The organism is Leuconostoc rapi, assembly GCF_016908715.1.
GTDB classification, from domain to species: domain Bacteria; phylum Bacillota; class Bacilli; order Lactobacillales; family Lactobacillaceae; genus Leuconostoc; species Leuconostoc rapi.
Window position 1 is genome coordinate 1 of the sequence record NZ_JAFBEK010000001.1, and the last position, 460,873, is coordinate 460,873.

Below are 460,873 nucleotides of genomic sequence, written 5' to 3' on the forward strand. Positions count from 1 at the left end.
GCTCTATCACGCCGAAAGTAGTTGCCGGATCGCTGGCTGCGAGGATAGGAAGATGCGGTGCCATACATAGGGAGTACTCTGAGAGGGGTACTTTTTTTGCTGTAACGGCGTACATATACTTTATTAAGCAAATTTGTTATAATATAACTATTAGCTTTTAAAGGAGGTCAACATTTTATGGTTACAGTATTTTCTTCACCAAGTTGCACCTCATGCCGAAAAGCAAAGCAGTGGCTTGAATCCCATAATATTGACTATATTGAACGTGATGTAAATAAGTTACCATTGCGTGCTGATGAAGTTAAAGTACTATTACGATTAACTGAAGATGGTACAGAAGAGTTAATTTCTAAGCGTTCAAAAGTATACGCAGAATTAGATTTTGATCTTGATAGTATTTCAATTAATGAGTTTATAGACTTAATTGTGGCTAATCCTTCATTATTGAAACGACCAATTATCATGGATGAGCGTCGTATGCAAGTTGGGTATAATGATGATGAAATTCGTCGCTTTTTGCCAAAAGATGTGCGTCAACGTGAACTTATTCGTGCAACGTTTAAAGCTGATTTTGCAGATGTTGCTGAAGATTTAGTCGTTGAAAAAGATTAGTAATGATTAATTTTATAAGATATGAATGGTATATTTTCATGAAAGGGGAACACTAAATTATGGAAATGGAACGAATCAACGAAAATACAATTCGTGTTATGATTGAGAATAATGATTTAAAAGAACGCGGTATTTCGGTTATGGATTTACTTGGTAACCACGATAAAATTGAATCTTTCTTCTACAATATTTTATCTGAAGTTGATGTCGAACATGATTTTGGAGATGATGATCAAGTTAGCTTTCAAATTTTACCAAATCGGAATGGTCTAGAACTTTTTATTTCTAGAATTGATGATGAAAATCAAGTTGGAGATGCTATTAATAATTTAATGGCTTATGCTAAACATAAAGATGATGAAACTGATGAAGTTTCTGATGAACGTAAAACGGAGCTAAGGGAATCAGATGATGGCAGTGTGACATTGAACGAGGCTAATGAAGCAGCAACAGTAAAATCACCTGTCAATCGTATTGAAAGTAAATTTACATTGAAGTTGTCTGACTTCGAGTCAGTGATTTCAATTTCTCAATTTATTAAAGGCCCTGGAATCATTTCTAATTTGTATCGATATGCTTCTACGTTTTATTTAACAGTACAGTTTCCGTTAGATAATATCACTGATAAAATATTGAAAGATCAAAAATCGTTAGCTTTAGAGTTCGCGACTGAAAGTGACATTAAAGATGATGTTTTACGTGAGCATGGTGAAACTGTTATTAATAAAAATGCACTAGAGAAAATTAAGGATATTTTTTAAAAGACGCTCAAGGGTGTTTTTTTTTGTTATAATATAAGAATTGACGTTATTAGAAGAGGTAAGCAATGAATTTAATATTAACTGTTGTTATAGTAATCGCTGCGTGGGGTTTAGTAGCTCTTGGTAGTTGGTTATTTATCTTTTTATCGGTAAAGCAAGGTGGTCAATTGCTTAAACCTAAAGAGTTTGATGAAAAACTGAAGTCTGAAAGCGGACAGATTATTGATGTTCGTGAATCAGCAACATATAAACGTTCGCATATTATGGGCGCTCGAAACATACCATCTGTGAACTTTACACAAGGTAAGTCAGGTCTACGTAAAGATCGAGATATTTTTTTGTATGATAAGCGTTTGCGTGATGTTGCTCGAGTCAGTAAGGCATTACATAAACAAGGTTATGATAAAAATAAAGTCTTTATTTTGCGCGGTGGTTTTAGTCGATACGACGGTCAAAAAACCAGAGCATAGTTTTAAGTCTTAAAAGTTGTAGTTGAATTTATTCAACTACAACTTTTTTTATGTTTTAAAAAATAAAATAAAATAAAATAAAATAAAATAAAATAAAATAAAATCTAATTTAAAAATGTTAAGAAGTGCTTTAATTTTCATAAAACGAGCGTATAATAAAAGGTGTAATATGTAAGCGGTTACAAATAAAGGAGCCTGAATCATGCAATTTATTAATTATTTTAATCAAGATGCCTACACAAATATTGCTATGGATGCGTGGTTGTTAAAAAACTTACATCCTGATAAACCAATATTTTCTCTATGGCAAAATAAACGAGCAGTAATTGTTGGGGAAAATCAAAATACGTTTTCGGAAGTGAACGCGGATTATATTGACGCGCATGATATTCAAGTTGTTAGGCGGGTGTCAGGTGGTGGTGCAGTTTATCATGACCTTGGTAACATATGCTTTACGTTTTTTGTGCCGGTCGCAAGTAGTGCGCGTGTGGATTTTCGTCAATTTGTCAAACCAATGGCGGATGCTTTGGAGTCAGTTGGTATTCATGTTGATATATCAGGCAGAAATGATTTGGAAATTGATGGTAAAAAAATTTCAGGGAATGCACAACGATATGCTGGCGGCTATTTAATGCATCATGGTACATTACTTTGGAACACTAACGTTGATGCGATGGTTCGATCGTTGAACGTCGCTGATGAAAAATTCATATCGAAAGCAGCTAAATCTGTACGTTCACGTGTTGGAAATATTAAAGACTACGCACCAAAAGAGTTGACAATCGAAAAGTTTATCGCGCAGTTACAATATTATTTAACAAATGAAGGGGAAGATGAGGAATATAAATTATCTGAAACACAAAAAAATGATATTTTGAAATTACGTGATGAACAGTTCTCGCAGTGGTCTTGGAACTATGGTAAAAGTCCAAAATTCATGTACAATAATCATGCGAAATTTGATGGTGGTAGCATTGATACACAAATTGATGTTGAAGATGGTAAAATAACAGACATTAATTTCACCGGAGATTTTTTGGGTGTACGTGATTGGCGTGAAATGAAGGCACAATTTATTGGGTTGCCATTTACACGTCAAGCAGTTTCTCAAGTCTTAGAAAAAAATAAAGATGGGCAATATTTTGGCAGCATTACAATTGACGAGTTACTAGGAACTTTCTTTCAGAAAGATGAGGTAAGTAATAATGACTGATATAACAACGACAAATAAAGCAGTTCTTGATTTTGATCATCAAATTAAAGAACAAGCAGATGCTTTTCCAACATTAAGTGTTCTAAACAACAAGGGAGAAATTGTGGACAACGATGCCTTGGAAAGAGCAGCGTTGTCCGATGATGATTTCAAAAACATCATGAAGCGTATGTTATTAAGTCGTCAACTTGACATTCGATCCACAAAATTAGCAAAACAGGGGCGGTTTGGATTCTTTGCGCCAACGGCAGGACAAGAAGCTTCTCAAATGGCATCGTCTTATGCCTTTAATGATGATGATTGGCTAATGCCTGGTTATCGTGATATTCCTGAAATTATTGTTAAAGGATGGCCGATTTGGAAAGCTATTCTGTGGTCTAGAGGACATGTTTTAGGGAACGTTTTCACCACTGAGGATGGAAAACCTGTTAATTCCTGGATGCCACAAATTATTATTGGTGCGCAATATGTTGAAGCAGCCGGGATTGCTTTGGGATTGAAAAAACGTCAGAAAAATGCCGTGGCATATTCTTATACTGGCGATGGTGGTTCATCGCAAGGTGACTTTTATGAAGGTGTGAATTTTGCAGGTGCTTATAAGGCTAACGCTGTATTCTTTATACAAAACAACGGATTTGCAATTTCAACACCGCGTGAACTGCAAACAGCAGCAACGCACCTAGCCGCAAAAGGTTGGTCAGCGGGTGTGCCTAGTATAGTTGTTGATGGAAATGATCCAATTGCTGTATATTTGGCTTCAAAAGAGGCACGTGCTTGGGCCGTTAGTGGCAAGGGCCCAGTATTGATTGAAACACTGACGAATCGTTTAGAAGCTCATTCAACAGCGGGCGATGACCCATTGCGCTACCGTGAGCAAGATGATATTGATACTTGGTGGCAAAAAGAACCGTTACTTCGCATGCGTAAGTATATGACAGATAGGGGGATTTGGGATAGTAAGCAAGAAGAGGACTATGTTTCTGAGGTTAACGAACATATTGATAGTCAAATTAAAATTGCTGATGCTGTGTCTAAACAAAAAATATCTGACTTCGTGAAAAATACACTTGAAGTCCCTAGCTATGCGATGTCTGAACAAATTACCAAGTTGGAAAGTGAGGGGAAGTAACATGGCTGTTAAGAGTTATATTGACGCTACCCGAGAGGCAATGGATTTAGCGTTAGAAAAAGATAATAATGTCATTATTTTTGGTGAAGATGTTGGTAAAAACGGTGGTGTGTTTCGCGCAACAGATGGCCTGCAAGCTAAGTATGGCGATGAGCGCGTATTTAATACGCCTTTAGCAGAATCGGCAATTGGTGGATTGGCTATTGGTCTTACGACACAAGATTATCGACCAATTATGGAAATACAGTTCTTTGGTTTCGTTTTTGAAGTCATGGATTCTATCGCTGGACAAATGTCACGTAACCGTTTTCGTTTTAATGGCACACGACATATGCCAATTGTGGTTCGTGCGCCATATGGTGGTGGTACAAAAACGCCTGAAATGCATGCGGATAATTTAGAAGGAATGATGGCACAAATTCCAGGAATCCGTGTTGTGATGCCGGCTAATCCAGCCGATGCAAAGGGACTTCTCTTGAGTGCAGTTGCGTCTGACGATCCAGTTGTATTCTTAGAAAATTTACATCTTTATCGCTCATTAAAAGGAGAGGTGCCCGACGGATATTACACAACACCGTTGGATAAAGCAGCGGTCGCTCGTCCAGGCGAGGATGTATCTATTATTTCTTATGGTGGTGGTGTGCCAGTTGCTTTAAAGGCGGCAGATACGTTAGAAAAAAATGGTATTTCTGCTGAGGTATTGGATCTACGTACTGTTTCGCCACTTGATATTGAAAGTATAGGAGAAACAATTAGTAAAACCGGTCGCGTTGTGGTTGTTCAAGAAGCACAGCGAATGGCTGGTATTGGTGCAAATGTAATGAGTGAAATTTCTGAACGTTTTATATTACATTTAAAGGCACCAATTGGTCGTGTTGCTGCACCAGATTCGATTTATCCCTTTGGACAAGCAGAAAATGACTGGATGATTAAACCAGATGATGTTGTGGCTAAAGTAATGGAGGTTGTTAATTATGACTGAGATTTTTACAATGCCAGATATTGGTGAAGGTATGGCTGAAGGTGATATTACGTCGTGGCTTGTGAAAGTTGGTGATGTCGTCGCAATGGATGATCCCGTAGCCGAAGTACAAAACGATAAGTTACTGCAAGAAATTTTGTCGCCTTATGCTGGAAAAATCACGCATTTATATGTTGATGCAGGGACAACCGTCGAGGTTGGTGATCCATTAATTGAGTTTGATGGTGGTGGGACACCGAAACCTGATAGCAGTGCAAAAGTTGAGAACGAAACAACAGCCACGCCTTCTGAAAATGAGCTGCCTTTGGCAACATCAGACGATACGACTCAAACGGTTAAGGTGGCTAATGGTCATGTATTGGCTATGCCTTCTGTCCGTCACTTAGCATTTGAAAAGGGGATTGACCTAACTACCGTAACACCAACAGGGCGTCATGGCCATGTAACACTGTCTGATGTTGAGTCGTTTAATAAAGAAAACGTCAATGAAACAATTAAAAAGCAGTCAGTAGCGCCAATAGAAGTACCAATTCAGCAAGATCAGACTACGCAATCAAATGATACTGCTTCAAAAATACCTGAAGCCGTGGTTCATGAGGGTCGCCAACCAATGTCGCCAACTCGTCGTGCAATTGCTAAAGCAATGGGTGCTCAAAACGCGACGATTCCTTCAGTGACTAATTTTGATACTGTTGAAGTTAGTCAATTGGTTGCACATCGCAGCAGTTTCAAGGCGCAAGCACAAGCAGATGGTATTCGCCTAACTTATCTGGCATATGCTGTGAAAGCATTGGCAGCAACTGCCAAGAAATTCCCTGAGATCAATGCGAGTGTTGATATGGATACAAGCGAAATCATTTATCATGAAGATGTTAATATGGGTATTGCTGTCAATGCACCTTCGGGTCTATATGTACCAGTTATTATGCATGCGGATCAGAAATCTATTTTGACAATTGCTAAAGAAATTGTGTCATTGTCTGAGGCTGTACGTGACGGTTCGATAACGTCTAAACAAATGAGAGGTAGCACAATTACGATTTCTAACCTTGGTTCAGCTCGTGGCACATGGTTTACACCGATTATTAATGGCAAAGAAGTAGCTATTTTAGGATTGGGAACGATTGTAAAAGAACCAATCATTGATGAAAATGGTGATATTGTCATAGGACAAAACATGAAGTTATCGTTGAGTTATGATCATCGTTTGATTGATGGTATGTTAGGACAAACAGCTCTCAACTATTTAAAGCAGCTGTTGGCTGATCCAGCGTATATGCTGATGGAGGTTTAATTATGGTTGTTGGTGCACAAGCACGAGATGTTGATACGATTATTATCGGTTCTGGACCTGGTGGTTATGTTGCAGCTATTCGTGCAGCTGAATTGGGTCAAAAAGTGACTATTGTGGAACGTGATGAGATTGGTGGTGTTTGCTTAAATATTGGATGTATCCCTTCAAAAGCATTAATTAATGTTGGGCATCATTATCGTGAAGCAACTTCCGAAACACCTTTTGGATTGGTGACAGAAGACGTCACACTTGATTGGTCTAAAGCACAGAGTTGGAAACAAAATACAGTGGTGAACACACTAACTTCTGGTGTGAAAATGTTACTTAAGAAACATCATGTAGAAATAATTAAAGGTGAAGCAACATTTAATGATAATGAGACCGTTAATATTGTACAAGACGATGGACATGAATTATTACAGTTTAACAATGCGATTATTGCAACAGGGTCTCGACCAATAGAGATTCCAAGTATGCCATTTGGTGATCGTATTATTGATTCCACTGGTGCTTTATCACTTGAAAAAATTCCTGAAAAACTGATTATTGTTGGTGGCGGTGTTATTGGATCTGAACTAGGTGGGGTTTATGCTAATTTGGGCACCAAAGTGACAATCATAGAGGGGTTAGATCATACGTTAAATGGCTTTGATCATGAAATGATAAAACCGGTATTGGATGACTTTAAAAAACACGGTGGTGAAGTAGTGACCTCAGCAACGGCCAAATCTGCCGTACAAACGGCAGATAATGTCACGTTAAGCTATGAAGTTGATGGTGAAGAGCAGCGTGTTACTGGCGATTATCTTTTGGTAGCGGTTGGTCGGTGCATGAATACTGATGCGATCGGTTTAAACAATACTGATGTGAAACTAACTGAACGCGGTGTCATTGAAGTGGCGGAAAATATGCAAACGCATGTACCACATATCTTTGCAATTGGTGATATTACGGCGGGGCCACAATTAGCTCACAAGGCTAGTTTTCAAGGAAAGATCGCTGCTGCGGCAATTTCTGGTGACAAACAGGCACGCGATTTACACTATTCATTACCCGCTGTCGCTTATACGCAATTTGAATTAGCTACAACAGGTGAAAATTTAGAGACGGTTAAATCTGACAACTTAGATGTAAAAATATCAAAGTTTCCTTTTGCTGGTAATGGTCGTGCCATTTCAATGAATGATACCACGGGGTTCATCCGTCTGATTAGTGATAAAGCTACAAATGCGCTATTGGGTGCGCAAATCGTTGGTCCAAGTGCCTCTGATTTAATTTCAGAATTGTCCTTGGCTATTGAAAATGGTTTAACGACAAATGATATTTCGTTAACCATTCATCCACACCCAACGCTGGGTGAAGCAATCATGGACACAGCAGAGCTAGCTGATGGGTTACCTATTCATATTTAATCAAATAATAATAAAAATAAACACGCCGTCACAACTGTGATGGCGTGTTTGGGATCGTAATAGGTTGGTGATTTATGTCAAAATTCAAAACAAACGATGATGTTAAGTTAGATTACAATGTGTATGGTGAAGGGCAACCTGTTATAATGGTTGCTGGATATTCTGGCAATCAAGCAACATGGGCGCCTGAAATTGACCCTTTTGTAGCATCAGGATTACAGGTCATTACGTATGACCGACGAAACCATGGAGAAAGTGATATTGTTGATTATGGCATGCGTATATCACGTCATGGACAGGATTTAGCGGAATTAATAACGTTTCTAGGTATCGAAAAACCTATATTAGTTGGTCACTCCATGGGAGCTAGTACAATTTGGGCTTACGAATCGCTATATGGGGATGACAACTTGCGTGCTGTTGTTACAGAGGATCAGATACCCAAGATGTTACGTGATGATAGTTGGCCTTTTGGTCTTTTTAACGCCGATCAGCATCATTTCTTTGAGGCGATAGAGGCGCTACCGCGCACTAAGCTAACACGTGCCAAAATATCTACTGATATTAAACGTGAGATTGGCAAAGCATATCATCCTTTTGATTTTAGTTATAATGAGCCATTGTTGATAGACAGTTTGATGCAGGACTGGCGTGATGTTGTTAGACGTGAACATATACCACATTTGTTTATTGCTGGCAGTCAATCTTCGTTATGGTCATCTGACCATGCACAGGCGGTGGCCGAAATGAGTTCTCTTGGTTATAGCCATATTGTGTCTGGCGCAGGGCATATACCACATATTGAGATGCCAGATGAATTTAATCAGGTTGTCCTAGAGTTTATTTCCGAATTAATCAGATAACACAGGTCGATTTTTTTATATGAAGGATTGATTCAAGCAAATTATAATTCGTTTTTTATAAAAGCAATACAAAAAATCCTGGTAAAATCTCAATTTGAGATTTTACTAGGATTTTAATTTTTTTAAATAACGACCCATTTTTTAAAAACGTGATTGGTGAGCAGCCACACTACGACGGATAGCTTGTTTTGATACTTCTTCATGATGTGCTTCGCTTTTTTGTGCTGGCTTGACAACAGTGTGGCGGTAGCTGAGTGCAGTAGTTGCAGCCACTGCGGCTGAACTCAAAATTCCAACGATGACACCTGATTTGAATGATTTCATAATATTAACCACTTCTTTCTTAAGTTTTCTTAAACTCTATTATCAACTATTTTGACGCATTTGTAAATGAATTTAGTATAATAAACTTATGACAAGTAAAACACAAATTATTGCACATCGAGGATACCGTGTCGTAGCCCCAGAAAATACATTACCAGCATTTGAAGCAGCCTTGGCCTATCAACCAGATATGCTTGAGATGGATGTCCATCGCACTAAAGATGGACACCTTGTGGTGATTCATGATGAAAAAGTTGATCGAACGACAAATGGTATAGGGTATGTTAAAGATTTAACATTAGCTGAACTTAAAATGCTTGACGCGGGCAGCTACAAAGAGCCGAAAATGCCAGGTGTACGGATACCAACTTTTGATGAGTTTTTATCATTTTTACAGCGTGTGGATTTTTCCAAAACACTTATTTTAGAAATTAAGACGGATCATGTTGATTATCCAGGCATTGAGCAAGATATTCTTGACAGTGTTGCCCATTATCAGCCCAAATATCACATTTTGTATCAGAGTTTTAATTTAGATACTTTAAAAAAAATCCGTCGGTTACAAACAGATGCAGATATTGCTGCTTTGGTTTTTTGGCCTACACCCAAAGTTTATTGGTTAAAATGGCGTGGTATTTTTGATTATATACACCTCGATATTCGTTTATTGAAAAAAAGAGGCCATTTTTTTTGGCGTCCAAAACAACACATGAGGACTTGGACAGTTGATAATGAAGCTGATATGCGGCGTGTATTCAAAGCTGGTTTAAGGGGGATTATCACAAATCAAGTGGCATTGGCAACAAGAATACGATCGGAAATACAAGGTGAGAATCATGACTAAAATTGTTGTTATTGCAGGACCGACAGCATCTGGTAAAAGTAGTTTAGCTATTGATATGGCTCAGAGGTTCGATGGTGAAATCATTTCAGCAGACGCCATGCAAATTTATCGTGAGTTAGATATTGGTACAGCCAAAGTTACAGATGAAGAACGCGAGTTAGTGCCACATCATCTAATTGACATTGTAAATATGACAGATCAATTTTCTGTCGCTGAGTTTGTTAAACAAGCAGATAACGTGATTGCAGATATTATTTCTCGTGATAAGTTACCAATTGTTGCAGGCGGTACTGGATTTTATATAAAAGCATTGCTTGGCCAACAGCCACTCGATTTTGTTGCAAGTGATGAGCAAGAAGTTGCTGTATTAAAGCAACGTGAGTTAGATGATTTAATAGTTGAGTTACGAACACGCGACGAGAGATTAGCAAATAAAGTGGATCAACATAATAAGCAGCGAGTCATTCGCGCAATTCAAATTGCGCGTCATGGGGCACATGACGTAGACCAGACGCGTCCTAAATACGATCCGTTAGTTGTTGGTATTGATTGGCCACGTGACATTTTATATGCGCGGATTAATTCACGCGCGCAAATCATGATTGAGAATGGCTTGTTAACTGAAGCGCAATCGATTTTAGATGCTGGTGGTGAGAACATTCAAGCGGGTAAGGCGATTGGTTATAAAGAATTTTTTCCATACCTACAAGGCGAATTGCCATTAAAAGATGCCATATCTCAAATGCAACAAGATTCAAGACGCTATGCTAAACGGCAACTTACCTATCTTAGGCATCAAATACCGGGATTAATTTGGATTGATGGTGCGCAAGCAGGGACAGAATTAGCAGCGCGTATTAAATATTGGGTATCAAAAAATTAATATGAAAAAAATATTTTTCAGAGAAACCATAGGCAGTATGGTTATGGCAATTGTATATTTTATAGGTATTTTTGTGTTTTCTTTGCTGTTTAAACAAAAGTTTAACTTTTATGACACGATAATTGATAGTTTGATTTTTACAATTATTATGACCGTGTTGTCAATTGTAATCAATAGATATTTTTATTCTGATAGAAAATAATGGTTGAGTATAAAGAGTTATGCGATCTTAACAAAAATAAGGACATTCATGTTTGATTATCACGGATGTCCTTATTTTTTATTGACGCAGCATTATATCTCCAATGCGGTATATTCGTCTGTAGCTAATTGTTCAGTTTGGTCTAATTGTAACATTTGCGCTTGATTAATTTCTTTGTAAAGTGCACTCGCCATCGGTTGGACAATCGTACCTTCAGAAACACCTTGTTGCACAAAGTCATACTCATATTGGAATGCTTTAATGTAAAGTGCACTGCTAACGGGTACAGATTCGTGCTTGTAATCACGTTTTACGCGATTAAAGAAGTGATTCATTGTTTCGCGAACGAAATAAATGTGGTTATTATCACTTTGCTGGTCAGCAAGACGTTGACGTAATGTATCATCTAAATAGGTGTCTGTGGCATGAGTCAGGTCGCTGTTGAGCGCTATGAGTTCATCACGTGTGTCAGTCCATTTTTTGATGTTGGCAGCAAATGTGGGATCAGTTTTTAATTTATTTTTTCGGAAACGATCGCGTTGCGCACGTGTAATAACGCCATTGGCAAGGTGCCAAGTTGATTCACGAGCATATCGACGTAATGTACGTTTAAGTTGATGTTTGAACGATTTCGTTTGCTTAGGACCATTGTTACGTGTGTGCTGTAAAATTTTAGCATATATATTAATGACGTTTGTGCTGTATCTTTTAGTGGTAGAGTCACTACGAATATACATTAGAGCAAAATCTTGTGTGTCCGCTAATAATTCAAGAAATTGCGGTGAAGCGTTTTTTCTATCATCCAGCATGAATAATTTATTTTTTTGTGACTGAAGTTGTGTTGATAGTGTTTCACGCACATTATGATCTGATACATGGTCAAGAATTTTAAGTGAAGCGAAGTCTATCATTTTATCACGTGTTTTGTTGATATCAATTGCTGTGTATGATTCGATTTTTGTAGGTAACTGTAATGGCAAGACAATGGCACTAACAAGCATACTAATTAAAATGACTAAGGTTGCTACAATAATGAGTGTTTCTCGGTAAGGAAATGCATGACCTGCAATTTTGTAAGGTAAGGAAAAGGCCATAGCTAATGTGACAGTGCCATGAACACCACTAATAGCGAAAATACGAGCATAAAACTTATGTTGACTATTATTACGATCGCCAAAAAACAGTGCGAAGCTGCTTGGTTTATGATGATTTTGTTTATCATTACTGTCGCGCAGAGCCCAAATGTATCGCAAGATCAGCATGATGACATAAATCAGAACACTCAATGCTGTGAGTTGTAATGTACCAAACATACCAATTTTTGTGATTGATAGCCACACGCCAGGTAAAGAAACACCTAAAATCAGGAAAACAACAGCATTCAAAACATCTGCAATGGTCTGCCAAATCGTACGCGAGGTTAATTGCACAGTTGTCGAAGTCAAACGCAAGCGACTCGACTCCCAATTGTGCACCATGCCAGTGGCAATAACCGCCAAGATACCAGAAGTTCCTAAGTGTTCAGCTAGTAAGTAGACGGCGAATGGCGTTAGTAAACTAATGGGGATGATCGTTGTTTCCGGGTTTGATGCGCGCTGTTGTAAATTAACGCGTAATGCCACAATAAGTAAACCTAAAATGGTCCCAACAAGAACACCACCGATTGCTACAAATAAAAAATGTTCTAGCCCATGAACAACTGAAAATGTGCCTTGTGATAAAACTGATAGTGCTAAATCTAACATTACTAAACCAGTAGCATCATTAAAAAGTGATTCGAGCTCCAATGCTTCGCCAACACCCGCGGGCATATCAGTACCTGCTGTTAATGATTTGACGGCTACGGCATCAGTAGGTGTGACGATAGCAGCTAGTGTAATAGCTAGAGGTAGTGTCCAAGTGACTTCGATGTGGTTGGTAATAACACCCACAACAAGTGTTGTGACGACAGCTAAAACAACAGATAATAGCCAAATACCTTCGAACCGTTGTCTTATTTTGGCAAATGATTGTTTTTGACCGTCAATAAACATGATAGGAGCAATAATCATCAACATAAAAAACTCAGGTTCTAGTTCAAAATTTTTGAAAATGGGTGTAAAAGACATACCAATACCAACAGTAATTAAAATAAATGCCTCAGGTATTTTTGGAACAAACTCTTTAATGATATTGGTCGCAATGACACCAATCAAAAGTAAAGCTAGGGTGTATAAAGTACTCATGTTACTCCTTGTCAATTATTATATGGTTTACTGGGTCAAAGTAATTAGCCGTGAGAAAATGTCTTTCAACCCATCATAGGGAATCGCGTAATTGAAGTGTAGACGAGATTCGAATATTTTTTGGCAAAAGCGCATGTTCTGTCATAATCATATTTAATTTTTCGGCAGCAGTACGTCCAATTTCTTGAGGATTTTGTGAAATAGAGGTAATCTCTGGTGAGATCATATCTGCAAATTGGTCATCATCGTAGCCAATTAGTCCGATGTCCTCAGGTACACGTAACTGATTTGTTTTTAAAAAGCGGACAGCAGACCATAGTACTTGACCATTAAGCGCAAAAATGGCTGTGCGATGATGATTAACTATGGTCGTTTTTAATTGGGATTGCCAATTAAAATCATCAATTTCAATCAAGTGAACTGTTATTTGACTACCGGTTAAACCTGCTTTTAAGCCGTTATAGCGATTCATACGACTTGATACACCAGTAATACGATTTGCTAAGACGATGACTGTATCATACTGTTTTGTCTTAAGTATTTTAGCGAGGTCAACTGATTTTTGAAAATTATCAGAGACAACGGCTGGCCAAGTAAAAGGTTCTGTGTAACGATCGACCTGTACTACTGGTGTTTTTTGATCGATTAAAAATTGATAATGATCGGGTTGATGAACTAAGGGTTGTAAAATAATGCCGTCTACTTGTTCTGTCATCATTTTCTCTAAATTACTTAATTCGCGATCAACGTTGTCATCAGCATCCATAATTAAAACTTGATAATGCGTGTTTTGAAAATAATCACCGATACCTTTTAGCAAACGAGAGGTGTACATATTAGAAATATCAGCAACAGAGACGCCAATTAAAAAAGAATTACGTGCTTTCAGGGCTTGTGCTTGCCTATTCGGACGATAATCGAGCTCGGCAATTGTTTGTTCAATACGAACCTTTGTCGTTTTTGACATATTGTCGAATTTATCATTTAAATAACGAGAAATTGTTGTTTTTGAAACGCCAGCTTTTGCAGCAATATCGTTAATTGTGATTTTTTTATCCATGAAGATATTATACGCCAAATTAAAAATAAGGGCTTGACAAAAATCTGGAAGCGTTTACAATAGGTTTTGTAAACCGGTTTCCGAAAACGTTAAACCAAAAGAGGATAAATGATGACAAAAGAAAAAATGAGTATTAATCCTGAGAAGTTTGCCTTACAGTTTATTGCGTCTGTCAATTTTGACTTTGATGAAACAGAACTTGAGAACATGGCGAAAAAAGAGTTAGCAGCTTATCTGTCTGCTTATTTTCTTGCTGAAAAATTTAATAAAATTGAAAGCAAAAATTTTGATAAATCACAATCACCTGATTTATCAGACTTAGGTTTTGATGCGTTATTGAAACATGTTGCAGATTTAAATCAATATTAAGGAGTGTATCATGAAAAAATCACAAATCGTTTTGAACCATTTAGTATTCGCATCCGACCGTGAAAATGGTGAACAACAATTAGATATGTTAAAAAAAGTCGTTGGTTTTGGTATTGAATCTGCTGAATTACGGCGTGAATACTTTGACAACATCATTGCAGAAGCACCGGCAATATCAGCATATGCTAAAATGAAAAATCTACGTCTTTTTTACTCGGTACCTGATGACTTGTTTGTTAATCATCGCGTTAATCCAAAGTTGAGTCAATATTATGATGAGGCCATTCAGCTAGGTGTGACTGTCATCAAGTTCAATACGGGAGACTTTGATATTTTATTGCCAGAAGATATTGCGACATTAGAAAAATTATTGCAAATGGGGATTCAAACAAATATTGAAAACGACCAGACGCAGACATCTGGTAAAATGCGCGCCATTGAAAAATTTATGGTCGCAGCTCATGCCGCAAATCTTGCTATTGGTTATGTTTATGATATGGGGAATTGGCGATATGTAGGGGAAGACGAGATGACAGCAGCAAAACAATTATCATCATACGTTAAATATATTCATGTGAAAGATGATAGAGGTGCTGGGGATCAGTTAGTTACTGTGCCATTAAACGATGGGGATATTGCATGGCAAGAGATTCTGCATATATTACCACAAAATGTTCCAGTGGCTATCGAGTATACCACTGAAAATGACCAGACGATTGTTGATGCGATTCAAGCACTTAAAGTGTTTAATTGAGGTATATGATGACCAATATTATTATTAGTATTTTACTGTTACTGACGTTTGTCGGATTTATCTATTATATTGTTAGAGGTGGCAATTTAGTAATCGGGTTCTTCATTATGGCACTACTATGGTCAGTCATTGGTTTGATTCCCTTTAATATCGTAATCCAAGATGTTATCGCGAAACCAGCACTCAATTATGGGCCAACAATTATATATATTGTGTTTGGCTCATGGTTTGGTCGCGTATTAGTGGATTCTGGTATTGCTGGGTCTATATCTGCTCAAACCGAAAGAGTTGGTCGCAAGGCGCCAATTCTTGCCGCCATATTGGTTGTACTAGTTACCGCATTGATTTTTTCATCCGCTTATGGCGTGGGGTCAGTTATTGCGATTGGTGTTATTTTAATTCCGATTCTGTTATCAATTGGCGTGCCTAAAAAAGTAGCGATTCCAGCATTTACAATGGCTATTGGTGCACCAATGTATATTAACGTGGTACTATTTAATCAAATTAAAGCTTTTTTTCCTTCAGTTAGCTTTTCTGGTAACTATTTGGTTTTTGGTTTAACAGCCATGAGCATTCAATTGCTTGGTGTAATCATTTTTATTCTCTTGAATAGCAAAAGTATTAAAAACGGTAAAATTGAAACAATTGCGACTAATGACCAAGTTACGTTCAAGCGAACACATCCAGTGACATTCATTGTACCAATCATACCAGTTGCCCTAAATATGTTTTTTCACTGGGATGCGATTCCGGCGTTATTATTAGCAACAATTATTGCTTTACTGTTAACTGGTCAAATGAAGTCTTATACGGGATTGGTTGCATTCATTAATAAAACAGTGTCACAGGCAATAAATGATATTTCTGGCTTAATCATCTTTTTGATGGCATTGGTTATGTTTGCCGGTGCTGCGACAGTTAATGTTCCTCATTTTAAGGGCATTATTGAAGTGATTTTGCCACATAGTCCGTTAGTTTTGGCTATTGCAGTGGGTATTTTAGCACCATTAGCTTTGTTCCGCGGACCATTGCACGTTTGGGGAGCTGGCGCAGCAACGGCAGCGGTGTTGGCAGCAACTGGCACATTTTCGCCAATCTTTCTGTTGCCACTCTTATATACGGCCAGTATTATGGCAGTTTCTATTGATTTGACCCAGTCATGGAACACATGGGCATTGACATATTCTAAACTTGAAACCAAAGAGTATTTAAAAATGGGTATTCCAGTGATGTGGGCGGTCTCGATTGTGAATGAGTTATTAGTATTTGCTTTCTTTGGTCATTAAGACGATTAATTTAAGGAGAATAACATGAGTGAAATTTTGACATTGGGTGAACCAGTTGTTACCTTTACATCAACTGATTTGAATGCAGGATTAGTTGATAGCATTAATTACTATAAATTTTTGGGTGGTGCAGAACTTAACGTTATGATTGGTGCCACGCGTTTAGGACATAGCACTGAATATATTTCGCAGGTGGGTGCTGATCCCTTAGGGCAGTTTGCAATTAAAGAAATATCGAAATATCATGTTGGCAATCAATATATTTCAACGGATGATAATAACTGGACCGCTTTCCAGTTAAAAGAGTTAGTTGACCAAGGTGATCCAACCACTTTTAATTTTCGACGTCGGTCGGCAGCGGCACATTTTGATAAATCAAATATTGATCATATTGACTTTACAGATGTTAAAATGGCGCACTTATCAGGTATTTTTCCAGCTATTTCAATACAGGCACGAGAAGCATTTCGTTACTTTGCTGAGCAACTCATTAAACGTGGCATTAAGACGACATTTGATCCCAATTTACGACCAGCGCTATGGGAATCACAAGCGGTGATGATTGAAACGATTAATGACCTAGCTAAATATGGGGAAATTGTGTTGCCTGGCATTAACGAAGGTGAAATATTGATGGGGTCACGTGATCCTGAAAAAATTGCTGACTTTTACTTGGAAAATAGTGAGAGAACGCAGACTGTCGTGGTAAAACTTGGTCCAGAGGGTGCATATGTCAAAAATAAATCTGGTGATAGCTACACAGTTAAAGGATTTCCTGTTAAAAAGGTGATTGATACGGTTGGTGCAGGGGATGGCTTTGCACTAGGATTGATTACTGCACTCATTGAAGGACTACCAATGACTAAAGCAGTTGCGCGTGGTAATGCGGTTGGTGCATTACAGGTACAAACAACTGGTGACAATGATGGCTATCCAACACCAGATGAATTGACACAATATTTAATATCAGAACAGAAAGAGGATTAAACATGACAAAGCAAGTATATTTACCAGATGATATTCCGGCAGTTGGCAAGAACATTTTAACTGATGCCGGCCTTGAGGTGATTGTTGGTTCTGGCCGTGAACGTCAAACAATGAAAAATGAAGGCGCTCAAGCGTCTGCAGTTTTGATTGGTACGCAGCCTTTTGATGGTGATATGATGGACAGCATGCCTAATTTAAAAGTAATTGCCCGTAATGGTGTTGGTTATGATGCGGTTGATGTGGATGCAGCAACAAAGCGTGGTATTTACGTGGTAAATACACCTAAAGCCTTGTCTGGCTCAGTTGCTGAGACAGCGGTCTCTGAACTATTAGCGATTAGCAAAAATTTGTATCAAAATGCAACAGCAATTCATGAAGATAACTGGCATTATCGTAAGGCACATCCAGGTCGTGATATTGCAGGCAAAACAGTGGGTATTCTTGGATTTGGTCGTATAGGACAACAAGTAGCTAAAAAGTTAAGTGGGTTTGATGTTAAAATAATCGCCTATGATCCATTTGCAAAATCGACAGATAACGTTGACATAGTTGGTCGTGAGACAATTTTTAAAACAGCTGATTATGTTATGGTTCATTTACCAGCAATACCTGAAACGATACACTCTATTGGTGCAAAGGAATTTAAAATGATGAAGCATGATGCCTATTTAATTAATATGGCTCGTGGTGCAATTATTGTTGAGTCAGAATTAGTGAGTGCTTTAAAGAATGAGGACATTGGTGGCGCTGCTCTGGATGTTTTCGAAGAAGAGCCATTGCCAGTGACTAATCCGTTGGTTGGATTAGATAATGTTTTGCTAACACCACATATTGCGTCCAACACGGTTGAAACAAAGGCACGGATGGCAATTGACGCAACACGCGATATTGTGCGCGTATTGCAGGGAGAAAAACCAGAAGCTGCTGTGAATCAGTTGAACTAATGTTTATTTTTAAAACGTTCCTGATGGGGACGTTTTTATTTTAAACGTGTATAATGAAGATATTCTAACAATTTGAAGGAGAAATTATGGCGGAATTAACACGATTTTATAATATGTTTCAACCGAGCCATTATGATATTTATTTGAATATTGATCGCTCATCAAAAACAATTAGTGGGAAAACAACGATTTCAGGCGTTGCACAGACCTCAAAAATTGCGTTGCACCAAAAAGATTTGTCTGTTAATGGCGTACAAGTTGATGGACAGTCAGTGCCATTTGTAATTAATCGCGAACTGGATGCCCTCAATATATCCTTACCAAAATCAGGATCAACAAAGGTAACTGTTGACTATACAGCACCTTTAACGGATACAATGATGGGTATTTATCCGTCTTACTATGAAATTGATGGCGAAAAGAAGCAAATTATTGGCACACAGTTTGAAACAAACTTTGCACGCCAAGCATTTCCTTGTATTGATGAACCAGAGGCAAAGGCAACATTTGATTTAGCCATTAAGTTTGATGAACAGCCAGACGAAACAGTATTGGCTAACACACCGGAATTACGTGTTGAAAATAGTATTCACTATTTTGATACCACAGTAAAAATGTCAACTTATTTAGTTGCTTTTGCGTTTGGTGAGTTACAAAATAAACAAACAGAAACGAGCAGCGGCGTTAAAGTTGGTGTTTATGCGACAAAGGCACATGATCCTAAAACACTTGATTTTGCATTAGATATTGCCAAGCGTTCGATTGAATTTTTCGAAGATTTTTATCAAACACCTTATCCATTAGCACAGTCAAATCAACTGGCATTACCTGACTTTTCAGCTGGTGCTATGGAAAACTGGGGATTGGTCACTTATCGTGAAGCGTATTTGGTGCTTGATCCAGACAATACGGCCTTAGAAGCCAAACAGGTTGTTGCCACAGTGATTGCACACGAGCTCGCTCATCAATGGTTTGGTGATTTGGTGACGATGAAATGGTGGGACGATTTGTGGTTAAATGAGAGTTTTGCCAACATGATGGAATATGTTGCTATTGATGCGCTTGAACCAGATTGGCACATTTGGGAATTGTTCCAAACATCTGACGTACCAGCAGCCTTACACCGCGATGCAACCGATGGTGTGCAAGCTGTGCATGTTCAAGTTAACCATCCAGCTGAGATTGACTCGCTGTTTGATGCCGCAATTGTTTATGCAAAGGGTGCACGCATGCTGGTCATGGTACGTGCGTTAATTGGTGATAATGCTTTGCGTCAAGGTTTAAAAACATATTTTGCTGCGCACAAATATGGTAACGCCACAGGGGCTGATTTATGGCAAGCGTTGGGTGACGCTTCTGGTCAAGACGTTTCAGCTGTTATGAATTCATGGCTAGAACAACCGGGCTATCCAGTTGTTTCTGCTGAGGTACTCGATGGCCAGTTAACTTTAACACAGAAACAATTCTTCATTGGCGAAGGACAGGATGATAACCGTTTGTGGCAAATACCGGTTAACAGTAATTATGAGGCAGTGCCTAAAATAATGACTGAACAAACGGTTGTTCTAGGTGATTACGTGACGCTACGTCGAGAGGCAGGTGAAGCGTTTTATCTCAATATGAGCAATGATTCGCATTTTATCGTCAAATATGACGCGACACTCTTACAAGATATTTTAGTTAATGTTGATCAACTAGACGCGATTACGCAACGTCAAATGATTCAAGATTTGCATATACTTGCTCAAGGACGACAAATCGCATTTGCAGAAATTGTACCTTTACTTGTACGTTTTTCTAATAGTGACTCTAAGATTGTCAATGATGCCTTATATACTGTTGCACAAGACCTACGTCAATTTGTAACGCCCGATTCTGATGAAGAAAAGTACTTGAAGCAATTTTATGATAAGTTGAGTCGTCAGCAGTTTGAACGGCTAGGTTGGCATGCAAAAAATGACGAATCATTAGATGATGAATTAACGCGTCGTTACATTGTTTCAGCTGCATTGTACGCAGAGAATAGTGTCGCAACAACACAGGCGCATGACCTATTCAAAACGCATGAGGGTGATTTGCAGCAGTTACCAGCAGAAATACGAGTGTTCATTATTCGTAATGAGGTTCAAAATTATGGGGATCAAACGTTATTTGATGACTTGCTGTTAAATTATCGCCAAACATCTGACGCGGGTTATAAACAAGATTTGCGTGCGGCGATTACGAGTGTGACGCATCCAACACTTGTCAGTCAGTTGGTGGCAACATTTAAAAACGCAGATGTGATTAAACCACAAGACTTACGGGGATGGTTTGGTAGTACTTTGCGCAATACACATGGCGAACAAGCTGCTTGGGATTGGTTACGAAAAGAGTGGGATTGGTTAGAAGCAACAGTTGGTGGTGATATGGAGTTTACAACTTATATCACTGTGGCTGCCAGTGTTTTGAAAACTAGCCAGCGCTTAGAAGAATTTAAAAACTTCTTTAATCCAAAAAGTGATCAGCCTGGCTTAACTCGTGAAATTAAAATGGACACACGCGTGATTAGCAGTCGCGTGGCATTAATTGCATCAGAAAAAGACGCGGTGAATCAAGTGATCGCTGATAATATTTAAGTACTCAGGAGGAACCATAATTTTGGTTTCTTTTTTGTTGTAGTGGTAGTTAGGGTCATCATCATTTAAAAACAAACAATCAAGATAATGATAAAGTGATGAAGCATTTAGCTGCTTTAGTTTGATAAAAAAGAGTTGTATCACTTTTCTTTAATAAAATGTTAAACGTTTAATTGCGTTTTGTTCATATCTATGGTTTAATGTTTATTGGACAAAATAAAGATTGCCAGTGAGCAATCATTTTGGAGGAAAATAATATGACGATGAGTCCGTTAGATAATGCAGCAGGGAAAGCAGTGTCCAGTAACTTTACTAAAGAACAAAAGGTGGTACTTGGGTCTACAACCCTTGGCTTCACTTTGGATCACATGGATGCGACATTTTTGTCCTTTGCGCTAGCACCAATGATTGCAGAATTACACATTACTGGGGCGCAGGGTGGTGTGATTGCAGCGATGTCTAACTGGGGGGCGTTACTTGGTAGTGTCTTGTTTGGCATATTAGCTGATCGCATTGGTCGTGTACGCGTTTTATCATATACGGTGATGTTGGTAACGTTTGCGACTGTTATTTTAGCCTTCTTAGATAATGCACATACGATCTATGCCTCACGATTTTTGCTTGGTATGGGTACTGGCGGCGAATACGGCGTCAGTATGGCGCTGATTGCTGAAAGTTTTAAAGCCAATCGTATTGGAAGAATCAGTTCAATTACAGCAATTGGCGGTCAAGTTGGTGCTATTCTAGCAGCAATTTTGGCAACGCTCATTATGCCAACCTTTGGTTGGCGTGGGTTGTTCATGATTGGCTTCCTACCATTAATCGTTGTATATATTGTTCGTCGACATCTAAAAGAAACACCAGCATTTGAACAACTACAGGCAGATTATAAATCAGGTCGCAAGAAGTTCAGCTTTAAATTTATAGCCAATACACCAAAACGTGCGTATACATCACTTGTCTTAATCATTATGTTAACCATTCAAACAGCAGGTTATTACGGCTTGATGAACTGGTTACCAACCATTATGCGAAAGCAGTTGGGTATCACGGCAACTGTAACAGCGGGCTACGTCAACCTAGGTATGATTCCAATTATTATCGGTATGGCTGTGGGTATGATGACGTTTGGCACGATTTTAGACAGAATCGGTCCTAAACAAGCGTTTACAATCTTTTTAATCGCTTCTGCTATCATGATTTATGCCTTTACATTTGCTTATAATATGTGGACACTAACCATATTAGGTGCAATTGTTGGTTTCTTTTCTAACGGTATGTATGGTGGTTTTGGTGCCATTATTAGCCGTTTGTATCCGGCTGAAATCAGAGCAACAGCTGCCAACACGCTCATGGGCTCTGGACGAGCTCTAGGTGCCTTTTCGTCTGTTGTTATTGGTTGGATTATGGATAACTATAGTGTTGGTGCAGTGATGATGAGTTTAGCAGCAATGTATGTGATTAGCTTAGTATTCATGCTAACAATTCCAGATTTTAAAAAGCTGGGTGCTAACCAATATTATCAAGAACAAAATTAAATTTAACGACGTGTCATAATCGGTTGCAAAATCGTTATTATGGCACTTTTTTGTTGCATTAAAATAGTTTAGGATAGGATAATTAAAGGGTGTATAATGAGCGTAAATTCCAAAGGGTACATAATATGACGAAAATACATCAATTTGCTAAACAATCAGTGGATAAGTCAACAGAAATAGCCGAGTTATCTGCTGTTGGATTTTATGATGATGGCTGTCGAAAAGCGACGCTATTGCGTCATTTACTCTACCATGCTTTGCCAGAATATCATAGTTTATCTTCTAAGAATATGTGGCTTGACGAACATCTTGCCACACCTAGCACGTCGATTTTAACATTCATAACAGATAAACAAGCACTGACTAAGACCATCTTTTATACGATAGCGTCACAATTGTTGGGTTATGATACAGAATTGACAGACAACGCCTACGATGGACAGCAAGTCTTTAAATCGGTTGGCTTGGAAACAACAGATGTTTCTGATGTTTATCATGCGTGGTATTTATTACTTAATACGCACACTAAAAATGGGCTGCTTTTCATTGACGAACTAGCGAGCCATGGCTATTTCAAAACAACAAATCAACGAATTTATTTTAATGGCAAATCCATGGCGACATATGATACAACCAACCTGGTTCAGGAAACGGTTTGGGTTGAAACGTCTGTGGATTCAGATTTAGATGGTCAACTTGATTTAGTTCAAGTTGATATTCAGCGACCTGACACAACTGAAAAATTACCTGTATTATTTACAGCGTCACCCTATTATCAAGGGATGATGTTAAAAGAAAATGATGCTAAGATTCATCATGTGAATGTGCCTTTAGTACATAAAGTGTCAAAACAGGTGGCACGTGATGTTGTGACTTACCAAGAGGATAAAGCGGTTAATCATCCCTTTGCTAGGGAAATAAAAGGCTGGGCATCAGCTGCCACCAAAACGTTTACCACCTTATCAGGGCATGCATGGGATTTGAACAATTATTTTCTCTCGCGTGGCTTTGCCGTTGCCTATGCTTCAGGTATAGGCACTAGGCATTCAGATGGTATGCAAGACACAGGATCACCTGACCAAGTTGAATCAATGAAAAATGTCGTCGAATGGTTAGCTGGGAATCGTGTAGCCTTTACTGATAAAACAAGTCAGATCGCAATTAAAGCGAATTGGTCTAATCACAAAATTGCGATGACTGGCCGTTCATATTTAGGAACGTTAGCAACAGCAGTCGCAGCGACAGGCGTATCAGGTCTGGAAACAATCATTGCGGAAGCCGCTATCTCTGATTGGTATCAATATTATCGCGATAACGGGTTGGTGATTGCCCCAGGTGGTTTTCCCGGTGAAGATATGGACGTTTTAGCTGAATTAGTTTACAGCCGAATGAAAGATCCTGCTGACTGGGCACGTACGCAAAAACAATGGCAGCAGTTTCAAACAAAAACTAAAAACCTGCAAGATCGTTCAAATGGCAATTATAATAATTTTTGGGATGCACGTAATTATCTGAATCGTAGTCATCATATCAAAGCAGACCTTGTATTGGTCCACGGATTAAATGATTGGAATGTTAAACCGCGTCAAGTTTATCGTCTCTGGCAGGCGTTAAGAGGTAATGGGTACAACAATAAATTAATTTTACACCAGGGACAACACATTAACATTAACAATAACCGATCATTAGATTTTGCTGATCAGATGAACTTGTGGTTGGTTACCAAATTATTAGGGCAGCCTTCTCAAGTATCAACACAATTACCCAATGTTATTTGGCAGGACAATACCCAAAGTCAATCATGGCACGGTCTCAACGAGTGGGGGACGACTTCACAAACAGTAGCTTATCATTTGTCAACTGGCCAGCTCGTTAAAAACGTCACCAAGGGTGAGGTATCATTTACAGATAAATTAAATCCTGATTTGTTTGAACAATCTGCAACTAATTTTAGTCAGTGGCGTGAAAAAACATTACGCCAGTCACCTGATTTATCAAAAACGCAACAACATTTCAAAACGCCTACACTAATTGATGATCATATCATTGATGGTGAAGTAGTTTTGAAGTTACATGTTAAATCGTCACAGAATATTGGGCTCATTAGTGCCATGTTGGTTGATTACGGTGAGGATAATTATCTGAAATCACAACCAACTAATCAAGGCGTTAAAATTGATCGGGGTGTTAATTTTGCTCAGGTGGATTTGCAAGAATTTGAAGTAGAACACGCCAATCACAAAATGATTACTTTGGGCCATATTAATTTACAAAATCGAACAAGTGCTTGGCAAGCGGACGATTTGCAGGCCGAACAATACGTCACCGTCACGTTAACGTTGCAGCCAACATTATATCATCTACGTGCAGGTCACCAATTAGGTTTAATTATTTATGCAACTGATTTTGAAATGACTATCCGTGGTAACCAAGGTATTGTTTATACCATTGATTTGGCGCACAGTCTGTTAACTTTACCTGAATAAAAAAACACGCAGTCAATAAGACAATGTTTGTCTTATTGACTGCGTGTTTATCGTTATTTTGAAGTAAAAGTTAACTTTCAGGATTTGGTGTGGTTAATGCATTGTTATGAATATAACTACGGAAAGTCTTGAAAGTATCAGAAAATAATTCATCTGGTTCAATATTAAGCATTTCTCTTGGAAAATAGAACCGTTTGTCAAAAGATACTTGGCCCTTAATAGCTGATACCAAGGGTGAAAGTTCAGATAGTTCACGATGTGAACCATCATCTAAAACAAAGTCAATTTGTGTCCGAGGTTTGGCAACATTTGGTTTATAATCATCATATGGTAAATCAAACGCGTCATTGCGGGCAGTATAATAATCCGCATTATACCCGGCAATATTGACAAGTTTTTCAAGATCCTCTAGTAACGGCGCAGTTTTGTCATCAATAATAATGGATTTGAGCGGATGGCGATCTAAGAAACGGGTGGATAGGTCTGATAATATAGGATCTGGATGATGACGCCACATGGAAATGTAAGTCATGAAAACATGATCGTCAATCTGTAAATAATCGTGAATAGTTAAGTGCTCATTGTTGAAGAGTGGTGTTAGGATTGGGCCGACAAAATCTTTTTCATGAGTCCCACTTGCTTGATACAACTCGTGTGCGCGTTGCAATAAATGCTCTAATAGCACTTCCATACCACGGGATACGGGGTGGAAATAGACTTGTAAATACATTTGATAGCGACTTACAACATAGTCCTCGACGGCATGCATGCCCGCAATATCAAAAGCGATACCATTTGAAGTGGGTTTCATTGTTCTTAATATGCGATCAATATCAAATTCACCATATTTAGTACCCGTAAAATAAGCGTCACGTAAGAGGTAATCCATACGATCAACATCTAGCTGGCTGGAAATGAGTTGCACCACTTGTGGATTGTCATAGGTCTTAGCGATGACGCTAGCCACTTTATTTGGAAAATCTGGCGAGACGCGTGACAAAACCGTATTGATTTCTGTGTCTCCAGTAATGATTTCACGTGTAATTGCTTCATGATCTGTGTGGAATAGATGCTCAAAAGTATGTGAGAATGCCCCGTGTCCAATGTCATGTAAAAGAGCGGCAACTAATGTCACTTGGCGCTCTCGTGGATCCCATAGACCATCATTTTCGTTTTCTGAGCGGTAGTACTGTTCGAAATGTTCCGTAATACGTCTGGCAATTTCATAAGCGCCAACCGAGTGTCCGAACCGAGAGTGTTCAGCACCATGAAAAACAGCACTTGTAATACCGAGTTGTTGGACGCGTCGTAATCGCTGAAATTCTGTCGTGTTAATTAAATCTAAAATGACACGATCTTGTATATGAATAAAATTGTGGATTGGATCACGTAATACTTTTTCGTTTGATAATTTTTCCGTTAACATAGTTTGCCCTTTTTGTCTTTATTATATTATAATGGATTTTTAACGAAAATAATAATGAAAGTTGTTTTTTGCGCATTTTTAATTAAGATGGCAATGAGATTTTTGGTTTTATTGTTAACTAATGTGCAATCATTTGAGATGAGCGGATAATGGATACGAATAATAAACATGACGTCAACATCTATCTTAAAACTAGTATTAATCAAGCAGGGGATACAGAAGTTTTTGAATTTCAAACTGTTGGCGAACTTTTAGTTAAAAATGATGTCGCTTTTTTAAGATATACCGAAGTTATTGCTGATCAAACACCAACAAATGTGTTATTTAAATTAGAGTCTGATAAGGTTCGTTTAAACCGTAGTGGGGATAGTTTGACTAAATTAGCGTTTAGAAAGGGACAACGTTTACAAGCGTATTATCAGACCCCAGCAGGGCAAATGCAATTAGAAACAGATACGACAGCTTTAGCCGCCGACATCGACTCAAAACAAAACATAGGCATACTCACAATGAGTTACGACCTTTATGCAAACGATGCTTTAGTTGGACAATATGATATCAGGTTGCAATTTAATGGAAAATCTAGTAAACTTAGTTAGTTAGAAACTCGAAAGGACGTGCACTATGGCACTCAAACAATTAGGCAATCATCCAAAAGAAGAATTAGCATTGGTTGAAATTGCATCTGAAATTTTGGCAGAACATAAGAATGTTATGCCATTTAGTTCATTGGTTCAAGAAATTCAGGCGTTTTTAGAAGTCGATGCAGAAACGTTCAAGTCACGTCTCTCACAGTTTTATACTGATTTAAATACTGATGGGTCATTTATTTCACTTGGAAACAATGAGTGGGGATTGCGTGCATGGTATCCTGTGGATGCCATTGATGAGTCGATTCATGAAATCGACGATGACGATGATACACCAAAGCGTAAAAAAGTGGCAAAAAAGGTCAATGTCTTTGCTGACGCTTCAACTGATGATGATGTCATTGACTATAATGATGATGATCCAGAAGATGAAGACTTCGGTGATGTTAGTAATACTGATGACGATGTTGAGGATTCAGAAGTCGAAGTTGAAGATGACGACGATGATGAAGATGAGATTGCCGTTGGAGATGACGAATCAATTGATGAAAACTTAACGGAGTTAACTGGTACAAACGATCTTGATGATTTAAGTGATGGAGACATCGAAAAGTAAGTTCAAAAAAGCGACAGAATTTAATATTAGTTTTTATGAAAGCCACGAAAAGTGGCTTTTTTATTTGTTTTAAAACCCAGTCATATCAACACTTTTAACGATTATTATAAACGCAATAGATAAAAAAACGAAAAAGGGTTGCTTTTTTGAACAAATGTCTGTAATATATATAAATGTGCTACGGCATGTTTGCTCCTTTAACTCAGTTGGTTAGAGTAGGGGATTTTTAATCCCAAGGTCCTCGGTTCGAGTCCGAGAGGGAGCACTGATATAACTATCAGGAGACCTTTGGGATATTCCATTAAAAGCAAGTAACTTCGGTTACTTGCTTTTATTTTGTTTTCAAAATTTGCAAAACCGCCCAAACCATAGTATGATTGATATCAAGCGTTGAGACGGAAAATTAGTAAAGAAACCTTTTTGAAGAGACATCATGGTGGTGAGAATGATGAGGGCCTTTAACGAAAGACTACCGTTGATGCATGATATTAGTAGGTGTAGAACTGAAATTATCGTCGGTGTAATTGGTCGTTAATCCAATTATTTTAAGAAAGACGTCTATCATGACGTCTGAAATTGGGTTGGTACCGCGCAAAAGCGCCCCTAGATTGAGTTCTAGGGGCGCTTTTTGGCGCTATGACCTTTAAAACGTGGAGGCGTATAATGGCAAAAGAACATAATAGAGAATTGAATAGAGACTTATCATCTCATCAAATGCAAATGATTGCCCTTGGCGGCACGATTGGCGTTGGTTTGTTTATGGGATCGGCATCGACTATCAAATGGACGGGTGTCTCTGTTATTCTAGCTTACGCGTTGGCGGGACTGGTCCTTTATCTTGTGATGCGCGCGTTAGGGGAGATGTTATATGTTGATCCTGCAGTTGGCTCTTTTGCTAACTACGCAACAAAATATATCCACCCCTTGGCGGGCTATTTGACTGTTTGGGCAAATGTATTTCAGTGGATTACTGTCGGTATTTCAGAAACAATTGCAGTCGGCCTTTATATGAATTATTGGTTCCCTGAATTGCCTAATTGGATAACAGGTATTGTTGTTTTAGTGACATTGACATTGGCAAATATGACGACTGTAAAAGCTTACGGTAATATGGAATCATGGTTTTCAATGATTAAAGTCATTACGATTGTCTTAATGATTATTTTAGGCATGATGGTTATTGTTTTTGGATTTGGGAATGGTTGGCAACCACTTGGCTTTTCTAATCTATGGACACATGGTCCTTTCTTTGCTGGAGGCTTTAAAGGCTTCATGTTTGCTTTAGCCATTGTTATGACGTCATATCAAGGTATTGAAATTATTGGTATTACAGCAGGTGAGACACAAAATCCCAAGCACGCTATCGTAGCTGCCATACGGTCAATTGTTGCTCGTATTTTAATTTTCTACATTGGTGCCATATTTGTGATTATCACAATATATCCTTGGAATCAGTTGGATCAAGTTGGGTCACCCTTTGTGGAAACCTTTTCGCGTGTTGGCATTACGGCAGCGGCAGGCATTATTAATTTCGTAATGCTTACAGCTGCAATGTCTGCCTTGAACTCTGGCATATTTAGTTCAAGTCGTATGATATATACGTTAGCATTGAATAAAGAACTGTCACCTAAATTTTTAAAACTATCAAAACATCGTGTACCAACATTGCCAGTATTAGCAATGTCTACGGGAATTTTGTTGGGCATCATTTTAAATGCGTTATTGCCGTTATTCTGGCGTGGTAGTTCAAGCATTTTTGTGTTAGTATATTCGGCTAGTACCTTGCCGGGTATGGTGCCATGGTTTGTTATCTTATGGAGTCAGATTAAATTCCGCCAAGAGAATAAACAGCATATGTCAGAACACCCATTTAAAATGCCATTGGCGCCCTATACAAATTACTTTGCAATATTAATGTTGCTCGTTACCTTGGTATACATGGTCATCAATCCAGATACCAGAATACCGTTACTAATCGGATTGGGATTTCTAGTTGTGATGTCAGTTATCTTTTTTCTAACACGCAAGCAACATGACCAAAAATAATGTTAAAATCTCGACGTTAACTTGGGATAAATGATAGAATAGATGAAGATAAAAAATGGAGGAAACGTGTGTTGAGTTGCTAATAGTTCAAAAAACCTGTCGAACTTATTACAGGGTGACTATTATGGCCAGATTTAATGGTAATGACGTTGTCGCGTTAAGCATGCTACACACCTTTACAATCATGAAAATAGCAATAGATGCAATGGGTGGCGATTATGCGCCATTGGAAATTGTGAAGGGAATTGAAATCGCCCGAGATCGTTACCAAAATATTGAATTCCAACTTTATGGTACAGAAGATGAGGTTAAACCCTTAGTAAAGAATTGGGAGCGGATTGAATTAATTGCAACAACAGAAGTAATCGCAATGGGTGATGAACCAGTTAAAGCAATGCGCCGTAAGAAAGACTCTTCAATGGTTCGAGCTGCTATGGCTGTGAAAGAAGGTCGAGCAGATGCTTTGTTTAGCGCTGGTAATACTGGGGCGTTATTGTCAAGTGCTATCTTCTTGATTGGTCGGATCAAAGGGGTAGACCGACCAGCCTTGGCATCTGCTTTGCCAAGCTTTGATGGTCAACATGACCAGTTTGTATTTATGGATCTAGGAGCCAATGCTGAAAATAAGCCATCACACTTGTATCAATATGGCATTTTAGGTAGTTTCTATGCGACGCATGTCCTAGGTATTACTGCACCTCGTGTTCGCTTACTAAACAATGGTGCTGAGGAAGATAAGGGCGATGAAGTACACAAAGCAGCCCATCAACTGATGAAAAATTCACCTTCATTTAATTTTTTGGGTAATATTGAAGCCCGTGAATTACTCGATGGTACGGCAGATGTTGTCGTTGCCGATGGCTTTTCTGGCAATGCTGCATTGAAAGCCACTGAGGGAACAGCTTTAATGATGCTAAAACAGATTAAACAAGCGATCATGTCATCAGGTATTGGTGGTAAACTTGGAGGCGCGTTACTTAAACCGGCATTTAAACAAGTTCAAAAGAAATTAGATTATAATGAAGCAGGTGGGGCTGTTATTTTAGGAGTCAAAGCACCTGTTGTTAAAACGCATGGTTCAGCTAAAGCTGCGGCAGTGGCGAACACCATGGGACAAATTAAGACAATGCTTGATAACCAACTAGTGCCTGATATTCAAGATTATATTTCAGCACATACGGCAGAATTACAGTCCGGTAAGCAAGTATTAAATGCGCAACTTAATGATTAAGATACGGGAGATATAACATGGCTATGGAAAAAGAAGCAATTTATAATATGATGGCTGACGAAGTAGCAGAGCGGTTTAACGTAAAACGTTCTGCAATTACCCCTAATTTAAATTTTTTAACTGATATTGATGCAGATTCAATTGATTTTGTTGAATTGGTATTAGAAGTTGAAGATATGTTTAATGTTAGCATCTCAGATGATGATGCTGAAAGTTTAATCACACTGCAAGACACGGTTGATTATATTGTTGCACATCAAAGCTAAACACGTTTTTTTTGACAGTTGACACTTACTAAAAATAAGATTATACTAATTTTCAAGTTGAACATTTAATATTAAGGTTCGTCGCGTATGTTGTATAAAAAATGTTATCATATGTGTTTACCATTTATAAACACGGAAAAATGATGACGGACAGTTAATTGTGCGGAGATCATAGGCTTGTGACATAGATATGTTACATCTTGCTAAGCGTCCTGATACAAATCTGTTGTTTTGTATCAGGACGCTTTTTGATATTAATGGCTTAAAATTATAATGATAGAATTTTTTGGAGGACATAAAAATGTCAGAAAAGCAGGCAACACCTTTAATTTCACAATTATTAGCAACTTGGATTGAGGGCGAAGCTAGCCAGGCCTATACAATCACCAATTATGCTAATGCAGCGGCCATATTATTTCAAAATATGCGTGCACTTAATTGGGTCGGCTTTTATTTGTTCGATGAGGTGAATAATGTCATGTCATTAGGCCCCTTTTTAGGTAAGCCTGCTGTTGCCTTAATAGCACCTAATGCTGGGGTGGTTGGTTCAGCATTCTCTTCACAACAAACGATCGTAGTAGATGATGTCAATCAGTTTTCTGGTCATATTGTTTGTGATGCTGATTCAAATTCAGAAATTGTGGTGCCGATTACAACTGCAGATGGTCGTCAAATTGGGGTATTAGATATTGACTCACCAGAGTTAAATCGTTTTTCCCGTCAAGATCAGGCTGATTTGGAAGATTTTGTAGCAACATTGTTGCCTTATATCAGTGCATAGAAAAATGATGATGAATCGTTAACCTAGGTTGTGTTTTGAATTTTATGATAAACACCGCTTAATTTCAGAAAAAGAGGCAGGTCTATGTTTGAAACGCTTACTGCCAGACACGCACAATTTCTGGCAGCATTATGGCAGCATGTACAGTTAACAGTCATTGCTGTTGTTATTGCTGCTTTAATTGCGATACCATTAGCAATTTGGGCTGAACGTCATAAGCGCTATGCAGAATGGTTTTTACAAATTACTGGTATTTTTCAGACCTTGCCTTCTTTGGCAGTGCTTGGCTTGTTAATTCCTATTGTTGGTATTGGTACACCAGCGGCGCTGATTGCACTTATTATTTATGCGTTGTTGCCAATTTTCCAAAACACTTACCTTGGTTTATCTGGGGTTGATCAGGATATTTTGGATGGCGGTCGCGCGCTTGGTTTGACACGTCGTATTTTATTACGAAAGATACAAATTCCTCTAGCTATGCCGAGTATTATTGCCGGTATCCGTACCGCAACTGTGCTAATCATTGGCACAGCTACCTTGGCATCTTTAATTGGTGCAGGTGGCCTAGGTGATTTTATTCTTCTGGGAATTGATCGTAATAATACCAACTTAATTTTAATTGGCGCAATTGCATCAGCATCCTTAGCCATTATTGGCGGATTTACGATTAATTTAGTGACACGTTTACGTGGTTTGTTGCAAAAAATTGTGTTGAGTACATTGGCTCTCTTATTTATTGGGGGGAGTCTGTTGCCTTTGATGCCACAAACGCGGGCAACGCAAACCATCACAATTGCGGGAAAACTCGGATCAGAACCAGAAATACTGATCAATATGTATGCTGCATTGATAAAACAGGCGCAACCGAATACAAAGATAGTGTTAAAACCAAGTTTTGGCGTGACGACCTTTTTGTATTCAGCATTAGAAAGTAATAAAATTGATATTTATCCAGAATTTACCGGCACAATAACATCTTCATTAGCGAAACCACCTGTTAAATTACCTATTGGTGCTAATGCTCAGGTCACTTATGCAGCGGCAAAAAAAGTTGCGACAAAGGAAAATCTGTTTTTGACGAGACCGTTAAGGTTCAATGATACGTACGCTATTGCTGTGTCTCAAAAAGATGCGAAAAAATATCAATTAAATACAGTTGGTGACTTAAAGCGCTTACCGAATGCAAAAGCGGGAATGACTGCTGAATTTTTAGATCGCTCTGATGGTATGCCAGGTGTTGAAAAAGCTTATAATCTCGATATACCTAAAGTTAGTTTAGATCCAGCATTACGTTATCGTGCAGTTGCGCAAAACCAAGTCAATGTGGTTGATGCTTATGCAACTGATTCACAGCTTGCTCAGTATCATCTCAAAGTGTTGACAGATGATCAAAATTTTTTCCCGATATACCAAGGTGTTGCATTAATGAAATCTGATTTTGCTAAAAATAATCCAACTATTGTCACAGCACTAGATCAGCTTGCAGGGCATATTACCAACACAGAGATGCAAAATATGAACTATGCGGTTAATGTGAAACATGAGCCGGCTGAAAAGGTTGCTCAAAGTTACCTTAGGACCCACCATTTATTAAAATGATAACGCAACAGCAATTACAACTTTACGTCACACAAGTGTCAAATCAATATTTTAATCGACCATTTCACCATGTTGCTCGGTTTAACAAACGCCTTAAAACCACTGGTGGTCGCTATTTATTGCGAACACATGATCTAGAATTTAATCCTAAGATGATTGACCTGCCCGAATTTGAAGGTATTGTTAAACACGAATTAGTGCACTATCATTTACATTTGCAACACAAAGGATTTCAGCACAAAGATGCAACATTTAAACAGCTACTAATCGAAGTTGGTGGCTCGCGATATGCACCGAGGTTGGCGCAAGCGCAACGACATTTATGGCACTATCAATGTGAGAATAAGCATCAGATTATGCGACAACGGCGTTTTTTGGAAAATAATTATCGCTGTGGGCAATGTGGTGCAAAAATCTTTTTTGTGGGTGAAGTTGACAATAGGTAATTATCTTCAGGTATAATGGGTGTAAACCCGATTTGAAAGTGAGAGAATATGATACAGTTGATTTTGTCTGACCTTGATGAAACACTACTTAATGATGATGGTTCAATTAATCCTAAAAATATTGATGCTATTGCACGTTTTACAGAAAACGGTGGTTACTTTGTACCAAACACGGGGCGCTCGTACAAATCAGTTTTTGGTACCTTAGCGACACTTGGCCTAAACAAGAAAACACAGTATGTTGTGTCATATAATGGCGGGGCAATTGTTTCGCTAGAACCAGATGGCAGTGAAAAAATAATCGCACAACATGATATGTCAATTGCGCTTGCTCGTAAAATTTTTCAATTAGGACAGATTCAAGGGGATATTGATACACATATTTACACCCTAGATAAACTTTTTATTTACAATATTTCACAATCAGATAAACAATACATGGCTGAGCGTCAAGTGCCTTACACCGCCGTAGATAGTGATGATTTATCCTTTTTAGCCAACGAATCACCAATCATGAAAGTGATTTTTGAACATCCTGATCATGCTGTGCAAGAAAAAATTGCGGCATCTGTGACAGATGAAGTTGGTGATGAAGTCCTGCTGACGTTTAGCTCAAATCGTTATGTGGAATTCAATCCAAAGGGTGTTGACAAAGGGGTTACCGGTTTAGAGTTGGCGAAAATATTAAACATTAAACGTGAAAATACTGCAGCATTGGGTGATAATTTAAATGATGCAGCACAGATTAAGGCCGCTGGTGTTGGTGTCGCTGTTGCGAATGCAAAACCAGAAATTAAAGCAATGGCAGATATTGTACTGACAACAACAAATAATGAAGCAGCAGTAGCTGATTTTATTGATCATTTTTCAGGTACAATTTATGATTAAAAATTTAACGGCACGTATTTTGCTTGGGATTTTAACATTTATTTTGTTTATAATTATTTTCTGGTTAAGTTCTAGTCGACATTGGTCGTTAGGCTTGACGATTAGTTTAGTCGTGGTGTTAATGATTATTGTTAATATGGCTTTTACATGGCTTTTCTGGCAGTCGAAAAAGCAGCGTTTAAATGAAGAAAAGGATGACTAAATTTGCTTAAATTAACACAAGTACCTACGCCTAAACAAATGTGGCGGCGTATTTTTAATTTTATTATTATTGTACTATTAGTTATTGTTGCGCCTGGATTTTTGGGTATTGCATCAGTACAACAAAATGCTTGGTTGCAATTATTTTGGGCTCTGATGATGTTTTTAGCTTATGCAGCTATTGGTTATTATGCTTTTCGATTATTAAAAGCAACGACACATGGGAAAGTCTTTCATAGGCCAAACATACGTAACTGGCAACATATGTGGTACATTATTGGTATTTTTGTTTTTATGATTGTCATAGAAATAATAATTAGTGCTTTACGTATAAAATTTACGGGCGTTACAACGACTGAAAATCAAACAGCTATTCAAAATCTAACAGAGCACTTAAATGTCACCATGGTCGCTATGGTTATTTATGGCGTTGTGCTAGCGCCTGTTGTCGAAGAAATTATTTTTCGTGGATTAGTGATTAACTATTTTTTCCGCCATTCTTGGTGGTGGGCAAGTATTATTTTGTCAGGGGTGTTATTTGCTTTTCCGCATATGGGAGCCGTACCAACCAACTTAGCTGATGTTTTAAGTTATTTAATTTATATGGTTATGGGAATGGTCATGGCGTATGTTTATAAAAAGACCGGCAATTTACAGGATAGTATTGCGATTCACTTTATTAATAATGCGGTAACAATGTTACCTGTGTTGGTTATCGTTATTTTTAAAGCTTTGAGTTAATTGTGACAGGCAGGTACTGATCAGTTAAAAAACGTCAAGAAGATACGACATCTTCTTGACGTTTTTTATGTCTTGCGATTTTAGAATTGCAACAAGTCTTTTGGTGTGTGCGTGAAAGGCACAAAACCAGATTGACTCATATAACCAGAATCTTCTATGCGAACGCCCGCAATGCCTGGTATGTATATCCCAGGTTCAATTGAAAATGCCATACCTTCTTGCAGCGTTAAGTCATTTCCTGCCATGATTGATGGAAACTCATGGACAGAAGACCCTAAACCATGACCAAGACGGTGGACAAAATACTGCCCATAACCAGATTTTGAAATGACATGACGAGCAATTGCATCTAATTCACTTGCGGTCATGCCAATCTTTGCCTGTGATTGGGCAGTCAATTGTGCTTCCAAGGTGATCGCATGAATTTCTCTTGCTTTGGCATCTACATTTCCAAACGCAACTGTTCGTGTGGCATCTGAAGCATATCCTTCAGACATGGTTCCAAGATCAAACAAAGCCATTTCGCCTGACTTCAAAGTACGCGTTGATGTCGCGCCGTGTGGATCTGCCGCATGTTTGCCAAACTGAAGCAGCGTTTCAAAACTCATTGCGGGGACACCTGTTTTTTTGAGTTTGTATTCAATTGTTGCCACAACGTCTAGTTCTGAGACACCATTCTTTAATGCGTTAAATCCGATATTAAATGCACGATCGGCATCACGACCGGCCGCTGCCATGTGTTGGATTTCAGCGGGTGTCTTGATTAGGCGCAACTGATTAACTTGGTTGGTCACGTCTACCTTGAAAGTTGCAGTTGAAAATGCATCTTGTAGTAGTTGGAAACGTGCAAGCGTTAAATTGTCAGCTTCGATAGCAAAGGATTGGCCACGAGTTGCATTTTTAATATGGTGTACTAATTGTTGCCAAGGGTTTTCTTGATCCTCGTAACCAAATGCAGGAAAGGGCCAGCCGCTAGCTGTCATGCTGTGTACTTCGAGTGCTGGACCAAACAAAAAAGGTTCGTGGTCAGATAAGATTACCAAAGCCAAGACCCGTTCAATGGGATCTGATTCGAACCCCGTTAGATAAGCGATACTGTGGAAATCGGTCAAAATAGCACCTGAAAGTTTTTGCGCTTCTATCCAAGCTGTTAAGGTAGTGATTTTTTCTGTATTCATTAAAAGCTCCTATTATTTATATTAATTACATTTTAACACTGTTACAAGAAAAACGCTTTTCTTGTAACAAACAGTAAGAACAATGAAAACTTATAAAATGGGTATTGTAAGCGTTTGCAAATTGTTTTTTTTTTGATATAATAGATAAAGGTATATTGATGAATTAACATGACAATAATTACAAAGTAGACAAAACTAAAATCAAAAGAAGGTTCTCTCATGCAAAAAAAAAGCTCAGCAACAATATATGACGTCGCTCACCGTGTAGGTGTGTCATTGGCAACGGTATCACGTGTGGTAAATGGTAATAATAATGTTCGTGAGTCAACAAAACGTAAAGTATTAGATGCAATTGAAGAACTAGGCTACCACCCTAATGCAGTAGCACGTGGACTAGCGTCAAAAAAGACAACAACCATCGGTGTTGTTATGCCGGATGTCACAGATATGTATTATTCGGAACTTGCACGTGGGATTGATGATGTTGCTAATATGTATCATTATGATGTCTTGCTAACCAATACAGACGAAGATCCTGTCCGAGAGACGATGGCGGTTAACAATTTAGCTAGCAAACAAGTTGATGGTATTATTTTCATGGGCAATGAGTTAGAGCGCGAGGTGTTAAATACGATTGCAGGTGTTGATGCGCCCGTTGTGTTAGCTGGCTCTGTTGATGGTGAAGGTAAGTTACCAAGTGTTAACATTGACTATGTTGAGGCAATTAAAGAAGCAACAACAGCAGTGATTAAAAATGGGCACGATCGTGTTGCGATTGTCACTGGTCCGATAACACATGCAATTAATAGTCTGCACCGTATTGTTGGGTATAAGGCGGCGTTAGAAGACATGCAAATAGCATTTGATGAGACTTTGTTGTTTGCGACCCATCAAGATTATGCTGCGGGATTGCAAGTTGCTGAGAAAATTGTGTCTGCTGGTGCGACTGCTGTCATTGCCTATGACGATGAAGTTGCAGTGGGTATTATGAATTATTTACGTGATAATGGTAAAAGAATACCTGAAGACTTTGAAATCATTACTTCCAATGATACTAAATTCACACTTGTAACACGACCTGAGGTCACGTCCATTGGTCAACCAAAATATGATATTGGCGCTGTTGCTATGAGAATGCTGACGAAGTTAATGAATAATGAAATTATCGATGATACACAAATTAAATTACCACATACGCTAGAACGTCGTGGGACGACACGTAATTAATATTTTCATCTTAAAGAAATATAACAGTAACAATTGACATTCATTTGTAAAGAAAGTAAACTGATAAAAGTGGTTTACTTTTTATTTTGAACAAATTACTAGGGAAGGTTTCTGTCTCAAATGATTAAAAGACGTTACATTACTGGATTTGATGGACTGCGCGCAATTGCCGTAATTGGCGTGATTACATTTCATTTGATGCCAGCTAAAATGGTTGGGGGATGGCTTGGTGTCCCGTTGTTTTTTGTTCTATCTGGTTATCTTATTACGGATATACTTATTCAAGAATATGATCAAAATCATTTTATTGCACCACTGAAATTTTATATGCGCCGTTTAAAGCGACTATATCCGGCTTTAGTTGGTATGTTATTGATCACAACCACGGTTATTTTGTTATGTGATCAACAATTAATTTATAATTTGCGCCGTATTTTATTAGCAAATTTATTCTATATATATAATTTTTGGGCTATCAGTAACGGTGAATCTTATTTTCAGCAGTTTGGTGGTGCTTCGCCATTCACACATCTGTGGTCTCTATCAATTGAAGGACAATATTATTTTATTTGGCCATTCGTTGTTTGGGGCGTGTTGAAATGTCGTTTCAAGCGAGAATATGTTTCAATAGCTTTGTTTTTATTGTCGATTGTGAGCGCGGCTTTGATGGCAATATACTATCAACCAGATAATATTAATCGCGCCTACTATGGTACTGACACGCGATTATTTGCCATTTTGTTAGGATCGAGCTTAGCATTTATCTGGCCATCTAACAAACTTCAGAAAAACATCGCTGAGAAAGCTAAAAGAATATTAAATGGTACTGGCTTAATGACATTTTTCATCATGATTGGTGGATTTTTGTGGTTAAACGGGCAAAGTAATGTCACGTATTATGGCTTGATGTATCTTTTTACTGTGTCTATTGCCGTGCTCATCGCAGTAATTGTTCACCCGGCTTCGTGGTTTTCAAGGGCATTTGACAATAAATATTTGAATTATCTTGGAACACGTAGCTACAGTATCTATCTGTATCAACTGCCTGTATTTGTTTTTTATGAAAAACTTGTGCCAAATTACAAACCGACAGGTTTGAACTTGTTCATTGAAGTCATTCTAGTACTTATTTTCAGTGAATTAAGTTATCGTTACGTTGAAAATAGTTTTCGTTATACTGTTAAAATAAAACAAGCATTGCGATGGCTCATGGCATCTAGAAATCGCTTTTTTGGTAGTGTGACACTCGTGCTTGTCTTTATTTTATTTATCGGTCAGGGACTATTGGATCCAAGGGCTGGTCAAGCTCATCCAGAAACAAAACTACAGATAAAGCTTAAAAACAATCAATCTGCAGTAGCAAAACAAAACGCTGCTGCAGAAAAAAAATCACATACGGTAAATGACAAGGCAACAGACTTAACAGCAGACGAGAAATCGCTGATTACTACGTACGGCTTGAACAAAAAGCAATATCTTGTTTTCAAAGATATGCGCTTCAAAGCTATTGGAGATTCTGTCATGCTCGACGCAGCACCATTTCTACAAGAAATTAATAAAAATATGGTAGTCGATGCTGAAGTTGGGCGTCAATCTTATGAAACACCAAAAATTGTTGATCAGATGGCAAAGCAAGGCAAGCTAGCACCTAATATGTTAATCGGCCTGGGAACTAACGGTGAGATTAAGCGTCAAGATTTGGATCATATGATGAAGTCATTTGGTTCAAAACGTCAAATTTATTGGATGAATAACTTTGTTCAAAGCCGGCCATGGCAAAATGATAACAATAGTATGTTGGCTGATGCGGCAAAAGATTATAAAAATTTGCACGTGATTAATTGGTTTGGACTTGCAGAGCAACATTTAGATTGGTTCGCTGATGACGGGGTTCACCCGGGTGCAACTGGAGATAGACAATATGTCCGCTTATTAGTCGAAGAGGTTGGCCGCGTTAAGCATATTGATTAAACAGTCAATTAGTATTTTTACACTAAGTTGACGATAGATAATCAAAAAATGATGTCCCCAAAGATATGCTTAACACGTAAATAATATCTTTGGGGCTTTACATCTATTTTTATTAGCTTAAAATAAGAAGTAATAAAGAACGGAGGAAACGTGTGCATGCAACACGTAAATATAAAACGATGAGTAGTTTATATCAACACGGTACGTTAGCAATGTTAATGGGAAAACAGATGCAAGGAACAGCTTCAGTTGCTGAACTGCTGCAACATGGTGATACTGGTATTGGTACTTTTGAAGGCTTGAATGGGGAAGGTATTATTTTGGACGGTAAAGTTTACCAAGCCTTAAGTAACGGTCAAGTCGTTCAAGTTACGGATCAAAATGTATTATTGCCATTTGTTTCTGTACATTTTGATGAACCAACACAAACTTTACCTTTTTCAGAGGTGGATTTTGGCACGTTAAGTGAAAAATTAGAACAATCGCAATTACGTAATATTTTTGCAGCAATTAAGTTTCATGGTACTTTTTCGCATGTTCACACGCGTGTAGTGGCTAAACAAACAGTACCATTTCCGAGTTTATTAGACGTATCAAAGAACCAACCTGAATTTCATAGAGATGATGTAGCTGGTACCTTGGTTGGATATTTTGCACCGGAAATCTTCAATGGACCAACTGCTGCTGGCTGGCATGTACATTTTTTGTCAGATGACAAAAAATTTGCTGGACATGTTTTAGATTTTTCTGCAACAGAAGTAGCTGGCACCTTGCAATTATTTGATGATTTTATTCAACACTTACCAATTGAGAATGCGGACTTCCGTGATATGTTACTTGATTTGGATGGGTTGTCGTCGGGCATTAAAGCCAGCGAAGGAAGGAAAGAGTAGAATGGTGCAAAAACCATTAGTTATCGGTATTACCGGTGGATCAGGTTCAGGGAAAACAACCGTTAGTCGTGAACTTGTACGTCGCTTAACAGAAGATGGCTCGTCTGCCATCCTGTTACAGCAAGATTCGTATTACAAAGAACAATCTGACAAGCCAATGTCTGAGCGTGTCTTGACGAATTATGATCATCCTGATTCATTTGAGACTGATTTATTTGTTTCAGATTTGCGCCGCCTGTTACGCTATGAGACGATTAATAAACCAATATATGATTATGAGAACCATACTCGTTCTAAAGAGGTTGAGCATGTTGATCCAGCCGATGTTTTAATCGTTGATGGTGTTTTGTTATTTAATGACGAACGAGTACGTGATATGCTTGATATGAAAATATTTGTTGATACTGATGATGACATTCGTTTTTTACGACGTTTGGAACGTGATATTGATGAGCGTGGCCGAACTGTACGTGGTGTTATTGAACAGTATTTAGCAACTGTGAAACCGATGTATCATCAGTTTGTGGAACCAACTAAGCGTTATGCTAACATTATTGTGCCAGAAGGTGGTGAAAACCTTGTAGCAATTGATATGCTCACCAATCAAGCCAAAGCAATGCTTAAAAAAAATAAAACACTTTGAAATCAGATGTTATGAATCAAAGATAAAACGCCTTGCTAATCTTTAGCAAGGCGTTTTAATGTGAACGGGTTTCTTCAATGACATTACGCATAGTATCAACAACATGCTGCGTTTTTTGTGACAACTGTGAACCAACTATAGTAAATAGTGTATCAATTATTGTGATTTGTGCAATTAAAGAACTCATAGATTCACTACGAAAATTAATTTCTTCAGCAAGGGATAATAAAACAAGATCAGCAATTTTTGCCAACGGTGCGTCAGCAAAAGAGGTGATTGCAATAATTTTAACACCGTTTTCTCTGAGTTTTTTAGCAATTAGCAAAGTATCTTTGTTACGGCCAGAATGTGAAATGACAACAGCAGTATCATTATGGTTAAGTTTAACTGCCTGCATTAGCTGAATATCATAATCTGGATGAGCAATGACATCTAATGGTGTACGTAAAAATTTGTGGTAAGCATTAAAAGCCACTAGAGAAGAGCCGCCTATACCAAAAAAACCAACCCGGTTAGCAGCAATCAAATAATGACTTGCTTTGTCAAGTGAGTCAGCAGTCAAGTTATTAACCGTAGCGTTTAAGGCATTAGTTGCCCCCGCAAACACTTTCTGACCAATTGCTTTGACATCATCATCATCAGTAATTTCGCCAAAAAAGCCAACGGTATTAGTTGTTGACGATGCACTTGCTAAAGCGACTGAAAAATCGCGAAAAGAATCAAAGCCAATTTTTTTAGCAAAACGAGAAATGGTAGCTGTAGAAACGCCGGAACCAATAGACAGCTCTTGAATGGTTGATTCTCGTGCGCGTTTTGTGTCATTGATTACATAATCAATTAGTTTGTTTTCGGTACGATTAAATTGTTTTTTTTGGGCGCGCAGTTGCGCAATAATGTCACGAGCCATAAGATGCACTTTCTATATTATATTGATAATGTTACGAGATCAGAACACGACAAAATAATGATATTATAAGATATAGATATTAAATGTTGTCATATTAATATACTAACTATACAAGATTAGAAAACTTTTTACAATAACGGGGTTGCAATATGTAAAAAATTTTCATATAATTAAAGAGTAATACAAATACAAAAAACATAAGAGGTAAGTAAACCATGAAGTTTGCGATGATCGGCCTTGGTAAGATGGGCTTGAACTTGGTAAAAAACGCTGTTGATAACGGTCACGAAGTTGTTGCATTTGATTTGAATGCTGATTTCGTTAAGGCAGCAACTGATTATTCATCATCAATCGAGAGCGCATCAGACATCGATGATATGTTAGCAAAGTTGCCTTCACCAAAAGCTGTTTGGGTAATGGTACCAGCTGGTGTACCAACCAACTCAACAATTGACACGTTGATTGAAAAGATGGACAAGGGCGACATCATTATTGATGGTGGTAACTCTAACTATAAAGACAACTTGGAGCAAAACAAGCGTACAACTGCTGCAGGTATCAAGTTCTTTGATGCCGGTACATCTGGTGGTATGAATGGTGCCCGCAATGGCGGTAACTTCATGATTGGTGGCGATGATGCTGAATCTTGGAAGATTATCGAACCATTGTTTGAATCAATTGCTGAACAAGATGGTTACTTGTACACAGGTCGTTTGGGATCAGGTCATTATTTGAAGATGGTTCACAACGGTATCGAATATGGTATGATGCAAGCAATTGCTGAAGGTTTCGAAGTATTAGAAGCTTCTCAATTCGACTACGACTATGAAGCTGTTTCAAAGTTGTGGAACCACGGATCAGTTATCCGTTCATGGTTGATGGAATTGGCTGAAGAACAGTTTGCTAAGGATCCACATTTGGATGCTATCGCTGGTCGTATGCATTCATCTGGTGAAGGTAAGTGGACAGTTCAAGAATCATTGGACTTAGAAGTGCCAGCACCAGTGATTTACTTGTCATTAGCAATGCGTTATCGTTCATTGCAAGATGATACATTTACAGGTAAAGTTGTTTCAGCATTGCGTAATGGCTTTGGTGGACATGCAATGGATTCTGCTAAATAATAATATTAAAAAACTGTTCAATGTTTGAACAGAAGCTCCCGTAAGGGAGCTTTTTCTGTATTGAGTGAATATTGTCCAACGGTTAGCAAGGAGTTGAGGTAAAAATATGGAATACATGATTGGTGTAGATTTAGGAACGACATCAACAAAAGCAGTTTTATTTAACGACCAAAATCAGGTTGTCACAACTGCTAACAAGGCTTACCCGTTATATCGTGATTTACCAGATATGGCTGAAGAAGATTTAACAGAAATTTTTGACGCCCTAATAGATGCCTTACATGAAGTTGTCGGTCAAATTAATTTTAAGTCAGGAGATACACTGGCTGCCGTGTCGTTCTCATCAGCAATGCACTCACTTATTGCTTTTGATGCCAACTGGCAGCCATTAACGCGTGTCATTACTTGGGCTGACACACGTGCCGTAAAGTATACGGAAGCGTTAAAGGCATCAGGTCTCGGACATGAGATTTATAAAAAAACAGGGACACCAATTCATCCGATGGCACCATTGTCAAAATTATTGTGGCTTAAGGCCGAACATGCTGATATTTATAACAAAGCGGCACATTACCTAGGCATTAAAGAATATTTGTTCCATCGTTTGTTTAATGCCAATAAAATGGATATTTCATTAGCCTCTGGCACTGGTTTATTTAATATCTTTAATCTTGATTGGGATGATCAAGCGCTAGAGGTAACTGGTATTAGTCGCGAACAGTTACCAAAACCAGTTGAGCCATATGAGTATGAAACCCAAATGGTTGCTGAATATGCCACAGCAATTGGTTTACCTAGTGATACACCGTTTGTTTACGGTGCTGGTGACGGTCCATTATCTAATTTGGGCGTTAATGCTGTAAAACCAGGCGTTGCAGCAATTACAATTGGTACGTCAGGTGCTATTCGTGTTGTTTCTGATAAACCAGTAATTGACCCAAAGGGACGTACGTTCACCTACGCTTTAGACAAGACACACTGGGTTGTTGGTGGACCAGTTAACAATGGTGGGGATGTCTTCCGTTGGGCGCGTGATAATATGTTTGATGCTGAAAAATCAACAGCCGCATTACTGGGAACAGATGCTTATGATTTGATGACACAAATTGCTTCACGTGTTCCTGCAGGGTCTGCAGGTCTCATTTTTCATCCCTACTTAGGCGGCGAGCGTGCACCAATTTGGGATGCTAATGCGCGCGGTTCGTTTTTCGGGTTAAATCATGGTCACACAAGGGCTCATATGTTGCGTTCAGTGCTTGAAGGCATTACCTTTAATGTTTATATGGTTAGCCTAGCTTTGGAAGAAGTGGTTGGAGAGCTACATTCTATTCAAGCAACGGGCGGATTTGCCCGTTCGCCACTATGGCGCCAAATGTTTGCTGATATTTTTGAACAACCAGTTACTGTACCAGAAGCGTTTGAATCTGGCTCGTTGGCGGCTGTTATTGTTGCTCAAAAGGCCTTAGGTAAAATTGATAATTTATATGATATTTCAAAATATATCGGTTCTTCGAATACTTATCAACCTTTACCTGAAAATTTTGAAGCTTATCGAGAATTAGCACCGATATTTATTCGGTTGTCTCGTCAATTACAAACAGAATATGAAAATATTGCCAATTATCAACGGAAACATACAAAGTAATTCGTTTAAAAAATTAATTTAGGAGAAAACGCGTAGTAAAGAGACGCGTTACATAAATCACATGGAATTCGTCATGTTGATCGTATCAATTTTGATTTTATTGCTTCTCATAGCAAAGTTTAAATTAAATACGTTCGTTTCGTTAATTATTACTGCTTTCATCTTGGCATTATTGCTGGGTATGAAGCCAATGTCAATTCCTGATGCCGTTCTTGGTTCTCAAGGAGTTGGAAATATATTAGGACCAAATTCAGTTATCTTTATTTTTGGCGGTATGATCGGCCGCTTGGTTGCTGATGCGGGTGGTTCATATCGTATAGCCAAGACGCTGATTGATTGGTTTGGTGTTAAACGGCTACAATGGGCCGTGTTGATTGCATCATTTATTATTGGTATTTCGATGATTTTTGGTGTTGGCATGGTCTTGTTGATACCAATCGTATTTGCCGTCGCTATTGAATCTGGCGTACCATTGTTGTACTTAGGTGTTTCAATGACGGCAGCACTCTCGTCAGCTCAGGGATTTTTGCCCCCACAGCCAGCACCAACAGCAGTGGCTTCTGCTTTAGGTGCAAATATTGGTATGATGCTAATATTTGGCTTGATTGTATCAATTATCACAGCAGTTGTTGCAGGACCATTGTTTACGAAGCTTGCACAAAAATATGCACCAGATGCATTTCAGTTTAAAACTGAAATTGCTGCTGTTGGACCAGTTAAGGAATATGATTTAAAGACAACACCTAACTTTGGGTTATCTGTACTGACTTCAGTATTTCCATTGATATTTATGATTATTGCTACTATTTATAAATTGATTTATACAGGGGGTGTTACGCCTAAAAATCCAACATTATTGGATCAAATTATTGAATTTGCTGCTAATCCCGCAGTTGCTATGACAATTGCGCTAATATTTGCCATATTTACAATGGGTATTTGGCAACACAAGTCTATGACTGAAGTCAGCAAATCGTTGAATGCAGGCATGACATCAGTCGCCGGTATTTTATTGATTGTCGGTGGTGGTGGCGCTTTGCGTGGTGTGCTGGTAACCTCTGGTTTGTCTGATAAGATTGCATCGACTTTCCAGTCTGGTGGTGCAATGAGTCCGATTGCCATTGTTTTGTTTGCCTGGGCCGTTGCTGCGATCCTGAGAATTTCAGTTGGATCAGCCACTGTAGCAGGTATGACTGCAGCTGGTATTGTGACAGGAATTTTAGCTGCTAACCCGGGGAATACCTTATTACCAGTGTTTGTTGCCTTAGCAATTGGGGCTGGTTCGTTAATAGCATCTCATGTCAATGATGCAGGATTTTGGATTTTTAAAGAATTCTTTGATTTAACTGTAAAACAAACATTTCAAATTTGGACCGTTTTGGAAACAATTATTTCTGTCACTGGCTTAATTATTATTTTGATATTAACAGCTGTATTTGCTTGACATAAACAACTAGTGTTTTACCTTGAAAGTTAAAGGACTTTTGGGATATTTTCACATTGTTAAAAAAATCATGTTGCTTGTAAATAGTTAATAGTTAGGGACATAAAACAGAAAAAAACCAGTGATTATTTGAAGAAAATAATCACTGGTTTTTTAATTATAAAGTTACTATGCAAAACATGACGATGTTTAAAGCTTAATATCATTTTGCAAAAAAGGTATCTTAGAACGTAGGAATGGTGTCACCCAATGATCTAAACCAATTTTACCTGAGTTGTAGCCACCAATCAGCAACAACGCACCGATAAAAATAAAAGTGGGGTTCACGGATACGACACCAGCGCCAAGGTATGAAAAGTTCATCACGAGACCAAAGAAAGCCGCTGCCAAAGTTAATGTCCCAAATAACAGGCCTAACCCAACTAATAATTCACCCCAAGATACCAAGAATGAAAATGCTGCTGTTGATTGACCATGGTTGGTTGCGACATTTAAGAACCAATCATACCAAGGAAAAGCGGGTGTTTTTTCCGGTGTCAACACGGGGTTTTTAATAGCACCTATAATCAAGTCAGATGCATCAAATCCGCCTTTGGCTGTAATTTTATTCCAGCCATCAATTGTCCACTGATAACCTAGATAGACACGTAGGATTGTCAAAATCCACATTGCAATTTTTGAATTGCGTAACCATTGAATCATAATATTTTCTCCTAATATTTACAATTTCTGTACGTAATATCTATTACAATTAGTAAGTATACAGGGCAATTTGTGAATTGTCAAACAATTTGTTTTTTAGCGATTTAACAGTCATAAAAAGGCATTTCTAATTGATAAATATGGTGTGAAATATCAGGAAAGTTGGCCTCAATCAATCCTAATACTAAGATTCCCAGTTACTTGGTATTATGATTAGAAAAACTCAGTATGGTAGTTGTTGAATATCGCATGATCTAGGCATGTTAGGTTTATATAGTGATAGGGGTCAGAATAATTTTACGAATTTAATGTGCTATTGTAGATGAAATAGTACAAGCAAGACATATTTTTGACGTCGTTGGGTCGACTACTTTTATTACTAAAACTTAACAAAAATAAAAATTTGATGGGCATATCTTCTTAATTTATGGGAAACATTGACAATAAAATTAGAAAATGTTAATATATTAAAGTAAGTTTTATAGAGTCGAAGGGATAAGCATATGTCAGAATCAAAAACAAAAACTGGGTGGTTACATAAGGCAACACCTGCTAGTTTTATATCGAGTGATCGACATCTACGTAAAACGTTAGGTGTTAAAGAAATGTTAGCCTTGGGTATTGGGACAATCGTGTCAACCGCCATTTTCACGTTACCAGGTATCGTGGCGGCAAACCATGCTGGACCCGCAGTGGCAATTTCGTTTGTTATTGCTGCTGTTGTTTCAGGGCTAGCTGCTTTTGCCTACGCTGAATTTGCTTCAGCGTTGCCATTTGCAGGTTCTGCCTATTCTTGGGCCAATGTCGTTTTTGGAGAGGTCTTTGGTTGGATTGCTGGATGGGCACTTTTAGCTGAATATTTTATCGCCGTTGCCTTTGTCGCGTCCGGCTGGTCAGCAAACTTTAAATTATTTCTGGGCTCACATAATTTAGTCCTTCCGCCAGCATTGGCAGGTTCATTTGCTGCAGGACACGGTGGTGTCATTGATATCGCTTCGTTGTTTGCTGTTTTAATTGTGGCTGTATTATTATGGCGTGGCACAAATACAACAGCGCGCGTTGAAAATGTGTTGGTTGTTGGTAAAGTATTGGTTATTTTGATTTTCATTGGTGTTGGCTTAACCGCTATCCACCCAGGTAACTACGTGCCATTCATTCCCGCACACAAACCAGGGACGGAGTTTGGTGGATGGTCTGGTATATTTACCGGAGCTTCACAAATATTCTTAGCTTATATTGGCTTTGATTCAATTGCTGCTAGCTCAGCTGAAGCGAAAGATCCAAAAAAGACGATGCCGCGTGGTATCATTGGGTCTTTGATTGTTGCAACGATCCTTTTCGTGACAGTTTCGCTTGTTTTGGTTGGTATGTTCCATTATTCAAAATATGCAGGTAATGCTGCGCCGGCCGCATGGGCATTATTGCATTCGGGCCATGAATTTACTTCTAACCTATTGTCAGTCGTTGCCTTAATTGGTATGTTTACAGCCATTATTGGTATGATGCTTGCAGGTTCAAGGTTGTTGTATGCGTTTGGACGAGACGGTTTGCTTCCAAGTTTCTTAGGAAAAGTGAATGATAAAGGGTTGCCTAACAATGCCTTGTTAGTATTGTCCGTCATTGCTATTCTAATTGGCTCAGTCTTTAGCTTTACTGAATTAGCCGGTTTAATTTCTGCTGGTACATTGATTGCCTTTATCATTGTGTCACTTGGAATTTATGCATTACGTCCCCGTGAAGGGAAGGATATTCAGGAACCAGGATTTAAAATGCCATTTTACCCAGTGATGCCAGCATTGGCAGCTTTGGGTTCTGGATTTATTTTCTATGAATTAGATAACCAAGCAAAAATGTATGCTTTTGGTTGGTTCGTACTTGGCCTTATTATCTATGCCATTTATGGATCTAAACACAGTAAATTATCTCAAAAAGAATGAAACAAAAAGTCCTGATTCAACAGGGCTTTTATTGTACATAAATTTAAATGCGAGGACGTTATACATGTCAGAAAATAAAAAAATTTTAGACGAAGAGAAAATCAACTTAGCAGATGCAACACGCGTTAAATATTTTGATATTGTGATTGATCATGGACAAGGCGCTATTATTACTGATGCTGACGGAACTGATTATATTGATTTATTAGCAAGTGCTAGTGCAACTAATATTGGGCATTCACACCCGAAAGTTGTTGCGGCCATTTCAAATCAAGCTAAAAAATTAATTCAGTATACGCCGGCCTATTTTGCTAATCCAGTGACTGCATCATTAGCAAAACGTTTGGTGGATATCACACCGGGTAATTTTAAAAAGCAAGTTGTTTTTGGTAATTCAGGGTCAGACGCTAATGATGCGATTATTAAATTCGCACGTGGTTATACTGGTCGATCATATGTTGTGAGTTTTACAGGTGCTTATCATGGCTCAACCTATGGTGCAATTTCTATCTCTGGTGTCAGTTTAAATATGACTCGGAAAATTGGCCCGTTATTGCCAAATACGATAAAAGTACCATTTCCAGACCAAACCCAGCGAGAAGCTGGCGAGAGTGATGACGCTTTTTCAGAGCGCTTGTTTAAGCAATTCAAATTGCCGTTTGAGACCTATTTACCAGCAGATGAAGTGGCATTAGTGATTATCGAACCCATTCAAGGGGACGGTGGTATCATCAAAGCACCACAAAAATATATGTCACTGATTTATGAATTTACAAGAAAACATGGTATTGTGTTCGCAGTCGATGAAGTTAATCAAGGATTGGGACGGACTGGAAAATTGTGGTCAATTGATCATTTTGGTATTGCACCTGACATGATGAGCATCGGTAAATCACTTGCAAGTGGGTTACCACTGAGTGCAGTTGTTGGTCGCACCGAGATAATGTCGAGCTTGTCTGCACCGGCTAATGTTTATACAACTGCTGGAAATCCAGTAACAGCAGCTGCAGCGATGGCCACACTGGACGTTATAGCAGAAGAAAATTTGGTTGCACGTTCCAAAAAACTAGGTGAATTAGCGCGAGACTTTTTTGAACAGGCAGCGCGCAGTTATTGGTTTATTGGGGATGTTCGTATCTATGGTTTAAATGGCGGCATTGATATTATTGATGAACATGGCAAGCCGGATAATCAAGCAACGACAAAATTAATTTATCGTATTTTTGAACTTGGCGCAATAATGATTAGTTTACGTGGGAATACATTACGTTTTCAGCCACCATTGGTTATCACAGAAGAACAATTAACCCAATCCTTCAAAATATTGACTCAAGCATTTACTGAATTGGCTGCAGGAAATCTGTCATTACCAGAAACTGATAATCATATTGGTTGGTAATGTGCTATAATAATTTAAGAAATCTGGATATACAAAGTTTTGAGCCTGATCATCAGAAATGTGTTGGTTAATGTAAAACACACGGTATTAATTTTGCGCTCCCAGATCATATTGTGACTAAAAAGTTGCCGCGACTCAGCGTTATGAGCTATGAAGGTAAAGATGACAGATCATTACAAATTGCGGTGGCACCACGGTAACACGTCCGCATTTTGTTTTGGTCTTTTTATAATTAAATCAGGGAGAATAAATCAATGAAAGAATTTAGTTCTGCAGAAGTACGTCAAATGTTTTTAGATTTTTTTGCTTCAAAGGGTCATGAAATTGTCCCTTCTAAAAATCTTATTCCACAAGACGATCCAACGTTATTGTGGATTAATTCTGGTGTAGCAACCTTGAAAAAGTATTTCGATGGTTCAGTTATACCAAATAATCCAAGAATTACCAATGCACAGAAGGCCATACGAACTAATGATATCGAAAATGTTGGAAAGACGGCTCGTCATCATACGTTGTTTGAAATGATGGGTAATTTTTCTATTGGAGATTACTTTAAAGAGGACGTTATTCCTTGGGCATGGGAACTACTAACTAGCCCAGAATGGTACGGCTTGGATAAGGAACTATTGTACGTAACGGTTTACCCAAAGGATCAAGAAGCCAAAAAAATTTGGCAAGAAAAAACTGATATTTCAAATGATCATATTTATGAAGTAGAAGACAATTTTTGGGATATTGGCGAGGGACCTTCAGGACCGGATTCAGAAATTTTCTTTGATCGTGGACGATCGTTTCAAGATTTACCTGATAACGATCCGGAAATGTATCCTGGTGGTGAAAATGAACGTTATTTAGAAATTTGGAATATTGTTTTTTCTCAATTTAACCATTTGCCTGGTTTAACTGATAATTCACAATACCCAGAATTACCACACAAAAATATTGATACTGGTATGGGGCTGGAACGGCTGGTTTCTGTTTTTCAAAATGGTCGGACAAACTTTGATACAGATTTATTCTTGCCGATTATTCAGGCAACGGCTGAATTATCTAATGATTTTGAATACGATAGCAGTAAGGACTCAGAGACCAATACAAGCTTCAAGGTGATTGCTGACCATATTCGGGCAATTACATTTGCTATTGGTGACGGCGCTTTACCTTCAAATGAAGGACGTGGCTATGTGATCAGAAGATTATTACGTCGAGCGGTGTTGCATGGTCAAAAGTTAGGTATTCAGGGGGAATTTTTGACGACGTTGGTGCCTATTGTGGGCGAAATTATGAAAAGCTATTATCCAGAAATTTCGGAAAATACGGCTAAAATTCAAAAAACGGTCGCCACTGAGGAAAAACGTTTTAATGCGACATTAACAGGTGGCCTTGCACTGCTAAATACGGTTATTGCTGATGTTAAAAAAGCTGGTAAAACACAACTTTCTGGTGCTGTTGCTTTCAAATTATCTGATACGTATGGTTTCCCACTAGAATTAACACAAGAACAAGCTTCTGATGCCGGTTTGACTGTCGACGTTGACGGCTTTAATGAGGCATTACAAGCGCAACGTACACGTGCACGTGCAGCGCGCTCAACTGATAAGTCAATGGGTGTGCAAAACGCGGTATTGACAGATCTCAAAGTCTCTTCAAAATATGTTGGTTGGTCAGAGACTGCTGTTGATGGTGCAGAAGTTGTTGCTATTATTGGTCAGGATCAGACAGGAATTGACGCCCTACTTCATACAGCAGTTGCAAATAGTCAACTACAGATAGTATTTGATCTTACACCATTTTATGCTGAAATGGGTGGACAAGTCGCCGATTTTGGTGATATTGTAGATGAAGCACACACGTTAATTGGAAAAGTTATTGATGTCCAGAACGCACCAAATGGTCAACATATTCATACAGTAGAGGTTTTGTCTGATTTCAAATTAGGAGATAAAGTTAATCTTCATGTTGATATGGCACGCCATACCGCTGTATCTAAAAATCATACGGCCACACATATGTTGGATCAATCGCTGCGCAATGTTATTGGTGGTGATATTCATCAGGCAGGTTCGTTAGTTGAGCCGAACTATTTGCGTTTTGATTTTACACATGAAGGTCCAGTTTCTGATGCTGATTTAGATAAAATTGAGTCTTTAATCAATGCAGAAATAGCCAAAAACTTGCCAGTTTCATGGCTAGAAACTGATATTGAGACTGCTAAAAAAATGGGTGCGGTCGCTGTTTTCGGGGAGAAGTATGGTGAATTAGTGCGTGTTGTTTCAATCGGTAATTTCAATAAGGAATTTGATGGTGGGACACATGTTAATGCTACCGCAGAGCTCGGTTTGTTTAAAATAGTTTCTGAATCTGGTATTGGGGCTGGTATTCGCCGTATTGAAGCCGTGACCGGGCTACAAGCTTTGGCGTTATACAAATCAGAAGAAAAAGCATTAAAAGAAATTGCCAACACAGTAAAGGCGCAGAAGCTAACTGACGTACCAACAAAGGTGACTGATTTACAGGCAGAACTCAAAGTAGCACAACATATGATTGAGTCACTAGAAAAGCAGCTAGCGAACGCGGCAGCTGATGATGTATTTAATCATGTTGAGACGCGTAATGGACATTCATATATTACAGCTAAATTACAAGTTTCTGGTATGGATGGCTTAAGACAAGTGGCTGATAATTGGAAAGAAACTAAGCCATCTGAGGTCTTAGTTTTGGCGGCTGTTGTTGATGGCAAAGTTAACCTCATTGTGGCCGCATCACCTGAAGCTAATGCTAATGGTATCAAGGCTGGCGACCTCATTAAAGTGATTGCACCAAAAGTTGGTGGTGGCGGCGGCGGCCGGCCCGATATGGCACAAGCTGGTGGTAAAAATCCAGCTGGTATTGATGCTGCATTTGCGAGTGTGGCTGATTTCTTAGCAGAAATTTAAGGTAAAATGTCATTTTCTTTACTTAATTGTGATGTTATGGTTATAATAATTAGGTAAAATAAACTTAGTGATGGTTTTTAACAACTTGTACTTAATTTGAATTTGAAATTTCTAGAGAAAGGAGCGTGTGCGATGACAGTAGGAGATGAAACAGCGATATTTGATTTTGGCAATCAAATGCCAAAAGATATTCATGATACATTAGAAATTGTTTATAAAGCCTTAGAAGAAAAAGGTTATAATCCGATTAATCAAATTGTTGGATATTTAATGTCTGGAGATCCTGCCTATATACCACGTCTTAACGATGCCAGAAATTTGATTAAACGTCATGAACGAGACGAGATTATTGAAGAACTTGTGCGCGCTTATTTAAAAAAATAATGCGAATATTAGGATTAGATGTTGGTAGTCGGACAGTTGGTGTTGCAGTCAGTGACCCGATGGGATGGACAGCACAAGGTGTTGAAATAATCCGAATCAACGAAGATGAAAAAGAATTTGGTTTGGAACGTCTTGGTGAAATCATTAAAGACAAGCAAGCTAAAGGTATTGTTCTTGGGTTACCCAAAAACATGAATAATTCCGAAGGACCGCGTGCGGAGGCTTCACGTCTTTACGCTAAAATGGTTCAGGACAAATTTAATTTACCTACTGATTTTCAGGATGAACGGTTAACGACTGTGCAAGCTGAACGGATGTTAATTGAAGAAGCCAATGTATCACGCAAAAAGCGCAAGTTGGTGATTGACAAAATTGCGGCTGAATTTATTTTGCAAAATTATTTAGACGCCAATGGTAAATTAGCAAAGTAGTTAAAAATAACGTTTCAATGACGAAACGTTATTTTTACGTTATAATAGAATTATTAACTTTGAAGGGAATACGAGTGGCAGTTATTTGGCTAGAACATTGTTAAAACTAACAATTATACTGTGCACACGTTTTATTAAATATGGCAAATCAAGAAGAAATACAAAACATTACGCTAGTTGACGAAAATGGTGATGAAACTTTATATGAAATATTGTTTACATTCCATTCTGAAGAATATAGCAAGGATTACATTTTGCTCATACCAGAAGGTGTTGAGGACGATGAAGAAGTTGATATTCAAGCTTATATCTTTAATCCTGATGAAAACGGCGACGCAACTGAAGAAGACCTGATCCAAATCGAAGACGAAAAAGAATGGGATATGGTTGAGGAAGTACTTAATACGTTTTTAGAAGATGATGCTAACTTTGAATAATCATTAAAAACGCGCGATGCGTTTTTTTTGTTACAAAAATTTAACAACTTAATAGTTTATCAAGTGATAAACTAGATAATGGAGATGATACAGGTGTTTACCTCACTGTCTTTAATAGTTAAAACTTTTGATCAGCTGTAAACGACCACCTCATGGTGATAATAAGGCTGCTGATAAAAGTTTGGAGGAGTATATGGTATGGTTACATTAGTAGGTATCCTAGATTTAGCACGTTTTCAGTTTGCTATGACGACGATTTTTCACTTCTTCTTTGTTCCGATGTCAATCGGATTAGGTGTTGTGGTTTCAGTCATGGAAACAATGTATGTCATTAAAAAAGATGATGTCTATAAGAAAATGGCGCAATTTTGGGGTAAAATATTCTTGTTAAGTTTCGCTGTTGGTGTCGTAACGGGACTTATTCAAGAATTTCAATTTGGGATGAACTGGTCTGAATATTCACGCTATGTTGGTGATATATTCGGTTCGTTATTGGCGATTGAAGCTTTGGTTGCTTTTTTTGCGGAGTCAACGTTCATTGGGTTATGGTCATTTACATGGGATCGCTTTAAACCGGGCATTCATGTATTGTTTATTTGGATAACCACAATTGGTTCAGGCATTTCGGCATTATGGATTTTAGCGGCTAACGCTTTTATGCAAAATCCGGTTGGTTATGCAATAGATAACCATTTGGGACGCGCCCAATTAGTCAGCTTTGGTGCGTTAATTAAGAACCAACAATTATGGGTTCAATTTCCTCACGTTGTGACAGGTACGCTTGTTACAGCTGGATTCTTAGTAGCTGGTATGTCTGCCTTTAAATTATTAAAGTTAAAAAAAGGTGATTCTCAAATTATTTTTTTCCGAAAATCAATTAATATTGCATTAGTAATTGGTATTATCGGTGTTGCGGGTGCATTAGCTAGTGGCGATAGACATGCATTTGAATTGCAGTCAATGCAGCCAATGAAATATGCTGCGATGGAGGGGGTTGACAAAACAATCGATTCATCTAAGCGAAAAGATAAAGCACAACCATGGTCACTTATTTCTGTCACAAACCCTAAGACACATAAAGTGATTGCAAAAGTTGAAATTCCATATGTTCTTTCAATATTGGGTAATCATTCATTAACAGGTGGTAACACCGTTGGTACATCAGAACTTGAAAAAGAATTTCAAAAAAAATACGGTAAAACACATAGTGACATAAAAGATTACTATGTACCAGAAAATACACTGTTTTATGCCTTTCGTGTTATGGCTGTGGGAGCAGGTGGGTTACTGATGCTTGCCCTTGTTGCCCTATGGATGAATCGTAAAAAAACGACGCTTATTTTAACGCAACGCTGGTTTTTATGGATAATGGGTATTGCCATTTATGTACCATTTGTCATCAATACTGCTGGTTGGTTAGTTACCGAACTTGGTCGTTACCCATGGGTCGTTTATGGCTTAATGCCAATTAGCGATGCGGTATCGCCAAATGTTTCAGTCGCGTCACTCTTGATTTCTAATATTGTGTATTTTTTGACGTTTGCAACGATTGGCGGTATTATGGTTTGGTTAGCGCGTCGTGTGCTACAGGCTGGACCATACGCTGAAGAAGAAGAACAGTCATCACCGAGTGATCCTTATAGCCAATTAGCAAAGGGAGGTGAGGCATAATGTCTACATTAGAAGTTGTATGGTTTGTCATTGTTGGTACGTTGTGGGCTGGATTTTTCTTTTTAGAAGGATTTGATTTTGGTATTGGTATGCAGTTTGTTTTTAATGCACGTGATCAAAAAGATCGTGAGGCCTTGTATCAAGCTATTGGTCCTAACTGGGATGCAAATGAGGTGTGGTTAGTTTCCGCTGGTGGAACAATGTTTGCGGCATTTCCATTTTGGTATGCCTCACTTTTCTCAGGCTTTTACTTAATGCTATTTATTGTGTTATTGTCGTTAATTTATCGTGGTGTTGCATTTGAATTTCGTGAGCATATGCCGACCATTCAAGGAACACACGTTTGGGAAAATCTCATTGCGCTAACATCGTTTTTAGTACCATTTTTCTTAGGTATGATTTTTACAGCCATGGTATCAGGCACACCAATTGATGCGCGTGGTAATTTATCAGCTGGCTTCTTTGATTACGTTACACCATTCACATTGGTTGGTGGTGTTGCTGTGTCGTTGATGAGTTATGTCCACGGTTTGAATTATACGCGTTTGCGCATTGATGGTCAGTTGCGAGAACGTGCTTTGGTGCAATTGAAGTATCTTTATCCAGTATTGTTGGCTGGTGAAGCGCTGTTTGCTGTATTATTGTACTTTTATACTGATTTTATACAAACAAAAGCAATACAGATACTCGCGTTGTTAGTCATTTTGGTTGTAACAACATTAATTGGTTGGTTTTTGGCTATTAAAAAACAACAAGAGACGGTACCATTTATTTTATCTGGTTTTGCTTTGATGGCAGTTGTTGTGCTCTTATTTGTTGGCCTATTTCCACGTGTGATGGTTGCCAATAATCCGCTACACAGTTTGACAGTGATAACGGCATCATCTTCGGCTTACACGTTGAAAGTGATGACCATCGTTGTACTTCTCGCCTTGCCTGTTACTTTGGTTTATCAAATTTGGAGTTTCTGGGTATTCCGTAAACGAATTGTGTCGCATAAAGTCATAGAGTAATTTTTTAGAAAAACGTTTACAATTGTATGTAGGCGTTTTTTATTTTAAACGTGAGTGACATCAGTAATTGTTCGTGTACTATGTGGAGATAATTGACATGATAGATAAAAGACTTTTTAAACTTAAAGGTATTATTGGCACGCTAATGGTCTTAGTGTTTATGACTGGCATTCAAGGACTCACCATAATCGCACAAAGTGTATTTATGTCGCGTGCAATCGTTGATTTATGGCGAGGTCAGTCAATCGAAATAACGCTGAGCAACATCGTTTGGTTTGGGTTAGCTTTTATTGTGCGGCAATTATTGGTTGTGTTTAAAAACCAATATATGGCTGGTTATGCAGATAAAGCGGTTGAAAATTATCGTGTCCAACTATTAGAAAAGTATACGGCGTTAGGATCAACAGTCGTTGCTAAGCAAGGGACTGGAAATGCTGTCACGACGCTTGGCGCTGGGTTGGATAATGTTAAAAATTATTTTCAACTGTTACTGATTAAAGTATTTGATTTAAGTATTATCCCATGGTTGGTGTTAGCCTACATTTTTTATATTAAATGGGAACAAGGTTTATTTTTGTTATTAATTTTTCCAGTTGTTATTATATTTTTTATTATTTTAGGGTTAGCTGCACAAAGCAAAGCCGATGCAGAATTTGCGAATTTTAAAAATTTGAATAATCGTTTTGTTGATGCTTTGCGTGGGTTACCAACTTTGAAGCAACTTGGATTAGCAGAAACCTATAGTGATGAAATCTATCAAATCTCTGAAGATTACCGCAAAACGACCATGCGAACACTGAAAATTGCCATGACATCAACGTTTGCATTAGACTTTTTTACGACATTGTCAATTGCCGTTGTCGCTGTTTTTCTAGGATTTGATTTACTTAACGGTCATATGATGTTATTACCAGCGCTAACAATATTGATTTTAGCACCCGAGTATTTTTTACCGTTGCGTAATTTTTCTGATGATTATCATGCGACTTTGAACGGAAAGAATGCTTTAACGGATGTTTTAGCTATGATTGAGGAACCAAATGTTTCAAATCAAGCGGTATTACAATTAACAACATGGCAATCTGATAGCCAACTGATTTTAAATAATATTAATTTTTCTTATGATCAGCAGCCAGTGTTAAAAAATATAACAGTACAAGCAAAAGGGTATCAAAAAATTGCTTTGGTTGGTGAAAGTGGTTCAGGTAAATCTACTTTACTGAATATTATCGGTGGTTTTTTAACAGCAGATGATGGGCAAATTATGATTAATCACCAGAAATTACCACATTTAGCACAGGCGGATTGGCAAAAGCAATTTTTTTATATGCCACAGCAACCCTATATTTTTCATAATACCTTGCGTGAAAACATTAAATTTTATGCACAAAATGCGAGCGAAAATGAGGTGATGGATGCTATTAAGAACGCGGGATTATCGGCGCTCGTTGATGAATTACCTGATGGTTTAGATAGTATGATTGGCGAAAGTGGTCGGCAGGTTTCTGGTGGACAGGCACAACGGATTACCTTAGCCAGAATGTTATTAGATAATCAACGAAAAATTTTATTGTTTGACGAACCAACGGCCCACTTAGACATTGAAACAGAATATGATTTGAAGCAGGCAATGGCCCCTATTTTGGCCTCACATTTAGTATTCTTTGCCACGCATCGTTTGCACTGGCTAGACCAAATGGATTATGTCCTTGTGCTACGTCAAGGTGAAGTTGTTGAACAAGGGGAGCCACGTTTATTATTAGCAGATGTCAATAGCCAATTAAACCGGTTGCGTTATGAACTAGGAGGCAAATGATGAATAAAGTTAGACAATTATTAAGACGGGATAGCTGGGTCGTCCCTTTTTTAAAATCGCAAAAATCAGGTCTTTTTTGGTCAATTGTATTAAGTTTTTTGACAATTTTAGCTGCTGGATCATTAATGTTTGTTTCAGGATATTTAATATCTCGCGCAGCACAGCGACCAGAAAATGTTTTAATGATTTATGTACCAATTGTGTTAACAAGAGGTTTTGGTATTGCTCGCCCTGTTTTTCGATATGCCCAGCGATTAGTTTCGCATAATTGGGTGTTACGATTTGTCTCAAAATCACGTCGACGCTTGTATGAAAGCGTCGCAAGTACGGCGAGTAATATTCGCAGTCGCTTGCAAACAGGTGAGGTGCTTAGTTTACTAGCAGACGATCTTGACCGCCTTCAAAATCTATACTTGCGAACGTTATTTCCACTTGGCGCGGGGATGATTTTATATTTGTTTGTTAGTGTTGGTATTGGTGTGGTGAACTGGTTATTTATGTTATGGTGGATGATGATGTTATCAGTTATTATGATTGTCGTACCAATTGTGAGCTTTTTTGCAAATCGGACGCGTGTTAAAAAGCAGAAACAACTACAATCTCAGTTATACACTGAAGCAACAGATGCTGTGCTTGGTTTACAAGATTGGGTGTTATCTGGTCGTCAACAAGATCTCATAGCTTATCAGGGACAGGTAATGGCAGATTTAGCTAATACCAAAAGAACAAGTATGAAGTTTGGTTGGTGGCGTGATTTTTGGATACAAATACTTGTATTAATTTTGGTAGTGAGTACAACGATTTGGGCGGGTACTCAATTTGCTGAGAGTCGCATGGCGGTTAATTTTATTGCAGCATTTGTTCTGGCTATTTTTCCTTTAGTTGATAGTTTTTTGGGTGTGAATCAAGGCGTTAGTGAGGCATCATTCTATGAAGACAGCATGACGCGTTTAAATGAATTGCCAGTCCCTGAAGCAGAAGTGACTACGCCAAAGACCATTAAAACACCAACAATAGTATTAAATAATGTGACATTTAAATATGGTGATAAGGTTATTATTAGTCAACTAGATTTAGTTGTCAAAGCAGGTGAAAAGGTTGCCATATTAGGACGTTCTGGTTCGGGTAAAACCACATTGTTAAAATTGATAGCAGGTGATATCGTACCAGAGTCTGGACATGTTACAATTGGTAATGAATCCGTACAATCTTTAAAACAAAATTTATCAAAATTCATAGCAGTATTAGATCAGCAATCGTATTTATTTGATACAACGATTTTAAATAATGTGCGAATGGGTAATATTGGTGCGACTGACGATCAGGTAAAGGCAGCAATAACACAAGCTGGATTACAACCACTAATTGATAGTTTGCCAGAAAAGTATCATACTAAGATGCAGGAAGCTGGCGCGCGTTTTTCAGGCGGAGAACAACAACGTTTCGCACTAGCACGTATTCTGTTACAAAATGCGCCGATTGTTATTCTAGATGAACCAACGGTAGGTTTAGATCCTAAAACCGAACATCAAGTGCTACGACAAATCTTTAAAGTGTTACAAAATCGTACAATTATATGGGTGACCCATCACCTAACAGGTATTGATGAGGTGAATCACGCTTATTTTTTGTCAGAAGGGCACTTTATTTTAAGTGATACACCAGAAAAATTACGAACAACGTCAACGCATTTCCAGAAATTATTAGCAATGGATGATTTTCACTAAATGGCAAAAAGAAAAAAAAGACGAACTAAAAAAAAGTTAATTAAATTAAATTTGTGGCTATGGGTCAGTAGTATTGTCGTTATAGCAATTGTCGCTACTTTTTGGTCGCATACTTTAATCTTTGATCGACAACAATCACCAGCAAGCGGTCAGGTAGATCAACAAAAGGTGGCTTGGATTAATCAGTTAGCACCATATGCAAGAGAAATGCAAGAGAAGTATGGTGTCATTGCGTCGATTAGTATTTCACAAGCTATTTTGGAATCTGATTGGCACACGTCAACTTTGTCGACACAATACAATAATTTATATGGTATTAAAGCAGATAAGAATCAAAAAAGTGTTGTGTTGCCAACTCAAGAATTTGAAAATGGCCAGTGGGTAACTATCCAAGGACGTTTTGCTGCTTATAATTCTTGGCAAGAAAGTATGAAGGCACATGCGGAATTGTTGTATCATGGGACAAGCTGGAATTCTGCGCAGTATCAACATGTTTTAAAAGCTAAGGATTATCAAACCGCAGCAGTAGCTTTGACAAAAGATGGGTATGCAACAGACCCAACATATGCTAAGAAGTTGATTGCAATTATTGAAGAGTGGCACTTGTCTCGATTTGATATACCACAAAAATGAGCGAGTTGATTTTCGCTCTTTTTTTGTGTCTTACGAACTGATGTTCGTGATGAAATCTGTTATAATAATAAGAGCGTAATTTACACTTTAGGAGTACACATGTCAGTAGAAGAACTCATCAATGGAATGAACTATAAACAGGCTGAGGCCGTACAAACAACACAAGGACCACTTTTAATTATGGCCGGTGCTGGATCAGGAAAAACGCGTGTATTAACACATCGTATTGCACATTTAGTACAAGATCTAAATGTGTTTCCGTGGCGAATATTGGCGATTACGTTTACGAATAAGGCAGCAAAAGAAATGCGTGAACGAATTAGTGCGTTGTTATCAGAAGATGTTGCGCGTGATATTTGGGTATCAACTTTTCATGCATTGGCCGTGCGTATTTTGAGACGTGATGGTGAAAACATTGGTTTATCACGCAACTTTACAATTATTGATACGAGTGCCCAAAGGACATTGATGAAGCGTGTGATTTCAGATTTGAATTTAGATACAAATCAATATGATCCGCGTACCATTTTGGGAATGATTTCAAATGCTAAAAATGATATGCTACGGCCACGTGATTATGCAAAGCAAGCAGATAATGCCTTTCAGGAAACAGTCGCTGAAGTCTATACAGCTTACCAACAAGAGCTGAAACGCGCGCAAAGTGTTGATTTTGATGATCTGATTATGTTGACGATTGATTTATTTCAGTCTACGCCTGATGTATTGGCACGTTATCAAAATCAGTTTGAATATCTGCATGTCGATGAGTATCAAGATACAAATGATGCACAGTATACCATTGTTAATTTACTAGCCAAACGATCACAAAACTTGGCAGTTGTTGGTGATGCCGATCAGTCTATTTATGGTTGGCGTGGTGCTAACATGAACAATATTTTGAATTTCGAAAAAGATTATCCAACAGCGCATACTGTGATGTTGGAACAAAATTATCGATCGACGCAAAACATATTAGATGCTGCAAATGCGGTGATTAATCATAATAATGAACGTGTACCCAAAAAATTATGGACTCAAAATGGTAAGGGCGATAAAATAATCTATTATCGTGCACAGACAGAACATGATGAAGCTAACTTCATTTTGGCAAATGTTCAAAAAATGCGAGAAGAGAATAACATGGCATACAGTGATTTTGCCGTGTTATACCGTACTAACGCACAGTCACGTAACGTGGAAGAATCATTAGTTAAGGCGAACATGCCTTATACAATGGTTGGTGGTCATAAGTTTTATGAACGTAAAGAAATTCTGGATATTATGTCTTATATGAATCTCATTACAAACCCAGATAATAATGCTGCCTTTGAACGCGTTGTTAATGAGCCAAAACGTGGCTTAGGTGCAACATCGCTAACGCGGTTACGCGAGTTGGCTAATCGACTCAATGTGTCTTACATGAGTGCAATTGACAGTATCGAATTGGCACCAGAAATTTCAACTAAAGCGACTTCTAAATTCTTAGTATTTGCTGAAATGATGCATGATTTACGCCAACAATCAGAATTTTTAAATGTTACTGAACTTGCTGAATTAGCAATGACGCGTTCTGGATATCGTCAAATGTTGGCTGAAAAAAATGATCCAGATAGCCAAGCACGTTTGGAAAACTTAGAAGAATTCTTGTCTGTTACCAAGGAATTTGACGAAAAATATCATGCAGAAGATCCAGAAGCGGTTGATCCTATGACAGATTTTTTGGGCTCTACAGCACTAATGACAGATCTAGATGATTTTGAAGAGGGTGATGGCGCAGTTACGTTGATGACTTTACATGCAGCTAAAGGTCTAGAATTTCCAGTTGTCTTTTTAATAGGGATGGAAGAAGGTATTTTTCCATTATCACGTTCACTGATGGATGAAGATCTTCTTGAAGAAGAACGCCGCTTGGCGTATGTTGGTATTACACGTGCTAAGGAAAAGTTGTTTTTAACCAACGCATTTTCTAGGTTGTTATACGGTCGTACACAAGTTAATGAGCCATCTCGTTTTATTTCAGAAATTCCACCAGAATTACTTGATTTACAATCTACCGGCACTGTTCGATCAAGTAGCTATCAACGTGTTATGCCGTTTGATCGTAAGACGCAAATGGCAAAGGCCACGACTTATCGATCAACACCAGTAACTAAAACAGTGAGTGGTACAACAGGTGGAGATAACACGAGTTGGGCGCCAGGCGATAAAGTCACCCATAAAAAATGGGGTACTGGTACAGTGGTTGCCGTTACTGGGAGCACAAATGATCAGGAACTAAAAGTTGCCTTCCCATCGGAGGGTGTCAAACAATTATTAGCGGCATTTGCGCCTATTACGAAAATTGACTGAATAACTTAGATGATTGCTTCAGCATATAAACACATCGAATATTTATTAACGACGATCCATGTATTCGGTTAGATTAGGAAAAGATATGTTACCAGAATTTACACCAATTGAACAATTAACGACACCGATGGCACAACAAGAAATTGCGAATCATCAAGAAACCTTGTTGCAATATGGTGTAGCGTATTATGAACAAGATGCACCACTTGTTGAGGACTATGTATATGATGCCTTGTATGCGCGGTTAGTTGAACTAGAGGCTGCATTTCCACAGTTTATTAGTCCAGATTCTCCCACGCAAAATGTTGGTGGGGCAATAACAAAATCCGGATTAGAAAAAGTTGTACATCCAGCACCAATGCTGTCTTTGGGTGATGTCTTTAGTTTAGAAGAATTAGAGGAGTGGGACGCCCGTACGACCAAAGCATTGGGGTTTCAATCAGCTTATAATTTGGAATTAAAAATTGATGGGTTAGCCGTTGCGTTAACGTACGTTGATGGTAAACTGATTCAAGCATCAACGCGTGGAAATGGTATGATTGGTGAAGATGTTACAGCTAATGTGAAAATGATCAAAGCCATCCCACAAACCTTAAATGAGCCATTGACAATTGAAGTTCGCGGTGAAATATATATGCCAAAATCGAGTTTCGCTACATTAAATAATCAACGTGAAACAGAAGGGTTAGCGCCTTTTGCGAATCCGCGTAATGCTGCAGCAGGCTCATTGAGACAATTAAATACAGAAATTATGAAGCAACGCCAATTATCTGCTTTTGTTTATTATACGGCTGAACCTGATACGCTAGGCGCGACAACACAAAGCCAGGCGTTAGAAAGATTTAGTGAGCTGGGATTACCGACTGATCAGCATAATCAGGTTATTTTGAAAATGGCCGATATTGCGGATTATATTTCAAAATATAGTGCGGATCGTGATAATTTATCTTATGGTATTGATGGAGTTGTTGTTAAGGTTAACCAGCTAGATGACCAGACTGATTTAGGCAATACGGTTAAAATTCCACGTTGGGCGATTGCCTATAAATTCCCGCCAGAGGAAGCGTTAACGATTCTTCGTGATATTGAATGGACTGTTGGGCGAACTGGGGCTGTAACGCCTACGGCAGTGATGGATCCTGTACAATTGGCTGGAACGACAGTTCAGCGCGCAAGCTTGCATAATCCAGACTACCTCAATGATAAGGGCGTACGTTTGGGAGATACTGTTACTTTGCATAAAGCAGGTGATATCATACCTGAAATTGGGCAAGTCATTTTATCCAAAAGGCCAGCAAACAGCCAATTTTATGACATTCCAGTATTATGCCCAGCATGTGATTCAGTGCTGGTACACCTTGAAGGTGAAGTGGCATTGCGTTGTATTAATCCTGCTTGTTCTGCACAAATTCAGGAAGGATTAGCACACTTTGCCTCACGTAACGCTATGAATATTGAAGGTATGGGACCACGTGTCATTGCACAATTGTTACAAGCTGGTTTTATTAAAGATGTGGCTTCAATTTATCGTTTGAATGCAACGCAATTACACACATTGGATAAGTTTAAAGAAAAGTCTGTTACCAATTTATTAAATGCCATTGAACGATCAAAGGATAATTCGCTTGAAAGATTATTATTTGGTTTGGGTATTAGAATGGTTGGCGCTAAAGCGGCACGCCTAATTGCAGAAAAATTTAAAACATTATCAGTTATTGCTACGGCTACAGTTTCGGAAATTGCGAATATTGATGGTATAGGTGAAACAATTGCACGATCGCTTGTACAGTATTTTAATATGCCAGAGTCACAACAACTTGTAAAAGAGTTAACAGATGCTGGTGTTAACCAGTCATATTTATCTGATGTGGTAATTGATGAAAGTTCTTTCTTTTATGGTAAAAAAATTGTTTTAACTGGAAAGTTATCCGAAAGTAATCGTTCGGCTGTTTCGAAATGGTTGCAAAATCATGGTGCAAGCGTATCGTCAGCTGTTTCTTCAAAGACAGATCTTTTGATTGCTGGTACAGATGCCGGAAGCAAGTTGACCAAGGCAAATGAATTAGGAATTACAGTTTGGACAGAAACACAATTGATCGCTGCGCAAAAAGAAGAGGATATCAAAAAATGAGACGTATAAGTTTCCGTGGGTATATGGTAATTGTCATAGCCATACTAATTCTAGCTATTGGTGGACTATATTTTTTTAATGCAAACCGTATCGCACCAACAACTAAAAAAACAAGTAGTGGTGTACAAATCACACAAAGAGCGCCAGGGCAGTATCAGACTGTAATTAAAGATGGCCGTTATTTAGTGAGTGCGGCTAGAGGCATTACGGCGACATCTGAACCTAACAGCCTTGATGTTAAAAATTTTGAATCTAGTTTATTAGATTTGGCAAAAACGCAGTTTAAAACAAATCAATATATTTTTCAAGAGGGGCAATACTTATCAGCAGATACTGTCAATAATCTCTTAGCGCGTAAAAGTAATAGTAATGCAGATGGTATTAATCCTGAAGACAACGGTAAGACTGATGGTTCACGTAATCCAATTTATGTGCAAACGCTTACTGAACAAGATTTTATGTCAAAAGATGGCAAAAATTTAAAGTTAGCAGGTATGGTTATTGGTGTTGCGATGAATACGCAGGATGAATATCAAAAAGAGGACTTCGGGCCAACCTATAAACAAAATATTTCAGACAGTGATCGCATAGCTTATGGGCGAAAAATTGCACCTCAAATCATTCAAAAAGTCCGTCAACAAACCGGTGTATCACAAGATGTACCAATCGTGATTGCGATGTATGCTAATTCGCCTTCTGATTCATTAGCACCAGGTGGTTTTTATTCTGAATCAACAAGTGACAAGGGGACAGATTTAAAGGCGTGGACAGACATTAATGATAAATCCATTGTCCTCCCAAAAGAAGCAACTGACACATCTAAACTAGGTAACGACGAAAATAACGGTTTTGCCAATTTTAAAAATGATGTTGCTAATTTCTTTCCAAACATTGCAGGCGCAACTGCTGTGGCCAACTTTAAATCGGGTGCATTGACTGGTATGAATGTGACTGTGACGACACAATTCTATAGCCAAACAGAAATTGATAGCTTCACAACTTACGTTTCCCAATCTGCTTTAAAGTTTTTACCAAGTAATGTACCGGTCCGTATTATAGTCAAAACAGCTAATGAATTACAAGCCATATTAACGCGTAATACGAATGACAAAACTTTTACAATTACACTTCTCGATTAAGCATAGTTAGCTATGCTTTTTGTATGTCTGCATAATAATGGTATAATTTAGCTATGTCTGAAGCAAAAAAATATTTAACAATTAGTGCACTTACCGCTTATTTGAAGCGCAAATTTGATGCCGATCCTTATCTAGAGAAAGTTTATGTTACGGGTGAAATTTCTAATATTGGGCGACGACGTGGGCGCCATTTATATTTTTCGATTAAGGATCCGAATGGGCATGCTGTGATTTCAGCAGCCATGTTTTCGTACGCAAGTCGATTGAAATTTGACCCAGAAGAGGGCATGAAAATTAATGCCATTGGACGTATACAAATATATGAACCTAGTGGCACCTATGCTATTATTTTGGAGCAGATGGCACCTGATGGTATTGGCGAACTGTTTTTGGCTTATGAGCAGCTTAAGCGCAAATTATCGGCTGAAGGCTTGTTCAATTTGCCTAAAAAGCATATACCATTGTTTCCAAAAAGGATCGCTGTCGTCACTTCACCAACTGGAGCAGTTATTGAAGATATTGCACGTACTGTACAACGTCGCTTTCCAAGCGCGCAGGTCGTCTTATTCCCTGCAGTTGTACAAGGTGATAAAGCTAGTACGACAATAATTAAACAAATATTGCGAATTGATGGGTCTGGTCAATACGACACGCTTATTGTTGGTCGTGGTGGTGGTTCAATTGAAGATTTATGGGCATTTAATGATGAAAAATTAGCACGCGTTATTGCTGCAACCAAGTTACCAGTCATTAGTTCTGTGGGTCATGAAACTGACAACACCTTGGCAGATTTTGTGGCTGATCAACGTGCAGCAACACCGACAGCTGCTGCAGAATTAGCGACACCAGTTACGTTAGCGCAATTGATGTCGCGTTTGAATGAGTTGCAAGTCCGATTAAATCTACGAATGAAGCAGTTGATTGACAACAGGCGACAACGTGTTGAACGTGTATCTCAACACGTCATTTTTCAGCAACCAGACAGATTGTATTCTGGATATAACCAGCGGGTAGATCAATTGTCACATGCATTGAATCAACTACTACAGCAACGGTTTATCTCAGCGCAACATCAAGTAACAATTTTGGCGCAAAGACAGTTGCAAATTCGAAAAAATATTTTGCAACAACCACGTGAAAAAATTCAATTGTTAGCCGCTAAATTAGATTTAATGAGTCCGCTAAAAATTTTGACACGTGGCTATGTATTGATTGAAAAAGACGGTCAAGTTATTCAAACTATTAAAGATATTCAGCCAGAAGATGAGGTTGAATTACGTTTGGCAAATGGCACTGCAGCAGCAAAAATTATAGAAACGAGGGCCTTGAAAAGTGAGTGAGTCAAAATCTTTTGAAGAAAAATTACAACAATTAGAAGCTATTGTGAGCCAATTAGAAAAAGGCGACCGGCCTTTAGAAGGTGCGTTAACAGATTTTCAAAATGGGGTTGAATTAGTGAAAGAACTACAAACTACCTTGAAAAACGCCGAGAATACTTTAGCCAAAGTAATGGATGACAACGATAATTTAACAGATTTGGAATTAACGAATGACTAAATTAGCAGACTTTCAATTAGAATGGACACCAAAGCTTAATCACCAGTTAGAAGATGATCTAACGCGTGCATCAAATGATAGTGACTTTTCCGATATGATGAAGTACGCAGTGCTTAATGGTGGCAAGCGACTCAGACCAATGCTGAGTTTAGCTGTAATCACTTGTTTTGGTCAAAAAATCACACCGAGCCTTCTAAAGGCAGCAACAGCGGTGGAGTGGGTGCATTCTTATTCACTTGTGCATGATGATTTGCCAGCAATGGACAATGATTTATTGAGGCGTGGTAAACCCAGTGTACATGCCCAATTTGGTGAAGCAGAGGCTATATTAGTTGGTGATGCGTTGTTAACAGGTGCATTTCATGTGCTGGCAACTGCCAATGATTCTGCTGTTGCTGATGAGGCAATAAGTGCATCAGAATTATTGACATTATCACAAATATTGTCCGTTCAATCGGGTGGTTTAGGCATGGTCATTGGACAAGTTCATGATATGTATAACCATGGGCAACAATCAAGAGTAGATGAAAGATGGTTAATAGATGAAGTGTATACGCCGAAAACAGGTGCGTTATTGGCATTTTCGGCGCTGTCAGGCACGAGACTCGCTAAATCGCAAGATATTGGTCAAACTGTACAAGACCGCTTTGATATAAATTCCGCCATGTTAACCTTTGGTCACGATTTTGGTGTTGCTTTTCAAATTCAAGATGATTTGGATGATTTTGACCAAGATGATACGGAAAATATTATGTCCTTACCACATTTAATCGGTATACCAGCAGCAATCCAGAAACGTGATTCATATTTGAGCAATGCACGGCAAATGTTAGCTGATGTTTCAAGGCATAATCCAAAATTTGATCGCACTTTGTTAGATGATTTTTTAAACTTAATTGGAGATAAGGTATGAGTGCTGTAGAAAAAGAACGTGTTGACATTTTACTTGTTCAGCAAGGCTTATTTGATTCAAGGGAGCAAGCTAAGCGTGCAGTTATGGCAGGTGAAATTCTTGGTGAGAATGAGGAAAGATTAGATAAAGCTGGTCAAAAAATTCCTGTTACCACCGAGCTGCATTTTAAAGGTGAAAGATTAAAGTATGTATCGCGTGGCGGCTTGAAATTAGAAAAAGCATTGAATGATTACGATATTGATGTGCAAGATAAAGTTGTATTAGATATCGGTTCTTCTACTGGTGGGTTCACAGATGTAGCATTACAAAATGGGGCCAAGTTGGTGTATGCTTTGGATGTGGGGACAAACCAGTTAGCTTGGAAATTGCGTACTGATGAACGTGTAAAAGTCATGGAAAATACAAATTTTAGGTATGCTAAATTATCTGATTTTGAATTTGGACAGCCTGAATTTGCAACAATAGATGTTTCATTCATTTCACTTGGTTTGATATTGCCACCTTTGTCTGAGATTATTAGCATGGGCGGTCATGTTGTTGCGCTCATTAAACCACAGTTCGAAGCAGGACGGGCAAGTGTGGGAAAAAATGGCATCATTAAAGATGCGCTTGTACACAAAAAAGTGTTAGAGACAGTTACTCAAATGATGATTAACAGTGGTTTTTCGATTGAAGCATTAACCTATTCGCCAATTAAGGGTGGACAAGGTAATATTGAATTCTTGGGTGTACTAGTGCGTGAAAATTCAGGAAAAATGAATGATACAATAAATATAGATACACTATTATCACAAACTTATGCACAGCTGAATCATACAGAAGGTAAAGCTGATGAATAAAAAAATGCGCCAAAAAACATTATTGACACAAATTCAAAATAATCCGGTAGGTCGTCAAGAAGATATTGTGGCTTATTTTGAAACATTGGGTGAAACAGTGACTCAAGCCACTATTTCACGCGATATTAATGAACTAGGGCTCATAAAAGTACCTAATGTACATGGTGGATTCCATTATCATTTACCAAAGCAAGATGATAGACCGCACCTGCAGCGGTTGCGTCGTGCATTACAACAATCATTTTTAAGCCAACGTGCACAACGTGGCCAAATTATTCTAAAAGTGCAACCTGGGAACGGGCAATTAATTGCAAATTTATTTGAACAAGTTAAATTTCCAGAAGTTTTCGGTACATTAAGTGATGATGGCTCAGTTCTCGTACTATTAAAAGATGGTATTGTGACCTCTCAAATGACTAATATTATTCAGAAGTTGCTTGAAAAATAATGACTAGAAAGAAGGCGCGTGTTTTGCCGCGACAATTGATATGTTAGAAAATCTCATCATTGAAAATTTTGCTATTATAGAAAAAGTTGATTTGCAATTTGAAGGTGGCATGAGTGTCTTGACTGGTGAAACCGGGGCTGGGAAATCAATTATCATTGATGCACTTTTAATGCTCACAGGTGGTCGCGCCAGTTCTGACATGATTCGTCACGGCAGCAAAAAGGCTGTTTTGCAAGCCGTTTTTAGTGTACCCAATAATCAGAGCCTGATTGATCAATTGTTGGCGAGGGGTATTGCTATTGATGATGGTGAATTGATTATTTATCGCGAGTTAAATCATAATGGTCGAAGTATGATTCGGATTAATGGTGTACTTGTTAATTTAAAAACATTAGCAGCCATTGGTCGTTATTTAGTCGATATTCAAGGCCAAAATGATACGCAACAACTGTTAAATCCTGATGAACATTTACCTTTACTGGATGCGTTTGGTGGTCATACGTTAAGTGTGGTTAAGGATGAATATCAAAAACTCTTTCATGATTTTCGTGCGATTTCCCAAAAGATTCGAAAAATTCAGACGTCGCAACAAGAAATTACACAACGTTTAGATTTATTACAATTTCAACAACAAGAATTGGAAGAAGCCGGTCTTCAACCTAATGAAGAAGGGGATTTGCTGGATGCCCGTGGTAAATTATTGAATTATAAGAAAATTGCTGATCATTTGCAAAATGCCCAGATCGCATTAAACGGTGATCAAGGCGGTGCAGTAGATCTTTTAGCCACTGCAATGCAAGATTTACAAGAAATTGCCGAATACGACGATAATTATGCGGAATTATCAAAGGCTATTTCTGATAGTTATTACACAGCGCAAGAGGTCGGACGCGATGTTGACGAGCAAATTAGTGAATTAACTTACGATGAGACAGAGCTTGTACGTATCGATGAACGTTTGCAACTCATACACTCACTGGAGCGCAAATATGGTACAACAGTCGCTGATGTTTTATTATTCAAATCAAAAGTTGATCATGAATTATCGACCATGACGACAGATGAATTAAATGTTGAACAACTACAAGTTACTCAAAATAACTTGCGGCAGGTTTTACGTAAATATGCTATTAAACTACGTGAGGTTAGGCAACAGGTAGCTCGTAAATTGGAACAGGCAGTCAACCAACAGTTGAGCGAGCTTTTGATGAGTGGCGCTGAATTTGCTGTACATTTTGATCAAATTGAGGGTTTTGTATCCTCAGGTACAGATAAGATTGAATTTTATGTCCAAACTAATGTTGGGGAGGGGATGGCCCCACTTGCTAAGATAGCTTCTGGTGGCGAAACGGCACGCTTGATGTTAGCTCTTAAAACAGCTTTTACCAACCAACAGCATATTATTTCAATTGTATTTGATGAGGCTGACACAGGTGTTTCAGGTCGTGTTGCGCAAGCCATTGCTAAAAAAATGATGACAATTGCTGCCAACTCACAAGTATTTGCAATCACGCATTTGCCACAAGTAGCCGCAGCTTCGACGCATCATTTTTTAATTGCTAAAACAACAGTTAACGATCGTACAATAACTAGAGTAACTGCATTAGATGAATCCGGACGCGAACGTGCGATTGCGATGATGTTATCTGGTGATAACATCACTCAAACAGCATTAGCTAACGCGAAAGATTTACGCCAACAAGCACAAAAGGGTTAAAAACCAACATAACGATACAAAAGGCGAGTCAGTTCATTATTAGAACTGACTCGCCTTTTGTTTACTTTTTAATGAGCAACAATAACCAAAAATAGTGTGAATAGTATGGCTAATGCGTACATCAATGGGTGGACTTTTTTGCCACGACCTGTTGCAATCATTGTAATTGGATATAAAATAAATCCTAAAGCAATACCATCTGAAATTGAATAAGTTAAAGGCATCCCAATAACAATTAAGAATGCAGGCGCAGCGATGGCAAAATCATCCCACGCAATTTTACGTAGACTCTCGGCCATTAAGACACCAACAACAACTAATGCAGGCGCAGTAACTTGTGATGTAACAACTGATAGTAAGGGTGAGAAGAAAAGCGCAAGTAAGAAGAACAAACCAGTGAATACACTAGTTAACCCAGAGCGACCACCAACTGCAATACCCGAAGATGATTCAACATATGCAGAAGTTGGTGATGTGCCAATCACTGAGCCAACTGTCATACCAACGGCATCAGCCATCAAAGCACGTCCGGCACGTGGCATTTCATTATTTTTCATAAAGCCGGCTTGTGTTGCTAAACCAATCATGGTGCCAGCAGTGTCAAAAAATGTTACGAGTAGGAAAGTAATAACAACGGTAACCATTTGTAAGGAATTAATATCACCAATGTGCATAATGCCCTTGCCAAAGGTTGGTGCTAGAGAAGGAACAGATGAAATAATCGAGGTTGGTAGCTTAATTAAGCCAAAAATGATACCGACGATAGAAGTTGCTACCATACCAATGAATATTGCAGCTGGCGTTTTACGTGTTAACAAAATAAAAGTCAAAATGATACCAAAAATAGATAAAAGGGATGTGGGCGTTGTTAAGTTACCCAAAGATACCATTGTATCTTTGTTTGCTACAATTAAGCCGGCATCATGTAAACCAATAAATGCAATGAATAATCCAATGCCTGCTGCAATTGCTAATTTTAAGTTTTGTGGAATGATATTAATAATCTTTTCACGAATTTTGAAAAATGTTAGTAATAGGAATATGATTGCGGCTACGAACACACCGGCCATTGCAGTTTCCCACTTGACACCCATACCAATCACGACAGAATAAGCAAAGAATGCATTGACACCAAGGCCCGGTGCAATAGCAATTGGATACAAGGCAACGATACCCATAAATAGTGTTGCCACAGCTGAAGCTATTGCTGTGGCTGTGAATACAGCGCCTTTATCCATGCCTGCAGCGCCTAAAACAGATGGATTGACGAATAGAATATACGCCATTGAAGTAAATGTCGTGAGGCCGGCAATGAATTCAGTACGAATTGATGTATTCAATTCGTCAAGTTTAAAATAATTTGCAATCGCGGACATGATTGTCTCCCAAAAAAATATAGTAACGTTAAAACGTTCTATTTAATTTTAGCAGTATAAATTAATAAATAAAATGGTAAACCCGTTTTATTTTGATTAAAAGAAGGTTATTTGTCGATAAAAAGGTTATGTAAACGCTTAATAAACGAACGTTATGATGATATTGTTCGTTTATTGTATTCGTCAAAAGATTATTTAATCGATATGATGAGTATCGGTGTGCTAAACCTTTTTTTGAGTAAGTTGACTAACATTTTGTTTAATTTTTAATGCTATAATAGAAACAACATTGTTTAAAGGAAGTTAACTTATGGTAGCACAACTTGTGTTGGTTCGTCATGGTGAATCAACGGCTAATCGGGATAATGAATTTACAGGTTGGACAGATGTTCCCTTAACACTAAGAGGCAGGCAACAGGCCAAAAAGGTGGGTGATATTTTGGCAAATCATCAGTTATTGTTTGATGACGTACATACTTCATACTTGCAACGCGCGATTACGACGGCTAACATTATTTTATTAGAAATGAATCAATCTTGGGTACCGGTGCATAAAACGTGGCGACTTAATGAGCGCCACTATGGTGCTTTACGGGGATTAAATAAAGACGCCGCACGCTTAAAATATGGCGTTGATGCTGTTGCATTGTGGCGTCGAAGCTATACGGCTGTGCCACCATTATTGGGAGAAACACGATCAGACAGACGTTACCCCAATGGTATAGAACCACAAGGTGAGAGTTTGAAGATGGCGAGTGAGCGGTTACTGCCTTATTGGTTAACTGTGATTTTACCTGGCTTGAGGGCGGGACGTAATCAGTTAGTTGTTGCTCATGGTAGTACATTGCGTGCATTGATCAAATATCTAGAAGAAATCGCCGATGCTGATATTGATGGTCTCGAGATTGGTAATGGTGAGCCAATTTGCTACACGTTTAATGATCAATTGCAACTTAGTGATCGTCAGTATTTAAGATAATAACATATAAAGGAGTACATTTTGAACGATCAGACCTGGTCACGCATAAAAAAGTATACAGAATTGCAAGGCACATCAGGGCAAGAACAGTTGCTGCGCAAATCTTTCCGCGCTGAATTACAACCATTAGTCCAAGATATTCAACAAGACGGCCTCGGTGGTGTTTTTGGTGTTAAACCTCATAAGAATCCACAGGCACCTCGTGTGATGTTTGCTGCTCATATGGATGAAGTGGGATTTATTGTGACACAAATTTTACCTAGTGGTGCAATTAGAGTTGCAGCCGTTGGTGGTTGGAATGTTACCGTTATTTCGTCACAACGTTTCACATTGTTTACGTCGAAAGGGAATTATCCAGTGGTGTCAAGTTCTGTATCGCCACATTTGTTGCGAGGGGCTGGTAGTTCACCACAACTACCTACAGTAGATGCTATTTTATTTGACGCTGGTTTTGTTGATGAACAAGAGGCATTAGCGTTCGGTGTACGGCCAGGTGATTTTATCGTTCCTGACGTCAAGACGGTAATAACTGCTAATCAGAAAAGAGTCATATCAAAGTCATGGGATAATCGCTTTGGTATGGTGACAATTTTAGAAGCATTAGAAGCCCTGAAAGATGTCCAAACACCAAATACGTTAATTATGGGGGCCGACGTTCAGGAAGAAGTTGGTTTGCGTGGCGCACATGGAGCTGTTAACCTCATGAAGCCTGATATTTTTTTTGCTATTGATTCTAGCGCCGCCGATGATATTGCTGGTGCAGCCGGGCATCAAGGCGTATTGGACCAGGGGACGCTATTACGTGTTTTTGATCCAACGGTCATTTTACCCTTACGGCTTAAAGAATTTTTATTGTCAACGGCAGAAGATAATCATATTCCATACCAGTATTTTGTCTCTAAAGGGGGCACTGATGCGGCTGCTGCTCAGAGTGAATTAACAGGTGTACCTTCAGTCGCACTTGGAGTTGCTTCGCGTTATATTCATACACATCAAACAGTTTGGTCAATTGCTGATTTTGAAGCAGCAAAAGCATTTGTTATTGCGATCGCTAAAAATCTTGATGCGTCAAATTTAAAAACAATTTTAGGTGATTAAGTCTTTTATGTTTAAAAAGTTACGGAAATTAGATTATTGGATAGCAGTGCCATTTGCAGTTCTGAGTATGCTTGGGATTGTAATGGTTTTTTCGGCTACGCAAGGAACGACTGCGGCTTTTAGTAATTTTATTAAACAAGGTATTTTTGTTATTATTGGTTTATTTGGCGCATTGCTGCTCTATCATTTCAATCTCAAAAATTTACAAAAAGATAGTTGGATGCGTAATATTCAATTTGGTGTGCTTGGCGCACTAATTGTTGCAAAATTTGTGATGCCACCCGTTAATGGCGCCCATGGTTGGATTAATTTAGGCCTAATCACGTTGCAGCCTGCTGAGTTTTTGAAACTTGCAATGATTTTATATTTTGCCAATATGTTTACAAGATATCCGTGGCAAAGCCATGTGCGTCTGGCATTGCAACCAATTAGCCGTATGAAGGTTTGGGGATTGCCTGCTGTATCATTATTGATGGTTTTTTTAATGCCAGATAATGGTAATGGCTTGATTACGTTATTGATTTTACTAGCTATATTTTTGGCATCTGGTGTTTCACGCCGTGTGATTGCCCTGATGTCAGCAATTATGGGTTTGGGCTTTGGATTTTTACAAACAGTTATTGGTTTTGTTAATCATTTTTTCAATTTGACTAGCAGTAATCACTATGCTATTGCGCGTTTAACGAGTTTTGTTAATCCTTGGGATCCTAATGCTGTTGACACGAGTCGTCAGTTATTATATGGGTATTATGCTATTGCTCATGGCGGTTTGTTTGGTGTTGGCCTAGGAAATTCGCTCATTAAACCTTATCTACCTGAGTCAAATACCGACTTTATTATGGCGGTTATGACGGAAGAACTTGGTGCAGTAACAACGGTTACTGTGTTAATATTAATTATGATATTAGTGTCTAGAATGGTTATTTTAGGAATCCGACAAAAACATCAATATTTAAGACTGTTATTGTTTGGCATTGCTACACTACTCTTTATTCAAGCACTCGTTAATTTAGGGGGTGTCATAGGCGTGTTACCGATTACTGGTGTTGTCTTCCCTTTTATTTCCGGTGGTGGTTCCTCATATATTGTATTTAGTGCCGCTGTTGGATTGGCGCTAAATATTGCTGCAACACAAAAAAAGACGGTCGCGATTCATCCTGCTGATATAATTGCTAGAAAGGATTTTAAATGACATTAGAAGTACAGCCCCGGCGCGCGTTATACGTTTATTTAAAAAATAATCGTCATGCGCCACAACTAAAAAAATTTGGGCAACTAAATTATGTGTCTCGAAAAATGGGATTTGCTATGATTTACGTTGATGATGAAAATATTGATCAAAAAATCAATAAAATTAAACAATATAAATTTGTAAAAGATGTGATTGCTTCACCACGTCCAGATATTGATCCAGATCTGGGTGATGTGCATGATGATATTTTCTTTGAAAATTACGATGAGGAGAGTGTAGATTGACGCTATAGCAAGATTAATCTAAAATAGTGACAATACGCCATGTATTAAAATGCGAGTAGTTTCAGGTCGTTTTCGCGGCACAAGATTAGAGGCCGTTGCGGGTGATAAAACACGGCCAACAACGGATAAAGTGAAAGAAGCCATGTTCAGTATGCTCATGCCTTATTTGGATGATGGGGATGTGCTAGATTTGTATGCAGGAACAGGTGGTTTAGGAATTGAAGCTGTGTCACGTGGGATGAATCACGCGACATTAGTCGATCGGCAATTTCAGGCAATCAAAATTATCCAAAATAACGTTGAAAAAACGCATGCTAAAGAGGCATTTACGGTGTTAAAATCACCGGCTCAGGATGCGCTACAAAAATTAGCTGTGGAGAATAAAAAGTTTGAACTTGTTTTTCTTGATCCACCATACGCTAAAGAAACCATTGCCACTGATATGCATGATTTAGTCAATCATCACTTATTGGCTGATGGGGCTATAATTCTGGCAGAAAGTAATGATGTGGCTAATTTACCACTTGAAGATCAGTCATTTAAAATGATTCGACAAAAACAGTATGGTATTACGGTTGTGACTATTTATCAATATAGTAGTTTCTAATATAAGTAATAAGGGGAAAGACAATGAGTATTGCACTATTTCCGGGCAGTTTTGATCCGCTGACTAATGGACATTTAGACATTATTCGACGCGCAAGCAAGATGTTTGATAAAGTTGTTGTTGGCGTGGGCAGTAACACAAGTAAAACGGCATTATTCACGCCTGAAGAAAAAATTGGATTAATTTCGGTTACCGTAGCTGATTTACCTAATGTTGAGGTAGCCATTATGCATGGTTTAACGGTGCAATTTATGGCAGAGATAGGCGCTAAATTTATTGTACGTGGTTTACGTAACAGTAAGGATTTTGAATATGAACGTGATATTGCTGGCGTTAATAGTGCGTTGGCAGATGTTGAAACAATTTTATTGTTGGCAAAACCTGAAAATCAAAATATTTCGAGTTCAATGGTGAAAGAAATTGGCAGTATGGGGGCTGACAATATGGTTAAATTCGTTCCTAGAGTTGTTGTAGATGCTTTAAAAGAAAGGTTGAATTGATGCGCATAAAAAGTAAAATTATTGCTATAATTGCAGCCTTTGTCGTTATTATTGGTTTGGCGTGGCTTGTCTGGCCACTTGATGGTTATATTGAAAGTCCTGGCGAAGCTGATGATTTAGCGCAATTTGTCAAAATAGATGGTAAACAAGATCATTCGAAGGGACGTTATAATATTACGTCGGTTTATCTATCCAAGGCACACGGTTTTAGTTACTTACAGACAAAGTTAAATCCACATTTGTCCTATGCTAAAGCCGATGATGTGACTGGTGGTGAAACGTCAGAAGTTTTTAATGAAGTACAAAATTTTTATATGCAAAGCGCGATTGCAAACGCAGAACAAGTTGCCTTTAAAAAAGCTAACAAGCCAATTACAGCGACTTATCGCGGCATTTATGTGTTAAGCGTCAGTGATACGTCTCATTTTAAAAAGACAATTAAAGTTGGTGATACCATTACTGCTGTTGATGGTCATCATTATGAAAATTCAGATGGTTTTATTAAATATTTAGCGAATAAGCCAAAGGGTGTTAAAGTCACGGTAGATTACTTGCGTCATGGCAAAAGTGGACATACATCAGGAACGACCATAAAATTACCTAGCAGTAAGTCAGCAGAGTACCCTAAAGGCCGCTCGGGCATTGGTATTGTTTTAACTGATAATGTTGCCGTGTCAACGCCACAAAAAGTAACAGTTGATCCTGGAAAAATTGGTGGCCCTTCTGGCGGACTGATGTTTACCTTACAAATTTATGATCAGTTAACGGGTAATAAATTGTCGAAAGATCGCAATATTTCCGGTACTGGAACAATGAATGTTAATGGTTATGTAGGCGAAATTGGTGGTATTGATAAAAAAATCATTGCTGCAAAAAATGCCGGCTCACGTGTTTTCTTTGCGCCCTACATTGCACCAACTAAAGAAATTTTGAAATATGAAGAACAGCACAAAACAAATTATCAATTAGCACGTGATACAGCCAAAAAATATGCACCTAACATGAAAGTCATTCCTGTTAGAACATTCCAAGATGCAGTTGATTATCTTGAAACAGGAAAAATAATTAAAACGACTGACAACCCATCATGAGTCATTTAATTATAAAAGCAAGCGACTCTGATAAGTCGCTTGCTTTTTATAATTTCTTAATATACATACTATTGATCCAACCACTATTAGCGATTTTGTACCAAATTAGGCCGTTGTCGTGATGTTGTTCTTTTGCAATTGCAACAAAGTCACCATCTGCAACGCTACCTATTGGTAAGCCATAAGGTGCTTCAAAGATTTCTGTAGATTGACCAGGTAAAAAATCAATTACTGCGTTAGGTTGATCATTTTCAATATCCAAATCTTGAATATAATTAATGTTTTCAACATTTGGTGCAGTGTCAGAAAGTGTCATCAGTGAGGCATCGTAACGTACCCACGCATGCGTTCCCACTTGATACCAAAATTGACCATTCCCTGAAATAACGCGCAAAGGTGTTGCCCAGTAACTTTCCGATAAGAGTGTGGTTGTGATATTGGCATAATCATCTGGCATTGATTGGGCAAGTACTTCAGATTTTAGGGCAATATACATATTGACACGATGGACAGCGCGCCAACTTGTAGGTCGATAATAGAGATGAAGAGACTGCGGCGCATTACCAAAGACACCTGTTAATTCACCAGAGTTATCCACATATGTAAAGTCGGAAATAGCAGGGGTATCAATCGTATATTTCGTATTAAAATTGCCATCTATGCGATTTGGGGATTTGAGTGTTTCTTGTGTTGCAATATTTTCATAATATACCCAAATGGGTGCTTCGTTTGTCATGGGTTAACCTCTCACGTTATTATATCAAACTCATGTACATTAACGTATAAACATTTAAGGTGCGTTATAGGCACCATGTTTAACAATATGATTCTAAATTAGTTATGATAGAACCATGTATCATACAAAGTTACTGGGGCATGTCGCTTATGAGCACTCGCCAAGTACAATGCTTCAATTTTATCAGCCGCTGCTATTGGCACTGACTTACCTTCTAAGTAATCGTCAATATGATCATAAGTCACACCTAAGGCTAGTTCATCTGGCAATTGTGGTCTATCATCTTCTAAATCAGCTGTTGGTATTTTTTCATATAATGCAGCTGGTGCGCCAAGCACCTGAAGCATTTGACGACCTTGACGTTTATTCAGTCGCCATAAAGGATTGATGTCTGTGCCACCATCACCATATTTTGTAAAAAAACCAGCAAATGCTTCAGCAGCGTGATCTGTGCCAACAACAACACCTTGGTGTTCTCGTGCAACGGCATATTGCGCAATCATGCGCATTTTTGGTTTAATTGAACCACGGCTCATATCATCGACAATGAGACCACTGATGCGTAATGCGTTGGTCATGGCATCGGTTGCTGTTTTAATGTTGGTTGTGACAGTCTGATTAGGTTGGATAAAATTTATTGCTTCAACAGCATCAGGCGCGTCCAATTGATTGCCATAAGGTTGTCTCACAGCGATTAATTGATAGTTTTTTGTTGATGAATTGGTGCGTAGTTCGTCAATTGCAAGTTTAGCAATTTTACCAGCCAATGTGGAGTCTTGACCACCGGACACTGCGATGACATAGCTGTCATATTGACGGTTGTGTTGTAAATATTGTTTTAAAAAATCCACAGATCGCCGTACTTCCAACATTGGATCAATCAGAGGCTGTACATGGAGATCGGCAATAATTTGAGCTTGTAGTGAACGCATATTAATTCTCCTTAATTGATTGCCTGATGCTATTAATAGCTGCCGACTTAGCATCGAGGAGTTGTTGTGATAATACGACAGGATACGGTTTCGGTTGATCAAGTATTTTATAATTATCAGCTAACTGAGATAACGCTTGTTTGGCGTAAGCTTGAATGTCATTGATTGTTGGACTTGTATATACTTGGTGTCCTGAACGGAAGATATCATGAAGAATGGGGTCACCTGGCATGATTTCAGTTGAAAATGATAACGTATCACCTAAAACGGTTCGCCAAATTTGTTTTTTGCCAGGTGTTGAAATTTTGTCTGTGTCGTTTGACAGCTTAATTGTGTTTTTGTCAGCTAAGCGTACCATTTTGTAAACAGCACCTAAAGCGGGTTGGTCAAAGGCGGTAATCAACTTTGTGCCGACACCCCAGACGTCTATTTTTGCACCACGTACTTTTAAATCGGTAATAACATACTCATCTAAATCATTTGAAGCGTATATTTTTGCTTTAGAAAAGCCGGCATTGTCTAGTAATTGACGAATCGCTTTTGATAGAGAGACCATGTCACCCGAATCGATTCGAATGCCTTGAAAGTTAATTTGTTCACCGAACTCTTGAGCTACTTTAATCGCTGCAGGTATACCAGATTTTAGGGTATCAAACGTATCAACTAAAAAGACAACATCGTGATGTGTTTGAGCGTAGGCTTTAAAAGCAGCATAGTCATTTTGATAGGCCTGTACTAGCGAATGTGCATGTGTGCCAGATACTGGTAAATTAAATAGCTTACCAGCGCGTACATTGGATGTCGCGTTAAAGCCACCAATATAAGCGGCTCGCGTTCCCCACAGTGCCGCATCAAATTCTTGTGCGCGGCGCGTGCCAAATTCCAGAAGTGGGTCACCTTTTGCTGCTGTCGCAATGCGTGATGCTTTAGTAGCAATTAAAGTTTGAAAATTGATGATATTGAGTAAGGCTGTTTCAAGTAACTGTGCATCGATTAATGGGCCTTCAATTTGAAGGAGGGGTTCATGGTCAAACATCACTTCACCTTCATGAGGTGCACGTAATGTCGCAGTCAAACGCCAGTTTTGTAGATAGGTTAAAAAAGCATCGTCATATAAATTAAGTGAACGTAAATACGCGATATCGCTTTGGCTAAATTTCAAATCATCAAGATAGTCGATGATATGCGCCAATCCAGCAAAAATCACATAACCATTGCCAAAGGGCATGTGACGGAAGTAAGCTTCAAAAACGACCTGCTCGCTGTCAATACCTGTTTGCCAGTATGTATAAATCATATTTATTTGATATAAATCGGTGTGCAATGTGAATGAATCATCTGGATACAGCATAGTGGGTTCCTTTGAAATTATTAAACTCATTATAGCAAAAATATTGTCTAAAAGCCGTGATATAATTAAAACATGAAAGAAATTTTGACAAACAATCGAGAAGAAACACAGCAGTTTGCTGTAAAAGTTGCCAATTTATCTAGACCAGGGTTAGTCATTGCATTGCATGGCGATCTTGGTGCAGGGAAAACAACTTTTACACAAGGATACGCAAGGGCGCTAGGTGTCACTGCGAGGGTTAAGAGTCCGACTTTTAATATCATGAATACTTACAATGGACTTGATTTTCCAATTTATCATTTTGATGCCTATCGGTTAGAAGAAACAGGTGCACAAGATCAGGGTTTCGAAGATTATGTTGGCACCGATGGTGTCACTTTGATTGAATGGCCAGAGTACATGGCGGATTTACTACCTAATGATCGGTTAACATTGCACTTTTTTCGTGGTGACGGCGATGATGATCGCATCATTCGCATTGAAGGGGTAGGGCAATGCTCAGAATTAGAGGTGCAATTATGAGCTTTGATATGACAAATCCGATTACTTTTGGATTGACAGAAGCAACATTAGCTCAAGCAGCATCTTGGCAGAAATTAATTCAAGTCCTGATGACGGAGACTGATACTTTTTTGGTAGCGAGTGTCCGCGATGGTGACGTTGTACCTGAAACGAGTGCTTTACCAGCAATCACTTTGTTATTAGTTGCTGAGCAAGGTACATTAGAACAGCCAGTCGGCATCGCTTCTATTGAAGATGGTGAAATTGGTATGGCAATTTTGAAACAATTTCAAGGTGCAGGACTGGGACATAGCTTGATGTCGGCGCTGCTGGATTGGGCGAATGAGACAGGTTTAGAAAAAGTCTGGCTCGATGTGCAAATTGATAATGAGCCTGCGATTCATATTTATAAAAAATTTGAATTTGAGAACAGCGGTGCCCCGGTGAAGTTGGCTTTGCCAACCGGTCGTGTAACGACTTTGCAGCGTATGGAAAAAATTTTAAACCGTCAGGAGGGTGAGTTGTGAATTTTATTGCAATGGATTTTGAAACAGCTAATCATGAAAAATATTCAGCAGTATCAATTGCAATTGCCGTTGTGCGTGATAACGAAGTCGTCGATAAGTTTTATAGTTTGATTAAACCAGAAACTTATTTTAGTTCACGCAATACGGCTGTGCATGGTTTAACAGAAAGTGATGTTGTGCAGGCACCTAAATTTCCAGAAGTATGGGCGGTTATCGCACCTTTTTTTAAAGAAGATAAATTAGTCGTAGCACATAATGCCTCATTTGATAATAGCAGTTTAAAGGGCACGTTAGCCTACTATGGTATTGAAGAACCACATTACATGTTATTAGATACAGTGCGAAGTAGCCGTAAATTATTACCTGATTTTAAAAATCATAAATTAAACACTGTTGCGACGAATCTTGGGATTACACTTGATCACCATCATAATGCGCTTGATGATGCAGTGGCAGCAGCCAATATTTTAATTTACGAAGCAGAACATTTTGGTGTCGACAACCTTAAATACTTTGTGCAAAATAAATGACCTCTTAGTTATTAAGAGGTCATTTATTGGTTAAATATTAATTTCTAATGCAATTGGGGCATGATCTTGTCGGAGACCAGTATCCAACACGTGACTATCGGATACTTGCGCTGCAATACGGTCGCTTACTAAGTAATAATCTATTCGCCAACCAGCGTTATTAATTTTACTTGTTTTACTAATTTGCGCCCACCAAGTGTAGATACCTGGTGTATCAGGGTTTTTCATACGTAAAGTGTCAGTAAAACCAGCATCAAGTAAAGCAGAAAATTTTTCACGTTCTTGATTTGTAAAACCAGCAGATTTACGATTGGTTTTGAAATTTTTAAGGTCAATTTCTTCATGAGCAACATTCATATCTCCGCTAAATATGACTGGCTTTTTAGCATCGAGCGACTGCAAATATTCACGATAGGCGTCATCCCATGCACCACGTGCTTCCAAGCGTGCCAGGGCAGAACCGGAGTTTGGTGTGTAAACGGTTGAAACGTAAAAATTATCAAACTCGAGTGTAATGATACGGCCTTCAATGTCCATTGTGTCAGGGGCAGAAATTTTAGGAAAGGTGACTTCAAGTGGTTCCTCACGAGACAGTACCATTGTGCCAGAATAACCAGGACGTGCTGTGCTGGAATTGATGTAGATATGATAATCAGGGAACAGTTCAGATAGGATAGTTGTTTGTTTTTTGGTCATACCAGTTGGCTTTAATTTTGTTTCCTGAATAGCGAAAACATCAGGTTGACGTGCGGCAATTTTATTTAGCACGTCCCATGTCATTTCACCACGTACTGATTGATGTTGGACAGCGGCGTTGATTGAATCAATGTTCCAAGATATAAGTTGCATAAATAAGGTCCTTTTTAAAAATAAAATTTTAACGTGTTGTCAATGAAAACAGCTAGGAAGCGTGTGTGAGTTCTGTACGAGAAGTTAATCAATTCGCATACCTTTTCATAAAACAAGGTAGCGCTGCGCTAATTTGGGTAGGTAATGTGACATATTGTTTTTGTGCCAGTTCATCAGCTATGGCTGAATGACTATAGACAGCTGCTAATGTTGTATCGATCAAGGGTGTTAATAAAAATTGGGCGGCAAAACCTGCAATAATACCAGCCAAAGTATCGCCCATACCACCAGTGGCTTGATGAGGACCGCCAATTGGTAGTTCATAAATCCCTTTATTCGTGTAAATTTGTGTATGAAATTGTTTTAATACAATAATCGGTTTCTGAATTATTTTTTCACGAGCAAGTATATTAAAAGCTTCAAAAGATTGTTGGTCAATAGAAACACCACTCAGACGTTGCCATTCCATCTGATGTGGCGTCAAAATCAATCGCGATTTGGGCCAAGATAGGTGGTGTTTGGCTACCATTGTGAGTGCCGAACCATCGACAATTAAAACTTGTTTTGCAAAAACCGCTGAAAAAGTAGCTTCAACAATATCTAATCGATCGCCAAGGCCAGAACCAATTAGGATGATATCACTTGCCTGAATTGCATGAGTCAAATCATCGTTAAAATCCATAACCATTGTTTCAGGTATACGGCTGTGTATCGCAGTGAAATTTGACGGATCTGTGGCGACGGTGACTAGACCAGCACCAGAATTAACAGCAGCCATGGCATTCATAATGACTGCGCCACCAAATTGCTGAGTGCCACCGATGATTAACACACGACCATATGTACCCTTGTGGGATTCGTTGGTCCTTTTTTTGATAACTTGATAGAGAATTTTTTCTGATAATTTTTCCATAATCTGACACCTCTTTGGTTTGCTACAGAACTATGGTAATGTTTAGTGTGTCAGATGATTACGGTTGACCCAAAGTGTAGTCACCGCTAGAATAAGTAGCCCTAAATTGGCTGAAAGTATCGCAAAAGTCAATTGTTCAACAATCCAACTGACTAGAGACACAAACATTAATATAATTGCAATGAGTGTGGCGTAGAGTGTTATTTTATTCATAGTGGCTTCCTAACGATACGTGATTTATATTTTCAAAGCCTGCATTGTCACCGGTAAACTAAGTGAAACAGTGGCATGCCGCTTTGAATGTCGACGTATTTTATATATGATTCATCAATGATTGGCTGTCATCTCCGAGACATCTGTATACAGTTCATTTTATCTGATTAGGCCTGTATTTACAATCATTGTCATCATTTTTAATCGCTAACTGCTCGGCTTTTATGATGACATAATCAAAAATTTAAGACAATTGGTTTTACTTGCTATAATGAAAACAAACAGTATAATGAAGAGTATATCAATAACGAAAGGGTTTCTAAAAATATGACAATTGATTGGAAAAAAGAGACAGCTTTACGTCAAGTGGCTTATGTCGAAGATTTGAAATCGTTATTAGCTATTGAATCAGTTCGCGATGACTCAAAAGCAACGACGGATGCACCATTAGGGCCTGGTCCTAAGGCGGCATTACTTAAGGTATTATCAATTGCTGAACGTGATGGCTTTACAACAAAAAACATTGATAATGTTGTCGGGTATATTGAGATTGGTCCAAAAGATGCCGACGAATATGTTGCAATCTTGTCTCACGTCGATGTGATGCCAGCTGGTGAAGATTGGGAAACGGAACCCTTTGTACCAGTAGTCACTGAAGATAAAATTATCGCACGTGGGGCATCTGATGATAAGGGACCAGGAATGGCTGCTTATTATGCTTTTAAAATTTTATCAGATTTAAAAGTGCCACTCAAACGTCGTGTTCGCTTGATTTTTGGTACTGATGAAGAAAATGATTGGCTGGGCATGACCCGCTATTTTGAAGTTGAACCGGAGCCCGTTTTTGGTTTCTCACCAGATGCAGAATATCCAATCATTAATGGCGAAAAGGGTAATGTTCAGGTGATCATTGATGGGGATGCCACAAATGGTGACGCTGATCAATTGCTTGCTTTTGAAGCTGGCCTTAGAACAAATATGGTTCCCGGTGTCGCTAGAGCAACCGTACAAACCGATCACACCAGTCAAATTGTTGCAGCATTCCAAACATTCTTGACTGCTAATCCTAAAATCTCAGGGACAACCGATACGGCTGGTCGTGAAATTAAGTTCGTTTTGAATGGTAAGCAGGTCCATGGTGCAATGCCTGAAACTGGCGAAAATGCTGGTACTTACCTAGCTAATTTTTTGCAAAACCTTGATTTTGGTGGTACAGCGCAGTCATTTTTGACTTATTTGGGTACACCTGCACATCAAGATACAATTGGTGAAAAATTTGGCGTGAATTACATTGACGATGTGATGGGCGCTTTGTCAATGAATGTGGGTATTCAAAAGTTTGTTGCTGACCAGAAGGCTTTTATTAATTTCAATTTCCGCTACCCAAAGGGTTTGACACCTGATGACATTGTAGCTGGACTGACATCACAGCTGAATGGGTGGGCTGTTACGCCAACTATTGGTGGTCATTCACAAGTACCCCATTATGTTGCACCTAGTGATCCCATTGTCAAAACATTGTTGCGCGTATACCATGAACAAACTGGGCTACCTGCGCATGATCAAGTCATTGGCGGTGGCACATATGGTCGCTTAATGGCACGTGGTGTCGCTTTTGGCGCACTTTTCCCAGACTCACCTGATACGATGCACCAAGTGAATGAATTTGCCTTATTGGATGATTTATATCGTTCAATTGCCATTTATGCGCAAGCAATTGCTGAAATTACTAACTTAGATTAGTATTTTTAATGGTAACCAGAACGCTAGTTCTGGTTTTTTTAGTCACATAGAAAGGAATAAAACACATGACAAAATACACGGATAAAGAGTTAAAGCAGCGCTTAACTCCTGAAGCCTATGAAGTGACCCAGCACGCAGCCACCGAACGACCATTTACGGGTAAATATGACCAATGGTGGGATGAGGGTATTTTTGTAGATGTTGTTAGCGGTGAGCCGTTATTTAGCTCAACAGATAAATATGATGCTGGGTGCGGTTGGCCATCTTTTACACAAAGTATTGACGATCAGCATATAAAACGTCATGTTGATCAGTCTTTTGGTATGACGCGAACGGAAGTGACTTCAAGTGAAGCAAAATCTCATCTAGGACATCTATTTACAGATGGACCGGCTGATAAAGGTGGTTTAAGATATTGCATTAACTCCGCTAGTCTACGTTTTGTGCCAAAAAATGAACTAGCTCAGGCAGGGTATGAGCAATACTTGCCGTTATTTGAATCGTAACAAAATTTTTATCGTTTTTTCTGGTTCTTTGTTATAATGTAAGAAATACTTTCTGGAGAAGTGATGAACATGACGGAGAATTCGCGTACAAATAAATTTTGGCAATATTTTAATCCAGTAAATATCGCCAAGGAATTGTTATTTGGTTGGACACCAGCAGAAGGCACCTTATTCATTGTGTTAGTGTTGTTACAAGGTACAGTTTGGGGCTTGGGTGTTGGTCACAGCCATAGCTATGATTGGTTTGGTCTTGCGACAGGATTGATGAATATTATCACGGTTGTGTTGGTCGCAAAAGGCCGAATTACAAATTATTTTTGGGGCTTGGTTTATTCGGCAATGTATATGCCGTTGGCCTTTCAATCACAGCTGTTCGGTGAAGTAGCATTAAGTGCATTTTGGGTTGTCATGCAATTTGTTGGTGTGATAGCTTGGCTTGGCTTTATGCGTCGTGATCAAAATGTTGAAAAAGATAATCAAGATGTTGTCAAAACAAAATTTATGACAACCAGGCAATGGTTATTTGTTGTCCCTGTGTTTATTGTTATTTTAGCTATTGTTGGCTTAATACTCGAGCAGGCTGGTTCACGTCAGCCATATATGGATGGCTTGACAACAACAATTTCAATGGGCGCACAAATACTTCAGACGGCAAAATTAGCAGAGTCTTGGTATGCATGGTTATTGTTTGATCTTGTTGAAATTGTCCTGTGGGCGCGTGCTTGGACTGGTCATGCGGACCCCAGTGCGTTTGCCATGCTAGGGATGAACCTAGCGCTGACTGTTAATGCAATTTATGGGATTATACAGTGGCGTAAGTTAACAAAGAAAGAGTGAGAGGACGAGCTACTCATTAAGGGTAGTGGCGTACGTTGATAAAATGAGAACCTTTGCAGGAAATTTATATAAAGATGATTTAGTAGGCGAAAAAATTGGGGTGTTTTTTGGCACATTAGCACCAATGCACGTTGGACACCAAGCAGAAATCTATAAGGCAGCTGCATTAAATGATGGTGTTGTTGTTATCGCTTCTGGTTATACAGGTGATCGTGGTGATCAGATGGGACTTTCTGTCGAAAAACGTTTTCGCTATTTACGTGAGGCGTTTAGTGATGAAACAGACATTAAAGTCGATTATATTAATGAAGATAACATTCCCCAAATGCCCACTGGCTGGGACGAATGGACCCGTATTTTAGTACAAACTGTCAAGCGTAACGTTGTTAATGAAGCAGCTAAAATCACATTTTATACTGGCGAAGCTGAATATAAATCAGAATTGGAAAAGCGGTTACCACACACTGGTCAATTTAAAGTAAGTTTAATGGATCGTACGGTGTTAAAAATATCGGCCACTGATATTCGTGAAAATCCAATTGGTAATTGGGATTATATTAATCGTGTTTTTCGACGCCACTTTGCTAAAAAAGTGACTGTGATGGGCTCGGCGTCCACTGGAAAGTCAACTTTAGTTAGGCGTTTAGCGCGAACAAGCAACTCACCATTTTCAGAAGAATACGCACGTGAATATCAAGAGCGTTCAAACGTTAGCGATGATGAATTGGTTGTTAAGGACTATATTCGTTTGATCCAGGGGCAATATGATGCGAATTCTAAAGAAATTAACTCACCAGCTAATAACGGATTAACCATTTTCGATACAGATGCGATGGTAACTAAAGTTTACGCAAATCTTTGGTTGAGTGAGGAAGATAATCGTCAATTACAGCCGCTATTTGACAACACAATTAGTGAAGAATTGATTGATCTGATTCTTATTATTCCCCCAGTGACACCCTATGTGAATGATGGATTCCGTAGTATGACTAGTGCTGATGATGAATCACGATGGGAATTTCACAATGAATTGTTGCGTGTCATTAAAGCGTATGGCTTCATGGATAAGGTCGTATTACTTGATGCGCAGGGTGACAATGAAGATCCTTATGGCTATTACGCACGTTACTTGCAGGCCTTAGAAGCTATTCAAGAAAAGACAGGTTTTAATATCAAACATTTATAATTGTGACGTAGGCTCTCCTGGAGGAGGCCTTTTTATTAGCGCTAAATCATCAATTATAAATGATTGACTTATATTAAAAAAGCGCTTACAATTAAATTGTTAAAAGAATCACAAAATAAATGTTAGGAGTATGACATGTCGAAAAAAGTAGCAATTGTAACAGGTGGCGGGCAAGGCATTGGTGAGGGTATTGCCTTACGATTAGCGCAAGACGGTTATGCCGTTGTTGTTAATGGTCGAACAGAAAGCAAGTTGACAGCTGTCGTTAACAAAATAAAGGCAACTGGTGGTGAGGCAGCTATCTTTGTTGGGGATGTTCAATCACGACAGACTAATTTTGATTTAGTGACGTTTGCCTTGGAAAACTACGGTCGCCTGGATACGTTTGTTGCCAACGCAGGTGTTGACTGGGTGGATACAATTGAAGAGACACCCGAATCAGAAGTTGATAATATTTTAAATATCAATTTAAAATCACAAATCTGGGCTTTACAAGCAGCGCCAGCAGCCATACGTAAAAACGGCAAGCAAGGTGGGACCATTATTTTAGCTTCGTCTATTGCTGGTATGGAAGGCTTCGAAATGTTAGGCATTTATTCCGCCACAAAGTTTGCCGCACGTGGATTAATGCAGGCGGCAGCTAAAGAATTAGCTGCTGATAATATCCGTGTTAATGCTTATAATCCAGGGATCGTTTTGACCCCAATGTGGGATGAAATTGATGCGCGCTTTGCTGAACGTAAAAATGTCCCACTCGGTTCAACACGCCAAGCGTTCATTGACGGAATTTTACTTGGCCGCGGCGAAGAACCTGAAGATATTGCCAAATATGTGTCTTTCTTAGTTTCAGATCAAGCTGATTATATTACAGGACAATCGTTAGCAGTTGATGGGGGCATTAAGTTTCAATAGTTAAATGACGATCAAAAACAGTAAAAAAATACTGTTTTTTTCTTTACCTCTTGATCTCAATCACATTTTGATCCACAATTAAGATCAAAAAACTTGACGTGATAAAGGATCAGGGCCATGATTAGCAACAAGCAACAAGCAACAAGCAACAAGCAACAAGCAACAAGCAACAAGCAACAAGCAACAAGCAACAAGCAACAAGCAACAAGCAACAAGCAACAACTAGCTGAGTTACGACCCTTTATAAAATGGGTTGGTGGAAAAAGGCAACTACTACCAGAATTGGCGAAGTATGTTCCAGAGCACTTTGGGACATATTTTGAGCCATTTTTAGGTGGCGGTGCCTTTTTGCTTGCCTTATCACCTGAAAATGCGGTAATCAACGACTTTAATTCAGAATTAGTTATTTCGTGGATGATTGTAAGAGATAAACCAGAAGAATTATTGAAGCAACTTAAGCAACATCAATTAAATCACAGTAAAGCATACTATCTTCATTTGCGTGAGGCAGATCGTGATGGTAGGTTAGAAAACATGACTTTAGTGCAACGTGCGGCTAGATTTATTTATATGAACAAGACAGGTTTTAATGGGTTGTGGCGAGTTAACAAAAAGGGACAAAATAACGTCCCATTTGGTAGTTATAAAAATCCAAATATCGCAGATAACGATACGATTAAAACAGTTTCTAGATACTTGAACGATGTCAATATAATCATTACAAATGGTGATTTTGAAAAGATGATCGAAACTGCGCAAACAGGTGACTTTGTTTATTTTGATCCGCCATATATTCCAATGTCTGCAACGAGTAGTTTTACGGCTTATAGTTCAGATTTTGGTTATGATCAACAAGTCAGGTTAAGAGATGTATTTGTAAAGCTTCATCAAAAGGGCGTACATGTGATGTTGTCAAATTCGGATGTACCCTTAATTGAAGAATTATATGGCCGTATTGAGGGCATTGTCATTGAACATGTGAGTGTTTCGCGAACGGTTGGTGCTATGGCTTCCTCGCGTAAAAAAGTTGGTGAGGTAATTGTGCATGGAAAATAAATTGAATGTATTTGAATATCGTAATTTAGCGATTAATCAGCGTGTAGATTACTTTGTTTCAACCTTGTCAAATATAGAGAAATTTGCTGATTATTGGGTCAACTTTGAAAATGTTTATAAAAATATACCGCAAAAAATCATACCTGATTTATTTACGTTAGATTATTTAATAGGAAAAAATCAGATGGAAATTGAATTTTTTTTTCGAGAGAGACCTGATTTATTAACGTTGGTACCATTTTTGTTAGGAATTCGAAAAGATAAGTTAGATCAGTATGGGAATCTGTCAGTTCAAGATATCCAAGAGAAATATCGACTTAATTTTAAGTGTATTAATACCAAAAACATGAGAGCTTATTTTGATTTTATGACTAGTTCGGGACTGATGCAGCTACTGTCCCATGGCTTGAAAAAAAGTGTCTTTGACTATTCAATTGGTGTACAGGCAGGCATGGATTCAAATGGTCGTAAAAATCGTTCTGGTAAGATTGGCGAAAAATTTTTAGAAGAAAAGTTGTCAGCAATTGCATCTAGAAATAATTTAAAATGGATGGGACAATCAACATCCAGTAAAATAAAGACAGAGTTTGGTATTGATATTGAACATATATTTAAAAATCGTCGCTTTGACGGGGCACTGTATAATCCTAAAAAGTTAAAACTGACTTTATTTGAAATAAATCTTTTCAATGCTAGTGGTAGTAAGTCAAAATCTGCTTCCACAGAATTTCAAACGTTACGTGATAGATTAGCTAAAACTAATCATGAATTTATTTGTATTACAGATGGTGAAGGGTGGATAAGTGATAAGTCACATTTACAAGAAGCATTAGAATACATTGGTAATGTTTTTAATGTCAGTATGGTTGAATCAGGATATATTGAATCAATTTTAGATTTACAATAATAATAGATTTTATTTTTGAATAAATACAATATGTACTACTGATTGTGTTATTATATTAATAATTAAATGAGGAGTAATTTATGACATATTCAATTGGATTAGATATAGGAACAGGCTCAGTCGGTTGGGCTGTGATTGGGGATGATTATCGTTTAAAGCGTGCTAAAGGTAAAAATTTAATCGGTGTACGGTTATTTGATTCAGCAACGACAGCAGCTGAACGACGTGGTTATCGTACCACGCGTCGCCGTTTGGCACGCCGCCGGTGGCGATTACGTTTGTTAAATGACATATTCGCCCCAAATTTAGTTCAATTAGATGAAAATTTTTTGCCACGTCTCAAATATTCCTGGGTTCATCCAGCTGACGAGCAAAATCCGCAGTTGAACGATAACGGTGCGAACGGTGCGTTATTTGGATCAAGTGAGGCGGATAAAATATTTTATGAAAATTATCCCACAATTTATCATTTGCGATACAAACTGATGACAGATACGGCCAAGCATGATTTACGTGAAGTTTATTTGGCGATTCATCATATTGTAAAATATCGTGGTAACTTTTTAAATTCAGCAGATAAGATTAATGCAGATAATTCTTTCAATGTTGATTTATTTGTAGAGGCTTTAAATGAGTATAATGATTTTATTGAAACGCCACTACCAACAATTACAGATGTGCAATTGTTTTCGGATATGCTAACTGATAAAAACGCCCGCAACAAATCTATTCGTGTCGAAAATGCCATGTCAGCGACTTCAGATAGTAAGTCAAAAATCTTGAAAGCCGTATTGACAGCATTAGTGGGTAATACAGCTAATTTTCAAACTATTTTTGAATTATCTGATCTGGAAAAAGATGAAGCAAAAAACTTTAAATTTAAACTAGATTTAGAAGATGTCGAAACAAAACTAGATGTTGTGCGAGCAAAACTTTCAGATGAACAAAATGCTTTTTTAGAGGCTATTTTAATAGCATATGATGGTATTACGCTAAAAATGATTTTGGGTGATTACAAAAGTATTAGTCAATCGATGATTGAAAGTTATCAATCACATCAACGTGATTGGACGTATATTAAACAAAATTTGCGAATAAATGAACAAAAAATTGAACCTGATAAAAATAGTGTCAAAGTTTTCCACTTAATCCCTACAAAACTTATATATCCATCTAATTTGGCTTATTTACAAGTCATCTCATCAAATGAAGACGAACATAAAAAGGGTTTGGCATATTTTAAAGCCAACATTCAAGATGCTGATATTTTACAGCGCATTGAAAATGATACGTTTTTACTAAAGCAACGGACCAAACGAAATGGTGTTTTACCATATCAATTACATTTAGCAGAATTAGAACAAATAATTGAAAAACAAAGTAAATACTATCCATTTTTGGCTGACACATTTACACAAGATAATAAGACGGAAAATAAATTAGCAGGTTTATTAAAATTCAGAGTGCCTTATTATGTTGGACCGCTGGTAGAACCTCAAAAAGTCAAAGGGGATGGCAGCAATCATTGGTTAATTAAAAAGGAAACGCAAGAGAATACGCCAATTACGCCATTTAATTTTGATGATATTGTTGATAAGGATAAAAGTGGCGAACAGTTTATCAAACGTATCACGGGCACTGATAGTTATTTAATTGGTGAACCAACATTACCCCAAAACTCACTTTTGTATCAAAAATATAATGTGTTGCAAGAATTGAACAACGTCCGCAATGAACGGCACCAACGGCTACCAATTAGTGTGAAACAAGATATATATGAGCATGTTTTTAAGGTAGATAAAAACGTCACGGCTAAAAAAATTATGACGTATCTTAAATTGTCTGGTTATGGTGACTTTGAAGTGGCTGGCTTATCAGACACACGTTCAGGAAAGTTTAACAGTAACTTAGTGAGTTATCATTATTTTGTTGACATACTTGGCCGTGAAAAAACCGAAGCAATTGGGGAAGATAAGTTAGAAGAAATTATTGAAATTCAAACGGTGTTTGAAGATAAAAGCATCATTGCAAGGCGATTATCAAAATTAGATTATTTAACGCAACAAGAGAAAGATAAACTATCGACTAAGCATTATACTGGTTGGGGAAGATTGTCAAAGAAATTATTGACCACTCAATTCATAGAAACGACATTACCAGAAGCTGGGGACATCACACCACAATCACACAGTATCGTGGAGCTGCTCTATCACTCCGATAAAAACTTAATGGAAATTTTGACTGATAAAAAATTTAATGTACAAGATTGGTTAGCAACACAAAATAAAGGGACGGAGTCGGGAAACAGTCTCTATGATCAGATTGATGCTTTGGCAGGTCCCAAAGATATTAAACGTGGCATTACACAAGTTTTTGGCATTATTGATGATATCAAAAAAGCTATGGGTAGCAATCCAGAAAAAGTTTATTTAGAATTTGCTCGTGAAACGCAAGCCTCACGCCTAACAAATTCTAGGTTAAATCATGTCCAGGAATTATATAAAAGCTCAGAGTTGAAAGCTGAGTTTGCTCAAATATCTAAGCGCTTAGCAGCTGAAACGAAAGAGACTATTCGTGATGATAGGCTGTATCTTTACTATCTACAAGAAGGAAAAGATATGTATACTGGAAAAACCATTCCAGTAGAACAGTTAAGCAGTAATTATGATATTGATCATATTATTCCGCAAGCCTTTACAAAAGATGATTCGATTACTAATCGTGTCTTAGTTAACCGTGCTACCAACGCGCGTAAATCTGATTCACCAACCTTTACGAATGAAATTATTGATGCCCGTAAATCTTGGTGGCAATCATTAGTTAATCGTGGATTATTATCCAAAGAAAAATTTGAACGATTAACAAATAGACGTAAAACGTTTAGTGATAATCAGACAAGTCATTTTATTGCGCGTCAATTGGTTGAAACGCGTCAAATTATCAAAAATGTTGCTGAATTAATTAAAAATAATTACGAAGGAACACAAGCAGTTGCCATTCGCGCATCATTAACTGGTGAAATGCGTCGCTACATGGATTGGCCAAAAAATCGTGATATAAATGATTACCATCATGCACACGATGCGTTAATGATGGCAACAGTTGGTAAATACATTGATAAACGCGGATTTTTTGACAAAGGCAATGTTAGTGATGATGCTGGGAATGCCTATAATTTATATACTAAAAACTGGCTAACAGCCGCACGTGCAGGCGTTAAAGATGACAGCCAGCGTGTTAATCCGTTTGGCTTCATTGTCGGATCAATGCAATCAAAATCAGTACGCCAGCAGGTTAATCACGAGACTGGTGAAATTGTTTGGCAAGATGAGAATGTAGCGTATTTACGTCAAGTTTTGGGATATAAGAAGATACTAGTGATACGACGTCTGAATGGCTCATACGGAAAACTATATAAAGAGACATTGTTTGGACCAAATCCCAAAGCAAAATTAATTGCACAAAAGGCAAATCGTTCAGTTGAATTATATGGTGGCTTTACACAAATTGAATCAGCTTATATGAGCTTAGTTGAGTTGAATAAAAAGGGGCAGAAATCGAATAAATTGATAAAAGTGCCGATTACGATTGCTAATCGTGTTAATGATAGGCAATTAACAGTATCAAATTATATTGAATCGTTAAACTTGCGTGACTTTAGTCGTGTTGTTGTCGACAAGATTCCTTTGGGAACATTAATTCGAGAAACTGATGGCAGTGAATTTTATGCAGCAACATCAGAAATGAAACACAATGCTAAGCAACTGTGGGCGCCAAAAGAAATTTTGAAAAGCGCTAAAAAATTAGATAAGGCAACTACTGAAGAATTAATTGCTATATTTGATTTCTTGGTTAGTGACAAGACAATCAAGCATTTTAAGTTTTATGAAAAAGATTTACGGCACTTAGTCAACGTGCGTGACAAATTTATTGAAGCAGATGATGAGATAAAAGTAAAAGTTTTATCGGATGTTATCTATGAATTGCATAATGATGCGGGATGGCGTGATCCGTTTAAGCATATTAAAGTGAAGCCGGCATGGACCTCTTTGCAGACTCAAGATCAGGGTAACGGTGGCATTAAACTCTCCTCAGGAGCTAACATCGTATATCAATCACCAACAGGGTTATTTGAAACAATCAAAATTGTCGGTGAATAAAAAGAAATCCCGTGCTGTTTAGTAACAACACGGGATTTTATGTACGGTCATAAGACCACTCTGATGAGTAATTAAGCTTGGCTTAACGCCTTGCGTTACTTTAATACTGTGTATCAGATCAATGAGGTCCAACCTCTAAGGAATGACTAATTCCTTAATACTAGTTTATCATAAATAATTGGAGGATACAACATGGCATGGCGCACGGTTGTGATAACAAAACATAGTAAACTTAATTATAAAATGAATCATTTAGTGGTACAAACATCTGAAAAAACCTATCAGATACCTATGGAGGACATTCAGATCATTCTGATTACGACAACACAAGCAGTGGTCACAGCGTATGTGATTGCTGAAACAATTAAACGAAATATTAAAATCATTTTTTCAGACATTAATGGACAACCCATTGGTGAAATTAATCAGTATCATACAAATGGTAAACATAATCGTAATATTGGTGAACAAATGATTTGGCAGTCAGAACGGAAAAATTTGCTATGGCGCGAAATTGTCAGATTAAAGATTAATAATCAAATGCAAATATTAGTTACCCAGCAAACGACAGATAGAGGAAAATTTCAGGACCTAGTTGATAGTATTGAAATTGGCGATGAAACGAATCGTGAAGCTGTGGCCGCTAGAATGTATTTTAATCGGCTGTTTGGTAATGAATTTGTACGACATGAGTCAGGTATTGTGAATGCGATGTTAGACTATGGTTATCAAATTTTGATGGCCGCAGTTGCTAGAGAAGTTGTATTACAAGGTTATTTATCAGAATTGGGAATTCATCATAATGGTGCACAAAACGATTATAACCTTGCTTCTGATTTGATGGAGCCGTTTAGACCCTTAATTGATGCAGTAGCAAAAAAATATGAACATGAAACAGCACTTAACTTAGACATCAAATTGGCTTTAGTAGAAGTGATTAACCAAGTTGTTGAACTCAATGGGCAACAAATATTAGTTACTAATGCGATTAGTGTTTTGGTGCGTGATGCAATAAGTTATTTAAATAACGGCTTAAAATTACCAGAATGGCGGTTTGAAATTTGAGGTATCGTATAATGAGAGTTATGATTTTCTTTGATTTACCAACTTTAACTGACGTTGATCGGCGTAATTATCGGCATTTTAGAAAAGGTTTGATTAACGAAGGGTTTTTGATGATTCAGGAGTCCGTTTATGTACGTGTGACCACTAATCGTCAAGCGGCAACATTACTAGAAAAACGTGTTCAGGCGATTACGCCAACCGATGGCTTAGTACAATCTTTAATTGTGACAGAAAAGCAATATACAATGATGAAATTTTTATCCGGTAAGCCGAGCGATGATGTTCGAAATTCAGATGAAAAGTTGGTGGTCATATGACTTATTCGATTGTTTGTTTTCCAAATAACCCCATGCAAATCAATCCAGGATTAACCATGATTTCAATTGCTAATCATGAATTATATTGGCAATTAAGTAGGGGATTAAAAGAGACCAATGAAGATGTCACATTAGGTTTGGATGGTCATATTGTTGATGTGAATAAGGCTGTCATGTTTATTGGCGACATCACCACGCAACTTGATGTGAATAAATTGTATCAAAAAAGTATTGTCACTACGGTGAAAAAATATGCAGATGATCAGGCATTGGCGCAATTTTATAGGATCAATTCCGAGCTCAACCAACTACTAGAAAATATGATATTAGAAAATAATTTACCTTTTTATTTTCAAACAGAATTTAATATTGTTGATCTGATAAATGAGAAGAAAATTAAGATAGAAACGCTGACAAATAGCTCTGGATTTGGTAAAATAGAGGATGTAGTTAACGTTGCTGGTGAGTTTTCAGAGCAACGTTTAATCGTTTTTACTAACATCTATTTATTGTTATCGGTTGATCAGATTGACTATCTGAATGATCTAGCAAAAGCAATGGATTTATGTTTGATTTCTCTTAATTTGACACAAAGCCCTGTTATGACTAATCAGGGTTCGTCTTCAGAAATTTTCATTGATGAAGATTTCGTTCAATTTGGCACTGACTAGCCAATGCGAACAGGCGGTCTGCTTTAGATGTGTGTCAGATCAATGAGGTTCAAACCAAACTCTGAACATCTCCATGACGAACTCAAGCTTTAGATGTGTGTCAGATCAATGAGGTTCAAACCTAGGTCGTCTGTATCATCAACAATGTTTTGGCTTTAGATGTGTGTCAGATCAATGAGGTTCAAACCATCTACACGCACACTGATAAGGCTCATCTCGCTTTAGATGTGTGTCAGATCAATGAGGTTCAAACCTATCAACTTTTGAAATCTGCCACCAGAAACGCTTTAGATGTGTGTCAGATCAATGAGGTTCAAACCCACAACAATGACTTTGCCCGCATTAAAGCAGCTTTAGATGTGTGTCAGATCAATGAGGTTCAAACCATAGACTAGCGGATAAAACACTTTTGCGCAGCTTTAGATGTGTGTCAGATCAATGAGGTTCAAACCTTTTAAAACGGATATTGAAGCCTATATCAAGCTTTAGATGTGTGTCAGATCAATGAGGTTCAAACCTATTTTTTGTAATAACTTTAATATAGTTGGGCTTTAGATGTGTGTCAGATCAATGAGGTTCAAACCGATTCGGTTTGTTAAGGAATTGGACAAGTTGCTTTAGATGTGTGTCAGATCAATGAGGTTCAAACCGCTTGCATTATTCGGAGATGGTACAGTTGGGCTTTAGATGTGTGTCAGATCAATGAGGTTCAAACCGGATTAACTAAATTAAGCACGTTGGATCCAGCTTTAGATGTGTGTCAGATCAATGAGGTTCAAACCACTGGTGTTCAGATTGGTATTACTAATGGTGCTTTAGATGTGTGTCAGATCAATGAGGTTCAAACCAACATATCGAGCGTTGACACCTTTGTTAAAGCTTTAGATGTGTGTCAGATCAATGAGGTTCAAACCTAAGTCGTTGGCTAGTTACAAAAAAGATGAGCTTTAGATGTGTGTCAGATCAATGAGGTTCAAACCCACATCACTGTGAGCAGACCCCGTCTCATTGCTTTAGATGTGTGTCAGATCAATGAGGTTCAAACCGGAATTGAGTACCTACTATTGTTGAACTCTGCTTTAGATGTGTGTCAGATCAATGAGGTTCAAACCAACACCGCTACGATTGTAGGCATAGACGATGCTTTAGATGTGTGTCAGATCAATGAGGTTCAAACCTGCTTCAGGCACGAAATTGACGACATAAGCGCTTTAGATGTGTGTCAGATCAATGAGGTTCAAACCATAGCAAAAAATTTGTCAATGTGTATACGAGCTTTAGATGTGTGTCAGATCAATGAGGTTCAAACCCGATCAGCGTTCTGTCCTGGAGCAAACTAAGCTTTAGATGTGTGTCAGATCAATGAGGTTCAAACCAATCCACTTATTGTAAGCATATCCAAACATGCTTTAGATGTGTGTCAGATCAATGAGGTTCAAACCACTAATGATTTTGAAGCGTCATGAACCAATGCTTTAGATGTGTGTCAGATCAATGAGGTTCAAACCAGTTTTGATGGTGCAATAGTAACTGCAAAGGCTTTAGATGTGTGTCAGATCAATGAGGTTCAAACCAAATATTTCTCCGTCTGTTGCTTGGTATGAGCTTTAGATGTGTGTCAGATCAATGAGGTTCAAACCTTTCGTATCACATATGATAAGCCTGCTCTTGCTTTAGATGTGTGTCAGATCAATGAGGTTCAAACCCCAATCAATAAACCAGTAAGCCGCCGTTATGCTTTAGATGTGTGTCAGATCAATGAGGTTCAAACCCATACATATCCATCATTGGGCCATCAATCAGCTTTAGATGTGTGTCAGATCAATGAGGTTCAAACCGGTCTAATGCTTTGAGAGGTGGTAAGTGATGCTTTAGATGTGTGTCAGATCAATGAGGTTCAAACCTTAGGCCCTGAACGAGCCGTTGAGCGTAATGCTTTAGATGTGTGTCAGATCAATGAGGTTCAAACCTGAGTGATTTAAATATTGCAACAACTAACGGCTTTAGATGTGTGTCAGATCAATGAGGTTCAAACCCTAGCAGCAGGCAGTGATGATTGATCATATGCTTTAGATGTGTGTCAGATCAATGAGGTTCAAACCCCTCAAATCAATAACGTTGTTGCCATATTGGCTTTAGATGTGTGTCAGATCAATGAGGTTCAAACCTTATGAACAAGAAGGGTTTAATACAGCTATGCTTTAGATGTGTGTCAGATCAATGAGGTTCAAACCCCTGTAGCCTTTTGGAGCTTAATAAATGAGGCTTTAGATGTGTGTCAGATCAATGAGGTTCAAACCAAAATTAACTATCACGCCTACAACATCTCTGCTTTAGATGTGTGTCAGATCAATGAGGTTCAAACCGAAAACGTATACAATTTGATTAATGGTGCAGCTTTAGATGTGTGTCAGATCAATGAGGTTCAAACCCTGTGCTTTTTTGCTTTCGTGAAAATCTTGGCTTTAGATGTGTGTCAGATCAATGAGGTTCAAACCGGCTTCACGCCTGATATTCTCGCGTTCTACGCTTTAGATGTGTGTCAGATCAATGAGGTTCAAACCAGTATTTATACGTTTTAGTATTTAAAATGGGCTTTAGATGTGTGTCAGATCAATGAGGTTCAAACCCAGTCATTGGATATTTAAGGAGAATAACATGCTTTAGATGTGTGTCAGATCAATGAGGTTCAAACCTGCTTTAATTTATCAAGAGTGGCTATCCAGGCTTTAGATGTGTGTCAGATCAATGAGGTTCAAACTCCAGATTTTAATTAGTCTGGTTTTTTTGTGGTTTCATTAGCATTTTTAATGTATATCATTAATTACTATATTAATGTGTATCATGTGATTGCTAATATGGCAATATTTAAAAATTAGGAATATGATATTCTTATAGAGAATAGAAGGATGAAATGTTTTATGGAAAAAATCAATAGTAGAATGGTCTTTGAAATTATAACGATTATCGGTATTCTAATTTTTGCCGTCATCAGTTTAATACCATCAGTGGTGAAACATAAGAGTGTGCAATTAGATCACGGACGCATGACTTATAGTGGGGCGATGGTGAACCATAAATTTAATGGTCACGGGACGTTGCAAGTTCAAAAAAAAGGGACCTATATCGGTAATTTTGCGAACGGCCGTTTTGCTGGTTCCGGTGAATTTATTGCACTGAATGGTTGGCGCTTGCAAGGTGATTTCAGTCAGAGCAAACTGAATGGCGTGGTCAAGTTGCATGTTGGCAATAAGACTTACGCGAAAAAAATGACGGAAGATGGTAAGTTGGAAAATGCGAATTAAATGGTTTAGTTTAGTACGAATAACGGGGCTTGTGTTGGTATTAACATATCATTTTTTTCAGACTCAATTTACTGGTGGCTTTATTGGCGTGGACGTTTTCTTTACCTTCTCTGGGTTCTTGATTACGGCATTGATGGTTGATGAATTTGCGCGTTCGAATAATTTTAAATTAATGGCTTTTTACGGTCGCCGGTTTTACCGAATCGTGCCACCGTTATTTATTATGGTACTAGTTGTTTTACCACTAACTTATCTGATTAACCACGATTTCGTGACCAACATCGGTAAGCAGGTCGCAGCGGCCCTTGGCTTTACCACCAATTATTTTGAAATTGCAACGGGTGGCAGTTATGAAAATAAATTCATTCCGCATTTATTCGTTCATACTTGGTCATTGGCGATTGAAATGCACTTTTATATTTTATGGGGCTTGATTGCGTGGTTAGTGGCTAAAATAAGTCAATGGTTGGCGAGTGGCCCTCGCGCCTTAACGCATTTTCGTTGGGGATTGGGTATTTTAACGACCGTCTACGCAGTCGAGAGCTTTGGGATGATGTTCTTGGGAGCAGGCGGTCTGAAGGATTTTTCGCCGGTTTACTTTTCGAGTTTGACTCACTGTTTTCCATTCTTCGTCGGTGGTCTTATCGGTGTTTTGAGTGGCATTAAGGTGCAAGGGCCAATGTATCGATGGACCACGGCGCACAGTAATCCGATTATTGTGGGCCTAGGAATGATGATTAGCTTCATACTACTCGTTACTATGGGCTATCGCATGAAGTTCGATGCGCTGCAAACGTATCAAGGCGGCCTACTATTCGCAACCGTGCTGGCAGGAGTCATGATTTACTGTGCTCGGTTGTTGCATGACCAGACGCCTAATATAAATGAGCCGCGGTGGATTACTTTTTTGGCGGATGTGAGTTATAGCGTGTACCTTTATCATTGGCCGCTATACGTCATTTTTTCACACATAATGGTCAACTGGTTAGCAGTGCTAGTCACGACAGTACTATCAATTGTATTGTCCGCTTTATCGTATTATGTATTGGAACCAATTATTGCTGGCAAGCAGGCCAATGTTTTTGGGCACACATTGACGTGGCGACAATTACAGTTACCGGTTGTTGGTGTAGGGCTATTGCTAGCTGTCAATACAGTGATTGTGGTCAAGAACGCGCCACAACTCTCAACGCTTGAACAAAAATTATGGGTGAGTGGCATTTATCAAGATATTGATAAGATTAAAACAACTCATGATGCTGTATTAGCGAGCGTAGCACCAAATAAAAAACAAGGGGCTGGTAAGGTGAACCAAACAAAAACACCGGGCGTATCAATTATTGGAGATAGTGTGACCTTGGGAACGCGTAGTTACTTGGGGGATCATGTGCCTAATAGTAACATTGACGCCGAAGGAGATCGAACTATGGACCTTGCCTACAAGGTCATGATGAGTCAGCAACGGAGTCACACGTTACGACAGTACGTTGTGATTTGTATCGGAACAAATGCGTTGGATGATTATGAAAAACAAACGATGAAGCTCATTCACGATTTGGCGCCTGGTCATAAATTAATTTTGATGACACCGTATAATGCTCAAGCTGATGCGGATTGGAATTCATCTAAATTGGCTGTTTTGGAACGAGGCCTGCCGGCCAAGTATAAGTTCATTACGGTCGCTGATTGGGGAAAGATTGCCGCCCAACATCCTGAAATATTTAATGGCACTGATGGGGTGCACTTTGGTGGGATCCCAGCCGGTGATGTTTTATATGCTAAGGTGATCAATCAGGCACTGCAAGCGGCTAAGAAGACGCCTGTTAAGTAAGCATAGTTGGCATATTGGTATCATTGGTATTGTCGTGTGCATCCATGCCAATATTTAATGATTAGCACAGGGCGTAAGATAAGTGTTTTTAACCTAACCTTATTATCGTTTCAAAAAGTTTAGTTAGCTGAGTCAACAAGTTTCAGTGATTAATAATGTATTTATGAATATCAATCATATTAAAACGCTTAGGCGTTTTTTTGTATCATATTTGTCATAAAAATTAAGTTTAAGCGAATAACAATTATGGTATGATATATATTGTTGTAAAAAATCACGTTAAATGTGAAATGGAGAAAGGGAGATTTTCCTGTTGTGGTAAATAAGAAATTGCATGTTAAAGAATTACTCGTTTCAACAATAATCATTGGAGGTGTTTTAGGCACGCTATCTACGGCTAGCGCTGATGAAAGTACAGCGCATGTTGCGACACAGACGTCAAGCAAAGTGGCCTCGGTTCCTAGCTCGAATGCGGTATCACAGGCACCAAGTACTAAGGACTCAAGCTCATCATCAGTGACATCGCAGTCTTCTGTTCCCGCTGCTACTTCGTCTCAGAGCACTAGTACTAACGTAACGCCGTCAACACGCGCCGTTCAAATACCTCAGGCTAAATTTGAAAACGGTTCTGTGGTTGCCTTGACGGTTGTGGCTAAAACATCAAACGGTACACAATTAAATGGTTATGACAACCAATCGGGTGTTGTGACGAAGGTTATTGCACCAAAAAATGCTAATGAAAAGTACGCCTATGACATTAAGTTGGACAACGGCGTTGTTGTGACTAATGTCTTAGAAGCAGGTGTTGTTTCGTTTGTTAAAACAAGCGCGTTTGCAATTAATAATCGCGTTGAGATTAAAAAAGATGCCACGCATGATGGTGATGCTAAAAATATTAGCGCGTATCGTGGTGTTGGTGGCACGATTACTAAAGTTACACGGTTTCACAAGTTATCATCAAATTTTTATTATCAGGTCACTTTAGATAATGGCGTTGTGATAGCTAAAGTCTTAGAGCAAGACTTACAACGGTATACAAACAAACCAGTCCATAAAGATGGTTGGTCGAATGAGAATGGTATTACTAAGTACTATATTAACGGCGCGGCTGTTGTTGGTGAAAAGCAAATTAATGGTCATTGGTATCATTTTGATAGAAATGGTGCACAATCAAAAGGCCTGACGAAACTGACACATAAAACAGTATTTTATGATGTTAAGTCTGGTCAAATGAAGTATGGCTATGTTTGGTCAAATGGATCAGTGATGTTTTTTGATACATCTGACGGCCACGCGTTAACTGGTGTGAGACACTATAGCGGTGGTGTGGAAGTTTATGGTTCTGATTTCAAGCAAATCCGTAATAATTATGCGACAGTAGGTAGCTCAAGATATTATTTGACTGGTAATGGTGACGCTTTTAAGGGCTCACGAAAAGTCAGTGGTCAGTTAGAATTTTTCGGTGTTAACTATGTACAAGTGCGTAATAATTATTCGTGGGTCAATGGTGCATTAATGTTCTTTGATGCGAACGGACATGCGATGACTGGCGTCCGGCATTATGGCACAAATATGGAATATTATGACGCTAATCATAAACAAATTCGTAATAAGTATATCCGTACAGGGAACACGTACTATTACATGAAAGCTAACGGTGATGCATTCAAAGGGTTACGTCAATATAGTAAGACAGGCTTTGAGTATTACGGTGCTGATTTTAAACAAGTACGGCATAACTATGCTACGACCAATGGTACAACCTATTATTTCAATGATGAAGGCGATGCCATTAAGGGCATACGAAAAGTCAATGGCAAGATCGAATATTATGATAACAATTACAAACAAGTGCGCAATAATTATGCATGGCTAAATGGGTCACTCATGTTCTTTGACGCGAATGGTCATGCGATGGCTGGGGTACGTTATTATGGTTCAAACATGGAGTACTATGACGCTAATTATAAGCAAATTAGAAGTCGCTACGTTCGTACGGGTAATACGTATTATTATCTGAAAGCTAACGGGGATGCCTATAAAGGATTACGTCAATACAGTTCGACAGGTTTTGAGTATTATGGCGCTGATTTCAAGCAAGTACGTAATCAGTCGGTAACACTTGGTGATAGCATTTATCATTTCAACAAGGATGGCGATGCCGATTCAATCAAGCCCAAAAATCCTGCAGCTGCTAAATATGCCAAGAATGCGAGTGTCTATCTGACCAACAATGCAGATCAATCAGTGAATGGCAACCATAATTTGAAAAAATACGCTGGGCAAAATGTTAAAATCATTGATGAAACTGCTGTTCAAAAAGGACAGTCAAATTGGAAATATACGATCAAACTCAGTAACGGTACAGTAATCAAAGATGTACTAGAACAAGACTTACAAGTAAACAAAGTTAACTTTAAGGTGGATACCAATAAATTAATTGATTGGTTTGAAAGCCGTAAGGGAAAAATAACATACTCGATGTATGGCTCTCGTAATGGTACAGATGGTACAGCTGACTGCTCTGGTTCTGTTGTACAAGCGATTCGTGATGCTGGTGGAACACCTTACACATGGCTTTACAATACTGAGGCCATTCATGACTATTTGAAAGACAATGTTTATAAACTAATTGCCAACAATGATCGCAATGGCTGGATGTCAAAGCGTGGTGATATTGTTGTCTGGGGTCAACAAGGACATAGTGACGGTGCTGCTGGTCATATTGGTATCATCACGAATAATGCAGATAATCCACTATTTATTTCAACATGCTATATTACACAAGGACAAAAGGGTACTGCTGTGCAAGAAGTACAATACAATCAGTATGCTGCTAAAAACGGATATCCTTATTACTACGTTTACCGTTTAGCACAATAATAAAATAGCGTCAATTTTAAAAGCGTCCTAAGTTGAGAAAGCTAACTTATGGCGCTTTTCTACCTAGAAATTTGAAATCCTGATACAAATAGATGAATTACTTTTAACAAATAAGATAAAATTGTTGTGATTTACCGGTATTTAAGATAAAATTAAAAGGTATTTAAAACATTTGGAGGACTTACAATGTCTAACTGGACAGTAGCTGCGGATCAAAAGAACCAAGGCACATTAGAATTTGAAATTTCACGCGCACAAGTTGAAGAAGGTTTGGAAAAAGCTTTTCAACGTAATAAGAACGAAGTTTCTATCCCTGGTTTCCGTAAGGGTAAAGTAACTAAGGCACTTTTCTTTTCAAAGTTTGGCGAAGAAGCTTTGTATCAAGAAACAATGGATATTGTTTTGCCAGCAGCTTATGAAGCAGCCGTTGAAGAATCTGGTATCACACCAGTTGGACGTCCTAATATTGAACCCGTTTCAATGAACAAGGGCGAAGCATGGACAATGAAGGCTGAAATTGCTACTGCACCTGAAGTCAAACTAGGTGAATATTTGAACCTTGAAGTTGAAGCTGCAGACACTGAAGTAACAGATGCTGATGTTGATGCTGAAATCAAGCGTTTACAAGATGGTCAAGCAGAATTAGTTTTGCAAGAAGCAGCTGTTAAGGCTGAAAATGGCGATACAGTTGTGATTGACTTTGATGGCTCAGTTGATGGTGATCATTTTGATGGTGGCCAGTCTAACGACTTTTCATTAGAACTTGGTTCTGGTCAATTTATTCCAGGATTTGAGGAACAATTGGTTGGACATACATCAGGTGAAGATGTTAATGTGACTGTGACATTCCCTGAAGATTACCAAGCTGCAGATCTTGCTGGCAAGGAAGCTTTGTTTGAAGTTAAAATTCATGAATTGAAGCGTAAGGAATTGCCTGAGTTAGATGATGAATTTGCTAAGGACGTTGACGAAGAAGTTGAAACTTTAGCTGAATTGAAGGAAAAGACAACAAAGAAGTTGTCTGAAGATAAGGCTGAGTCAGCACAAGCAGCATTTGAAGATGCAGTGATTACAAAAGCAGTTGACAACGCATCAATTGATGGCGATAAGATTCCTGACGCTATGATTGATGAAGATGTTCATCGTCAAATTGACCAATATTTGGCACAATTGCAACAACAAGGTATTTCACGTGAAATGTTCTTCCAAATTTCAGGTCAAACTGAAGATGATTTGCATAAGCAATTTGAAGAAGGTGCAGCAACACGTGTTAAGACAAACCTAGTTCTTGAAGCGATTGTTAAAGCAGAAGCTATCGAACCTACTGAAGATCAAATTAATGCAGAAGTTGAAAGCTTAGCAACACAATACAAGATGGAAGCTGCACAAGTGCGCGCTAACTTGTCAAATTCATTGTTGAAGCATGATATTTCTATGCGTGAAGTCATTAAAAAGATTACTGACTCTGCAAAGACAAAGTAAATCGTAACGCATCTCAATAATGATCTGTATACAAAAGTCATCCCAAAATTTATTGGTGATGACTTTTTATATAGCACAAGTCATTAGGTAAAGTTCAAAAACGCAATCAGGTTGTGAAGTAATTTGTCGTTAAAATCACAGTGTAATCTGTTAGAATGGAATAGTATTTAAAATTTTAAAAGAAACATTTAGTAAATCAATTCAAAGGATAAAAATATGGCAAAAACACCAGATTTTGAAGAAGAAATTTATTGTAGTTTTTGTGGAAAATCTGCAAGTGAAGTAGATAAAATTGTTGCCGGACCCAGTGGCATTTATATTTGTAATGAGTGTGTCGACCTGGCTAAGAATATTATTGACGAGGAATTACCAGTGGATCAAGGATCAAAAACATTAGCTTTGCCAACACCACATGAAATTGTTACGGAATTAAATGATTATGTGATTGGGCAAGAAGATGCTAAAAAAACGCTTGCTGTGGCAGTCTATAACCATTACAAGCGCATCAACGAAAATTATACCCCAACAACAGATGTTGAACTCCAAAAGTCAAATATTGCCCTAATCGGACCAACTGGTTCTGGAAAAACCTATTTAGCACAAAGTTTGGCACGTATTCTTGATGTGCCGTTTGCTATCGCTGATGCGACAACGTTAACAGAAGCGGGCTATGTTGGTGAAGATGTCGAAAATATCGTATTGAAATTGCTCCAATCAGCTAATTTTGATGTTGAGGCAGCTTCACACGGTATTATTTATGTTGATGAAATAGATAAAATCGCTAAAAAATCAGAAAATGTGTCAATTACCCGTGATGTTTCAGGCGAAGGTGTGCAGCAAGCGCTTTTGAAAATGCTTGAGGGTACCATTGCTAGTGTGCCACCACAAGGTGGTCGAAAGCACCCACAGCAAGAGCTGATTCAAGTAGATACCACCAATATTTTGTTCATCGTGGGTGGTGCCTTTGCTGGCATTGATACGATTATTAAAGAGCGTTTAGGTGAACGAGTCATCGGGTTTGGATCAGATGCTCATGATAATGCGGTTGCTCTAAATTCCGAAAATATTTTGGCACATGTGCAACCTGAAGACATGACGAAATTTGGTCTTATTCCAGAATTTATTGGTCGATTACCTATTGTCACAGTGTTAGATGAATTAAAAATTGATGATCTAACCCGTATTTTGACTGAACCTAAAAACGCCTTGATTAAGCAATATACAACACTACTTGGTTTAGATGATGTTGTGCTGGAATTCCAACCTGATGCACTAGAAGCGATGGCGGAATTAGCCATTAAGCGTCATACTGGCGCACGTGGTTTGCGATCAATTATTGAATTAGCCATGAAGGATGTCATGTTTGATATTCCCAGCCGTGATGATGTTGCAAAAGTCATCATCACAAGAGCTAGTGTTGTGTCTGGTGAACAACCTGAATTACAATTAAAAAAGGTGATAAAATAATGGATGTACACAATGTTGATATGGTGATGAGTGCAGTTTCTGCTTCTCAGTATCCAACTGATGGTAAGCCAGAAATAGCTTTAGTGGGGCGTTCAAATGTTGGTAAGTCGTCTTTAACCAATACCTTAATTCAACGCAAAAATTTTGCACGAACGTCATCGCAACCTGGTAAAACTCAGACATTGAATTTTTATAATGTTGAAGATAAGCTATACTTTGTGGATGTACCAGGCTATGGTTATGCCAAAGTTTCTAAAAAGCAACGTGAAGAATTTGGTCGGATGATAGAGGAATATATCACCTCTCGTAAGCAATTACGTGGTGTTGTTAGCTTAGTTGATGCCCGACACGAGCCCAGTGATGATGATGTTTCGATGTATGAATGGTTACATTTTTATAATATCCCAATATTAGTTGTCGCTACAAAATCGGATAAAATTTCTAAAAGTAAGTTTAATAAATATGAATCTAATATCAAACGAATTCTAGGGTTTGATAGCGATGATAGTGATTTCCAGTTCTTTTCTTCTGAAACAAAATATGGAAAAGACCAAGTTTGGCAATGGATTGAAGCACATATGTAGGACGTAAGGACTGTTTAGGCAGTCCTTTTTGCTTGCTTGAGAAGTCCATAAATGACGCATATTTGATACAATAAAGGTATGACTAAAATGCAATATGCACAAATCATTGTTGATGTGCCAACGATGCAAACAAATCAACCTTACACCTATATTGTGCCAGATGTAATTCGTGAGACGTTAAGACTAGGTATGCGTGTTGATGTCCCTTTTGGTCATCGACATGTCATGGGGTTTGTTGTTGGGTTACGTGCTACGACGGACTTAGACGATGGACAACTGCGTTCAATAACTCGTGTGTTAGATTTAACACCTGTTTTGAACACAGAATTATTGAATTTATCAAATTATTTAGCGCAAGAAACATTTGCGTTTCGTATTTCAATATTACAAATGATGTTACCTAATGCGTTAAAAGCGAACTATGAACGTATTCTGAAAATCGTTGACGAAGTCAATGATGACATACGTGATCGTTTATTTAAAGGGTTAGATGAAATGATTTATCGTGCACGTGAATTAAGTGATGCGGATATTGCTAGATTAGCACAATTGCAACGTGAGCAACGTATTACGGCTTCGGTGAACGTGACTAATCGTGCAAAAATCAAAACGCAGATAGCCTATCGTTTTACTGATGAGATTGATTTATTAGAAAATGAATCTCAATCGCTTAGGACTTCAGCAAAGAAGCAGAAAATTTTATTATCATTTATTATGGGACACTTAGGAGAAACGTGGGTCAAAAAAGAATTACAGGAAGTCATTGCGGTAAGCGACGCCACCCTGAATCAGGCTGCGGCTAAAAATTGGTTGGAAAAAGTACGTGTAGAACAGCTGCGCGATCCATTCTCAGCAACGCGCATTGCACCAACGCAACCGTTGGCATTGAACGAAGAACAACAAACGGCTTTTGAACGTATTGTATCAAGCGCAGATGACATGCGTTATCAACCTTTTTTACTGGAGGGTATCACCGGCTCTGGCAAAACAGAAGTTTATTTACAGGCGGCCCAACATGTTTTTAATAAAGGGAAGACGGTGCTTTTTTTAGTCCCAGAAATTGCGTTAACACCGCAAATGGTTCGCCGAGTTAAATCGCGATTCGGCACGCAAACGGCTGTATTGCATTCGGGATTATCTGATGGTGAACGATATGATGAATGGCGTCGTATTGAACGTGGTGACGTTAAGATTGTTGTAGGTGCACGTTCAGCTGTCTTTGCGCCATTAGATAATATTGGTCTGATTATTGTGGATGAGGAACATGAAACCTCTTATAAGCAAAGTGATAATCCAAGGTATAATGCACGTGATGTGGCGCTATGGCGCGGCGCGTATTATCAAATTCCGGTCATCCTTGGTTCGGCTACACCATCACTAGAAAGTCGTGCTCGTGCGCAGCGCGGCGTGTATGAACTGCTGCGTCTAACGCATAGAGCAGGCGGAGCCAAATTACCAGCTGTTAAAATTGTTGATATGACAACGATGATAGCAGATGGCCCAGAGACTAATTTTTCAAAACAACTTAAAGATAAATTAACTGATCGATTAAATCGTCATGAGCAATCTGTATTGATGTTAAATCGGCGTGGCTTTTCAAGTTTTGTGATGTGTCGAGACTGCGGTTATGTACCACGTGATCCAAACTGTAACTTAGCCATGACTTTGCATATGGATTCACACACCTTAAAATGTCATTATTGTGGCCACGAAGAGCCAATCCCGACAAAATGTGTCCAATGTGGTTCAAGTCGTATTCGTTATTATGGTACGGGAACCGAGAAGGTTGAAACTGAGCTGCATCACTTGTTTCCAGATGCTCGTGTCATACGTATGGATCAAGATACGACACGAAAAAAAGGCCAAATGGATCGCATGCTTCAAAAATTTGGCAACCATGAAGCCGATATTTTACTTGGTACGCAGATGATTGCCAAAGGTCTTGATTTTCCCGACGTCACATTAGTGGGTGTATTAAATGCTGATACTGCCTTGGGACTACCTGATTTTCACGCAAGTGAAAGAACGTTTCAATTGTTGACACAAGTCAGTGGACGAGCTGGTCGATCAAAGAAATTGGGGGAAGTGTTAGTACAAACTTTTAATCCGCAACATTATGCTATTACATATGCAAAACAACATGATTACGAAGGCTTTTATAAGCAGGAAATGGCTGTACGTCATGCCGGTAATTATGCGCCATACTATTACACTGTTCAAATTCAAGCCAGCCATAGTGAAGAAAACGAAACAGCAAAGCAAATGATTCAAGTTGCGCGTTGGCTTAGATTACATGCCAATGAGCGCGTAATCATTCTTGGACCGTCACCTAAACCAATTGCAAAATTGCGTAATCGTTATTATTTCCAAATCATTTTAAAATTCAAGCAACGCAATGAAATGGATGATTTATTAACGGAACTACAAAACAGGGCTCAAAAATCTAAAAATGGGTTGCAATTAACGATTGATCGCGAACCTATTTCTTTTATGTGACAAATGCATGACATTATTCTATGGTATAATATATAAGAAATAAAATACTCGTCAGTACGGGTATTTTTTAGTGAGTAAAGGCAGCACTGCTTTTGACGTGATTTACCAATTACAAATGATATAAAAGGCGTTAATAGCTAATATTAGGAAAGAGGCACAACCATGACTTATTCGGTGGTATTAATGGGAACACCCAAATTTGCAGTACCGATTTTGGAAGCATTAATTGATGATGAACGATATGATGTGAAGGCTGTTGTAACACAGCCAGATAGACCTCAAGGTCGCAAACATACGTTGACACCTAGCCCCGTTAAAGTTGCAGCATTGGCACATAATCTGCTCGTTTTACAGCCTGAAAAAATTAGTGGCTCTGATGAAATGCAACAAGTGATTACAATTAATCCCGACTTTATTGTGACAGCAGCATTTGGACAATTTTTGCCAACAAAATTATTAGAGGCGGCTAAAATTGCTGCTGTCAATACGCATGCATCATTGTTACCCAAGTATCGTGGTGGTGCACCAGTTCACTATGCCATCATGAATGGTGATACTGAAACAGGTGTTTCAATTATGTATATGGTTAAAAAAATGGATGCCGGTGACATTATTGATGTTGTTAAAGTCCCAATTACTAATCAAGACAATGTTGGCACAATGTTTGATAAATTGAGTCTTGCTGGACGTGATTTATTACTGGCGACCCTACCTAAAATTGCATTAGGAGAGCGTCACGCAGTTGCCCAAAATGAAGATCAGGTATCATTTTCGCCTAATATACCGCATGAACTACAAAATCTAGACTTTGCGCATGAGACAGCACAACAAGTTGATTGGCATGTTCGGGGGCTTTATCCAACGCATCCTGCTTATGTTCAGGTCTTAGGTCAGCGAATTAAACTCACAAAAGTGACGCCATTAGACGAAAAAACCGAGTTCTCCGCAGGACAAATTGTTGAAAAAAGTAAAAAAGTATTAAAAGTTGCAACAGCTGACCAGACAGTGATTAGTATTGATAAATTACAACCGGCAGGTAAATCAGAAATGGCTGTTAATGACTATTTGAACGGTGCTGGGAGTCAGTTACACACAGGAGATTTATGGGCAGAGGAGCCAATTAATGAGCGATAAACGTGTTTATAGTGATAATCCAAGAGTTTTAGCAGTACAAACCTTAGCAAAAATTAAAAATGGGGCTTACTCTAATTTACAATTGAACCAAGTGATTAAGCAACATCAATTAGGCGAAGCTGATAAAAGATTGTTAACAACCCTTGTGTATGGCGTAATCCAACATCGGCTCACATTTGAATATTGGTTGGCACCTTTCGTTGGTAACAAAAAAATTGATGCTTGGGTTCGTGAATTGCTTTATACTGCAATGTTTCAAATGCAATTTTTAGATAAGATTCCAGAACACGCTATCTTTAATGAATCCATTGAAGTTGCTAAAATATTAGGGCATGTCGGCACTGGAAAATTTGTGACTGCCATACTGCACAATATTGCACGACAAGGGTTACGAGACATTGCTGCAATCAAAGATCCAATTCAGCAACTGTCAATCGAAAAAAGTTTACCTATTTGGTTAATTAATGAACTTGTTAAGCAACATGGTGAAACAAAAACACGTGCACTGGTCGAAACAATCAATGATGCGCCGAACCAATCTATTCGTGTTAATACAGTGGTAACGACAGATGAAGACGTGATTAAGTCACTCGAAGCTGAAAACTATACGGCAGTTAAATCGCTTGTAGCTGATCATGCTTATATTGTTTCTGGTGGGCATGTCGCAAGTTCTAAAGCCTACCATGACGGTTTGCTCACTATTCAAGATGAAAGCGCCATGCTACCTGTGGAAAGTATGCATTTAACAGCAGATGTTAAAACGATTTTAGATGCGGCGGCTGCACCAGGTGGAAAGACAACACAGATTGCACAATATATTGGTGCAGATGCTACAATTACGGCTCTTGATATACATGAACATAAAATAAAATTAATTAATAATAACGCGCAAAGACTACATGTTGCCGATAAAATTCAAACACGTGTATTAGATGCGCGTAAAGTACCACATGAAATTGATACTAAATTCGATCGTATTCTTGTTGATGCGCCATGCTCAGGCTTTGGATTATTACGACGGAAACCTGAAATTCGCTACGATAAGACATTAGAAGATGTTCAAAACTTAGCACAGCTACAATTTGATATTCTAGATTCTGTTAGTCAAAATGTCGCTGATAATGGTATGATGGTTTACAGTACTTGTACAATTCTGAGTCAAGAAAATGATGATGTTGTCACAAAGTTTTTATTAGCACATACAGAGTTTGAACTTGTACCCACGCAAACCGTTAAAAATTTAAAGCCGGATCGTGGTGAGGAAGTACTTCATGTGTATCCAAACGACTATCAAACTGATGGCTTCTTCGTGGCAACATTTAAGAAAAAGCGGTAATTGGCACAGCAATTATAAAAAGTAAAGAAATATAGAACGCACAGTTAAAGTAACTTAACATTTAAAAATAATGTTTGGCAAATTTGACGATACTATTTTGAGAAGATAAAATATTCCTATGCAAATAGCATTTCACACTGACCCAGGTATAAAACGAGATGAGAATCAAGATTATGTTGGTGCGTTTACCAATCAAAAAGGGACCATTATGGTGATTGTAGCTGATGGGGTAACCTCCACTGAGGGTGGTGAGGTCGCCAGTGCCATGGCTGTAGAACATTTTGGGCATGCTTGGGAAAACACAACGATTGAAACCATCAAATTAGCAACCAATTGGATAGCAGAAACAACAACTCATGAAAATAACGTCATCCTGGAAGTCGGGAAGCGTTTTGATGATTTGAAAACAATGGCAACAACGCTTGTTTTAGCTATCTTATTTGATGAACAAGTCCTTATTGGTAATTTAGGTGACTCAAAAGCATTTTTATTACATCAAGATAGTTTAAGACAGTTGTCATTTGATCATAATCTTAAAAATGAATTGGTACGCGCTGGAACAGTTAGTCAGGCTGATGCCGAAAATGTGCCCAATGCGAATAGTGTGACACGATTTTTAGGCGTTGATGAACATGCGAAGGTAGAAATTAAACAGCACCCATTTTTGGGAGATGACATGTTATTTCTGACATCAGATGGTATTACTAAAGTTTTAGACGGTCTTACTATTAAACGTATCATGAGAGCAGAAACAACGCTAAATTCACGCGCTTGTGAATTAATCCGATCAGCTAATAGTCATGGCGCACCAGATAATGTCACGGCACTTTTGGTCAGTCGTAACAATAAAAAGGATACAAAATAACTATGTTACCAGATACAGTGATAGACAATCGTTATAAAATTATCAAATCGCTTGGTGGCGGAGGCATGGCCAATGTTTATTTAGCGCATGATGAATTTTTAGATCGAGATGTCACCTTTAAAATGATGCGACTGGATATGAAAAATGATGCTGATCTAGCGAAGCGCTTTAAACGAGAAGCAGTTTCTGCGACAGAATTAGTTCATGATAATATTGTCCAAGTATACGATACAGGTGAATATGAAGGCTCCCAATATTTGGTAATGGAGTATGTAGCGGGGGATGATTTAAAGTCCTATATTGCGCAACATTTCCCCATCCCTTATCAACAAGTTGTTGATATTATGATACAAATCTTAAGCGCAGTTCAAGCGGCGCATGATGCGGGCATTATTCACCGAGATTTAAAGCCACAAAATATTTTAATTAATGAGCAAGCACAGGTTAAAATTACTGATTTTGGTATTGCTATTGCTAAATCAGTACAAGATATGACACAAACAAATACAGTGATTGGGTCAGTTCATTATTTATCTCCTGAGCAAACTCGCGGTGGGATGGCTTCAGCAAAATCAGATATCTATGCACTTGGTGTGATGTTGTATGAAATGCTCACTAAACAGGTACCTTACGAAGGAGACACACCGGTTGCAGTGGCGATGAAGCATGCCACGGTTGATATGCCATCAGTTCGTGACTTTGATCCACGAATACCTCAGGCTTTAGAAAATGTGATTTTAAAATCAACGGCTAAGCGACCACAAGACCGTTATGTTAGTGCTGCTGCGATGTCTGAAGATATACAAACTGCCTTATCGCCCAGACGTTCTGACGAGGCACGTTTTGCACCTATGTCTGAAACCATAGACGAAACACGTATTATTCCTATGGCACAGATTCAAGATCAGCTCAAAACGGGTGTTTCTTCAGATAAAATTTTCCCAGACGAGGTACCTGAAGAGCCTTCAGTAAAAGAAACAATCATTGCCTATGGTAAAAAAGGTTATGCGATTAAAGACATAGCACGCAAAGTTGATCGCACACCGAACTTTGTTCGTAATGTACTGCAGGGAAACGGCATTAAGTTCCGCAAATTGCCAAAATGGCCTTGGGCCATTTTGGGTATGCTAATTTTAGTCGTGGCAACGTTCATTTTTATTAATTACCAGTCAAATAAAGTAACCGTACCAGATGTCACTAATTTGACACAAGATCAAGCAACGACAAAGATTAAAAAATCAGGATTGACGGTAGGCACAATTAGTTCGACAACATCTAAAAGTATTGCAAAGGGTAAAGTTGTTCGTTCGACACAAAGTAGCGGGTCGGAGGCAAAAAAAGGGGATGCGATTAACCTTATTATTTCTTCTGGACGTGCAAAAGTACGTTTTGGTGATTATGTTGGCTCGGATTATACGATGGCTGCAGCACAACTAAGAGCACAAGGTTACTCTGTCAACAGAAAAGATAGTGCTTCTGATAATGTTGCTGAAGGCAAAATCATGTTACAGTCAATTGATGCAAATGATAAAGTAGATCCAACGTCAACTACGGTTGATTTTACAGTCTCTACCGGTGCAGTCAAAATTACCGTCCCAGATTTTACGAGTAAAGGAACCCAAGAACAAGTACAAAGTTGGGCTAGCCAAAATGATATTGTCGTCAATTTTAATACACAATATGACGGTAATACTAAAAAAGATCACGTTATCAGTCAGTCAATTCGTGGTGGCTCAAGTATCACTAAAGATATGGTTTTGCTAGTCACTATTTCTCAGGGCCCACAGGCATCTTCAAGTGATAGTTCTGATGATTCAGATTCGTCGAGTGACAATGATAGTGATTCATCTTCATCGAATAATAATTCAAGCTCGAATTCATCCGCATCAAAAAATAGTTCGAGTACGAGTTCATCATCAAGCAATAGTGATAAAGAATAATTTAAACTAAGTCGCTTAAAAGCGGCTTTTTTGTTACAATTAAATTATGAAAACAGGACGCATTATCCGCTCGTTGAGTGGCTATTATGATATACAAATTGAAGATGGTCGCATCGAGCGCACGCGCGCACGAGGTGAATTCAGAAAATCAGGACAAAAGCCATTAGTGGGTGATTTTGTTGACTTTGAAAGTGAAAATGATGAAGGCTTGATTTGGAAAATTTATCCAAGAGAAAATGTGTTAGTCAGACCACCGGTTGCTAACATTGACGTTGCAGTGATTGTGACCGCACTAAAAGAACCCAACTTTACGCCTAACTTACTTGATAGACAACTCGTTGCCTTAGAGGCTGCTAATGTTCGACCGTTAATTTATTTTACTAAATCTGATCTATTAACCTCAGCGGAATTAATTGCTGCGCAAGCAGTATTGGACATCTATCAACAAATTGGTTATACTGCGATATTACCAACATCTATTCAAGATACTGTGGCATTTAAGACACTACAAGATGATCTCAAGGATAAGGTATCTGTATTTATGGGTCAGACTGGTGCGGGTAAGTCGACATTGTTAAATCATCTCTCACCACAACTGGGCCTTGAAACGGGCATTGTTTCAAAGGCATTAAGTCGCGGAAAACACACAACAAGGCAGGTCACACTGATTCAGGTGGATGATGCGCTGATTGCAGATACACCTGGGTTTTCATCATACGAAGTTTTTGATTTTCCGCTTGAAGATCTCGATAGTTATTTCCCTGAATTTGTAAAAGCATGTCAGTCTTGTCGCTTTCGTGGTTGTTTCCATCTCAATGAACCAGGTTGTGCTGTGAAAGAAGCGGTAACTGTTGGCGACATAGCACAATCACGGTATAATAGTTACAAGGCCTTCTACGAATTAATTAAATCGCAAAAGCCAAAATATAGCACAGATAATCGAAATTACTAGGAAGAAGGATTTTAGCATGTCAGGAATTATTGCACCATCTATTTTGAGTGCGGATTATACAAATTTAGAGCGTGATGTTAAGCTTGTTGAATCAGCTGGTGCGGAGTATCTACACATTGATGTGATGGATGGTAGTTTTGTACCGTCAATCTCTTATGGCCCTAATTGGGTTAAACAATTACGTCCGGAGACTGATATGGTTTTGGATGTGCATTTGATGGTCGTTAATCCTGAAAAGATTGTTGATGAATTTTCTGATGCAGGTGCTGATATTATTGGGGTGCATGTTGAAGCAACGGCCCATATTCATCGTGTGTTACAGATGATTAAGAATAAGGGGGTAAAAGCAGAAGTCGTTATCAATCCAGGCACACCTGTATTAGCGATTGAATCCGTGTTGGATATGGTTGACCAAGTGTTGGTTATGACTGTTAACCCTGGTTTTGGCGGTCAGAAGTTCTTACCATCAACAATTGAAAAGGTTGCGCAATTGAAAGCCATTCGAGATGAATTAGGCTATACTTTTGACATTGAAATTGATGGTGGTGTGAATAATGAAACCATTGGTGCTGCATATGAAGCGGGTGCAAATGTGTTCGTGGCAGGTTCATATGTATATGATAAAGTAGACCCGGCAGCTAAAATTAATTTATTGAAAGAACTAACGAAATAATGCAAATAAATATATTGGCTGGCGGCGATCCATCGTTATGGCCAGAAAAATTATTTGATCAGCCAGGATTTTGGATCGGCGCTGATCGAGGTGCTTGGCGATTATATCAACGTGGCATACCTATGTTACTGGCAGTTGGTGACTTTGATTCACTTAATCAAGATGAATTACACGTGCTTGAGTCGCATCTTCAAAAAAATGAAATCATCCATGTCAAGGCTGAGAAAGATGAAACAGACACAGAATTGGCCTTATTGTATGCGCAGACCAAAAAGCCGGATAACATTAACATATTTGGTGCAACGGGTGGTCGTCTGGACCATTTGCTAAGTAACTTATGGTTACTGGCAGATCCTAAATTTGAATCCATTGTAGAAAAAACGCATATTATTGATAATGTCAACGACGTGAGTTATTTGGCTTCAGGTTCAAAAACGATTCACAAAATTTCGAGAACAAAATACCTTGGCTTTATGCCATTAACTGAAGTCACGCATTTTAAAATCATTGATGCCAAATATACCCTTACTCTAAAACAAAACGTTTATAAAATGTGGTCATCTAATGAGTTTGTCAGTGATACTGTACATGTTAGCTTCGATACAGGCATTCTTATGGTGACTCAAACAAGGGATCGTACGTAATATTCTTACTTGCTCAGGAAAACAAATACGGAGGAAAAATAATGACAGTAAAAGTAATAGAAGACGCAACATTTGAAAAAGAAACAGCTAATGGCGTTAGCATCACTGACTTTTGGGCAACTTGGTGTGGTCCTTGTCGTATGCAATCACCTGTTTTGGAAGCATTATCTGAGGAAGTTGATAATGTGGATTTCGTCAAGATGGATGTTGACGCTAACCCGGATACACCTGCAAAGTTCAGCATTCGCGCAATCCCAACATTGCTTGTTCAAAAGGACGGCGAAGTGGTAGAACGCCTTACTGGATTTCATACTAAGGAACAACTCGCAAACATTTTATCGAAATATACAAAATAACTTGCCAAAGTGTTTATAATCTGGTAAAATTTATTAATGTTGTAGAAAGAGCTTTTTAAAAATATTAGCTCGAAAAGGAGGGTCGAACATGGCAAAAGATGCTATTACAGGCGCACATACACGCTTTGGTAACCAACGTTCACACGCGTTGAATTCAAGTCGTCGTAGCTGGAAGCCGAACTTGCAAAAAGTGACTGTTAAGATTAATGGTGCTCCCGCAAAGAAAGTTTATTTATCAGCACGTACGTTAAAGGCTGGATTGAAGACTGGTACTATAGAACGCGTATAATGCGATTTAAGTGATGTGCAAAATATTGTTTATACATCACTATCATAAATTGACCACCTTCGCGGTGGCTTTTTTTATGTCAAATAATGAACTGCCAGAATACGTTTAATGTTGTGATATGTTAAAATGATTACAGTAAACCTTTTTAAGGAGGAAATGCATAAGTGTGTCAACCAAAGATTCATTATTAGTTGTAAGTCTTGCTAATTGAATGTTTAAATGTGGGTGACATTGAAATGCTTTGAATTATTATGGCAATTAAAATTAAAGCTAAAATAGGTGATATCACTATTGAAAATGATGTTATTGCAACGATTGTAGGCGGTTCAGCTATTGAAAATCCTGGTGTTGTCGGGATGGCTTCTAAAGCAGCGTTTCGTGATGGCATGAATCAAATTTTAAATCGTGAAAATTATGGTAAAGGTGTTGTTGTTTACCAAGAAGATAATGGCGTGAGCGTAGATGTTTATCTTGTCGCACAGTATGGCACAAAATTGTCAGAAATTTCGAAATCAGTTCAAGGTAAAGTAAGATATAATCTTGATGCGTTGCTCGGCATTCATGTAACAGAAGTTAATGTGATTGTTCAAGGCATTCGCGTCACGGACTAGGAGCGTCATGACTAAAATTACAAAGATTACCAATGTAGAATTCGGTAAGATGATTAATGCAGCAGCAGCAGCGCTTGCCGCAAATGCAGATAAGATCAATAAATTAAATGTTTTCCCTGTCCCCGATGGTGATACAGGTACAAATATGAGTTTGTCAATGGCCAGTGGCGCGCAGTATGAACGTGATGCGTTGGATACAAATATTGGTGCCTTGGCAAAAGCAACCTCTAAGGGCTTATTAATGGGTGCGCGTGGTAATTCTGGTGTTATTTTATCACAAATTTTTCGAGGATTCGCTAACTCAGTTGATGGAAAAGAGACATTATCAGCACGTGATTTAGCAGACGCCTTAATGACTGGTGCTCAAGTTGCCTATAAGTCAGTTATGAAACCAACAGAAGGTACTATTCTCACTGTTATTCGTGAGGCTGCGTCAAAGGCTAATAAGATAGTTGACGAGACAGATGATGTTGTTGAATTGATGTCCGCTGTTAACGAGGCAGCACAGAGTGCCTTGGCCTCAACCCCTGATTTATTACCTGTTTTAAAACAAGTAGGCGTTGTTGATTCTGGTGGGCAAGGGCTTGTTTTTGTCTTGAAGGCTTTTTATCAAGCGCTTAGTGGCGATATTAGTGAAGAAGATCTGAAAACACCGGACAATGCTGAATTAGAACAAATGGTTAAAGAACTACATGCCGGCGCGCAGGCTAACAGCAGCCTAGATCCAAATAGTATCGTGTTTGGCTATTGTACAGAAGTTATGATCCAAATTGGTAAAGGGACGACCTACGATCACGAATTTGATTATGACACATTTTACAACCATTTGGCAAAGTTAGGTGATTCATTACTTGTTATTAATGATGATGAGATTGTTAAGGTCCATGTTCATACTGAAGATCCTGGTGAAGTGATCCATTGGGGAACACACTTTGGTTCATTAGTTAAGGTTAAAGTCGATAATATGCGTGACCAACAACAAGCAGTTATTGACGAACAACGCGCTGAAGAAGCTCACGTGTCCAAGATAGCCACAACGGTTTCAGACACGGCTGTGATTGCTATTGCTGCAGGTGATGGTGTGGCAGAGTTGTTTAAGAGTTTAGGTGTAAACGCGATTATTTCTGGTGGACAAACGATGAACCCATCAACATCAGACATTGTTGATGCCATTAATGTTATTGGTGCCAAACAGGTTTTGATTTTACCAAACAATTCCAATATTTTCATGGCCGCAGATCAAGCTGTTGATCTTGTTGATATACCAGTTCGCGTTGTGAAAACACGCACGATTCAACAAGGACTCACGGCAATGATGGGATATAATCCAGAGGCAGATTTGTCAAGCAACGCTGAAGAGATGGCATCAATGATGCTTGAAGTGACATCTGCTCAAGTCACACAAGCTGTTCGTGATACGTCACTGGATGGTGTTGATATTCGACATGGTGACTGGTTGGGTATTATTGATGGCAAAATTGAAGTCGTCACAAAAAAGATGCAAAGTACAGCGATTGAAGCTGTTTCACAAATGATAGATAGTGATTCTGAAATTGTAACAGTCATTTTTGGAGAAGATGTGAAAGAAAAAGACGCTAAAAAACTCCAAGAGTCAATATTAGCAATTGATGATGCACTTGAAGTTGAAATTCATGATGGTAAGCAACCGCTGTATCCGTTCTTAATTTCAGTTGAATAGGTCAAACAAAAAGTCCTGAGAAATCACATTTCTCAGGACTTTTTGTACAAGTAATCTTAAAACCATCCTAGGGAACTGATAGCGGCATAGAAGACACCGCCAACGAGTAAAATAATCATGACCCAAGACATAGTGAGTATCATCTTTTCAATGCGAGTACGTGATTTCTGCTTACTTTTTGGTACACGATGTTGATTTAATTTTGCGTCAATTTCTGCTTGTAATTTAGCATTAACAGGTCGCGAATGTTGTTCGTCTGTCATGTTTCACCTCGTTATAATTCAAATTTAGTTTACCATATTAAGGGTTTGGTATGCAATTGTAATGTTATAATATATATTTGCCATTTTTAAAATTATCATATGAACAGAGAGGTTATTTGCCTTTTTGTCTGTATTTCGATATTGTTAGTAAAGTATAGTGAGGTAAAAGTATGCAATGGTGGTTTGGCTCAATAGGAGCAATTGTTATTATTTTAATCATTTTTTTATTAAAAAAGTGGACACGACTACGTGAATTTAAAATTAAAACGCTAGATATAAGTGTGATTCCCTTGTGGATCATATTACATTACACAATGGGGTATCGTTTTGGTGTGAGTTGGGTTTTATGGTTCATCATTGTGTGGTGTCTTGTTGGGGCTACTTTGTCACTGTTTCTATTACAAAAAAAGTGGCATTGGCGTTCATTTTGGTATAAGTTTTGGGAATGGAGTGGGTTGTTAGGTGGCCTTTTGCTATTTATTGTTACAATTGTTGGTTTCACTACCCACTAATCCCCACTTGAATAAAAAGCTGTTATCTCTAAGATAGCAGCTTTTTATGTGTACTAAAATTTACTAAATGATGACAAAATAATAATTAGGTGGAGGGAAGTGGTGAAATGTGGTAAATTAGTAGTATAGAATTTTTAATGGAGGTGGTCCTGATGTTTATGGGCGAATATTCACATACGCTCGATACAAAAGGGCGACTTATTATTCCAGCAAAATTTCGTAACCAGTTAGGCGATAAATTTATTGTGACGCGTTGGATGGAACATGCCTTGCGCGCTATGCCAATGCCAGTCTGGGAAAAATTAGAAGAACAACTGAACCAGTTACCATTAGGTAAAAAAGAAGCACGCCAATTTAAACGCTTTGTTTTGGCAGGCGCCATGGAAGCAGAAATTGATAAACAAGGGCGAATTATAATTCCGTCTAACTTGAAAGCATATGCTTCACTTGAAAAAAGTGTGACAGTTACAGGATCTGGCGACTCCTTTGAAATTTGGAGTTCCGAAAACTGGCATGATTACACACTTGCAACGGCTGAAGATTTTGACGAAATTGCAGAGGGACTAGTTGACTTCGACTTCTAGTTAAAGGAAATAATTTTAATGACTGAATTTGAACATGTCACAGTACTCTTACACGAAGCAGTTGCTTTGCTTGATATTAAACCCGATGGTCTCTACGTTGATGCTACATTGGGTGGCGGTGGGCATACTGGAGAAATTTTAAAACAATTAACATCTGGCACGTTATATAGTTTTGATCAGGATGATTTAGCTATTCGCTATAATCGCGAGCAGTTTGCTAATGAAATTCAAGCAGGCAAACTGGTACTCATTCATCAAAATTTTCGCACACTGACATCAGCTCTTGCTGAACATGGTGTCACGCAAGTTGATGGCATTATTTATGACTTAGGTGTTAGTTCGGTACAATTTGATGATGGGCAACGTGGCTTTAGCTATAATTACGATGCTGATCTGGACATGCGCATGGATCAACGTCAGAGTTTAACGGCTAAAATAATTGTGAATGATTGGTCGTTTCATGAACTATTACGTATTCTTAGTCGCTATGGTGAAGATAGATTTCCTAAGCAAATTGCACGTAAGATTGAGCGCCATCGGGAAGAACAACCAATTAATACAACGTTTGAATTAGTTGACATTATCAAGGAAGCCATTCCGGCGCCTGCCAGGCGTAAAGGCGGGCATCCGGCTAAGCGTACCTTCCAAGCTTTACGAATTGCTGTTAACGATGAGTTAGGGGCATTGGAAGATTCATTAACACAAGCAATTGCTTTGCTTGCGCCCGGCGGTCGAATTAGTGCAATTACATTTCAATCCCTAGAGGACCGTTTAGTTAAACAAATGTTCCGTGAAAAAACATCGACACCAGAATTGCCAGCGGGATTACCTGTTCTTCCAGGACAGTTTGAAGCAGATTATACCTTGTTAACGCGTAAGCCTATTTTGCCAAGTGATGACGAGATGACAATAAATCATAGATCTGAATCCGCTAAATTACGCGGCATAGAACGCAAATAAAATTTAGGAGCACTTAAGTTATGGCACAAAACGCATATCAATATTCAACAATTGCTGAATCAATACCCTTGGCACAACCTAAAACACGTATTAGATATAAAACAGCGCGCTGGACACGAAAAGAGCGTATGATGGTTGCTTTTGTGTCAGCTGTTGTGATGGTATTGATGGTCGGCGTTGTTTTTTCAAGTATGCAAACAAGTGCTGCCCGAGCAAATACGGCAAACATGCAATCAAAAACTGACGATACGAAGGAAGCAAACAATGTTTTGCGTAGTGACATACAGCGCAAAACAAGCAAAAAAAACTTGGATGAGGTTGCTAAAAAATATCATATGACGCTGTCAGACAGCAGTGTCCGAAATGTTAACCAATAATTATGAAAAATAAAGTGAGACGAATGCCAAATAAAAAAGTCACGAAAAACGCCAAAATTTTTGGTGGCGTATTGTTGGGTGCAATTGTGCTTGTGACTTTAGGACTTGGTGTGCGTCTTTTTGTTATTGCCAGTGGCTCAATTGATGGTCACAATTTAAATGCTGCAACACGCCAAGCATTTATGGCAAATCAAATAGTGCCAGCTAATCGTGGCAAAATATATGATATGAATGGGCAAGTTCTAGCAGAAAACACAACAGTTTACGATATGTATGCTGTATTAGATAAGAAGGTGGTTCGTTCCAAAGATTCAAAAACAGGTAAATATGTCAACGGATCTGGGCATGTAGTTGATAAAGAATTAACGGCTGAGAAGCTGAGTAAAATTATCAATATGGACAAAAAAGAAATATTAGAGCGATTAGAAAAAAAAGCTTATCAAGTTGAATTTATTTCTAAAAAAGTACAGGCAAGTAAAAATTTGAGCATTGATCAGTATAAAAAAATTCAGGCTCTGAATTTGCCTGGTATCAATTTCACCTCGCGTCCAGCACGTATATATCCTGATGGTAACACAGCTTCGCATCTGGTTGGTGCTATGAAAACGCACGAAGATAAACAGACGGGTCAATCGGTACAAAATGGCTTGATGGGTATCGAAAAATCTGAAAATAATGTTTTGGCTGGTAAAAATGGCGTCAAAAAGTATGATGGTCAAGTAGAAAATGTACAGGGCAGTAAAACGGTAGAAAATGGTAACGATGTTTACCTAACGTTAGATACTTCACTTCAAAACACATTAGAAACTCGGATGGATGATTTATTCAAAACAACTAAAGCCAAGTCTGCAGTAGGTGTTTTGATGGAGGCTAAAACAGGGCGTGTTGTAGCAGCAACACAGCGGCCCAACTATGATCCAAATGATAAGCCTGTTAATCCAGAATTGTGGACTAACCTATTAGATCAAGGGGCGTTTGAACCTGGGTCAACCATGAAAGCAATTACATTGTCAGCAGCCATTGATACTGGCGAGTGGCGACCAAATGACACATATCAATCAGGAACACTATTGATTGATGGTAAGAAGGTCGTTGATGCTTTTGGGCAAGATCAGGGTATGTTAAGTTATCGTGAAGGCTTTTGGCGTTCTTCAAACGTTGCCTTTGCGCGGACGCAACAAAAGCTTGGCGCGGCAGTTTGGCGTAAATATCTAGAAAAATTTCATTTTTTACAGTCTACGAACGCAGGTCTGGCTGATGAAGAACGGGGTGATCTATCTTACGACTATCCTATTGATCAAGCAAACACGGCCTATGGTCAAGGTATTAGCGTGACACCTTTACAGATGATACAAGCTTTCTCGGCAATTGCAAATAATGGTCAAGAGATTAAACCATACTTCATTGATAAGGTCGTTAATCCAGCCACCGGGGCAATTGTCAAGCAAGGAAAAACAGAAAATGTTGCTCGTCCTATTAAAGCAAGTACAGCAAAACAGGTTCGCAAATATATGATTGATGTGGTTAACCAGGAGACCGGGACGGCAAGAGAATTTGATTTAAGGAAGTTTGGCTACCAGATTGCAGCCAAAACAGGGACAGCGCAAGTGTCTGAAAAGGGGCAATATCTTCAAGGATTAAATAATGCCATTCATTCTGTTATGGTCTTGGCACCAGAAAAAAATCCAAAATATATTTTTTACATGGCGCTTAAGCAACCGCAAGTATTTCCAGATGCTAGCATACAAGAAACAATGAATAAAGTATTTCAGCCTTTAATGCTTCAGGCTTTGAATAATAGTGATAGTGCGGTAAAATCAAAAACAACAAAACAAACTGTTCCCAATGTTGTCGGTCAATCGGTTCAGGAGGCCACTCAAACATTAAATAAAGCTGGTTTTAGATCAGCATTAGTGGGATCAACTGGTAAAGTCACAGCACAGTCTTTATTACCTGAACAGAAATCACTCACAAACCAATTAGTTATTATAAAAACCAAGGGAAATACGCATTTACCTGATATGACAGGGTGGAGTTTGACGGATGCACAAGCTTACGCACATGAGGCTGGTTTTAAGCTTGTTTGGTCAGGTTCTGGTTTTGTTGCGGGGCAAGATGTTGGCAAAAATCAACTTGTCGTTAAAACAAGTCAGGTTGGTGTTAGGTTGAAAGAGAAGAAGTAGGAAAAATTATGTCAGAAAATTTATGGGCGTTAGCCCGAGCGTTTGTGGTCACTGTGTTGTTCATGCCAATACTCATTAAATTTCTAAAGCAATCCAAAGAACAAGCAGTCATTCGTAAACTTGGACCTGATCATCAAGCAAAATCTGGCACGCCAAGCATGGGTGGCGCACTTTTTGTTGTTGCAGCATCTCTTAGTGCTTTAATTGGTGGTGGGATAACTGATGGTTGGACCGGGCTTACGGCAATGATTTTACCGATAGTCGCCTTTTTAGCCTACGCTTTGATTGGGGGCATTGATGACGCGCTTAAGTTAATTAATCACGCTGATGATGGTTTTGCGTTCAAACCAAAGATTTTAGCACAAACAGCTAGCGCGATCGTTATTATGGTTTTGATGTGGTTTATGCATATACCATTTACACTCTATATACCACTTTTTGGTACTTTCTATCTTGGCATATTTTACTTTATTTTTCTCTGGTTTTGGTTAGTTGGTTGGTCCAATGCTACGAACCTCACAGATGGATTAGACGGATTATTGACAGGCATTAGTATAATAGTTTATGGCGCTTACACGGTAATTGCCATGAATAATCATAACCAGACGATTGTTATTTTTAACTTTGCCATCTTGGGTGCTTTAATTGGTTTTTTGGTTTTCAACAAACCAAAGGCTAAAATCTTTATGGGTGACACGGGGTCACTGGCCCTAGGAGCGGGATTGGCTATCGAATCTATTTTACTTGGTATACCATTTTCACTCATATGGTTTGGATTCGTTTTTGTCATTGAAACAGTGTCAGTTATCATACAAACAATCGGATTTCATTTTTGGCACAAGCGTATTTTCCCCATGGCACCAATCCATCATTCCTTTGAAAAATTTGGGTGGAGTGAATGGCAAATAGACACGTTATTCTGGATTGTATCAGCTATTCTAGCTGTTGCTGGTATATTCTATATGAATTAGTCATTAGGCGAGTTTACTCGCGTACATAAAATTTCAGAAATCAGGTTATGGATCATGGTAATACAAAATTTTAACAATAAAAAAGTCATGGTATTTGGTTGGGCACGCTCAGGTAAGGCAGCGGCTAAATATTTAACTACAATTGGCGCACAAGTGACAGTTGTTAATGGGGGTGATTTTGATAATGATGATGTTTATCAAACATTACTGTCGGCCGGCGTTAAATTTATTAACCATGATGATGATCAATCACTAGACCAGTCGTTTGATTTTTTGGTCAAAAACCCGGGAATTAATTATCAAACAGACATCGTACAAAAAGCCCAAAAACTACGTATTCCTATTTTAACCGAAGTGGCGGTTGCGTTGAGTGTATTCAATGGGCGGTTGATAGCTGTAACAGGCTCAAATGGTAAAACAACGACAACATCGTTAATTCGAGATATGCTTCAGGCAGATGGGCAACAAGTGACGACTGCTGGGAATATTGGGACACCAGTTAGTGAAGTTGTTGAAAACCTAACTGAAAAAGATACACTATTGCTTGAATTATCTAGTTTTCAATTACTAGGGGCTCCTGATATTCGTCCAGATATTGCCCTGATTACCAATATTTTCGCTAACCACCTTGATTACCATGGCACACGCGATCACTATGTTGAAGCTAAATTTCAGATCACTAAAAATCAAACGGCTGATCAAATATTGGTGCTCAATGCGGAAGGTAAAGACACGCATAATTTGATTACAAGAACAAATGCAAAGGTAGTCGAGTTTTCGCGTAAGGACTCAGAATTCATGGTGACCGTAAATACAGATCATTTAATGATTTCCAATCGCCCTGTGATGCCATTAACAGCCATTAAACTTGTAGGACCGCATAATTTGGAAAATATATTAGCAGCGACAACTGTTGCTAAATTGGCTGGTGTTCATGATTCTGCTATTCGTCAAGTGCTCGAAACATTCGGTGGGGTAGCGCATCGATTACAATTTGTTTTGTCGGCTAATCAGATTAAATTTTACAATGATTCAAAAGCAACTGATATTGAGGCCACACAAACAGCCTTAAATAGCTTTGATCAACCGACAATTTGGCTGGCCGGTGGTCTTGATCGTGGCGATGATTTAATGCGACTAGTACCTAATTTAACGCATGTCAAGGTAGTCATTGCGTTTGGTGAAACACAACAAAAAATAGTCGCGGTCGCACGTGCTGCTAATAAACCGGTTATTACTGTCACAGACGTGACGCAAGCTGTACCTGTTGCAGTGAAATTAGCTGAAGCTGGCGATATTGTGCTACTCTCACCCGCTGCAGCTAGTTGGGATCAATACGATAATTTTGAAGAACGTGGCGAAGCATATGTTACTGAAGTAAAGAAAATAATGGGGGTATAGTTATGCGTGTGATTTTATCAGGTGGTGGTACTGGTGGCCATATTTATCCAGCGCTCGCACTCGCAGAAGTCATTAAACAACATGAACCAGAAGCAGAATTTTTATACGTTGGTTCAGAACGTGGTGTCGAGTCACATATCGTGCCAGCCACAGGTATGGCTTTTGAACAATTAACCGTACAAGGTTTTAAACGATCATTGTCATTGGACAATATTAAAACGGTCAACTTATTTTTAAAAGCAGTTAGGCAATCTAAGAAAATTATCAAAGACTTTAAACCAGATGTTGTGGTGGGTACAGGTGGTTATGTTGCAGGGGCTGTTGTGTATGCTGCACAACGTATGCATATGCCAACAGTTATCCACGAGCAAAATTCTGTCGCTGGTGTGACTAATAAATTTTTAGCACGTGGTGCAACGAAGATTGGTGTGGCTTTTGATGTTGCTAAACAGCAATTTCCAGCGGGAAAAGCGACATTGGTAGGCAATCCACGTGCACAACAGGTTGCACACATTAAGTCAACTTTTTCTTGGCAAAGTTTAGGCTTACGAGATGATAAAGCAACTTTACTCATTTTTGGTGGTTCACAAGGTGCACCTGCTATTAACTTGGCAGTAATTGATGCCATAAATGAATTTAATTTGCGTCAATATCAAGTTGTGGTTGTTACTGGACCTAAGCGCTATGATAACGTATTAAACAAACTGAGTGAACAAAAAATTTCTGCGGCTGATAATGTTAGGATTGTACCTTATATTGACAACATGCCAGAAGTTTTGGCAAAAACTGATGCGATTGTGTCACGGGCAGGAGCAACATCAATTGCAGAAATTACTGCTTTAGGGATTCCATCCATCTTAGTGCCTAGCCTTCATGTAACGGGTAATCACCAAACAAAAAATGCACAAAGCTTGGTGGATGATGGTGCGGCGCTTCTAGTGACAGAAACAGAGCTGACTGGTCAGTCACTCGTTGATGCTGCAGATAAATTATTGCTTAATGAAATTATAAGTGATAATATGGCTGCACAGGTTGTAAAAGTCGGTATGCCAGACGCAGGTGATCGGTTGTACCGCCTAATCCAAGATGCTATTTTAGAGAAGAAAGATTAATTTATTGACTGTTGTAAGACACAATCAAATATTAAAAATTAAATGGCCGCTACAACTTTGGATAAGTTTAGCAGTTTTTGTTGTGATTGCTTTAGGTACTTTATTGCTACTACAACCTTGGCAAACGATTAAAACAGTTGATGTCCAGTCAACTTTAATACCATCTGAAAAAATTGAGCAGTATGCTGGTATTTATCCCAACACGCCATCATGGAAAGTGACGGGACAAACACAATTTATTGCGCAAAAGATTATTAAACATGATGATAAAATAGACACAGCCAAAGTCACACAAGAAGGTCGTCAAGTGACAATTGACATTGTCGAAAAAGTGACAGCAGGCTATATTCAAAAAAATAAACAATGGTATGTTATTAACCGAAATGGTGTACAGAATAAAGTTCAGAGCCCTGAGGGAAATGCACCTATATATGCGGGATTCAGCAATCAAGCAGATGTTAAAATGGTGGTAGCAGAATTTGTAAAGTTAGAACTAACGTTGCGACAAAATATTAGTCAAATTAATTTTTCACCTAACAAGGATAATGCGAATCGCTTATTAATTATTATGAATGATGGCAATACAGTTTATGCAACGTTAGGTACATTTGGAAAGAAAATTAGCTACTATCCTGGAATTGCTGCTCAAATGCCCAGTAAGGGTGTTGTTGATTTACAGTTTGGTGCTTATTCATATGCTTATGGCACATCACATGCAAATGTAACCAAAAAGAAAGCTGATAATAAAGCACATCAGAAGTAATAATTGGTAGCGTAATACACCTAATTTATGATATTATTATTGTTAGGTATATTTTATTAAAAAATAATTTTGTAAAGGGGCACGACGCATGAATAATTCAGGCGTGACGGTCGGTTTAGATATTGGCACGACGTCCATCAAGGTGGTCATTGCGCAAACAACGGGTAATGAATTTAACGTGATTGGTGCAGGTAATGCACCGTCACATGGTTTGCGCAAGGGTGTCATTATAGACATTGATGCGACTGCTAACGCGATTCGCGAAGCGATTGCGCAAGCACAAGAAAAAGCAAATTTTCAAATTAATGAAGTTGTTGCAGGTATCTCTGCAAATCAAATTGAAATGATTCATGTTGAAGGCCTCGTTTCTATTGCTAATCAAAATAAACGAATTACTTATGCGGATGTGCAAAATGTTGCCCACCAAGCATTGTCTCATAGCGTATCAGCTGATCATGATGTGATTGAATTAATTGCTGATGAGTTTAGTGTTGATGGTTTTGATGGTATTCAAGATCCACACGAAATGATTGGTGTGCGCCTTGAAATGCGCGGTACGGCATATGTGGGTCCAACTAAAATTTTGGACAACACTCGAATGGCTATTCAAAAAGCTGGGTTGTCCTTAAGAGAATTTGTACTTGCACCACTGGCTGTCGGTAAAAGTATTTTGAACGATGGGGAACAAGATTTTGGTACAGTATTGATTGATCTTGGTGGCGGACAAACGACAACTTCCATTGTTCATGATCGGCAATTAAAATTTAATCATGTTGATTTAGAAGGTGGCGATAATGTCACCAAAGACATTTCGACAGTACTTGAAACATCTTATATACATGCAGAAAAGATTAAGCGTAGTTTTGGTTATGCTGATCCTAATCAAGCGAGTGCTGATAAAGAATTTCCGATCGCAGTTGTTGGGGATAATCAACCACATGTTAGCAATGAACGTTATTTATCCGAAATTATTGCAGCACGATTGGAACAAATATATAGGCGTGCCTTTGATCCGTTAAATACTGTTAATGGCTTAAACATGCCCGGTGGTTTTGTGTTAACGGGTGGTAATGCCGCATTACCAGGGACTGTAGATTTTGCTAAACAAATTCTAGGCGAAAATGTACGACTGTTTGTGCCAGATCAAATTGGTCTGAGACATCCATCTTACACAAGAGCGATGTCTTATGCTATGTTTGCTTCACGTGAAAATATGACGCAACAAGTTATCAAACAAGTGATCATGTCACGACGTGAAGATCATACTAATCCGGAAAATGTATCACAAACAACAATTCAGGCAAAAGAGTATTCTGAACTGCCTGAATCAAATGCTCAAGCCATTCATTATAATGGCACGTCAGATGACCAACCTCAAAAAAGTTTATTTGGGCGATTGATTCAAATGATTAAGAACTTATTTAGCGAAGATTAATATAATTTAAGGAGATAACTCATGGATTTTTCAATTGATGACGCCCAAGAGACTGGCGCAATCATTAAAGTTATTGGTGTTGGTGGCGGTGGTTCAAACGCTGTTAATCATATGATAGAAGAAGGTGTTAGTGGCGTTGAATTTATTGTTGCCAATACCGATGTTCAAGCATTGGATAAGTCAAATGCTGACATTAAAATTCAAATTGGACCAAAACTCACAGGTGGATTAGGCGCAGGGTCTAATCCAGAACGTGGTACAAAAGCTGCTGAAGAATCATCTGAAGCTATTGCAACAGCAATTTCAGGTGCTGATATGGTTGTTATTACTGCCGGAATGGGTGGTGGTACAGGAAATGGTGCAGCACCCGTTGTGGCACGTATTGCCAAAGAGCAAGGGGCATTGACTGTAGCTGTTGTAACACGACCATTTAAATGGGAAGGCCCAAAGCGTGGTCGATTTGCTGCTGAAGGCTTGCAAGCTTTGTCAGAATCTGTTGATTCTCTCATCGTGATTACCAACGAACGTTTAAAGGATCGTATTGATCTACGAACACCTTTGTCAGAAGCATTCAAAGTTGTGGACGAAGTTGTGGCACAGGGTGTTCGTGGTATTTCAGAATTGATTACCAACCCAGGCTTTATTAACCTTGATTTTGCTGATGTCAAGACAGTGATGCAAGATGCTGGCCCTGCATTAATGGGTGTTGGCCAAGCAAATGGCGAAACACGTGCTGCTGATGCAACGAAACAAGCAATTTCATCACCATTACTTGAAGTAGATATGTCTGGTGCTGAGGATGTTTTGTTAAATATTACAGGTGGACTAGATATGTCTTTGTTCGAAGCGCAAACTGCATCAGAAGTGATTGCACAAGAAGCTGGACGAGAAGTTAACGTTATTTTTGGTACATCCATTGATGAAAACTTAGGTGATTCGATTCGTGTCACAGTGATTGCAACGGGTTTGCAAAATGCGACAGTTGATCCAGCATCAACGAAGAGCGCAGCACCTAAAGCCAATGCAGCTAAAGTTTTTGGCACATCAAGCAGAGATGCAACACAGCCTGCACAGAATACATCAATTTTTGAAAAGCCAGACTCAGAACCTGTTAAATCAACAGTTAACCCAACACAGAATGACCCATTTGCTGATTGGAATATTAGTGGTGAATCGAAAGATGCATTTGCTGAAGATGGCCGCTTTGAAGGTGTCAAAAAACAATCTTTTGATGTATTTAATACACCAACATCAAACACGACATCTGTTGATTTCTCAAACACTGACGATGATAACGAGCAACCACCATTTTTTAAGAAACGTTAAAATACCGGTATAGGTTGAGGGCACCTTGATTGTGTGATAAATCGATGAATTATGGTTAATTCATTGTTTGTACATAGCAATCACCAACCTGCGTGTTAAGGAGAAACTATGGCATTAGGTGATACAATTAAACGCCTTTTCAGTAATGATGAAGACGATCTATATGAAGATGACTATGACAATAATAGTTATCAAGAACAACAACAATTTCAACAACCAATTCAACAAAATTCACAACAAGCAACTTACTTTGGCCGTCAAGCATCTCAATCAACAATGACTGATCCAAGTAATGCGAATAGTAAAATTGCTTTATTTGAGCCTAAAGTTTATTCTGATTCCCGAGCGATTGCTTCTCAAATTTTAGGTGGTGAGGCTGTTATTGTTAACTTTACACAAATCGATGAAGCACAAGCTAAGCGCATTCTAGACTTCTTAGGTGGTGCAATTTACGCTGTAAATGGCGAAATCGAACGTATTGGTCAATCAATATTTTTGGTCACACCAGCAACATTTGAAATTTCTGGGACGCTAACTGATAATTTAGAACCCAATACACGGTATTAATATATGATTGAAATTTTAAATTGGATTATCCGTATCGCACACTATTATGAATACGCTATTGTTATTTATGTTTTGATGTCTTGGTTGCCTGGTGCACAGCAATCAACATTAGGACGTTGGCTTCAGCGTATTGTTTCACCTTATTTGAATCTATTTAGAATCATACCACCTATTGGGGGTATGATTGATATTTCTCCGATTGTGGCAATATTAGCATTGAATTTTGCAATTAGTGGTCTGACACATTTAGTGTTACTATTTGTGTAGTATGGCAGAAAATAAAATTGCAGTAGTGCAACATTTTCGACCAGAAGAAGAAAAGTTTATACAACAAGTAAGCGATTGGATTCGTCAGAGTGAGGATGAGTATCGTGGCATATTGACACGATTTTTAAACCCACGTGAGCAATACATTTTGCAAACATGCGTTAATCGGGCAAAAGATTTAGTTGTTCAATTTAATGGTGTCGTGCCTAATGCTGAAAGCCAACGTGCTTTTATCGCACCTCGTTTTTACGAGATTAACTTATCAGATTTTGAGTTAGCGGTATTAGAAATTAAGTATCCAGTCAAATTTACCGAGTTACATCACGCAACAATACTCGGTTCATTTATGAGCGCGGGTATAGAACGTGCTGTTATTGGTGATATTTTATCTCATCAAGAGCAATGGCAAATTGTTGTTGATGCTAAAATGGTGGCGTATATCCAGCAAACGGTTGAAAAAATTGGCCGCGTAAAAGTCATGTTACTGGAACAAAACTTAGATCATGCCTTTGTGACAGCACGTGATGATTGGGACGAAGTATTTTTACTACTTTCATCGTTACGCATTGATACTACTATTTCAGCTGCTTTTGATATACCACGACGTGTGGCAAAGTCATTAGTTGAACAAGAGCAAGTTCGTATTAATTGGACAACGATGCTTAAGCCAGATCATGTCATTGCTGTCGGTGATATGGTGTCTGTGCGTCACTATGGTCGTTTACAACTGGCGATGATTGATGGCTTGAGTAAAAAAGATAAGATTAAAACAGTTGTAAATATTATTCGTCGTTAGCTTAACACGAAATATTTCAAAATTAAAAGGAGATATGATGTTATTAACACCTGATGAAATTTTGAACCACGAATTTACTAAAAAAGGTTCGCGTGCCTATATTGCGTCGGAAGTCGATGCATTTCTCGATACTGTCAATAGTGATTATGAGACATTGATTGCTGAACGCGATAAATTACACAATGACAATAGTAGTTTACAAGCTAGGGTAGACGAACTAGAGGCTAAGCGTGAACAAGTTAATCAATCTATCTTTGTTGCTCAAGAAGCGGCTGATCGTTTAAAACAAGAGGCTGATGTTGAAGTGAAAAAACAGCTGACGCACGCTCAAGAATCTGCCACTAAAATCATTAGTGACGCACGTACCAAGGCTGAGTCTGAGGCATCGAATTTAGCACAAGAAAATGCTGATTTGATTGATGAGCAGAATCAGCTACGAACAGAAGTTGAAAATTTCAAAAATTCTTTCTTGAAATTATTAACACTTCAGCGTAAACTAATAGAAAATGATGAATTAGCTGAAGCGGTTCATCATTTACCGCTTGGCGAAGCTACTGCCAAACGTGTTGATCATGTCGCAACAAATGATGACGTGTTGCCTGATGTTGAAGACCAACAGCAGGTAGTTTCAGAAACGACAGATGATACGACAACTGAAGCAAAGCCGGCCTCAGGTCCAGTTGTGGTGTTTCCAGAATCAGAAGAAAATAGCAACGATAATAATAAATAGTAAAAAGCGTAACACAAAAAGATTGGCATACATACGCGCAGCGAGTCATGGTGGTTTGAGATGATCGTCACTGTAGCCATTCAAATCAGTTACAAGTTTTGTTGAACTGAATTTTTTAGTAAGTTCAAACGGTGCAGTCCGTTAACACTGGTTTGAGGGTTATTTAATATAACTAAACTTGGGTGGTACCACGCGAAAGTGTCCCTATGTCATTTTGACATAGGGACACTTTTTTATTTTAACACGACACAGTTTACTACTGAGAATAAAGATAAACGACGGGAGAAATTAAATGAAGTATAAAGACACACTTAATCTAGGAAAAACTGATTTTCCAATGCGCGGTTCGTTACCAAAAACAGAGCCTGTTCGTCAACAAAAATGGTATGATACTAATTTGTATCAGCAAAGATTGACACAAAATGAAAATAAACCTCATTTCAATTTGCATGATGGACCACCATACGCCAATGGTAACATTCATTTAGGTCATGCTTTAAATAAAATTTCAAAAGATATTATTGTTCGTTATAAGAATATGGCTGGATTTTACGCACCCTATGTTCCGGGGTGGGATACACATGGTTTGCCAATTGAACAACAGTTGACAAAAGCTGGTTATGATCGTAAATCGATGAGAAAGGCAGATTGGCGTAATTTAGCAAAAGATTTTGCTTTGGAACAGGTTGATAAGCAAAGAAATGATTTCAAGCGCTTGGGCATCATGGCTGATTGGCAAAATCCATATATTACCTTGCTACCTGAATTTGAAGCTGCACAAGTGCGTGTCTTTGGTGAGATGGCTGGTAAAGGCTATATATTCAAAGGATCAAAACCTGTTTACTGGTCATGGTCATCAGAGTCTGCGCTTGCAGAAGCGGAAATAGAATATCATGACATTGATTCTGTTTCATTGTACTATGCCAATCAGGTCAAGGATGGCAAAGGTGTTCTCGATAACGATACGTATTTTGTTGTTTGGACAACAACGCCATTCACAGTAACAGCATCACGTGGTATTACGCTTGGTCCGGATATGACATATGCCGTTATTCAACCTGAGGGTGAAACACGAAATTTTGTGATTGCAACTGGTCGTTTGGAAGCAATTGCCCCGCTATTTGGTTGGGAAAATTATAAAATTCTTGCAACTTATCAAGGACAAGAACTAGATCGCATAACAGCGTACCATCCTTGGGATTCTGAAACTGAAGAATTAGTCATGAATGCGGATCATGTGACATTAGATTCCGGTACGGGGTTAGTGCATACAGCCCCAGGTTTTGGTGAAGATGATTTTAATGTTGGTATGAAGTATGGTCTTGAGGCGTTTGTGACAGTGGACGAAAAGGGTTACATGACAAAAAACGCCGGCCCTGATTTTGAAGGCAAGTTTTATGATGATGTTGTTGGTGTTGTCATTAATAAGTTAAAAGATGCACAGCTGTTTTTAGCAAAAGAAAAAATTACACATTCTTATCCTTTTGATTGGCGTACAAAGAAACCAATTATCTGGCGTGCAGTGCCACAGTGGTTTGCATCTGTAGAAAAGTTCCGTCAAAATATATTAAACGAACTTGATCATGTGACTTTTTATCCTGAATGGGGCAAGAAGCGACTTTACAATATGATACGTGACCGTGGTGATTGGGTTATCTCACGTCAACGTGTGTGGGGTGTGCCGCTACCAATATTCTATGCGGAAGATCAAACACCGATTGTGGATCAAGAAATTATTAATCATGTGGCTGATTTATTTGAAGCGCATGGCTCAAATTACTGGTTTGAGCATGAGGCTAAAGACTTACTGCCTGATGGTTACACAAATGAGCATTCACCAAATGGTCAATTTACCAAAGAAGAAGACATCATGGATGTTTGGTTCGACTCAGGGTCGTCTTGGGCCGGTGTTATGAATACACGTGACCATTTAGATTATCCTGCCGACCTGTATTTGGAAGGCTCGGATCAGTATCGTGGGTGGTTTAACTCGTCCCTAATCACATCAGTCGCTGCTACTGGGCATGCACCTTACAAGAATGTATTATCACAAGGATTTACGTTAGATGGTAAAGGCAATAAGATGTCCAAATCACTTGGTAATACGATTTCACCACTTGATGTGGCTGATAAAATGGGTATTGAAATTTTGCGTTTGTGGACAATTTCTGTTGACACATCACAAGATATGCCAGTCTCAAATGAAATACTAAAACAAGTATCTGAAAGTTATCGTAAATTAAGAAACACATTACGTTTCCTAATGGCCAATACAACAGATTATAATGTCATAACTGATGCTGTGCCATTTGCTGATCGTGCTGGACATGATCAATATTTTTCTGTGTTACTAAATAACTTTATTAAAGATATTCGTCAGTCTTATGACAACTATCAATTTAACGATATTTTCAAACGTGTGATTAATTTCGTTAACGTTGATTTATCAGCCTTTTATTTGGATATTGCCAAAGACGTGGTATATGTTGAAGCACCGACTGGACATGCACGACGTTCTATGCAAACAGTATTTTATGAAACACTGTTAGCATTAACAAAGCTCTTGTTGCCAATTTTGCCACATACAGCTGAAGAAGTTTGGGAATACTTGCCAAATGAAACGTTAGACTTTGCTTACTTATCAGAAATGCCAGAAGTACAAGATCTTGGAAACGTAACGCATTTGTTAGAGAATTGGTCAACATTCATGTCTCTACGTGATGCTGTGAATAAGGCGCTTGAAGAGGCACGTGGCGTTGAATTAATCGGTAAAAATGCCGAAGCAGCTTTGACGCTCTATGTTACTTCTGAACAAAAAGCATTATTACAGAATTTAAATGCAGATGTCAGGTTATTGCTTATGGTTTCTCAACTTTACATTGTTGATGCGAACACAGCCACAGCCGACGTTAAGTCATATGACGGTGTATTGATTGATGTTAAACATGCTGTTGGTGGAGTCTCACCACGTGATCGCATGTTCCACGAGGATTTGGGTGCTGATGAAGCATTCCCAGAACTATCGCAACATGAAGCCGACATTGTACGCGAGTTTTATCCTGAAGCCCTAACAGAAGGGTTCGAATAAAAGTACGACGTGTTTGTTAAATAAAAAATGTTATTGCACAGTTACCATGCAATAACATTTTTTATTTTGCGTTTGTTTATTTAGAAAGAAAACGGTTACATGGCCAAAGAGAATTAGCGGTATAATAGAGGTAGGTAAGTATGCAAGACATTATAAGGAGAAAACATTATGGCAACAAAACGCATTATGTTAGTGTGTGCTGCTGGTATGTCAACATCACTTTTAGTGGCTAGTATGAAAAAATCAGCAGTTAATCAAGGAAAAGACTATGATATTTTTGCGATAGCTATTTCTGATCTCGCGGTAAAATTAAAGGATATGCAACCCGATATTGTGTTGTTAGGACCACAAGTTTCATATTTAAAAGATGAAATCAAGAATCAAACTGATATTTACGGTATACCTATGGCTGTGATGGATATGATGGACTATGGTACGATGAAAGGCGCAAATATATTGAAAACGGCGGAAGCATTACTAAAACACAGCTGACCGTTGTTATCCATAAAATGACGCATCGAAGCTAGTAATCGCAATTGCCGTTTTTTGATTGTGTTTAACCTGCTTATTAAGATACAATATAATTATCCCATAAGAGAGTCGGTTCTCATTATTGCGAGTGACCGGTATAAAGGCTATGACAAATCGAAAAACAAAGTATTATATGATTACCACTTTATTTGTTGCCATTGTGTTAATACAAATGATTATACCGTGGCTTGGCGTTATGCCCCTTGGTGCGTTTGTTATTGGTGCTAGTGCAACGATTATCCAATTTACAGTGGCATTATCTGGCATTTTGCTTGGTCCAAAGTATGGCGCCATTGTTGGTTTCTTTTGGGGAACCATGTCATTCATTAATGCGCTGACACATCCGGGGACTATTGGCTCGTTAATGTTTCAAAATCCAGTTACTGCCTTGTTGCCACGTATTTTAGTTGGTTTATTAATCGGTATCCTATTTAACATGTTTTTGCGTAATCGATCAGCGACAGTTCAGACAGTGGGGTTGGGTATTTTGGGTGTGTTAGCTGCCTTAATTAATACGGTTGGTGTGGTTATCCTAACAGTTATTGGATTTACGGTAATGCATACCAATTTTACAGGAATTCCTGATCACCATCTTTTGAATTGGTTAGTCGGTATTGTCTCGTTCAATGCCATTTTTGAAATGATTGTTGGATTTATATTGGTTACCGTTATAGGCAATATTTTACTGCCAGTTGCACAACGCTCAGGTATTAATGGTTGATAAGAAAAAAAGTCATATGATGCACTAACCCAGACTCGAACTGGGAGCAAAGACTTAGGAGGTCCCCGTTTTATCCTGTTAAACTATTAGTGCGAACTATTTTATTATACCGTAAATTAAATTAAAAACAAACTATAACGCGACTGGTTAATGTAGTCGCTATTCTGGATAAGGAAATCTACGATGACAAATAATCGAACAAAATATTTAGTACTGACAATTTTTTTCATGGCTATTGTGATAATACAAGTTGTTATCCCATGGTTAGGTTATATTCCACTAGGTGCCTTTGTTGTCGGTGCAGCACCAACAATTATTCAATTTACAGTGGCTATTGCAGCAATTATTTTAGGCGCGCGCTGGGGCGCTTTTATTGGCGCATTTTGGGGAATAATAACATTGTGGCAAGCATGGTCAACACCAGGAACTATTGGTTCTCTCATATTTCAAAATCCAATTACAGCAATCGTACCACGTCTTTTAATGGGATTTTTAATTGGTTGGTTATTTAATCAATTATTGCGCGAGAAAAGTGCGAGAATACAAGTTGTTGGATTAGCTTTCTTGGGTGCATTAGCTGCTTTGATTAATACTGTTGGTGTTGTCTTGTCAACGGCGGTTGGTTTTAAGGTTATGCACACCAATTTTACAGGTGTACCAACAGATAATATTTTAGGCTGGCTAGTTAGTATTGTTGCTTTTAACGGTATATTTGAAGTGATTACAGGGGCCATTTTAGTCACGATTATTGGTAAAATATTAGTTCCTTTAGCCGAGAAGTCAGGAATTAAGGGATGATTAATTCTGTGATTTAAATTAAATATTGACAACTATTAATTAGTATGTTTTAATAAATGTATTAAATAAAAAAGAGATAAACAAATGACAACATCAGTTAACACAACAACACAAATTATTATCAGCATTATCATTATTTCGTGATAGGTGCTGATAATTTTTGGTGCCTATCAATCAATTGATAGGCAGCTGATAAATGTCAAAGAGACAAGCTGCTTTTTACAAGCAACTTGTCTCTTTTTTGTTTCATTTCGTAGGAGAGTATTATGACATTAACATTAGAACAGCAAAAACTTGCAAAACATTTGTTTGAGGCATTTAAAGATAATGTCCCATTAGATCAGAACGATTACGTTAATGTCGTACATGATTTTGACACGGCATATGAGGTACAAGACGCAGTTATGGCATTGAAAAATGAACCAACAGCAGGCTATAAAGTATCGCTGACTTCTCCTGAAACGCAGCATATGTTTGCATCAGATTCACCATTATATGGCGCACAAGTGGCTAATCGTTTCGTGAAATCACCGTATGTGTTAGACTTAGCGTCATATAATGAACCACTAGTTGAAGTGGAGTTGCTATTTACCGCTAAAGTAGATTTGACACCTGATATGTCAAAAGAAACGTTACTAAAAAATACGACAGTGGCACCAGCTTTAGAAGTCCCTGATGCACGTTTCAAGTCGTGGTTTCCAAAATTAGACAAGTACTTAGTGTTAAGTGATACAGCTGTCGGTGGGGCAGTCGTTTCAGGTAAGTCTCTAGATGGGAGCACGCTGACTGTTGGCGAATTAGCAGACGTCAGTGCCACGTTAACACACAATGGCAAGCAAGTTGGGCAGGGGAAAGGCAGTGAAGTGTTGGGAAACCCCGTAGCATCATTAGAGTGGTTGGTAACGAAATTAGCAGACCAAGGCAAGACGTTTGTGGCAGGGACGCAAGCGTCTACAGGGACGTTCTTATTGCCACCGCGTTTAAGTTCAGGAGAGTGGCGTGTGGATTTCACAGGAGAATTTGGTACAGTCGTTCTCCAAGTTAAGGAGAATAACTAATGGTCGATAAAAAACTGACATGGCGTCAATTACTTCTGATAGCATCGTTAATTTTTGGTATGTTTTTCGGTGCTGGAAATTTGATTTTTCCAGTGCAGTTAGGTCAAATGTCCGGTGGAAACTGGCTTCCTGCAACTTTAGGATTCTTAGTCACGGGTACTATTGTACCGTTTCTAGCTATGTTAGCTGTTAGCCTCACTCATAGTCGAAGTGTATACGATGTGGCAAAACCCGTTGGACATTGGTTTGGTTTATTATTCTTAGTCGCGATTCATCTCACGATTGGACCATTTTTTGGTACACCTCGTACAGCAGCAACAGCATTTTCAATGGGTGTGGCACCATTTTTATCTGCAGATCATCAACAGGTAGGTATGCTAATATTTTCTGCTTTATTCTTTGGATTGGCTTACTTTTTAACAGTCAAACAAGCAGAACTGACTAAACGTATTGGTAAATATTTAAATCCTTTGTTTATTGGTTTATTGGTTGTTGTATTACTTGTAGCACTCTTTATACCAATGGGCGGCACACATCAAGTGGTCAATACAGCATACCAAAGTAATTCTGGTTTACAAGGTGTTTTAGATGGTTATAATACGATGGATGGCTTAGCTTTGCTTGCACTGGCTGTATCTGTTGTATACGCTGTAAGAGGGCTTGGTTTTGGAGAGCATCAAGTATCAAAAGTATTGGCTAAAGCCGGCTTATTGAGTATCGTTATAGAAGGTTTTTTTTATACGAGTCTAGTTTTATTGGGTGTTTCAAGTTTAGGGAAATTCAAACCTGCAGCGAATGGTGGTGACGCGTTTGCACAAATCATCGCTCACTATGCAGGTAATTTTGGCACTGCTTTAACGGGTGTATTGGTGACGCTGGCTGTATTTACGACAGCAATGGGGTTGTTCGTTTCTTTCGCACAGGACCTGCATTTAGCTTTTCCTAAAGTGAGTTATCTTTGGTTTTTGCGTTTGATTGCTTTTGGCTCTTTTGTCACTGCAAATGCGGGTTTGACTAACATTGTAGCTTGGTCGGTCCCTGTGTTAATGTTATTATATCCGTTTGCTTTGGTGCTCATTTTGTTGTCGCTTTTTTCTAACTATTTTAATCGTTCAAGCACGATATACCGTAGTGCTGTGGCAGGTGTTGTGTTACCCGCAATATTGGATGCTTTTGCCAATTCACCATTCATGGGTAATCAGACTGTTCAGGGAATCGTAACAATGTATCATCAATATATACCATTTTCAGCGTTGGGATTTGGTTGGTTAGTACCGGCTTTAGTGGGTACGTTAATTGGTTGTGGCCTTTACGTTTTTTCAAATGCAACTCAAAACCAACATAATCGTGTTAAATCTGAAATATCTGTTAATACATCACGCGATTGATTGTCAGATGCGCCCCTTGCAGGGCGCATTTTTGATATAATGATGTTAGTAAAATTGAAAGGAAATATACTTGATAACCTGCTGATGAACTTAAGATAGTCGCCTCTTGTCAAATATAATCTATAATATCATGGGAAAATTTGTTGAAATGGATCATCCATTGATTCAGCATAAGCTGACAATGATTCGCAATAAAAAAGTAGGTACCAAAGATTTTCGTGCTTTGGTAGATGAAATCGCTATGTTAATGACTTATGAAGCCAGTCGCGATTTGCAGTTAGAAGATGTTGTTGTAGAAACGCCTGTTGCGACAACAACTAAAAAACAGTTGGCTGGTAAAAAATTAGCTGTTGTGCCAATCTTACGTGCAGGGTTGGGCATGGTAGACGGCATTGTGCAATTGATTCCAGCTGCTAAAATTGGTCACATTGGGATGTACCGTGATGAAGAAACGCTTGAACCCGTAGAGTATTTTATTAAATTACCAGAAGATATCGATCAGCGTGATGTTTTATTAGTAGACCCAATGTTAGCAACTGGTGGATCAGCAAAAGATGCGATTTCTGCACTTAAAAAACGTGGTGCCAAACATATCAAGTTGATTACACTTGTTTCGGCTCCTGAGGGTGTGAAAGCTGTTCAAGAGGCACATCCGGATGTTGATATTTATACTGGTTCATTAGATGAAAAGTTAAATGAGCATGGTTATATTGTGCCTGGTTTGGGGGACGCCGGCGATCGCTTATTTGGTACCATGTAAATAATTAGAAAAAAATCATTAAAATTAGTTTTATAAAAGTATTGACATTTTTTGTTAACCTGTGTATAGTTTTAATCATTAAGAAACAAGCAAGTAATTGCTCAAACAAGGAGAGTCATCATGACTAAAATGTATTTTAAACAAGTTAATAACACACGTCTCCTCCTCAACCTTCTTCTCATCTGAGTCTAGTTGGTTGTTATTTGAGCAGGATCAGCTACTAGACTTTTAAAGGGATAGTGGCTGGTTAGGAAAAATGCGTATAAAGCGCCCTAACGAGCAATCGTTAGGGCGCTTTATTGTACTCTAATGATTGCACTGCTTAATTTGGAGATGTAATCAAAAGGAGATTAGGATTATGGCACAGAATGCAATTAATAAGGAAGCGCAAATCAATAAAGAAGTCATCCAAGAAAAAGTTGGTGAGGCTGAGGAATCTATCCGTGATATTGTTTATAAAACATCGGCAGCAGTTTCAAATGCCATCTTAGTTACATTAGGAATGGGATTGTTATTGCAAACCATTGCCGGATTTATTAATTGGGCACCAATGGTACAGATGGGGGCTATCACAAAAATTATGTTGCCTGCTGCCTTTGGTGCAGCAGTCGCCTCGCAAATGAAGACGAATACGATGGTCATGTTTAGCGCGATGGCTGCTTCTACAGTTGGTGCTAATGCTGTATTCTTTAGTAATAATGCTGTCCAAGGTGTGACTGCGACTGGTTATGCTGGCACACAAGCTGCTGGTTCAGCAATTATCACAACAGGACAGCCAATATCAGCTGTTATGGCAGCCATTATTGCAGTATTGTTTGGTAAATGGTTGAGTGGTAAAACGCCATTAGATATGGTTATTGTACCAGCTGCAACAACAATTGTTGGTACGGTGAGTGGTTATTACTTGGCGATGATTACGACACCTGCCTTAGTAGCGGTTGGCCAATTTATTGCTTCAAGTGTTTCAGTTAACCCGATTATTGGGACAGCAATTGTTGCCATGGTATTTGGTGCATTAACAATGACACCTGCATCTGCGGCAGCATTAGCTGTTGCTATTGGTGCAACAGGTGTGACGTCACCGCAAGCTGCTGGTGCGATATTAATTGGTACAACGGCTGTGTTTGTTGGCTTTCCAGCTATGTCGTTTCAAGAAAATAAAATTGGTGCAACGATTGCACAAGGTATTGTGACGCCAAAAATTCAATTTCCAAATTTGACTAAAAATCCAGCATTGATTATCCCACCAATGATTGGTGCAGCCATTGCAGCACCAATTGCCACAATAGCATTTCATGTGACAGCACCATTTGCTATGGCGGGTATTGGATTTAATTCGTTTATCGTACCTTTGGCTTTGGCGGGATCAAATCCAGTTGCTTTTGCCGCTTATATGGGCATTGGTGTTGTCGTGCCAATTATTGTGTCATTTGTGGGTTACCGTGTGATGCGCAAAATGGGTTGGGCAAAACCAGAACAGTTGCATTTGGAAATGATTTAATGTGTTTGCTTAATTAAAATTTGGAGAGAAATTATGAAAAAAATTATTGCTATAGTTGTTGCCTTCGTTGTTGTCATTGGGGGAGTTATTGGTTTTGGTATGATGAAGAAAACAGGCAATAAAACAGCTAATATTGTCAAAATTGGTGGTGTGTTTGACACTTCTGGTAATGTTTCGGCTTATGGTCAAGCTGAACAAAAGGGTGCTAATTTTGCAGTTAAGCATATTAATGCTGCTGGTGGCGTTAAAGTCGATGGTAAAACTTACAAATTCAAGATGGTTAATAAGGATAGTAAATCAGATAATACGGAGGCGGCATCTGTTACCACAAATTTGATTAATAATAATCAAGTCAATGCTATTGTAGGGCCAGTGGTGACTTCTGCTGTTCAAGCTGCTATTCCATCAGCAACAAAAGGGAAAACACCAGTGATATCACCTACAGCTGGTGCTGATAGTATTACAGTACAAAAAAATGGGACGGTTCAACCTTATATTTTCCGTGCACAATTTAAAAATTCATATTTAGGTACAAAGATGGCAAAATTTGCTACAGATACGATTAAAGCTAGAAATGTTATTGTTTTTCAAGATAATTCCTCAGATTATGGGACAGGTATCACTGCAGCGTTTAAAAAAGCATATACAGGTAATATCGTTGAAACTGATTCATATCAAGCTGGGGATACAGATTTTCAGGCAATGTTAACAAAGATTAAGAATAAAAAGTTTGATGCCATTGTCATTAATGGTTACTATACTGAAGCTGGAGCTATTTTAAAGCAGGCGCGTGATATGGGAATTGCAGTTCCTGTTATTGGACCAGATGGGTTAGGTGATCCAAAATTGGCTGAAATTGCTGGTAATAAAAATACAAGTAATGTTTATTACGCAGCGCATTTCTCAACAAAAGCGTTATCTACTGATGCAGCCAAGACCTTTGTTAAGTCTTATCGTAAAGACTATCAACAGGAGCCATCACAATTTACAGCATTGTCATACGATGCTGTTTACATGATTAAGCAAGCGATTGAAGATGAAAAATCAATTGATAAAGCTAAAATTACAGCAGGTTTAGCTAAAATTAAGAATTTTGAAGGCACAACAGGTAAAATGACAATGGACAAATTCCATAATCCGAAAAAATCAATTGTTATGGTTGGCGTTCAAAATGGAAAAGACACAACTGCTACAGTTGTGAAATAACAGGTGACTATCTTGTCAATGATAATTCAACAATTAATCAATGGTATGATCCTGGGAAGCGTTTATGCACTATTGGCACTGGGATATACGATGGTGTATGGCATCATTAAATTAATTAATTTCGCGCATGGTGATATTTATATGCTGGGAGCTTATTTTGGCTATTTTTTCCTTCGTGTGCTTCATCTAAATTTCTTTATTGCCTTAATTTTTTCTATGGCAATTTGTGCAGTATTAGGTATGTTAATTGAGTTTATTGCTTATCGTCCTTTGCGCCATTCACCAAGAATTGCTGTCCTGATTTCGGCATTGGGTGTATCATTTTTGCTTGAAAATGGTATGAGTTATCTTTTTGGATCTGATAAAAGATCGTTTCCACAAGCAATTAAAACAATACAATATCATTTTGGTAGTTTACAAATTTCTAACATTCAAATCATTATTATAACAACTGCGATTATTTTGATGATTTTATTAAATATAATCGTTAAGAAAACAAAAATGGGGCGTGCCATGCGCGCCGTCTCTGCTGATGAAGAAGCAGCTATATTAATGGGTATTAATGTTAATCGTACAATTTCATTTACTTTTGCAATTGGCTCAGCGTTAGCTGCTGCCGGCGGGATGCTCATTGGCTTGTACTACAATAATATTGATCCATTGATGGGGATGACACCTGGGATTAAAGCTTTTGTAGCTGCAGTTTTGGGTGGTATTGGTATTATTCCTGGGGCAGCATTAGGCGGTTGGTTAATTGGTATTTTAGAAACTATGACACAAGCAGTTGGTTTGTCAAATTATAAAGATGCCGTTGTTTATGCGATTTTGATTATTATTTTGTTATTAAAACCTACTGGTATTTTAGGTAAAAACAAACGGGAAAAGGTGTAAGTTCATGGATAAAGCGCATATAAAATATACGTTGAGCTGGGCCACATTAACGTTAATGATTATCATCCTAATCTTTGTAATGACTATGTTTGGTATTATCGGACCCTATGGTATGACAACTATTGTATTAATTGGCATTAATCTTATTGCAGCGGTTGGCTTGAATTTAGTTATCGGTATGTCAGGGCAATTCTCATTAGGCCACGCAGGATTTATGGCTATTGGCGCTTATGCCACAGCTTTAATTGTAACTTCAGTACCCACCATTTTTGGTTTTATTATTAGTCTTTTTGTGGGCGCTATATTGAGTGGTATTGTGGCGTTAATTGTCGGTATTCCGACGTTGCGCTTGCGTGGTGATTATTTAGCAATTGCCACGTTAGGTGTATCAGAAATTATTAGAATTTTAATTATGAACTTTAAAATCACACGTGGACCCGCAGGTATTTTTGCAATTCCCGCCTTTGTTAATTGGCAAGTTGTTTTTGGGCTTGGTGTGCTATCGATTATTATTGTGGTGAATTTAGTTAGAAGTCCTACAGGTCGAGCCATTATTGCTGTTCGTGATAATGAGATTGCCGCAGAATCATTAGGAATTAATACAACCAAGTATAAAGTTATTGCCTTTGTTCTTGGTGCGATATTAGCGGCAATTGCGGGTGGACTACGTGCCAGTTTCATTCAATCTGTGTCACCACAAGACTTTACTTTTATGCAAAGCATTACTATTCTAATCATCGTTGTACTAGGTGGCATTGGTTCAATAAGTGGCACAGTACTGACCGCTGTTGCATTAGGTATTTTAGATGTTGTCTTACAAAATTTTGGTTCATTGCGGATGGTTGTTTATGCTGTGGTATTAATTATCGTAATGTTATTTAGACCGCAAGGTTTGTTGGGTAGATCAGAATTTTCATTGAAAAAAATGTTGTTCGATTCAGGAGGAGACCATGACAAAGGCCGTTCTAAAGACGCGTGAACTAAGTGTTAAATTTGGTGGGGTCACGGCAGTAAATAAAGTAACCATAGAAGCACACGAAAATGAACTCGTGGGTCTAATTGGACCCAATGGTGCGGGCAAAACAACGCTATTTAATTTATTAACTGGCGTTTATAAACCTACGTCAGGCGAGGTAGTTATTGACGATGGTGACCAATTAGTTAATATTAATCAATTACCACCCTATAAGCGTGCGCAATTAGGTATTGCACGCACTTTTCAAAATATTAGGTTATTCAAGAGTAGGACTGTAGTAGAAAATGTGTTGATTGCCATGACAGCTAAAAATAGACCATATGTTGTTCAAGCCATGTTACGTACACCAAGTTTTTACAAAAAAGAAGCACAAAACCGAGAAAAAGCACTGTCGTTATTAGAAATTTTTGGTATGACAAATGTTGCTGATGAGCTAGCTAATAATCTACCCTATGGTCAACAGCGTCGATTAGAGATTGTTCGTGCCTTGGCGACGACACCTAAAATTTTATTTTTAGATGAGCCTGCTGCCGGTATGAATCCACAAGAAACACAAGCATTGACTGAACTGATTAAACAAATTCAAGTACAATTTAAAATAACAATTGTATTGATTGAACATGATATGAATTTGGTTATGGCAGTTAGTGAACGTTTGTATGTTTTAGAGTATGGGAAAGTCTTGGCAACTGGTACACCAAAAGAAATTCAAAATAATCCAGCAGTCATTAAAGCGTATTTAGGGGAAGAGGGTTGATTAATGGCTGAAACGTTATTAAAAGTAGAAAGGCTAAGCGTTAACTATGGCGCAATCAAAGCAGTCCGTAGTGTTGATTTCCACGTCAATCGTGGAGAAATTGTCACGTTAATCGGTGCAAATGGTGCCGGGAAAAGTACGATTTTGCGGACAATATCTGGATTAGAAAAAGTCGTAGCAGGTAATATTTCTCTAAATAATCTGGTTTTAAATCATATGTCCTCTGAAAGGCGAGTGCGCAGTGGTATCGTACAAGTACCTGAAGGCCGACGTGTATTTCCTGGCATGACGGTGCAAGAAAATTTACAACTCGGCGCTTATACAATTTCAAGAAAATCACAAAATAAAACGGCCTATGAAAGTGTTTATGAGCAATTTCCAATCTTGAAGGATCGCCGTAATCAAGACGCGGCTACGCTATCGGGTGGCGAACAACAAATGTTAGCCATAGGTCGAGCCTTAATGGCACAGCCAAAAATGATATTGTTGGACGAACCATCAATGGGTCTGGCACCACTGTATATTCAAAAGATATTTGATATTATTCAAAAAATTAGAGATACTGGCGTGACAGTACTTGTAATCGAACAGAATGCCAATCAAGCTTTAAAGATAGCCGATCGAGGGTATGTCCTAGAAGGTGGGCGAATTATTGCCACTGGCACAGGCGATGCATTATTAGCATCCAATGATGTTCGAGAAGCCTATTTAGGTGGATAAATGCTTGAAAATAAAAAATAATTTGACATATTTTGATAAAGTTGTTATTATATTCTCAACAGTGAAGAGATAAGTAATATGTTGAGCGCACTTAGAGAGTCTATGTTTGGTGAAAGTAGATTGCGTGATGATATGAAAATGGTCTTGGAGAGACACGTCATGGTGAGCATACGCTTATGCGTTGTGAGCAATGACCGGGTGAGCCCGTTATAGCAACAACAATTCCCGTTTTTAAAGTACGGCGATTGAATAAGGTATGTTTTTTAACATACAAATACCGGGTGGTAACACGATAATTCGTCCCGCAGTTTGATTAGGTTCAAACTGCGGGATTTTTTTGGCTTTATTAGCCTAGCGTCGTTGCGGATGATTAAATAAATGTAATCGAGGAAATATAATGGCAGGAAAATTAAAACGTGCGATGACGGCACGACAAATACAAATGATTGGCTTAGCTAGCGGAATTGGCACAGGCCTTTTTCTATCATCAGCCTACACCATTCATACTGCAGGGGCTTTTGGCACTATATTAGCTTATAGCATCGGTGCAATTTTAGTTTATCTCGTCATGTTGAGCGTGGCTGAATTATCGATTGCAATGCCGCAAACAGGTGCATTTCATTACCATGCACAAAAATTGATTGGTCCAGCTACTGGCTTTTTTGTTGCCATTTCTTATTGGCTAACATGGACAGTGGCATTGGGGTCTGAATTTACAGCATCAGGAATCATCATGCAAAGATGGTTTCCAAATGTACCGGTTTGGGCATTTTCTGGTTTATTTATTGTTATTATTTTATTAAGTAATATATTCTCAGTTAAAATATTTGGTGAAAGTGAGTATTGGTTAGCTGCAATTAAGGTTGTTGCTATTATTGCCTTTTTGGTTATTGGTGTTTTGATTTTGACAGGTGTTTTGCATTCTAGTCAAACACAAAACGTTGGATTTCAAAATGTTTTTAGCCATGGCCTTTTTCCAAATGGTATAGGTGCCGTATTTACAACGATGTTAGCGGTAAATTTTGCGTTCAGTGGAACTGAATTAATGGCTATTACTGCTGGTGAGGCCGCGGATCCAACTCATGCAATAGCTAAAGCAGTTAAGGCTGTTTGGTGGCGCCAAGTGATATTTTTTATTGGCAGCATTACCATATTAGCTGCAATTATTCCTTACGAGAAAGCTGGTGTCACACAGAGTCCATTTGTAACGGTATTTAGCATGATAGGGATTCCATATGCAGCAGACATCATGAATTTTGTTATTTTAACTGGCATTATTTCGATGGCTAATTCAGGTTTATATGCATCAACACGTATGTTGTGGTCCTTAAGTCACGAGGGCTTGATTTCTGCCAAATTCGAAAAAGTTAACCAAAATGGCATTCCAATTCGAGCGCTTTTGGCAAGTTTAGTAGGTGCTTTATTAGCTTTGGGTTCGAGCTTTATGGCTGCGGGGTCGCTATACTTGATATTAGTCGAGGTTTCTGGTTTAGCAGTTGTATTTGTATGGGTAGCAATCAGTTGGTCACATTATAAGTATTATCAACTGTTGACACGAGAAAAGCGGACACAAGATTTGCGATATCCAAAATGGGCATACCCACTGTTACCGTTAGCTGGATTTATTGGATCATCATTGTCAATTATTTTAGTTGTTTTTGATCCCGAACAACTTGGTGCACTGCTCTGGTCAATACCTTTTATAATCATTGTCTATGGGTATTATTATTTGCGATTTAAGTGGTGGCCAAAACATCATTTAACAGCAGTTAAGGCATCCAAACAAACTGTAGGAGAGTAATCATGACAAAATTTGAAACATATATCGCGTCAGGAACAGTCATATTAGATGGTGGTATGGGCAGTGAACTTGAAAAACGGCATATTGATGTGAATAATATTTGGTGGTCAGCATCAGCGTTGATCCAGTCACCAGATGATATTCGAGATATTCACAAAAATTATTTTAATTCAGGGGCTGCCTTGGCCATTACTGATACCTACCAAGCACACGTAAAATCTTTTACCGACCAAGGTTTAAGTGAGACAAAGGCTTATGAATTGATCGATTCTGCTGTCGCATTAGCTAAAAGTGGTCTCGAGAAATCTCATCGAAACAATGGGCTAATTGCTGGTTCTGTAGGACCTTATGGGGCTTATCTTGCAAATGGCGCAGAATATACAGGTCGTTATCATCTGACAGAACAGGCGTATCAGAATTTTCACCGGCCGCGTATAGCACGGTTGATCGCGGATGGCGTAGATATACTGGCCTTGGAAACAATGCCAAATTTTGAGGAAACCAAAGCGATAGGACATTTATTACAACAAGAGTTCCCAACAGTTGAAGCCTATTTATCTTTTGCTACGGAAGATGGCGATCATTTGTGGGATGGCACGCCATTGGCAGGCGCTGTTGCTTACTTTGAAACGGTTGTTCAAATTAAAGCGATTGGTGTGAATTGCACATCACCTCAAAATATTTTACCGGCTTTAGAAAAGATTGCCCCAAATACAAGCAAAAAAATTGTTGTCTATCCCAATGCAGGGGACGAGTACGACCCGAAAACTAAACGTTGGGTTAGTCAGCATGGCCCCATTAATTGGGCTGAATTAGTGCCATTGTGGCAAGCTGCTGGTGCTAGTTTAATTGGTGGTTGCTGTCGAACAAGTCCTGATGACATTCAGGAAATTGCTCAGGCCGTTATAGCTACTGAAAAATAAGTTTTACTTAGGGTGCCAAAACCAAATCACCGTAAGATTAAATAATTAAGAAGGCCAGCGATGATCACCAATCTAAAAATATACTATTTGCATAGTGACAAAATTACAACAAGTGTCTTTTTAAAAGGTTGCGGCGCAGTGGATGATATTATGTTCTATTTGGCGATTTGAAAATAACAACAATAAGGACGAGAAGATGACTAAAATATCTGAAATATATCATACCAAACCAACACCAGTACTATCATTTGAAATTTTTCCACCAAAAAAAGAAGGTGGCATCGAATCACTTTATCGAACATTAGATGAAGTCAATCCACAAAAATTAGGGGTTGATTTTATCAGTGTGACATATGGTGCTGGTGGTTCAGGTGATAATACCATGACACGAGATTTAGCACAATATATACAAACGCATTTCGGTGTTACGGCGCTTCACCACTTAACAGGGGTAAATCAAACACCAGAAAGCTTACGAGATAATTTGGAAAAAATTAAGCAAGTAGGGATCGAAAATATTCTTGCGTTGCGCGGTGATTTACCAGATAAAGACTATGTCAATGCTAACTATCCATATGCTAAAGACTTAATTTGTGATATTAAAGCGTTTAGTGGCTTTAACGTAGGAGCAGCAATTTATCCAGAAGGACATGTGGACAATCCTATTACTGGCATTAGCGTCGCTGGAGTTAAAGAAAAAATTACGAGTGGCACTGATTTTTTAATTTCTCAATTTTTCTTTGAAAATGATGTTTATTATCATATGCAAGAAGTTTTGAAAAATAATTATATTAAAGTGCCGGTATCTGCTGGTGTCATGCCGATAATTAGTAAGGCCCAGGTGGAACGTATGACCTATATGATCGGATCATCCTTACCGGCACGATTAGTTAAACTGATCCATAAATATGAAAATAATCCGGAAGATTTAAAAAAAGCTGGTATAGACTATGCACTCGAACAAATTCAAGATTTGTTAGATCATGGTGTTGATGGGATTCATTTATATGCTATGAATCGGCCAAGCGTACTGAAAAGTATGTTACCTATCATTAATCAAGAAATTGCAGCCAAACATTTTTAAAATTTGTGAGATTTGGTTGACAAAATAATGAATGTTTGATAACATAATTATAACGTTGAAGAGATAAGTATTAATTTAACACGCGAAGAGAGTTTACGGTTGGTGAGAGTAAATGGTGGGCAGATTAAGAAAATGGTCTTGGAGTTATCGTATGGCGAGTGTGAATCGACCTCAGTCGGTAGACACATAAACCATACTCGGGAGAGCCCGTTACAGCGACATCGGTTCCTTGAAAGTGTGTGGCATGGAGATGCCAACATACTGATAGCGACTGATAAGAGGTGTGCTTTTGTAATGATTTAGGCACATAAATACCGGGTGGTAACACGAGATTTCGTCCCGCAGATTAATTTTTTTAGTCTGCGGGATTTTTTATTTGCCATACTTTTAGAAAGAAGGGGAGCAAGTTGAGTAATAATAGTCTGCTACGCAATTGGAGTAGTGTGATATTGATTGGTGTTGTACTGTTGGTGCATAACTTAGTACCAAACAGCGTGACAAATTTTGAGAAACCACAACCTTATTTTAATATTTTACTGATTATCGTTTTTATTTTGAGTTTATTACTGGCGATTGCTAACACAATAACTAAAAAAATAAAGGTATTTCAGTACAATTCGCCCAGAATCGGGGTTGCCTTTGCTTTAATTGGTATCTACGATTTAGCAACAGCAAAGTTTGGTTGGATAAATACGTTATTCTTTCCGAATCCTGATAAAATTTTTGGCGCTTTGGTTAATAATTCAGCGTTATTAGTTAAATGTTTAGGTTATTCCGTCTGGTTGCTTATTATTGGCTGGGTTATTGGTGGTATTTTGGGCGTTATAACTGGGGTATTGATTGGTTGGAGTACAAATTGGCATTACTGGTTAGACCCTTTTGTTAAATTTCTAGGGCCAATTCCACCAACTGTTTTGATTCCGATTGCTTTGTCTGCTTTTCCAACAAGTTTTGCAGCGAGTGCATTTTTATTAGCTTTGTCAATGTGGTTTCCGGTCACAATACTGACGAATTCAGGCGTTGCTAGTGTTCGAATTGATTATCTAGAAGTTGCTGATACGATGGGTGCTAGTACAATTCAAAAAATATTTAAAGTTGCTTTGCCTGCATCATTGCCAAGTATTTTTGTCGGATTATTTAACGGCATATGCGCATCCTTTATTACGTTAATGGTGGCAGAAATGTTAGGTGTGAAGTATGGCCTTGGTTGGTATATCAACTGGCAACGAGAAATTATGGGATATGCTAACGTTTACGCGGGGCTGATTGTGTTGGCAATTGCATTTTCATTAATCATTACAATTTTATTTAGAATACGTGATCACTTCTTAAAGTGGCAAGAGGGCTTGATTAAATGGTAGCGAGAACAGAAGAAATTAGGGTAGAAAATTTAAGAAAAGTATTTCCGAGTCGTGATCTGAATAAACCTGATGTGGTGGCATTGGATCACGTTGATGCTAAAATCATGCCGGGAGAATTTGTCAGTCTAATTGGTCCATCTGGTTGTGGTAAAACCACGTGGTTACGATTAATATCAGGACTTGAAGTACCAACAGATGGCGCGATTTACGTCGGTGATAAGAAAATAACGGCACCTGGTCGAGAGCGCGGACTAGTTTTTCAGGATCCAAATTTGTTTCCATGGTTGACAGTACAAGAAAATATAGCTTTTGGTCTAAAAATCAAAGGCAAACTAACGCAAGAAGATCATGAAAATATTGCTGAATTAATTACTTTAGTGGGTTTAACTGGGTTTGAAAAGTCTTATCCTTATCAACTTTCTGGAGGTATGGCACATCGTGCAGCAATTGCGCGTGCCTTGGTAAATAATCCCGAAGTGTTATTGTTTGATGAACCTTTCGGGGCGCTCGATGCTTTTACACGTATGAAATTGCAAAATGATGTGCTAAGAATATGGCACGAAAGAAAGACAACAATGATTTTGGTGACACATGATGTGGAGGAAGCTATATTTTTAGGACAACGTGTGTTTGCAATGACACCACGGCCGGCACGTGTCAAAAAAATCATCAATATTAAGTTAGATTACCCAAGAAAAAGAGACGATCAGACATTTATCGCGCTCAAAGAAGAAGTTTTGAGTGTGCTAGATTTTCATAATATTTGAGGAATGAAAAATGAAGAGAAAATATATTTATTCTGGAATTGTCGCATTGGTTCTAGTATTTGTAACTGTTGTGTTGTTTCTGACAACAGGTCAACACAAAACGGTTGCCAATGATAGTTCAGACAAAAACTTTGTTTTAAAAATAGCGGAAAATAACGATTTATGTGGCGCGCCACAGCAGTTGGCCATAGCTAAGGGCTACTTTAAAGAGGAAGGATTAAAAATTAAAGTAGTTAAGCTTGGATCAGATACAACCAATTTTGAAGGTGTCAATTCAGGTAAAATAGATGCGTCTAACTCCATGATGGGGAGTTTAGTTCAACCATTAGCAAACGGAGCAAAAATTAAAATTACTACCGGTTTGCATACTGGGTGTTTACAAATTTTAGTTAAAAAAGGGAGCACAATTAAATCTGCTAAAGATCTTATCGGCAAAAAGGTGGGCGTAGGTGATATTGCGGGTTCGGCTGCTACTTATGTCAGACGTTACTTAGGACATTATGGTGTAGACGTGTCAGCCCAACATTCACAAGTACAGTTAGCTGCTTACTCAGCATCAGAATTGCCTATTGTGTTACAAAAAGGACAAGTTGATGCTATTGCACTAGGTGATCCAGATACTGAAATTGATAAAGCAAAGTATAATTTGATAACATTAAGTGCCTCAGCAACTGATCCAGCATTTAAAGATGAGTACTGCTGTGTGGCATATGTTTCAGACGATATTGCAAAAAACCATCCGGCAGTTGCAGCCAAATATACACTAGCCTTACAAAAGGGTGCTAAATGGGCAGAAGAACATCCAGAAGAAACAGTAGCGATTCAAACAAGTCAGCATTATATAGATGGGGATAAAAAGTTGAATACTAAAATGTTGAAATCTTATCAGTTTAAGCCTTCTTATTCCGGTGCAAAGAAAGCCTTTACTAAAGTTGGTGGAGATTTGCAAAAGTTAAATGTGGTCGATAAAAATGTTGATTTAAAAGCACTCAGACAAGCATCATTCTTTAAAACAACAGCTTCAAATTAATACATTTAGGCGATTATGTCGCCGTACATAAGAAAATTGAAAGGAGTTCGTCATGCAAGTCAATAATGCGACAGTTTATTATCTTCACAGTAACAAAATCCTAACAGTCGTATTTTTAAATGGCAGCGGGGCTATGAATACTGTGTAATTGATAAGCTGCCAGGTTAATTGTTTCAGAACAGGTTGATTATATAGGAGAAAAATATGACTACAGTAAAATCATCAAATCTTGGTTACCCACGATTGGGCGAACAACGTGAATGGAAAAAGCTTTTAGAATCATTTTGGAAAGAAGATATTGATGTCTTGACATTTGAAAAAACGGCAAAAGCATTACGCTTAACTAATTTGAAAAAACAAATTGATGCAGGTATTGACATCGTTCCTGTTGCTGATAACTCAAACTATGATCATGTTTTAGACACAGCTACAGCATTTAATCTAATTCCGACTCGCTTTGGAAGTTATGACAGACCACTGACTTTGAATGAATATTACGATATAGCACGAGGGAACAAAGAAAATGTCGCCGCTGACATGACCAAATGGTTTAATATTAATTATCATTACACGGTGACGGAATTTGATAATACAACGCCCAGACTGTTAGAAAATCGTTGGTTAAAGTATTGGCAAGAAGCTAATGATGAATTAGGTATTAACGGTAAGCCAGTTATTGTTGGACCAGTGACACTCATAAAATTAGGTAAATTAAATGGTGATTATGTTTCAAGCGAAAGTGACATCAATAAATTGCTTGATGTGATTTTGCCACTGTACCAACAAGTATTTACAGAATTACAACAAGCAGGTGTGAATTGGGTACAACTTGATGAGCCTACTTTGGTGAAACTTGAAGATGAAGCAGGTGTGGCGCCATATCGCCGTGTAGTTGAAGCATTAAGAGAAGCTGCGCCATCATTGAATATCGAATTACAGACATACTTTGATTCAATTGATCCTTACCAAGCAGTGACGCAATTACCTGTTCAAGCTATTGGCCTTGATTTCGTTCATGGACATGGCGAAAATCTAGCACATGTTCGTGAGTTTGGCTTTCCAAAAGATAAAGTTTTGGCTGCTGGTGTCATTGATGGTCATAATGTTTGGACAGCTGATTTGTCAAAGAAGCTACAATTGGTTCGTGAGTTACAAGATGCAGCTTCTGAGTTATGGATCCAGCCCTCAAATACCTTACTTCACGTACCAATTACAACTAAGTACGAAACAGCGGCTGGTCCAGAACTACTGGGTGGCTTGGCGTTTGCTGATGAAAAGTTACAAGAAATTGTCACATTGACACAAACGTTAAATGGCCAAGATACCCGTGCGGCTTTGGCTAAAAACACTGCAGCATTAAAAGCATTGAATGAATCAAAAGCACGTAATAATGCATCAGTGCAAACTGCAATCAAGCATTTGGGTGATACAGTATTTGAACGTCAAGGCAAGTATGTTGATCGTGCTATTGCACAACAAGATCGATTACAATTACCTAAATTACCTACGACAACAATTGGGTCGTTCCCACAATCTTCTGAAGTGCGTGCAAAGCGTGCCGCATGGCGTAAAGGACGTTTGTCAGATGAAGCATATCAGGCATTTATCGAATCAGAAACTAAGCGCTGGTTGAAAATACAAGAAGATATTGGTTTAGATGTACTTGTTCACGGCGAATTTGAACGAACAGACATGGTTGAATACTTTGGACAAAAGTTAGACGGCTTTTATGCAACACAAAATGGTTGGGTTCAATCATATGGTTCACGAGGGGTTCGACCACCAGTTATTTTCGGGGATGTTGATTACACCGAACCAATTACTGTTGCAGCTTCACAATTTGCACAATCACAAACTAAAAAAATCGTTAAGGGTATGTTGACGGCACCATTAACAATTATTAATTGGTCATTTGTACGTGACGATATTGATCGTGCGGATGTTCAAAATCAAATTGCTTTGGCATTACGTCAAGAAGTGTTGAATTTAGAGAAGGCAGGCATTAAAATTATACAGGTTGATGAGCCTGCTTTACGAGAAGGTTTGCCACTTAAACAACGTTCTTGGCAAGATTATTTAGATGAAGCAGTTTATTCATTTAAAATAACAACGTCTGGTGTTGGTAATGAGACGCAAATTCATACGCATATGTGTTATTCTGATTTTGAAGATATCATTGATACGATTTCAGCGTTAGACGCGGATGTTATTTCAATTGAAACATCACGTTCTCATGGCGAAATTATCTCTGCATTTGAAGATGCCGACTATGACAAACAAATTGGTTTGGGTGTCTACGATATTCACTCACCACGTATACCAACTGTTGATGAAATTGCTGATAATATTCGACGTGGCTTGAAAGTTATTGATGAAAAACAGTTTTGGGTTAACCCTGATTGCGGTTTGAAAACACGTACCGAAGATCAAACTAAGACGGCTTTGACGAATCTGGAAAAAGCACGTAATATTGTACTCAAGGAGTTAGTAGCAGAAGCTTAAAAAGTAACTAATGGGACAATGATTTAAATTATTATTAGTAATACAATTTCGTTCTTAAAATAAGTTTTTTATTTTAAGAACAGTACATAAATTTTAAAACGAGGTAAATTATGGCGACATTAAATAACGGCTCACATCCTATTGATTATGCGGTTACAGGAGGTAATTTTGGAACAGCGGATATGCGTGATATTTGGTCAGAAAAAAACCGTCTAAAGCAACAATTTGTCATTGAACAGGCTTTAGCAAAAGTTGAGGGTGAGGAGAAAGTCATTCCGCAGCTTGCTGCTGAAGCAATTGATAAAATCAAATTTGAAGATATTAATTTTGACAATGTGATTACTGTGAGTCATGCAAAGCAGCATTCATTGTTAGGCTTAATACAAGAACTGCAACGGTTGGCTGGTCACAATGGGGAATTCATTCATTATGGCGCAACGACGCAGGATATTGTAGATACTGGTTTGGTTTTACAAATTCGTTCTTCTATTGAACTGATTGAATTAAGGTTAGAAAAGATTATCGCAACCTTAACGCAATTGACCAAAAAGTATGCTCAAACGCCTTACATGGCGCATACACATGGTGTGCAGGCAGTTCCTATTACGCTAGGTTTTAAATTTGCCCGATATGTTGACGAATTTAAACGTCATTTACAAAGGCTAGAGCAGACTAAAAGTGATGTTTTGACTGGTAATTTTGCAGGGGCAGTAGGATCACATTCGGCTTTAGGTGAGCAAGGACTTGTGATAGAGCATCGGCTATTGGATGAATTACAACTTAATACACCTAAAGTAGCCTGGCACACGGCACCAGATAGAATTGTAAATTATACAAGCATTTTGACATTGATTGGTGCTACGGCTGGTAAATTAGGCAAAGAATTATTTCATGCAGCAGGGAACGAAATTAATGAAATAACTGAACCTTTTCTGGGACAAGTTGGTTCGTCAACTATGCCTCATAAACGTAATCCGGAAAATTTTGAGGGGATTTGGGCGCTTGTTGAACCAATATTTCAATCGCAAAATTTATTACAACACAGTTTGTTAAGTTTAGGTGAACGGGATGCTAGTAGCTGGAAAATATTATGGTTGGCATTACCAGAAATTCATAATTATTTAGATGTACAGTTAAACACGTTAGTTAATATTTTACCAAATATTGAAATTCACACAAAAAAAATCGCTGAGAATGCAGCAATATTAGGACCATTAGTCTATGCTGAAAAATTAATGATTGATTTAGGGAAAACAATCGGTAAACAAACAGCGCATGAAGTAATTTACGAAGCAGCTATGGCAACATTGTCCCAGCCAGAAAAATTTTTACAACGCATTGCCGATAATTCATTGGTTAATTTATCTGAAACAGAACTAGAAACAATTGTGGCGCAACAAGATGTCACGATTGCGATTCCAACAATTATTCAAAACATTTTAGGAGAAAAAATATGAGTACAAAAAGTCAGTTTATTATTGGTGGCATTATAGCAGTTGTTGTCGTAGGTGGGGGATTTTTGATTGTTAAAAATAACGCATCACATGAAAAGAAAACGACGGCCACTAATAAAGTAACTAAGACTATCACATTGGGATCAACAGGCGCATCGTTTCCATCATCATATAAATCAGGGGATAAATTAGTTGGTTTTGATGTTGAAGTTGCTCAAAAAGCTGCTAAATTAGCAGGTTACCGTGTCAAATGGGTGAATGCTGATTTTGATGGTTTATGGGGACAGTTAGATACTGATCGCATCCAAGGAATTGCCAATGCTGTCTCGTTTACACCGGAACGTCAAGCCAAGTATCAATTTACTGATGCTTATTACAATGATGAAGCTAAGGTTGCTGTTCCAACAGACAGTAAGGCTAAAAAACTTTCTGATTTAGATGATCAAAAAGTAGCCGGCGTCGCTGGTTCCAACAACATTACAGCATTGCAATCAGCCAATAAATCAATCATCGTGTCGCCGTTTGAAAATCGTGACAGCGCCACACAGGCTGTGCTGTCTGACAAAGTTGCAGGCGTTGTTAATTCTGGACCAATTTTATCGGCGACAATCAAAAAGAATCATTTGAAGTTACGATTATTGCCTGATACAATTCAGAAGACAAAGGTGGGGATTGCTTTTAAAAAGAATGATGCGGGTAAAAAGTACGCCAAGTCATTTAATAAGGCGTTTGTAGAATTAGCTAAGCAAGGTGAGATTGAAAAGCTATCAAAGCAATATTTTGGCTATGACGTTTCTAACCAGGACTTAGCAAAGTAAGGTGAATTATGACATTTGATTGGCACTATTTTTTTCATGTCTTTCCATTATTAATTAAGGCATTACCATTAACTTTGTATTTAGCAGTCGGTATTGTGATTGTATCACTCATTGTTGGCGGCGTTATAAGCTACTTAGGGTTACAATCTTTTAGACCGTTGCGTTGGTTTGCTAGCATATATGTGTCCGGGTTTCGTGCTGTACCGGCTGTTGTTCAAATATTTTTGGCGTATTATGGGTTACCAGAATTAATCCCTGCATTGAAAACAGTGTCACCACAGACAATTATTATTTTTGCTTTGGGATTTAAATATGCTGCTTATATGGCAGAGACTTTTCGTTCGGCCATTCATTCAGTTGATTATGGACAACAAGAAGCAGCTAAAGCACTACATATTAAGCAGTCGCAATATGTACTACGTGTGTTGTGGCCACAGGCTGCAGTGAATGCGTTACCAACGGTAGGAAACTATATTATTGGTATTTTAAAAGAGACTTCTCTAGTTTTTGTCATAGGTGTTTCTGAAATGTTTGGTGAAGGAAAACTTTTGGCTGGTGCCAGTTTTAAATATTTAGAAGTTTACGTTGCAGTTGGATTGATCTATTGGGCATTGGTTGTTGCCTATAGTAGTTTGCAGCGTGCTGTTGAATGGCGTTTTAAGAGATTTGAGGTGTAATATGACAAAAACAATAATTGAAGTGAATGACTTAAGTGTCAGTATTAACGGGAAAAGCATTTTAAAAGACATTCAATTTAAAGCAGAAAAAGGCCAAGTGCTCACACTTCTTGGACCATCAGGGGCGGGTAAATCAACTCTTATTCGGACGTTAAATGGATTACAAGATTTATCTTCTGGAGAAATATTGTTTTATGATGATATTAGTAAAGGTCATTTGGCTCAGCACAGTGGCATGGTTTTTCAACATTTTAACCTGTTCAAGAATTTGACGGCTATTGAAAATGTGGCTAGTCCTGCATGGCTATCTGGTGAATTAACTAAAAAAGAGGCGTTAACTAAGGCACATGTGTTGTTGAAACAATTAAATGTTGATCAACAAGCGCAACAATATCCAGCGTCCCTCTCTGGCGGACAAAAGCAACGCGTTGGGATTGCGCGCGCCCTAATGACAAATGCGCCCATCTTATTATTAGATGAACCGACATCAGCGTTAGATCCAGAAAGTATTCAAGAAGTCTTATTAGCGATTGCTGATATTATTAAGGCAACTGATAAAACTGTTATTTTAGTTACGCATGAGTTGCGTTTTGCAAAACAAATTTCAGACAAAATTATTTTTATGTATGATGGCCAAATTATTGCAAATGAAACCACGAATGCGTTTTTTGGTGCACAAACAAATCAACATATACAAAACTTTTTGCAATCGGAAAACGCAGAAAATATACGTTATGCTTAAAACAACCGACATTGCTTCATGGGCGCTATCTCAGAGGCCAACAGGCAATAAAAAAATTTATAACTTAGCAAAAATGGCCTTGTTAGATTATATTGCAGTTGTCTCTCTTGGTCAAAAAGAGCCTGCGTATCACTCACTCAAACAAGCTTTTACATCGACTGATTCAGGAACAAAGGCATTAAAATTAGGTTTTGCGGCGCATTTGTTAGATTTGGATGATATGCAAGATGACTTAAGAGGGCATCCAGGTGCTGTTATTTTTTCGAGTATTTTTGCTTTAAACGACTCAGTGACGATTGATGAAGTTCTCGATGCCTATGTCATTGGTTTGGAAATTGCAGCGCGTATTGGTGATCTCGTTAATCCGAATTTGTACGAAACGGGACATCATGCCAGTTCACATTTAGGACAAATTGGAGCGGCTGTTGCGTTAAGCTATCTTCGACATGATAATGAAGTTATGATGGCAAAAGTCATTGGTTTAGCTATTACAGCGGCACAAGGCGCATTATTTCAATTTGGATCGGATGTTAAATCTTTTCATATTGGCTTATCTGCAAGAGCTGCGATTGATGCGATTATGTTTACAAAAACTGATCTTACCGGTCAATTGAATGGGTTATTTGTTGAGAAGAGTATTATTGATCAATATCATGCGTTGGATACTATAGAGTTAGAAAATTGGTTTCAAGCGTTTGGAAAATCATGGAAAATTGAAAAACTGTGGTTTAAGCAGTATCCTTTCTGTTCGGCGGCTTATCGCGCTGTTGATGCGTTGTTGACAATTAAAAGAAATCATCATTTAACACGGGACGATGTAGTAGGTATGACAGTATCTTTTGGCATTGGACGTGATGCTGCATTGCGTTATAAACGGCCTAAAACGGGCATAGAAGGTCGTTTTTCAATAGAATACATCTTATGGCAGACTTTAAATGATATGAGTCCATTGAGTAGAAGCCCCTATCAATTGGAGGTGTTATCTCAACCACCACGAGATTTTATTACGCGAGTATACGAGACACAAAAGGCAACAAATTTGTCAAGCGAGGTATCGTTAACTTTGACAAATGGGCAACAATTATCAGCACGTATTTTTGACCCTGTTGGATCGCCCAAAAATCCATTGGTGCTGACACAAGTTTTAGAAAAACTAGTGCTTAGTTTTTCTAAAACGCAAGTGCAACACATGCTAGATGATTTACAACAAAATAATTGGCATGATCTGAAACAATTTGTTGTCATATAAGAAAGGCCCCAAAAAATCACAATTTTTGGGGCCTTTCTTAGGTAAAAATGATTGTTATTATGAAGTTAATTCGTATTGGTTACCTTGTCCGGGCAACCATTTTAATTTTATTAATGGGTTTGATTTCGTGCCCCATATGTCAAGTAATGCAGCGATAGCAATGTGAACAGGCGCTTGCGTATCAAAAGTAACTATTAATTTGTTATAAATGCCATCAGGTCGCATATCAGGCTTGACACTGAGTAATTTTTTGGTATTATGGGTAATGAAATAGCGGCCAGCAATAAAATTACCAGAAATTAACCAATTGAGATGGCGGACGTACACAATATCACCAAGATGTCCCAAAGTAAGACTAATTGAACCAACAACGTGCCCGCGATATTTTAATATAAATCTGGGTAGGATACCAAATGAGGTTTGTTGAATACGCACGAGGACAGTACCAGACATGTCTTGTACATGAATTTCATCGTTTTTTTTACCACTACGCCCTGAAACCAAGTAGCTAGCCTGAAAGTTTTCATCAAATACAATGTTGACGCCATCGTCGACACTATGTCGTTGTCTTAAGTAATATTTTGTCATGGCCATTCCTCTTTACAACAATTCTAACACGAAAGCAGATTAAATATGCCATTATCACATACATCATGGGCACCAGATGTTAAGAAAAAATTAACATCAGATCAAATAGAGACTATCAGAAATTTTTTGGAGACTGCCTACCAAAATGAAGTCGTTTTTCCACCGAAAGATAAGGTGTTTGCGGCACTTGTAGCCACAACGCTTCAAAATACTAAAGTTGTGATCATGGGGCAGGATCCATACCATGAGTTGGGACAAGCACAAGGATTAAGTTTTTCTGTGCCGAATGATGTACCAGCACCACCGTCACTACGTAATATACTAACTGAATTGGCCGATGATGTTGGTACACGCTCTTCGCATGATCTGACATCTTGGGCAACGCAGGGTGTTTTATTGTTGAATGCCGTTTTAACTGTGCCAGAGGGTCATGCTAATGGTCATGCTAAGGGTGTTTGGGAACCGCTAACTGATGCTATTATTCAAATTGCTTCTGAAGATCACCAGCCAAAAGTTTTTATTCTATGGGGTAAGTATGCACAATCAAAGCGTCAATTGATTGATGAAACAAAAAACCTTGTGATTACCTCAGCGCATCCAAGCCCTTTGTCTGCTTATCGCGGCTTTTTTGGTAGTCGACCATTTTCAAGAGCCAATGAATTCTTAATTAAAAATGACCGAAAGCCAATAAAATGGTTAGATTGAGTGAAAAAATTCACAAATATGTTGAAAATAAAAGACAATCATTACTGCTTCTGTTACAATAAAGTTGTAAAGCAAAAGTATTAGTCACTAAAAAAGTTGAGGAATGATAATGGTTGAATTATTTGAACAATTAAAACACAAAATTAATGGTAAGAACAAGCGCATCGTTTTTCCAGAAGGCACAGATAAGCGTATTCAAGGAGCAGCTATTCGTTTAGCCAATGAAAAGCTTATGACGCCCATTTTATTAGGGGATGAGAAGGCCATAGCTCAGACTGCTGCAGCGCAAAAATTTGATTTATCAGGAGTGGAAATCATTGACCCCAAGCGTTATGGTGAAAAGGCGTTGGCAGAATTAAATGCAGCTTTAGTTGAACGTCGTAAAGGGAAGACAGATGCAGAGACCGCCGCTAAATGGTTACAAGATGTCAACTATTTTGGTACAATGTTAGTTTATGTTGGCAAAGCTGATGGTATGGTTTCGGGTGCCACTCACCCAACAGGTGATACTGTTAGACCAGCACTACAAATCATTAAAACTGCACCAGGTTCATCACGTATTTCAGGTGCATTTATTATGCAAAAGGACGATGAACGCTACGTCTTTTCAGACGCTGCAATTAACATTGATATTGACGCTGAAACAATGGCTGAAATTGCTGTGCAATCAGCTCAAACTGCTAAAGTTTTTGATATTGAACCAAGGGTTGCCATGCTATCATTTTCGACAAAAGGGTCGGCTAAGTCACCACTAGTTGATAAAGTTGTCGAGGCGACAACTTTAGCTAAAAAAATGGCGCCGGAATTAGCACATCAAATTGATGGCGAATTACAGTTTGATGCTGCTTTTGTTGAAGCGGTTGCTGAAGCAAAGGCGCCTGATTCTCAGGTTGCTGGTCATGCAAACACATTTATTTTCCCTAGTCTTGAGTCAGGAAATATTGGTTACAAGATCGCACAACGATTGGGCGGCTATGAAGCCATTGGACCCATTTTGCAGGGATTGGCAAAACCGGTTTCTGATTTATCACGTGGCGCCAATGAAGAAGATGTGTATAAGGTAGCTATTATTACAGCTGCGCAGGCTTTAGTACTTTAATAATTGTTTATGATTTAGTGATGGGCATGCCTTTTGTAGGATGCCCATCTTTTTGTATGTAACGGCTTTTATTCTGGGTATTTATGATGATGATATTTGTGTTAATTTAATAGCAGGATATCCGTTTTTACTGGTGATTACTGCTGATGTTTCGGTTTTTAATTGTTCAATCAAATCTTCTGCAACAGATTGATTGAGATTTAAATGCCAATCGTTTATGGTTAAGATGTAACGATCTGCCATATCATAAAATTGTAACTTTGCGGTATGTGCATGATGTGTTGCCATCAGATCAAATAGTTCTTTATTTGTCATAGTATTATTCAAATTGTGCGTCATATAGACGCTTATAAATGCCTGCTTTTCTGAGCAGTGTGTCGTGTGTGCCAACCTCAGAGACCAAGCCATTATTCATCACGATGATTTGATCGGCCTTGTGTATCGTGCTTAATCGATGAGCAATCACAATTGCTGTTTTGGCGACCATTAGATTGTCTAGTGCATGTTGAATGGCTTTTTCGGATTCATTATCTAGTGCTGCGGTTGCTTCGTCTAAAATAACAATTGGCGCATCCTTAAGCAACGCACGAGCGATTGATAAGCGTTGCTTTTGACCCCCTGATAACTTGACACCACGTTCGCCAACTGCAGTGTCGAGTTGATCGGGTAACTGGCGGATGAAGTCTGCAATATCAGCCCGTTCAGCGGCCTGCCAAATGCTAGCTTGTGTAACATTATTCGCACCGTAGCTAATATTATCAGCTATTGTACCATCAACAATTGTGACATCTTGACTGACTACAGATATATTATGACGTAGGTCAGTCAGCCTAAACGATTGCACATCTTGATTATCGAAGGTGATTATGCCACTCGTGCGATCATACATGCGTGTCAAAAGTTTGATAATAGTAGATTTTCCGGAACCAGAACGCCCGACCAGTGCCGTTGTTTTACCAGCCGGTATAGTCAATGAAATACCTTTAAGCGCAGCATTTGTGCCCGCTCCATAATCAAAAACAACATGTTCAAAATGAATACTTTTTTGTAAAGGATTTGGAAAATCAAGGGGTTGAGACACTTCAAGAATTGTAGGCTGATAGCTTAAAATGTTTTTAATTCGGTCATAAGATACTTGCGCGGTCTGGAAAACATTCATCAACATTGAAAAAGATCGAATAGGGTCTTGTAACATGGCAACATAAGCCAAGTAGGCAACTAAGTCGCCGACACTCATTTTACCATTCATGACAAATAGAGAACCCAGTAACAAAACAATGGCAGTACCAAGTGTATTAATAAGCGTGACAAGTGGTTGGAAAATGGCTTGCCACTTCGTTGCAGACAGTGAATAACCGTTTGATTCATTAGCGAGATCCTCAAATTTTTGAGTTTCACTATGCTCTGTCGTGTATGATTTGATGAGCTCGATTTCTGTTAAAGTAGATTGCAATTGGTTATTGATTTTACTTTGGGCATAACGTACATTTGAAAATGACTCACGAATGTGTCCACGAAAAAAGCGAATGGTAATAAATAAAATTGGGAAAGTTAAGGCGACTAATAATGCTAGCAGCCAATTTTGATAAAATAGAAAGCCAAGAACACCAATAAAGGTAAAAATATTACCTATGATGCCAAAAGTGTTTGCGCTAATTAACATTTGTAAGTTGCTAATATCACTGGTTAAACGAACCATCAAATCACCAGTTTTGGTGTCTTGAAAAAAAGCAAAGTCTTGTTTTAATATAAAATTATAGGTATCAATGCGCAGATCTGTAATTGCACGTTGTGAGAGCATTTGCATCATATAAGTGGAAGCAAAATTGACGATTCCTAGGATAATGGTCGTGCTAATGAGCCAAATAATATTTTGATAAAGAATTGTCTTATTAGCAGTCATTAGAGCGTGGTCAATAATATTTTTTGTGAATTGTGGCACCATGAAATTTAGAATAGCCATGAGCGTCAATAGCGCCATATTTAAAATAACGAGTCCACGGCGCTTCAAAACAGATCCAAAAACAAATTGGATCATCTCGCCGATTGTTGTATCAGACTGCGCTAATTGTGTTTTGATTTCTGAGGGACTCATACGTCTATTTACATTATTCATAATGCTTTATTATACGCCAAATAGGTTATTTTTGGTAAGTATAGCAACATTAGCGTGGTAAGCTTATTAAAATAATATAAATGCCATAAACGAGTAACCCAATGAGATATGACCACACAATAGTACGCCACCATTTCATATGAAATTGTCGATGAAATCGCTGCATATGGTTTACCTGTTTATTATTTAATTTTAATATAACGTGATTGTATGACGAATATGTAACAATTAATCTTTGTTTAGAAAAAAATATATTTTTTTATGAATTCTTACAAAAAAGCGTATTGATTATCAAAATCAATACGCAGTGACTAACAATTGCTAGTTGTTATAATTCATCTACAACCTTTAGCAAAGGATATTTAATTTTCAAATGATTGAATATATAAATCAGAGTTGGACGGACAATAAGGAAAAATACGGGGACAGCTACGAAAAACGTTTTGACCCAATTATCAAAGTAGCTAGGGAAGAAACTAGGATACAGTTGACGATGCATTTCAGTAAACAAGACCATCATGATTGAAACATTAAATGCAATCACAAGCAACGTGACAGAAATATGCTTAGGTATGCGCTTTGTTATCACGCTTGGAAAATATTGGTGAAGTTTAAGTGCGATAGGGAGTGTGACATAAGCTCTGAGGTAGTAAATAAAAGCTACAATGATTGGATACACAATTATCACGCGCATGAACATTTTTTCAGATAAGCCATAGCGAATGATTGTATTGTAGCTTGCCATGATAGCGACCATCGTGCTAATTAAAACCCAAGGTAGCGTGTTCGGATGATGGAGTATTTTGTGAAAAAAAGTTTTCAGTGATGTCATATGGTTATATTTTCCTTATATGTTCTGCAATATGGGTTAATCGTACATTAATTAAATATAACCTTATCCTTGATGTAAATCAATTATGAATGATTATTTTTTAAGGCAATTCTCACGTAAAAACCGCCTTACCGTATTTTCCGGTAAGGCGGCTAAAATGCCGCTGACAGGAATCGAACCTGCACGAGATTACTCTCATATCGACCTGAACGATACGCGTCTGCCAGTTCCGCCACAGCGGCATTACATGTTACATTATACTAAATTTTTGGATGAAATAAAAGATTGACTTTCGACACCGATATAGTAAGATATAAAATAATGGCATGAGTTAGCTGAATGTTAAGAATTATTACTGTTTAATTGTGCTTTTGTCATACGAATCTTTTTATATAACGAACTTTAATGACTAATTGTAGTTGTCGGTTCGTTAAAAAATATACTAACTATGAAAACATCAGATTTTATATTGGAGGATGTGCACTAGCACAAGAACGCGATGAAAACGTACAATTTTTCTGCTGGACCAGGCGTCATGCCAGAAGAAGTCATAACAACGATCAAACGAGAATTTGAAAATAACGAACGATCTCATATGAGTATTATTGAAATATCTCATCGTTCAAAAAAATTTCAACATATTATCACAAGTGCTGAACAAAAATTGCGTCAGTTGATGCAGATTCCTGATGATTATGCCGTTGTGTTCTTACAAGGTGGCGGATCAATGCAATTTGAAATGATGCCACTAAATTTGGCGACAAAACAGCGAAACATTGCAGTACTCGATTCAGGTAATTTTTCTAAAAAAGCTGAAGAAGCAGCCCGCCAAGTTGGTAAAAACACGGCTATATTGGATAGCACAAAAGACCAACATTATCAAAAACTACCGGTTGTGCCATCAAACTTTAATGCTAGTGTGTTTGATTATCTACATATTGTTACAAATAGTACGATTGAAGGTGCTGCTTTTCATCAAAATAATTTACCTCAAACAACAGGTAGACTCATTGCAGACATGAGTTCAAATATATTGGCAGAACCGTATAATATCTCAGATTTTGATGCTGTTTTTGCTGGTGGTCAAAAGAATCTTGGGCCTGCTGGTGTTACCGTGGCCATTATTAAAAAAGATTGGTTAGCTGACCAAGATTTAACAGGTGTTGGACCAATGATGCGTTATCAAAATCATATTGATAAACAATCCATGTATAATACATCACCAGTCTTTTCAATATATGCGCTAGACTTAGTCCTTGCATGGGTACTTGATCAAGGAGGGGTGACTGAAATGTATCGTCGAAATTTGGAAAAATCAGGGAAATTATATGCCTATCTTGATCAGTCAAACTTTTATACAGCGCCTGTTGAAAAATCGGCGCGGTCGATAACAAATATTGTTTTTACGACCGGTGACATCCAACGTGACAAAGTCATTGCTCAACAGGCTGAAGCAGCGGGGTTGTTTAATCTTGCGGGTCACAGATCAGTTGGTGGATTTAGAGCATCACTTTATAACGCTCAACCTACTGATGCAGTAGACGCGTTAATTGCATTCTTGCAGAAAGTAGAACAGAACGCATGACGACAATTAAAACTTATAATGCCATTAGTGCTACAGGATTAGATTATTTAAAGCAGCATCATTATGACATTAATATCGGCGAGTCACCTAAAGGCATACTTGTTCGCTCTCAAAATTTACATCACGAGTTTATTCCTGACAGCGTCCGTGCTATTGTTCGTGCTGGTGCGGGGTTTAATAACATTCCAATTGATGAACTATCAAAACGTGGGGTTGTTGTTTTCAATACACCAGGAGGTAATGCCAATGCGGTTAAAGAGTTAACCATTGCATCTTTAATTCTAGCTGCCCGCCCAGTTATTGGTGCAATCGGTTTTGCCAATGAGACGCGTGGTGGCGATGTATCATTGCGTACTGAGGTTAATAAAGGTGGTTATAGGGGAACAGAGCTTGCTGGGAAAACACTGGGTGTTATCGGTTTGGGAAATGTCGGCTCAAAGGTAGCCAATACAGCGCTAGCGTTAGATATGGATGTTATTGGTTACGACCCAGGTTTGAATGCTAATACGGCATGGCGTATTGATCGGCATATCGCACATGCAAAAAGTGTCGCAGAAGTATTGCGCCAGGCTGACTATGTCACTGTTCATATCCCATTAACTGAAGACAATAAGTTTTTCATTGATACCAAAAGCCTCGCACTCATGAAGCCAAATGCCGCTTTATTGAACTTATCACGTGGTGGCATCGTTGATGACTTGGCAGCTAAAGAGGCGTTAGATAGCGACAATTTACGAGTGTATATTACAGATTTTGCTGACGAAGCGTTATTTGATCATCCAAAAGTTATTATCACACCGCATATAGGTGGTTCAACAATTGAAGCTGAAGATACTAGTGCATTAATGGCAGCTCGAGAATTAGACACTTACTTAACAACAGGTAATATTATTAATTCGGTTAACTACCCAGATATTGATGAGCCGTTTACGACTAAGTACCGAATTGGGATTATTCATGAGAATGTACCGAACATGATTAGTCAAATTTCTAAATTCTTTGGAGATAATGACATCAATATCGAACAATTGAGCAATCGTGCTGTAGGTGCGTACGCTTATACTTTAGTAGCGATTAATGAATTTAACGAAATTCAACAAGCATACGTTAAAACGGCACTAGATGAGATACCACATGTGATCTTGACGCGTCGTTACGTTAATGCAAACATATGAAGGGCGAGTAAATAATGAAGGATTTACAAGAAGCAGCAATTGCTAAATTATCTGAACGTGGTGTGCATCGTCATGATATTGCAGAAGGTACGCGTATTTTCCTAGTAGAAAAATATAAAGATGCTATTGATGAAACCATATTAATACAAGCAATCACACGCGTTTTGCATAAAGACGAGGTAGCTGATATCATTTTAACGGCCTTATATTTAGATGAACAGGCAGAAAAAATGCCTGATAGTCAACCGCTCAAAGCACGACTACAACGTGATGCGAACGGTCATAATGTCGATGAAATTTTAGCCATTGCGTTAACACAACAATTCTCAGCTGCAGCAACTGTACACTATGGTTTGCTGGATGATTTAAAACCAGGGCTCATTGGCGTCATTAATGACAAGACTGACAGTATCAATGTGTATTTGGATGATATATTAGCAGCGCTAATAGCCAGTTCAGCGATGTTATATCTGGAATTATTAGGTGGTAATAGCTATTAAATGTTATGAAACTGTACTATTTTGAAAGGCATGATACCAATAAGCTATGGTTTAAAGCTGGTAAGGTCTGTCTTTTTTTGTTAAAATTGCTAGTACAGTAATAATTTCAAGGAGATGTTATAATGTCAGGACATAGTAAGTGGCATAACATCCAAGGCCGTAAAAACGCCCAAGATGCTAAGCGTGGTAAAATTTTTCAAAAATTGGCACATGATTTATATGTTGCTGCAAAAGCAGGTGGTGCGGAACCAGATTTAAACGCTTCATTGCGTTTAGTTATTGAAAAAGCAAAATCTGCTAATATGCCAAAAGATAATATCCAACGCGCGCTGGATAAGGCTTCAGGCGCAGGTGGCAAAAAGTTTGAAGAAGTGACCTATGAGGGATATGGTACTGCTGGTGTTGCGGTATTAGTCGAAACATCAACTGATAATATCAATCGAACGGTATCAAGTATTCGCAATTCGTTTAAACATTTTGGCGGTGCTCTGGGAACCGCAGGTTCGGTTGCTTTTCAGTTTGATCGTAAGGGGTATTTAGCGATTGATCGAGAAGCCTTTCCTGAATTAGATGAGGATAGGCTTTTAGAGGATGCCTTAGAAGCTGGTGCTGATGATGTCCAAACACAAGATGAAGTTTTTGAAATCTTTACGCAACCAGGTGATTTTCAAAATGTTGAAGGTACACTGACTGAAGCAGGCTACGTGTTTGATGATTCTGAAATTACAATGATTGCACAAAATCCGATGACTATTTCAGACGAGAATCGTGAAAAACTGGATAAATTAGTAGATGAATTAGAAGAAAACGATGACGTCTTAGCTGTATACACAACGGCTGATTAAAAATTTCAACATGAAAAAGCACCATGATGTTTAGGCATCATGGTGCTTTTTCATGTTAGCGAGCTTGCGCAGCTTGAATCAATTTTGCTACGAATTCAGTTAGCACAACTGTATCTTGTGCATCGGGACGTAAATTTATTTTGACACCAGTTGCCCCCTTAATTGCGTTGGTTTTAGCAAATTGCGCTTCAAATTTTGGCACAGCAAGACAAAAATCAGACATATAATAAGTATCCCCTGAGCCAGCCACACCATATATGACATCAGTTAAATTAGCATCAGATAAATCTTCAAAAAAGTCTAATCCTTCGTCTGGTAGGGAGCCATTATCATATGTGTAGGGAACAACGACGGCAATATCAGTATTTTCAAACTCATCAACTTCAGTTTGAGAAATTTCTGTTTTTTTGACGTTGATACTAGCGTCTTCTAGTGCTTTGATAATAACGTCAGCGACCTCTTCATTATTGCCAGTAATTGTAGCGTATACGACATGTGCATTCATAAGTAAGTAATATCCCTGTGCAAACAGCACACTTTCTCCAGTTAATTTTAATAGTTATAATTATAAATCATTTTTAACCAAAAGCCTAATTCAGGTTTACTTCGTGAACGATTACACGAAATATGACGGTTTGTTGACAAAACGCGTCATGGGCTTTACAGCGCTTGTGACAGGCCTTATTATTAATGGATAGTATAATAATAAAATACCGCGACTTCTTGACAGATTTGCGACCACTTAGGAGATTACAAATGATACACCAGTTGTTGGCTGAATTCATGGGGACTGCGCTCATGATTATTTTTGGTGTCGGCGTACATGCCGATGAAGTATTGAACCGTACAAAGTACCATGGTTCCGGACACATTTTTTCTATTACAACATGGGGCTTTGGTATCTCAATTGTATTATTTGTTTTTGGAAATGTTTATATTAATCCAGCGATGGCTCTAGCGCAGCTCATACTAGGAAAAATTGATATCACTTATTTTTTAATTGTTAGTCTAGTTGAGGTGCTTGGTGGCGTAATGGGATCTCTCATTGTGTATATTATGTATGCTGATCAGTTCAAACTTTCTGAAAAAGATATTGACCCAGTTATTGTGCGTAATATTTTTTCAACCGCACCAGCCATCCGTAATTTACCACGTAATTTTTTTGTCGAGGCTTTTGCAACTTTTGTCTTTTTGACTAGTATTATGGCAATTTCGGTGCGTGCTGAAAACGTGCCAGGTATGACACCGTTAGCTGTTGGTTTCTTAGTTTGGGCTGTTGGTATGGGGATGGGCGGCACAACTGGTTTTGCTATGAATTTAGCTCGAGATATGGGACCACGGATCGCTTACGCCATATTACCTTGGAAAAATAGAGCAAATGCTGATTTTAAATATGGTATATTGGTTCCAGGAATTGCGCCATTTGTGGGTGCAATACTGGCAGCGCTATTTTCGAAATATTATTTAGGTATCTAATCTAACATATGCTCATTTTATATGTGACTTGTAATTGATACACGCTTGGTTATAATAAAAGTATTAAGTTTGAAGGAGAAAAATGATGACGCTAACTAAACAACAATATAACGCTTTAAAAATGGCTTTTGATAATGGCATTTTAGATCATGACGATACTGCAAAAGAAGCACTCGACATTTTACTTACTGATCAATTATCAAAGTGAAACTTGCACAAACGCTAAAATAGTGATAATATTATTTTCAATAACGTTGATAAGGACAACTTGATTGTAACAAATCTTAAGAGAACCCATATTTGGTGAAAATGGGTGGTTTGTGAATGAGAGACTACCTTTGAGTGATGTCTAGTAATTTTTTGAAAAACATTCGGGTGACACCGTTAGCTGTCATTTAAGTAGCACATATCTCGTGCTGAACTTGGGTGGTACCACGGTGAAACGTCCCTTTAAGCTTACTAGCTTAGAGGGACGTTTTTATTTTTATTAATGTCATTATTATTAAAATCACAATACGAGCTATGAAAGGAATAGTACAATGTCAGAACTTAAGCTTACATTTCCAGACGGTGCAGTAAAAAACTTTGCCGAGGGCACAAAACCATTAGAGGTTGCTGAAAGCATTTCAAAATCATTGGCAAAAAAATCAGTCTCCGCTAAATTAAACGGCGACTACGTTGGCATGAATGATAGTATTCAAGCATCTGGTGATTTCCAATTGATTACCACAGGCGATGACGAGGCATTGTCGCTTTTGCGGCACTCAGCATCACATCTATTGGCACAGGCGCTCAAACGGATACCAAAATTTTCAGGAATGCATTTTGGTGTTGGTCCATTTATTGATAATGGTTTTTATTACGATACAGATAATGGTGCAGGTAACCAAGTGTCAGTAGAAGATTTCCCTGAAATCGAAGCCATGATGCATAAAATTGTTAAAGAAGATTTGCCAATTGTTTCACGCCAAATTACACGTGAAGAAGCATTAGAGATGTTTGCATCAGATCCGTATAAGGTCGAATTGATTACAGACTTACCTGTGGATGAAAAAATAACAATTGCTATTCAAGGCGATCACATTGAGTTAGACAAGGGTGGTTTAGTTCCCTCAACGCGTTGGGTCAAAAACTTTAAATTAACATCTGTTGCGGGTGCATACTGGCGTGGTAAGTCATCAAATCCCATGATGCAGCGTATCTATGGTATTGCTGAATGGAAGCAAGCAGATGTTGAGGCTGAAGTGCAGCGCCGTGAAGAAGCTAAGGAACGCGATCACCGTACAATTGGTCGCGATCTAGATTTGTTCTTTACAAGTCAAGAGGTTGGTTCTGGTTTGCCAGTTTGGTTACCAAACGGTGCAACAATTCGTCGTCAAGTTGAACGTTATATTACTGATAAAGAATTAGCCAATGGCTATCAACATGTCTATACGCCTGTATTATCGAATTTGAATTTGTATAAAACTTCTGGGCATTGGGACCATTATCGTGAAGATATGTTCCCACCAATGGATATGGGAGATGGCGAATTCTTAGAACTACGTCCAATGAATTGCCCATCTCATATCATGGTCTTTAAGCATAAGCCACGTTCATATCGTGAATTACCAATTCGAATTGCTGAACTTGGCATGATGCACCGTTATGAAAAATCCGGTGCGTTAACTGGTTTATCACGTGTTCGTGAAATGACATTAAACGATGGGCACACATTCGTTGAACCTGAAAAATTAGAAGAAGAATTTAAATCAATTTTGACCATGATGATGGAAGTTTATCGTGACTTTAATATCACTGACTATCGCTTTCGTTTATCATATCGTGATCCTAAAAATACGGAAAAATATTTTGATGATGATGATATGTGGGAAAAGTCTCAAGCACAGTTGAAACGCGCAATGGATGATCTTGAATTGAACTATTATGAAGCAGAAGGCGAGGCAGCTTTCTATGGCCCAAAGCTTGATGTTCAAACTAAAACGGCCTTGGGTGGTGAGGAAACAATGTCAACTATTCAATTAGATTTCTTGTTACCTGAACGTTTTGATTTGACTTATATTGGTGCGGATGGTCAAGATAATCATCGACCAGTAATGTTGCATCGTGGCATTGTTGGGACTATGGAACGTTTTACTGCTTACCTAATCGAAATGTACAAAGGGGCATTTCCAACATGGTTATCACCACTTCAAGTTCAAATTATTCCTGTTAACCTCGGTGCTCATGGTGACTATGCCAATCTTGTAAAAGAGCAGTTGCAAGCTGCTGGTTTACGCGTTAATCTTGAAAAGAAAGATGCAAAGATGGGGTATTTAATCCGTGAAGCACAAACTAATAAAATTCCATATACTTTGGTGATTGGTGATTCCGAAGTCAATGATCAAACTGTAACAGTACGAAAGTACGGCGAAGAAATCACACAAACAATATCATTGGCAGGTTTCCAAAATGAAATCTTGGCAGATGTTGCAAACTATTCTCGTAAAAATTAAACAGAGCGATTAAGCCATCGTAATGATGAAAACATTTTAGGTTTTTTGTACATACGAAACCGTGTGTATTGACAAGGGGGACAAATTTTCATGACCGAAACAAAGGAAGACAGCAATAAACCACCAAAACGTGGCTTACAAAATAGACACGTACAACTCATAGCTATTGGTGGTACCATTGGTACTGGTTTGTTTATGGGAGCGGGAAATTCGATACATTTTGCAGGACCTGCTATTTTATTAGTTTATTTAATTATTGGTTTATTTATGTTTGTAATGATGCGAACAATTGGTGAAATGTTGTACTCTGATCCAAAACAGCATACATTTATAACTTTTATTACCAGATATGCGGGAAATCGTGCAGGCTTTTTCGCACGTTGGTCGTACTGGTTAACAGTTGTGTTTATGGGTATGGCAGAATTAACGGCGGTGGCAAAATACATTCAGTATTGGATACCCAGTATGCCAGGTTGGTTAATACAAATTATCATGTTGGTGCTATTAACTTGTGTTAATTTAGTAGCTGTTGCACTATACGGTGAAACAGAATTTTGGTTTTCAATGATTAAAATCGTCGCTATTTTGGCATTAATAGTGACCGGAATTATGATGGCTGTCACAGGATTTAAAACCCCTGTTGGGGATGTCTCATTTAGCAACGTTTTCAATCATTTTTCCTTATTTCCAAATGGATTTGGGAATTTTATTAATGCATTTCAAATGGTTATGTTTGCTTTTGTGGGAATGGAATTTATTGGTATGACAGCTGCCGAAACGGAAAATCCACGCGAGGTCTTGCCAAAAGCAATCAATCAAATTCCTTGGCGTATATTGTTTTTCTATCTTGGCGCGCTGTTTATCATTATGACTATCTATCCTTGGCAGAAAATACCGGCTAATCAAAGTCCATTTGTGATGGTTTTTGAGTTAGTAGGGATTAAATGGGCAGCAGCATTGATTAATTTTGTTGTTTTAACAAGTGCGGCTTCAGCATTGAATTCAGTTTTGTTTAGCGCCAGTCGTAATTTTTATGCCTTGGCATTTCAGTCGAAAGCTCAGTTTTTACAACCTTTTCGCAAGATGTCGAAAACACAACTGCCCGTTAATGCTGTCTTATTTACATCATTAATGATTGCAATATCTGCAGTTATCTCAGTCGTTCCCGCTGTTACAAATGCATTTAGCTTTGTAACTAGTGCTTCGACAGATTTATTCTTGATGATTTACATTTTGGTGTTAATTGCTTATATTAACTACCGCAAATCAGATGATTATTTGACAGATGGTTTCTTAGTGATTGCGCCCAAGGTCGTTGTACCATTGGCAATCGTTTTCTTCATGTTTGTATATATTACGCTATTTTTCAATCCAGAATCACGTATACCAGCCATTGGATCCACAATTTGGCTAATTATTTTTGGCTTCATTGCTTCACGGCAACCAAAAAAAGCACTAAAATAAAAATATAAAGACTGTTTAATCTAAAAGATTGAACAGTCTTTATTGCTTATGTTACACTATAAATACTGTAAAAAAGGGGCGTGACGTATGCAAAAAAAAATTTTGAACATAGCTGTTGTTCATATCATGGTATTTTTGTTTTTCGTGTTTGTTTATATAACACCAACGCGCTTCACTTTTTTAAACTGGAATGTATTTTTGGCGCTGCTCCCTTTTGATTTTGCGCTCGTAGTAGCAGCAACCCAGTTAAAGTCTATTAAGGCAGTTTTTAGCGGGCTTTGGCTGTTGTTTTTTCCAAATACCATGTATATGATGACTGATTTTATTCATCTTTACGCTATTGGAACGGATCTCGATCAACCGACACAATATTTTAATTATGCGATTTTAGCAACAGGCATATTTATTGGTGTCGGGTTGGGTATCTTAAGTTTAGAAATAGAAACACGTACGATCTTTCAGAAACACACGCATCTGGTTTATTTCACGATCACGGCTATTGTGTCACTCTTATCGTCCTTTGGTATTTATCTCGGTCGTTATCTAAGATTAAATTCTTGGGATATATTTACCAACTTTGGTGAGGTAATTGAAAATATAATTTTCTCTATGAGCTTTCATATGATTGCTTTTGTGATTTTGTTTGCTGCAACACAATTTGCCGTTCTGGTTGTTTTTCATTATGGGATTCGCCTGATTAATAGCGATCAAAAAAGTGCTTGACAGTGACTACCGAATACGGTAGAATTATATATGTTGAACAAGTAGAAGCGCCCGCTTCTCGCCAAGTGACAATGTTTCTTGGCAGATACAGTTATCCGTAAGGATTGCAAGTGTTGAAGTGGGTGAAGATTAGGTTCTTTACCCACTTTTTTCTGCTTGATTCGCAAAATAAATTTGGAGGTGCCTGACAATAGCACGTCAACCACGACAAGTTGATTTAATCAACGATAATATTCGTGCACCTCGCGTATTGCTTATCCATGACGGTAAGCAAACAGAAATGTCTACGCGAGATGCACAACAAATTGCTAACGATTCAAACCAAGATTTAGTATTGGTGCAAGCTAACGCTGAACCACCAGTTGCTAAAATCATGGATTGGGGAAAAGCTAAGTTCGAAGCACAAAAGAAACAAAAAGAACAACGCAAAAACCAAAAAATCGTTCAACTTAAAGAAGTTCGTATGTCACCGGTCATTGATTCAGGCGATTTCGAAACGCGTAAGAAAGCTGCTATCAAGTTCCTTGGACAAGGGAATAAGGTTAAGCTTAACTTACGTTTCCGTGGTCGTATGATTACGCACCAAGACATCGGACGGCAAGTATTAGACCGTATGGCTGCAGAACTTGACGATATTGCCAAGGTTGAGCAACGTGCCAAAATGGACGGCCGCCAAATGTTTTTGGTCTTGGCACCTAAAGATGCCAAGTAATTAAAGGTTTATCAGTTTGTTTGCAAGCTTAAACAAAATCACACAGTAGGAGAATTAGTCACATGCCAAAGATGAAGACACACCGCGCATCAGCAAAGCGCTTTAAAAAGACAGCAAACGGTGGCTTGAAGTCAGCTTCAGCCTATACTTCACACCGTTTCCATGGTAAGACAAAGAAACAACGTCGCCAATTGCGTGGTACACGTATGATGGATTCAACGACTGTTAAAACATACGCTAAGATGTTGTCAAATATCTAATTCGCGTTGCGATAGTTCAGCTATCTATATTTTAGATTTGAAATTCAGTAAGTTATTTTTTAGAATTCTAGGAGGAATTACCCATGCGAGTTAAGGGTGGTACAGTTTCACGCGCACGTCGTAAAAAAATTGTTAAGTTGGCCAAGGGTTACCGTGGACAACGTCGTATTAATTTTAAGGTTGCTAAGCAACAAGTATGGAAGTCATACTTGTATGCCTACCGTGACCGTAAGAACACAAAGCGTAACTTTCGTAAGTTATGGATTGCTCGTATCAACGCAGCAGCCCGTATGAATGGTTTGTCATATTCAAAGTTGATGCATGGTTTGACACTTGCAGGTGTAGAGCTTAACCGTAAAATGTTAGCTGAAATTGCTGTAACTGATTTTGATACTTTTTCAAAGTTAGCTGACCAAGCGAAGGCTGCTTTAGCATCAGATAACGTCTTAGTACAAGAACGTGTTGCTGCAACGTTGGAAACAACTGTTAAAGTTGATCGTTAATATTTAAACTATAAAAAATGGTGATCGATTAATTCGATCACCATTTTTTTGTTATTGTAAACCACTTTGAGATTTACTACTAGCAACGAGTTTTAAATTATTAGCATCACCTGTCGGTGTGAAAACAATCGAGACCTTAGCACCACTGGTACTCTGCCAGATAGCGTATACTTGATCACTTGCTGTTAAATATGTCGGATTACCATAAGTTGCGCGTACTTCATCATATGTCACTGTTCCTATGGCAACGGCATTATATGTTGAAGCGGACCAATTGCCAAAGCTTGCAGGGGAAGCGCTTGAACTCGAACTGTCGGGTTGTTGAATCTGACTTGAAGAAGTTGCCTCAGAATTAGTATGAGATGAGGGCGTTGAGGCGCTACTTTCTACAGTGGTATTATCAGTAATTGGTGTCTGTGTAGCATCATTTGTGACTATGCTAATGGCTGATGACACGGCTGAACTGGCTGTCACGGGTGCTTCAGCAACACTAGTCGATTCACTGGCTGAAGTCGTTGATGAACTAGATTTAGACTGAGTTATCTTGGACTTAGCGTGTTTCGTTTTTGACGTGACAGTTGATTTACCTTGCTCATTCTTATGTGCTGATTGCTGGTTATGACCTACTATGGCAAAAATAGTAAATACTACGAGTATAACAACTAGAACAGCAATAACGATGTTACGTGCGCGATGCGACTTTTTAAATGGTTTACGTTGCATAATCATTATATATAGACAAACAGCATCTATACATTCCTTTCCTCACATAATGATAACAGAAAAGCGTCAAAGTGTGTTAAAATAGATATAATTACGTATCGAGACAAAAAATAGGACCACCTCAGCGTTTTAGAAACCAGTAGTGTCCGCTTGTTATATTTACGAAAAATGACGACTTATAATATAAGTTTATTTATAAAGGAAAAAACATGACAGATTTAAGTATTATTCCGTTTGGCGGCGTGCGCGAAAACGGTAAGAACATGTATGCCGTTACGGTGGCAGACGAAATTTTTATTTTTGATGCTGGATTAAAATATCCAGAAACGGACCAACTTGGGATCGATGTTGTTGTACCGGATTTTGAGTATTTCATTAAAAATAGTGATAAGATTGCGGGTGTCTTTTTAACACATGGGCACGCGGATGCAATAGGAGCGCTGCCTTACTTTCTCCAGCAAGTTCAAGCGCCTATTTTTGGTTCAGAATTGACAATTGAGCTAGCAAAATTAGCGATAAAAGAACAAGAAGCATTAAAAGATTATAAAGATTATCATATTATCAACGAAAAAACAGAAATTGATTTTGGAAAGGTAACGGTATCATTTTTTAATACCACGCATTCTATACCAGATTCATTGGGTATTGTGTTAGGAACACCTTATGGGCAAGTCGTCTATACTGGTGATTTTAAGTTTGACCAGACTTCAGATGCAGGTTACGAAACAGACATATCACGCTTGGTGGAAGTTGGACAAGGAAAAGTACTTGCCTTGTTAGCTGATGCCGCTGGAACAGGAAATGATTTAGATTCTGTTAATGAATCTAAGATTAGCGAGTATATCTTGGAGACTTTCCGAGAAAATAAACAAAAAAGAATCATTGTGGCAGCAGTTGCATCGAATATTCAGCGTATTCAACAAGTCATTGATGCTACTGTAGCCACAAAACGACAACTTGTTTTGTCTGGTAATGATATTGAAAATGTCGTTCGAACAGCTATTCGTCTGCGTAAACTTAATTTACCCATTCCTGAAAGTAAGTTATTTGTTAATTTGAAAAATGCTAAAAACTTGCCTATTTCAGAGACTGTCATCCTCGAAACTGGGCGAATGGGAGAACCAATTAAACATTTAAATCGTATGGCTAACGGAGAAGATCCGTATATTCACATTGGTGTAGATGATTTGGTATTTATTACAACAACGCCCTCAACAGCGATGGAGAGTGTTGTTGCTAAGACGCGTGATATGCTCTTCAAAAGAGGGGCAGATGTGAAACAAATAAGCAGCGATTTGCGTTCTAGTGGGCATGCATCACGTAATGATTTACAGATGATGATTAACCTGTTAAAGCCACAGTATTTCATGCCTGTTCAAGGTGAGTATCGCGTAATGACATCTGCCAAAGCAGCTGCTGAAGAAGTCCACATTTCAGAAGATCACATCATGATGGCTATGAAAGGTGATCAATTCAAATGGCTGAGTGATCATTTTGAATTGCAGGATTCCTTTACTGTCGGTGAAACACTGATTGATGGTGCAGGTATTGGTGATATTGGTAACGTTGTTTTGCGAGATCGCCGAATCTTATCAGAAGATGGTATTTTTGTCTCTGTTGTCACGATTGATCGCAAAAAACGACAAGTCGTTTCTAAGCCGAAATTGACATCACGCGGTTTTGTTTACGTCAAAGCAAATCGTGATTTGATGAAAGAAGCTTCTGAAATAACGGTTAAACAAATTGAAACATATCTCACGACAACTAAAAGCTTTGATTGGAACGAGCTAAAAAATGGGGTGCGCGAGGTCTTGTCACGCTTTTTGTTTGAGCAAACACGTCGGCGCCCTATGGTCATGCCTGTTGTCATGGAAGTGAATCAAAATCGGCGCCCTATGGCGCACAAATCTTTGCAGACACGTCCGCGTCAAGAGGTGAAAAATGAGAAGAGCACGCCAAACACAGCAAAATCATCTAAAAAGCGCGGTAAAAAGACGATTATAAAAGCTGCAGATTAACATTGAATTTAGGGGCAGTTTATCAAAAAATCAAGGTTTTTTATTATGGACCTAGGAAGGTAATGCGCTAATGTCTTGATTGTTTTGGCATTATCACAAATATTTTATGACCTCAGAAAATAATGTAACACCTGAAATACAAGCAATGATTACGCGAGCGCATACTGAAATGGCGCAAGAAAATTGGCATGATGCATCAGAAACATTAGGAGAATTATATAGTTCGGTAGCAACTTATGAGGTGAATTATCGCTTAGTAACAGCACTATTTATGGATGAACAATACCAGTTAGCATCATCTTATGCTGATGACTTTCTAATGAACTATCTGGAAGAAGAAAGCGATTTTCGCATGGTCGTTGCGCTAGCGGTTCAAAATCAAAGCTTTGTTTACGCACAACAATTAGCAATGCTTTGGGACGATCTAGGTACGAGGCAAACTGTACTTCAAGAAATACGGGATGCTGAAGTTCGCGCAGAATCAGCCATGTCAGCCACGTTTCAAACGATAGCACGCCAATTTTATCACTTGAGTGATTATAGTGTTATTGAGCAGCGGGATAGGTATGAATCGGCTAGGCATCTACCTGTGAATCAATTTGTCGTAGGCGCTAAATATTTATTAGTAGACCCCTATGCGACGCCTATTATTCGAGCTACCTTACTGGAAGATCTTCAAAAATTACGTCTATCAGAAGACGTTGTGTATCGCTGGTTAGATGATGAATTATATACAATTAAGTTGAATAATTTACCAATACTGACAAATCTAAAAATTTTTGAAGATATTGCTGATTTACTAGATGAAAAACTAGGACATGATGATCCCATTGCAATGGACATGTTGGCACAACAGGTTCGATTTGAATTAACCTTGCTCTACCCACGTGTAGAAGAGGTTGTGACAGATCCCGAGAGCTGGGTTGAATCGAGCATTGATCGCTACTATCAACGTTCAAACCTGACCGAAATGGCGACACAAAAAAAATGGCATCAAAAAGTTAGAAAACTGACTGAGAATTTTTTTGAAAATTAGTCTATAAAACGGTTTACATTTTCTTAATAATTCGGTATAATAATTTTTGGCTTCAAGAGCCAGAAAAACGCAATTAACTGTTGTCTTTTAATGGCTTGCGTTGTAAAATAAATATATAAACATTTTTCAGTAATCTGTAAAATGAATTTTGGAGGAAACTACATTGGCTAAGGAAACTTACGTTCGCACTAAGCCCCACGTTAATATCGGTACTATTGGACACGTCGATCACGGAAAGACGACTTTGACAGCCGCAATCTCAAAGGTATTGGCTGAAAAGCAAGGTATCGTAGCTACTGATTTTGCTGAAATCGATAATGCACCTGAAGAAAAAGAACGTGGTATCACGATCAACACTTCGCACATCGAATATGAAACAGAAGCACGTCATTACGCTCATATCGACGCCCCTGGCCACGCCGATTATGTTAAAAACATGATCACTGGTGCTGCACAAATGGATGGTGCCATCTTAGTTGTTGCTGCAACTGATGGTCCTATGCCACAAACACGTGAACATATCTTGTTGGCGCGTCAAGTTGGTGTTGACTATCTTGTTGTGTTCTTGAACAAGACTGATTTAGTTGATGATGAAGAATTAGTTGAATTGGTTGAAATGGAAGTTCGTGAATTGTTGTCAGAATATGACTTCCCAGGTGACGATATTCCAGTTCTTAAGGGTTCAGCTTTGAAGGCCCTTGAAGGTGACCCTGAACAAGTTAAGGTTATCGAAGAATTAATGGATACTGTTGATTCATACATTCCAGAACCAAAGCGTGAAACTGACAAGCCATTCTTGATGCCTGTCGAAGATGTATTCACAATTACTGGTCGTGGTACAGTTGCATCTGGTCGTGTTGACCGTGGTGTATTGACTACTGGAACAGAAGTTGAAATTGTTGGTTTGAAAGAAGCTATTCAAAAGACTACTGTTACTGGTATCGAAATGTTCCGTAAGACATTAGAAGAAGCACAAGCTGGTGATAATATCGGTGCACTTCTACGTGGTGTTGATCGTAACGAAATCGAACGTGGTCAAGTTTTGGCAAAGCCAGGTTCAATTAAGACACATAAGAAGTTTAAGGCTGAAGTCTATGTCCTTTCTAAGGAAGAAGGCGGACGTCATACACCATTCTTTACTAACTACCGTCCACAATTCTACTTCCACACAACTGATGTTACAGGTGTTGTTGAATTGCCAGCAGGTGTAGAAATGGTTATGCCTGGTGATCAAGTGACATTCGAAATCGAATTGATCTCACCAGTCGCTATTGAACAAGGATTGAAGTTTACTGTTCGTGAAGGTGGCCATACTGTTGGTGCCGGAACTGTTACAGAAATCGAAGATTAATTCATAATTATTTTCATGAAAACACGCAAACGCGTGTTTTTTTATTGTTTAATTATAATTAAAAACGCATGGTCAACACCATGCGTTAATTATATTTTATTTTAGATTTGATTTTTCATCTGTGTCACGCCCCAACGCAGAAGCACGTGCTTCATCAGTTGTGTCATCACTAGGTAATGAAATGAGGTCGTCGAAAGAATTTACAAGTTGTTCTTCGCGATTAACAATTTTTGCCATATACTGTCTCCTTTAGTTCAGTATAGCGCAATTTATATGCAATTATATACACTTATTCAAAAAATAAATGTATATAATATGCATAAGATAGAAATTAATGTATACTTAAAGATAGATATAAAAGGGAGCAATAGAATAATGACTGAATTATTGACTGTAAGCAACTTAAAAAAACAATATGGCACTAAACTTATCTTTGATCACGTTAATGCGCAAGTAAAGCAAGGCGAGGTCGTTGCTATATTAGGACCTTCAGGCGCTGGAAAATCTACTTTTTTGCGAACAATTAATTTACTAGATGCGCCAACTAGTGGTCAGGTTATATTTGAAGGTAATGAGCTAACAAATCTGGGTGAGAAGCAGTTAGATACTTTACGCGAAAAAATGGGCATGGTGTTTCAAAGCTTTAATCTATTCCCTAATTTGTCTGTCATTGAAAATGTGAAATTAGCACCTATGAAGGTCAAAAAAGTATCCAATAGTGATGCTACTGAATTGGCAAAAAAATTGTTAACACAAGTTGGTTTGTCTGATAAATATGATTTTTACCCATCCAGCTTATCAGGTGGACAGCAACAGCGTGTTGCAATAGCAAGAGCGCTAGCTATGTCACCTGATGTCTTACTGTTTGATGAACCAACAAGTGCGTTGGATCCAGAAATGGTTGGTGAAGTGTTAAGTGTTATGAAAAAATTAGCAGAAGATGGCATGACAATGTTGGTTGTTACACATGAAATGGGTTTTGCACGTGAAGTGGCTGATACAATTTGGTTTATGGCTGATGGCGGTGTGCAAGAAATTTCAAAACCTGAAGACTTTTTTACGTCACCAAAAACGGACCGCGCAAAAGACTTTTTGAATAAAATACTGTAATATTTAAATCTCGTGCGAATAAGTTCGGGATTTTTTGTTACGATAAAGGTATGGAAAATATTAATTTAGAGAAAAAACATGCGGCGAAGGCGGCAGCACAGCTAATCAAAAACGGTATGACGGTTGGTTTAGGAACTGGATCAACAGTTAACTATTTTTTGGATGCGCTTGCAAATCGTATAAGTCAAGAAAATCTGAAAATTATTGGGGTAACAACATCTTTTAAAACAGCTGGTAGAGCGAAATCACTTGGTATCACAATCATTGATATTGATGATGCACCGATGATTGATTTAACAGTGGATGGTGCAGATGAAGTAGATTGCCATATGAATGGCATTAAGGGGGGTGGTGCAGCCTTTTTAATGGAAAAAATTGTTGCTCATAATTCAAACCGTGTTGTTTGGATAGTGGACAGTCAGAAGTTACATGAACAATTGGGAAGTTTTCCCCTACCAGTAGAAATTGTACCTTTTGGTAGTGGTAAATTAATAACTGATTTTAAGAAACATCATTTACACCCAGTGTTAAGACAACGAGATGGAAAAACAATTGTTACGGATATGGGACATTTTATCGTTGATTTGGTATTAAATAAAATTGATCAACCTTATCAATTGGGGCAGTATTTAGATGGGAAGATTGGCGTAGTTGAGCACGGCTTATTTTTAGATATTGTAGATGAAATTATTATCGGTACTTCTGCTGGTGTAAGACAATTAAAACGTGATACGTTACAGAAATAAATGTAACTTATTTTAAAAGCGCTTACATTTCTTAATAAGAAGCGGTATAATAGATTTGTAATAAGATAAGTGAAGGAGCGTGTCGCGCAGATCGCGCAACATAACAAATAATATGGCATACAAAAATATTTTGGTAGCAGTGGATGGATCAAAAGTATCAAACTTGTTGATCAAACGCGTGCATGAATTTGCACCTGAAGCACATATGGATATTTTGATTGTTGTAGATACGAGCGGTGGTTATTTTGGGACTGTCGTTATGAATGCGGATATTGTTTATCAGATGGAGCAAGACGCTGAAGATATGATTAATAAAGCATACACTTATGCAAAGTCTCTGGGTCACGCTAATACGGATATTCATGTGCGTTTTGGAACACCTAAGCAAGTAATTGCGCGTGACTTCCCAAGGGACCATAAAAATGATTTGATTGTAGTTGGGGAAACTGGTCTGAGTCGCCTACAACGTGCAATGGCGGGTACTGTGCCATCGTTTGTCACACAAACGTCAGCCGTTGATGTATTAATCATGCGAACATCAGAAAAATAGTTTGTGCAATAAAAAGAGATGTTAAACTAAGCTCAAAGATTGAGGGAGTGTTTAACATCTCTTTTATATGATGTCGGTTACGTTATTTAGCTTCTTTTAAAATTTTCATGCTGATAATTTTGACGGGTTTGACTGGGGTCGAACCTTCGCCACTGTTTTTTACGTTGGCCGTTGCAATTTTATCAACAGTTGCCATGCCAGAAGTTACTTGACCAAATACAGTATAGTTACCATCAAGTGAGGGATTACCGCCATTTTTATAAGCATCAGCTATTTTTTTAGGATAATTGTTTGCATCTAATTGTTTAGTTTGATTTTTTGCATTTTGGTTAATAAAAAACTGTGATCCGTTAGTATTTGGACCAGCATTAGCCATTGTCAGTGCACCACGTATGTTATAGAGTGACGAACTTATTTCGTCTTTAAAACCATGGCCACTATCGATACTGTCGTTTTTATCGTACCATATTGAGTGCCCACCACTACCATTACCCTTAGGATCGCCGCCTTGAATCATGAAGTCAGCAATAACACGGTGGAATACTGTGTTATTGTAATAATTTTGCCTTGCATGTGTTAAAAAGTTTTCGACAGCTAATGGCGCATACTGGTTAAATAATTTAACCGTTATGTCGCCATCTGTTGTTTTGATTTCAACTTCACTTTCATTAGATGCCACTTGGGCCTCTAATTGAGGCAAGGCGACTTTGTCTAAATTAGGATCTTTTTTTGTTTGAGACGATGTGCCAACGCTAGCATTATTTGTTGGTGTTTCGGCAGCGTGTGATGTTAATAGGACAATAGCAATTATAAGGACCACTAGCACCGCACCCATAGCTATAAGTATCATCTGTTGTTTTTTCTTATTCATGTTGTCATCCTTTAAACTCTTTCGATGAGATAGATCTGTGTTTTATCCGTTTTATAGGTTGCTTGTTTAAAATCGGCTGTTAATAAGCTTTGGCAGTAGTCTAACCAGGTTTTAGGGACGACATTGAATTTAATAATTAATAGACCCCCGTGTGTTAAACGAGGGATAACACGGTCAATTTGGTCGAGATAATCATCTGGTCGATCATGGTTATTTTCAGAATCGCTAGAATAATCAAATACGGCAATACTTGCTTGATCTTGAAGGCCAAGTTCAGCAACAAATTGACGGTCTATTGTTTTACCTAGTAAAGTGACACGTTCTGATAGGCCACTCATAAAAAGTGAAGCCGCTGTTGCGTTAGCATTGTCTTTTGTTGTTGTATAACTTAATACACGACCAGTGCTACCAACACGTGTTGCTAAAAAGCGTGTATTAATGCCATTGGCGGTTGTACCGTCCACAACGGTGTCGCCCACGTGGACAGCTTGTTCAATTAGCTGGTGAATAAAGGTTTGTGTTGTAGGAATCATGTATGTTCTCCAATATTAAAAATGTAGCGGGATAACATAAGTAGACTATATCCCAGGGCTAAACCGGCTAAAATGTCACTAGGGTAGTGCACATTAATGTAAATACGGCTGATGGGGATAATCACGATTAGACTGAGAAAAAGAAGTTGCATGATGTTTTTAAGCCAAGTATTTTTGATATAAAGTCGAATTAAAATAATGAGTGTGCCATAGAGCAATATAGATACCATGGTATGCCCAGACGGAAAACTGTAACCATGCTCGGGAATCAATTGTGTTACCGGTCGTGGATTTTTAATGATATGTTTGACTAATTGTGTGATAAAGCCAGCAGAAATAATAATATTTACGACTAAAAAAAGAAACAGACGGTATTGACGTTGGAAAAGAAGGAACAGTGATAGTAAAAGCGTTACAAGTGATGTAAACGTCACACTGCCAAGCTGTGTGACGTGGGTAAAGAAAGTATCTGCGATAGGTGAACGATTTTGGATTAATTGTTGACCAAAATGATTTACTTCTGAAACCCATTCTGACTGCAAAAAAACACCAGTGGCAAGTCCTAAAAAAATAATGAAGCCAAGGGTGACACATAAAAGTTGTAGTTTTTGTTTATTGCGCATAATATATAGTATACCTGATTTTAATAAAACGTGATATAATTAGGTCATTATATTTAGCAGTAGTACACGGTGAGGGGCATTAGAAAATAAACGGTAATGCAAGTTTATCAATCAACCCGTGGAACTCGGCGAAATTGTTTGAAAGTGAAATCAGAGTAGTTTTCGACGTGTTGTCGCGTTAAGACAGATGAGACGTATTTTTGGTACGTGAACATAGGTGGTACCGCGATAATTCGCCCTATGTCATGCTTTTAGTGTGACATAGAGCGAACTTTTTTAGTTTTAATTATCAAAATAATGAGGAGGAAGTGTTGTTGAGATCACGCAATTTATGATCATGATAGCACGAAAGATAAGCATGGCCTACGAACATCAAAAAATTGAAACAAAATGGCAAAAGTATTGGGATGAACATCAGACATTTTTAACTAGTGACGATACAAGCAAGCCGAAGTATTATGCAATGGATATGTTTCCATATCCATCCGGGCAGGGTTTACATGTCGGGCATCCTGAAGGTTACACAGCGACTGATATCATGAGCCGATTTAAACGAACACAAGGATTTAATGTGCTTCACCCAATGGGGTGGGATGCTTTTGGTTTGCCAGCAGAACAATATGCTTTAAAAACGGGACACAATCCTGCTGACTTCACAAGTCAAAACGTCGCACATTTTCGTGAACAAATTAAATCTTTGGGTCTTTCGTATGATTGGAATCGTGAAATAAATACGACCGATCCCAAATTTTATAAATGGACGCAATGGATTTTTGAAAAATTGTACGAAAAAGGCTTAGCTTATGAGTCAAATATGATGGTCAATTGGGACCCAATTGATCGCGTTGTCTTGGCTAATGAGGAAGTTATTGATGGTAAGTCGGAGCGTTCAGGTAATAAAGTTGAACGTAAGGCTTTACGTCAATGGGTCTTAAAAATAACAGCTTACGCAGATCGCTTGGTTGATGATTTAGATGATTTAGATTGGCCAGAAGCGATCAAAGAACAACAACGGCATTGGATCGGTCGTTCAAAAGGCGCTGCAGTGTTTTTCAATATTGCCGATACCGATAAGCGAATTGAAGTCTACACAACGCGACCTGATACATTATTTGGTGCGTCATATATGGTTTTAGCACCAGAACACACTTTAGTTGATGATATTGTGACTGATGCTCAAAAACAAGTTGTAGCAGATTATCGTGCGACAATCGCAGCTAAATCTGATTTGGAACGTACAGATTTAAATAAAGATAAAACGGGTGTTTTCACAGGTGCATATGGTATTAATCCAATTAATGGTGAAAAGTTGCCAATATGGATTGCTGACTATGTTTTAGCATCATATGGTACCGGTGCGATTATGGCAGTTCCTGCACACGATGCACGCGACTTTGATTTTGCGAAAAAATTTGATTTGAACATTAAACCAGTGATTGCTGGTGGAGATGTCACCCAAGAAGCTTATACTGGTGATGGGACACATATTAACTCTGGTTTCTTAGATGGTTTAGATAAAGCTTCAGCCATTGATCAAACAATAGCATGGTTGGCGTCGCATGAAGCTGGACATGCCCAGACTAACTTCCGTTTACGTGATTGGATTTTTTCACGTCAACGTTATTGGGGTGAACCCATTCCAGTCATTCATTGGGAAGATGGGACAACTTCTTTGATTCCTGAAAAAGAATTACCTCTCTTATTGCCACGTGCAACAGAGCTAAGACCATCAGGTAGTGGAGAATCACCACTTGCTAACTTGACTGATTGGCTGGAAGTGACACGTGAAGATGGTGTTAAGGGTCGCCGTGAAACGAATACAATGCCACAGTGGGCTGGTTCATCATGGTATTTCTTGCGTTATATTGACCCCAACAATGATGTTGCATTAGCAGATTCAGACAAACTAAAGTATTGGATGAATGTTGACCTGTACGTTGGCGGTGCAGAACATGCTGTGTTACACTTATTGTACGCTCGTTTTTGGCATAAATTTTTATATGATTTGGGTGTTGTACCAACAAAAGAACCATTCCAAAAGTTAGTCAATCAAGGAATGATTTTAGGCGCAAACCACGAAAAAATGTCAAAATCAAAGGGTAACGTTGTTAATCCAGATGATATTGTTACAGCTTTTGGTGCAGATACGTTGCGCGTTTATGAAATGTTTATGGGACCCCTAACACAAAATAAACCATGGTCTGAAGAAGGCATCACAGGATCACGGCGTTGGCTTGATCGTGTCTGGCGTTTGTTAATTGACGATGACGAACGTCTACGTGACCATGTGACAACTTATAATCCAGGTGACTTAGATAAAATTTATAATCAAACAGTTAAAAAAGTGACTGAGGATTTGGAAAACATGCGCTTTAATACCGCCATTTCTCAAATGATGGTGTTTATCAATGAAGCCTATAAATCAGATGCGTTACCACTTGCTTACATGAATGGTTTTATCCAATTATTGGCACCATTCGCACCGCATTTAGCTGAAGAATTGTGGGTTCGTCTGGGAAATGAGGCATCAATTTCATATGTTACTTGGCCAACGTACGATCAATCGCAACTTGTTGATGATACTGTTGAAATTATATTCCAAGTCAATGGTAAGGTACGTGGTAAGGCAACTGTTGCACGTGATATTGATCAAGATAGCATGATGGCTGCTGCGAAATTAGATGATAATGTTCAGAATTTTATTGCTGGAAAAACAATTCGCAAAATTATTGCAATTCCAGGAAAATTTGTCAATATTGTTGTTGGTTAAAATTAATCTTTAAAGGACTAATAAGCTGGTGTATGCCAGCGTACATAAAGTAAGAGGAGTACACAAATGGCGGGTGAACAACATCCAGATGATCTGAAAATGCGTGGTCAACATGTTGACAAAATTAATGTTGACGGTCAAATATTAAGTGCAGATGAAATATTAGCACGAGCGCACCAACGCGTACAACAGAAACAACAAGTGCAATCAGGGCACGGTGGTGCCCAACAACCAAATGATCATGAAATTGCGGCGATTAAAGCCAAAAATGAAGCGTCTCGTCAAAAAATAGGTCAGAAAAAACCAAACTTAAAGGCGACAGCAATAACGGACCCGGTTGCAACAGCCGCGATACCAAAAAATGTGACTTCATCTGAACCAGTGAAAAATGATACACAAGCAACGTTAGTCAAAGGTTCTGCCTGGTTATCAGCTGGTAACATGTTATCGCGCATTTTAGGGGCTGTTTATATTGTGCCTTGGATGGCATTATTAGGATCTAACTCCAATCGTGCCAATGGTTTATTTACGCAAGGGTACACGATATATGCTATATTTTTAGCTATTGCTACATTTGGTGTCCCTTCGGCAATCTCAAAATTAGTGGCCGAGTATAATGCACGTCAAAATGTTTATCAATCGCGCCAGTTAATCCGTCAATCAATGTGGTTAGGTATATTTTTAGGCATTGTATTTGGTTCTGCTATTTACCTACTTACGCCAGTGCTTTCCATGGGCAATGCTAATTTTGTACCTGTTTTGCATTCCTTAGCACCAGCAGTGGCAATTTTTCCAGTCATGTCAATGCTTCGTGGTGTGTTTCAAGGTTATCAATTGATGAGTATTTCAGCTTTATCTCAAGTTGTGGAGCAAATTGCACGTGTTATTTATATGCTGGTAACTGCAGTTATTATTTTAAAAGCAAATCCGGGTAATTGGAGTGCGGTCGTTGTGCAATCGACTTTTGCTGCGTTTATTGGTGCAATATTTAGTATGTTGGTACTTGTCTGGGGTTGGTTAAGGTACCGTCATGTCTTTCTATCAAGTACTTTGTCACAAGTTGTTCCTGAGGAAAAGACGCCAACACTACGTCTGATTTTTAACATTCTGAAAGAATCATGGCCATTTATTATCATTGGTTCAGCTATCACGCTGTTCCAATTAGTTGATCAATATACTTATTTTGATATCATGGCACATTTTTTTGCGAATACGAATACACAATTACAAACACAATTTGCATTATTTAGTGCTAATCCGAATAAATTAATCATGATTATTGTGCCGTTTTCAACGAGTATAGCGGCAACAATCTTACCTATGTTGTCAGGCAACAAAGCAACACTGACGCGTGAAAATATTCAAGAGCAATTGAAGCAAGTAATTAAATTGTTTGCGTTGGTTATGTTGCCAAGTACACTGGGTATGTTTGCCATTGCTGGACCGCTTTATAAAATGTTTTATCCAATTGACGTGTCAAACCAGGAAGGTATTTACCTATTACAATATTCAACAATACTAGCAATCGTTTTTAGTTTATTTATGCTCTTAGCGTTTGTTTTACAGGCTTTATCAGAGGTATCAATTGTTATTAAAGCTTTCGTATTTGGTATGCTCGTGAAAATTGCTTTACAGGTGCCACTTGTTCGTTATTTTGAAGGGATGGGTGCTTTAATGGCTAGCATGGTTGGTATGGCAATAGCAATTGCGTACATGTTAGACTTCTTAAAAAAAGTCTATGGCGTATCGCTTATATCAGTTGAGAAGGAACTATGGCAGTTGTTTATTGGTGCTGCGATTATGGCGATTATAGCTTACTTCGTTGTATTCCTATTGGGTAATTTCGTCTTTCCGGTCGATACAAAAATATCTGTTACGATTACATCGTTACTTAGTGCTGGATTGGGTGGTATCGTTGTGATCTTGCTATACTTACGTATGGGCTTTGGGGATGACTTATTAGGTAGCAAAATAAGTTATATTCCACAAAAATTACGGCCAAAGCGATGATTATCATCGCTTTTTTTATGTCATTTTAAACTAAGTAGATAAAGAATGGTTAATAGGGTATGCTTATTTCCAAAGTTGGTGTATGCTAAAAATAAGTTTTGCGCTAAATGGAGACGTAGATATGACAAATCAAGATACCCAAATAATATTGAATCCAGAACTTGTAAATCAGCTCGATAAAAAAATTTTATACTTAAAACAATTACAATTAGCGATTACAACTAATCAATCGTTACAGGTTTATCAATTACTTGATTCAAAAAAATTTGAACAGTTGAATTTAAAAAACAGTGATTTGATTACTGAAAACCAATCTGCTCTTTTGATTTCGGATATGCAACAAGATCTTGCTGCATATTTAGCACCTGAGTTATTGCATTTTATGGTGACACAATTTGATTTTTTGACATATGAGGCTGTGGTAGATGAACCAGAGAACTACCGTATCTATATTGGTGATTGGTGGCATCATCGTCAATTGGGTACACTAAATATACTTTCAGTCACGCTAACAGTAGATGATGACTTGGTAGCAGAATTAGTAACCACGGCTGAACTAACTGAAGGAGACACACTTAATCAGCAAAAAATTGCCGAATTAACTCAAATTGTAACAGGTTTGAAGACGTTTTTAGCTGACGATACAAAACGCTCACTCGAGCTTAAAGTCATCGAAGATCAATTAGAAGAAATTACAGCAAACAAATCAGGACTATTTGGTCGCGTCGATAAAACGACAAGAGAGGCACTAACTAAAAAACGTGACTTGTTAGTGGCGACACAGAAAAGAGTGCCAGAAGTCCAACAAAAATTGATTGACCAACGGGAAGAATTATTAGTACTCGAAAAAGAAGATGCATTGCGTCATCTGGAATTACAAGCCATTTTAAAACAGTATGCAGATGTAACTAATTTTACAGCAGAGTTAGATCATATATATGTCACGTATATGACACAATTAGGTCAAAAATAACGTATGAATGATTTTAATATACAAAACTATAGCGAACAATTAAAAAAAGATTTGACTTTATTTGAGCGATGGCACGCGCTGATTAAGGCGTTGGATCAAACACAAAGTATGTCAGAATTACTAGATATTTTGCAAAAAATTTTAGATTTTGATAGTCATCAGTCTCAGATGGTTCGTATTGCAAATGATTACTGGTTTCCAAGTACACATTGGGTTACTGTGGCATTTGCAAAATGTGCAGCTTGGGCCTCTCTATCACAAACTGATATGGCTCTACCCAATGGTCAAAAGGTAGCTGAATTGCATTTTTCAGAGTGGCCAAATGCCACGTTTCGCTTTATGAAGGCGCCTCTTGCTGCGGGTGGCTATTATTTAGAAGAAACAGCACAAAATTTAAGAGTGCTCTATTGGGATATCAAGCGGAAGCGTTTCTACCTCGACACCCAACAATTTGCTAAACTTGTGCAAACAGAGGCCATTCAATTAGCAGGTGTTCATGCCTTAGCTACTTTTCAAAAACGATTAACTGCAATTGCTACACAATTGTCAGAAGAATCTTATGATTTGGTGCTGCCAGGGTTGTCACAATTAGAACAAATGCACTTAAAGATGGTTCAAGAAGGTTTACCAACAAGTATTTTGGATAGCTTGTTTGTTAATGCAGCTAAACAACAATTTATTTTAAAGCGCATAAGAGATGACGCAACTGGCGTTGAAATTGAAGTTGGTGATATAGAGTTACAATTAACGCAACACCCCACAAATAATGGCCATGAACAGTGGACATATGATATTATAGATAGTAACAAAGAAGTTACCATCTATACTTTATTTCAGCAGTTACCATTTTTTTATCAATGGTATGATGACCACTTCACAATAGTTGGTTTAAAGGATAAGCGAGAGGTCTTTGTTGATTAGGTGCCTGACAACATCTAATGAACACACAAAATGTCGAAAAATTAAGGATTAATAAAAGAAAGTAGGCAAAACATATGGCATTAATTATTATTGTCGCGGTAGTAGTAATCATTGCGATTATTTGGATTAGCATTTACAATAGCTTGGTCAAATATCGCATGCAAACACAGGAATCATGGAGTCAAATTGACGTACAATTGAAACGTCGAAATGATTTGATTCCCAACCTTGTGAACACAGTTAAAGGTTATGCAGACTTTGAAAAGTCAACGCTGCAAGCCGTAACGGATGCACGAACAAATGTGAATAGTGCAAAAGGACCAGCTGAAACGATGGTCGCTTCTGATCAATTAACAGGTGCGTTAACACACCTATTTGCCGTTGCAGAAGCGTACCCAGATTTGAAAGCTAGTGCTAATTTTACAAAGTTACAAGAAGAATTAACAAACACAGAAAACAAGATTGCCTATTCACGTCAATTGTTTAACACGACAACAGCTGGATATAATACCAAACTACAATCGTTTCCTAGCAATATTATTGCTGGCGTGCATCATTTCACGCCAAGTGAATTTATTGCCGTACCAGAAGATGAAAAAGAAGTGCCAACGGTTAAATTTTAATGTTATTTGAACAAATACAATCAAATAAGCGTCGAACTATTGTGCTGTTGGTTGGCTTCCTTATTCTAGTAGGGATTGTTGGCGCTGCAGTGGGTTATTTGTTACTTGGCTCTTTGGAGTATGGGGTCGTTGGTGCTTTAATCATTGGTGTTGTTTATACTGTCATCATGATTAGTAATTCAACAAATGTTGTGATGGCAATGAATCACGGCAATGAAATTACACAAGCAGATCAAGCACCGGAATTATGGCATACAGTTGAAGATATGGCAATGGTTGCGCAAGTACCTATGCCACGCGTATTTGTGATTCAGGATGCAAGTCCTAATGCGTTTGCGACAGGAAACAGCCCCAAAAATGCAGCAGTTGCTGCCACGACTGGCTTGCTAGCAATGATGGATCGTCATGAACTAGAAGGTGTGATTGGTCATGAAATAAGTCATGTGCGAAACTATGATATTCGTATATCGACTATTGCATTAGCTTTAATGGCTGCTATCACGTTGTTAACAAATCTTGGTAGTAATTGGTGGTTTTTTGGTGGTAGTAACCGAAATCGTAATGATCGAGATAACAATGGTGGTGGTCTGCAAGTTATCTTGTTAATCTTTTCAATTTTAGTCATGGTACTTGCACCATTGCTTGCAGGCGTCATTCAAATGGCTATTTCGCGTAATCGTGAATATCTTGCAGATGCGGGTAGCGTTGAGCTAACACGGAACCCGCAAGAACTGATTTCTGCATTGCGTAAATTAGGGTCGGCAAAGCCAATGGCTAATGTTGATCCTTCATCAGCGGCACTCTATATTAGCAACCCTTTAAAAAAGAAAACGCACTTATTTGAAACACACCCACCGATCGAAGAGCGCATTGCGCGTTTAGAAAGAATGTAAGATCAAGCCAGATAATCAATATGTCTGGCTTTTTATGTGTGTCACTTAACTAGCTAGCTTGCATTTTAAAAATAGTAAATGATAATTTATGGTGTGCACTGGTCCCAATGTCAATCTGAATAATTAAGGGTTGATTTTTCTCATAAAAACCGTTAAAGTTATACCAACAACTAAATCATTTGTTTGCAGATATATCGCTGGAAAATGGCCAGCAGTTTCTACCACGTCCCAAAAGTCGTGACTATTCGCAAATGTTAGAAAATATCAAAGTGATATTATTCGTGCATTTGTGGATCTGTGTATCCCAGATGCTTTTTTTGTTCCAAAAAATTATATGACGGCGGATCTGTTGACAATGGTGTTAACAAAAAGGCTAACTAGACAACAAGTATCGAACAGTAAACCAATGTTCATACGTTTAAAAATGGAGGATCTCATGCAAAAATTTTTCCTAGATGACGAAAAACCTAAGTTTAGCTCGCGCAATAAATTTGCAAAAATGGGCTTAACATTTGACGATGTCAGGTTAGTACATGATCAAAATAATCATGTTGAAAATGACGAGCTGCACGTTGAAACAACACTCACACCAACGTTAAAGTTAAAGTTGCCGTTATTATCTGCTGCAATGGATACAGTAACAGAATCACGCTTCGCCATAGAATTGGCTAAGTTAGGTGGTTTGGGTGTCGTTCATAAAAATATGACAATTGCAGAGCAAGCAGATGAAATCAAAGCCGTTAAGACGGCAGCATGGGATACTGAGAAATATCTAAATGCTGCTGTGGATGAGCAAGGACGTTTGTTGGTCGCAGGCGCAGTTGGTGTGACTTCTGATACTGTTAAACGTGTGGCAGCTATGGTTGCCACAGGTGTTGATGCGATTGTTTTAGATTCCGCACATGGCCATTCTGAAGGTGTGTTACGTAAAGTTTCAGAAGTAAGAGAAGCATTTCCAGATCTAAATATAATTGCTGGCAATATTGCAACAACTGGTGGCGCTGCAGCGTTATATGATGCGGGTGCTGATGTCGTTAAAATAGGTATTGGGCCGGGATCAATTTGCACAACGCGTGTTGTTGCAGGTATTGGCGTACCGCAAATCTCAGCTGTTCGTGATGCAGCCAAAGAAGCAGCACAACGTGGGAAAACAATTATTGCTGATGGTGGTGCTAAGACACCAGAGGATATCGTTAAGGCGCTTGCTGCTGGTGGTAATGCAGTGATGTTAGGTTCGATGTTTTCTGGCACGGAAGAAACACCAGGCGTTATTTTTGAAGATCAAGGTAAAAAGTACAAGACATATCGTGGTATGGGATCAATCGCTGCAATGGAAGCAGGGTCTAAGGATCGTTACTTCCAAGGTGAGGTTAATGAGGCCAAGAAAATGGTACCAGAAGGTATTGAAGCACGGGTTGCATATAAAGGCGCTTTGTCTGATATTTTAGATACAATCATGACCAGTGTTCGCCGTGATATGATTGAAATAGGTGCCAAAACAATTACAGATCTTGTGTCAAAAGACTATATTGTCCGCGATATCAATGTGGTTGATTACGAAGCCAAGCTATCAAAAGACAAGCAACCAATTATCATACCAACCTTTTAATGTTAAAATAACGGAGAAAAAATATGTCTGAAAATAATGAAAATCATGGACTTGGTTATGATCAAGTATTGCTTGTACCAGGTGCTTCAAATGTTTTGCCACATACAGTATCCCTAGCAACAGCACTTGCCCAAAACTTTATTTTAAATATCCCTGTCATTGCTGAGGCACAAGGTGTGACAACGGATAAGCGCGTGGCAGCCACAGCATTGAATGGTGGTTTGGGCGTTATTGCAGAACAAGAAGATATAGCCGCACAAGTATTGGCTGTTAAAACTGCAAAAGCGGTGCCAGTGGACTTAGAAAAATATCCAAATGCCTTTTTGGATGCGTTTGGGAAAGTTCGCGTTGCTGCGGAGGTTTGGTTAATTACAGACGCGCAAGCACGCGTTGAAAAGCTTGTCTCAGCAGGCGCAGATGCCATATTCTTTTATTTACAAGATGACTTAAATGCAGAAACAAATGCTATTGTAAAAGCTGTTCGAAAAGCTTATCCAACAGTGTTTATCGCGGTTGGTGCTGTCGAAGACCAAGGTATTGCCGGTGCCTTATATCAAGATGGTGTTGATGCAGTTATTGCTGGCCGATCGGTTAATTCAGATTTACCTAATAATACATTTTATCCATTCTTAACGACCACTATGGCTATTGCTGAAGTAGCAGCTGATTTTGATAAGACTGTTATTTCATCTGGTGGGGTACACTATTCTGGTGATGTTGTAAAAGCCATTTCAGCAGGCGCGGATGCTGTCTTAGTGACAGATCTACTAAAAGGTGAAGTTTTAGAGGCAGACGGCACATTTGCAGGCGGTGATATGTCTATTGATGATGCTATTTTCCAAGCAGACGGTGGATTGAGAGCTGGTATGGGCTATACAGGGTCATCAACTGTACTAGACTTGAAATTAACAGCGCAGTTTGTTCAAATAACTGATAATGGGCTTCGTGAGTCACATCCACATGATGTTGAAATTACTAAAATTGCACCAAACTACGCAAAGTAAAAGCTATTTTGACAAAGATGAAATTTACTTTGAATTTGAAGGAGAGTAACACAATGGCTGAAGTAAATGCCGATAAAGTTCTGGTCTTGGACTACGGTAGTCAATATAACCAATTAATTACCCGCCGAATACGTGAAATGGGTGTTTTTTCAGAGCTGAAGTCACGCAATATGACAATAGCGGAAATTAAAGCGTATAATCCGAAAGCAATTATTCTTTCTGGTGGTCCAATGTCAGTATACGAAGCGAATGCTTTTAAAGTGGACAAAGCAATCTTCGATCTCGGGCTACCAATTCTTGGTGTATGCTACGGTATGCAATTAATGGCACAAACTTTAGGTGGCAAAGTAGAAGCAAATCCTGGCAATGGTGAGTTTGGACAAACAATTTTGCATCAAAAGCAACCAGACGGGCTGTTACTTGCAAATACACCTGCTTCGCAAACTGTTTTGATGAGCCACTCAGATAATGTCGTGAACTTACCGGATGGCTTTGTGGTGGCTGGTGGTTCTGATGCAACACCGATTGCTGCTATTGCTGATGATCAACGACGATTGTACGGTGTACAATTTCATGCTGAAACAACTCTTTCTGAACATGGGCAACAAATTTTACACAATTTCGTTTTTGATATTGCGCATGCTGAAGCCAATTGGGATATGAGTGGCTTTATAGATGAACAAATAGCGCATATTCGTGAAGTTGTTGGTGATAAAAAAGTTTTGTTAGGTCTTTCCGGCGGTGTTGATTCATCAGTTGTTGGTGTTTTATTGCATAAGGCTATAGGGAACCAATTAACATCTATTTTTGTTGATCATGGCTTGCTGCGTAAAAATGAAGCTGAACAAGTTATGGAAATGATGGGACAGCAATTTGGTTTGAACATTATCAAAGTAGATGCCCAAGAACGCTTTTTGTCAAAATTGGCAGGTATTACAGATCCTGAACAAAAGCGTAAAATCATTGGTAATGAATTTATTCAACTATTCAACGACGAATCAACAAAGTTAGATGGTATTGAGTTCTTAGCGCAAGGCACTCTGTATACTGATGTGATTGAGTCGGGAACAGATACTGCTCAAACAATTAAATCACATCATAATGTTGGTGGCTTACCAGAAGACTTACAATTTAAGTTAATCGAGCCACTTAATACGTTATTCAAAGATGAGGTGCGTGAACTTGGTGAAGCACTCGACATGCCTCACGAAATGGTTTGGCGACAACCGTTTCCAGGCCCTGGGTTAGGTATTCGTATATTGGGTGATATTACAGAAGATAAGCTCGAAATTGTACGAGATTCTGATTGGATTTTACGTGATGAAATTTCAAAAGCTGGTCTCGAAGCTGATGTTTGGCAGTATTTTACTGTTTTAACTGGTGTTCGGTCAGTGGGTGTCATGGGTGATTATCGTACCTATGATTATACAATTGCTATAAGAGCGATTACTTCAGTTGATGGTATGACGGCTGACTTTGCCCAGCTGCCATGGCCATTACTCCAGAAAATCTCAGCACGTATCGTTAATGAAGTTGGACATATTAACCGCGTGGTCTATGATATTACTGCTAAGCCACCAGCCACGGTTGAATGGGAATAAAAATTGAAATAATAGACAGATAGTGTTTTAGGCAATCTGTGATATGATTCTAGCAAAAAAGATTACGATAATGTGATATTATCGTAATCTTTTTTTTGTGATATAACTTAATAAGTTGGTATCATTTTAAAGCTATTGGTCACTCATTTTCTTCAAGTATTCTGTTAGCCCGTTCGATGGTGGCAATAAATTGCAAAACACTGTTCATCTGTTCACTCGTTAATCCGCCCATTTTAAACGGTAAATTATCCGATAAGCTGAGTAGGTAATCAGAAGAAGTATTTAAAATCTCACAAATTTTAACTAGTGTTTCAAGTGACGGATAGGATAGGCCTTGCTCATAGGCTGAAATAGTTCCTTTGCTTACCTCTAGACGTTTTGATAATTCTAATTGTGTCAGATTTTTAGATTTTCTTACTGCTTTGAGTTTTTCCCCGAAAAAGTCTGTCTGCATATTAAATTTACCTTTTCTATTAGAATATCAGAGTTATATATTAGTATTAGGTGTACAAAGTAAAGGTTAAATTGATACTTAATTTAAAATGTGGTATTATAATCTTGTTAGTGTTAGTGTTATGACACTGGTTGTTGACAGCAGTGCCGTAATGGCAAGTGTTAGTACAAACACAGCCTCTTCAAAGCAAAATACAGCTATAAAATTAAGTTGGCAAGCGAATTCAACAGATACAGTTAAGCAAAATATTGCTAGTCAAAAGAAATCGAATGATTTAGACAATTACGAAGTTCAATGGGGCGATACATTAGGTACTATTTCAGTAGCTACTGGTGTAAGTGTAAATGATTTGGCTTCGCGTTATGGTATTCCTGATGCCAACAGTATATTTGCAGGTGTTACCCTCGTGCACCAAAGAGATTTCAATAGTCACGTTGCTAGCATTACGGCTGTGACATCTATTAATCGCATTTCTGGCACAAATGCAACAATAGGCACACCAGATGTTAATGGAACAACTATTACACCAGATACACCAGCCGTTAGTGAATCAGGTGCTACACCAAATACACCAGATGTTAATGGAACAACTATTACACCAAATACACCAGTTATTAGTGGAACAAGTGCTACACCAGATACACCAGTTATTAGTGGAACAAGTGCTACATCAACTACATCAGCTGTTAGTGAATCAAGTGCTACACCAGCTGTTAGTGGAACAACCACTGCACCAAGTACACCAACTAAAAGTAGTTCATCACCAAAAAACAGTACTTCAACTAATAATAGTTCAAAGCCAACAACCAATAGTAGCTCAGATATCAATTATGCCACACCTGGCTCTGATAAAAACCCAATCGACCCTGATACTGGTACAGCTGCCCCCAATGGTGCATACTTTGATAATGATGGTTGGGGAAGATAAGAGAGATAGTAACTAAAATATAAACACATTTTATTGGCGTGAGCCAGAAAGAATAGCTACTTAACATGGTGGCATTTTTTTGATTGAATAATATTGACGGAAGAGAGAAAAAATTTATGGTATCAGAAAATATGCCAGGAAAATGGCATTTGGCGGTTTGTTATTGCTAATTGCATCTTTTATGTTTAGAAAAAAAGGTGGTCTCAGTCAAAAACTGACTGTTGAATTAAACGCAGCTCATAATGATTTGATGTTAACTTGGTATGAACATACGGATATGTTTATTCAACCACTAGCAAAAAAATTGATGGTGGACCCGTGGAAAAGCTATAGAATTGGCAGAAGATGTTTGATTTATGGCAACCAAGGATGTGTTTATTTTGATGTGGATAAAGAATTGTTAGTTGCTTATCATAAAGAGAATATCAAAGAAGTCAGTAGAGAACGGGTACATACTGGTGCACAGACGAGTAGCACATCCAACTCAGTAGGTCTTGCAACTGCTGTAGGAAAATCGGGCCTATCCGTTGGTGGTGCTCAGACTGATACACAAGCAAATACCACTGATTATTATGAATGGCATTTCGATATCTTAACTGATTTTATTTCTTATCCAAAAATCTCTTTGATATTGTCAGATTCTAAAAGTGTTGAAGATTTTATTGGACAAGCCTACGCTATTTTGAAACCTTAACATTGCTAGGTTAAACAAGTTAATACTTTAATATGATTATAATGAAATGGAATAAAATAATGGATACTTTAAAAATAAAAAACGCCAGTGGTAAAATTAATAAAAATATGATAATTGGTGGCAGCGCGGTGTTGATCGTGATTGTTGGCCTTTGCATATTTTTTTCTCTTCCGAAGCATTTGACGGGCGAATATTCACATACAACAAACTTGATATTGGTGTCATCAACGGATACTTTAAAGTTTGATGGGGATAAGGTGATTGAATATTCTGACGGAGAAAAAACACATTCTGGCACATATACAATTTCTGGTAATGAATTAAAAATGACGATTGATAGCTACAATATGACAGCTAAATTATCAGATGATAAACAGTCTTTTGTTGTTGAGTCAGCAGATGGATTAGCAGGTCTGACAGAGGGATTTAAATACACTAAAAGCGATAAAAAATAATGCGCAAGCAGAACCTAAGTAAACTAATTGGACAGTTTGTTATATTGTTATTAATGAAGAAGATGGTAAAATAAAATTTACCATCTTTTGTTTTATGGTAAAATAGAAAGTATATAGTTTAAAAATAAGGATCAGGATGTTAATGGCAATCAATTATCCTATTGGAACACATCATACAGCGGACGTTAAAAATACAATACGTACTGGCAAAACAACGAAAAAAGCATTACTGTTTGGTAAGCGTGGCATGGGGCTAGAAGAGGAAATCAATCTAGCAAATGACTATTACTTGGCTAATCACTTAGCGGTTATTCACAAAAAACCAACGCCAATAACTATTGTGAAAGTTGATTATCCAGCGCGATCGGCAGCAAAAGTCACGGAAGCCTACTTTAAACAGGCGTCTACCACAGACTATAACGGTGTTTACCAAGGGCATTACATTGATTTTGATGCAAAAGAAACCAAGAATAAAACATCTTTTCCATTGAAAAATTTTCATGAACACCAAATCGTTCATTTAGCCAGTATCTTGGCACAAAATGGCATCGGTTTTGTGATTATTAAATTTACAACTTTAAATGAAACGTATATGTATCCAGCCCAGCATTTGATTGCACAGTGGCAAAAATTAAAGGGCAAACAATCAATTTCTTATCAAGAAATTGTGCGTGACAGTTATGTTGTGCCGAACAGCTTAAATCCAAGTTTGGATTATTTAAAAGCAGTTGATCGATACTTTGAACATTTAAACTGACAATTAGGAGTACTCCAGCAATTATGGCAAATGAGAATCAATGGTCACGTGTTAATCGTAACCAAACTATGTATGACAATCATCCAGCAACTGAACCCCCACGAACACCGCATCCAGGAAATTCTGGTGGACCTAAAAAGCCTCGAAAACCAAAAAAGAAGCGACGATGGTTTCTGATCATATTTTTATGGCTACTTGTGTTAGGCGTGATAGGTGCTTTGGCTGGAACTGCGGTGTTTGTGACGTACGCTAACGATGCACCGAATATTACAGAATCTAATTTAGCCTCTGAACCGTCAAGTGCTATTTATGATTCACAAGGTCAATCAATTTGGAAATTATCTACAGTTGAACGTGATTATGCAAACGCTAACGAAATCCCAAAATCACTAAAACAGGCAGTTGTTTCAACTGAAGACCGTCGTTTTTATAAACATAATGGTGTTGATCCAATACGTATCGCTGGTGCAGCCTTAGCCAATGTCCGTGGGTCATCTTTAGGTATGCAGGGTGGATCTACATTAACACAACAGTTAGTTAAGCTATCGGTCTTTAGTACATCAACTGCTGACCAGACAATTAAACGTAAAGCGCAAGAAGCTTGGTTAGCAATGCGCGTGGAGAAAAACTTTTCAAAAGACGAAATATTAACTTTTTATATGAATAAAGTTTATATGGGACATGGCGTTTCTGGTATGAAAACTGCGTCCGAATATTTTTATGGGAAACCTTTAACTGAACTATCTTTGGATCAAATTGCATTATTGGCTGGTATGCCGCAGTCACCAACTAATTATGATCCTTATTTGAAAGATAACTCAAGAGCAAAAGAGCGACGTGATACTGTTTTGAATGCAATGGTTAAATACGGTGCTGTGACTCAAAAACAAGCCAATGAGGCGATTAACAAGCCAGTATCTGATGGGCTGCAGGATCTAACATCTAAGGCAGAATTAGCAAATAATAATCGTAAAGTAGCCGATGCTTATGTTCAGTCAACATTAAAGGAAGCAGAAGCACTAGGTTATGATACAAATAAAGCTGGCTTGAAAATCTATACAAACATGGATTCAAAGTTACAACAAACGATGTATGACAATGCTAACGGTAATACAGTTGCATTTCCTTCAGAAGATGCTCAAATTGGTGCAACAATGACCGATCCTGATACAGGACGTGTTGTGGCTCAAGTAGGTGGGCGTAATATGCCAATTTTGCAAGGTACTAATCATGCAACGCTAACAGGTAGATCCGGTGGCTCATCTGTTAAACCACTTTTGGATTACGGTCCAGCGATTGAATATCTAAATTGGCCAACTAATCGAACCGTTGAAGACAAGCAATATAAGTATCCTGGTACTAATACAACGGTTTACAACTGGGATCGAAAAGATATGGGTAATATTACAATGAGAAGTGCTTTAACGCAATCTCGTAATATTCCGGCCGCGCGAACTTTGGAAGAAGTTGGCGGTGAAAATGCAGAAAAGTTTGTAAATGGTTTGGGTGTACCAACAAAAAACACACCGGGCGGTTCTTCAGCTATTGGTATTGATGTGTCTACTGAAGAAGAAGCAGGGGCCTTTGGTGCTATCGCGAACGGAGGTACTTACTATAAACCAACTTATATTAGTAAAGTTGTAACTGCAGATGGTACAACACATAATTATAATGTGACTGGAAAACGTGCGATGAAGACAAGCACAGCATTCATGCTAACTGATATGATGAAAGGTGTTATCAAACCAAATGCGACAGCAGCTGACGCGGCTATTCCTGGTTTGCATCAGGCAGGTAAGTCTGGGTTAGTGGGCTATGGAGATGAAGAAAATATGCCAAACCAAGCGATTAAAGATGCGTGGTTTACAGGGTATACAAAATCCTACGCATTATCAGTTTGGACCGGATATGACTGGCCCAACAAAGATTACATCCCTTGGAATTATCAAGATTTGCCAGCACAATTTTATCAAAGAGTGATGTCATATGCTATGCAAAATAAGCCAAATACTGATTGGACAGCACCTGATACGGTAACCCCACGTGTTAAGGGGAATATTGTTGAATATGAGGTTAAAGGTGAAAAATGGAGTAATGGCGGGTTACCAGCAGTGAATTCATTGCCGCAATCTGGAGAAACGCCTGCAGAAGCGGGCATTTCAGGTTCTGCTGCAGTTGGCGCAACAACTGGTAATAACTAAGTTTATAAAAGCCTTGCGTAAGCAAGGCTTTTATTGTAAAGGTGAAGATATGCTAAGACTCTGGGTGACAGGTTATCGCAATTACGAGATGGGCACATATGGTGATAAAGATCCAAAGATTATTGTGATTAAATACGCGTTAAAGCGGGTGTTAAAAGAACAAATAGCGGATGGTCTCGAGTGGGTAATTACTGGTGGACAATTGGGCATTGAACAATGGACGGTTGAGGTTGTAACCGAATTAAAAGCGGAATTTCCAAGTTTGAAAGTAGCCATCATGCTACCTTTTCAGTCATTTGGTAGTCAGTGGCAGGCCAACAGTCAAGCTAAGCTACAAGGACTCTTGGCTAAAAGTGATTTTGCAGAAAGTATCTCAAATGCACCTTATCAGGGGCCACAGCAATTACAGAATTATCAAAAATTTATGTTAGAGCATACTGATGGTGCCTTGCTGGTCTATGATACAGAATTTGAGGGAAAAACATTGTATGATTATCGAGTGATTCAGAAACAACAAGCAATTACGCCTTATCCTTTGACACTAATTGATATGGATCGTTTACAAGAGTATGCTACTGAGTATGCGGAGATACAGGCTGAAAAACATAATTTTTATGAATAAAGCGTAATGGTCTTGTATTTGTATAGAATTATTGGTAATATAGGATAAGTAAAAAAATAAATGAGGTGTGAACTTGTGGAACAAGTAAAATACACGCAAAAAGATATTTTAGAACGCGTTTTTAAACAGAAGCGAATGGGTGTTGGTTATGATCCAGCTGATGTTGATAGTTTTTTGGATGATATTATCAAAGACTATGGCGCTTATGCTGGGCGTGTTGATCAATTGCAAAATGAAGTGGCGCGCTTACAAGGTGCCTTGAAGTCATCACAAGAGCAGCTAGTTGCGCTACAGAAGCAACCACAACCAATAGCTGTAACAGCTGAGCCAATCGTTGACGTACCTGAGGAACCGGTCGTGGTGGAAACACCAAAGCCTGTGCAAGCAGTTACTAATTTAGATTTAATCAAACGTGTAGCTAACTTGGAACGTGCCGTATTCGGGCACGATGCTTCAAATAATGCATAAGTAACACAAAAAGTTCTAATATAATTTATTTTGTAAGTATCGGGTAATTGCGCGTCATATTTCTGACGTGAGGAAGGTCCATGCTCGCACAACCTGTGATGGTTGTAGTGTTTGTGCTGGGATAAAGAATAAACCCAGGGGCAGAGATGTCACGGCAGTCGAACAGGCTAAGGCTATATGCTATGTCTCAATAGGCTCGAAGGTGCCATAGAAACGTATGCGCTAGTGAAAGCTAGTGTTTGAGACGAGGTAAACCCCACAAGCGGGCAACCCAAACTTTTGGTAGGGGCGGCTAATCTAGCGAATTGAAGCGATGGTTGGTATAGTTTGATAAAACAAACTTAGATAGATGATTACCGAAGGTAATATGTACCTGCATATTACTGGAACAAAACATGGCCTACAGATACTTACAACAGGTGACGCCACATTGTGGCGTTTTTTTATGGCGATTTATACATTTATAGGTGATATATACAGCAAAATAGGGTATATTATCGTGTTATTGTTGCATAAAAATTCATATTAAGTTATGATTAATTACGTGATTTAGGATAGAGGAGAATAACCAATATGAAACATAAAATGATGAAAAATATTACTGTATTAGTTATGAGCATCATGCTACTTGTACCCATGCTATTATCAGCCGTGCCACAAGTGAGGGCGGCGGAGACAGACCCAGCTTATACTAAAATTAAGCAGCGTGGTGTACTGGTGGTTGGCTTATCAGCTGATTATGCCCCCTTTGAATTTCATGCGACTGTTAATGGTCGTGACCAAATTGTTGGTTTTGAAGTATCAATGGCTAAAGAAATCGCCAAGGATTTGGGTGTTAAATTACAAATCAAGGAAATGGGATTCGATGGTCTTGTTGGTGCGGTGCAAACTGGCAAAATAGATGTGATTATTTCAGGTATCAATGCAACACCTGAACGTGAAAAAGTGGTTGATTTCTCAAAATCTTATCTATCACCCAAGCAGACTGTTTTAATTTTAAAGAAGAATGCAACATCATTTACAACAGATGTTAAGTCATTTTCCAATAAAAAAGTTGGAGCACAACGTCAAACAACACAAGAAACATTTGTGCAAAATAGTATGCCAGACTCGAAGCTTGTCAGTTTGCAAAAGGTACCAGACCTTGTATCGCAATTGTCAGCCGGAAAAATTTCTGGCGTTGTGTTAAATGATCCAATTTCTAAAGCCTATGCACAGCAAAATAAAGCACTGCAGGTTATTTATCCTAAACCAAATGAGGGTGAAGGTGCTGTATCTGTTGCGATGCCTAAAAATTCACCTGTACTAAAGTCAAAAATTAATCAGTCTATTGATGATATCGTATCATCTGGTAAACTAAAAGCTTATCAAAAAGAAGCAAATACATTGATGTTTGCAAAACAATCATTTTGGTCAAAGTACGGTAATCTGTTTATCAAAGGGACATTAATTACATTGGCATTGGCTGCAATTGCAGTTGTTGTTGGTGTCGTTCTGGGTACATTGTTAGCCTTATTCAAACTATCTCCGAACTTTATACTTAAAGCAATTGGTAATATATACGTCGAATATATTCGTGGCACACCGCTCTTGGTGCAAGCATTTATGGTATTTTTTGGCACTCAAGTTATTGGTTTGAACTTATCAGCGTTTGCTGCTGGTGCTTTGGCTATGGGATTGAACTCTGCTGCCTATGTCGCTGAAATTATTCGTTCAGGGATCAACTCAGTGAATTATGGTCAAACAGAAGCAGCGCGATCACTTGGATTGTCTAAAGGAAAAGCCATGCGGTATATTATTTTACCTCAGGCAGTTAAGAACATTTTGCCAGCATTAGGTAATGAGTTCGTGACGATTATTAAAGAAGGATCAGTGGTTTCAGTTATTGGTGTTGGCGAGTTGATGTTCCAAACTGGTGTTGTTCAAGGTGCTAGTTTCAAGCCGTTCTTCCCATTGCTAATTACATCATTTATCTATTTTGTTCTGACGTTTGGTATCAGTCGCGCGTTAGGCTATGCAGAAAAACGTATGGCGCGAACAAGTCGCTAAAAAACAATATTTAAAAAGTTATCTTAAATAATATAGTAAACCTCTAAATTGGTGAAATCCAATTTAGAGGTTTTTTTGAAAAAAACGAATATTAAGTTTTTACTGAAATGAAACCGCTTTAAAACCAAACGTTCGGAACTTAATTGAAAATCAGTTTAAACGTTCGTTATTTACGAACGTTTATTTAATTTGTGTGAATATTCTTATTTAAAAACGAAGTATTTGATTAATAAATCTGTTAAATTTAAATTGTAAACGAACGAATTATAAATGTTACTTTATTTTTATGATAGAAAACGAACTATGGAGGAGATTATGTCGCAAGTTTCTGTTGTCATGGGATCAACAAGTGATTGGGAAACCATGAAAAAAACGACTGTGCTATTAGATGAATTGGGAATAACATATGAAAAGCATATTATCTCAGCTCACAGAATGCCTGAGCAGTTACAAAGTTTTGGACAATCAGCTGCTAAAAATGCGTTACAAGTTATTATTGCTGGTGCTGGCGGTGCTGCACATTTACCAGGTATGGTTGCCGCAAATACAACCATACCGGTGATTGGTGTGCCAATGCAATCACACGCCTTAAATGGTTTAGATTCACTACTGTCCATCGTTCAAATGCCAGCAGGTATTCCTGTGGCAACTGTTGCAATAGGAGACGCAGGTGCAAAAAATGCTGCTATTTTAGCTGCTCAAATTATCGCGCTACATGATCAAAAAGTTTTGGATAACCTGATTGCATTTCGTAAACAACAAACACAAAGATCAATTGATAGTGAGGCTGACTTATTATGACAAAGAGTGTATTACCGCCCGCAACGATTGGTATTATCGGTGGTGGACAGTTGGGCCAAATGATGGCACTTTCTGCCAAGTCAATGGGTTATAAAGTTGGCATCTTAGATCCTACTACGGATTCACCGGCCGGGCAGGTATCTGATTTTCAAATTGTAGCGGAATATGATGATCAAGCGGCGTTAAAGGTATTGTCTTCGCGCAGTGATATGTTAACGTATGAGTTTGAAAATGTTGATTCGACTGCATTGTCACAACAAACAACATATGTGCCACAAGGGACGAAACTACTTGAAATTACAAGCAACCGTTTAACAGAAAAAGCATTTATCCGTGATGTTGCTAAAGTGCCAGTAACACAATTTATGGCTATTGCATCGTTAGATGATTTTAAATTAGCTATTCAGCGATTGACCTTGCCAGCAATATTAAAAACAGTGCGTGGTGGATATGATGGTCATGGACAGTGGTCAGTGGCTAATGAATCCGATATTGCGCAATTGATCGCTGATTTTCCCAATGTGCCTTTGATTTTGGAACAACGTGTGGCATTTAAAAAAGAATTGAGTATTATGGTGACACGTGATACTCAAAATCATGTGTCGTTATGGCCAATTGCTGAAAATGTACATGTCAATCATATTTTAAAAACAAGCCTTGCGCCAGCAAAAATAAGTGAGGTTGAGACCAAAAAAATTCGGCATATTGCAACACGCATTGCAGACAGTTTGAACTTACGAGGTGTTCTAGGCATTGAATTATTTGTTAGTGATGATCATATATGGGTTAACGAATTAGCCCCACGGCCACATAATTCTGGACATTATACGATCGAAGGCACTAATATATCGCAATTTGAAGGTCATATCCGCAGTATTATGGGGCTACCATTACCAGAAATTGTATCTGAAAAACCGGCATTAATGTTAAATCTATTGGGTAATGAACTTCAACAAGCCCGAGAAGATCTCGTAAACCACCCTGAATGGCATTTCCATGACTATGGAAAGTCAGTAATGAAACATAACCGGAAAATGGGGCATATTACCGTTCTTGGTGAAGAGAATATTACAAAATTATATGAATGGAGCCAAACACATGGGCAGCGTGATGTATCAAAACCAGAACGTTAAACAAGAAAATTTAAAGTACACCGGAAAAGCAAAAACAGTTTACACAACAAATGTACCTGATATATTGTGGGTGCATTATTTAGACCAAGCTACAGCGTTAAATGGTAAAGTCAAAGAAACGATCACTGGGAAAGGGGCCTTAAATAGCGAAATTAGTCATTTATTATTTAATTATCTAACAAGACAAGGCATTAAAAACCATTATCTCAAAAAAATCTCAACGACTGATGAACTTGTGACCGCTTTAGATATTATACCAATAGAGGTAGTTACTAGAAATTATGCTTCGGGGCACTTTGTGAGTAGGTACGCGGTGACACCAATGACAAAATTAGTGCCAGTTGTGCAGGAGTTTTATTTTAAGTCTGATGATTTAGATGATCCATTTATAAATGATTCGCAAATCTTGGCTTTAAATCTTGCAACCAGTGAAGAATTAGCACAATTACGTCAGGTTTCACAGGACGTGAACCAAGTATTACGCACCTTATTTGAACAAATAGGAATTAGCTTAGTTGATTTTAAGCTGGAATTTGGTAGAACGGCAGCAGGTGACCTGTGTCTGGCTGATGAGCTGTCACCAGATAATATGCGATTGATTGACATACTATCTGGCAAATCATTAGACAAAGATATTTTTCGACAACACAGTGGTGATGTCACAGTAGGTTATCGTGATGTACTTAATCGGTTGCAACAAGTTATCTAAGGAGAAAACGCATGTATCTAGCAAAAATTTATGTTACGTATAAACCATCAATTTTAGATCCACAAGGCGAAGTCATTAAATCTGCGCTTAAGCGAATGGATTACATAGGTGTGGAACAGGTGTCGCAAGGTAAGTATTTTGAAGTGAAATTAACTGCCAAAAGCATTGATGCAGCTACTGCCGAGGTGGAGAGCTTTACAGATGCGTTGCTGATTAATCAAAATACTGAGACCTACCATTTCGATTTGAGTTTGGTAGCAGATGAGGTGAATGCATGAAGGCGGCGGTGATTAGTTTTCCCGGTTCTAATTGCGATTTTGATATGCTATATGCCTTGCAGGATTTTGGTGTTGATGCGCAAATTGTTTCAGCTAAACAAACCGCGTTAACGGATTTTGATGCTATTTTTTTGCCTGGTGGCTTTTCATATGGTGATTATCTGAGAACGGGTGCAATTGCGCGATTTTCGCCCATTATGAGTGCCGTCACACAAGCCGCTAATGCTGGTAAATTAATTGTTGGTATTTGTAATGGTTTCCAAATTTTGACGGAAGCAGGACTGCTACCAGGGCAACTTCTCGTGAATGCAACGCCAGGTTTCATTTGTGACGAAGTTGCTTTAAGCATTGCTAATCATGAAACAGCTTATACAAATGCGTATGAGATGTCTGAATCAATTGTTGTGCCAATTGCTCATGGTGAAGGAAATTATTTTGCGGATGATGATACTTTGGCAAGGTTAGAAGCGAATAATCAAATTGTTTTTCGATATGTGAATAATCCAAATGGTTCGGTGCATGATATTGCAGGTATCATGAATGAACGTGGCAATATATTTGGCATGATGCCACATCCAGAGCGTGCCATTGACGAAGTAACAGGTAATATTGACGGTCAAAACTTCTTTAAAAGTATACTATCTAGCATTTTAACAAACGTATAATTAATTGGTTGGTAGAACGGCTTTACGAAAGGCATAAAAATGACAATTGTCAAAAATAACGAACTAACTCCTGAGCAAGTTCGTGATTCAAAAGTATATAGACAATGGGGACTGACGGAGTCAGAGTATAATCTCATTGTCACCGAACTTAATCGATTACCTAATTTTACGGAAACAGGGATTTTCTCAGGCATGTGGTCAGAACACGTGTCCTATAAAAAATCAAAACCAATTCTACGTAAATTTTGGTCAACGAATGCGCGTGTTTTACAAGGACCAGGTGAAGGTGCTGGTATTTTAGATATTGGTGATGGTCAAGCGGTTGTTTTCAAGGCAGAAAGTCACAATCATCCAAGCTTTGTAGAACCATACGAAGGTGCAGCTACTGGTGTGGGTGGCATTTTACGTGATATTTTCTCAATGGGTGCACAACCTATTGCAGTACTTGACTCGCTGCGGTTTGGTGAATTAGATGATGCGCACACAAGACATATTGTTGATGGCGTCATCGCAGGTATTGCAGGCTATGGTAATGCGATTGGTATTCCAACTGTTGGTGGTGAAATTGGATTTGACCCAGTTTACTCAGGAAATCCGTTAGTTAACGTGATGGCAGTAGGGTTGATGGATCAAGCTGCCATGCAAGTTGGACAAGCCAAAGGTATTGGTAATTCAATTATTTATGTTGGCGCGAAAACAGGACGTGATGGCATTAACGGTGCGTCGTTTGCATCAGCAGAATTTTCAACTGAACATGCATCGGATCGTTCAGCTGTTCAAGTAGGCGATCCATTTTTAGAAAAACTTGTCATGGATGCAACGCTTAAGGCAGTTAATGCGCATTCAGATATTATCGTTGGTATTCAAGATATGGGCGCTGCTGGATTACTTTCATCTAGTTCGGAAATGGCCGCGAAAGCAGGCATGGGAATCACATTAGATTTAAACAATGTGCCACAGCGTGAGACAAACATGACACCCTATGAATTGATGTTATCCGAATCACAGGAACGCATGTTGTTTGTTGTTAAATGTGGTGAAGAACAGGCAATTATTGATTTATTCCAAGAAGCAGATTTAGATGCTGTCATTATTGGTGAAGTAACAGATAATGGTCGTTATATTTTAGAATTTGATCATCAAGTTGTGGCCGATGTGCCAATTGACTTTTTGACACATGCGCCCAAACAAACTTTACCAATGGCTGAGCCAAAACGCCTGTTGTCAATGTCAGAGGTACAGTATCAGCCTGATGTGTCAAATCTGAAACAGACGATCCTATCATTACTCGCCCAGCCAACAATTGCCTCTAAAGCTAAATTGTTTCGTCATTTTGATTCAATGGTACGTTCAGATACAGTGATTAAGCCCGGTGGAGATGCGAGTTTAGTCCGTGTTCGTGGAACTAAGAAAGCTTTGGCAATGACTACCGATGTTAACGCACGATATTTATATTTAAATCCCTATGTTGGTGCCAAAATGGCTGTAGCCGAAGCTGCTAGAAATATTGTAGCAACGGGGGCGCTACCAATTGGTATTACAGATGGCTTGAATTTTGGATCGCCAGACAATCCAGAAGTATACTATGAGTTAGATCAAGCAGTAGCAGGCATTAATGCTGTTGCTAAGCAACTTGATACACCAATTATTTCTGGTAATGTGTCACTTTATAATGAAACAGACGGTCAAGCAATTTACCCAACACCGATGATTGGCATGGTTGGTTTGTTAGAGAATGTGAGAAACGCAACGACAATTGGCTTCAAAAATGTTGGAGATAAGATTTATATCATTGGTGAAACTTTGGATAGCTTTAATGGCTCAGAAATTCAAAAAATGCAAACAGGTAGCATTGATGGGCAACTTTTTGGTTTTGATGACGCAGCAGAAATGTCATCTCAAAGGTTAGTACGTACTGCGATTTCGCAACAGTTATTAGCGAGCGCACACGATTTATCTGAGGGTGGCTTGATTGTGGCTTTGTTAGAAAGTAGTTTTTTGGGGCAGCTGAGTTTTAATATTAAAACAGCATTGGCTGATAAATACTTATTCTCTGAAACACAAAGCCGTTTTATTGTTAGTGTACCAGAAAGTCAAGTTGTTACTTTTGAACAGTTGGCGGGCCAAAAGGCAACGTTATTAGGGCAAGTAACGAATACAGACGAGATGATGCTGACGACAGCAACGCAACAAATTATTTTATCGCGTCAAGAAACTCAGAAGGTTTATCAGGAGAGTATCTCATGGAAATTAAAAGCTTAGAGAAACGTCAAGCTGCAGAAAAACGCGTCCAACAAACTGAAAAAACGCGAATTAATGTGCGTAGCTTAAATGAAGAATGTGGTATTTTTGGCGTATGGGGGCGCGATGATGCGGCCCAGCTTACTTATTATGGTTTACACGCTTTACAACATCGTGGTCAAGAGGGTGCAGGAATTGTTTCGAACAACAGTGGTCATTTATGGCAAGAGCGCGGTTTGGGATTATTAAGCGACGTCTTTCGTGATCCCGCGCGTATTGAAGCGTTAACTGGTGAGAGTGCCATTGGGCATGTTCGCTATGCTACAGCAGGCTCTCATGGTGTTGAAAATATTCAACCTCTTATGGTTAATTTTCATGATATGCAAATTGCATTAGCGCACAATGGTAATCTAACCAATGCGAAAACGTTGCGCCAAAACTTAGAAAAAGACGGCGCGATTTTCCAAAGCTCATCTGATTCTGAAATCTTGTTACACTTAATTCGTCGCTCAAAAGCGGTCACATTTGTTGATAAATTAAAAGAGGCACTTCGTACTGTTCGTGGCGGATTTGCTTATTTATTACTGACGCCACATGGCTTGTATGCGGCTTTGGATCCGCATGCTTTTCGACCATTTGTCATTGGACAAATGCCGGAAGGAAACTATATTGTAACCTCAGAAACAGCCGCATTAGATGTTATTGGCGCACGATTTGTTCGTGATGTACAACCAGGTGAGTTAATTGTAATTGATCATACCGGATTAACGATTGACACATATACGGATAAGACAACGTTAAATATTGATGCGATGGAATACATTTACTTCGCACGACCCGATTCAACAATTTATGGTGTCAACGTGCATAAAGCACGCAAACGTATGGGAGCTGCAGTAGCTGCAGAAAACCCTGTACCAGATGCAGATATTGTTGTTGGTGTGCCCAATTCAAGTTTGTCAGCAGCAGCAGGATTTGCCGAAGCTACTGGGTTACCAAACGAAATGGGGTTGGTTAAAAATCAATATATTGCGCGTACATTTATTGAACCTACACAAGATAAGCGTGAACGCGCAGTTCGCATGAAACTGAGTGCTGTTAAAGACGTTGTTCGGGATAAAAATGTTGTTTTAGTGGATGATTCAATCGTTCGTGGTACAACGTCTATGTTTATTGTCCGTATGCTCAAAGAAGCGGGGGCAAAGTCAGTACATGTTCGTATTGCGAGTCCTGTATTTAAATTCCCATCATTTTACGGTATTGATATGCAAACGACAGATGAATTGATGGGTGCTAATAATACATTAGAGGAAATGCGTGACAAAATTGAAGCTGACTCACTTGGCTTTTTGTCCGTTGATGCCTTGGTCAAATCAATTGACCTACCGTATGATGGTCAGGGCACGGGATTGACAACAGCCTATTTTGACGGTCAATATCCAAGTCCAATTTATGATTATGAGGCAAGTCTTGAACAATTTCTGACAGATGGCAGTGTGAATTTTTCACCCGAACCAACAGATACTTATCATCCTCGTCAAGTCGCTTCATTACGTAATGAAGCGTTGTTGGCAGATGGTACGATTCATTTGGATTCGCAAACAATCCAGGGAGTAGAAGCATGACTGAACAAAATGCTTATCAACGAGCAGGTGTAGATATTAAAGCTGGTGAAAAAGCCGTGGCACTCATGAAGGATGCTGTCGCCGATACTTATACACCTCGTGTATTGGATGGTATTGGCGGCTTTGGCGCAGCGTTCTCATTGGGATCTAGTTATCAAAATCCTGTGTTGGTGTCTGGTGCGGATGGTGTTGGCACCAAGTTGTTATTAGCCATTGCAGCTGATAAACATGATACCATCGGCCAAGATTTAGTTGCCATGGTGGCAAACGATATCTTAGCGCAAGGTGCTAAACCAGCATTTATGTTAGATTATTTAGCTGTGGATAAGATGCGACCAGAGGTCGTAGCAGAAATCGTAACTGGCGTTGCAAAAGCTGCTAAAGCATCTGGTATGGCGCTTATTGGTGGTGAAAGTGCTGAGTTACCAGGACTATATGCACCAAACCATTATGATCTTGCCGCGTTTGCTGTCGGTATTGCAGAACAAAATCAATTATTGAAACCTGAAAATGCTGCGGTTGGGGATGTTTTGATTGGACTACCAGCGTCAGGTATTCATTCGAATGGCTACTCACTTGTCCGTCAAGTGTTGGGGATTGAAACAGCTGATGATTTTAAAAATTTGTCTGCCGATGAGCAAAACGTGTTAATGACACCAACTACTTTGTATGCTGAGACAGTTTGGCCGTTAATTGAAAAAGGTCTTGTGCAATCAATGGCTCACATCACTGGTGGGGGCATTACTGAGAATTTACCACGTGCGTTCACGTCAGATTTATCTGCTCAAATTATTTGGGGATCATGGCCAATATTGCCAATATTTAATCAACTTCAGGCCGCTGGTCACTTGTCTACTGATGATATGCTATTAACATTTAATAATGGTTTGGGTATGGTTTTAGTGGTTAAGCCGGAAAATCGTGAGGCAGTTATGGCGCAATTGCAAGTTAATAATCAGGCGGCATATGTTATTGGTGAAATCACTGCTGAATCAGGGGCCAGAGTTACTTTTTCAGGAGACGAACCATGGTGAAAAAAGTGAGATTGGCTGTATTTGCATCAGGAATCGGCACAAATTTTCAAGCGCTACATGATGCGATTTTACAACGGCAATTAAATGCTGAAATTGTACGATTAGTTGTTGATAAGTCGACAGCTGGGGCGCTAAATCTAGCTAAATTATTTGGTATACCAGCAACATTTATTAAATATTCTGATTATGATACAAAATCATTAGCCGAACAAGTTATTCTTGAGCAGTTAGTAGAAGACGATGTGCATGGTATTTTGCTTGCCGGTTACATGCGAATTTTAACACCAAAATTAATTGATGCGTATCCTGGTAGAATTGTTAATTTACATCCGGCAATGTTACCCCAATTTCCTGGACGTCACAGTATTTTAGATGCATATGAAGCAGGTGTTGGTAAGACAGGCGTTACGGTACATTTTGTGGATAGTGGTGTTGATACAGGAACCATTATTGACCAACAGTCAGTGCCACGATTTCCTGAAGATACGTTACTAGACTTGGAAACACGTATCCATAATGTCGAGCATGTTTTATATCCAAACACTTTAGAACAGTTACTTAACAAAGGAGTATTCTTACAATGACACGTGCATTACTTAGTGTTTCTGATAAAAGTGGTCTGGTACCATTTGCTAAAAAATTAGTTGAATTAGGCTATGAATTAGTTTCAACTGGTGGGACACATCGCGTGCTTACTGAAGCAGGTCTTGATGTTATTGCCATTGACGACGTAACGGACTTTCCAGAAATGTTGGATGGTCGCGTTAAAACTTTGCATCCGCGTGTGCATGCGGGATTGCTAGCACGACGTGATTTGCCTGAGCATATGGCGAAATTGTCAGAATTTAATATTACGCCAATTGATATGGTTGTTGTGAATCTTTATCCATTTAAGGCAACCATTCAAAAACCAGGTGTTTCTCAGGCTGAAGCTATTGAGAATATTGATATTGGTGGCCCTTCCATGTTACGTTCAGCTGCCAAAAACTTTTCGGCTGTTTTGCCAATTGTTGATCCAACTGATTATGATGTTATAATCGATAAACTGCAAGCCGGAGAAGTGGATGCGACTTATCGCCAACTACTTGCGGCCAAGGTATTTCAGCATACAGCGAGTTATGATGCTTTAATCGCTGATTATTTAACAACCTCAGAATTTCCTGACAAGTTAACATTACCATATGAAAAATTTGATGATATGCGTTATGGCGAAAATCCGCATCAAAAGGCGGCTGCTTATAAGGTTGCTTTGCCGGAAACATATTCAGTGTTGCATGCTGATATTTTGCATGGTAAGCAATTATCATACAACAATATTCGCGATGCAGATGCTGCCCTACGTATTATTGCTGAATTCAAAGAAACAACAGTTGTAACAGTTAAGCATATGAACCCCGCAGGTATTGGTCAAGGGCAGACATTAGAGGAAGCTTGGGATAAAGCTTTTGAAGCTGATAATGTGTCAATATTTGGTGGGATTGTTGCCTTAAATCGAGAGGTTGATGCTATAACTGCTGAAAAGATGCATGCTATTTTCTTAGAAATCATTATTGCGCCCAGCTTTACACCAGAAGCATTTGAAATTTTGTCAGCTAAGAAAAATTTACGCTTACTTAAATTACCATTTACAACTGTTATTCCTCAAAAATTGGAAGTGACCTCAGTATTGGGTGGCATTGTTGTGCAAGAACGCGATTTACATGAGGAAACAGAAGCAAATTTTGAAGTTGTTTCAAAAGCACAGCCAACTGCTGAACAATTACGCGCGCTGATTTTTGCACAAAAAGTTGTGAAGCATGTTAAATCAAATGCGATTATCATTGCTCGAGACGGTCAAACATTAGGGATGGGTGCAGGGCAGCCTAATAGAATTGATTCTGTTGTTTATTCAATTCAAAAAGCAACCACTAAAGTGGGATTTGATGAAGCTGTGTTGGCTTCAGATGCCTTTTTCCCAATGGATGATTCTGTACAATACGCAGCCGAGCATGGTATTAAGGCAATTGTTGAGCCAGGTGGATCAATTAAGGATAAGGATTCAATTGCCAAGGCAGACGAATTAGGGGTTGTGCTTGTTTTCTCAGGTACGCGACATTTTAAACATTAAAAGCGATGTGGTGTCGTCTTGTTTGGCAAGCTTTTTATGTTATAATTTTTGACAGAGGAATGCACATGTCACGAACAACATCTGTTGAGTTAACCAATATGATTATGATTGAAAATCTAACGACCAAGGAAGTTTTGGTTGAAAATCGAAAAAATCCATCTTGGCCTGGTGTCACTTTTCCGGGTGGTCACATTGAAACTAACGAAACAATTGTAGCAAGTGTTATTCGTGAAGCATATGAAGAGACTGGTTTGAAAGTTATAAATCCGACATTAGTTGGTATAAAAGAGTGGCCATTGCAAGACGGTGGGCGGTACATTGTCATGCTATTTAAAGCGACGAACTATCAAGGTGAGATTCATTCTGGACGTGAGGGTAAAATATTTTGGACAACACGTGATGCTTTAAAAAATATGCAGACGCCAGGAACATTCATGGAAATGTTACCGTTATTCGATACACAGGAAATTAGTGAGTTGGCACTGAGTGCATCAATCAATGGTCGACGTCAAACCACTTGGTTGTAACCGGATACATTCCAAACGTTCGGTTAATATCATAAATATTAGACAAACGTTCGTAAATAACGAACGTTTTTTTGTTTTGTGAGAAAAAGATAATTTATAAACGAACAAAATAGTGTTTGAATCTGATAAACTAGATTTATAATATGATATTAAGAGGCTAGAGGATACGATGAAAAAAGTATTGATTATTGGTTCTGGTGCACGCGAACATGCTTTAGCGCAAACATTTTTGCGTAGTCAACAGGTCAATCAGGTGATTGTCGCACCTGGGAATGATGGTATGACTGATGCAGGGATACAGCGCGAAAGTATTTTAGTGACAGATTTACATGCTTTGCGTGATTTTGCGTTAGCACAAGCAATTGATTTGACCTTTGTTGGAAATGAAGAACCGCTGACTTTAGGCATTGTTGATTTATTTGAAGCAGCAGGACTCACTATCTTTGGTCCTTCTAAAGCAGCAGCGCAATTGGAAGGCTCGAAATCATTCACAAATGAGCTGCTAAACAAGTACGACATACCCACTGCAAGCTCTCAAACGGTGCATACTTTAGCACAGGCAGAGACTGTAGTGAAAACATTTGGATTACCTATTGTATTTAAATTGGATGGTTTAGCGTTGGGGAAAGGTGTCACAATTATTTTTGATGAGGCACAAGCTGTGACGTATTTAACTCGTTTGTACAAAGATAGTCCAACTGCCGTTTTAGTAATCGAAGAATATCTTGAAGGTGTTGAATTTTCTGTTTTTACACTTGTAGGTTCAAATGGGGTAATGGTGCATGCACCGTTGGCACAAGACCATAAGCGCCGTTTTGATCAGGATAAAGGACCAAACACTGGTGGAATGGGTGCGTATAGTCCAGTACGTTGGATTAGTGAAACGACAAAATCACAGGCAATTTCAGAACTCGTGACACCAACAATTATGGCAATGCAAAAAGAAGGAACACCGTTTACTGGTGTTCTCTACACTGGTGTGATGTTGACTAAGACGGGTCCAAAGGTTATCGAATTTAACGTGAGATTTGGTGATCCTGAGGCACAGGTTGTCTTGCCACAGTACACTGGTGATTTTTATGCATTAATTTTAAACTTACTGAATGGTCGCTCAACGGCGAACAAGTGGCAGATTGATGATGTTTATGTTGGCGTAGTTTTAGTATCAGAAGGATACCCCGAATCACCCGTACGTGGTGCACGCGTGCCACTGCCGGAGAATGTGACACCATTGACGATGAATTATGCAGGTGTGCAAGCAGGTATGGCAAATGGTGGCCGTGTCGTGACTGTGATTGGTCATGACAAAACAGCAACATATGCGCAACAAAAAGTCTATAATAAAATAGATAGTTTAGATACAGAATTACGATATCGACATGATATTGCCTATCAAGCAGTGGACAGTGAAAGACAAACATTGTGAATATTTTAAGTGAGACATTATGCTAAAAATATTGATATAAGTACTAAAATAATAGATAGATCTAAATTAAGGGGAAATCAATATGCAAACAGATATTGAAATTGCGCAAGCAGCAGAAATTAAACCAATTACTGAAATTGCGTCTAACATAGGCCTTAAAGCACATGAAATTGTGCCTTATGGTTATGATAAGACGAAAATAGCATTAGATCCATCGGTTAGTCGAAAAAAAGACCTTGGTAAATTAATTCTCGTGACATCGATTAATCCAACGCCTGCAGGTGAGGGAAAATCAACTGTAACGGTGGGTCTAGCCGATGCATTACAACTTGCTGGTAGAAAGGCTATGATTGCCCTTCGTGAACCATCTCTTGGTCCAGTTATGGGCATGAAGGGCGGAGCCACTGGCGGTGGTTATGCTCAGGTTTTGCCGATGGCCGACATTAATTTACACTTTACTGGCGATTTTCATGCTTTAACATCAGCACACGACACGTTAGCTGCAATCTTGGATAATAGCTTACAACAGGGAAACCCATTAAATATTGACCCGAGACGTATTTTGTGGAAACGTGTGTTGGATATCAATGATCGTGCGCTCAGACATGTGAGTATCGGTATGGGTGGGCCAACTTCTGGCGTGCCACGTGAAGATGGTTTTGATATTACTGTCGCATCAGAATTGATGGCCATTTTGACACTATCAACAGATTTAATGGATTTGAAAGAACGTATTGCTCGGATTGTTGTTGGTTATACATATGAAAAAGAACCAGTGACAGTCAAAGAATTAGGTGTCGCTGGCGCACTAACTGTCTTACTTAAGGATGCGATTAAGCCTAATCTTGTACAAACAATTGCTCATACGCCTGCCATCATTCACGGTGGACCATTTGCCAATATAGCACAAGGAACTAATTCTATTTTGGCAACTAAAACAGCACTTCAGTTGGCAGATTATGCAGTCACCGAGGCTGGATTTGGCGCTGACTTGGGTGGTGAAAAGTTTTTGGATGTCAAAGTGCCATTACTTGGCAAGACGCCGGATACGATTGTTGTGGTTGCTACGGTGCGTGCTTTAAAGCATCATGGTGGTGTGGCACTGGCAGATTTAAACACAGAAAATGTGGATGCGCTTGCTACTGGTTTGAAAAATCTTGGGCAACATTTAACAGCAATGGGACGCTATGGTGTGCCAGTTGTTGTGGCAATTAATCGTTTCACCGCAGATACTGAGACGGAATTACAAACCATTAAGGACTATGTTAGACAATTTGGCGCAACGGCTTATACAACAGAAGTTTGGGCTAAAGGGGGCGCTGGGGCACAAGAATTAGCTTCAGCCGTGATAGAAACAGTTGAGCAGGAATCTGATTTCACACCACTATACCAGCCTGAAGACGAAGCAGTTGATAAATTGAATGCGATTGTTCAGACGATTTATGGTGGTAAAAAAATCGCATTAGAGCCAAAGGCACAAAAGCAATTGGCAGAATTTAAGCAACGCGGTTGGGATAAATTGCCTATTATCATGGCAAAAACGCAATATTCTTTATCTGACAATGCGAAGCAACTCGGGGCACCGAAAGACTTTATTATCACTGTTCGTGAGTTTGTGCCCAAATTAGGTGCAGGTTTTCTTGTAGCTATGACTGGTAATATTTTAACCATGCCAGGGTTACCAAAACACCCTGCGGCATTTGATATTGATATTGATGAGCACGGTGTCATTACTGGTTTGTTTTAAGTTTAATCGTAGGTTTGTGGAAAATCAATTAGATAAGGGGACGTATGGCATTTTTACAAGTTAATTATTATTCAAAAATTTTGGGGATGGATCGGATGATGAATGTGATACTCCCTGAATTATCTGACCATAATCCTGATTGGCGCAACGAGACGTTAAAAGATATACCAGTGTTATATCTGCTACATGGTATGTCTGGTGATCAAGCGATTTGGCAACGGCGAACAAGTATTGAGCGTCTCATTCGCCAAACACCGATTGCAATTGTCATGCCATCTACTGATTTAGCTTGGTATACGAATACAAAATATGGCATGGCATACTTCGATGCACTATCAATTGAGTTGCCTCAAAAAGTAGCAGAACTATTTCCTCAAATCTCAACAAAACGAGATAAAAATTTTGTAGCTGGTTTATCGATGGGCGGCTATGGTGCCTTTAAAATGGCTTTTAACGGAGACCAGTTTAGTTATGCCGCATCATTGTCTGGGGCACTTATGGGGGATCCAAATTTTCCTGAAAGAGAAACGTGGCAAAATGCAGCGTATTGGCAGGGTATTTTTGGCGACTTGAATGATTTTATAGGATCAGAAAATGACGTCATTGCGCTGGCACAAAAACAAGCAGCGACAAAGCAACAATTACCACAACTATATGCTTGGATTGGTGAACAAGATTATTTATATCAGATGAACCAAAATACGATCCCGAAAATTCGTGATTTAGGCTACAACGTCACGTATGAAACCAGTCCAGGGGAGCATGAATGGTACTATTGGGACAAACAAATTGAACGTGTTTTAGAATGGTTACCCATCAACTATCAGCAAGAAAAGCGTTTATCTTGAAACAACTGCTATATCATTGACGACAACAAAAGGTCATTATTTTATTGTTTGTTCAATACAAGTTCATTTCAACCTGCATAGAATAAACAAAACTAATCAAAATAACAGAAATCGAGAGGAAACGCGTGTGGGTGATAGTCACTTGAATCGTGTGTATACGCCCACATGCTGACATATCATGGAAAATAAATGGCTACGAGCGGCTTTGCCTGCCTTATTAATTCACGGCAGCATTGGAACAGTATACGCATGGAGCGTCTTTAAACAAGCAGTGGCCGATCAAATAGGCGCCAGTGTACCAGAAGTCGAGTGGGCTTTCTCAATTGCAATTTTATTTTTAGGATTATCTGCAGCAGCATTGGGTCACTTTGTGGAACGTAATATCAAGAAGTCGGCACTACTATCAACAGCATTTTTTGTTGTTGGCATGATTGGCACAGGGATCAGTATTCAACAAAAATCGTTAATTGGTATTTATATTTTTTATGGTGTTGTAATGGGTATTGGGCTCGGTATTGGTTATTTAACGCCAGTTAAAAATTTAATGCTGTGGTTTTCAGATAATAAAGGGTTAGGTACGGGGCTTGCAGTTGCTGGTTTTGGATTAGCAAAAATGGTTTTCTCACCAATCATGATGGCACTACAAACACATGTTGGTTTATGGCAAATGTTTGTGATTTTAGCTATTGTGTTTGCTGTCATGATGCTCATTGCAGTTATGCTAATTCGAAAGCCTTTAGATTGGCATGAACAACCTTTAACGCGTCGTTTTAATCCATTGGCTCTGATTAAAAATACTAATTTTATTGGCATATGGCTGATGTTTTATCTTAATATCACAGCAGGATTGGCAATTATTTCACAAGAAAAAGATATTTTGACAGGGCTCACACAAACAAATGGCACAATGGTTTTTTCAGTGACAGCTATTGCGACAATTATGAGTATTGATGCGTTTTTCAACGCTGCTGGTCGTATTGGTTTTGCGACTTTCTCTGATCGGCTAAAGGATCGTAATACAGTATATCAGATGATATTTTTGATGTGCTTAGTCATGGTATTATTGACCTATTTCTCGCCTCAGTCGAGTACAACCAAAATAATCGTGATTGTCGCGACATTCTTCCTAATTAATGCAGGTTATGGTGGTGGATTTTCAGCTTTACCACCCTTATTAGCAGATCGTTTTGGTATGAAAGCTATTTCTAAAATTCATGGTATGGCGCTTACAGCTTGGGCTGTGGCTGGTTTATCGGGTAATCAATTGGCTAGTTTCATTGTTCATGGTCTTGGTATGTCATATCAAGTTGTGTTTGTGGCGATTGCTGTCTTGTATGCCATTGCATTTTTGATCTCAAGATTTATTGTAAAACCAACGCGTACCATTATCGAATAAAACGGTTACATTCTTAATGTTCGTTTTTTATTAAAAAACGTATCATAACGTTCGGTAATAACGAACGTTATTTTATTTTGTGAGATAAAATTAATAAAATAGCGAACGCAGAGAGCGATTTTACTGTTACAATAATAGAGAAGACTTGGTTATGGGATGAACATGACCTTGCACTAATAGTGGTGGAATAATTAACCATAACGCTACTGTTGACAAAATAAAACAACAAAGGAATCCAAAAATGATAGAACGTTATTCTCGTCAAGAACTCCGTGATATTTGGTCGACGCAAAATCAATATCAAACTTGGCTCGATGTCGAAATTGCTGTTGATGCTGGCTGGGTAGCTGCCGGGCGTATTCCAGCAGAGGATTTAAAAAAAATCCGTGCTAAAGCCACATTTGATGTGGCACGGATTGCTGAAATTGAATTGTCAACACGTCATGATGTTGTTGCATTCACGCGAAATGTATCTGAATCATTAGGTGATGAACGTAAATGGATTCACTATGGTTTAACATCAACTGATGTCGTTGATACTGCGCAGGCATTACGTTTACACCAAGCGAATGTCATTATCAAAAAAGATTTAGAAGCGTGGCGTGATGCGATTAAAAAATTGGCTTTGCAGTATAAAAATACGGTCATGATGGGACGTACACATGGCGTTCATGCGGAACCAACAACCTTTGGTTTGAAAATGGCTCGATTCTATGCCTCTGCTACACGTGCCATTGAACGTTTTGATCGCGTGGCAACCGAGGTTGAGACAGGCAAATTGTCTGGCGCTGTGGGTACATTTGCTAACGTCCCACCGCATGTTGAAGCTGTGGCGATGCAGGAACTGGGATTAACGCCACAACCCATTGGATCGCAAGTTTTGCCACGTGATTTACATGCAGACTATATCCAAACAATCGCATTGATTGGCACACAGATGGAAGAGTTGGCGACAGAAATTCGGTCGTTACAACGGTCAGAAATCCATGAAGTAGAAGAGGGATTTGCTAAGGGGCAAAAAGGCTCTTCCGCAATGCCACATAAGCGTAATCCAATTGGTGATGAAAATATTACTGGTTTAGCGCGTGTTTTACGCGGTTATGCTGTAACAGCTTTAGAAAATGTAACATTATGGCATGAACGCGATATTTCCCATTCTTCTGCAGAACGTATTATTTTAGCCGATGCAACGGCTATTATTGATTACATGTTGCATCGTCATACCGGAATTTTGAATAATTTAGGGGTGTTTCCTGAAACAATGCGTCAAAATATGGACCGAACTTACGGTTTGATATACTCGCAACGATTGCTACTTAGCTTAATCGATGCAGGATTGTCGCGAGAGCAGGCTTATGATACTGTACAACCCTTAACTGCTCGCTCATGGGACGAACGTTTGATGTTTAGAAATCTTGTTGATACCAACAAGACGATCACATCGCATTTAAGCAAGAAGCAAATTGATGATGCCTTTGATTATCACTATCACTTGCGATATATCGATGAGATTTTTAAGAGAGTAGGTTTGGCATGAGGTCATTAATTAATCATCCAGCTATCAAAACTGTTTTGGCAACTGAGACGGATATTCAAGCTCAGGTACAACGTGTTGCAAATGAGCTGACAACACAATTTGAAGATCATGCGCAGCGTCCAATTTTCATTGCTGTACTTAAAGGTGGGGTTATTTTTGCTACAGATTTATTACGTAAGATGCCGCTTGATGTTGATTTTGATTTTATTGACGTTAAAAGTTATTCTGGTAATGAGTCGACTGGACAAGTCAAAGTTGTTCACGACGTGAGTATGGATTTGACTGGTCGTGATGTGGTTGTGGTAGATGAAATTATTGATTCGGGTCGTACCATGCAGTGGTTAAATAATTATTTTAACTTAAAAGGTGCTTCTAGTGTTACGACTGTGGCTTTGGCTGATAAAAAAGCGGCGCGTGTTGTTGATTTTGAAGTGGATTATTTTGGTCTTGATGTGCCTGATGAATTTTTGGTGGGGTATGGTATGGATTACAATAATTTTTTCCGTAATTTACCAGTTATTGCTGTCATAGATTTTGATAAATTAGATCTTATTAAATAATATGTAATGGGCATGTTTCATGTGGCTTATATTTCATATGAAAACAAAACTTTTTTGTCTTATTGTGATTGACAATGTTGTGAATTCATGTAAAATAGTATTCAAGTTAATATTTTCGATGAAGGAAAGAGTAAAACAATCATATCTGTGAAGAGGGAACACCGTTAAGTGAAAAGGTGTCAGATGATTTGCTTGAAAGTAATTCTGGAGAAAGTTAGCATAAAATGATTAATTTTTATGCTAACCGGTTACGACCGTTACATCGTATGGTTGTCGGCATATGCACAATGTGCCCGCAATCAAGAGATTTCAGGTAATTAGCCTGTTAGCAAACGGTGGTACCGCGATAATTCGCCCGTTGTATGTCTTTATGACATACGGCGGGTTTTTCTTTGTTTTCAATTAACTAGGGCTATTTTAATGAGGAGAGGCATAATGGGAAAATCAGTAGGTGGCTTGTATCGAGTCACACAAAAGAGTGTTGCAGTAAATTGACGTAAAATTAAAATATAAAAATTTAAGGGATAAATATGACAGAAAAATTAGATTTCAAGAAAACTTTATTATTATCATCACTGATATTTGGCATGTTCTTTGGTGCAGGAAATTTGATTTTTCCTATACATTTAGGCCAATTAGCTGGACAAAATTGGCTGATAGCGACAATTGCTTTCCTAATGAGCGCCATCATTATTCCATGGTTGGCATTGATTGCGCTTTCCCAAACGAGATCAGCTGGTATTTATGATATTGCAAAACCAGTTGGCCGTGGTTTTGCGATATTTTTCCTAATTGCAACACATGTGTCATTGGGACCTATGATTGCAACTCCCAGAACCGCAACGGTTGCTTATTCGCTTAGTTTTGCCAATTGGTTGCCAAAGCAAGCACAAGGTATTGGATTATTTTTATTTTCAGCTATTTTTTTTGCCTTAGTTTTTTGGTTGGGTTCTCGCGAGCAAAACATTACTAAATATATTGGGAAATATCTCAATCCAATTTTCGTTATACTATTGTTACTGATCTTCTTATTAGCCATTTTTCATCCAATGGGTGGCTTATCTCATGCAGCCAACGCAGCGTACCAAACAAAGGCTTTCTCATCAGCTTTTTTGGAAGGTTATAATACACTAGATGCGTTAGCAGCGTTAGCTTTTGGTATCACAATTGTTCGCGCCATTCAAATGATGGGATTTAAGAAAAGTGCGATTATTTCAAAGATTACCGCTAAAACTGGTTTCATTGCTATTTTGGGTATCGCCATTGTCTACGTTGGCCTAATTTTATTAGGTGCGACATCCTTGTCACAATTCACATTTTCAGAAAATGGCACAATTGCCTTAACACAAATCATGATGTATTATTTGGGTGATTTTGGTGGTGCGTTCTTAGCTGTGATGGGGACACTAGCGGTATTAACAACAGCAATTGGGTTGACGGCTTCATTTGCACAAGATTTTCATCGCATCTTCCCAAAATTTTCGTATCGTTCATGGCTAATTTTGACGATTGCTTTGTCATTCGTAGCTTCAAATTTTGGGCTAGATACGATTATCAGTTGGGCTGAGCCGTTGTTAATGTTTTTATATCCAATTGCTATTGCTTTGATTATTTTAGGAATTGCCTCACCATTATTCAATCAAGCACGCATCGTTTATTTACCAACAATGATTTTAACGTTTATACCAGCTGTTATCGATGGTATTCAGCATTTGCCATTTAATATAGCGCTACTTAAACCATTTTTAACATGGTATGTCAATACGATTCCAATGGCAAACGTTGGGTTAGAATGGCTAATAACAACCTTAATTGGGTTTGTTCTTGGGTTGATTTTATACAAACTACAGGGTAGAAATAAAGCAGTTTTGGTTGAAACCGTTTAATCAATTAAAAAAAACGCGAACTTTACAAGTTCGCGTTTTGTCGTTGTGATATAAAATTTTCCAGAGCCGGCGCGTAAAGCCGGTCTTTTTTTTGTAGTGAGGCGCTATTTTTTGCGCCTAGTAATGTAAAAAGTCGAGGTAAGGCGAATTGCCATTCTTCAATTTGGTTGATGAGAGCCAGCTGACCCTGGTCCATGAGTGTTTCTAGCATAAAACCAGCACTGGAAGTCATTGTCGCTCCAAGCATAAGACTGGTGACAATGTCATTAGCCGATTGTATACCACCCGTTGCAATAAGAGGTAGCTGGTTGTCCACCAGTTTCGCGGACAATAAACTTTCAACTGTAGACAACCCATAGTGATCAATATTAAACGAATCAGGCTGGCGATTACGGCGTCGTTCAATAATTGCAAAGTTCGTGCCATTACCACCACCAACATTGATAGCAGCGGGGCCTAGCTTATTAAGTGTATTAAATGCAGTTGTACTCATGCCAAAACCAACTTCTTTAATAATAACTGGTACAGGTGATTTTGCGATAATTGTTGCCAAATTGTCCAACCAATAAAACTCACGGTCACCTTCAGACATCACGAGTTCTTGTGCCACGTTAACATGCATTTCTATCGCATTAGCATCAATCATATCAATGGCCGCTCGAACGTTTTCGATGGGATGATCTGCCCCCAAGTTAGCAATTAAAAAGCCGTTTGGATAATTTTTTCGAACAAGTTTAAATGTTTTTGCTGCATCTGGTTCTTTTAGGGCAATAGATTGTGAGCCAACAGCCATTGCTAAATTGGTTTTCTGGGCTACTTCAGCAAGTTGGCCGTTGATACGACCAGTTAAATGAGACCCACCAGTCATTGCTTCAATATAAAATGGCCATTTGAAATGGTGATTAAACAGAGTGGTGCTTATATCAACATCTGTCACTGCCATTTCTGGAAATGTTTCAGGCAACCACCTGACATCTTCAAAGGTGGCTCCGACTTGTACATGATCTGTTTGACGCCAGAGGTTAACACCAAGTGATAAATGTTCATCTTTTCGATGAGCTTGTTTAGATTCTTGCATCATTAGCCTCCTTTCTGTGGTGAAATGTTGATAATTTGTGCATCAATACCATAAGATTTCCAGATATTGATCAATACATCGGAACGCCTGTCAAGAATAGCAAACCCATTATCACCAAACCCAGCACCACTAATTTTACCAGCAATATCGCCTAATTTAGCTAGTAGCAATGCGAGTTTTGGTGTGAGATAACCGGACGGAAGCTGATTTGTGAGCAAGGTTTGGTTATCGCGTAGTTTGATGGTTAATTCTTGATAATTAACGTTAATTATCGTGTTAACTAACGCTTTAACAATTTGTTGACTTTCAGATAAAAATTGAGGTGATAATTGTGTATGTGAAATAGCGACCTTTGTATCTGCAGATTCATGTGTTGCGCCAAGAAGTATTTGCCAATTCGCTGGCCATTTTAAGGGTGTGATACTCAGAGATGGCCAAGGCATGTCAACAATTTCTTGATTTAGCCACTGATATTCGATGTGTGGTAATAATGAAAAATCCGGACTTTGATAAGCGATAATGCCACCATACGTAATTGCTGCAATATCACCTAATGAACCATTTTTTTGGACATGCAGATGTGCTAAACTAGCCAATTTAAATCGTGTCAAGATTGATAAATGAAGTTGAAAGTGAACATTAAAAGCTTCGATTATACCGACTACGACTGCTGCCGAAGAGCCAAGCCCAATCTTACCAGACGGACTATTTAAATGACTTAAAATATTAATAGTGACATTGCTGAGTTGGGAACTTATTTTATGGCTAAGAACGTAGTCATCAAGTAGTTTAATGGCTGCACGGACATAACGCCAGTCATCAGTATATTGGTCTTCTGTGGCACCCATTTGAAACTGCCAGTACTTTGTAATTGTATTTGACTTGGCAACAGATACGTTCTTCTGGGCATCATGTATCTCAATGGTTAAACCAGTTGTGGTTGTAGCAATTATAGCAGTATTGCCAGGATGTGTAATAGCATATTCGCCTGCTAAAAAGAGTTTACCTGGAACATTAATTTTAGTCATATACAATACCTGATCCGCTAGTAGCGATTTCGAGATGAATTTGCGGTAAAGCAGATTGCAGTGTCGCAACAATTTCTGGCGCGTCATTTAAGGTCGTAATAATTTTGACATTTGGACCAGCATCCATCGTGGCAAAGGCCAGAATACCTTGTCGACGTAAATCTGATACCAAGGCAAGTATTTGTTGCGTTTCCCGTGTAAAGTATGTGAATGGTTTATGGCGAGCAGTGAGATTAAGCGCATGCATAGCTAAAGCGTTTTCTTCAGCAAGCGCACCAATTTTTTCGATGTCTGATTGTTGAATGGCAGACTGCATATCCACAAATTGTGTTGCACTGCTGTTGAGCCAATCACTGTAGTTTGGTGAAGTGATTGCACGTTGCATACCGTCACTTGAACTCACTTTCTTTGCTGCAGTTGATACTTCGGCAACCACAAGCGCAATCGGCATGTCAGGCGCATTTAAACTTTCAGCAAATGAAGAGGTATCATCCATGCCCGCATGCCAGACAGCAAAGTGACTGTAAAACGATCTTGAAGCAGAACCAGATCCGCGGCGTGCTAATCGAGATAAGGATTGATTAGATAAATCAAAGCCCATTTCACGTGTTACTGCGCCAGTTAAAGCAGCAAAAGATGATGCCGAAGAAGCTAATCCAGCACTCGTTGGCACATGATTTTCTGATGTGACTGTTACAGCAGGAAAATCACCAAGGATATCACGTAATGTATTTAAAAAATGATGTATTCTGGTAGGGTCAGCTAATTCACCGTTTAAAATCAATTGATCTTTATCGGTGTTTTGTGTGACTGTTGTTGTTGTATAAAATTGTGAGAGTGTGAGGGATAAGGAGCTGGTTGTCGGCAAATTTAAGCGAGCATCTTTTTTACCCCAATATTTAATAAATGCAATATTAGTATGTGCTGTGGCTGTTGTAGGCATAAGTATTCTTTCTAAAATATAAGATAATTCAATATTATCATATTTGACTACTTTCGTGACAATATAACAGCGTTTTCACGCCATCAGTTGTTTGAAATATGGTAACATATAAGGTAACATATCATTCATATTACTTGATTCAAACATAGTTAGCTATTCAAATCAATTAATATCTTGGAGGAACTTGTGATAAAAAACAAAGAAGAACAATTATGGTACCGCCGTTGGTTTTCAGGTAACAACTTGCTCAACGGTCTACTTGTCATTCTACTAATGCTACTCATTATTTTTCTTGGGTGGCAAATACGATTTATTTTAGAACCCGTTCGCGCCTTATTTACAGCTGTTGGCGCACCCATTTTGATTGCTGGTGTGTTGTATTATCTTTTAAGTCCAGCTGTTAAATTTATTAGTAAATATACGAAATTACCTCGTAATTTATCGATTGGGTTAATTTTGATATTACTCTTTGCAGCAGCAGGTGGCATTATCACTTTGGTTGTCTTGGTGCTGCGTAGTCAGGTGATCACATTTATAGATAATTGGCCTGGATATTGGCATACGAGTCAACGCTTCATTAATGAAACGTTTAAGTCAAGTCAATTTGCACCTGTTCGTGAGTTTTTAAATAACACGAATACTGATATTAACCAGAACATGATTGATTGGAGTCGCAAGTACCTTACCAGTGGCGTGGCAGGAATTAGTACGTTTGCTTCTATGCTAACAACAGTGGGAATCACAGCTGTAGCAACACCGTTTATTCTTTATTATATGTTATTGGATGGCCATAAGTTCTCAGGGTTTATAGCTGAAAAATTCCCGCCTAAAGCGAAACATTCACTGCAGGAATTATTGAGTGATATTAGTAAGCAAATTGCCCAATACATCCGTGGTCAATTGGGCGTTGCTTTTGCAGTGATGATTATGTTTGGTATCGGGTTTACTGTTATTGGTTTGCCATATGGTATTTTACTTGCATTGATGGCTGGCTTTTTTAACATGATACCATATGTAGGGTCAATTTTAGCTCAAATACCTGTCTGGACAGTGGCTTTAATAGCTGGTGGACCAAAACTATTGTTATTAGCCATCATTGTCCTAGCTATCGAACAACCTATAGAAGGTCATGTCATTGCACCAAAAATATTGGGTGAGGCCTTATCTATTCACCCGGTCACCGTTATTGTTGTTTTATTGAGTAGTGGCCATATTTTTGGCGTGCTTGGTGTGATACTAGCTGTGCCAACATATGCTGTTGTAAAAGTTATTGTGACACGACTATTTACTTGGTGGCGGGCTAATTCTGATTTTTATAAAGATGATGTAGAAGTGGAAGAAAAGTTAAAATGACAAATCATATCGTATTGTTTGAACCGTTAATGCCAGCAAATACTGGTAACATTGCACGTACAACAGCTGGTACTAATGCCGTATTGCACTTGATTGAACCATTGGGTTTTGACCTTGATGATAAGCATGTTAAACGTGCGGGATTAGATTATTGGGAGCATGTTGAATTAGTAAAACATCCTAGTTTACCTGATTTTTTGGACACGCTAGATGAAAAGGATCATCTTTACTTAGTATCAAAATTTGCGAACATGGACTATACACAACCTAATTATAATGAGCCTGAAGGAAATCATTATTTTTTGTTTGGAAAAGAGACGACAGGGCTTCCAGAGGTATTTATGCGACAAAACCCCGAAAAAGCAATTCGTATTCCACAAAATGATACACATATTCGATCATTAAATCTATCTAATACGGTAGCAATCGTTTTGTATGAAGCATTAAGACAACAAACGTTTCCAAAACTAGATACTATTCATACTTATGAACAAGATAAATTGAAATAAACCTTGACAGTTATTTTATTTATTGGTACTATAGTATAGTTGTTTCAGTAATGAAATTACACTGACCATGGCTCGTTGGTCAAGTGGCTAAGACGCTGCCCTTTCACGGCGGAATCGAGAGTTCGATTCTCTCACGAGCTATAAAAAGTCGTAACTTCGGTTGCGACTTTTTATATTATATAAGAAGTTTGTAAAATCGAAAGAGATAACTGTTTATCTGACTTTCGTGATAAAATGAAGTATCAGGTATTAATTAATCTTAAAGGTGAAAATAATTGGCAACTCGAAAAGCACCACAAAAACGACGGACAACAAGAACGCGAAGCAGGGCAAGCAAGCGCAGTATTGTGAGTAAAAACGCTGCTGTTTTGGTGAGCGCACTTTTTGGTGTGTTAGGTATATTTAGACTAGGTTTGTTGGGTGTCTATGTCGCAAACGGTTTTCGCTTTTTTTTCGGCAACTTGTATCTGGGCTTTTTAGTACCATTAACGGTAGGACTCATTTATTACTTTATATTTAAAAAGCTACCAAAAATTGCTGCGCATTTTTGGATCGGCGTAGTAATGGTGTTTATATCGTTACTGATTATGTCATCGCTATTATTTTTCACTTATACGTTGAAAAATGGTCAAGGGTACACACAGGAAGTGATGCGTATTATTGGGCAAGATTTCGTTAATAAATCAGCCAATACACCTGTGGGCGGCGGCGTAATTGGTGCAGTGACATATCACTTATTATTTACTTTAATGTCAAATATCGGAACATGGATTGTGATCATTGTTTTGTTATTCGGTGGTATGATTATTTTCTTCCGTATCCCCGCACGTGATTTAACGCAAAGAGGTATTGAAAAAGCACAAGAAGGTGTGGCCTATGTTCAGGAGCAACGTGCTAATATGCCATCTCGGCCACCACTGTTCAAAAAGCATAATCGTCCTAAAAAAAGTATTACTGACTATGGGGATGATCCACTTGGTGTTCATCAAACAAGTGATGGGGAGGCGTCTGAATTAAATGGGCAAGATCATGAAAAAGGATCATCCAAAGTAGCTGACTTTGTTGAACCAGAAATTAAATGGCAAGGCCCCATGTCAGAGAATAAGCCAACTATTGAGATACCTGAAAAGCGAATAGATGACACAGTGGCAAAAAACGACTCATCAACAACTTCTGATGACGAGTCAATTGAACTCGCGACAAGTACACCAGAAAATGATAACCCAGATTACCGGTTGCCAACATTTGATTTATTAACACAAGTTGCGCCAACTGATCAAACACAAGAATTTCAAAGCTTAACTGAAAAATCGCGCTTGGTTCATGATACACTATTAAGCTTTGGTGTTGAAGCAGAGGTGACAAGTGTTTCCCTTGGTCCCACTGTCACGCAATATGAATTGAAGCCAGGACAAGGTGTAAAAGTTAATCGCATTGCTAATTTAGCGGATGATTTGGCATTGGCTTTAGCAGCGAAATCAATTCGTATCGAAGCGCCGATTCCCGGTAAACCATATGTTGGCATCGAGGTACCAAATGATACGCAAGCCACTGTTAGTTTTCGTGACATGGTAGAGCAAGCGCCAAAAGATGATAAACACTTGCTTAACGTGCCATTAGGCCGTGATGTCACTGGTAACATTATTATGGCTAACTTAGCCGATATGCCACACTTACTGATCGCTGGTTCAACAGGATCAGGTAAATCAGTCGGGTTAAATGCGATCATCATCTCACTGATATTAAAAGCAAAACCGAATGAAGTTAAATTAATGATGGTTGATCCAAAGGTAGTTGAGCTATCTGTTTATAATGGCATACCACACCTCTTGACGCCTGTTGTTTCTGATCCACGTAAAGCAGCGCGATCATTGCAAAAAGTAGTTGATGAAATGGAAAATCGCTATAAATTACTCGCACAATTTGGTAAACGCAACATTGGTGAGTATAATTTAGCAGTTGATAAGCAAAATGCTGAGGCAAAAACATCAGGCGCTTCGATTATGCAAAAAATGCCCTATATTGTAGCCATCGTTGATGAGTTTGCCGATTTGATGAGTACGGTGGGTTCTGAGATTGAAGTGTCTATTGCACGTTTGGGAGCAAAAGCACGTGCAGCCGGTATTCATATGATTTTAGCAACACAAAGGCCAGATGTTAAGGTCATTAATGGTACTATTAAAAGTAATATTCCTGGACGTATAGCATTTAGAACAGCTTCGGGTATTGACTCACGGACAATTTTGGATAGTAATGGTGCTGAAAAGTTGTTAGGTAAAGGGGATATGATTTTCGCGCCACCGGGGAAGCCGACACAACGTGTACAAGGCGCATTTATCAGTAATACTGATGTTACTAATGTGGTAGAATTTGTCAAGGCGCAGCAAGAAGCGCAATATTCAGAGGCGATGACTGTGACTGATGATGAAATCGCGCAAGACACTAGTGAAAATGCTAATCAAGGTGACAGCGAGGATGAATTGTTTCAAGAAGCTATTCAGTTTATCATTGAGCAACAAAAAGCGTCAACATCTTTGCTTCAACGACGTTTTCGTATTGGATACAATCGTGCTGCACGTTTGATTGACGATTTAGAAGCTGGTGGCTACATTGGTCCAGCAGACGGTTCACGTCCACGCCGTGTGAATATTAGTGACGGTAGTTCAGGTGTCGAGCATGATTAATCGTGTAAATTTGATATAAAAAAGTCGGTCTTGAGAAACACATGTGTTTCTTAAGACCGACTTTTTATTTTTGTTGTCTAAATAATGGTTTAATTTGACTAGCGAAAAGGCCATCAGGATCGTTAACAAATGTTGTGTAATCCAGCCAGTAACGATCAGATAAAATAACTGGTTCGGCAATGTTATTTGGGATAAGAGCGCGAGGAATATCGCCTGTCTCGGTTAGTGGACCGTCGTAATTTTTAGAAAAATCTGCTAATTTTTTCTCAATAATTAAGGATTGCGGGCCAAACCAATTGTAAGGTTCACGATGAATCTTTGTATCTAATGTGGTAAATATACCTGATTTTGTTGGTATGGTAAATGGGTGTACAAGAGAAACAAAGGTGATTTTTTGATGATCATAGTAAACAATCCCACCAGCCATTTCGGATGGTAAGTTATTTTTGGTGTTTTTTTCTGCTGCAAGTAATAACAGACCGGTATAATCAACAGCAATATCGATTGGCTTGCCAAGTAAAACGGTGAGTAATTTTTCTGGGGGTATACTAAGTGTTTGCATAATTAATCCTGAATTTGTATGAATGAAAAGCGATTGAAATCGAATAACCCTTGATCAGTAATTTTCAGACTTGGAATAACAGGTAACGCCATAAATGAGAGTGTTAGAAAAGGGTCATAGGAGATATCACTCATGTTAGAAAAAGCGTGTTGTAATGTTTTATTAGCGTTAATGACATATTGAAATGATTGATCAGACATTAGACCACCAACAGCTAAGGGAAGCGTTGTGATTTTTCCGTTATTCACGACAACCTGACCACCGCCAATTTCACGTAACGTATCGGCTGCTAATATAATATCTGCATCATTGGTGCCTGCAATAATCACATTGTGAGAATCGTGAGCAATCGTGGAAGCAATGGCGCCAGATTTAAGACCGAATCCCTTGATAATACCAATTCCGTGACCAAGGTTATGGTAACGTTCTGCAACAATTATCTTAGCGTAAGTGTCATCGGGCGTAAAAAAATTATCAGTTGTAGGGACATGTTCAACTAAATGCTGTGTTGTAATGTGATGTGGCATGATATTAATCACGTGGGCAGGCTTGGTTGCGTCGATGGGTAGAGTAATGTCTGCTGCATTGAGAGAGAAATTAAGTTGTTGATTGGCCAAAGGTGTTACTGTAGTTTCGGGTTCAGTATACCAATCACCAGCAACCATTGTTTTTTTGACAGTGAAATCAGCGAGTTGGTCGATAACCACCAGGTCTGCCACAAAACCATCTGTCAAGGCGCCAACATTTTGTATATGTTGAGCTTGTGCTGCATTATAACTACCAATTGTAAACGCCATGGCTGGCTCCATACCATGACTAATTGCCAATTTGACGCTAAAATCAATGGAACCTTCATTTTGAATATCGTTTGCTGTTTTATCATCGGTGGCAAATGAAAAATGAGACTGATTGGCTGTATGAATTGCCGGTAAAATAGCAACTTCGTCACGTTCTACAGTGCCTTCTCTTACAAAAACGGAAAAGCCAGCATTTAAACGTTCTAGTGCTTGTTGGGCATTTTCACTCTCATGGTCAGTATCAATACCGTACTTACGATAGCTGGCAAGCTGTTGACGAGACAGGCCAGAAGCATGGCCATCAACGTGTTTACCAGCAGATTGGGCATCGATAATCTTTTGGTGCATGTCTGCATCTTCATTAAATACCGCAGGAAAATCCATTACTTCGGCTAAACCGTTAACCTCTGGGACGCTATAAAAAGGTTTAAGTGCATCCGCATGTAAAGTCGCGCCAGCATGTTCAAAAGGTGTGGCTGGAACGGAAGACGGCAACATATAATGAATGTGTAAAGGCGATTGACGTGCATCTTCTAGCATGTACTGAATACCCGAAACCCCAGAAACACTTGCAATTTCATGTGGATCAGCAAAAATACGTGTAATCCCACGAGATAATACAAGTTTGCCAAATTCACTGGGTGCGAGTAGAGAACTTTCAATGTGAACATGAGCATCAATTAATCCAGGAACAATATATTGTCCTTGGGCATCATAAGTGTGTGTTGCACTTAAATCTGATCTCTGGCCGCGGTAAATAATTTGATTTTTGTTAATCCATAGTTCAGTATCATCGAAACGGAGGTTAAAAACATCTAAAATTTTGGCATTAATAATATGCCATGTCACGTTTTGTGTCACAATAAAGCTCACTTTCAATTTTTTAATAGTTTACCACAATTGATGAAATAAACGATGAACAAATTTCAAATATATCTTATTTAAAACTTATAATTGCGACTATACCAATTATTTAATATTGTTGACAAGGGCCACTATATGCTTTAAAATAGTGGATGTTAGATTAATTCAAAAACATAACCAATTTTAAAAAGGATGATATATATGTGTGGAATTGTTGGCGCTACAGGATTGAATCAAGTTTTACCTAGCTTACTAAAAGGATTAGAAAAATTAGAGTATCGTGGTTATGATTCAGCAGGTGTTTATGTTAACGGTGGTGATGCCGGAGATTTTTTAGTCAAAGAAAAAGGGCGTGTTTCGATGTTGGAAGCGGCTACTAAAGGTAAAAATATTACTGGAACAGCTGGTATCGCTCATACGCGCTGGGCAACCCATGGTGGCGTTTCAGTTGAAAACGCACATCCCCATATGTCCGAAGATGGTCGCTTTTATTTAGTTCATAATGGCGTTATTGAAAACTATGATGACTTACGTGATACCTATTTACAAGGTGTGACCCTAAAATCTGAAACAGATACTGAAGTTGCCGTTCAATTGATTGATAAGTTTTCAAAAGAAGCTGGAATGTCTACATTTGATGCCTTGCGAAAGATGATTTCTTTGCTTGATGATAATTCGGCTTATGGTTTTTTGTTAATGGACCGCGAAACACCAACCTTAATGTATGCTGCAAAGAAAAAGTCACCACTGTTAATCGGTGTATCTGACCAAGGCAATGTTGTGACATCTGATGCTGCTGCAATGCTTGATGTGACACAAGACTTTATTGAATTGATGGATGGTGAAGTAGCAATCATTGATAAAGATCAAGTACGTTTGTTTGATGCTCAAGGGCAGAAGTTGACACGTGACGCATTTCATTTAGATATTAACGCTTCTGAAACAGATAAGGGTGTTTATCCTTATTACATGTTAAAAGAAATTGATGAGCAAGTTATTGTCGCACACACATTATCACAACATTATTTTGATGATGGGGCGAAGATTCAAAATATTGATGCATCGATTATTGAAGCTATTAAAAAGGCAGATCGTTTGTATATTGTTGCCGCAGGTACATCATACCATGCAGGACTTGTCGGCAAACGTTATTTTGAACAGTGGACAGGGATACCAACAGAAGTGCATATTTCATCAGAGTTTGCCTATGATCAACCGCTGTTGAGTCAGAAACCGTTCTTCATTTTCTTGAGTCAATCTGGTGAAACAGCTGACTCACGTGAAGTGCTCGACAATGTTGTTAAACAAGGATACCCTTCATTGACTATTGCTAATGTGATGAATTCAACATTAACACGCGAAGCAGATTTTGCGTTGCCATTGTTGGCTGGTCCAGAAATCGCCGTTGCTTCGACTAAAGCGTATACTGCACAAATTATTGTTGAGGCGATTTTGGCACATGCAGTAGGCCAAAGCGGTCTTGATTTGAAAAATGAATTAGCAAAAGTCGCTGTGGAAATGCAAGTGATAATTGACCAAAAAGAAGCATTTAAAGACATTGCGGAACAAGCATTGCAAAATCGTCGTTCAGCTTTTTACATCGGTCGTGGGTTAGATGCAGCAGTAGCTGTTGAAGCAGCACTTAAATTGAAAGAAATTTCTTACGTTCAAACGGAAGGTTTTGCAGCGGGTGAATTAAAGCATGGTACGATTTCATTAATTGAAGATGGGACACCAGTACTTGCATTGCTCACGCAGTCAAAAACGGCAGGATTAGTTCGTGGTGAAGTTGCACAAGTTGCAGCACGCGGTGCTAACACAATCGTTATTGCTAGTAAGTCGCTAGCTAAACCGGGGGACGCTTATGTACTTCCGGATGTTAATGAATTGTTGATGCCATTGTTAGCTGTAATACCTGCACAATTAATTGCTTATTATGCAACATTAGATCGTCATCTTGATGTTGATCGACCAAGAAATTTGGCAAAGTCAGTCACTGTACAATAATTTTTAAACGTGATTAGAGAAATTCTATCACGTTTTTTTGTACCTAGGCCTAACATCTGGTAAAATATACTAGATACCAATGCGCTTTGACGCATGAAGGAGGGGGCCATCTTGGCACTTTTTAAACCAAAACCAAATGTTAGTGTTGCAAATGCGCAGCTTAAAATACCAGATCATATTGCAATCATCATGGACGGCAATGGTCGTTGGGCAAAACGACGCTTAATGCCACGCGCTGCTGGTCATAAAACTGGCATGAATACGGTTAAGAAGATTGCGACTGCTGCGAGCGATTTGGGTGTAAAAGTATTAACACTATACGCCTTTTCTACTGAAAATTGGTCACGACCAAATGATGAAGTGAATTTTTTGATGCAATTACCAGTTGATTTCTTTTCTGAATTTGTACCTGATTTGATTAAAAACAATATTCGGGTTCAAATTATTGGAAACATTGATGGTTTACCTCAGAGTACGCGCAAGGCGGTTCAAAATGCCATAGTGCAAACAGCCCAAGGCTCTGGCATGATTTTAAATTTTGCCTTGAATTATGGTGGACAAATAGAGATTGTCGAGGCAACAAAAAAATTGGCACAACAGGTTGCAGATGGTAAGATTTCGCCTGATGATATTAATGGTGACTTGTTTTCTCAAGCCCTGCAAACGGCTAGTTTGGGTGAACTGGCCGCACCAGATTTAATGATTCGTACATCAGGTGAACTACGTTTGAGTAATTTTATGCCTTATCAGGCAGCGTATGCAGAGCTCTATTTTACGAATGTATTATGGCCTGATTTTACGGCAGATGATTTATTGCAGGCTGTTACTGCCTTCACCTTACGCGATCGTCGATTTGGTGGGTTAAATGATAAATACGAAAGTGAGTCGTAAGACATGAAAGTACGCGTTATAACAGCTATTGTGGCTTTAATTATTTTTGTGCCATTATTAATTATCGGTAAATTACCTTTGTTAATCCTTACACTAATGATGGGGGTTGTTGCTATTGGTGAAATTTTACGCATGAAACATAGTTTTTTTGTTTCAACTGAAGCATTTATCAGCTTTATTGGGGTCATTGCAATTATATTGCCAAATAGCTTTTGGCATGGTATACCTTTTATAAAGAGTGCGCACGTGGTATTTTATATACTAGCTTTTTTGATGTTACTCAATACGGTCATCGTGCGTAATCATTTTAATTTTGATGATGCAGGGGCACTTATGCTAGCCATGCTCTATATTGGTACGGGGTTTCATTATTTTTATCAAGCCCGTGGTGTTGGTTTAGCAACAGTGATGTTTGGTATGTTGATTGTTTGGCTGACTGACTCAGGTGCTTATATTGTCGGCCGTGCCATTGGTAAACATAAGTTAGCGCCAAAAATCAGCCCCAATAAAACCTGGGAAGGATCTATTGGTGGTAGTTTCGTTGCGGTTGTTGTGATCCCAGCATTATTTTCGCTTTTTGGATGGTTACCAGATTATAATCTGTTTGAATTATTTGGCATTGCGATTCTATTGTCAATTGCTGGGCAATTTGGGGATCTTATTGAGTCAGGCTTTAAGCGACATTATGGTGTTAAAGATTCTGGAAATATTTTGCCGGGCCATGGTGGTATTTTAGATCGTTTTGACTCGATGCTAATTGTTATGCCTTTAATGGCCCTACTAGAAATGTTAGGATAAAATCAATGAATTTAACCGCAATCATAGCTTTTATATTTGTTTTCGGTGTATTAGTCACTGTACACGAGTTTGGTCATTTTTTTGTTGCAAAAAAATCAGGTGTATTAGTACGCGAGTTTGCTATTGGTATGGGGCCAAAAATAATCAGTTGGAACTATAATCATACGGCATACACAATTCGTATATTACCAGTTGGTGGCTATGTTCGAATGGCGGGTTTGGATGAAGAACCGGATTTGGATGCTGGTCAACGTGTGCGTTTAATATTTAATACAGAAAATAATGTGATCAAAATGGATACGCGCGTTGATGAGCTGGGAGAGGGAGCTTTGTTTCAAGTAGATACGTTTGATTTGAGTGATGCGTTGACCTTGACGGGCTACTTAAATGACAATGAAAATAAACAAACGGTATCAGTAGATCATAATGCCACAATTATTGAACCTAATGGGACCGAAATTCAAATTGCACCCAGAGATTCTTGGGTGCAAAGCGCAAAAGTTTATAAGCGTGCTTTGATTAACATTGCCGGTCCGGCAATGAATCTAATCCTAGCCTTAGTTGTCTTTTCGGGACTAGCATTTGCGTTGCCTAGTGTGACACTCAACGAACCAATTGTTGGTACGGTTCAAAATCATATGCCAGCCAAAAATGCTGGTTTGCAAGCTAATGATCGAATTTCAGCTATCAATGGGCATCCAACGAAAACTTGGGAACAAGCAGCCACGCAGATTAGCAATTCTAAAAATAAAACGTTAGCCTTTTCTGTGTCACGCGACGGTAAAAATATGAACATCAATATGACGCCAAAAACAGTTAAGATAGATGGGGTAGACAGTACCCTCATCGGTATAACAGCTAAGACGTACACTGATTTTGGTTCGCGCATTAAGTATGGCATCTTAACAACAAGTACAACAATAGAAAGAGTGTGGTATGCATTGAGTCACCTTTTCACTGGTGGCTTTAGTTTAGATAAGCTTGGCGGCCCAGTCTCAATTGCAAAGTACACATCTACGGCTGCTAAAACTGGCTTCTTAAGTATCTTAGGCTTTATGGCAATGTTATCAATTAACTTGGGTATCATGAATTTAATCCCAATACCGGCGCTTGATGGTGGTAAGCTAGTTTTAAATGCCATTGAATCGGTGTTACGAAAGCCATTACCAGCATCTTTTGAAAATGCAGTGACGGTTGGTGGGGCAATCTTTATGTTTGTTTTGATGATTGCTGTTACAATTAATGATTTGTTGCGATAATCGTTAGTGCAAAGCTGTTTTTTATTTAGGCGCGTTGCGCCGTACATAATTCAAAAAAAGAATTGAGGATACTCATGAGACAATCAAAATTATTAATGCCAACGTTGCGCGAAGTACCAGCTGATGCTGAAGTAAAAAGTCATCAATTGTTGCTTAAAGCAGGATTTATTCGTCCAGTTGCAGCAGGTATGTTTTCTTATTTGCCTTTGGCTAAACGTGTACTGAATAAAATTGAACAAATTATACGTGAAGAAATGGCCAATATTGATGCTAACGAAATGTTGGTACCAGAAATTTTACCAGCCGAATTATGGCAAAAATCAGGTCGGTACGCTACATATGGGCCTGATTTATATAAGTTTAAAAATCGTCAAGACCGTGACTTTATTTTAGGTCCAACCCATGAAGAAACGTATACACAGTTAATGGCTGATGAAATCAAATCGTATAAAAAATTACCCTTAACGGTTTATCAAATTCAACCAAAATTTCGTGATGAAAATCGTCCTCGCTTTGGTTTATTGCGTACACGTGAATTTATTATGAAAGACGCCTATTCGTTTAGCGCTGATCAAGAAGGCCTTGATCAAACATTTCATGCTATGGAAAATGCTTATATCAATATTTTTGATCGTATTGGTATATCTTATCGCGCGATTGTAGGTGATGCCGGTGCTATGGGTGGATCCGACTCGAAAGAATTTTCAGCACCAGCCGCCGCCGGTGAAGATACAATTGCATACTCTGATACGACAGATTACGCAGCTAATTTAGAAATGGCTAAGGATTTTTATGTTTCAAAAAAATCAACGGCTGAACTGGAAACACTAAAGACAATAGACACACCAAATGAAAAGACAATTGCAGACTTAGCCGCATTATTGGCTATTCCTACTGCTAATTTAGCTAAAACAATCATGTTTATTGCTGATGATCAGTTAGTAGCTGTCGTTACAACGGGTGATTTTGAGGTAAACCCTGTCAAAGTGCAAAACTTTTTACATGCAGAGACGCTAGAAATTGCACCCGAATCAACGGTACAAGAAGTTATTGGCGCTGGGTTTGGATCACTTGGACCAGTTAATTTACCCGATAACGTCACTTTGCTAGTTGATGAACGGGCAGCTGATCTTGCTAACTTTACTGCTGGGGCTAATCAAGACGGTAAACATTACTTAAACATCAATTGGCAACGGGATGTTTTACTTGATGAAGAAAATATTGGCGACTTCCGTACAGCACGAGAAGGTGACTTGTCGATTGATGGCAAGGGCCATTTAGTTTTCACTAAGGGTATTGAGATTGGCCATATTTTCAAACTTGGTACGCGTTACTCAAAAATCATGGGGGCGCAAGTATTAGATGAAAATGGCCGTCAAACAGATATGATTATGGGTTCTTACGGTATTGGTGTATCAAGACTATTAAGTGCTATTGCAGAACAAAAAGCTGACGATTCAGGTCTCGTATGGCCTGCAAGTATTGCACCATTTGATGTGCACATTGTACCAATTAACATGAAAGACGAAGAACAATCACGTGTAGCTAGCCAATTGGAAACATTATTAACGACACAAGGTTTAGAGGTCTTGCTTGACGATCGTAAAGAGCGTGCGGGTGTTAAGTTTGCTGACGCTGATTTGATTGGCTTACCCATTCGAATTACTGTTGGTAAAAAAGCTGGTGAAGACATTGTTGAAGTTAAAGTTCGTGCAAGTAACACAAACATTGAAATGCGCGTGAGCGAAGTTGTTGATTCTGTATCAGTATTATTAAACGGAGACAAATAAAAAGCCGATTAGTTCGGCTTTTTTAAGCAGTAAAATAGGGGAAACTATGGCATTAACCCAACAAGAACAATTGCATCATTTAGTTAATCAGATTCAACTACCTGAAGAAATCCAACCTTTTTTTAACATGGGCCGCTTAACCCAAGTAAGCGTGTCAACAGTGGCTAAAACATGGACATTTGAAGTTGCGTTTGATCAGATACTACCGGCCAACGTATTTATGCAGTTTAGCCAATATCTACATACTTCTTTTACAAACATTGCGCAGACAAAAGTCATCATAACAACCCCTGTAAAAATTGTTGATGAATCATTGGTTAATCAGTATTGGCATATAGCATTGACAAACTCGATACTTAATCATGCAACGGTTCAACAACTGACAAGTAACACAGCACTAAAAACGATTAGTGACAACCATTATGGTATTGCAGTTGGTGCAGAATCTTTGTTTCAAGCCTTAAATGAGCCAGCATTGGCATCAATTATTGCTGCTTATCAATGTTTTGGTTTTCCTCAGATGGAACTCACACCTAACCACGATGCTGCATTGGCGCAACAAATTGAGGATAGCGTTGCGCAGCACCATGCTAAAGCACAAGAAGATTTACAAAAAGCCATTAAAGCTAGCGAACAGACTAAGCCTAAGTCATCATCAGAAGGCGTTGCACTAACATTAGGTCGTAAAATTGCTGCTGATTCAGAAATTACACGTTTAGAGGCTATTGATAGCGAGGAACATCGTGTCGTTGTTGAAGGCTATATTTTTGCCAGTGAAATCAGAGAATTACGTTCCGGCAGAAAGCTAATGACCATCAAAATCACTGACTATTCGAGTGCTATTGCTGCCAAAAAGTTTTCAAATAACGAAACTGACGAGGCGGTATTTGATGGCTTAAAAACAGGTATGTGGGTGCGTATGTCTGGTAATGTACAAGAGGATACCTATGCGCGCGAGTTGGTTTTAAATATTTATGATTTACAAGTTATCGATCATGATAGTCGTCAGGAAACTTATATTGAAGATGTGAAACGTATCGAATTGCATGTTCATTCAACGATGTCAACAATGGATGCTGTAACAAATTATGCTGCTGTTGCGCAATTAGCTAAAAGTTGGGGGCAAGAGGCGCTTGCGGTTGTTGACACCGCCAATGTCCAAGGTTTTCCTGAAGCTGTTGCGGCTGGTGCCAAAAATGATTTAAAAATGATTTATGGTATGGAAGCCAACCTTGTTGAAGATGGTGAACCAATTGGTTTTAACCTAACAGCAGTTGAATTGTTAGATAAAGAAACTATTTATGTCGCTTTTGATTTGGAAACAACAGGATTGTCGGCTGTAACAGACAAAATAATTGAATTATCAGCGGTTAAGATGCAACTAGGCAATGTTATCGAAAAATTCTCGGAATATATCAATCCAGGTTTTCCATTGTCTGATTTCACAACCAAATTAACGTCAATTACAGACACGATGGTTGCTCATTCCGATACTGAAGAAAGCATTATTACTCGGTTTCGAAAGTGGATTGGTGACGCAGTTTTGATTGGTCATAATGTCACTTTTGATATTGGCTTTATGAACGCCGCATACGCAAGATACAATCAAACAGCCATTAAAAATCCTGTGATTGATACATTACCTTTCACACGTTGGTTATACCCTGATTATAAGTCTTATCGTTTAGGAACACTGGCTAAGCGTTTTAATATTAATCTTGAACAGGCCCATCGCGCTATTTTTGATGCGGAAACGACGGGACATATTGCTTGGCGTTTGATTAAAGAGGTCAATACGCGATACGAGTTAACCCGACATAATCAGCTCAATGATTATATGACAGATGGCGATGCTTGGAAGCACGGCCGCCCAGTACATGTCACATTGCTTGTTCAAAATGCGGTTGGTTTAAAAAATCTGTATAAGTTAGTGTCTCGATCAAATATTGACTTTTTTGCCCGTGTACCACGTATTCCACGTTCTATTTTGAATCAATACCGTGAAGGCTTAATTATTGGTACAGGCGATACTAGTGGTGAAGTAATCATGACATTGATTGAAAAGGGTCGCGACGAAGCACTTAAAAAAGCAAAATATTACGATTATATTGAAATTCAACCAACGGCTAATTATGCGCCGATGATTGAATCCGAGTTAGTTGCAAACGAAACTAAATTACATGATATTTTGCAAGATATGGTTTCAATAGGCGAAGCGCTTGATAAACCGGTTGTTGTCACTGGAGATGTTAAATACACGAATCCAGAGGATAAAATTTACCGCGATATTTTAATTGCAACGCAACCAGGAAACCCGCAGAATAGGACAGCTTTACCTGAATTGTATTTCCGCACAACGCAGGACTTGTTAACCGATTTTGCATTTATGGGCGATGAACTGGCTAAAAAAATTGTCATTAATAATACCCACATTGTTGCAGATATGTTGGAATCAATTACGCCGTTAAAAAGCGGTTCATATCCACCAAATATTCCAAGTGCAGGGGAAGAATTAACTAGCCGAACACTGGCCACTGCTAAAAAATGGTACGGTGATCCTGTACCAGATGTTATTCAAGCGCGTATTGATCAAGAACTACAGGCCATAATTGGTAATGGCTTTGCACCGCATTATATGATTTCACAACGCTTAGTTGAAAAGTCAAATAAAGACGGTTATCTTGTTGGGTCACGTGGCTCCGTGGGATCTTCTTTTGTGGCAACAATGTCTGGTATTACCGAAGTCAATCCGTTTGCGCCTCATTATCGTAGCGCTCATGGTGATTATTTTGAATTAGCTGACCCTAAAATTTATGAATCTGGTTACGATTTACCTGATAAAGCAGACCCTAATCATCCAAGTGAGATGTTAATTGGCGATGGCCAAAATATTCCTTTTGAAACATTTATGGGATTCAAAGGAGATAAGGTGCCAGATATTGATTTGAATTTTTCTGGCGATTATCAACCGATTGCTCATAATTATATGAAAGTATTATTTGGCGAACATAATGTTTACCGTGCAGGCACAATTGCAACAGTCGCTGAAAAAACAGCTTTTGGTTATGTTAAAGGGTACGAGCGAGACCATGAAAAACAATATCGTGGCGCGGAAGTGGAACGACTAGCACAAGGTGTTACAGGCGTTAAACGTACGACAGGCCAGCACCCAGGCGGAATATTAATTGTGCCGCGTGAATATGAAGTATATGATTTTACACCAGTACAGTATCCTGCAGATGATCAAAAATCACTCTGGCAGACAACGCACATGGATTACCATGCAATTCATGATAATTTGTTGAAAATGGATATTTTGGGTCATGATGATCCAACCATGGTTCGTACTTTAAAAGATATGTCTGGCATTGATCCGCAATCAATTCCAGCAAATGATCCAGGCGTGCTGAGCTTGTTTACATCACCAGAAGCACTAGGTGTGACAGAGGAACAAATTTTCTCAAAAACAGGGACATTGGGGCTACCGGAGTTTGGAACTAGTTTTGTGCGTGGCATGCTAGAGGAAACGCAACCACATACGTATTCCGAATTATTACAAATTTCAGGGCTGTCTCATGGTACTGACGTGTGGTTAGGAAATGCCAATGAATTAATTGAAAATGGGACAGCGACAATTGGTACTGTTATTGGAACACGTGATAAAATCATGACAGATTTAATCAACTGGGGCTTTCCAGCAGCTGATGCTTTTAATGTGATGGAAAAAGTACGAAAAGGTAAAGGCATTACCGACGCCTATCAAGCGCAATTACGCGAAGCAAAAATACCCGAATGGTATATTCAATCGATGTTAAAAATTAAATATATGTTTCCCCGTGCACATGCGGCAGCGTACGTTTTGATGGCGTTGCGAATTGCTTATTTTAAGGTTTATTTCCCAACGATTTATTATGCGACCTATTTTTCAGTTCGTGCTGATCAATTTGATATTGTAGCCATGAGTCGTGGAAAAAATGCGACAAAGGAAGCGATGAAAAAGATACGAACACTTGGAAATGATGCCACAGTGGGTGATAAAAATCTATTGACAGTGTTGGAAATGGCCAATGAAGCATTAGAACGTGGTATAACATTTTCAATGGTGGATCTATATAAATCAGAAGCTAGTGAATGGGTGATTGATGGTGAAACGCTGATTCCACCATTCTCCGCTGTTCCGAGTTTAGGCGATAATGTTGCGAAACAAATTATCGTTGCACGTCAAGATAAACCTTTCTTGAGTAAGGAAGATCTTAAAAAGCGAGGGAAAGTATCACAAACAGTGGTTGAATACCTATCAAGAAATTCTGTGTTGGATGGTATGCCTGATGAAAATCAGTTGAGTTTATTTGATTTTTAATTGGCGTACCCATACACCTTAACTTGAGTTAAAAATTAGAATGAACATGACACAAAAACAAGGAGTTAGTTTATGAGGCATGAATGGCATCAAAAAGTTGCAAATTATTTTGAATACATCTTGAATGTCTTTATGATCAGTATCGGCTTTGTTATTTTTGGTTTCTTATTGCGAGAAATTTATAATTTAGCCTATTTATTGTTAACTATTGACGATTTGCGTGCACACTTTAATGAAATTACAGAAGCGACACTAGCAGTATTTTTGTTTTTCGAGTTTATGAGCCTGGTACGCGAGTATTTTATTAAAGATGCCCATATTAGTATGGAAAGCTTTTTGTATATTGGCGTGACAGCATTAATCCGTGCGATTTTGGTTTACCATGATCAGACCTATAAAACCTTGTTGTTAGCCATTTCAATTTTTTTATTGGTTATTGCGTTAACAATTTATCGTTTTTTTCGAGAAAAAACAAAAAATATCGAAAAAGCAACACGGTGATTATCGTTAAAACGAATAATATATTGCAAAGAATTACATCAACGGTAGGTTGATTGGTAATTCTTTTTTGGTCACATCGATTTATAAATTAATATAGCATAGGCATTATGCTTGCGCTGTTTTGAAGAGAACAATCATGGTATGATTGTATAAAATAAAAGATATGGAGGACATATATTTGCTTATTTGCGCTAACTTTAATCAGGTAATTAGCCTCAATATTGTGAATGTATGGTTTTAAAATTATGACAAAAAATATTGTTGTACTTGGTAGCTTAAATGCCGATAATATTATGAAAATGCCGCGCATGCCATTGGTAGGTGAGACAATGGCATTAACTGATGTGACGACTGCACCAGGCGGAAAAGGAGCCAACCAAGCAGTTGCTGCCGCGCGTCAGGGGGCAAATGTTTCATTTATTGGTGCTGTGGGAAACGATAGTAATGGCCAATTTATGCGTGCCACTTTGCTAACAAATGGTGTCAATGTTGATGCCGTGGCTACTAACGGTGACGTGCCTACGGGATCAGCCTATATCATGTTGCAAGAAAGCGGGGCTAACACAATTTTGATCCATGGTGGCGCCAATCAGGCATTAACGATAGCAGATATTGATGAATCAGTAATCGCTAACGCTGACACGCTAATTGCACAATTCGAGGTGCCATTAGACGTTATTATGGCAGCTTTTAAAATCGCCAAAGCTCATCATGTGCAAACAATTTTAAACCCTGCACCAGCTGTTTACCAATTAACACCGGAATTAATGCAAGTGACAGATATTATTGTGCCAAATGAAACTGAGGCACAACTCTTATCCGGTATCACTGTAAAAAATGATGACGCGGTTTTGAATCGTGTCAGCAATGCTATTTTGGCAAAAGGTGTATCACGTTGTATTATTACATTGGGTGACGCAGGTTCGTTTGTGGCGGATGGGAATAAACGTTGGTGGGCAAAACCTAACAAAGTTAAAGCAATAGATACGACAGGTGCAGGGGATACTTTTATTGGCACTTTAGCACGTGTTATTGAATCTGATTTTAGTAATCTAGATGAAGCTGTAAAGCAAGCTAGTATTGCCAGTGCTATTGCTGTGACTCGAGCAGGTGCGATTCCGTCTATTCCAACGCGTGATGAGGTAGCTGCATTCTAATGGCTCACTTACCGGAAGATTTCATCAATAAATATACACAGTTGTTAGGTGAAGAAGCGGATAGCTTTTTCAACTCTTTTTCAAAACCAGTGCAAAAAGCCTATCGAATTAACCCTTTAAAAGCTAAGACATCAGCTCTTGATGTGCCAGATCAAGGACATGTGCCATATGGTCAATGGGGTCATTTTGGGCAAGTATCAGGGCATACAGTTGCACATGTCACAGGGGCTGTTTATTCTCAAGAGCCTTCTGCGCAATTTGTTGGCGAAGTTGTGCATCCGCAACCAGGAGAACGTGTGCTAGATTTATCAGCTGCACCTGGCGGGAAAACAACGCACTTGGCATCCTTCATGCAACAAAAAGGGCTCTTATGGTCAAACGAAATTTTTATGAATCGTGCGAAGATATTGAGCGAAAACGTTGAACGTTTTGGTATTCAAAATGCCATTGTGACATCACATACACCGGCTGAATTAAGCGCTCGGTTACCCCAATATTTTGATAAAATTTTATTGGATGCACCTTGTTCTGGCGAAGGCATGTTTCGTAAAAACGAAACTGCGATACAACAATGGCATAAAGATTTCCCACAAGAATTAGCAGACTTACAACGTCGTATTTTGCACGAAGCAGTCAAAATGTTGCGGCCAGGTGGCCAAATTATTTACTCAACTTGTACTTTTGCTCCAGAAGAAGATGAGCAAATGATAGCATGGCTGATGTCAACATACCCAACATTGACGCTCAATACAATTGAAAAGCCACCACATATACATTTGAGCGATGGCCGACCAGAATGGGCAGATAAACACTATACTGATGGCCTGTCAACAGAAAGTTTAACAAAAGAAAAAACCGATCTTAAAAAGACGGCGCGGTTGTGGCCGCACTTGCTTAATGGAGAAGGCCATTTTGTGGCTAAATTAAGCCAATCAAAAGAGATTCAGAAAATTGAGACGGAAGTTGAACCTCTAAAACAAAAAGCAATGGATCGTCAGCAACAACAACTCATAGCATCATTTTTAACTGATACCTTGGTTGACTTTGATTTAAACCAACGTATTTTAACATTATTTGGGGAACGTTTATATTTAGCACCTAAAGAGACACCTGATATTTCTGGCATGAAAATTTTGCGATTAGGTTTGGAGATGGGGATTTTCAAGAAAAAACGTTTTGAACCTGCCCATGCGTTAGCTTTAGCTTTACATCCGGATGCTGTTGTGCAACATTTTGATATGACGCAGGCCCAATGGATGGATTTTGTACATGGCGATGTTATTCGGACGCAAGCCACATTAAAAAAGGGGTGGGTGTTAATGACTGCTAATGGTAATGGTGTTGGTTGGGGACGTTATGTCGACGGTCAAATCAAAAATTTCTTGCCAAAAGGTTTGCGTTTTGCGTTAAAACAAACAGACAGTTTATCATAATATTTTTTAAAAGGCGTGATCGTTGTCAAGGTCATATTCTGACCTTGTTCTCCCGAGTAGAAGTCGTATAATAATTGTTTGAACGTAACAATGATATGTTGGTATTGTCAAATCAAAGAGGTCGGTGCTGTGCAACTGCATACCTCAAAAGGGAGAACTAATCACCATGAATCAATCAACAAAAATTATTGCCGCCATTGCGGCTATTGTAGTCGTTGGTGGTGGCATTTATGCGGCCACATCACATCAAAAAACGCGTACGACAACAGATGCAGGGAATAAAGCAAAATTAGGACTTGTTTTAGATGTTGGTGGTGTTGATGATCATTCATTTAATCAATCAGCATGGGAAGGTGCCAAGCACTACGCTAAAAATAACCAACTAAAGGCGGGCCAAAATGCACCGGTTACTTACTTCACCGCAACTGATCATTCAGACCTTGATCAAAATTTTAACTTAGCAACAAAAAATAACAAGTATACCATTGTGTATGGTATTGGCTATTCATTGAATCAATCAATTGCAAAGTCTGCAAAGTTAAATCCAAAACAGAAATTTGTTTTGGTCGATGATATTGTCACAAATCGTAAAAATGTTGCGTCAGTGATGTTTCGTTCAGAGCAATCATCATATTTAGCTGGTGTCGCTGCTGCCACTAAAGCTAAGGCAAATGGCGAAAAAAAGCTTGGATTCATCGGTGGTATTCATGGGAATATTATTGATGCTTTTGATGCGGGATTTGAGGCTGGTGTTAAAGCAACTGATCCAGAAATCACGATTGAAAAGCAATATGCTAATTCTTTCACTGACTCAGCTAAAGGGAAGACAATTACCGCAACAATGTACGCTTCGGGTATTAAAACAATCTTTGCTGCTGCAGGTTTTGTTGGTAATGGGGCGTTTTCTGAGGCCAAGGCTGAAAATTCAAAATTAACAGCTGACTCGAAAGATCGTTTATATATTGTTGGTGTTGATCGTGATCAAAAGTCAGATGGTGTATACACGTCTAAAGACGGTAAAAAAGAAACATCAACATTGGCTTCTTCAATCACATCGGTTGGTGATGGGGTCAAAAATATTGCTGACACCTACAATAAAGACAAGTCATTCCCGGGTGGTCAAACAATTGCCTATGGGTTAAAGGAAAACGGTGTGTATTTAACAGATTCAGAATTAACGGCAACAGAAAAGACCGCTGTTGAGAAGGCGCAAAAAGCCATTATTGATGGTAAAATCAAAGTGCCAAATCATCCAAAGGGATCACAATTTGATCAAAAATTCTAAATAAGTTGTGATTTGTTAAGGCATGCTAACGTCGTTTAAAAACGGCATTTAATAGATTATAATTAGAAACGTCCCGAATGGGGTGTTTTTTTTGTTATAATAAGAACAGTTTATGTTCTAGGAGGAAATGCATTAGGAAAGTTAATTGCAGACGAGTATTTAAGCTGTAATCATTTAACAAACTTCATCTGATGCATCATAGCAAATGGCTTTCAATCAAAAAGTAACAGTAGCAGGGGATGCTACCTATAAAATTAGTAATCAGATTAAAAAGTACACACTAGGCGACTTAGGATTTGTTACAAACAATGCTGGGGTTTATATTCTACATCGCGCGCTGGAGCCAGAAAAATCGTTGGCAAATTCAATTCAATTAAAAATTTCAGTGAACCAAGATCTCACAGGGTTTAAATTAAGTACAGTGTCTGCCGGAGATGTTGTACGTGTTGATATTTTCAAAAATAATCATGCTGATGACATGGTGAGATTATATCATTTTTTTATCGATGAATTGTTAGCACGAGGCGTGCTGGAAAAGGTAACATATGACTAAGTTTTATTTCGTAAGGCATGGGCAGACTGAATGGAATCTTGAACGTCGTTTTCAGGGTGGACAAGGTGATTCCAATTTATTACCATCAAGTTATTCTGATATGAAAAAGGTGGGTGGTTTTTTAAAACAAGTCACTTTTACACATATATATGCTTCACCGCTTAGACGTGCGCGAACAACAGCTGTTAATATTGCTCGATCTTTAAATTATCATGGGCGGCTTTCTCTACGATCAAATATCGCTGAAGTCGGTTTGGGTGATTGGGAAGGCGAATTAATGGCTAACGTACAAGCGAAGTATCCCGAAGCCTATCATAATTTTCGAGAAGATTTAGACAAATTTGAAGGCCAAGAATTTCATGGTGAAGGATATACTAAGGCTGCCGAACGGTTTGGACGATTCATTAAAAATATAGCTCAGCAATATCCAGATGATAACATCTTAATTGTTTCCCATGGATTAGCTTTATCATTCGGTATTAATGGTTTGCTTGACCAACCACGGCAAAGTATCAGAGAACGTGGTGGTTTGAGTAATACCTCAACAACTATTTTGTCAACGACAGATGGTCAACATTTCATAGTTGAAGACTGGAATAACACAACTTATTTGGACAAAAAGCAACGACAGTCAATGACTATTTAAACGGTCTGAATTGCTTTTTTCCATTAAATACTTGGAAACAATCATAAATGGCATATCAAGAACAACAATTAGAAAAAATCACTGGCACCTTACAAAATGTTATCTTTGCATCGTCGGATTCTTATTTTAAAATATTATCGGTTCAAATCGATGACTCAACGCTTGAAAATTGGGATGAACCGGAAATTATTACAACGGGTACATTTGCCGATGTACAGGAGGGCAGTGTTTATGCCTTTTATGGTTCGGTTGTTCGGCATCCAAAGTATGGGCAACAATTTAAAGTCACACGTTATGAAAATGAGTTACCACCTGACAAAAATGGTTTAATTAAGTATTTTACGAGTGGCCAATTTTCTGGTATTGGTAAAAAAACGGCAACCAAAATTGTTGAACATCTGGGTTTGAATGCTGTTAATCTCATTTTAGACGATGTACATGTGTTGGATGGCATTGTCAAAGAAACCACGGCCAAAAAATTAATGCGAAGTCTACAATTAAATCTAGGATTAGAGCGATTATTTCAAGTTGGTAGCCAATTTGGCATGGGTGCAGATATGGCAGGCCGTCTATATGATCAGTATGGTGCTGAAGCAGAGAATATTTTGAGCCAAGATCCCTATCGTCTTGTATTTGAATTTGATGGTATGTCATTTAAAATGGCAGATGTGATTGGTCAAAAAATTGGTGTTGATCGTACAGATGAACGACGTGTGCAGGCCGCTGTGTATGCCACAATAATAACAATGAGTTATCAGTATGGTTATACTTATCTTACGCGTCAGCAATTGATACAATCAAGTGTCAAGCTAATTCGGGATTCAAATGCCGAAGTCGTCGCATCACAGGCAATTGAGCGTTTGTTGGCAGACAACATTTTAGTAGAAGAGGATCAGCGCCTCTATGCCGCCACATTGTATCATGCAGAAATGCAAACGGCTAACGATTTGAAGCGTTTGTTAGATGCTAAGTTACCGTTTGAATTATCAGAGCAAGCTATTAATGCGGCATTTATTACGCCAGGTCAACTCGTATTAGATGATACGCAGATTGCTGCAGTTAAAGCTGGACTAAATGCGCAAGTCTTTTTATTGACTGGTGGGCCGGGTACTGGGAAGACGACAATTGTACGTGCTGTTGTTGCGACTTGGCACAAGCTGTTGCAAGCGCAAGCTAAGTATGCTGATAATACAACAGACTTTTTGAAGTCTTACGCAGTAAAGATGGCATCGCCAACAGGGCGCGCAGCTAAACGTATGACGGAAGTAACAGGCTATGATGCAACTACTATTCACCGTTTACTCGGGATATCAGATTTAGATGAACCAGAATTCAACGCCGATAATCCCATCGCGGGCGGCTTATTGATCATTGATGAAGCTTCGATGCTTGATATTGAATTAACAGCTAAGTTACTAGCTGCTATCCCAAACGGCATGAAACTCATGATTGTTGGTGATTCAGACCAACTGCCTTCAGTTGGCCCGGGAAATGTTCTAGCTGACCTTGTGGCTAGTGGTAAAATAACGCATATTGAGCTTGATACTATTTATCGTCAAGGCAAGGGAAGTAGTATTACAACATTGGCTCAACATATTAAAAATGGTGAATTACCAAACGACTTCATGAAAAACCAGCAAGACCGATCAACCTTTATGGTGTCACATGATCAGGCTGATCAAGCGATTAAACAAGTCGTTCAAGCAGCCGTAAAAAAAGGGTACACGCAGGATGATCTACAAATATTGACGCCTATTTATAAGACAACATCAGGTGTTAATGCACTTAATACAATGGCTCAAGAACTCTTTAACCCAGCTAAACCGGCTCAAAAATCACTCCAATTTGGCACGACTATTTTTCGAAAGGGTGATAAAATATTACAATTAGAAAATGATAGTGAACGGGATGTTTTTAATGGTGATATGGGAAAAATCATTGCAGTGCAATATAAAAATGATAAGAGCAATGATGATCATGAAGACCGCCTAATTGTAGATTTTGATGGTAAAGAGATTAGTTATCCCAAAAAGGACCTGAATCAATTGACTTTGGCTTATGCTACGACGGTTCACAAAGCGCAAGGCAATGAATTTAAAGTCGTTATTATGGCCTTAACTACAAGATTTGGATTGATGCTTAATCGCAACTTATTATACACTGGTATCACACGAGCTAAAGAGGCCTTGATTTTAGTTGGCGAATATGAAGCGTTTCTTCATGCTGCACAAACACCCGTGCCGACACGTTTAACAAGATTAAAGGAACGGCTACAAAATCAAGAGTTAGCGCCATCACAAGACAGTATTGACAAACCAAATGCCATGCATAAAGTAGCTGAAAATCACTTAACAATTGAAATGATTCAATCAGATGATATTTCACCGTTAATTGGTTTAAATGGCGTCACACCATACGATTTTATGCCAAATTAAACATTGCCTGTTATAATAAAGTGAGAAAATAAAATGGAGTGTAACTCATGACGACCCCGGAATATCAAATATTTAGCCTTGGCAGTAATCCAAAGTTGGGCATCGAAATTGCGACATTGTTAGGAACAGATTTATCTGCAGTGGATACACGCCAATTTGCTGATAATGAAATATATGAACGAATCGAACAAACAGTACGCGGACGTGATCTGTATGTCATTCAAGGTATTTCAGATCCAGTTAATGATAATTTTATGAAACTTATGATATTTATTGATGCGGCCCGCCGTGCATCAGCAAATACAATAAACATCGTGATCCCATATTTTGGCTATGCAAGAGCTGATCGCAAGGCTCGTTCTCGTGAACCGATTTCTGCACGCATGATTGCTAATATGTTAGAATCACAAGGTGTTAAACGCGTGATAACGATGGATCTTCATGCGGATCAAGTGCAAGGATTTTTTGATATTCCAGTTGATCATCTCATTTCAATGCCAGCTTTAGGTCACTATTTTTATGAAAATGACTTACTTGGCGATGATTTAGTTGTCGTAGCACCTGATCATTCAAGTGTTAGTCGAGCACGTAAATTTGCTGAATTATTACGTGCTGAATGGGCAGTGGTTGATCGTCGTGTGGATGGTGTTTTGTCAAATGGCACCTATGCTGTTACGGGTAATGTTGCAGGAAAACGTGCCGTTTTAGTGGATGATATTATCGACACTGGGACGAGTATGGTTTTGGCCAGTCAAGCTTTGTCAGCTGCTGGGGTCACAGAGATCTATGCAGCCGCACCGCATGCCGTTCTTTCTGATAATGCTGTAGCAAAATTAGATCAGTCGGCAATCAAACAAGTTTTGGTAACTAATACAATTGAGGTGCCAAAAGAAAAGCAGTTTAGTAAATTAATACAAATATCTGTAGCAGAGACATTTTCTGAAACAATTAGGCGTGTGAATGCTTTTGAAAGTATTGAAGATATTATGAAGAGTCCAGATAATAGGGATGTGATGTTATGAAAACTGTTGATATGCGGCCGCTACTATCAGCTGAATGGGGAACAGATAGTCACGCGTTTGTGACAACGCAATTTGGTGCCAGTATTGCATTTAATACAAATGGTGTCAAAAAAATACAATTTCAATTGACAGGTGTTGTTGATCAGCTATCGTTTGTTGTTCAAATCAATGATGAACCGTGGCGTAAGGTTCTGGTTAATGAGCAACAGATTACTTTTCAAATACCAGTTAACACAGCACGTGTTCGGGTTGTGTTACGTGATAGCCAAGCTAGTAGTTTGATATTCTGGCAGAACCCAGTGAAGTTGACAACTATGTGCATTGATGACGGTAAGGTTACACCAGTTATACATCATGAACCCTTTGTCACATTTGTCGGTGATTCTATTACGGCAGGTGAAAGCATGGCTGAAGACGGGAACCATCCTGAGTTGAGTTATCCGCAATTAGTGTCTGATTGGCTTGGTAAACCACTAAATCGGATAGCCTATGGTGGTACCGGCTTGACGGCAAATGCACCATTTCAAGAGCCTACAGCTATTGAGGCCTTATGGCAAGTGGCTGAAAATGTTGAACGGCCACGTGTTGTGACAGACTTGGTGATTGTAAATTATGGGACGAATGATTTTAATTATGGTGCCACAGCTGAATCGTTTGCTTTTGGTTTGCGTATCTACCTATTAGAATTGATAAAACGGTTTCATTCTGCTAAAATAATCTTGATGTTACCATTTAATGGTGCATTTCAATCGGTTTACCAAAATGAAGTCAAGCGATTTAATAATTTCAACATTATGCTAACAAACGATTGGCAAATTTCTAAAGATAGAATACATCCATTAAGTAGCGAACACAAACAAATTGCAGAGCATATTTTGAGAGGACTTTAATTATGGTTTATAAAGCAGATGAACAGCGTTATGAAAAATTACCTTACCGTCGTGTAAGCGATTCGGGATTAATTTTACCAGCAGTATCTTTTGGCTTATGGCGTAACTTAGGCGATCAGATGCCTCTTGAAAATTCTAAAAAAGTGATTCTAAAAGCATTCGATAGTGGTATTTTTAGTTTTGATAATGCGTCTAATTACGGACCAAGTAATGGTACAGCAGAGGAAACGTTTGGTCAAGTATACCGCAGTGATTTAAAACCTTATCGTGATGAATTAATTATTACAACTAAAGCAGGATATCATATGTGGCCAGGACCATTGGGCGAGTTTTCAGGGAAGAAAACTTTAACAGCTGCATTAGATTTGAGTTTACAACGCATGGGACTTGACTATGTTGATATTTTCTATGCGCATCGCTGGGATCCTAATACACGTCTAGAAGAAACAGCTCGTGCTTTGGATCTCATTGTTAGGCAAGGTAAAGCTTTGTATGTTGGGGTATCAAATTATACTGCTGCTCAGACAGCAGCCATTGCTGAGATCTTCAATGACTTAGGGACGCCCTTTGTTGGTAACCAAGTATCATATAACATGTTAAACAGATCAGCTGAGTCAGATGGTCTACTTGATGTTCTGGATAAGCATCATGCTGGCTTGGTTGCTTATGGTCCTTTAGCGGAAGGCCTACTAACTGACCGCTATTTAGATAATATACCTGACGATTATCCGATTCATCGTACAAACGAATTTTTATTTAAAAATGGCAAAGATACATTACTTGCAAAATTGAACAATTTGAATCAAATTGCTAATGAACGTGGCCAAAAGTTATCGCAAATGGCACTGGCCTGGTTACTGAAAGATCAGCGCGTTGCTAGTGTTGTCATTGGCGCTAGTAAGATAGAGCACTTGATAGACAACCTATCATTTTCAGAGCAGATGACTTTCACTGAAACTGAATTAGCACGCATTAATGCTATTTTAGATAAACAATAAGCAAAATTATTAATCTAACAATTTGTCATTAAGGAACAAGGTGTGTTTAAAATACAACTAAGCGCATCGCAGACAAGAATAGGAATATGACATGTTGCCATTTATATTTTCAGTAGCACTGTCTAGTCAAGGCAAGATACCGTCACAAAATGGTGAACAATTTCTATATTTAGCTACCTTATTTTGTGTCACGTTTATGATTTACAGCCTTGGTGAATTAATTATTAAATCAAGGCGGGGGAAAAAGTCCGTTGCATTTTATAATGCAACGATTGTTTCGTGTGTTGTAACAATACTGGCACTGGTTGGGGTTTATTTGTATCAGAATAATATCGCTAACGTGAAGGATACCGTATTGAATCATACGCAAAAGTATCAACGAACAAAAGCGAACAAAAACAGTCGACAAGATAACACTTCACGCCGTACAATTGCTAAAATGGTGATGCGTCATGCTGCTAAAGGCTTAGAAAAACAGGGATTTGTTTCGATTCCAAGCCAGAATATTTTATTACCAATTTATAACGATGCTTACTCTGATAAGGGATTAAATGCGGGTGCTGATTATGCTAACCGTTCTGAAGTCGACCCTGAAGGTCAACAAAAGCCGATTATGGGTCAAGGTAACTATGGCCTAGCGGGTCATAATTTTAACGATGGACATACAGGATTTAGTGCCTTACAAGAGTCAGCTAATCACGATAGCCCTTATTTGAGTCAGGGTCGTTTAAAGGGTTCTTCTTGGTTAAATGGACAAACAGTTTTATTAGCTAACCAACAGGGTATTTACCAGTATGTTATTTCTGGTCAAACAACCGTGCCATTAACGCAAATTTCAATATTAAATCCACAAAAAAATGCGCAACTTACAATTATTAGTTGCCTATTTCCATCAACAGAGTATCGAATTATTACACATGCTAAATTACACAAAATTTATACCTGGTCGCAAGCTCCGGCTAAGTATGTGAGTGAATTTAACTTGAAAATACGCGATACTAATGCACGAGCTAATTGGTGGAACCCTGGTGTTGAAGAGGGTGCTAACGGTGACAAAGGCGGAACAAAGTAGACAGCTAAAAACCCATTAATGACAAAGTCAATTGCCATTAATGGGTTTTTAGCTGTCTTTTATAACGGTTGAATCCAAGTGTTTTGGGCACCCGCCTTGGTCAAAGCGTTAGCAATCGTAATCGCGTCATCATTGTTTTTGGCTAAAGCAAACATTGCCCCACCAATACCAGCACCTGTTAATTTAGCACCAAGTGCGCCCGCATGAATAGCTGCATTTACGAGATTATCTAGCTTGGGATGCGAGACACCTAATGATTGTAATTCATGATGTGCAGCGGTGAATAATAAGCCTGCATGCATTGGATTGTTTTGAGTTAAATCAAGGCGAACTTTATTGGTAATTTGTCCAAGATGCACTATTTTTTGCCATGTCAGTTCGTAGTCTGTGTCTAACTGACTTTTGACAATATTAACTGCATGCATAGTTTGCCCATGAATACCAGTATCAGCAACCACCAAAGTGCCGGTTAGGGACATGGTGAACGGGGCTAATTGCTTATGTTTGATAAACCAAATAGGATCGTTTGAACCAACAGTTGCTGCATCAAGACCAGAGGCTGATCCATGGGAAATACTTTCCTCGATGTCAGTGAAGTATTTTAATTCAGTAGCCTCTAGAGGCGCTTTAATGTAATCGAAAAAAGCTTTCGTAATCGATGTTGCAAAAGCAGCTGATGCACCAAATCCACGCTCTTGTGGAATATTTGTATCAATTGTTATTGTAAACGGTGTATCTTGCAATTTGAATTTTGTGAGCAAACGTAAAATCAATTGGCGTAGACCTTCGACATTAGCACCGAGTTCATCTAAAGCGCCGTGAAAGGTGCTGCTTTCAATTGTCTGTGATCTAAAAGCAGGCCGAATGGTTGTCGTGACAGTTAGGTTAGTAAGCGGAATAGCAATAGCCGGTTGGCCATAGACAACAGCATGCTCACCAATTAAAATTACTTTAGCATGGGCAATACCAACGCCAATCATTTGACTAATCATATTTTTTCTCCGAATATCCTATACTATTGTACCGCATAGTAGCAAATAGTGTAAAATAATAAGGGAATGACGTTGTTAAGTTTGTTGTGAGCTTATATGTTAAAGCAAAGTTAACAACGTCATTCGCCAATAAATTATAGAAAGGTGTTTTTTATGAACGCCAACGAAACCTTTGTAGTTGTTGATTTGGAAACGACGGGGCAGAGTGTCGCTAAAGGCGGTCGCATCATTCAGATCGGCATGACCTTTATCAAGCAACGTAAAATTGTTGATCATTTTGAATCTTTTGTGAATCCTGGACAATTAATCGCCCGTAATATCCAACAATTAACTCATATTTCTCAAAAAGAGGTCAAAAACGCACCCTATTTTGAAGAAATCGCACCACTTTTACAAAACTTATTAAAAGATGCTGTTATTATTGCACATAATGTTAATTTTGATTATCCTTATTTGAATGATGAATTTATGCGAACGGGTTTCCCGGAACTGACCTCATCTGCTATTGATACGGTACAACTGGCTCAAATATTATTACCAACGGCACCAGGATATCGTTTATTAGATTTGACGACCTATCTGGATATTACCTTAAACAATGCCCATCGTGCCAATGCTGACGCCCATGCTACGGCGTTACTGTTCCTAAAATTGTGGCAAAAGGCAGCACAGCTACCACGTGTGGTCTTACAGCAATTACAGTATGGTGCGTGGCCATTACTTAGACAGACACAAGATTTTCTAAAGTTGGTCAAAACTAAAAATCAAGGCCATAATTTAGATATTGTGGATAAGGTTGCCCTGACTAAACCGTCAGTCCAGTCCAGTCCTAAAAACCAAAAAATACCTAACTATCCTGCAACACCTGAGGATAAAAGGAAATTATTTGGCCGTTGGCTGACTGCAAATGATGCGCAAAATAATTTAATGAATCGTGTTAATGTGTTTATTGCCAAACGTAGTGATGGTGTTTTAACTGTTTTAACAGCACCAAGAATTGGTAAGACACTGGGTTACTTAGTCCCGTTACTGTTAGATATAAAGTCGCAACCAACACTTTTATTAACAAATGATGAAAGTCTGCAAAAACAGCAATTCACCTTGTCACACAAGCTGGCCAAATTATTGGATATTAAATTAAATACAGCAATTTTATATGATGCGGCTGAATATATTGATGTGGATCGCTTTATGGCTAAATTGAACGATACCACAGATACAACACAAAAACAGTTTTTCAAAGCACGTGTATTAGTCTGGTTGACACAAACGGAAACAGGGTTGCTTCATGAAATACAGGTTGGCGTGAACCATACCGATAGTATATCTGACATTCAAGGTGATGCCAATAGCATGTTTTTTAAACGCGCGAAGGCTAACGCTGATCATGCAGATGTGTTGATTATGAATTTTAATTCGTATTTTAATCAATATAGTGAACTATTGACAACCAGAAACTTAACGCAGTGGCCAGTTGTTGTGATGGAAACACCAAGCCAATTTGTGTCAGATTTACAAAATTATTTTCATGTTGAATTAAATTTAACGCAATTTCAAAATACAGTAAAGACTCTGATGCACCAAGAAATTCCTGGGTTAACCCACAAACAACGCTTGTTTATTAGACAAAGTACTGCAGAGACACTAAAATTAATCAAGCAAGTTTATCGGTTAGCCAATGCAAATATATCAACATTAAAAAAAGTTGAGCGACTGTTAACTTTGCTTCACCAGCTAGCTGAAGTTGTCAGATTAAGTGGCACACTTATTCCTAGTGAATGGCGCCAAGTGACGGAACAATTAATTAAGATTAGACGTTTGCTGCAACAAACTGAAGTAGTGAGCCACTATGAATTGCAGAATATTAATGAACAGCCTCAAATGACAGTTACTTTTGATATTCTTGCACAGCAAACTTATCAAAAACATTTTATTGCGCATATTCATAAATTACTCGTTGTCAGTGAATATCTTGATAATCATGTGAGTGATTTTTTGGGTGATACGCCTAAAGGAATCACCGTTGAGCGGGAATTTATTCGTAACCAAAGCAGTCCCGTTCGAGTTGTACAGTTGCAGAAAAGTTCACCTTTGATACATTTACAAGCACTGACGCAAAAGCATGTTGGTGAAATTTTAATTATTTTGCCAGACCTTGATCGTGTGAACCACTGGTATCAAAAAACTAAGCATACGATGGTTACTTCGTACAGTCTTGTTGCTGAAGGAATAACAGGTTCTCTAGAAAAAATTCAACGACAAAGTCATGTTGGTCAAGAAAATATCATTATGGTGACACCTAAGATATTGCGTACGATGTGGTTGCGCGATCAAGAATTACCAACCATTGTTATCGTGCCAGAACGTATTGTTTGGCAACCTGTTTCGCGCTTAGCTTTAGTATTAACGCAGATGCAGCGTCATAATTCAACACTACTGATTACACAGTTAAATGCAATGCAACGTAATCATTTTAAATCTCAAATTCAATTATTACCTCATTTTGATGTCAAAAAAAATTTGGTGACACAGTATAGCCAAATTTTAAAAGATATTTGATATACTAGTAATAGACGTTTGCTGGGGGAAAAAGTATGATGCAATTTAAAGATGATATTCGAATCCGACAGCGCCGCAAACAAAATCGTGTCCATTGGTCAAGAGTTTGGTTCATTGCTGCCGGTATCGGTATTGTGCTGGCTGCTTTAACGATTTGCTATTTTTATGTGTCTTTGACACCGATGAGGCGTGATGAATCGCGTCTGCAGCGTTTTGTCAAAACTAAGACAGACATCGCCACGGTTCAGCAAATTAGTGTTGATCACAGGCAAAAAACAACTTATGCGATTACTGGCACAACAGCTTCAGGGCAGCAAAAGGTAGCTATTGTTCGTGGCAAGTCAGATCAAGTTAAAACTTATGATCGGCGTAAGGGTTTGTCAGATAAGAAGTTACGTCAATTAATTTTAACAACTTATAAACCTAAAAAGATCTACTCAGCAAATATTAGTGAATACAAGCATGCTTTGGTTTGGGAAGTGAGTTACAAAGGACAAGATAATACATTAAACTATGTCACACTTGATTTTAAAACAGGTAATCCTTATCGCGTGATTAAGGGACTTTAAGTTAGTGTTGAGGAGAAAAAATGATTTCAGAACGCGCCAAAACAGTTGAAGCTGCAGCAACATTAGCTATGAGCAAACTAGCTAAGGACATGCAAGCAAATGGCATTGATGTGATTAATCTTGGTGTTGGAGAGTCAAACTTTCAAACACCAAAACGCATTGCACAAGCAGCTATTGCAGCTATTCAAGCTGAGCAGACAAGCTTCTATACACCAACGAGCGGTATCAAAGCACTCAAGCAAGCAATTATTGACCAAGTAAAGCAACGATTTGATGCGGATATTGCTATAAGCAATGTGACAGTCACAACGGGTGCCAAGTTGTCATTATATGCTTTGATGCAAGTGCTCGTAAACCCAGAGGATACAGTTGTGGCTGCAGCACCGCTCTGGGTAAGTTATGTTGAACAAATTAAGTTAGCTGGTGGGATTTTACATACTGTTAAGCCAACTAATGATGAATTGAAATTAACAGTCGCAGATTTGAATGCCTTGCCACAAAAAGTGAAGCTTGTTATTCTTAATTCACCGACAAACCCAACCGGACAAGTTTATACGCGCGATGAGGTTACGGCAATATTAGATTGGGCAAATCAGCATGGCGCTTATATCATTTTAGACGAAATATATGGTCAACTAGTTTATAATGGGGCTGTATTTACATCGGGGCTACAAATACAAGCACTTGAAAATAGTCGTATGATTATTGTTGATGGTGTGTCAAAAGCTTATGCTATGACTGGTTGGCGTATAGGTTGGACATTGGCTTCTTCTGATATTATTTCAGCAATGAACAAGCTATTAGACCATATGACATCAAATCCGACAGCTGTAGCGCAGTACGCTGCGCTTGCCGCATTGACCGGCGACCAAGATTCTGTCGAAGAGATGCGTTTAGCATTCGAAGATAGATTAAATGCAACTTATGATCTGTTAAATACGGTCCCTGGTTTGCAAGTGGCAATTAAACCGCAAGGTGCTTTTTATTTATTTCCAAAGGTGACACCTGAAGTATTAGTTGCTGCTGGTGTTAAAAATACTAGTGAGTTATCTATGAAAATATTAGAGGAAGCCCACGTGGCAATGCCTTCAGGTGAAGGCTTTGGTATGCCTGGTTATCTACGTATGGGATATGCAAAAGACCAAACAGTATTGAATGAGGCTGTTAGACGGTTGACCGTCTTTTTTGAACAATATACTTAATTTTAAAAATAGGAGAGGTATGTAGTACACCTAAAGATATTTTAATACTTAGTGTGTCTACATGTAACAAACATATTCATGGTAGAAGAAATTCCCACAATTCAAATTATTGATGTCAAAAACTATGTCGGCCAAACAGTGAAGATTGGTGCTTGGCTCCGACAAAAACGTGGCTCAGGTAAATTAGCCTTTTTACAGTTACGTGATGGTTCCGCTTTTTTTCAAGCAGTAGTTGCAAAAACTGATGTTTCAGAGGCACTTTTTGATCTTGCTAAAGGTTTGAAGCAGGAAACGAGTCTATATGTTACTGGTGAAATTCATGAAGATACACGGTCATCTTTTGGTTACGAAATGGCTGTTTCAGATATTGAAATCATTGGCGAAAGCCATGATTATCCAATTACACCAAAAGAACACGGCACAGAGTTTTTATTCGACGAACGCCATCTCTATTTACGTCATTTAAAGCCGTTTGCGACATTAAAGATTCGCAATACATTGATTGCAGCCACTTATGAATTTTTTAATCGTGAAGGATTCACAAAACTTGATTCGCCATTACTCACGGGTTCAGCACCCGAGGGGACAACCGATTTATTTGAAACTGATTATTTTGGGGAACCGGCCTTTTTATCACAAACGGGTCAACTTTACGCTGAAGCTGGGGCTATGGCATTTGGGAAAGTCTTTACATTTGGGCCCACATTTCGTGCAGAAAAATCAAAAACGCGTCGCCATCTAACTGAGTTTTGGATGATCGAACCTGAAATGGCATTCATGCATCAAGAGGAAAGTTTAGAAGTTCAAGAACGTTATATTTCCTTTTTGATTTCAAAAGTTTTGGAAAATAATGATCAAGAATTCGATATCCTGGAGCGCGACAAAGACTTGTTACGTTCATATACAGAATTACCGTACCCACGTGTCAGTTATGATGATGCCATTAAATTGTTGCAAGATAATGGATTCGATGTTGAATGGGGTGTTGATTTTGGATCACCAGAAGAAACATTTCTGGCTAATCATTTTGCAAAACCTGTATTCATTGTTAATTTTCCAAAGGCAATTAAAGCCTTTTATATGAAACGGCATCCGACGCGTCAAGATGTTGTCATCTCAGCCGATTTGTTGGCGCCAGAGGGATATGGCGAAATTATTGGCGGATCGGAACGTGACACAGATTATGACTACCTAAAACAACGTATTGAAGCAGAAGGCTTGAGCTTGGAAGAATATAATTGGTATTTGGACTTACGCCGATTCGGTTCTGTACCACACTCTGGGTTTGGGCTTGGTTTGGAACGTATGGTCACATTTGTTACAGGTGAAGAACACATTCGTGAAGCTATCCCATTTCCGCGTATGACCAATCGTTTGCGACCATAATTGAAAACAATTTCTGCGTTTATCGGTGCTTATTTTGAAAACATGCTAAACTATGGTTAGGTAGAAAAACGTCCAAGTTATCTTGGACGTTTTTCAGACGACGTATCGATTTAATGGGGTGATAAACAATGGTATTAGATAATCGAGTACAACAATATATTGGTGCTGGACAATCAAGTATTAGTAATGATTTACTATTACATTATCAAGAAATTGGCATGGATAATGATGACCTTGTGTTGTATCTACAAGTGATGCGTATCCAAAACAGAGGCGATGCAGCGACACCTAAGAGTTTAGCTCAAGTTTTACATGTGACTGAAAACATTGTTGTTGCACGCTTAAAAAGCTTGATTACTCGGGAATTGATGCTTATATCAGCAACAACAAAACAAGTTGAAACGTATGACTTTACGCCGATGGTAACTAAATTATTGGAAGGACAGCAAGTGTCTGCCGTTTCTGTTGTATCTGATGGAAAATCAGTGCGTCGAGAGATTTTCCAAACAATTGAAGTTGAGTTTGGCAGACCATTAACACCAATGGAAATGCAGACCATCGGTCATTGGTTTGACCAAGATCATTTTGAACCGGATTTAATATTATTGGCCATACAGGAGGCTGTTGCGAACAATGCACGTAGTTTGCGATATATTGAAACAATACTTGTTAACTGGCAACGAGATCAGATTAAAACGCCATCGCAAGCTCAGGTCGCTAAACAAAAAAGACGTGGTGTAACGTATACTTATGATAATTTATTTTAAAATAATATGTGGTGTTGCTTCATCTAATCTCAAATGAAAGCCAAATATGGGTCGCAAAGTTGATGAAAATAATTGTGTTTCACCGCTCATATCTTTTAATCGTGTGCTTAATTGGACTAAAGACATAGCTTTTTGACCCGTAACTAATCGTAAATTTGGGGAATCCTGTATAAAGTATATTTGTGCAATGGGCAAAACCAACTCACCTTGTTGTTCGAACAGTAGACTTTTTGGAGACATACAGTGCGTCAGATTTTCAAAATCAATTAATTTCATCGTGTCACCTTACCAGTATAGAATCTAGATTAATATTGTTTTACTTAATCTAGTATAAAGGAAAACTAATGGAAAAAACATATCATTTAATGGCAACAGCTGCCGCCGGACTTGAATCTTTAGTCGGTAAAGAACTTGAACGTCTTAATTATGAACATCAAGTGGAAAATTATCGTGTAAGATTTGACGGTACAGCAAAAGATATTTTGAATACAAACGTGTGGTTACGAACTGCAGATCGTATCAAAATTATTGTTGGTGAATTTGAGGCAACTACTTTTGACGATCTTTTTGAAGGCGTGAAGGCTTTGCCTTGGGAAACTTATCTTAACTATGATTCAGAATTTCCAGTAGCCGGTCGCTCTAAAAAATCTGAATTGTTTAGTGTCCCAGATGTACAAGCAATTACAAAAAAAGCAATTGTTAGCCGGTTACAAGATGCTTATCATATTCACACACGTCTGCCAGAAAATGGTTATTTTGCTCAGCTTGAAGTGATGCTTGAAAAAGATCATGTGATTGTTACGCTTGATACAACTGGACCATCTTTGTTTAAGCGTGGTTATCGCGTGAACAAAGGCGGTGCGCCATTGAAGGAAAACTTTGCTGCTGCCTTAGTATTGTTAACCAATTGGCATCCGGATCGACCATTTGTTGATCCAACGACGGGATCAGGAACACTTGCCATTGAAGCGGCTTTAATCGGCCGTAATATTGCGCCGGGGCTTATCAGAGATTTTGATATTGAGCAAATGGATTGGTTTGATAAAATGCTGTCTGATACTGTCCGAGATGAAGCAGAGGCGCAAGCTGATTATGATCGCACGCTTGACATTGAAGCATTTGATATTGACGAAAATATGGTAGAAATTGCGATTGAAAATGCTAAACATGCAGGTCTTGGGAAAGACATTGTGTTCAAACAGTTAGCTGCAAAAGATTGGACAACCGACAAAGTTAATGGTGTCTTAGTATCTAATCCACCTTATGGTGAGCGATTAGGTGAACTAGATGCGGCGAGAGAATTGTATGTTGAAATGGGCAATGTGTATCGTCAGTTACCTAGTTGGAGTAAGTACATTTTGACTAGTGATTTAGAATTTGAAACATCTTATGGTGAAAAGGCTACCAAGCGACGTAAACTTTATAATGGTGCCATGCGTGTGGACTATTTCCAGTATTGGGGTAAGCGTGTGAAGTAAAAAAGAAAGTTGTGGTGTATGATAGCATCAAAACTTTCTTTTGCTTATTCAATGAGTAGTTGCATGTGATAAAATAAATTATCTTGATAAGGGAGAGATTACGTTTGGCGTAATCAAGTAAGAGTATGTCAGCAGTATATATGCGTCAAGCGCAAAATAGTGATTTAGCAGCAATCGACACTATCATTGAAAATGCACGATTTTATCTTAAGCAACAAGAAATTAACCAATGGCAATTGGGTTATCCAAATCAAGAGACGATTTTGAGGGATTTAGAAAAGAAATATGGTTATGTGCTCATAGTTGATAATCAAGTTGCCGGTTATGTCGCAATCATAATGGGTGAGGATCCGGTTTATACAAAAATTGAATCAGGGCAATGGTTGAATCAATCAGCTGATTATGTGGCTATTCATCGTTTCGCATTATCTCATCTTTATCGTGGACAAAAATTGGCACAGCGGTTCATGACAGCAATTTTAACTTATTTTTTTGATAAGGATGTCATCGATTTTAGAATTGATACGCATCCTGAAAATATGCCAATGCAGGCTGTTATAAAAGGGAATGGCTTTGTAAAACGAGGTATTGTTTACATTGATGAAGGTGATACCAAGCAAGTACGTTGGGCATACCAGTTATTCTTAAATTAAGAATATATGCTATTTACTTATTAAAAGTAAGTTGGTATGATAGGTGTATAAACTTATGCTAATGGCTGAGTACACTTACAAGGAGGAACTGTGTGTCGTGTTGTTACACTATTTTTATAATGTCTTGTGACGTTAAAATAATCAACACATCATCAATTACGCGACGTCACTATCAAGTCGTTGGTAGCACACAAAAAATGTTTATGTCATTTACAGATTTACAAAAGCAACGTCGAACAACTTATGTTTTGGGTAAAAAAGTGACGCAAACACCAGAAGAAATTTTTGACATTGTGAAATCTGCCGTTAAAAATTCACCCACGGCGTTTAATAACCAAACTGTTCGAACAATCGTATTAACTGGTGACTCGCATGAAAAGTTGTGGCAGTTGACCGCAGATCGCTTAAAATTGGAAGTACCAGATGAGACCACATATAATAGCACACTAGCTAAGATCAATCGTGCATTTAAAGCTGGATATGGCACGATTTTATTTTTTACAGATACATCGGTGGTCAAATCTTTTGAGGAAAATATCCCGTTATATGCTGAAAATTTTTATGACTGGTCAGAACAAGGACATGGTATTGCTGAATATGCGACATGGTTAGCTTTGACAGAAGCTGGTCTTGGTGCATCATTACAACACTATAACCCACTAATTGATGAATCAGTGGCGGAAAATTTTGACGTACCGTCATCATGGCGCTTACGAGCACAAATGCCTTTTGGTTCAATTGAATCACCAGCAGATGATAAAACATTTGTAGCTGATGAAGATCGTTTTAAATTACTTAAAGCCTAAGCGACTTTATTGCTAAAAAAACAAGTAAGCAACCTGAATTTTTAGGTCACTTACTTGTTTTTTGTTTGTGTAAACTTTGCTTTTAAAGCGGCCACTTGCTCTGCCTTAGTCAATTGTGTTTGTTGACCTGACTTGTAATTGGCATTGGCTTGCTTCTGTTTAAAATCAATTTGATAACGTCCCATTTTTCCATCCTTTTTTGTGTCTTTAATAGTATACCCTATTTTATGTGTGAATGGTTAAATAAAAAAAGATGGGTCATGTTAAAATGAAGGCAACTAATAAATAAGGAGAAAGTGTATGGTGAACCTAGCAGACGTTGCACGTCAAGCACATGTGTCCAAAATGACGGTTAGTCGGGTGCTTAATCATCCTGAAAAAGTGTCTGTGGAAGTGAAAACAGCCGTGATGGCAGCAATTGATTTAATTGGCTATCAGCCAAATCGTATTGCTAAGGCATTAGTGAATCATCAAAACTACGTGATTCAATTTTTAGTCTTGGAAGATATTGACACGGTTGAACCTAATTATGCTATTTTATTACTACAGCTCGCCGATGTGTTAAATCAAAAGGGGTATACATTAGAAATTAGTACGATAATCACTGACAACGATAACATTGATGGTATTATTGTCAGTGGCTGGCGGCAATCGGACATAATTGCGTTAGAAGCATTAAGTGTACCAGTTGTTCTTTATGGCGAATCGCCAATAGATCATGATATGGCGTATGTTGACGTTGATAACCGCTATGGCGTGAAATTAGCGACAAAACACCTGATTCAAACAGGTTATCAAAAGATTATTTATATTGGTATGTCCGTTGATTTGCCATTTTCAAATGAACGGGAGCTGGGTTATTTAGATACAATGGCTAATAATAGACGGGTATCTAAAGTTTATAATGTAGATAATCACTCACATGTAGCAGAAAAATTAATTGACAATATTATGACACAATTATCTGAAAATACTGGTGTGGTTTGCGCGACTGATCGCATTGCGTTAGGTGTGGTACGAGCCTTGAATAAACAAAACGGTGTGCCTGAACAGTATGGTGTCGTTGGATTTGATGGCGTATTTATTGACCAAATTTCATCACCACAATTAACCACAATTCGTCAACCGTTTGCTCAAATTGCGCAATCTTTGGTAGATCATTTGTTTTTGCAACTAGAACATGGCGAACTGGGAATGCAACGCATCGTGCCGAGTTTAATACGTCGTGATACGACACGGGCTTAAAAAGATGTTATCGTTAACATGCTGTTAGCTATTTCAATTATTACTAGGTTATCCTATACTAAAATATGTAAACGCTTACATAAAAATATTTAGTTTTAAGGAGACGATTATGGTTAAAAAAACAACAGGTCAAGGTTTGCCTAACTTGCCACTTAGAACCATTTGGATGTTGAGTTTTGGATTTTTAGGCGTGCAGATGGCGTTTTCATTGCAAAGTTCACAAATGGGACGAATTTTTCAGACGTTGGGTGCTGATCTCACTAAGTTAGGATTTTTCTTTATCCTACCACCATTGCCAGGATTGTTTGTCCAACCACTTGTGGGTTACTGCTCAGATCGCACATTTTCCATCAATGATATTAGTTTCTGGTATCTTAATGTTAGTTGGTGCCATTAGTGTCAGATTTATCAATGACGTTCATAGCGATCCAGTAGATGTACAATAATGAATGTGTCACGCTTCGGGGTTAATAAGCATCGAAAGATATTAATGCTGAAGCTAAGCATTAGAAAAATTGAAGAGGTAGAAAGTCTTATGAAGCGAATTTTTGAAGTTGATCCTTGGACAGTTACATCACATGATTTGAATCCTGAAGATAAACGTCTCCAAGAATCTATGACGAGTTTGGGCAACGAATACATGGGCATGCGTGGCATGTTCGAAGAAGTCTATTCTGGTGACACACATCAAGGTATTTACGTTGGTGGTGTTTGGTTCCCAGATAAAACACGTGTCGGTTGGTGGAAGAATGGTTATCCACGCTACTTTGGAAAAGCGATCAATGCGCTAAATTATGTCAAAGCAGACATTTACGTTGATGGCAATCAAGTTGATCTAGCTAAAAATGATGTGACTGATTTTGAAGTATTATTGGATATGAAAAATGGTGTTTTGAATCGAACGTTTACTGTGTTTGGCGTGACGTTTAAAATCACGCGCTTAGTTTCAGCAACAGTGAAGGAATTGGCAGATATTCACTATGACTTATCTTCTGCTGATGGCCAAGCTCACCATGTTCGATTTGATGCTAGTATTGATGCTGACGTTGTTAATGAAGATTCAAATTACGATGAGAAGTTTTGGCAAGTTTTGGATGCAGGTAATGACGCTAATTCATCCTTTGTCGCCACGCAAACGATCGAAAATTCGTTTGGTGTGCCACAATTTACAGTTGTTGCCCGTCAGAGCTTTGTTGGCGGTGAAAAGCATGGTGTGAACCGCTCTGAAAAAAAAGTGACTGATAACTTTGACATTGAAGTACCAGCTAAAAGTTCAGTTAGTTTTGAAAAGCGCGTGATTGTGACAACTTCGCGTGACTATGATAATCTGGCTCAAGCGATTAAAGCAGGCGAGACACTAACTGCAGGTATTGTAGCACAAACATACGACGACATATACACAGCGCATGCACAAGAATGGTCTAATCGTTGGGACAAAGCTGATGTTCAAATTGAGGGGGATGATGCGGCACAACAGGGTATTCGCTTCAACTTATTCCAATTATTCTCAACTTATTATGGTAATGATCCACGTTTGAATATCGGACCAAAAGGTTTCACAGGTGAAAAGTATGGTGGGGCAACGTATTGGGACACGGAAGCCTTTGCCATTCCTGTTTATCTTGGTGTTGCTGATCCGTCTGTGACCCGTTCATTGCTACAATATCGTTTTGATCAGTTGGATGGTGCATTCCACAATGCCAAAGAACAAGGCTTAAAAGGTGCTTTGTATCCAATGGTGACCTTTGATGGTATTGAGTCACACAACGAGTGGGAAATTACTTTTGAAGAAATTCACCGTAATTCGACAATTGCTTATGCGATTTATAATTATACAAACATCACAGGAGATCACTCATGGCTTGATGGTGATGGTGCACAAGTTTTGTATAATATCGCACGTTTCTGGGCAGATCGTGTCCACTATTCTGCCCGAAATGATAAGTACATGATTCACGGTGTTACGGGCCCCAATGAGTATGAAAACAATGTTAATAACAATTTTTATACAAATTGGATGGCTAAGTGGGTTTTGCAATACTCACTTGAACACCACGATGAAATTAATGCTGATGAAAAGGCTAAGTTGGCTTTGACGGATGAAGAATTAGCAAAGTGGCAAGAAATTGTTGATAAAATGTACTTGCCAGAGGCTGACGTTGAAACCAAAATAGGTAAAAAGCATATCTTTGTTCAGCATGATACATTCTTGGATAAAGATTTGACACCAATTGCTGATATGCCACAAGACATTCGGCCAATTAACCAAAATTGGTCATGGGATCGCATTTTACGCTCACCATATATCAAGCAATCTGATACATTGCATGCCATGTTCTATTTCCCAGACGCATTCACAGAAGAAGAAAAGCGTAGCAACTTTGAATTCTATGAACCATTGACAGTGCATGAGTCATCATTGTCGCCATCCGTTCACTCAATTTTGGCTGCTGACTTACAAATGGCAGATAAAGCAGTTGAAATGTACGAACGTGCAGCTCGTTTGGACTTAGATAATTATAATAATGATACGTCAGATGGTTTGCATATAACCGCTATGACAGGCTCATGGCTAGCGATTGTTCAAGGATTCGCTGGCATGCGTGTTCGTGACAACAAACTTCATTTGAAACCATTCTTACCAAAGAACTGGAAAACCTATGCTTTCCGTTTGGTATTTCGCGGTCATGTTTTGGAAGTGTCAGTCGATGGTCAAGGCGCGCATGTTGACTTGATGTCAGGTGAACCATTAGTGATTGACCTATTAGGGCAAGATGTGAAGTTGACAAAGTAGTAAGCAGGATAATGGGCGAGGGATTGCTAATTTGCTATATAGTCGAAAAAATTTTGACAGCATTTACCCTAGAAAATATCAATCACACAGATTACTGCGATTTCACACGTGGCAATCGTTTTTTGCTGCACGTAAGGGTGTCAAACAAAAACTGTTAGTACAATTTGATGACTTAGTAGCGTATTTAGATAATCTGTTCCACTTTGGTAATTGTTAACACCGATGTGTTGTCGAATGCCGACTTAAATTTTGCTTCGACAGCAGAAGTCACGCTAGAAAATATTGAAACTAAAATGAAATAAGTCAATAACAAAACCGTCAAGTTTATGATGATGTGAACTGATAACTGAGATAAAGTAAACTATTCAGAAAGTTATCGGGTTCATCTCACTTAAACTGACGGTTTTCGTTTTAAACGATTGTCGTAACTGTCCCGGCTGGAATGAGGGTGATATCGGTAAAGGTAACGCTATGTGACGAAAGTGATTCATTGGCGATATTACTAATCGCTAATTCCCCCATTTTGGCGAAATTTTGTTGCGTAGCTGTTAAAATAGGCCGAGTTAATTGTGTTAATTCTGTGCCATCAACAGTGACAATAGATAAATTGCTGGGCACAGAAATACCAGCATCCAAGGCACCATTAAGTAAACCAATACTGATGATATCGGCTGATCCAATTACCGCAGTAAATGGCAATGGTAATCCGAATTTTTTAATGGCATCTAATCCAGTTTGGTAAGTCATGTCGACGCCCCAAATAAAATCTGGGTTGTACGAGATACCGTGATCTGTCAAAGCATCAATAAATCCGCGACGCCTTAAAATTGCAACAATAGGGTCAGGATCAGAAGAACCGATTAAAGCCATTTGTCGATGACCATGGTCGTATAAATAATCAACAATGGTATGCATCATCGCATAGTTATCAGAAGAAATGGAAGGGATATCATTATTAAGTTGGTTAGATACACTCAAAAGCTTAACATCAGCACTTTTCAAAACAGCCAGCACGGTGTCATCAATATCAATCGCTAGCATAACGACTGCTAATAATTGTCGCGACAAAAGTGATTTTACGGTTTTAATTTGTTGCTGATTAGTCGTTTCAACAAAAGCAATTAATAATTCATAGCCTAGTTCGTAGGCCTTACTTTGCATGCCCTTAATAATTTCATCAGCGAAATTTGTATGTGTTATGGGTACTAAAACGCCCACCACACGACTTGATTTTTGAGAGAGATCAGCAGCTGATTGATTTTTAAAGTAGCCCATTTCATTGGCTAATTCTCTTACCCGGTGAGCCGTTTCCTCACTAAAACGCCCACGATTTGTCAAAATTCGTGAGACAGAGGCTGCCGAGATACCAGCCTTATTCGCAATGTCTTTGATTGTAATAGCCATAGTTTATATTATAACTCAAAAGCGGTTGACAAATAAAATGAAAGCGGTTACAATAATAAGTGCGTAAACGTTTACTCAAATTATTTAACGAAAGAATAATGAGGCAAAACAATGGTTAGAAACAATTGGTGGCAAAAAGCTGTTGTTTATCAAATTTATCCGCGAAGTTTTCAAGATAGTAATGGTGATGGCATTGGAGACATCCCAGGTATCATTCAGCGGCTACCGTACTTAAAAGAGCTGGGCGTTCAAGTGATTTGGTTGAGCCCAATTTACCAGTCACCAAATGATGATAATGGTTACGACATTAGCGACTATCGCAAAATTTTGCCGGAATTTGGTACGATGGCGGATGTGCAAGAAATGATCTCAGTTGCCCATCAGTTAAACTTAAAAATTATGATGGATTTAGTTGTTAATCATACGTCTGATGAACATGACTGGTTTCAACAAAGCCGATTGTCACGAAGTAATCCGTACCGTGACTATTACATTTGGCGGGATCCAGTTGATGGCCACGAACCAAATAATTGGCTATCAGATTTTGGTGGTCCTGCTTGGGAATTTGATGATAAAACGCAACAGTATTACTTACATCTCTTTTCAAAAAAACAGCCTGATTTGAATTGGGAGAACCCAGCCATGCGACATGACATTTACGATACGATGTCTTGGTGGCTCGCGCAAGGCGTTGATGGTTTCAGAATGGATGTCATTAATTTGATTTCAAAACAAAGAGGTTTGCCAAATGACCCTAATGTTGATGCTGACAACCATGGCTCATCGATGACGTTTGTGGCTAATGGACCAAAAGTTCATCAATATTTGCAAGAAATGAATTCAAAAGTGTTATCACAACACGACGTGATCACTGTAGGCGAAACACCGGGTGTGACAACTGCAGATGCAATGCAATATGCTGGTTTTGACGCTCACGAGCTACAAATGATTTTCCAATTCGAACATACAGAACTAGACAATAGCCATGAAGGACTTGGCAAGTGGAGTGACGAGCGCTTTAAGTTAGTTGATTTGAAGAAAATTCTATCTAAGTGGCAAAATGATTTAGAAGGTAAAGCTTGGAACAGTTTGTATTGGAACAATCATGATCGGCCGCGTGTTGTGTCACGGTTTGGTGATGATTCGGACAAGTATCGGGTGATATCTGCTAAGATGTTGGCAACAACGTTGCACTTTATGCAAGGTACGCCCTATATTTATCAAGGTGAGGAAATTGGTATGACTAATGTCAACTGGTCGGCAATTTCACAATATCAAGACATTGATACGTTAAATGCTTTTGACGATTTAGTTAATCAGCAAAAGCGTACAACACCAGAAAAAATGATGACCTATGTGCATCATTCATCCAGAGATAATGCTCGGACGCCGATGCAATGGGATAATACCCGCAACGCTGGGTTTACAAGTGGTAAACCGTGGTTAGGTGTTAATGATAACTATACGACAATTAATGTTTCCGAATCCTTAGCGAACCAACAATCTATTTTTTATTTTTACAAAAAATTAATCGCCCTTAGACAACAAATGTCAATCATCATCAATGGTCACTATCAATTATTGGATATGGCTGATGAGTCAGTATACGCCTACAGACGCACCGCTCAAGATTCAGAGTTGCTAATTATCAGTAACTTTACAGATCAAGTGCAAACGCGTAATTACTCATTAGATGCTAGTGCAAAGCTACTTATCAGTAATTACGAAGATGATCAAGGTGATGTCCTAAGACCCTATGAATCAAAAGTGTATTTTAAAGATACCTAATGTCTAATTAATGTAAGCGGTTACTTAAATAATGAAATGACTAACTAAAATCACTTAAAAGGAGAGTGAATATGTTAAATAGTAAGACGCAAACAAAGGGTCAACTACCAAGGCTCACAAGTATGCAATTGTTTTTAATGACATTTGGTTATGCTGGCGTACAAGTTGCTTTTTCAGTTCAGACTGGTAATATGGGCAGAATATTTCAAACGCTTGGAACTGATCCAACCAAATTAGGTTTCTTCTTCATTTTACCGCCGCTAGCGGGCATGATAACACAACCTTTAATTGGTCTATTTTCAGATAAAACTTGGATTCCAAAGCTAGGACGGCGTATACCGTATTTGATTGGTGGCTGCTTAGTATCAATTATTGTTTTGTTATTGTTACCAAATACAGGGTCGTTTGGATTCGGTTATGGTTCCATGACAGCTTTATGGTTTGGTGCTGTCACGGTATTGTTTATGGATTTGTCTGCTAATGTTTCCATGCAACCATTTAAAATGATCATTCCAGATATGGTTAGCGAGCAGCAAACAGATAAAGCCTGGACCTTACAGAATATGTGGGGGAGTTTAGGTGGCGTTATTGCCTTTGTATTTCCATTTTTGTTAACGGTTTTTGGTATTTCTAATACGGCAGCTCGAGGGGTTGTGCCTGATTCAGTCAAAATATCCTTTTATGTTGCAGCAGCGATATTATTATTATCTACCATATTTACTGTGATGAATGTCAAAGAATATGATCCAGAAACACTAGCTTATTACCACGGAATCACAGTTAATAACGAGAAACGTGATTCATTTGTTGATATTTTAAAAAATGCACCTAAAGTGTTTTGGACATTGGGCATTGTTGAATTCTTTGTTTGGTTCGGCATTCCATACATGTGGACCTACTCGACTGGTGCTCTATCGGAAAATATATGGCGTGTGTCAGACCCCGCGTCTGTTGGCTATCAAGCGGCTGGTAATTGGTTTGGCATATTGCAAGCGGTCTATTCAGTGGTAGCAATACTAGTCGGTATTTTTTTTCAACATCTCAATAAAAAAACACGTAAATGGGCGTTTTTCTTCAGTTTAATTGCTGGTGGTATTGGCTTCATGGTGGTTGCATATGGGCACACACATTTGTCGTCATTATTTGGATTCGTACTAATAGGTATTGGCTGGATTGCTATTATTTCTATACCCTTTACGATATTGACAAATGCTTTAAATGGCAAACATGATGGTATTTATCTCGGGTTATTTAATTGCTTCATATGCATTCCTCAAATCATAGCTTCAATTGCGAGCTTTGCTATTTTCCCTGCTGTTGGTAAGTCGATGGCTCATATGTTGGCTATTGCTGGTGTCGCTTTAATAATTGGTGGTTGCTTAATTTGGATAGTTAAAGAAGACGATTCACAAACAAACAAAATAAAAAAAGGAATTTAACTCATGACAAAAAATATTAAATGGTGGCAAAAGGCAGTCGTGTATCAAGTCTATCCACGATCATTTCAAGATGCTAATGGTGATGGTATTGGCGATTTGAAAGGAATTGAACAACGCTTAGATTATATTGAAAAATTAGGGGCTGACGTGATTTGGTTGAATCCAATTTATGCATCACCTGATAAAGATAACGGTTATGATATCTCTGATTATGAAGATATCAATGCGAAGTTTGGTAATATGGCTGATTTTGATCGCTTACTTCAAAAGGCCCATGACAAAAACATTAAAATTCTGATGGATTTAGTTGTTAATCATACCTCAGATCAACACCAATGGTTCATTGAAAGCCGTACTTCAAAAACTAATGACAAACGTGATTTTTACATTTGGCGAGATCCAGTTGATGGACACGAACCTAACAACTGGGGATCTTTCTTTTCTGGCTCAGCTTGGAAATTTGATGAGACAAGTGGTCAATATTATTTACATTTGTTTGTTGAAGGGCAGCCTGATTTGAATTGGGTTAATCCTACAGTGCGTCAATCAGTCTTTGATATGATGAATTTCTGGGTTGATAAAGGCATCGATGGTTTCCGAATGGATGTTATTTCATTGATCTCCAAACCAGATGGTTTGCCAGATGGGGAAGTGCCAGAAGGTGGAGAATATGGTAATGCAGATAAAGCGGTTGCCAATGGCCCACATGTTCATGACTATCTAAAGGAAATGCGTGAACAAGTACTCAATCGTGCCGACATGATGACGGTTGGAGAAGCTTCTGGTGTTGATATTGATAATGCGATTCAGTATGCTGCTAAGGATGCTTCTGAATTAAATATGGTTTTCCAATTTGAACATATGGGGTTGGATAATAATCCAAATCCAGCGCTTGGTAAATGGTATGATAAAAAAGTCAGTTTGATTGATTTGAAACAGAATTTATCAAAATGGCAAAATAAACTAGCAGATAAGGCTTGGAATTCACTGTATTGGGATAATCACGATCAACCACGTGCTGTGAGTCGATATGGTGATGATCGACCAGAATATCGTGTTGTTTCAGCAAAAATGGCTGCAACATTGCTTCACTTCATGCAGGGAACACCTTATATTTATCAAGGTGAAGAAATTGGTATGACCAATGCTTATAATTTAAAACGTGCAGATTTTGATGATATTGAAATTAAAAATGCCTTTAAATATTTGATCGATAAAGATCACTTAACAGATGAAGAGACAATGCTGCGTTATGTTCATGCAAAAGGGCGCGATAACGCACGCACACCTATGCAGTGGGATGACAGTCAAAATGCTGGGTTTACAACAGGCGAGCCATGGCTTAAGTTAAATGATAACTTTCAAACCATTAATGCCCAAGCAGCATTAGCTGATCCACAATCAATTTTCTATTATTATCAGAAACTAATTCGCTTGCGCCATGAGTTGCCTATTATCACAACGGGGATATACCAGCTCTTGGATCCAGATGATGATCAAGTATATGCTTACCGACGTGTGGCAGATAATGAACAATTACTCGTTATTAACAATTTTACTGACCAAGTGCTAACACGTCATTATCATGTAGATCAAAATGCCGATATGCTGATTAGCAACTATGAAGATGATCAAGGCAGTACTTTACGTCCTTACGAATCAAAAGTTTATCGGTTTTGAGGCGTTTGCTTGAAATTGGTTAATTCACTTGACTTTGCAAGACTTTAAAGCTATGATTAGAGCATATATTAAAGCCGATGAATTGGAAAAATCATAGTTTGGATGAACAGAAATTTTGCGGACGATGTGAGCAAAACGACAACATGATTTGTGACACCTTGGAGGTCATTGTTGTTTAAGACAGTGCGTGGAAGCGCGATAAGCTTTCAAAGTGATGTTTAAAAAGCATCAATATCTAAGGTGGTACCGCGCTAAAGCGCCCTTAACGATTATTCGTTAGGGGCGCTTTTTTCGGAGTTAATGTGAAACTTTTTAAAGGAGATTATTGTTGTGATTGCACAGCAATGATAATATAAAATGGCAAAACCAACATTTCAAAGACCAAAAGGAACAGCCGATCTGTTACCAGACCAAACGGTAAAGTGGCAACATGTTGAAAGTACAGCTCGTCTGCTCTTTGGTGATTATAATTTTAAAGAAGTACGGACACCCATATTTGAAAATTTTGATGTTTTTTCACGATCAGCAGGTGACACATCAGATGTTGTGACAAAAGAAATGTATGATTTTCATGATAAGGGCGATCGGCACATTGCTTTACGACCTGAAGGTACAGCAGGGGTGGTACGTGCATACGTTGAGAATAAATTATATGGTCCAGAATTTGATAAGCCATATAAAACATTTTACATCGGCCCAATGTTTCGCTATGAGCGGCCACAAGCAGGCCGGTTTCGACAATTTCATCAAATTGGTGTTGAGGCTTTTGGATCCAAGTCGCCGGCATTAGATGTGGAAATTATCGCGATGGCGATTGACTTTTTTAAAACTTTAGGATTACAAAACTTAAAGGTCGCAGTCAACACATTGGGCGATCAAAACTCACGCGCAAGTTATCGACAAGCGCTTATTGATTATTTGAAACCACATTTTAATGACTTATCAGTTGATTCACAAGCACGTTTAGAACAAAATCCGTTGCGTGTATTGGATTCAAAAGATGCGCGTGATCAAGTGTTTGTCGCAAATGCCCCATCAATTTTAGATTATTTATCTCCAGAAGCGACTGAACATTGGCAACAGGTTCAAACAATACTCAAGGCTTTAAATATTGACTTTGAAATTGATGCAACAATGGTTCGCGGGTTGGATTATTATAATGATACTATTTTTGAAATTATGACCGTTGATGACCATTTGAAGGGGGCAGCAACAATCGCTGGCGGTGGCCGTTATTCTGGCTTGGTCAGTGAGTTTGGCGGTCCTGAAACGCCAGGTGTGGGTTTTGGTATTGGTATCGAACGACTTATTAGCTTACTAAGTGCACAGCAAGTGGCTCCTGCCAATGATAACGGACTAGATTTTTACGTTGTTAACATTGGCAAGGAGACAGACGTTGTTGCAACGCAAATTGCACAAGCCATTCGTTCGTTTGGTTATGTGACAGAGCGCGATTACCTTGGTCGCTCCGCAAAAGCACAATTTAAAACAGCTGATCGTCATCAAGCTAAATATGTCGTGACAATTGGAGAACAAGAATTATCTGATCAGGTTGCCAACATTAAAAATATGGCGACTGGTCAACAACAAACAGTTAAATTGGCTGAACTATATACCAATTTACCAACGATCGTTGAGTCAGAGGAGAATAAAGCATGAAACGTACAACATATGCAGGATTAATTGATGACAGTTTTCTTGGACAAACTGTCACTTTGTCTGGTTGGGTTCAAAAGCGACGTGATTTTGGTGATTTAATTTTCGTTGATCTGCGTGATCGTGAGGGCATTGTCCAACTCACTTTTAATGCGACTAATGCTTCAGCATTAGCAGTCGCAGAAAATATGCGCAACGAATATGTGGTGGCTATCACTGGCACAGTTGTTAGTCGTGAAGCTAGTCAATTAAACGATAAGATTCGTTCGGGATCAGTTGAAATTGATGTGACTGAAGCTGAAATATTAGCTACTTCTAAGACACCTCCTTTTTATATTGAGGATGGGGTTAACGCTAATGAAGAATTGAAACTCCAGTATCGTTATTTGGATTTACGTCGACCAGAAATGCAAAAAAACTTGCGAATTCGTTCAAAAATTATGTCAAGTGCCATTCATTTTATGGATAATCATGATTTTATTAATATTGAGACGCCAATTTTAGCAAAGTCGACGCCAGAAGGTGCGCGTGATTATTTAGTGCCATCACGTATTTTTCCAGGATCTTTTTATGCCTTACCCCAATCACCACAATTATTTAAGCAACTGTTGATGGGCGCTGGATTTGATCGTTATTTCCAAATCGCACGCGCTTTTCGTGATGAAGACTTGCGTGGTGATCGTCAACCAGAGTTCACACAAATGGACGTAGAAACGTCGTTTATGTCAGCGGATGAAATTCGAGCACTCGTCAATGACTGGGTCAAAGCTATGATGTATGATGTCGTTGATTTTGAATTAGATACATCAAAAATTCCGACATTAACATGGCAAGAATCAATGGCGCGCTTTGGAACAGATAAGCCTGATCTACGTATTGACTATGAATTAAAAGATTTGACAACTGCTATGAAATCATCTGAATTTGGTGTGTTTGCTAATGCAGTCAAAGACGGTGGTGTGGTCAAAGCAATCGCTGTTCCTGGTGGTGCAGAACACTATTCGCGTAAAAATATTGATAGGTTAGCGCAATATATCGAGCGTTTTGGTGCAAAAGGTTTGGCGTGGCTCAAAGTAACTGATGAGGGGCTCACTGGTCCGATTGCTAAATTTTTCCCTGAAGAGGCAGCAAAGACGTTAATCGCAACAACTGATGCGCAATCCGGTGATCTATTATTGTTTGGTGCAGGTCGGGCAGACGTTGTTGCAGCAACATTAGATTATTTACGTCGTCAAACAGCCGAAGATTTAAATTTAGTTGACTCAGAAAATCCATGGGCATTTGCTTGGATTGTTGATTGGCCATTGTTTGAATATTCCGAAGACTTTGATCGTTGGATTGCTGCTCATCACCCATTTACAATGCCCAATGAAGAAGATCTTCATTATTTGGATGATGGAGAAGATCCTCATCAAGCGCACGCGCAGAGTTATGATTTAGTTTTGAACGGCTATGAATTGGGATCTGGATCAATCCGTATTCACCGAATGGATATCCAAGAAAAAATGCTCAAGGCACTTGGATTTACACCTGAAGCAGCGCATGAGGCTTTTGGCTTCTTGCTTGAGGGGATGAACTACGGATTTCCACCAATGGGTGGCATTGCGCTTGGCTTAGACCGCTTAGCAATGTTGTTGGCAAATCAAGAAAATATACGTGAAGTCATTGCATTCCCTAAGAATTCACGCGCGACTGAGCCCATGACCGAAGCGCCAACACGTGTTGGTCAGAAACAATTAAATGATCTAGGGTTATTTGTACCAGAAGAAAAGTAAGTGCCTTTTAAAGTTTATTTTTTGATGACTTGTGGTATTCACAACATATTTTTGCTGTTATAATATGATTGACGTTTATAAAGGAATTGTACGTAGGTGTACAAAAAATCATGCAGAAAATTTTTCACAATTTTATGAAACATCGTTACACTGGCCGAATTGGTGGTGCCATATTTTATGCTGTGATTGTTGCAGTAGCTATGAACTATTTTTGGCGTCCAGGCCATATTTATTCATCTGGCTTTACGGGGTTCGCACAACTCGTTTCAACACTTACCGGTGGCAAATTACCAGTTGCTCTAGCTTTGGCACTAGTTAATTTACCCATGTTAGTCGTAGCATGGTGGAAACTGTCTTGGCGTTTTGCGACTTTTACCACTTTAGCGGTTTTACTAAGTGCTGCATTGATGCCAGTTTTTGATACGACACGGGTATTGACACCAGACCCATTAATTAACGCACTTTTTGGTGGTGCATTAAATGGGATGGCTGTTGGGACAGCGTTGCGTTATGGTGTCGGTACTGGTGGACTTGATGTAATTGGTATATTAATCAAAAGAAAATTTGGTTTTAAAATGGGGCCGATAAACCTTGGGTTTAACGCTTTAATTATGGTTGGTGCGGGATTAACTTATGGTTGGAAGTATGCGTTGTATTCAATTGTTGGCGTAGTCGTTAGTTCACGTATGATTGATGCATTTTTCACGCGACAACAGCAAATGCAAGTCATGATCATTACGACGAAACCCAATGAAATGGTACAAGGGATCTATGATAAAATGCGTCGAGGGGTTACAATTATTAATGATGCACAAGGCGGCTATACTGGTGCAGACCGTGCAGTACTATTAACGGTCATTACACAACAAGAACGTTATGAATTACGCGAAGCCATTAAGTCAGCTGATGCACATGCCTTTTCATCAACTTGGAAAATCGAGCATACCGTTGGTCGTTTCTACGAACCAGAACTATAATGATTTACTGGACAATTGTTCTGCATGTTAATAGTTAATACACAAAAAATGATAATCGCCATCTAGAAATTAATGGCGATTATCATTTTTTATTTGACTTCAGATTAATTTGTTTGTTTTCTGTACAGCACGATCATTTCCTTAATGAGATCTTGATAGGTAATCGCATTCATGAGGTGATCCTGTGCGTGAACCATGTATAAATTGATATCCGTGTGTTCGCCTTGTGCTTCTTTGGTTAATAAGTCACTTTGAACATTATGTGCTTGAGTTAGTGCTTTGTTAGACTCCTGCATGAAATTATCTGCTTTTATGAATTCATGCGCTTTAGCTGCTTCCAAAGCTTCATGCGCGAGCGCTTTAGCATTACCTGCATGCATAATAATACCCATAACAATTGTCATATATGAATCATCCATTATTATCACCCCATGAGTTTTTCTGCAAATGCTAGCATTTTTTCACCATTCATCATGCCATAATCCACCATTGGCATGACATCCATGGGAATTTGTTTAGCATCTGTCTTGTGTTGAATATCATTTTTAAGATAAGATACTTGAGGTCCTAACAAAATAATATCAGGAATAGTATCAGAATTGAGTTGACTATCGATTTCAGTGGTTGATTTTGCAAAAATATCATAGTCTTTGTTTTGATTTTTGGCAGCAGCTGTCATTCTTTGAACCATCAGCAAAGTCGACATACCGGCCGCGCATGCGAGCATAATTACTTTTTTAGTCATAATATTCTCCTTTATTTAGTTATTAATTTAAATGATTGCCAAGGTCTAATCGTGTTTAGTATTGGTAAATTAGATGTCACAACGTGTCCAACAATATTGTAGTGGCCATCGTTTGGCCAAGGTTTTAACGCAACTTGCAGCTCACCTTTATATTGACCAAAACTGTCATTACCGATGATAATATCGCCAGGAAGGATGTCTTTGATGTTTTTAACTGGCATTTGATCCGAGGCGTATTTTATGCGAGATTGGCTAGAACGAATCATATAACCTGAATAATCTCCTCTAAACAGTTGCAGCTCATCTAGTACAATTTTTTCTTCCACAGCAGAAATATCAGTTTCTAGGACTATTTCTAAAATAGGGTAGGGACTATTGAAAGATTGCCATATGTCTGATAATTCATCAGCATCTAGTAACGAACTGCTGGTGTATATGTTGTCAATCACTTGTGTTTGTTTAATTAATTGCACTTGGCTGGCAGCAGACATTTTTCGTTGTATCTCCATTGAGACCATCTTATCAGCCACTGGCCAAGGGCCAACTCGCCCACTACTACCGTCGATAAACGCAGATGTTTTTAAATGGTGTGCTTTATATTTTTGAGCAGTTGCTTTGAAATAATTTTCTTGTAAACCAGTTCTTATTTGTGGATAAAAGTTATGTGAACCAGTTAAGTTTTCAGTATTAGCGCCAAAATCACAAATCATATCAATATAATGTTGCCCACGAGAAATATTCGTCTCAATTTTTAAATGCCACGGGTTGAAAGTCATTTGTGCTTCTTCATACCCAGTGAAACCTTCATCTAAACGGATGGTTGTCACACCTAAGTTTTTGAAGAAACTTAAATCAGAATAATTAATCTTGAGTTGGTTGAAAAGATTTGGATTAATATCAATACAGGTTGACATACCAAGTTGGTTACCATAATCAATAATTTGCTTAAATTGGGTAATGACCTGATCAACGTGTCCCGTTACTTCTAAAAGAGAGGTGAATATTTTTTTATAACCTAAACGATGTGCTATATCAAGATAATTTTTCATATCATCAAATGAACTTTTTGATGGATAAATAGAAACACCTAAATCACTCATAAATTAAGCGCCTCCTTTAATAGCGTTTGTTTCACTTTTAAGTTCTACTTGATCAATATTTTTAACAAAGGGTAGGTAAATCAGTATATCTAATACAATTAATGCGATTTGTAATATTGAACCAGAGATGTGGGAGCCGGTAGCTAGGAATCCAGAAATGATTGGTGGTGTGACCCAAGGAACGACAACGCCAACTGTTGCATGGACAAGACCCGTTGACATTGCGACATAAGTAATAACGGCATTGATAATCGGTGCCAAAACGAAAGGAATAATTAAGCCAACATTTAAAACAATTGGGACGCCAAACATTGTAGGCTCATTGATATTAAATAAGCCAGGTGGTGTGATTAATGTTTTTAATGTTTTATAGCGACTTGACTTGGCAACTAACCAAATAGCTAATACAAAACCAAGTGTGGCACCACCACCACCCATATATACGAAGAAATCCATGAAGGGTTGGGTGACAATATGCGGCATTTTTGCTGCAGGATTATGTTGATATACAGCTAAATTTTCTGCCATTAGACCTAACCATATTGGACTCATAATCGCACCCGTGATGTTACCACCATGAATACCGATAAACCAAAGTAACGAGGTTAATATTGCGACCACAATAGCACCTGTAAGCGATCCACCAAAAGCACCAAGTGGTTTGCCCAATAAAACTTGAAGTACTTGGTGGACATTACCAAATGAGGTTAATTTAAATCCTGCATAAACCAATCCCCAAAAGATTAGAATCACTGCGCCTGGTATTAAAGCAGCAAATGAGTTAGACACTGCAGGTGGCACACCATCAGGCATCTTAATTTGTATATTGCGCTTAACAAACCAGTTAAATATACTGGTACTAATAAGTGCGACTAAAATCGCACCGAATAATCCAGATGCGCCCAGGTAAGTATAGGCGATACCTGTTTGAGGAATTTTGCCTGAACTAAGAAGATCAGGCGTTACAAGGAAAAAGCTAGCCAGAGATAATATGCCAGCTGACAAGGCATCAACTTTGTGTGCTTCTGCATATCTGTAAGCGATACCAAAAGCAGCAACCAAACCCATGAGGCCAATGCTTGCATTCACAATTTTAACCAACCAATCAAATATACCAGTTGTTATTAACCAATTTTTAAATGGCTCAATTGAGAAACCATTCGCAATCAATAGTGCCATCGAACCCACGATGACTAGTGGCATACTGAGCGCAATACCATCACGGATGGCATTTAAGGGTTTATTTGCGGCTAATTTAATACCAATAGGCTGCAAATATTTCTCTAACCAATACGATACTTTACTGTTCATAGGTAAAACCTCCTTGTATATAATGTAACCGCTTTCTTTTGTTTTGAAAAGGTTTATTTTATTTTTTTTTGAAGCATTAGGTAGACCAAATAAATAATCATTTTATTTGTTTATCGAGTGATAAGTTAATTACTACTAAAACCGGTATAGACCAATAAAAAGATACGTTAACGGTTGGTTTTTTCTTATAAAAAAGTTAAGTATTTAATACGCAATTTTTTGAAGCGGTATCAACGTAAAAAACACAGCTGAATTGGCTGTGTTTGTCGAATTTGACTAATTATTATAATCAGCAGTCGTCATTTTTTCTTTATATAATACTGCTGTATTTGAAAACTTGCGATGCGCAAAATGCCCAAAAACTAATGTAAATATTAGAGCGCCGATAGCGGAGAAACGTGAGTCCGATTGAAAAAATAGGCTCAAGTAAATAGCAACGAAGAAAACTAATGTCAGTGGACTTGTAAGTTGATAACCTGGCATGGTAAAGCCATTTGGCAAGTAATCTGCTGATTCTCGAAATTTGCGGTGCGCATACATGGTCATAGCATAAACAATAATATACATATTTGAAGAAATTGCCGTGATAAAAGCAAACGCAGAAGTGATCTGTGGTATGGCGTTAATGACAGGAGATAATAGTACTAAAGCGGCAGTGAAGATAATCGCATTTGCTGGTACACCGTTTGTTGAAATTTTTCCAAAAGAGCGCATGAGTGAACTATCTGATTCTATCGCTAATTGGTAAAAGTGTCGTCCAGCCGAGTAAATGGCAGAATTTAGTGCTGACGCAGCAGAAGTTAAAACAACGAAGTTGATAATAACCGCCGCTGCCTTAAGACCGGCTAATTGAAAAACCATGACAAAGGGACTTTGATCAGGCGTTTTTGCAATCACATGCCAATTAATAATTGACATGATAATGACCATGGCGCCTAAATAAAATATCAAGATACGAATAATAATGGTGTTGATAGCTCGAGGCAAAACCTCACGTGGATTTTGTGTTTCGGCTGTTGTTATGCCAACGAATTCCATACCTTGAAAGGCGAAAAAAACCATGGGAAAGGCAGCAAAGAACATGCCTGCACCATTAGGAAACATCGAAAAATGGTGGCTAATATTACTAAATGATGCAACGGTATGACCACCTGCAGCAGGCGCTTTAAAACCGGTAAAAATAAGAACGAGGCCCGTGATAATCATCGCAATAATCGCAATGATTTTAATCATCGCAAACCAATATTCAGTTTCACCAAAAACCTTAACCGCAACGAGGTTGACGAGTGTTAGTGTCATTAAAAATAAAACTTGAATGATCCAAGTTTGCCAATGTGGGAACCAAAATTTAACGTAAGTAGAGACAGCAGTGAGTTCAGCCATCGCAACAAAAGTTAAACCAATCCAGTATGACCAGCCGGCAAAATATCCAGCGCCGTTACCAACATACTTACTGATAAAGGATACAAACGTGTGTTGCGATGGATCAGCATAGAGCATTTCACCAATACCACGCATCATGAGAAAGAAAAAGGCACCTAAAACCGCATAGACCACTAGAATGGAGGGGCCAGTCTTAGCAATTGAATTACCAGCGCCTAAGAATAGACCAGTTCCAATTGTGCCGCCAATAGCAATCATCTGGACATGCTTTTTTTTGAGTCCACGTTTCGTACCATCGGCATTTGTTGCCAAATCTGTGTATTCTATCATAATCATCCTCCATATAATCTAACTACTAATTAAAGTTATTAGGTATAATATTAGCACGATTATCATTTTAAATTCATTTTTAATTAACAAAATATGATTTGTTTTTTGTGCATTTAGCACAAAAATTTAGAGGAGTAAAAATGCCAATTGCATATCGGCTAACACGTCCGGCATTTCCAAATTTACATTCAATAAGACACTAATACGTTTTAAACGGTAAGTTACTGTGTTACGATGTACAAATAAAGTTGAGGAGACGGCTGTGACATTTTGGTGAAGTGCGATGTAGGTTTTTAATGTATTAAGTAGTTCCGGATTGTTAAGAATACCACCCAATGTTTTTTGAATAAATGCATGCGTTTCTGTCTTTGGCAGTAAATCTAGTAATTCTTGGGCGCTTTTGGGTCTAAACGCCATCAACGGGTGCTGACTAGAAGTGAGGTGAAGCGCATTTTTTGCTTGCTCGTATAAAACTGCTAATGAATAGATTGTTTCAGCGAGTTTAGAAAATCCAATAGTGAATCTATGATGGAGCGTTTTTTGATCATTTAAAAATGTAGCAAGTGCCTGTAAAAATACGCTGGTATTTATTTCGTCCGATACCAACAAAACTAATTGTTGCTGATGTGAAAAGATTAGTACAGGTGACTGATACTCTTTTATATACCAATGTGTCAGTTGCTGTCTAATTTCAAATTGCCGTGATTCAATCGTCATGTTTTTCTGAACGAATTCTATGATGGCGACACGATAACGTTGAGTACCACTGATATTGGTATCACGTAGATAGTGATCAATAGCTGTATGGCTTAAATCATTTTTCATGACATTTAAAAAAAATTCTGAACGGTTACGAAAGGCAGTTTCGTTTAATAAATCAGTACGTGAGTTTGCAAAACCTAAAGTATTGACGACTTGTTGCCTTTTGAGTATTTGAAAATCAGACGAATCGGCTCGATTAACGACAAATGCAGCAAAAGCTTTATTCTCGTTTAGAGCAGAAAAAATAGGCAAAATATCAATCGTGTCTTGATGAAAGTGTATTTGTGCCGGTTTTGTTAGGTTAAGATAATCGATATGCGACTCATTGCGCAAAAAATGTGTTAACGTATCACGCTGTGTGAGCCACTGGTTGCTTGCATATCGAGCTCTGAAGTGCGAATCAAGTAACACGAGTGGCGTATTAAGGATTTTAGCGCCTTGATCGAGTAAATGTTGATAAGTCATGTTTTTAGCGTTTAATTCAGATAATTGCTGATTGATGGCGATGATTTGTTTTAATTCAGAATTTTGTGTTGTGCGCATGGCTTGCAGTAACTGTTTAACAGTAAGTGCTAAGCCGTTTTTTTCTGGAGACCAAAGAATGGGCATATCTAATTTATTGGCTAATTGAATCATTTCTTTTGATAAAAATTTTGAATTTTCACTGTTTTTGATAACAATACCAGCACCGTGGATTTTGTGCATCTTAAGTAATAAATTTTTGAGAAGATCAGAATTTTCGTGAAAATAAAAACCTGTCGTGACTAACAATTGACCATCATGTAAGACATCAAGTATATCTGGCGTGTCAATTATGCCAATCTGTGTTACTTCATGAGATAAGCCACCAACACCTGCAGCGGGTTGAATGTTTTGGAGTGATTCATCTTGTAATATATCTGTCAGTTTCATATTAGTAGACCTCTTAGTATTGCCATTATTATGCCATAGTAAAGGGCAGTGCACAATCAAAAAGAATCGTCATGTGTATGATAGTTGGCATTGACATGAGCTTTCAAATGAGATGAGTAAGTGATAAAATATTTATAATCAAAATTTTATTTTAGGAGTAGTATATGACAATACAGCAGGATTTAATAGATTCGATTAAAGAACAAACACAGTTAACACAGCTTGTTGAATTATCTGGTTGGGATGCATTAACAGGTATGCCAAAAGATAGTGGCCACTTTCGGTCAGAAATTGATGCTTACTTAGCTAAAAAACTGTTTCAGGTTTCAACAGGGAAAGATCGACAACATATATTAGAATCGTTATCGGCTAATCCCTCATCACTTGATGGTTTTGGGAAACTTGTCTTAGATAAGGCAAAAAAAGATTTTGATTTAACAGGAAAAATTCCCGAACAAGATTATGTCGATTTTCAAAAGACGTTATCTGAAGCACAGGATTTTTGGGCACAAGCACGAGAAGCAAACGATTATAACGTGTTTCAACCTTATCTGGGGCGTATTATTGATTATTTGAAAAAGTTTATACCACTATGGCAAAATGATGAGAAGACACCATATGATGTGTTGCTCAACCAATACGAACCGGGGCTAACCGTTGAAAAATTAGACAGTATTTTTGAACAAGTCAAGGCTGGTTTGACAGAATTACGCCAACGTTTGGCTAAAAGTGATGTCAAATTGGATGATTCATTCTTGTTTCGTCAAATTCCAAAAGCCCAGCAACGACGTTATGCGTTAGAAGCGGTACAAAGATTGGGCTATAATTTGGATAAAGGTCGTCTAGACGACACGATTCATCCGTTTATGGAGGCATTAAATCGCGACGACGCGCGTATCACGACACGTTGGAATGAACATAACTTCCAGATGGCCATTTTAGGCATTTTTCATGAGGCAGGACATGGCACATTTGAACAAAATGTGGATCCAAAATATGATGATGCGCGATCAATTTTGCCAATTAGCATGAGTATCCATGAATCGCAATCATTATTTAATGAGGTTATGATTGGTCGGTCCAGAGAGTTTTGGGACGTGGAATATCCAAAATTGCAGGCAACTTTTTCGCCAACACTAGATGATATTGATACGGATACTTTTTACAAGGCGTGGTTAAAAACAGAGGCGACTTTCACGCGAACAGAAGCAGATCCTCTGACCTATCCTTTACACATTATTATTCGATATGAAATTGAAAAAGCTATTTTTAATGACCAAATTGATATTGCTGACTTGCCAACCCTTTGGCGTGAAAAATATCAAGAATATCTAGGGTTAGAAACACCAGACGATTTAACAGGTATTTTACAAGACATTCACTGGGCTGGCGGCTCGTTTGGTTATTTTCCAAGTTATGCATTAGGTCATTTGTACGCTGCCCAGTTTAAAGCTACAATGGCAAAAACACTTGATTTTAAGGCGATTTTTGAATCTGGCGATTATTCACCCATTTTTAATTGGCGACAAGAGCATATTTGGCGTTACGGTGGCGCAGTTGATCCTAATAAAATATTAGAAAATGCCACAGGAGAACCACTAAATCCACAATACTGGCTTGATTTGGTAACCAAATTATATGAAGAAGCATATGGATTATAAAATGAGTTGAAAATTCAACTGACAGACTGATGACTTTTTTGTATAATTGATAGTATGAAACTATCAAGCGAAACAATTCAACAGCTTTTAAATGATGAACATTTGTTGGTATCTAAACCAGAAGTGACACAAACGTTTGATTTTTTGCATTATGATACGCGCCAAGTTCAAGGAAATACGTTATTTGTTGTCAAGGGCGCGTTTCGACCAGAATATTTAACGCAAACAGATGGCATTTCTGGACTAGTGACTGAAACGCGTCTTGATGTCTCTTTGCCCCAATGGCAAGTTACAAATGTTCAAAAAGCCTTGTCAATATTGTCTATGGCCTTTTTTGATTATCCGCAACATGATTTGTGGATTGGTGCGTTTACCGGAACTAAAGGTAAAACCACGGCAGCTTATATGGTTTACAATATTTTGAAAAATACGACAAATAATCATGTTGCCTTATTTTCAACTGTTGACAGGATTACGGGCAATAACTCTGAAGACAAGAAAAAATCCGATTTGACGACACCAGAATCCTACGAGCTTTTTAAAGATATGCGTCGATCAGTTGATAATGGCATGACACATTTAGTCATGGAGGTCAGTTCTCAGGCTTATTTAAAGCAACGCGTTTACGGATTAAGATATAATGTGGGTGCATTCTTAAATATTTCACCAGATCACATTGGTCCAAATGAGCATCCTAACTTTGAGGATTATTTAGCACACAAATTAATGTTATTTGATCACTCAGATCAAGTGATTGTTAATGCCGAAAGTGACCATTTGAGCGACATTATGGCGCATGCAAAACAAACACATGACCTGGTTTATACGTATAGTTCAGCTGATAAAGGTGGTATGTATACTTATACATCACAAGAAAGCGCTATTCACGAAAGCCGATTAACGGTTTTACCCAGTGATTTAAATGGGTTAGCTGGCGATTATCGATTGAATTTGCCTGGTGATTTTAATGAATCAAATGCTATGGCAGCATTAATTATGTCAGCTCTTGCGGGTGCGAGTCATGATAATATGGTTCGTGGCTTGGATGAGGTATTTATACCTGGTCGTATGTTGAGTCTACCGATTGTAGATCACGGTGTTACTTTTGTTGACTATGCCCACAATTATGCCTCCATGCATGCGTTGCTACGCTTTGCGCAAAGTCAATATCCTGAGGGACGTGTATTAGTTGTTGTTGGATCACCGGGTAATAAGGGGGTATCTCGTCGTGCTGATTTTGGCCGTGTCGTATCTGAATTGGCTGATGTGGTCTATTTGACAGCTGATGATCCACAATTTGAATCACCAATGGCGATTGCCAAAGAAATTGCCAGCCACATTACTAACGAAGCCCTAGAAGTTCATTTTGAAATGGATCGTATTAAGGCAATTAATCAGGCGATTTCGCAGGCAAAGGAAAGAGATATTGTGATTGTTGCTGGTAAGGGTGAAGATCCATATCAAAAGATTAATGGCATCGATGAACCTTATATTGGTGATTATGCCGTTGTTAAGCGTTATCTTAATTAAAAAAAATATGAAAATTCCGAGGCTGTTTAAGTTTAGTTTATCAGGCTTGGAATCTTTTTATTATTCGGGACTAAATTTTTTAATCTTTGGGATATAACGGATAAATTAATAAAAATGTGATATCATTAAGATATGAAAAAAGAAATGACAGAACCACATAAAAAATCTGGCAATATTCCTTTAAGAATTGATCCTAAATTACATGAGGAATTGGCTGAACATGCAAATATGGAGGGGCGTTCGCTAAACAATTATTTAACAAAGTTACTAGAGGAAGGATTGCAGCCAAAAACTTTTGAAGATCGGCAATTTGTGGGGCAAGTGATATCGGGTGAAAATTTCGACTTAACTAGTCGGTTAGTTAAAATTTCTGGTATTTACTATCGTTATTTAATTGACAATGCGCCAGTTGCCAACGCAACAGCACAATATGTTGTCATTGAAGCAAATGGTAATATTTTAACATTACGGGAATTGAAGTGAAATATAAGTTTAGCCTGATAGGCTATTAACGAGGGAGAATGACATGCTATTTTTTAGAATCGTGCCACAAAATAATGCGGGATTAGTTGAAACATTGGGGAAATATAGTCGTCGAAAAGAAGCAGGGTTACATTTCTATATACCATTTTTCCAAACAATACGGAACGTGAGTTTAGCCATGAGGCCACTACGATTACCTGATTATTCAGTGATAACGGCCGACAACGCTGACATTAAAGCGAGTGTGACTTTAAACTACCACGTGACTGATGCGATGAAATATATGTATGAAAATACGGATTCCGTTGAATCAATGGCGCAATTAGTACGTGGCCATTTAAGAGACATTATTGGTCGCATGGAGCTAAATGAGGCATTGGGATCAACGACAAAAATAAATGTTCAGTTAGCCGAAGCTATTGGTGACTTGACGAATACGTATGGTATTAATGTTGACCGTATCAATATTGATGAGCTGAGACCATCGACGTCCATTCAAGAAGCAATGGACAAACAATTAACAGCAGATCGTGAACGTGTGGCCACGATTGCAAAAGCAGAAGGGCAAGCACGTTCGATTGAGTTAACAACAAAAGCAACAAACGATGCGTTAATGGCAACTGCTAAAGCTGAAGCCAGTGCGACGCAAACAAGAGCCGACGCAGAACGGTACCGAATTGACACGGTTCAGGCAGGTTTAGCGGGTGCTGACGATAAGTATTTCCAAAATCAATCAATTAATGCTTTTACGACCTTGTCTGAGTCTTCGGCTAATTTAGTTGTTGTTGATAGTAAGCATATTGATCAATTAGGACAACTACCTATTGCAGGGAAGCTACTTGAAAAGGGCCTAAAATAATGTCACATTTTTTAATGAAACAGCAATTATTTTCATTAAAAGGCACGTTTGAAATTACAGATGAACATGAAAATAGTGCTTATTCGGTCGTTGGTAGTTGGTTTAAAATGCCCAAATATTTTGATATTTTTGATGCTAAACAGAAAAATGTCGCACGCTTAACGCATAAATTGTGGTCTTTTTTGCCACAATTTTATTTGACAGTCAATGATTTACCAGAAGAAATTGTGATAAAAAAACAATTAAGCTTTTTAAAACCAAAATATCATATTGAAGGTTTAGGGGTAACTGTGGAGGGCAATATTTGGGATATGAATTTTGCCATTCTAAAAGATGAACAGGTTATTGGTCGTGTAGCCCAACGATGGTTTAAAATGACAAGTACCTATGATATCACAGTGACAGACGAATCAATGACAACAACTGTTGTTGCCCTTGTTGTTGCGATTGATTATATTAAATCGCAAAGGCGTGCGAGCGCCGCGGCTAGTGCCAACTAAATAAGTGACGAATTGAGGCATCATGTTTAAAGAAAAAAATGTTTTAGTAATGGTTTCAGGCAGTGTGGCAGCTTATAAAACGGCCACTTTGATCCGACTTTTAATTAAATCTGGCGCGCAAGTGCGTGTTGGCATGACAAAATCAGCACAAGAATTTATTACTAGCAAGACCTTAGCAATCTTATCAGGGCATGATGTTTTAACAGATTTATTTTCTGATGGCAGATCGGCAGAAGTCATTCATATTGATTGGGCTAAGTGGGCTGATATCATTTTTGTGGTACCAGCAACCGCCAATCTAATTGGAAAAATTGCACACGGATTGGCAGATGATGCTGTAACGGCCACAGTTATGGCGTCATCGGCCGATAAAATCATTGCACCAGCGATGAACGATGTGATGTTGCGCAATGCAGCAGTAGAACGCAATATCGCTACTTTATCAGCTGATGGCTGGTTAGTCATTTCGCCGGTAACTGGCTTTTTAGCTGAAGGTTATGAAGCAAAGGGAAGATTACCAGAACCAATTGATATTTTACAACAGGCAAATATTCGCTTGCGCGCAAAATCAGGTCAGCTCGTGGGGAAAAAAGTACTTATTACCGCTGGGGGAACACGTGAAGCATTAGACCCTGTTAGATATTTAACTAATCGGTCAAGTGGTAAGATGGGCTATGCTTTGGCGCAGGCGGCTGCAGAAAACGGGGCCCAGGTTTTTCTGATTACAACGGTTGATCGGGGCAATATTTTTGGCGTAAAAAGAATACAAGTCGAGTCAACACAAGATATGTATGAAGAAACACGTCGTTTATTTCCTGATATGGATATTTTTATTGGTGCAGCGGCAGTTTCTGATTTTAAAGCAGCGCATTTAGCAGAACACAAAATAAAAAAACAATCAGATGCGGGTTTGACTCTTGAACTTACGCAAAATCCAGATATTTTAAAAGCCGTTGGGCATGACAAAACTGAACAGCAAATTGTCGTTGGTTTTGCAGCTGAGACGCAAAATATTGTGGCCTATGGCCAAAATAAATTAATCCAAAAGCATGCTAACATGTTAATAGTCAACGATGTCAGTCAAGCTGATACTGGATTTTCTTCAGATAATAATGCTGTCACAATTCTTGTTCCAGGACATGAACCAGAGGTATTGGCTAAGACTTCTAAAACAGAAATTGCACGTGATATCATGACACGTATTAGTTCGTTGAAATAATGCGCCAAATGTGATAAAATATGGTATTACACATTGTTTACAGGAGGAAATGTGTTAATGTTTGCCTGACTAAGTTCATGGTTTTATATTTGTGCTAATTGTATTTAGCGTACTTAACTTAGATTTTGGGTTCAAAAACTTAACACGCTGAAAAAATGGCAGACGAAGAAGAAAGCAAGGCTTCAAAGTATAATATTGGTGATGTCTTACTTGCGCCAGCATATGGTAATTTAGAAAAACCATTTACTGGACAAGTGGAAAAAATATATGAAAATGCATTATTAGTTGAAATTACGGAAAACGATCCTGCTGATCAACCAACAGTGAACGAAATGAATCATCGTGCTGTTGTGAGAATGGATGAAATTGAGGTCATTAAACATGCACCAGCACCTGAAAAGGAAACTGATGTAGAAGAGTAATAAAGTCTTTGTTTAGCGAGTCTGAGAAGGTGGAAGTCAGACCATAGATAACACGTCGCGTATACTATTTAAGTTTATATTATTGAGTGGCGAAAGCTATTAGAGTGGTACCGCGGGTAAAGACTCGTCTCTTGTTATTTTTTGACAAGAGACGCGTTTTTTATTTAATGAACCAAATACGGTATAATAGAAAAAAAGGAATAAAGAAAATGTTAGAAAACAAATTAGTTGTTTCAGCGCTGGTAAAGGTCTTACCGGATTTTACCTCAGAACAAATTTCTGAGAAATTAGAAGCACCAAAGTCAACTGATATGGGTGATATTGCTTTCCCGACGTTTACATTAGCAAAAGCGCGTCATCAAGCACCACAACAAATCGCGGCAGCATTAGTGTCTGAAATTAATCCAGATGGTTTTGAAAAAGTTGTTGCAACAGGTCCCTATATCAATTTCTTCTTAGATAAACAGATAACATCACGACATACGTTAGAGCAAGTTTTGGCTGAGCAAGCTAATTTTGGTAGTCATACGACAGGTAGCGGTGCTAATGTGACGATTGATATGTCATCACCTAATATTGCTAAGCCAATGTCAATGGGACACTTACGATCAACTGTCATTGGCAACGCATTAGCAAATATTACAGAGAAAAACGGTTATGTTCCTGTTAAAATCAATCATTTGGGTGATTGGGGAACACAATTTGGTAAGTTAATTTATGCTTACAAAACATGGGGAAACGAGGCAGAAGTTAAGGCTGACCCTATTGCGACATTATTGCGTTATTACGTTGAATTTCACGAGAAAGCTCAAGCTGATGATAGTCTAAATGATGAAGGACGTGCTTGGTTTAAAAAACTAGAAAATGGTGACCAAGAAGCGCACAAACTTTGGCAGTGGTTCCGTGCTGAATCCTTAAAAGAATTCACCGCTATATATGACCGATTAGACATTGAATTCGATTCTTACAATGGTGAAGCATTTTACAACGATAAAATGGATAAAGTTGTTGATACATTGTCAGACAAAAAACTTTTGGTTAAATCACAAGGTGCACAGATTGTTGACTTATCTTCGGTTAATCCCAACTTGACACCTGCTATGATTAAACGTTCTGACGGCGCAACTTTGTATATGACACGTGATTTAGCAGCAGCGGTATATCGTAAAGAGACTTACAATTTTGCTAAGTCGTTGTATGTGGTTGGCGGTGAGCAACGTGAACATTTTGTACAAATGAAAGCAGTACTGGCACTCATGGGATTTGAGTGGTCTACTGATGTTGAACATATTTCATTTGGTCTAATTACGTTTAACGGTAAGAAAATGTCAACGCGTAAAGGTGATGTTGTCTTGTTAAAAGATGTGTTAGATGATGCTCATGAATTAGCTTTAAAACAAATTCAAGAAAAAAACCCTGCGTTAAAAAATAAAGAAGTTGTGGCCGAACAAGTTGGCGCTGGAGCGGTTGTTTTCCATGATTTGATGAATGATCGAACAAATAATTTTGATTTTAATTTAGAAGAAGTTGTACGTTTTGAAGGGGACACTGGACCCTATGTTCAGTATACAAATGCGCGTGCAAAGTCTATTTTGCGTAAAGCTGCTGTAACTGAAATTGGTGATGATTTGAATTTAGATGATGCTGAAACTTGGGATATCATCACAACGCTTAACGCATTTCCAACTGCAGTTCAACGCGCTTGGCAACAGCGAGAGGCAAGTATCATTGCCAAATATGCGTTAACATTGGCACGCGCATTTAATAAATACTATGCTAATTCGAAAATATTGGCAGATGATGCCCAATTAAATGCAAGATTGGCGTTAGTCAAGTCCGTTACAATCGTTTTGTCAGAGAGCTTGCGTTTGTTAGGTGTTAAATCACCAGAAGAAATGTAAGTTTGAACAGATGCAACACAGGTTAACGCGCTATGTTGTAGTCCATTCTCATTTAGGAGAAATATATGATTTCAAAACAACAGCGCCAAGAATTAATTCTTGACATTATTCAAAATAAACCCATTATTAGCCAAGAAGAGTTACTTGTTGAGCTTTTAAAAAATCAGGTTGAAACGACACAAACAACAGTTTCACGTGATATTCGCGCACTTGGTGTTGTGCGCATTAAAGATGTTAATGGCAATTTACGTTATCAACAATTACAGGATCAAGGTGAAGTCTCTGATGTTGTCGTGACTGAAAACGCTGTTGATGCAGCAATTTCGGAGTATGCAGTTTTTGTACGCCGTGTACAGTTTATGACCATTGTTAAAACCAGTGATTCAAGTGGTAATGCAGTTGCTGGTATTATTGACGATGCTAATTTACCGGAGGTAATCGCTACGTTAGCAGGATTTGATACAATTTATGTGACAAGCCCAGATGAAGCAAGTGCAGAAGTACTGACAGCGCGTTGGTCTGCATTGATAGGTTAATCTATGAGTTGGTTAAGAAATATCATTAAAAATATACAAGAAAAGTTTCGACCTTTCGCCAAACGATGGCAGTTTGGTAGACTGTTGCTTGTTGTTTTCTTGGCATTCTTTTTAACTATGAGTGTTTACTTAGTAGTTGTGGCTAAAACGGCTCATGTCAAAAATTTACAGGCAACACTGGCCCAAACTGCGACGGTTTATGACGATTCAGGTGCTGCAGCTGGGGAGTTATATTCTCAAAAAGGTACTTACGTTAAATATAATCGTATTTCTCAAAACATGCGCGATGCCGTTATTTCGAGTGAAGATCGTAATTTTTATCATGAATATGGTTTTTCAGTTAAAGGCATTGTTCGGGCGGCAGCGCTCAATGTGCGTAATAAATTATTAGGGTCGTCGGCGATTGCTGGTGGTGGATCAACTCTGACGCAACAGCTTGTCAAAAATGCGTACCTTACACAAGAGCAAACGATAACGCGTAAAGCCAAAGAGATTTTCTTGTCAATGCAGGTTGAGCAAGATTATACGAAAAATGAAATATTAACGATGTATCTTAATAATGCGTGGTTTGGCCACGGTGTTTGGGGTGTTGAAGATGCCGCACAAAAATATTTTGGTGTGCATGCCAGTGAATTGACAACATCGCAAGCAGCAACATTAACCGCAATGTTACCTAGTCCAGCGTTATATAATCCAATTGATCATCCGCAAACAGCAATCAATCGACGTAATGTTGTGTTAAATTCAATGGTTGAAAATAAAAAATTATCTCAATCACAGTTACAAGTTGCTAAAGCAACAGAAATGACGTTGAATGATACTTATGATAATGGCAACAAATACAAGTATCCGTGGTATTTTGATTCAGTTATTAATGAAGCTATTCATACTTACGGCTTAACAGAGGCCGATGTTATGAATCGTGGTTACAAAATATATACGACGTTAAATCAACAAGATCAAACGAATTTACAAAATGACTTTGATAATGATGCCATGTTTAACTACAACACTGATGCGCAAGCGGCAAGCATTGTTTTAAATGCAAAAACAGGTGGCGTTCGTGCTTTGGTAGGCGGACGCGAAGCAACGCATACATTCCGTGGTTTCAATTATGCAACGCAATCAAAGTTATCACCGGGATCAGCTATTAAGCCTATTGTTGTCTATGCGCCAGCGTTAGAGAGAGGCTACAGCATTGATACTGCTTTGCCAAATACAACACGTACATTTGGCACAAATGATTGGTCTGTTCATAATGCAGCGAACGTAGAGACTGGTGATGTTACAATGTATGAGGCGTTAGAACATTCATACAATGTGCCTGCAGTTTATTTATTAAATAAAATCGGGGTTAATGCCGGTTATAATAGCGCGAAAAAATTTGGTCTGGATTTATCGGACAAGGATAGAAACAATCTTGCGATAGCATTGGGTGGTTTAACAGTTGGCGTCTCACCAATGCAAATGGCACAAGCTTACACGGCCTTTGCTAATGATGGTGTGATGAGTGATTCGCACTTCATTACCAAAATTGTAGATGCGACTGGTAAAGTGATAATTAACAAACCGAAGGCCAAACAAAAGCGAGTGATTAGTTCACGAGTGGCTGATAATATGACGCGAATGATGCTTGGCACATATACAAATGGTACAGGTTTAGGTTCAGCACCTGTCGGCTATACCATTGCAGGTAAAACAGGAACAACTGAAAATCCAGCAAACACTGAAAATACAAATTCATCAAAAGATTCCTGGGCACTTGCTTATACAAAGGATGTGGTTCAAGCGACATGGATGGGTCTGGATTCAAACAGTGAAAATAATAGTCTACCACTTGGATTAACGGCAACAATGGGCCCACTTGTAAAAACATCATTAGAACAGGTATTACCAAATACACCCGGCACGAATTTCACCGTTACCAACCCTAACAGTAATAGTGATGACTCGGGTACAAACAATGGTTTTGATTGGTCCAATATTGGATCAAATATTTCTGATGGTGTGGACCATGCAGTGGCAGGTGCTAATAAAGTATGGCATACTGTAAAGGGATTGTTTGGTGGTAATTAGCACAGCAACACGATACTAAATGATTTTAAACAGCAAAGAACAATCAGTTAAAGCAAACAAAGGATGGAAAACATGACAGTGAATATTTACGACAACGCAAACGAGATGGCAAATGTATTAAAAGAGACACAGCAGTATACCGCTTGGCAAGAAGCTTTTGATGCGATTCAAAATGATGAAGAAGCTAAGTCGTTGTTTGGGCATTTTCAAGCAGTACAATCTGCCGTGCAACAGATGATGCAAATGCAACAACAACCAAGCCCAGAACAAGAGAAAGAATGGGATGCTATCGCTGCTGACGTTCAAAAAAATGATCTAATCACAGTGTTGTTAACAGCAGAACAGGCATTGAATACAATATTAACAGAAGTTAATGATATCGTAACTAAACCCGTAGCGGAAGCTTACGCAAAATTACGTCAATAACTTCTTAAAAACGATCCTTGTGATCGTTTTGTACATAAAAAGAGAGAATGATGATGCAAAATAAATTTGTTATATTCTTAAAAGAGTGGGTATTGCCTGTTCTGGTAGCTTTTGTTGTGGTGTTATTGGTTCGTACTTTTTTATTTACTTTCGTACGTGTTAACGGACCCTCAATGATGCCTAATTTACAAAACAACGAGTTAGTTGTGTTGGATAAAATAACGAAGTACCAACGGGGTGATGTTGTTGTTTTTGACGCGCGCCACGAGGATCCACAGGTTAAGCCGGGTGAAAAAGATTATGTTAAACGTATTATTGGCAAACCAGGCGATACTGTATCGTATAAAAATTCTAATCTTTACGTTAATGGGCGTGTGATTAACCAAAATTACATTGATATCAATGAGCGAACATTGGGAACTGAAATGTCCTTTGGTAATCAGTGGACGTTGAAAACCTTGTCATCGGCAGATACATGGCAAAAACAAGATCGTAATCAAGAAAAGGTACCAGAAGGTAAATATTTTGTGATGGGCGATCATCGCTCAGTCTCTAATGATGGTCGTTACTTTGGTTTTGTTGATGCGAAACATATTGCAGGGAAAGTCGTTGTACCATTTTGGAATTCGGATAAAACTGCTAAGAAAAATATTAATCAACAACGTCAAGTTTTTTTTGATAAGTAAATTTGCATAAATTTTTTAAAAATGATAACATAATAAGAACGATAAGACCTTTAATTGAGTCCAGAGAGACTTGCAAGGCTTTTAGACAACATAGGGAAGAGTCTATACTTTTTTCTCAAACTTCTAAAACCACGTAAGCCGATTGCTTACGTGGTTTTTTGTATAAAAAGGAGAATTATGCGACATTTTTTGAATATAAATGCAATAGATGACTACGATGTGCTAAACTTAATGCAACGTACATTAGAGTTGAAGGCTGGTGTACAGCCCATTAAAACATCTTTAACAGTTAGTAATTTATTTTTTGAAAATTCTACACGTACGCATAGCAGTTTCCAAATGGCAGAAAATAAATTAGGCTTTCAACAAATCAGGATTGATCCACAAAATAGCTCGATGTCAAAGGGGGAGAGTTTGGTAGATACATTAAAGACTTTGAAGGCTATTGGTGTTGATGTTGCTGTGGTGAGACATCGTATGAATAACTGGTATGACTATGTTTTAAACGCAGGTGGGCATGCTATACCACAGCTAATCAATGCGGGTGACGGGAGTGGTCAACATCCGTCACAAAGCCTACTAGATTTAGTGACAATTTATGAACAATTTAGTCATTTTGACGGGTTACGTATTCGAATTATTGGTGATCTCATGCATTCTCGAGTTGCACGTTCAAATGCTGAAATATTGCATCATTTAGGTGCGCACGTGACATTTTCAGGCCCAGAAAGTTGGTATGTGCAAGATCTGGCACAGTTTGGTGACTTTGTACCGATTGATCAAGATTGGCACAAACTTGACGTCGTGATGTTCTTAAGAGTACAGCATGAACGCATTACACAAAATGACAATCAAAGCTTTTCAACTCAAAAATACCATAATCAATTTGGGTTAAACTTGTTGCGGTACGATAAATTAAAAGCAGATGCGATTGTGATGCATCCTGCACCGGTTAATCGAGATGTTGAAATTGCTGATGAATTAGTTGAAGCACCTAAATCTCGAATTTTTGAACAGATGACTAATGGTGTATTTGCAAGAATGGCCATGCTGGAATATATAAATGGAGGCAAATGATGCAGCTGATTAAAAATGCAAAAATTTTAAAAAATCATGAGCTTGTGACACGTGATGTATTAATCGATGATAAGGTAATTATTCAAGTCGCTGAGAATATTGAGTTACTTGGGGACGTTTTTGATGCTAAAGGGGCGTTCTTATCTGCGGGTCTTGTTGATGTTCATGTTCATTTTCGTGAACCTGGATTTGATTATAAGGAAACAATCGCAAGTGGTTCAAAAGCAGCAGCAAACGGCGGATTTACGACAGTGATAGCAATGCCTAATTTGAATCCTGTACCCGATACACCTGAACGTTTATCTGAACAAATAAAGTTAAATAAGCGCCACGGTGTGATACATGTTGAGCAATACGGTGCCGTGTCACCGGACTTAGTATCACATCAGGTGTCAGATATGGTTGGCATGTCATCAGTTGGTGCAGTGGCATTTAGTAATGATGGTAAAGGCGTCCAAACTGCTGATACGATGTTGCAAGGAATGATGCTGGCTGCTCGTGCTGACAGACCCTTAGCGGCTCATTTGGAAGACGAATCATTACGACATGAAGGTGTCATCAATGCGGGTGGTCAGGCTGACAAACTAGGGTTACCAGGCATTACTGGATTAGCAGAAAGTTCACAATTAGCTAGAGATTTAGTCTTAGCCAAAGCAACTGGTGTTCATTATCATGTTGCACACATTTCGACGCAGACGTCAGTTGCATTAGTCAGAATGGCTAAAGCAGAAGGTGTGCACGTCACTGCAGAGGTCTCACCGCATCATTTGTTACTTTCTGACACAGATATTCATGAGGATAATGCCCAGTTTAAAATGAATCCACCACTACGTGGACAAGTGGACAGGCAGGCGTTAATTGCCGGTCTATTGGATGGTACGATCGATATGATTGCCACAGATCATGCGCCGCATGGTACATCAGAAAAAGCGCAATCATTTAAAAGCGCGCCATTTGGCATTACAGGAATCGAAACGAGTTTTCAATTACTCTATACCCACTTGGTGAGATCGGGTGTGATGACGCTTGAAACTTTAATACAGCGTATGGTGGTTGCACCAGTGCAAGCGTTTAAGCTTAGAGCGCCTACAAGCATTCAAGCGGGTGAAAAAGCAGATTTGGCGCTATTTGATCTTGAAAATAGTTATCAAATTCAAACAACTGAATTTAAATCAAAGGGAAAGAATTCACCTTTTATTGGCTGGCAAGTTTATGGTAAAACAATTGCAACATGGGTTGACGGTAAAATTGTAGCCCAATAAATTGTGTCACATAAAAAAATAACGAGGATAATGAGATATGAAAAAACGCTACTTAATACTTGAAAATGGTTCTGTTTATGAAGGAGAAGCCTTTGGATCCAATGTGGATGTGATAGCAGAATTGGTTTTTAATACAGGTATGTCTGGCTATCAAGAATCAATTACCGATTTGTCATATCGTGGTGAAATAATTGTCTTCACTTATCCTTTAATTGGTAATTATGGCATCAATCGTGATGATTTTGAAAGCTTAAAACCGGCAGCATCAGCGATCGTTGTTCATGAAATTGCTCGCCGACCAAGCAATTGGCGTCAAACGATGAATTTAGAGACTTGGGCAGAACGAACGAATATGCCAGGTATTACAGGTGTCGATACACGAGCGTTGACCAGAGAGTTACGGAATCAAGGCGTGATGAAAGCGGCATTGGTGAATGAGATTACTGAAGACGTGTTTGACAAACTTAAAAATTTTGCGCCATCAACGTCAATGGTAGCCGAAGCAACAACGAAAACGCAATACCAAAACCCGACAGATGGCGTTTCAATTGCGCTAATTGATTTTGGGTTAAAAAATTCCATTTTACGTTCCTTGGCTAAACGAGGTGTTAACGTGATGGTATTTCCAGCAAATGTTGATGCGCAGACAATTTTATCCGCTAATCCGGATGGTATTCTGCTGTCAAATGGTCCAGGAAACCCCCAAGATGTCGCTTATGCTATTCCTACGATTCAAACCTTACAGGAACAGTTACCACTAATGGGTATTTGTTTAGGACATCAGTTGTTTGCATTAGCAAATGGCGCTGAAACTTACAAAATGAAATTTGGACATCGTGGCTTTAACCATGCTGTACGCCATATGTCCCATGACCGGCTAGACTTTACGTCCCAGAACCACGGTTATGCTGTTAGCCGTGATAGTCTAGCAAAAACAGAATTAGTTGTCACACATGAAGAAATTAATGATCATACAGTTGAAGGATTACGGTTGCAAGGTCATCATGCCTTCTCAGTACAATTTCATCCAGATGCTGCGCCAGGTCCACATGATGCTGAATATTTATTCGATGATTTCTTAAACATGATTGCAGATGCAAAGAAGGAGACGCCACAAAATGCCTAAACGTACCGACATTAAAAAAATATTGGTGATTGGTTCTGGTCCTATTATTATTGGACAAGCCGCAGAGTTTGATTATTCTGGTACTCAAGCTGCCTTAAGTTTAAAAGAGGAAGGGTACTATGTTATTTTAGTAAACTCTAATCCAGCAACAATCATGACAGATGCTGAAATTGCTGACAAAGTATATATTGAACCGTTATCAATTGATTTTATTGAACGTATTTTACGTAAGGAAAGACCAGATGCTATTTTACCTACATTAGGTGGTCAAACTGGATTAAATATGGCGAAGGATTTGTCTGAAGCTGGTATTTTAGATGACCTAAACATTGAACTATTAGGCACCAAGTTATCAGCCATTGAAGAAGCAGAGGATCGTGAAGAATTTAAAGCATTGATGGAACGTTTGAATGAACCAATTCCCGAGTCCACCATTGCAACAACGCTTGACGAAGCATTGGATTTTGCTGATACCCATGGTTATCCAGTGATTGTACGTCCGGCGTATACACTTGGTGGTACTGGTGGTGGTATTGCGGATAACCACGCTGAGTTGAGTGAAATCGCTGCAAATGGGTTAGAATTATCCCCTGTGACACAGGTTTTAATTGAACGCTCTATTGCTGGTTATAAAGAAATTGAATTTGAAGTGATGCGAGATGCGCATGATAATGCGCTAGTTGTTGCTTCGATGGAAAATTTTGATCCAGTCGGCATTCACACAGGCGATTCACTTGTTACTGCACCAGTTCAAACTTTGTCTGACCGCGAGGTTCAGATGATGCGAGATGCGGCTTTGAAAATTATTCGTGCTTTGAAAATTGAAGGTGGCGTGAACATTCAAATGGCTCTGGATCCGCAATCGTATAAATACTATATTATTGAAGTGAACCCACGTGTATCGCGCTCATCAGCGCTTGCTTCAAAGGCTACAGGTTATCCGATTGCAAAAATGGCAGCTAAAATTGGTATTGGCTTAACGTTGGATGAAATCATCAATCCAGTCACTGGTACAACCAAGGCTGAATTTGAACCAGCCTTAGATTATGTCGTTTTTAAAATTCCACGATGGCCATTTGACAAATTTGCCACAGCTGATCGTCATTTAGGCACGCAAATGAAAGCCACCGGAGAGGTGATGGCTATTGGTCGTAATATGGAAGAAGCCATGTTAAAGGCTGTGCGGTCACTTGAGATTGGAGCAATAGGTTTAAATGATATTACCTTTGATGACTTGTCAGACACAGCATTGCTGGATGCTTTAATGCCAGCTCGCGATGATCGTTTGTTTATGATTGCTGATTTGTTACGCCGTGGGGTGACGATTGAAATAATTCATGAAAAAACATTGATTGATACGTTTTTCTTAGACAAAGTATTACATATTATCGAAATTGAGAACCAGTTGGCAAAACAAATTGGTGATTTAGATGTATTGTTATATGCTAAAAAGAATGGTTTTGCTGATGAAACTATTGCGGGAATTTGGGACAAAACAGTTACTGAAATTCGTCAATTACGCCAGCAAGAAAATATTTTGCCTGTTTATAAAATGGTAGATACTGTTGCGGCTGAATTTGAGTCACAAACGCCATACTATTATGCAACTTATGAGCGTGAAAATGAGTCAGTCAAGTCTGATAAGCAATCTGTCATTGTACTAGGTTCTGGTCCAATCCGTATTGGTCAGGGGGTTGAATTCGATTATGCAACAGTTCATGCTGTTAAAGCGATTCAGCGCGCCGGCTATGAGGCAATCATTATGAATTCCAACCCAGAAACAGTGTCTACCGACTTTTCAGTATCTGACAAACTTTATTTTGAACCACTGACACTTGAAGATGTTTTGAATGTTTATGATTTAGAACAACCAATTGGTATCGTCGTTCAGTTTGGTGGGCAAACGGCCATTAATTTGGCACAGCCATTACAAGATAACGGGGTGCCTATTCTTGGTACGACAGTGGCAGATTTAAATCGTGCAGAAGATCGAGAAGCTTTTGATCAAGTCATTAAGCAACTGCAATTACCACAACCAGTTGGTAAAACGGCGACAACAGTGGCAGACGCTTTGAGTGCAGCACAACTTATCGGATATCCTGTGTTAATCAGACCATCATATGTTCTAGGTGGCCGTGCAATGGAAATCGTGTCTTCAGATGAAGAGCTGCAGGATTATATGCAACGTGCAGTTAAGGTATCTAACGATCATCCTGTATTGATTGATTCTTATTTAGTGGGACAAGAAGCTGAAGTAGATGTTTTATCGGATGGCGAAATTGCAGTGATTCCTGGTATTATGGAACATATTGAACGAGCTGGTGTCCATTCTGGCGATTCAATGTCTGTTTACCCACCACAATATTTATCACAAAAAGTACAAGACGAAATGTCACAAGCTGCAATCAATTTGGCCAAAGCAATGAACACAATTGGTTTAATGAATGTTCAATTTGTCATTCATGAGAATACAGCATACGTCATTGAAGTTAATCCTAGAGCCTCACGAACAGTACCATTTATTTCTAAGGTGACACATTTACCATTAGCACAACTTGCAACACGAGTGATGCTAGGTGAAAAACTCGCAGATATGGGATTTGAGACAGGACTCATACCAGCTGATGATATGGTTCATGTTAAAGCACCTATATTCTCATTTACAAAGTTACCTCACGTAGACTCCTTACTTGGTCCAGAAATGAAGTCTACTGGTGAGGTAATGGGATCAGATACGACTTTACCAAAGGCGTTATATAAGGCTTTTATCGCTTCAAATATTAAAGTACCACAATATGGCAATGTCTTATTTACAGTAGCTGATGAGGATAAAGAAGAAGCCATAGGTTTGGCAAAACGTTTCAACGATTTGGGATTTGCGCTTTTTGCAACATCGGGTACTGGGGCTTATCTGGAATCGCAGAACTTGCCAGTTGAAATTTTGGATAAAATTTCTGAATCCGACAATAATTCAGTGGCGGCTTTGCGAGCTCAAAAATTACAAGTTGTCATTAACACGACGCAAGCCGATGATCGTGCCGAATCAGATGGTCGATTAATCCGCAGCGCTGCAATTGAAAATGCCGTACCATTGTTCACAGCATTGGACACTGTCAAAGCCTTTGTCGATGTCCTTGAAAGTCGCAGTTTTACTGTTAACGAAATGAAGTGAGCTTGACAGGCACAGTGTATTCATGGAAAATCCCGCAATCAATAGCAATTAGGAGAATCATGACAATAAAGAATCGTTTAGCAGTTGAATTACCTGGATTAAACATGAAAAATCCCATAATGAATTCGTCAGGCGCGGTGTATTTTGGTTTAGATGAGAGTTATGACATCGAAAAAGCTGGTGCATTGGTTACGAAAACAGTGACATTGGCTGAACGTTCAGGAAATCCGCAACCATGGACTGTTGAATTACCCGGTGGCCTCCTGAATTCAGTTGGACTTGCTAATCCTGGTATCCATAATGTTTTAAAAAAATTTTTACCAGCTATCAAGGCAAAATATGGTGATGAGTTGCCGGTCATGGTATCAATTGCTGGTGAAACGGTGGATGAGTATGTAACGTTAACACAATTATTAACTGATACCCAGTATCTGACGGCCATTGAAGTCAATTTATCATGTCCAAACGTTGATCGTGGTGGAATGGCATTTGGTGTGTCTGCTGAGTCTGCATCAGAAGTGATTGCGGCTGTTAGACAGGTGACAAATTTGCCAATTTATGCCAAATTATCACCCAATGTCACTGATATTAAACCAATTGCTAAAGCAGTAGAAGCTGCCGGTGCCAATGGTATCGTACTAATTAATACAGTGATAGGTATGAGCCTTGATTTACACAAACGCCAACCAAAGTTAGCTCGTGGAACAGGTGGTCTGTCTGGTAAAGCCATTCACCCTATTGCTGTACGTCTTGTTTACGAAGCAGCACAAACAGTTTCAATACCGATTATTGGTGTTGGCGGTATTGAAACTGTGGCAGACGCACTGGAATTGATGATGGCAGGTGCAAGTGCTGTGCAGGTTGGGGCAGCTTTGACTTACAATACACATGTTATGTCAAATATCATTGAAGCAATTCCTGGTGCGTTAGATAATTATCATTTTGATACGATACAGGAATTAACGCGTACATTTAAATGAACATGATGATTGTTAGATTGTATGTTTAGGGAAGGAACTTATGATAGAGCCAATATTTATCGCATTGGATTTTCCAGATGCAACAGCAGCAAATACTTTTTTGTTACCTTATCTTAATAGAATCGTTAAACCAGCTTTAAAGGTTGGTATGGAATTATTTTATGCCGAAGGTCCCAGTTTTATACGGAAACTGCGTGAACAAAAATTTGACGTATTTTTAGATTTGAAACTCTATGATATTCCGACGACAGTCGGGCATGCGGTTGCCAGCTTGGCTAAATTAGATGTTCAATATCTGACGGTGCATGCTGCGGGCGGGGAAAAAATGTTGCGTGAAGCGGTGGCAAATAAGGGAGAGCATATGAAGTTACTTGCCGTAACGCAATTGACCTCATTTTCAGAAATAGACATGCAAGTCACACAATTGACAAATGCTAGTATGTCAGAAAGTGTTACTCATTTAGCAAAGCTAGCGTACGATGCTGGTATAGATGGCACAATTAGTTCGCCGTTGGAAGCCAATTTGATTAAAGAAAATACGAGTGATTCGTTTTTGAGGATCACACCAGGTATTCGTTTGGCTGGTGATCAAGCTGACGATCAAGCACGTATTATGACACCAAAGGCAGCACATGAAAATGGTGCAACCGGTCTTGTTATTGGGCGGTCGATTACAAAAGCGGCTCAACCCATTGCAGCCTATGAACGTGTGTTGAAAGAATGGAGTAATTAGATGACGAATTATGCAGAACAAGTAGCAAACGATTTGTTAACCATTGGCGCAGTTAAATTTTCTCCTGAGAAACCCTTTACTTGGGCATCGGGAATTAAAAGTCCGATTTATACTGATAATCGTATGACCATTGGCGTACCAAAAGTGCGTGAAAATATTTTCAGAGGGTTAGCTGCTCTAATTCAAGATACATATGGAGATGTTGATGTGATTGGTGGTGTCGCGACAGCGGGTATTCCGCATGCCGCTTGGGTTGCTGAGATATTGAATAAGCCGATGATATATGTCCGTTCTAAACCAAAAGATCATGGTGCAGGGCGACAAATAGAAGGTGCAACAGTTTCAGGGAAAAAAGTCGTGTTAATTGATGATTTGATTTCAACAGGTGGTTCAGTATTAGGCGCTGTTGAGGCAACGCGCCAATCAGGTGCTGAGGTGCTTGGTGTCGTTTCAATTTTTTCATATGAGTTACCTGAAGGTATCGCTAATTTTGAACGTGCAGACCTCACGTTCAAATCACTGACGACTTATTCACAATTAGTGGCAGCAGCAGTCAAACGCGGTGAACTAAATGAGTCACAAATAACAACATTAAAGCAGTGGCAACTTAATCCTAAGCAGTGGCAAGTATAAGCAAAAAAAAACTCAGATAATTTATCTGAGTTTTTTTATTTTAATAAATAGCGTCACGGTAGAGGCCAATAACTTTTCCTAAAATAGAAACGCGCCTCAAAATAATGGGAGCCATAGCATCATTCTCCGGTTGCAAACGAAAGTGGTCTGCTTCTCTGAAGAATCTTTTGACAGTGGCTTCATTGTCTTCATTCATTGCCACAACAACATCACCATTATCAGCGTTATCTTGTTTACGAACAATAACCTTATCACCATCTAAGATACCAATGTTGACCATAGAATTGCCACGAACGTTTAACATGAACATATCACCATCAAACTGCATTAAATTATCAGGGATAGGGAAAAATTCAGTTGCTTCTTCTTCAACTGCTAAAATAGGTGTACCAGCTGTTACAAGCCCAAGCACTGGGATACGGCCTGGCGTTGTCGAAACGCCCAAAGCCTCAAGTCCTGAATCGGTGACTTCAATTGCACGTGCGCGAGGCTTTGAAGCATCTTTTAAAAGATATCCCTTCTTAACCAGACGTTCGATATGGCCATGAATGGTTGATGATGAGGATAATCCAACCGCTTCACCAACTTCACGAACTGTGGGTGGGTAACCGTTTGTTATTTGTGCTTCATGGATAAAGCGGAGCACTTGAAGTTGTTTACTTTCTTGAATTTGAATTGCCATATTGAGTTTTAGTCCTTAATTCTACTCGATTTAATATATTATTATTATAACGAACAATGCATAACAAATCAAACATTTGTTCGTTTCTTTGTCTTTTAATAACTAATTTACTGAGAACATTTACTGTTTCTTTAAAAATAAGCCAGTTTTTAAAGAAAATAGGTGGATAAAATGCATACATTCCCATTGTTAGTTACTTCAACAAAAATAAACAAGATATTTCTGATGTCATCGTCCTGCTGTTTATGCTATAATTGACCTTAGAAATTTATTAAGGGGAATACTATGTCTATAGGTATTGGACTTGTCATATTGATTGCAGTGTTAGCCTTGGTTATCGGATTGGCGGGTGGATTTTTCTTAGCACGTAACTCAATGAAAAGTTATTTAGCAAAGAATCCACCAATTTCAGAAGAGATGATGAAATCAATGATGATGTCAATGGGGCAAAAGCCATCACAGAAAAAGTTAAATCAAATGATGGCTCAAATGAAGCAACAAAGCGAACAAGCGCAAAAAAAATAAGCCAGTTGGCTTATTTTTTTTCGCGTTTGGGATCCAGATATACCCAATCAGGGTTCACTTCGTGATCGAGCTTATCAAATGCCTCTTGAATCAATGCTGTATATTTCGCGATGTTTTCTTTGTTTAATCTATCTTTGCGATCAATGATAATGGGTTCACCGAAATTGATAACTGTGTTATTTCTTTTAAATAATTGACTGAATGAGACAGGACCTTGGTAAACTGTCGGTACAAGGGCTTTGCCCGACATTTTGGCAATAAGGAGTGAGCCAGACTTTAATTCATCACTATGTCGGGAACCTGATGGAAACATAATCAATGACCGATTACCCTTTTTGAGTTCATTGACTGGGATTTTAATAACACTTGGTCCGACATTTTCTCGGTCAACTGGAAATGCCCCAGCAGATTTGACTAGCCATGCAAGTGGCGGAAATTTGAAAAGCTCAATTTTCGCCATGAAGATAAAGTGTTTTGGATAAGCTGCAATGGCGTACCAAATAGGATCCCACCAGGTTCTATGTGGCCCGACAAGAATATAATTTTCATCAACAGGGATGCGTTCGCGATTCATGTACTTGATACGACCGTTGATAACCCATATAATACTTACAGCTATACCACGCAGAAAATCATAAAAATTCATTATTATTCACCTCATAAACTATCTCCATTAATTTTACACGATAAAGCGAGAAAAAAACAATGACTGAAGTAATTCTTAAAGAAGGGGAACGTATTGACGGTTTGCCTTCCCAAAATATTCATATTATACAAAATCCTGATATGTTTTCTTACTCATTAGATGCTATATTATTAGCCCATTTTGCCGGTGTCAAGGGCAAAGGCGCTGGAATAACTGTTGATCTTGGAGCTGGCACGGGAGCAGTTGGCCTTTTTTATTCACCAAGGGTTATAGGTACCATTAAGCTTGTTGAAATTCAGCCTGAATTAGCGGAAATGGCACAACGCAGCATTGAAATAAACGGGTTACAAAAACGTGTTAGCGTCTTACTATCTGATATGAAAGATATTTTTAATGATATTCAGCCTGGATCGGTTGAAACGGTTTTATCAAATCCACCGTATTTTCCGCTTAATGAAACGACAAAAACCAATCACGATACGCATTATGAACTTGCACGTCACGAATTAACCATTGATTTACCTAGTTTAGCGCAAGTTGCCAATAAGTTGTTAAAAAATAATGGTAAGTTTTATATGGTTCACCGTCCAGAAAGACTAGCAGATATTTTTGCAGCATTTGATCAACGAAAACTACGTATTAAACGTATTCAATTTGTTTATGGTAAAAGTGACCGCGAAGCAAATATGGTCCTTGTTGAAGCTATTAAATCTGGTCGTCCGGGCGGGGTGCGCATTATGCCGCCAATTATTGCTTATACGTCAGAAAATAATTATACATCGCAAGTGCAAAATATTTTATATGGTCAAGCGTGGCAATGATGAAGCGATATTATTTCTATGTGCTCTATACAGCAGATGGCTACTTTTATGGCGGTTTTACTGATGATGTTCAGCGTCGCTTAAAAACGCATGAATCACGTAAAGGAGCTAAATTTACACGTGTGAAATCAAGACATCCATTACAATTAATTTATGAAGAATCATTTGACACTAAGCACGATGCATTGCGCGCCGAAGCAGCGTTCAAAAAACTGACCAGAAAACAGAAAGAATTTTTTTTAATCGCGCACAATATTAATCCCAGTATTTGGCAGTAATAGCTTGCAATAATGAACAAGATAACGTATACTGTTAAGTGTTGTAATTTACAACAAATACACACGGCAAACGAGTTCATATAGGTGCAGAAATGTCAATATGAACGTCGAATTTGTCGGCGGAAAAACCTAGGAGACTATATATTATGGCAGTTATTTCAATGAAAGAACTCCTCGAAGCAGGTGTTCACTTCGGTCACCAAACACGTCGTTGGGACCCAAAGATGGATGAATATATCTTTACAGAACGTAACGGTATTCATATCATCGATTTGCAAAAAACAGTTAAGTTAGTTGATGAAGCGTATAACTTTATTCGTAATGCATCAACTGATGATGCTAATTTCTTGTTTGTTGGTACAAAAAAGCAAGCTTCAGATGCAATTGCTGAAGAAGCAACCCGCGCTGGTCAATATTTCATTAATCATCGTTGGTTGGGTGGTACTTTAACAAACTGGAATACAATCAAGACACGTATTCAACGTTTGAAGGATTTGGAAACAATGGCCGAAGACGGTACATTTGAACAATTGCCTAAAAAAGAAGTTGTTTTGTTAAACAAGCAACGTGAAAAGTTGAATAAATTCTTGGGTGGTATCAAGGATATGCCTGGTTTGCCAGATGTATTGTTTGTTGTTGACCCTAAGAAGGAAGAAATTGCTGTTAAGGAAGCTAACATGTTGAACATTCCAGTTGTGGCTATGATTGACACAAACGCTAACCCTGAAGTAGTTGACGTTAAGATTCCAGCTAATGATGATGCAATTCGTGCAGTTCGTTTGATTACTGCTAAGATGGCTGATGCGATCATCGAAGGTCGTCAAGGTCAAGATTCAGCACCTGAAGATGCTTTTGTTGCAGGCGATGAAAATACAGAATCAATCGAAGAAATCACTAACATTGTTGAAGAAGGCAATAACTAATATTTGAATGACAAATGCCGTTCCTGCGACCTGTTTGGGACGCAGAGTGGCATTTTTATTTGTCCGAAACATATAAAAAGCGTGTTATAATAAAATCATAAATATTTTAGAGGAGCAATATAATGGCAATTACTGCTGCACAAGTAAAAGAACTACGTGATAAGACATCTGTTGGTATGATGGATGCTAAGAAGGCTTTAGTAGAATCTGAAGGTGACTTGGATAAAGCGATTGATTTGCTTCGCGAAAAAGGTATGGCTAAGGCCGCTAAGAAGGGTGACCGTGTTGCTGCCGAAGGCATGACGTATGTTGCCGTTAGTGGTAATAAGGCTGCTATCATCGAATTAAATTCAGAAACTGACTTTGTTGCTGGAAATGCTGAATTTAATGATTTGTTAAAGGCTGTAGCAAATACAATTGTTGAATTTTCACCTAAAGATGTTGAGGCTGCTTTGGCGCTTGAAGTTGAAGCTGGTCAAACATTAAATGACAAGATTATTGGCACAACACAAATCACAGGTGAAAAGATTACACTACGTCGTTTCACGGTTGTTGAAAAGTCTGACGCTGAAAACTTTGGTGCCTATTCGCATTTAGCTGGTTCAATTTCATCACTTGTAGTTGTTGACGGCGCATCATCAGAAGCAGCTCGCGATATCGCAATGCACGTTGCTGCGATTGCACCTAAGTATGTTTCAGATGACGAAGTACCTGCAGAAGTTGTTGAAAAAGAGAAGGCAGTTCAATTGGCTTCTGAAGATTTGGCTGGTAAGCCTGATAACATCAAAGAAAAGATGGTTGAAGGACGTATCAAAAAATTCTTGGCTGAAATTTCATTGTTGGATCAAGCTTTTGTTAAGAATGGTGATCAGACAGTTGCGCAATTTATCGCTTCACAAAATGGAACTGTTAAGTCATTTGTACGTTACCAGGTTGGTGATGGTATCGAAAAGAAAGTAACTGATTTAGCTGAAGAAGTTGCTAAGCAACTAGGCTAATGAACAAAAAGTGTGTTATATCATAATAACGCACTTTTTTTGTGGGATATTTTTGGTATAATTGACTAAGTAGAAAATGAGGTAAATCATGACTGATATGAAGTACAAACGTGTTTTGATGAAACTTTCTGGTGAGGCGTTGGCCGGGGAAAAAGGTCAAGGAATTGATCTTGATACAGTTTCTGAAATTGCGCAAGATTTAAAAGAAGTACATGACCTAGGAACACAAATTGCAATTGTTGTCGGTGGTGGTAATTTATGGCGCGGTGAGCCTGCTGCACAAGTTGGTATGGAGCGATCACGTGCTGACTATACAGGCATGCTTGGTACGACAATGAATGCACTAGTATTGCAAGATGCATTAGAACGTGCGGGCGTAGACACACGCGTACAAACGGCTATTACCATGCAACAAATTGCAGAACCTTACATTCGCGGACGTGCGATAAGACACCTTGAAAAGGGCCGCATTGTGATTTTTGCGGCAGGTACGGGATCACCTTATTTCTCAACAGACACGACAGCAGCATTACGTGCAAACGAAATTAATGCTGATGCCATCTTGATGGGTAAAAATGGGGTTGACGGTATCTATGATTCTGATCCAAATAAGAATGCCAATGCCGTTAAATTTTCAGAATTAACACATTTGGATATTTTGAAACGCGGATTAAAAGTAATGGATTCAACAGCGAGTTCATTGTCGATGGATAATAACATGCCGCTTGTCGTATTTAATCTAAACACACCGGGCAACTTGAAACGAGTTGTCTTAGGTGAAAATATTGGTACAACAGTTACAGGAGGAAAATAATGGCTTTTAATTTAACAGATGCCAAGGCGCGTATGCAAGGTGCTCAGGATGCTTTACAACGTGAACTTGGTAGTATTCGCACAGGACGTGCAAATCCACATATTTTAGATCGCATAGAAGTTGAATATTACGGTGCTATGACACCACTTAATCAAGTTGCTTCAATTTCTGTTCCTGAAGCACGCATTTTGATGATTACGCCATTTGACAAGACCGTATTAGATGAAATTATTCGTGCAATCAACATATCAGACTTAGGGTTGAATCCAGCTTCGGACGGCAATATTGTTCGCTTAGCAATTCCCCAAATGACTGAAGAAGGTCGTAAAGATTTGGTCAAACAAGTGAAAGCAGAAGCTGAAAGAGCAAAAGTTTCTGTTCGCAATGTTCGACGCGATGCCATGGATGCTGTCAAAAAAGATAAAGAATTACCTGAAGACGATGCACGCGATGCGGAAGACGACGTTCAAAAACTCACTGATGAAAATATAAAAGCCATTGATGCGATTGCTTCTGATAAAGAGAAAGAACTATTAACGATATAAAGCGTAGGATATATGACACCTATCACGTAGTATTTTATATAAGCTATATATTAACTTGACGTTGAGTCAAGTTTTTTATTTGGAGGTTGTTTGTTTTGAAAAGATATTTAAGATATTGGCAAGAAGCATTTGATTTTAATGGTGGTGCCTACCGTTTAGATTTTTGGCTTGTCCAAATGATTAATAATCTTATTTTAGCAATACTAACTTTCGTTGTGGGTAGCATTTTCAACGAATGGTTATTATTAAGTCGATTATCTTCAATATTGGGTGCGTTAATTTTTGTACCAAATTTATCACTATTGATTCGTCGATTACGAGATACAGGATTGTCGCAGCAAGTTATTTCTCTTGTGCTACTAAGCCCTATTTTGGTTGGTGTGCTTATTAGTTTTTTGAGCGCCATTGGTTTGTTAATTCTGGTGCCTTTATTGTTATTCATCTATTTTGGCGGTTTGATTTTCTTGCTCGCACGACGTTCAGCCTATTGGACGCCATTTCTAAAAACAAATCAAAAAATTGGTTTCACAATTTTTTTCGTTGTGATGTTGTCGACAATAATTGGTTTGAATACTGTGACTTTGACAAGACAAATGACCACAATTGATGCGTTACTTCAAAATATACAGAAGCAAAGAAAAAAGACGGCAGTCAGTGTTACTGAAACATCTTCAAATCAATCAGAAATAATCGACTCAAGTTTATCTTCTGCTTTATCGAGTAATCCAGCGCCAAGTCAATCAGGCACCGGCTCCACGGCGTCAAAAATGCCTGAGATTCAGGTGAAAGGGTTGCCCGATGATTCAGCCACGACAAACTATCGACAATTACCAGAAATGTCGTTGGGAGATGACGATTTTGGTTTTTTTAAAGTCCAAGGCGACTGGCAACAGGATAAGACATCGCTTCAATGGTCGCTTAGCACATCAAAGCAAGACGTGACAATCCTGACGAGTACCATGGGTCAAGGATTCGGCGTGGATATGTCTAGCTTCTCGTTTGCAAAAATACTAGGGCAGAGTCATTTTAAATTAAAGCAACAAAGTGAAGTCGGTGTTTGGCGTATTGATGGCACATACAAGGTGCCATCAACTGGTGAACGAACAGAAATGAGCTATTTAGAATGGTATATGCCAGATGGGCATATTCGAGTGATGTATGTTCTCTCTGATTCAAAACCATTATTAAATCTAATCATTGATTCATTATCAGAAACGTACCAGGCAGCTGTCTGAAATTTTAACAGACTTGACGTTTCAATCAATGCAGTGCATAATGAATATATTACGTTTATTAATTATGAGGTCATGTGGCGATGATGGAGTTTGTAAACTATTCGAGTGTCGAGAAGATTTTCTCGGAAATCAGGTGGAACCGCGCGTAAGCGTCCTGATGTCATTTATTTTGGCATCAGTGACTGCGGACGCGTGGTTTTTTTGTCGGAAAGGAATATTCATGTATTAAAGATATATTAAAATATATCTTTAATACTAAGATATATTAAAATATATCTTTATCGTGGTATACTTTAAAGTATGGGAAAAAAACAAGCAATTTATTTTGAACTAGATGTCGTGAATTCGCGACGTATTAGAGACAATACGTTGTTAATCAAACAAGTGATGGCTGTCACGAATTATTTAAATCACCTTACAAAAGCTCAGATTCTCATGCCTTTTCAGTGGCATCATGGTGATGCTATTTCAGGTGCAATACAGTCATCCCATATTCGACCTGATGTGGTTCACATCTATCGTGAGTTGACATCTTATTTATTAATTCACGCTGTTGAATTGCAATTTTATATGGCCATCGGTGTTGGGGATATTGATACAAACTTGACTGACACACAGGATGAGGCACTAGTCAATGGTTCGGCTGTTGTACTTGCCCGACATGTCGTCCTGCCCGCTTTGAAGGAAATAGTTGAAAAACAAAAGAATAAGACACTAGGTATACAGACTTATTTTAAAAAAGCGCCGATTTTGATGCGAATGGCAGATGAAAATGGCCAGGTGTCAGAGGTCGAACAAATATTAATTTTAGTCTATGAGTTTGAGTTGAGCACTGATAAAAAGCGTCTAATTTATTCGGTATTGAAGGATTCTCAAAATTGGCGCAACGATCTGCCAAAACTAGTTGAAATAAAAAATAGTGGGTTTACGGTGACAGATACCTTGAAACAAATTGAAAATCGCGCGCGAATGCTCATTACAAAAGCAGATATTCAAGCGGTAAATAATCAACTATGTGTGTTTGAGGAGAAGTAAATGCAACAAGATATCATAAGAATTGTATTAATAGTGATACTTTGGTTAATCATAAACTATCTTTATGGCCTGTTAATTAGTTTGATATTAAGTAAGATTGGTTATAAAAAATGGCAACCTGTGGTTGGTAACAGAACAGACCCGTTTATACATGGACAACTTATTGGTAATATAGAACGCAGTTTGGCCATGCTCTTGGTCATTTTAGGAAATGTCGGTGCGCTAAGTATGATTGTAGCGATTAAAGGATTTGCTCGTTGGGGTGAATTATCTCAAGTAAATAGTGATGTGCAGAGCGTGGCTATTGACAAATTTATAATTGGTAATTTATTAAGCTTGGGTTTTCCAGTGTTAGTAGCCGTTGTTTGGCAAGTTTTTGCTACGTGATGTGGTGCCGATCTTTTGATAGCAAGTTAGACAAAATTTAAAAATAATAAGGAAATAAAAATGACAGAACATAAATTATCGTTACAAGATATTATCTTAACACTACAACAATACTGGGCTAAACAAGGGGCTAACCTTATGCAAGCCTATGATAATGAAGTGGGTGCTGGGACACAATCACCTTATACTTTTTTGCGTGCCAATGGACCAGAACCCTGGAATGCGGCCTACGTGCAACCATCACGTCGCCCAGCTGATGGGCGATATGGGGATAACCCTAACCGACTTTTTCAACATCATCAATTTCAAGTTGTTATGAAACCCTCACCAGCAAATATTCAGGAATTGTATCTTGGCTCTTTAGAGGCACTTGGTATTAAGCCACTTGAACATGATATTCGTTTTGTCGAAGACAATTGGGAAAATCCCTCAATGGGTGCTGCTGGTATTGGTTGGGAAGTTTGGTTGGATGGCATGGAAGTCACACAATTTACGTATTTTCAACAAGTTGGTGGTATTGAAGTTGATTCAGTGACAGCAGAAGTCACTTATGGATTAGAACGCTTGGCTTCATACATCCAAGATGTGCCAACTGTCTATGATTTGGAGTGGGGTAATGGTGTGCTTTATGGTGATATTTTCAAAGAACCAGAATATGAACATTCAAAGTATGCCTTTGAAGAGTCGAACCAAGCAGTATTGCTCAGGCATTTTGATGAGTTCGAAGCAGAAGCAACGCATTTATTAGAATTAGGGCTAGTACATCCAGCATATGACTATATTTTAAAATCATCACATACATTTAATTTATTAGACGCACGCGGAACGGTTTCTGTCACAGAGCGTGCAGGTTACTTGCATAGAATCAGAACCATGGCACGCCGTGTATCAAAAGTATTTATCCAAGCACGTGCGGATCTTGGGTTCCCGTTACTTAAAGATATTGAATTACGCGATAAGTATTTGGGCGAGAATGGTAAGTATGCAAAGCAGGAAGGAAAATAAAGCATGTCAACATTTTTATTAGAAATTGGTTTAGAAGAAATGCCAGCGCATTTGGTCACAAGTTCGGAAGCGCAATTAATTGAACGGGCCACGACTTTTTTGGCAGAACATCGTTTATCTGTGAGTGAGATCAAGCCATTTTCAACACCACGTCGCCTTGCTGTCCAATTGATTGATGTTGCTTTAGAATCTGAAGCGCTATCTGAAGAAAAGCGTGGACCAGCAATTAATCGTGCAAAAGACGATCATGGTGCTTGGTCGAAAGCAGCTCAGGGATTTGCTCGAGGTCAAGGTGCGACCCCTGAAGATTTTGAAGAACGTGAGGGATACGTTTGGTTAACGAAACATACGCCAGGTGAAGCAGCGGCAACGATTTTATCTAAAATCGGCGATGAAGTTGTCTCACAGATGAAATTCACGACTTATATGAAATGGGCAAACAATAGTTTCTTGTACGTTAGACCAATTCGCTGGTTGGTTGCGTTACTAGACGAAACCATTGTTGACTTTAGTATTTTAGAAGTTTCAACAGGCCGGTTCACACGTGGACATCGTTTTTTATCTCATGAACACGTTGAAATTACCCATGCTGATCGTTATGTTGACACATTGAAAGCAGCACATGTTCTAGTTGATGCTGATGTGCGTAAATCTGAAATTCGGGCACAACTTGAAGCCATTGCTACGAAAAATCACTGGCTATTACAACTTGATGCTGATGCAGCACAGGATTTATTAGAAGAAGTGAACAATATTGTGGAATGGCCAACAGCATTTTCTGGTAGTTTTGATGAAAAGTATTTAGACGTACCAGATGAGGTCTTGATGACATCAATGCGTGAACATCAACGATTTTTCTATGTTACGGATCAATCAGGCATATTGTTGCCATACTTTTTATCGGTTCGAAACGGTAATACTGAAAATCTCAGTAACGTGATTGCTGGTAATGAAAAAGTACTTGTTGCACGATTAGAAGATGCAGAATTTTTCTATCATGAAGATCAACAAAAGACAATTGCTGATAGTATGTTAAAAGTTAGAAAATTGGTTTTCCATGAAAAAATTGGCACGGTTTATGAACATATGCAGCGGGTTGGTAAATTAGCAGCAGCTCTGGCAATAAAACTTAACTTTGATGATTCAAAAAAGGCTGATCTTTCTCGTGCTGCGGAAATTTATAAATTTGATTTGATGACTGGTATGGTTGGTGAATTTGACGAATTACAGGGCGTTATGGGTGAACATTACGCTAAATTATTTGGCGAAACGCCTGCGGTGGCAGTAGCTATTAAGGAACATTACATGCCAACATCGGCTCATGGAGAGGTTGCTACGACTGATGTTGGTGCTGTGTTAGCCATTGCTGATAAATTAGATACTATCGTCACTTTTTTCTCAGCTAATCTCATGCCAACTGGTTCAAATGATCCCTATGGGTTACGACGTGCTGCGACAGGTATTGTGAGAACACTTGAAAATAAGCAATGGCATGTTGCCTTAACACCATTGCTCAATTCGTTTGTCGCTAATAGTGGTGAAGCGACTCAAGATGCTGATTTAACAGCGGTTTTGTCCTTTATTTTTGATCGTGTCCGTAAAATGGCATTAGATAATGGTGTACGCCAAGATCTCGTGTCTGCTGGCACTGCACCAGTTGGTAGTACAGATGTTGTTTACATTGCTGATCGCACGCAAACTTTAGCAAAACATGCTGATGATGTTAATTTTCGTGAAGTGATTGAATCATTGACGCGTGTCTCACGTTTAGCTGTTAAACAAGTAAGTCAAGACACGATTGATGAGACTTTGTTTGAAAATGAAGCCGAAAGAGAGCTATTCGTGGCTTCAAAATCAATTGACTTGTTGGATTTAGAAGACCAAGGAGGCGAAGCAGTTTATCGATCACTAGCTGCATTGCAAATGCCAATTGCTAAGTACTTTGATGAGACTATGGTTAACGTCGATAATCAGGAAATTAAAAATAATCGTTATGCGCAATTAAATTTGATTCATAGGCTGATTGTTGGTTTAGGTGACTTAGCACACATTGTCATTAAATAAAAAAACCAACGAACCTATAAACCCTGTTTAGATATAAAGGGTCAAGTAGATGACATGTTGTTTTAGATATGAGTTAAAATAACAGAGTATACAACACAGTAATTTTGCGTGATTTAATGTCATAAATGACTTAGATCACGCTTTTTTATGTATATTCATGATAAAATAGACTAGACAGAATAATTGAAAGTATACGCATTTTTGCGTGATAAAAAAATGACAGAGATAAATCTAGAACAACTTAAAGAACGGCAAAAACACATTCGTAATTTTTCAATCGTGGCCCACATCGATCATGGCAAATCAACCATTGCAGATCGGATTTTAGAACAGACGCACACGGTTGCTGAACGTGATATGCAAAATCAATTGTTAGATACAATGGATTTAGAACGTGAACGGGGTATTACAATTAAACTTAACGCCGTTGAAGTGCATTATGATGCACAAGATGGCGAAACCTATATTTTTCATTTGATTGACACACCAGGGCACGTTGATTTTTCTTATGAAGTGTCACGTTCATTAGCGGCTGCTGAAGGCGCTATTTTAGTTGTGGATGCGGCACAAGGTGTCGAAGCGCAAACACTTGCTAATGTATACCTGGCATTGGACAATGATTTAGAAATATTACCAGTGATTAATAAAATTGATTTACCTGCAGCGGATGCAGAAAAAGTACGTGCAGAAATTGAAGATGTTATTGGCATTGATGCATCAGAAGCGGTACTAGCATCAGCCAAAAAAGGGATTGGTATTCCTGAATTACTCGAAAGAATTGTAACAGATTTACCAGCACCAACTGGTGATTTAGAAGCGCCATTACGGGCATTAATTTTTGATTCGGCCTATGATGCTTATCGTGGTGTTGTGGTTAACATGCGGGTACGTGAAGGCATCGTGAGACCAGGTGATAAAATTAAGATGATGAATACTGGTGCTGAGTATGAAGTGAATGAAGTTGGTGTCATGTCACCGATTGCTCAAAAACGTGACTACTTAATGGCCGGTGACGTGGGCTATCTCACAGCAGCCATTAAGGATATTCATACAACACACTCGGGTGACACGATTACGTTGGTTAATAACCCGGCTAGTGAGCCTTTATCAGGCTATAAGCCAATGACACCAATGGTTTATTCCGGTCTATATCCTTCGGATAATGCTAAATATACTGATTTACGTGAAGCATTAGAAAAGCTGCAATTAAATGATGCAGCGTTAACATTTGAACCAGAAACATCACAGGCATTGGGATTTGGCTACCGTGTTGGTTTCCTCGGCTTATTACATATGGATGTTGTTCAAGAAAGGTTGGAGCGGGAGTTTGATTTGGATTTGGTCACTACTGCGCCATCGGTTACTTATCATGTTATGACTAATGATGACGAGCTAGTTGAAATTGAAAATCCATCTGAAATGCCTGAAGCCTCAAAGATTAAATATATTGAAGAACCTTATGTCGATGCCCAAATTATGGTGCCAAATGATTACGTTGGTGCGGTAATGGAATTAGCTCAACGCAAACGTGGTGAATTTGATACAATGGAATACTTAGATGAGACACGTGTCAACGTTAAATACCAAATACCTTTGTCTGAAATTATTTTTAACTTTTTTGATAAATTAAAATCAAGTACGAGAGGATATGCTTCTTTAGATTATGAAATTTCAGGATATCGTCAGTCTGATTTAGTCAAGATTGACATTTTGTTAAATTCTGAAAAAGTCGATGCGTTGAGTTTTATTGTGCACCGCGACTTTTCAATAGAACGCGGTCGCATTATTGCCTCAAAATTGAAAGAAATAATTCCACGTCAAAACTTTGAAATCCCTGTGCAAGCGGCTATTGGTGCTAAAATTTTGGCACGTACAAATATCAAGGCGTATCGTAAAGATGTGACGGCTAAAATTCACACGGGTGACCCTGATCGTCGTGCCAAATTATTGGATAAGCAAAAACGTGGTAAGGCACGTATGAAATCGGTGGGTACAGTTGAAGTACCTCAAGAGGCTTTCATGGCAGTATTGAAGACGGAGGATGACACCCAATATGCCCGAGGAAACTAATACGCCTAAAAGCTCTCGTGTAAATCGCCATTTGGAAATGCAAAAACATCAGATGACAAAGCGTACCAAAACGATGATGTATTTATCGTTTGTCATGCTTTTTTGCATTGTTGGTTTTGCGATTATGACAATTGGTTTTAACTACGATGGTGTGACACAAAAAGCGCGTGTTAAAATGGCAAAAAAAGATGCAGAAGTGACGTTGGATTTTGGTTTAACAGGGCAAATGGCAAATCATGGTTCTAACGATATTGTGCCTTTATCATCTGAAGCTTGGCAAAAAGAGATGATTGACAGTATTCGACAGGCATTTAAAACGAGTGAAAAAGTGGCTAATTATGCTACTTTTTCAGGTAAATCATATGAGAAACAGGTGGTCATGTCAGCGTTATCGAAACGATATATGACAACACTGCAACAAGATCGGGATTATCAAATTACTAAATTGTCTTTTGATAAATACCACAATGTTAAGGTGAATTATACAGTGACACCTATTAATTTGGTTAATGCACAAAGACGTGTACAAACTGTTGTCAACCAAGAACTCAAAAAAAATACTGACGAAATAGCCAATTTGAATGAATCACAGTTACGATTGGTTGAATACGCCTTAGTAGCATCAAATTGGGAGAAAGTTGTCGGGAAGAAATTACCAACGTCACCTCAAAAAAATGGTGAAATAAAGTTATTATATACTAGCCATTTTCTTAATGGTCGTTATCAAGTGACAAAAGAAACATTAAATAGTGTGTTGAACACCGGTCTGGCAGAATAGGAGAGCAAGTATGTCATTTTTTGATAAAATAAAAAATCATTGGCCATTTGGTCATAACAAAATGCACGCTATTGGTTTTGAACAGGCACTAACCATTGATGATCCAAACGTTTTTATTGAAAAAAAAATACCCCGACCAAAGCCAGGTTCTCATGAAATACTAGTAAAGGTTGTGGCAAGCGGTATTAATCCAGTTGATACAAAAATGCGTGAAAATTATCAAAATGAGGGACAATTTCGTGTTCTAGGATTTGATGCCGTTGGTGAAGTCGTAGCTATTGGTGAAGATGTCACGAAATTTTCAATTGATGACAAAGTTTACTATGCCGGTGTTCAAATTAAGCAAGGGTCGCATGCGAATTATCAAGTTGTTAATGAACTACTTGTTGGTCTTGCTCCAATTAATCTTAGCGTTGCGGAGTCTGCCGCAATGCCCTTAACTGCAATTACAGCTTTTGAAATTTTACATGATGCTTTTGGTTTTGACTTAATCGAAAACGTTGGTGTTGGTAAAACCATTTTGATTATAAATGGTGCTGGCGGTGTCGGATCGACGTTAATACAATTAGCCAAGTATTTGGGTATGACTGTGATTACAACCGCGTCACGTCTTGAATCTGTTACATGGGTTAAATCATTAGGCGCAGATTATATTTTAGATTATCATCAAGATTTACATGATCAATTGAAACAAATTAAACAAGATAAGGTTGATTATATTGCAATATTGCAAAATACCAATGCCTACTGGCCATTAGTATTGGACACAATTAGCCCCTTTGGTCGAATTGCTTCTATTGTTGAAACCAATGAACCGATTGATATGGCACCGTTAAAAAATATTGGGGCACAGTTTAGTTGGGTGTTTATGTTCGCTAAAGGCAATTATGGTGTTGATATGGCAGCACAAGGCAATGCGCTTAACGAAATTGCTGAACTATTAGACCGTGGGATTATTCATTCAACCTTGAAGAAAACTTATAACGGCTTAACAGTTGAAAGTCTCAAGCACGCAACGCAAGAAGTCGAAACAGGGCATACAATTGGCAAGGTTGTTATGACACATGAGGTTTTGATATGAATTGGCAAGCTTTAAACGTAGCGACAAAAAATGAGGCTATCGAAGCCGTTTCTGATATTCTTTTAAGAGCAGGTGCAGAAGGGGTTCAAGTGGACGACTCGGATAATGTGTCTGTTATCGCATATTATGAGGATGATGCTAATTTACCAAAGACCGTCTCATATATTGCAACAGCTTTGGACCAGTTACCACAATTTGGTATTGATGCTTCTCCAGCAACAATTTCACTCAATGGTGTTGTTCAAGCAGATTGGGAAGATAACTGGAAGCAGTATTATCATGCCCAACGTGTGACGCGTTATATCACAGTTGTGCCTTCTTGGGAAGAGTTTATACCACAACAATCAGAAGAAAAGCCAGTTATAATGGATCCTAAATTAGCTTTTGGCACAGGGACACATGAAACAACTCAGTTGATGGTTCAAGCATTAGAAACAGTTGTTCGTGGTGGTGAATCAGTGATTGACGTCGGTACAGGATCGGGTGTTTTAGCAGTTGTTGCCAAGCATTTGGGCGTTGCTTCCGTCATTGCAACAGATATTGACGAAATGTCAGTGCATGTGGCAAAAGAAAACTTGTTGCTCAATCCTGTGGCTGAGGATGTTTTAGTTGTCACGAGCGATCTTTTGGTAGATGTTCACACGCAACCTGTTGACCTCATAGTCGCTAATATTTTAGCAGATGTGATTGAACGTTTAATCCCACAAACAGTACCATTACTTAAACCAAAGGGTTATTTCTTGGTTTCGGGTATTTATGATGCGATTGCAGAACATATTGAGTCTCAGTTGCATACTCATGGTTATAAGATTATCCAAAAATCACAAATGGGTGAGTGGCATAGTTATATAGCACAACTTGAGGAGTATTAATTTATGCAACGTTATTTTTTAAAACAAGCGATCAATGATGACCAGATTGTTTTAACACATGATCAAGACGTTTTTAAACACTTTGGTAAAGTTCTCCGCGCACGCGTCGGTTCGCAAGCAGAGTTTGTGAGTCGTACAAAACAGGTTGTGGTTGGTCAGGTGATAGCCATTGATTCGGAAACAATGACCTTAGCGGTTGTATCGCACTTGAATAGTGAAGTTGAATTGCCTATCGAGGTTACGATGATTGTGTCACCGCTTAAAAATGATCGATCAGATTGGTTTGTTCAGAAAGCAACGGAACTTGGCGTTAACCGAATTATTTTTACTAATATGGCGCGTACTGTAGCGGATTGGCAAAAGCAACAATCAAAAAAAGCCATGCGTTTACAAAAAATTGCTCAAGCAGCTGCAGAACAATCGCATCGATTAATGGTGCCAATGATTGATTTTTTACCCTGGAGAGAAGTCGTTCATTTACCTAAACAAGCTGGTATTGTTGCTTGGGAAGAATCTGCGCGGCATGGCGAGGTTGCAACATTGGTTAAAGTTATAAATCAGCTACCTAAGGCGGCGTCTGTTCATATTTTGTTAGGTCCTGAAGGTGGCCTAACGTCATCAGAAATTGATTTATTAATTGAGAATGGCTATCAAGCAGCCGGATTAGGCCCACGCATTTTGCGTGCAGAAACAGCGCCGCTTTACGTTTTGTCAGCAATTAGCGTCTTGCGTGAATTAAATGAATAGTTTATAATAAATTAATGAGATAATTTGTGATTATATCCAAAGTTTGACTTTAAAGGGTGGTTGTTTATGAAAAAAGCTTTTAAAAAATATTATGGGTATCAATGGCTCATAGCGCTCCTTCTTGGACTAGTCTTACCATTTGTTGGCAAACAATTGGGTTGGCGAGAAATTAATCAAGTGATTTGGCTATATCTTATTATTAATAGTATTTACACGCTTTATATCGGATATGAAGTTCGTAAACGTGGCTACTCACTATTGATACTTTTTCTTGTACCAATTATCTTTTCTATTGTAACCACATTATGGCTGAATCTCGTACCAACACAATATGGCGTGTATTTCGGTCTATTATACGTTGTCTTAAGTTTGTTCACCTTCTTTGGTGATACACGTGACGACCCAGATGAAAACCTTATTCCGGTTGAAAATGGATTTCATGTTGCGGAAACACCTGTTGACAAAGATTTCCCTGTATCAGTAGATGGCGGGTTTCGGTCTTAGGTGAAAGCGCACCATAGAATGACTATGATATTATTATGAAATGCGCGATGATTCGCGCTTTTTCTGTTATAATTATAAGAGGTATTTTTACATGAATATACATTTATCGGCTTTTAAGCACCACGTGTTCTTAAAATGGAGGAAAATTAATTGATCACAGTTTCAGAAATGAGTTTCAGCTTTGCTGGACCTAAATTATATCAAGATGTTAACTTGAAGTTGACACCTGGTAATACCTATGGCATTATTGGCGCCAATGGTGCAGGTAAATCAACCTTTTTAAAATTATTGCAAGGCGAGTTACAGCCAACGGAAGGCGTTATTGCAATTGGTGATGGTGAACGCCTGTCATCGTTACAACAAGATCATTTTGCTTTTGATGCCTTTACAGTATTGGATACTGTTGTTCAAGGTCATAAACGTTTGTATGAAGTTAAAACAGAAATGGACGCTATCTATGCTAAGCCAGACTTTAGTGATGAAGATGGCGTACGCGTGGCGGATCTAGGTGCAGAATTTGAAGAACTTGATGGTTGGAACGCTGAAGTTGAAGCGGGACAATTGTTGAGCAAATTAGGTATACCAGATACCATGCAAGATACGGTTATGGGTGAATTAACCGAAAACGATAAAGTCAAGGTATTGTTGGCACAAGCATTATTTGGTAACCCCGATATCTTGGTATTAGACGAACCAACAAACGGGCTTGATGTGCAAACAATTAATTGGCTTGAAGATTTCTTGGCAGACTTTCCTAACCTCGTGATTGTTGTGTCGCATGATCGTCACTTCTTAAATGCTGTGTCAACTAACATTTTGGATGTTGATTTTGGCAAGATTACACCGTTTGTTGGTAATTACGATTTTTGGCGTGAGTCGTCTGAATTAGCACAACGTCTGGCTTCACAACAAAATTCTAAAAAAGAAGAACAGATTAAACAATTACAAGAATTCGTTGCACGTTTTTCAGCCAATGCATCAAAGTCAAAACAGGCAACGGCTCGTAAGAAGCAGCTCGATAAAATCACACTAGATGATATTAAACCTTCTTCACGAAAGTATCCGTTTATTAATTTCCCTTTGAATCGCGATATGGGAAATGATATGCTTCGTGTTGAAAATGTTTCAAAATCAATTGATGGTGAAAAAGTATTGGATAACATTTCGTTTATTGGCCGTCCAGGTGATAAAATTGCAATTTTGTCTCGTTCTGACCTCGCCACGACAACTTTGATGCAAATTATTGCTGGCACTTTGACCCCAGATACGGGGACAGTAAGTTGGGGCGTTACAACATCACAATCTTACATTGCTAAAGATTTAAATGATAACTTTGAAAACCAAGAGGCAACAATTTTAGATTGGTTGCGTGATTTTGCTGAAGAGGAACAAAAAGATAATACAAGTTTGCGTGGTATGTTAGGGCAGCTTTTGTTCCGTGGAGATGACTCTTTGAAACAAATCAAAGTATTATCTGGTGGCGAAAAAGTACGTATTACTTTGGCTAAAATGATGTTGTTAAAAGCCAATGTTTTATTGATGGATGATCCTACTAATCATTTAGATCTTGAGTCAATCCAATCGTTAAATGATGCAGTTGTGAACTTTAAAGGTGGTATTGTGATGACATCACACGATCACGAGTTCCTAGGAACGACAGCTAACCATGTGATTGAGGTATCTGCTAAAGGTGCTGTGGATCGCGTGGATACAAGCTATGATGAATTTATTTCAACTGAAAGTATTCAAGAAAAAGTGAAAGAACTTTATTAATATTTTTTACGATACCAATTAAGGGGGCGTCTAAGGACGCTTTTTTGCATGGTATAATAAACGCAGAGGAGAAATGTAATCATGACAATTGGTATTGATAAAATAGCCTTTTACACACCTAATTATGTACTTGACCTTGTGGCACTAGCTAAAGCACGTGGAGATGAGCCGGACAAATATACAATTGGTATCGGGCAAGATCATCAGGCAGTTGTACCTAATTTTGAAGATGTTGTGACAATGGGTGCCAATGCCGCTGCTAAAATCATAACCCATGAGGACCGTGATGCGATTGATGAAGTTATCTTTGCAACAGAATCGGGTATTGATAATTCTAAATCAGGTGCGTTATATATTCAACAATTATTACAATTATCTGAATTCATTCGAACGATTGAAGTGAAGCAAGCGTGCTATGCTGGTACCTATGCTTTAATGCAGGCACGTGATTACGTTGCGACGCATCCAGGCAGACGTGTCCTAGTCATCGCATCTGATATTGCACGTTACGGATTAGAAACATCTGGTGAAGTGACTCAAGGCGCTGGTGCAGTGGCTATGATTGTATCAGAAAATCCAAAGATTGCATCAATTAATAACGATTCAGTTTATATGAGTCGACAGGTATCTGATTTTTGGCGTCCGATTGATCGTGAAGAAGCTTTAGTTGATGGTCATCTGTCGACAGCTATTTATAAAGAAATGTTTTTATTGTTGTGGCAACGTTATAAACAGCAAAATCATCTCCAAATCAATCAGTTTGCGGGATTTGCTTTCCACTTACCCTATACGAAAATGGGTAAAAAAGCGCTAGACCAGATTATGTCGGAGGCAACAGCGCAACAACAACAACGTTTAGCACTAAATTTAACAGCTAGTCAAAGGTTTAGTCGGGAAGTTGGCAATCTATATACAGGGTCAGTTTATCTAAGCCTATTGTCACTGCTCAGTCATGCCGCAAACTTAAAGGCTGGTGAAAAATTAGCTATCTTTAGTTATGGATCAGGCGCTGAGGCAGAACTTTACTCAGTGACACTCCAACCTGGTTTTGAGAATTATGTACCGGCTAAATTAACACAAGATATGTTGTTGAAGCGTCAGACGCTTAGTGTTGGTGAGTATGAGGTATTTTTCAAGGCACAACACTTTAATTCACACATCGACACAAAAACCGATGCCATTACTAGAAGCAAGACATTTCAATTTTTAGGATGGCAAGATGGCGAGCGTCTCTATCAATAGATGCTGAAAAAATAATGGCACTTCGATGCTATCTATTGTATAATATTTAAATAACTTTTAAAGAGGAAAAAAATGGCCAAAGCAGTTGTAACAGTTATCGGAAAAGACAAACCAGGGATTATTGCTGGTGTATCTCGTACATTAGCCGAGCATGATATTAACATTCTGGACGTGTCACAGACAATCATGTCTGATATTTTCACAATGAGTATGCTAGTTAATTTGGAAAAATTGGACGAAGAATTTAATAAGTTGCAAAACGATTTAAATCATCTAGGAAAGCAATTAAACGTTGAAATTCACACGCAACGTGAAGAAATCTTTGATGCAATGAGTCGCGTTTGACTAACCTGCGTGCATTAAAAAGCCATGCTATATTTTTATTATCGTTGATACTATGGCGTTTGTGTTAGACAAATAAAAACTGGAGAAATTATGGAAACCAATCAAATAACTGAAACAATCAATATGGTTGCCGAAGAGCATTTGGATATTCGCACTGTTACGATGGGAATTTCACTGCTCGATACAATAGCTGGCACCCCACAGGAGACGGCTAAAAATATTTATCAAAAGATTACCACTTATGCTAAGGATTTAGTTAAAGTGGCGCAACAAATAGAACGTGAATTTGGCATTCCAATTACTAATAAACGCATTAGTGTGACGCCTATTGCTTTGATTGCTGGAAAAGCCAGCCCTGATGATATGTTATATTATGCCCATGCGTTAGATGATGCAGCAAAGGCAGTCGGTGTTGATTTTATAGGGGGCTATTCGGCACTTGTCCAAAAAGGATTTGCAAATGGCGATTTGTCGCTCATTAAATCATTGCCACGTGTTTTAACAGAAACTGATCTTGTGATGTCAAGCATCAATATCGGTTCGACAAAAGCAGGTATTAATTTAGATGCAATTAAATTAATGGGCGAAACGATAAAAGCGATTACTGACAAATCAGACACTGCGAATGCAAAATTAGTTGTGTTTGCAAATGCAGTAGAGGACAATCCCTTTATGGCTGGCGCTTTTCATGGTGTTAGTGAGGCAGATGTCGTTATTAACGTCGGCGTTTCTGGTCCTGGTGTTGTTAAACGCGCACTTGAAAAGGTCAAGGGCGAACCCATTCAAATTGTTGCCGAAACAGTTAAGAAAACGGCTTTCAAAATTACACGCGTTGGTCAAATGGTTGGGTCGTTGGCTGCTGAACGTTTGGGTGTTGAATTTGGTATTGTCGACTTAAGTCTAGCACCAACGCCTGCTCGTGGCGATTCAGTTGCCGAAGTCTTAGAAGAAATTGGCCTTGAAATGGTTGGTACACATGGGACAACGGCAGCACTGATGTTGCTAAATGATGCTGTTAAAAAAGGTGGTGTAATGGCATCACAACGTGTTGGCGGCTTGTCAGGTGCATTTATTCCAGTTTCCGAGGATGCTGGCATGATTGATGCTGTTAAAGCTGGCGTATTATCATTGGCTAAGTTAGAGGCAATGACAGCGGTTTGTTCTGTTGGTCTTGATATGATCGCAATTCCTGGAGAAACGGATGCGACAACGATTGCTGCCATGATTGCTGATGAAGCAGCTATTGGTGTGCAAAATAATAAAACAACTGCAGTAAGGATTTTACCAACCAATGGAACAAAAGTTGGCGACATCGTAGACTACGGTGGCTTATTGGGGACTGCACCGGTGATGCCAGTTGTTCAAAAATCAAGTGCTGATTTTATCAATCGAGGTGGTCATATTCCGGCACCTATTCATTCATTTAAGAATTAAAAAAAACCTCAGGTTTTTCTGATGTGTACCGAAAGTTAAAGTAACTTCCGAGTACCTGTCATTCACTGAGGTTTTTTTAATTCTTAATTTGTTTTTGATATTTTGATTGTTCAATCGGTTGACGATTATTAGAGGTTGCCTGACCAGCCATGATGGCAATATAACCAATTAAAATAACAATAATAAGCGCAGCAACAACACGTGCTGGGTGATAAAAAAAGTTTCTTACATGACCTGATAAGCTTAGTCGCTCGTCATCAGGAAGGCTCTCTGTCATTGCTGATTCTAGCGCGTAAGCAAAGCTGTCGTAATCAACTGCTTTAGCAGATGATTCGTAAGGTACAATCGCAATTTCACGTGTATCAGACATTTTAAACTGTGCAGGCTTTGTATCATGTGCATCACGGTTTGTTAAAATATTTGTACGAAAAGTCGCAATGGCGTGTAATGCTTTACCTCGTAATAATGACAAGTTATTGTGTATTTGTTCTAATGGGGTTTGTACAGGAATTTTCATAATCTTACTCCTTTATGACTTTAAGTTAACACTTCTAGTTAGTCTTCTACTTTATATCATATCTGAAAATGTTATGTTTGTGTGCATGTTTGCCTGATCATAACTAAATTAAAGTCTTCTTAATTTTTGTCAGATGGAAATGAGCGCGTATAATAGAATTATGATAACAAAAGAGCAAAAATTGTATCGTATCTATCTAGCTTCAGAACGTCAATATTCACCATTGACGTTGAAGGCTTATTTGTCAGATATTGATGAATTTATCAGTTTTTTAACTCAAAATGGTGGATTTACAAATTTTAAAGCAGTACAGTCGCTTGATGTTCGCGTATATTTAAATGATTTGTACGAACGTCATTTAGCTCGTACAACAATTTCGCGAAAAATTAGTAGCTTGCGGATGTTTTATCAATTTATGATTGCTAATCAGTTTGTGATTGATAATCCCTTTGAAAATATTGCCTTGCGTAAGCATCAAAATCACTTGCCAGAATTTTTCTACGAAACAGAAATGACAACTTTGTTTGACATGGCATATAATCAAGAGGATAAGCTTTGGCAACGAAATGCTGCTTTACTGGAGTTTTTGTATGCAACGGGTGCACGAGTCACTGAAATCGCGACACTCACGATTTCCCAATTAGATTTTTCGCAACGTTTAGTATTGATTCATGGTAAAGGAAATAAGGATAGATACGTACCGTTTGGTCATTTTGCTGCACAAGCTCTGACGCAATATTTAAAAGAGACACGAGCGGATTTAACTGCTAAGCAACTTACGCCGCATCAGATTGTCTTTGTCAATCATCGCGGTGAACCAATTACAGCAGCTGGTATAACATATATTTTAAATCAGCTGATGCAACGTTCAGAACTGACTGGGAAAATACATCCACATATGTTGCGGCATACATTTGCGACACACTTGCTCAATAATGGTGCAGACATGCGAACCGTTCAAGAACTATTGGGTCACGTGAATTTGTCGACAACTCAGATGTATACGCACGTGACGCGTGAAAATCTGCAAAAAAATTATCAAAATTTTTTCCCACGTGCCAAAAAAAAGCTGTAAACGCTTAACATTGATAACATTTATCCTTTAAAATTTGGTAGAATATAGGTATTATGATTAAACTTGAAAATAACAATTTAAAAATTGCAATTAATGAAGAAGGCGCCGAGCTTACAAGCGTTTGGCACAAACAAGCTGAGTTAGAATATATTTGGATTGGTGATCCTAAATATTGGGGTAGACATGCATCAAATCTATTTCCAATTGTTGGTCGTCTCCGTGGCGATCAATATAAAGTGGCAGGTGAAACCTATTTTATGAATCAACATGGTTTCGCTCGAAATACTATTTTTGAAGTCATCGAACAAAGCGATAGGCATGTTGTTTTTCGTATTCATGATACGGATTCAACGATGCGTGTGTATCCTTTCAAATTTCAGTTAGATATACGCTATGATTTGACAGACAACAATGAACTTAAAATTGCTTACATTGTTAAAAATACTGATACTGAGAAATCCTTGTTCTTTAGTGTTGGTGGACATCCAGCGTTTAATTTACCACTTGATGGCGGTAAGTTTTCCGACTATTATGTGTCGATTGAACCAGAAAAAATGTATGATCGTGTCCGTTTGACAGGCCCTTACTCAAATCCAAATGTGCCAACACCGTTTAATGCTAATATTCCACTACGTTTGCGTCAGGAAGATTATCATGATGATGCGATTATTCTTAAATTAGATCGTCAAAAAACATCATTTTTGTTAGCGCGTTTAGCTAATCAGCACGGTCTACGCATGACTTTAGATAACGCACAGTTCTTGGGAATTTGGACACCGGCAGGAAAAGAAGCACCATTCATCGCATTAGAGCCTTGGTGGGGCATTGCTGATACTGTTGATTCAACAGGTAATTTTAAAGAGAAATTTGGTGTTAATGTATTAGCTGCTGGGGATACATTCAACGGTACTTACAGCTTACAATTTTTCTAAAATGTGTAGTTATAAATAAAAGTGTTGACAAAACACTTATTTAGTTCTAATATAAGTTTAACAATTTAATCGTCCAATTAAACTAATGAGATGGAGATCAAACTAATCGTGCACGCACAGAGAATCTGGGATACTGAGAGCCAGGTCGAACGCAGGTTGGCAAATGGACCATCGAGGGTCAGTTGAAAGCAGTTACTGCAAGTAGGCTTGAACGTGTGACATACGTCAGTTGTCAGGTTTGTGTTAGCAAACTGTGGAGGAGCGAGTCGACGAGTCTTACTTTTTTAGTGTTATTCGATCTCTCGAAATCAGGTGGCACCGCGGAAAATCCGTCCTGAAAATATTGCAAAAGCAAATATTTTCAGGACGGATTTTTTATTTGCTTTGAAATGATTAAAAGGAGAATATGATGACAAAAAAAGGATATTATGGTGAATATGGTGGGCAATTTATTCCTGAACTGTTAATGCCAACTGTTAATGATGTTGCCGATGCATTTAACCACTATAAAGATGATGCCGATTTTAAAAGCGAATTAAAAGATTTATTCGATAATTACGCTAACCGACCATCGTTACTATATCATGCTAAAAATATGTCTAAAGAGCTTGGCGGCGCGCAAATATATTTTAAACGCGAGGACCTCAATCATACAGGTGCACATAAAATTAATAATGTTTTAGGGCAAGCATTAATCGCAAAAAGAATGGGGAAATCACGATTAATAGCTGAGACTGGTGCTGGACAACATGGTGTTGCGACGGCAACGGCGGCTGCACTGTTTGGTATGGAAGCGGAAATTTTCATGGGGAAGGAAGATACAGATCGCCAAGCGCTGAATGTCTATCGGATGAAACTATTAGGTGCTAAAGTTCACGCGGTGGATACAGGCACAATGGTTTTAAAAGATGCTGTCAATGCGACTTTTCAAGAATGGACTAAACGCATTGATGACACTTTCTATGTTTTGGGATCAGCAGTTGGGCCTTATCCTTTTCCCGAAATGGTGAAGTACTTTCAATCGATTATTAGTGAAGAGGCTCGTGAGCAATTTCTAAGTCAAACTGGTAAATTACCAGATGCTGTTATTGCCGCAGTTGGTGGTGGTTCAAATGCGATTGGTGCTTTTAGCAAATTCATTTCAGATCAAGATGTTGCATTAATTGGTGTGGAGGCAGCTGGTAAGGGAATTCATACAACACAAACTGCTGCAACTATCACTAATGGTACTCAAGGAATCTTTCATGGTATGAAGTCCAAATTTTTACAGTCCTCAGACGGACAAATTGATCCAGTTTATAGTATCTCAGCTGGGCTTGATTATCCAGGGATTGGACCGGAACACGCCTATTTAGCTGATATCAAGCGTGCGCAATATGTGCCTATTACAGATGATGAGGCAGTGCAGGCATTTGAGTATATTGCACGCACAGAGGGCATTATAGCAGCAATTGAGAGTTCACATGCGGTGGCCTATGCAATGAAAATAGCACCAAACATGCGACCAGATCAGCAAATCATGGTCAATTTAAGTGGTCGTGGTGATAAAGATGTTGCCGCCATCGCACGATACAAAGGAGTTGAAATTAATGAGTAATATGAGTAAAGCTTTAAATTTATTATCGTTACGTCAAGATTTGTCTGTTGAAATGGCTGAAAATGTGATGAACGATATTATGGCTAATCAGATATCAGATCCTGAAATTGCAGCATATTTAATGGGTTTGGCAGTCAAAAATGAGTCTGTACCAGAAATTGTAGGATCTGCAAGAGCGATGATTAACCATGCAATCAGTCTGGCACCAGAGCCTAACGCAATGGATATTGTTGGTACAGGGGGTGATATGGCAAATACGTTTAATATTTCGACAACTGCCAGTTTCATTGTGGCTGCAGCTGGTGTACCTGTTGCTAAACATGGTAATCGTGCAGCCAGCTCAAAATCGGGGACAGCCGATGTATTGGAAGCGTTAGGTGTTAAAATCGCTTTGACAGCAGAACAAGCCACGCAAGTACTACATCAAACTGGACAAACCTTTTTGTTTGCACGCGCCTTTCATCCAGCAATGAAAATTGTTGGGCCAATTCGTACAGCTTTGGGTGTGAGAACGGTCTTTAATGTGTTGGGACCTCTGACAAATCCAACTCGACCACAAACAATGTTATTAGGTGTCTATTCTAAACATTTACTTGTACCATTAGCTCATGTCTTATCAGAATTAGGTGTTCAACGCGCCATTCTTGTTCATGGACAAGATGGTTTGGATGAAGTGACTTTAACTGGGAAAACTGATATTGTCATGTTACGCAATCAACAAATTACGTCGTCAGAGTTTGACCCACTAGCTTATGGCTTTCATTACGCACCGTCAGAATCTTTAAGTGGTGGGACTGCTGTAGAGAATGCTGAAATAACTCGGCAAATTTTAAGTGGTGATCTTGTTGGATTTAAGACTGATACAGTGATATTAAATGCCGCTATGGCTTTGTTTGCTGCAAACGTTCGACCAGATTTAGATCAAAACATTAGACTAGCTCGTGACATTTTGTCTAGCGGAAAAGCTTATCAACAATTAGTTGCACTCCAACAAGCAACTCAGGCGGTTAGCACATGATTTTAGACGAATTAGTGCGTGCTACGCGTGACAATATGTTGAAAAGGCAGCTCGACGTGTCTTTGTCAGATTTAAAAGCAAAAGCAGGTCAAATGCCTGTTCAGATCAATTTTCCTTTTGAAGAGGCCTTACATCAACCGAAAATTTCTGTTATAGCAGAAATTAAACAAGCTTCCCCATCAAAAGGTCAAATTATACCAGTTAACCAATTTGATTATATGTCAATTGCTCGCCAGTATGAAGCAGCGAGGGTTGATTTAGTCAGCGTGTTAACAGAAGAAACTTATTTCAAAGGGTCGCTAGATATTTTGAAATCAGTTGTAAAATCAATTGATAACCCTGTACTACGCAAAGATTTCACAATTGATCCCTATATGATTTATGAAGCCAAAGTTGCCGGAACATCTGCTGTTTTATTAATTGTAGCTATTTTAGATGACGTGCAATTAAGTCAGTATCTTCATCTAGCTGATCAACTAGGGTTATCAGCCATTGTTGAAGCACATACTGCTTCAGAAATTAAACGTGCTATTGCTGCAAAAGCACGCATCATTGGCATTAATAATCGTAACCTTAAAGATTTTACGGTGGATTTTAAAAATACAGCACGTTTACGTGCGTTGATTCCTGAAGACGTCAGTACTGTGTCTGAGTCTGGCATTCAAACACGTGAAGATGTTGCGTTACTTGAAGCCATTGGCGTGAATGGTATTTTAGTTGGTGAAGCTTTCATGAAGGCAAAAGATAAAATTGATATGTTTAAAATTTTAACAGGAGGAAATGATGACTAAAATCAAGCTATGTGGTAATTTTCGAGTCGATGATGCTGATTTGTTAAATCAAGTGCAACCAGATATGGCAGGCATTATTTTGGCACCAGGGTATCGGCGGACAGTCAATCTCATGACAGCACTCAAAATACGTGAGCGATTAGATGAGCATATTCCTTTATATGGTGTTTTTATGAATCAAAACATTGCGGACGTATTGACTTTGTTTACAAGCGGTTTGATACAAGGCGTACAGCTTCATGGTGATGAATCAGAATTAGAAGTGACCATTCTACGTGAAAAAAATGTACCCGTTATACAAGTCGTAAAACCCGAACAGGCACTGGCTCCTACAACGGCAGATTACCTTTTATTAGATCACGGTACTGGTTCTGGCGAGCCATTTGATTGGGAAATCGTCCCACCTAAGCCACTACGCCGCACACCAATAATACTGGCCGGAGGATTAACACCGATTAATTTGCAAGAAGCGATCACGCAAGCACAGCCGGAATGGGTAGATATATCAAGTGGTGATGAAGTATCAGGGATTAAAGATTTAGCAAAAATGCAAAAATTAGTAGATATAGCACACCATAATCCGAATTAAGGTATGTATTATCGATTGGAAGGTAAATAATGGTCGAAAAAATAGAAACAGTTTTGAAACACGGCAAAGGATTTATTAGTTTTGTTGTTGCTGGGGATCCTAATTTTGATAAAAGTGCTGACTATATTGTGGCACTTGCAGAAGCAGGAGCAGATGTTGTGGAAATTGGGATTGCTTTTTCAGATCCATCTGCGGATGGCGAAACAATTATGAAGGCTGATTTGCGTGCTACTGCAGCTGGTTCAACAACTCGAAAAGTATTTGAATTAGTTGAAAAAGTGCGTCAGCGGACTCAGGTACCGCTAGTCTTCTTAACGTATACGAATCCTGTGTTTACCTATGGATATGAAGCATTCTTAGCCAAGATGAAAGAATATGAGGTTCAAGGTATTATTATGCCGGATTTGCCATTAGAAGAGCAGGCAGAATTTGTCGCACTTGCTGAAAAATATCAGCGTTCATTTATTCAATTAGTCACTTTAAAATCAGGAAATCGAATACCAGATATTGTCAAGCATGCATCTGGATTTGTTTATGTTGTCAGCTCTCTTGGCATTACTGGAACACGACAAAATTTATCAACTGATGCTTATGAATTGATTACACAAATTAATCAGTTGACTGATGTGCCGACAGCCGTTGGGTTTGGCGTTAGTCAGCCGGATCAAGTCTCACAGTTTAGCAATGCGCAGGCGGTAATTGTTGGCTCGGCTATTGTTAAGATCATTGCCGCACATCCCTTTGATGCTGAACGATATCTAACAACATTTGTTAAAGATATGAAAGCAGCGTGGTGATTATATTAAGCATAATCGTTATGAATCACAAATAAATCGGGGAGGATGTACTGCATCGTATATGGCGCAGTACACTCAAAAAAATATGACATATGAAACAAAGAAATTAAACGCTGACACAATTAGTGTGATTAGCGCGTACTTACGTTTGCGTGGCGAACATACAGTACTGCTAGAATCTGTGCCAACGTCACAGGAAAAATCACGTTATTCGATTTTAGGCTTAGAACCAGTTCATGAATTTAAAGCAACGGGTAAAAATATTAGTATTGACGGCACGCTATCGCAATCAAATGATCCATTACAAACTTTGAGTGATTTGGTCGTGACTAATTCACCGACTAATCAGTACTTGCCTTTTCAAGGTGGTGCGATTGGTTATGTTGGTTTTGATGCCATAGCAGCATACGAAAATATCGGTAAAACACCATTTGACGACTTAAATATGCCCGATATACATATGTTTCTATACGAAACATTTATTATTTTTGACCATCAAAAAGAAACATTAACGATTGTTGCGGATAATGTTTACTCACATCGTCATCAAACACAATTACATGCAGTAATTGCTGAAATTGAAAGTCGGTTGCGACAACAAGTTGATGCTGAATTGGTTGAGCGGGTGTTGCCAACATTTGAACCAAAGTCCAATATGACGGTAACGGCATTTACGACGATGGTTAATCGTATTAAACAATTAATTAGCGCAGGTGACGTGTTTCAAATGGTACCATCACAACGCTTTAGCTTTGATTTTAACGATGACCCTTTTGATTTTTATCGACAATTACGTCGCACAAATCCCTCACCTTATATGTATTACATGGACTTGGGAGACGTGCAGCTTGTTGGTTCATCCCCCGAAAGTTTAGTTACTGTTCGTCAGGGTGTTGTCACAACGAACCCAATTGCTGGTACGCGGAAAAGAGGTGAAACAGCGCAAGAAGATGAAAAAATAGCAGCAGAGTTGTTGCATAATGAAAAAGAAGTAGCCGAGCATACGATGCTTGTTGATCTTGGTCGTAATGACTTGGGTAAAATTTCTGAATATGGGAGTGTGCATGTCACAACGTTACTAGATATTCAAAAATATCGTTACGTCATGCATTTAGTCTCCGAGGTGGCCGGTCAATTGCGACCAGAACTATCAGCGATTGCCGCTTTGAAGGCAACTTTACCAGCTGGCACAGTTAGTGGTGCGCCTAAAGTGCGGGCATTACAACGTATTTACGAAATGGAGCCAGTCAAGCGTAGCGTTTATGCTGGTGCAATTGGTTATTTATCACAAGATGACCAAATGGATTTTGCTATTGCAATTCGTACAATGGTTGTTAAAAATCATAAAGGATATGTACAAGCCGGCGCTGGTATTGTTTTTGACTCAGAGCCAGAAAATGAATATCAAGAAACAATTAATAAAGCCAAAGCGTTACTTAATTTAGGAGGTCATGCATGATACTATTAGTTGATAATTATGATTCCTTCACATATAATTTAGCTCAAATAATCGGCGAACTAACAGATTTAAAGGTTTTGCGTAATGATGACAAATCACTCTATACCGTCGCTGACCAAGCAGATGGCATTATATTCTCGCCTGGTCCTGGTCGATCGGATGAAGCAGGCGAATTAGAAAACATGATTAGGCGATATTATGACAAAAAGCCACTATTGGGCATTTGTTTAGGACACCAAGCGATAGGTGAAGTATTTGGTGGAACCGTTACTCATGCGACAACTATCCGTCATGGTAAGGTTTCAACAATGCTGACAACGGCACCGTCGGCTTTGTTTACAACACCGAAAACTGACATTATGCGTTACCATTCGCTTATTGTTAAAGCAGATCGACTACCCAAGGAGTTTGTTATTACAGGTCAATCTGCTGACGATCATGAAGTGATGGCCATGCAGCATAGATGGTTACCAGTTTTTGGCCTGCAGTTTCATCCAGAATCGATTGGCACACCAGAAGGTGCTGAAATGATTAGAAAATTTGCGGCGCTGACACAAACAAGTAATTAATTTGGTAACGGATGATTCAACATGAGTTGAATCTTTTTTATATCACCAAAATTTGGCTAGAAGATGTTGCATTTATGTGTTTGGTTGTTAGGATTTAGCGTGGTAAAATAAGGAAAGTACTTTTCAGGGAGGCGAACGATGGGAACAATAAAATTACCTAACATGCGGTTTTATACGTATAATGGTGTGCTAAAGGCAGAAAATGAATTAGGACAGCAGATTTCAGTAGATGTTACCATTCATTATCCAATTGAAACGGCTGTAAAAGATGACGATTTGGAGACAACTGTTTCTTATGTTGATGTTTATGAAACTGTTGAAAAATTAGTCACAACGCGGCAATTTAAATTAATTGAAAGTTTGGCACAAAGTTTGTTAGTCAAATTATTGAATCAGTTTCAACAAGTCACACGTATTGATGTTTCGGTGCATAAACTCTATATTCCGCTACCGGGTATCTATGATCCATTTGTTATTAGTGTGAGCGGGACACCAAACGATTTAGAATTATGGGAGCACCAATAATGACTGTGGCTTATTTAAGTTTGGGTGCTAATATTGGTGATCGCCTGGCTAACCTGCAACAGGCAGTGACTTTATTACAGAAAACTAAGGGAATAGACATCACTGATGTGTCAAACGTTTACGAGACACAACCAGTGGGTGGTGTGGTTCAGGATGATTTTTATAATTTGGCTGTGCGTATTGACACCGAATTATCAGCGCCCGAATTATTAACACGGCTACATGAAATTGAATCTCATTTAAAACGTGTGCGTAAAATTCATTGGGGACCACGTACCATTGACATTGATATCTTATTATTCGGGGATGATATGTGGTCAGATGACACTTTGACCGTTCCACATCGTGAAATGGCAAATCGGCGGTTTGTGTTGACACCTTTGTTAGATGTCGTGTCAGATGATCGGCGCTACGAAATTGAAAATTTATTAGCGCATACGGCGGATACAAATTGGATTCGTGCTGTGGCTAACGTGAGAGTAGAAAATGACAATATTTAACGATGAAGAAACAACAATTTTAATGCAAGGTGTGACCAACTTGTTACGAGCAATTGGTGATGACAAAAATCGTGAAGGGGTAATTGAGACGCCCGCACGCGTTGTCAAAGCGCAATCTGAAATTTTTGCACATACCGGCGAGATGCAATTTAATGATTTTAAATTATTCAACACTACAAATGACGCTGATATGGTCATTGTTGAAAGCATACCGTTTTATTCTATGTGTGAACACCATTTATTGCCTTTTTTTGGCACAGTAGATGTGGCCTATGTACCTGATGGTCAAATTATTGGTTTAAGTAAAATACCACGATTGATTGAATGGGCTAGTCGCCGGCCCAATGTCCAAGAAAATTTAACGCATCTGATTGCCAGTGAAATGACTCGCATTGTTGCGCCAAAAGGTGTAGCAGTAAATGTGACGGCTAGGCATATGTGCATGGAAATGCGCGGTATTAATCAACCAGGCACGCAAACTAACACAGCGATTTATCGTGGTCTATTACAGACAGACACATTTTTAAAGGAAAGTTTTGCACACCGTGTAAACAAACACTAAATCCATGACATATCAAGAAATACAACAACAATTAGATAAAAGTTGGCGCGTTTTTGAACCAAATCGTGTCACATTTTTAAGGCAGGTTTTGTCGTGGATAGGTAGCCCTGAAACAACTATGCGTGTCATCCAAATTGCTGGTACAAATGGGAAAGGATCAACTGGCACGATGTTGCGCGAAATTTTGCTTGCAAATCATGATTCTGTGGGACATTTTGCTAGTCCTGCAGTTTTTGATGATCGTGAACAAATTTGGCTTAACGGGTCATTTGTATCTGAAAACGATTGGGTGAAAGCTTACGAGACATTGCAATATGTTTTGAGAGCTCATGGGTTAAGTGATAATGCGTTGTCTTATTTTGAAGTTTGGACATTGGTTGCCTTGTTAGTGTTTCATGCGCATGGTGTTCAGTATGCAATTGTTGAAGCTGGTTTGGGTGGCTTACATGATGCCACGCATATGTTAACATCATCGACGATTATAGCTTATACAGAAATTGGTTTAGATCATCAAAATATTTTAGGTGCAACAATTCAAGATATTGCACAGAATAAAGCTGGCCTCATGACAACTGGGGCAGCTATTGTTAGTGATTTATATCAACCAGAAAATGTTGGCTTGATTTTAAAAACTCAAGCTGAGAAAATTGGTGCAACGTGGTTTGAGCAACAGATTGATGTTCAAGTAGAAGATAATACGACTCATGGACTACGAGTCAAGATTGATGGTGATAGCTATTCATTAGGACTACTAGGTAGGTTTCAAGCAAGAAATCTTAGTGTGGTGTGGCAAATTCTTTCAGTCTTAGAGCAGCATTTTTCAGTCGCGTTTGCATCTAAAACACGACAAATTGGTTTAGCACGAACGCATTTAATTGGGCGTATGCAGGTCAATCATATGCAACGTATATTATGGGATGGTGCACATAATATTGATGCTGTACATGCATTAATTGATACTTTAAATGATTGGCGTTTGACGGTTAAACCATTGCTGATATTAGGTGTTTTAAAGGATAAAAATTATCGTCATATGATAGACTTGTTGCTACCAATGGTGTCACAAGTCATAAGTGTCACACCAGAAAACCCACGCGCCTTATCTGCAGATGATTTAGCTACCACGATTCGTGAACGGCAGATAACGATGCCAGTGACAGTTATTAATCCTGAAAATGCGTTAGACATAGCTAAGCAATTACGACAACAAAATCAATATATTATTGTGGCGGGATCTTTTTATACATTACGAGCAGTGGGAGGTTTAAATGATTAAAAGACTAGTTATGGCATCTAATAATTCAGCTAAAACGCGTGAAATCCAAAGCGTTTTCAAAGCGTTTGGTATGCTAGTTGTAAATTACCGTGAATTAATCGATACCAAAAAATTTCCAGCCGAGACAACGTTGGACCAGTATGCTAATGCGTTAGGCAAGGCGCAATTTATCCAACAGTTTTTGCCAAATGAAAACATATTAGCCGACGATACTGGTGCTTATTTTGCAGCTTTTCCCGAACGTTTTGGGCTAACGACAGCACGTGAATTAAAGGCGCTTGGTTTAACGTCAATACATGAAGAAAATGAGTATTTGTTGAATTTGTATACGCCAACTATGGATCGTCATGCCTACTTAGAAGCATTACTGGTATTGGTGACACCCACAGGCGATGTCATTTCAAGTACTGGTCGTGGTGGTGTAGCACTGGCTCGAAGTGATCGGGGAGACTATTCAATAGGGTTTGATCGATTATTTGAAGCCGAAAATGGTAAAACATTTGCGGAAATGTTAATGCCTGAACGCATTATATATTCTCACCGTGGTCGTGCAGCAAAAAAATTATTGCAGGAGTTGAACCATGATGATTGACATTAAAACACCAAACAATGCTGTTTTGTTTGCTATGCAATCACGTGGTGAAGGGGTATTACTGAAATTTGATCAGGTGACACTGCAATTTGCTGTAACTTTATCTGAACTAGGTGCTGTTAAGTTAGAGTCAAACTATTGGCTTACACGCGGTGCAGCAGTAGCTTTACAAAAACGTAGCGATAGCTATGCTTTACATCAGTGGCTATCGCAAAATGACTATGTTTGGCAGGTGGGTTCACATACGTTGCATGATGTATCGGGTGTGATTTATGGGGTGCTAAATGTCAGCCCAGAGTCTTTTTATAATGGTGAGTTAGTTTCAAAAAAAGTAGATACAATGGTGTCACGTGCCGGTGAAATGTTGACACTGGGCGCTGATGTTATCGAAATTGGTGGTCAAACCACAAAACCAGGGTATGTTGAATTAACAGCGACTGAAGAAATAAATCGTATTTCACCAGTTATTAAGGGCATCAAACAACGTTTTCCTGAAGCAATTGTCGCGGTTGATACCTATAAATATGAAGTCATGGTCATGGCTGTTGCATTAGGTGTGAATATTATTAATGATGTTAATGGCTTTCTGGATGATGAACGCAAGGGTCCGTTTTTAGCAAACAAACAAGTTGGACTGTTGACAATGTGGAATCCGCGTACGCAAGCAGTGACCCATTTACAACAAGAGATGCATGATTGGTTTGCAGAAAATTTAACAGCGTTAACAGCATATGGCATTGATAGAGAGCGTATTGCACTTGATCCCGGTGTTGGCTATGCAAAAAATTCAAACGGTCATCAGGATTTGGCTATGATGAATACAATTGCGCATTTACAAGATTTTAGAAGACCAATTATGACAGCGGTAGCTAATAAAGGCTGGGCTAAATTCTTACTTGATTTGCCAAAAAATAAGCGAGCTGATGTATCATTAATTGCTGCAAACGAAATGTTTCGTCGTGGTGCACGTATATTGCGTGTTCACGATGTACAATCAGCCAAGCAAATGGTCCAAGTGGTTCAAGCCATTTCAGGCAGCTTTTTAACGTCTTAGCGCCTGGTAAATTAAATATATAGAAAAAATATTGCACTTATTTCGAAACTACGTTATAATAAAAGGGACCAACTGGGTAGAATCTATCTACCTACCCGCCACTTATTCCTTGGAGTAAGTGGCGTTTTTAATTGAGGCAATATTTGAAAAATACTGCCATTGTTATTGGTAATTCACGATATAATAAATAGGTAACACAAAACAGTAAGTACTTTGTGTCACAAGTCACATTTTGAAAGAAGATAATGGTACCTAATCATATGACAACACTTATTTTAACGGACTTAACACAGACCGATACTGCTAAACAAGTCGCGCAAACACTTAACATCGATTTTAAGCAAGTTAATGCAACGCTTACACTACTCAATGACGGTTCAACAGTGCCTTTTATTTCCCGTTACCGCAAGGAAATGACTGGTGAGCTGGATGAAGTACAAATTCGCGATATTCAGGCCGCTGCTAAGAAATTGCAAGATTTGTCAGATCGTAAACAAACTGTGTTAAAGGCTATTTATGAACAACAACAGCTCACACCAGATTTGTTAAAAACCATTCAATCTGCAAAAACAGTACAAATTGTAGAAGACTTATATTTACCGTACAAACAAAAAAGACTTACTAAGGCAATGGTTGCACGCGAAAATGGCTTGCAGCCGTTAGCAGACTTTGTCATGGCACATATTACCAAAACGATTCCTGTTGATGACTATATTAACGATGCTGTACCTACGCATACGGATGTATTAGCAGGGCTACATGAGATACTAGCTGAACAAATTGGCGAAAATGCGTTATATAGACAATGGTTACGAACACGAATGGGACAAGATGGCACATTCATATCTAGTTTAAAACGTGGCGGTAAGGCAAAAGATGAACAAGCAATTTATGAACAATATTATGATTATAGTGAACCGCTCAAAACAATTATTGAGAACAAATTTCGTATTTTAGCTGTTAATCGTGGTGAAAAAGATGGTGTTCTGTCGGCTAAAATTGATTTTGCCGAAGCGCGTATGATTCATTTTATTCAAACGAAAGAATTGAAAAGTCAACAGGCAACAGGCTCTGGATATGAAGCTTTGCGTGCTGCAATTGAGGATGCGTACAAACGATTTATCCAGCCAGCAGTTGAAAGAGATATACGTCAGGAACTGACGTCACAAGCACAAGAACAAGCCATCAAGGTATTCGGGGAAAATCTTTATCACTTGCTCATGCAAGCACCACTTAAAGGTCAAATTGTGATGGGATTTGACCCAGGATTTAGAACAGGGTCTAAATTAGCAATCATTGATGAAAATGGCAAATTTTTAAACAAGCAGGTCATATATCCGCATAAACCGGCTAATTTACAGCAACGAAAAGCAGCCGCCGAAACATTTAAAACATTAGTGCAACACTATCACGTGCAACTAGTAGCTATTGGGAATGGTACTGCCTCGCGCGAATCTGAAGAGTTTGTTGCCAATAATTTACCCAATGGTGTACAGTATGCGATCGTCAATGAAGCTGGTGCCTCAGTATATTCTGCATCTGATGAGGCACGTGCTGAATTTCCAGACTTGCATGTTGAAGAACGTTCAGCCATTTCTATTGGTCGTCGTATTCAGGATCCTTTAGCCGAATTCATTAAAATTGATCCCAAATCAGTTGGTGTTGGTCAATACCAACATGACTTAAACGCTAAATTACTAGATGAACAAGTGGATCAGGTAGTTGAAACAGCTGTGAACCAAGTTGGTGTCAACCTGAATACCGCTAGTGCGGCGCTGCTAACACATATTGCTGGTCTCAATAAAACACTTGCCCAGAACATTGTCATTTACCGTGATACGATTGGTAAATTCACCTCGCGTATCCAACTCAAAAAAGTGACACGACTAGGTCCAAAAGCGTTTGAACAAGCGGCAGGATTTTTACGTATTTTAGATGGTAAGAATATTTTAGATAATACAAATATTCATCCTGAAAGTTATTCTGCGGTTAAACAGTTACTCAAACTTGCAGAGATTGATTTGCAAGACTTAGCAACACCCATAGCTAATCAAAAATTGCGTGCCTTAAATCAAGAGCAAACAGCAAAGACCCTCAACATTGGATTGCAAACATTACAAGATGTCATAACGAACTTACAAAAGCCTGGTCGAGATGGCCGTTCTGAGATGGTTGGGGCACTGTTAAAATCTGATATTTTACATATTGAAGATTTAAAATCTGGGATGAAGTTGCAAGGTACTGTACGCAATGTTGTTGATTTTGGTGCATTTGTCGATCTTGGTGTGAAACATGATGGGTTGGTGCATATTTCGCGATTGGCAAGGCGTCGTGTCAAAAAACCAACAGATGTTGTATCTGTCGGTGACATTGTTAATGTTTGGGTGGTTGATATTGACGAAAAAAGACAGCGTATTGGGTTGACAATGATTAATCCAGAGGAGGTTAATGCATGATTATTCAAGCGGCAACAAAAGCAGACCAAGCCGTCATTTTAGAACTTGAGCAGACGATTTTGGATGATATGGCCTTGAAAATCTACGATGAGTTACGTGTTGCTGATGTGCAGGAGGCTTTGTCATTAGCTGTGGCAACTTCTGATAAAAGTCGCTATCATTATAGCCGGGCATTAGTTGCTAAAAACGATGCAAATCAAATTCTTGGGGTGGCTTTTGGTTATGTTGACACGGAAGAAAAAACACTTGACGATGCTTTGCAAACTGTTTTAGCAGATAAATTCAGTTATCATCGTTGGCTCTTTGAAGATTCAGAAGTGTTTGATAATGAATGGTATCTAGATTCCATTGTGGTCACAGATGAAGCGCGTGGACAAGGGATTGGTAAAAAACTATTTCAAGCTATTGAGACACGTGCTAAAGATCAACATCGTGACGTTGTCGGGTTAAATGTCGATGATGGTAATCCCAGAGCATACAAATTATATGATTCGTTAGGTTTTAAACCAGTTGGTCGATTGACTATTGGCTCGCATGATTATACGCATATGCAAAAGCAATTATAAAAAATGGCCATGCTGAGTTTCAAGCGTGGCCATTTTTTAGAAGAAAATAAATTTTTTCTTGGGTCTCAGGTAAGAGAATCCTTCGCCAAGTTGTTCTTGAGCAGTAAAAATTGAGACAAAGGCTTTCGGGTCGATTTCTTGAATGATGTGTTGCACAGCGCTGACTTCCGACGGATCAACAACAACATAAACAACACGTTGTTCGCGATGAGAGTATCCCCCCTCTGATTTTAATAGACTTGTACCACGCTCCAACTCATCCATAATGGCATGAGATATTTCTTCGGGGTAGCTTGTGAAAATCATAAATGAACGCGCCGTGTAGGCACCTTGTTGCGTTAATCCAACAACTTGGGCAAACACAAACGAGGCAATTAATGTATACATCATCTGTACAATGTCAATGTAGACTAGTGACATCAGTAAAACAACGGCATCTAAAGCAAACATTGTACGACCAATTTGGATAGCAAATTTTTGTTCCATGATACGTGCTACAACATCTGTACCACCAGATGTGCCGCCGAATCGAAAGACGATGCCTAACCCAACACCTGAGATAATACCCGCTAATAATCCAGCAATTAGCATATCATGGTGTAATATTGGGTGCATTGGCAGGGTTTGCCAGGTATATAGCCAAAATGACAGGGTAGCGATACCCCAAATTGTATAAATGAACGATCTGCGACCAAGAATACGATAACCGAGTAATAATAGGGGCACATTTAAAATTAAGTTTGTATAGGCTGGATTCCAATTAAATAGAGCTAGCAAGATTAAGGTGATACCGGACAAGCCACCTTCAGCTAGTTGATTTGGAATATTAATATTAATTAAGCTCCAGCCATAAAATCCTGTACCAAGGGTAATCATTACCAAATCTTTTAGTGAAATACGTGCTAAATTTGTGTTATTCATAGGCATCTAAGCTCCTCAACGACATTGCTTTAATTTTATCATAAAATCTATTGGCAGTAGCATGTAGATATTTGGTATAATAGTATAAATTGAGAGGTAAATATGGCAGATAAAGATTACAAACGTCCTAAATTTCATAAGACCACACATATAGTACGTAATATTTTTATTACGATTGCTGCCCTAATTATTATTAGTTTGGGTGTTTTCATTTACATTGGTTATTCGTCGTCTCAAAAAACGACAGCGCCAATCGCAGAGAAAGTTGTTAACAATAAGACTGTTAACGAGACCATTCATTCGGATTCTTCGAAGTCAAATGCGACATCGAGTCATAATGATCAGCAGAGCGATCAGTCATCAAATTCATCGGCAAACAGCAATAGCAGTGACAGTCAGTCGGAGTCAAGTAGCAGTGCTTCTTCATCTTCTGCCTCAAGTCGTTCTGAGGATAAAGATAAATCAGACATTGAGGCGTCCGCACACTTGAAGGGTAAGAAAATTAGTGAAGCCATTGCCTGGGCAAAAGCACATAATCGTTATTATTCATGGTCCATTACCTCTGGTGGTGATGATGCAGTTGTGACATCTGTAACAGATGACGGGCATAATATTAGTTTTGTTGCATCAGCTAAGTAAATGAATAGAGAAAGATATGCCACATAAAATTTTAACAATTGCTGGTTCCGATACCATTGCAGGTGGCGGTATACAAGCAGATTTAGCAACATTTAGTAACTATGATTATTTTGGATTAAGTGTCTTGACATCAATTGTCACGGTGACAGCATCAGAATTCAAGTTATTCCCAGTAGATACAGAAATTATTGAATCACAATTGCAGGCAGTGTTAGAAGTAGACGATATAATGGCTATTAAAGTGGGTTTATTACCAACACCTGAGATCATTACGCTGGTGGCAAGTTATTTGTCGCATGTTGATATACCTATTATTGTTGATCCTGTCATGGTTTTTAAAGAAACGTCAAAAATTGATACAAAAAATGTCGCAACAGCTATCAAAAATGAATTACTACCGTTAGCAACGATTGTTACACCTAATTTGAATGAGGCACAAATATTATCGGGCCAGATGATTAATAGTTTGCAAGAAATGAAGCAAGCTGTAAAAACGATTTTTAAGTATGGTTCCAAAAACGTTGTAATTAAGGGTGGCGCGGCATTGGCGGGTAGTGAGGCTGTTGATGTATTATATGATGGGTCAGTGCTTGTAACATTAACGCAAGAGAAGGTTACCACATCACCACCGTATCATAATGGTGCGGGTTGCACCTTATCAGCCGCTATAGCTGCTAATTTAGGTCGCTCTTTAGATACTATAACAGCAGTAAACGATGCCAAAAAATTTGTTTGGCAGGGCATTAAAAGTGGTGTAACTATAAATAAAAAATTTGCATTTGGCAATGTTTGGCAAGGTGCTCGGAGAAGTAATTATGGACCAAAAATTTAATACAAAACAAATGACGATTTTAGCAGTAATCATCGCGTTAAACGTTGTTTTGTCTTATATCGTTAGAATACCAGTGCCGGCAACTAATGGCTTTGTTAATTTAGTAGAAGCAGGCATTTTTATAGCTGCTATACTAGGTGGTGCGCGTCAAGGTATGATAGTTGGTGGGTTAAGTGGCTTATTACTTGATTTGCTAGCTGGTTATCCGCAGTGGATGTTTTTTTCTCTAGTTATCCACGGCATAGAAGGCTTAGTTGTTGGTTATTTTGGTTATCAAAAAAAGACAATTAGCCAAATTATTGGTTTAATATTAGGGTCATTGATTATGATTATTGGCTACTTATTAGCTGGGGCATTTTTGTATAATTGGACAGCAGGAATTGCGTCTATTATTGGCAATGTAGCCCAGTCCGTTATGGGGCTAGTTGTTGCGTTACTATTGATACCGATATTTAAACATATGCCACAAGTTAATTTAAGAAATTAAAAGCGACGGATGATTGTCTGTTGCTTTTTAATGTGATGAGGTATAATTTCATGAAGTATCATTTTTCACGCGCGTTACGTGATGAGGATCAGACACGACTCTACTGTGCCTTAGATTATTTCGACACAACAGCTTATTTTGCATCTGCTGATAGCAAAAAAGAATTATTTGGATTTGGTGTTTTACAGCAGGCAATGTCACCCGAAAATTTGACGGGCGATGTTGTTTTTGGTGGCTGTGCTTTTGATGATCAATTGATAGTTAATACACAACTAATGAACGGTATGTGGTTTGTACCAAAAATTTTTGTGACGGTTTATGATCGTTACATCAAATTTGAATCAAATACTGTCGCTAATTTTGAAGAATGGTTGGCAACATTTAAAAAGCGTGAAACCGCACAGATAACCATTCGTGGTGTCACTGATGAACAAGATTGGTTACTTAGAACTGAAAAACTGATTGATACACTAACAACAAGTGATACTTTAAAAAAAGTAGTTTTTGGGAGACAAAAACAATATCAGTTATCCGATGCGTTGGACATTTCGCGCTTGATTACTGCATTGAAAACACAAAAAAATGCCTATCGCTTTATTTTAAAACAGCATCAGGAACTATTTGTTTCTGCCACACCGGAACGCTTGGTGAAGGTAATGGCTGGTCAATTAGAAACAGCAGCTGTGGCGGGTACGGTAAGAAGAGGCACGACGATCTCAGAAGATGTCGCATTGGGCCAGTCTCTGTTCAATAGTGCAAAAAATAGACAAGAGCATCAGTATGTGGTTGATAATATTTTTCAAAAATTACAAATGGTGACTACTGATTTAATCGTGCCAAAAACACCAAAACTTTTAAGCAATAAGCAGGTGCAACATCTTTACACCCCAATTAACGGTCGCATTGATCCAGCATATGGCGTGGTCGATATTATGAGACGGTTGCATCCAACGCCAGCGCTTGGCGGGGTGCCACAAGAGGAAGCCCAACACTATATTCGATTACATGAGAAGAAACCTCGTGGCTTGTTTGCTGCACCTATTGGTTATTACACGGCAAATAGCAGTGGCGAATTTATTATTGGCATCCGGTCTATGCATGTTAATCAGACCACACATTTGGCAACACTTTTTGCAGGAGCGGGGATTGTTTCAGATTCTAACGCGGAGCAAGAATTACAAGAAACAAATCTAAAATTTGAACCAATGCGACAACTATTGAGGGACTATACAAATGGCAAATAATGCATTAACTAAAAATACCAAACATTTGATTAAGGCACTTTATGAGAGTGGTGTTAAAAATTTTGTCGTATCTCCGGGATCACGAACAACGCCTGTTGCCTTGTTATTAGCAGAGTATGATCGTCAAAATGACGATATTAACTTATACATTGACGTTGATGAGCGTTCAGCTGGTTTTTTTGCGCTTGGTATTGCAAAAAAGCAACAGGAACCCGTCGTACTTTTGGGAACATCTGGTACGGCAATTACCGAATATACATCGGCTGTTGCTGAGGCTCATATTTCTCATGTACCATTAATTGTTTTATCCACAGATCGGCCGTCTGAACTACAAGGAAACGGTGCGCCGCAAACGTTGACACAACATCAAATATTTGGCGAATTTACCAAAAACTATGTGAGCTTTACATTACAAGATGAACACCCAGATGTCACAACGTACATTGATTTTATGACACAAAAATTAGTCCATGAATCGAAAATCGCACCGCGCGGGCCACTACAAATTAATTTACCATTACGTAAGCCACTGATGCCACAATTAGGCGATAAGGAAGATATTGTGGTATCAAGTTTGACATTTGCACAGCCCTTGAAAACCATTGATATGTTAAAGTTGTCTCAAACACGAGTGCTTATTTTGGCTGGACCAAACGAAGATGCAGATTATTTGCCTGAACTGACTGAATTTTCCAATCGTTATCATGTGCCAGTTATAGCTGATGTATTAAGCCGCGTGCGTACACAGAAAACCGTTTATGGTATTGATGCCTTATTGAAATCAGGAATGATAACGCCTAATTATAGGCCAGAACTTGTGATTAGATTTGGTGCGACACCAGTTTCAGCCAGTGTTTTGCAATGGTTGAAGTCTGAAAACATTCCTGTTTGGTATGTTGGCTTAACGGCTGGGTCCGACCATTCTAGGCATACAACACGCGTGTTTCAAATTTCACCAAATGAGTTTTTGTCACAAACCACAGTTACAAATAATCTTGAGTTCTATCAATTATGGCAAGAGTTAAATGCAAAATCACGTCAAGTCACTGGGGAAGCCAGCATCTCTAGGACATTAGACAATATCTTACCTGAACAAACAACGATTTTTGTTGCCAATAGTATGGCTATTCGTGACATGGACGATATTTTTACCGGTAAATTGACACAGAATATTTATGCTAATCGTGGTGCAAACGGTATTGATGGCATTGTTTCAACGGCATTGGGAATGAGTAGTACGTCTTCCCAACGTAGCGTGTTGCTTATAGGTGATTTAACGTTATTTCATGACATGAATGGCTTAATGATGGCTAAACAGTATCAACTACCACTTGACATTGTTGTGGTAAATAATAATGGTGGTGGTATTTTTTCATTTTTACCGCAAGCCACTGCTGAATTATATTTTGAGACGTTGTTTGGTACACCATTGAATTTAAATATGGCAAAAGTTGCGAGTTTATATGACATGCCATATGTTAAAATTAATCAGGCACAAGATCTCAAAACCGTCATAGTAGCACCAATTGATGGTCCAAGACTCATTGAATTCAAAAGTGACCGCTTGAGCAACGTGAAGGCGCACCATCAACTCATGGGATCTAACAAATGAGGCAACAAGTGATTACAGTAAACGGTTATGCTTACCACATCTTACGCCAACGTAATGATGATCAACCAATGAAATGGTTGTTACTTCATGGATTTATGGGATCGCATCATGATTTTGATGCGATTATTCAACGATTACCAGGTGAAGTGATGACGTTCGATTTATTGGGGTTTGGCCCACATGCACCATACGTTGATGATGTCAAACGTTTCACAATGGCATCGCAAATTGATGATATATTAGCTATTTTAAACCAAGTTGGCTGGTCTACAATTCAGCTACTGGGTTATTCGATGGGCGGACGGTTGGCACTTGGTTTTGCGATGACGGTACCTAATCGTGTGGCAAATCTATATTTAGAAAGTACCTCAGCAGGATTACGTTCAGAATCTGAACGTGCCAAACGACGCATAGCTGATGTGAAAAAATCAGAATTGATTAATACGGATTTTCAACAATTCGTGTCGGTCTGGGAAAAATTACCTTTGTTTGCTACGCAAAATACCTTAACAACAGAGCAACAAGCACAAGTGCGTGAACAAAGATTGTCGCAAAAGTCACAGAATATGGCCAATTCGTTGATATATATGGGGACAGGGGTGCAGGAAAATTTTTGGCCAAGTTTACCGCAACTGCAGATACCTACGGTGCTAATAGCTGGCGAATTAGACGAAAAGTTTAAACGAATTGCAGATGATATGGCTGCTTTGGCACCTTGTGCGCAAGTAAATATTATAAAACATGCGGGGCACAATACGCATTTAGAACAACCAAAGCAATTTATCGAGGTGATAAAAAATGTATCGCATTAAGAAGCTGCAAATGATATCGACATCTTTGGTGCTAAAGCAGTCTTTTGAAACAGCGCATCAGACGACAAAAGAACGACCATTAACCGTGATAGAACTTTTAGTCATTGATGAATTAACGGGGAATCAAGCTATCGGATATGGTGAGATACAGTCTTTTGATGATTTTAGCTACACACTTGAAAACCAAACAACGAGTCGTTCAATCGTTCAGACTGTTATACAACCATTGATTAGGACATTTTTTTTTGAGTCATCACAAGATTTTGCTGAACAACTCATGTTTGCAGTACCATTTGGTTCATTTGCAAAAGCTTCGGTTGAGATGGCGGTTTGGGATGCAGTTGGCAAACTGACCCATCAGTCTTTGACGCAAATGATTGGCGGTATACATGATCAAGTGCCTGTTGGTATTGCTTTTGGGTTAGATGTTACGCTATCGCAAATTAGCAACGCCATTGATAAGGGATATGGGCGTATTAAAATCAAAATGGACGCGCAAAACCTAGATAGTCAAAAACTAATTGCACTATTAAACCATTTTCCTAGACAACAGTTTTCTTTAGATGCAAATAGTAGTTTTACGCTACAAAATGCAGCTATGTTAAATCAATTACCAGAAAATGTGGCCTTCATTGAGCAACCTTTTTCGGTGAATGATTTTGTTGATCATGCCGCTTTTCAAACGCAAACAACGCAAACTTTGAGTTTGGATGAAAGTATTAATAGTATTGACGACATTAGGACGATGGTGGCATTAAAAGCTGCCAATGCGGTCACTATTAAGCAAGCCAAACTTGGCGGCATCACTGCCGCAATTCGGGCTATAGATATTGCTTGTGCAGCAGGTGTTAAACCCTGGATTGGTGGCATGTTAAGTAGTAATATTGGTCGTGGTGTGGATTTAGCTTTAGCAAGCTTACCAAAAATGGCGATTGCAGGAGATATTTCTGAAAGTGATCGCTATTTTGAACATGATTTAACGGTAGAATCATTTCAATTACATAAAGGCTTAATGCGTGTGCCACAAGATGATGGCATCGGTTTAACGCTATCACGGCGACTTTTATCGCAATAACACAGTTAGAAAATATTTTTTGTTAGGTGTTTATGAGTAAATAGCCATAAATACTGTTACCATGATATACTAATATTAAAGGAATTTAGATATGGATAGTACGCAACTTTCACCACGCTTAAAATCGGTAGCAAATTTTGTACCAGCTGGTGCACGTTTGGCTGACATAGGGTCAGACCATGCTTATTTACCAGTAAACTTATTGATGAATGACCACATAGAATATGCTATTATTGGCGAAGTTTCTCAAGGACCGCTTGACAATGCACGTCATGAATTGCAAAAAAGGTGCGTGTCCGATCGTGCTGAAGGCCGTTTAGCTGATGGTCTTTTGGCAGTCAATGATGAAGATAAGATTGACACGGTGACCATCGCGGGAATGGGTGGTATTTTGATAAGTGATATTCTTGAAGCAGCATCCCAACGTCGTCAGTCTTTCAAAACCTTGATACTCCAACCAAATACAGATGAGGCGATTGTGCGACGATGGTTGACGGCAAATCAGTATCAGATCATTGATGAAACAGTCGTACAAGAAGAGACGCATTTTTATGAAGTTATTGTTGCAATACCTGGAGAGCAGACTTTATCAGAATTAGATGTTGATTTTGGTCCATATTTACGCATTGAAAAAACAGCAACTTTTGTTGCCAAGTGGCAAAAAGAGGTTGATCGTATTACTGTTATATTGAAGCAGTTACGAGCTGCTGATAAAACACGTACGGCGGCTTACCGTCAGTGGCAAGCACGTTACCATCAAATTCAGGAGACTATGTCATGACGATAGCACAAGACTTGATAGATGAAATTGAGCGATTTGCCCCAAAGGCACTCGCTGAAGAAGACGATCCAACTGGTTTACAAATTGGCGATCCTAGTCAAACAATTAGTCGGGTGATGACAACACTTGATGTCCGACCAGAAGTGGTGCAAGAAGCGATCGAGCAACAGGTGAATTTTATTTGGGCCCATCATGAGGCAATGTTTTTCCCAGCCAAAAATTTGGACCTTAGTGTACCACAAAATAAAATGTATGCTGATTTAATTAAACATAACATTGTTGTTTATGCTTCACATACAAATTTGGATAGCACGCAAGGTGGCATGAATGATTGGCTTGCTGATGCCCTAGGTATGGTAGATGTTTTACCGCTACTACCTAACAAAGATGGTGTGACAGGTCTTGGCCGGATTGGCAGTCTTAATCAACCAATAACTGTAGCGGCCTACGCTGAGAAAATACGTGATATTTTCCAAGTTAAAACGGTTCGTGTTATTGCTAATGATTTGCAAAAAACAGTTCAAAAAGTTGCAGTACTGGGTGGTGATGGTGGTCGCTGGTGGCGAACTGCTCAAGCAGCTGGTGCAGATGTTTATATCACCGCTGATGTTTATTACCATGTTGGGCATGATATTTTAGCTTCTGATTTTGTTGTCATTGATCCTGACCACCATATGGAAGCCATTGCCAATGAACTTATGGCCGCAAAAGTTAAGACGTGGTTTGGTGAGTCACTGCTGGCTTTTGCCACAAGTATTAATACTGATCCTTACACCTATTTATGAAAATTAGGGTACGTCCGGACCTTGGTCGACCAAATTCTGAAAGGACATATGATGTCACGCACGATATTAAATGGTGCGTGACATCATAAAAATAATAACCTATGAACGAAAATTATCCTGAACTCACGCAACGTTTTTTAAATTATGTTGCCATTGATACACAATCAGATGAAACATCAACAACTGTGCCTTCTTCGACTAAAGAAGTGGATTTTTTAGCTAACCTAGCGAAAGAATTAGAACAAATTGGGTTAGAAAATGTTCGTACAATGTCGGATGGCTATGTTTTTGCAGAATTAGCAAGCAATGTTGCAGACGAAAGCGTACCAGTTATTGGGTTTATCTCGCATGTTGATACAGCTGATTTTAATGGTGAAAACATTAAACCACAAATTGTTAAAAATTATGATGGTGAATCTAGCATAACCTTGGGTGCTAGTGGTTATGAGCTTAACCCAACAGCGTTTCCAAGCTTACTAAAATATGTTGGTCACACTTTAATCACAACGGATGGGACGACATTGTTGGGTGCTGATGATAAAGCAGGCGTGGCAGAAATCATAACAGCGGCAGCATATTTAGTTGCTCATCCCGAAATTAAACATGGTGCTTTACGATTTGGGTTTGGTCCTGATGAAGAAATTGGCATTGGGGCGGACAACTTTGATACCGCGGCGTTTGGCGCTGATTTTGCTTATACAGTAGATGGTGGTCCTGCCGGCGAATTAGAGTGGGAGACCTTTTCAGCTGCCAGTGCCACAATCGATATCCAAGGTCGTAATGTGCATCCTGGTACAGCTAAGGATACTATGATTAATGCGATTCAAATAGCAATGGATTTCCATGCGCAGCTGCCCGAGGCACAACGCCCTGAACATACATCAGGACGCGAAGGTTTTTGGCATGTTATGGCAATTACGGGTAACCCTGAAACGGCACAATTGCGTTATATTGTGCGCGATCATGACCGGTCAAAATTTGAAAACCGTAAACAAATATTATTGGATATTGCTGAAAAATTAAATAAACATTTTGGACAACGGCGTGTTAATGTGACATTAAAAGACCAGTACTATAATATGGGTGAAGTCCTAAAAGATGATATGCGTCCAGTAGCATTAGCAGAAAAGGCAATGAAAGCGCTTGATATTACGCCAATTATTGAGCCCGTTCGTGGTGGTACCGATGGTTCAAAAATTACATTTTTGGGCTTACCAACACCCAACCTTTTTGCCGGTGGTGAGAACATGCATGGCCGTTTTGAATATGTGTCAACAACAGTCATGGCACAGGCTACAGATACGATTTTGAAAATTATTGCTCTAGCACAAGAAAAATAATCAAAAAACAAGCATTGATGATTTCAATTAAAAATATTGTTTTCTGAAAATATGAATGTTGAACACAGTCGTCAGTTGTCCGAAATAAGTAGGCAACAAATGACTGTTTTTTTTGGTTTAAACTAAGTGACTAGAGAAATGTTGATGCAAGAGGTGAGTGTTTAGCGCGGGTGCTGAAATTTTGGTATAATAAAATGGATAATCATTTTTTTGGGGGGCGCGATGCGAAAGAAAGTCATATTTTCTACTTTATTAATAATACTATCTTGCGTAGCCGTGATTGGCTGGCAGAAAAATAAACAAAATACTTTGCAGGTCGCAGGGCCTGAAAAAGCGGCTAAGTTAGCAAAGGTGAAGCATGTTAATTTTGTCGCGCTTGGTGACTCATTGACAGAAGGCGTTGGGGATGAGAAGCACGAACAGGGCTATTCCGGTCGTATTGCTAAAGAAATTGACACGAAATATGATATTAAAGTTTCAATGTCAAATTTCGGAAGATCTGGTGATCGGTCAGATCAAATACAAAAACGGTTACAAACACAACCTGATTTTCAACACGCAGTCGAACAAGCTGGCGCAATTATAGTCACTGTTGGTGGAAATGATTTACAGCAATCTCTACTAAAAAACATTTCGGCTAAAACGCCAACAGATTTGTCAGCCGCTATTGCAACAGGACAAAAACAGTATGAAAATAAATTAGTGGATTTATTTAAAGTTATCAGAAGTCGGAATTCAGATGCGCCAATATTTATTTTTGGTAACTATAATCCGTTATTTGTTCATTTCCCAAAAAGAGAGGATCTGAATAAAGATGTTCAGTTATTTAATACTGTTAATCGTCGTGTGGCTGTAAATGACAAAAATAGTTACTATGTCAGCTTATATCAGTTAACTTTTGGTCAATATAATAACAAAAAATTACGACAAACGTTAAATAAAAAAGTAAAACCTATTTCAAAAAAGACAGATGACAATGCAGAAATGACAGCGACTTTATTGGGAGAGACAACAGTCAAAAATAATTGGATTAGTGAGACAGATAATTATCATCCGAATAACATTGGGTATAATTATATGACGACGCAATTATTTAATGTGATGAGAAAGGAGCAGAGTACATGGTTGAAGGCACATTAAAAAGAAAGACAACTATAAAAAAAACAAAGTCCTCGTGGTTTTGGGCTTTTTGGGCGTTAGTTGGCGTTATTTTAGTGAGTTTATTTTTTCTATTTCACGCCGCTGCCCAACCTGTTGGTATAACAGATAACAAATCCAAAATTGCCAACACGGATGCGACTTTTGATGTCTCTTTGAATAAAAAGCAGGTCAATGCCTTAGTCGCCTACTATCTTAGTGATACAAATACAAGTGGCTACACGTTTCGTGTTGAAGACAGTATTATGATGTACGGTAGCGCTAAATTTTTGGGTGAAAACTTCAAGTTTGGTATGGCCTTAAAACCTGAAGTTACAAAGAACGGGAACATTATTTTGACTGCTCAAAAATTAGCAATTGGTAATTTGCCTCTGCCTATTCCGACAGTCATGCAGTATGTAAAATCAAGTTATAATGCACCAAAATTTGTTAAAATAAATCCAAATAAGAAACAAATATATGTTGACATGACAGAATTACCAGTAACACAAGGTATGTCATTTCGTGCTAAAGTTATTGATATGAAAGCGGACAATTTTATTTTTGAAGGCGGGTTAGCGAATGGCAGAAAATAATCGTTCTTTTTATAATTGGTTAATGACAAATCGCAATGCTGTCTCGGCAGATGAGATACAGCACTTTGCAAATAATGCGTTTTTGGATTTAACTTTTCCGAAACAGAGTACGGATTTTGATGACGTTTCAAAATATTTAGAAGAGAACACATCATATTTAATGAGCATGACAACGTTTGATAAAGCGTGGGACATGTATCAAGCAGCAATAACTAATTAAGATAAGGAAACGCGTGTGACTAATGTAATTAGGTGCATACGTATATATGACACAATGGCACAAATTATTCAATGGTTCCCTGGTCACATGGCCAAAGCTTTTCGCTTAATGCGAGAAAATTTAAAATTAGTTGATGTTATTTTTGAGTTAGTTGACGCGCGCATTCCAGAAAGCTCACGCAATCCGGAAGTCAATAAATTGATTGGCTCAAAACCACGTCTATTAATTATGACAAAAGCTGATTTGGCGGACCCTGAACAAATTCGAGCGTGGAAAGCGCACTTTGAAGCAGAGGGACATACCGTTTTAGTATTGGATACACGGGATCCTCGAACACCACAATTAGTGACGAAGGCAGCAAGGCGAGCTGTTGCATCAAAAAAAGCAGCGCAGTTGGCTCGAGGAATTCAGGATCAACCAATTCGGGCGATGATTACTGGTATTCCCAATGTTGGGAAATCTACTTTATTAAATCATTTGGTCATGAAAAATGTCGCACCAACGGCAGACCGCCCAGGTGTCACGAAGAAAGTCGCTTGGCTCAAAACACCTACAAAACTTGAATTATTAGATTCACCAGGGGTGCTTTGGCCTAAATTTGAAGACCAAGTTATTGGTATGAAATTAGCACTGACTGGTGCTGTCAAAGATACTATTTTTGCTAAAGATGATGCGGCATTATTTTTGATTGCCTTTTTTCAACAATATCGTCCTGAGGCAATTATTGAACGTTACCATTTAACAAACGATGTATTTGATCAAGACAATGTTCAGGTATTACTTGAAATTACAAGTAAACTTGGTTTCAAAGATGATTATGAAAAGGCGAGTGAACGATTACTCAATGATTTACGTAAAGGTAAATTAGGAACGTTTACATTAGATTTAATTACCCAGACAAATGACTGATACAATTTTAAAAATTAAAGCTGAATTAAAAATGATTACGGATCCGACGGATAATCGCATAGTGCAATGGCGATCTGATACGCGAGCGGGCGTGAAATCTGCGGTAAAATCTTGGGATAGACAGCATGAGAAAAACATTGCACAAGAACGGGCATTTCAAGGACGCTTTGCTTTTGAACACCATTATTGGGATCAGGGCGTGCCCTACGTCGCTGGTGTTGATGAAGTTGGACGTGGACCGCTTGCAGGTCCTGTCATCGCTGCTGCAGTCATTTTGCCGCATGATTTTAATGTTGTTGAGGTTATTGACTCGAAACAGTTGTCGGCTGACAAACGTGATATACTATATGACTTGATCATAGCACAGGCTGTGTCGATTGGTTTTGGTATTGTTGACGCACAAATAATCGATGACATTAATATCTATCAAGCCGCACGATTGGCAATGACAAAGGCAGTTCAAAACTTAGCACCGGCACCTGATGTCTTATTAATTGATGCGATGACGTTAGATTTGCCTATAGTACAAGAGTCTCTGATAAAAGGTGATGCACTTAGTAATTCAATTGGTGCAGCTAGTATCGTGGCTAAAGTCACGCGTGATCGTATCATGTCAGATTATGATGAAATTTATCCGGGCTATGGTTTTGCTAAACATGCCGGATATGGGACAAAAGAGCACCTAGATCAAATAAAAAAACTAGGTATTACACCAATTCACCGCCGGTCATTTGGACCAGTGCGCGATCAATTATGAGCATTTAGCATGTCGATTTTGCATGTTAACTGTTTTTTTTGTCAAAGAATCGTAATTTCCCGTTTGTGAATGGTAATCGTACCATTACGTGCTAATTTATTAAATAAACGACTTAAAGTTTCTGGCGCAATATGTAGTGATGCAGCCAATTCTTTTTTAGTGAGCGCCAATTTAAATGTGTTATTCATTTGTATATCAGCTATTTCATGAAGATATTTAATTAAGCGTTCATCTGCACTTTGTAAGGATAGACTGATTTGACGCTGTTCAAGGTCAGTTAATCGTGTGCCATATGTATTTAACATTTTCAGTGCTAGGCTAGGATTCGCATGTAGCAAATTTTGAAAATCTGATCGACGGATCGTACATACCTTAGCATCTGTCTTGGCACGTGCAAAATGATGGTGCATCGCATCAGTGAATAGAGAAGCTTCAGCGTCAACTTGGTGGCTATGTAGAGAATATAAGAGTAGTTCTTGCCCGTTATCATTGATGTTTAATACATCAATTTGGCCAGTATCAACAATAATTAATGCGGATAAATCGTCATCTGGTTTGTAAATATAACTACCAGCAGAATAAGTTTTTTGGTGCGTTGAAATGACGACCAATTGGTCAATAATATCGTTAGATAATTGTGCAAAAATAGGGGTGGCTTTAAGGCAGGCAAAGGCAGAATGTGACATTTTTCACTCTTTCTTGATATAGATCAATTTTTTATTTGTGAATTAATTATACAATAAAAGTAACAAAAGAAGCTAACTGTTTTGGAGGATAAACTATGAAAGTTATAATTATTGGTGCAACTCATGCTGGCACTGCGACAATTAAGTCAATAACAAAACGACATCCAAAGGCTGTGGTAGACGTTTATGAGAAAAATGATAATGTTTCGTTTTTGTCATGTGGTATTGCTTTGACAGTACAGGGAGAAGTTAAAAATATTGAGGATTTGTTCTATTCATCACCTGAAATTTTAGAAGAAGCAGGTGCCAATATTCACATGAAACATGAGGTCACACATGTTGATACAATTAATAAAACTGTGACCATTTTAAATTTGACGACGCATGAGACAACGATTGAGGCCTATGACAAGTTGGTTGCGACCACTGGTTCGTGGCCAGTTGTACCACCAATACCAGGTATTGAGGACGATCGTGTCGTATTATCGAAAAATTATACGCATGCACAAGAGTTGATACGCTATGCAAATGACGATAAAATCAAGCGTGTTGTTATTATTGGGGGCGGTTATATAGGCACAGAATTGGTTGAGGCTTTTAATGTTAAAGGTCGTCAAGTGACATTAATCGATAACCAGCCAACTGTTTTGAATCGTTATTTTGATGCTGAATTCACTAAAAATGTTGCTGACATGTTTGTAAGCCATGGTGTTGCCGTTGAGACAGGTAAAACAGTGCGAGCTTTTGAAAGTCAAGAAGATGACGTTATTATAAAAACGGATGCAGGAAATTTTTCCGCTGATTTGGTAGTCATGTCTGTTGGATTCAGGCCAGCAACACAATTATTTAAAGACCAACTTGAAATGACTAAAAATGGGGCGTTAATTATTAATGATTATATGCAAACGAGTAATCCCGATGTTTTTGCTGCAGGAGACTCAGTTGCTGTTCACTATAACCCAACAGGAGAAAATGCTTACATTCCTTTGGCAACAAATGCTGTACGTCAAGGGACACTGATTGGTTATAATTTAACAACACCAACGGTTAAATACATGGGAACGCAATCAACATCTGGTTTAAAATTATACGATTTAAATATGGCTTCTTCTGGTTTGACCAGTGCGCATGCTGCAGAGCTTGGGCTCGATTATGATAGTTTGACAATGACAGATAACTTCCGTCCTGAATTTATGTCGTCTACTGAGCCTGTATTAATGACGATTACATGGGAACGCGGGTCACAGCGCATTTTGGGGGTTCAACTTCAAAGTAAATATGATATTTCACAATCAGCGAATACAGCGTCCGTGGCGATTCAGAACAGAATGACTTTGACAGATCTTGCTTTCGTCGATATGTTATTCCAACCTTGGTTTGATCGACCATTTAATTACTTAAATCTCTTAGCACAAGCTGCTTTAGACAAAGAGTCATAACCAAATGAAAAAAGCCCTCTTCAAATTTTGAAGGGGGAACTTTTTTATTTGGTAACATAGTTAATTTGTTATATGTGCTGTTGAAACGCTATTTGATTAAAGGTACTTATCTGTTTTTTGAGCAATAGTTAATACATCACCATTCGGTACCATATTAATTTTGGTGTAGACCATAACTGGTATATCAGTTATTTCTGCTGCTACTAAAGGCAATGCCTTTAAAACAGCCATTAATTGATCATAATCACCTTCAAGTGTTGATTCAAAAGCACCAACTTGATACGTTACACCTGATGATTCGATATAAGCGATGACATGATCGACAATACGGATGATGTCATCTTTGTCTGCTGTCATTGGTAGCACTTGGACAGCAATACTTGCATTAATTTTAGTCATTAAGGAGCCTTTGCTTTCATTTGAATAAAAATATTGAGTTATTAACTCATTTTTTGAATGTTATAGGTGCGCGTGTGTATTATCGGAAAATAAAGGTGTTAAAGAAAAGTCATTATGTTTCAAAAAATGGTTACACGAAGCCGAATCAGATGTAGGTTTGATACGCTCTCAGTTTAGCACAATAAAAATCAGCATGCAAATTGTGTCAGTCTGGTTTATTTGGAACAGAACAAAGTTGGGTTATGCTGTTAAACCAGTATATTTAAATAATTACTGTGATCCTCGGGCTGAGCGGTTTAATATTAAGCTTGTGCTTATTTCCAAATTAGGTTACGTCAATTGTGCAATCAATAGGTGACATGTGTGCAAATAATTGGTATTCTTATTATAATGTTAGAAATTATCCTAATTAAATTAGGGTAATTTTTGATAAAATTTGTTTTTACTTGTGAGACTGGATCAATAATAGGAGGCTGTGGTGCTTAGAAAATTAAGACGTTTATTAGGCTACGTGTTTGCCTTTATGATAACAATGCTAATCTTAGTCATTTTAGCAGCTATTATTTCTCCGTGGCCCAGTGCCTATATCATAGGAAGAATGTTTGATGGTCCAGTGAAAATGACCGATAAACCAACTTATAAAATCGCAAATAAGCAAGTTAACGTGCAGAAAGATTTACGCTACTATTCTGCAAAAAAAAAGAATACTTTAGACATATATACACCTAAAAATGGCAAAAAACCTATGACAACGTTAATTTGGATGCACGGTGGTGGTTATGTTGGTGGTGACAAAATTGGCGTTAAAGAGTTTGCGACAAAATTAGTTCATGACACACATATTGCTGTTGTAAGCGTTAACTATCAAACAGCGCCGGCAGCTATTTATCCAAGTCAAGTCTACCAGTTGAATGATGCTGTGCGCTATTTAAAAAGACAGTCATATGCAAACAATACATTAAATTTCTCACGTGTATTGTTTGGTGGTGATTCAGCAGGTGCACAAATTGCTTTACAATATGTTAACGTCCAAACAAATCCAAATTATGCACGGGACATGTCTTTACCAGCTGAACTGTCCACGAGTAATATTAAGGGCGCTATTTCTTATTGCGGTCCCCTCGATTTACAGCAGGTTACGCAACAAAAAACGAAATCGTTAGCCATGAAGTGGTTTATTAACACAGTTGCTTGGAGTGAATTAGGACACAGAAATTGGCAGAATTCTGCTGAATTAAAGCAAGCCTCACTTGTGGGTCACTTGACTAACAAATTTCCACCAACTTATGTGACAGATGGTAATGCTTACTCTTTTCAAGAACAAGGCATAGCATTTAAAAATCGACTACAAAATTTAAAGGTTCCTGTCACAAGTCTATTTTTTAAAGATTCTCGCCAAGAGGTTACGCATGAATACCAATTTAATTATCAGACTGCGCAAGCGAAAATTTGCTATGAGGGCACACGTCAATTTATTTTAAAAAATAAGTAAATAACGTAGAAAATGAGTAAGTGCTTTTTGAAAAATGATAATAAATTAAAAAACATTAAAAAATAATGATTTAATTGCTGCCGGGTCAGGTAACTGAGATAATGAAAGTGTGATGACAAATTGTTGGGAACCAATATCGAGATATTTTAGAGCACAACGATACTAAACTACGATTAGCGGAATTTGTTTGACACAGATTATCGACCAATCGTTATAACCAAGTGTTATGTTGATATACAGAATTTACTGCTCAGAAAAATATGAAATGGGTATTCAATGAAAAAAATATGTTGAGTGTTAATATCAATTGTGAATTTAGTTATAAAGATTAGTGCGCAGAATAATCGTTAAACGCGTGATAATTTCATTTGACTTTTATGGTTTGTTTTTCTACAATGCTTTATATAGTATAAAGGGGAAAAACATGTTAGACAAAACAATTTACAAGCAGATTTTTAAATCTAGTTTTAGCGCCCCAATCGACGTTGAATTCTGGGATGGTGAAGAAGTAAGTTATGGTGATGGCGACGCTATTGCAAAAATTATCTTACATGAAATCATACCCATAAAAGATATCATGGCTCATGCTTCCCTGACGTTTGGTGAAGCCTACATGGATGGTAAAATAGACATACAAGGTAACTTGCAAAAGTTAGTAAGTACGATATATAGTTCACAAGAGAGCTTCTTGAATGGTTCGAAATTTGCCAAACTCATTCCAAAACAATCGCATACTGAAAAAACAAGTAAAGCGGATGTACAAAGTCATTATGATATTGGTAACGATTTTTATGAAATGTGGCTTGACCCAACAATGACTTATTCTTGTGCTTATTTTGCTGATGAAAAGGATTCATTAGAAGATGCACAATGGAATAAAGTTAGGCATATTTTAAATAAGTTACATCCACAACCAGGCGAAACATTGTTAGATATTGGCTGTGGTTGGGGGACCTTAATTATTACCGCTGCAAAAGAATATAATTTGGAAGCAACCGGTGTAACGCTAAGCCAACAACAGTACGATTTTGTTTCAGAAAAGATCAAGGCAGAAGGTCTTGAGGATCGTGTTCATGTTTATTTAGAAGATTACCGTGAGTTGGAACAAACTTATGACCATGTGACATCAGTTGGTATGTTTGAGCATGTCGGCAAAGAGAATTTACAAGAGTACTTCATGCAAGTAAACAACCGATTAGTGGATAACGGAACAGCTTTAATACACGGCATTACTGGACAACATGACGGCGCTGGTGTTGATGCTTGGATTAATAAATATATTTTCCCAGGTGGCTACATTCCTAATATTGCAGAAAATATTAACCATATTATGCATACAGGATCATTACAAGTTGATGATATTGAACCATTACGACGCCATTATCAAAGAACATTAGAAATTTGGACTCAGAATTTCCACAAAGTTGATGAAGAAGTGATTTCGGCTTACGGTGAGCGCTTCTACCGCATGTGGGATCTCTATTTGCAAGCATGTGCAGCGTCATTTGAATCGGGTAACATTGATGTTGTTCAGTACTTACTGACGAAGGGACCTTCTGGGACTAAGTTACCAATGACACGTTCTTATATTTATCATGCAGATGTTGCGCATGGTGTACAATAAATCACATGGTGTATGTGTGTTTTAAATAGATTTACTTCAAAGACTCAGCTGTCAACTATTGCTGGGCCTTTTTAGCATGTAAAATAATTGACAAAGGGACGTTATAGGACTATATTGTAAGCGGTTACACTATTGTAGCTGAAAATAAATCATGATTATAAAAAGAAAGCAGGAAAAAATGGCACAATCAGATTTTGGCGTTATAGGGTTGGCAGTAATGGGGCGTAACTTAGCGCTTAACATTGAATCACGAGGATATGATGTTGCAGTGTATAATCGGTCACGTGTACGTACCGAGGATTTGATAAAAAAGCATGCTGATAAGCACTTTGTACCAAGTTATACAGTCGACGCATTTGTTAAAACAATTAAGACACCTAGGCGTATCTTATTGATGGTTAAAGCTGGTCAAGGCACCGATGCTGTAATTGACGAGCTGTTGCCTCACTTAGCAAAGGGCGATATGTTGATTGACGGTGGTAATACTTATTTTGAGGATACGATTCGCCGTTCAGACAAATTGGCACAGTCAGGAATTAATTTTATAGGGATGGGCGTATCTGGTGGCGAATTAGGCGCATTGAAGGGGCCATCCCTTATGCCGGGTGGTCAACGAGAGGCCTATGACCTGGTAGCACCAATATTAAAGCAAATTGCTGCTCGAGCACCCGAAGATGATAAGCCAACAGTGACTTATGTTGGTCCAAATGGTGCGGGGCACTATGTTAAAATGGTTCACAATGGTATTGAATATGGTGATATGCAACTCATTTCTGAATCATATGATATTTTGAAACGTGTTTTAAAATTGAATCATGATCATATTGCTGCAACATTCTCACATTGGAATGACAGTGAACTCAATTCTTATTTGATCGAAATAACAGCTGATATTTTAACGCGCAAAGATGATTTAGGTTCTGATAAGCCGATCGTTGATATGATCTTAGACCGTGCAGGAAACAAAGGCACTGGCAAGTGGTCGTCACAATCAGCATTAGCTATTGGTGCACCACAGTCATTGATTACGGAGTCTGTCTATGCACGTTATATTTCAGCAATGAAAGATGATCGTGTCAACGCGTCAAAGATTTTGTCAGGGCCAAACTTCACGTTTACTGGTGATATCGATGCCGCACAAGAAGATATCCGTAAAGCTTTGTATTTCGGTAAAATAATGTCTTATGCACAAGGTTTTGATCAACTACGCATGGCCTCAGATTATTATGATTGGCACTTGCCTTTTGGTGAACTTGCGCAATTGTGGCGTGCGGGTGCAATAATTCGTGCGCAATTTTTACAAAGAATTACGGATGCCTTCGCGGTTGATAATCAGTTGCACAATCTGCTTTTGGATCATTACTTTAAAGGTATCGCTGAGTCATATCAAGATGCTGCAAGAAGAGTTGTCGCACTTGCTGTCACCGCAGGTGTACCAACACCGTCGCTGTCAGCAGCGATTGCTTATTATGATTCTTATCGATCAGCTGTTTTGCCAGCAAACTTAATCCAAGCACAACGTGATTATTTTGGCGCGCATACCTACGAACGTACCGATAAACCAGCAGGAGATATGTATCATTTTTCTTGGTATGATGAAGCCTAACTTTCATTGAAACAGCAAATCGGTTAGAAATGATTTGCTGTTTTTTATTGAAAAAAATGCTTGCTAAAAAGAACAAATGTTCGTATAATTGAAAGTGTCATATTATAAAATAGATGTTAACGAGAAGAAAATGCCATGGCACAAAAATCACTTATATCACTTGAATTAGTGACCAACATGATACATCAAACAACAAACGAAAAAATTGAAGCTTTACACTTAGAGAAACAAAACTCTGAGTATGAGGGAATGACCTTTAAAATTGGGCAGTTTAGTTATCGTAGCCGATTGGCTAAAAAAACACCTAACAAGAAGGGCTATTTTGTTGTTTTTTGGGAAAAAGATCAACATCATCATAATACGCCGTTTAAATTTGACGATAGTCCGGATAAACTGATTATTTCGATTAAAGATGGGCTACACAGCGGTCAATTCATTTTTCCAAAAGCAATTCTCGTAGCGAAAGGTATCTTAAGTTATGAAAGACAATTAGGCAAAATGGCGATGCGCATTTATCCTAATTGGGTTAGTAATTTGAATCCTACTGCACGTCGGACACAATTATGGCAATTAGATTATTTTATAAATTATGATAAAAAAATATCACCAGACATGGTACGGGCGCTTTATTTTTAACTGTAAACCTAACAATTTTTAAATGATTACTTTTATCACTGTTCACAGCCATGTCTTAATCAATATCTCATTTGCTTTTAATATTATTTTCTGGTATCATAGATGATACAATTTAACTTTTTTAATGAACTTGTTCCTCTTGCGGGAGTAGCGACGAACAATCGTGGGAAACCGACTATAAATCATACTATTTTATTAGTACGACGGCCAACCTTAATCAGCGAGACGCAAAAAACTTTGCTTAAAAGGAGTGCAACAAGAACATGAATACAAAGGATGACGTACCTAAACCGATGCAAGATGATTATCATGCGACGGATTGGCATAAAGTTATCAGTGACTTTGACGGACATTACCCAGGTGGTCTAACTGATAAAGAGGTCAACGACAAATTAGAAGTACATGGTTTTAATGAGATGCTATTAAAATCAGTGCCAAAATGGTTAATATTTTTAAGACAATTCAATAATGTGATCATCTATATATTAATCGTGGCCGCCTTAATGACGCTCTTGATGCGACACTATTCAGATGCAATTGTTATTGGAATGGTTGTTGTTATTAATGCCTTGATTGGTTACTTTCAAGAAGTAAATGCCAGTAACGCATTAGAAAAAATTAAAAATATGTTGTCAGTGGAAGCAACCGTTATTAGAGACGATGTGAGGACGGACATACCCTCCCGGGAGTTGGTCCCTGGGGACTTAGTTTACCTTGAAGCAGGTGACAATGTGCCTGCTGATTTGCGAATTATTGACGCTGATAATTTAAGGATTCAAGAATCATCCTTGACCGGTGAGGCAGATTCAGTTTTGAAATTTGATTCAGTGGTTGATCTTAAAACACCTTTGGCAGATCGGGTTAATATGGCTTACGCAACGACAGCAGTCACTAACGGTAGTGCTACTGGTATCGTAGTTGCCACAGGACTTAAAACTGAAATTGGATTAATTTCACAAAGCGTGTCAGAAGTCAAAGATAATAAGTCCCCACTTACCAAAGAATTAGATACTTTGGGTCGGGATATTTCATGGTTTATTATCATAGTAGCAATTGCTACTTTTATTCTTGGTTGGGTTATGAATGTTTATGCCTTACCAGTTTTGGCAATGGCAATCATTACTATGATTGTCGGTTCGATGCCAGAAGGCCTACCTGCGGCTACGTCGGTTATTTTAGCTACTGGTGTACAAACATTGACTAAAAAGCATGCAATTGTTAAAACGTTACCTGCAGCTGAAACACTAGGAGCGGTTGACATTATTGCATCTGATAAAACAGGCACATTAACTAAAAATGAAATGACCTTGCAAGATATTGTTGTTGGTCAAAACCATTATCAAGTGACAGGAACAGGTTATGCACCAGAAGGTCAAATACAATTAAATCATGTTACTGTGGATGCTTCAAAGGATGAAGATCTTGAAATGTTTTTGACGATGGGACACCAAGCAAACGATACGTTTTTAACATCTGAAAATGGTGAATGGCAAATTAATGGTGAACCAACTGATGCGGCATTTTTGTCGGCATATTATAAAGCTTTTGGACCAAAAGAACCAAAATTAAAAGAAATTGATCGACTGCCATTTGATTCAGATTATCGATTTATGGCACGCCTTGTTGAGAATAAACAAGGGCAGCGTTTTATTGCAATTAAAGGTGCACCTGACAAACTTTTCAAACTAGCCGCTGTGTCCGAATCCTTTGATAGTCAATACTGGACAGAATTATCAGGGCAATTTGCAAAAACTGGGAAGCGTGTTATTGCGGTCGGATATCAACCTGTTTCAGCAAATACTCGTGAGGTAACACATGAACAATTGCAGACAACGGGTATCACATTGATTGGTATTGCGGCGATTATTGATCCACCCCGACCAGAAGTTGTTGCAGCAATTAAAGATATGCGTCAAGCAGGCATTCATGTCAAAATGATTACTGGTGACAGTGTTGATACCGCTGTCGCGATTGGTAGACAGTTAGGTTTGGCCGACGGTATTGATGCTATGACTGGTGTTGAAGTGGATGCTTTGAATGATCAGGAGTTGGCTGATGCCGTGACACGATATGATGTATTTGCACGGACAACGCCTCAAAATAAATTGCGTATTGTAGCGGCATATCAAGCTAATGGGCTGGTTACTGCAATGACAGGTGATGGTGTTAACGATGCGCCTGCACTTAAAAGAGCAGACATTGGTGTGGCTATGGGTATTAAAGGCACTGATGTCGCTAAAGACTCTGCTGATATGGTCTTAGCTAACGATGATTTTTCGACAATCAAGGTAGCTATTGCTCAAGGTAGAAGACTATATGATAACATTCGAAAAACGATACTTTTCTTATTACCCACAAGTTTTGCTGAGGGATTAATCGTTGTCATGAGTATTTTCTTAAGACAACCGATGCCATTAACGCCAACACAATTGCTTTGGATCAATATGGTGTCAGCTATAACGATTCAATTGGCATTTATCTTTGAGCCGGCTGAACCCGGCTTAATGAACCGGCCGCCGCGTAAAACAAGTGCAAAACTTATGGATCGGCATGATATTTTTCAAATGACTTATGTCAGTGTATTGATTGCTGCAGTTGGTTTGGCTGTTTTTGAGGTGTTAGGTGCCAGTGTTAGTTTTGGTATTGCCAGTACGATGGTGGTCAATATTATCATTTTTGGAAAAATATTTTACTTGTTTAACATAAGAACAGCAGCACCTGCGCTGAGTCGTGCACTTTGGTCTAATCCAATGGCGTTTGCTTCAGTAGGCTTAATGATTGTGCTACAAATTATTTTCACCTATGTGCCGTTTATGCAAAGCGTATTTTCAACAGCGGCATTGAACTTCTCTCATTGGTTTATTGTTCTTATTAGTGGTGCTATTGTGTTAGTGATCACGGAAATTCATAAGTATTGGCGTATATATCGGTACAAGACGACTATAAATCAATAAGTATAAATCATGTTATCAGCATATTTCTTGCACTCTGTTGTTGTAAAAGTTACAATCAGGGTAAGTCATATTGAATTGTTTTGTAAAGGAGAAGGAATATGGTAAAAGGGAAACGCGGTACTGGTTTTTGGGGCAAATTATCACTTTTGTTAGCGGTTGGGCAGTTAATATTTAGCCTTTATCGCGAAATTAAAGATTCTCGATCACGTCAAAAAAAATAATGCATCATTATTATTTGAGTTACTCAGAATGATTTTTAATATTATAAGGAGAATAAGATGCTAAAATCAATCGTTAAATTTTTATTAGCTTCAGTCCTAATTATTAGTGGTATTGCTGTGGGAACGACAGTTTTTGCGGCCAAAGGGGTCGATAAGTTAGGTGACGATTTGCAAGAGAAAATCTATCACTAATCTGCCATAATAGTTTTTGTAAAATAACGAAGTAATAGACAATGCTGTATTTACGTATTGCTTATTGCTTTTTTATGTGCTCTAAATAAAAATAACTCAGTAACATAATCAATCGTATTGTAAGCGTTATCATGTCATGCTAAAATAAAAATAGTGCATGCGTATAGTGCCAGACAAAAAAAAGTGGAGGAGAGATTATGATTTGGTCATTAATAGTAGGAGCCGTTATTGGTGTCATCGCAGGTGCAATCACAAATCATGGTGAATCGATGGGCTGGATTAGCAATATTTTTGCCGGACTTATTGGATCAGCTCTTGGGCAGTGGTTACTTGGAAGTTGGGGGCCAAGCCTTGCTGGTATGGCAATTATACCGTCAATTATTGGTGCGGTTATTCTTGTGTTGATTATCTCTGCAATTTTTGGTGCGCAAACTTCGCGTTAAAATAATTTATTAAAAAAGCGTTGGATAAAAATGATGGGAACGTGTCATTTTTTGTTGGGGTATAGGCTAATAATTTGAAAATAATCAGCATTTTTGTTACACTTTACTCAATTGATGTTAACTAGAAGCATGTTGTACGCGAGAATGGGTTTACTATTCATTGTGGCAAGTGCTTTTGTATAATCAATAAAAAAGTTACAGGAGGATGTTACGAATGGGATTAATTTGGACACTTATAGTGGGAGCAGTTATCGGTGCGATAGCAGGTGCAATCACAAGTAAGGGAACGGCAATGGGTTGGATTAGTAACATTATTGCTGGTTTAGTTGGTTCTTGGCTAGGAGAAAATTTGCTCGGATCTTGGGGACCTACTGTAGCTAACATGGCAATTATTCCATCAATTATTGGTGCTGTGATTTTGGTTTTGGTTATTTCTTGGTTGGTAGGTAGAGCTCGAAACTAACTACTCATAGCAGCCGCAATAGTAGTAACGTTATAACACCGGAAACCATCTTAAAAGGAGATAGTAAATAATGACAGAACAAGATAAACAAAAAGAAGCCGAAGCTAAAGAAGCAGTGGTTCAAGAAAATAAAAAGGACGATCCAAAGTCAACAGATAAAGAAGACGTCTATAAGCACCATCCTGACAACGCTGACTATAAAAAAGCGGATTAATGTCGCTGGTTCCAAATGTTTAGGTTAGGAGGATTTTGATGACTAGTAGTGATATACCAGTTTATAAATTAAATGACGGTCATGTTCTACCACAAATAGGCTTGGGAACTTACCAAGTACGTGGCATGCAAGGTGTCGATGTAATTTTATCTGCAATTCAAATGGGTTATCGATTAATTGATACTTCTACCAATTACGATAGCGAAGGTGCAGTCGGTGCGGCAATTAGGCGTTCGGGCATACCACGATCTGATTTTTATGTCACGACCAAATTACCAGGACAATATCATCACCGAGATGATGCCTTAAAGATGATTGAGGAATCGCTTTTAAGAATGGGTTTGGATTATTTAGATTTATATTTAATCCATTGGCCATTACCAAAACGTGATAATTATGTTGAGGCGTGGACTGCTCTAGTTGAAGCGCAAAAACGTGGACTAGTTCGTTCAATTGGTGTTTCTAACTTTGAGGCAGAACATCTTGATCGCATTATTGAAGCCACTGGCGTTGTCCCAGCAGTTAATCAAAATGAAATTCATCCTTATTGGATACAAGAGGATTTGTTAAAAGATAATCAAAAGCGTGGTATATTAACTGAAGCTTGGAGTCCTTTGGGGCGGGGAAGTCACGCCCTAAAAGAAGATGTTGTTGTCACACTAGCCAATAAATATCATAAAAATGTTGGTCAGATTATTCTTCGCTGGCATATACAGCGCGGAATTTTACCAATTCCTAAGGCTGGAACGCTTAATCATTTGCATGAAAACATAAAGCTTTGGGACTTTGAGTTAACACAAGATGAAGTTATTGCGATTAACCGATTAACGCAGCCGGATGGTCGTGTAGATAATCAAGATCCTAATACGTATGAAGAATTTAATTAGCTTTTTACAAAAAATAATAATCACACCAATGGATTTTTGGTGGACAAAACGTATCAGTATATTTTCGAGATCGAGAAAAATGCCACCTACATCATTCTTCAATGATGTAGGTGGCATTTTATTTTAAACATGATTAATAGTTATCATTCTAGTACGTCATGGATCGTAATAATACCCACCACTTTGTCATCGTCGTCTTCTACGACAAGGTTAGATATATTATTGGCTGCCATCTTTTTCCAAGCTGCATTGTTACGTGCTTTTTTATTAATCGTAATAAATCCTTCAGTCATGTAATCAGATGCAGTCGACCCTTTGACTTGATTAATATATATAAATTTCTTACGAATGTCCCCATCGGTTATAATACCAATGACTTTGTCTTCTGGCGTTTTAACGAGCGTCATGCCTACACCAAAGTCGCTAATACGATAAATAACATCATTGATTGGCGTGGTTGTTTTAACATAAGGAATCTTAGTATGCATTGAGTGTTCGACATTACGCAAAAGCATTTTACCAATTGAACCACCTGGATGATACAATGCGAAGTCTTCCCGTTTAAATTCATTAGCTTTTTCAATAGCAATTAATAGCGCATCTCCCATAACTAAAGTAGCGGTTGTCGAACTTGTTGGGGCTAATTTAGTAGGGTCTGCTTCTTCAGCAACGTCGACTTTCAATACAAGGTCGGTACTTTTAGCTAATGTTGACTCGTCAGATCCTGTTAAAGCAATTGTTTTGAGACCATCTTGATGAATATTTTTTAATGCGAAAAGTGTCTGTATGACTTCTTGTGTTTCACCACTATTGGATATGAAGATGACAACATCATCTACTGCAACACGTCCTAAGTCACCATGATAGGCCGTACCAGCATCAATAAAGAAACTTGAAACACCAACAGATGAAAGTGAAGCTGCAATTTTTTCGGCGATAATACCAGATTTGCCAATAGCAACAAAAATCGTACGTCCCTTAGTCGTTAATATCGCTTCAACGACTGCATCAAAATGTGTATCCAGTGTTTCGCGTACGGTTTTTAAAGCACTAATTTCTAAATCAAAAGTTGCTTTTGCATCATCATAGTAAGTCGTCATTATCGTATACCGCCTTCATTTCAAGGTGTTCATGAAAAAGCTGGTTAGCATTTTCCAAAATAGGACGAATTTTAGATAAGTACAATTGGCTATCTTGATCTGATATTGCTTCTGGCGGATTAGGATGAACTTCAGCAAATATGCCATCGATACCAATTGCTAACGCTGCACGCATTAGAGGGAACGCGTAATCACGATTACCACCAGAATGATTACCATAACCACTTGGTATTTGTACAGAATGTGTTGCATCGAAGATAATAGGATAGCCAGTTTTTCGCATTTGAATCAAGCTAGTCATATCGACGACTAATTGATGATAGCCAAACATCGTACCACGCTCTGTTACCAAAATGTGTTCATTGCTTTGGGCTACTTTGTTAACAGCGCTTTGAATATCCTCTGGCGCCATGAATTGTGCTTTTTTGATATTGACAACACGACCAGTTTTGGCAGCAGCGAGTAAAAGATCGGTTTGTCGACTAAGGTATGCTGGAATTTGTAAGACGTCTGCCACTTTGGCAACTGGTTCACATTGATAAGATTCATGAACATCAGTGACAATAGGTACGTGATAGGTATCTTTGATTCTTTGTAACACCTCTAAACCAGCTGTCATACCAGCGCCACGTTCTGATTCAAGTGAGCTACGATTAGCTTTGTCAAAAGAGGCTTTAAAAACATAATTTATGCCTAGCTCATCGGTGATCGTTTTTAATGTTTCAACAACCTCGGCACAAATTTCATATGATTCGATTGCACAGGGACCGGCTAAAAGCGTGAGACGATTATCTTTAAAATCGTACGCTTGAAATACATCACTTATTTTAGACATAGTATTCCTTCTCCTAACTTTAATCGCAATAATACTAAAAATGAATTAGCATTACTGCAAGTATAACACTTTTTATGAATAATATACGTGAATAGCATTTTATATTGATTACAAAATAACAACAGAATTTTAAGGATGAAATAATCATAATAGTTGCAAATAAGCCGTTATTTTGGTAATCTGTAGGCAATTACTAAGTAAATGAAGGACACATGAATCGATATTTTATGTTATATATATATATTTAAAGTAGAAAAATAGTAATAAAATGAAAATAAGGTGTAAATAATCATGAAAGCGTTCCCAGGCATTATTATATAGGTGTTTAACAATGTCCTCCAACTGACAGGAATAATTTAATCAATAGGAGATAAATAAATATGACGGATACAAATGAACAATATAAAATTAACCATTTTCCCAAACAGTCACAGGCAGAGCCTGGTCTTCAAAGCCGTATGTCTCCGACACCTGACGATGGGGCGGCAGATTATGTTGGGCATGAGCGTCTGAAATATAAGAAAGCGCTTATTACGGGTGGCGATTCAGGAATTGGTCGCGCTGTGGCGATTGCTTATGCTCATGAGGGGGCGGATATTGTATTGAATTATCTCCCTGAAGAAGAGTCAGATGCGCAAGAGGTTAAAGGCATTGTTGAATCATTGGGACAACACATTAAACTCGTACCTGGTGACCTAAAATCTGAAATATTTAGCCAGGCGTTAGTTGATGAGGCAGTTGCATTTCTAGGTGATATTAGTATCTTAGTTTTGGTAGCTGGTAAGCAACAGGCGGTTGTGGATATTGCCGAACTATCAACAACGCAACTAATTGATACGTATACGACAAATGTTTTTAGTGCAATTTGGTTAATCAAGGCCGCGCTACCACATTTACAACCTGGTAGTAGTATTATAACGACTAATTCGATTCAAGCTGACCAACCAGCGCCTTTTTTGGTCGACTACGCTGGTACGAAAGCGGCGCTCAAAAATATGACAATAAGTTTGGCTAAACAATTTGCCAATCGCGGTATTCGTGTCAATAGTGTGGCACCAGGACCGATTTGGACGCCGTTGCAAATTGTTGGTGGGCAATTGCCCGAAAATATTCCTACATTTGGCCAATCGACACCGCTGAAACGCGCGGGTCAGCCAGCAGAATTAGCTGGGGCATACGTTTTTCTAGCATCTGATGAAACCAGCTATATTACTGGTGAGTCGATTAAAGTAACAGGTGGTCTGTAATAGATAATAGAGTGTTAATCAGAAAAAAATATTGAAGGTAGGATGGTATGGCTAAATTATCACAAACGATGAAAGACATGATTGATAACCAATTCCCTTTTTTGGCGACAACGAGTTCGGATGGTTCGCCACAGGTTGGACCAAAAGGATCTTTGCATGTATTGGACGATTCACATCTCATTTACTATGAACACACGTTTAGGCATGCTTATGAAAATTTAATGGCGAGCAATTTAGCTGCTGTAGCCGTTGTAGACAGAAAGGCAGAAAAAGGGTTCAGGTTTGAAGGACATGCGCATATTCATGAGAACGATGAATATGCCACAGACATACTATCAAAAACAAAAATATTCGAACGCTTTCCTCGTGCTGCTGTTGTGGTGATAGATGTTGAACGTATTTATAAACTAGATAATACATTGGATGCAGGCATGCGAATAGGTTAACCTGGCACATTGCATACTTAACATAAAGTGTATTGAGAAAATGACGATTGTGATCACAGTGTATTTTGAGTATGAGCTTAGCGATGTAATATTAAAATATGAAATTGATAGTATCAAAGAATTAAAGTTTTATATTTTGCAGCTGACCTTTTAAAAAATAAGGAAAGAAGCTTGGAATAATGACTAAAATAATCAATCAGCAAGTGCTATCAACACCATTATCTGGTATTCGAGCTGTTAATGATTTTGTGACCGTACCAGCCGAACAAATGATTACACTGGCGGTGGGCGAAATCGATTTACCAACACCTCTGGCGACAAGACAGGCTGGTCGGCTTGCTATTGAACAAAATCAAACAAAATACACAGAAAATAAAGGCATTTTAGCATTAAGGCAAGCAATTGCAGCAGATATCATGCGAGGCTATAACATTGAATACCTGCCAGAAACAGAAATTATGGTAACTGTTGGTGCGGGGCAAGCGATTGATCTGGTCATTCGGTCATTGGTGAACCCGGGGGATGAGGTTATTGTGATTGCCCCCGCATATCCAGCATATATTCAAGCCATTTTGCTGGTTGGCGCTCGGCCGGTCATCATTAATACAGGCGAGAGTTATTTTCGTTTAAAGCCAGAACAACTCGCAGCGGCGATTACTTCAAAAACAAAACTGGTTATTTTGAATTATCCCAACAATCCTACTGGTGTGGTCTTGTCGCGTGATGAGTTGCGTGCCTTATCGGTGGTTATTAAGCAACATGATTTATTTGTTTTAACAGACGATATTTATAAACGACTGGCTTATGATTTTGATGACGCACCATCTATTGCGAGTGTGTTCGACATGAAAAAACGCACAGTGATTGTAAATGGCCTTTCTAAATCGCACAGTATGACTGGTTGGCGTATAGGATATGTTGCGGCACCGGCGTACTTCATACAAGAAATGAACAAGGTGCAACAAGCAAGTGTCGGTTGCGCCTCAAGTATTTCTCAATTAGCAGCAATAACTGCGCTGACAGTCGATCAAGACACGCCTCGCCAATTCATAACAATTTTCAAAAAAAGACGTGATTATGTTTTAAACCGGTTAGATCAAATGCAATTGTCGTATGTTCGTCCAGAAGGTGCTTTTTACGTTTTTGTTGATATTTCAAGGTTTGGGCTGAGCGCATTGGATTTTGTTAAATATGCGATTACGCGTGCTAAGTTAGTGATGGTCCATGGCTCAGCTTTTACAGAATATGGAGAAGGTTATGTCCGTATTTCTTTCGCTAGTGATCTTGCTACATTAGCACTGGCAATGGATCGATTGGCATTAGCAATTGCAGCGCTGGAAAATACGGCTGGTTAAATTTTTTGGTGATGGCGCTGTTTTGGGTGACATTTTGATACATGATTTTGCATTAATAATGGTATGCTTGAAAACAAAAATATGGACTGTACTGATGTGTACCCCGAAAGTTAAATTAACTTTCGGGGTTTCTTGTTCTTGTTTTTTTAAAATTAATACATGGTACAATTAATAAATAGTGACTGATAATAATCTGATTTTTAAGGAGCGTACTTTGGGTAAAACGAATGTGATGTGGTTTCGTAGAGATTTGCGTGTGTTTGATAACATCGCTTTAGCACGTGCAATTGAAAATAGTAATAAAATATTATTTGTTTTTCATATTGATACGTACCAGCTTGAAAAACAACCAACGGTTAATCAAAGTAGCTTCTTCGCTAGCGTACAACAATTTAAAAAACACTTAAAGGAACAAAATATTGATCTTCAGATTTTTTATGGTGAATTAAAAGATATGTTTGATTATATCAAAAAGCAGGTGCCTAATTGGCATGATTTATACTTTAATTGTGATGAACATGGTTACGGTAGCGAACGCGATCAAGACATTACTAAATATTGCCAGGAAAATTTGCATATTAGGGTACATGCAGCTATAGATTATAATTTGCATAGTGCTTACGAAATCAAAAAGCCTGATGGCCATTATTATCAGGTATTTACACCTTACTTTAAACGCTGGATGACATTAGTTAAACCAAAGCCTATCGCGATTGATTTAGCCAGTATTAGTCAGGAACATTTAGCATTCTCTACATTAGAACAGGATACCATGTTAAGCGGTTTAATTTATGAACAACACAGCTATGCTTACGATAATCAAATTGGTGAAGGGAAAGCTAGGCAGGTGTTATCTGACTTTATTGAAAACAAATTAGCACAATATGACCAGAATCGTGATGTGCCTTCGTTAAATGCAACTAGCCACCTTTCACGTTATTTACGAACGGGCGAAATTTCAATAAGAACGGTTTATGAGGCTGTCAGACAATCGCCTGATAGCGATGGTCGCGCAACATTCATTAAAGAGCTATGTTGGCGTGACTATTATAATATGATTTACGCCACTCACCCGCAGCAAAACGAATCTGCTATCCGACCAGAATTTCGACAAGTTAGATGGCGTGATGATAAGATTGAATTTGATGATTGGCAAACAGGGCATACTGGATTTCCTATCGTCGATGCAGCAATGCGACAACTTAACGCTACAGGGTGGATGCACAACCGCTTGCGTATGGTTGTCGCATCGTTTCTAACAAAGGATTTGCTCATTAATTGGCAGTGGGGAGAAGCCTATTTTAAGCAGAAACTAGTAGATTATGATCCAGCAAGCAATATTGGGGGTTGGCAATGGGCGGCATCCACTGGTACGGATAGTGTGCCTTATTTTAGAATATTCAATCCAACGCTGCAATCAAAAAAATTTGACCCGGATGGTTTATTTATAAAAAAATATGTACCTGAATTAAAAGACCTACCAAGTACAAAAATTCATGAGCCAAGTAAGCTTTCATTAATAGAGCAAAGACGCTATCAGGTCACTATTGGTCATGATTATCCAAAACCAATTGTTGATCATAAAATGGCTCGCATTAGTGCTATAGCTGCCTATGAACAAAGTAAAGCTAATTCGGAATTTAATGAATGACATTGACATTTAAATCTCACTATTATATAATCTAATTATTATAAAACGTTGATAAGATGAGTACATATTAGATTGATTTTATAGAGAACTGGTGTATGGTGAAAGTCAGTATGATGCTAATTTGGAATATGGTCTTGGAGTTTAAATTGATATGAGTCGGTTAGTATACAAATATCTTTCGGTGATACCCGTTATCGTGTCAAAGTATCATCGTTTTTCTGGTACTTAGTGAGCGTATCTTTTAGCAATATGATACGAAAAACGGGTGGTAACACGATATAATTCGTCCCGCAACTTTGATTTTTTCAGAGTTGCGGTTTTTTATTGTATTTAAAAAATGAGGTGGAAAAATGTCAAATAAAGTGGCTATCATAACTGGTAGTGGCAGAGGAATTGGGCGCGCAATTGCGGAACGGTTAGTTAAAGAAGACTATCATGTGGCAATCGCTGAGATTGATCAAGTCACTGCCAAGGCAGTATCAGATGGTATTAATCAAGTCAGGAAAGGTTTTGCAAAATACTATGTTTTAGATGTTGCCTCTCGCCAATCTGTATTTGATTTGGTTGATCATGTTGTAAACGAGTTTGGACGGTTAGATGTTTTTATTAATAACGCTGGTGTTGCGTTTATTGACACAATGGTGGCTAGCGATCCGGACAAAATTGAACGACTATTTGATGTCAATATTAAAGGCACGTTTTGGGGCATTCAGGCTGCTGCAACACAATTTAAAAAACAAGGCGATGGCGGTCGGATAATTAACGCTGCTTCTCTAGCAGGCGTTGAGGGATCCGCACTGCAAGGGGCATATTCAGCTTCAAAATTTGCGATTCGTGGGTTAGGTCAATCTGCAGCAAAGGAGTTAGCTAGTGATGGCATCACTGTTAACGCCTATGATCCAGGAATTGTTCTAACACCATTGCGTGATTATATTGATGAACGAACGGCGCAAATTAAGGGGGTAACACCCGAAGTTCAACGACAAAAGGTCGTGAACGAAATTGCTTTAGGTCGAGCTGCATTGCCAGAAGATGTCGCTGATGTTGTCACATTTTTAGTATCGTCAAAGGCGAAATACATCACTGGACAATCGATTTTGATTGATGGTGGTATGCGTTTTCATTAATCAATGTGTGCTAGTTTCATGAAAAATAAAAGAGGGTTAACCATGGTAAAAAGGAATATTATTATTGCGGCGATTGTCTTAGTTGCTGTTGCTGGAAGCGCGATTGTAATTCAGCGTAATCAATCTGTCAAAACAGAGAGTAAAAAACAAATAACGATTGGTGCTATTGGCTCAGATGCACAAATTTGGCAACATATTGCTAAATTACCAGAAACTAAAAAAGCAAACATTACAATTAAGGTGAAGAATTTTACCGATGGTGTTGCTCTAAATACTGCTACTTCAGAAGGAAAGATAGATGTAAATGCCTTTCAATCGTACGCTTATTATGTCGCTTACAATAAAAGTAACGCTAAAACAAAGCTCACAGTGCTTGGCACAACTTATTTGGAACCAATGGGTATTTACTCTGATAAGTACCAAAAAATTAGTGACATTCCTGATGGTGGCACCATTGCCATTGCTAACAATGCAGCAAACACCGCACGCGGATTAAAGTTGTTAGCTAAAGCTAAGTTAATTACGCTCAAACCAAGTTTTGGCAATTTATCAGGAGTTAACGATATACAAGATAATCCACATCATTTAAAGTTTAAAGAGATTGATGATACGACTGGTCCACGTGTAATTAAAGACAATACAGTTGCAGCAGCATTAATTGGCAATACTGTGGCATTAGAGGGTAAGCTTAATGTGCTAAAAGACGCCTTGTTGTATGAAAAAATTGATCAATCAACAAAAGATAATATTAATATTTTAGCTACAGCACAGAAAAATAAAAACAATAAAAATTTCAAAAAGTTAACAACGTTGTATCATACAAAGTCAGCTCAAAAATATATTAATCAACAATTCTCAGGTACTAAAATTGAAGTTAAAAAACCAATCACTTACTTATCTGAATAACAGTAAAAAGATATAATCACAAACAAAATGAACCCAATAACTTGGATGGTATGAATTTCCAAGTTATTGGGTTTTTATAAATCGATGGTCATCATTCAATAAATGATATTTTTCCATGACTCTGAAAGAATGTTTGAAATTGTTATTCAAGTTGACGCTGATAACATTATAATAGATCTACTTATCATTAATAGAGTCCTGAGTTATTATGCAAGTCAGGTGTCGAGAAATAAATAATTGACATTGTGTCATAAATATGACACAATGTCAATTATAGGAGAGTGATTTAATTTTATGCCGACAAAAACATTTCTAAATTTAAGTTCAGACAAACAACACAAACTATATGATGCGATGTATCATGAGTTTTCAGATCATGTGTTAGCAGAAAGTAAAGTCTCAAATATCGTTACCGCAGCTCAAATTTCAAGAGGGTCTTTTTATACTTACTTTGACGACCTTGAGGATGCCTATCGATGGGTCTTAAATGATGTCGTCTTAGACATTCATAAAGATATTGACAGACAAGATATTTTGTCGACAACAGAAGACTTTATTTTAAAAGCTAAAGCGAGTCAACATTTTAATTTTTTGAATCATTATTATGTTGTGAATGAGTCTTTGTTACAAAAAAAGAGTGGTAAATCGACATCACGCGATTTTAGTTTACCTGATAGTCATTCGACGAATCAAGATATATCACAATGGCTTTTAGTACAATCCGTACATCAACTGATTAGGGAATTTTTTTTGGACCCTGATAAACAAGCATGTATCATTTCAACACTTCATACTTTGGACACTTGGCGAAGGGAAGTATAGACGATGTATTTAGCATTAAATGAAATGCGTAAAGAAAAAATAAGATATGGTTTAATCATTGCTGTTATGACTTTAATCAGTTATCTGATTTTTATTTTAAGTGCGTTAGCTATGGGACTTGCTCATGAAAATACGGCTGCTGTGAATAATTGGCAGTTGACTCAAGTTGCGATGAGCAAAGATGCTAATGGCAATTTAAGTCAATCTTTGTTGACAAATGATGATATGAATAAAATTCAGTTAACTGGTGATCAGACAGCGATTGGTGTCGTGCCAATGATCGTAAAAGCACATCAGGTACGCGTTTCATCTATGTTCGTTGGTATACAAAAAAATGATCTGATATATCACCGTGTTCAACTAACACAAGGGCATTTACCAAAAAACAGGTATGATGTGCTCATATCGTCAAAAATGACTCAGAAGGGTTTGAAAATTGGCGATCACATTAAACTTGGTATGCTCACCCATGATGTTAAAATCGTCGGCTATGTTAAGAATGCCGTGTATAATATGTCACCTGTGATATATGGTAATTTAAATAACTGGCGAGATATTAAAGGTGTGAGCAATCAATTTTATGCTAGCGGTATTATAACTAGTGAGTCAAAAAAAATCATTTCAAATGATCTTAAGCATTACAATAAAACACAATTGTTCAATAAAATGCCTGGATATACGGCTCAAAATACCACATTCATATTTATGATAGGATTTTTATTAGTCATTTCAGCTGTTATTGTGGCCATATTTCTGTATATTCTAACGATTCAAAAAATACCTAATTTTGCCGTTTTACGAGCTCAAGGTGTTCCAGGGCGTTATCTTGTAGTAAATACAGTCAGCGAAACCTTGATCATTATGTGTGTTTCTGTAGTCATTAGTAGTCTATTATGTGCGGTGACTGCGTGGTTTATACCAGAAACAGTTCCGATGTTCTTTGATATTAAATTGCTAGTATTATCATCTTTGGGATTGATACTGACAGGTATTCTTGGCGCAATCGTACCGGTGAGATTGATTACAAAAATTGATCCAATATCAGTTATAGGAGGGTGATTATAATGGGTAGTCTTAGATTAATTGATGTTATAAAGTCGTTTGGTTCAGGGGATAGCCAAGTGACAGCCTTAGATCATGTTAATTTTACTGCAAATTCAAAAGAATTAACTCTAATTGTTGGTCCTTCTGGATCTGGTAAAAGTACGCTACTTACAATTTTAGGCGGATTACAAGCGGTTACAAGCGGACAAGTCCTTTTAAATAATCGTAATCTGAACACATTTTCCAAAAAACAGGCGGACGATTTTAGATTAGATCATATTGGTTTTATATTACAAGCATATAGTTTAGTTCCATATCTCACAGTAAAAAAGCAATTTGAATTAGTCAAACGTATTAAGCCAGAAAATAATTTACCACCAGAAATATTTTCACAGTATTTAGAACGACTGGGCATTTCAAATTTACAAGCAAAATACCCAGACCAGCTTTCAGGTGGTCAAACGCAAAGAGTGGCTATCGCACGAGCATTATATACTAATCCTGATTATATCTTAGCCGACGAACCGACGTCTGCCTTAGATAGCCAACGTGTAGACGAAGTAGCAAAACTATTTAAAAGTATAGCGACGCGTGATGACAAAGCTGTGGTTATTGTGACACATGATTTGCGAATGCGATCATATGCAGATAAAGTTTATGAAATAATTGATGGTAAGATAACAAATATATAATGAATAACGTGATTTAGGAAAGTAACACATAGTAAATATGTATTATTAAATCAAACCATTTTCATCAATTTTACTAAACTGCACCCCTTGAATTGGAGAAAATCTAATTCAAGGGGTTTTATCTATATCTATATCAAGTAGTATGAGACGTTAGCTTTCGTCTGTAAAAAAATTCGTAATATTTACGACGTATTACTCAGACAGTCATCATTTTGTAGTAAAATAAATGAATGCTAACAAACAAGAATCTCATACAGGACAAGGAGAAGTAATATGGTCACCATTCAACAAATTGCAAAAGAAACGGGGTTATCTTCCAGTACTGTTTCACGAATATTGAATAATGACCAAACATTGTCTGTTCGAGATACAACACGTCAATTGGTTTTTGAAGTTGCATCTAAGCATCACTACACAAAAAAAGTTAAAAAAAATATTACAATCGGTGTCATTACGACTTTTTCAGAAATGAGAGAGAATCATGATGCTTATTGGCGTCAAATTTATTTAGGTATTCAAAGTGAGGCGCGTCAACACAATATTACAATTGATGAAATCATGCGACTAGACAAAAAAACACGACTATCGCAGTTCAGACAATTTGATGCGTTAATTGCATTAGGGGAATTATCATCAACTGCCGTTCAAGAAATAAAAGAGGCAAATCAGCGATTAGTTTTGGTTGATGCTAAAAAGCATTATCCAAATGTTGATGCAGTGGATCCCGAACTAACCAACATGACGGTTAGAATATTAGATGAATTATATCAATCTGGGCGACGCCATATTGGTTTTATTGGAGGTATCAATGATTTAATCGAGATGGATGGGAGTACTTTCACAAGCGAAAAAGACTTGCGTTATGTCGCCTATAAACAATGGGTAGCGCAACATCAGTTAAACGAATATGTCTATGAAGGCAACTGGCAAGCAGAGACAGGAAATTTAGGGGCAAAATATTTACTCGCCGAACAACCACAAATTGACGCACTTTTGATGGCGTCAGATCCGATTGCCATTGGGGCTTTAAATACGATTAAAACAAAAGGGCTAGAGCCAGGAAAAGATATAGATGTTGTAAGTTTTGATGATTTAGATTTAGTAAAATATTTAGTACCAGCGTTGACTAGTGTTGATTTAAAAGCAACTGAAATTGGTAAAACAGCTTTGAATCGTGCCTTGGAACTTGTCACAGAAACTGAGAACTGGGCAGTCTGGACTACGATTCCTAGTGTTTTGGAGTATCGAGAAACATTTAGAAAGTTTACTTAATGAAAGCGTTTACATTTACTAAATTATATGGTACTATTACTTTATAATATGATGTGTTCAAATCATATTTTCTTGGCGTTGGGGCGAATATATATGGTATAGGACGAACTGATATGGATAAAAATAACTTAGTTATCGCATTTGTTAAAAAAATTATCAAAGCAACAGATTATACTGACGATGACGGGATTTATTTAATCAACCAAGCAATGGGTATACTAGGAGAATCAACTGATACGTATTTTATAAGTGAGCGGCCAGTTGATGAGTTGTCAACGCTTCAACTATTGGATCAACTGATTCAAATTGCAGTAAGTCGTGGCACATTAGCGCGTCGTCACATGAATGAGGATATGGCTGGGGCGCAATTAATGAATTTTTTTGTACCACGACCTTCAAAAGTACGTCAAGTTTTTTGGTTTAACTATCAAAAGTCGCCACGTCATGCGACAGATTATTTTTTTGACTTATCAAAACGGAGTAATTACATCAAAACGCGTGAGATTAGTCAGAATATTTCTTATCCAGTTGTGACAAACTATGGCACACTTCAAATTACAATAAACTTATCTAAACCAGAGAAAGACCCAAAACTTATCGCTCAAGCGATAACACATCGCACGAATCAAGAAGTCCAGTATCCTGTATCACCACTAGCTAAAGAGAACGAAGGTTATTGGGGACGTTTAGATTACGCTTCACGAATAAATCACCGCGTTATTCCACTAAGTTTAGGTGATGAAACATGGTATTTTCAATATTCCCCTTATGCCTATTTCAATGAACACGCCATTGTATTATCAGAAACCATACGACCGATGCATGTGGATGTCCAAAATTTGGCAAGGCTGTTGGAATTCGTTACAAAATTTCCTGATTACTTTATTGGTTCAAATGCTGATCTACCTATTGTTGGTGGTTCTATTTTATCACATGACCATTTTCAAGCTGGTCGTTACGACTTGCCTATGGCTCAAGCAGTCATCAAGCAACCAGTTCATTTCGTCAACACGCAACTGTCTGAGGCAGGCTTTTTAAATTGGCCAATGACCGCGTTACGTTTAATTGATTCAGACTGTGACAAACTTCTGACAGTGGCAACGAGGGTAATGACGACTTGGCAGAATTATGATGACGTCGATTTATCCATTAAAGCATATGACAAAGCGGGTCAACGTCATCATACAGTAACACCCATTGTGCGCTTTAGACACCAAAAGTATGAAATAGATCTAGTACTTCGCGACAACAACGTTTCGGAAGAATTCCCAGATGGTATCTTTCATCCCCACCCAGACGTACAACATATTAAAAAAGAAAACATTGGGTTGATTGAAGTGATGGGGTTAGCTATTTTACCACCGCGTTTAAAAAAGGAACTTGCTGATGTTGAGGCCTATCTACTTGGGCGTATTAAATCTGTTGACCCAAAACACCAATTATGGGCTGATCAATTACGTCAACAATATACGATTACAAGTGCCAATGTTACCAATATTGTTCAACAAAGTGTTGGGCATATTTTCGAACGTGTACTTGAGGATGCTGGTGTTTTTAAAAATGATACCGGAGGAAAGGCTGGTTTACAGCGATTTATTCAAAAACTCGAATAAGACAGTAAAAACTAAGGGATGTCGTTCTCAATGGTTTTTAGCACAAGAAAGGTAGTCAAATGACAGATGCTTATCAAGCACTCGAAAAGGTTTTCGAGTCAAAATTTATGCACAAACCTACGGATCGGTTTTTCTCACCGGGCCGTATAAACTTAATAGGCGAACATACAGATTATAATGGTGGTCATGTTTTCCCAGCAGCAATAACAATTGGTACCTATGGGGTTGCTCGTTTACGGGATGATACAACTGTCAAATTATATTCAACCAACTTCTCGGATACTGATATTATTTCGTTTAGTATTGAAAATGAGGAAAAACTAGCACGTGGCTCTTGGGGGAATTACGTTAAGGGCGTTTTGCAAGCCATGCGTGGTTATGGAAACCATTTTACAAAAGGTTTTGAACTTGCCGTTACTGGGAACATCCCAAATGCTTCTGGTTTGTCTTCTTCCTCGTCGTTGGAATTATTGGTTGGTGTGACGCTGCAAAAATTATATAACTTAAAAATCCCACGTCTACAATTGGTTGCAAGCGGACAACGTTCAGAAAACGATTTTGTCGGTGTCAATACGGGCATCATGGATCAATTTGCTATAGGATTTGGTGAAAAAAATCACGCGATTTACCTCGACACTAATACGATGATTTATGAAATGGTACCAGTTAATTTAGGACAAAATGTGATTGTTATTATGAACACAAACAAACGCAGAGAGCTTGCGGATTCTAAATATAATGATCGTGTAAGAGAGACACAGGAAGCTGTATTTGATTTACAGAAAAAATTAAAAATTCAGTATCTCGGTGAACTGGATAGTCACACTTTCGAGGAAAATCAACAGTTAGTTCATAATGATACAATTAGACGTCGCGCGCGTCATGCTGTAACAGAAAATGAAAGAGCGCAGTTAGCTGTTAAGGCTTTAAAAGCCAATGATTTGAGTTATTTTGGTCAACTTTTAAATGCATCACATGAGTCTTTGAAAAATGATTATGAAGTGACTGGCATAGAACTAGATACATTAGCAGAGACTGCTCAAAAAGTGCCAGGTGTTCTAGGTGCACGTATGACTGGCGCAGGATTTGGAGGCTGTGCAATTGCGTTAGTAGATCGTAATCATGTTGCAGATTTAAAAACAATCGTTGGCCGCGCATATAGGGAGAAGATTGGTTATGATGCTTCTTTTTATGTCGCTGAAATTGGACAGGGTGCACACTGGGTAGGTTAATTTTTTACATCTAAAATGTAAGCGCTTACTATTTTAATAGAAAGAAAGTGGTGATGTAGCATGGGAAACAGTAACTGGAAACAACGCATGAGTTATGCGTTAGGCGCATTTGGACATGATACATATTATGTCGCATTGAGTACTTATTTTATTATTTTCGTAACGAGTTCGATGTTTGATGGTGTTAAAAATGCCAGCCGACTAATTGGATTAGTCACATCATTAGTTGTGGGAATTAGATTAATTGAAATTTTCTTTGATCCTATTATTGGTAGTATTATCGATAATACGCGGACAAAGTATGGTAAATTCAAACCTTGGTTGGTTATTGGTGGTTTAGTTTCAGCAGTCATGATTGTGATCATGTTTACTAATTTTGGTGGGCTAGCTGAACATAATGAAATGTTGTTTATTATCGTATTTACCGTTGCATTTATTATTTTGGATTCGTTTTATTCTTTTAAAGATATTGCTTATTGGTCAATGATTCCTGCCTTATCTAACGATTCAGCAGAGCGTGGTAAATTAGGAACTGTTGCCCGTATCGGTTCTTCATTAGGTGCCAATGGTACGACAATGATCGTCGTACCATTAACAACGTTCTTCACCTATCTTGTAACTGGTAATCAAAAACAAGGCGCTTCCGGTTGGTTTTGGTTTGCTGTGATTGTTGGTGTTGTTTCAGGCGGAACAGCGCTGATTACTGCTTGGGGAACCAAAGAAAGCGAATCAATTATTCGTCAAAAAAGTCCAAAAGTGAAAACTTCAGATGTTTTTAAAGCCATTACAAAAAATGATCAGTTGATGTGGTTGGCGCTTTCTTATATCGCGTATGCCATTGCTTACGTCGTTACGACCGCTGTTTTGTATTTGTACTATAAATTTATTTTGGGACAGCCCCAAGACTTTTGGCTTGTTGGTTTAATTGCCACGATAACTGGCTTAACAGCAGTGCCGCTATTCCCAGTATTAGTAAAGAAAATAACACGTCGATTCGTGTATATTGGGAGCATAGGTATTCAAATTGCTGGTTATGTTTTGTTCATGTTCGGAGGTCACAGTGCTATTATAGTTACTATAGCAACGATTCTATTTTATTTGCCATATCAATTAGTTTTCTTATCAGCATTAATGACGATTACCGATGCTGTCGAATATGGCCAATTAAAGAATGGCGTTCGTAATGAAGCGGTCACGTTGTCTATTCGACCACTGTTAGATAAAATTGCTGGCGCACTTTCAAATGGTTTGGTTGGTTTAATTGCTGTTGTTGCCGGTATGAGTGGCAGCGCTACAGCAAAGGATATCACAACAAAGGGTATTACCACATTCAATCTCTTTGCATTTGTTGTCCCAGGCATTCTCATGTTATTAGCAGCCTTAATATTTGCAAGTAAAGTTAAATTGACTGAAAAAATGCATGCAGATATTGTGACAAAGCTTAAAATTAAACTCGAGTCAGAGAAGTAAGGTGAGGGGTAATGATGGTACAAACCTTATCAGAAACGTTGAAACGCCGTGACTGGGAACAGTTGGGCGTGACAAATATAAATCGACTAGCGATGCACGCGCCCTTAAACTACTGGTCTGCAGCAGAAAATCCGACTTATGGTCACTATAGCGATGCACAAATCAAATTAAATGGAGAATGGCAATTCAGTGCATTTAAGCGGCCGGAGGATGTACCGGAAAGTTGGCTGAGTGCATCAATAAAAAATAGTAACAGGATCACAGTGCCGGGAAATTGGCAGTTACAAGGCCAATATGATGTGCCAATTTACACAAATGTGTCCTATCCATTTCCAGTTAATCCACCTTTTGTGCCGAAACAAAATCCGACAGGTGCATATAGTCGTTACTTTGACGTGTCAGATGACTGGCTAAACGATGATGGTGCAATTCATTTAACATTTGAGGCGGTGTCCTCAGCTTATTATGTTTGGGTAAATGGGCGCTTTATAGGTTACTCCGAAGACAGTCGCTTACCATCTGAGTTTGATATTAGTCAGGCCGTTGTTGCCGGTGAAAATAAATTAAACGTCATGGTGTTACGTTGGAGTAAGGGTAGTTATTTAGAAGATCAAGATATGTGGCGCTTGTCTGGTATATTCAGGGATGTCGTGCTGGCACATGTGCCTAGTGTTCGCCTATTAGACTATCATGTCACACCAATGGTCGATGATGATTATGATACGGCAATTGTCAAAGTTGAAACAACAAGTACAGTAGGTTCCCGGGTTAAAGCAGATTTGTTTTGGGGAAATGACATGATTACTTCTCAGACGGGTACGCCTGGACAGGTGATGGTTGATGAACGTGGTGCCGATGAACAAGCACTGACAATTGACTTGGCGGTTAAACAGCCGTATTTATGGTCAGATGAAGTACCTAATTTATATGAATTAGTTTTGACAGTTTATGACGACCATCAAAATATCATGCACATTGAACATGCACAGGTTGGTATTCGTCGTGTCGCTATTGAAAACGGTTTGCTAAAACTCAATGGCCAACCGTTACTGATTCGTGGTGTCAATAAGCATGAATTTCATCCCGAAAAAGGCTATGCAATTGACGAAGCCACTATGCGGCAAGATATCATGTTGTTAAAACAAAATAATTTTAACGCCGTACGTTTATCACATTATCCCAACCACCAACGTTGGTACGAACTAGCAAATGAATACGGTATTTTGTTGGTAGATGAGGCCAATATTGAAACACATGGTATGACACCCATGAATCACTTAACTGATGATGTGCGTTATTTGCCTCAAATGACAGAGCGTGTAACACGTATGGTGAAACGTGATCGAAATTTTCCAGCTATCATTATTTGGTCATTGGGTAATGAGTCAGGATATGGCGGTAACCATGACGCGTTATACCAATGGCTTAAAAGTAACGACCCCAGCCGCCCTGTTCAATATGAAGGTGGCGGTGCTGATACAGCGGTCACTGATATCATTGCGCCCATGTATGCGCGCGTTGATGAAGATCAAATTTTCGACATTAATCCAAAATGGTCAATTAAACGTTGGATCGGTAATCCTGGTGAGACGCGTCCACTGATTTTGTGCGAGTATGCTCATGATATGGGTAATAGTTTGGGTGGCTTTGATAAGTATTGGCAGGCTTTCCGACAGTTTGATCGGCTACAAGGTGGCTTTATTTGGGATTGGGTTGATCAAGGGTTATCTAAAGACGGTGACTACGCTTATGGTGGTGATTTTAATGATAGCCCTAATGACCGCCAATTTTGCCTAGACGGCCTCTTATTCCCAGATCGCACACCAAAGCCTGCTATGTATGAGGTTGCTTATCAACAACAGTATTTGCAATTCAAGATTCAAGAGGCAACATTAACGGTTAGAAGTGAGTACAATTTTAAATATGTCGATGACCAAGAGTTACATTATACGTTGGTTAATAATGATCAGATTCTTGTGGAAAAAACCATTAATCTAACTATTGCACCTTTAAATACGCAAGTTATACCGTTGACATTACCAAATATAGAATCATTAACGGGAGCCGTTTATCTTAATGTAACAACAACACAGTCTCAGGATAGCGGTATATTTAAAGCTGGTGATTCACGAGAACATCACCAATTTGTTTTAAAACAAGAAACTAATATGCCACAGCGGTTAGAACACATAATTGACTCGCCAAAAGTATCACAAACAGCGCAAACAGTCACAATTACAGCTGGACTGACTGACTGGCAGTTTAATCTAAAAACAGGGCTATTGAGTCATTGGACAGTAGCTGGAAATGACAAAATTTTATCACCATTACGCGATAATTTCACGCGTGCACCGATTGATAATGACATTGGTGTTAGTGAAGTTGAAAATCCAGATCCTAATGCTTGGCAGGCACGCTGGTCAGAAAATGGCTGGTTTGACTTACAGGAAAAATTGATGGCCTTCCATATTGCCAGATCGGAATCATTTATCGAAATCACGACCCAGCACGATTTTTTTGCTCGCGACAATGATGTCATATCATCTGTCAAACATTATCGATTTACTCAGCCGGGAGATATGCACATTAGTATTGATATCACACGTCGTACAAATAGCTTGCCACCAGCACGGATAGGTTTGCAAGTGATGGTTCCAACGTTTGAAAATGTTACTTATCATGGTCGTGGTCCGTTTGAAAATTATCCCGATCGTAAAAGTGCCGCTATGTTAGGTTCTTGGCATTTAGCGGTACAAGATTTTTATACGCCGTACATTTTTCCTAGTGAGAATGGCTTGCGTACAGATGTCACTGACATCATTTTGAATCATCAAAAAATTACGGTAAGTCAAGCACCTATATCGTTTCAAGTCAGTCGTTTTAGTCAAAATGAATTAATGCAAAAAAAGCATCGGCAAGAATTGACAGCCGATCAAGGTATTTGGATCAATTTAGATGGCTTTCATATGGGCGTTGGCGGAGATGATTCGTGGTCTCCAAGTGTCGCAGAAGCATATTTGTTAAATAACAGTCAGTATCATTATGAACTGACTTGGAAGGAATTAGACAATGATTAAAGTAACAGATTTTGGTAAACATAACGATCAGGTGGTGCAACGTTATACGCTGGAAAATGTGCATGGCACACGATTAAGCGTATTAAACTTCGCGGGCATTATTCAGGAATTTTCTGTGTATGAAAATGATGAACGTGTCAATTTGGTGTTATCGAGCGATGATTTTGCTTCGTTAACCGCAGACTATAATATTAACCGTATCATTGGCCGAACGGCTGGCCGTATTGCTGATGGCCGTTGGACTCAAAACGGTCGTAACATTGTTGTACCAACAAACGAAAATGGACACGCTTTACATGGCGGACCACAGGGACTCGGTGAACAGTTTTTTGATGTCAGTGTTAATCAAGAAGCCAACACAATAACGTTGAAAAGAAAACAGTTATCTGAACTAGACGGTTTTCCAGGGGATATTGATATTCGGGTAACTTATCAATTGACAGATGATAATCGTGTTATTTTGAAATTTACTGGCACACAGTTAGAAACAGCGGGTGTTTTTAATCCCACCGTTCATAGTTATTTTAATTTAGCTAATCCAGGGGTTGATGACCTATTGACGCATGAGCTATGGCTTAATAGTCAAAAGCATGTTGCTATAAATGATGATAAAATACCTACCGGTGAATTAATTGACAACGCTAATACTTTATTTGATTTTAAAAAAGAAACAAATTTGGGTGTTGTTTTGCCTAAACTGCGATCCAAAATTAAGGAAGGTGGCTTAGATGATGCCTTCCTTGTTGAACCATCGTTAGTGAATCCGGTGGCAGTGTTAACAGAAAATAATTCTGGCAGACGTCTTTCAGTATATTCGGATCGCAACGCAGTTGTTGCTTTTACTGCCAACCAACTGAACAATGATGTCATCAAAAATACTAATCGTGGTGAGGGGCATCCTTGGATAGCAGTTGCCCTTGAAGCACAGACCTTACCAAATAGTGAAAATATACCAACCTTTGGGGATGTTAAGTTGGCAGTCAACGAAACGGCAGAAGCGACAATTATTTACGCTTATGACACCTTTAAGTAAGCAGGATTAAAAGAAATGATGTTGTTACAAAAAAAGCCTGTCAAAAGACAGGCTTTTTGAATCTACTATCGTTAGCGTTTAGAACTTTTGAGCAAATGCTACAAATTGTTGTGCTGCACTAGCTAAAAATGCTTTTGTATCATCATTTGTAATTTGGCCGTTTTCATCAGCCAACGTTGATGTATTACCGATATAAAGCTCGGGTTGTTGCAATGTTGGCATATCTAGGAATACCAATGATTGGCGCAATACATGGTGTGCTAAGACGCCAGCAGTACCACCAATTGATTGTGAAGCAACCAAGGCAGGCTTGCCAGCCCAAACATTTTGTCCCCATGGACGTGAAGCAATATCTAAAGCATTTTTCAAAGCAGCTGGTATGCTACGATTATGCTCAGGTGTTACAAAAATAAATGCATCTTGCGCCGCTACTTGGGTTCGGAAGCTTGTATATGCTTCGGGTGAGTTTTCATCCAAATCCTGGTTATATAGTGGCAAACCACTAATATTCAGGTAAGTGACTTCTGCATCAGCTGGAAGACCAGCTACTAATGCGTCAGCGACGCCTTTTGAATAAGAATTCTTTCGAATCGAACCAACAACAATACCATATTTACTCATTTACTTTATCCTCTTTCTAGTTACTAAAAGTAAGTATAAACCTAACTGTTTATTTTTTCAACCTTTTTTTGTGATTCAATTATATTTTTGTATGAATATGCTGTGTCACTAAATAGGATGCTTTTAGTGACAGCGTATCACTTGACCTAGCGTATAGGTCATGTAGTAAAATAAGTATAGCTAGTAGAAAAGAGGTGAATAATATGGCATGTTAAAACTTGTGAGAGATAATCGTAAGGTTGTCTAAGTATATGCAATTTCAAGTGACAGTATTGCGTCATGAAGCAGTCGGGTAAATCGTCATACAACAAAATTAACTGACTAAAAAATTGTCATTAAAAACAATTAAATAATGAATGATCTAATTAACTTAGAAAAGAGATAGGTATTTAACATGGAAAATTTCAGTTTTAAAAATACAACAGATATTCGTTTTGGAGCGGGTCGTATAGATGACGAACTGCGTAACGTGGTTTCACAGTTTGGTAAAAATGTCTTGTTGACATATGGCGGTGGCTCAATCAAAAAATCTGGTTTATATGATCGGGTTATTAAGGCTTTGGATGGCTTGAATGTTGTCGAATTAACTGGCATTGCACCTAATCCAAAAATTGAATCAGTCCGTAAAGGCCAGCAATTAGTTAAATCACAAAATATTGACGTTGTTTTGGCTGTAGGTGGGGGTTCTGTTATTGATGCAGCTAAGGTCATTGCTTCGTCAAAATTCTATGCTTCCGATCCGTGGGAATTAGTTGTAGAGCCAAGTAAGCGCTTGACGATTGACCAATTACCAATTGTTGATATCTTAACTTTGTCAGCAACAGGTACAGAAATGAACAAAGGGTCTGTTATTTCTAATCCAGAAACGAATCAAAAGCTAGGCACATACGGACCAAACACGCCTGCCGTTTCATTTTTAGATCCCACGTTAACCTACTCAGTTTCAAAGTGGCAAACGGCGGCCGGTTCAATTGATATTTTCAGCCACTTAGCAGAACAGTATTTTGATCAGTCAAAAAATAATGACGTCAAAATCGGTTTGATTGAGGGGCTCATGCGGACGGTGATTAAGTGGGCGCCTATAGCATTACAGACACCAGATAGTTATGATGCCCGCGCTAATCTGATGTGGGCATCTACACTGGCATTAAATGGATTAGCACATACTGGTAATATAAATGGTTGGACAGTTCATCCAATTGAACATGAGTTATCAGCATATTATGATATTACGCACGGTGTTGGATTAGGTATCTTAACACCACATTGGATGACTTTTGCATTGACTGCTGAGACGCAAACACAATTTGCTAATTTTGGGCGCCAGGTTTGGCAACTGAGCGGTGATGACCAAACCGTTGCCACTCAGGCTATTAGTGCTACAGCTGAGTGGATAGCCTCACTAGGTGTGCCAACAACATTACCTGGTGTTGATATTAATAGTACGGAGCACTTCGAAGCTATGGCTAATAGTGCAGTGATTGTTGGACAATTAGACAAGGGTTACGTGCCACTCACTGCAACAGACGTTATTGCTCTATATGAGGCATCAATGGCATAAATTTATTGAAGCAGTTATATTCAAAAAAAGAAGCGCGTTTGTTACATCGGAAGCATTAATAAATAAAGTATGATGATAAAATAACCACCATGTTAATCAGGAGTCGTATGTATTCCTGTACAGCCAACATAGTGGTTATTTTCATTTTAAAAATCATTAATGATTCACTTCTTTACCACTTAATAACAGACTGGGTAAAAAAATTGCAAGTGCTAGCCAAGCCAACCAAGTAAAGCCACGTTGTAAAGCTAGTGCATATAAATGTTGGGCAAGAGCAGGGTGAGTAGCAATTGCTTTTTGTTGTTGTGTCAATAGTTGTGTTAATTCACTAGCCACTACCATAGAAACCAGTGACGTGCCATACGCACCACCGACATTTTGGAAAATACGAGTGCCAATCGTAGCTTCGGGAACGTCTTTTTTTGGCATGCCGGTATACGCATCAGTCATCAATGGCATAAAGACAGTATTAATGCCAATACCACTGATAAAGAGTATACCGCTAATTAGCCACATGCTTGTTGTCTCATCAACCTGTGTTAATGCTACTAATCCGGTAACAACCAAGATTAAGCTACTAAATACTAGGTTCCGCATGCCCATTTTGTCCATTAGTCTGCCAGTCAAGGGACGCGCTAAGAACATACCAATCCCTTGTGGAATTAAAGCGTAAGATGCATCTAAAGCACTAAATCCGCGTGCTGATTGAAAATAGGTTGTTAGGAGTAATGATGTGCCATTCATAACGATGGCCGCTAAAATTAGGCCAACCGTTCCGCCGACATATGAACGGAACTTGAATAAATGTAGTGGCAAAACAGCGTTTTCTTTGTGGATATAAGCCCAGAAGAGGTAGAGAATAAATAGTACAATGCCAAGTATAATAAAGGGTTCAGTATTTGCGTTCCAAAGTGTCTTGTTAGCCTTAACAACGGCGTAAATTAATGCAGTTGCAAAGCCACCAACTAACAATGTGCCGACTAAGTCAAATGGCTTTTTAGTATTTTGCGCTGGCATGCTAGGTAATTTCAAGAAAATACCAATAATTGCTATCAAGCTGACAGGCACGTTTACCCAAAATATCCCTTCCCAAGATGCAGAGTTCATAATAAGACCACCAATGATTGGTCCAAAAAGAGGCCCTAACATGATTGGTAAACCAACTATGATCATGAGCTTTCGAAAATAAGGGCCAGATTGTTGCACAAGCAAGGTTGTTAACATAGGGATCAATAATCCTGCACCAAATCCTTGCAAAACACGTGCAGCAATTAACCAATTCAAATTAGGAGATAAAGCTGCCAGCACTGATCCAAATAAGAAAATGAATTGTGCCCACAAATAAGCTAGGCGCCCATCGTAACGATTTAATAACCACCCGGAAAATGGAATTGCAACACCCATGGTGAGCAAATAGGCACTAGCAATCCACTGAACATGGGATAGCGTGCTATGAAAAGTTGTGACCAAATGCGGAATTGCAATATTGACCATTGTGCCATCTAACATAGGTGCAATTGCACCTAAAACAAGAATCCATGCCATTGTCATGAGATTTTGTGGGACTTTGTTTTTTTTCTGGTTCGACATAAGTATCTCCTTTTTAAGTACAATGTGTACGTTAAATATAATACTATTAGTCCCTATAATGGTCAATTTTTTTAAGGTTCACAAGGTGCAATGCGTACCTTAAATATGTTAAAATATAGGTATGATGAAAACTAGAAGACGCGGGGACCACCTCGAAGAGACAATTTATAACGCAACACTGATTATTTTGGAACGTGATGGTTATGCTAAAACAACTTTTGCGCAAATTGCGCGTGAAGCCAAAACAAGCCGAACTGTTTTGTATCGTCGATGGGATACCGTTTTTGAGTTAATTCATGATGCGATTACACAACAAAATATTCAACCTAATTGGGATACCGTTGTAATTGATACCGGTAGTTTACGTGGTGATTTAATTGCTTTAGCGCGATTTTTTCAATCGAATAGTTCTCAAATCAATGATGAATTTATACGAGCTGCCGTGACAGAATTTAGTTTAGGTTCAACAACTGCTCGGCGAATTATGGCACAGGCACAACGAAAAAATCTAAGCTTAGTAGGTAATGCTGTCAGGCTTGCGATTCAAAGAAACGAGTTGCAAAAAATACCAAGCGACCGCGTTCAACTATTATTATTTGAAGTACTACGTTACCATGGCATTCTAATCCGAGAAGCAGCACCACAAGATATTATTGCTATCATTGATGAAATTATCTTACCAGCATTTTTTGCCGGCGGTCGTGTATAAAATAATCGAATATCAATAAAAAAGGCGACATGCGTTAAGCATGCCGTCACTTAATATGGTACACATCTCTAATTAAGACGTTAATAGTTAAAAGATTATCATTATTATTTTTGACGGTGACTCGAAAAAGATAATTTAACTAATGATGCAGTAAACAGGCCACTAGTCAGCACGTAAAATGAAGACACCAATAAGTTACTATCTAGCGGTCCGGCAAGCACAGCATCTATTAGTAGAATTGTTTCAGTTAAAAATAAGATACCAGAAATTATGAAAATGATTGTCCAAGCTATTTTATACATGGGTGCCTATCTTCCTTTTTTTAATTGCAATGATTGCTCATCGTTGGATGGCTGAATAGTGTGAAATAATATATATGTTAATTATACCGGATATTTTTGAGCCTAGCATTAACAGATCTTGTTTGGCTAATCTCAGGTTAGGGGTTTTATTGCGTTTGAATTATGCCTTTAACAATAATAAACCAATAAAGACAAATATAATGAGGAATATGATATTAAGCAGTGTGAACTGTTTAAAAAATTGAAAACTTGTGTGGTTGTGACTATTAATAGTGTACTGTCTTAGAGCTAGTAAATTTGCTAATGAAGCGACGAGTGTACCAAGCCCACCTATTGTCACACCGAGAAACACAGCATAAACATTGTGCGTAAATTTTGAGAGCAACACCGCAGCTGGTACGTTGCTGATAACTTGACTAATAATAGTGCTAGTTATAAACGTTGACCTGTTATTCTGTGTGTAAATGGATAGTAAGTCATGAACAAAAGTAAGTCGACTAATGGCGCCAACAATTATAAAAAAGTTTATAATTGTTAAAATGATGCCGTAGTCAATTTTTTCAAATACGTTACGTGATAATATTAAGGCGCTCGCTATACTAACAAATAAAGATATTGCCACAGGAATAAGAGATAATATGCCTAGTAAGACAATCATACTTGCTAAAAACAATAAACTAGCTTGCTGCCAGTTAATGCGGTGTGTGTTTTGAAAAGCTACTTTTACATTTTTGTTTTTTATACATAAGGGGATGAGGCATAACGTTACCAGTGATATAAGTCCTAGTGGCATGGACATGCTCAAAAATGATAAGATGTTCAATTTATAAAAGGACATCATATAAATGTTTTGTGGATTGCCAAACGGAGTAATAGAACTACCTAAATTTGCATAGATTACTAACATGCTGATGGTTAAAATTGGCGGCAATGCCATGTATTTTCTAATGCTGAAAAATATAGGAATCAATGTTAATATAGCAACATCATTAGTGAATAGCATTGAACCAAAATAGGAGCAAAGTAACAAAACCAGAAATACAAGTCGAGTGCCATGACACTTTGAAACAATGTAGTCAGCTAATAATTTAAGGATACCTAATTCGTGATACAGTGCAACGATGATTAGCAAGGACGATAAGGATAAAATGGTTTTAGCATCAATATCTGATGTTTTAACTGTGCCAAATATTAAAGAGAAGGCTGATAACATGACAGTGATCAAAAATGTAGGGTCAGTCAAAACACGTTTTATCGGATTAAACATATGGGTGGGTTACTTTCTGCAAGATTATGTGCTTTAACGTATCTGAATTGTGGCGCTTTGTGGTTTGTTTTATAATTAACTATATAATCATTTAATTATGTCAGATACAAAAGACTAACAAACCATGGTTTGTTACATGGGAGATGATAAGGATGGGAATAGACGATGCAACAAAGATTAACAGTTGACGCACCTGTAACACACATTTATTTTGTACGCCATGCTTTGCCTGATTATTCTTGGTTAGATGACCGGCATATGCCATTAACAACAGAAGGAGAAGCTGACGCCTTGAAAGTGATGCATGTACTGAAGGATGTCAATTTTGATTTTTGTATTTCGAGCCCTTATAAACGAACGCGCCAAACGATTGCACCTGTCGTTAGGGAAAGTAATCTAATTGTTCACGTAGATGAAAGACTTAAAGAACGCGTGCGAGGTATACTAGGAAATAGTGGTACAGAATTACAAATAAGACGCTGGAATAACTTCGATTTCCATGAAAAAGATGGCGAATCGATGACTAGTTTACAACAAAGAAATATGGCTGCATTATTAGAAGTATTAAATTATCATAGCGGTGAGAATATTTTATTTTCAACTCATGGTGCGGCCCTAAGTGCTATTTTGAATTTTTATGATCCAAGCTTTACTTATAAAGATTTTAAAAGAATCGAAAAATTTACACCCTACATTTTACGGCTTACATTTGATAACGCAAATCAAATTGTTGCAAAAAAAGAACTTTTAATCATAGACAAATCAAGAAATTAATATCAGACTGTACTAACCTACTTTGTTTGTACCCCAAACCTTAGCATAAAATCGTCAAGTATGCGGGGAGATAGAAAATATTTTTGCCACATCATCTATTGCATACATGTTATTGCTCCTTGACTGATAGTTACTATCATGCAGTATAGTTAACATATTAATCGATTAGAGGAGAATTTACAATGTTTAAAGATGTTTGGTTTGTTACAGGTGCTTCAACAGGTCTAGGTAAAGCATTAGTTAAGTATTTATTGACACAAAATTGCAAGGTAGTCGCAACTTCAAGAAATCCTGAGAATATTAAAAACCTAAAATCAATGTCTGGACATCAACCTGGGGATCCGAGCAAGGCAGCGAAAGTGATTTAAAGAAAACTATTCACGAACTATTTCGACAGATTATGAATAACACGATATACTTGCCGGTGATGCTAAAAAGAACGGATTAACAAAAACTGTTAATTCGTTCTTTTTCTGTGCGAACTGGCACGATTATGTTAAAAGTATTGGAAATTAAGTATAATAATATAATAGAAGTTCTTAAAAATAACCATGACAGACAATGAAAAAGGTGAGAATATGTTATATGAAATACGGCGTGCTACGCCAAACGATAACTTGGCTATTGGAACGTTTTATGAGGAATCTTTACCATACATCGATCCGATTCAGACAAGCTGGGTACCAGGAATATATCCTAATATTTCAGATGCCTTAGCTGCAATATCAAAAGACGAATTTTTTATTTGTTTAGATGAGGCAGGGGCTGTGATTGGCTCCGTTATACTTAATACGGCTTCGCAAGAAGCGTATCAGACTTTAAACTGGTCGAAAAGTAGTGATGAGTCTGATCAAAAGAATTTGGTGGTTCACACTTTAATCACACATCCGAAAAGGCTCAAAAAGGGGATTGCTAGTCAAATCATTGCTTTTATTAAAACATTTGCGGTAGCAAATAACATGCGCACAATACAATTAGATACATTAGTTGATAATATACCAGCTCGTAGATTGTACGAAAAAAATGAATTTGTATATATTGGACGACGAAATTTACCTAGTTTTGATAACCAAGGAATAGATGATTGTGTCTTTTACGAATTTGAAATAATCAAGGCGTGAATTTAATATGTTAAGAAGAGAAAATTTAAATGACATGGCACAAATAGTCGGTTATTCCGTTCCTAATTGGACAACTCGGCCATTTCCAGATAAAAAAACGCATACAGGTCAATATTGTATATTGCAAGAAATTAATAAAAAGGTTCATTTTGATGATTTGTATCGTTTTTTTGGTCCAGAAGGTGACCAGACAACGTGGACTTATTTATCATTAGAGCACTTTGAAAATCGTGATACATTTTGGGATTATCTGACTAAAATAGCGCATGAAAAACAGTCGATTTATTATGCTATTTTAGATAAATCAACTAAAAAAGTATTAGGAAGCTTTGCGTTAGTTGCGATTGATCAAGAAAATGGGAGTCTTGAAGTTGGTTATGTTATTTATTCAGAATTAATGAAAAAAACAAAAATCGCCACTGAGGCACAGTTTCTTTTGATGCAGTACGTATTTGATCAATTGGGATATCGTAGATATGTTTGGATGTGTGATAACTGTAATGAAGCATCCAAGCATGCTGCTACACGCTTGGGATTTTCTTTCGAAGGTATTTTTAGGAATATGTGGGTATACAAAAATAGAAATAGAGATACCGCTTGGTTTTCGATTACTGATTATGAATGGCCTAGTATTAAAAACAGGATGGAAAAGTGGCTCAACAAATCTAATTTTGATAACGAAGGCATTCAAAAAAATAAGTTGACCGAGATGTAATTGATCATCTATACAAGCATAGAACAAGTTACTGATATACTCACTGAGGTGTTGCTAATATTTTACATGTGATATGCCAGTTGATGATATTTTAAATTTGTCACCAAACATAAGCCTTAATTTAAATAATCTAGCCTGTCTTAGTGAAGTTACTGCCGTTTTTCGGTTGGTTAAGTTACTAAGTTTTTTTTACGTGTTGATTATCATGTATAGTAGCATTTTTCGTTCTAAGCTGACAGTCTTTTTGCTTTAAATTAAGAAATAGGCATTTTATTAAAAACCACAATACTGCCTTTATCATATCTGTGACGTGTATGAGAATATTCAAATATACGTCCGTCTGTTAAACTAATCGTTTGAGAAACTTGCAAAACAGGATCATCATTCCGGCAATTGAGATAAGAAACATCGTCATTATTGGCTTTATCAGCACTAATTCGGCGTACTGCACTACCTATTTCTAAATGTAATTCGTTTTTAATAAATGAAAAAATAGAACCTGTTGCCACTTCTTCAGTTAGATTTGTAATAACAGACAAAGGCATTATAGATTTTGTCAGCTCATACGGTTCGTTGTCAAGAAATCTTAGCCGATATATATCATAAACAGGAACAGTTTCAGAAGTATTTAATTTTTTGCTCTCCTCTGGTGTCGGCAACCGGATTTCAAAATGTAAGACTTTAGTTGAGACCTTTGCTTTTCCTGAAAAAAGTTGAGTTGTGCCGCCATACTGAGATGAAATAATATCTAGAGCCGAGGAATAGGTGGGAGAAACAAATGTGCCACTGCCTTGTCTTCTAATAATTAAATTATCATTAAATAGCATGTCCAGTGATTTTTGTATAGTGACACGTGACGTATTGAATTCGTTTGCTAATTCCGCTTGTCTAGGCAATGCCTCGCCAGGTTGATAATCCCCATTCTCAATTTTTTGTCTTATTTTTTTGGCAATTTGCTGATATAAACTCATTTTAGGGATCCTTTTAAAATTACTTAATCAACACTATAATAACACATAATTTTAATATATACACGTATTTTAAATATGTAAATTTAAATTATAAATTTGTATTGACAAATAATAAAATCGAGAGATAATACATGTATAGAGACAATGAAGATGGTTTTTGGAAAGGAAAAGTGTGCTATGAAAAAAGAACCTTTTTTATGGGGAAATTCGGTCTCCAGTATGCAAACTGAGGGTGCTTGGAATGAGGGCGGTAAAGGTCTTTCGGTATATGATATAAAGGAAGCTGGTGAGGAAAGTAGCGATTGGAAGGTTGCAATCGACGAGTATCATAGATATCAAGAAGATTTTGATTTAATGAAGAACGCTGGGATGAATTGTTATCGATTTCAAATTTCGTGGTCACGTATAATTCCTGATGGTGATGGCAAGATTAATGAGGAAGGGTTGCGGTACTACAGTAATTTTATTAACAACTTGAACAAATCGGGTATCATACCAATTGTTTGTCTATATCACTTTGATATGCCATTGTCATTATCAAAAAAATATAATGGTTTAATTAATGATCATGTTAGAGATGCATTTATTAGATTCTCAAAAATAGTGATCAAACATTTTTCCGATAAAGTGAAGTATTGGATACCGTTTAATGAACAAAACTGTATGACATTTGAAGAAGGATTTCAAAATTCTGGTTATATTTTTGGACCGAAAAGCATTAAAGAACTATATAAAATATCAGCAAATACTTTAATTGCTTATTCAGAAATCGCTGATTATATACATCATTTCCCTGATATGAACGTTGGTGGCATGGTAGCTTATCAAGAAATGTATCCCGCTTCAACTGACCCAGAAGATAATATGTATGCTCGTAAAGCGATGGCGTTTATTAATGAAGATTACCTAACCTTTTTTGCAACAGGCAAACGTTCCCCTGAAGTTATTCAATATATGAAACAGAATGATCTACAATTTCTTAACGATGAGATTACGTTGTCTTTGTTAAAGCATCCAAATATGAAGAGCGATTTCCTAGCTTTCAGTTATTATTATAGTTTAGTTATCGATAGTAAATTAATTGATAAAAATGATGCGCCCAACGCGTATATGGCTAAAGGACGTATCCCAAACGAGATGCTACCAACATCAGAATTTGGATGGCAAATAGATCCCGTCGGTTTTCGAAATACAATTACTAAAATGTACAATCGTTTTGGGTTGCCAATTCTACCAGCGGAAAATGGTATAGGTGCACGTGAATATTGGAATGGTAAAGATCAAATAATCGATGATTACCGAATTGAATATCATAAAAATCATATCAATCAAATGCTTAAAGCGATACACATTGATGGTGCAAATATTATAGGTTATCTAGGGTGGGGCTTGATTGATATACCAAGTTCAAAGGGAAATGTCGAAAAAAGATATGGACTAGTCTATGTTAACCGCGATAATCATAATATCAAAGACCTTAAACGTGTGCCTAAAAAAAGTTATTTTTGGTTTAAAAAATTTATTCAAGAAAAAAACATTGAGTTGAGTAAGGAGGAAAATTATTATGACACATAAAGGTATTTGGCAACAATTTATTGATCATTTTACACGCATTTCAATAAAAATAGGCAATCAAATTCACTTAAGGTCATTAAGAGATGCATTTGCCATGGTTATGCCGTTATTTATTCTTGCTGGTTTAGGTGTTTTAATCAATAACGTTTTTTTTCCACTATTCTTAAAAAGCACGACATTGATTAATTTTCAAACATTTGGTAATTTAATTGTTAATGGCACATTAAATATTGCGGGACTAATTATTGCACCGGTTATTGGTTACTGTTTAGCTCGTAATCGACACTACAAAAATCCACTAGGTGCAGCTATTGTGTCTCTCGCAGGGTTGATTGTTGTTATGCCTACAACACTACAAGCGTTACCAGTTGCGGGAAAACATACAGTTGAGATTACTGGGTTTTTATCCTATAGTAATATTGGTGTTACTGGCATGTTTGCGGGTATTATTGTTGGGCTAGTTGCATCTGAGCTGTTCATTAAATTGTCTAAAATAGAGAAAATAAAAATTAATTTAGGCGAAAATGTGCCACCAGCTGTCAGTGATTCATTTCTGACGTTAATTCCGACAATAGCCGTCATAGCATTATTAGCTATTATTTCAGCCATTTTATTTGTTGGATTCCATACCGATTTGATTAAGTTAATTACAACCATTATTCAAGAACCGTTGCGCAAAGTTAATACAAGTTTACCAGGTTTTCTACTGATTTATACAGTAGGGAACTTACTGTTTGGCTTTGGTATTCATCAAGCTGTCATAAATGGGACATTATTAGATCCTGTGTTATTAATTAATACTAATAAAAATATGCAAGCTTTTGCATCAGGAGAACATGTGCCCTATATCATTACCAGTGTTTTTAGAGATACATTTGGGATGATGGGCGGAACAGGAAGTACAATTTGTTTGTTGGTGGCGACCTTTATGTTTTCTCGAATAAAACCTAGCCGAGAAGTGGCCAAGTTATCGATTGTTCCAGGAATTTTTAATATAAATGAACCAGTAATCTATGGGTATCCAATTGTTTTTAATATTCCTTTACTTATTCCATTCGTTCTTACACCGGTCATATCATTGCTTATCGCTTATGCCGCTACTGTTTTAGGATTCATGAACAGAACTGTTGTTTTAGTACCATGGACCACACCGCCCTTAATCAATGGCTTTTTGGCTACCGGAGGTGACTGGCGTGCAGTTGTTGTCCAATTAATAAGCTTCACGGTGGGCGTACTTTTCTATATTCCATTTATGAAAATCAGTGAACAGGTCATATTAAGGCAGCAAAAAAATTAACAAATGAGGAGATATAATCTAATGTCAAAGAAAACAATTATGCTGTGTTGTGTTGCCGGCATGAGTACCAGCTTATTAGTGAATAAAATGAAAAAAGCGGCTGACGCGGCTGGCATAGAAGTAAACATATTTGCTACTTCAGTGTCTGGATTTGATGAAGAAATTAACAGCAAAAAAATTGACTGTGTACTGCTTGGCCCCCAAGTGAGTTATATGGAAAACGAACTTAGAGATAAGCTAGGAAATCAAGACATACCTTTACGTGTGATTAGTATGGCAGATTATGGCATGATGAATGGTCAAAAAGTACTCAAAGAAGCAGTCGAATTAATGCAATAATGTCGTTAAAATATGTAAACGCTTACTAATGTAGAAATGTACAAAATCTCAGTCATTTTTGGCTGGGATTTTTTGGTAAACAATATCAATCTTGAATTCGATGGATAAAGCATTTGTTTAACAGAACAAAAAGAATTTCTAGATTTTAAAGTGCTTTTTTAAAAAAGCGATGACATGTTGTTTATTAATGTTAACACTGCTTTTCAACCAACAGCTAAATATAGCTACAGTTGTATTAAACAATAATTCTATCTCAGCCGGATCATTCACGTCGATATTCATTGTGGTGTCTATTTTTGTGACTTTCAATCGATTGAGCAAAAACTTTTGTAATGTGATATTAAATTTAGCGATGGAAGCAACGCAATGTTGAAAGAGACCTAAATTAGTATCAATTACCTCTAAAATATTGTTAATTTCCGCATCTAAACTTTTAAATTCTGAAGGTTGTGTAGACGAATCAAATTTATATTCTAAAAATTCATTGAGGAGTTCGTCTACATGATGCCATGATGCAATCTGTGAGCCAAGTCGGCTCAGCAATCACTGTTTCAGGATTGACAGTGATTGGTGGTTTTGCGGCTATTATATTCGTTAGTTTTCCGGTATTGAGTTCTTTTGGACTGATTACAGTTTTAGATACGGCATACTCGTTGGTGGCGGAACTGACAATATTACCAGCTACGGTAGCACGAGTTCAAAAGTTCAAAACAAAGTGAATTTGATAATTTGACATGCTTTGTGTCATCGTAGTAAATTACAATAACTTGTACGATTGCACATGATATTATAGTCATGAAGTCAGCACTATAAAAGTAACAAAACACATCACACGAGGTCATCTAATTGGTGTGTTTTGTGATACTAGCGTGTCAATCATATGGATATCTGAGTACAGTACTTCTTTTTTTAACTAAGTATCTTAAAGTAAGCGTTTAATTTGTTATTATGTATCGTGCACGATATAATAAATAACGAGGTGAGAAATTAATGACAAAAAATGAACAGGTGTATGACGAATTATGTTTATCAGTGTATAACACAAATCGTTATTTTCATCATTTATATGGCATTGTCCTGGATAAATATGATTTATCTTATTTACAATATATGTCTTTGCTTGTCATATCTAAAAATAAATCTGTAAAGTTAATGGACATTGGTACAGAATTAGATCTTTCTAGTAATACGTTGACACCGGTCATTGACAGATTGGTCAAAAAATCATGGCTTGTTAAAGTACCCAGTGAAGTAGATCGACGTGTAAAATTTTTGGAAATACCAGCTTCAAAATATCAGTTGTTCGAAAATATTTTGGTAGATATTGCGCGTATTCGTGATAAATTAATACAGTCAAGTACGCGTTCTATCGAATCAATTATTGCCGAAAATGATATTCTAAACAGGGTATTAAAGGAAATAATAGCAGACAATCGGAGGCTTGAAAAATGACTTATGACGTTATCTTTATCGGTAGTGGGCACGCTGCTTGGCATGGTGCCCAAACGTTAGCACGATCAGGTAAAAAAGTAGCTTTGGTGGAAGAAAACAAGGTTGCGGGGACATGTACCAATTTTGGTTGTAACGCTAAAATTTTGTTGGACGGACCAGCTGAAATGATACATCATTTACAGCATTACCATGGTATCGGTATTAACGAAACACCTAATATTATTTGGCCAGAATTAATGGCTTATAAGCATCAAGTGATTGACCCAATGTCAGACAGTTTAGCGCATATGTTATCCGTTGATGGCATTGATATTATCAATGGACATGCAACATTCTTAGATGTCAAAAAAATTACTGTGGCAGATCAAATTTATCAAGCTAAGAACTTTGTTATTGCAACCGGACAACGGCCTGCCAAATTATCAATCACTGGCGCGGAACTATTGCATGATAGTACAGATTTCTTAGATTTACCCGATATGCCAAAATCAATCCTATTTATTGGTGCTGGTTATATCGCAATGGAGTTTGCTGCAATTGCGCAAGCTGCTGGAAGCAAGGTGACAGTCGTTGAGTATGGAGATCGTGCATTAACTGGGTTTGATACTGCGTATGCTCAAAACGTAGTTGATGACATGACACAAGGTGGTATTCAATTTTCTTTTAATCACGCAGTGTCTAGCGTATCACGTCTTGAAAATAATCAGTTTCAAGTGGCAACGACCCAAGGGCAAACATATCGTGTTGATTACGTTATGGACACAACTGGCCGCGTTCCCAATATTGAATCGTTAGGCTTAGACGGTATTAATGTTTTGTACGATAAACAAGGCGTTTTGGTTAATGATCATTTGCAAACTTCTGTTACCAATATTTATGCTAGCGGTGACGTGATATCAAAGTCAATTGCACGTCTGACCCCAACTGCAACATTTGAATCAAATTATATTGCTAGTCTGCTTTTGGGCGCCAAAGCGCCAATCAATTATCCAGTTGTACCTACCATTGCTTTTACATTACCTCGTGTAGCACAAATAGGTGTGACGGTTGATCAAGCAAATCAAGATGTAAATCTACAAGTTCATGAAATACCTTATGGCCAACTTATGCGCTTCCAAACGTTAAATGATGCTCATGCAGCCATAAAAATTGTGGTCAATAAAAACAAACGACTTGTTGGGGCAGCCTTGATTGGTGATTTTGCGCCAGAAGTTATTAATGCACTTGTCCCTGTGATTAATAAGTCATACACTAGCAAAGATATTGAATCACAAATTTTTGCGTTTCCAACCCATTCGGGCATTGTACTACCACTGATCGCTAATTATTTAGCTTAATAAGGGAGAGACGCTATGAAAGCAGCTGTAATTAACCATTATGGTGATCGAAACGAACTCGAGGTTATCGACACAAGAATGCCTGAAATTCAAGCAGATGAAGTGTTAGTAGAAAATCATGCAACCAGTATTAATCCAATTGACTATAAAGCGCGGCAAGGGTTACTAAAGCCTATGTTCCAATGGCAATTTCCAGTTATTTTGGGCTGGGATCTTGCAGGGACAATTGTTTCTGTTGGTGAGCAGGTAAAGGGATTTGAAGTTGGCGATGCTATTTTTGCTCGACCAGATATTGATAACCTAGGCGCGAATGGCGCTTATGCAGAGTACACAGCTGTTAAGGCTGACAAGCTAGCACATAAGCCAAGTAATATTAGTTTTGAAGAAGCTGCTGCTGTACCATTAGCTGCCTTGACAGCCTTACAGATGCTTCGGCAACTCAAATTATTGTCAAATCAGAAAATATTGATTCAAGCTGGTGCTGGCGGTGTTGGCATTTATGCCATTCAACTAGCTAAAATGATGGGTGCCTATGTAGCAACAACAGCTGGACAAGTCAACCACGAATTCGTGAAATCATTAGGTGCTGATTTAGTAATCGATTATCATGAATACAATATCCAAGATGTCCTGTCAGACTTTGATGCTGTTTTAGATACCGTAGGGGACGTTGATGGCGGTATCGCTATTCTTAAACCTGGGGGTCATTTTGTTACCATTTCCACTACTTTAACTGATCAACAAAAAAACATCTCAAATAAAACCGTGATGTCTGGTTGGTTAACCCCCAATGGTCGGGACTTAGAAACTTTGGCAATCGACATCGCAAACGAGGACCTGAAAATTGTCGTGGACTCAATTTATCCACTCACAACAGAAGGTATTCGCCAAGCACATGAACGTAGCGAAACCCACCATGCTCGAGGAAAAGTTGTAGTCACTATTAAACCATGAGGTCAAGCAACATTTTGACAAGACTGTCAAAATAAGTTATACTCAATAAATCAATTAAACAGTAAACTAGGGGCGCCCAACGGCTGAGAAGTACCCTTTGAACCTGAGATGGATAATACCAGCGGAGGAAAGTAATTTGTGATGCAACATTAACTTGCTTGCAACGCCTATTGAATCCAATTTTTTGGAGCACTTTTGTCCGCCGGCAAGAGTGCTTTTTTCGCGGAGGTGAAGCATGGATTTAACAAAAGTTAATCAACAAATTGAGTCACGACAAGACGAGTTATTAGATTTGATAAAAAATCTGGTTGCTTTCGAAACACCAGCACCACCAGCGCGAAATACGCGTGAAGCACAAAATTTTGTCGCTGATTTTTTAAGCGCTTTGGACTTTGATATTGATCAATGGGCATTATATGATAATGATGATATTGTGGTTGGAACCAAGGTTGGCGATCCAGCATATCAAAGTTTGATCATTAACGGGCACATGGATGTTGCAGCGTTAAATCCTGATGAAAGCTGGACTTTTACACCTTTTGAAGCTGTCGTTCGTGATGATCGAATCATTGGACGTGGTGTATCAGATATGAAAGGTGGACTTGCGGCTGCATTATTTGCTTTAAAAATTTTGCATGATGAAAATATCGTTTTGCCAGGACAACTGTTTTTTGAATCCGTGATTGGAGAAGAAGTCGGCGAGGCTGGAACGAAATCAACAATTGAACATGGCTACTCAGCAGACTTTGCACTTGTAACCGATTCAAGTGATTTAGAGATTCAAGGACAAGGTGGTGTTATTACAGGCTGGGTGACAATCAAAAGCGATAAAACTTACCATGATGGTTTACGCCGTGAAATGATTCATGCTGGTGGCGGGTTAAGGGCGGCGAGTGCGATTGAAAAAATGGCCAAGTTAATCATTGGTTTGCAGGAATTAGAACGTGATTGGGCAGTCAATAAAATTTATCCTGGCTTTCCTGCTGGTACGAATACGATTAATCCTGCAGTAATTGAAGGGGGACGAAATGCAGCATTTATCGCTGACGAAGCACGCCTATGGCTAACAGTTCACTTTTATCCAAATGAAACCTACCAATCTGTCACACAAGAAATTGAATCATTTGTAACCCGCTTAGCACAAGCAGACCCATGGTTACGGGATCATTTACCCACCTTTGAATGGGGTGGTAGTTCAATGATTGAAGATCGAGGCGAAATTTTCCCTGCTTTAGAGGTGGATGAAAAACATCCTGCAGTTCAAACATTACGCAACGCACACTTAGCTGCCTTTAAAAATAAAACAAGCGTTTCTGTTTCAACAAGTGTAACAGATGGTGGCTGGTTTGGTGATGCTCATATTCCTGCTGCCATATATGGACCAGGTGATTTGCGTCATGCGCACGCAGTTGATGAAAGTATTTCAGTTACGCGTTTAGTGCAATATAGTCAATCTTTAGCACAGTTTATTGTAGACTGGACACATACTAAGAAGGGGTAAAAATGGGATTTAGTCAAGAAATTATAACAGACATTGACAACATTTGGCAAGCTAATCTAAAACATCCATTTGTGCAAGAAATTGGCGCAGGTACTTTGCCAGTCCAAAAATTTAAATACTATATGATACAAGATTATGTGTATCTGATAGACTATGCTAAAATATTTGCCTTAGGTGTCCTTAAAAGTACTGATTTGCAAACAATGACACAGTTTGCAAATATACTACAGTCAACTTTAACTGAAGAAATGTCATTGCATCGACAATATGCTGCCCAATTTAACATTAGTGAAGAAACATTAACATCTGCAGAGCCTGCACCCACAACATTGGCATACACAAATTATTTATTATCAGTTGCTCAGACTGGCGGTCAAGCTGAACTTTTGGCTGCACTTCTGCCTTGCATGTGGGGATATGAAGCAATTGGGAAAAGTTTAGCCCATTCACCAGGTGCCAAACATGCGCTATACGGCGAATGGATTGCGATGTATAGTTCATCTGATTTTAGTGCATTGACTGAATGGCTGATTCAAGAATTTGACAAGATAACAGCACAACAGACAAACATGCAACGTACGAATTTAACGAACATTTTTAAAAATGCTTTGCGATACGAAGTACTTTTTTGGGAAATGGCTTATCAAGAAGAAAAGTGGTTGGTTTGATTTTTTTAGTTGAACTGAACCCCAAAAATTGGAGTGACGTTCAAGTACTGCTTTTAACTATTTTTATTAACAGAATGCTGGGATAATGCGTGTATCTAAGAAAAATATAACCTAGCAAAAGGGTATTTAAGAATAAAAACTAATCCACCTAAAAATAAATATTTTAATTACGATAATTAATAGTTCACATGAAAAAATTGTCAATAGCTTGGCTATACCGATTTTACGCTGTTTAGTATGTCCGACGTAATTTCCTGAGCAAAAAAACAACGACTTAGCGTATTAAACGCGACTAAACCAGATTTCGATCAGCGATATTATTCAAACTTAGAAGGGATAACAATTTGTTTTATGTATTCAGGTTGTTTTTCTGAAATCTGTGTCATTAAAATTTCAGCCGCTGTGGCACCCATCAAAAACGGTGATTGTTGAATAAATTTATAATTTGGTGCCAAATATTTTGGTATATTAGTGTCAATAAAGCCCGTTATTCTTTGAGGCATCTGTGGTGCATTCAAAACGTCGCTATTGGCCAATAATTGAATTAAAAGTCGTTCTTTGAGTACAAACAAAAGGTTTTTTGGATTGCTTATATCTAGGTCGTTGGATAACCCAGAAAAATCAAGATGTTCAGAATCCACCTCAATGAGTTGTGAATGATCAAAGACAGAGCGTATACCAGCAACTCTTTCGACACGAGTTGAAATATGATTAATTGGTTCAGTAATGATGGTCACTTTATTGAAGCCTGTATCTAAAAAATTTTCCATTGCAAATTTTGTGACTTGAAAATTATTTGTGGTGACAGTGCTTAATTTGCCATTACCAATATCGCGGTCAATTAACACAACTGGTACACCGTCATTGGTGAATTTTTCAATTAAATTGTGGTCAGTTGATACTGGTTGTAAAACCAATCCAGCAAATTTTTGATTGTAAACAGTTTCTAGAAGAGCAGATTCAGTAGCCGTATCTGAGTTTGAATCAAAAAGCACACCAATAAAACCTTGTACGCTTAAAATAGAGACAATGCCCTTAAAATATTCTGAAGAAAAGTATTCATCAATATTTGAGGCAAGAACAGCGACTAGATTTGATTTTTGTTTTGCCAATTGCACAGCAGCAGCATTTCTGGTATAAGCAGTTTCTTCAATTATTTTTTTTAATTTTGCTGCGGTTTTCTCAGACATTTGGTTCAGCTGGCCATTAAGATAGCGGCTAACTGTAGCGGTTGAAACGCCTGCCTTAGTGGCAACGTCGACGATAGTTAATTTTTTATTTTTATCCATGTATTAGGCCTATTGTTTGAATTTAAAGGCTCAGTGTTTTAGGTATATACTAGAACGCTGAGCCTTTTTTATTATAGCATTTGAATAGAAGTGTAACTCATTTGTGTGCGTCTGTTTGTGTTAATTGTGAAACAATTATCTTAATAAATAACCACCATCGACTGGTAGTGTGACACCCGTAATATAATTAGAAGCATTGCTAGCCAAAAATACAACGGTTCCCATAAGTTCTTTGGGATCTGCCCAGTGCCCAGCTGGAATATGTTGAAGGATTTCCTTGTTCCTCGTTTCATTTTCTTGGAGTGCCTTGGTCATTGGTGTATTAATGTATCCGGGGGCAATCGCGTTGACTTGAATATTGTCAACGGCTAACGCGTCTGCATATGCTTTAGTTAAACCAATGACACCATGCTTACTTGCAGTATAGGGGAAAATAAACTTGCCCGCGCGATAAGATTGCATAGATCCAATATTGATGATTTTTCCACCACCGTTTTCAGACATTAATAGCGCCATTGCTTTGGAAATATGATAAACAGCATTTAAGTTTAAATCCAGCACTGCATCCCAATCCGCATCTGGAAATTCTTGCCATTCGTGTCGCTTTTGCATGCCCGCGTTATTAACGAGAATATCTAATGTTTGACTACTGCTTTTTATAAAATTAGTTATCTGATCTGCTGCATCTTTTTGTGTGATATCTAATTGAAGAAAGTCAATTGTTTGCCCATAGGATTCAACGATTGCTTTTGTTTCATCCCAACCTGTTTTGGTATAAGAAACTACCAAAATATTAGCACCAACTGAACTTAACGCTTGGGAATAGTACCGTCCAAGACCAGACGCACCACCTGTAATTAAGGCTGTCTTACCAGTGAGACTGAAAGTGTTAAGTGAAAAATCTAATGTTGTCATACTTTTTCTCCGTTATCTTAATTTCAGTTATTTACGTAAGCGGTTACGTATACATGTATACTACGCTTATAAAAACAAATAATCAAGTATCGACTTTTTAAAAGAAAACGCTTACAATGTATTTATAACGTAAGCGTTTACGTTTAAAGGGACAGGACTATTTCTGTCGTTAGAAAGGAAAAAACGATGACATTAAATTGGGCAATAATTGGTACTGGAACGATAGCTAATGAAATGGCGTCCGCGTTATTGAAGAATGGCAAGCACATTGAGGGCGTGTTTGGGCGACACTTTGAGAAAACACAACAGTTCGCTGAAAAATATCATATCAGAAAACAATTTAGAACCTTAGATGACCTACTTTCAAATAAATTGATTGATGCAATTTATATTGCGACCCCACATAATACGCATTTTGAGATAGCGAAACAGGCTTTATTACAGGGTAAACATGTATTGGCAGAAAAGGCGATGACGGTTAATAAAGCTGAACTAACTGAGCTTTATCGTATAGCTCGCGATCATAACATTATAATTATGGAAGCCATGACCTTACTACATATGCCACTAATTAAAAAAATTAAATCATTGGTGGCAATGGGTGAATTAGGTGCCGTCAAAACTATTAATGTTACTTTTGGTAGTCACAAGCCTTATGATGTGACGAATAGATTTTTTAATGCTGATTTAGCAGGTGGCGCGTTACTAGATATTGGCGGCTATGCATTTACCGCAGCGCGTTATTTCATGTCAGAACAACCAAACCAAATTAGCTCTTTCGCAAATTATTTTGAAACAGGTGTTGATGAACAATCAGTCACAATTCTGAGTAATTCAAAAAATGAATTAGCTACTGTTTCTCTATCCATGCAAGCAAAACAACCTAAAGCATTGACTATTTCAGGAACTAAAGGCTATATTCGCGTACGCGATTTTCCACGTGCTCAGGAAGCCACTTGGTATCACACGGAAACAAAAAATACTGAATTGATTAAGGCCGGTGATACACAGGACGCATTAGTCTACGAGGTTGAAGATTTTGAAAAAGTGGTTGAGAGTCCAAGTCAAAGTACGCTTTATAGCAATATGACTGTTGATGTATTTAATATATTTGAAACTGTGCAATCTCAGTGGCAAAAAAAGTAAATACCAAAACTGATATGTAATAGCAAGAATTCGTGCGTTTACGCTGAATGACTAGACCGCTTTTTTGGTCGGGCCATTCAGTGTAAACGCATTTTTATATCATGATGCTTGTGCATAAGTTTTCATGTAAAGAATCTGTTTTGTTTTATATTTTTTTCAAATCACTTGCAATATGGGCGTGGCAGTGTAAAATTAAGGTTGTAATGTAAACGCTTACAATATTTAGGAGGGAATTGTTTTATGGAAAATAAAAAGAAAGAAAAAGCCGCACCACTGCTAACGCAATTTTTAATTTTTAGCTGCATTCTACTCATCGCTAATATTTTATCAATTGGTATATCGTTAGTACTACCAGGATTTCCCGTACCAACACCATTAATTGGGTTAATGTTATTATTCATTGCGCTAGTTAGTGGTGTCGTTAAATTGGAACAAGTGGAAGGCCTGTCGACAAGTTTAATTGGATTGATTGGTTTGTTATTTGTACCTTCGGGTATTTCACTTGCCAGTTCGTTGACTTTATTTAAACAAGAAGGTATTAAAATTGTTGCGGTGGTCATCATCTCAACTGTGGTGCTTTTATTATCAGTTGCGTATACATCACAACTAGTGGCAAAAATTAGTGGTAAAATTCATCATAAATTATAGGTTGTTAGGAGTAGATATTATGTTGTCTTTTTTAAGCACACCGTTTTGGGGTATTTTTTTAACCATTTTCGTTTATTGGATTGGTCAACAACTTTTTAAGAAATACCCAATTTTTATATTTCAACCCTTATTTATCGGGATGGTATTAGGTATTTTCATATTGATTGGGTTATCTAGTTTATTGAGACAACCAACCGCAGCACTCTATCAACAATATAAGGTAGGAGGAGATTTCATTTTCTGGTTCTTGAATCCAGCAACAATGGCATTTGCAGTACCATTATACAAACGCCGTGATTTGGTGAAACGGTATTGGTTGCGCATCTTCACTTCTCTATTCGTTGGCTTAACGATAGCTTTGTTTCTTATTTTTATTATTTCCCGTCTGTTTGGTCTATCAAAAATTGCAACAATTGCAATGCTTCCTCAAGCAGCCACAACAGCAATAGCATTGCCGATTTCTTCAGTCATTGCTGGTGGTGGTCAAGTCGGTACGATGGCTGCATCAATTACAGCCATGGCAGTTATTGTCAATGCTGTTGTCATCTATGCCTTGGGTACCCAACTAATCAAATGGTTTAAGTTAGATAAAGATCCGATAGGATTAGGGTTATCGTTTGGTACAGCCGGACATACAATTGGTTCAGCAAAAGCGATAGAGGTTGGTGAAGTAGAGGGCGCTATGGCTTCTATTTCAATGGTCGTTATTGGTCTAATTGTTGATTTAATCGTGCCAACATTTGCAAAATTAATGGGGCTTATGTAATTGAAGTCGCATAAAGTATCTCCGTAATAAAAATCCAAATTATTTTTCAATCGTTTACATTAATTAACTCAGTTCATTGTCTTGTTGTTTCTTGTAGCGCAAAACATTTTCTGTTAATGCAATAACTTGATATTGCACAACAATTAATATATAATTTAAATTGTTGTAAAGAAAGCGCTTACAATTGTAGTTACTTTAGGAGGGTATTAGAATGTCAGATAAGAAAATATCAGCTGGACTAGCAGCTTTGAAGGTTATGGAAGGCTGGGGTGTTCACACAATTTACGGTATCCCTTCCGGAACGTTAAGTGGTTTGATGAATGCTATGGGAAATCCTGAAAACAACATCAAATTCTTACAAGTTAAACACGAAGAGGTCGCTTCTATGGCAGCTGTCATGCAATGGAAATTTGGCGGCAAGTTAGGCGTTGCTGTTGGATCAGGTGGCCCTGGTGCGACGCATTTAATTAACGGTCTATATGATGCAGCGATGGACAATACACCTGTATTAGCTATTTTAGGATCAAAGCCAGTTCGTGAATTGAATATGGATTCCTTTCAAGAATTAAATCAAAATCCGATGTATGAAAGTATCGCGGTTTATAATCGTCGTGTTGCTACGGCAGAACAGTTACCTCATTTGGTAGATGATGCAATCCGTACAGCGATTTCAAAACGTGGTGTTGCGGTACTTGAAGTACCTGCTGACTTCGGATTTTCAGAAATTGATGAAAATTCAATTTATTCATCGCCACTATACTCATCAGGTTTAAAATATAAAGAATATAAATCAGCGCCTGTTGATGAAGCAGATATTGATGGTGCTGTTGCCCTATTAAATCAAGCAAAACGCCCAATTATTTATGCAGGTGTGGGCACTATTGGACATGGTCCAGCAGTTCAAGAATTGGCTCGTAAGATAAAGGCACCTATTATTACAACTGGTAAAAACTTTGAAACATTTGACTGGGATTTTGAGGCTTTTACAGGGTCAACATTCCGTGTTGGTTGGAAACCAGCTAACGAAGCGGTCCTTGAGGCAGACACTGTCCTATTCGTCGGAACAAACTTCCCATTCTCAGAAGTTGAAGGCACATTCCGTAACGTTGATAAATTCATTCAAATTGATAATAACCCAGCAATGTTAGGTAAACGTCACCAAAACGATGTGGCCATCCTTGGTGATGCTGGAGATGCGATTGATGCCATACTTGCTAAAGTGACGCCAGCTTCAGAATCACCATGGTGGCATGCTAATATCAAAAATGTTCAAAATTGGCGTGGCTATATGAATAAACTGGAACAAAAAACTGAAGGGGACCTTCAAGCTTACCAAGTTTATAACGCCATCAATAAGTACGCGGCCGAAGATGCGATTTTCTCAACTGATGTGGGTAACGTGACGCAAATGTCTATACGCCATCTGCACATGACTCCTAAGAATATGTGGCGTACATCGCCGTTGTTTGCCACAATGGGTATTGGTTTGCCAGGTGGTATTGGTGCCAAAAATACTTATCCAGATCGTCAAGTTTGGAATTTGATGGGGGATGGCGCCTTTTCAATGACATACCCAGACGTTGTCACAAACGTTCGCTATGATTTACCAGTCATTAATATTGTATTCACTAATACAGAGTACGGCTTTATCAAGAACAAGTACGAGGATACCAATACCTATAACTTCGGTGTCGACTTTACTGATGTTGACTACGCCAAGATTGCTGAAGCACAAGGCGCTGTTGGCTTAACCGTTCGGCGCATTGAAGACATTGATCAGGTTATCAAACAAGCAGTAGATTATTATAACCAAGGACGTGTTGTTGTCGTTGATGCAAAAATTACTAAGGACCGTCCAATTCCTGTAGAAACACTGAAACTTGATACAAGCTTGTACAGTGAAGAGGTCGTTAACGCCTATAAAGAGAAATACGAAGCGCAAGAATTAGTGCCCTTCCGTCATTTCCTTGAAGAAGAGGGGCTAACATCAAAGTATATTAAAGACACGAATGATAACAAATATAGTTTTTAAAGTGTGAAAAGGTCGTTAATGGCCGCCACCCAGTCATGCAAACAGATGATACTCTGTTTGCATGACTGGGTTTTTATATTTAGTGAACGTCCTACTCAAAGCTCTGTGTCATTACTATTATCTTAAATTTAAAAATAACGTATAATTGCATATTGCACACAGGAACATTTGTTCGTATAATGATAGTGTAGACTTTATAATGAGGTGTAAAATTAATGGTTAAACAGGAATATAATTATCAATATGAAGAACAGCGTGTTTTTTTCATGATTGATTCTAAGAGTTTTTATGCCAGTGTGGAAAGTGTCGAGTTTGGTTTGAATCCACTCCAATCAATTTTAGTGGTGATGTCTGAACAGGCTAATACAAATGGTGGTTTGGTGTTAGCTGCGTCACCAATGGCCAAGAAAAAACTCGGTGCAAGTAACGTGATGCGACAACGTGACTTGCCTAATGATAAAGATTTAATCATTACACATCCAAGAATGAATTTATATATCCAGGAAAATATCAGAATTAACACGATTTACCGAGAGTACACAGTAGAGAACGGGGTATTACCGTACTCAATTGATGAATCATTATTAGATATGACGGACACTTGGGCTTTTTTTGGTGATTCACCAGAGGTCGTTTCTCGCCAAATCCAAGAGCGCGTACGTCAAGAAACCGGTATTTATTTAACTGTAGGCATTGGCGACTCGCCAGTTTTAGCCAAAATTGCTTTAGATATTGAGGCCAAACATGCCAGTAACCTCACAGGCATATGGCACTATGATGATGTACCAAAAAAATTGTGGCCAATGACACGGTTAAATGATATTTGGAGTATTGGGAAACGGACAGCGGTTAAACTGAATAATTTAGGAATTCATTCGATGTATGATTTAGCGCACCAGGATCCTTACGTTTTTCGTTCGAAAATGGGCATTGTTGGTGAACAGTTGTATGCTTTATCCTGGGGTATTGATCGTTCTAATCTAACTGATGTTGTCCTACCTAAAAGTCAATCTTATAGTAATTCACAGGTATTGCCACGTGATTATCATCGACGTGAGGAGATTGAAATAGTGATCCATGAAATGGCTGATCAAGTGGCTAGCAGGATTCGATCTCATAAAAAGCAAGCTAGTTTAGTTAGCTTATTCATTGGTTATTCTTACGCCGAGTCTGCGAAGCAGGGCAGTCGTGGCTTTAGGAAACAACGACGTATTGATCCTACCAACGACACACATACATTGATGGCAATTATGACTGATCTCTTTGCACAAAATTGGCATGGTGAAGTGATTCGTCATATTGGCATTGATTATAGTGGCCTAGTCGATGATGTTGGTATACAATTAAATTTATTTAGTCCGCCAGAACAACAAATAAAGACAATTAAGATTGATCAAGTAGTTGACCAACTACGCCAACGTTTTGGTACCACGGCAATTGTGCGTGCCATGTCTAAAGTAGACGGCGGTACAGCAATTAGCCGTGCCACACTAGTAGGTGGCCACAATGGTGGTAATAGTTATGACTGATGAATTTAATGATATTGTCACTAACTTCTTTAAAAATGATTACCGTGAGCGCGGCAAAGTAAAATGGCATGGGTATTTCTTATCTGATCATACATCATCACTGAAACAAGAAGCGCATCAACGACATCATGTGACAAATAAATTGATGCGAATGCCTTTACCTGAAATTAAGTCACTTCTACAGTATGCCACTTTGCATTATGAAGTTGTGATCATACAGGAGGATTATGCAGACCAAACAAATCAGATGCTATCCAACATTGTTGGTCTAGTTGCTGGTTTTTCTGACCGTGGCATCATGATTGCTGGGGAACATATTTTATTTGAGAACATTCGTGCAGTGAGGTTAAAACATGACGACAATTGATGATATGATTTTAGAAGTTCAAAAACGATTTACAAAAAAGCCCAATACGATTTACGAAGTTAAACTTGTCAGTCAAATCTATTCGGGTCAAGTTAATGTATATTTTCAATACTATAAAATTGGCTACGCCACGACGGCAGAACAAATCGCGCGACTAGATGGCACAATCTATCGAGATAAAATTCCTGAGATAGCAAAAAGAATTAGAACAGAAACGGGTTTAACAGTTAGAACTTAAGATCCTATCAGAAGGATATATCATGAGTTTAAAAAATTTCAAAACCATTTAAATGGCTGTTGCTCGACATATTATGAATCATTACGCAATCTATCTTTCGCAGACTTGGGTAAATTAAGCCAAACGAGTTCATATGATTTTTTAATCATTTTTTCAACTTCTGGGTCACTCAATTCTGTTGTGGTAAGTCTGATAGAATTCCAATGCTTTTTGTTCGTATGATAGCCAGGAATCACATCAGTGTAAAGCTCACGCATAATAATGTTGGCTTCTGGGTCACCCTTTAAAGTCAGTAAAGTGTTGTTGTCGGCTTGAGGTGACATAATGCCAAACATCTTACCGTCCAAATCGAAATAAAATGTTTCCCAGTCTATACGATAATATACTTTAGCATTTGGCAGTTGATTGCCAAAATTTTCAAAACGTTTCATTCTTAACAAAACTTCGTTTTGGGACAACATGATGACTCCAATCGTATTCAAAGGTAACTTTATTATATCAAAAAGGTTCTTGTGTCCACTATTAATAGTTATGCCAGTTTTTTAAGTTTTAAAATAGGCCGCATATATATTCTGATTGCAACATTTAATTCATTTTAAAAGTTTTTATCAATTTATTTTGGCACTGCAAATTTTACTCATAATAGTACCTTAATTAAGGATTCGGTAATGAATGTTTTCCCCAATCATTGAGTTCTAAAAGTAATGGGAGTAACGCTTTAGACTTGTTGGTTAAATGGTATTCTGAATGGAAAGGTGCCTTGCTTCCAGTTAACTTTTTTGAAATAAGACCATCAGATAACAAGGTATTTAGTGAGCGAATCAACATCATGTTAGTGATTTCGGGGATTTGCTTTTTTAGTTGATTAAAACCAATCCCTTCATTTTTAGAAATAATCCAAAATAAATTAAGACGCCATTTACCAGAAAAAGTATCCATTATTTTTGTGATGCCACATGACCATTTGTCAGTTGATTGCATGTTTAAAATATCTCCTAAGTAACAAAATTGTGCCTACTAGTTCATCTTTATGCTATTGATTATACTTGTTTTACATAGAAAAAAGAGGGTAAACATGAATTTTTTAGAAAAACTAGACGCAAGAAGATCTATCAGACATTTTGATCGTGCCTATACGATTAGTGATGAAAACATTATAGAGATACTAAATCATGCTGCTAATGCACCTTCAAGTAATAATGCACAACCATGGAAAGTTGTAGTCATCAAAAACAAGAAATTATTAGTTGAACTTCAAAAACTGTCTTTTAACCAAGAACAAGTTGGACAGGCCTCTGCAGTATTTCTTATTTTAGGGGATAAACGCGACTATGATACGAATCGTTTGATACAATCAAGCATCAAATATAACTTGATTCAAGAATCAGAAATTAATAATAAAAAACAAAGGATTAACACCTATTATTCTTTGCATCCCGAAGATAAAGAATCAGTTGGTCTTCGTTTTGATGTTGGTTTATTTAGTATGAATTTAATGCATGTTTTACGAGCATTTGGTTATGATTCGGTACCAATGAGAGGGGTCAATTTTGCCGAAATATTGAAAGTACTTAAACTGCCTGAAGAGTGGGAGCCTATTCTTTTACTACCTGTTGGAAAGGCAGTTACAACGGGTCATTCACATAAACGAGAATCTGCTGAAAAATTTACAACAATTATTTAATTAAAGCCGATATGGGATAAGGTTATATCATTAAGTATTTTAGCATTAATTAACGGTCGTTTAGTAAAACATACAAGATGACAGTGTCTTCATGAGATGATAAACTAGACTTAGGTTTTGATCTTTTACGGTTATTTAAGACAAGTATCTGTTATTCAAATCTTTATAATTGCTCATATCATTAAAGGAGAAAATAAAAATGGTTGAAGTGTATGTTGCGAGTGCTTTTAGCAAAGATAATGCCGGTGGAAATAAAGCGGGATTAGTTTTTGATAGGCCTGATTTGAGTTCAGTTCAAAAAATGGCAATTGCTAAAGAACTGGGCTATGCTGAGACTGCTTTTATAACAGAATCAAGTGAAGCCGATTTTCGTTTAGAATATTTTACACCTACTGAAGAAGTCCCTCTTTGTGGACATGCGACAATAGGTACTTTTGCAATTTTAAAGTTGTTGGGTAAACTATCTAAAAGTAACTATACAATAGAAACAAAATCTGGTGTACTTTCTATAAGAGTTGACTCAAATGGTATGGTATTCATGGAACAAAATAAACCAACATTTTTTAATGAAGTAGCATTAAAGTCATTTAATGACTGCTTAGATATTAATTTAATAAATGATAAGCTACCGATTCAAGTTGTTTCTACAGGCTTAAAAGACATTTTATTGCCAGTAAAATCAACTAGGGATTTACAGCAATTAAGGCCAGATTTTAATGTTATGACCAAATTAAGCAAAGAACAAAACGTTGTTGGGGTCCATGCTTTTGCGCTAGAAAAAACAGAAAATAATGTTACGGCAATTTGTAGAAACTTTGCACCACTTTACGATATTGATGAAGAGTCAGCCACAGGAACTTCTAACTGCGCATTAGCTTGCTACTTATTTAAATATGTTGAAAAAAGATCACAATATATTTTTGAACAAGGTTATAATCTCAATAGTCCCTCTAGAATTGTTGTTAATTTGACAACGCATGATGACACGATTGATTCAGTATTTGTCGGCGGCTATGGGTATTTAGTTGAAAAAAAGACATTATTGGTTTAAGTTGCTCAATATATTTTAACTGCTGCAAAATCAAAAAACTAAGCAGTTGGAAAGGCAAAATAAGTAACAATGGATATGATGTCATCAACATTTAAAAAGTACAATGATATTAATGACTTTTCGATTAACACAAATCCTCTGGGTGTGCCGAAGGCTGTCTTAGACAATGCAGAAAAAATAATTAAATTAGGTCATTATTATCCTGATCCGACGTGTTGGGCGTTACGAAAAGAATTAGCAAAGCAGTATCAACTTAATTCTGAGAATATCATGTGTGGAAATGGTACTAATGATTTAATTTATCGTATAATAACAGCTTTAAATCCACGAAAATCATTAATAGTTACGCCAACATATGAAGAATATGAAAAATTGTTGTTGATGCATGGGTCTAAGATAGACCACTACCATCTAAACATAAATCAAGGTAATGATTATAATCTCGACAAAGTAATAGAAAAAATAAATTCTGATTTGGATATCATGGTTATCTGCAATCCCAATAACCCAACAGGAACTATTTTTTCAATATTGGATCTTGGAAAAATAATTTCTTATTGTCAAAAACATCATGTGTATGTCGTCATTGATGAAAGTTTTATCGCATTTTTGAATAATTGGCAACAAATTACTGTCAAAGGTATGGTTAATCATTTTGATAATCTGATCGTTATTGATGGTTTTACAAAGTTTTTTGCTTTAGCAGGTTTTCGTGTCGGTTTTGCCATGAGCAGTAATCAGCATCTTTTCAATAAAATGTCAACTATAGGTCCTGAATACAATGTAGCCACTGTGTCACAAATTGCTGCACGATTAGCCTTGCACGATAATGATTATATTGAAAATACCTATCACATATTAAAAGAAGAACAGCAATTTTTGAAATCGCAAATGAAGAAATTGCCAATAAGGTTGATTGGATTATCAGCCAACTTTATCTTATTCTATTCTGAAAAAGAAAACTTGCGTGAAAATTTATTAAAATTAAAAATCAAGACTAGGGATTGTTCACAATTTGTTGGTTTAAATAATCATTATCATCGTGTAGCGATTAAAACTCATAAAGATAATGAAAAATTAATTCTAGCTTTAAAACAAGTTTTCAGTAATCAATGAAAAGCACAAACTTAAAGTGAAGAGAACTCGGTTACTTGTACAGAATGAATTTCTTAATTAATAGAGGTAGACACAATGTCATCACAAAAAGAAAAAATGCTAAATGGTCAACTATACATCGGAAATGATCCTGAATTGAAAAATTTGAGTCGTCGTGGTCGACAACTAGTAGATCAATATAATAGTTCTCTTCATTTTAAGGAAAAAGAAACACTACTTTTGCTTCCCAAAATCTTTAAATCAATCGGACGTGCTTCTTATATTGAAAAAGATTTATATGTAGATTATGGATCAAATACCAGTATTGGAGACAATTTTTATGCTAATACGAGATTAGTCCTTTTAGATGTTGCTGAAATTAACATCGCGAACAATGTGCTGTTTGGCCCAAATGTTAGCTTATTAACTGCTGGCCATCCAATTGACATGGAAATCAGAAATGAAGGATTAGAGTATGGGTTACCTATTACTATCCAAGATAACGTATGGCTTGGCGGAAATGTTGTCGTTAACCCTGGGGTTACTATCGGAACCAATTCAGTTGTTGGATCCGGAGCAGTTGTTACTAAAAGCATACCATCAAATAGTATAGCAGTTGGCAATCCCGCCAAAGTATTAAGAAAAATAGATGAGCATGACCGAGTATTATGGCGCGAAAAAAGAGAAGCATATTATAGCGACATGAGAGCAGAAAAAAATGGCTAAATAAAGAAGAACGTGGTTGCAGGTCAGGAAACTAAACAAGCCAACACCGTCATTTTGAAACTAAAAGCTATTGACTTTAATCATCTGACGTTGTAATATTACGTATAACGATTTTTAGAGCAAAACAAATTGAACAGGAAAGTAACAGTTTATCAAAGCCAAGAAAGCTAACGGGTAATGTGAGTTAGCGTGCGTGCAATTGTGAAAATGACCTGTGATTGGTGTATACGAATCGGTTTACCGTTTAGTTTACAACGACTTGGCCCCCGTTAACGGGCACACCATTCGGCTAGGATCATTTCCCAATGCCCGATGGTTAGTGAGCAACTATTTGGTAACAAGTAGTCCCAACTCAGAATGGTATCGCGCTTATGGTAAGCCGCTTCTGTATTTTTAAAGTACAGAAGCGGCTTTTTTGATTGAAAAAACGAGGCTTGTTCATCAACGTTCTAAAAATTAGGTATCATTATTAGAAGAAAAAAGGAGACATACGTATCATGGGTAAAACAACTAAATGGCTTGTTGGTGGTGTGGCTGTCGTCGCTATCGCCGGCATTGCCTACGCAAGCTTTGGACCACATGCAGTCGACAAAAAGAAAGAAACACTAACTGTTGGTATCATGGCAGGTGATAAACGTACTGATGAACAGTGGAAAATCATTAAAAGTAACGCTCAAAAGGAAGGGTTAACTCTAAAAATTAAGACGTTCACCGATTATACGCAACCCAATGCTGCGCTATCATCAGGTGATATTGATGCTAATGCATTCCAGCATTATATTTTTTTGAATGACTGGAATAAGAGCCACAAGTCTAATATTATTCCGGTTGGCCAAACAATATTAGTTGCCGGACGTCTATATTCAGATAAGCATAAAGCAATTAAAGATATTCCGCAAAATGGTATCGTTAGTATTTCAAATAGTAAGATTACCCAAGGGAGATCACTATTAGTATTAGAATCTGCTGGTTTAATTAAGTTATCAGACAAGGTGAAAGATCCAACTATAAAAGATATTACTGAGAATAAGAAGAATTTGCAATTTAAGCAATTAGCTACTGATCAGTTAGTAAGAACTTTGCCAGAGGTTGACTTGTCGTCAATTGACCCTAGTTTTATAGTAGGATCAGGCCGTTCCATCAAATCCGCTATTTATGTCCAACCTGTTGACAAAAGCACACACGGCGGTATTAATATTATTGCCACCACAAAAAACAAGAAAAATAGTTCTGCTATTAAAAAATTTGTAAAAGCCTATCAATCAAATAACGTAGCAAACTATATTGATAACAAAAGCGGTACAGGGGAAATTGCAGTATGGAAAGGTGCACCAAAAGCACAATAACGTTTCCCATATCTCTAGATCATTTTATCTCCTAATTGTGAGTAAAATAATCGACTATAGTTATAGTCGCTAGAACATAACCATAACATTTAAATTGTAATGTGCCTTGTCATGTTATTGTCTGATGAGGCGTTTTTTGTGTATAAAGATTATGATCCAGGTGGTGTTTAAATTTGAAAAGTCAAAATTAAAAATGGCTAGTTACAAATTGACAGTGTATGGCTATTATTGCTAAGATTAGGATTATCACATTGTTGGGAGATTTCAATTAATGCAAGTCAATAAAAGAAAACCTGGATTAGGACTGTTATTAGCGTTTTTAAGTCCTTTTTTATGGGCAGTTTCTGGTATCGTTGCCGAAGATTTATTTTTACACGCTAATATCACCGTTAATTGGCTAGTTACGCTGCGTATGTTAGTATCAGGATTATTAATTTTACTCTATGCAGGCATTAAACAGCAAAAGAGATTCGCTATTTTTCATAACGTGAAAGATTGTCTTCAACTGATTATATTTACTGTCTTTGGTATGACCGCTTTACAATTTACGTTTTTCAAAGCAGTGGCTACTGGTAATGCTGCAACTGCGACGGTATTACAATATTTAGCACCTATATTAATCATCATTTTCTTATCAATTATGACCCGTAAATTTCCAAGCAGAGCTGATGCGATTTCGGTGGTTCTAGCCGTAATAGGGACAGTACTTATTGTGACACAAGGACATTTCAATTCACTAAATGTCCCTCTAATTGCCGTTTTCTGGGGTGTGATGGTTGCTTTTAGTGATGTCGTATATACATTGCTACCGCATCAATTAATTGGTAAATATGGCGCCTTAACCATTGTAGGGTGGTCTATGTTGATTGGTGGACTCATCATGAACTTTTTATTTCAGCCGTGGGGAAGTTCTCCTAAACTAAATACTATTATTATTATTGAATTACTAATAGTCATAGTCTTTGGAACTATGTTTGCTTACTTATTTTATTTGCAAAGTTTACAATATATTGAACCAACTACTGTGAGTGTCCTAGGTGCTGTGGAACCGCTGTCTTCTGCCATTTTAAGTGTGTTATTTTTGAACATCTCATTTAATTTGACCGGCATAATAGGCTTTATATTAGTTATTGGTGTTACTTTTTTGCAGTATTGGTCGGTAAAAAAAATATCGAAAATATATTAACTCAGCTATTAGTGGCACATTCAACCTGTTTTATTAATTGTTGACAATCTAATTTAAGGGGCTACTATATACCATAGTAGGAGGAAACTATGACAACACAAGATATGAAAATATTGATTGAAAATATCTATGAAGAAGTACTCAATAATCTTAAAGTAGATAAAATAGAAGATTATTTTGATAAGACTTATCTGCAGACAACAGATGGTTTAAACGCAACATATGATGAATTTAAGCAACACATGGTGACTTTAAGAAAGGTGACTAAGAAAATTCAAGTCCCTCATTTTTTAGAAGAAATGTTTGATGTACAAACTCAGAAGGTATTTCTTCACTATATTGTCAATGTCACAAAAATGGATAATCATGTAGGGCATATTGAAGTGTTTGCAATATTTTCTATTAAGGGTAAGAAGATTATTAGATGCGAAGAAGTGACACGTTCTTTGGACGATTTAAGTTTGTTTATTTGGTTTAGAAAGATAGATGGCTCAGGAGCTATCAACTCATTAACTAATAAGTTAGTTTCATTGACGGTACTCAGTATATTTTTTGCTTTTCTTTTTATCATACAGGCAGTATGGTTGATAATGAAAAAAAAGACTACTATTTCTGAATAATAAGGTCAACGCCTATTCTTAAACGCCGTTGCTACTATATAGTAGCAACGGCGTTTTTATGGATATGTCACTGAAAATTATTGCGTAACAAATTGGTGGTTAAGACAGAAATTATTAAAACTTTATGTAGTCAGATGAAATATAACAAACAGCGTTTTTAAATTAATTTATTCTGAGTGAGTTAAATTCAAAACGACAATTTTAGGTAAAGATAGCATAATCAGAGGTAATTTTCAGTTAAGTTCCGATAATGCTCATGGCGAACTAACTTTTTATCACTGCATTGTTGCATACTCAGGCGAACTAGGCTATAGTTTGCTTTACAACGAAAGGATATAAGTAGATGATTTCAATTAAACAAGTTGATTATAATGGCATTGATAGTTTGAAATATGTCACTGAATCAGTACCTGCAGTTTTACCGAATGGCGTTTTAGTTAAAATGGCCGTATTACCAGTTGTTCCAACAGATTTAAAAAGAGAGAGCAACCCCAATGCCACATCAGAACAATTTGGGACATTACCAAGAACAATAGGCGTTTCTGGTGTTGGAACTGTAGTAAGTGTAGGTAGTAATCGTGATTCAGAGTTACTTAATAAGAGGGTACTCTTATTGAACCCATCAGGTACTTTTAGTGAGTATGTATTGAACGAAAATAATGATTGGTTGTTTATGCTACCTGATGAAGTGTCAGATAATGAAGCGGCAACATTGACTGCAACTTCATTAGTTTTGAAAAAAGAAATCGAAGATTCAACTTTTTCAAATGTTTTTATAACTGGTGCAAATTCTGTGATAGGTATTTACTTATTGCAACAGTTAAATACTGTGGATAAGAAAATATACCCAATAGTAACACCGTCAAGCAAAACGTATTTAAAAGATTTTTTACCAGATATTCAAGTATATACTGTCTCAGATATTTCAGAAAAGTTAGACTCTGCCATCATCGCAGACATAGCTGGTAATGAGGAAATTTTGAAATCTTTATCCGATAAGATTATTGACTTGTCAATTGTTTCTATTGCAATTATGAAACAAAATAAGTTTTCTAATTTCAAATTTGTTCATGAATCATTTGATCACACTACTTATGAATATCTAATAGAACAGTTAGCTGACCAGTCATTAAGAGCGCCGATTGGTAAGGTTTTTGACGATCATGATGTCAAACAAGCGCAACATTATCTTGAAGATAATCATAGTCGTGGAAGGATACTCTTAAAATTTTAAGTTATCTTATTTAGATTGCTCTAAAATTAATTTATTTATAAATGATATGATGAAATAAGTATTTTAAGGATTTTATATAAGGTCTAGCAAAAGGAACTCTAAAATTTAGAGTCCCTTTTGCGTGTTATGTCTGTATGACACGGCATTATTACCAAAAAATGTAAACTAATAATACTAAATGCCATATTTTTAGCTTCTTTTTCATCTCGTCTAATATCTTTCGATCCAAAACCATTGTTTCAATGTTATTTATAAATTGCAAAGTAAAAGATGAAAATGATATACTCGAAGGGTTTTTGAGTATATCATTTTACAACAAAATTTACTTATGTTATATTTGGGGTATTAAGTGGCGCCGCTTAATATTTGATAAAATCATGCATAATGAGAAAAGAGACCACCTTATGAAGAAATGGCAAAAATTTTTTCTTGGCTTGCTGTGTTTGATCTATATTTTTGTACTGTCAATGACTATCTGGCCCCAAAGTATCACGGCTATAAATGATTTTGTTGCTAATATAGCAGGTAATAGTCCTATCAATCAACATGCGTTACTAAATGTTTCGCAATTAGTCTTATTAGTGCTTACTATCCTTATTTTACTTGTCATTATTTTTATACCAGCGCAAAAAAATGGTATTCTGCTTGAAAAAAATAAGCAAGGTGTATTATCACTTAGTAACGATGGTGTCACCAGTTTCGTAAATACAATACTCTCAGGTTATGGCTTATCCAACATTAGAGTTGCTTTTAAAAACACTAAACATGTTAATCAGTTCGACATTACGGCAGACTCAGTGTATCAAAGGCACGTCATCAAGCAATTACCCCAAATTAAGCAAACATTGACGAGTGACATTCAAGAATTACTTTCAGGGATTGATGAAAAAAAATTGAAACTAAGTATTAAAGTTGATCAGAAGTCGACAGGTAGTTCACGTAAAAAAAGGTCTACACGGGTCGTGTAGTAGGGTGGAGGAATACAATTGAAAAATAAGATTCCCAATAGTTGGCTATTTGGTGTTCTAGGCTTTATCTTAGCAACTCTACTGATGACTGTTGGCTTTGCTAATACTTTTTGGATTTTAATTTTAACAATATTAGCAAGTGTTATTGGTTACTTGTTAGACAAATATGATTTTGATTTCACACCACTAGTGCAAATTTTCAAACGTAAATAGCAGTCAAGAATATATTGACTAAATGTAGTTTTATAAATGTAGGAGGGAAATAGTACAATGGTTACAGAAAATAAGAGTGCACAGACTACTTCAACAGATATTAAAGGTGAATTGACTTTTAACGACAAAGTCATTCGAAAAATTGTCGGTTATGCCATTGAAAATGTGAAAGGTCTTCTTGGTGTAGACGGTGGTTTTGTTTCAAATATTAAAAATAAAATAGTCAATAGTGATGACCCAACTGATGGTATTGATGTCGAAGTTGGTAAAGAACAGGTTGCTGTTGATTTAAATGTCATTATGGCGTTTGGTCATAATGCTCATGATATATATAAAGAATTAAGAAAAGTAACTGAGACACAATTAGAAAAAACAACGAGTCTAAAGTTGGTCGAATTGAATGTTCAAATTATCGATATTCAGACACAGGCTGAATATAAAAATTCAAGAGTGACACTACAAGACAGAGTTTCTGATGCAGGTAGTGCAATCAAGGAAAAAACTTCTGAGGGAGTTGGTTCTGTGAAAGAAACAGCTAGCAACTTAACAGATGAAGATAGCCGCGTGCAGTAAAAATAATTAATTCAAAAATTAGTAAAAAACTCGAAACTAAAAACTTCGAGTTTTTTTGTATTATTTCTTAATGTTAATGAATGGCCATTGTCGCTGGGATTGATGTTAATCAGCTCGGAGAAAACATGTCAATGAGTACTTCAACAGTGATAAACTACAACTAGTATTTTATCAAAACAAGAGTATAATTGGAGTAATTTCTATGGCGGTCACCTATGCGTAAAATAAGAAAATTTTCAAATACAGATGCTGAATTAGTTGCACAGCTAATAGCTAAAACAATGAGAACTACTAATATAAAAGATTATTCAAGTGAGTTCATTGAAAATGACCTACAAGCATTAAAGGCTAATGATTTAATTGAGCGTGCAAAACAGTTTCATTGTTATGTCATTGAAAATTCTGATGATAAACAAATTGTTGGAGTAGGGTCAATTGGTCCTTTTTGGGGTAGCCAGACAGAAAGCAGTCTTTTTAATATTTTTGTTGATCCAGATTATCAAGGGCAGGGTTTGGGGAGAGTGATTATTAACACTTTGGAAATGGATGATTATTTTTTAAGAGCATCACGTATTGAAATACCTGCATCAAAAACTGCCTTAACGTTTTACAAAAAAATGGGCTATGATTTTAAAAATGGAATAGACGAGGTAGATTCAGAAGAACTATATCGTTTAGAAAAATTCAACTTTTGATAAACTGATAAATAATCAGTAGTGTACGTCATTTTTAATATTTTTAGTAAAATTTAAAGCGTTAACAAATTGTATACATATTTCTGCGGAATGTCTTTCATAATTATTGTGTGCTGAACCATTCTGTATTTCTTTAGGTGTAAAAAATTAGCAGTTAGGGTGCAATATTTGATTTCAAAATCGATTGAGCTGGCTTATCTATATTTATTGATTAACGGAACTGATCCCAATACAAAGCGTCGGCTTAACAAGATTGAAGAGCAATTATATCAGTCGAAAGTACGCTATAACTCGTAAGCCATTGAATTAAGTGAAAAGGGCGATAAGTCAAAAAAAATAGATGAATTAGTTCAATTCATCTATTTTTTCTTTGGTTATTTTACCTGTCATTAAGTAATCTATGTTATTAGTAATCCATTCAACATCTTTATGCCACCAAGCTAGTGATTGCAACTGTTCAATGATCTCATTTGAAAATCTTTTCCGAATTTGTTTGGCAGGATTTCCAGCGACAATAGAATAGGCTGGAACATCACTGGCAACAACACTGTTAGCACCAATAATAGCACCATTCTCTACATGTACCCCTGGTAAAATTGTTACCTTTTGACCTATCCAAACATCATTTTCTATGACAGTATTTCCCTTGTTTGGTAAATCGTCAATTACAGGAACATGTTCAGACCATTCATCTCCCATAATATAAAAAGGATAGGGTGTTATACCTTTCATAAGGTGGTTAGCACCATTCATTATAAATTCTACATTTTCACCAATCGAGCAAAATTTGCCAATAATTAATTTATCATTGATAAAATCATAATGATGTGTCACATGTTCTTCGAATTTCTCTGGTTCTTTATCCGAGAAGTAGGTAAATTCCCCAACTTCAATGTTAGGATTAGTCACAACATTTTTTAAAAATACAATACTTTTAACATTATCATCAGGATATGTTTTATTAGGGTTCGGCAATTTAGTCATTATAGATGCTCCTTAATTTTACACGCAATATTCGTTAAATAGTTTACCATAATTAAATAAACAATCGTAATTAGAAAAAAACAGCAATGTGCTAACAGTCCATTGTTAAAAATGCCTAGGGTTCTGATTTAGAATATTTAATTGTGGATAAGAGTGATGGCTTACACCCTCAATTATGATACTGATGAAAAGCTAGTGTCCGCACGATTAGCCTTAAAAGGAACAGACAATAATTAAAAATAAATGGTAGATGCACTTTTTGAATATATGCTATTTTTGCAATCAGGCATTTTTGTGTGGTAAAACCCAGATACATGTTAAAATTTAATCAACAAAGGTAATGATATTTATCATTAAATAGAAATGAGGAAGTTAATATGTTTAAAAAATGGACAACCACAGCATTGCTGATTATTATTAGCCTACTACTGATTGTAATTGCGTATTTACTTTATAACGGTCAAAAAAATATTAGTCCTTCAACTCAAAGTTCTGAGCAAACTAGCGTGTCTACGTCAACTAATTCTAGTGGAAAATCTGATAAAAATGATAATAATTTTCTAAGTGTGGACAAAGTTAGAAACATTTTTAATCAAAGATACGAGAACACAACTATTACATCAATTGAATTTGATAAAACCCTCCTGTCAACGTTTTATGACATAACAGGCGTTGATAATGATACCGAATACTCATTAAAAATACACGCAGACACAGGAAAAGTTATTAGTCATGATAAGGAATCATTAGATACTGACGAAGCAAATGGTATTGAAAAAAAGAGTAAGGCCATTGACTTCGTTAATATCATTCCCTTAGAAAATGCGGTAACCAAAGCAAAACAATCCGCTAAGAAAAATGGCTCTGTCAAGAGCTGGTCACTAGAAAAAAGCGATAGCATAACACAGTGGGAAATAGTATTAAACACTGATAGTGATGATATATCTGTAAAAATTAATGCTCAAAATGGTCAAGTTCTCGAGCAAGAAACTGACGATTAATTAAAAAAAGATAACTAATTAAATCATATGAAACCTTGTATTAAAAGGGGTCATTAAACTAAGCAAGGCACTAGAAACAGTTCCCCAAACCATTCAATCGTGTATACCAGTCATTTTATTAGTGGCTTTTTTTATTTTCTACCAAGATCATCAATAACCGATGTTAAGGGCATTGTTAAACACTCAAGCTGTGATGTTTGACAATGCCGATGTCTTTGATTGCTTACAAAATGATTTGAAAATACACAGTAGTTAATTTAAACTTTAAACGCGTGTTGTTCCCCACCAATTGGGCATCAGTTCATTTAAGGTGATCGTCTCTCGCTTGGTATAATCAACCATTACTTCTGTGGCTGCGTTTTCAATGTTTAATTGCATTAAAAATTCCCGACAAGCACCACATGGCATTCCTCCGACGCCAGAAGGGGCCTCGTCTCTGAAAGCTATGATGCGTTTGATTTTTGTTTGCTTACTCTGTTGATACATGTTAAAAGCGGCGGCACGTTCAGCGCAAAGATGAAAAACACCGCATGTCGCTTCAAAACAATATCCTGTATATATTTGTCCGTCTTCAGCTTCCAAGGCGCATACAACATGTTCAGCATATACAAAAGGTGACACTTCATGTGGATTGTATAGTACCTTAGCTTCGTTGTATAGTTTTTCCCAAATATCCATTAAAAATCTCCTTTAAATTTAGTCAAATAAAATCATATTAATTCTCACCATTTCATAATATGTCATGGTGAGAAAAATATCTTAGCCATATCATTTAAATAGCTCTCAACAATAAATTAAGCATAACATAAAGTTAATTCATTATTAATATACAAATAATTTGCTTATGAAATTTTAAAAAGCGTGTAATGAGATAAGGCGGTGTAGAAATGGCCTATTTTTTAGTGTTGTGTTGAAATATTATATTGCATCTCAAAGTCTATGGCGTTCAAATAGTGATTTACAGTTTGTCGTCCAATATCCTTAAATCCTTGCTTTAAATAAAACTCATGAGCCGATGATCGTGCCGACAAACTCACTTGTTGATAGCCTTGTTTTCGAAAATCATTAAGTGCCCAGCGTAATAAACGTGATCCGAGTCCTTGTTGTTGATATTGCGTGCTAACAGCAAAAGACACCAATCGAATTGTATTTACATCTTTTTGATAAATTGAAAAAGTTGCAACTAAAACCTCAGCAATCGTCATACCGTAAAACTGATTATTTTGTTCAATTGTCATTTCTTCAGGTGTAATTAACTTTTTAAGTGGTGCTCTCAAAACAGTATTTCTCAAATCTATACTTTGTTTATAAAGCTCCATGTTTGAAGTGTTGAATTTTTTTAAAATTGGCTTGTTAATTATCGAATCACAATTTTGTTTTGTGTTGTTGGCTGCTTTCACGCTTTTTAATCTAATATTATTTCCCATTTTTGTACCTCATTTTCTAATAATATTCAAATTTTACACCAATGTTTAGCTATTATCAATCTAGCTTGTCTAGTTGTTTATTTAATTATGTTGTACTATGCAAGAAATTCAAAACTTAGCATCTGTATTTGATTTGATTTTAGGGTTAGTCATGTTTCATGGGCAAAATTGCTGCTACGATATAATAGATGATGAACAAAGTGAATTGAACTTACTTTTGCATACTGTGATTTAGATTTGTTAATTGATGAAACTGGTCGCAATAGTGAAAGTGCACTAAAAAAATTGAAGAGCAGTTGTATCAAACTAAACGGTAATTAAGATAAAGTTATTCATGATGACTAGTTAGTGTGATAATTTAAATCCTTAGTCATTTGACAATGTAGTCAACCGCATCTTTAAGCGTTCTAACATTGACAACTTTATCGCAATTATGCCAAGCATCTGATTCTTGTTTCCCTGTTTCAACGTGAACGCCAAGCATATCACAATCGAAAGCAAGTTTTATGTCAGATGAGTATCGGTCACCAATGATAACAGACTTACTATTTTCAAAATCATATTTTGCATGTGCTTGATTGATTAACCCATTTTTTGGTTTTCTACAATTACAATTAGCTTTTTCTGAATGGGGACAAATAAAAGCATCATCAAAGCCTATCGAAATAAAGGAATTGAAAAAATCATTATAATCCATTTTCCCATCTGCAATATGTGTTTGATTTGAAAGACCGAATACCTTAATATTATTATTTTTTAACTTATCAATAGCTCCTAACGTATAGGGAAATAATTTAAAATCTTCTAGGGACTGGAAGTGTCCATCACCACCAATAGTCCCATCACGGTCAATAAAAACAGTGGTGTATTGCTGGATTATCATTATAAGTTTTTCCTTTGAAATTGATCAATAATAAAATATATCCTCATTATACCAATAATATTTGCATCGAGTTTTACAATAACCAAGAAAAAGGGATACCATTATGATTAAAAGAGAAATACAAGTAATATGTTATCGGCGTTAAATGGGTGGGTTGATATGTGGTTTAGTCGTCATCAAGTTAAATTAACAGCTATCGATGTTAACCAACCTTGCATTTCATAATACACGAACAACGGCGCTTTAACGTCTTTGCTAATGAATATGAAGTAGCCTGTTATTCAAATTTTTTTAATCGTATACTTTTAAGAAACTTCTTTCTTCTTTCAATACTTGTAGTCGAAATCATGCCAAAGTTAATCCAAGAACGTCCTTGAAAACCTAATTGCTTTAATGTTTGATTTAAAAATATTTTTTTAATACCATTAGCGTTGAAAAAACGTATATAAAATGTCGGTGAGGTAGATGTTGTGATTAAATAACATTTTTTTATATTCTTTAGTTCGCCTTGGACACCTAATTTTGTAACAATATGTGATAGATTTTTTCCTTCTTTCATCACTTTATCAATAAATCCTTTCAACATACCTGGTACACTATTCCACCAAACAGGGGAAATAATTATGACAGTATGTGCCATTTTGAGTAGCTTTAGATATTTCTCAACTAACAGATCAGTGGTTTGACCACTATGATAAAGTTTTAGCTCCTCGGTGGAATAAACTGGAGAAAAATCATCGGCATACAAGTCAATGATTTGATATTTTAAGTTGGATTGATTAAGACTTTGCTGTACTGCATCTAATATGGCATGGTTAAAACTGTTTTGATAAGGGTGGCAATATATAATAAGTGTATGCATATTTTTATTTCTCCAAAAGTTTGTATAGTGTATTTTTAACTAGCCCACGATCATAATTAGTTACTCCATTTTTAATTAATGCACCATATCCTTGTATAAAAGACCATAGTTGAATAAATAATGCTTTGTTACTTTGTTCGTTTTTAGTTGGATTAACTCGCTGTATCAGCTTGTTAATCGCATCTAAAAACACAAAATTTTGCCTATCAAGGTTATTAGATTGGTTCAACATGATAAATGCCATTAAATAGGGCTCATTTTGAAACAACAAACAGATTTGCTCGGCTACCTTTAATAATTCGCTAGTCGGATCAGCAGTAATATCAAGGTTTAATCGTTCTGTTAATTCTTGCGATAATAATATTGAAACTTGATAATATAGATCTTCTTTATTGTTGAAATGTTTATAGAAAGCACCTGTAGTGATGCCAATCGAATTAGTCAGGGTTCTAAGAGATATTTCACGATAATCTTTTTCGCTAATCCACTCTATAGTGGTATTTAGAATCAGAGATTTAGTATTTTTCATATTTTTCACCTTACCATTAATTTACTTAAATGATATAATTAAAAGATAACACTGTTATCTTTTTGTGTCAACCAGATTTTCCCTCAACATCTATGTTTTTAACATCCAGATGATAGTTCATTACCAATGGCAGTATGTAACCAATTAAACTTGCATAGTAGTATGAGCGTACCGACAGCAGAACTTGACAAAATGACATTCCCATATAATGAAAAGCAACTACATCCACGTCCATCTCACTTAAAAGAGTGAGGATATATTAAGAATGGGAAAGTCAAGTGAGGTCATTCTTTGCACCAGAAGACCTTAAATTACATGAATACACACGTTGTCAGCTAAACGAAAAAGTTTGAAACAATGAAGTTTTAATATTGAACAAAGTTTTCTCTTTTGTTTAAGGTTTTTGTATTTACCTGTGTTAGAATTGGTTTCAGCATGCCACTATTATAAAAATTATTAGTATAAAATTCGTTAGTTAGAAAAGAGGAGCAACGCAAGTAATGAAAAAAATTTCTAACGATAGACTTTGGATCAAACCTTTAGAGGTAACAGTTGGTTTGCAGGATTTTCAGAACGCAAACCATCTCAAAATCCATTTGATGAAGGCCTGTTAGATATGAGTATTTGTACAGGAGATTGGTTTAACGGCCTGGTCAAAAAACATCAAAAATTAAGCGAAACAGATCATACGTATATTTTTGCTATTTTTGACAAACAACATCATCATATTGGGATGATTGATATTGCCACATTAGCTCGAGATACTATGAATTGGGGTGAAATTGGTTATTTTATTCATAATCAACTATGTCGAAAAGGTTATGCTTTTGAAGCTTTATCAGCTATTTTAAAGGTTTCATCTGATGAACTAGGCTACCACAGAATTGAGGCACAGGTAAGTTTGGAGAATAAACCTTCTAAAGAAAAGAGCTTCTTAAAAAATTAGGTTTTTCCTTTGAAGTAATTAGAAAAAACTTTATGTTTGAATTTGGGCAATGATCGGATAAAGAAGTCTATTTTCTTAATTTAAATAATAAGAATTTGTAACAAGTGATTTGAAAAAACACAAACTGTTTTTTTGTTAAAGTTGTTTAGCTAAATTGGTCTAAAGCAATCGAGTTTGTAAAAATTAAATATTGCTGTAATGAAATAGGCATTTTAAGGGCTGTGTGAAAGGTTTTGAAAATGATTTATTTTTAGTGCTTGTAAACGCTGATATAGTGTTACTTTGCATAGCGTAGCTTATGTGAACTTGAATTGGTATAGCCTTAGTGCCCATTAGTAAATTTAATACCAATAATGAGTAAGACAATGAAAAACCAGGTGAATATACTTAATTTATCACCAAAAAACAAGACGCCAATAATGATTGAGCCGATTGCTCCAACGCCAGTCCATATCGGATAAGCAAAACTAAGAAGCAAGTTTTTAAGTGATAAAGAAAGTAGAGCAAAGCTGATGATCATTCCAATAAAAGTTAGTATGGTCCACCAAAAATGTGAAAATCCATTACTAAGTTTCATGGTACTAGACCAAACCACTTCAAAAATTCCAGCTAAAAATAAATAAATCCAAGTCATTTTTATTCTCCTTAAAATAAAAAACAGTATGTCCACATCTTCATTGACCTAATGATGTGGACGTACTGTTTAGAAACTGTTCCCGGTGGAACAAAATATTATATTTAATTTATAAGGTTATAGATTAAATGGTTTTAACCATGATTAAATCAGTTTGTGGGTCATCACCCATGTTAAAGGTATGACTTCCAACAAAATCAAATCCCAGATGTTGATAAAATGCTTTAGCATTTTGGTTAAATTCCCAAACACCTAACCAAATACGTTGTTTTCCCAGTTGAATTGCTTTGGTCGTTGCAATATTATATAACACTTTACCCAGTCCTTGTTTTTGGAAACCTATGCGAATGTATATTCGTTCGATTTCAAGGGCATTTTCAAAATCATCTTCCGATTGGGCATCGTTTATATTTAACTTCAGATAGCCCATGATGTCATCTTCATCATTGAGTACGAAGTAAAAGAATGAATTTTTATTTTCTAGTTCTTCAGTCAGTGTCTCTAACTTGTAACTATTTGACAAATAGTCTTGCATATTTTTTTCTGTATTTTGATCCGCAAAAGTATCATAAAAAGTTTCCATGCTAACTTTTTGTAGTACGTTGAGGTCTGTTAAATCTAGTTTTTTGATCTGCATATCTGTGTTCTCCATTGTTTAATAAAAAGACAAAAGCAGCCAATTACATTTCTTCAAAGACCTAACGAAATGCAATCAACTGCTTATTTTTAAGCAACGTTCCCGGTGGAACAATTATTTTTATATTAGCATAATTCTACAAAGAGTTCAAATATGAAAGGACTTAATTATAATATGCAATACCACGCTAGACGTCCCATATTTAGCATCTGTGTTTGGATTTGCTGTTAATTAAATACTTGTAGTTTTAAAAAGGGAAGTAGGTAAAAATTATGGCTTTAAAAGTCAAAACACGGCTTCAATTGAATTAGAAAAATTAGTTAATTTAAAAAAATATTCGTCAATACAAACCGTTGAAAGGAAAAAACATTATGACGCAAGAATTGCACGCACCAGAATTCACAAAGGATAATTTGGTGTTGATATGTCAACTGCTTATAGTAACACAACAAGCATTAGCGAATGCAATGGATATTAATGGAAAAACAGTTAATCGGTTTGAAATTGACGAACAAAAAATATTTGGTAAATTTGTTGATAAGCTGTTGGTGGTTTATCAACAAATTTAGCTGAAAGCATCGAAGTGCATGGCAACGTTGAGCGTATCAATGCAATTACAAGCAAAAATCAGACAAGCACAATCTCAAACATACGAAGATGTGATTTTTTTTAACAAAAAATTAGCATCTCGGGTACAAGATTTGATTTCAAAATCAATTGAGTTAACCTTTGCGTATCGCGATTTAGACTTGCCAATTAAAGGCACTGATCGTAATAGTGAAGGCGGGTTAAATAAAATTGAAGAACAATTGTATCAAGCTAGAAGACAATTGAGAGAAACAAAGTTGTAAAATCAAACTATCTGTTACTAATGTCACATTGCAAAATACAGAACTATAATATATTATTGGTTATATGTTAAATATTGACTTGTTTAAAATAAGATTTAACTAATTTAATTAAAATGATTAAGGAGGTTCGGCTTTTTATGCATTCAAAATCAAAAAAAGGTGACGAAATTAGAATTATATCCTAAGTTCCTCAATGGCGTGTGTTGGTGGCTTTGAAGAAAATTTAATTGCCAAAAAGAGATTGGAAAGCTTAGGATTTCAAGTAACTTTCGGAAAGCACATTCTTGAAAACGATGAATTTTATTCAAGTATCATAGCATCGAGAATTTCGGATTTCCACGATGCATTCAGTGATCAAAATGTTAAAGCCATTATTATGACTACTATCGGTGGTTTTAATTCTAATGAATTATTAACACATATTGATTGGGACATTGTCTGCTCAAATTCAAAAATGTTTTTTTGATATTCTGATACAACTAGTTTCCATAATGCAATTCGTGCAATGACAAACGACATTACATATTATGGCCCATGCTATTATTCATTCAAAATGAATGAATTGCAAGAATATCAAACAGCAGAGTGGTTAAAAGCATCTTTAAATAACTCCTTTGAGTTTGGCGCCTAGTGACGTTTGGACAAGTGATTTGTGGTTTGACAATACCTTACCACGACATCTTCTAGCTAACAAATGGAAGGTGTATACTCAAGGAGAAGCAACCAGTATATCCACTGGAGGCAACATTCAGACATATTGTTTACAGGCAGGAACGCCATTTTTTCCCAAAACAAAAAATTCTATTATTTTCATTGAGCAAGCAGAGGGTGGGTAACCACTAGAATTTTCACGTGAACTGGCTTAAATATTACAAATACATACTGATATAAAAGCACTTGTAATAGGAAGATTTCCTACTGTTAATGAAATGAATGATCCAAAATTGCGATCAATTTTGGATAAGTTTTCAATATTAAAGAAAATACCAGTAATATATGATTTAGATTTTGGGCACACTCAATCAATTTTTACTGTACCATTGGGACAAAGTCATTACAAAAATAAGTATTATGATGAGCCTATGATCACACTGGCACATGTAAATTACAAAGTTACAGTAATGTTTTGTAGAAATCAATCAAAAAAGGTTCGTATTACAAATGAATAAACTATTACTGACTGCTTATGGATTTTCAACACAGACAATTGAGAATGTTGCTCAAAACATGATCCGCGAAAATGAAGTAACTAAGGCTTGCATTATTTCAACATCTTGGCCAAAAGAGAAAGAAAAGCACCCACAAATGCAACAAATAAGAAATGACTTGATTAACATGAATGTGCCACAAGTAGATTTCTTAGACATTGAGTTTGAGAATGCCAACAAACTTTTTGATTACAATCTTATTTTTTTGAATGGGGGATACCCATTTTATCTTTTACATTTTATTAAGAAAAGTGGCGCTGATTGTATTTTGAGAAAAATACATCAAAACGGGGGACTTATATTCGGTCTGAGCGCCGGTTCAATTGTCATGGGATCATCCATAGATCTGATGCAGTATCTTTATCCAGAAGATAATCAGTTTAATGACACAGATTTAACAGGCCTAAATTTAACTACTATACAAGTCTATCCACACTTTAAAGAAATGCTAACGCGTGATGCTACAATCAAAGATAAAATTACTGAATACGAAAATAAAACCGGCATTAACATCACAAGACTTAATAATAATCAAGCCTTGGAAGTGGTTAACGACACTCAAACATTTTTGCGTTAAGTGACTTTGACTATCCTTTTTTAGAGATCAATCAACAATGTAAGGCATTTGCCAGAATTGTATTTTAACAGCTGTATTATTTAAATCGTTTTCCCAACTGGGATATACCCTAAACGCTATTTTACCCTTAATCTTGCCACTATTTTGCGCTTGATGAAAAAACACCAGAAAAGCCAGCACCAAATCAAAGCAAAACAACTACTAACCAAGCTAACAAACCTAAAGGTGAATAATGCTATGAGATGTTAAAAATAGTATGAGTAACTATACTTTGGAAAGTAATGTTGGTCTTCCATGTATGAACTATTTTTGATATTCAAATGTTAAGATTCCTTATACTAAATTCAGTTCCGTTTAAAGCAATTGCAGTTTAATCTATTAACTCATAAAATATATAGTAAATTATCATTTTATTGAAAAGTAGGGTAAGACAGTAATGGAAACAAAAGTATTTAACAATATAGAATATCAAATGATTGGAAGCGGCATGCCAATCATATTTTTGCATGGTTTATTTTTAGATAAAAATTCAACTAAGAATTTTTTTGAAAAAGATAACAACCTTGCCAAATTCCAACATATTTATTTAGACATTCCAGGAATGGGAAATTCATTACCCACATCCGAAGTCACCACTGATGCCATTTTTAAAAAACTTTTAGACTTTATTGATGATATAATTGGCGCACAAAAATTTGCTATATACGGGCATTCATATGGTGGCTACTTGGCACAAGCAATTGCTTATCATTATCAAAATCAAGTTAACGGTTTATTCTTAACTTGTCCTGTGACTATTGCTGATAAAGAATTACGCTTAGTAGAAAGACATAAAAATGAATTTATTGGCAAAGTACATCATTCTGAAAATGAAACATTTTATGATGACTTTGAGTCTATGAATGTCTTAATTAGCCAATCACGATGGGCGGTGTACCAAGATCTTATTTTACCTGGACTAAATAAGGCTAATACCAACTTTTTAAAACACCTTCAAGAGAATAGTTACGCCATCTCATTTGAAGAAAAGTTACAAAATCTAGGACAAAATACAAAAATTCAATTAGTTTTGGGTAGACACGATCATGTAGTGGGATATAAGCAACAGCTGAATAAATTTATAAGTGGTAGATTGCAAGAATTAACCGAACACTGCAAACTGCTGAAAAACCTTTCGTGGTGATTGCCAGTTGAGTGTTTTCATTGGTCTCGCATTGATC

The 460,873-nt window shown here is 38.1% G+C and carries 432 protein-coding genes, 4 tRNA genes, 1 other RNA gene, 5 pseudogenes, 1 CRISPR repeat array, 2 riboswitches and 5 other annotated features; of the genes and pseudogenes, 373 read left to right on the forward strand and 69 right to left on the reverse strand.

All coding sequences use genetic code 11. The features are described from left to right. Positions 1 to 177: 177 nt before the first annotated feature. The 9 genes from spx to JOD28_RS00045 all read left to right on the forward strand — a co-directional run bounded on the left by spx (position 178) and on the right by JOD28_RS00045 (position 8,736). Positions 178 to 612 carry a transcriptional regulator Spx gene (spx, locus tag JOD28_RS00005; RefSeq protein WP_204768879.1) on the forward strand — a complete coding sequence of 145 codons (435 nt, stop codon included), beginning with the start codon at positions 178 to 180 and terminating at the stop codon, positions 610 to 612. Positions 613 to 671: 59 nt separating this feature from the next. Then, entirely contained in the window at positions 672 to 1,373 is a 702-nt protein-coding gene (locus tag JOD28_RS00010) for an adaptor protein MecA (protein WP_204768880.1), read from the forward strand. 65 nt (positions 1,374 to 1,438) lie between these two features. Further along, positions 1,439 to 1,843, forward strand: coding sequence for a rhodanese-like domain-containing protein (locus JOD28_RS00015; protein WP_204768881.1), 405 nt, complete (start codon positions 1,439 to 1,441; stop codon positions 1,841 to 1,843). A gap of 202 nt (positions 1,844 to 2,045) precedes the next feature. Then, positions 2,046 to 3,056 carry a lipoate--protein ligase gene (locus JOD28_RS00020; protein WP_204768882.1) on the forward strand — a complete coding sequence of 337 codons (1,011 nt, stop codon included), beginning with the start codon at positions 2,046 to 2,048 and terminating at the stop codon, positions 3,054 to 3,056. Further along, positions 3,049 to 4,185: a thiamine pyrophosphate-dependent enzyme gene (locus tag JOD28_RS00025; protein WP_204768883.1), complete on the forward strand. Its 1,137-nt coding sequence runs from the start codon at positions 3,049 to 3,051 to the stop codon at positions 4,183 to 4,185. Before JOD28_RS00020 ends, JOD28_RS00025 begins: the two co-directional genes overlap by 8 nt. Position 4,186: 1 nt before the next feature. After that, positions 4,187 to 5,167, forward strand: a complete 981-nt coding sequence (locus JOD28_RS00030; protein WP_204768884.1) for an alpha-ketoacid dehydrogenase subunit beta — start codon at positions 4,187 to 4,189, stop codon at positions 5,165 to 5,167. After that, positions 5,160 to 6,461, forward strand: coding sequence for a 2-oxo acid dehydrogenase subunit E2 (locus tag JOD28_RS00035; RefSeq protein ID WP_204768885.1), 1,302 nt, complete (start codon positions 5,160 to 5,162; stop codon positions 6,459 to 6,461). Before JOD28_RS00030 ends, JOD28_RS00035 begins: the two co-directional genes overlap by 8 nt. 2 nt (positions 6,462 to 6,463) lie before the next feature. Continuing rightward, positions 6,464 to 7,873, forward strand: coding sequence for a dihydrolipoyl dehydrogenase (gene lpdA / locus JOD28_RS00040; RefSeq protein ID WP_204768886.1), 1,410 nt, complete (start codon positions 6,464 to 6,466; stop codon positions 7,871 to 7,873). Positions 7,874 to 7,947: 74 nt separating this feature from the next. Next, positions 7,948 to 8,736 (forward strand): alpha/beta fold hydrolase, encoded by a 789-nt coding sequence (locus tag JOD28_RS00045; RefSeq protein WP_204768887.1) that lies wholly within the window; start codon positions 7,948 to 7,950, stop codon positions 8,734 to 8,736. A 141-nt stretch (positions 8,737 to 8,877) separates the two neighbouring features. Here JOD28_RS00045 and JOD28_RS00050 read toward each other — a convergent pair whose 3' ends face one another. Next, positions 8,878 to 9,060 (reverse strand): DUF3042 family protein, encoded by a 183-nt coding sequence (locus JOD28_RS00050; protein WP_204768888.1) that lies wholly within the window; start codon positions 9,058 to 9,060, stop codon positions 8,878 to 8,880. A gap of 88 nt (positions 9,061 to 9,148) precedes the next feature. On the opposite strand from JOD28_RS00050, the gene JOD28_RS00055 reads away from it, so the two are divergent. Both JOD28_RS00055 and miaA read left to right on the forward strand, forming a co-directional pair. After that, positions 9,149 to 9,904 carry a glycerophosphodiester phosphodiesterase family protein gene (locus JOD28_RS00055; RefSeq protein WP_204768889.1) on the forward strand — a complete coding sequence of 252 codons (756 nt, stop codon included), beginning with the start codon at positions 9,149 to 9,151 and terminating at the stop codon, positions 9,902 to 9,904. After that, positions 9,897 to 10,787: a tRNA (adenosine(37)-N6)-dimethylallyltransferase MiaA gene (gene miaA, locus JOD28_RS00060; RefSeq protein ID WP_204768890.1), complete on the forward strand. Its 891-nt coding sequence runs from the start codon at positions 9,897 to 9,899 to the stop codon at positions 10,785 to 10,787. Before JOD28_RS00055 ends, miaA begins: the two co-directional genes overlap by 8 nt. 294 nt (positions 10,788 to 11,081) lie before the next feature. On the opposite strand, the gene JOD28_RS00065 is transcribed toward miaA, so the two are convergent. Further along, a complete protein-coding gene (locus JOD28_RS00065) occupies positions 11,082 to 13,214 on the reverse strand; it encodes a cation:proton antiporter (RefSeq protein ID WP_204768891.1) in 2,133 nt (710 codons plus the stop codon). Between the two features lie 73 nt (positions 13,215 to 13,287). Then, positions 13,288 to 14,274, reverse strand: a complete 987-nt coding sequence (locus JOD28_RS00070; RefSeq protein ID WP_204768892.1) for a LacI family DNA-binding transcriptional regulator — start codon at positions 14,272 to 14,274, stop codon at positions 13,288 to 13,290. 111 nt (positions 14,275 to 14,385) lie between these two features. Here JOD28_RS00070 and JOD28_RS00075 point away from each other — a divergent pair, with 111 nt between their 5' ends. The 8 genes from JOD28_RS00075 (at position 14,386) to JOD28_RS00110 (ending at position 25,256) form a co-directional block, all read left to right on the forward strand. Next, positions 14,386 to 14,643 (forward strand): hypothetical protein, encoded by a 258-nt coding sequence (locus JOD28_RS00075; protein ID WP_204768893.1) that lies wholly within the window; start codon positions 14,386 to 14,388, stop codon positions 14,641 to 14,643. 10 nt (positions 14,644 to 14,653) lie between these two features. Further along, positions 14,654 to 15,397 (forward strand): sugar phosphate isomerase/epimerase family protein, encoded by a 744-nt coding sequence (locus JOD28_RS00080; RefSeq protein ID WP_204768894.1) that lies wholly within the window; start codon positions 14,654 to 14,656, stop codon positions 15,395 to 15,397. A gap of 8 nt (positions 15,398 to 15,405) precedes the next feature. Beyond that, positions 15,406 to 16,683: a gluconate:proton symporter gene (locus JOD28_RS00085; RefSeq protein ID WP_204769277.1), complete on the forward strand. Its 1,278-nt coding sequence runs from the start codon at positions 15,406 to 15,408 to the stop codon at positions 16,681 to 16,683. Positions 16,684 to 16,707: 24 nt separating this feature from the next. Continuing rightward, positions 16,708 to 17,670: a sugar kinase gene (locus JOD28_RS00090; RefSeq protein ID WP_204768895.1), complete on the forward strand. Its 963-nt coding sequence runs from the start codon at positions 16,708 to 16,710 to the stop codon at positions 17,668 to 17,670. A 2-nt stretch (positions 17,671 to 17,672) separates the two neighbouring features. Further along, complete coding sequence (locus tag JOD28_RS00095; protein ID WP_204768896.1) at positions 17,673 to 18,614, forward strand: phosphoglycerate dehydrogenase; 942 nt, start codon at positions 17,673 to 17,675, stop codon at positions 18,612 to 18,614. Positions 18,615 to 18,700: 86 nt separating this feature from the next. Continuing rightward, complete coding sequence (locus tag JOD28_RS00100; protein ID WP_204768897.1) at positions 18,701 to 21,232, forward strand: M1 family metallopeptidase; 2,532 nt, start codon at positions 18,701 to 18,703, stop codon at positions 21,230 to 21,232. 257 nt (positions 21,233 to 21,489) lie between these two features. Continuing rightward, positions 21,490 to 22,770 (forward strand): MFS transporter, encoded by a 1,281-nt coding sequence (locus JOD28_RS00105; RefSeq protein WP_204768898.1) that lies wholly within the window; start codon positions 21,490 to 21,492, stop codon positions 22,768 to 22,770. 125 nt (positions 22,771 to 22,895) lie between these two features. Beyond that, complete coding sequence (locus JOD28_RS00110) at positions 22,896 to 25,256, forward strand: Xaa-Pro dipeptidyl-peptidase (RefSeq protein WP_204768899.1); 2,361 nt, start codon at positions 22,896 to 22,898, stop codon at positions 25,254 to 25,256. A 70-nt stretch (positions 25,257 to 25,326) separates the two neighbouring features. Here the strand turns inward: JOD28_RS00110 and JOD28_RS00115 are convergent, their stop codons facing one another. After that, on the reverse strand, positions 25,327 to 26,682 hold the full coding sequence (locus JOD28_RS00115) for an HD domain-containing protein (RefSeq protein ID WP_204768900.1): 1,356 nt from the start codon (positions 26,680 to 26,682) through the stop codon (positions 25,327 to 25,329). Positions 26,683 to 26,831: 149 nt separating this feature from the next. On the opposite strand from JOD28_RS00115, the gene JOD28_RS00120 reads away from it, so the two are divergent. From JOD28_RS00120 to JOD28_RS00175, 12 genes are all read left to right on the forward strand, one after another. After that, positions 26,832 to 27,281, forward strand: a complete 450-nt coding sequence (locus JOD28_RS00120; protein WP_204768901.1) for a YwiB family protein — start codon at positions 26,832 to 26,834, stop codon at positions 27,279 to 27,281. Positions 27,282 to 27,306: 25 nt separating this feature from the next. Next, positions 27,307 to 27,888 carry a DNA-directed RNA polymerase subunit delta gene (gene rpoE / locus JOD28_RS00125; protein WP_204768902.1) on the forward strand — a complete coding sequence of 194 codons (582 nt, stop codon included), beginning with the start codon at positions 27,307 to 27,309 and terminating at the stop codon, positions 27,886 to 27,888. Between the two features lie 191 nt (positions 27,889 to 28,079). Continuing rightward, a tRNA-Lys gene (locus JOD28_RS00130) sits at positions 28,080 to 28,153 on the forward strand. 398 nt (positions 28,154 to 28,551) lie between these two features. After that, positions 28,552 to 29,934 carry an amino acid permease gene (locus JOD28_RS00135; protein ID WP_204768903.1) on the forward strand — a complete coding sequence of 461 codons (1,383 nt, stop codon included), beginning with the start codon at positions 28,552 to 28,554 and terminating at the stop codon, positions 29,932 to 29,934. Between the two features lie 184 nt (positions 29,935 to 30,118). After that, a complete protein-coding gene (plsX, locus tag JOD28_RS00140; RefSeq protein WP_204769278.1) occupies positions 30,119 to 31,165 on the forward strand; it encodes a phosphate acyltransferase PlsX in 1,047 nt (348 codons plus the stop codon). Positions 31,166 to 31,182: 17 nt separating this feature from the next. Continuing rightward, the gene (locus JOD28_RS00145; protein WP_013102697.1) at positions 31,183 to 31,431 is read left to right on the forward strand and encodes an acyl carrier protein; all 249 of its coding nucleotides are present in this window, start codon (positions 31,183 to 31,185) and stop codon (positions 31,429 to 31,431) included. A gap of 301 nt (positions 31,432 to 31,732) precedes the next feature. Continuing rightward, complete coding sequence (locus JOD28_RS00150; protein ID WP_204768904.1) at positions 31,733 to 32,212, forward strand: GAF domain-containing protein; 480 nt, start codon at positions 31,733 to 31,735, stop codon at positions 32,210 to 32,212. 84 nt (positions 32,213 to 32,296) lie between these two features. Continuing rightward, complete coding sequence (locus tag JOD28_RS00155) at positions 32,297 to 33,811, forward strand: ABC transporter permease/substrate-binding protein (RefSeq protein WP_204768905.1); 1,515 nt, start codon at positions 32,297 to 32,299, stop codon at positions 33,809 to 33,811. After that, on the forward strand, positions 33,808 to 34,257 hold the full coding sequence (locus JOD28_RS00160) for a SprT family protein (protein WP_204768906.1): 450 nt from the start codon (positions 33,808 to 33,810) through the stop codon (positions 34,255 to 34,257). The genes JOD28_RS00155 and JOD28_RS00160 overlap by 4 nt, the downstream gene beginning before the upstream one ends. A 48-nt stretch (positions 34,258 to 34,305) precedes the next feature. After that, on the forward strand, positions 34,306 to 35,145 hold the full coding sequence (locus tag JOD28_RS00165; RefSeq protein ID WP_204768907.1) for a Cof-type HAD-IIB family hydrolase: 840 nt from the start codon (positions 34,306 to 34,308) through the stop codon (positions 35,143 to 35,145). Further along, positions 35,138 to 35,347: a hypothetical protein gene (locus tag JOD28_RS00170; RefSeq protein WP_204768908.1), complete on the forward strand. Its 210-nt coding sequence runs from the start codon at positions 35,138 to 35,140 to the stop codon at positions 35,345 to 35,347. Before JOD28_RS00165 ends, JOD28_RS00170 begins: the two co-directional genes overlap by 8 nt. A 2-nt stretch (positions 35,348 to 35,349) precedes the next feature. Continuing rightward, complete coding sequence (locus JOD28_RS00175) at positions 35,350 to 36,087, forward strand: CPBP family intramembrane glutamic endopeptidase (RefSeq protein ID WP_204768909.1); 738 nt, start codon at positions 35,350 to 35,352, stop codon at positions 36,085 to 36,087. Positions 36,088 to 36,167: 80 nt separating this feature from the next. Here JOD28_RS00175 and JOD28_RS00180 read toward each other — a convergent pair whose 3' ends face one another. Beyond that, on the reverse strand, positions 36,168 to 37,265 hold the full coding sequence (locus tag JOD28_RS00180) for a M24 family metallopeptidase (protein ID WP_204768910.1): 1,098 nt from the start codon (positions 37,263 to 37,265) through the stop codon (positions 36,168 to 36,170). Positions 37,266 to 37,484: 219 nt separating this feature from the next. On the opposite strand from JOD28_RS00180, the gene ccpA reads away from it, so the two are divergent. The 4 genes from ccpA (at position 37,485) to udk (ending at position 41,999) form a co-directional block, all read left to right on the forward strand. After that, positions 37,485 to 38,492 (forward strand): catabolite control protein A, encoded by a 1,008-nt coding sequence (gene ccpA, locus JOD28_RS00185; RefSeq protein WP_204768911.1) that lies wholly within the window; start codon positions 37,485 to 37,487, stop codon positions 38,490 to 38,492. Positions 38,493 to 38,612: 120 nt separating this feature from the next. Further along, positions 38,613 to 40,463: an acyltransferase family protein gene (locus tag JOD28_RS00190; RefSeq protein ID WP_204768912.1), complete on the forward strand. Its 1,851-nt coding sequence runs from the start codon at positions 38,613 to 38,615 to the stop codon at positions 40,461 to 40,463. 179 nt (positions 40,464 to 40,642) lie between these two features. Then, entirely contained in the window at positions 40,643 to 41,356 is a 714-nt protein-coding gene (budA, locus tag JOD28_RS00195; protein WP_204769279.1) for an acetolactate decarboxylase, read from the forward strand. Position 41,357: 1 nt separating this feature from the next. Next, positions 41,358 to 41,999 (forward strand): uridine kinase, encoded by a 642-nt coding sequence (udk, locus tag JOD28_RS00200; protein WP_204768913.1) that lies wholly within the window; start codon positions 41,358 to 41,360, stop codon positions 41,997 to 41,999. A 55-nt stretch (positions 42,000 to 42,054) separates the two neighbouring features. Here the strand turns inward: udk and JOD28_RS00205 are convergent, their stop codons facing one another. Then, positions 42,055 to 42,906 carry a MurR/RpiR family transcriptional regulator gene (locus JOD28_RS00205; protein WP_204768914.1) on the reverse strand — a complete coding sequence of 284 codons (852 nt, stop codon included), beginning with the start codon at positions 42,904 to 42,906 and terminating at the stop codon, positions 42,055 to 42,057. 215 nt (positions 42,907 to 43,121) lie between these two features. On the opposite strand from JOD28_RS00205, the gene gnd reads away from it, so the two are divergent. The 3 genes from gnd (at position 43,122) to JOD28_RS00220 (ending at position 47,119) form a co-directional block, all read left to right on the forward strand. Continuing rightward, positions 43,122 to 44,030 carry a phosphogluconate dehydrogenase (NAD(+)-dependent, decarboxylating) gene (gene gnd, locus JOD28_RS00210; RefSeq protein WP_204768915.1) on the forward strand — a complete coding sequence of 303 codons (909 nt, stop codon included), beginning with the start codon at positions 43,122 to 43,124 and terminating at the stop codon, positions 44,028 to 44,030. 106 nt (positions 44,031 to 44,136) lie between these two features. After that, entirely contained in the window at positions 44,137 to 45,675 is a 1,539-nt protein-coding gene (gene gntK / locus JOD28_RS00215; RefSeq protein WP_204768916.1) for a gluconokinase, read from the forward strand. A 61-nt stretch (positions 45,676 to 45,736) separates the two neighbouring features. Further along, the gene (locus JOD28_RS00220) at positions 45,737 to 47,119 is read left to right on the forward strand and encodes a gluconate:H+ symporter (protein ID WP_204768917.1); all 1,383 of its coding nucleotides are present in this window, start codon (positions 45,737 to 45,739) and stop codon (positions 47,117 to 47,119) included. A gap of 189 nt (positions 47,120 to 47,308) precedes the next feature. Here the strand turns inward: JOD28_RS00220 and JOD28_RS00225 are convergent, their stop codons facing one another. Then, positions 47,309 to 47,821 carry a DoxX family membrane protein gene (locus JOD28_RS00225; RefSeq protein ID WP_204768918.1) on the reverse strand — a complete coding sequence of 171 codons (513 nt, stop codon included), beginning with the start codon at positions 47,819 to 47,821 and terminating at the stop codon, positions 47,309 to 47,311. A gap of 503 nt (positions 47,822 to 48,324) precedes the next feature. Between JOD28_RS00225 and JOD28_RS00230 the strand changes: the two genes are divergently transcribed. From JOD28_RS00230 to recN, 20 genes are all read left to right on the forward strand, one after another. After that, on the forward strand, positions 48,325 to 49,758 hold the full coding sequence (locus JOD28_RS00230; protein WP_204768919.1) for an APC family permease: 1,434 nt from the start codon (positions 48,325 to 48,327) through the stop codon (positions 49,756 to 49,758). Between the two features lie 64 nt (positions 49,759 to 49,822). Continuing rightward, on the forward strand, positions 49,823 to 51,157 hold the full coding sequence (locus JOD28_RS00235) for an aspartate aminotransferase family protein (RefSeq protein ID WP_204768920.1): 1,335 nt from the start codon (positions 49,823 to 49,825) through the stop codon (positions 51,155 to 51,157). Positions 51,158 to 51,411: 254 nt separating this feature from the next. Continuing rightward, complete coding sequence (gene alaS / locus JOD28_RS00240; protein ID WP_204768921.1) at positions 51,412 to 54,093, forward strand: alanine--tRNA ligase; 2,682 nt, start codon at positions 51,412 to 51,414, stop codon at positions 54,091 to 54,093. Between the two features lie 132 nt (positions 54,094 to 54,225). Further along, positions 54,226 to 54,477 carry an IreB family regulatory phosphoprotein gene (locus JOD28_RS00245; RefSeq protein ID WP_013102677.1) on the forward strand — a complete coding sequence of 84 codons (252 nt, stop codon included), beginning with the start codon at positions 54,226 to 54,228 and terminating at the stop codon, positions 54,475 to 54,477. After that, positions 54,477 to 54,908 carry a Holliday junction resolvase RuvX gene (ruvX, locus tag JOD28_RS00250; protein WP_204768922.1) on the forward strand — a complete coding sequence of 144 codons (432 nt, stop codon included), beginning with the start codon at positions 54,477 to 54,479 and terminating at the stop codon, positions 54,906 to 54,908. Before JOD28_RS00245 ends, ruvX begins: the two co-directional genes overlap by 1 nt. Positions 54,909 to 55,048: 140 nt before the next feature. Further along, positions 55,049 to 55,345, forward strand: coding sequence for a DUF1292 domain-containing protein (locus JOD28_RS00255; RefSeq protein ID WP_013102675.1), 297 nt, complete (start codon positions 55,049 to 55,051; stop codon positions 55,343 to 55,345). A gap of 198 nt (positions 55,346 to 55,543) precedes the next feature. Beyond that, positions 55,544 to 57,016, forward strand: a complete 1,473-nt coding sequence (locus JOD28_RS00260) for a cytochrome ubiquinol oxidase subunit I (RefSeq protein WP_204768923.1) — start codon at positions 55,544 to 55,546, stop codon at positions 57,014 to 57,016. Further along, positions 57,016 to 58,029 carry a cytochrome d ubiquinol oxidase subunit II gene (gene cydB, locus JOD28_RS00265; RefSeq protein WP_204768924.1) on the forward strand — a complete coding sequence of 338 codons (1,014 nt, stop codon included), beginning with the start codon at positions 57,016 to 57,018 and terminating at the stop codon, positions 58,027 to 58,029. The genes JOD28_RS00260 and cydB overlap by 1 nt, the downstream gene beginning before the upstream one ends. 97 nt (positions 58,030 to 58,126) lie before the next feature. Continuing rightward, the gene (cydD, locus tag JOD28_RS00270) at positions 58,127 to 59,845 is read left to right on the forward strand and encodes a thiol reductant ABC exporter subunit CydD (RefSeq protein WP_204768925.1); all 1,719 of its coding nucleotides are present in this window, start codon (positions 58,127 to 58,129) and stop codon (positions 59,843 to 59,845) included. Continuing rightward, positions 59,845 to 61,572, forward strand: a complete 1,728-nt coding sequence (gene cydC, locus JOD28_RS00275; protein ID WP_204768926.1) for a thiol reductant ABC exporter subunit CydC — start codon at positions 59,845 to 59,847, stop codon at positions 61,570 to 61,572. Before cydD ends, cydC begins: the two co-directional genes overlap by 1 nt. Beyond that, on the forward strand, positions 61,573 to 62,205 hold the full coding sequence (locus tag JOD28_RS00280) for a glycoside hydrolase family 73 protein (protein WP_204768927.1): 633 nt from the start codon (positions 61,573 to 61,575) through the stop codon (positions 62,203 to 62,205). It abuts the gene before it with no gap. 99 nt (positions 62,206 to 62,304) lie between these two features. Next, positions 62,305 to 64,554 carry a DNA helicase PcrA gene (gene pcrA, locus JOD28_RS00285; protein ID WP_204768928.1) on the forward strand — a complete coding sequence of 750 codons (2,250 nt, stop codon included), beginning with the start codon at positions 62,305 to 62,307 and terminating at the stop codon, positions 64,552 to 64,554. 85 nt (positions 64,555 to 64,639) lie between these two features. Beyond that, positions 64,640 to 66,685 carry an NAD-dependent DNA ligase LigA gene (gene ligA / locus JOD28_RS00290; protein WP_204769280.1) on the forward strand — a complete coding sequence of 682 codons (2,046 nt, stop codon included), beginning with the start codon at positions 64,640 to 64,642 and terminating at the stop codon, positions 66,683 to 66,685. Beyond that, positions 66,682 to 67,824 (forward strand): CamS family sex pheromone protein, encoded by a 1,143-nt coding sequence (locus JOD28_RS00295; protein WP_204768929.1) that lies wholly within the window; start codon positions 66,682 to 66,684, stop codon positions 67,822 to 67,824. The genes ligA and JOD28_RS00295 overlap by 4 nt, the downstream gene beginning before the upstream one ends. Positions 67,825 to 67,877: 53 nt before the next feature. Continuing rightward, positions 67,878 to 69,164 carry an exodeoxyribonuclease VII large subunit gene (gene xseA, locus JOD28_RS00300; protein ID WP_204768930.1) on the forward strand — a complete coding sequence of 429 codons (1,287 nt, stop codon included), beginning with the start codon at positions 67,878 to 67,880 and terminating at the stop codon, positions 69,162 to 69,164. Continuing rightward, positions 69,157 to 69,381 carry an exodeoxyribonuclease VII small subunit gene (locus JOD28_RS00305; RefSeq protein ID WP_204768931.1) on the forward strand — a complete coding sequence of 75 codons (225 nt, stop codon included), beginning with the start codon at positions 69,157 to 69,159 and terminating at the stop codon, positions 69,379 to 69,381. The genes xseA and JOD28_RS00305 overlap by 8 nt, the downstream gene beginning before the upstream one ends. After that, positions 69,374 to 70,294, forward strand: coding sequence for a polyprenyl synthetase family protein (locus JOD28_RS00310; protein ID WP_204768932.1), 921 nt, complete (start codon positions 69,374 to 69,376; stop codon positions 70,292 to 70,294). The genes JOD28_RS00305 and JOD28_RS00310 overlap by 8 nt, the downstream gene beginning before the upstream one ends. Further along, a complete protein-coding gene (locus JOD28_RS00315; protein ID WP_204768933.1) occupies positions 70,291 to 71,133 on the forward strand; it encodes a TlyA family RNA methyltransferase in 843 nt (280 codons plus the stop codon). The genes JOD28_RS00310 and JOD28_RS00315 overlap by 4 nt, the downstream gene beginning before the upstream one ends. Next, positions 71,126 to 71,581: an arginine repressor gene (locus JOD28_RS00320; protein WP_204768934.1), complete on the forward strand. Its 456-nt coding sequence runs from the start codon at positions 71,126 to 71,128 to the stop codon at positions 71,579 to 71,581. The genes JOD28_RS00315 and JOD28_RS00320 overlap by 8 nt, the downstream gene beginning before the upstream one ends. Positions 71,582 to 71,621: 40 nt before the next feature. Next, entirely contained in the window at positions 71,622 to 73,298 is a 1,677-nt protein-coding gene (recN, locus tag JOD28_RS00325; RefSeq protein ID WP_204768935.1) for a DNA repair protein RecN, read from the forward strand. 68 nt (positions 73,299 to 73,366) lie between these two features. Here recN and JOD28_RS00330 read toward each other — a convergent pair whose 3' ends face one another. After that, positions 73,367 to 74,674 carry an NCS2 family permease gene (locus JOD28_RS00330; protein ID WP_204768936.1) on the reverse strand — a complete coding sequence of 436 codons (1,308 nt, stop codon included), beginning with the start codon at positions 74,672 to 74,674 and terminating at the stop codon, positions 73,367 to 73,369. 310 nt (positions 74,675 to 74,984) lie between these two features. Here JOD28_RS00330 and JOD28_RS00335 point away from each other — a divergent pair, with 310 nt between their 5' ends. Genes JOD28_RS00335 through JOD28_RS00365 form a run of 7 tightly spaced genes read left to right on the forward strand, consistent with a single transcriptional unit; the run spans position 74,985 to position 80,425 of the window. Further along, positions 74,985 to 75,653: a 2,3-bisphosphoglycerate-dependent phosphoglycerate mutase gene (locus JOD28_RS00335; protein ID WP_204768937.1), complete on the forward strand. Its 669-nt coding sequence runs from the start codon at positions 74,985 to 74,987 to the stop codon at positions 75,651 to 75,653. 21 nt (positions 75,654 to 75,674) lie between these two features. Then, the gene (pepA, locus tag JOD28_RS00340) at positions 75,675 to 76,751 is read left to right on the forward strand and encodes a glutamyl aminopeptidase (RefSeq protein WP_204768938.1); all 1,077 of its coding nucleotides are present in this window, start codon (positions 75,675 to 75,677) and stop codon (positions 76,749 to 76,751) included. A 7-nt stretch (positions 76,752 to 76,758) separates the two neighbouring features. Then, positions 76,759 to 77,943: an FtsW/RodA/SpoVE family cell cycle protein gene (locus JOD28_RS00345; RefSeq protein ID WP_204768939.1), complete on the forward strand. Its 1,185-nt coding sequence runs from the start codon at positions 76,759 to 76,761 to the stop codon at positions 77,941 to 77,943. Continuing rightward, positions 77,940 to 78,227 (forward strand): YlbG family protein, encoded by a 288-nt coding sequence (locus JOD28_RS00350; protein WP_204768940.1) that lies wholly within the window; start codon positions 77,940 to 77,942, stop codon positions 78,225 to 78,227. The genes JOD28_RS00345 and JOD28_RS00350 overlap by 4 nt, the downstream gene beginning before the upstream one ends. A gap of 49 nt (positions 78,228 to 78,276) precedes the next feature. Then, positions 78,277 to 78,834 (forward strand): 16S rRNA (guanine(966)-N(2))-methyltransferase RsmD, encoded by a 558-nt coding sequence (gene rsmD / locus JOD28_RS00355; protein WP_204768941.1) that lies wholly within the window; start codon positions 78,277 to 78,279, stop codon positions 78,832 to 78,834. A gap of 23 nt (positions 78,835 to 78,857) precedes the next feature. Beyond that, positions 78,858 to 79,334: a pantetheine-phosphate adenylyltransferase gene (gene coaD / locus JOD28_RS00360; protein WP_204768942.1), complete on the forward strand. Its 477-nt coding sequence runs from the start codon at positions 78,858 to 78,860 to the stop codon at positions 79,332 to 79,334. Next, on the forward strand, positions 79,334 to 80,425 hold the full coding sequence (locus JOD28_RS00365; RefSeq protein WP_204768943.1) for a SepM family pheromone-processing serine protease: 1,092 nt from the start codon (positions 79,334 to 79,336) through the stop codon (positions 80,423 to 80,425). Before coaD ends, JOD28_RS00365 begins: the two co-directional genes overlap by 1 nt. Before the next feature lie 46 nt (positions 80,426 to 80,471). Here JOD28_RS00365 and JOD28_RS00370 read toward each other — a convergent pair whose 3' ends face one another. From JOD28_RS00370 to pncB, 3 genes are all read right to left on the reverse strand, one after another. Next, the gene (locus tag JOD28_RS00370) at positions 80,472 to 81,161 is read right to left on the reverse strand and encodes a MucBP domain-containing protein (protein ID WP_204768944.1); all 690 of its coding nucleotides are present in this window, start codon (positions 81,159 to 81,161) and stop codon (positions 80,472 to 80,474) included. 98 nt (positions 81,162 to 81,259) lie between these two features. Continuing rightward, on the reverse strand, positions 81,260 to 82,093 hold the full coding sequence (gene nadE, locus JOD28_RS00375) for an ammonia-dependent NAD(+) synthetase (protein WP_204768945.1): 834 nt from the start codon (positions 82,091 to 82,093) through the stop codon (positions 81,260 to 81,262). A 1-nt stretch (position 82,094) separates the two neighbouring features. Continuing rightward, positions 82,095 to 83,444 (reverse strand): nicotinate phosphoribosyltransferase, encoded by a 1,350-nt coding sequence (gene pncB, locus JOD28_RS00380; RefSeq protein ID WP_204768946.1) that lies wholly within the window; start codon positions 83,442 to 83,444, stop codon positions 82,095 to 82,097. 72 nt (positions 83,445 to 83,516) lie between these two features. Between pncB and tsaE the strand changes: the two genes are divergently transcribed. From tsaE to JOD28_RS00395, 3 genes are read left to right on the forward strand one after another with little or no spacing between them, the layout of a single operon-like run. After that, a complete protein-coding gene (gene tsaE / locus JOD28_RS00385) occupies positions 83,517 to 83,966 on the forward strand; it encodes a tRNA (adenosine(37)-N6)-threonylcarbamoyltransferase complex ATPase subunit type 1 TsaE (protein ID WP_204768947.1) in 450 nt (149 codons plus the stop codon). Beyond that, on the forward strand, positions 83,963 to 84,472 hold the full coding sequence (locus JOD28_RS00390) for a GNAT family N-acetyltransferase (RefSeq protein WP_204769281.1): 510 nt from the start codon (positions 83,963 to 83,965) through the stop codon (positions 84,470 to 84,472). Before tsaE ends, JOD28_RS00390 begins: the two co-directional genes overlap by 4 nt. After that, positions 84,469 to 85,002, forward strand: a complete 534-nt coding sequence (locus JOD28_RS00395; protein ID WP_204768948.1) for a 3'-5' exonuclease — start codon at positions 84,469 to 84,471, stop codon at positions 85,000 to 85,002. The genes JOD28_RS00390 and JOD28_RS00395 overlap by 4 nt, the downstream gene beginning before the upstream one ends. Before the next feature lie 30 nt (positions 85,003 to 85,032). On the opposite strand, the gene JOD28_RS00400 is transcribed toward JOD28_RS00395, so the two are convergent. From JOD28_RS00400 to JOD28_RS00410, 3 genes are all read right to left on the reverse strand, one after another. Continuing rightward, a complete protein-coding gene (locus JOD28_RS00400; protein WP_204768949.1) occupies positions 85,033 to 85,851 on the reverse strand; it encodes an exodeoxyribonuclease III in 819 nt (272 codons plus the stop codon). A gap of 88 nt (positions 85,852 to 85,939) precedes the next feature. Next, entirely contained in the window at positions 85,940 to 86,764 is an 825-nt protein-coding gene (locus tag JOD28_RS00405; RefSeq protein WP_204768950.1) for an NAD(P)H-hydrate dehydratase, read from the reverse strand. Positions 86,765 to 86,806: 42 nt separating this feature from the next. Then, a complete protein-coding gene (locus JOD28_RS00410; protein ID WP_204768951.1) occupies positions 86,807 to 86,977 on the reverse strand; it encodes a hypothetical protein in 171 nt (56 codons plus the stop codon). A gap of 327 nt (positions 86,978 to 87,304) precedes the next feature. Here JOD28_RS00410 and pepV point away from each other — a divergent pair, with 327 nt between their 5' ends. The 29 genes from pepV to JOD28_RS00555 all read left to right on the forward strand — a co-directional run bounded on the left by pepV (position 87,305) and on the right by JOD28_RS00555 (position 124,884). Then, positions 87,305 to 88,720, forward strand: coding sequence for a dipeptidase PepV (gene pepV, locus JOD28_RS00415; RefSeq protein ID WP_204768952.1), 1,416 nt, complete (start codon positions 87,305 to 87,307; stop codon positions 88,718 to 88,720). Positions 88,721 to 88,785: 65 nt separating this feature from the next. Beyond that, entirely contained in the window at positions 88,786 to 89,226 is a 441-nt protein-coding gene (gene msrB / locus JOD28_RS00420; protein ID WP_204768953.1) for a peptide-methionine (R)-S-oxide reductase MsrB, read from the forward strand. A 69-nt stretch (positions 89,227 to 89,295) separates the two neighbouring features. Then, complete coding sequence (gene pnuC / locus JOD28_RS00425; protein ID WP_204768954.1) at positions 89,296 to 90,063, forward strand: nicotinamide riboside transporter PnuC; 768 nt, start codon at positions 89,296 to 89,298, stop codon at positions 90,061 to 90,063. A 43-nt stretch (positions 90,064 to 90,106) separates the two neighbouring features. After that, a complete protein-coding gene (locus JOD28_RS00430) occupies positions 90,107 to 91,249 on the forward strand; it encodes a nicotinamide-nucleotide adenylyltransferase (protein ID WP_204768955.1) in 1,143 nt (380 codons plus the stop codon). Between the two features lie 135 nt (positions 91,250 to 91,384). Next, positions 91,385 to 92,161 carry an SDR family NAD(P)-dependent oxidoreductase gene (locus JOD28_RS00435; protein WP_204768956.1) on the forward strand — a complete coding sequence of 259 codons (777 nt, stop codon included), beginning with the start codon at positions 91,385 to 91,387 and terminating at the stop codon, positions 92,159 to 92,161. Positions 92,162 to 92,278: 117 nt separating this feature from the next. Then, positions 92,279 to 93,217, forward strand: a complete 939-nt coding sequence (locus JOD28_RS00440; protein WP_204768957.1) for a DNA adenine methylase — start codon at positions 92,279 to 92,281, stop codon at positions 93,215 to 93,217. Next, positions 93,207 to 94,124: a DpnII family type II restriction endonuclease gene (locus JOD28_RS00445; protein WP_204768958.1), complete on the forward strand. Its 918-nt coding sequence runs from the start codon at positions 93,207 to 93,209 to the stop codon at positions 94,122 to 94,124. Before JOD28_RS00440 ends, JOD28_RS00445 begins: the two co-directional genes overlap by 11 nt. 80 nt (positions 94,125 to 94,204) lie before the next feature. Then, complete coding sequence (gene cas9, locus JOD28_RS00450) at positions 94,205 to 98,284, forward strand: type II CRISPR RNA-guided endonuclease Cas9 (RefSeq protein WP_204768959.1); 4,080 nt, start codon at positions 94,205 to 94,207, stop codon at positions 98,282 to 98,284. 192 nt (positions 98,285 to 98,476) lie between these two features. After that, complete coding sequence (gene cas1, locus JOD28_RS00455; protein ID WP_204768960.1) at positions 98,477 to 99,349, forward strand: type II CRISPR-associated endonuclease Cas1; 873 nt, start codon at positions 98,477 to 98,479, stop codon at positions 99,347 to 99,349. A gap of 11 nt (positions 99,350 to 99,360) precedes the next feature. Then, positions 99,361 to 99,666 (forward strand): CRISPR-associated endonuclease Cas2, encoded by a 306-nt coding sequence (gene cas2 / locus JOD28_RS00460; protein WP_204768961.1) that lies wholly within the window; start codon positions 99,361 to 99,363, stop codon positions 99,664 to 99,666. After that, positions 99,663 to 100,337 carry a type II-A CRISPR-associated protein Csn2 gene (gene csn2, locus JOD28_RS00465; protein WP_204768962.1) on the forward strand — a complete coding sequence of 225 codons (675 nt, stop codon included), beginning with the start codon at positions 99,663 to 99,665 and terminating at the stop codon, positions 100,335 to 100,337. The genes cas2 and csn2 overlap by 4 nt, the downstream gene beginning before the upstream one ends. Before the next feature lie 20 nt (positions 100,338 to 100,357). Continuing rightward, a CRISPR array of direct repeats spans positions 100,358 to 103,099; the repeat unit is 36 nt; unit sequence GCTTTAGATGTGTGTCAGATCAATGAGGTTCAAACC. A 159-nt stretch (positions 103,100 to 103,258) separates the two neighbouring features. Next, entirely contained in the window at positions 103,259 to 103,642 is a 384-nt protein-coding gene (locus tag JOD28_RS00470) for an MORN repeat-containing protein (RefSeq protein WP_204768963.1), read from the forward strand. Continuing rightward, positions 103,632 to 105,473 (forward strand): acyltransferase family protein, encoded by a 1,842-nt coding sequence (locus tag JOD28_RS00475; protein ID WP_204769282.1) that lies wholly within the window; start codon positions 103,632 to 103,634, stop codon positions 105,471 to 105,473. Before JOD28_RS00470 ends, JOD28_RS00475 begins: the two co-directional genes overlap by 11 nt. A 315-nt stretch (positions 105,474 to 105,788) precedes the next feature. After that, a complete protein-coding gene (locus JOD28_RS00480) occupies positions 105,789 to 108,356 on the forward strand; it encodes a peptidoglycan amidohydrolase family protein (protein ID WP_204768964.1) in 2,568 nt (855 codons plus the stop codon). 186 nt (positions 108,357 to 108,542) lie between these two features. After that, the gene (gene tig / locus JOD28_RS00485; RefSeq protein WP_204768965.1) at positions 108,543 to 109,838 is read left to right on the forward strand and encodes a trigger factor; all 1,296 of its coding nucleotides are present in this window, start codon (positions 108,543 to 108,545) and stop codon (positions 109,836 to 109,838) included. Between the two features lie 216 nt (positions 109,839 to 110,054). Beyond that, positions 110,055 to 111,305, forward strand: coding sequence for an ATP-dependent Clp protease ATP-binding subunit ClpX (gene clpX, locus JOD28_RS00490; RefSeq protein WP_204768966.1), 1,251 nt, complete (start codon positions 110,055 to 110,057; stop codon positions 111,303 to 111,305). Then, on the forward strand, positions 111,305 to 111,889 hold the full coding sequence (gene yihA, locus JOD28_RS00495) for a ribosome biogenesis GTP-binding protein YihA/YsxC (RefSeq protein ID WP_204768967.1): 585 nt from the start codon (positions 111,305 to 111,307) through the stop codon (positions 111,887 to 111,889). Before clpX ends, yihA begins: the two co-directional genes overlap by 1 nt. A 78-nt stretch (positions 111,890 to 111,967) precedes the next feature. Beyond that, positions 111,968 to 114,385, forward strand: a complete 2,418-nt coding sequence (gene priA / locus JOD28_RS00500) for a primosomal protein N' (protein ID WP_204768968.1) — start codon at positions 111,968 to 111,970, stop codon at positions 114,383 to 114,385. Positions 114,386 to 114,547: 162 nt separating this feature from the next. Next, positions 114,548 to 115,519, forward strand: a complete 972-nt coding sequence (fmt, locus tag JOD28_RS00505; protein ID WP_204768969.1) for a methionyl-tRNA formyltransferase — start codon at positions 114,548 to 114,550, stop codon at positions 115,517 to 115,519. Then, on the forward strand, positions 115,509 to 116,855 hold the full coding sequence (rsmB, locus tag JOD28_RS00510) for a 16S rRNA (cytosine(967)-C(5))-methyltransferase RsmB (protein WP_204768970.1): 1,347 nt from the start codon (positions 115,509 to 115,511) through the stop codon (positions 116,853 to 116,855). The genes fmt and rsmB overlap by 11 nt, the downstream gene beginning before the upstream one ends. Positions 116,856 to 116,973: 118 nt before the next feature. Next, the gene (locus tag JOD28_RS00515; RefSeq protein WP_204768971.1) at positions 116,974 to 117,720 is read left to right on the forward strand and encodes a protein phosphatase 2C domain-containing protein; all 747 of its coding nucleotides are present in this window, start codon (positions 116,974 to 116,976) and stop codon (positions 117,718 to 117,720) included. Positions 117,721 to 117,722: 2 nt separating this feature from the next. Further along, positions 117,723 to 119,660, forward strand: a complete 1,938-nt coding sequence (gene pknB, locus JOD28_RS00520; protein WP_204768972.1) for a Stk1 family PASTA domain-containing Ser/Thr kinase — start codon at positions 117,723 to 117,725, stop codon at positions 119,658 to 119,660. Positions 119,661 to 119,706: 46 nt separating this feature from the next. Next, complete coding sequence (gene rsgA / locus JOD28_RS00525) at positions 119,707 to 120,612, forward strand: ribosome small subunit-dependent GTPase A (RefSeq protein WP_204768973.1); 906 nt, start codon at positions 119,707 to 119,709, stop codon at positions 120,610 to 120,612. A 16-nt stretch (positions 120,613 to 120,628) separates the two neighbouring features. After that, positions 120,629 to 121,285 carry a ribulose-phosphate 3-epimerase gene (rpe, locus tag JOD28_RS00530; protein WP_204768974.1) on the forward strand — a complete coding sequence of 219 codons (657 nt, stop codon included), beginning with the start codon at positions 120,629 to 120,631 and terminating at the stop codon, positions 121,283 to 121,285. Beyond that, positions 121,285 to 121,929 (forward strand): thiamine diphosphokinase, encoded by a 645-nt coding sequence (locus JOD28_RS00535; protein WP_204768975.1) that lies wholly within the window; start codon positions 121,285 to 121,287, stop codon positions 121,927 to 121,929. The genes rpe and JOD28_RS00535 overlap by 1 nt, the downstream gene beginning before the upstream one ends. A 41-nt stretch (positions 121,930 to 121,970) precedes the next feature. Next, a complete protein-coding gene (gene trxA, locus JOD28_RS00540) occupies positions 121,971 to 122,285 on the forward strand; it encodes a thioredoxin (RefSeq protein WP_204768976.1) in 315 nt (104 codons plus the stop codon). Positions 122,286 to 122,373: 88 nt separating this feature from the next. Further along, complete coding sequence (gene rpmB, locus JOD28_RS00545) at positions 122,374 to 122,574, forward strand: 50S ribosomal protein L28 (RefSeq protein WP_013102625.1); 201 nt, start codon at positions 122,374 to 122,376, stop codon at positions 122,572 to 122,574. Positions 122,575 to 122,825: 251 nt separating this feature from the next. Further along, a complete protein-coding gene (locus tag JOD28_RS00550) occupies positions 122,826 to 123,185 on the forward strand; it encodes an Asp23/Gls24 family envelope stress response protein (RefSeq protein WP_204768977.1) in 360 nt (119 codons plus the stop codon). 7 nt (positions 123,186 to 123,192) lie between these two features. Further along, positions 123,193 to 124,884 (forward strand): DAK2 domain-containing protein, encoded by a 1,692-nt coding sequence (locus tag JOD28_RS00555; RefSeq protein WP_204768978.1) that lies wholly within the window; start codon positions 123,193 to 123,195, stop codon positions 124,882 to 124,884. A gap of 56 nt (positions 124,885 to 124,940) precedes the next feature. Here JOD28_RS00555 and JOD28_RS00560 read toward each other — a convergent pair whose 3' ends face one another. Beyond that, positions 124,941 to 125,147 (reverse strand): DUF4044 domain-containing protein, encoded by a 207-nt coding sequence (locus JOD28_RS00560; protein WP_204768979.1) that lies wholly within the window; start codon positions 125,145 to 125,147, stop codon positions 124,941 to 124,943. Between the two features lie 170 nt (positions 125,148 to 125,317). Here JOD28_RS00560 and JOD28_RS00565 point away from each other — a divergent pair, with 170 nt between their 5' ends. The 18 genes from JOD28_RS00565 (at position 125,318) to JOD28_RS00650 (ending at position 143,471) form a co-directional block, all read left to right on the forward strand. Further along, the gene (locus tag JOD28_RS00565) at positions 125,318 to 125,659 is read left to right on the forward strand and encodes a DUF3397 family protein (RefSeq protein ID WP_204768980.1); all 342 of its coding nucleotides are present in this window, start codon (positions 125,318 to 125,320) and stop codon (positions 125,657 to 125,659) included. A gap of 152 nt (positions 125,660 to 125,811) precedes the next feature. Then, complete coding sequence (mraZ, locus tag JOD28_RS00570) at positions 125,812 to 126,243, forward strand: division/cell wall cluster transcriptional repressor MraZ (protein WP_204768981.1); 432 nt, start codon at positions 125,812 to 125,814, stop codon at positions 126,241 to 126,243. 18 nt (positions 126,244 to 126,261) lie between these two features. Beyond that, on the forward strand, positions 126,262 to 127,203 hold the full coding sequence (gene rsmH, locus JOD28_RS00575; protein ID WP_204768982.1) for a 16S rRNA (cytosine(1402)-N(4))-methyltransferase RsmH: 942 nt from the start codon (positions 126,262 to 126,264) through the stop codon (positions 127,201 to 127,203). A gap of 20 nt (positions 127,204 to 127,223) precedes the next feature. Further along, positions 127,224 to 127,580, forward strand: a complete 357-nt coding sequence (locus JOD28_RS00580) for a cell division protein FtsL (RefSeq protein ID WP_204768983.1) — start codon at positions 127,224 to 127,226, stop codon at positions 127,578 to 127,580. Between the two features lie 2 nt (positions 127,581 to 127,582). Beyond that, positions 127,583 to 129,763 carry a penicillin-binding protein gene (locus JOD28_RS00585; protein ID WP_204768984.1) on the forward strand — a complete coding sequence of 727 codons (2,181 nt, stop codon included), beginning with the start codon at positions 127,583 to 127,585 and terminating at the stop codon, positions 129,761 to 129,763. Positions 129,764 to 129,771: 8 nt separating this feature from the next. Then, complete coding sequence (mraY, locus tag JOD28_RS00590) at positions 129,772 to 130,734, forward strand: phospho-N-acetylmuramoyl-pentapeptide-transferase (protein WP_204768985.1); 963 nt, start codon at positions 129,772 to 129,774, stop codon at positions 130,732 to 130,734. A 54-nt stretch (positions 130,735 to 130,788) separates the two neighbouring features. Then, positions 130,789 to 132,135: a UDP-N-acetylmuramoyl-L-alanine--D-glutamate ligase gene (gene murD, locus JOD28_RS00595; protein WP_204768986.1), complete on the forward strand. Its 1,347-nt coding sequence runs from the start codon at positions 130,789 to 130,791 to the stop codon at positions 132,133 to 132,135. 2 nt (positions 132,136 to 132,137) lie between these two features. Then, positions 132,138 to 133,247: an undecaprenyldiphospho-muramoylpentapeptide beta-N-acetylglucosaminyltransferase gene (murG, locus tag JOD28_RS00600; RefSeq protein ID WP_204768987.1), complete on the forward strand. Its 1,110-nt coding sequence runs from the start codon at positions 132,138 to 132,140 to the stop codon at positions 133,245 to 133,247. A 4-nt stretch (positions 133,248 to 133,251) separates the two neighbouring features. After that, entirely contained in the window at positions 133,252 to 134,010 is a 759-nt protein-coding gene (locus JOD28_RS00605; protein WP_204768988.1) for a cell division protein FtsQ/DivIB, read from the forward strand. Positions 134,011 to 134,098: 88 nt separating this feature from the next. Next, complete coding sequence (gene ftsA / locus JOD28_RS00610; protein ID WP_204768989.1) at positions 134,099 to 135,445, forward strand: cell division protein FtsA; 1,347 nt, start codon at positions 134,099 to 134,101, stop codon at positions 135,443 to 135,445. A gap of 21 nt (positions 135,446 to 135,466) precedes the next feature. Beyond that, complete coding sequence (ftsZ, locus tag JOD28_RS00615; protein ID WP_204768990.1) at positions 135,467 to 136,771, forward strand: cell division protein FtsZ; 1,305 nt, start codon at positions 135,467 to 135,469, stop codon at positions 136,769 to 136,771. A 108-nt stretch (positions 136,772 to 136,879) separates the two neighbouring features. Next, positions 136,880 to 137,338 (forward strand): cell division protein SepF, encoded by a 459-nt coding sequence (locus JOD28_RS00620; protein ID WP_204768991.1) that lies wholly within the window; start codon positions 136,880 to 136,882, stop codon positions 137,336 to 137,338. 3 nt (positions 137,339 to 137,341) lie between these two features. Next, positions 137,342 to 137,605: a YggT family protein gene (locus tag JOD28_RS00625; RefSeq protein ID WP_204768992.1), complete on the forward strand. Its 264-nt coding sequence runs from the start codon at positions 137,342 to 137,344 to the stop codon at positions 137,603 to 137,605. A 1-nt stretch (position 137,606) separates the two neighbouring features. Continuing rightward, positions 137,607 to 138,401, forward strand: a complete 795-nt coding sequence (locus tag JOD28_RS00630) for a YlmH family RNA-binding protein (protein ID WP_204768993.1) — start codon at positions 137,607 to 137,609, stop codon at positions 138,399 to 138,401. Positions 138,402 to 138,438: 37 nt separating this feature from the next. Further along, on the forward strand, positions 138,439 to 139,131 hold the full coding sequence (locus JOD28_RS00635; protein WP_204769283.1) for a DivIVA domain-containing protein: 693 nt from the start codon (positions 138,439 to 138,441) through the stop codon (positions 139,129 to 139,131). A gap of 292 nt (positions 139,132 to 139,423) precedes the next feature. Next, a complete protein-coding gene (ileS, locus tag JOD28_RS00640; RefSeq protein ID WP_204768994.1) occupies positions 139,424 to 142,219 on the forward strand; it encodes an isoleucine--tRNA ligase in 2,796 nt (931 codons plus the stop codon). A gap of 168 nt (positions 142,220 to 142,387) precedes the next feature. Continuing rightward, entirely contained in the window at positions 142,388 to 142,711 is a 324-nt protein-coding gene (locus JOD28_RS00645) for a PTS sugar transporter subunit IIB (protein WP_204768995.1), read from the forward strand. A gap of 145 nt (positions 142,712 to 142,856) precedes the next feature. Next, positions 142,857 to 143,471, forward strand: coding sequence for an ECF transporter S component (locus tag JOD28_RS00650; RefSeq protein ID WP_204768996.1), 615 nt, complete (start codon positions 142,857 to 142,859; stop codon positions 143,469 to 143,471). A gap of 20 nt (positions 143,472 to 143,491) precedes the next feature. Here JOD28_RS00650 and JOD28_RS00655 read toward each other — a convergent pair. Further along, a tRNA-Arg gene (locus tag JOD28_RS00655) sits at positions 143,492 to 143,564 on the reverse strand. A gap of 90 nt (positions 143,565 to 143,654) precedes the next feature. Here JOD28_RS00655 and JOD28_RS00660 point away from each other — a divergent pair. The 22 genes from JOD28_RS00660 to JOD28_RS00765 all read left to right on the forward strand — a co-directional run bounded on the left by JOD28_RS00660 (position 143,655) and on the right by JOD28_RS00765 (position 167,934). Continuing rightward, positions 143,655 to 144,269 (forward strand): ECF transporter S component, encoded by a 615-nt coding sequence (locus JOD28_RS00660; protein WP_204768997.1) that lies wholly within the window; start codon positions 143,655 to 143,657, stop codon positions 144,267 to 144,269. 266 nt (positions 144,270 to 144,535) lie between these two features. After that, the gene (locus JOD28_RS00665; protein WP_204768998.1) at positions 144,536 to 145,327 is read left to right on the forward strand and encodes a 2-keto-4-pentenoate hydratase; all 792 of its coding nucleotides are present in this window, start codon (positions 144,536 to 144,538) and stop codon (positions 145,325 to 145,327) included. Continuing rightward, positions 145,327 to 146,715, forward strand: coding sequence for a branched-chain amino acid transport system II carrier protein (gene brnQ, locus JOD28_RS00670; RefSeq protein WP_204768999.1), 1,389 nt, complete (start codon positions 145,327 to 145,329; stop codon positions 146,713 to 146,715). Before JOD28_RS00665 ends, brnQ (JOD28_RS00670) begins: the two co-directional genes overlap by 1 nt. A gap of 130 nt (positions 146,716 to 146,845) precedes the next feature. Continuing rightward, positions 146,846 to 147,475 carry a uracil phosphoribosyltransferase gene (gene upp / locus JOD28_RS00675; protein WP_204769000.1) on the forward strand — a complete coding sequence of 210 codons (630 nt, stop codon included), beginning with the start codon at positions 146,846 to 146,848 and terminating at the stop codon, positions 147,473 to 147,475. Between the two features lie 358 nt (positions 147,476 to 147,833). Continuing rightward, positions 147,834 to 148,976, forward strand: coding sequence for a PTS sugar transporter subunit IIC (locus tag JOD28_RS00680; protein ID WP_204769001.1), 1,143 nt, complete (start codon positions 147,834 to 147,836; stop codon positions 148,974 to 148,976). A gap of 33 nt (positions 148,977 to 149,009) precedes the next feature. After that, on the forward strand, positions 149,010 to 150,182 hold the full coding sequence (locus JOD28_RS00685) for an ABC transporter substrate-binding protein (RefSeq protein WP_204769002.1): 1,173 nt from the start codon (positions 149,010 to 149,012) through the stop codon (positions 150,180 to 150,182). Between the two features lie 18 nt (positions 150,183 to 150,200). Then, entirely contained in the window at positions 150,201 to 151,073 is an 873-nt protein-coding gene (locus JOD28_RS00690; RefSeq protein ID WP_204769003.1) for a branched-chain amino acid ABC transporter permease, read from the forward strand. Between the two features lie 4 nt (positions 151,074 to 151,077). Further along, positions 151,078 to 152,052, forward strand: coding sequence for a branched-chain amino acid ABC transporter permease (locus tag JOD28_RS00695; protein ID WP_204769004.1), 975 nt, complete (start codon positions 151,078 to 151,080; stop codon positions 152,050 to 152,052). Next, entirely contained in the window at positions 152,024 to 152,806 is a 783-nt protein-coding gene (locus JOD28_RS00700; RefSeq protein ID WP_204769005.1) for an ABC transporter ATP-binding protein, read from the forward strand. The genes JOD28_RS00695 and JOD28_RS00700 overlap by 29 nt, the downstream gene beginning before the upstream one ends. A gap of 3 nt (positions 152,807 to 152,809) precedes the next feature. Then, positions 152,810 to 153,526 (forward strand): ABC transporter ATP-binding protein, encoded by a 717-nt coding sequence (locus tag JOD28_RS00705; protein WP_204769006.1) that lies wholly within the window; start codon positions 152,810 to 152,812, stop codon positions 153,524 to 153,526. Between the two features lie 397 nt (positions 153,527 to 153,923). Then, positions 153,924 to 155,327, forward strand: a complete 1,404-nt coding sequence (locus JOD28_RS00710) for an amino acid permease (protein WP_204769007.1) — start codon at positions 153,924 to 153,926, stop codon at positions 155,325 to 155,327. Between the two features lie 2 nt (positions 155,328 to 155,329). Continuing rightward, positions 155,330 to 156,250: a homocysteine S-methyltransferase gene (gene mmuM, locus JOD28_RS00715; RefSeq protein ID WP_204769008.1), complete on the forward strand. Its 921-nt coding sequence runs from the start codon at positions 155,330 to 155,332 to the stop codon at positions 156,248 to 156,250. A 196-nt stretch (positions 156,251 to 156,446) separates the two neighbouring features. Beyond that, positions 156,447 to 157,334 carry a methylenetetrahydrofolate reductase gene (locus JOD28_RS00720; RefSeq protein ID WP_204769009.1) on the forward strand — a complete coding sequence of 296 codons (888 nt, stop codon included), beginning with the start codon at positions 156,447 to 156,449 and terminating at the stop codon, positions 157,332 to 157,334. 46 nt (positions 157,335 to 157,380) lie between these two features. Continuing rightward, positions 157,381 to 157,679: a binding site (T-box leader), on the forward strand. A 62-nt stretch (positions 157,680 to 157,741) separates the two neighbouring features. Next, the gene (locus tag JOD28_RS00725; RefSeq protein WP_239531008.1) at positions 157,742 to 158,695 is read left to right on the forward strand and encodes an ABC transporter permease; all 954 of its coding nucleotides are present in this window, start codon (positions 157,742 to 157,744) and stop codon (positions 158,693 to 158,695) included. Continuing rightward, positions 158,689 to 159,462: an ABC transporter ATP-binding protein gene (locus tag JOD28_RS00730; protein WP_204769010.1), complete on the forward strand. Its 774-nt coding sequence runs from the start codon at positions 158,689 to 158,691 to the stop codon at positions 159,460 to 159,462. Before JOD28_RS00725 ends, JOD28_RS00730 begins: the two co-directional genes overlap by 7 nt. A 10-nt stretch (positions 159,463 to 159,472) precedes the next feature. Then, positions 159,473 to 160,492, forward strand: coding sequence for an ABC transporter substrate-binding protein (locus JOD28_RS00735; RefSeq protein ID WP_204769011.1), 1,020 nt, complete (start codon positions 159,473 to 159,475; stop codon positions 160,490 to 160,492). A 204-nt stretch (positions 160,493 to 160,696) separates the two neighbouring features. Then, positions 160,697 to 162,994: a 5-methyltetrahydropteroyltriglutamate--homocysteine S-methyltransferase gene (metE, locus tag JOD28_RS00740; protein WP_204769012.1), complete on the forward strand. Its 2,298-nt coding sequence runs from the start codon at positions 160,697 to 160,699 to the stop codon at positions 162,992 to 162,994. Between the two features lie 110 nt (positions 162,995 to 163,104). Further along, positions 163,105 to 164,451, forward strand: a complete 1,347-nt coding sequence (locus JOD28_RS00745) for a class-II fumarase/aspartase family protein (RefSeq protein WP_204769013.1) — start codon at positions 163,105 to 163,107, stop codon at positions 164,449 to 164,451. Next, positions 164,448 to 165,266, forward strand: coding sequence for a transporter substrate-binding domain-containing protein (locus tag JOD28_RS00750; RefSeq protein WP_204769014.1), 819 nt, complete (start codon positions 164,448 to 164,450; stop codon positions 165,264 to 165,266). The genes JOD28_RS00745 and JOD28_RS00750 overlap by 4 nt, the downstream gene beginning before the upstream one ends. An 8-nt stretch (positions 165,267 to 165,274) precedes the next feature. Then, a complete protein-coding gene (locus tag JOD28_RS00755; RefSeq protein WP_204769015.1) occupies positions 165,275 to 165,943 on the forward strand; it encodes an amino acid ABC transporter permease in 669 nt (222 codons plus the stop codon). A gap of 1 nt (position 165,944) precedes the next feature. Beyond that, positions 165,945 to 166,685: an amino acid ABC transporter ATP-binding protein gene (locus JOD28_RS00760; RefSeq protein WP_204769016.1), complete on the forward strand. Its 741-nt coding sequence runs from the start codon at positions 165,945 to 165,947 to the stop codon at positions 166,683 to 166,685. Beyond that, on the forward strand, positions 166,678 to 167,934 hold the full coding sequence (locus JOD28_RS00765) for an MmgE/PrpD family protein (RefSeq protein WP_204769017.1): 1,257 nt from the start codon (positions 166,678 to 166,680) through the stop codon (positions 167,932 to 167,934). The genes JOD28_RS00760 and JOD28_RS00765 overlap by 8 nt, the downstream gene beginning before the upstream one ends. Before the next feature lie 57 nt (positions 167,935 to 167,991). Here the strand turns inward: JOD28_RS00765 and JOD28_RS00770 are convergent, their stop codons facing one another. After that, on the reverse strand, positions 167,992 to 168,522 hold the full coding sequence (locus JOD28_RS00770; RefSeq protein WP_204769018.1) for an LURP-one-related/scramblase family protein: 531 nt from the start codon (positions 168,520 to 168,522) through the stop codon (positions 167,992 to 167,994). Between the two features lie 45 nt (positions 168,523 to 168,567). Here JOD28_RS00770 and JOD28_RS00775 point away from each other — a divergent pair, with 45 nt between their 5' ends. Further along, positions 168,568 to 169,227, forward strand: coding sequence for a uracil-DNA glycosylase (locus tag JOD28_RS00775; RefSeq protein WP_204769020.1), 660 nt, complete (start codon positions 168,568 to 168,570; stop codon positions 169,225 to 169,227). A gap of 109 nt (positions 169,228 to 169,336) precedes the next feature. Next, positions 169,337 to 170,326 (forward strand): phosphate acetyltransferase, encoded by a 990-nt coding sequence (pta, locus tag JOD28_RS00780; RefSeq protein WP_204769021.1) that lies wholly within the window; start codon positions 169,337 to 169,339, stop codon positions 170,324 to 170,326. 81 nt (positions 170,327 to 170,407) lie between these two features. Here pta and JOD28_RS00785 read toward each other — a convergent pair whose 3' ends face one another. From JOD28_RS00785 to JOD28_RS00800, 4 genes are all read right to left on the reverse strand, one after another. Then, on the reverse strand, positions 170,408 to 170,641 hold the full coding sequence (locus JOD28_RS00785; RefSeq protein ID WP_239531009.1) for a phosphate acetyltransferase: 234 nt from the start codon (positions 170,639 to 170,641) through the stop codon (positions 170,408 to 170,410). 4 nt (positions 170,642 to 170,645) lie between these two features. After that, entirely contained in the window at positions 170,646 to 172,442 is a 1,797-nt protein-coding gene (locus tag JOD28_RS00790) for an ABC transporter ATP-binding protein (protein ID WP_204769023.1), read from the reverse strand. A 328-nt stretch (positions 172,443 to 172,770) separates the two neighbouring features. Continuing rightward, on the reverse strand, positions 172,771 to 173,274 hold the full coding sequence (locus tag JOD28_RS00795; protein ID WP_204769024.1) for a hypothetical protein: 504 nt from the start codon (positions 173,272 to 173,274) through the stop codon (positions 172,771 to 172,773). A gap of 158 nt (positions 173,275 to 173,432) precedes the next feature. Continuing rightward, positions 173,433 to 173,516, reverse strand: a tRNA-Leu gene (locus tag JOD28_RS00800). Positions 173,517 to 173,773: 257 nt separating this feature from the next. Here JOD28_RS00800 and serC point away from each other — a divergent pair. The 4 genes from serC (at position 173,774) to JOD28_RS00820 (ending at position 177,379) form a co-directional block, all read left to right on the forward strand. Continuing rightward, positions 173,774 to 174,859 carry a 3-phosphoserine/phosphohydroxythreonine transaminase gene (serC, locus tag JOD28_RS00805; RefSeq protein WP_204769025.1) on the forward strand — a complete coding sequence of 362 codons (1,086 nt, stop codon included), beginning with the start codon at positions 173,774 to 173,776 and terminating at the stop codon, positions 174,857 to 174,859. Then, positions 174,856 to 176,034 (forward strand): 3-phosphoglycerate dehydrogenase family protein, encoded by a 1,179-nt coding sequence (locus tag JOD28_RS00810; protein ID WP_204769026.1) that lies wholly within the window; start codon positions 174,856 to 174,858, stop codon positions 176,032 to 176,034. The genes serC and JOD28_RS00810 overlap by 4 nt, the downstream gene beginning before the upstream one ends. A 14-nt stretch (positions 176,035 to 176,048) precedes the next feature. Then, positions 176,049 to 176,534, forward strand: coding sequence for a phosphatidylglycerophosphatase A family protein (locus JOD28_RS00815; RefSeq protein ID WP_204769027.1), 486 nt, complete (start codon positions 176,049 to 176,051; stop codon positions 176,532 to 176,534). Between the two features lie 122 nt (positions 176,535 to 176,656). Continuing rightward, positions 176,657 to 177,379, forward strand: coding sequence for a YebC/PmpR family DNA-binding transcriptional regulator (locus JOD28_RS00820; RefSeq protein WP_204769028.1), 723 nt, complete (start codon positions 176,657 to 176,659; stop codon positions 177,377 to 177,379). Between the two features lie 55 nt (positions 177,380 to 177,434). On the opposite strand, the gene JOD28_RS00825 is transcribed toward JOD28_RS00820, so the two are convergent. After that, positions 177,435 to 177,884 carry a flavodoxin gene (locus tag JOD28_RS00825; RefSeq protein ID WP_204769285.1) on the reverse strand — a complete coding sequence of 150 codons (450 nt, stop codon included), beginning with the start codon at positions 177,882 to 177,884 and terminating at the stop codon, positions 177,435 to 177,437. A 251-nt stretch (positions 177,885 to 178,135) separates the two neighbouring features. Between JOD28_RS00825 and larD the strand changes: the two genes are divergently transcribed. From larD to rplT, 8 genes are all read left to right on the forward strand, one after another. Next, the gene (gene larD, locus JOD28_RS00830; RefSeq protein ID WP_204769029.1) at positions 178,136 to 178,855 is read left to right on the forward strand and encodes a D/L-lactic acid transporter LarD; all 720 of its coding nucleotides are present in this window, start codon (positions 178,136 to 178,138) and stop codon (positions 178,853 to 178,855) included. Between the two features lie 82 nt (positions 178,856 to 178,937). After that, positions 178,938 to 179,063: a hypothetical protein gene (locus tag JOD28_RS09835; protein ID WP_259650387.1), complete on the forward strand. Its 126-nt coding sequence runs from the start codon at positions 178,938 to 178,940 to the stop codon at positions 179,061 to 179,063. A gap of 37 nt (positions 179,064 to 179,100) precedes the next feature. Continuing rightward, positions 179,101 to 179,308: a binding site (T-box leader), on the forward strand. Positions 179,309 to 179,394: 86 nt separating this feature from the next. Further along, a complete protein-coding gene (gene thrS, locus JOD28_RS00835) occupies positions 179,395 to 181,350 on the forward strand; it encodes a threonine--tRNA ligase (RefSeq protein ID WP_204769030.1) in 1,956 nt (651 codons plus the stop codon). Positions 181,351 to 181,440: 90 nt separating this feature from the next. Continuing rightward, positions 181,441 to 182,814, forward strand: a complete 1,374-nt coding sequence (locus JOD28_RS00840; protein ID WP_204769031.1) for an amino acid permease — start codon at positions 181,441 to 181,443, stop codon at positions 182,812 to 182,814. 87 nt (positions 182,815 to 182,901) lie between these two features. Beyond that, positions 182,902 to 183,537 (forward strand): DUF1361 domain-containing protein, encoded by a 636-nt coding sequence (locus JOD28_RS00845; RefSeq protein ID WP_204769032.1) that lies wholly within the window; start codon positions 182,902 to 182,904, stop codon positions 183,535 to 183,537. A 33-nt stretch (positions 183,538 to 183,570) separates the two neighbouring features. Then, positions 183,571 to 183,695: a sequence feature (ribosomal protein L20 leader region), on the forward strand. Positions 183,696 to 183,709: 14 nt separating this feature from the next. Beyond that, positions 183,710 to 184,249 (forward strand): translation initiation factor IF-3, encoded by a 540-nt coding sequence (gene infC / locus JOD28_RS00850; RefSeq protein WP_220730313.1) that lies wholly within the window; start codon positions 183,710 to 183,712, stop codon positions 184,247 to 184,249. A gap of 62 nt (positions 184,250 to 184,311) precedes the next feature. Continuing rightward, complete coding sequence (gene rpmI / locus JOD28_RS00855) at positions 184,312 to 184,509, forward strand: 50S ribosomal protein L35 (RefSeq protein ID WP_004900365.1); 198 nt, start codon at positions 184,312 to 184,314, stop codon at positions 184,507 to 184,509. Positions 184,510 to 184,592: 83 nt separating this feature from the next. After that, positions 184,593 to 185,012, forward strand: a complete 420-nt coding sequence (gene rplT / locus JOD28_RS00860) for a 50S ribosomal protein L20 (protein ID WP_204769033.1) — start codon at positions 184,593 to 184,595, stop codon at positions 185,010 to 185,012. A gap of 51 nt (positions 185,013 to 185,063) precedes the next feature. On the opposite strand, the gene JOD28_RS00865 is transcribed toward rplT, so the two are convergent. Continuing rightward, on the reverse strand, positions 185,064 to 185,735 hold the full coding sequence (locus tag JOD28_RS00865) for a hypothetical protein (protein WP_204769034.1): 672 nt from the start codon (positions 185,733 to 185,735) through the stop codon (positions 185,064 to 185,066). Between the two features lie 209 nt (positions 185,736 to 185,944). Here JOD28_RS00865 and JOD28_RS00870 point away from each other — a divergent pair, with 209 nt between their 5' ends. From JOD28_RS00870 to tuf, 3 genes are all read left to right on the forward strand, one after another. Next, a complete protein-coding gene (locus tag JOD28_RS00870; protein ID WP_204769035.1) occupies positions 185,945 to 187,753 on the forward strand; it encodes a ribonuclease J in 1,809 nt (602 codons plus the stop codon). 106 nt (positions 187,754 to 187,859) lie between these two features. Beyond that, positions 187,860 to 188,789 (forward strand): type I restriction endonuclease subunit R, encoded by a 930-nt coding sequence (locus tag JOD28_RS00875; RefSeq protein WP_204769036.1) that lies wholly within the window; start codon positions 187,860 to 187,862, stop codon positions 188,787 to 188,789. A gap of 163 nt (positions 188,790 to 188,952) precedes the next feature. Further along, positions 188,953 to 190,140, forward strand: a complete 1,188-nt coding sequence (gene tuf, locus JOD28_RS00880) for an elongation factor Tu (protein ID WP_013102558.1) — start codon at positions 188,953 to 188,955, stop codon at positions 190,138 to 190,140. 96 nt (positions 190,141 to 190,236) lie between these two features. Here tuf and JOD28_RS00885 read toward each other — a convergent pair whose 3' ends face one another. Continuing rightward, positions 190,237 to 190,377, reverse strand: a complete 141-nt coding sequence (locus tag JOD28_RS00885; RefSeq protein WP_204769037.1) for a hypothetical protein — start codon at positions 190,375 to 190,377, stop codon at positions 190,237 to 190,239. A 138-nt stretch (positions 190,378 to 190,515) separates the two neighbouring features. On the opposite strand from JOD28_RS00885, the gene JOD28_RS00890 reads away from it, so the two are divergent. The 3 genes from JOD28_RS00890 (at position 190,516) to JOD28_RS00900 (ending at position 192,546) form a co-directional block, all read left to right on the forward strand. After that, entirely contained in the window at positions 190,516 to 191,250 is a 735-nt protein-coding gene (locus JOD28_RS00890) for an amino acid ABC transporter ATP-binding protein (protein ID WP_239531010.1), read from the forward strand. Positions 191,251 to 191,300: 50 nt separating this feature from the next. Continuing rightward, a complete protein-coding gene (gene rpiA / locus JOD28_RS00895; protein ID WP_204769038.1) occupies positions 191,301 to 191,996 on the forward strand; it encodes a ribose-5-phosphate isomerase RpiA in 696 nt (231 codons plus the stop codon). A gap of 112 nt (positions 191,997 to 192,108) precedes the next feature. Further along, complete coding sequence (locus tag JOD28_RS00900; RefSeq protein ID WP_204769039.1) at positions 192,109 to 192,546, forward strand: universal stress protein; 438 nt, start codon at positions 192,109 to 192,111, stop codon at positions 192,544 to 192,546. An 82-nt stretch (positions 192,547 to 192,628) separates the two neighbouring features. Here JOD28_RS00900 and JOD28_RS00905 read toward each other — a convergent pair whose 3' ends face one another. Genes JOD28_RS00905 through JOD28_RS00915 form a run of 3 tightly spaced genes read right to left on the reverse strand, consistent with a single transcriptional unit; the run spans position 192,629 to position 194,573 of the window. Then, positions 192,629 to 193,417, reverse strand: a complete 789-nt coding sequence (locus JOD28_RS00905) for a peptidylprolyl isomerase (RefSeq protein WP_204769040.1) — start codon at positions 193,415 to 193,417, stop codon at positions 192,629 to 192,631. An 11-nt stretch (positions 193,418 to 193,428) separates the two neighbouring features. Then, positions 193,429 to 193,950, reverse strand: coding sequence for an SAM-dependent methyltransferase (locus JOD28_RS00910; RefSeq protein WP_204769041.1), 522 nt, complete (start codon positions 193,948 to 193,950; stop codon positions 193,429 to 193,431). Continuing rightward, the gene (locus JOD28_RS00915; protein WP_204769042.1) at positions 193,947 to 194,573 is read right to left on the reverse strand and encodes a phosphatase PAP2 family protein; all 627 of its coding nucleotides are present in this window, start codon (positions 194,571 to 194,573) and stop codon (positions 193,947 to 193,949) included. The genes JOD28_RS00910 and JOD28_RS00915 overlap by 4 nt, the downstream gene beginning before the upstream one ends. A 358-nt stretch (positions 194,574 to 194,931) precedes the next feature. Between JOD28_RS00915 and leuS the strand changes: the two genes are divergently transcribed. The 9 genes from leuS (at position 194,932) to guaA (ending at position 206,977) form a co-directional block, all read left to right on the forward strand. Next, complete coding sequence (gene leuS, locus JOD28_RS00920) at positions 194,932 to 197,343, forward strand: leucine--tRNA ligase (protein ID WP_204769043.1); 2,412 nt, start codon at positions 194,932 to 194,934, stop codon at positions 197,341 to 197,343. A 66-nt stretch (positions 197,344 to 197,409) separates the two neighbouring features. Continuing rightward, entirely contained in the window at positions 197,410 to 199,353 is a 1,944-nt protein-coding gene (locus tag JOD28_RS00925; RefSeq protein WP_204769044.1) for a putative polysaccharide biosynthesis protein, read from the forward strand. A gap of 121 nt (positions 199,354 to 199,474) precedes the next feature. Next, a complete protein-coding gene (locus tag JOD28_RS00930; protein ID WP_204769045.1) occupies positions 199,475 to 200,326 on the forward strand; it encodes a hydrolase in 852 nt (283 codons plus the stop codon). A 3-nt stretch (positions 200,327 to 200,329) separates the two neighbouring features. Continuing rightward, positions 200,330 to 201,247, forward strand: coding sequence for a hypothetical protein (locus JOD28_RS00935; protein WP_204769046.1), 918 nt, complete (start codon positions 200,330 to 200,332; stop codon positions 201,245 to 201,247). A gap of 74 nt (positions 201,248 to 201,321) precedes the next feature. Further along, a complete protein-coding gene (locus tag JOD28_RS00940; RefSeq protein ID WP_204769047.1) occupies positions 201,322 to 201,870 on the forward strand; it encodes a LemA family protein in 549 nt (182 codons plus the stop codon). Continuing rightward, positions 201,870 to 202,763: a zinc metalloprotease HtpX gene (gene htpX / locus JOD28_RS00945; protein ID WP_204769048.1), complete on the forward strand. Its 894-nt coding sequence runs from the start codon at positions 201,870 to 201,872 to the stop codon at positions 202,761 to 202,763. Before JOD28_RS00940 ends, htpX begins: the two co-directional genes overlap by 1 nt. A 167-nt stretch (positions 202,764 to 202,930) precedes the next feature. Then, positions 202,931 to 203,027: riboswitch (purine riboswitch) on the forward strand. A 172-nt stretch (positions 203,028 to 203,199) separates the two neighbouring features. Next, on the forward strand, positions 203,200 to 204,372 hold the full coding sequence (gene guaB / locus JOD28_RS00950) for an IMP dehydrogenase (protein WP_204769049.1): 1,173 nt from the start codon (positions 203,200 to 203,202) through the stop codon (positions 204,370 to 204,372). A gap of 23 nt (positions 204,373 to 204,395) precedes the next feature. After that, complete coding sequence (locus JOD28_RS00955) at positions 204,396 to 205,376, forward strand: IMP dehydrogenase (protein ID WP_204769050.1); 981 nt, start codon at positions 204,396 to 204,398, stop codon at positions 205,374 to 205,376. A gap of 53 nt (positions 205,377 to 205,429) precedes the next feature. Further along, complete coding sequence (gene guaA, locus JOD28_RS00960) at positions 205,430 to 206,977, forward strand: glutamine-hydrolyzing GMP synthase (RefSeq protein WP_204769051.1); 1,548 nt, start codon at positions 205,430 to 205,432, stop codon at positions 206,975 to 206,977. A gap of 139 nt (positions 206,978 to 207,116) precedes the next feature. Here guaA and JOD28_RS00965 read toward each other — a convergent pair whose 3' ends face one another. Next, positions 207,117 to 207,431, reverse strand: coding sequence for a helix-turn-helix domain-containing protein (locus tag JOD28_RS00965; protein WP_204769052.1), 315 nt, complete (start codon positions 207,429 to 207,431; stop codon positions 207,117 to 207,119). 88 nt (positions 207,432 to 207,519) lie between these two features. Here JOD28_RS00965 and JOD28_RS00970 point away from each other — a divergent pair, with 88 nt between their 5' ends. From JOD28_RS00970 to brnQ (JOD28_RS01100), 27 genes are all read left to right on the forward strand, one after another. Continuing rightward, positions 207,520 to 208,359 carry a LysM peptidoglycan-binding domain-containing protein gene (locus tag JOD28_RS00970; protein WP_204769053.1) on the forward strand — a complete coding sequence of 280 codons (840 nt, stop codon included), beginning with the start codon at positions 207,520 to 207,522 and terminating at the stop codon, positions 208,357 to 208,359. Positions 208,360 to 208,501: 142 nt separating this feature from the next. Further along, positions 208,502 to 209,053 carry a hypothetical protein gene (locus JOD28_RS00975; RefSeq protein WP_239531012.1) on the forward strand — a complete coding sequence of 184 codons (552 nt, stop codon included), beginning with the start codon at positions 208,502 to 208,504 and terminating at the stop codon, positions 209,051 to 209,053. Between the two features lie 59 nt (positions 209,054 to 209,112). Beyond that, positions 209,113 to 209,508, forward strand: a complete 396-nt coding sequence (locus tag JOD28_RS00980; protein WP_204769054.1) for a hypothetical protein — start codon at positions 209,113 to 209,115, stop codon at positions 209,506 to 209,508. Between the two features lie 142 nt (positions 209,509 to 209,650). After that, positions 209,651 to 210,265, forward strand: a complete 615-nt coding sequence (gene recU, locus JOD28_RS00985; RefSeq protein WP_204769055.1) for a Holliday junction resolvase RecU — start codon at positions 209,651 to 209,653, stop codon at positions 210,263 to 210,265. A gap of 23 nt (positions 210,266 to 210,288) precedes the next feature. After that, positions 210,289 to 212,466 (forward strand): transglycosylase domain-containing protein, encoded by a 2,178-nt coding sequence (locus tag JOD28_RS00990; protein WP_204769056.1) that lies wholly within the window; start codon positions 210,289 to 210,291, stop codon positions 212,464 to 212,466. Positions 212,467 to 212,515: 49 nt separating this feature from the next. Continuing rightward, entirely contained in the window at positions 212,516 to 213,088 is a 573-nt protein-coding gene (locus JOD28_RS00995) for an SLOG family protein (RefSeq protein WP_204769057.1), read from the forward strand. Between the two features lie 75 nt (positions 213,089 to 213,163). Continuing rightward, on the forward strand, positions 213,164 to 213,556 hold the full coding sequence (gene gpsB, locus JOD28_RS01000) for a cell division regulator GpsB (protein ID WP_204769058.1): 393 nt from the start codon (positions 213,164 to 213,166) through the stop codon (positions 213,554 to 213,556). A gap of 35 nt (positions 213,557 to 213,591) precedes the next feature. Continuing rightward, positions 213,592 to 213,964: RNase P RNA component class B (gene rnpB, locus JOD28_RS01005), an RNA gene on the forward strand. Positions 213,965 to 214,129: 165 nt separating this feature from the next. Next, the gene (locus JOD28_RS01010; protein WP_204769059.1) at positions 214,130 to 215,605 is read left to right on the forward strand and encodes an ABC transporter substrate-binding protein/permease; all 1,476 of its coding nucleotides are present in this window, start codon (positions 214,130 to 214,132) and stop codon (positions 215,603 to 215,605) included. Between the two features lie 315 nt (positions 215,606 to 215,920). Continuing rightward, positions 215,921 to 216,406, forward strand: a complete 486-nt coding sequence (gene purE, locus JOD28_RS01015) for a 5-(carboxyamino)imidazole ribonucleotide mutase (RefSeq protein ID WP_204769060.1) — start codon at positions 215,921 to 215,923, stop codon at positions 216,404 to 216,406. After that, positions 216,403 to 217,539 (forward strand): 5-(carboxyamino)imidazole ribonucleotide synthase, encoded by a 1,137-nt coding sequence (purK, locus tag JOD28_RS01020; protein WP_204769061.1) that lies wholly within the window; start codon positions 216,403 to 216,405, stop codon positions 217,537 to 217,539. The genes purE and purK overlap by 4 nt, the downstream gene beginning before the upstream one ends. Further along, the gene (locus JOD28_RS01025; protein ID WP_204769062.1) at positions 217,505 to 218,248 is read left to right on the forward strand and encodes a phosphoribosylaminoimidazolesuccinocarboxamide synthase; all 744 of its coding nucleotides are present in this window, start codon (positions 217,505 to 217,507) and stop codon (positions 218,246 to 218,248) included. The genes purK and JOD28_RS01025 overlap by 35 nt, the downstream gene beginning before the upstream one ends. Before the next feature lie 11 nt (positions 218,249 to 218,259). Continuing rightward, positions 218,260 to 218,526 (forward strand): phosphoribosylformylglycinamidine synthase subunit PurS, encoded by a 267-nt coding sequence (purS, locus tag JOD28_RS01030; RefSeq protein ID WP_204769063.1) that lies wholly within the window; start codon positions 218,260 to 218,262, stop codon positions 218,524 to 218,526. Further along, positions 218,523 to 219,191: a phosphoribosylformylglycinamidine synthase subunit PurQ gene (gene purQ, locus JOD28_RS01035; protein ID WP_204769064.1), complete on the forward strand. Its 669-nt coding sequence runs from the start codon at positions 218,523 to 218,525 to the stop codon at positions 219,189 to 219,191. The genes purS and purQ overlap by 4 nt, the downstream gene beginning before the upstream one ends. A 39-nt stretch (positions 219,192 to 219,230) precedes the next feature. Beyond that, complete coding sequence (gene purL, locus JOD28_RS01040) at positions 219,231 to 221,453, forward strand: phosphoribosylformylglycinamidine synthase subunit PurL (protein WP_204769065.1); 2,223 nt, start codon at positions 219,231 to 219,233, stop codon at positions 221,451 to 221,453. Next, positions 221,435 to 223,057, forward strand: a complete 1,623-nt coding sequence (gene purF / locus JOD28_RS01045) for an amidophosphoribosyltransferase (protein ID WP_204769066.1) — start codon at positions 221,435 to 221,437, stop codon at positions 223,055 to 223,057. The genes purL and purF overlap by 19 nt, the downstream gene beginning before the upstream one ends. Further along, positions 223,054 to 224,091: a phosphoribosylformylglycinamidine cyclo-ligase gene (gene purM / locus JOD28_RS01050; RefSeq protein ID WP_204769067.1), complete on the forward strand. Its 1,038-nt coding sequence runs from the start codon at positions 223,054 to 223,056 to the stop codon at positions 224,089 to 224,091. The genes purF and purM overlap by 4 nt, the downstream gene beginning before the upstream one ends. After that, entirely contained in the window at positions 224,085 to 224,675 is a 591-nt protein-coding gene (gene purN / locus JOD28_RS01055; protein ID WP_204769068.1) for a phosphoribosylglycinamide formyltransferase, read from the forward strand. Before purM ends, purN begins: the two co-directional genes overlap by 7 nt. Next, the gene (purH, locus tag JOD28_RS01060; RefSeq protein ID WP_204769069.1) at positions 224,672 to 226,198 is read left to right on the forward strand and encodes a bifunctional phosphoribosylaminoimidazolecarboxamide formyltransferase/IMP cyclohydrolase; all 1,527 of its coding nucleotides are present in this window, start codon (positions 224,672 to 224,674) and stop codon (positions 226,196 to 226,198) included. Before purN ends, purH begins: the two co-directional genes overlap by 4 nt. Positions 226,199 to 226,263: 65 nt before the next feature. Continuing rightward, the gene (locus JOD28_RS01065; RefSeq protein WP_204769070.1) at positions 226,264 to 226,725 is read left to right on the forward strand and encodes an 8-oxo-dGTP diphosphatase; all 462 of its coding nucleotides are present in this window, start codon (positions 226,264 to 226,266) and stop codon (positions 226,723 to 226,725) included. Positions 226,726 to 226,894: 169 nt separating this feature from the next. Next, complete coding sequence (purD, locus tag JOD28_RS01070; protein ID WP_204769071.1) at positions 226,895 to 228,151, forward strand: phosphoribosylamine--glycine ligase; 1,257 nt, start codon at positions 226,895 to 226,897, stop codon at positions 228,149 to 228,151. Positions 228,152 to 228,233: 82 nt separating this feature from the next. Then, positions 228,234 to 229,898, forward strand: coding sequence for a formate--tetrahydrofolate ligase (locus JOD28_RS01075; protein WP_204769072.1), 1,665 nt, complete (start codon positions 228,234 to 228,236; stop codon positions 229,896 to 229,898). Positions 229,899 to 229,942: 44 nt separating this feature from the next. Further along, a complete protein-coding gene (locus JOD28_RS01080; protein WP_204769073.1) occupies positions 229,943 to 230,746 on the forward strand; it encodes an alpha/beta hydrolase in 804 nt (267 codons plus the stop codon). Between the two features lie 178 nt (positions 230,747 to 230,924). Continuing rightward, the gene (locus tag JOD28_RS01085; RefSeq protein ID WP_204769074.1) at positions 230,925 to 232,142 is read left to right on the forward strand and encodes an OFA family MFS transporter; all 1,218 of its coding nucleotides are present in this window, start codon (positions 230,925 to 230,927) and stop codon (positions 232,140 to 232,142) included. A 241-nt stretch (positions 232,143 to 232,383) separates the two neighbouring features. Next, on the forward strand, positions 232,384 to 233,679 hold the full coding sequence (gene purB, locus JOD28_RS01090) for an adenylosuccinate lyase (protein ID WP_204769075.1): 1,296 nt from the start codon (positions 232,384 to 232,386) through the stop codon (positions 233,677 to 233,679). Beyond that, positions 233,676 to 234,239, forward strand: a complete 564-nt coding sequence (hpt, locus tag JOD28_RS01095) for a hypoxanthine phosphoribosyltransferase (RefSeq protein ID WP_204769076.1) — start codon at positions 233,676 to 233,678, stop codon at positions 234,237 to 234,239. Before purB ends, hpt begins: the two co-directional genes overlap by 4 nt. 109 nt (positions 234,240 to 234,348) lie before the next feature. Then, positions 234,349 to 234,601 (forward strand) — a binding site (T-box leader). Positions 234,602 to 234,769: 168 nt separating this feature from the next. After that, on the forward strand, positions 234,770 to 236,125 hold the full coding sequence (brnQ, locus tag JOD28_RS01100; RefSeq protein WP_204769077.1) for a branched-chain amino acid transport system II carrier protein: 1,356 nt from the start codon (positions 234,770 to 234,772) through the stop codon (positions 236,123 to 236,125). Between the two features lie 22 nt (positions 236,126 to 236,147). Here the strand turns inward: brnQ (JOD28_RS01100) and fni are convergent, their stop codons facing one another. From fni to mvaD, 3 genes are read right to left on the reverse strand one after another with little or no spacing between them, the layout of a single operon-like run. Then, positions 236,148 to 237,203: a type 2 isopentenyl-diphosphate Delta-isomerase gene (fni, locus tag JOD28_RS01105; protein ID WP_204769078.1), complete on the reverse strand. Its 1,056-nt coding sequence runs from the start codon at positions 237,201 to 237,203 to the stop codon at positions 236,148 to 236,150. A 2-nt stretch (positions 237,204 to 237,205) separates the two neighbouring features. Beyond that, positions 237,206 to 238,231 (reverse strand): phosphomevalonate kinase, encoded by a 1,026-nt coding sequence (locus JOD28_RS01110; RefSeq protein WP_204769079.1) that lies wholly within the window; start codon positions 238,229 to 238,231, stop codon positions 237,206 to 237,208. Next, on the reverse strand, positions 238,224 to 239,174 hold the full coding sequence (gene mvaD, locus JOD28_RS01115; protein ID WP_204769080.1) for a diphosphomevalonate decarboxylase: 951 nt from the start codon (positions 239,172 to 239,174) through the stop codon (positions 238,224 to 238,226). Before mvaD ends, JOD28_RS01110 begins: the two co-directional genes overlap by 8 nt. A gap of 186 nt (positions 239,175 to 239,360) precedes the next feature. Here mvaD and JOD28_RS01120 point away from each other — a divergent pair, with 186 nt between their 5' ends. The 4 genes from JOD28_RS01120 to JOD28_RS01135 all read left to right on the forward strand — a co-directional run bounded on the left by JOD28_RS01120 (position 239,361) and on the right by JOD28_RS01135 (position 243,720). Beyond that, positions 239,361 to 240,527, forward strand: a complete 1,167-nt coding sequence (locus JOD28_RS01120; RefSeq protein ID WP_204769081.1) for an AI-2E family transporter — start codon at positions 239,361 to 239,363, stop codon at positions 240,525 to 240,527. Further along, positions 240,524 to 241,036, forward strand: coding sequence for a tRNA (cytidine(34)-2'-O)-methyltransferase (locus tag JOD28_RS01125; RefSeq protein ID WP_204769082.1), 513 nt, complete (start codon positions 240,524 to 240,526; stop codon positions 241,034 to 241,036). The genes JOD28_RS01120 and JOD28_RS01125 overlap by 4 nt, the downstream gene beginning before the upstream one ends. Positions 241,037 to 241,105: 69 nt before the next feature. Beyond that, positions 241,106 to 241,177: transfer RNA gene (locus tag JOD28_RS01130), tRNA-Glu, on the forward strand. A 134-nt stretch (positions 241,178 to 241,311) separates the two neighbouring features. Beyond that, positions 241,312 to 243,720 (forward strand): FtsK/SpoIIIE family DNA translocase, encoded by a 2,409-nt coding sequence (locus JOD28_RS01135; RefSeq protein WP_204769083.1) that lies wholly within the window; start codon positions 241,312 to 241,314, stop codon positions 243,718 to 243,720. A 64-nt stretch (positions 243,721 to 243,784) separates the two neighbouring features. On the opposite strand, the gene JOD28_RS01140 is transcribed toward JOD28_RS01135, so the two are convergent. Next, the gene (locus JOD28_RS01140) at positions 243,785 to 244,282 is read right to left on the reverse strand and encodes a hypothetical protein (RefSeq protein ID WP_204769084.1); all 498 of its coding nucleotides are present in this window, start codon (positions 244,280 to 244,282) and stop codon (positions 243,785 to 243,787) included. A gap of 2 nt (positions 244,283 to 244,284) precedes the next feature. Then, positions 244,285 to 245,940: an adenine deaminase gene (ade, locus tag JOD28_RS01145; RefSeq protein WP_204769085.1), complete on the reverse strand. Its 1,656-nt coding sequence runs from the start codon at positions 245,938 to 245,940 to the stop codon at positions 244,285 to 244,287. Between the two features lie 204 nt (positions 245,941 to 246,144). Between ade and glmS the strand changes: the two genes are divergently transcribed. The 17 genes from glmS to JOD28_RS01230 all read left to right on the forward strand — a co-directional run bounded on the left by glmS (position 246,145) and on the right by JOD28_RS01230 (position 269,040). Then, positions 246,145 to 247,950, forward strand: coding sequence for a glutamine--fructose-6-phosphate transaminase (isomerizing) (glmS, locus tag JOD28_RS01150; RefSeq protein ID WP_204769086.1), 1,806 nt, complete (start codon positions 246,145 to 246,147; stop codon positions 247,948 to 247,950). A gap of 93 nt (positions 247,951 to 248,043) precedes the next feature. Further along, positions 248,044 to 248,841, forward strand: coding sequence for an isoprenyl transferase (locus tag JOD28_RS01155; RefSeq protein WP_373306168.1), 798 nt, complete (start codon positions 248,044 to 248,046; stop codon positions 248,839 to 248,841). A 3-nt stretch (positions 248,842 to 248,844) separates the two neighbouring features. Continuing rightward, entirely contained in the window at positions 248,845 to 249,639 is a 795-nt protein-coding gene (locus tag JOD28_RS01160; protein ID WP_204769088.1) for a phosphatidate cytidylyltransferase, read from the forward strand. Positions 249,640 to 249,644: 5 nt separating this feature from the next. Next, a complete protein-coding gene (rseP, locus tag JOD28_RS01165) occupies positions 249,645 to 250,898 on the forward strand; it encodes an RIP metalloprotease RseP (RefSeq protein WP_204769089.1) in 1,254 nt (417 codons plus the stop codon). Between the two features lie 74 nt (positions 250,899 to 250,972). Beyond that, on the forward strand, positions 250,973 to 252,688 hold the full coding sequence (locus tag JOD28_RS01170; protein ID WP_204769090.1) for a proline--tRNA ligase: 1,716 nt from the start codon (positions 250,973 to 250,975) through the stop codon (positions 252,686 to 252,688). Between the two features lie 46 nt (positions 252,689 to 252,734). Then, a complete protein-coding gene (locus JOD28_RS01175; RefSeq protein WP_204769091.1) occupies positions 252,735 to 257,048 on the forward strand; it encodes a PolC-type DNA polymerase III in 4,314 nt (1,437 codons plus the stop codon). A 72-nt stretch (positions 257,049 to 257,120) separates the two neighbouring features. Continuing rightward, a complete protein-coding gene (locus tag JOD28_RS01180; protein WP_013102438.1) occupies positions 257,121 to 257,549 on the forward strand; it encodes a phosphate-starvation-inducible protein PsiE in 429 nt (142 codons plus the stop codon). Positions 257,550 to 257,794: 245 nt separating this feature from the next. After that, positions 257,795 to 258,706: a ribokinase gene (gene rbsK / locus JOD28_RS01185; protein WP_204769092.1), complete on the forward strand. Its 912-nt coding sequence runs from the start codon at positions 257,795 to 257,797 to the stop codon at positions 258,704 to 258,706. Beyond that, the gene (locus tag JOD28_RS01190; RefSeq protein WP_204769093.1) at positions 258,706 to 260,139 is read left to right on the forward strand and encodes an RsmF rRNA methyltransferase first C-terminal domain-containing protein; all 1,434 of its coding nucleotides are present in this window, start codon (positions 258,706 to 258,708) and stop codon (positions 260,137 to 260,139) included. The genes rbsK and JOD28_RS01190 overlap by 1 nt, the downstream gene beginning before the upstream one ends. 166 nt (positions 260,140 to 260,305) lie before the next feature. Next, a complete protein-coding gene (locus JOD28_RS01195; protein ID WP_204769094.1) occupies positions 260,306 to 261,424 on the forward strand; it encodes a BMP family lipoprotein in 1,119 nt (372 codons plus the stop codon). Between the two features lie 205 nt (positions 261,425 to 261,629). After that, the gene (locus JOD28_RS01200; protein ID WP_204769095.1) at positions 261,630 to 261,977 is read left to right on the forward strand and encodes a cysteine desulfurase; all 348 of its coding nucleotides are present in this window, start codon (positions 261,630 to 261,632) and stop codon (positions 261,975 to 261,977) included. Continuing rightward, the gene (locus JOD28_RS01205; protein WP_204769096.1) at positions 261,970 to 262,623 is read left to right on the forward strand and encodes a histidine phosphatase family protein; all 654 of its coding nucleotides are present in this window, start codon (positions 261,970 to 261,972) and stop codon (positions 262,621 to 262,623) included. Before JOD28_RS01200 ends, JOD28_RS01205 begins: the two co-directional genes overlap by 8 nt. Positions 262,624 to 262,670: 47 nt before the next feature. Beyond that, positions 262,671 to 265,058: an SF1B family DNA helicase RecD2 gene (recD2, locus tag JOD28_RS01210; RefSeq protein ID WP_204769097.1), complete on the forward strand. Its 2,388-nt coding sequence runs from the start codon at positions 262,671 to 262,673 to the stop codon at positions 265,056 to 265,058. A 47-nt stretch (positions 265,059 to 265,105) separates the two neighbouring features. After that, complete coding sequence (locus tag JOD28_RS01215; protein ID WP_204769098.1) at positions 265,106 to 266,080, forward strand: ribose-phosphate diphosphokinase; 975 nt, start codon at positions 265,106 to 265,108, stop codon at positions 266,078 to 266,080. Next, positions 266,077 to 266,970 carry a GDSL-type esterase/lipase family protein gene (locus tag JOD28_RS01220; RefSeq protein ID WP_204769099.1) on the forward strand — a complete coding sequence of 298 codons (894 nt, stop codon included), beginning with the start codon at positions 266,077 to 266,079 and terminating at the stop codon, positions 266,968 to 266,970. Before JOD28_RS01215 ends, JOD28_RS01220 begins: the two co-directional genes overlap by 4 nt. Positions 266,971 to 266,972: 2 nt before the next feature. Beyond that, on the forward strand, positions 266,973 to 267,968 hold the full coding sequence (locus JOD28_RS01225; RefSeq protein ID WP_204769100.1) for an aldo/keto reductase: 996 nt from the start codon (positions 266,973 to 266,975) through the stop codon (positions 267,966 to 267,968). Between the two features lie 91 nt (positions 267,969 to 268,059). Continuing rightward, positions 268,060 to 269,040 carry a class A sortase gene (locus JOD28_RS01230; RefSeq protein WP_204769101.1) on the forward strand — a complete coding sequence of 327 codons (981 nt, stop codon included), beginning with the start codon at positions 268,060 to 268,062 and terminating at the stop codon, positions 269,038 to 269,040. A gap of 59 nt (positions 269,041 to 269,099) precedes the next feature. On the opposite strand, the gene mvk is transcribed toward JOD28_RS01230, so the two are convergent. Next, positions 269,100 to 270,032 (reverse strand): mevalonate kinase, encoded by a 933-nt coding sequence (gene mvk / locus JOD28_RS01235; RefSeq protein WP_204769102.1) that lies wholly within the window; start codon positions 270,030 to 270,032, stop codon positions 269,100 to 269,102. Positions 270,033 to 270,185: 153 nt separating this feature from the next. On the opposite strand from mvk, the gene JOD28_RS01240 reads away from it, so the two are divergent. The 5 genes from JOD28_RS01240 (at position 270,186) to JOD28_RS01260 (ending at position 276,515) form a co-directional block, all read left to right on the forward strand. After that, the gene (locus JOD28_RS01240) at positions 270,186 to 272,591 is read left to right on the forward strand and encodes an exonuclease domain-containing protein (protein WP_204769103.1); all 2,406 of its coding nucleotides are present in this window, start codon (positions 270,186 to 270,188) and stop codon (positions 272,589 to 272,591) included. A gap of 35 nt (positions 272,592 to 272,626) precedes the next feature. Continuing rightward, positions 272,627 to 273,160: a cell wall elongation regulator TseB-like domain-containing protein gene (locus tag JOD28_RS01245; protein ID WP_204769104.1), complete on the forward strand. Its 534-nt coding sequence runs from the start codon at positions 272,627 to 272,629 to the stop codon at positions 273,158 to 273,160. A gap of 20 nt (positions 273,161 to 273,180) precedes the next feature. Next, entirely contained in the window at positions 273,181 to 274,362 is a 1,182-nt protein-coding gene (locus JOD28_RS01250; protein WP_204769105.1) for a pyridoxal phosphate-dependent aminotransferase, read from the forward strand. Between the two features lie 78 nt (positions 274,363 to 274,440). Next, positions 274,441 to 275,748, forward strand: coding sequence for an asparagine--tRNA ligase (asnS, locus tag JOD28_RS01255; protein ID WP_204769106.1), 1,308 nt, complete (start codon positions 274,441 to 274,443; stop codon positions 275,746 to 275,748). Between the two features lie 128 nt (positions 275,749 to 275,876). Further along, positions 275,877 to 276,515, forward strand: a complete 639-nt coding sequence (locus tag JOD28_RS01260) for a DnaD domain-containing protein (protein WP_204769107.1) — start codon at positions 275,877 to 275,879, stop codon at positions 276,513 to 276,515. Here JOD28_RS01260 and JOD28_RS01265 read toward each other — a convergent pair. After that, the gene (locus JOD28_RS01265) at positions 276,507 to 276,791 is read right to left on the reverse strand and encodes a hypothetical protein (protein ID WP_204769108.1); all 285 of its coding nucleotides are present in this window, start codon (positions 276,789 to 276,791) and stop codon (positions 276,507 to 276,509) included. The two genes, JOD28_RS01260 and JOD28_RS01265, sit on opposite strands and share 9 nt — an antisense overlap. Positions 276,792 to 276,859: 68 nt before the next feature. On the opposite strand from JOD28_RS01265, the gene JOD28_RS01270 reads away from it, so the two are divergent. From JOD28_RS01270 to JOD28_RS01280, 3 genes are all read left to right on the forward strand, one after another. Beyond that, the gene (locus JOD28_RS01270; protein WP_204769109.1) at positions 276,860 to 277,993 is read left to right on the forward strand and encodes a THUMP domain-containing class I SAM-dependent RNA methyltransferase; all 1,134 of its coding nucleotides are present in this window, start codon (positions 276,860 to 276,862) and stop codon (positions 277,991 to 277,993) included. Positions 277,994 to 278,118: 125 nt separating this feature from the next. Then, positions 278,119 to 278,646: a GNAT family N-acetyltransferase gene (locus JOD28_RS01275; protein WP_239531020.1), complete on the forward strand. Its 528-nt coding sequence runs from the start codon at positions 278,119 to 278,121 to the stop codon at positions 278,644 to 278,646. 203 nt (positions 278,647 to 278,849) lie between these two features. Next, positions 278,850 to 279,452 (forward strand): nitroreductase family protein, encoded by a 603-nt coding sequence (locus tag JOD28_RS01280; protein ID WP_204769288.1) that lies wholly within the window; start codon positions 278,850 to 278,852, stop codon positions 279,450 to 279,452. A gap of 50 nt (positions 279,453 to 279,502) precedes the next feature. Here JOD28_RS01280 and JOD28_RS09840 read toward each other — a convergent pair whose 3' ends face one another. After that, positions 279,503 to 279,637 (reverse strand): hypothetical protein, encoded by a 135-nt coding sequence (locus tag JOD28_RS09840; protein WP_010017395.1) that lies wholly within the window; start codon positions 279,635 to 279,637, stop codon positions 279,503 to 279,505. A 115-nt stretch (positions 279,638 to 279,752) separates the two neighbouring features. Between JOD28_RS09840 and JOD28_RS01285 the strand changes: the two genes are divergently transcribed. From JOD28_RS01285 to JOD28_RS09720, 4 genes and pseudogenes are all read left to right on the forward strand, one after another. Next, positions 279,753 to 280,697 (forward strand): LacI family DNA-binding transcriptional regulator, encoded by a 945-nt coding sequence (locus tag JOD28_RS01285; protein ID WP_204769110.1) that lies wholly within the window; start codon positions 279,753 to 279,755, stop codon positions 280,695 to 280,697. A gap of 109 nt (positions 280,698 to 280,806) precedes the next feature. Next, positions 280,807 to 281,046 (forward strand): annotated as a pseudogene (locus JOD28_RS01290) (MFS transporter); the annotation flags it as partial. 186 nt (positions 281,047 to 281,232) lie between these two features. Further along, positions 281,233 to 283,491 (forward strand): glycoside hydrolase family 65 protein, encoded by a 2,259-nt coding sequence (locus JOD28_RS01295; protein ID WP_204769111.1) that lies wholly within the window; start codon positions 281,233 to 281,235, stop codon positions 283,489 to 283,491. Positions 283,492 to 283,502: 11 nt separating this feature from the next. Continuing rightward, positions 283,503 to 283,702, forward strand: a pseudogene (locus JOD28_RS09720) (hypothetical protein); the annotation flags it as partial. A 200-nt stretch (positions 283,703 to 283,902) separates the two neighbouring features. On the opposite strand, the gene JOD28_RS01300 reads toward JOD28_RS09720, so the two are convergent. After that, positions 283,903 to 284,895: a LacI family DNA-binding transcriptional regulator gene (locus tag JOD28_RS01300; protein ID WP_204769112.1), complete on the reverse strand. Its 993-nt coding sequence runs from the start codon at positions 284,893 to 284,895 to the stop codon at positions 283,903 to 283,905. 111 nt (positions 284,896 to 285,006) lie between these two features. On the opposite strand from JOD28_RS01300, the gene JOD28_RS01305 reads away from it, so the two are divergent. The 6 genes from JOD28_RS01305 to JOD28_RS01330 all read left to right on the forward strand — a co-directional run bounded on the left by JOD28_RS01305 (position 285,007) and on the right by JOD28_RS01330 (position 294,210). Then, a complete protein-coding gene (locus tag JOD28_RS01305; RefSeq protein WP_204769113.1) occupies positions 285,007 to 286,683 on the forward strand; it encodes a glycoside hydrolase family 13 protein in 1,677 nt (558 codons plus the stop codon). Between the two features lie 71 nt (positions 286,684 to 286,754). Further along, the gene (locus JOD28_RS01310) at positions 286,755 to 288,122 is read left to right on the forward strand and encodes an MFS transporter (RefSeq protein WP_204769114.1); all 1,368 of its coding nucleotides are present in this window, start codon (positions 286,755 to 286,757) and stop codon (positions 288,120 to 288,122) included. 3 nt (positions 288,123 to 288,125) lie between these two features. Beyond that, a complete protein-coding gene (locus JOD28_RS01315; RefSeq protein WP_204769115.1) occupies positions 288,126 to 289,802 on the forward strand; it encodes a glycoside hydrolase family 13 protein in 1,677 nt (558 codons plus the stop codon). A 357-nt stretch (positions 289,803 to 290,159) separates the two neighbouring features. Continuing rightward, the gene (gene hisS / locus JOD28_RS01320; protein WP_204769116.1) at positions 290,160 to 291,461 is read left to right on the forward strand and encodes a histidine--tRNA ligase; all 1,302 of its coding nucleotides are present in this window, start codon (positions 290,160 to 290,162) and stop codon (positions 291,459 to 291,461) included. Continuing rightward, on the forward strand, positions 291,458 to 293,233 hold the full coding sequence (aspS, locus tag JOD28_RS01325; protein ID WP_204769117.1) for an aspartate--tRNA ligase: 1,776 nt from the start codon (positions 291,458 to 291,460) through the stop codon (positions 293,231 to 293,233). The genes hisS and aspS overlap by 4 nt, the downstream gene beginning before the upstream one ends. 110 nt (positions 293,234 to 293,343) lie before the next feature. Next, the gene (locus tag JOD28_RS01330) at positions 293,344 to 294,210 is read left to right on the forward strand and encodes a YitT family protein (protein WP_204769118.1); all 867 of its coding nucleotides are present in this window, start codon (positions 293,344 to 293,346) and stop codon (positions 294,208 to 294,210) included. Positions 294,211 to 294,314: 104 nt separating this feature from the next. On the opposite strand, the gene JOD28_RS01335 is transcribed toward JOD28_RS01330, so the two are convergent. The 6 genes from JOD28_RS01335 to JOD28_RS01360 all read right to left on the reverse strand — a co-directional run bounded on the left by JOD28_RS01335 (position 294,315) and on the right by JOD28_RS01360 (position 300,753). Continuing rightward, positions 294,315 to 294,629 carry a PTS lactose/cellobiose transporter subunit IIA gene (locus JOD28_RS01335; RefSeq protein ID WP_204769119.1) on the reverse strand — a complete coding sequence of 105 codons (315 nt, stop codon included), beginning with the start codon at positions 294,627 to 294,629 and terminating at the stop codon, positions 294,315 to 294,317. A 5-nt stretch (positions 294,630 to 294,634) separates the two neighbouring features. Continuing rightward, positions 294,635 to 294,955 (reverse strand): PTS sugar transporter subunit IIB, encoded by a 321-nt coding sequence (locus tag JOD28_RS01340; protein WP_204769120.1) that lies wholly within the window; start codon positions 294,953 to 294,955, stop codon positions 294,635 to 294,637. 11 nt (positions 294,956 to 294,966) lie between these two features. Then, entirely contained in the window at positions 294,967 to 296,055 is a 1,089-nt protein-coding gene (locus JOD28_RS01345) for a DUF871 domain-containing protein (RefSeq protein ID WP_204769121.1), read from the reverse strand. Between the two features lie 3 nt (positions 296,056 to 296,058). After that, entirely contained in the window at positions 296,059 to 297,366 is a 1,308-nt protein-coding gene (locus tag JOD28_RS01350) for a PTS sugar transporter subunit IIC (protein WP_204769122.1), read from the reverse strand. A 276-nt stretch (positions 297,367 to 297,642) separates the two neighbouring features. Further along, positions 297,643 to 299,079: an amino acid permease gene (locus JOD28_RS01355; RefSeq protein ID WP_204769123.1), complete on the reverse strand. Its 1,437-nt coding sequence runs from the start codon at positions 299,077 to 299,079 to the stop codon at positions 297,643 to 297,645. Positions 299,080 to 299,205: 126 nt separating this feature from the next. After that, complete coding sequence (locus JOD28_RS01360) at positions 299,206 to 300,753, reverse strand: PucR family transcriptional regulator (protein ID WP_204769124.1); 1,548 nt, start codon at positions 300,751 to 300,753, stop codon at positions 299,206 to 299,208. Between the two features lie 164 nt (positions 300,754 to 300,917). Between JOD28_RS01360 and JOD28_RS01365 the strand changes: the two genes are divergently transcribed. The 19 genes from JOD28_RS01365 (at position 300,918) to pyrE (ending at position 322,035) form a co-directional block, all read left to right on the forward strand. Beyond that, entirely contained in the window at positions 300,918 to 302,414 is a 1,497-nt protein-coding gene (locus JOD28_RS01365; RefSeq protein ID WP_204769125.1) for a carboxypeptidase M32, read from the forward strand. Positions 302,415 to 302,468: 54 nt separating this feature from the next. Beyond that, positions 302,469 to 303,944 carry a UDP-N-acetylmuramyl-tripeptide synthetase gene (gene murE / locus JOD28_RS01370; RefSeq protein ID WP_204769126.1) on the forward strand — a complete coding sequence of 492 codons (1,476 nt, stop codon included), beginning with the start codon at positions 302,469 to 302,471 and terminating at the stop codon, positions 303,942 to 303,944. A 132-nt stretch (positions 303,945 to 304,076) separates the two neighbouring features. Further along, positions 304,077 to 304,427 carry a toxin-antitoxin system HicB family antitoxin gene (locus JOD28_RS01375; RefSeq protein WP_204769127.1) on the forward strand — a complete coding sequence of 117 codons (351 nt, stop codon included), beginning with the start codon at positions 304,077 to 304,079 and terminating at the stop codon, positions 304,425 to 304,427. A gap of 43 nt (positions 304,428 to 304,470) precedes the next feature. Then, positions 304,471 to 305,286, forward strand: a complete 816-nt coding sequence (locus tag JOD28_RS01380; RefSeq protein WP_204769128.1) for an SPFH domain-containing protein — start codon at positions 304,471 to 304,473, stop codon at positions 305,284 to 305,286. Between the two features lie 14 nt (positions 305,287 to 305,300). Next, entirely contained in the window at positions 305,301 to 305,786 is a 486-nt protein-coding gene (locus JOD28_RS01385; protein WP_239531022.1) for an LURP-one-related/scramblase family protein, read from the forward strand. 22 nt (positions 305,787 to 305,808) lie between these two features. After that, complete coding sequence (gene coaBC / locus JOD28_RS01390) at positions 305,809 to 307,005, forward strand: bifunctional phosphopantothenoylcysteine decarboxylase/phosphopantothenate--cysteine ligase CoaBC (RefSeq protein WP_204769130.1); 1,197 nt, start codon at positions 305,809 to 305,811, stop codon at positions 307,003 to 307,005. A 155-nt stretch (positions 307,006 to 307,160) separates the two neighbouring features. After that, positions 307,161 to 307,427, forward strand: coding sequence for a hypothetical protein (locus JOD28_RS01395; protein WP_204769131.1), 267 nt, complete (start codon positions 307,161 to 307,163; stop codon positions 307,425 to 307,427). A 209-nt stretch (positions 307,428 to 307,636) separates the two neighbouring features. Beyond that, positions 307,637 to 309,328: an arginine--tRNA ligase gene (gene argS / locus JOD28_RS01400; RefSeq protein WP_204769132.1), complete on the forward strand. Its 1,692-nt coding sequence runs from the start codon at positions 307,637 to 307,639 to the stop codon at positions 309,326 to 309,328. 65 nt (positions 309,329 to 309,393) lie between these two features. Continuing rightward, positions 309,394 to 309,864, forward strand: coding sequence for an arginine repressor (locus tag JOD28_RS01405; protein WP_204769133.1), 471 nt, complete (start codon positions 309,394 to 309,396; stop codon positions 309,862 to 309,864). 3 nt (positions 309,865 to 309,867) lie between these two features. Then, positions 309,868 to 311,940, forward strand: a complete 2,073-nt coding sequence (locus JOD28_RS01410) for a PBP1A family penicillin-binding protein (protein ID WP_204769134.1) — start codon at positions 309,868 to 309,870, stop codon at positions 311,938 to 311,940. Positions 311,941 to 312,012: 72 nt separating this feature from the next. Next, positions 312,013 to 312,366, forward strand: coding sequence for a YlbF family regulator (locus tag JOD28_RS01415; protein WP_204769135.1), 354 nt, complete (start codon positions 312,013 to 312,015; stop codon positions 312,364 to 312,366). A 53-nt stretch (positions 312,367 to 312,419) separates the two neighbouring features. Then, complete coding sequence (lepB, locus tag JOD28_RS01420; protein ID WP_204769289.1) at positions 312,420 to 313,052, forward strand: signal peptidase I; 633 nt, start codon at positions 312,420 to 312,422, stop codon at positions 313,050 to 313,052. A gap of 177 nt (positions 313,053 to 313,229) precedes the next feature. Continuing rightward, the gene (locus JOD28_RS01425; protein WP_204769136.1) at positions 313,230 to 314,129 is read left to right on the forward strand and encodes an aspartate carbamoyltransferase catalytic subunit; all 900 of its coding nucleotides are present in this window, start codon (positions 313,230 to 313,232) and stop codon (positions 314,127 to 314,129) included. Continuing rightward, positions 314,129 to 315,391 carry a dihydroorotase gene (locus JOD28_RS01430; protein WP_204769290.1) on the forward strand — a complete coding sequence of 421 codons (1,263 nt, stop codon included), beginning with the start codon at positions 314,129 to 314,131 and terminating at the stop codon, positions 315,389 to 315,391. The genes JOD28_RS01425 and JOD28_RS01430 overlap by 1 nt, the downstream gene beginning before the upstream one ends. Positions 315,392 to 315,428: 37 nt before the next feature. Beyond that, positions 315,429 to 316,517 (forward strand): carbamoyl phosphate synthase small subunit, encoded by a 1,089-nt coding sequence (locus JOD28_RS01435; protein WP_204769137.1) that lies wholly within the window; start codon positions 315,429 to 315,431, stop codon positions 316,515 to 316,517. Further along, positions 316,510 to 319,689, forward strand: coding sequence for a carbamoyl-phosphate synthase large subunit (carB, locus tag JOD28_RS01440; RefSeq protein ID WP_204769138.1), 3,180 nt, complete (start codon positions 316,510 to 316,512; stop codon positions 319,687 to 319,689). Before JOD28_RS01435 ends, carB begins: the two co-directional genes overlap by 8 nt. 59 nt (positions 319,690 to 319,748) lie before the next feature. After that, positions 319,749 to 320,669 carry a dihydroorotate dehydrogenase gene (locus tag JOD28_RS01445; RefSeq protein WP_204769139.1) on the forward strand — a complete coding sequence of 307 codons (921 nt, stop codon included), beginning with the start codon at positions 319,749 to 319,751 and terminating at the stop codon, positions 320,667 to 320,669. 40 nt (positions 320,670 to 320,709) lie between these two features. Beyond that, positions 320,710 to 321,402: an orotidine-5'-phosphate decarboxylase gene (pyrF, locus tag JOD28_RS01450; protein ID WP_204769140.1), complete on the forward strand. Its 693-nt coding sequence runs from the start codon at positions 320,710 to 320,712 to the stop codon at positions 321,400 to 321,402. Next, positions 321,403 to 322,035 (forward strand): orotate phosphoribosyltransferase, encoded by a 633-nt coding sequence (gene pyrE / locus JOD28_RS01455; protein WP_204769141.1) that lies wholly within the window; start codon positions 321,403 to 321,405, stop codon positions 322,033 to 322,035. A 40-nt stretch (positions 322,036 to 322,075) separates the two neighbouring features. Here the strand turns inward: pyrE and lexA are convergent, their stop codons facing one another. Next, the gene (gene lexA / locus JOD28_RS01460) at positions 322,076 to 322,717 is read right to left on the reverse strand and encodes a transcriptional repressor LexA (RefSeq protein ID WP_204769142.1); all 642 of its coding nucleotides are present in this window, start codon (positions 322,715 to 322,717) and stop codon (positions 322,076 to 322,078) included. A 285-nt stretch (positions 322,718 to 323,002) separates the two neighbouring features. Here lexA and JOD28_RS01465 point away from each other — a divergent pair, with 285 nt between their 5' ends. After that, on the forward strand, positions 323,003 to 323,242 hold the full coding sequence (locus JOD28_RS01465; RefSeq protein WP_204769143.1) for a YneF family protein: 240 nt from the start codon (positions 323,003 to 323,005) through the stop codon (positions 323,240 to 323,242). Positions 323,243 to 323,252: 10 nt separating this feature from the next. On the opposite strand, the gene JOD28_RS01470 is transcribed toward JOD28_RS01465, so the two are convergent. Continuing rightward, complete coding sequence (locus JOD28_RS01470) at positions 323,253 to 323,888, reverse strand: lysophospholipid acyltransferase family protein (RefSeq protein ID WP_204769144.1); 636 nt, start codon at positions 323,886 to 323,888, stop codon at positions 323,253 to 323,255. A gap of 59 nt (positions 323,889 to 323,947) precedes the next feature. Between JOD28_RS01470 and JOD28_RS01475 the strand changes: the two genes are divergently transcribed. The 21 genes from JOD28_RS01475 to JOD28_RS01575 all read left to right on the forward strand — a co-directional run bounded on the left by JOD28_RS01475 (position 323,948) and on the right by JOD28_RS01575 (position 344,839). Further along, positions 323,948 to 324,709 carry a tRNA1(Val) (adenine(37)-N6)-methyltransferase gene (locus JOD28_RS01475; RefSeq protein ID WP_204769145.1) on the forward strand — a complete coding sequence of 254 codons (762 nt, stop codon included), beginning with the start codon at positions 323,948 to 323,950 and terminating at the stop codon, positions 324,707 to 324,709. Next, positions 324,709 to 324,987, forward strand: coding sequence for a GIY-YIG nuclease family protein (locus tag JOD28_RS01480; protein WP_204769291.1), 279 nt, complete (start codon positions 324,709 to 324,711; stop codon positions 324,985 to 324,987). Before JOD28_RS01475 ends, JOD28_RS01480 begins: the two co-directional genes overlap by 1 nt. A gap of 146 nt (positions 324,988 to 325,133) precedes the next feature. After that, positions 325,134 to 325,910 carry a 30S ribosomal protein S2 gene (rpsB, locus tag JOD28_RS01485; RefSeq protein WP_013102383.1) on the forward strand — a complete coding sequence of 259 codons (777 nt, stop codon included), beginning with the start codon at positions 325,134 to 325,136 and terminating at the stop codon, positions 325,908 to 325,910. Positions 325,911 to 326,032: 122 nt separating this feature from the next. Then, complete coding sequence (gene tsf / locus JOD28_RS01490) at positions 326,033 to 326,908, forward strand: translation elongation factor Ts (RefSeq protein WP_204769146.1); 876 nt, start codon at positions 326,033 to 326,035, stop codon at positions 326,906 to 326,908. Between the two features lie 88 nt (positions 326,909 to 326,996). Next, the gene (gene pyrH, locus JOD28_RS01495) at positions 326,997 to 327,722 is read left to right on the forward strand and encodes a UMP kinase (protein ID WP_204769147.1); all 726 of its coding nucleotides are present in this window, start codon (positions 326,997 to 326,999) and stop codon (positions 327,720 to 327,722) included. Next, positions 327,722 to 328,267: a ribosome recycling factor gene (frr, locus tag JOD28_RS01500; protein WP_204769148.1), complete on the forward strand. Its 546-nt coding sequence runs from the start codon at positions 327,722 to 327,724 to the stop codon at positions 328,265 to 328,267. Before pyrH ends, frr begins: the two co-directional genes overlap by 1 nt. 95 nt (positions 328,268 to 328,362) lie before the next feature. Then, positions 328,363 to 329,502 (forward strand): DUF805 domain-containing protein, encoded by a 1,140-nt coding sequence (locus JOD28_RS01505; protein ID WP_204769149.1) that lies wholly within the window; start codon positions 328,363 to 328,365, stop codon positions 329,500 to 329,502. A 300-nt stretch (positions 329,503 to 329,802) separates the two neighbouring features. Then, on the forward strand, positions 329,803 to 330,537 hold the full coding sequence (locus tag JOD28_RS01510; RefSeq protein ID WP_204769150.1) for a hypothetical protein: 735 nt from the start codon (positions 329,803 to 329,805) through the stop codon (positions 330,535 to 330,537). After that, complete coding sequence (locus JOD28_RS01515; RefSeq protein ID WP_204769151.1) at positions 330,538 to 330,924, forward strand: hypothetical protein; 387 nt, start codon at positions 330,538 to 330,540, stop codon at positions 330,922 to 330,924. It abuts the gene before it with no gap. Positions 330,925 to 330,984: 60 nt separating this feature from the next. Further along, positions 330,985 to 331,929 carry a glycine--tRNA ligase subunit alpha gene (gene glyQ, locus JOD28_RS01520; RefSeq protein WP_204769152.1) on the forward strand — a complete coding sequence of 315 codons (945 nt, stop codon included), beginning with the start codon at positions 330,985 to 330,987 and terminating at the stop codon, positions 331,927 to 331,929. 3 nt (positions 331,930 to 331,932) lie between these two features. Beyond that, positions 331,933 to 333,993 carry a glycine--tRNA ligase subunit beta gene (gene glyS / locus JOD28_RS01525; RefSeq protein ID WP_204769153.1) on the forward strand — a complete coding sequence of 687 codons (2,061 nt, stop codon included), beginning with the start codon at positions 331,933 to 331,935 and terminating at the stop codon, positions 333,991 to 333,993. Positions 333,994 to 334,209: 216 nt separating this feature from the next. After that, the gene (gene lepA, locus JOD28_RS01530) at positions 334,210 to 336,063 is read left to right on the forward strand and encodes a translation elongation factor 4 (protein ID WP_239531024.1); all 1,854 of its coding nucleotides are present in this window, start codon (positions 334,210 to 334,212) and stop codon (positions 336,061 to 336,063) included. Next, positions 336,047 to 336,841 (forward strand): GTP-binding protein LepA, encoded by a 795-nt coding sequence (locus JOD28_RS01535; protein ID WP_204769154.1) that lies wholly within the window; start codon positions 336,047 to 336,049, stop codon positions 336,839 to 336,841. Before lepA ends, JOD28_RS01535 begins: the two co-directional genes overlap by 17 nt. 10 nt (positions 336,842 to 336,851) lie before the next feature. Beyond that, complete coding sequence (locus JOD28_RS01540) at positions 336,852 to 337,922, forward strand: zinc-binding alcohol dehydrogenase family protein (RefSeq protein ID WP_204769155.1); 1,071 nt, start codon at positions 336,852 to 336,854, stop codon at positions 337,920 to 337,922. After that, positions 337,919 to 338,794 carry a 50S ribosomal protein L11 methyltransferase gene (gene prmA, locus JOD28_RS01545; protein ID WP_204769156.1) on the forward strand — a complete coding sequence of 292 codons (876 nt, stop codon included), beginning with the start codon at positions 337,919 to 337,921 and terminating at the stop codon, positions 338,792 to 338,794. Before JOD28_RS01540 ends, prmA begins: the two co-directional genes overlap by 4 nt. 3 nt (positions 338,795 to 338,797) lie before the next feature. Next, on the forward strand, positions 338,798 to 339,541 hold the full coding sequence (locus JOD28_RS01550) for an RsmE family RNA methyltransferase (protein ID WP_204769157.1): 744 nt from the start codon (positions 338,798 to 338,800) through the stop codon (positions 339,539 to 339,541). Positions 339,542 to 339,607: 66 nt separating this feature from the next. Further along, entirely contained in the window at positions 339,608 to 340,045 is a 438-nt protein-coding gene (locus JOD28_RS01555) for a hypothetical protein (protein ID WP_204769158.1), read from the forward strand. A gap of 150 nt (positions 340,046 to 340,195) precedes the next feature. Next, positions 340,196 to 341,818: an ABC-F family ATP-binding cassette domain-containing protein gene (locus JOD28_RS01560; protein WP_204769159.1), complete on the forward strand. Its 1,623-nt coding sequence runs from the start codon at positions 340,196 to 340,198 to the stop codon at positions 341,816 to 341,818. A gap of 81 nt (positions 341,819 to 341,899) precedes the next feature. Beyond that, positions 341,900 to 343,060, forward strand: coding sequence for a hydroxymethylglutaryl-CoA synthase (locus JOD28_RS01565; RefSeq protein WP_204769160.1), 1,161 nt, complete (start codon positions 341,900 to 341,902; stop codon positions 343,058 to 343,060). 72 nt (positions 343,061 to 343,132) lie between these two features. Continuing rightward, positions 343,133 to 343,405 carry an ACT domain-containing protein gene (locus JOD28_RS01570; RefSeq protein WP_204769161.1) on the forward strand — a complete coding sequence of 91 codons (273 nt, stop codon included), beginning with the start codon at positions 343,133 to 343,135 and terminating at the stop codon, positions 343,403 to 343,405. A 90-nt stretch (positions 343,406 to 343,495) separates the two neighbouring features. Next, on the forward strand, positions 343,496 to 344,839 hold the full coding sequence (locus tag JOD28_RS01575) for a PFL family protein (RefSeq protein ID WP_204769162.1): 1,344 nt from the start codon (positions 343,496 to 343,498) through the stop codon (positions 344,837 to 344,839). Between the two features lie 76 nt (positions 344,840 to 344,915). Here the strand turns inward: JOD28_RS01575 and JOD28_RS01580 are convergent, their stop codons facing one another. Continuing rightward, entirely contained in the window at positions 344,916 to 345,356 is a 441-nt protein-coding gene (locus JOD28_RS01580; protein ID WP_204769163.1) for a hypothetical protein, read from the reverse strand. Between the two features lie 160 nt (positions 345,357 to 345,516). On the opposite strand from JOD28_RS01580, the gene xerC reads away from it, so the two are divergent. The 17 genes from xerC (at position 345,517) to JOD28_RS01665 (ending at position 361,714) form a co-directional block, all read left to right on the forward strand. Next, a complete protein-coding gene (gene xerC / locus JOD28_RS01585; RefSeq protein WP_204769164.1) occupies positions 345,517 to 346,431 on the forward strand; it encodes a tyrosine recombinase XerC in 915 nt (304 codons plus the stop codon). 53 nt (positions 346,432 to 346,484) lie between these two features. Next, a complete protein-coding gene (locus JOD28_RS01590; RefSeq protein ID WP_204769165.1) occupies positions 346,485 to 347,363 on the forward strand; it encodes an aldose 1-epimerase family protein in 879 nt (292 codons plus the stop codon). Between the two features lie 409 nt (positions 347,364 to 347,772). Further along, positions 347,773 to 348,960, forward strand: coding sequence for a tryptophan synthase subunit beta (gene trpB / locus JOD28_RS01595; protein ID WP_204769166.1), 1,188 nt, complete (start codon positions 347,773 to 347,775; stop codon positions 348,958 to 348,960). Beyond that, on the forward strand, positions 348,953 to 349,978 hold the full coding sequence (gene trpD, locus JOD28_RS01600) for an anthranilate phosphoribosyltransferase (protein WP_204769167.1): 1,026 nt from the start codon (positions 348,953 to 348,955) through the stop codon (positions 349,976 to 349,978). Before trpB ends, trpD begins: the two co-directional genes overlap by 8 nt. Continuing rightward, positions 349,975 to 350,769 carry an indole-3-glycerol phosphate synthase TrpC gene (gene trpC / locus JOD28_RS01605; protein WP_204769168.1) on the forward strand — a complete coding sequence of 265 codons (795 nt, stop codon included), beginning with the start codon at positions 349,975 to 349,977 and terminating at the stop codon, positions 350,767 to 350,769. Before trpD ends, trpC begins: the two co-directional genes overlap by 4 nt. Continuing rightward, entirely contained in the window at positions 350,762 to 351,358 is a 597-nt protein-coding gene (locus JOD28_RS01610) for a phosphoribosylanthranilate isomerase (protein WP_204769169.1), read from the forward strand. Before trpC ends, JOD28_RS01610 begins: the two co-directional genes overlap by 8 nt. 29 nt (positions 351,359 to 351,387) lie before the next feature. After that, the gene (trpA, locus tag JOD28_RS01615; protein WP_204769170.1) at positions 351,388 to 352,155 is read left to right on the forward strand and encodes a tryptophan synthase subunit alpha; all 768 of its coding nucleotides are present in this window, start codon (positions 351,388 to 351,390) and stop codon (positions 352,153 to 352,155) included. A gap of 85 nt (positions 352,156 to 352,240) precedes the next feature. Beyond that, positions 352,241 to 353,614 (forward strand): anthranilate synthase component I, encoded by a 1,374-nt coding sequence (trpE, locus tag JOD28_RS01620; protein WP_204769171.1) that lies wholly within the window; start codon positions 352,241 to 352,243, stop codon positions 353,612 to 353,614. Beyond that, entirely contained in the window at positions 353,611 to 354,183 is a 573-nt protein-coding gene (locus tag JOD28_RS01625) for an anthranilate synthase component II (protein WP_204769172.1), read from the forward strand. Before trpE ends, JOD28_RS01625 begins: the two co-directional genes overlap by 4 nt. A gap of 138 nt (positions 354,184 to 354,321) precedes the next feature. Next, positions 354,322 to 354,708 carry a dihydroneopterin aldolase gene (gene folB / locus JOD28_RS01630; protein ID WP_204769173.1) on the forward strand — a complete coding sequence of 129 codons (387 nt, stop codon included), beginning with the start codon at positions 354,322 to 354,324 and terminating at the stop codon, positions 354,706 to 354,708. Continuing rightward, on the forward strand, positions 354,708 to 355,208 hold the full coding sequence (gene folK / locus JOD28_RS01635; protein WP_204769174.1) for a 2-amino-4-hydroxy-6-hydroxymethyldihydropteridine diphosphokinase: 501 nt from the start codon (positions 354,708 to 354,710) through the stop codon (positions 355,206 to 355,208). The genes folB and folK overlap by 1 nt, the downstream gene beginning before the upstream one ends. Next, positions 355,195 to 355,770: a GTP cyclohydrolase I FolE gene (folE, locus tag JOD28_RS01640; RefSeq protein WP_204769175.1), complete on the forward strand. Its 576-nt coding sequence runs from the start codon at positions 355,195 to 355,197 to the stop codon at positions 355,768 to 355,770. Before folK ends, folE begins: the two co-directional genes overlap by 14 nt. Positions 355,771 to 355,774: 4 nt before the next feature. Then, on the forward strand, positions 355,775 to 357,046 hold the full coding sequence (locus JOD28_RS01645) for a bifunctional folylpolyglutamate synthase/dihydrofolate synthase (RefSeq protein ID WP_204769176.1): 1,272 nt from the start codon (positions 355,775 to 355,777) through the stop codon (positions 357,044 to 357,046). Further along, positions 357,039 to 357,638 (forward strand): non-canonical purine NTP pyrophosphatase, encoded by a 600-nt coding sequence (locus JOD28_RS01650; RefSeq protein WP_204769177.1) that lies wholly within the window; start codon positions 357,039 to 357,041, stop codon positions 357,636 to 357,638. The genes JOD28_RS01645 and JOD28_RS01650 overlap by 8 nt, the downstream gene beginning before the upstream one ends. Next, positions 357,628 to 358,692, forward strand: a complete 1,065-nt coding sequence (folP, locus tag JOD28_RS01655) for a dihydropteroate synthase (RefSeq protein WP_204769178.1) — start codon at positions 357,628 to 357,630, stop codon at positions 358,690 to 358,692. The genes JOD28_RS01650 and folP overlap by 11 nt, the downstream gene beginning before the upstream one ends. A gap of 260 nt (positions 358,693 to 358,952) precedes the next feature. Continuing rightward, a complete protein-coding gene (locus JOD28_RS01660; RefSeq protein WP_204769179.1) occupies positions 358,953 to 361,148 on the forward strand; it encodes a Tex family protein in 2,196 nt (731 codons plus the stop codon). Next, positions 361,145 to 361,714, forward strand: coding sequence for a GNAT family N-acetyltransferase (locus JOD28_RS01665; RefSeq protein ID WP_204769180.1), 570 nt, complete (start codon positions 361,145 to 361,147; stop codon positions 361,712 to 361,714). The genes JOD28_RS01660 and JOD28_RS01665 overlap by 4 nt, the downstream gene beginning before the upstream one ends. 36 nt (positions 361,715 to 361,750) lie before the next feature. Here the strand turns inward: JOD28_RS01665 and JOD28_RS01670 are convergent, their stop codons facing one another. Beyond that, entirely contained in the window at positions 361,751 to 362,635 is an 885-nt protein-coding gene (locus JOD28_RS01670; RefSeq protein ID WP_204769181.1) for a YitT family protein, read from the reverse strand. A gap of 102 nt (positions 362,636 to 362,737) precedes the next feature. Between JOD28_RS01670 and JOD28_RS01675 the strand changes: the two genes are divergently transcribed. The 15 genes from JOD28_RS01675 to JOD28_RS01745 all read left to right on the forward strand — a co-directional run bounded on the left by JOD28_RS01675 (position 362,738) and on the right by JOD28_RS01745 (position 375,861). Next, entirely contained in the window at positions 362,738 to 363,274 is a 537-nt protein-coding gene (locus JOD28_RS01675; RefSeq protein WP_204769182.1) for a hypothetical protein, read from the forward strand. 16 nt (positions 363,275 to 363,290) lie between these two features. Next, positions 363,291 to 364,106, forward strand: coding sequence for a bifunctional hydroxymethylpyrimidine kinase/phosphomethylpyrimidine kinase (locus JOD28_RS01680; protein ID WP_204769183.1), 816 nt, complete (start codon positions 363,291 to 363,293; stop codon positions 364,104 to 364,106). Continuing rightward, positions 364,090 to 364,593, forward strand: coding sequence for an ECF transporter S component (locus JOD28_RS01685; RefSeq protein WP_204769184.1), 504 nt, complete (start codon positions 364,090 to 364,092; stop codon positions 364,591 to 364,593). The genes JOD28_RS01680 and JOD28_RS01685 overlap by 17 nt, the downstream gene beginning before the upstream one ends. A gap of 50 nt (positions 364,594 to 364,643) precedes the next feature. Further along, entirely contained in the window at positions 364,644 to 365,837 is a 1,194-nt protein-coding gene (locus JOD28_RS01690; RefSeq protein ID WP_204769185.1) for an isochorismate synthase, read from the forward strand. After that, positions 365,827 to 367,449, forward strand: a complete 1,623-nt coding sequence (gene menD, locus JOD28_RS01695) for a 2-succinyl-5-enolpyruvyl-6-hydroxy-3-cyclohexene-1-carboxylic-acid synthase (RefSeq protein ID WP_204769186.1) — start codon at positions 365,827 to 365,829, stop codon at positions 367,447 to 367,449. The genes JOD28_RS01690 and menD overlap by 11 nt, the downstream gene beginning before the upstream one ends. Beyond that, a complete protein-coding gene (menH, locus tag JOD28_RS01700; protein ID WP_204769187.1) occupies positions 367,446 to 368,261 on the forward strand; it encodes a 2-succinyl-6-hydroxy-2,4-cyclohexadiene-1-carboxylate synthase in 816 nt (271 codons plus the stop codon). Before menD ends, menH begins: the two co-directional genes overlap by 4 nt. Further along, a complete protein-coding gene (gene menC / locus JOD28_RS01705) occupies positions 368,248 to 369,336 on the forward strand; it encodes an o-succinylbenzoate synthase (RefSeq protein WP_204769188.1) in 1,089 nt (362 codons plus the stop codon). Before menH ends, menC begins: the two co-directional genes overlap by 14 nt. Positions 369,337 to 369,427: 91 nt before the next feature. After that, positions 369,428 to 370,117: a tRNA (adenine(22)-N(1))-methyltransferase gene (locus tag JOD28_RS01710; protein WP_204769189.1), complete on the forward strand. Its 690-nt coding sequence runs from the start codon at positions 369,428 to 369,430 to the stop codon at positions 370,115 to 370,117. Next, positions 370,114 to 370,902: a Nif3-like dinuclear metal center hexameric protein gene (locus JOD28_RS01715; protein ID WP_204769190.1), complete on the forward strand. Its 789-nt coding sequence runs from the start codon at positions 370,114 to 370,116 to the stop codon at positions 370,900 to 370,902. The genes JOD28_RS01710 and JOD28_RS01715 overlap by 4 nt, the downstream gene beginning before the upstream one ends. A 101-nt stretch (positions 370,903 to 371,003) precedes the next feature. Then, positions 371,004 to 372,242 carry a peptidase T gene (gene pepT / locus JOD28_RS01720; RefSeq protein WP_204769191.1) on the forward strand — a complete coding sequence of 413 codons (1,239 nt, stop codon included), beginning with the start codon at positions 371,004 to 371,006 and terminating at the stop codon, positions 372,240 to 372,242. 222 nt (positions 372,243 to 372,464) lie between these two features. Next, a complete protein-coding gene (locus JOD28_RS01725) occupies positions 372,465 to 373,382 on the forward strand; it encodes a GDSL-type esterase/lipase family protein (protein WP_204769192.1) in 918 nt (305 codons plus the stop codon). Then, the gene (locus JOD28_RS01730) at positions 373,364 to 373,975 is read left to right on the forward strand and encodes a YpmS family protein (RefSeq protein WP_204769193.1); all 612 of its coding nucleotides are present in this window, start codon (positions 373,364 to 373,366) and stop codon (positions 373,973 to 373,975) included. The genes JOD28_RS01725 and JOD28_RS01730 overlap by 19 nt, the downstream gene beginning before the upstream one ends. Next, a complete protein-coding gene (locus JOD28_RS01735; protein ID WP_204769194.1) occupies positions 373,962 to 374,195 on the forward strand; it encodes a YozE family protein in 234 nt (77 codons plus the stop codon). Before JOD28_RS01730 ends, JOD28_RS01735 begins: the two co-directional genes overlap by 14 nt. A 54-nt stretch (positions 374,196 to 374,249) precedes the next feature. Continuing rightward, positions 374,250 to 375,104, forward strand: coding sequence for a ribosome biogenesis GTPase YlqF (gene ylqF, locus JOD28_RS01740; RefSeq protein WP_204769195.1), 855 nt, complete (start codon positions 374,250 to 374,252; stop codon positions 375,102 to 375,104). After that, positions 375,097 to 375,861 (forward strand): ribonuclease HII, encoded by a 765-nt coding sequence (locus JOD28_RS01745; RefSeq protein WP_204769196.1) that lies wholly within the window; start codon positions 375,097 to 375,099, stop codon positions 375,859 to 375,861. Before ylqF ends, JOD28_RS01745 begins: the two co-directional genes overlap by 8 nt. A 41-nt stretch (positions 375,862 to 375,902) precedes the next feature. Here JOD28_RS01745 and JOD28_RS01750 read toward each other — a convergent pair whose 3' ends face one another. Beyond that, the gene (locus JOD28_RS01750) at positions 375,903 to 376,547 is read right to left on the reverse strand and encodes a Crp/Fnr family transcriptional regulator (RefSeq protein WP_204769197.1); all 645 of its coding nucleotides are present in this window, start codon (positions 376,545 to 376,547) and stop codon (positions 375,903 to 375,905) included. A 95-nt stretch (positions 376,548 to 376,642) separates the two neighbouring features. Here JOD28_RS01750 and JOD28_RS01755 point away from each other — a divergent pair, with 95 nt between their 5' ends. Beyond that, on the forward strand, positions 376,643 to 377,986 hold the full coding sequence (locus JOD28_RS01755; RefSeq protein WP_204769198.1) for an FAD-dependent oxidoreductase: 1,344 nt from the start codon (positions 376,643 to 376,645) through the stop codon (positions 377,984 to 377,986). A gap of 96 nt (positions 377,987 to 378,082) precedes the next feature. Here the strand turns inward: JOD28_RS01755 and JOD28_RS01760 are convergent, their stop codons facing one another. Further along, positions 378,083 to 378,385 carry a thiamine-binding protein gene (locus JOD28_RS01760; protein WP_204769199.1) on the reverse strand — a complete coding sequence of 101 codons (303 nt, stop codon included), beginning with the start codon at positions 378,383 to 378,385 and terminating at the stop codon, positions 378,083 to 378,085. A 478-nt stretch (positions 378,386 to 378,863) separates the two neighbouring features. Here JOD28_RS01760 and JOD28_RS01765 point away from each other — a divergent pair, with 478 nt between their 5' ends. The 11 genes from JOD28_RS01765 (at position 378,864) to JOD28_RS01805 (ending at position 389,117) form a co-directional block, all read left to right on the forward strand. After that, a complete protein-coding gene (locus JOD28_RS01765; protein ID WP_204769200.1) occupies positions 378,864 to 379,877 on the forward strand; it encodes an alpha/beta hydrolase in 1,014 nt (337 codons plus the stop codon). Positions 379,878 to 380,301: 424 nt separating this feature from the next. Then, positions 380,302 to 381,501: an SAM-dependent methyltransferase gene (locus tag JOD28_RS01770; protein ID WP_204769201.1), complete on the forward strand. Its 1,200-nt coding sequence runs from the start codon at positions 380,302 to 380,304 to the stop codon at positions 381,499 to 381,501. 178 nt (positions 381,502 to 381,679) lie between these two features. Beyond that, positions 381,680 to 383,107: an NADP-dependent phosphogluconate dehydrogenase gene (gene gndA / locus JOD28_RS01775; protein WP_204769202.1), complete on the forward strand. Its 1,428-nt coding sequence runs from the start codon at positions 381,680 to 381,682 to the stop codon at positions 383,105 to 383,107. 135 nt (positions 383,108 to 383,242) lie between these two features. Further along, positions 383,243 to 383,743 (forward strand): MepB family protein, encoded by a 501-nt coding sequence (locus JOD28_RS01780; protein WP_204769203.1) that lies wholly within the window; start codon positions 383,243 to 383,245, stop codon positions 383,741 to 383,743. A gap of 263 nt (positions 383,744 to 384,006) precedes the next feature. Next, on the forward strand, positions 384,007 to 386,697 hold the full coding sequence (locus JOD28_RS01785) for an HAD-IC family P-type ATPase (protein WP_204769204.1): 2,691 nt from the start codon (positions 384,007 to 384,009) through the stop codon (positions 386,695 to 386,697). A gap of 98 nt (positions 386,698 to 386,795) precedes the next feature. Further along, positions 386,796 to 386,918: a hypothetical protein gene (locus JOD28_RS09845; RefSeq protein ID WP_259650385.1), complete on the forward strand. Its 123-nt coding sequence runs from the start codon at positions 386,796 to 386,798 to the stop codon at positions 386,916 to 386,918. A gap of 57 nt (positions 386,919 to 386,975) precedes the next feature. Further along, positions 386,976 to 387,110, forward strand: a complete 135-nt coding sequence (locus tag JOD28_RS09850) for a hypothetical protein (protein WP_259650384.1) — start codon at positions 386,976 to 386,978, stop codon at positions 387,108 to 387,110. Positions 387,111 to 387,307: 197 nt separating this feature from the next. Next, positions 387,308 to 387,553 carry a GlsB/YeaQ/YmgE family stress response membrane protein gene (locus JOD28_RS01790; protein ID WP_204769205.1) on the forward strand — a complete coding sequence of 82 codons (246 nt, stop codon included), beginning with the start codon at positions 387,308 to 387,310 and terminating at the stop codon, positions 387,551 to 387,553. 214 nt (positions 387,554 to 387,767) lie between these two features. Next, a complete protein-coding gene (locus JOD28_RS01795; RefSeq protein ID WP_204769206.1) occupies positions 387,768 to 388,016 on the forward strand; it encodes a GlsB/YeaQ/YmgE family stress response membrane protein in 249 nt (82 codons plus the stop codon). 70 nt (positions 388,017 to 388,086) lie between these two features. Next, entirely contained in the window at positions 388,087 to 388,230 is a 144-nt protein-coding gene (locus tag JOD28_RS01800; RefSeq protein WP_204769207.1) for a hypothetical protein, read from the forward strand. A gap of 38 nt (positions 388,231 to 388,268) precedes the next feature. Beyond that, positions 388,269 to 389,117: an aldo/keto reductase gene (locus JOD28_RS01805; RefSeq protein ID WP_204769208.1), complete on the forward strand. Its 849-nt coding sequence runs from the start codon at positions 388,269 to 388,271 to the stop codon at positions 389,115 to 389,117. A 143-nt stretch (positions 389,118 to 389,260) separates the two neighbouring features. Here the strand turns inward: JOD28_RS01805 and JOD28_RS01810 are convergent, their stop codons facing one another. Beyond that, positions 389,261 to 390,217 (reverse strand): KpsF/GutQ family sugar-phosphate isomerase, encoded by a 957-nt coding sequence (locus tag JOD28_RS01810; RefSeq protein ID WP_204769209.1) that lies wholly within the window; start codon positions 390,215 to 390,217, stop codon positions 389,261 to 389,263. Next, complete coding sequence (gene kdsA, locus JOD28_RS01815; RefSeq protein WP_204769210.1) at positions 390,201 to 391,052, reverse strand: 3-deoxy-8-phosphooctulonate synthase; 852 nt, start codon at positions 391,050 to 391,052, stop codon at positions 390,201 to 390,203. Before kdsA ends, JOD28_RS01810 begins: the two co-directional genes overlap by 17 nt. Positions 391,053 to 391,432: 380 nt before the next feature. Here kdsA and JOD28_RS01820 point away from each other — a divergent pair, with 380 nt between their 5' ends. The 15 genes from JOD28_RS01820 to JOD28_RS01890 all read left to right on the forward strand — a co-directional run bounded on the left by JOD28_RS01820 (position 391,433) and on the right by JOD28_RS01890 (position 410,039). Beyond that, entirely contained in the window at positions 391,433 to 392,299 is an 867-nt protein-coding gene (locus JOD28_RS01820) for an SDR family oxidoreductase (RefSeq protein ID WP_204769211.1), read from the forward strand. Between the two features lie 47 nt (positions 392,300 to 392,346). After that, positions 392,347 to 392,745: a pyridoxamine 5'-phosphate oxidase family protein gene (locus JOD28_RS01825; protein WP_204769212.1), complete on the forward strand. Its 399-nt coding sequence runs from the start codon at positions 392,347 to 392,349 to the stop codon at positions 392,743 to 392,745. A 179-nt stretch (positions 392,746 to 392,924) separates the two neighbouring features. After that, positions 392,925 to 394,100: a pyridoxal phosphate-dependent aminotransferase gene (locus JOD28_RS01830; RefSeq protein ID WP_204769213.1), complete on the forward strand. Its 1,176-nt coding sequence runs from the start codon at positions 392,925 to 392,927 to the stop codon at positions 394,098 to 394,100. 214 nt (positions 394,101 to 394,314) lie between these two features. Next, the gene (locus tag JOD28_RS01835; RefSeq protein ID WP_220730312.1) at positions 394,315 to 395,751 is read left to right on the forward strand and encodes a cryptochrome/photolyase family protein; all 1,437 of its coding nucleotides are present in this window, start codon (positions 394,315 to 394,317) and stop codon (positions 395,749 to 395,751) included. Between the two features lie 39 nt (positions 395,752 to 395,790). Further along, positions 395,791 to 396,045: a binding site (T-box leader), on the forward strand. Between the two features lie 56 nt (positions 396,046 to 396,101). After that, the gene (locus JOD28_RS01840; protein ID WP_204769214.1) at positions 396,102 to 396,878 is read left to right on the forward strand and encodes an acetoin reductase; all 777 of its coding nucleotides are present in this window, start codon (positions 396,102 to 396,104) and stop codon (positions 396,876 to 396,878) included. 42 nt (positions 396,879 to 396,920) lie between these two features. Then, positions 396,921 to 397,784 carry a MetQ/NlpA family ABC transporter substrate-binding protein gene (locus tag JOD28_RS01845; protein ID WP_204769215.1) on the forward strand — a complete coding sequence of 288 codons (864 nt, stop codon included), beginning with the start codon at positions 396,921 to 396,923 and terminating at the stop codon, positions 397,782 to 397,784. A gap of 294 nt (positions 397,785 to 398,078) precedes the next feature. Further along, a complete protein-coding gene (locus tag JOD28_RS01850) occupies positions 398,079 to 398,606 on the forward strand; it encodes a TetR/AcrR family transcriptional regulator (protein WP_204769216.1) in 528 nt (175 codons plus the stop codon). A 3-nt stretch (positions 398,607 to 398,609) separates the two neighbouring features. Beyond that, on the forward strand, positions 398,610 to 399,665 hold the full coding sequence (locus tag JOD28_RS01855) for an ABC transporter permease (RefSeq protein WP_204769217.1): 1,056 nt from the start codon (positions 398,610 to 398,612) through the stop codon (positions 399,663 to 399,665). 5 nt (positions 399,666 to 399,670) lie between these two features. Continuing rightward, on the forward strand, positions 399,671 to 400,342 hold the full coding sequence (locus JOD28_RS01860; protein WP_204769218.1) for an ABC transporter ATP-binding protein: 672 nt from the start codon (positions 399,671 to 399,673) through the stop codon (positions 400,340 to 400,342). A gap of 273 nt (positions 400,343 to 400,615) precedes the next feature. Further along, positions 400,616 to 401,614: a LacI family DNA-binding transcriptional regulator gene (locus JOD28_RS01865; protein WP_204769219.1), complete on the forward strand. Its 999-nt coding sequence runs from the start codon at positions 400,616 to 400,618 to the stop codon at positions 401,612 to 401,614. A gap of 113 nt (positions 401,615 to 401,727) precedes the next feature. After that, positions 401,728 to 403,227: a UDP-glucose--hexose-1-phosphate uridylyltransferase gene (locus JOD28_RS01870; protein ID WP_204769220.1), complete on the forward strand. Its 1,500-nt coding sequence runs from the start codon at positions 401,728 to 401,730 to the stop codon at positions 403,225 to 403,227. 59 nt (positions 403,228 to 403,286) lie between these two features. Beyond that, positions 403,287 to 404,459 carry a galactokinase gene (locus JOD28_RS01875; RefSeq protein ID WP_204769221.1) on the forward strand — a complete coding sequence of 391 codons (1,173 nt, stop codon included), beginning with the start codon at positions 403,287 to 403,289 and terminating at the stop codon, positions 404,457 to 404,459. Between the two features lie 60 nt (positions 404,460 to 404,519). Then, entirely contained in the window at positions 404,520 to 405,929 is a 1,410-nt protein-coding gene (locus tag JOD28_RS01880; RefSeq protein WP_204769222.1) for a glycoside-pentoside-hexuronide (GPH):cation symporter, read from the forward strand. A 14-nt stretch (positions 405,930 to 405,943) separates the two neighbouring features. Beyond that, entirely contained in the window at positions 405,944 to 409,006 is a 3,063-nt protein-coding gene (locus tag JOD28_RS01885) for a beta-galactosidase (RefSeq protein WP_204769294.1), read from the forward strand. Next, positions 408,999 to 410,039, forward strand: coding sequence for an aldose epimerase family protein (locus tag JOD28_RS01890; protein ID WP_204769223.1), 1,041 nt, complete (start codon positions 408,999 to 409,001; stop codon positions 410,037 to 410,039). The genes JOD28_RS01885 and JOD28_RS01890 overlap by 8 nt, the downstream gene beginning before the upstream one ends. Before the next feature lie 78 nt (positions 410,040 to 410,117). On the opposite strand, the gene JOD28_RS01895 is transcribed toward JOD28_RS01890, so the two are convergent. After that, positions 410,118 to 410,660: an NADPH-dependent FMN reductase gene (locus JOD28_RS01895; protein WP_204769224.1), complete on the reverse strand. Its 543-nt coding sequence runs from the start codon at positions 410,658 to 410,660 to the stop codon at positions 410,118 to 410,120. A 394-nt stretch (positions 410,661 to 411,054) separates the two neighbouring features. On the opposite strand from JOD28_RS01895, the gene JOD28_RS01900 reads away from it, so the two are divergent. Beyond that, on the forward strand, positions 411,055 to 412,221 hold the full coding sequence (locus tag JOD28_RS01900) for an iron-containing alcohol dehydrogenase (protein WP_204769225.1): 1,167 nt from the start codon (positions 411,055 to 411,057) through the stop codon (positions 412,219 to 412,221). A 156-nt stretch (positions 412,222 to 412,377) separates the two neighbouring features. Here the strand turns inward: JOD28_RS01900 and JOD28_RS01905 are convergent, their stop codons facing one another. Further along, complete coding sequence (locus JOD28_RS01905; RefSeq protein WP_204769226.1) at positions 412,378 to 413,811, reverse strand: MDR family MFS transporter; 1,434 nt, start codon at positions 413,809 to 413,811, stop codon at positions 412,378 to 412,380. Between the two features lie 121 nt (positions 413,812 to 413,932). Between JOD28_RS01905 and JOD28_RS01910 the strand changes: the two genes are divergently transcribed. Continuing rightward, positions 413,933 to 414,520: a TetR/AcrR family transcriptional regulator gene (locus JOD28_RS01910; protein WP_204769227.1), complete on the forward strand. Its 588-nt coding sequence runs from the start codon at positions 413,933 to 413,935 to the stop codon at positions 414,518 to 414,520. Positions 414,521 to 414,624: 104 nt separating this feature from the next. Here the strand turns inward: JOD28_RS01910 and JOD28_RS01915 are convergent, their stop codons facing one another. After that, positions 414,625 to 414,822, reverse strand: a complete 198-nt coding sequence (locus tag JOD28_RS01915; RefSeq protein WP_204769228.1) for a hypothetical protein — start codon at positions 414,820 to 414,822, stop codon at positions 414,625 to 414,627. Positions 414,823 to 414,982: 160 nt separating this feature from the next. Continuing rightward, positions 414,983 to 416,089: an SLC13 family permease gene (locus JOD28_RS01920; protein WP_204769229.1), complete on the reverse strand. Its 1,107-nt coding sequence runs from the start codon at positions 416,087 to 416,089 to the stop codon at positions 414,983 to 414,985. Between the two features lie 165 nt (positions 416,090 to 416,254). On the opposite strand from JOD28_RS01920, the gene JOD28_RS01925 reads away from it, so the two are divergent. The 4 genes from JOD28_RS01925 to JOD28_RS01940 all read left to right on the forward strand — a co-directional run bounded on the left by JOD28_RS01925 (position 416,255) and on the right by JOD28_RS01940 (position 418,699). Then, complete coding sequence (locus JOD28_RS01925; protein WP_204769230.1) at positions 416,255 to 416,863, forward strand: histidine phosphatase family protein; 609 nt, start codon at positions 416,255 to 416,257, stop codon at positions 416,861 to 416,863. 182 nt (positions 416,864 to 417,045) lie between these two features. Then, on the forward strand, positions 417,046 to 417,231 hold the full coding sequence (locus JOD28_RS01930) for an SDR family NAD(P)-dependent oxidoreductase (protein ID WP_239531027.1): 186 nt from the start codon (positions 417,046 to 417,048) through the stop codon (positions 417,229 to 417,231). 210 nt (positions 417,232 to 417,441) lie between these two features. Beyond that, complete coding sequence (locus JOD28_RS01935) at positions 417,442 to 417,984, forward strand: GNAT family N-acetyltransferase (RefSeq protein ID WP_204769231.1); 543 nt, start codon at positions 417,442 to 417,444, stop codon at positions 417,982 to 417,984. A gap of 34 nt (positions 417,985 to 418,018) precedes the next feature. Next, positions 418,019 to 418,699, forward strand: coding sequence for a GNAT family N-acetyltransferase (locus JOD28_RS01940; protein ID WP_239531029.1), 681 nt, complete (start codon positions 418,019 to 418,021; stop codon positions 418,697 to 418,699). A 254-nt stretch (positions 418,700 to 418,953) separates the two neighbouring features. Here the strand turns inward: JOD28_RS01940 and JOD28_RS01945 are convergent, their stop codons facing one another. Next, positions 418,954 to 419,670, reverse strand: a complete 717-nt coding sequence (locus JOD28_RS01945; RefSeq protein WP_204769233.1) for a GntR family transcriptional regulator — start codon at positions 419,668 to 419,670, stop codon at positions 418,954 to 418,956. A 177-nt stretch (positions 419,671 to 419,847) separates the two neighbouring features. Between JOD28_RS01945 and JOD28_RS01950 the strand changes: the two genes are divergently transcribed. From JOD28_RS01950 to tenA, 9 genes are all read left to right on the forward strand, one after another. Beyond that, a complete protein-coding gene (locus tag JOD28_RS01950; RefSeq protein ID WP_204769234.1) occupies positions 419,848 to 421,245 on the forward strand; it encodes a glycoside hydrolase family 1 protein in 1,398 nt (465 codons plus the stop codon). After that, positions 421,235 to 422,542: a PTS sugar transporter subunit IIC gene (locus tag JOD28_RS01955; RefSeq protein WP_204769235.1), complete on the forward strand. Its 1,308-nt coding sequence runs from the start codon at positions 421,235 to 421,237 to the stop codon at positions 422,540 to 422,542. Before JOD28_RS01950 ends, JOD28_RS01955 begins: the two co-directional genes overlap by 11 nt. 21 nt (positions 422,543 to 422,563) lie before the next feature. Continuing rightward, positions 422,564 to 422,881, forward strand: coding sequence for a PTS sugar transporter subunit IIB (locus tag JOD28_RS01960; protein ID WP_204769236.1), 318 nt, complete (start codon positions 422,564 to 422,566; stop codon positions 422,879 to 422,881). A gap of 509 nt (positions 422,882 to 423,390) precedes the next feature. After that, positions 423,391 to 423,600: an MMPL family transporter gene (locus tag JOD28_RS01965; RefSeq protein ID WP_204769237.1), complete on the forward strand. Its 210-nt coding sequence runs from the start codon at positions 423,391 to 423,393 to the stop codon at positions 423,598 to 423,600. A 271-nt stretch (positions 423,601 to 423,871) separates the two neighbouring features. Further along, positions 423,872 to 424,333, forward strand: coding sequence for a MarR family winged helix-turn-helix transcriptional regulator (locus tag JOD28_RS01970; RefSeq protein ID WP_204769238.1), 462 nt, complete (start codon positions 423,872 to 423,874; stop codon positions 424,331 to 424,333). Beyond that, positions 424,330 to 425,670: a dihydrolipoyl dehydrogenase family protein gene (locus JOD28_RS01975; protein ID WP_204769239.1), complete on the forward strand. Its 1,341-nt coding sequence runs from the start codon at positions 424,330 to 424,332 to the stop codon at positions 425,668 to 425,670. The genes JOD28_RS01970 and JOD28_RS01975 overlap by 4 nt, the downstream gene beginning before the upstream one ends. A gap of 15 nt (positions 425,671 to 425,685) precedes the next feature. Beyond that, positions 425,686 to 426,624, forward strand: coding sequence for an NADP-dependent oxidoreductase (locus tag JOD28_RS01980; protein WP_204769240.1), 939 nt, complete (start codon positions 425,686 to 425,688; stop codon positions 426,622 to 426,624). Between the two features lie 58 nt (positions 426,625 to 426,682). Continuing rightward, positions 426,683 to 426,771, forward strand: a riboswitch (TPP riboswitch). Positions 426,772 to 426,859: 88 nt separating this feature from the next. Then, positions 426,860 to 428,125, forward strand: coding sequence for an acetylornithine deacetylase (locus tag JOD28_RS01985; RefSeq protein WP_204769241.1), 1,266 nt, complete (start codon positions 426,860 to 426,862; stop codon positions 428,123 to 428,125). 2 nt (positions 428,126 to 428,127) lie between these two features. After that, positions 428,128 to 428,793: a thiaminase II gene (gene tenA / locus JOD28_RS01990; RefSeq protein ID WP_204769242.1), complete on the forward strand. Its 666-nt coding sequence runs from the start codon at positions 428,128 to 428,130 to the stop codon at positions 428,791 to 428,793. A 317-nt stretch (positions 428,794 to 429,110) separates the two neighbouring features. On the opposite strand, the gene JOD28_RS01995 is transcribed toward tenA, so the two are convergent. Next, positions 429,111 to 430,082, reverse strand: a complete 972-nt coding sequence (locus JOD28_RS01995) for a LacI family DNA-binding transcriptional regulator (protein WP_204769243.1) — start codon at positions 430,080 to 430,082, stop codon at positions 429,111 to 429,113. A gap of 135 nt (positions 430,083 to 430,217) precedes the next feature. Next, positions 430,218 to 430,997 carry an SDR family oxidoreductase gene (locus JOD28_RS02000; protein WP_204769244.1) on the reverse strand — a complete coding sequence of 260 codons (780 nt, stop codon included), beginning with the start codon at positions 430,995 to 430,997 and terminating at the stop codon, positions 430,218 to 430,220. 186 nt (positions 430,998 to 431,183) lie between these two features. Here JOD28_RS02000 and JOD28_RS02005 point away from each other — a divergent pair, with 186 nt between their 5' ends. From JOD28_RS02005 to JOD28_RS02035, 7 genes are all read left to right on the forward strand, one after another. Continuing rightward, positions 431,184 to 432,143 (forward strand): Gfo/Idh/MocA family protein, encoded by a 960-nt coding sequence (locus tag JOD28_RS02005; protein ID WP_204769245.1) that lies wholly within the window; start codon positions 431,184 to 431,186, stop codon positions 432,141 to 432,143. A 240-nt stretch (positions 432,144 to 432,383) separates the two neighbouring features. Beyond that, on the forward strand, positions 432,384 to 432,791 hold the full coding sequence (locus JOD28_RS02010; protein ID WP_204769246.1) for a CidA/LrgA family protein: 408 nt from the start codon (positions 432,384 to 432,386) through the stop codon (positions 432,789 to 432,791). A 19-nt stretch (positions 432,792 to 432,810) separates the two neighbouring features. Further along, entirely contained in the window at positions 432,811 to 433,557 is a 747-nt protein-coding gene (locus tag JOD28_RS02015; RefSeq protein WP_204769247.1) for an LrgB family protein, read from the forward strand. 211 nt (positions 433,558 to 433,768) lie between these two features. Beyond that, a complete protein-coding gene (gene spxB / locus JOD28_RS02020) occupies positions 433,769 to 435,589 on the forward strand; it encodes a pyruvate oxidase (protein WP_204769248.1) in 1,821 nt (606 codons plus the stop codon). Positions 435,590 to 435,804: 215 nt separating this feature from the next. Continuing rightward, positions 435,805 to 437,118, forward strand: a complete 1,314-nt coding sequence (locus JOD28_RS02025) for a Y-family DNA polymerase (protein ID WP_204769249.1) — start codon at positions 435,805 to 435,807, stop codon at positions 437,116 to 437,118. Then, positions 437,111 to 437,485 carry a hypothetical protein gene (locus JOD28_RS02030; RefSeq protein ID WP_204769295.1) on the forward strand — a complete coding sequence of 125 codons (375 nt, stop codon included), beginning with the start codon at positions 437,111 to 437,113 and terminating at the stop codon, positions 437,483 to 437,485. The genes JOD28_RS02025 and JOD28_RS02030 overlap by 8 nt, the downstream gene beginning before the upstream one ends. After that, the gene (locus JOD28_RS02035; RefSeq protein WP_204769250.1) at positions 437,472 to 437,723 is read left to right on the forward strand and encodes a hypothetical protein; all 252 of its coding nucleotides are present in this window, start codon (positions 437,472 to 437,474) and stop codon (positions 437,721 to 437,723) included. Before JOD28_RS02030 ends, JOD28_RS02035 begins: the two co-directional genes overlap by 14 nt. 71 nt (positions 437,724 to 437,794) lie before the next feature. Here JOD28_RS02035 and JOD28_RS02040 read toward each other — a convergent pair whose 3' ends face one another. Continuing rightward, the gene (locus tag JOD28_RS02040) at positions 437,795 to 438,184 is read right to left on the reverse strand and encodes an MmcQ/YjbR family DNA-binding protein (protein ID WP_204769251.1); all 390 of its coding nucleotides are present in this window, start codon (positions 438,182 to 438,184) and stop codon (positions 437,795 to 437,797) included. Positions 438,185 to 438,377: 193 nt separating this feature from the next. Next, positions 438,378 to 438,704: a winged helix-turn-helix transcriptional regulator gene (locus JOD28_RS02045; RefSeq protein WP_204769252.1), complete on the reverse strand. Its 327-nt coding sequence runs from the start codon at positions 438,702 to 438,704 to the stop codon at positions 438,378 to 438,380. A 94-nt stretch (positions 438,705 to 438,798) separates the two neighbouring features. On the opposite strand from JOD28_RS02045, the gene JOD28_RS02050 reads away from it, so the two are divergent. The 12 genes from JOD28_RS02050 to JOD28_RS02105 all read left to right on the forward strand — a co-directional run bounded on the left by JOD28_RS02050 (position 438,799) and on the right by JOD28_RS02105 (position 449,114). Next, positions 438,799 to 439,407: a nitroreductase family protein gene (locus JOD28_RS02050; protein WP_204769253.1), complete on the forward strand. Its 609-nt coding sequence runs from the start codon at positions 438,799 to 438,801 to the stop codon at positions 439,405 to 439,407. Between the two features lie 199 nt (positions 439,408 to 439,606). Continuing rightward, entirely contained in the window at positions 439,607 to 440,458 is an 852-nt protein-coding gene (locus tag JOD28_RS02055) for a PhzF family phenazine biosynthesis protein (protein ID WP_204769254.1), read from the forward strand. A gap of 78 nt (positions 440,459 to 440,536) precedes the next feature. Continuing rightward, positions 440,537 to 441,574, forward strand: a complete 1,038-nt coding sequence (locus JOD28_RS02060; protein WP_204769255.1) for a pyridoxal phosphate-dependent aminotransferase — start codon at positions 440,537 to 440,539, stop codon at positions 441,572 to 441,574. A gap of 75 nt (positions 441,575 to 441,649) precedes the next feature. Further along, positions 441,650 to 442,279, forward strand: coding sequence for a sugar O-acetyltransferase (locus JOD28_RS02065; RefSeq protein ID WP_204769256.1), 630 nt, complete (start codon positions 441,650 to 441,652; stop codon positions 442,277 to 442,279). A 497-nt stretch (positions 442,280 to 442,776) separates the two neighbouring features. Further along, positions 442,777 to 443,625, forward strand: coding sequence for a MetQ/NlpA family ABC transporter substrate-binding protein (locus tag JOD28_RS02070; protein ID WP_204769257.1), 849 nt, complete (start codon positions 442,777 to 442,779; stop codon positions 443,623 to 443,625). 271 nt (positions 443,626 to 443,896) lie between these two features. Continuing rightward, the gene (locus JOD28_RS02075; protein ID WP_204769258.1) at positions 443,897 to 444,811 is read left to right on the forward strand and encodes a DMT family transporter; all 915 of its coding nucleotides are present in this window, start codon (positions 443,897 to 443,899) and stop codon (positions 444,809 to 444,811) included. A gap of 89 nt (positions 444,812 to 444,900) precedes the next feature. Next, positions 444,901 to 445,431: a DUF3923 family protein gene (locus JOD28_RS09725; protein ID WP_239531031.1), complete on the forward strand. Its 531-nt coding sequence runs from the start codon at positions 444,901 to 444,903 to the stop codon at positions 445,429 to 445,431. Positions 445,432 to 445,774: 343 nt separating this feature from the next. Further along, entirely contained in the window at positions 445,775 to 446,665 is an 891-nt protein-coding gene (locus JOD28_RS02085) for an MDR/zinc-dependent alcohol dehydrogenase-like family protein (RefSeq protein ID WP_204769259.1), read from the forward strand. Positions 446,666 to 447,069: 404 nt separating this feature from the next. Next, the gene (amaP, locus tag JOD28_RS02090; RefSeq protein WP_204769260.1) at positions 447,070 to 447,633 is read left to right on the forward strand and encodes an alkaline shock response membrane anchor protein AmaP; all 564 of its coding nucleotides are present in this window, start codon (positions 447,070 to 447,072) and stop codon (positions 447,631 to 447,633) included. An 18-nt stretch (positions 447,634 to 447,651) separates the two neighbouring features. Continuing rightward, entirely contained in the window at positions 447,652 to 447,846 is a 195-nt protein-coding gene (locus JOD28_RS02095) for a DUF2273 domain-containing protein (RefSeq protein WP_204769261.1), read from the forward strand. 57 nt (positions 447,847 to 447,903) lie between these two features. After that, a complete protein-coding gene (locus tag JOD28_RS02100; protein ID WP_204769262.1) occupies positions 447,904 to 448,419 on the forward strand; it encodes an Asp23/Gls24 family envelope stress response protein in 516 nt (171 codons plus the stop codon). 215 nt (positions 448,420 to 448,634) lie between these two features. Then, positions 448,635 to 449,114, forward strand: coding sequence for a GNAT family N-acetyltransferase (locus tag JOD28_RS02105; RefSeq protein WP_204769263.1), 480 nt, complete (start codon positions 448,635 to 448,637; stop codon positions 449,112 to 449,114). 345 nt (positions 449,115 to 449,459) lie between these two features. On the opposite strand, the gene JOD28_RS02110 is transcribed toward JOD28_RS02105, so the two are convergent. Beyond that, positions 449,460 to 450,098: a CatB-related O-acetyltransferase gene (locus JOD28_RS02110; RefSeq protein WP_204769264.1), complete on the reverse strand. Its 639-nt coding sequence runs from the start codon at positions 450,096 to 450,098 to the stop codon at positions 449,460 to 449,462. A gap of 377 nt (positions 450,099 to 450,475) precedes the next feature. Here JOD28_RS02110 and JOD28_RS02115 point away from each other — a divergent pair, with 377 nt between their 5' ends. Beyond that, positions 450,476 to 451,099, forward strand: coding sequence for a PepSY domain-containing protein (locus JOD28_RS02115; RefSeq protein ID WP_204769265.1), 624 nt, complete (start codon positions 450,476 to 450,478; stop codon positions 451,097 to 451,099). Between the two features lie 264 nt (positions 451,100 to 451,363). Here the strand turns inward: JOD28_RS02115 and JOD28_RS02120 are convergent, their stop codons facing one another. From JOD28_RS02120 to JOD28_RS02140, 5 genes are all read right to left on the reverse strand, one after another. Continuing rightward, on the reverse strand, positions 451,364 to 451,777 hold the full coding sequence (locus JOD28_RS02120) for a cytidine deaminase family protein (RefSeq protein ID WP_204769266.1): 414 nt from the start codon (positions 451,775 to 451,777) through the stop codon (positions 451,364 to 451,366). A gap of 221 nt (positions 451,778 to 451,998) precedes the next feature. Beyond that, positions 451,999 to 452,418 carry a GNAT family N-acetyltransferase gene (locus JOD28_RS02125; RefSeq protein WP_239531033.1) on the reverse strand — a complete coding sequence of 140 codons (420 nt, stop codon included), beginning with the start codon at positions 452,416 to 452,418 and terminating at the stop codon, positions 451,999 to 452,001. 478 nt (positions 452,419 to 452,896) lie between these two features. Further along, positions 452,897 to 453,409 carry an HAD-IIIA family hydrolase gene (locus tag JOD28_RS02130; RefSeq protein ID WP_204769268.1) on the reverse strand — a complete coding sequence of 171 codons (513 nt, stop codon included), beginning with the start codon at positions 453,407 to 453,409 and terminating at the stop codon, positions 452,897 to 452,899. A 277-nt stretch (positions 453,410 to 453,686) separates the two neighbouring features. Further along, positions 453,687 to 454,271, reverse strand: coding sequence for an NAD(P)H-dependent oxidoreductase (locus tag JOD28_RS02135; protein WP_204769269.1), 585 nt, complete (start codon positions 454,269 to 454,271; stop codon positions 453,687 to 453,689). A gap of 4 nt (positions 454,272 to 454,275) precedes the next feature. Next, positions 454,276 to 454,800, reverse strand: a complete 525-nt coding sequence (locus tag JOD28_RS02140) for a TetR/AcrR family transcriptional regulator (protein ID WP_204769270.1) — start codon at positions 454,798 to 454,800, stop codon at positions 454,276 to 454,278. A gap of 526 nt (positions 454,801 to 455,326) precedes the next feature. Between JOD28_RS02140 and JOD28_RS02145 the strand changes: the two genes are divergently transcribed. Continuing rightward, positions 455,327 to 455,746 (forward strand): GNAT family N-acetyltransferase, encoded by a 420-nt coding sequence (locus JOD28_RS02145; protein ID WP_308445798.1) that lies wholly within the window; start codon positions 455,327 to 455,329, stop codon positions 455,744 to 455,746. Between the two features lie 322 nt (positions 455,747 to 456,068). Here the strand turns inward: JOD28_RS02145 and JOD28_RS02150 are convergent, their stop codons facing one another. After that, positions 456,069 to 456,380, reverse strand: a complete 312-nt coding sequence (locus JOD28_RS02150) for a DMT family transporter (protein WP_204769271.1) — start codon at positions 456,378 to 456,380, stop codon at positions 456,069 to 456,071. A 124-nt stretch (positions 456,381 to 456,504) separates the two neighbouring features. Continuing rightward, a complete protein-coding gene (locus JOD28_RS02155) occupies positions 456,505 to 457,017 on the reverse strand; it encodes a GNAT family N-acetyltransferase (RefSeq protein WP_204769272.1) in 513 nt (170 codons plus the stop codon). A gap of 371 nt (positions 457,018 to 457,388) precedes the next feature. Between JOD28_RS02155 and JOD28_RS02160 the strand changes: the two genes are divergently transcribed. The 4 genes and pseudogenes from JOD28_RS02160 to JOD28_RS02175 all read left to right on the forward strand — a co-directional run bounded on the left by JOD28_RS02160 (position 457,389) and on the right by JOD28_RS02175 (position 459,653). Continuing rightward, entirely contained in the window at positions 457,389 to 457,586 is a 198-nt protein-coding gene (locus JOD28_RS02160; RefSeq protein ID WP_204769273.1) for a hypothetical protein, read from the forward strand. Positions 457,587 to 457,607: 21 nt separating this feature from the next. Beyond that, positions 457,608 to 457,868, forward strand: a pseudogene (locus tag JOD28_RS02165) (hypothetical protein); the annotation flags it as partial. Positions 457,869 to 458,005: 137 nt separating this feature from the next. Beyond that, positions 458,006 to 459,037 (forward strand): annotated as a pseudogene (locus JOD28_RS02170) (S66 family peptidase). After that, a complete protein-coding gene (locus JOD28_RS02175; protein WP_204769274.1) occupies positions 459,030 to 459,653 on the forward strand; it encodes a Type 1 glutamine amidotransferase-like domain-containing protein in 624 nt (207 codons plus the stop codon). Before JOD28_RS02170 ends, JOD28_RS02175 begins: the two are co-directional and overlap by 8 nt. Positions 459,654 to 459,680: 27 nt before the next feature. Here JOD28_RS02175 and JOD28_RS09855 read toward each other — a convergent pair whose 3' ends face one another. Next, positions 459,681 to 459,833 (reverse strand): MepB family protein, encoded by a 153-nt coding sequence (locus JOD28_RS09855; RefSeq protein WP_338087777.1) that lies wholly within the window; start codon positions 459,831 to 459,833, stop codon positions 459,681 to 459,683. Positions 459,834 to 460,140: 307 nt separating this feature from the next. Between JOD28_RS09855 and JOD28_RS02185 the strand changes: the two are divergent. Then, positions 460,141 to 460,755, forward strand: a pseudogene (locus JOD28_RS02185) (alpha/beta hydrolase); the annotation flags it as partial. Between the last annotated feature and the right edge of the window lie 118 nt (positions 460,756 to 460,873).

Excerpts from the sequence above, each read along its gene's own strand:
- spx (WP_204768879.1), top strand. The coding sequence starts at position 178 with ATGGTTACAGTATTTTCTTCACCAAGTTGCACCTCATGCCGAAAAGCA.
- JOD28_RS00010 (WP_204768880.1), top strand. The coding sequence starts at position 672 with ATGGAAATGGAACGAATCAACGAAAATACAATTCGTGTTATGATTGAG.
- JOD28_RS00015 (WP_204768881.1), top strand. The coding sequence starts at position 1,439 with ATGAATTTAATATTAACTGTTGTTATAGTAATCGCTGCGTGGGGTTTA.
- JOD28_RS00020 (WP_204768882.1), top strand. The coding sequence starts at position 2,046 with ATGCAATTTATTAATTATTTTAATCAAGATGCCTACACAAATATTGCT.
- JOD28_RS00025 (WP_204768883.1), top strand. The coding sequence starts at position 3,049 with ATGACTGATATAACAACGACAAATAAAGCAGTTCTTGATTTTGATCAT.
- JOD28_RS00030 (WP_204768884.1), top strand. The coding sequence starts at position 4,187 with ATGGCTGTTAAGAGTTATATTGACGCTACCCGAGAGGCAATGGATTTA.
- JOD28_RS00035 (WP_204768885.1), top strand. The coding sequence starts at position 5,160 with ATGACTGAGATTTTTACAATGCCAGATATTGGTGAAGGTATGGCTGAA.
- lpdA (WP_204768886.1), top strand. The coding sequence starts at position 6,464 with ATGGTTGTTGGTGCACAAGCACGAGATGTTGATACGATTATTATCGGT.
- JOD28_RS00045 (WP_204768887.1), top strand. The coding sequence starts at position 7,948 with ATGTCAAAATTCAAAACAAACGATGATGTTAAGTTAGATTACAATGTG.
- JOD28_RS00050 (WP_204768888.1), bottom strand. The coding sequence starts at position 9,060 with ATGAAATCATTCAAATCAGGTGTCATCGTTGGAATTTTGAGTTCAGCC.
- JOD28_RS00055 (WP_204768889.1), top strand. The coding sequence starts at position 9,149 with ATGACAAGTAAAACACAAATTATTGCACATCGAGGATACCGTGTCGTA.
- miaA (WP_204768890.1), top strand. The coding sequence starts at position 9,897 with ATGACTAAAATTGTTGTTATTGCAGGACCGACAGCATCTGGTAAAAGT.
- JOD28_RS00065 (WP_204768891.1), bottom strand. The coding sequence starts at position 13,214 with ATGAGTACTTTATACACCCTAGCTTTACTTTTGATTGGTGTCATTGCG.
- JOD28_RS00070 (WP_204768892.1), bottom strand. The coding sequence starts at position 14,274 with ATGGATAAAAAAATCACAATTAACGATATTGCTGCAAAAGCTGGCGTT.
- JOD28_RS00075 (WP_204768893.1), top strand. The coding sequence starts at position 14,386 with ATGACAAAAGAAAAAATGAGTATTAATCCTGAGAAGTTTGCCTTACAG.
- JOD28_RS00080 (WP_204768894.1), top strand. The coding sequence starts at position 14,654 with ATGAAAAAATCACAAATCGTTTTGAACCATTTAGTATTCGCATCCGAC.
- JOD28_RS00085 (WP_204769277.1), top strand. The coding sequence starts at position 15,406 with ATGACCAATATTATTATTAGTATTTTACTGTTACTGACGTTTGTCGGA.
- JOD28_RS00090 (WP_204768895.1), top strand. The coding sequence starts at position 16,708 with ATGAGTGAAATTTTGACATTGGGTGAACCAGTTGTTACCTTTACATCA.
- JOD28_RS00095 (WP_204768896.1), top strand. The coding sequence starts at position 17,673 with ATGACAAAGCAAGTATATTTACCAGATGATATTCCGGCAGTTGGCAAG.
- JOD28_RS00100 (WP_204768897.1), top strand. The coding sequence starts at position 18,701 with ATGGCGGAATTAACACGATTTTATAATATGTTTCAACCGAGCCATTAT.
- JOD28_RS00105 (WP_204768898.1), top strand. The coding sequence starts at position 21,490 with ATGACGATGAGTCCGTTAGATAATGCAGCAGGGAAAGCAGTGTCCAGT.
- JOD28_RS00110 (WP_204768899.1), top strand. The coding sequence starts at position 22,896 with ATGACGAAAATACATCAATTTGCTAAACAATCAGTGGATAAGTCAACA.
- JOD28_RS00115 (WP_204768900.1), bottom strand. The coding sequence starts at position 26,682 with ATGTTAACGGAAAAATTATCAAACGAAAAAGTATTACGTGATCCAATC.
- JOD28_RS00120 (WP_204768901.1), top strand. The coding sequence starts at position 26,832 with ATGGATACGAATAATAAACATGACGTCAACATCTATCTTAAAACTAGT.
- rpoE (WP_204768902.1), top strand. The coding sequence starts at position 27,307 with ATGGCACTCAAACAATTAGGCAATCATCCAAAAGAAGAATTAGCATTG.
- JOD28_RS00135 (WP_204768903.1), top strand. The coding sequence starts at position 28,552 with ATGGCAAAAGAACATAATAGAGAATTGAATAGAGACTTATCATCTCAT.
- plsX (WP_204769278.1), top strand. The coding sequence starts at position 30,119 with ATGAAAATAGCAATAGATGCAATGGGTGGCGATTATGCGCCATTGGAA.
- JOD28_RS00145 (WP_013102697.1), top strand. The coding sequence starts at position 31,183 with ATGGCTATGGAAAAAGAAGCAATTTATAATATGATGGCTGACGAAGTA.
- JOD28_RS00150 (WP_204768904.1), top strand. The coding sequence starts at position 31,733 with ATGTCAGAAAAGCAGGCAACACCTTTAATTTCACAATTATTAGCAACT.
- JOD28_RS00155 (WP_204768905.1), top strand. The coding sequence starts at position 32,297 with ATGTTTGAAACGCTTACTGCCAGACACGCACAATTTCTGGCAGCATTA.
- JOD28_RS00160 (WP_204768906.1), top strand. The coding sequence starts at position 33,808 with ATGATAACGCAACAGCAATTACAACTTTACGTCACACAAGTGTCAAAT.
- JOD28_RS00165 (WP_204768907.1), top strand. The coding sequence starts at position 34,306 with ATGATACAGTTGATTTTGTCTGACCTTGATGAAACACTACTTAATGAT.
- JOD28_RS00170 (WP_204768908.1), top strand. The coding sequence starts at position 35,138 with ATGATTAAAAATTTAACGGCACGTATTTTGCTTGGGATTTTAACATTT.
- JOD28_RS00180 (WP_204768910.1), bottom strand. The coding sequence starts at position 37,265 with ATGAATACAGAAAAAATCACTACCTTAACAGCTTGGATAGAAGCGCAA.
- ccpA (WP_204768911.1), top strand. The coding sequence starts at position 37,485 with ATGCAAAAAAAAAGCTCAGCAACAATATATGACGTCGCTCACCGTGTA.
- JOD28_RS00190 (WP_204768912.1), top strand. The coding sequence starts at position 38,613 with ATGATTAAAAGACGTTACATTACTGGATTTGATGGACTGCGCGCAATT.
- budA (WP_204769279.1), top strand. The coding sequence starts at position 40,643 with ATGAGTAGTTTATATCAACACGGTACGTTAGCAATGTTAATGGGAAAA.
- udk (WP_204768913.1), top strand. The coding sequence starts at position 41,358 with ATGGTGCAAAAACCATTAGTTATCGGTATTACCGGTGGATCAGGTTCA.
- JOD28_RS00205 (WP_204768914.1), bottom strand. The coding sequence starts at position 42,906 with ATGGCTCGTGACATTATTGCGCAACTGCGCGCCCAAAAAAAACAATTT.
- gnd (WP_204768915.1), top strand. The coding sequence starts at position 43,122 with ATGAAGTTTGCGATGATCGGCCTTGGTAAGATGGGCTTGAACTTGGTA.
- gntK (WP_204768916.1), top strand. The coding sequence starts at position 44,137 with ATGGAATACATGATTGGTGTAGATTTAGGAACGACATCAACAAAAGCA.
- JOD28_RS00220 (WP_204768917.1), top strand. The coding sequence starts at position 45,737 with ATGGAATTCGTCATGTTGATCGTATCAATTTTGATTTTATTGCTTCTC.
- JOD28_RS00225 (WP_204768918.1), bottom strand. The coding sequence starts at position 47,821 with ATGATTCAATGGTTACGCAATTCAAAAATTGCAATGTGGATTTTGACA.
- JOD28_RS00230 (WP_204768919.1), top strand. The coding sequence starts at position 48,325 with ATGTCAGAATCAAAAACAAAAACTGGGTGGTTACATAAGGCAACACCT.
- JOD28_RS00235 (WP_204768920.1), top strand. The coding sequence starts at position 49,823 with ATGTCAGAAAATAAAAAAATTTTAGACGAAGAGAAAATCAACTTAGCA.
- alaS (WP_204768921.1), top strand. The coding sequence starts at position 51,412 with ATGAAAGAATTTAGTTCTGCAGAAGTACGTCAAATGTTTTTAGATTTT.
- JOD28_RS00245 (WP_013102677.1), top strand. The coding sequence starts at position 54,226 with ATGACAGTAGGAGATGAAACAGCGATATTTGATTTTGGCAATCAAATG.
- ruvX (WP_204768922.1), top strand. The coding sequence starts at position 54,477 with ATGCGAATATTAGGATTAGATGTTGGTAGTCGGACAGTTGGTGTTGCA.
- JOD28_RS00255 (WP_013102675.1), top strand. The coding sequence starts at position 55,049 with ATGGCAAATCAAGAAGAAATACAAAACATTACGCTAGTTGACGAAAAT.
- JOD28_RS00260 (WP_204768923.1), top strand. The coding sequence starts at position 55,544 with ATGGTTACATTAGTAGGTATCCTAGATTTAGCACGTTTTCAGTTTGCT.
- cydB (WP_204768924.1), top strand. The coding sequence starts at position 57,016 with ATGTCTACATTAGAAGTTGTATGGTTTGTCATTGTTGGTACGTTGTGG.
- cydD (WP_204768925.1), top strand. The coding sequence starts at position 58,127 with ATGATAGATAAAAGACTTTTTAAACTTAAAGGTATTATTGGCACGCTA.
- cydC (WP_204768926.1), top strand. The coding sequence starts at position 59,845 with ATGAATAAAGTTAGACAATTATTAAGACGGGATAGCTGGGTCGTCCCT.
- JOD28_RS00280 (WP_204768927.1), top strand. The coding sequence starts at position 61,573 with ATGGCAAAAAGAAAAAAAAGACGAACTAAAAAAAAGTTAATTAAATTA.
- pcrA (WP_204768928.1), top strand. The coding sequence starts at position 62,305 with ATGTCAGTAGAAGAACTCATCAATGGAATGAACTATAAACAGGCTGAG.
- ligA (WP_204769280.1), top strand. The coding sequence starts at position 64,640 with ATGTTACCAGAATTTACACCAATTGAACAATTAACGACACCGATGGCA.
- JOD28_RS00295 (WP_204768929.1), top strand. The coding sequence starts at position 66,682 with ATGAGACGTATAAGTTTCCGTGGGTATATGGTAATTGTCATAGCCATA.
- xseA (WP_204768930.1), top strand. The coding sequence starts at position 67,878 with ATGTCTGAAGCAAAAAAATATTTAACAATTAGTGCACTTACCGCTTAT.
- JOD28_RS00310 (WP_204768932.1), top strand. The coding sequence starts at position 69,374 with ATGACTAAATTAGCAGACTTTCAATTAGAATGGACACCAAAGCTTAAT.
- JOD28_RS00315 (WP_204768933.1), top strand. The coding sequence starts at position 70,291 with ATGAGTGCTGTAGAAAAAGAACGTGTTGACATTTTACTTGTTCAGCAA.
- JOD28_RS00320 (WP_204768934.1), top strand. The coding sequence starts at position 71,126 with ATGAATAAAAAAATGCGCCAAAAAACATTATTGACACAAATTCAAAAT.
- recN (WP_204768935.1), top strand. The coding sequence starts at position 71,622 with ATGTTAGAAAATCTCATCATTGAAAATTTTGCTATTATAGAAAAAGTT.
- JOD28_RS00330 (WP_204768936.1), bottom strand. The coding sequence starts at position 74,674 with ATGTCCGCGATTGCAAATTATTTTAAACTTGACGAATTGAATACATCA.
- JOD28_RS00335 (WP_204768937.1), top strand. The coding sequence starts at position 74,985 with ATGGTAGCACAACTTGTGTTGGTTCGTCATGGTGAATCAACGGCTAAT.
- JOD28_RS00345 (WP_204768939.1), top strand. The coding sequence starts at position 76,759 with ATGTTTAAAAAGTTACGGAAATTAGATTATTGGATAGCAGTGCCATTT.
- JOD28_RS00350 (WP_204768940.1), top strand. The coding sequence starts at position 77,940 with ATGACATTAGAAGTACAGCCCCGGCGCGCGTTATACGTTTATTTAAAA.
- rsmD (WP_204768941.1), top strand. The coding sequence starts at position 78,277 with ATGCGAGTAGTTTCAGGTCGTTTTCGCGGCACAAGATTAGAGGCCGTT.
- coaD (WP_204768942.1), top strand. The coding sequence starts at position 78,858 with ATGAGTATTGCACTATTTCCGGGCAGTTTTGATCCGCTGACTAATGGA.
- JOD28_RS00365 (WP_204768943.1), top strand. The coding sequence starts at position 79,334 with ATGCGCATAAAAAGTAAAATTATTGCTATAATTGCAGCCTTTGTCGTT.
- JOD28_RS00370 (WP_204768944.1), bottom strand. The coding sequence starts at position 81,161 with ATGACAAACGAAGCACCCATTTGGGTATATTATGAAAATATTGCAACA.
- nadE (WP_204768945.1), bottom strand. The coding sequence starts at position 82,093 with ATGCGTTCACTACAAGCTCAAATTATTGCCGATCTCCATGTACAGCCT.
- pncB (WP_204768946.1), bottom strand. The coding sequence starts at position 83,444 with ATGCTGTATCCAGATGATTCATTCACATTGCACACCGATTTATATCAA.
- tsaE (WP_204768947.1), top strand. The coding sequence starts at position 83,517 with ATGAAAGAAATTTTGACAAACAATCGAGAAGAAACACAGCAGTTTGCT.
- JOD28_RS00390 (WP_204769281.1), top strand. The coding sequence starts at position 83,963 with ATGAGCTTTGATATGACAAATCCGATTACTTTTGGATTGACAGAAGCA.
- JOD28_RS00400 (WP_204768949.1), bottom strand. The coding sequence starts at position 85,851 with ATGCAACTTATATCTTGGAACATTGATTCAATCAACGCCGCTGTCCAA.
- JOD28_RS00405 (WP_204768950.1), bottom strand. The coding sequence starts at position 86,764 with ATGGAAAAATTATCAGAAAAAATTCTCTATCAAGTTATCAAAAAAAGG.
- JOD28_RS00410 (WP_204768951.1), bottom strand. The coding sequence starts at position 86,977 with ATGAATAAAATAACACTCTACGCCACACTCATTGCAATTATATTAATG.
- pepV (WP_204768952.1), top strand. The coding sequence starts at position 87,305 with ATGACAATTGATTGGAAAAAAGAGACAGCTTTACGTCAAGTGGCTTAT.
- msrB (WP_204768953.1), top strand. The coding sequence starts at position 88,786 with ATGACAAAATACACGGATAAAGAGTTAAAGCAGCGCTTAACTCCTGAA.
- pnuC (WP_204768954.1), top strand. The coding sequence starts at position 89,296 with ATGACGGAGAATTCGCGTACAAATAAATTTTGGCAATATTTTAATCCA.
- JOD28_RS00430 (WP_204768955.1), top strand. The coding sequence starts at position 90,107 with ATGAGAACCTTTGCAGGAAATTTATATAAAGATGATTTAGTAGGCGAA.
- JOD28_RS00435 (WP_204768956.1), top strand. The coding sequence starts at position 91,385 with ATGTCGAAAAAAGTAGCAATTGTAACAGGTGGCGGGCAAGGCATTGGT.
- JOD28_RS00440 (WP_204768957.1), top strand. The coding sequence starts at position 92,279 with ATGATTAGCAACAAGCAACAAGCAACAAGCAACAAGCAACAAGCAACA.
- JOD28_RS00445 (WP_204768958.1), top strand. The coding sequence starts at position 93,207 with ATGGAAAATAAATTGAATGTATTTGAATATCGTAATTTAGCGATTAAT.
- cas9 (WP_204768959.1), top strand. The coding sequence starts at position 94,205 with ATGACATATTCAATTGGATTAGATATAGGAACAGGCTCAGTCGGTTGG.
- cas1 (WP_204768960.1), top strand. The coding sequence starts at position 98,477 with ATGGCATGGCGCACGGTTGTGATAACAAAACATAGTAAACTTAATTAT.
- cas2 (WP_204768961.1), top strand. The coding sequence starts at position 99,361 with ATGAGAGTTATGATTTTCTTTGATTTACCAACTTTAACTGACGTTGAT.
- csn2 (WP_204768962.1), top strand. The coding sequence starts at position 99,663 with ATGACTTATTCGATTGTTTGTTTTCCAAATAACCCCATGCAAATCAAT.
- JOD28_RS00470 (WP_204768963.1), top strand. The coding sequence starts at position 103,259 with ATGGAAAAAATCAATAGTAGAATGGTCTTTGAAATTATAACGATTATC.
- JOD28_RS00475 (WP_204769282.1), top strand. The coding sequence starts at position 103,632 with ATGCGAATTAAATGGTTTAGTTTAGTACGAATAACGGGGCTTGTGTTG.
- tig (WP_204768965.1), top strand. The coding sequence starts at position 108,543 with ATGTCTAACTGGACAGTAGCTGCGGATCAAAAGAACCAAGGCACATTA.
- clpX (WP_204768966.1), top strand. The coding sequence starts at position 110,055 with ATGGCAAAAACACCAGATTTTGAAGAAGAAATTTATTGTAGTTTTTGT.
- yihA (WP_204768967.1), top strand. The coding sequence starts at position 111,305 with ATGGATGTACACAATGTTGATATGGTGATGAGTGCAGTTTCTGCTTCT.
- priA (WP_204768968.1), top strand. The coding sequence starts at position 111,968 with ATGACTAAAATGCAATATGCACAAATCATTGTTGATGTGCCAACGATG.
- fmt (WP_204768969.1), top strand. The coding sequence starts at position 114,548 with ATGACTTATTCGGTGGTATTAATGGGAACACCCAAATTTGCAGTACCG.
- rsmB (WP_204768970.1), top strand. The coding sequence starts at position 115,509 with ATGAGCGATAAACGTGTTTATAGTGATAATCCAAGAGTTTTAGCAGTA.
- JOD28_RS00515 (WP_204768971.1), top strand. The coding sequence starts at position 116,974 with ATGCAAATAGCATTTCACACTGACCCAGGTATAAAACGAGATGAGAAT.
- pknB (WP_204768972.1), top strand. The coding sequence starts at position 117,723 with ATGTTACCAGATACAGTGATAGACAATCGTTATAAAATTATCAAATCG.
- rsgA (WP_204768973.1), top strand. The coding sequence starts at position 119,707 with ATGAAAACAGGACGCATTATCCGCTCGTTGAGTGGCTATTATGATATA.
- rpe (WP_204768974.1), top strand. The coding sequence starts at position 120,629 with ATGTCAGGAATTATTGCACCATCTATTTTGAGTGCGGATTATACAAAT.
- JOD28_RS00535 (WP_204768975.1), top strand. The coding sequence starts at position 121,285 with ATGCAAATAAATATATTGGCTGGCGGCGATCCATCGTTATGGCCAGAA.
- trxA (WP_204768976.1), top strand. The coding sequence starts at position 121,971 with ATGACAGTAAAAGTAATAGAAGACGCAACATTTGAAAAAGAAACAGCT.
- rpmB (WP_013102625.1), top strand. The coding sequence starts at position 122,374 with ATGGCAAAAGATGCTATTACAGGCGCACATACACGCTTTGGTAACCAA.
- JOD28_RS00550 (WP_204768977.1), top strand. The coding sequence starts at position 122,826 with ATGGCAATTAAAATTAAAGCTAAAATAGGTGATATCACTATTGAAAAT.
- JOD28_RS00555 (WP_204768978.1), top strand. The coding sequence starts at position 123,193 with ATGACTAAAATTACAAAGATTACCAATGTAGAATTCGGTAAGATGATT.
- JOD28_RS00560 (WP_204768979.1), bottom strand. The coding sequence starts at position 125,147 with ATGACAGACGAACAACATTCGCGACCTGTTAATGCTAAATTACAAGCA.
- JOD28_RS00565 (WP_204768980.1), top strand. The coding sequence starts at position 125,318 with ATGCAATGGTGGTTTGGCTCAATAGGAGCAATTGTTATTATTTTAATC.
- mraZ (WP_204768981.1), top strand. The coding sequence starts at position 125,812 with ATGTTTATGGGCGAATATTCACATACGCTCGATACAAAAGGGCGACTT.
- rsmH (WP_204768982.1), top strand. The coding sequence starts at position 126,262 with ATGACTGAATTTGAACATGTCACAGTACTCTTACACGAAGCAGTTGCT.
- JOD28_RS00580 (WP_204768983.1), top strand. The coding sequence starts at position 127,224 with ATGGCACAAAACGCATATCAATATTCAACAATTGCTGAATCAATACCC.
- JOD28_RS00585 (WP_204768984.1), top strand. The coding sequence starts at position 127,583 with ATGAAAAATAAAGTGAGACGAATGCCAAATAAAAAAGTCACGAAAAAC.
- mraY (WP_204768985.1), top strand. The coding sequence starts at position 129,772 with ATGTCAGAAAATTTATGGGCGTTAGCCCGAGCGTTTGTGGTCACTGTG.
- murD (WP_204768986.1), top strand. The coding sequence starts at position 130,789 with ATGGTAATACAAAATTTTAACAATAAAAAAGTCATGGTATTTGGTTGG.
- murG (WP_204768987.1), top strand. The coding sequence starts at position 132,138 with ATGCGTGTGATTTTATCAGGTGGTGGTACTGGTGGCCATATTTATCCA.
- ftsA (WP_204768989.1), top strand. The coding sequence starts at position 134,099 with ATGAATAATTCAGGCGTGACGGTCGGTTTAGATATTGGCACGACGTCC.
- ftsZ (WP_204768990.1), top strand. The coding sequence starts at position 135,467 with ATGGATTTTTCAATTGATGACGCCCAAGAGACTGGCGCAATCATTAAA.
- JOD28_RS00620 (WP_204768991.1), top strand. The coding sequence starts at position 136,880 with ATGGCATTAGGTGATACAATTAAACGCCTTTTCAGTAATGATGAAGAC.
- JOD28_RS00625 (WP_204768992.1), top strand. The coding sequence starts at position 137,342 with ATGATTGAAATTTTAAATTGGATTATCCGTATCGCACACTATTATGAA.
- JOD28_RS00630 (WP_204768993.1), top strand. The coding sequence starts at position 137,607 with ATGGCAGAAAATAAAATTGCAGTAGTGCAACATTTTCGACCAGAAGAA.
- JOD28_RS00635 (WP_204769283.1), top strand. The coding sequence starts at position 138,439 with ATGTTATTAACACCTGATGAAATTTTGAACCACGAATTTACTAAAAAA.
- ileS (WP_204768994.1), top strand. The coding sequence starts at position 139,424 with ATGAAGTATAAAGACACACTTAATCTAGGAAAAACTGATTTTCCAATG.
- JOD28_RS00645 (WP_204768995.1), top strand. The coding sequence starts at position 142,388 with ATGGCAACAAAACGCATTATGTTAGTGTGTGCTGCTGGTATGTCAACA.
- JOD28_RS00650 (WP_204768996.1), top strand. The coding sequence starts at position 142,857 with ATGACAAATCGAAAAACAAAGTATTATATGATTACCACTTTATTTGTT.
- JOD28_RS00660 (WP_204768997.1), top strand. The coding sequence starts at position 143,655 with ATGACAAATAATCGAACAAAATATTTAGTACTGACAATTTTTTTCATG.
- JOD28_RS00665 (WP_204768998.1), top strand. The coding sequence starts at position 144,536 with ATGACATTAACATTAGAACAGCAAAAACTTGCAAAACATTTGTTTGAG.
- brnQ (WP_204768999.1), top strand. The coding sequence starts at position 145,327 with ATGGTCGATAAAAAACTGACATGGCGTCAATTACTTCTGATAGCATCG.
- upp (WP_204769000.1), top strand. The coding sequence starts at position 146,846 with ATGGGAAAATTTGTTGAAATGGATCATCCATTGATTCAGCATAAGCTG.
- JOD28_RS00680 (WP_204769001.1), top strand. The coding sequence starts at position 147,834 with ATGGCACAGAATGCAATTAATAAGGAAGCGCAAATCAATAAAGAAGTC.
- JOD28_RS00685 (WP_204769002.1), top strand. The coding sequence starts at position 149,010 with ATGAAAAAAATTATTGCTATAGTTGTTGCCTTCGTTGTTGTCATTGGG.
- JOD28_RS00690 (WP_204769003.1), top strand. The coding sequence starts at position 150,201 with ATGATAATTCAACAATTAATCAATGGTATGATCCTGGGAAGCGTTTAT.
- JOD28_RS00695 (WP_204769004.1), top strand. The coding sequence starts at position 151,078 with ATGGATAAAGCGCATATAAAATATACGTTGAGCTGGGCCACATTAACG.
- JOD28_RS00700 (WP_204769005.1), top strand. The coding sequence starts at position 152,024 with ATGACAAAGGCCGTTCTAAAGACGCGTGAACTAAGTGTTAAATTTGGT.
- JOD28_RS00705 (WP_204769006.1), top strand. The coding sequence starts at position 152,810 with ATGGCTGAAACGTTATTAAAAGTAGAAAGGCTAAGCGTTAACTATGGC.
- JOD28_RS00710 (WP_204769007.1), top strand. The coding sequence starts at position 153,924 with ATGGCAGGAAAATTAAAACGTGCGATGACGGCACGACAAATACAAATG.
- mmuM (WP_204769008.1), top strand. The coding sequence starts at position 155,330 with ATGACAAAATTTGAAACATATATCGCGTCAGGAACAGTCATATTAGAT.
- JOD28_RS00720 (WP_204769009.1), top strand. The coding sequence starts at position 156,447 with ATGACTAAAATATCTGAAATATATCATACCAAACCAACACCAGTACTA.
- JOD28_RS00730 (WP_204769010.1), top strand. The coding sequence starts at position 158,689 with ATGGTAGCGAGAACAGAAGAAATTAGGGTAGAAAATTTAAGAAAAGTA.
- JOD28_RS00735 (WP_204769011.1), top strand. The coding sequence starts at position 159,473 with ATGAAGAGAAAATATATTTATTCTGGAATTGTCGCATTGGTTCTAGTA.
- metE (WP_204769012.1), top strand. The coding sequence starts at position 160,697 with ATGACTACAGTAAAATCATCAAATCTTGGTTACCCACGATTGGGCGAA.
- JOD28_RS00745 (WP_204769013.1), top strand. The coding sequence starts at position 163,105 with ATGGCGACATTAAATAACGGCTCACATCCTATTGATTATGCGGTTACA.
- JOD28_RS00750 (WP_204769014.1), top strand. The coding sequence starts at position 164,448 with ATGAGTACAAAAAGTCAGTTTATTATTGGTGGCATTATAGCAGTTGTT.
- JOD28_RS00755 (WP_204769015.1), top strand. The coding sequence starts at position 165,275 with ATGACATTTGATTGGCACTATTTTTTTCATGTCTTTCCATTATTAATT.
- JOD28_RS00760 (WP_204769016.1), top strand. The coding sequence starts at position 165,945 with ATGACAAAAACAATAATTGAAGTGAATGACTTAAGTGTCAGTATTAAC.
- JOD28_RS00765 (WP_204769017.1), top strand. The coding sequence starts at position 166,678 with ATGCTTAAAACAACCGACATTGCTTCATGGGCGCTATCTCAGAGGCCA.
- JOD28_RS00770 (WP_204769018.1), bottom strand. The coding sequence starts at position 168,522 with ATGACAAAATATTACTTAAGACAACGACATAGTGTCGACGATGGCGTC.
- JOD28_RS00775 (WP_204769020.1), top strand. The coding sequence starts at position 168,568 with ATGCCATTATCACATACATCATGGGCACCAGATGTTAAGAAAAAATTA.
- pta (WP_204769021.1), top strand. The coding sequence starts at position 169,337 with ATGGTTGAATTATTTGAACAATTAAAACACAAAATTAATGGTAAGAAC.
- JOD28_RS00785 (WP_239531009.1), bottom strand. The coding sequence starts at position 170,641 with ATGACAAATAAAGAACTATTTGATCTGATGGCAACACATCATGCACAT.
- JOD28_RS00790 (WP_204769023.1), bottom strand. The coding sequence starts at position 172,442 with ATGAATAATGTAAATAGACGTATGAGTCCCTCAGAAATCAAAACACAA.
- JOD28_RS00795 (WP_204769024.1), bottom strand. The coding sequence starts at position 173,274 with ATGACATCACTGAAAACTTTTTTTCACAAAATACTCCATCATCCGAAC.
- serC (WP_204769025.1), top strand. The coding sequence starts at position 173,774 with ATGAAAACGTACAATTTTTCTGCTGGACCAGGCGTCATGCCAGAAGAA.
- JOD28_RS00810 (WP_204769026.1), top strand. The coding sequence starts at position 174,856 with ATGACGACAATTAAAACTTATAATGCCATTAGTGCTACAGGATTAGAT.
- JOD28_RS00815 (WP_204769027.1), top strand. The coding sequence starts at position 176,049 with ATGAAGGATTTACAAGAAGCAGCAATTGCTAAATTATCTGAACGTGGT.
- JOD28_RS00820 (WP_204769028.1), top strand. The coding sequence starts at position 176,657 with ATGTCAGGACATAGTAAGTGGCATAACATCCAAGGCCGTAAAAACGCC.
- JOD28_RS00825 (WP_204769285.1), bottom strand. The coding sequence starts at position 177,884 with ATGAATGCACATGTCGTATACGCTACAATTACTGGCAATAATGAAGAG.
- larD (WP_204769029.1), top strand. The coding sequence starts at position 178,136 with ATGATACACCAGTTGTTGGCTGAATTCATGGGGACTGCGCTCATGATT.
- JOD28_RS09835 (WP_259650387.1), top strand. The coding sequence starts at position 178,938 with ATGATGACGCTAACTAAACAACAATATAACGCTTTAAAAATGGCTTTT.
- thrS (WP_204769030.1), top strand. The coding sequence starts at position 179,395 with ATGTCAGAACTTAAGCTTACATTTCCAGACGGTGCAGTAAAAAACTTT.
- JOD28_RS00840 (WP_204769031.1), top strand. The coding sequence starts at position 181,441 with ATGACCGAAACAAAGGAAGACAGCAATAAACCACCAAAACGTGGCTTA.
- JOD28_RS00845 (WP_204769032.1), top strand. The coding sequence starts at position 182,902 with ATGCAAAAAAAAATTTTGAACATAGCTGTTGTTCATATCATGGTATTT.
- rpmI (WP_004900365.1), top strand. The coding sequence starts at position 184,312 with ATGCCAAAGATGAAGACACACCGCGCATCAGCAAAGCGCTTTAAAAAG.
- rplT (WP_204769033.1), top strand. The coding sequence starts at position 184,593 with ATGCGAGTTAAGGGTGGTACAGTTTCACGCGCACGTCGTAAAAAAATT.
- JOD28_RS00865 (WP_204769034.1), bottom strand. The coding sequence starts at position 185,735 with ATGCAACGTAAACCATTTAAAAAGTCGCATCGCGCACGTAACATCGTT.
- JOD28_RS00870 (WP_204769035.1), top strand. The coding sequence starts at position 185,945 with ATGACAGATTTAAGTATTATTCCGTTTGGCGGCGTGCGCGAAAACGGT.
- JOD28_RS00875 (WP_204769036.1), top strand. The coding sequence starts at position 187,860 with ATGACCTCAGAAAATAATGTAACACCTGAAATACAAGCAATGATTACG.
- JOD28_RS00885 (WP_204769037.1), bottom strand. The coding sequence starts at position 190,377 with ATGGCAAAAATTGTTAATCGCGAAGAACAACTTGTAAATTCTTTCGAC.
- JOD28_RS00890 (WP_239531010.1), top strand. The coding sequence starts at position 190,516 with ATGACTGAATTATTGACTGTAAGCAACTTAAAAAAACAATATGGCACT.
- rpiA (WP_204769038.1), top strand. The coding sequence starts at position 191,301 with ATGGAAAATATTAATTTAGAGAAAAAACATGCGGCGAAGGCGGCAGCA.
- JOD28_RS00900 (WP_204769039.1), top strand. The coding sequence starts at position 192,109 with ATGGCATACAAAAATATTTTGGTAGCAGTGGATGGATCAAAAGTATCA.
- JOD28_RS00905 (WP_204769040.1), bottom strand. The coding sequence starts at position 193,417 with ATGAATAAGAAAAAACAACAGATGATACTTATAGCTATGGGTGCGGTG.
- JOD28_RS00910 (WP_204769041.1), bottom strand. The coding sequence starts at position 193,950 with ATGATTCCTACAACACAAACCTTTATTCACCAGCTAATTGAACAAGCT.
- JOD28_RS00915 (WP_204769042.1), bottom strand. The coding sequence starts at position 194,573 with ATGCGCAATAAACAAAAACTACAACTTTTATGTGTCACCCTTGGCTTC.
- leuS (WP_204769043.1), top strand. The coding sequence starts at position 194,932 with ATGGCCTACGAACATCAAAAAATTGAAACAAAATGGCAAAAGTATTGG.
- JOD28_RS00925 (WP_204769044.1), top strand. The coding sequence starts at position 197,410 with ATGGCGGGTGAACAACATCCAGATGATCTGAAAATGCGTGGTCAACAT.
- JOD28_RS00930 (WP_204769045.1), top strand. The coding sequence starts at position 199,475 with ATGACAAATCAAGATACCCAAATAATATTGAATCCAGAACTTGTAAAT.
- JOD28_RS00935 (WP_204769046.1), top strand. The coding sequence starts at position 200,330 with ATGAATGATTTTAATATACAAAACTATAGCGAACAATTAAAAAAAGAT.
- JOD28_RS00940 (WP_204769047.1), top strand. The coding sequence starts at position 201,322 with ATGGCATTAATTATTATTGTCGCGGTAGTAGTAATCATTGCGATTATT.
- htpX (WP_204769048.1), top strand. The coding sequence starts at position 201,870 with ATGTTATTTGAACAAATACAATCAAATAAGCGTCGAACTATTGTGCTG.
- guaB (WP_204769049.1), top strand. The coding sequence starts at position 203,200 with ATGCAAAAATTTTTCCTAGATGACGAAAAACCTAAGTTTAGCTCGCGC.
- JOD28_RS00955 (WP_204769050.1), top strand. The coding sequence starts at position 204,396 with ATGTCTGAAAATAATGAAAATCATGGACTTGGTTATGATCAAGTATTG.
- guaA (WP_204769051.1), top strand. The coding sequence starts at position 205,430 with ATGGCTGAAGTAAATGCCGATAAAGTTCTGGTCTTGGACTACGGTAGT.
- JOD28_RS00965 (WP_204769052.1), bottom strand. The coding sequence starts at position 207,431 with ATGCAGACAGACTTTTTCGGGGAAAAACTCAAAGCAGTAAGAAAATCT.
- JOD28_RS00970 (WP_204769053.1), top strand. The coding sequence starts at position 207,520 with ATGTGGTATTATAATCTTGTTAGTGTTAGTGTTATGACACTGGTTGTT.
- JOD28_RS00975 (WP_239531012.1), top strand. The coding sequence starts at position 208,502 with ATGGCATTTGGCGGTTTGTTATTGCTAATTGCATCTTTTATGTTTAGA.
- JOD28_RS00980 (WP_204769054.1), top strand. The coding sequence starts at position 209,113 with ATGGATACTTTAAAAATAAAAAACGCCAGTGGTAAAATTAATAAAAAT.
- recU (WP_204769055.1), top strand. The coding sequence starts at position 209,651 with ATGGCAATCAATTATCCTATTGGAACACATCATACAGCGGACGTTAAA.
- JOD28_RS00990 (WP_204769056.1), top strand. The coding sequence starts at position 210,289 with ATGGCAAATGAGAATCAATGGTCACGTGTTAATCGTAACCAAACTATG.
- JOD28_RS00995 (WP_204769057.1), top strand. The coding sequence starts at position 212,516 with ATGCTAAGACTCTGGGTGACAGGTTATCGCAATTACGAGATGGGCACA.
- JOD28_RS01010 (WP_204769059.1), top strand. The coding sequence starts at position 214,130 with ATGAAACATAAAATGATGAAAAATATTACTGTATTAGTTATGAGCATC.
- purE (WP_204769060.1), top strand. The coding sequence starts at position 215,921 with ATGTCGCAAGTTTCTGTTGTCATGGGATCAACAAGTGATTGGGAAACC.
- purK (WP_204769061.1), top strand. The coding sequence starts at position 216,403 with ATGACAAAGAGTGTATTACCGCCCGCAACGATTGGTATTATCGGTGGT.
- JOD28_RS01025 (WP_204769062.1), top strand. The coding sequence starts at position 217,505 with ATGGGCAGCGTGATGTATCAAAACCAGAACGTTAAACAAGAAAATTTA.
- purS (WP_204769063.1), top strand. The coding sequence starts at position 218,260 with ATGTATCTAGCAAAAATTTATGTTACGTATAAACCATCAATTTTAGAT.
- purQ (WP_204769064.1), top strand. The coding sequence starts at position 218,523 with ATGAAGGCGGCGGTGATTAGTTTTCCCGGTTCTAATTGCGATTTTGAT.
- purL (WP_204769065.1), top strand. The coding sequence starts at position 219,231 with ATGACAATTGTCAAAAATAACGAACTAACTCCTGAGCAAGTTCGTGAT.
- purF (WP_204769066.1), top strand. The coding sequence starts at position 221,435 with ATGGAAATTAAAAGCTTAGAGAAACGTCAAGCTGCAGAAAAACGCGTC.
- purM (WP_204769067.1), top strand. The coding sequence starts at position 223,054 with ATGACTGAACAAAATGCTTATCAACGAGCAGGTGTAGATATTAAAGCT.
- purN (WP_204769068.1), top strand. The coding sequence starts at position 224,085 with ATGGTGAAAAAAGTGAGATTGGCTGTATTTGCATCAGGAATCGGCACA.
- purH (WP_204769069.1), top strand. The coding sequence starts at position 224,672 with ATGACACGTGCATTACTTAGTGTTTCTGATAAAAGTGGTCTGGTACCA.
- JOD28_RS01065 (WP_204769070.1), top strand. The coding sequence starts at position 226,264 with ATGTCACGAACAACATCTGTTGAGTTAACCAATATGATTATGATTGAA.
- purD (WP_204769071.1), top strand. The coding sequence starts at position 226,895 with ATGAAAAAAGTATTGATTATTGGTTCTGGTGCACGCGAACATGCTTTA.
- JOD28_RS01075 (WP_204769072.1), top strand. The coding sequence starts at position 228,234 with ATGCAAACAGATATTGAAATTGCGCAAGCAGCAGAAATTAAACCAATT.
- JOD28_RS01080 (WP_204769073.1), top strand. The coding sequence starts at position 229,943 with ATGGCATTTTTACAAGTTAATTATTATTCAAAAATTTTGGGGATGGAT.
- JOD28_RS01085 (WP_204769074.1), top strand. The coding sequence starts at position 230,925 with ATGGAAAATAAATGGCTACGAGCGGCTTTGCCTGCCTTATTAATTCAC.
- purB (WP_204769075.1), top strand. The coding sequence starts at position 232,384 with ATGATAGAACGTTATTCTCGTCAAGAACTCCGTGATATTTGGTCGACG.
- hpt (WP_204769076.1), top strand. The coding sequence starts at position 233,676 with ATGAGGTCATTAATTAATCATCCAGCTATCAAAACTGTTTTGGCAACT.
- brnQ (WP_204769077.1), top strand. The coding sequence starts at position 234,770 with ATGACAGAAAAATTAGATTTCAAGAAAACTTTATTATTATCATCACTG.
- fni (WP_204769078.1), bottom strand. The coding sequence starts at position 237,203 with ATGCAAGAATCTAAACAAGCTCATCGAAAAGATGAACATTTATCACTT.
- JOD28_RS01110 (WP_204769079.1), bottom strand. The coding sequence starts at position 238,231 with ATGACTAAAATTAATGTTCCAGGTAAACTCTTTTTAGCAGGCGAATAT.
- mvaD (WP_204769080.1), bottom strand. The coding sequence starts at position 239,174 with ATGCCTACAACAGCCACAGCACATACTAATATTGCATTTATTAAATAT.
- JOD28_RS01125 (WP_204769082.1), top strand. The coding sequence starts at position 240,524 with ATGACAAATCATATCGTATTGTTTGAACCGTTAATGCCAGCAAATACT.
- JOD28_RS01140 (WP_204769084.1), bottom strand. The coding sequence starts at position 244,282 with ATGCAAACACTTAGTATACCCCCAGAAAAATTACTCACCGTTTTACTT.
- glmS (WP_204769086.1), top strand. The coding sequence starts at position 246,145 with ATGTGTGGAATTGTTGGCGCTACAGGATTGAATCAAGTTTTACCTAGC.
- JOD28_RS01155 (WP_373306168.1), top strand. The coding sequence starts at position 248,044 with ATGAAGGAGGGGGCCATCTTGGCACTTTTTAAACCAAAACCAAATGTT.
- JOD28_RS01160 (WP_204769088.1), top strand. The coding sequence starts at position 248,845 with ATGAAAGTACGCGTTATAACAGCTATTGTGGCTTTAATTATTTTTGTG.
- rseP (WP_204769089.1), top strand. The coding sequence starts at position 249,645 with ATGAATTTAACCGCAATCATAGCTTTTATATTTGTTTTCGGTGTATTA.
- JOD28_RS01170 (WP_204769090.1), top strand. The coding sequence starts at position 250,973 with ATGAGACAATCAAAATTATTAATGCCAACGTTGCGCGAAGTACCAGCT.
- JOD28_RS01175 (WP_204769091.1), top strand. The coding sequence starts at position 252,735 with ATGGCATTAACCCAACAAGAACAATTGCATCATTTAGTTAATCAGATT.
- JOD28_RS01180 (WP_013102438.1), top strand. The coding sequence starts at position 257,121 with ATGAGGCATGAATGGCATCAAAAAGTTGCAAATTATTTTGAATACATC.
- rbsK (WP_204769092.1), top strand. The coding sequence starts at position 257,795 with ATGACAAAAAATATTGTTGTACTTGGTAGCTTAAATGCCGATAATATT.
- JOD28_RS01190 (WP_204769093.1), top strand. The coding sequence starts at position 258,706 with ATGGCTCACTTACCGGAAGATTTCATCAATAAATATACACAGTTGTTA.
- JOD28_RS01195 (WP_204769094.1), top strand. The coding sequence starts at position 260,306 with ATGAATCAATCAACAAAAATTATTGCCGCCATTGCGGCTATTGTAGTC.
- JOD28_RS01200 (WP_204769095.1), top strand. The coding sequence starts at position 261,630 with ATGGCTTTCAATCAAAAAGTAACAGTAGCAGGGGATGCTACCTATAAA.
- JOD28_RS01205 (WP_204769096.1), top strand. The coding sequence starts at position 261,970 with ATGACTAAGTTTTATTTCGTAAGGCATGGGCAGACTGAATGGAATCTT.
- recD2 (WP_204769097.1), top strand. The coding sequence starts at position 262,671 with ATGGCATATCAAGAACAACAATTAGAAAAAATCACTGGCACCTTACAA.
- JOD28_RS01215 (WP_204769098.1), top strand. The coding sequence starts at position 265,106 with ATGACGACCCCGGAATATCAAATATTTAGCCTTGGCAGTAATCCAAAG.
- JOD28_RS01220 (WP_204769099.1), top strand. The coding sequence starts at position 266,077 with ATGAAAACTGTTGATATGCGGCCGCTACTATCAGCTGAATGGGGAACA.
- JOD28_RS01225 (WP_204769100.1), top strand. The coding sequence starts at position 266,973 with ATGGTTTATAAAGCAGATGAACAGCGTTATGAAAAATTACCTTACCGT.
- JOD28_RS01230 (WP_204769101.1), top strand. The coding sequence starts at position 268,060 with ATGTTGCCATTTATATTTTCAGTAGCACTGTCTAGTCAAGGCAAGATA.
- mvk (WP_204769102.1), bottom strand. The coding sequence starts at position 270,032 with ATGATTAGTCAAATGATTGGCGTTGGTATTGCCCATGCTAAAGTAATT.
- JOD28_RS01240 (WP_204769103.1), top strand. The coding sequence starts at position 270,186 with ATGAACGCCAACGAAACCTTTGTAGTTGTTGATTTGGAAACGACGGGG.
- JOD28_RS01245 (WP_204769104.1), top strand. The coding sequence starts at position 272,627 with ATGATGCAATTTAAAGATGATATTCGAATCCGACAGCGCCGCAAACAA.
- JOD28_RS01250 (WP_204769105.1), top strand. The coding sequence starts at position 273,181 with ATGATTTCAGAACGCGCCAAAACAGTTGAAGCTGCAGCAACATTAGCT.
- asnS (WP_204769106.1), top strand. The coding sequence starts at position 274,441 with ATGGTAGAAGAAATTCCCACAATTCAAATTATTGATGTCAAAAACTAT.
- JOD28_RS01260 (WP_204769107.1), top strand. The coding sequence starts at position 275,877 with ATGGTATTAGATAATCGAGTACAACAATATATTGGTGCTGGACAATCA.
- JOD28_RS01265 (WP_204769108.1), bottom strand. The coding sequence starts at position 276,791 with ATGAAATTAATTGATTTTGAAAATCTGACGCACTGTATGTCTCCAAAA.
- JOD28_RS01270 (WP_204769109.1), top strand. The coding sequence starts at position 276,860 with ATGGAAAAAACATATCATTTAATGGCAACAGCTGCCGCCGGACTTGAA.
- JOD28_RS01275 (WP_239531020.1), top strand. The coding sequence starts at position 278,119 with ATGTCAGCAGTATATATGCGTCAAGCGCAAAATAGTGATTTAGCAGCA.
- JOD28_RS01280 (WP_204769288.1), top strand. The coding sequence starts at position 278,850 with ATGTCATTTACAGATTTACAAAAGCAACGTCGAACAACTTATGTTTTG.
- JOD28_RS09840 (WP_010017395.1), bottom strand. The coding sequence starts at position 279,637 with ATGGGACGTTATCAAATTGATTTTAAACAGAAGCAAGCCAATGCCAAT.
- JOD28_RS01285 (WP_204769110.1), top strand. The coding sequence starts at position 279,753 with ATGGTGAACCTAGCAGACGTTGCACGTCAAGCACATGTGTCCAAAATG.
- JOD28_RS01295 (WP_204769111.1), top strand. The coding sequence starts at position 281,233 with ATGAAGCGAATTTTTGAAGTTGATCCTTGGACAGTTACATCACATGAT.
- JOD28_RS01300 (WP_204769112.1), bottom strand. The coding sequence starts at position 284,895 with ATGGCTATTACAATCAAAGACATTGCGAATAAGGCTGGTATCTCGGCA.
- JOD28_RS01305 (WP_204769113.1), top strand. The coding sequence starts at position 285,007 with ATGGTTAGAAACAATTGGTGGCAAAAAGCTGTTGTTTATCAAATTTAT.
- JOD28_RS01310 (WP_204769114.1), top strand. The coding sequence starts at position 286,755 with ATGTTAAATAGTAAGACGCAAACAAAGGGTCAACTACCAAGGCTCACA.
- JOD28_RS01315 (WP_204769115.1), top strand. The coding sequence starts at position 288,126 with ATGACAAAAAATATTAAATGGTGGCAAAAGGCAGTCGTGTATCAAGTC.
- hisS (WP_204769116.1), top strand. The coding sequence starts at position 290,160 with ATGGCAAAACCAACATTTCAAAGACCAAAAGGAACAGCCGATCTGTTA.
- aspS (WP_204769117.1), top strand. The coding sequence starts at position 291,458 with ATGAAACGTACAACATATGCAGGATTAATTGATGACAGTTTTCTTGGA.
- JOD28_RS01330 (WP_204769118.1), top strand. The coding sequence starts at position 293,344 with ATGCAGAAAATTTTTCACAATTTTATGAAACATCGTTACACTGGCCGA.
- JOD28_RS01335 (WP_204769119.1), bottom strand. The coding sequence starts at position 294,629 with ATGGATGATTCATATATGACAATTGTTATGGGTATTATTATGCATGCA.
- JOD28_RS01340 (WP_204769120.1), bottom strand. The coding sequence starts at position 294,955 with ATGACTAAAAAAGTAATTATGCTCGCATGCGCGGCCGGTATGTCGACT.
- JOD28_RS01345 (WP_204769121.1), bottom strand. The coding sequence starts at position 296,055 with ATGAGTGATTTAGGTGTTTCTATTTATCCATCAAAAAGTTCATTTGAT.
- JOD28_RS01350 (WP_204769122.1), bottom strand. The coding sequence starts at position 297,366 with ATGAACAGTAAAGTATCGTATTGGTTAGAGAAATATTTGCAGCCTATT.
- JOD28_RS01355 (WP_204769123.1), bottom strand. The coding sequence starts at position 299,079 with ATGATAGAATACACAGATTTGGCAACAAATGCCGATGGTACGAAACGT.
- JOD28_RS01360 (WP_204769124.1), bottom strand. The coding sequence starts at position 300,753 with ATGAAACTGACAGATATATTACAAGATGAATCACTCCAAAACATTCAA.
- JOD28_RS01365 (WP_204769125.1), top strand. The coding sequence starts at position 300,918 with ATGACAATACAGCAGGATTTAATAGATTCGATTAAAGAACAAACACAG.
- murE (WP_204769126.1), top strand. The coding sequence starts at position 302,469 with ATGAAACTATCAAGCGAAACAATTCAACAGCTTTTAAATGATGAACAT.
- JOD28_RS01375 (WP_204769127.1), top strand. The coding sequence starts at position 304,077 with ATGAAAAAAGAAATGACAGAACCACATAAAAAATCTGGCAATATTCCT.
- JOD28_RS01380 (WP_204769128.1), top strand. The coding sequence starts at position 304,471 with ATGCTATTTTTTAGAATCGTGCCACAAAATAATGCGGGATTAGTTGAA.
- JOD28_RS01385 (WP_239531022.1), top strand. The coding sequence starts at position 305,301 with ATGAAACAGCAATTATTTTCATTAAAAGGCACGTTTGAAATTACAGAT.
- coaBC (WP_204769130.1), top strand. The coding sequence starts at position 305,809 with ATGTTTAAAGAAAAAAATGTTTTAGTAATGGTTTCAGGCAGTGTGGCA.
- JOD28_RS01395 (WP_204769131.1), top strand. The coding sequence starts at position 307,161 with ATGGCAGACGAAGAAGAAAGCAAGGCTTCAAAGTATAATATTGGTGAT.
- argS (WP_204769132.1), top strand. The coding sequence starts at position 307,637 with ATGTTAGAAAACAAATTAGTTGTTTCAGCGCTGGTAAAGGTCTTACCG.
- JOD28_RS01405 (WP_204769133.1), top strand. The coding sequence starts at position 309,394 with ATGATTTCAAAACAACAGCGCCAAGAATTAATTCTTGACATTATTCAA.
- JOD28_RS01410 (WP_204769134.1), top strand. The coding sequence starts at position 309,868 with ATGAGTTGGTTAAGAAATATCATTAAAAATATACAAGAAAAGTTTCGA.
- JOD28_RS01415 (WP_204769135.1), top strand. The coding sequence starts at position 312,013 with ATGACAGTGAATATTTACGACAACGCAAACGAGATGGCAAATGTATTA.
- lepB (WP_204769289.1), top strand. The coding sequence starts at position 312,420 with ATGCAAAATAAATTTGTTATATTCTTAAAAGAGTGGGTATTGCCTGTT.
- JOD28_RS01425 (WP_204769136.1), top strand. The coding sequence starts at position 313,230 with ATGCGACATTTTTTGAATATAAATGCAATAGATGACTACGATGTGCTA.
- JOD28_RS01430 (WP_204769290.1), top strand. The coding sequence starts at position 314,129 with ATGCAGCTGATTAAAAATGCAAAAATTTTAAAAAATCATGAGCTTGTG.
- JOD28_RS01435 (WP_204769137.1), top strand. The coding sequence starts at position 315,429 with ATGAAAAAACGCTACTTAATACTTGAAAATGGTTCTGTTTATGAAGGA.
- carB (WP_204769138.1), top strand. The coding sequence starts at position 316,510 with ATGCCTAAACGTACCGACATTAAAAAAATATTGGTGATTGGTTCTGGT.
- JOD28_RS01445 (WP_204769139.1), top strand. The coding sequence starts at position 319,749 with ATGACAATAAAGAATCGTTTAGCAGTTGAATTACCTGGATTAAACATG.
- pyrF (WP_204769140.1), top strand. The coding sequence starts at position 320,710 with ATGATAGAGCCAATATTTATCGCATTGGATTTTCCAGATGCAACAGCA.
- pyrE (WP_204769141.1), top strand. The coding sequence starts at position 321,403 with ATGACGAATTATGCAGAACAAGTAGCAAACGATTTGTTAACCATTGGC.
- lexA (WP_204769142.1), bottom strand. The coding sequence starts at position 322,717 with ATGGCAATTCAAATTCAAGAAAGTAAACAACTTCAAGTGCTCCGCTTT.
- JOD28_RS01465 (WP_204769143.1), top strand. The coding sequence starts at position 323,003 with ATGTCTATAGGTATTGGACTTGTCATATTGATTGCAGTGTTAGCCTTG.
- JOD28_RS01470 (WP_204769144.1), bottom strand. The coding sequence starts at position 323,888 with ATGAATTTTTATGATTTTCTGCGTGGTATAGCTGTAAGTATTATATGG.
- JOD28_RS01475 (WP_204769145.1), top strand. The coding sequence starts at position 323,948 with ATGACTGAAGTAATTCTTAAAGAAGGGGAACGTATTGACGGTTTGCCT.
- JOD28_RS01480 (WP_204769291.1), top strand. The coding sequence starts at position 324,709 with ATGAAGCGATATTATTTCTATGTGCTCTATACAGCAGATGGCTACTTT.
- rpsB (WP_013102383.1), top strand. The coding sequence starts at position 325,134 with ATGGCAGTTATTTCAATGAAAGAACTCCTCGAAGCAGGTGTTCACTTC.
- tsf (WP_204769146.1), top strand. The coding sequence starts at position 326,033 with ATGGCAATTACTGCTGCACAAGTAAAAGAACTACGTGATAAGACATCT.
- pyrH (WP_204769147.1), top strand. The coding sequence starts at position 326,997 with ATGACTGATATGAAGTACAAACGTGTTTTGATGAAACTTTCTGGTGAG.
- frr (WP_204769148.1), top strand. The coding sequence starts at position 327,722 with ATGGCTTTTAATTTAACAGATGCCAAGGCGCGTATGCAAGGTGCTCAG.
- JOD28_RS01510 (WP_204769150.1), top strand. The coding sequence starts at position 329,803 with ATGGGAAAAAAACAAGCAATTTATTTTGAACTAGATGTCGTGAATTCG.
- JOD28_RS01515 (WP_204769151.1), top strand. The coding sequence starts at position 330,538 with ATGCAACAAGATATCATAAGAATTGTATTAATAGTGATACTTTGGTTA.
- glyQ (WP_204769152.1), top strand. The coding sequence starts at position 330,985 with ATGACAGAACATAAATTATCGTTACAAGATATTATCTTAACACTACAA.
- glyS (WP_204769153.1), top strand. The coding sequence starts at position 331,933 with ATGTCAACATTTTTATTAGAAATTGGTTTAGAAGAAATGCCAGCGCAT.
- lepA (WP_239531024.1), top strand. The coding sequence starts at position 334,210 with ATGACAGAGATAAATCTAGAACAACTTAAAGAACGGCAAAAACACATT.
- JOD28_RS01535 (WP_204769154.1), top strand. The coding sequence starts at position 336,047 with ATGCCCGAGGAAACTAATACGCCTAAAAGCTCTCGTGTAAATCGCCAT.
- JOD28_RS01540 (WP_204769155.1), top strand. The coding sequence starts at position 336,852 with ATGTCATTTTTTGATAAAATAAAAAATCATTGGCCATTTGGTCATAAC.
- prmA (WP_204769156.1), top strand. The coding sequence starts at position 337,919 with ATGAATTGGCAAGCTTTAAACGTAGCGACAAAAAATGAGGCTATCGAA.
- JOD28_RS01550 (WP_204769157.1), top strand. The coding sequence starts at position 338,798 with ATGCAACGTTATTTTTTAAAACAAGCGATCAATGATGACCAGATTGTT.
- JOD28_RS01555 (WP_204769158.1), top strand. The coding sequence starts at position 339,608 with ATGAAAAAAGCTTTTAAAAAATATTATGGGTATCAATGGCTCATAGCG.
- JOD28_RS01565 (WP_204769160.1), top strand. The coding sequence starts at position 341,900 with ATGACAATTGGTATTGATAAAATAGCCTTTTACACACCTAATTATGTA.
- JOD28_RS01570 (WP_204769161.1), top strand. The coding sequence starts at position 343,133 with ATGGCCAAAGCAGTTGTAACAGTTATCGGAAAAGACAAACCAGGGATT.
- JOD28_RS01575 (WP_204769162.1), top strand. The coding sequence starts at position 343,496 with ATGGAAACCAATCAAATAACTGAAACAATCAATATGGTTGCCGAAGAG.
- JOD28_RS01580 (WP_204769163.1), bottom strand. The coding sequence starts at position 345,356 with ATGAAAATTCCTGTACAAACCCCATTAGAACAAATACACAATAACTTG.
- xerC (WP_204769164.1), top strand. The coding sequence starts at position 345,517 with ATGATAACAAAAGAGCAAAAATTGTATCGTATCTATCTAGCTTCAGAA.
- JOD28_RS01590 (WP_204769165.1), top strand. The coding sequence starts at position 346,485 with ATGATTAAACTTGAAAATAACAATTTAAAAATTGCAATTAATGAAGAA.
- trpB (WP_204769166.1), top strand. The coding sequence starts at position 347,773 with ATGACAAAAAAAGGATATTATGGTGAATATGGTGGGCAATTTATTCCT.
- trpD (WP_204769167.1), top strand. The coding sequence starts at position 348,953 with ATGAGTAATATGAGTAAAGCTTTAAATTTATTATCGTTACGTCAAGAT.
- trpC (WP_204769168.1), top strand. The coding sequence starts at position 349,975 with ATGATTTTAGACGAATTAGTGCGTGCTACGCGTGACAATATGTTGAAA.
- JOD28_RS01610 (WP_204769169.1), top strand. The coding sequence starts at position 350,762 with ATGACTAAAATCAAGCTATGTGGTAATTTTCGAGTCGATGATGCTGAT.
- trpA (WP_204769170.1), top strand. The coding sequence starts at position 351,388 with ATGGTCGAAAAAATAGAAACAGTTTTGAAACACGGCAAAGGATTTATT.
- trpE (WP_204769171.1), top strand. The coding sequence starts at position 352,241 with ATGACATATGAAACAAAGAAATTAAACGCTGACACAATTAGTGTGATT.
- JOD28_RS01625 (WP_204769172.1), top strand. The coding sequence starts at position 353,611 with ATGATACTATTAGTTGATAATTATGATTCCTTCACATATAATTTAGCT.
- folB (WP_204769173.1), top strand. The coding sequence starts at position 354,322 with ATGGGAACAATAAAATTACCTAACATGCGGTTTTATACGTATAATGGT.
- folK (WP_204769174.1), top strand. The coding sequence starts at position 354,708 with ATGACTGTGGCTTATTTAAGTTTGGGTGCTAATATTGGTGATCGCCTG.
- folE (WP_204769175.1), top strand. The coding sequence starts at position 355,195 with ATGACAATATTTAACGATGAAGAAACAACAATTTTAATGCAAGGTGTG.
- JOD28_RS01645 (WP_204769176.1), top strand. The coding sequence starts at position 355,775 with ATGACATATCAAGAAATACAACAACAATTAGATAAAAGTTGGCGCGTT.
- JOD28_RS01650 (WP_204769177.1), top strand. The coding sequence starts at position 357,039 with ATGATTAAAAGACTAGTTATGGCATCTAATAATTCAGCTAAAACGCGT.
- folP (WP_204769178.1), top strand. The coding sequence starts at position 357,628 with ATGATGATTGACATTAAAACACCAAACAATGCTGTTTTGTTTGCTATG.
- JOD28_RS01660 (WP_204769179.1), top strand. The coding sequence starts at position 358,953 with ATGACAACACTTATTTTAACGGACTTAACACAGACCGATACTGCTAAA.
- JOD28_RS01665 (WP_204769180.1), top strand. The coding sequence starts at position 361,145 with ATGATTATTCAAGCGGCAACAAAAGCAGACCAAGCCGTCATTTTAGAA.
- JOD28_RS01670 (WP_204769181.1), bottom strand. The coding sequence starts at position 362,635 with ATGAATAACACAAATTTAGCACGTATTTCACTAAAAGATTTGGTAATG.
- JOD28_RS01675 (WP_204769182.1), top strand. The coding sequence starts at position 362,738 with ATGGCAGATAAAGATTACAAACGTCCTAAATTTCATAAGACCACACAT.
- JOD28_RS01680 (WP_204769183.1), top strand. The coding sequence starts at position 363,291 with ATGCCACATAAAATTTTAACAATTGCTGGTTCCGATACCATTGCAGGT.
- JOD28_RS01685 (WP_204769184.1), top strand. The coding sequence starts at position 364,090 with ATGGACCAAAAATTTAATACAAAACAAATGACGATTTTAGCAGTAATC.
- JOD28_RS01690 (WP_204769185.1), top strand. The coding sequence starts at position 364,644 with ATGAAGTATCATTTTTCACGCGCGTTACGTGATGAGGATCAGACACGA.
- menD (WP_204769186.1), top strand. The coding sequence starts at position 365,827 with ATGGCAAATAATGCATTAACTAAAAATACCAAACATTTGATTAAGGCA.
- menH (WP_204769187.1), top strand. The coding sequence starts at position 367,446 with ATGAGGCAACAAGTGATTACAGTAAACGGTTATGCTTACCACATCTTA.
- menC (WP_204769188.1), top strand. The coding sequence starts at position 368,248 with ATGTATCGCATTAAGAAGCTGCAAATGATATCGACATCTTTGGTGCTA.
- JOD28_RS01710 (WP_204769189.1), top strand. The coding sequence starts at position 369,428 with ATGGATAGTACGCAACTTTCACCACGCTTAAAATCGGTAGCAAATTTT.
- JOD28_RS01715 (WP_204769190.1), top strand. The coding sequence starts at position 370,114 with ATGACGATAGCACAAGACTTGATAGATGAAATTGAGCGATTTGCCCCA.
- pepT (WP_204769191.1), top strand. The coding sequence starts at position 371,004 with ATGAACGAAAATTATCCTGAACTCACGCAACGTTTTTTAAATTATGTT.
- JOD28_RS01725 (WP_204769192.1), top strand. The coding sequence starts at position 372,465 with ATGCGAAAGAAAGTCATATTTTCTACTTTATTAATAATACTATCTTGC.
- JOD28_RS01730 (WP_204769193.1), top strand. The coding sequence starts at position 373,364 with ATGGTTGAAGGCACATTAAAAAGAAAGACAACTATAAAAAAAACAAAG.
- JOD28_RS01735 (WP_204769194.1), top strand. The coding sequence starts at position 373,962 with ATGGCAGAAAATAATCGTTCTTTTTATAATTGGTTAATGACAAATCGC.
- ylqF (WP_204769195.1), top strand. The coding sequence starts at position 374,250 with ATGGCACAAATTATTCAATGGTTCCCTGGTCACATGGCCAAAGCTTTT.
- JOD28_RS01745 (WP_204769196.1), top strand. The coding sequence starts at position 375,097 with ATGACTGATACAATTTTAAAAATTAAAGCTGAATTAAAAATGATTACG.
- JOD28_RS01750 (WP_204769197.1), bottom strand. The coding sequence starts at position 376,547 with ATGTCACATTCTGCCTTTGCCTGCCTTAAAGCCACCCCTATTTTTGCA.
- JOD28_RS01755 (WP_204769198.1), top strand. The coding sequence starts at position 376,643 with ATGAAAGTTATAATTATTGGTGCAACTCATGCTGGCACTGCGACAATT.
- JOD28_RS01760 (WP_204769199.1), bottom strand. The coding sequence starts at position 378,385 with ATGACTAAAATTAATGCAAGTATTGCTGTCCAAGTGCTACCAATGACA.
- JOD28_RS01770 (WP_204769201.1), top strand. The coding sequence starts at position 380,302 with ATGTTAGACAAAACAATTTACAAGCAGATTTTTAAATCTAGTTTTAGC.
- gndA (WP_204769202.1), top strand. The coding sequence starts at position 381,680 with ATGGCACAATCAGATTTTGGCGTTATAGGGTTGGCAGTAATGGGGCGT.
- JOD28_RS01780 (WP_204769203.1), top strand. The coding sequence starts at position 383,243 with ATGGCACAAAAATCACTTATATCACTTGAATTAGTGACCAACATGATA.
- JOD28_RS01785 (WP_204769204.1), top strand. The coding sequence starts at position 384,007 with ATGAATACAAAGGATGACGTACCTAAACCGATGCAAGATGATTATCAT.
- JOD28_RS09845 (WP_259650385.1), top strand. The coding sequence starts at position 386,796 with ATGGTAAAAGGGAAACGCGGTACTGGTTTTTGGGGCAAATTATCACTT.
- JOD28_RS09850 (WP_259650384.1), top strand. The coding sequence starts at position 386,976 with ATGCTAAAATCAATCGTTAAATTTTTATTAGCTTCAGTCCTAATTATT.
- JOD28_RS01790 (WP_204769205.1), top strand. The coding sequence starts at position 387,308 with ATGATTTGGTCATTAATAGTAGGAGCCGTTATTGGTGTCATCGCAGGT.
- JOD28_RS01795 (WP_204769206.1), top strand. The coding sequence starts at position 387,768 with ATGGGATTAATTTGGACACTTATAGTGGGAGCAGTTATCGGTGCGATA.
- JOD28_RS01800 (WP_204769207.1), top strand. The coding sequence starts at position 388,087 with ATGACAGAACAAGATAAACAAAAAGAAGCCGAAGCTAAAGAAGCAGTG.
- JOD28_RS01805 (WP_204769208.1), top strand. The coding sequence starts at position 388,269 with ATGACTAGTAGTGATATACCAGTTTATAAATTAAATGACGGTCATGTT.
- JOD28_RS01810 (WP_204769209.1), bottom strand. The coding sequence starts at position 390,217 with ATGACGACTTACTATGATGATGCAAAAGCAACTTTTGATTTAGAAATT.
- kdsA (WP_204769210.1), bottom strand. The coding sequence starts at position 391,052 with ATGTCTAAAATAAGTGATGTATTTCAAGCGTACGATTTTAAAGATAAT.
- JOD28_RS01820 (WP_204769211.1), top strand. The coding sequence starts at position 391,433 with ATGACGGATACAAATGAACAATATAAAATTAACCATTTTCCCAAACAG.
- JOD28_RS01825 (WP_204769212.1), top strand. The coding sequence starts at position 392,347 with ATGGCTAAATTATCACAAACGATGAAAGACATGATTGATAACCAATTC.
- JOD28_RS01830 (WP_204769213.1), top strand. The coding sequence starts at position 392,925 with ATGACTAAAATAATCAATCAGCAAGTGCTATCAACACCATTATCTGGT.
- JOD28_RS01840 (WP_204769214.1), top strand. The coding sequence starts at position 396,102 with ATGTCAAATAAAGTGGCTATCATAACTGGTAGTGGCAGAGGAATTGGG.
- JOD28_RS01845 (WP_204769215.1), top strand. The coding sequence starts at position 396,921 with ATGGTAAAAAGGAATATTATTATTGCGGCGATTGTCTTAGTTGCTGTT.
- JOD28_RS01850 (WP_204769216.1), top strand. The coding sequence starts at position 398,079 with ATGCCGACAAAAACATTTCTAAATTTAAGTTCAGACAAACAACACAAA.
- JOD28_RS01855 (WP_204769217.1), top strand. The coding sequence starts at position 398,610 with ATGTATTTAGCATTAAATGAAATGCGTAAAGAAAAAATAAGATATGGT.
- JOD28_RS01860 (WP_204769218.1), top strand. The coding sequence starts at position 399,671 with ATGGGTAGTCTTAGATTAATTGATGTTATAAAGTCGTTTGGTTCAGGG.
- JOD28_RS01865 (WP_204769219.1), top strand. The coding sequence starts at position 400,616 with ATGGTCACCATTCAACAAATTGCAAAAGAAACGGGGTTATCTTCCAGT.
- JOD28_RS01870 (WP_204769220.1), top strand. The coding sequence starts at position 401,728 with ATGGATAAAAATAACTTAGTTATCGCATTTGTTAAAAAAATTATCAAA.
- JOD28_RS01875 (WP_204769221.1), top strand. The coding sequence starts at position 403,287 with ATGACAGATGCTTATCAAGCACTCGAAAAGGTTTTCGAGTCAAAATTT.
- JOD28_RS01880 (WP_204769222.1), top strand. The coding sequence starts at position 404,520 with ATGGGAAACAGTAACTGGAAACAACGCATGAGTTATGCGTTAGGCGCA.
- JOD28_RS01885 (WP_204769294.1), top strand. The coding sequence starts at position 405,944 with ATGGTACAAACCTTATCAGAAACGTTGAAACGCCGTGACTGGGAACAG.
- JOD28_RS01890 (WP_204769223.1), top strand. The coding sequence starts at position 408,999 with ATGATTAAAGTAACAGATTTTGGTAAACATAACGATCAGGTGGTGCAA.
- JOD28_RS01895 (WP_204769224.1), bottom strand. The coding sequence starts at position 410,660 with ATGAGTAAATATGGTATTGTTGTTGGTTCGATTCGAAAGAATTCTTAT.
- JOD28_RS01900 (WP_204769225.1), top strand. The coding sequence starts at position 411,055 with ATGGAAAATTTCAGTTTTAAAAATACAACAGATATTCGTTTTGGAGCG.
- JOD28_RS01905 (WP_204769226.1), bottom strand. The coding sequence starts at position 413,811 with ATGTCGAACCAGAAAAAAAACAAAGTCCCACAAAATCTCATGACAATG.
- JOD28_RS01910 (WP_204769227.1), top strand. The coding sequence starts at position 413,933 with ATGATGAAAACTAGAAGACGCGGGGACCACCTCGAAGAGACAATTTAT.
- JOD28_RS01915 (WP_204769228.1), bottom strand. The coding sequence starts at position 414,822 with ATGTATAAAATAGCTTGGACAATCATTTTCATAATTTCTGGTATCTTA.
- JOD28_RS01920 (WP_204769229.1), bottom strand. The coding sequence starts at position 416,089 with ATGTTTAATCCGATAAAACGTGTTTTGACTGACCCTACATTTTTGATC.
- JOD28_RS01925 (WP_204769230.1), top strand. The coding sequence starts at position 416,255 with ATGCAACAAAGATTAACAGTTGACGCACCTGTAACACACATTTATTTT.
- JOD28_RS01930 (WP_239531027.1), top strand. The coding sequence starts at position 417,046 with ATGTTTAAAGATGTTTGGTTTGTTACAGGTGCTTCAACAGGTCTAGGT.
- JOD28_RS01935 (WP_204769231.1), top strand. The coding sequence starts at position 417,442 with ATGTTATATGAAATACGGCGTGCTACGCCAAACGATAACTTGGCTATT.
- JOD28_RS01940 (WP_239531029.1), top strand. The coding sequence starts at position 418,019 with ATGGCACAAATAGTCGGTTATTCCGTTCCTAATTGGACAACTCGGCCA.
- JOD28_RS01945 (WP_204769233.1), bottom strand. The coding sequence starts at position 419,670 with ATGAGTTTATATCAGCAAATTGCCAAAAAAATAAGACAAAAAATTGAG.
- JOD28_RS01950 (WP_204769234.1), top strand. The coding sequence starts at position 419,848 with ATGAAAAAAGAACCTTTTTTATGGGGAAATTCGGTCTCCAGTATGCAA.
- JOD28_RS01955 (WP_204769235.1), top strand. The coding sequence starts at position 421,235 with ATGACACATAAAGGTATTTGGCAACAATTTATTGATCATTTTACACGC.
- JOD28_RS01960 (WP_204769236.1), top strand. The coding sequence starts at position 422,564 with ATGTCAAAGAAAACAATTATGCTGTGTTGTGTTGCCGGCATGAGTACC.
- JOD28_RS01965 (WP_204769237.1), top strand. The coding sequence starts at position 423,391 with ATGATGCAATCTGTGAGCCAAGTCGGCTCAGCAATCACTGTTTCAGGA.
- JOD28_RS01970 (WP_204769238.1), top strand. The coding sequence starts at position 423,872 with ATGACAAAAAATGAACAGGTGTATGACGAATTATGTTTATCAGTGTAT.
- JOD28_RS01975 (WP_204769239.1), top strand. The coding sequence starts at position 424,330 with ATGACTTATGACGTTATCTTTATCGGTAGTGGGCACGCTGCTTGGCAT.
- JOD28_RS01980 (WP_204769240.1), top strand. The coding sequence starts at position 425,686 with ATGAAAGCAGCTGTAATTAACCATTATGGTGATCGAAACGAACTCGAG.
- JOD28_RS01985 (WP_204769241.1), top strand. The coding sequence starts at position 426,860 with ATGGATTTAACAAAAGTTAATCAACAAATTGAGTCACGACAAGACGAG.
- tenA (WP_204769242.1), top strand. The coding sequence starts at position 428,128 with ATGGGATTTAGTCAAGAAATTATAACAGACATTGACAACATTTGGCAA.
- JOD28_RS01995 (WP_204769243.1), bottom strand. The coding sequence starts at position 430,082 with ATGGATAAAAATAAAAAATTAACTATCGTCGACGTTGCCACTAAGGCA.
- JOD28_RS02000 (WP_204769244.1), bottom strand. The coding sequence starts at position 430,997 with ATGACAACATTAGATTTTTCACTTAACACTTTCAGTCTCACTGGTAAG.
- JOD28_RS02005 (WP_204769245.1), top strand. The coding sequence starts at position 431,184 with ATGACATTAAATTGGGCAATAATTGGTACTGGAACGATAGCTAATGAA.
- JOD28_RS02010 (WP_204769246.1), top strand. The coding sequence starts at position 432,384 with ATGGAAAATAAAAAGAAAGAAAAAGCCGCACCACTGCTAACGCAATTT.
- JOD28_RS02015 (WP_204769247.1), top strand. The coding sequence starts at position 432,811 with ATGTTGTCTTTTTTAAGCACACCGTTTTGGGGTATTTTTTTAACCATT.
- spxB (WP_204769248.1), top strand. The coding sequence starts at position 433,769 with ATGTCAGATAAGAAAATATCAGCTGGACTAGCAGCTTTGAAGGTTATG.
- JOD28_RS02025 (WP_204769249.1), top strand. The coding sequence starts at position 435,805 with ATGGTTAAACAGGAATATAATTATCAATATGAAGAACAGCGTGTTTTT.
- JOD28_RS02030 (WP_204769295.1), top strand. The coding sequence starts at position 437,111 with ATGACTGATGAATTTAATGATATTGTCACTAACTTCTTTAAAAATGAT.
- JOD28_RS02035 (WP_204769250.1), top strand. The coding sequence starts at position 437,472 with ATGACGACAATTGATGATATGATTTTAGAAGTTCAAAAACGATTTACA.
- JOD28_RS02040 (WP_204769251.1), bottom strand. The coding sequence starts at position 438,184 with ATGTTGTCCCAAAACGAAGTTTTGTTAAGAATGAAACGTTTTGAAAAT.
- JOD28_RS02045 (WP_204769252.1), bottom strand. The coding sequence starts at position 438,704 with ATGCAATCAACTGACAAATGGTCATGTGGCATCACAAAAATAATGGAT.
- JOD28_RS02050 (WP_204769253.1), top strand. The coding sequence starts at position 438,799 with ATGAATTTTTTAGAAAAACTAGACGCAAGAAGATCTATCAGACATTTT.
- JOD28_RS02055 (WP_204769254.1), top strand. The coding sequence starts at position 439,607 with ATGGTTGAAGTGTATGTTGCGAGTGCTTTTAGCAAAGATAATGCCGGT.
- JOD28_RS02060 (WP_204769255.1), top strand. The coding sequence starts at position 440,537 with ATGTCATCAACATTTAAAAAGTACAATGATATTAATGACTTTTCGATT.
- JOD28_RS02065 (WP_204769256.1), top strand. The coding sequence starts at position 441,650 with ATGTCATCACAAAAAGAAAAAATGCTAAATGGTCAACTATACATCGGA.
- JOD28_RS02070 (WP_204769257.1), top strand. The coding sequence starts at position 442,777 with ATGGGTAAAACAACTAAATGGCTTGTTGGTGGTGTGGCTGTCGTCGCT.
- JOD28_RS02075 (WP_204769258.1), top strand. The coding sequence starts at position 443,897 with ATGCAAGTCAATAAAAGAAAACCTGGATTAGGACTGTTATTAGCGTTT.
- JOD28_RS09725 (WP_239531031.1), top strand. The coding sequence starts at position 444,901 with ATGACAACACAAGATATGAAAATATTGATTGAAAATATCTATGAAGAA.
- JOD28_RS02085 (WP_204769259.1), top strand. The coding sequence starts at position 445,775 with ATGATTTCAATTAAACAAGTTGATTATAATGGCATTGATAGTTTGAAA.
- amaP (WP_204769260.1), top strand. The coding sequence starts at position 447,070 with ATGAAGAAATGGCAAAAATTTTTTCTTGGCTTGCTGTGTTTGATCTAT.
- JOD28_RS02100 (WP_204769262.1), top strand. The coding sequence starts at position 447,904 with ATGGTTACAGAAAATAAGAGTGCACAGACTACTTCAACAGATATTAAA.
- JOD28_RS02105 (WP_204769263.1), top strand. The coding sequence starts at position 448,635 with ATGCGTAAAATAAGAAAATTTTCAAATACAGATGCTGAATTAGTTGCA.
- JOD28_RS02110 (WP_204769264.1), bottom strand. The coding sequence starts at position 450,098 with ATGACTAAATTGCCGAACCCTAATAAAACATATCCTGATGATAATGTT.
- JOD28_RS02115 (WP_204769265.1), top strand. The coding sequence starts at position 450,476 with ATGTTTAAAAAATGGACAACCACAGCATTGCTGATTATTATTAGCCTA.
- JOD28_RS02120 (WP_204769266.1), bottom strand. The coding sequence starts at position 451,777 with ATGGATATTTGGGAAAAACTATACAACGAAGCTAAGGTACTATACAAT.
- JOD28_RS02125 (WP_239531033.1), bottom strand. The coding sequence starts at position 452,418 with ATGGAGCTTTATAAACAAAGTATAGATTTGAGAAATACTGTTTTGAGA.
- JOD28_RS02130 (WP_204769268.1), bottom strand. The coding sequence starts at position 453,409 with ATGATAATCCAGCAATACACCACTGTTTTTATTGACCGTGATGGGACT.
- JOD28_RS02135 (WP_204769269.1), bottom strand. The coding sequence starts at position 454,271 with ATGCATACACTTATTATATATTGCCACCCTTATCAAAACAGTTTTAAC.
- JOD28_RS02140 (WP_204769270.1), bottom strand. The coding sequence starts at position 454,800 with ATGAAAAATACTAAATCTCTGATTCTAAATACCACTATAGAGTGGATT.
- JOD28_RS02150 (WP_204769271.1), bottom strand. The coding sequence starts at position 456,380 with ATGACTTGGATTTATTTATTTTTAGCTGGAATTTTTGAAGTGGTTTGG.
- JOD28_RS02155 (WP_204769272.1), bottom strand. The coding sequence starts at position 457,017 with ATGCAGATCAAAAAACTAGATTTAACAGACCTCAACGTACTACAAAAA.
- JOD28_RS02160 (WP_204769273.1), top strand. The coding sequence starts at position 457,389 with ATGACGCAAGAATTGCACGCACCAGAATTCACAAAGGATAATTTGGTG.
- JOD28_RS02175 (WP_204769274.1), top strand. The coding sequence starts at position 459,030 with ATGAATAAACTATTACTGACTGCTTATGGATTTTCAACACAGACAATT.